The sequence below is a fragment of the Clostridium sp. TW13 genome, from assembly GCF_024345225.1.
GTDB lineage: Bacteria > Bacillota > Clostridia > Clostridiales > Clostridiaceae > Inconstantimicrobium > Inconstantimicrobium mannanitabidum.
Genome location: NZ_BROD01000001.1, coordinates 2,710,556 through 3,171,928, shown reverse-complemented (window position 1 = coordinate 3,171,928; position 461,373 = coordinate 2,710,556). Strand labels below are relative to the sequence as shown.

At 29.9% G+C, this 461,373-nt stretch carries 373 protein-coding genes, 1 tRNA gene, 1 other RNA gene, 1 pseudogene, 2 riboswitches and 2 other annotated features (1 of these 380 running past the window's edge); of the genes and pseudogenes, 296 read left to right on the top strand and 80 right to left on the bottom strand.

What is annotated here, in order from left to right:
- Nucleotides 1–373: the 5' portion of a hypothetical protein gene (locus OCU47_RS14895; RefSeq protein ID WP_261829399.1), read on the bottom strand. The gene continues 866 nt to the left of window position 1, outside the view; the window shows 373 of its 1,239 coding nt (coding positions 1–373); it begins with the start codon at nt 371–373; its stop codon lies off the left edge, out of view.
- Between the two features lie 541 nt (nt 374–914).
- Here OCU47_RS14895 and eno point away from each other — a divergent pair.
- The 5 genes from eno (at nt 915) to uraA (ending at nt 8,290) form a co-directional block, all read left to right on the top strand.
- Complete coding sequence (gene eno, locus OCU47_RS14890; protein WP_261829398.1) at nt 915–2,210, top strand: phosphopyruvate hydratase; 1,296 nt, start codon at nt 915–917, stop codon at nt 2,208–2,210.
- Between the two features lie 329 nt (nt 2,211–2,539).
- Entirely contained in the window at nt 2,540–2,767 is a 228-nt protein-coding gene (gene secG / locus OCU47_RS14885) for a preprotein translocase subunit SecG (RefSeq protein WP_261829397.1), read from the top strand.
- A gap of 817 nt (nt 2,768–3,584) precedes the next feature.
- A complete protein-coding gene (gene rnr / locus OCU47_RS14880) occupies nt 3,585–5,861 on the top strand; it encodes a ribonuclease R (RefSeq protein ID WP_261829396.1) in 2,277 nt (758 codons plus the stop codon).
- Nucleotides 5,862–6,055: 194 nt separating this feature from the next.
- Nucleotides 6,056–6,523, top strand: coding sequence for an SsrA-binding protein SmpB (gene smpB / locus OCU47_RS14875; RefSeq protein ID WP_261829395.1), 468 nt, complete (start codon nt 6,056–6,058; stop codon nt 6,521–6,523).
- 465 nt (nt 6,524–6,988) lie between these two features.
- On the top strand, nt 6,989–8,290 hold the full coding sequence (gene uraA / locus OCU47_RS14870) for a uracil permease (protein ID WP_261829394.1): 1,302 nt from the start codon (nt 6,989–6,991) through the stop codon (nt 8,288–8,290).
- Nucleotides 8,291–8,759: 469 nt separating this feature from the next.
- Here uraA and OCU47_RS14865 read toward each other — a convergent pair whose 3' ends face one another.
- Nucleotides 8,760–9,752, bottom strand: a complete 993-nt coding sequence (locus tag OCU47_RS14865; protein WP_261829393.1) for a tetratricopeptide repeat protein — start codon at nt 9,750–9,752, stop codon at nt 8,760–8,762.
- A gap of 159 nt (nt 9,753–9,911) precedes the next feature.
- Here OCU47_RS14865 and ssrA point away from each other — a divergent pair.
- From ssrA to OCU47_RS14840, 5 genes are all read left to right on the top strand, one after another.
- Nucleotides 9,912–10,265, top strand: a transfer-messenger RNA (tmRNA) gene (ssrA, locus tag OCU47_RS14860).
- A gap of 452 nt (nt 10,266–10,717) precedes the next feature.
- Nucleotides 10,718–13,285: a lipase/acyltransferase domain-containing protein gene (locus tag OCU47_RS14855; protein ID WP_261829392.1), complete on the top strand. Its 2,568-nt coding sequence runs from the start codon at nt 10,718–10,720 to the stop codon at nt 13,283–13,285.
- 15 nt (nt 13,286–13,300) lie between these two features.
- Nucleotides 13,301–13,825: a hypothetical protein gene (locus OCU47_RS14850; RefSeq protein WP_261829391.1), complete on the top strand. Its 525-nt coding sequence runs from the start codon at nt 13,301–13,303 to the stop codon at nt 13,823–13,825.
- Nucleotides 13,826–14,216: 391 nt separating this feature from the next.
- Nucleotides 14,217–15,827, top strand: a complete 1,611-nt coding sequence (locus tag OCU47_RS14845) for a DUF4435 domain-containing protein (protein ID WP_261829390.1) — start codon at nt 14,217–14,219, stop codon at nt 15,825–15,827.
- 58 nt (nt 15,828–15,885) lie between these two features.
- Nucleotides 15,886–16,626: an exonuclease/endonuclease/phosphatase family protein gene (locus OCU47_RS14840; protein WP_261829389.1), complete on the top strand. Its 741-nt coding sequence runs from the start codon at nt 15,886–15,888 to the stop codon at nt 16,624–16,626.
- 363 nt (nt 16,627–16,989) lie between these two features.
- Here OCU47_RS14840 and murC read toward each other — a convergent pair whose 3' ends face one another.
- From murC to OCU47_RS14825, 3 genes are all read right to left on the bottom strand, one after another.
- Complete coding sequence (murC, locus tag OCU47_RS14835; protein WP_261829388.1) at nt 16,990–18,420, bottom strand: UDP-N-acetylmuramate--L-alanine ligase; 1,431 nt, start codon at nt 18,418–18,420, stop codon at nt 16,990–16,992.
- A gap of 478 nt (nt 18,421–18,898) precedes the next feature.
- Nucleotides 18,899–19,837, bottom strand: coding sequence for an FAD:protein FMN transferase (locus tag OCU47_RS14830; RefSeq protein WP_261829387.1), 939 nt, complete (start codon nt 19,835–19,837; stop codon nt 18,899–18,901).
- A complete protein-coding gene (locus OCU47_RS14825; protein WP_261829386.1) occupies nt 19,830–20,777 on the bottom strand; it encodes a LysR family transcriptional regulator in 948 nt (315 codons plus the stop codon). The genes OCU47_RS14830 and OCU47_RS14825 overlap by 8 nt, the downstream gene beginning before the upstream one ends.
- Nucleotides 20,778–20,949: 172 nt before the next feature.
- Between OCU47_RS14825 and OCU47_RS14820 the strand changes: the two genes are divergently transcribed.
- The 17 genes from OCU47_RS14820 to OCU47_RS14740 all read left to right on the top strand — a co-directional run bounded on the left by OCU47_RS14820 (nt 20,950) and on the right by OCU47_RS14740 (nt 45,729).
- Nucleotides 20,950–21,549: an NADPH-dependent FMN reductase gene (locus OCU47_RS14820; protein WP_261829385.1), complete on the top strand. Its 600-nt coding sequence runs from the start codon at nt 20,950–20,952 to the stop codon at nt 21,547–21,549.
- A gap of 14 nt (nt 21,550–21,563) precedes the next feature.
- Complete coding sequence (locus OCU47_RS14815) at nt 21,564–23,987, top strand: flavocytochrome c (RefSeq protein WP_261829384.1); 2,424 nt, start codon at nt 21,564–21,566, stop codon at nt 23,985–23,987.
- A gap of 482 nt (nt 23,988–24,469) precedes the next feature.
- Entirely contained in the window at nt 24,470–26,047 is a 1,578-nt protein-coding gene (locus OCU47_RS14810; protein WP_261829383.1) for a protein kinase domain-containing protein, read from the top strand.
- 327 nt (nt 26,048–26,374) lie between these two features.
- Nucleotides 26,375–27,625 (top strand): AAA family ATPase, encoded by a 1,251-nt coding sequence (locus tag OCU47_RS14805; protein ID WP_261829382.1) that lies wholly within the window; start codon nt 26,375–26,377, stop codon nt 27,623–27,625.
- A 1-nt stretch (nt 27,626) separates the two neighbouring features.
- On the top strand, nt 27,627–28,385 hold the full coding sequence (locus tag OCU47_RS14800) for a retron system putative HNH endonuclease (RefSeq protein ID WP_261829381.1): 759 nt from the start codon (nt 27,627–27,629) through the stop codon (nt 28,383–28,385).
- 252 nt (nt 28,386–28,637) lie between these two features.
- Nucleotides 28,638–28,766: a recombinase family protein gene (locus OCU47_RS14795; protein WP_309297472.1), complete on the top strand. Its 129-nt coding sequence runs from the start codon at nt 28,638–28,640 to the stop codon at nt 28,764–28,766.
- A 620-nt stretch (nt 28,767–29,386) separates the two neighbouring features.
- On the top strand, nt 29,387–30,946 hold the full coding sequence (locus OCU47_RS14790) for a hypothetical protein (protein WP_261829380.1): 1,560 nt from the start codon (nt 29,387–29,389) through the stop codon (nt 30,944–30,946).
- Nucleotides 30,947–31,200: 254 nt separating this feature from the next.
- Nucleotides 31,201–32,013, top strand: coding sequence for a hypothetical protein (locus OCU47_RS14785; RefSeq protein WP_261829379.1), 813 nt, complete (start codon nt 31,201–31,203; stop codon nt 32,011–32,013).
- A 531-nt stretch (nt 32,014–32,544) separates the two neighbouring features.
- A complete protein-coding gene (locus OCU47_RS14780; RefSeq protein WP_261829378.1) occupies nt 32,545–33,957 on the top strand; it encodes an ApeA N-terminal domain 1-containing protein in 1,413 nt (470 codons plus the stop codon).
- A 422-nt stretch (nt 33,958–34,379) separates the two neighbouring features.
- Complete coding sequence (locus tag OCU47_RS14775; protein WP_261829377.1) at nt 34,380–37,088, top strand: AAA domain-containing protein; 2,709 nt, start codon at nt 34,380–34,382, stop codon at nt 37,086–37,088.
- 242 nt (nt 37,089–37,330) lie between these two features.
- Nucleotides 37,331–38,635, top strand: coding sequence for an SPFH domain-containing protein (locus tag OCU47_RS14770; protein ID WP_261829376.1), 1,305 nt, complete (start codon nt 37,331–37,333; stop codon nt 38,633–38,635).
- A gap of 13 nt (nt 38,636–38,648) precedes the next feature.
- The gene (locus OCU47_RS14765; RefSeq protein ID WP_261829375.1) at nt 38,649–39,341 is read left to right on the top strand and encodes a hypothetical protein; all 693 of its coding nucleotides are present in this window, start codon (nt 38,649–38,651) and stop codon (nt 39,339–39,341) included.
- 152 nt (nt 39,342–39,493) lie between these two features.
- Nucleotides 39,494–40,165 (top strand): hypothetical protein, encoded by a 672-nt coding sequence (locus OCU47_RS14760; protein WP_261829374.1) that lies wholly within the window; start codon nt 39,494–39,496, stop codon nt 40,163–40,165.
- Nucleotides 40,166–40,520: 355 nt separating this feature from the next.
- On the top strand, nt 40,521–40,787 hold the full coding sequence (locus OCU47_RS14755; protein ID WP_261829373.1) for a CD3324 family protein: 267 nt from the start codon (nt 40,521–40,523) through the stop codon (nt 40,785–40,787).
- A 150-nt stretch (nt 40,788–40,937) separates the two neighbouring features.
- Complete coding sequence (locus OCU47_RS14750) at nt 40,938–41,861, top strand: GNAT family N-acetyltransferase (protein WP_261829372.1); 924 nt, start codon at nt 40,938–40,940, stop codon at nt 41,859–41,861.
- Between the two features lie 378 nt (nt 41,862–42,239).
- Nucleotides 42,240–44,519, top strand: coding sequence for a sensor domain-containing diguanylate cyclase (locus OCU47_RS14745; RefSeq protein WP_261829371.1), 2,280 nt, complete (start codon nt 42,240–42,242; stop codon nt 44,517–44,519).
- Nucleotides 44,520–44,964: 445 nt separating this feature from the next.
- Nucleotides 44,965–45,729: an LptM family lipoprotein gene (locus tag OCU47_RS14740; RefSeq protein ID WP_261829370.1), complete on the top strand. Its 765-nt coding sequence runs from the start codon at nt 44,965–44,967 to the stop codon at nt 45,727–45,729.
- 121 nt (nt 45,730–45,850) lie between these two features.
- Here OCU47_RS14740 and nagA read toward each other — a convergent pair whose 3' ends face one another.
- Nucleotides 45,851–46,978: an N-acetylglucosamine-6-phosphate deacetylase gene (nagA, locus tag OCU47_RS14735; protein WP_261829369.1), complete on the bottom strand. Its 1,128-nt coding sequence runs from the start codon at nt 46,976–46,978 to the stop codon at nt 45,851–45,853.
- Nucleotides 46,979–47,250: 272 nt separating this feature from the next.
- On the opposite strand from nagA, the gene OCU47_RS14730 reads away from it, so the two are divergent.
- The 14 genes from OCU47_RS14730 (at nt 47,251) to OCU47_RS14665 (ending at nt 62,913) form a co-directional block, all read left to right on the top strand.
- On the top strand, nt 47,251–47,976 hold the full coding sequence (locus tag OCU47_RS14730) for a GntR family transcriptional regulator (protein ID WP_261829368.1): 726 nt from the start codon (nt 47,251–47,253) through the stop codon (nt 47,974–47,976).
- A 21-nt stretch (nt 47,977–47,997) separates the two neighbouring features.
- On the top strand, nt 47,998–48,732 hold the full coding sequence (nagB, locus tag OCU47_RS14725; RefSeq protein ID WP_261829367.1) for a glucosamine-6-phosphate deaminase: 735 nt from the start codon (nt 47,998–48,000) through the stop codon (nt 48,730–48,732).
- 413 nt (nt 48,733–49,145) lie between these two features.
- A complete protein-coding gene (locus OCU47_RS14720) occupies nt 49,146–50,123 on the top strand; it encodes a mannose/fructose/sorbose PTS transporter subunit IIA (protein WP_261829366.1) in 978 nt (325 codons plus the stop codon).
- Nucleotides 50,124–50,158: 35 nt separating this feature from the next.
- Nucleotides 50,159–50,959 carry a PTS mannose/fructose/sorbose transporter subunit IIC gene (locus tag OCU47_RS14715; RefSeq protein WP_261829365.1) on the top strand — a complete coding sequence of 267 codons (801 nt, stop codon included), beginning with the start codon at nt 50,159–50,161 and terminating at the stop codon, nt 50,957–50,959.
- 19 nt (nt 50,960–50,978) lie between these two features.
- The gene (locus OCU47_RS14710; protein ID WP_261829364.1) at nt 50,979–51,890 is read left to right on the top strand and encodes a PTS system mannose/fructose/sorbose family transporter subunit IID; all 912 of its coding nucleotides are present in this window, start codon (nt 50,979–50,981) and stop codon (nt 51,888–51,890) included.
- A gap of 198 nt (nt 51,891–52,088) precedes the next feature.
- Nucleotides 52,089–52,466 carry a DUF956 family protein gene (locus OCU47_RS14705; RefSeq protein WP_261829363.1) on the top strand — a complete coding sequence of 126 codons (378 nt, stop codon included), beginning with the start codon at nt 52,089–52,091 and terminating at the stop codon, nt 52,464–52,466.
- Nucleotides 52,467–52,755: 289 nt separating this feature from the next.
- The gene (locus OCU47_RS14700; RefSeq protein WP_261829362.1) at nt 52,756–53,361 is read left to right on the top strand and encodes an FMN-dependent NADH-azoreductase; all 606 of its coding nucleotides are present in this window, start codon (nt 52,756–52,758) and stop codon (nt 53,359–53,361) included.
- A 316-nt stretch (nt 53,362–53,677) separates the two neighbouring features.
- On the top strand, nt 53,678–54,547 hold the full coding sequence (locus OCU47_RS14695; protein WP_261829361.1) for a hypothetical protein: 870 nt from the start codon (nt 53,678–53,680) through the stop codon (nt 54,545–54,547).
- Nucleotides 54,548–54,724: 177 nt separating this feature from the next.
- Nucleotides 54,725–55,651 carry a phosphotransferase enzyme family protein gene (locus tag OCU47_RS14690; RefSeq protein ID WP_261829360.1) on the top strand — a complete coding sequence of 309 codons (927 nt, stop codon included), beginning with the start codon at nt 54,725–54,727 and terminating at the stop codon, nt 55,649–55,651.
- A 543-nt stretch (nt 55,652–56,194) separates the two neighbouring features.
- Nucleotides 56,195–58,189, top strand: coding sequence for a methyl-accepting chemotaxis protein (locus OCU47_RS14685; RefSeq protein ID WP_261829359.1), 1,995 nt, complete (start codon nt 56,195–56,197; stop codon nt 58,187–58,189).
- A 197-nt stretch (nt 58,190–58,386) separates the two neighbouring features.
- Complete coding sequence (locus OCU47_RS14680) at nt 58,387–59,052, top strand: response regulator transcription factor (RefSeq protein ID WP_261829358.1); 666 nt, start codon at nt 58,387–58,389, stop codon at nt 59,050–59,052.
- Nucleotides 59,039–60,046, top strand: coding sequence for a sensor histidine kinase (locus OCU47_RS14675; RefSeq protein ID WP_261829357.1), 1,008 nt, complete (start codon nt 59,039–59,041; stop codon nt 60,044–60,046). Before OCU47_RS14680 ends, OCU47_RS14675 begins: the two co-directional genes overlap by 14 nt.
- A gap of 108 nt (nt 60,047–60,154) precedes the next feature.
- Nucleotides 60,155–60,910, top strand: a complete 756-nt coding sequence (locus OCU47_RS14670; RefSeq protein WP_261829356.1) for an ABC transporter ATP-binding protein — start codon at nt 60,155–60,157, stop codon at nt 60,908–60,910.
- Nucleotides 60,910–62,913 carry an FtsX-like permease family protein gene (locus tag OCU47_RS14665; protein WP_261829355.1) on the top strand — a complete coding sequence of 668 codons (2,004 nt, stop codon included), beginning with the start codon at nt 60,910–60,912 and terminating at the stop codon, nt 62,911–62,913. The genes OCU47_RS14670 and OCU47_RS14665 overlap by 1 nt, the downstream gene beginning before the upstream one ends.
- Before the next feature lie 93 nt (nt 62,914–63,006).
- On the opposite strand, the gene OCU47_RS14660 is transcribed toward OCU47_RS14665, so the two are convergent.
- From OCU47_RS14660 to OCU47_RS14650, 3 genes are all read right to left on the bottom strand, one after another.
- Entirely contained in the window at nt 63,007–64,434 is a 1,428-nt protein-coding gene (locus OCU47_RS14660; RefSeq protein WP_261829354.1) for a sensor histidine kinase, read from the bottom strand.
- On the bottom strand, nt 64,427–65,140 hold the full coding sequence (locus OCU47_RS14655; protein ID WP_261829353.1) for a response regulator transcription factor: 714 nt from the start codon (nt 65,138–65,140) through the stop codon (nt 64,427–64,429). Before OCU47_RS14655 ends, OCU47_RS14660 begins: the two co-directional genes overlap by 8 nt.
- Before the next feature lie 99 nt (nt 65,141–65,239).
- The gene (locus OCU47_RS14650; RefSeq protein WP_261829352.1) at nt 65,240–65,440 is read right to left on the bottom strand and encodes a DUF6199 family natural product biosynthesis protein; all 201 of its coding nucleotides are present in this window, start codon (nt 65,438–65,440) and stop codon (nt 65,240–65,242) included.
- 187 nt (nt 65,441–65,627) lie between these two features.
- Between OCU47_RS14650 and OCU47_RS14645 the strand changes: the two genes are divergently transcribed.
- Together OCU47_RS14645 and OCU47_RS14640 are read left to right on the top strand one after the other, a co-directional pair.
- Nucleotides 65,628–66,968, top strand: coding sequence for an SMI1/KNR4 family protein (locus tag OCU47_RS14645; protein ID WP_261829351.1), 1,341 nt, complete (start codon nt 65,628–65,630; stop codon nt 66,966–66,968).
- 238 nt (nt 66,969–67,206) lie between these two features.
- Nucleotides 67,207–67,509, top strand: a complete 303-nt coding sequence (locus tag OCU47_RS14640; RefSeq protein ID WP_261829350.1) for a hypothetical protein — start codon at nt 67,207–67,209, stop codon at nt 67,507–67,509.
- Nucleotides 67,510–67,597: 88 nt separating this feature from the next.
- Here OCU47_RS14640 and OCU47_RS14635 read toward each other — a convergent pair whose 3' ends face one another.
- On the bottom strand, nt 67,598–67,942 hold the full coding sequence (locus tag OCU47_RS14635; protein ID WP_261829349.1) for a winged helix-turn-helix transcriptional regulator: 345 nt from the start codon (nt 67,940–67,942) through the stop codon (nt 67,598–67,600).
- 249 nt (nt 67,943–68,191) lie between these two features.
- Here OCU47_RS14635 and OCU47_RS14630 point away from each other — a divergent pair, with 249 nt between their 5' ends.
- On the top strand, nt 68,192–68,752 hold the full coding sequence (locus OCU47_RS14630; protein WP_261829348.1) for a flavin reductase family protein: 561 nt from the start codon (nt 68,192–68,194) through the stop codon (nt 68,750–68,752).
- A 62-nt stretch (nt 68,753–68,814) separates the two neighbouring features.
- Here OCU47_RS14630 and OCU47_RS14625 read toward each other — a convergent pair whose 3' ends face one another.
- Nucleotides 68,815–69,378 carry a TetR/AcrR family transcriptional regulator gene (locus tag OCU47_RS14625; protein ID WP_261829347.1) on the bottom strand — a complete coding sequence of 188 codons (564 nt, stop codon included), beginning with the start codon at nt 69,376–69,378 and terminating at the stop codon, nt 68,815–68,817.
- Nucleotides 69,379–69,536: 158 nt separating this feature from the next.
- Between OCU47_RS14625 and OCU47_RS14620 the strand changes: the two genes are divergently transcribed.
- A complete protein-coding gene (locus tag OCU47_RS14620) occupies nt 69,537–70,046 on the top strand; it encodes an HXXEE domain-containing protein (RefSeq protein ID WP_261829346.1) in 510 nt (169 codons plus the stop codon).
- 202 nt (nt 70,047–70,248) lie between these two features.
- Here the strand turns inward: OCU47_RS14620 and OCU47_RS14615 are convergent, their stop codons facing one another.
- A complete protein-coding gene (locus tag OCU47_RS14615) occupies nt 70,249–71,163 on the bottom strand; it encodes an AraC family transcriptional regulator (RefSeq protein ID WP_261829345.1) in 915 nt (304 codons plus the stop codon).
- Between the two features lie 258 nt (nt 71,164–71,421).
- Here OCU47_RS14615 and OCU47_RS14610 point away from each other — a divergent pair, with 258 nt between their 5' ends.
- The 5 genes from OCU47_RS14610 (at nt 71,422) to OCU47_RS14590 (ending at nt 78,378) form a co-directional block, all read left to right on the top strand.
- On the top strand, nt 71,422–72,720 hold the full coding sequence (locus OCU47_RS14610) for an extracellular solute-binding protein (RefSeq protein ID WP_261829344.1): 1,299 nt from the start codon (nt 71,422–71,424) through the stop codon (nt 72,718–72,720).
- A 69-nt stretch (nt 72,721–72,789) separates the two neighbouring features.
- On the top strand, nt 72,790–73,752 hold the full coding sequence (locus OCU47_RS14605; protein WP_261829343.1) for a carbohydrate ABC transporter permease: 963 nt from the start codon (nt 72,790–72,792) through the stop codon (nt 73,750–73,752).
- A gap of 14 nt (nt 73,753–73,766) precedes the next feature.
- Nucleotides 73,767–74,600, top strand: a complete 834-nt coding sequence (locus tag OCU47_RS14600) for a carbohydrate ABC transporter permease (RefSeq protein ID WP_261829342.1) — start codon at nt 73,767–73,769, stop codon at nt 74,598–74,600.
- Between the two features lie 247 nt (nt 74,601–74,847).
- A complete protein-coding gene (locus tag OCU47_RS14595; RefSeq protein WP_261829341.1) occupies nt 74,848–76,671 on the top strand; it encodes a glycoside hydrolase family 66 protein in 1,824 nt (607 codons plus the stop codon).
- A gap of 18 nt (nt 76,672–76,689) precedes the next feature.
- Entirely contained in the window at nt 76,690–78,378 is a 1,689-nt protein-coding gene (locus OCU47_RS14590; protein ID WP_261829340.1) for a glycoside hydrolase family 66 protein, read from the top strand.
- 171 nt (nt 78,379–78,549) lie between these two features.
- On the opposite strand, the gene OCU47_RS14585 is transcribed toward OCU47_RS14590, so the two are convergent.
- Nucleotides 78,550–78,909, bottom strand: coding sequence for a DUF6483 family protein (locus OCU47_RS14585; RefSeq protein ID WP_261829339.1), 360 nt, complete (start codon nt 78,907–78,909; stop codon nt 78,550–78,552).
- A 481-nt stretch (nt 78,910–79,390) separates the two neighbouring features.
- Here OCU47_RS14585 and OCU47_RS14580 point away from each other — a divergent pair, with 481 nt between their 5' ends.
- From OCU47_RS14580 to OCU47_RS14530, 11 genes are all read left to right on the top strand, one after another.
- The gene (locus OCU47_RS14580) at nt 79,391–79,918 is read left to right on the top strand and encodes a CarD family transcriptional regulator (protein WP_261829338.1); all 528 of its coding nucleotides are present in this window, start codon (nt 79,391–79,393) and stop codon (nt 79,916–79,918) included.
- A 589-nt stretch (nt 79,919–80,507) separates the two neighbouring features.
- Entirely contained in the window at nt 80,508–81,146 is a 639-nt protein-coding gene (locus OCU47_RS14575) for a hypothetical protein (RefSeq protein ID WP_261829337.1), read from the top strand.
- A 62-nt stretch (nt 81,147–81,208) separates the two neighbouring features.
- The gene (locus OCU47_RS14570) at nt 81,209–82,186 is read left to right on the top strand and encodes a polysaccharide deacetylase family protein (protein ID WP_261829336.1); all 978 of its coding nucleotides are present in this window, start codon (nt 81,209–81,211) and stop codon (nt 82,184–82,186) included.
- Nucleotides 82,187–82,511: 325 nt separating this feature from the next.
- A complete protein-coding gene (locus OCU47_RS14565) occupies nt 82,512–84,719 on the top strand; it encodes a cellulase family glycosylhydrolase (RefSeq protein WP_261829335.1) in 2,208 nt (735 codons plus the stop codon).
- Nucleotides 84,720–84,867: 148 nt separating this feature from the next.
- Nucleotides 84,868–85,695 carry a MerR family transcriptional regulator gene (locus tag OCU47_RS14560; protein ID WP_261829334.1) on the top strand — a complete coding sequence of 276 codons (828 nt, stop codon included), beginning with the start codon at nt 84,868–84,870 and terminating at the stop codon, nt 85,693–85,695.
- Nucleotides 85,696–85,837: 142 nt separating this feature from the next.
- Complete coding sequence (locus OCU47_RS14555; RefSeq protein ID WP_261829333.1) at nt 85,838–86,512, top strand: methyltransferase family protein; 675 nt, start codon at nt 85,838–85,840, stop codon at nt 86,510–86,512.
- Between the two features lie 242 nt (nt 86,513–86,754).
- A complete protein-coding gene (locus OCU47_RS14550) occupies nt 86,755–87,387 on the top strand; it encodes an SLAP domain-containing protein (RefSeq protein WP_261829332.1) in 633 nt (210 codons plus the stop codon).
- A 29-nt stretch (nt 87,388–87,416) separates the two neighbouring features.
- Nucleotides 87,417–87,725, top strand: a complete 309-nt coding sequence (locus tag OCU47_RS14545) for a hypothetical protein (RefSeq protein WP_261829331.1) — start codon at nt 87,417–87,419, stop codon at nt 87,723–87,725.
- A gap of 140 nt (nt 87,726–87,865) precedes the next feature.
- Nucleotides 87,866–89,038: a WYL domain-containing protein gene (locus OCU47_RS14540; RefSeq protein ID WP_261829330.1), complete on the top strand. Its 1,173-nt coding sequence runs from the start codon at nt 87,866–87,868 to the stop codon at nt 89,036–89,038.
- Entirely contained in the window at nt 89,031–89,927 is an 897-nt protein-coding gene (locus OCU47_RS14535) for a WYL domain-containing protein (protein ID WP_261829329.1), read from the top strand. Before OCU47_RS14540 ends, OCU47_RS14535 begins: the two co-directional genes overlap by 8 nt.
- An 11-nt stretch (nt 89,928–89,938) precedes the next feature.
- The gene (locus OCU47_RS14530) at nt 89,939–91,831 is read left to right on the top strand and encodes a serine/threonine-protein kinase (RefSeq protein ID WP_261829328.1); all 1,893 of its coding nucleotides are present in this window, start codon (nt 89,939–89,941) and stop codon (nt 91,829–91,831) included.
- A gap of 139 nt (nt 91,832–91,970) precedes the next feature.
- Here the strand turns inward: OCU47_RS14530 and OCU47_RS14525 are convergent, their stop codons facing one another.
- Entirely contained in the window at nt 91,971–93,395 is a 1,425-nt protein-coding gene (locus OCU47_RS14525) for a DUF4317 domain-containing protein (protein WP_261829327.1), read from the bottom strand.
- A 283-nt stretch (nt 93,396–93,678) separates the two neighbouring features.
- Here OCU47_RS14525 and OCU47_RS14520 point away from each other — a divergent pair, with 283 nt between their 5' ends.
- The 6 genes from OCU47_RS14520 to OCU47_RS14495 all read left to right on the top strand — a co-directional run bounded on the left by OCU47_RS14520 (nt 93,679) and on the right by OCU47_RS14495 (nt 104,226).
- The gene (locus OCU47_RS14520) at nt 93,679–94,335 is read left to right on the top strand and encodes a hypothetical protein (protein ID WP_261829326.1); all 657 of its coding nucleotides are present in this window, start codon (nt 93,679–93,681) and stop codon (nt 94,333–94,335) included.
- A gap of 34 nt (nt 94,336–94,369) precedes the next feature.
- Complete coding sequence (locus tag OCU47_RS14515) at nt 94,370–96,952, top strand: Ig-like domain-containing protein (protein WP_261829325.1); 2,583 nt, start codon at nt 94,370–94,372, stop codon at nt 96,950–96,952.
- Nucleotides 96,953–97,170: 218 nt separating this feature from the next.
- A complete protein-coding gene (locus tag OCU47_RS14510) occupies nt 97,171–97,857 on the top strand; it encodes a hypothetical protein (RefSeq protein ID WP_261829324.1) in 687 nt (228 codons plus the stop codon).
- Nucleotides 97,858–98,172: 315 nt separating this feature from the next.
- Nucleotides 98,173–101,574, top strand: a complete 3,402-nt coding sequence (locus tag OCU47_RS14505) for a glycosyl hydrolase 53 family protein (RefSeq protein ID WP_261829323.1) — start codon at nt 98,173–98,175, stop codon at nt 101,572–101,574.
- A gap of 205 nt (nt 101,575–101,779) precedes the next feature.
- Nucleotides 101,780–102,565, top strand: coding sequence for an ABC transporter ATP-binding protein (locus tag OCU47_RS14500; RefSeq protein WP_261829322.1), 786 nt, complete (start codon nt 101,780–101,782; stop codon nt 102,563–102,565).
- 2 nt (nt 102,566–102,567) lie between these two features.
- Entirely contained in the window at nt 102,568–104,226 is a 1,659-nt protein-coding gene (locus tag OCU47_RS14495; protein WP_261829321.1) for a hypothetical protein, read from the top strand.
- 72 nt (nt 104,227–104,298) lie between these two features.
- Here OCU47_RS14495 and OCU47_RS14490 read toward each other — a convergent pair whose 3' ends face one another.
- The 4 genes from OCU47_RS14490 to OCU47_RS14475 all read right to left on the bottom strand — a co-directional run bounded on the left by OCU47_RS14490 (nt 104,299) and on the right by OCU47_RS14475 (nt 108,879).
- Nucleotides 104,299–105,702, bottom strand: coding sequence for a vWA domain-containing protein (locus tag OCU47_RS14490; RefSeq protein ID WP_261829320.1), 1,404 nt, complete (start codon nt 105,700–105,702; stop codon nt 104,299–104,301).
- 6 nt (nt 105,703–105,708) lie between these two features.
- Nucleotides 105,709–106,827 carry an ATP-binding protein gene (locus tag OCU47_RS14485; RefSeq protein ID WP_261829319.1) on the bottom strand — a complete coding sequence of 373 codons (1,119 nt, stop codon included), beginning with the start codon at nt 106,825–106,827 and terminating at the stop codon, nt 105,709–105,711.
- 11 nt (nt 106,828–106,838) lie between these two features.
- Nucleotides 106,839–107,642, bottom strand: coding sequence for a hypothetical protein (locus OCU47_RS14480; protein ID WP_261829318.1), 804 nt, complete (start codon nt 107,640–107,642; stop codon nt 106,839–106,841).
- Nucleotides 107,643–107,901: 259 nt separating this feature from the next.
- On the bottom strand, nt 107,902–108,879 hold the full coding sequence (locus OCU47_RS14475; RefSeq protein WP_261829317.1) for a DUF4855 domain-containing protein: 978 nt from the start codon (nt 108,877–108,879) through the stop codon (nt 107,902–107,904).
- 491 nt (nt 108,880–109,370) lie between these two features.
- Here OCU47_RS14475 and OCU47_RS14470 point away from each other — a divergent pair, with 491 nt between their 5' ends.
- From OCU47_RS14470 to OCU47_RS14455, 4 genes are all read left to right on the top strand, one after another.
- Nucleotides 109,371–110,636: a cation:dicarboxylate symporter family transporter gene (locus OCU47_RS14470; protein ID WP_261829316.1), complete on the top strand. Its 1,266-nt coding sequence runs from the start codon at nt 109,371–109,373 to the stop codon at nt 110,634–110,636.
- 773 nt (nt 110,637–111,409) lie between these two features.
- Entirely contained in the window at nt 111,410–111,853 is a 444-nt protein-coding gene (locus tag OCU47_RS14465; RefSeq protein WP_261829315.1) for a helix-turn-helix domain-containing protein, read from the top strand.
- Between the two features lie 93 nt (nt 111,854–111,946).
- Entirely contained in the window at nt 111,947–112,810 is an 864-nt protein-coding gene (locus OCU47_RS14460; RefSeq protein ID WP_261830636.1) for an EamA family transporter, read from the top strand.
- A 357-nt stretch (nt 112,811–113,167) separates the two neighbouring features.
- On the top strand, nt 113,168–114,496 hold the full coding sequence (locus tag OCU47_RS14455) for a carboxylesterase/lipase family protein (RefSeq protein WP_261829314.1): 1,329 nt from the start codon (nt 113,168–113,170) through the stop codon (nt 114,494–114,496).
- 66 nt (nt 114,497–114,562) lie between these two features.
- On the opposite strand, the gene OCU47_RS14450 is transcribed toward OCU47_RS14455, so the two are convergent.
- Nucleotides 114,563–115,921, bottom strand: coding sequence for a tetratricopeptide repeat protein (locus OCU47_RS14450; RefSeq protein WP_261829313.1), 1,359 nt, complete (start codon nt 115,919–115,921; stop codon nt 114,563–114,565).
- Between the two features lie 416 nt (nt 115,922–116,337).
- Between OCU47_RS14450 and OCU47_RS14445 the strand changes: the two genes are divergently transcribed.
- The 12 genes from OCU47_RS14445 to helD all read left to right on the top strand — a co-directional run bounded on the left by OCU47_RS14445 (nt 116,338) and on the right by helD (nt 132,549).
- Complete coding sequence (locus OCU47_RS14445) at nt 116,338–116,925, top strand: hypothetical protein (protein ID WP_261829312.1); 588 nt, start codon at nt 116,338–116,340, stop codon at nt 116,923–116,925.
- A 573-nt stretch (nt 116,926–117,498) separates the two neighbouring features.
- A complete protein-coding gene (locus OCU47_RS14440) occupies nt 117,499–117,885 on the top strand; it encodes an ATP-binding protein (RefSeq protein ID WP_261829311.1) in 387 nt (128 codons plus the stop codon).
- A 45-nt stretch (nt 117,886–117,930) separates the two neighbouring features.
- Nucleotides 117,931–119,928 carry a methyl-accepting chemotaxis protein gene (locus tag OCU47_RS14435; protein WP_261829310.1) on the top strand — a complete coding sequence of 666 codons (1,998 nt, stop codon included), beginning with the start codon at nt 117,931–117,933 and terminating at the stop codon, nt 119,926–119,928.
- Nucleotides 119,929–119,943: 15 nt separating this feature from the next.
- Nucleotides 119,944–120,228, top strand: a complete 285-nt coding sequence (locus OCU47_RS14430; RefSeq protein ID WP_261829309.1) for an STAS domain-containing protein — start codon at nt 119,944–119,946, stop codon at nt 120,226–120,228.
- A gap of 136 nt (nt 120,229–120,364) precedes the next feature.
- A complete protein-coding gene (locus tag OCU47_RS14425; RefSeq protein ID WP_261829308.1) occupies nt 120,365–121,849 on the top strand; it encodes a SpoIIE family protein phosphatase in 1,485 nt (494 codons plus the stop codon).
- 456 nt (nt 121,850–122,305) lie between these two features.
- Nucleotides 122,306–122,779, top strand: a complete 474-nt coding sequence (locus OCU47_RS14420) for a glutathione peroxidase (RefSeq protein WP_261829307.1) — start codon at nt 122,306–122,308, stop codon at nt 122,777–122,779.
- Nucleotides 122,780–122,797: 18 nt separating this feature from the next.
- Nucleotides 122,798–123,361, top strand: a complete 564-nt coding sequence (locus OCU47_RS14415; RefSeq protein WP_261829306.1) for a glutathione peroxidase — start codon at nt 122,798–122,800, stop codon at nt 123,359–123,361.
- 252 nt (nt 123,362–123,613) lie between these two features.
- Complete coding sequence (locus OCU47_RS14410) at nt 123,614–124,885, top strand: 2-hydroxyacyl-CoA dehydratase subunit D (protein ID WP_261829305.1); 1,272 nt, start codon at nt 123,614–123,616, stop codon at nt 124,883–124,885.
- Entirely contained in the window at nt 124,882–126,591 is a 1,710-nt protein-coding gene (locus tag OCU47_RS14405; protein WP_261829304.1) for an acyl-CoA dehydratase activase, read from the top strand. The genes OCU47_RS14410 and OCU47_RS14405 overlap by 4 nt, the downstream gene beginning before the upstream one ends.
- Nucleotides 126,592–126,690: 99 nt before the next feature.
- Nucleotides 126,691–128,448 (top strand): ABC transporter ATP-binding protein, encoded by a 1,758-nt coding sequence (locus OCU47_RS14400; protein WP_261829303.1) that lies wholly within the window; start codon nt 126,691–126,693, stop codon nt 128,446–128,448.
- Nucleotides 128,438–130,150 (top strand): ABC transporter ATP-binding protein, encoded by a 1,713-nt coding sequence (locus tag OCU47_RS14395; protein ID WP_261829302.1) that lies wholly within the window; start codon nt 128,438–128,440, stop codon nt 130,148–130,150. The genes OCU47_RS14400 and OCU47_RS14395 overlap by 11 nt, the downstream gene beginning before the upstream one ends.
- Nucleotides 130,151–130,341: 191 nt before the next feature.
- Nucleotides 130,342–132,549 carry an RNA polymerase recycling motor HelD gene (gene helD, locus OCU47_RS14390; RefSeq protein WP_261829301.1) on the top strand — a complete coding sequence of 736 codons (2,208 nt, stop codon included), beginning with the start codon at nt 130,342–130,344 and terminating at the stop codon, nt 132,547–132,549.
- Nucleotides 132,550–132,653: 104 nt separating this feature from the next.
- Here the strand turns inward: helD and OCU47_RS14385 are convergent, their stop codons facing one another.
- Nucleotides 132,654–134,159 carry an arylsulfotransferase family protein gene (locus OCU47_RS14385; RefSeq protein ID WP_261829300.1) on the bottom strand — a complete coding sequence of 502 codons (1,506 nt, stop codon included), beginning with the start codon at nt 134,157–134,159 and terminating at the stop codon, nt 132,654–132,656.
- Nucleotides 134,160–134,412: 253 nt separating this feature from the next.
- Here OCU47_RS14385 and OCU47_RS14380 point away from each other — a divergent pair, with 253 nt between their 5' ends.
- The 6 genes from OCU47_RS14380 (at nt 134,413) to OCU47_RS14355 (ending at nt 138,106) form a co-directional block, all read left to right on the top strand.
- A complete protein-coding gene (locus OCU47_RS14380; protein ID WP_261829299.1) occupies nt 134,413–134,538 on the top strand; it encodes a hypothetical protein in 126 nt (41 codons plus the stop codon).
- Between the two features lie 231 nt (nt 134,539–134,769).
- Complete coding sequence (locus OCU47_RS14375) at nt 134,770–135,252, top strand: hypothetical protein (protein ID WP_261829298.1); 483 nt, start codon at nt 134,770–134,772, stop codon at nt 135,250–135,252.
- A gap of 43 nt (nt 135,253–135,295) precedes the next feature.
- A complete protein-coding gene (locus OCU47_RS14370; RefSeq protein WP_261829297.1) occupies nt 135,296–135,649 on the top strand; it encodes a hypothetical protein in 354 nt (117 codons plus the stop codon).
- A 514-nt stretch (nt 135,650–136,163) separates the two neighbouring features.
- On the top strand, nt 136,164–137,105 hold the full coding sequence (locus OCU47_RS14365; RefSeq protein ID WP_261829296.1) for an amidohydrolase family protein: 942 nt from the start codon (nt 136,164–136,166) through the stop codon (nt 137,103–137,105).
- Nucleotides 137,106–137,233: 128 nt separating this feature from the next.
- On the top strand, nt 137,234–137,452 hold the full coding sequence (locus OCU47_RS14360) for a hypothetical protein (RefSeq protein WP_261829295.1): 219 nt from the start codon (nt 137,234–137,236) through the stop codon (nt 137,450–137,452).
- Nucleotides 137,453–137,797: 345 nt separating this feature from the next.
- Nucleotides 137,798–138,106: an MGMT family protein gene (locus OCU47_RS14355; protein ID WP_261829294.1), complete on the top strand. Its 309-nt coding sequence runs from the start codon at nt 137,798–137,800 to the stop codon at nt 138,104–138,106.
- A gap of 155 nt (nt 138,107–138,261) precedes the next feature.
- On the opposite strand, the gene OCU47_RS14350 is transcribed toward OCU47_RS14355, so the two are convergent.
- Nucleotides 138,262–138,600 (bottom strand): winged helix-turn-helix transcriptional regulator, encoded by a 339-nt coding sequence (locus OCU47_RS14350; protein ID WP_261829293.1) that lies wholly within the window; start codon nt 138,598–138,600, stop codon nt 138,262–138,264.
- A 308-nt stretch (nt 138,601–138,908) separates the two neighbouring features.
- Between OCU47_RS14350 and OCU47_RS14345 the strand changes: the two genes are divergently transcribed.
- The 4 genes from OCU47_RS14345 (at nt 138,909) to OCU47_RS14330 (ending at nt 142,241) form a co-directional block, all read left to right on the top strand.
- Nucleotides 138,909–140,036 (top strand): NADH:flavin oxidoreductase, encoded by a 1,128-nt coding sequence (locus tag OCU47_RS14345; protein ID WP_261829292.1) that lies wholly within the window; start codon nt 138,909–138,911, stop codon nt 140,034–140,036.
- Between the two features lie 509 nt (nt 140,037–140,545).
- Nucleotides 140,546–141,031, top strand: coding sequence for a GyrI-like domain-containing protein (locus OCU47_RS14340; protein ID WP_261829291.1), 486 nt, complete (start codon nt 140,546–140,548; stop codon nt 141,029–141,031).
- 130 nt (nt 141,032–141,161) lie between these two features.
- Nucleotides 141,162–141,860 carry an LbetaH domain-containing protein gene (locus OCU47_RS14335; RefSeq protein ID WP_261829290.1) on the top strand — a complete coding sequence of 233 codons (699 nt, stop codon included), beginning with the start codon at nt 141,162–141,164 and terminating at the stop codon, nt 141,858–141,860.
- Between the two features lie 30 nt (nt 141,861–141,890).
- Nucleotides 141,891–142,241: a DUF2200 domain-containing protein gene (locus OCU47_RS14330; RefSeq protein ID WP_261829289.1), complete on the top strand. Its 351-nt coding sequence runs from the start codon at nt 141,891–141,893 to the stop codon at nt 142,239–142,241.
- Nucleotides 142,242–142,330: 89 nt separating this feature from the next.
- Here the strand turns inward: OCU47_RS14330 and OCU47_RS14325 are convergent, their stop codons facing one another.
- From OCU47_RS14325 to OCU47_RS14315, 3 genes are read right to left on the bottom strand one after another with little or no spacing between them, the layout of a single operon-like run.
- Nucleotides 142,331–142,507: a helix-turn-helix domain-containing protein gene (locus OCU47_RS14325; RefSeq protein WP_261829288.1), complete on the bottom strand. Its 177-nt coding sequence runs from the start codon at nt 142,505–142,507 to the stop codon at nt 142,331–142,333.
- A 19-nt stretch (nt 142,508–142,526) separates the two neighbouring features.
- A complete protein-coding gene (locus OCU47_RS14320; protein WP_261829287.1) occupies nt 142,527–142,703 on the bottom strand; it encodes a 4Fe-4S binding protein in 177 nt (58 codons plus the stop codon).
- Between the two features lie 24 nt (nt 142,704–142,727).
- A complete protein-coding gene (locus tag OCU47_RS14315) occupies nt 142,728–143,099 on the bottom strand; it encodes a pyridoxamine 5'-phosphate oxidase family protein (RefSeq protein WP_261829286.1) in 372 nt (123 codons plus the stop codon).
- A gap of 207 nt (nt 143,100–143,306) precedes the next feature.
- On the opposite strand from OCU47_RS14315, the gene OCU47_RS14310 reads away from it, so the two are divergent.
- The 6 genes from OCU47_RS14310 to OCU47_RS14285 all read left to right on the top strand — a co-directional run bounded on the left by OCU47_RS14310 (nt 143,307) and on the right by OCU47_RS14285 (nt 148,571).
- Nucleotides 143,307–143,810, top strand: a complete 504-nt coding sequence (locus tag OCU47_RS14310; RefSeq protein ID WP_261829285.1) for an RrF2 family transcriptional regulator — start codon at nt 143,307–143,309, stop codon at nt 143,808–143,810.
- A gap of 197 nt (nt 143,811–144,007) precedes the next feature.
- Complete coding sequence (locus tag OCU47_RS14305; protein WP_261829284.1) at nt 144,008–145,051, top strand: Fic family protein; 1,044 nt, start codon at nt 144,008–144,010, stop codon at nt 145,049–145,051.
- Nucleotides 145,052–145,059: 8 nt separating this feature from the next.
- Nucleotides 145,060–145,938 (top strand): helix-turn-helix domain-containing protein, encoded by an 879-nt coding sequence (locus OCU47_RS14300; protein WP_261829283.1) that lies wholly within the window; start codon nt 145,060–145,062, stop codon nt 145,936–145,938.
- A 311-nt stretch (nt 145,939–146,249) separates the two neighbouring features.
- On the top strand, nt 146,250–147,035 hold the full coding sequence (locus OCU47_RS14295) for an EFR1 family ferrodoxin (RefSeq protein ID WP_261829282.1): 786 nt from the start codon (nt 146,250–146,252) through the stop codon (nt 147,033–147,035).
- A gap of 68 nt (nt 147,036–147,103) precedes the next feature.
- Complete coding sequence (locus tag OCU47_RS14290; protein ID WP_261829281.1) at nt 147,104–147,925, top strand: hypothetical protein; 822 nt, start codon at nt 147,104–147,106, stop codon at nt 147,923–147,925.
- A 166-nt stretch (nt 147,926–148,091) separates the two neighbouring features.
- Nucleotides 148,092–148,571, top strand: a complete 480-nt coding sequence (locus tag OCU47_RS14285) for an MGMT family protein (RefSeq protein WP_261829280.1) — start codon at nt 148,092–148,094, stop codon at nt 148,569–148,571.
- A gap of 137 nt (nt 148,572–148,708) precedes the next feature.
- Here the strand turns inward: OCU47_RS14285 and OCU47_RS14280 are convergent, their stop codons facing one another.
- Both OCU47_RS14280 and OCU47_RS14275 read right to left on the bottom strand, forming a co-directional pair.
- Entirely contained in the window at nt 148,709–149,140 is a 432-nt protein-coding gene (locus tag OCU47_RS14280; RefSeq protein WP_261829279.1) for a DUF6442 family protein, read from the bottom strand.
- On the bottom strand, nt 149,137–149,343 hold the full coding sequence (locus OCU47_RS14275) for a helix-turn-helix transcriptional regulator (protein ID WP_261829278.1): 207 nt from the start codon (nt 149,341–149,343) through the stop codon (nt 149,137–149,139). The genes OCU47_RS14280 and OCU47_RS14275 overlap by 4 nt, the downstream gene beginning before the upstream one ends.
- A gap of 361 nt (nt 149,344–149,704) precedes the next feature.
- Here OCU47_RS14275 and OCU47_RS14270 point away from each other — a divergent pair, with 361 nt between their 5' ends.
- The 3 genes from OCU47_RS14270 (at nt 149,705) to OCU47_RS14260 (ending at nt 152,584) form a co-directional block, all read left to right on the top strand.
- Nucleotides 149,705–150,301, top strand: a complete 597-nt coding sequence (locus tag OCU47_RS14270; RefSeq protein WP_261829277.1) for a TetR/AcrR family transcriptional regulator — start codon at nt 149,705–149,707, stop codon at nt 150,299–150,301.
- A 174-nt stretch (nt 150,302–150,475) separates the two neighbouring features.
- Nucleotides 150,476–151,450 carry an alpha/beta fold hydrolase gene (locus tag OCU47_RS14265; RefSeq protein ID WP_261829276.1) on the top strand — a complete coding sequence of 325 codons (975 nt, stop codon included), beginning with the start codon at nt 150,476–150,478 and terminating at the stop codon, nt 151,448–151,450.
- A gap of 399 nt (nt 151,451–151,849) precedes the next feature.
- Nucleotides 151,850–152,584, top strand: a complete 735-nt coding sequence (locus OCU47_RS14260; RefSeq protein ID WP_261829275.1) for a conjugal transfer protein TraX — start codon at nt 151,850–151,852, stop codon at nt 152,582–152,584.
- Between the two features lie 91 nt (nt 152,585–152,675).
- Here OCU47_RS14260 and OCU47_RS14255 read toward each other — a convergent pair whose 3' ends face one another.
- The gene (locus tag OCU47_RS14255) at nt 152,676–153,062 is read right to left on the bottom strand and encodes a MerR family transcriptional regulator (protein ID WP_261829274.1); all 387 of its coding nucleotides are present in this window, start codon (nt 153,060–153,062) and stop codon (nt 152,676–152,678) included.
- A gap of 181 nt (nt 153,063–153,243) precedes the next feature.
- On the opposite strand from OCU47_RS14255, the gene OCU47_RS14250 reads away from it, so the two are divergent.
- Nucleotides 153,244–153,813, top strand: a complete 570-nt coding sequence (locus OCU47_RS14250) for a flavodoxin family protein (RefSeq protein ID WP_261829273.1) — start codon at nt 153,244–153,246, stop codon at nt 153,811–153,813.
- Nucleotides 153,814–153,920: 107 nt separating this feature from the next.
- Here the strand turns inward: OCU47_RS14250 and OCU47_RS14245 are convergent, their stop codons facing one another.
- Entirely contained in the window at nt 153,921–154,490 is a 570-nt protein-coding gene (locus OCU47_RS14245) for a DJ-1/PfpI family protein (RefSeq protein WP_261829272.1), read from the bottom strand.
- A gap of 342 nt (nt 154,491–154,832) precedes the next feature.
- Here OCU47_RS14245 and OCU47_RS14240 point away from each other — a divergent pair, with 342 nt between their 5' ends.
- From OCU47_RS14240 to OCU47_RS14170, 15 genes are all read left to right on the top strand, one after another.
- Nucleotides 154,833–155,327 (top strand): hypothetical protein, encoded by a 495-nt coding sequence (locus OCU47_RS14240; RefSeq protein ID WP_261829271.1) that lies wholly within the window; start codon nt 154,833–154,835, stop codon nt 155,325–155,327.
- Nucleotides 155,328–155,643: 316 nt separating this feature from the next.
- Nucleotides 155,644–158,016: an ABC transporter permease gene (locus OCU47_RS14235; RefSeq protein ID WP_261829270.1), complete on the top strand. Its 2,373-nt coding sequence runs from the start codon at nt 155,644–155,646 to the stop codon at nt 158,014–158,016.
- Between the two features lie 14 nt (nt 158,017–158,030).
- Nucleotides 158,031–158,792: an ABC transporter ATP-binding protein gene (locus OCU47_RS14230; RefSeq protein WP_261829269.1), complete on the top strand. Its 762-nt coding sequence runs from the start codon at nt 158,031–158,033 to the stop codon at nt 158,790–158,792.
- Nucleotide 158,793: 1 nt separating this feature from the next.
- The gene (locus tag OCU47_RS14225) at nt 158,794–159,474 is read left to right on the top strand and encodes a response regulator transcription factor (RefSeq protein ID WP_261829268.1); all 681 of its coding nucleotides are present in this window, start codon (nt 158,794–158,796) and stop codon (nt 159,472–159,474) included.
- Nucleotides 159,461–160,732, top strand: coding sequence for a sensor histidine kinase (locus tag OCU47_RS14220; RefSeq protein WP_261829267.1), 1,272 nt, complete (start codon nt 159,461–159,463; stop codon nt 160,730–160,732). Before OCU47_RS14225 ends, OCU47_RS14220 begins: the two co-directional genes overlap by 14 nt.
- 108 nt (nt 160,733–160,840) lie before the next feature.
- On the top strand, nt 160,841–161,260 hold the full coding sequence (locus tag OCU47_RS14215) for a hypothetical protein (protein ID WP_261829266.1): 420 nt from the start codon (nt 160,841–160,843) through the stop codon (nt 161,258–161,260).
- Between the two features lie 197 nt (nt 161,261–161,457).
- Nucleotides 161,458–162,792, top strand: a complete 1,335-nt coding sequence (locus tag OCU47_RS14210; RefSeq protein ID WP_261829265.1) for a hypothetical protein — start codon at nt 161,458–161,460, stop codon at nt 162,790–162,792.
- A 43-nt stretch (nt 162,793–162,835) separates the two neighbouring features.
- A complete protein-coding gene (locus OCU47_RS14205) occupies nt 162,836–163,015 on the top strand; it encodes a hypothetical protein (RefSeq protein WP_261829264.1) in 180 nt (59 codons plus the stop codon).
- 331 nt (nt 163,016–163,346) lie between these two features.
- The gene (locus OCU47_RS14200) at nt 163,347–164,366 is read left to right on the top strand and encodes a U32 family peptidase (protein WP_261829263.1); all 1,020 of its coding nucleotides are present in this window, start codon (nt 163,347–163,349) and stop codon (nt 164,364–164,366) included.
- Nucleotides 164,367–164,798: 432 nt separating this feature from the next.
- On the top strand, nt 164,799–165,884 hold the full coding sequence (locus OCU47_RS14195; protein WP_261829262.1) for a phosphotransferase: 1,086 nt from the start codon (nt 164,799–164,801) through the stop codon (nt 165,882–165,884).
- 142 nt (nt 165,885–166,026) lie between these two features.
- On the top strand, nt 166,027–166,896 hold the full coding sequence (locus tag OCU47_RS14190; RefSeq protein WP_261829261.1) for a sensor histidine kinase: 870 nt from the start codon (nt 166,027–166,029) through the stop codon (nt 166,894–166,896).
- Nucleotides 166,897–167,032: 136 nt separating this feature from the next.
- Nucleotides 167,033–167,527 (top strand): NfeD family protein, encoded by a 495-nt coding sequence (locus OCU47_RS14185; protein ID WP_261829260.1) that lies wholly within the window; start codon nt 167,033–167,035, stop codon nt 167,525–167,527.
- A 25-nt stretch (nt 167,528–167,552) separates the two neighbouring features.
- Entirely contained in the window at nt 167,553–168,539 is a 987-nt protein-coding gene (floA, locus tag OCU47_RS14180) for a flotillin-like protein FloA (RefSeq protein WP_261829259.1), read from the top strand.
- 21 nt (nt 168,540–168,560) lie between these two features.
- Nucleotides 168,561–168,857 carry a hypothetical protein gene (locus OCU47_RS14175; protein ID WP_261829258.1) on the top strand — a complete coding sequence of 99 codons (297 nt, stop codon included), beginning with the start codon at nt 168,561–168,563 and terminating at the stop codon, nt 168,855–168,857.
- An 18-nt stretch (nt 168,858–168,875) separates the two neighbouring features.
- Nucleotides 168,876–169,619 carry a LytR/AlgR family response regulator transcription factor gene (locus OCU47_RS14170; RefSeq protein ID WP_261829257.1) on the top strand — a complete coding sequence of 248 codons (744 nt, stop codon included), beginning with the start codon at nt 168,876–168,878 and terminating at the stop codon, nt 169,617–169,619.
- A 46-nt stretch (nt 169,620–169,665) separates the two neighbouring features.
- Here the strand turns inward: OCU47_RS14170 and OCU47_RS14165 are convergent, their stop codons facing one another.
- Nucleotides 169,666–171,330: an MFS transporter gene (locus tag OCU47_RS14165; protein ID WP_261829256.1), complete on the bottom strand. Its 1,665-nt coding sequence runs from the start codon at nt 171,328–171,330 to the stop codon at nt 169,666–169,668.
- Nucleotides 171,331–171,481: 151 nt separating this feature from the next.
- On the opposite strand from OCU47_RS14165, the gene OCU47_RS14160 reads away from it, so the two are divergent.
- On the top strand, nt 171,482–172,144 hold the full coding sequence (locus OCU47_RS14160) for a TetR/AcrR family transcriptional regulator (protein ID WP_261829255.1): 663 nt from the start codon (nt 171,482–171,484) through the stop codon (nt 172,142–172,144).
- Nucleotides 172,145–172,443: 299 nt separating this feature from the next.
- Here the strand turns inward: OCU47_RS14160 and OCU47_RS14155 are convergent, their stop codons facing one another.
- On the bottom strand, nt 172,444–173,283 hold the full coding sequence (locus OCU47_RS14155; RefSeq protein ID WP_261829254.1) for a Cof-type HAD-IIB family hydrolase: 840 nt from the start codon (nt 173,281–173,283) through the stop codon (nt 172,444–172,446).
- Nucleotides 173,284–173,609: 326 nt separating this feature from the next.
- Here OCU47_RS14155 and OCU47_RS14150 point away from each other — a divergent pair, with 326 nt between their 5' ends.
- Complete coding sequence (locus OCU47_RS14150; protein WP_261829253.1) at nt 173,610–173,951, top strand: zinc ribbon domain-containing protein YjdM; 342 nt, start codon at nt 173,610–173,612, stop codon at nt 173,949–173,951.
- A 184-nt stretch (nt 173,952–174,135) separates the two neighbouring features.
- Here the strand turns inward: OCU47_RS14150 and OCU47_RS14145 are convergent, their stop codons facing one another.
- Complete coding sequence (locus OCU47_RS14145; protein ID WP_261829252.1) at nt 174,136–175,797, bottom strand: MutS-related protein; 1,662 nt, start codon at nt 175,795–175,797, stop codon at nt 174,136–174,138.
- A 480-nt stretch (nt 175,798–176,277) separates the two neighbouring features.
- On the opposite strand from OCU47_RS14145, the gene OCU47_RS14140 reads away from it, so the two are divergent.
- The 8 genes from OCU47_RS14140 (at nt 176,278) to OCU47_RS14105 (ending at nt 186,684) form a co-directional block, all read left to right on the top strand.
- Complete coding sequence (locus tag OCU47_RS14140) at nt 176,278–176,892, top strand: helix-turn-helix domain-containing protein (protein WP_261829251.1); 615 nt, start codon at nt 176,278–176,280, stop codon at nt 176,890–176,892.
- A gap of 95 nt (nt 176,893–176,987) precedes the next feature.
- Nucleotides 176,988–178,481 (top strand): BglG family transcription antiterminator, encoded by a 1,494-nt coding sequence (locus tag OCU47_RS14135; RefSeq protein WP_261829250.1) that lies wholly within the window; start codon nt 176,988–176,990, stop codon nt 178,479–178,481.
- A 373-nt stretch (nt 178,482–178,854) separates the two neighbouring features.
- A complete protein-coding gene (rpiA, locus tag OCU47_RS14130) occupies nt 178,855–179,541 on the top strand; it encodes a ribose 5-phosphate isomerase A (protein WP_261829249.1) in 687 nt (228 codons plus the stop codon).
- A gap of 48 nt (nt 179,542–179,589) precedes the next feature.
- Entirely contained in the window at nt 179,590–180,582 is a 993-nt protein-coding gene (locus OCU47_RS14125; RefSeq protein WP_261829248.1) for a Gfo/Idh/MocA family protein, read from the top strand.
- A 537-nt stretch (nt 180,583–181,119) separates the two neighbouring features.
- Nucleotides 181,120–181,206: riboswitch (glycine riboswitch) on the top strand.
- A 423-nt stretch (nt 181,207–181,629) separates the two neighbouring features.
- Nucleotides 181,630–182,976 (top strand): amino acid permease, encoded by a 1,347-nt coding sequence (locus OCU47_RS14120; protein WP_261829247.1) that lies wholly within the window; start codon nt 181,630–181,632, stop codon nt 182,974–182,976.
- A 51-nt stretch (nt 182,977–183,027) separates the two neighbouring features.
- The gene (locus OCU47_RS14115) at nt 183,028–184,125 is read left to right on the top strand and encodes a TolB family protein (RefSeq protein WP_261829246.1); all 1,098 of its coding nucleotides are present in this window, start codon (nt 183,028–183,030) and stop codon (nt 184,123–184,125) included.
- Nucleotides 184,126–184,271: 146 nt separating this feature from the next.
- Complete coding sequence (locus OCU47_RS14110) at nt 184,272–185,951, top strand: WD40/YVTN/BNR-like repeat-containing protein (RefSeq protein WP_261829245.1); 1,680 nt, start codon at nt 184,272–184,274, stop codon at nt 185,949–185,951.
- Between the two features lie 130 nt (nt 185,952–186,081).
- Nucleotides 186,082–186,684 (top strand): TraR/DksA C4-type zinc finger protein, encoded by a 603-nt coding sequence (locus OCU47_RS14105; RefSeq protein WP_261829244.1) that lies wholly within the window; start codon nt 186,082–186,084, stop codon nt 186,682–186,684.
- Nucleotides 186,685–186,900: 216 nt separating this feature from the next.
- Here OCU47_RS14105 and OCU47_RS14100 read toward each other — a convergent pair whose 3' ends face one another.
- The gene (locus OCU47_RS14100; protein WP_261829243.1) at nt 186,901–188,052 is read right to left on the bottom strand and encodes an acyltransferase; all 1,152 of its coding nucleotides are present in this window, start codon (nt 188,050–188,052) and stop codon (nt 186,901–186,903) included.
- Between the two features lie 975 nt (nt 188,053–189,027).
- Here OCU47_RS14100 and OCU47_RS21830 point away from each other — a divergent pair.
- From OCU47_RS21830 to OCU47_RS14055, 9 genes and pseudogenes are all read left to right on the top strand, one after another.
- Nucleotides 189,028–189,201: pseudogene (locus OCU47_RS21830) on the top strand (DapH/DapD/GlmU-related protein); the annotation flags it as partial.
- 78 nt (nt 189,202–189,279) lie between these two features.
- Nucleotides 189,280–189,621 carry a hypothetical protein gene (locus OCU47_RS14090; protein WP_261829241.1) on the top strand — a complete coding sequence of 114 codons (342 nt, stop codon included), beginning with the start codon at nt 189,280–189,282 and terminating at the stop codon, nt 189,619–189,621.
- A gap of 42 nt (nt 189,622–189,663) precedes the next feature.
- Nucleotides 189,664–190,101, top strand: a complete 438-nt coding sequence (locus OCU47_RS14085; protein WP_261829240.1) for a hypothetical protein — start codon at nt 189,664–189,666, stop codon at nt 190,099–190,101.
- A 42-nt stretch (nt 190,102–190,143) separates the two neighbouring features.
- A complete protein-coding gene (locus tag OCU47_RS14080) occupies nt 190,144–190,581 on the top strand; it encodes a hypothetical protein (RefSeq protein WP_261829239.1) in 438 nt (145 codons plus the stop codon).
- A gap of 42 nt (nt 190,582–190,623) precedes the next feature.
- Nucleotides 190,624–191,061: a hypothetical protein gene (locus OCU47_RS14075; RefSeq protein ID WP_261829238.1), complete on the top strand. Its 438-nt coding sequence runs from the start codon at nt 190,624–190,626 to the stop codon at nt 191,059–191,061.
- A 42-nt stretch (nt 191,062–191,103) separates the two neighbouring features.
- The gene (locus OCU47_RS14070) at nt 191,104–192,036 is read left to right on the top strand and encodes a hypothetical protein (RefSeq protein ID WP_261829237.1); all 933 of its coding nucleotides are present in this window, start codon (nt 191,104–191,106) and stop codon (nt 192,034–192,036) included.
- A 283-nt stretch (nt 192,037–192,319) separates the two neighbouring features.
- The gene (locus OCU47_RS14065) at nt 192,320–193,597 is read left to right on the top strand and encodes a DUF445 domain-containing protein (RefSeq protein ID WP_261829236.1); all 1,278 of its coding nucleotides are present in this window, start codon (nt 192,320–192,322) and stop codon (nt 193,595–193,597) included.
- Between the two features lie 11 nt (nt 193,598–193,608).
- Nucleotides 193,609–194,850, top strand: coding sequence for a DUF445 domain-containing protein (locus OCU47_RS14060; protein WP_261829235.1), 1,242 nt, complete (start codon nt 193,609–193,611; stop codon nt 194,848–194,850).
- Between the two features lie 131 nt (nt 194,851–194,981).
- Nucleotides 194,982–195,938: a tRNA dihydrouridine synthase gene (locus OCU47_RS14055; RefSeq protein WP_261829234.1), complete on the top strand. Its 957-nt coding sequence runs from the start codon at nt 194,982–194,984 to the stop codon at nt 195,936–195,938.
- Nucleotides 195,939–196,043: 105 nt separating this feature from the next.
- Here the strand turns inward: OCU47_RS14055 and OCU47_RS14050 are convergent, their stop codons facing one another.
- Nucleotides 196,044–196,604, bottom strand: a complete 561-nt coding sequence (locus tag OCU47_RS14050) for a hypothetical protein (protein ID WP_261829233.1) — start codon at nt 196,602–196,604, stop codon at nt 196,044–196,046.
- Nucleotides 196,605–196,876: 272 nt separating this feature from the next.
- Here OCU47_RS14050 and OCU47_RS14045 point away from each other — a divergent pair, with 272 nt between their 5' ends.
- Nucleotides 196,877–199,294, top strand: coding sequence for a histidine kinase N-terminal 7TM domain-containing diguanylate cyclase (locus OCU47_RS14045; RefSeq protein ID WP_261829232.1), 2,418 nt, complete (start codon nt 196,877–196,879; stop codon nt 199,292–199,294).
- Between the two features lie 78 nt (nt 199,295–199,372).
- Here the strand turns inward: OCU47_RS14045 and OCU47_RS14040 are convergent, their stop codons facing one another.
- The gene (locus OCU47_RS14040; RefSeq protein WP_261829231.1) at nt 199,373–200,263 is read right to left on the bottom strand and encodes a MurR/RpiR family transcriptional regulator; all 891 of its coding nucleotides are present in this window, start codon (nt 200,261–200,263) and stop codon (nt 199,373–199,375) included.
- 261 nt (nt 200,264–200,524) lie between these two features.
- Between OCU47_RS14040 and OCU47_RS14035 the strand changes: the two genes are divergently transcribed.
- From OCU47_RS14035 to OCU47_RS14025, 3 genes are all read left to right on the top strand, one after another.
- Complete coding sequence (locus OCU47_RS14035) at nt 200,525–202,000, top strand: family 1 glycosylhydrolase (RefSeq protein ID WP_261829230.1); 1,476 nt, start codon at nt 200,525–200,527, stop codon at nt 201,998–202,000.
- 205 nt (nt 202,001–202,205) lie between these two features.
- Nucleotides 202,206–203,051 (top strand): Cof-type HAD-IIB family hydrolase, encoded by an 846-nt coding sequence (locus OCU47_RS14030; RefSeq protein WP_261829229.1) that lies wholly within the window; start codon nt 202,206–202,208, stop codon nt 203,049–203,051.
- A gap of 337 nt (nt 203,052–203,388) precedes the next feature.
- Nucleotides 203,389–205,323, top strand: coding sequence for a sensor domain-containing protein (locus OCU47_RS14025; protein WP_261829228.1), 1,935 nt, complete (start codon nt 203,389–203,391; stop codon nt 205,321–205,323).
- A gap of 199 nt (nt 205,324–205,522) precedes the next feature.
- Here OCU47_RS14025 and OCU47_RS14020 read toward each other — a convergent pair whose 3' ends face one another.
- The 3 genes from OCU47_RS14020 to OCU47_RS14010 all read right to left on the bottom strand — a co-directional run bounded on the left by OCU47_RS14020 (nt 205,523) and on the right by OCU47_RS14010 (nt 209,535).
- Nucleotides 205,523–206,029 carry a flavin reductase family protein gene (locus OCU47_RS14020; RefSeq protein ID WP_261829227.1) on the bottom strand — a complete coding sequence of 169 codons (507 nt, stop codon included), beginning with the start codon at nt 206,027–206,029 and terminating at the stop codon, nt 205,523–205,525.
- A 281-nt stretch (nt 206,030–206,310) separates the two neighbouring features.
- On the bottom strand, nt 206,311–207,519 hold the full coding sequence (locus OCU47_RS14015; RefSeq protein WP_261829226.1) for a glycoside hydrolase family 5 protein: 1,209 nt from the start codon (nt 207,517–207,519) through the stop codon (nt 206,311–206,313).
- Nucleotides 207,520–208,137: 618 nt separating this feature from the next.
- Nucleotides 208,138–209,535, bottom strand: coding sequence for an aspartate ammonia-lyase (locus OCU47_RS14010; RefSeq protein WP_261829225.1), 1,398 nt, complete (start codon nt 209,533–209,535; stop codon nt 208,138–208,140).
- A 475-nt stretch (nt 209,536–210,010) separates the two neighbouring features.
- On the opposite strand from OCU47_RS14010, the gene hydF reads away from it, so the two are divergent.
- From hydF to cooS, 3 genes are all read left to right on the top strand, one after another.
- Nucleotides 210,011–211,258: a [FeFe] hydrogenase H-cluster maturation GTPase HydF gene (gene hydF, locus OCU47_RS14005; RefSeq protein ID WP_261829224.1), complete on the top strand. Its 1,248-nt coding sequence runs from the start codon at nt 210,011–210,013 to the stop codon at nt 211,256–211,258.
- Between the two features lie 179 nt (nt 211,259–211,437).
- Nucleotides 211,438–211,851 carry an RrF2 family transcriptional regulator gene (locus OCU47_RS14000; RefSeq protein WP_261829223.1) on the top strand — a complete coding sequence of 138 codons (414 nt, stop codon included), beginning with the start codon at nt 211,438–211,440 and terminating at the stop codon, nt 211,849–211,851.
- A 61-nt stretch (nt 211,852–211,912) separates the two neighbouring features.
- Nucleotides 211,913–213,799, top strand: coding sequence for an anaerobic carbon-monoxide dehydrogenase catalytic subunit (cooS, locus tag OCU47_RS13995; RefSeq protein WP_261829222.1), 1,887 nt, complete (start codon nt 211,913–211,915; stop codon nt 213,797–213,799).
- A gap of 185 nt (nt 213,800–213,984) precedes the next feature.
- Here the strand turns inward: cooS and OCU47_RS13990 are convergent, their stop codons facing one another.
- A complete protein-coding gene (locus OCU47_RS13990) occupies nt 213,985–215,136 on the bottom strand; it encodes an iron-containing alcohol dehydrogenase (RefSeq protein ID WP_261829221.1) in 1,152 nt (383 codons plus the stop codon).
- 171 nt (nt 215,137–215,307) lie between these two features.
- Here OCU47_RS13990 and OCU47_RS13985 point away from each other — a divergent pair, with 171 nt between their 5' ends.
- From OCU47_RS13985 to OCU47_RS13965, 5 genes are all read left to right on the top strand, one after another.
- Nucleotides 215,308–216,147 (top strand): helix-turn-helix transcriptional regulator, encoded by an 840-nt coding sequence (locus OCU47_RS13985; RefSeq protein WP_261829220.1) that lies wholly within the window; start codon nt 215,308–215,310, stop codon nt 216,145–216,147.
- 225 nt (nt 216,148–216,372) lie between these two features.
- On the top strand, nt 216,373–216,543 hold the full coding sequence (locus tag OCU47_RS13980) for a hypothetical protein (RefSeq protein WP_261829219.1): 171 nt from the start codon (nt 216,373–216,375) through the stop codon (nt 216,541–216,543).
- 689 nt (nt 216,544–217,232) lie between these two features.
- Nucleotides 217,233–218,069: an NAD(+) diphosphatase gene (nudC, locus tag OCU47_RS13975; protein WP_261829218.1), complete on the top strand. Its 837-nt coding sequence runs from the start codon at nt 217,233–217,235 to the stop codon at nt 218,067–218,069.
- A gap of 10 nt (nt 218,070–218,079) precedes the next feature.
- Complete coding sequence (locus tag OCU47_RS13970; protein ID WP_261829217.1) at nt 218,080–219,843, top strand: tetratricopeptide repeat protein; 1,764 nt, start codon at nt 218,080–218,082, stop codon at nt 219,841–219,843.
- A 41-nt stretch (nt 219,844–219,884) separates the two neighbouring features.
- The gene (locus tag OCU47_RS13965) at nt 219,885–220,976 is read left to right on the top strand and encodes a hypothetical protein (RefSeq protein WP_261829216.1); all 1,092 of its coding nucleotides are present in this window, start codon (nt 219,885–219,887) and stop codon (nt 220,974–220,976) included.
- 105 nt (nt 220,977–221,081) lie between these two features.
- On the opposite strand, the gene OCU47_RS13960 is transcribed toward OCU47_RS13965, so the two are convergent.
- The 3 genes from OCU47_RS13960 to OCU47_RS13950 all read right to left on the bottom strand — a co-directional run bounded on the left by OCU47_RS13960 (nt 221,082) and on the right by OCU47_RS13950 (nt 224,152).
- Entirely contained in the window at nt 221,082–222,155 is a 1,074-nt protein-coding gene (locus OCU47_RS13960; protein WP_261829215.1) for an acyltransferase family protein, read from the bottom strand.
- Nucleotides 222,156–222,363: 208 nt separating this feature from the next.
- Nucleotides 222,364–223,323 carry a response regulator transcription factor gene (locus tag OCU47_RS13955; protein WP_261829214.1) on the bottom strand — a complete coding sequence of 320 codons (960 nt, stop codon included), beginning with the start codon at nt 223,321–223,323 and terminating at the stop codon, nt 222,364–222,366.
- 10 nt (nt 223,324–223,333) lie between these two features.
- On the bottom strand, nt 223,334–224,152 hold the full coding sequence (locus OCU47_RS13950; RefSeq protein WP_261829213.1) for an AraC family transcriptional regulator: 819 nt from the start codon (nt 224,150–224,152) through the stop codon (nt 223,334–223,336).
- A 199-nt stretch (nt 224,153–224,351) separates the two neighbouring features.
- Here OCU47_RS13950 and OCU47_RS13945 point away from each other — a divergent pair, with 199 nt between their 5' ends.
- Complete coding sequence (locus tag OCU47_RS13945; RefSeq protein ID WP_261829212.1) at nt 224,352–226,445, top strand: glycoside hydrolase family 52 protein; 2,094 nt, start codon at nt 224,352–224,354, stop codon at nt 226,443–226,445.
- 261 nt (nt 226,446–226,706) lie between these two features.
- Here the strand turns inward: OCU47_RS13945 and OCU47_RS13940 are convergent, their stop codons facing one another.
- Nucleotides 226,707–227,444 carry a TIGR03915 family putative DNA repair protein gene (locus tag OCU47_RS13940; RefSeq protein ID WP_261829211.1) on the bottom strand — a complete coding sequence of 246 codons (738 nt, stop codon included), beginning with the start codon at nt 227,442–227,444 and terminating at the stop codon, nt 226,707–226,709.
- Between the two features lie 12 nt (nt 227,445–227,456).
- On the bottom strand, nt 227,457–228,809 hold the full coding sequence (locus tag OCU47_RS13935; protein ID WP_261829210.1) for a putative DNA modification/repair radical SAM protein: 1,353 nt from the start codon (nt 228,807–228,809) through the stop codon (nt 227,457–227,459).
- Between the two features lie 406 nt (nt 228,810–229,215).
- Between OCU47_RS13935 and OCU47_RS13930 the strand changes: the two genes are divergently transcribed.
- The gene (locus OCU47_RS13930; RefSeq protein WP_261829209.1) at nt 229,216–231,408 is read left to right on the top strand and encodes an alpha-galactosidase; all 2,193 of its coding nucleotides are present in this window, start codon (nt 229,216–229,218) and stop codon (nt 231,406–231,408) included.
- A gap of 135 nt (nt 231,409–231,543) precedes the next feature.
- Nucleotides 231,544–232,416: an AraC family transcriptional regulator gene (locus OCU47_RS13925; RefSeq protein WP_261829208.1), complete on the top strand. Its 873-nt coding sequence runs from the start codon at nt 231,544–231,546 to the stop codon at nt 232,414–232,416.
- Between the two features lie 64 nt (nt 232,417–232,480).
- On the opposite strand, the gene OCU47_RS13920 is transcribed toward OCU47_RS13925, so the two are convergent.
- Nucleotides 232,481–232,873, bottom strand: coding sequence for a pyridoxamine 5'-phosphate oxidase family protein (locus OCU47_RS13920; RefSeq protein ID WP_261829207.1), 393 nt, complete (start codon nt 232,871–232,873; stop codon nt 232,481–232,483).
- Nucleotides 232,874–233,004: 131 nt separating this feature from the next.
- On the opposite strand from OCU47_RS13920, the gene OCU47_RS13915 reads away from it, so the two are divergent.
- Entirely contained in the window at nt 233,005–233,337 is a 333-nt protein-coding gene (locus OCU47_RS13915; RefSeq protein ID WP_261829206.1) for a winged helix-turn-helix transcriptional regulator, read from the top strand.
- A 21-nt stretch (nt 233,338–233,358) separates the two neighbouring features.
- Here the strand turns inward: OCU47_RS13915 and OCU47_RS13910 are convergent, their stop codons facing one another.
- Nucleotides 233,359–234,237, bottom strand: coding sequence for an AraC family transcriptional regulator (locus OCU47_RS13910; RefSeq protein ID WP_261829205.1), 879 nt, complete (start codon nt 234,235–234,237; stop codon nt 233,359–233,361).
- Between the two features lie 208 nt (nt 234,238–234,445).
- Here OCU47_RS13910 and OCU47_RS13905 point away from each other — a divergent pair, with 208 nt between their 5' ends.
- On the top strand, nt 234,446–236,512 hold the full coding sequence (locus tag OCU47_RS13905; protein ID WP_261829204.1) for a glycoside hydrolase family 31 protein: 2,067 nt from the start codon (nt 234,446–234,448) through the stop codon (nt 236,510–236,512).
- A 76-nt stretch (nt 236,513–236,588) separates the two neighbouring features.
- Nucleotides 236,589–238,991 (top strand): beta propeller repeat protein, encoded by a 2,403-nt coding sequence (locus OCU47_RS13900; RefSeq protein ID WP_261829203.1) that lies wholly within the window; start codon nt 236,589–236,591, stop codon nt 238,989–238,991.
- Nucleotides 238,992–239,139: 148 nt separating this feature from the next.
- On the opposite strand, the gene OCU47_RS13895 is transcribed toward OCU47_RS13900, so the two are convergent.
- Nucleotides 239,140–240,156: a lysylphosphatidylglycerol synthase transmembrane domain-containing protein gene (locus OCU47_RS13895; protein WP_261829202.1), complete on the bottom strand. Its 1,017-nt coding sequence runs from the start codon at nt 240,154–240,156 to the stop codon at nt 239,140–239,142.
- A 224-nt stretch (nt 240,157–240,380) separates the two neighbouring features.
- Between OCU47_RS13895 and pflB the strand changes: the two genes are divergently transcribed.
- The 9 genes from pflB (at nt 240,381) to OCU47_RS13845 (ending at nt 254,784) form a co-directional block, all read left to right on the top strand.
- A complete protein-coding gene (pflB, locus tag OCU47_RS13890; RefSeq protein ID WP_261829201.1) occupies nt 240,381–242,609 on the top strand; it encodes a formate C-acetyltransferase in 2,229 nt (742 codons plus the stop codon).
- A 128-nt stretch (nt 242,610–242,737) separates the two neighbouring features.
- Entirely contained in the window at nt 242,738–243,781 is a 1,044-nt protein-coding gene (locus OCU47_RS13885) for a hypothetical protein (protein ID WP_261829200.1), read from the top strand.
- Between the two features lie 45 nt (nt 243,782–243,826).
- The gene (locus OCU47_RS13880) at nt 243,827–244,087 is read left to right on the top strand and encodes a CD3324 family protein (RefSeq protein ID WP_261829199.1); all 261 of its coding nucleotides are present in this window, start codon (nt 243,827–243,829) and stop codon (nt 244,085–244,087) included.
- 167 nt (nt 244,088–244,254) lie between these two features.
- Entirely contained in the window at nt 244,255–245,646 is a 1,392-nt protein-coding gene (locus tag OCU47_RS13875) for a family 10 glycosylhydrolase (RefSeq protein WP_309297454.1), read from the top strand.
- Between the two features lie 537 nt (nt 245,647–246,183).
- Nucleotides 246,184–248,337: an InlB B-repeat-containing protein gene (locus OCU47_RS13865; protein ID WP_261829198.1), complete on the top strand. Its 2,154-nt coding sequence runs from the start codon at nt 246,184–246,186 to the stop codon at nt 248,335–248,337.
- Nucleotides 248,265–250,028, top strand: a complete 1,764-nt coding sequence (locus tag OCU47_RS13860) for an InlB B-repeat-containing protein (protein WP_309297471.1) — start codon at nt 248,265–248,267, stop codon at nt 250,026–250,028. The genes OCU47_RS13865 and OCU47_RS13860 overlap by 73 nt, the downstream gene beginning before the upstream one ends.
- 326 nt (nt 250,029–250,354) lie before the next feature.
- Nucleotides 250,355–252,511, top strand: coding sequence for a PTS sugar transporter subunit IIABC (locus OCU47_RS13855; RefSeq protein WP_261829197.1), 2,157 nt, complete (start codon nt 250,355–250,357; stop codon nt 252,509–252,511).
- Between the two features lie 22 nt (nt 252,512–252,533).
- Nucleotides 252,534–253,370, top strand: coding sequence for a PRD domain-containing protein (locus OCU47_RS13850; protein WP_261829196.1), 837 nt, complete (start codon nt 252,534–252,536; stop codon nt 253,368–253,370).
- A 280-nt stretch (nt 253,371–253,650) separates the two neighbouring features.
- Nucleotides 253,651–254,784, top strand: coding sequence for a hypothetical protein (locus tag OCU47_RS13845; protein ID WP_261829195.1), 1,134 nt, complete (start codon nt 253,651–253,653; stop codon nt 254,782–254,784).
- Nucleotides 254,785–254,949: 165 nt separating this feature from the next.
- Here OCU47_RS13845 and OCU47_RS13840 read toward each other — a convergent pair whose 3' ends face one another.
- Nucleotides 254,950–255,342, bottom strand: coding sequence for a pyridoxamine 5'-phosphate oxidase family protein (locus tag OCU47_RS13840; protein WP_261829194.1), 393 nt, complete (start codon nt 255,340–255,342; stop codon nt 254,950–254,952).
- Between the two features lie 125 nt (nt 255,343–255,467).
- Here OCU47_RS13840 and OCU47_RS13835 point away from each other — a divergent pair, with 125 nt between their 5' ends.
- Nucleotides 255,468–255,806, top strand: a complete 339-nt coding sequence (locus OCU47_RS13835; protein WP_261829193.1) for a winged helix-turn-helix transcriptional regulator — start codon at nt 255,468–255,470, stop codon at nt 255,804–255,806.
- A gap of 195 nt (nt 255,807–256,001) precedes the next feature.
- On the opposite strand, the gene OCU47_RS13830 is transcribed toward OCU47_RS13835, so the two are convergent.
- Entirely contained in the window at nt 256,002–256,466 is a 465-nt protein-coding gene (locus OCU47_RS13830; protein WP_261829192.1) for a GreA/GreB family elongation factor, read from the bottom strand.
- Between the two features lie 549 nt (nt 256,467–257,015).
- Here OCU47_RS13830 and fliB point away from each other — a divergent pair.
- From fliB to OCU47_RS13795, 7 genes are all read left to right on the top strand, one after another.
- The gene (fliB, locus tag OCU47_RS13825) at nt 257,016–258,278 is read left to right on the top strand and encodes a flagellin lysine-N-methylase (protein WP_261829191.1); all 1,263 of its coding nucleotides are present in this window, start codon (nt 257,016–257,018) and stop codon (nt 258,276–258,278) included.
- Nucleotides 258,279–258,521: 243 nt separating this feature from the next.
- Nucleotides 258,522–258,665: a hypothetical protein gene (locus tag OCU47_RS13820; protein WP_261829190.1), complete on the top strand. Its 144-nt coding sequence runs from the start codon at nt 258,522–258,524 to the stop codon at nt 258,663–258,665.
- A 227-nt stretch (nt 258,666–258,892) separates the two neighbouring features.
- A complete protein-coding gene (locus tag OCU47_RS13815) occupies nt 258,893–260,095 on the top strand; it encodes an MFS transporter (RefSeq protein WP_261829189.1) in 1,203 nt (400 codons plus the stop codon).
- Nucleotides 260,088–260,732, top strand: coding sequence for a TetR/AcrR family transcriptional regulator (locus tag OCU47_RS13810; RefSeq protein WP_261829188.1), 645 nt, complete (start codon nt 260,088–260,090; stop codon nt 260,730–260,732). Before OCU47_RS13815 ends, OCU47_RS13810 begins: the two co-directional genes overlap by 8 nt.
- A 310-nt stretch (nt 260,733–261,042) precedes the next feature.
- On the top strand, nt 261,043–262,245 hold the full coding sequence (locus OCU47_RS13805) for a hypothetical protein (protein WP_261829187.1): 1,203 nt from the start codon (nt 261,043–261,045) through the stop codon (nt 262,243–262,245).
- Between the two features lie 194 nt (nt 262,246–262,439).
- Nucleotides 262,440–262,698, top strand: a binding site (T-box leader).
- 208 nt (nt 262,699–262,906) lie between these two features.
- Entirely contained in the window at nt 262,907–263,983 is a 1,077-nt protein-coding gene (locus tag OCU47_RS13800; RefSeq protein ID WP_261829186.1) for an iron-containing alcohol dehydrogenase family protein, read from the top strand.
- Nucleotides 263,984–264,396: 413 nt separating this feature from the next.
- On the top strand, nt 264,397–265,476 hold the full coding sequence (locus tag OCU47_RS13795) for a ComEC/Rec2 family competence protein (protein ID WP_261829185.1): 1,080 nt from the start codon (nt 264,397–264,399) through the stop codon (nt 265,474–265,476).
- Between the two features lie 287 nt (nt 265,477–265,763).
- On the opposite strand, the gene OCU47_RS13790 is transcribed toward OCU47_RS13795, so the two are convergent.
- From OCU47_RS13790 to OCU47_RS13780, 3 genes are all read right to left on the bottom strand, one after another.
- Nucleotides 265,764–267,032 carry an Nramp family divalent metal transporter gene (locus OCU47_RS13790; RefSeq protein WP_261829184.1) on the bottom strand — a complete coding sequence of 423 codons (1,269 nt, stop codon included), beginning with the start codon at nt 267,030–267,032 and terminating at the stop codon, nt 265,764–265,766.
- 13 nt (nt 267,033–267,045) lie between these two features.
- Nucleotides 267,046–268,269, bottom strand: coding sequence for a magnesium transporter MgtE N-terminal domain-containing protein (locus OCU47_RS13785; protein ID WP_261829183.1), 1,224 nt, complete (start codon nt 268,267–268,269; stop codon nt 267,046–267,048).
- A gap of 326 nt (nt 268,270–268,595) precedes the next feature.
- Nucleotides 268,596–268,760: riboswitch (M-box (ykoK) riboswitch) on the bottom strand.
- Between the two features lie 199 nt (nt 268,761–268,959).
- Nucleotides 268,960–269,796, bottom strand: coding sequence for an AraC family transcriptional regulator (locus OCU47_RS13780; protein ID WP_261829182.1), 837 nt, complete (start codon nt 269,794–269,796; stop codon nt 268,960–268,962).
- A gap of 221 nt (nt 269,797–270,017) precedes the next feature.
- Here OCU47_RS13780 and OCU47_RS13775 point away from each other — a divergent pair, with 221 nt between their 5' ends.
- From OCU47_RS13775 to OCU47_RS13740, 8 genes are all read left to right on the top strand, one after another.
- Nucleotides 270,018–270,905 (top strand): DMT family transporter, encoded by an 888-nt coding sequence (locus OCU47_RS13775; protein WP_261829181.1) that lies wholly within the window; start codon nt 270,018–270,020, stop codon nt 270,903–270,905.
- Between the two features lie 304 nt (nt 270,906–271,209).
- A complete protein-coding gene (locus tag OCU47_RS13770; RefSeq protein ID WP_261829180.1) occupies nt 271,210–271,740 on the top strand; it encodes a flavodoxin family protein in 531 nt (176 codons plus the stop codon).
- Between the two features lie 308 nt (nt 271,741–272,048).
- On the top strand, nt 272,049–273,764 hold the full coding sequence (locus tag OCU47_RS13765; protein WP_261829179.1) for a methyl-accepting chemotaxis protein: 1,716 nt from the start codon (nt 272,049–272,051) through the stop codon (nt 273,762–273,764).
- 172 nt (nt 273,765–273,936) lie between these two features.
- A complete protein-coding gene (locus OCU47_RS13760) occupies nt 273,937–274,842 on the top strand; it encodes an alpha/beta hydrolase (RefSeq protein ID WP_261829178.1) in 906 nt (301 codons plus the stop codon).
- A 517-nt stretch (nt 274,843–275,359) separates the two neighbouring features.
- Complete coding sequence (gene licT / locus OCU47_RS13755) at nt 275,360–276,187, top strand: BglG family transcription antiterminator LicT (RefSeq protein WP_261829177.1); 828 nt, start codon at nt 275,360–275,362, stop codon at nt 276,185–276,187.
- Between the two features lie 264 nt (nt 276,188–276,451).
- The gene (locus OCU47_RS13750; RefSeq protein ID WP_261829176.1) at nt 276,452–278,347 is read left to right on the top strand and encodes a beta-glucoside-specific PTS transporter subunit IIABC; all 1,896 of its coding nucleotides are present in this window, start codon (nt 276,452–276,454) and stop codon (nt 278,345–278,347) included.
- Between the two features lie 161 nt (nt 278,348–278,508).
- Nucleotides 278,509–279,963, top strand: coding sequence for a glycoside hydrolase family 1 protein (locus OCU47_RS13745; protein WP_261829175.1), 1,455 nt, complete (start codon nt 278,509–278,511; stop codon nt 279,961–279,963).
- An 856-nt stretch (nt 279,964–280,819) separates the two neighbouring features.
- Complete coding sequence (locus tag OCU47_RS13740; protein WP_261829174.1) at nt 280,820–282,718, top strand: beta-glucoside-specific PTS transporter subunit IIABC; 1,899 nt, start codon at nt 280,820–280,822, stop codon at nt 282,716–282,718.
- Nucleotides 282,719–282,840: 122 nt separating this feature from the next.
- Here the strand turns inward: OCU47_RS13740 and OCU47_RS13735 are convergent, their stop codons facing one another.
- On the bottom strand, nt 282,841–283,344 hold the full coding sequence (locus OCU47_RS13735) for a hypothetical protein (RefSeq protein ID WP_261829173.1): 504 nt from the start codon (nt 283,342–283,344) through the stop codon (nt 282,841–282,843).
- Between the two features lie 182 nt (nt 283,345–283,526).
- On the opposite strand from OCU47_RS13735, the gene OCU47_RS13730 reads away from it, so the two are divergent.
- From OCU47_RS13730 to OCU47_RS13590, 29 genes are all read left to right on the top strand, one after another.
- Nucleotides 283,527–283,901, top strand: coding sequence for a winged helix-turn-helix transcriptional regulator (locus tag OCU47_RS13730; protein WP_261829172.1), 375 nt, complete (start codon nt 283,527–283,529; stop codon nt 283,899–283,901).
- Between the two features lie 309 nt (nt 283,902–284,210).
- Nucleotides 284,211–285,077: a methyl-accepting chemotaxis protein gene (locus OCU47_RS21795; RefSeq protein WP_309297453.1), complete on the top strand. Its 867-nt coding sequence runs from the start codon at nt 284,211–284,213 to the stop codon at nt 285,075–285,077.
- A 305-nt stretch (nt 285,078–285,382) separates the two neighbouring features.
- A complete protein-coding gene (locus OCU47_RS13720; RefSeq protein WP_261829171.1) occupies nt 285,383–287,071 on the top strand; it encodes an ABC transporter ATP-binding protein in 1,689 nt (562 codons plus the stop codon).
- 126 nt (nt 287,072–287,197) lie between these two features.
- On the top strand, nt 287,198–287,749 hold the full coding sequence (locus OCU47_RS13715; protein ID WP_261829170.1) for a hemerythrin domain-containing protein: 552 nt from the start codon (nt 287,198–287,200) through the stop codon (nt 287,747–287,749).
- Between the two features lie 494 nt (nt 287,750–288,243).
- The gene (locus tag OCU47_RS13710) at nt 288,244–289,557 is read left to right on the top strand and encodes a UDP-glucose dehydrogenase family protein (protein ID WP_261829169.1); all 1,314 of its coding nucleotides are present in this window, start codon (nt 288,244–288,246) and stop codon (nt 289,555–289,557) included.
- Nucleotides 289,558–289,616: 59 nt separating this feature from the next.
- Nucleotides 289,617–290,771 (top strand): beta 1-4 rhamnosyltransferase Cps2T, encoded by a 1,155-nt coding sequence (gene cps2T, locus OCU47_RS13705; protein ID WP_261829168.1) that lies wholly within the window; start codon nt 289,617–289,619, stop codon nt 290,769–290,771.
- Between the two features lie 33 nt (nt 290,772–290,804).
- Nucleotides 290,805–292,190, top strand: coding sequence for a glycosyltransferase (locus tag OCU47_RS13700; RefSeq protein WP_261829167.1), 1,386 nt, complete (start codon nt 290,805–290,807; stop codon nt 292,188–292,190).
- Nucleotides 292,187–292,894: an acyltransferase gene (locus tag OCU47_RS13695; RefSeq protein ID WP_261829166.1), complete on the top strand. Its 708-nt coding sequence runs from the start codon at nt 292,187–292,189 to the stop codon at nt 292,892–292,894. The genes OCU47_RS13700 and OCU47_RS13695 overlap by 4 nt, the downstream gene beginning before the upstream one ends.
- Nucleotides 292,895–292,917: 23 nt before the next feature.
- Nucleotides 292,918–294,045, top strand: a complete 1,128-nt coding sequence (locus OCU47_RS13690; RefSeq protein WP_261829165.1) for a glycosyltransferase family 4 protein — start codon at nt 292,918–292,920, stop codon at nt 294,043–294,045.
- 20 nt (nt 294,046–294,065) lie between these two features.
- A complete protein-coding gene (locus OCU47_RS13685) occupies nt 294,066–294,929 on the top strand; it encodes a glycosyltransferase (RefSeq protein ID WP_261829164.1) in 864 nt (287 codons plus the stop codon).
- Between the two features lie 45 nt (nt 294,930–294,974).
- Complete coding sequence (locus OCU47_RS13680) at nt 294,975–295,835, top strand: glycosyltransferase (protein ID WP_261829163.1); 861 nt, start codon at nt 294,975–294,977, stop codon at nt 295,833–295,835.
- Between the two features lie 17 nt (nt 295,836–295,852).
- Complete coding sequence (locus OCU47_RS13675) at nt 295,853–297,001, top strand: glycosyltransferase family 4 protein (RefSeq protein ID WP_261829162.1); 1,149 nt, start codon at nt 295,853–295,855, stop codon at nt 296,999–297,001.
- Between the two features lie 110 nt (nt 297,002–297,111).
- Nucleotides 297,112–298,521, top strand: coding sequence for a hypothetical protein (locus OCU47_RS13670; RefSeq protein ID WP_261829161.1), 1,410 nt, complete (start codon nt 297,112–297,114; stop codon nt 298,519–298,521).
- Nucleotides 298,522–298,601: 80 nt separating this feature from the next.
- Entirely contained in the window at nt 298,602–299,525 is a 924-nt protein-coding gene (locus OCU47_RS13665) for a glycosyltransferase (protein WP_261829160.1), read from the top strand.
- The gene (locus OCU47_RS13660) at nt 299,512–301,065 is read left to right on the top strand and encodes a lipopolysaccharide biosynthesis protein (protein ID WP_261829159.1); all 1,554 of its coding nucleotides are present in this window, start codon (nt 299,512–299,514) and stop codon (nt 301,063–301,065) included. Before OCU47_RS13665 ends, OCU47_RS13660 begins: the two co-directional genes overlap by 14 nt.
- A 300-nt stretch (nt 301,066–301,365) precedes the next feature.
- On the top strand, nt 301,366–302,463 hold the full coding sequence (locus OCU47_RS13655; protein WP_261829158.1) for a DegT/DnrJ/EryC1/StrS family aminotransferase: 1,098 nt from the start codon (nt 301,366–301,368) through the stop codon (nt 302,461–302,463).
- Nucleotides 302,464–302,576: 113 nt separating this feature from the next.
- On the top strand, nt 302,577–303,392 hold the full coding sequence (locus OCU47_RS13650) for an N-acetyltransferase (RefSeq protein ID WP_261829157.1): 816 nt from the start codon (nt 302,577–302,579) through the stop codon (nt 303,390–303,392).
- A gap of 58 nt (nt 303,393–303,450) precedes the next feature.
- Nucleotides 303,451–303,861: a sugar 3,4-ketoisomerase gene (locus tag OCU47_RS13645; RefSeq protein ID WP_261829156.1), complete on the top strand. Its 411-nt coding sequence runs from the start codon at nt 303,451–303,453 to the stop codon at nt 303,859–303,861.
- A gap of 149 nt (nt 303,862–304,010) precedes the next feature.
- Entirely contained in the window at nt 304,011–304,919 is a 909-nt protein-coding gene (gene rfbA / locus OCU47_RS13640; RefSeq protein WP_261829155.1) for a glucose-1-phosphate thymidylyltransferase RfbA, read from the top strand.
- 15 nt (nt 304,920–304,934) lie between these two features.
- Nucleotides 304,935–305,519, top strand: coding sequence for a dTDP-4-dehydrorhamnose 3,5-epimerase (gene rfbC / locus OCU47_RS13635; RefSeq protein ID WP_261829154.1), 585 nt, complete (start codon nt 304,935–304,937; stop codon nt 305,517–305,519).
- Between the two features lie 5 nt (nt 305,520–305,524).
- Nucleotides 305,525–306,193 (top strand): acyltransferase, encoded by a 669-nt coding sequence (locus OCU47_RS13630; protein WP_261829153.1) that lies wholly within the window; start codon nt 305,525–305,527, stop codon nt 306,191–306,193.
- Between the two features lie 4 nt (nt 306,194–306,197).
- Nucleotides 306,198–307,076, top strand: a complete 879-nt coding sequence (gene rfbD / locus OCU47_RS13625) for a dTDP-4-dehydrorhamnose reductase (RefSeq protein ID WP_261829152.1) — start codon at nt 306,198–306,200, stop codon at nt 307,074–307,076.
- Nucleotides 307,077–307,153: 77 nt separating this feature from the next.
- On the top strand, nt 307,154–308,209 hold the full coding sequence (gene rfbB, locus OCU47_RS13620; protein ID WP_261829151.1) for a dTDP-glucose 4,6-dehydratase: 1,056 nt from the start codon (nt 307,154–307,156) through the stop codon (nt 308,207–308,209).
- A gap of 437 nt (nt 308,210–308,646) precedes the next feature.
- Nucleotides 308,647–309,462 (top strand): SGNH/GDSL hydrolase family protein, encoded by an 816-nt coding sequence (locus OCU47_RS13615; RefSeq protein WP_261829150.1) that lies wholly within the window; start codon nt 308,647–308,649, stop codon nt 309,460–309,462.
- Nucleotides 309,463–309,498: 36 nt separating this feature from the next.
- Nucleotides 309,499–310,182, top strand: a complete 684-nt coding sequence (locus tag OCU47_RS13610; RefSeq protein WP_261829149.1) for a YveK family protein — start codon at nt 309,499–309,501, stop codon at nt 310,180–310,182.
- A 12-nt stretch (nt 310,183–310,194) separates the two neighbouring features.
- Nucleotides 310,195–310,848, top strand: coding sequence for a CpsD/CapB family tyrosine-protein kinase (locus OCU47_RS13605; protein WP_261829148.1), 654 nt, complete (start codon nt 310,195–310,197; stop codon nt 310,846–310,848).
- Between the two features lie 11 nt (nt 310,849–310,859).
- The gene (locus tag OCU47_RS13600; RefSeq protein ID WP_261829147.1) at nt 310,860–311,624 is read left to right on the top strand and encodes a tyrosine-protein phosphatase; all 765 of its coding nucleotides are present in this window, start codon (nt 310,860–310,862) and stop codon (nt 311,622–311,624) included.
- Nucleotides 311,625–311,653: 29 nt separating this feature from the next.
- Entirely contained in the window at nt 311,654–312,307 is a 654-nt protein-coding gene (locus OCU47_RS13595; RefSeq protein WP_261829146.1) for a sugar transferase, read from the top strand.
- Between the two features lie 255 nt (nt 312,308–312,562).
- The gene (locus OCU47_RS13590) at nt 312,563–313,246 is read left to right on the top strand and encodes a CpsD/CapB family tyrosine-protein kinase (RefSeq protein ID WP_261829145.1); all 684 of its coding nucleotides are present in this window, start codon (nt 312,563–312,565) and stop codon (nt 313,244–313,246) included.
- 87 nt (nt 313,247–313,333) lie between these two features.
- Here OCU47_RS13590 and OCU47_RS13585 read toward each other — a convergent pair whose 3' ends face one another.
- On the bottom strand, nt 313,334–315,364 hold the full coding sequence (locus tag OCU47_RS13585; RefSeq protein ID WP_261829144.1) for a purple acid phosphatase family protein: 2,031 nt from the start codon (nt 315,362–315,364) through the stop codon (nt 313,334–313,336).
- A gap of 360 nt (nt 315,365–315,724) precedes the next feature.
- On the opposite strand from OCU47_RS13585, the gene OCU47_RS13580 reads away from it, so the two are divergent.
- The 3 genes from OCU47_RS13580 (at nt 315,725) to OCU47_RS13570 (ending at nt 320,075) form a co-directional block, all read left to right on the top strand.
- Complete coding sequence (locus OCU47_RS13580) at nt 315,725–317,518, top strand: hypothetical protein (RefSeq protein ID WP_261829143.1); 1,794 nt, start codon at nt 315,725–315,727, stop codon at nt 317,516–317,518.
- Nucleotides 317,519–317,850: 332 nt separating this feature from the next.
- Nucleotides 317,851–318,258 (top strand): hypothetical protein, encoded by a 408-nt coding sequence (locus tag OCU47_RS13575; protein WP_261829142.1) that lies wholly within the window; start codon nt 317,851–317,853, stop codon nt 318,256–318,258.
- A 974-nt stretch (nt 318,259–319,232) separates the two neighbouring features.
- The gene (locus OCU47_RS13570; RefSeq protein ID WP_261829141.1) at nt 319,233–320,075 is read left to right on the top strand and encodes an SDR family oxidoreductase; all 843 of its coding nucleotides are present in this window, start codon (nt 319,233–319,235) and stop codon (nt 320,073–320,075) included.
- 83 nt (nt 320,076–320,158) lie between these two features.
- Here the strand turns inward: OCU47_RS13570 and OCU47_RS13565 are convergent, their stop codons facing one another.
- Both OCU47_RS13565 and OCU47_RS13560 read right to left on the bottom strand, forming a co-directional pair.
- Nucleotides 320,159–320,491 carry a hypothetical protein gene (locus OCU47_RS13565; RefSeq protein WP_261829140.1) on the bottom strand — a complete coding sequence of 111 codons (333 nt, stop codon included), beginning with the start codon at nt 320,489–320,491 and terminating at the stop codon, nt 320,159–320,161.
- A 159-nt stretch (nt 320,492–320,650) separates the two neighbouring features.
- On the bottom strand, nt 320,651–329,557 hold the full coding sequence (locus OCU47_RS13560; protein WP_261829139.1) for an Ig-like domain-containing protein: 8,907 nt from the start codon (nt 329,555–329,557) through the stop codon (nt 320,651–320,653).
- A gap of 295 nt (nt 329,558–329,852) precedes the next feature.
- Between OCU47_RS13560 and OCU47_RS13555 the strand changes: the two genes are divergently transcribed.
- The 18 genes from OCU47_RS13555 (at nt 329,853) to OCU47_RS13470 (ending at nt 348,236) form a co-directional block, all read left to right on the top strand.
- A complete protein-coding gene (locus OCU47_RS13555; RefSeq protein WP_261829138.1) occupies nt 329,853–331,790 on the top strand; it encodes a serine/threonine-protein kinase in 1,938 nt (645 codons plus the stop codon).
- Nucleotides 331,791–331,802: 12 nt separating this feature from the next.
- Nucleotides 331,803–332,279, top strand: coding sequence for a hypothetical protein (locus OCU47_RS13550; RefSeq protein WP_261829137.1), 477 nt, complete (start codon nt 331,803–331,805; stop codon nt 332,277–332,279).
- Nucleotides 332,280–332,458: 179 nt separating this feature from the next.
- The gene (locus tag OCU47_RS13545; protein ID WP_261829136.1) at nt 332,459–333,226 is read left to right on the top strand and encodes a PP2C family protein-serine/threonine phosphatase; all 768 of its coding nucleotides are present in this window, start codon (nt 332,459–332,461) and stop codon (nt 333,224–333,226) included.
- A 33-nt stretch (nt 333,227–333,259) separates the two neighbouring features.
- Nucleotides 333,260–333,541 (top strand): hypothetical protein, encoded by a 282-nt coding sequence (locus OCU47_RS13540; RefSeq protein ID WP_261829135.1) that lies wholly within the window; start codon nt 333,260–333,262, stop codon nt 333,539–333,541.
- A gap of 31 nt (nt 333,542–333,572) precedes the next feature.
- A complete protein-coding gene (locus tag OCU47_RS13535; protein WP_261829134.1) occupies nt 333,573–335,021 on the top strand; it encodes an FHA domain-containing protein in 1,449 nt (482 codons plus the stop codon).
- 9 nt (nt 335,022–335,030) lie between these two features.
- Nucleotides 335,031–336,101, top strand: coding sequence for an AAA family ATPase (locus OCU47_RS13530; protein WP_261829133.1), 1,071 nt, complete (start codon nt 335,031–335,033; stop codon nt 336,099–336,101).
- A 13-nt stretch (nt 336,102–336,114) separates the two neighbouring features.
- A complete protein-coding gene (locus tag OCU47_RS13525) occupies nt 336,115–337,359 on the top strand; it encodes a TadA family conjugal transfer-associated ATPase (protein ID WP_261829132.1) in 1,245 nt (414 codons plus the stop codon).
- A gap of 7 nt (nt 337,360–337,366) precedes the next feature.
- Entirely contained in the window at nt 337,367–338,311 is a 945-nt protein-coding gene (locus OCU47_RS13520) for a type II secretion system F family protein (RefSeq protein WP_261829131.1), read from the top strand.
- Between the two features lie 159 nt (nt 338,312–338,470).
- A complete protein-coding gene (locus OCU47_RS13515) occupies nt 338,471–339,343 on the top strand; it encodes a type II secretion system F family protein (RefSeq protein ID WP_261829130.1) in 873 nt (290 codons plus the stop codon).
- Between the two features lie 33 nt (nt 339,344–339,376).
- The gene (locus tag OCU47_RS13510) at nt 339,377–339,550 is read left to right on the top strand and encodes a Flp1 family type IVb pilin (RefSeq protein WP_261829129.1); all 174 of its coding nucleotides are present in this window, start codon (nt 339,377–339,379) and stop codon (nt 339,548–339,550) included.
- Nucleotides 339,551–339,667: 117 nt separating this feature from the next.
- Complete coding sequence (locus OCU47_RS13505; protein WP_261829128.1) at nt 339,668–340,159, top strand: hypothetical protein; 492 nt, start codon at nt 339,668–339,670, stop codon at nt 340,157–340,159.
- Complete coding sequence (locus tag OCU47_RS13500) at nt 340,156–342,705, top strand: DUF5702 domain-containing protein (RefSeq protein ID WP_261829127.1); 2,550 nt, start codon at nt 340,156–340,158, stop codon at nt 342,703–342,705. Before OCU47_RS13505 ends, OCU47_RS13500 begins: the two co-directional genes overlap by 4 nt.
- An 11-nt stretch (nt 342,706–342,716) precedes the next feature.
- Nucleotides 342,717–343,436: a hypothetical protein gene (locus tag OCU47_RS13495; RefSeq protein ID WP_261829126.1), complete on the top strand. Its 720-nt coding sequence runs from the start codon at nt 342,717–342,719 to the stop codon at nt 343,434–343,436.
- A 155-nt stretch (nt 343,437–343,591) separates the two neighbouring features.
- Nucleotides 343,592–344,311: a hypothetical protein gene (locus OCU47_RS13490; protein ID WP_261829125.1), complete on the top strand. Its 720-nt coding sequence runs from the start codon at nt 343,592–343,594 to the stop codon at nt 344,309–344,311.
- Nucleotides 344,312–344,466: 155 nt separating this feature from the next.
- Complete coding sequence (locus OCU47_RS13485; protein ID WP_261829124.1) at nt 344,467–345,078, top strand: TadE/TadG family type IV pilus assembly protein; 612 nt, start codon at nt 344,467–344,469, stop codon at nt 345,076–345,078.
- Nucleotides 345,079–345,094: 16 nt separating this feature from the next.
- Entirely contained in the window at nt 345,095–345,730 is a 636-nt protein-coding gene (locus tag OCU47_RS13480) for a prepilin peptidase (RefSeq protein ID WP_261829123.1), read from the top strand.
- A gap of 8 nt (nt 345,731–345,738) precedes the next feature.
- Nucleotides 345,739–346,254: an A24 family peptidase gene (locus OCU47_RS13475; protein ID WP_261829122.1), complete on the top strand. Its 516-nt coding sequence runs from the start codon at nt 345,739–345,741 to the stop codon at nt 346,252–346,254.
- Between the two features lie 602 nt (nt 346,255–346,856).
- Nucleotides 346,857–348,236 (top strand): MATE family efflux transporter, encoded by a 1,380-nt coding sequence (locus OCU47_RS13470; RefSeq protein ID WP_261829121.1) that lies wholly within the window; start codon nt 346,857–346,859, stop codon nt 348,234–348,236.
- A 172-nt stretch (nt 348,237–348,408) separates the two neighbouring features.
- On the opposite strand, the gene OCU47_RS13465 is transcribed toward OCU47_RS13470, so the two are convergent.
- On the bottom strand, nt 348,409–349,125 hold the full coding sequence (locus OCU47_RS13465; protein ID WP_261829120.1) for a class I SAM-dependent DNA methyltransferase: 717 nt from the start codon (nt 349,123–349,125) through the stop codon (nt 348,409–348,411).
- 205 nt (nt 349,126–349,330) lie between these two features.
- On the opposite strand from OCU47_RS13465, the gene OCU47_RS13460 reads away from it, so the two are divergent.
- The 12 genes from OCU47_RS13460 to OCU47_RS13405 all read left to right on the top strand — a co-directional run bounded on the left by OCU47_RS13460 (nt 349,331) and on the right by OCU47_RS13405 (nt 362,460).
- Nucleotides 349,331–349,633, top strand: coding sequence for a hypothetical protein (locus OCU47_RS13460; protein WP_261829119.1), 303 nt, complete (start codon nt 349,331–349,333; stop codon nt 349,631–349,633).
- Nucleotides 349,634–349,714: 81 nt separating this feature from the next.
- The gene (locus OCU47_RS13455) at nt 349,715–350,482 is read left to right on the top strand and encodes an EFR1 family ferrodoxin (protein WP_261829118.1); all 768 of its coding nucleotides are present in this window, start codon (nt 349,715–349,717) and stop codon (nt 350,480–350,482) included.
- Nucleotides 350,479–351,429 (top strand): flavodoxin domain-containing protein, encoded by a 951-nt coding sequence (locus tag OCU47_RS13450; RefSeq protein ID WP_261829117.1) that lies wholly within the window; start codon nt 350,479–350,481, stop codon nt 351,427–351,429. Before OCU47_RS13455 ends, OCU47_RS13450 begins: the two co-directional genes overlap by 4 nt.
- A gap of 399 nt (nt 351,430–351,828) precedes the next feature.
- Complete coding sequence (locus tag OCU47_RS13445) at nt 351,829–352,650, top strand: hypothetical protein (protein WP_261829116.1); 822 nt, start codon at nt 351,829–351,831, stop codon at nt 352,648–352,650.
- Nucleotides 352,651–353,061: 411 nt separating this feature from the next.
- Nucleotides 353,062–354,231: an MFS transporter gene (locus OCU47_RS13440; RefSeq protein WP_261829115.1), complete on the top strand. Its 1,170-nt coding sequence runs from the start codon at nt 353,062–353,064 to the stop codon at nt 354,229–354,231.
- A 133-nt stretch (nt 354,232–354,364) separates the two neighbouring features.
- Complete coding sequence (locus OCU47_RS13435; protein ID WP_261829114.1) at nt 354,365–354,913, top strand: TetR/AcrR family transcriptional regulator; 549 nt, start codon at nt 354,365–354,367, stop codon at nt 354,911–354,913.
- A gap of 13 nt (nt 354,914–354,926) precedes the next feature.
- Nucleotides 354,927–355,355 (top strand): GNAT family N-acetyltransferase, encoded by a 429-nt coding sequence (locus OCU47_RS13430; RefSeq protein WP_261829113.1) that lies wholly within the window; start codon nt 354,927–354,929, stop codon nt 355,353–355,355.
- Between the two features lie 614 nt (nt 355,356–355,969).
- Entirely contained in the window at nt 355,970–357,682 is a 1,713-nt protein-coding gene (locus OCU47_RS13425) for a methyl-accepting chemotaxis protein (protein WP_261829112.1), read from the top strand.
- 285 nt (nt 357,683–357,967) lie between these two features.
- A complete protein-coding gene (locus tag OCU47_RS13420; protein ID WP_261829111.1) occupies nt 357,968–359,131 on the top strand; it encodes an amidohydrolase in 1,164 nt (387 codons plus the stop codon).
- Between the two features lie 233 nt (nt 359,132–359,364).
- On the top strand, nt 359,365–361,077 hold the full coding sequence (locus OCU47_RS13415) for a methyl-accepting chemotaxis protein (RefSeq protein WP_261829110.1): 1,713 nt from the start codon (nt 359,365–359,367) through the stop codon (nt 361,075–361,077).
- 202 nt (nt 361,078–361,279) lie between these two features.
- Entirely contained in the window at nt 361,280–361,582 is a 303-nt protein-coding gene (locus OCU47_RS13410; RefSeq protein ID WP_261829109.1) for a putative quinol monooxygenase, read from the top strand.
- A gap of 71 nt (nt 361,583–361,653) precedes the next feature.
- Nucleotides 361,654–362,460 (top strand): YitT family protein, encoded by an 807-nt coding sequence (locus OCU47_RS13405; protein WP_261830632.1) that lies wholly within the window; start codon nt 361,654–361,656, stop codon nt 362,458–362,460.
- A gap of 87 nt (nt 362,461–362,547) precedes the next feature.
- Here OCU47_RS13405 and OCU47_RS13400 read toward each other — a convergent pair whose 3' ends face one another.
- Together OCU47_RS13400 and OCU47_RS13395 are read right to left on the bottom strand one after the other, a co-directional pair.
- Nucleotides 362,548–363,330 (bottom strand): FRG domain-containing protein, encoded by a 783-nt coding sequence (locus OCU47_RS13400; RefSeq protein WP_261829108.1) that lies wholly within the window; start codon nt 363,328–363,330, stop codon nt 362,548–362,550.
- A gap of 121 nt (nt 363,331–363,451) precedes the next feature.
- The gene (locus OCU47_RS13395) at nt 363,452–363,991 is read right to left on the bottom strand and encodes an ArsR family transcriptional regulator (protein WP_261829107.1); all 540 of its coding nucleotides are present in this window, start codon (nt 363,989–363,991) and stop codon (nt 363,452–363,454) included.
- Nucleotides 363,992–364,421: 430 nt separating this feature from the next.
- On the opposite strand from OCU47_RS13395, the gene OCU47_RS13390 reads away from it, so the two are divergent.
- Entirely contained in the window at nt 364,422–365,009 is a 588-nt protein-coding gene (locus OCU47_RS13390) for a CDP-alcohol phosphatidyltransferase family protein (RefSeq protein ID WP_261829106.1), read from the top strand.
- Between the two features lie 127 nt (nt 365,010–365,136).
- Nucleotides 365,137–366,405: a ferredoxin reductase family protein gene (locus tag OCU47_RS13385; RefSeq protein ID WP_261829105.1), complete on the top strand. Its 1,269-nt coding sequence runs from the start codon at nt 365,137–365,139 to the stop codon at nt 366,403–366,405.
- Nucleotides 366,406–366,526: 121 nt separating this feature from the next.
- On the opposite strand, the gene OCU47_RS13380 is transcribed toward OCU47_RS13385, so the two are convergent.
- The 4 genes from OCU47_RS13380 to OCU47_RS13365 all read right to left on the bottom strand — a co-directional run bounded on the left by OCU47_RS13380 (nt 366,527) and on the right by OCU47_RS13365 (nt 370,048).
- Nucleotides 366,527–367,159: a hypothetical protein gene (locus OCU47_RS13380; protein ID WP_261829104.1), complete on the bottom strand. Its 633-nt coding sequence runs from the start codon at nt 367,157–367,159 to the stop codon at nt 366,527–366,529.
- 154 nt (nt 367,160–367,313) lie between these two features.
- Nucleotides 367,314–367,760, bottom strand: coding sequence for a DUF3795 domain-containing protein (locus OCU47_RS13375; RefSeq protein WP_261829103.1), 447 nt, complete (start codon nt 367,758–367,760; stop codon nt 367,314–367,316).
- Between the two features lie 455 nt (nt 367,761–368,215).
- Complete coding sequence (locus OCU47_RS13370) at nt 368,216–369,001, bottom strand: RNA polymerase sigma factor (protein WP_261829102.1); 786 nt, start codon at nt 368,999–369,001, stop codon at nt 368,216–368,218.
- 15 nt (nt 369,002–369,016) lie between these two features.
- Nucleotides 369,017–370,048 (bottom strand): AraC family transcriptional regulator, encoded by a 1,032-nt coding sequence (locus tag OCU47_RS13365; RefSeq protein WP_261829101.1) that lies wholly within the window; start codon nt 370,046–370,048, stop codon nt 369,017–369,019.
- A 145-nt stretch (nt 370,049–370,193) separates the two neighbouring features.
- Here OCU47_RS13365 and OCU47_RS13360 point away from each other — a divergent pair, with 145 nt between their 5' ends.
- The 6 genes from OCU47_RS13360 to nifJ all read left to right on the top strand — a co-directional run bounded on the left by OCU47_RS13360 (nt 370,194) and on the right by nifJ (nt 379,487).
- Nucleotides 370,194–370,970 carry an SDR family NAD(P)-dependent oxidoreductase gene (locus OCU47_RS13360; protein ID WP_261829100.1) on the top strand — a complete coding sequence of 259 codons (777 nt, stop codon included), beginning with the start codon at nt 370,194–370,196 and terminating at the stop codon, nt 370,968–370,970.
- Nucleotides 370,971–371,222: 252 nt separating this feature from the next.
- Nucleotides 371,223–371,933, top strand: coding sequence for a DUF434 domain-containing protein (locus tag OCU47_RS13355; protein WP_261829099.1), 711 nt, complete (start codon nt 371,223–371,225; stop codon nt 371,931–371,933).
- 131 nt (nt 371,934–372,064) lie between these two features.
- Nucleotides 372,065–372,607, top strand: a complete 543-nt coding sequence (locus tag OCU47_RS13350; protein WP_261829098.1) for a GNAT family N-acetyltransferase — start codon at nt 372,065–372,067, stop codon at nt 372,605–372,607.
- A 305-nt stretch (nt 372,608–372,912) separates the two neighbouring features.
- On the top strand, nt 372,913–374,553 hold the full coding sequence (locus OCU47_RS13345; RefSeq protein ID WP_261829097.1) for a glycosyltransferase family 39 protein: 1,641 nt from the start codon (nt 372,913–372,915) through the stop codon (nt 374,551–374,553).
- A gap of 491 nt (nt 374,554–375,044) precedes the next feature.
- Nucleotides 375,045–375,815: a LysM peptidoglycan-binding domain-containing protein gene (locus tag OCU47_RS13340; protein WP_261829096.1), complete on the top strand. Its 771-nt coding sequence runs from the start codon at nt 375,045–375,047 to the stop codon at nt 375,813–375,815.
- Nucleotides 375,816–375,968: 153 nt separating this feature from the next.
- Nucleotides 375,969–379,487, top strand: coding sequence for a pyruvate:ferredoxin (flavodoxin) oxidoreductase (gene nifJ, locus OCU47_RS13335; protein WP_261829095.1), 3,519 nt, complete (start codon nt 375,969–375,971; stop codon nt 379,485–379,487).
- A gap of 126 nt (nt 379,488–379,613) precedes the next feature.
- Here the strand turns inward: nifJ and OCU47_RS13330 are convergent, their stop codons facing one another.
- Nucleotides 379,614–379,781 (bottom strand): DUF3787 domain-containing protein, encoded by a 168-nt coding sequence (locus OCU47_RS13330; RefSeq protein WP_261829094.1) that lies wholly within the window; start codon nt 379,779–379,781, stop codon nt 379,614–379,616.
- A gap of 538 nt (nt 379,782–380,319) precedes the next feature.
- On the opposite strand from OCU47_RS13330, the gene OCU47_RS13325 reads away from it, so the two are divergent.
- On the top strand, nt 380,320–380,823 hold the full coding sequence (locus tag OCU47_RS13325; protein ID WP_261829093.1) for a hypothetical protein: 504 nt from the start codon (nt 380,320–380,322) through the stop codon (nt 380,821–380,823).
- Nucleotides 380,824–381,279: 456 nt separating this feature from the next.
- Here OCU47_RS13325 and OCU47_RS13320 read toward each other — a convergent pair whose 3' ends face one another.
- The 3 genes from OCU47_RS13320 to OCU47_RS13310 all read right to left on the bottom strand — a co-directional run bounded on the left by OCU47_RS13320 (nt 381,280) and on the right by OCU47_RS13310 (nt 383,891).
- Nucleotides 381,280–382,509: an MFS transporter gene (locus OCU47_RS13320; RefSeq protein ID WP_261829092.1), complete on the bottom strand. Its 1,230-nt coding sequence runs from the start codon at nt 382,507–382,509 to the stop codon at nt 381,280–381,282.
- 144 nt (nt 382,510–382,653) lie between these two features.
- On the bottom strand, nt 382,654–383,136 hold the full coding sequence (locus tag OCU47_RS13315; protein ID WP_261829091.1) for a MarR family transcriptional regulator: 483 nt from the start codon (nt 383,134–383,136) through the stop codon (nt 382,654–382,656).
- A 293-nt stretch (nt 383,137–383,429) separates the two neighbouring features.
- Nucleotides 383,430–383,891 (bottom strand): 8-oxo-dGTP diphosphatase, encoded by a 462-nt coding sequence (locus OCU47_RS13310; protein ID WP_261829090.1) that lies wholly within the window; start codon nt 383,889–383,891, stop codon nt 383,430–383,432.
- Between the two features lie 439 nt (nt 383,892–384,330).
- Between OCU47_RS13310 and OCU47_RS13305 the strand changes: the two genes are divergently transcribed.
- From OCU47_RS13305 to OCU47_RS13285, 5 genes are all read left to right on the top strand, one after another.
- The gene (locus OCU47_RS13305; protein WP_261829089.1) at nt 384,331–385,143 is read left to right on the top strand and encodes an amino acid ABC transporter substrate-binding protein; all 813 of its coding nucleotides are present in this window, start codon (nt 384,331–384,333) and stop codon (nt 385,141–385,143) included.
- Nucleotides 385,144–385,160: 17 nt separating this feature from the next.
- Nucleotides 385,161–385,802, top strand: coding sequence for an amino acid ABC transporter permease (locus OCU47_RS13300; protein ID WP_261829088.1), 642 nt, complete (start codon nt 385,161–385,163; stop codon nt 385,800–385,802).
- A gap of 8 nt (nt 385,803–385,810) precedes the next feature.
- Nucleotides 385,811–386,509 carry an amino acid ABC transporter ATP-binding protein gene (locus OCU47_RS13295; protein WP_261829087.1) on the top strand — a complete coding sequence of 233 codons (699 nt, stop codon included), beginning with the start codon at nt 385,811–385,813 and terminating at the stop codon, nt 386,507–386,509.
- Between the two features lie 187 nt (nt 386,510–386,696).
- Nucleotides 386,697–387,293 (top strand): hypothetical protein, encoded by a 597-nt coding sequence (locus OCU47_RS13290; RefSeq protein WP_261829086.1) that lies wholly within the window; start codon nt 386,697–386,699, stop codon nt 387,291–387,293.
- A gap of 224 nt (nt 387,294–387,517) precedes the next feature.
- Entirely contained in the window at nt 387,518–387,805 is a 288-nt protein-coding gene (locus OCU47_RS13285) for a DUF503 domain-containing protein (protein WP_261829085.1), read from the top strand.
- 63 nt (nt 387,806–387,868) lie between these two features.
- Here OCU47_RS13285 and OCU47_RS13280 read toward each other — a convergent pair whose 3' ends face one another.
- The gene (locus OCU47_RS13280; protein ID WP_261829084.1) at nt 387,869–389,260 is read right to left on the bottom strand and encodes an MATE family efflux transporter; all 1,392 of its coding nucleotides are present in this window, start codon (nt 389,258–389,260) and stop codon (nt 387,869–387,871) included.
- Nucleotides 389,261–389,351: 91 nt separating this feature from the next.
- Between OCU47_RS13280 and OCU47_RS13275 the strand changes: the two genes are divergently transcribed.
- Nucleotides 389,352–390,179, top strand: coding sequence for a MerR family transcriptional regulator (locus OCU47_RS13275; RefSeq protein ID WP_261829083.1), 828 nt, complete (start codon nt 389,352–389,354; stop codon nt 390,177–390,179).
- Between the two features lie 454 nt (nt 390,180–390,633).
- Nucleotides 390,634–391,650, top strand: coding sequence for an IS1595 family transposase (locus tag OCU47_RS13270; protein ID WP_261829082.1), 1,017 nt, complete (start codon nt 390,634–390,636; stop codon nt 391,648–391,650).
- A 309-nt stretch (nt 391,651–391,959) separates the two neighbouring features.
- On the opposite strand, the gene OCU47_RS13265 is transcribed toward OCU47_RS13270, so the two are convergent.
- Complete coding sequence (locus OCU47_RS13265) at nt 391,960–392,679, bottom strand: hypothetical protein (RefSeq protein ID WP_261829081.1); 720 nt, start codon at nt 392,677–392,679, stop codon at nt 391,960–391,962.
- Between the two features lie 454 nt (nt 392,680–393,133).
- Here OCU47_RS13265 and OCU47_RS13260 point away from each other — a divergent pair, with 454 nt between their 5' ends.
- From OCU47_RS13260 to OCU47_RS13240, 5 genes are all read left to right on the top strand, one after another.
- A complete protein-coding gene (locus OCU47_RS13260) occupies nt 393,134–394,126 on the top strand; it encodes a LacI family DNA-binding transcriptional regulator (RefSeq protein ID WP_261829080.1) in 993 nt (330 codons plus the stop codon).
- A 97-nt stretch (nt 394,127–394,223) separates the two neighbouring features.
- Nucleotides 394,224–395,978 carry an ABC transporter ATP-binding protein gene (locus OCU47_RS13255; RefSeq protein ID WP_261829079.1) on the top strand — a complete coding sequence of 585 codons (1,755 nt, stop codon included), beginning with the start codon at nt 394,224–394,226 and terminating at the stop codon, nt 395,976–395,978.
- Nucleotides 395,917–397,701, top strand: coding sequence for an ABC transporter ATP-binding protein (locus OCU47_RS13250; RefSeq protein WP_261829078.1), 1,785 nt, complete (start codon nt 395,917–395,919; stop codon nt 397,699–397,701). Before OCU47_RS13255 ends, OCU47_RS13250 begins: the two co-directional genes overlap by 62 nt.
- Nucleotides 397,702–398,169: 468 nt before the next feature.
- Nucleotides 398,170–399,408 carry an MFS transporter gene (locus OCU47_RS13245; RefSeq protein WP_261829077.1) on the top strand — a complete coding sequence of 413 codons (1,239 nt, stop codon included), beginning with the start codon at nt 398,170–398,172 and terminating at the stop codon, nt 399,406–399,408.
- Between the two features lie 101 nt (nt 399,409–399,509).
- Entirely contained in the window at nt 399,510–400,394 is an 885-nt protein-coding gene (locus OCU47_RS13240) for a GNAT family N-acetyltransferase (RefSeq protein ID WP_261829076.1), read from the top strand.
- A 50-nt stretch (nt 400,395–400,444) separates the two neighbouring features.
- On the opposite strand, the gene OCU47_RS13235 is transcribed toward OCU47_RS13240, so the two are convergent.
- Nucleotides 400,445–402,160, bottom strand: a complete 1,716-nt coding sequence (locus OCU47_RS13235; protein WP_261829075.1) for a methyl-accepting chemotaxis protein — start codon at nt 402,158–402,160, stop codon at nt 400,445–400,447.
- Between the two features lie 301 nt (nt 402,161–402,461).
- Nucleotides 402,462–402,674: a binding site (T-box leader), on the top strand.
- Between the two features lie 89 nt (nt 402,675–402,763).
- Between OCU47_RS13235 and serS the strand changes: the two genes are divergently transcribed.
- The 15 genes from serS (at nt 402,764) to OCU47_RS13160 (ending at nt 423,518) form a co-directional block, all read left to right on the top strand.
- Nucleotides 402,764–404,041 (top strand): serine--tRNA ligase, encoded by a 1,278-nt coding sequence (serS, locus tag OCU47_RS13230; RefSeq protein WP_261829074.1) that lies wholly within the window; start codon nt 402,764–402,766, stop codon nt 404,039–404,041.
- 420 nt (nt 404,042–404,461) lie between these two features.
- A complete protein-coding gene (locus OCU47_RS13225; RefSeq protein WP_261829073.1) occupies nt 404,462–405,577 on the top strand; it encodes a LuxE/PaaK family acyltransferase in 1,116 nt (371 codons plus the stop codon).
- Nucleotides 405,577–406,932, top strand: coding sequence for an acyl-CoA reductase (locus tag OCU47_RS13220; RefSeq protein ID WP_261829072.1), 1,356 nt, complete (start codon nt 405,577–405,579; stop codon nt 406,930–406,932). Before OCU47_RS13225 ends, OCU47_RS13220 begins: the two co-directional genes overlap by 1 nt.
- Nucleotides 406,933–407,164: 232 nt before the next feature.
- Entirely contained in the window at nt 407,165–407,848 is a 684-nt protein-coding gene (locus OCU47_RS13215; RefSeq protein ID WP_261829071.1) for a cyclase family protein, read from the top strand.
- Between the two features lie 142 nt (nt 407,849–407,990).
- A complete protein-coding gene (locus tag OCU47_RS13210; protein WP_261829070.1) occupies nt 407,991–408,974 on the top strand; it encodes a D-isomer specific 2-hydroxyacid dehydrogenase family protein in 984 nt (327 codons plus the stop codon).
- Nucleotides 408,975–409,453: 479 nt separating this feature from the next.
- Nucleotides 409,454–410,383: a 2-keto-3-deoxygluconate permease gene (locus tag OCU47_RS13205; RefSeq protein WP_261829069.1), complete on the top strand. Its 930-nt coding sequence runs from the start codon at nt 409,454–409,456 to the stop codon at nt 410,381–410,383.
- A 159-nt stretch (nt 410,384–410,542) separates the two neighbouring features.
- Nucleotides 410,543–412,303, top strand: a complete 1,761-nt coding sequence (locus tag OCU47_RS13200) for an ABC transporter ATP-binding protein (protein ID WP_261829068.1) — start codon at nt 410,543–410,545, stop codon at nt 412,301–412,303.
- Nucleotides 412,300–414,048, top strand: coding sequence for an ABC transporter ATP-binding protein (locus OCU47_RS13195; RefSeq protein WP_261829067.1), 1,749 nt, complete (start codon nt 412,300–412,302; stop codon nt 414,046–414,048). Before OCU47_RS13200 ends, OCU47_RS13195 begins: the two co-directional genes overlap by 4 nt.
- Before the next feature lie 28 nt (nt 414,049–414,076).
- Nucleotides 414,077–415,093 carry a GHMP family kinase ATP-binding protein gene (locus tag OCU47_RS13190; protein ID WP_261829066.1) on the top strand — a complete coding sequence of 339 codons (1,017 nt, stop codon included), beginning with the start codon at nt 414,077–414,079 and terminating at the stop codon, nt 415,091–415,093.
- Between the two features lie 14 nt (nt 415,094–415,107).
- Nucleotides 415,108–416,565, top strand: coding sequence for a glycogen synthase (locus tag OCU47_RS13185; protein WP_261829065.1), 1,458 nt, complete (start codon nt 415,108–415,110; stop codon nt 416,563–416,565).
- A gap of 19 nt (nt 416,566–416,584) precedes the next feature.
- A complete protein-coding gene (locus OCU47_RS13180) occupies nt 416,585–418,000 on the top strand; it encodes a glycogen synthase (RefSeq protein ID WP_261829064.1) in 1,416 nt (471 codons plus the stop codon).
- A 28-nt stretch (nt 418,001–418,028) separates the two neighbouring features.
- Nucleotides 418,029–419,342: an HAD-IIIA family hydrolase gene (locus OCU47_RS13175; protein ID WP_261829063.1), complete on the top strand. Its 1,314-nt coding sequence runs from the start codon at nt 418,029–418,031 to the stop codon at nt 419,340–419,342.
- Nucleotides 419,339–419,938, top strand: a complete 600-nt coding sequence (locus tag OCU47_RS13170) for a D-sedoheptulose-7-phosphate isomerase (protein WP_261829062.1) — start codon at nt 419,339–419,341, stop codon at nt 419,936–419,938. The genes OCU47_RS13175 and OCU47_RS13170 overlap by 4 nt, the downstream gene beginning before the upstream one ends.
- Complete coding sequence (locus OCU47_RS13165; RefSeq protein ID WP_261829061.1) at nt 419,935–421,752, top strand: 4-alpha-glucanotransferase; 1,818 nt, start codon at nt 419,935–419,937, stop codon at nt 421,750–421,752. Before OCU47_RS13170 ends, OCU47_RS13165 begins: the two co-directional genes overlap by 4 nt.
- Nucleotides 421,753–421,754: 2 nt before the next feature.
- Nucleotides 421,755–423,518 carry a 4-alpha-glucanotransferase gene (locus tag OCU47_RS13160; protein ID WP_261829060.1) on the top strand — a complete coding sequence of 588 codons (1,764 nt, stop codon included), beginning with the start codon at nt 421,755–421,757 and terminating at the stop codon, nt 423,516–423,518.
- A gap of 49 nt (nt 423,519–423,567) precedes the next feature.
- Here OCU47_RS13160 and OCU47_RS13155 read toward each other — a convergent pair whose 3' ends face one another.
- Nucleotides 423,568–425,838, bottom strand: a complete 2,271-nt coding sequence (locus tag OCU47_RS13155) for a beta-glucosidase family protein (protein ID WP_261829059.1) — start codon at nt 425,836–425,838, stop codon at nt 423,568–423,570.
- 321 nt (nt 425,839–426,159) lie between these two features.
- Between OCU47_RS13155 and OCU47_RS13150 the strand changes: the two genes are divergently transcribed.
- Both OCU47_RS13150 and OCU47_RS13145 read left to right on the top strand, forming a co-directional pair.
- Nucleotides 426,160–426,750, top strand: coding sequence for a TetR/AcrR family transcriptional regulator (locus OCU47_RS13150; RefSeq protein WP_261829058.1), 591 nt, complete (start codon nt 426,160–426,162; stop codon nt 426,748–426,750).
- Nucleotides 426,751–427,392: 642 nt separating this feature from the next.
- Nucleotides 427,393–428,334 carry a carbon-nitrogen hydrolase family protein gene (locus OCU47_RS13145; RefSeq protein ID WP_261829057.1) on the top strand — a complete coding sequence of 314 codons (942 nt, stop codon included), beginning with the start codon at nt 427,393–427,395 and terminating at the stop codon, nt 428,332–428,334.
- A gap of 47 nt (nt 428,335–428,381) precedes the next feature.
- On the opposite strand, the gene OCU47_RS13140 is transcribed toward OCU47_RS13145, so the two are convergent.
- Complete coding sequence (locus OCU47_RS13140) at nt 428,382–429,716, bottom strand: aminotransferase-like domain-containing protein (RefSeq protein WP_261829056.1); 1,335 nt, start codon at nt 429,714–429,716, stop codon at nt 428,382–428,384.
- Nucleotides 429,717–429,961: 245 nt separating this feature from the next.
- Between OCU47_RS13140 and OCU47_RS13135 the strand changes: the two genes are divergently transcribed.
- From OCU47_RS13135 to OCU47_RS13125, 3 genes are all read left to right on the top strand, one after another.
- Nucleotides 429,962–430,258: a YciI family protein gene (locus OCU47_RS13135; protein WP_261829055.1), complete on the top strand. Its 297-nt coding sequence runs from the start codon at nt 429,962–429,964 to the stop codon at nt 430,256–430,258.
- Between the two features lie 17 nt (nt 430,259–430,275).
- A complete protein-coding gene (locus tag OCU47_RS13130; RefSeq protein WP_261829054.1) occupies nt 430,276–431,208 on the top strand; it encodes a GNAT family N-acetyltransferase in 933 nt (310 codons plus the stop codon).
- 130 nt (nt 431,209–431,338) lie between these two features.
- Entirely contained in the window at nt 431,339–433,039 is a 1,701-nt protein-coding gene (locus OCU47_RS13125) for a GH3 auxin-responsive promoter family protein (RefSeq protein WP_261829053.1), read from the top strand.
- Between the two features lie 160 nt (nt 433,040–433,199).
- On the opposite strand, the gene OCU47_RS13120 is transcribed toward OCU47_RS13125, so the two are convergent.
- Nucleotides 433,200–434,078, bottom strand: coding sequence for a LysR family transcriptional regulator (locus tag OCU47_RS13120; protein WP_261829052.1), 879 nt, complete (start codon nt 434,076–434,078; stop codon nt 433,200–433,202).
- Between the two features lie 330 nt (nt 434,079–434,408).
- On the opposite strand from OCU47_RS13120, the gene OCU47_RS13115 reads away from it, so the two are divergent.
- The 5 genes from OCU47_RS13115 to OCU47_RS13095 all read left to right on the top strand — a co-directional run bounded on the left by OCU47_RS13115 (nt 434,409) and on the right by OCU47_RS13095 (nt 443,916).
- A complete protein-coding gene (locus OCU47_RS13115; RefSeq protein ID WP_261829051.1) occupies nt 434,409–435,230 on the top strand; it encodes a nitroreductase family protein in 822 nt (273 codons plus the stop codon).
- A gap of 178 nt (nt 435,231–435,408) precedes the next feature.
- Complete coding sequence (locus OCU47_RS13110) at nt 435,409–437,259, top strand: DL-endopeptidase inhibitor IseA family protein (RefSeq protein WP_261829050.1); 1,851 nt, start codon at nt 435,409–435,411, stop codon at nt 437,257–437,259.
- A gap of 328 nt (nt 437,260–437,587) precedes the next feature.
- Nucleotides 437,588–439,561, top strand: coding sequence for a methyl-accepting chemotaxis protein (locus OCU47_RS13105; RefSeq protein ID WP_261829049.1), 1,974 nt, complete (start codon nt 437,588–437,590; stop codon nt 439,559–439,561).
- 267 nt (nt 439,562–439,828) lie between these two features.
- The gene (locus OCU47_RS13100; RefSeq protein WP_261829048.1) at nt 439,829–441,871 is read left to right on the top strand and encodes a methyl-accepting chemotaxis protein; all 2,043 of its coding nucleotides are present in this window, start codon (nt 439,829–439,831) and stop codon (nt 441,869–441,871) included.
- 47 nt (nt 441,872–441,918) lie between these two features.
- The gene (locus OCU47_RS13095) at nt 441,919–443,916 is read left to right on the top strand and encodes a methyl-accepting chemotaxis protein (RefSeq protein ID WP_261829047.1); all 1,998 of its coding nucleotides are present in this window, start codon (nt 441,919–441,921) and stop codon (nt 443,914–443,916) included.
- Nucleotides 443,917–444,126: 210 nt separating this feature from the next.
- Here OCU47_RS13095 and OCU47_RS13090 read toward each other — a convergent pair whose 3' ends face one another.
- Nucleotides 444,127–444,267, bottom strand: coding sequence for a hypothetical protein (locus OCU47_RS13090; protein ID WP_261829046.1), 141 nt, complete (start codon nt 444,265–444,267; stop codon nt 444,127–444,129).
- 198 nt (nt 444,268–444,465) lie between these two features.
- On the opposite strand from OCU47_RS13090, the gene OCU47_RS13085 reads away from it, so the two are divergent.
- Entirely contained in the window at nt 444,466–445,605 is a 1,140-nt protein-coding gene (locus tag OCU47_RS13085; protein ID WP_261829045.1) for an HD-GYP domain-containing protein, read from the top strand.
- A gap of 82 nt (nt 445,606–445,687) precedes the next feature.
- Here OCU47_RS13085 and OCU47_RS13080 read toward each other — a convergent pair whose 3' ends face one another.
- Nucleotides 445,688–447,070, bottom strand: a complete 1,383-nt coding sequence (locus tag OCU47_RS13080; protein WP_261829044.1) for a DUF2334 domain-containing protein — start codon at nt 447,068–447,070, stop codon at nt 445,688–445,690.
- A 226-nt stretch (nt 447,071–447,296) separates the two neighbouring features.
- Complete coding sequence (locus tag OCU47_RS13075) at nt 447,297–448,295, bottom strand: ketoacyl-ACP synthase III (protein WP_261829043.1); 999 nt, start codon at nt 448,293–448,295, stop codon at nt 447,297–447,299.
- A gap of 292 nt (nt 448,296–448,587) precedes the next feature.
- Here OCU47_RS13075 and OCU47_RS13070 point away from each other — a divergent pair, with 292 nt between their 5' ends.
- The 4 genes from OCU47_RS13070 (at nt 448,588) to rpiB (ending at nt 452,952) form a co-directional block, all read left to right on the top strand.
- Nucleotides 448,588–450,060 (top strand): methyl-accepting chemotaxis protein, encoded by a 1,473-nt coding sequence (locus OCU47_RS13070; protein ID WP_261829042.1) that lies wholly within the window; start codon nt 448,588–448,590, stop codon nt 450,058–450,060.
- A 203-nt stretch (nt 450,061–450,263) separates the two neighbouring features.
- Complete coding sequence (locus OCU47_RS13065; protein ID WP_261829041.1) at nt 450,264–451,346, top strand: FIST signal transduction protein; 1,083 nt, start codon at nt 450,264–450,266, stop codon at nt 451,344–451,346.
- 13 nt (nt 451,347–451,359) lie between these two features.
- Nucleotides 451,360–452,361 (top strand): methyl-accepting chemotaxis protein, encoded by a 1,002-nt coding sequence (locus tag OCU47_RS13060; protein ID WP_261829040.1) that lies wholly within the window; start codon nt 451,360–451,362, stop codon nt 452,359–452,361.
- A 120-nt stretch (nt 452,362–452,481) separates the two neighbouring features.
- Nucleotides 452,482–452,952 (top strand): ribose 5-phosphate isomerase B, encoded by a 471-nt coding sequence (rpiB, locus tag OCU47_RS13055; protein WP_261829039.1) that lies wholly within the window; start codon nt 452,482–452,484, stop codon nt 452,950–452,952.
- A gap of 94 nt (nt 452,953–453,046) precedes the next feature.
- Here rpiB and OCU47_RS13050 read toward each other — a convergent pair whose 3' ends face one another.
- Both OCU47_RS13050 and ilvA read right to left on the bottom strand, forming a co-directional pair.
- Complete coding sequence (locus tag OCU47_RS13050; protein WP_261829038.1) at nt 453,047–453,427, bottom strand: RidA family protein; 381 nt, start codon at nt 453,425–453,427, stop codon at nt 453,047–453,049.
- Between the two features lie 81 nt (nt 453,428–453,508).
- Complete coding sequence (gene ilvA, locus OCU47_RS13045; protein WP_261829037.1) at nt 453,509–454,738, bottom strand: threonine ammonia-lyase; 1,230 nt, start codon at nt 454,736–454,738, stop codon at nt 453,509–453,511.
- A 249-nt stretch (nt 454,739–454,987) separates the two neighbouring features.
- Here ilvA and OCU47_RS13040 point away from each other — a divergent pair, with 249 nt between their 5' ends.
- Nucleotides 454,988–455,590, top strand: a complete 603-nt coding sequence (locus OCU47_RS13040; RefSeq protein ID WP_261829036.1) for a hypothetical protein — start codon at nt 454,988–454,990, stop codon at nt 455,588–455,590.
- Between the two features lie 45 nt (nt 455,591–455,635).
- Here OCU47_RS13040 and OCU47_RS13035 read toward each other — a convergent pair whose 3' ends face one another.
- The 3 genes from OCU47_RS13035 to OCU47_RS13025 all read right to left on the bottom strand — a co-directional run bounded on the left by OCU47_RS13035 (nt 455,636) and on the right by OCU47_RS13025 (nt 458,484).
- Entirely contained in the window at nt 455,636–455,845 is a 210-nt protein-coding gene (locus OCU47_RS13035; RefSeq protein WP_261829035.1) for a cold-shock protein, read from the bottom strand.
- A gap of 199 nt (nt 455,846–456,044) precedes the next feature.
- Nucleotides 456,045–456,119: transfer RNA gene (locus OCU47_RS13030), tRNA-Gly, on the bottom strand.
- 226 nt (nt 456,120–456,345) lie between these two features.
- Complete coding sequence (locus tag OCU47_RS13025; protein WP_261829034.1) at nt 456,346–458,484, bottom strand: sodium-translocating pyrophosphatase; 2,139 nt, start codon at nt 458,482–458,484, stop codon at nt 456,346–456,348.
- A 163-nt stretch (nt 458,485–458,647) separates the two neighbouring features.
- Between OCU47_RS13025 and OCU47_RS13020 the strand changes: the two genes are divergently transcribed.
- Both OCU47_RS13020 and OCU47_RS13015 read left to right on the top strand, forming a co-directional pair.
- The gene (locus tag OCU47_RS13020) at nt 458,648–460,096 is read left to right on the top strand and encodes an FAD-dependent oxidoreductase (RefSeq protein ID WP_261829033.1); all 1,449 of its coding nucleotides are present in this window, start codon (nt 458,648–458,650) and stop codon (nt 460,094–460,096) included.
- A 346-nt stretch (nt 460,097–460,442) separates the two neighbouring features.
- Nucleotides 460,443–461,306 (top strand): NAD(P)-dependent oxidoreductase, encoded by an 864-nt coding sequence (locus OCU47_RS13015; RefSeq protein ID WP_261829032.1) that lies wholly within the window; start codon nt 460,443–460,445, stop codon nt 461,304–461,306.
- Nucleotides 461,307–461,373 lie beyond the last annotated feature (67 nt).

The window sequence follows — 461,373 nt, the reverse complement described above, 5'->3', positions numbered from 1 at the left end:
GTGAGAATTCACGATTGCACCAAACATTATTTGATGTGAAGTTTGAAATAAGGTTTGCTTCTTGTGCACCAGGGCCAGTTAGTGGAACTCTAAAATCAGCAGTTACAGCAGTAGCTTCACCCTTTTTGATATCAAATATTGAATCAACATAGTTTAAAGCAGTTCTTGCTGTGCAACGATTGAAACAAGGAATATGAATTCCATTGCAGCAAACTTCTTTCTTTGGTGGGCAAGTGAATATTGGTGATATTTCTGAAATTGGACTTACACCAGCGCCTCCACAATTGCAATTGCAAGTGCATCTGCAATTTGTATTTGAAATTGGACTAGTACCAGAACCTACGTTATTATCATTTGAATGATTACAAGACATTGTTAAATCCTCCTTAAAAAATATACTTTTCAGTACATGCATAGTAAATAATATGCTTTTAAAACCAAAGGTGTTACAAAAAGGGGATGTCTATTAAAAAAAATGGAGTAATAATAAAGAGAGATATAGTAGATAATAGTGGAGATAATAATAAATATATGTATAGAAAATAATAATGGATATAATAGTTTAAATAATGATGTGATTAAAGGAATGTCAATAGAAGGCTTAAAAATCTTGTACATCAAAGTTCAAGTTATGAATAAGTAAAGGATAAGTAAAAAGTAAGGAGTAAAACAGAAAATTAAAAACTGAGAGGTAAGAGGCAAAAGAGAATAATTTTGAAATTAACAAATAATTATTATTATTTAACAATAATTCTATTGAATTCTAAAATCATAGTAGTATAATAAAAGCAAGAAAAAGATATAAATATAAAAATATAAAAAAGTAAGGCATAATTTCTATAAAATATGAAAAAAATAAAAAGGTATGAAAGAATCAACTATCACTTGTACAGTGATTTTAGGAGGTAAAAGTTATGAAACAATATGTAGAAATCGTAGACGTAGTTGCAAGACAAATACTAGACTCAAGATGTTTCCCAACAGTTGAAGTAGAGGTAGTATTGGAAGATGGAACTTGCGGAAGGGCAGCAGTACCTTCTGGAGCATCTACAGGAATGTATGAAGCTGTGGAATTAAGAGATGGAGACCAATCAAAATATCAAGGAAAATCAGTAGAGAAGGCTGTTTCAAATGTAAATGATGAAATAGCTACTGAGCTTATTGGAATGAATGTTTTTGATCAAACATTAATAGATTCAGAATTAATTGCTCTTGATGGAACAGCAAATAAGAGTAAACTTGGTGCTAATGCAATCCTAGGTGTTTCTTTAGCAGTAGCTAGTGCAGCTGCAAACTATTTAGGATTACCACTATACCAATATGTAGGTGGAGTAAATGCAAAAGTATTACCAGTACCAATGATGAATATAATCAATGGAGGAAAACATGCTGATAACTCAGTAGACCTTCAAGAGTTTATGATTATGCCAGTGGGAGCTAAATGCTTCAGTTCAGCATTACAAATGTGTGCAGAAGTATATCATACACTTAAGAAATTATTAAATGACAAAGGATATTCTACAGGAGTTGGTGACGAAGGTGGTTTTGCACCAAACTTAAAATCAAACGAAGAAGCAATATCTGTTATAATCGAAGCTATAGAAAAAGCAGGATATACTGCAGGTAAAGATATATACATTGCTATAGATGCAGCTTCATCAGAAATATATAAAGATGGTAAATATGAACTTACTAACGAAGGAAAATCATTAACAGCTGAACAAATGGTTGATTTCTATGCTGATTGGGTAAATAAATATCCAATAATCTCTATTGAAGATGGTATGGCAGAAGAAGACTGGGAAGGTTGGAAGCTATTAACTGAGAGATTGGGAGATAAGATACAATTAGTTGGTGATGACTTATTTGTTACAAATACTGAAAGATTAGCAAGTGGAATTCAAAAGAAGGTTGCTAACTCAATTTTAATTAAGCTTAACCAAATAGGTACTTTAACTGAAACTTTAAATGCTATAGAAATGGCTAACAGAGCTGGATATACAGCAGTTATTTCTCATAGATCAGGTGAAACAGAAGATACTACTATAGCTGACTTAGTTGTTGCAGTTAATGCAGGTCAAATCAAAACTGGAGCACCAGCTAGATCAGAAAGAGTTGCTAAATACAATCAATTAATAAGAATTGAAGAAGATTTAGCAGAAGTTGCTGAATATAGAGGAGAAAAAGCTTTCTTTAATGTAAAAAAATAATATAAGCTTGCAAGTAGCTAGTTTAACTAGTGTACTATAACGAATGTAAATGCAAGTGGAAATATAAATGTAGATATTAATATTGATGTGATTGTGATTGTAATATAAATAAAACAAAAACGAGGTGGCTGTGAATTCAGTTACCTTGTTTTTGTTTGAAGCTAGTTTAAGTGTATACATAATTTATGAATAATTACAAATTATATGTAATAATTAATTACCTTAAAAATATAGTATTAGTTGTTATTGTAAACAACTTTATAATGTGCTATCATATGAATAGCATTTAAAATGTAGAAATAAAGTACATCTTATGGGAGGTGCCTCATTTGAAAATAGCATTATTAGCAGTAGAAGCTATATTAGGAATAATAATTGCAGTATCAATACTACTTCAACCATCAAAAGCAGATGCTTTAAGTGGACTTATTCAAGGTAAGAGTGAAACTTTCTACTCAAAGAATAAAGGTAGAACAAAAGAAGTATTGCTAGTTAGAGTAACAGCGATTTCAGCAGCATTATTTGCTATCAATACAGTAATATTAAATATAATATAAGAAGCGTATGCTTCAACTTCAAAACTCTAGGTTAAGGCCTGGAGTTTTTATTTTTATATTTCTAATAGAGATAGGCTTTTAGTATGAATTAAGAAGGCAGAATTAAGGATTAAGAATTCAGAAATTAGAATTTAAAATACTGAATAATAGGTGACGGTAAATAAAGTGTAGAACCTATATAGAACTGTTCCATTAAAATGTTGGTGGACAAGTTCTCAAAATTCGACTAAAAAATCGACAAAATAACTTAAAATTCTACCAACATTTAGGTGGAACAGTTACATACGCTTTTATTAATTAATAAATAAGGTATATAGATCAAAAACATGGACAAGATTACTAATAGAGATATATTAAGTTAAGCCATAAAAAAATATCGAAAAAATCCTGTGGTTTTATTTAGAAATACACGGAATATGAAACAAGCATGATATGTAATACACTTGCTAATCAATAAAGATATATATGTAATATATTTGGTAACAAATAAAGATATACATATAATAAATCTAATACTAGTTGAAGATATACATTACTATTTTGTTAAATAGAGTATAAAAGTAAAAAAATTTACGGGAATGAAAATATACCTTTACATAAGTTAACCAATAGTGGATAATCATATGATATAATTAGGGTAAGATATATTCAATAATAATTAAGTTCAAATTACATTATAATATTGAACTTGTTATTTATCTTTATATGTCTAACAAAATTGATTTGATTAAGTTTTATAGAGGTGTGGTAGGAATTAAATTTTGATGTTAGGCACAAAATAATAAGTAAATAGATCCTTTAAAGGAGGTTAACAACGATGGGAATAAAACAAACATTATTACAGTTCATGAGAGAACCAGCATATAACCCAATGGAGATATATGAATTAGCACAAATTTTTGATATCAATAAAAATGAATATAATGCATTTAAAAAAGTAATAAGATCAATGGAAAGAGAAGGTCTTGTTGTTAGTGATAAGAGTGGCAGAGTTGGTGTCATTGAAAAAATGGGAGATCAAGTAGATGAAAATACTGAAGGTTTAGTAAGTGGTAAACTTCAAGTACATCAAAGAGGCTTCGGTTTTGTCATTCCAGATGAAGAGGGAATGAAGGATATTTTCATCCCTATAAACAATATGAATGGAGCAATGAATGGAGATAAAGTTCTAGCTAAGATAACAAAGCAAGACACTGAGAGCAAGAAGTGTGAAGGTCTTATTGTTAAGATAACAGATAGAGCAAATAAGAGTGTAATTGGAGTTTATCAAGATTCAAGAAGCTTTGGTTTTGTAATTTCTGAGGATAAGAGAATTCAAAAGGATATCTTTATCTCTAAGAAAGACAAAAATGGAGCTAGGGATGGAGATGTGGTTATTGTTGAGATAACTAAATGGGCTCAAGATGACAAAAAACCTGAAGGTAAGGTAAAAGAAGTCTTAGGAAGAAAGGGTGAAGTTGGTATAGACATACTAATTATAGCTAAGAAGTATGGTCTTCCAGAAGAATTCCCACCTAAGGTATTGAAGTTTGCAGACAATGTAGAAGATCAAATTTCAGAAAAAGAAATTAAGGGCAGAAAAGATATAAGAAATATAAGAATGGTAACAATTGATGGTGAAGATGCTAAGGACTTAGATGATGCAGTTTCAATTGAAAGATTGGAGAATGGTAACTTTAAGTTAGGAGTACACATAGCAGACGTTACTCACTATGTAAAAGAAAACAATCCTTTAGATAAGGAAGCTTTCAAGAGAGCTACTTCAGTTTATCTAATTGATAGAGTTATTCCTATGTTACCTAAGAAGTTATCAAATGGTATCTGTTCCTTAAATCCTAGAGTGGATAGATTAGCCTTAAGCTGCTTTATGGAGATTGATCATTCAGGAAAGGTCGTACAACATGAAATAGCAGAGACAGTAATAAAAACTTCTGAAAGAATGACTTATACAGATGTAACAAAGATTCTTAAGGATCATGATGAAGAGCTTATAAAGAGATATGATTACCTTTATGAAGACTTTAAGGCTATGGAAGAACTTTGCAACATCTTAAACAAGAAGAGAATGAAAAGAGGAGCTATAGACTTTGATTTTGAAGAGTCTAAGATAATCTTAAATGAACTTGGGAAACCTATAGATATAAAACCATATGAAAGAGAAATAGCCAATAGAATGATAGAAGAATTCATGCTTGTATGTAATGAAACTATAGCTGAGTATATGTTCTGGACTCAAACTCCATTTGTATATAGAATTCATGAGGATCCAGATTCAGAAAAGCTAGAAAAGTTTAAAGAGTTTATATATAACCTTGGGTACAGAGTTCCATGGACTGCTGAAACTCATCCATCTACTCTTCAAGGAGTATTAAACATGGTAAAGGGTAAGAAGGAAGAAATGGTGGTTTCTACACTTTTATTGAGAAGTATGATGCAAGCTAGATATGCACCTCAATGTACAGGTCACTTTGGTTTGTCAGCAAAATACTACTGCCACTTTACTTCACCAATAAGAAGATATCCAGACCTTCAAATTCATAGAATAATAAAGGAATATCTACACGGTCAAATCAATGAAAAACGTTCTAGTGACCTTATGGGCATAGTTGATGCAGCTTCAAAGCAATCTTCAGAGATGGAAAGAGTGGCTCAAGAAGCTGAAAGAGAAGTTGATGACTTAAAGAAAGCTGAGTATATGAGTGAGAGAATTGGTGAGGAATTCGAAGGAATAATATCATCAGTTACATCCTTTGGTATGTTTGTAGAACTACCTAACACAATTGAAGGCTTAGTTCACGTAAATGATTTATTTGATGATTACTATATCTATGACGAAGCTCACTTAGCTTTAATTGGAGAAAGAACAAAGAAGACTTACAGATTAGGTGATGCAATAAAGGTAAGATGTGAGAATGTAGATATTGAAAATAGAGAAATATTCTTTGTGGTAGCTGGAGAGGATGAAGAAGATTTAGATTCAGAATTTGATGAGACTAATGAAGCTTCTGAGGAAGAACTTGAAGGCAAAGAACCAGTAAAGCATACTATAAGTCCAGAAAACCATGAAGATATTAACGAGCAATGGTCAGAATAGAATATAAGTTTTGCCAAATGTTTGGTTGATATTAAATTGTATATATATTATAATTTTAGATAATAAATATTGGATATATAAGTTCTAAATAGTGTTCTACATTTATAGCAAGTACGGTATATACAAATATGTAGTTTATTTATTAAAGAATATATATAATTTAACCAACAGTAAATCACGGTAGGTGAAGAGAAATGGCAAAAAGAGAGAGTAATAAGACTTTAGCTGAAAATAGAAAAGCAAGACATGACTATTTTGTAGAGGAAGGCATGGAAGCAGGTATAGCTTTAGTTGGAACTGAAGTTAAATCAATAAGAGCAGGAAGAGCCAACCTTAAAGATTGTTATGCAGAGGTAAGAAATGGTGAAGTTTTTATTAGAAGTATGCATATAAGTCCTTATGAACAAGGAAATATTTTTAATGTAGATCCTTTGAGGGATAGAAAGTTATTGCTTCATAAAGATCAAATAAGAAGGTTATCAGGTCTTGTACAGCAAGAAGGTCTAACGCTTATACCATTAGCCTTATATTTAAAAGAAGGTAAGGTTAAAGTAAATCTTGGCGTATGCAGAGGTAAGAAGAATTACGACAAGAGAGATGCAATGCTTGAAAAAGCTCATAAGAGAGACATCGAAAGACAAATGAAAGAAAGACTTAGATAATAAATCAGAACTGTAATTATATAAGGCATCTTCAAAAAATAAATAAGTTCAAGATGACTGATAGATTAGGATTATGAATTGAGGTTGCACCATAGTTTTATAGGTGTGGCTAAAGATTTATAATCCTTATTTATTTTTCAGGCTTAAAGAGTAGATAAGTTTATATGTTAAGTTAGTTTAACTTGTCATTTATTTCTAAACGATTTAATTATTTTGCAGGCTTAAAAATAAATTTATTTTAAAGAGATTGAAAAATGTTTTTGGTTGTGCTATCCTTGATAAAGAACTTTATCTTATGTGCATTGTGAAAGATGATTCATACTAAAATTAATTAATAAAACTTAATTAATTTAAGGCATCTTCAAAACATAAATAAGTATATATATGCCTAAGAATATTATTTCCAGTGTGTTTAATTTAATAACTTTAAATTAGTCCTGTGAGACTAAAAAGGGGGATATAAAAATGTTAAAACTTCAAGAGCAACAAGAAGTTATCGATGTTGCAGACAAAGTGCCTCTAGGTAAGGCCATTCCATTAAGTATCCAACATTTATTTGCAATGTTCGGATCATCAGTATTAGTACCAATCTTATTTCATATTGATCCAGCTACAGTCTTATTTTTCAACGGTGTAGGAACAATTTTATATGGAATTATAACAAAGAGAAAGATACCAGCATTCTTAGGTTCAAGCTTTGCATTTATTGCACCAGTTACATTGCTTGCAACAAAAGGATTTAGCTTTGCGCAGATTCAATCAGGTTTCTTTGTGGCAGGTCTTGTATTCTCAGCAGTGGCAATAATAATTGGCTACACAGGAGTAGGCTGGGTAAAGAAAGTACTTCCACCAGCAGCCATGGGTTCAGTAGTTGCAATCATAGGTCTTGAGCTTGCACCAACAGCAGCAGATATGGCAGGTTTTGCAGTAGGTGGAGCTAACACAAAGGTTATGAATCCAACTTGGATTGCAGTATCAATGATTACTTTAGCAACAGTAGTTATAGGAACAGTTGTATTTAGAGGATTTTTAAAGGTTATACCTATACTAATCGGAGTAGTAGTAGGATATATCTCAGCATGTTTCTTTGGACTAGTAGACTTTACACCAGTTTTAAATGCAAACATCTTATCTTTACCAAAGTTTGAGATGGCTCAAATGAACTGGACATGTATACTGGTAATCTTACCAGCAACATTAGTTGTAATAGCAGAACATATAGGACACGTAGCTGTAACAAGCAGCGTTGTAGGAAAAGACTTAGCAGAAGATCCAGGTCTACATCGTTCACTTTTAGGAGATGGACTTTCAACAGCTTTATCTGGATTATTTGGTTCAGTACCAACAACAACTTATGGAGAAAACATAGGAGTATTGGCTATAACTAAGGTTTACAGTTCATATGTAATAATGGGTGCAGGTGCACTTTCAATAGTACTTGGTTTTTCAGGTACACTATCAGCTTTAATTAAGACAATACCAACACCAGTAATAGGAGGAATCTCTCTATTATTATTTGGTACTATAGCAGCATCAGGTATAAGAACATTTGTTGATGAAAAGGTTGATTTCTCAAAACCAAAGAACTTAATCTTAGTATCAGTAATCATGATAGTTGGTCTAAGTGGAATTTCAATAGATATAACAAAAGCAGGAATGGGAACAGTATTCCAATTAAAAGGAATGGGATTAGCTTCAGTAGTAGCTATAGGCTTAAACCTAATATTAATCTTATTCGAAAAGCTTGGAATAATGAACGAGAAATAGAGAATAAAATAAAAATATACTTATAAGAAGATAAAAAGATAGATATAGAAAATATAAAATATAAGTATAAAACCAATAGATATAAAAAATATAAAATAGATAAATATATAAATTATGATAAAAATATAAAAATATCCTTACAGCTGTGGTGAAACCACATAATAATTTTTGCCCACCGATTAGATATAAAGGTACATGAGAAAAGCTCCTTGGGATTGTTAGTTTCATAAATATGAAACAAGCAAATCTCAAGGAGCTTTATATATTTTAAATGAGCATAATATTTCAATGCTCATAGGTACAAGCATTTCTAGATGAGGAAAGGTGATGTTTAGATGAGCTGTTCAAAGATTCTATTATTCTATTTTGCAAATATATAAAAATTTAACTATATACATATTTAAAAATAAAAATATATAAATATTTATAGGAAAAATGCCGCTTGCAGGGGATTTGTGCATAATTTAAATTAAAGTAAACCTACAAGTTCTCTAAATTTTGAGTAAAATTTAATATTGTTTAGGGTAGGATCATTAAGAGCAATCTGCTTATAATCAGGATCTATTTCAACTACTTTTTGAAGACAGTTAAGGGCCTCATCCTTCTCTCTAAAAAGAGATAATAATCTTGTCTTGTAGTAATAAGGAGCAGCAAAGTTTGGATCTAAGCTTATTGCTTTATCAAAGTTTATCATGGCTTTATTAAAATCACATTTGTAACAATACAAATCACCTAAGTTGCAATACACCCAAGGATGTTCTCCATCAGTCTTAAGCAAATCTTCATAACTCTTTATGCAATTATCATATTGCTTTGCAACGAAATAGCTGTCAGCAAGATATTTTAATAGTCCTACATTGGTCTTTTCAAATTCAAAAGCTTTTTTCAAATAAGGAATTGCCTCCACATAATCTCCGTTTAAATATAAAGAGATAGCCAGTCCAGAAACAGCATAAGGGAAGTTTTCATTGTACTCTAAAGCTTGGTTAAAAACAGCTATGGCTTCCTTATATTTATAAATTTCAATTAAAGAATTGCCTTTATTAACATAAGGATAGGGGTCAGCAGGTGTGAGTTCAATGGCTTTATCAGCATAAAAAATAGCATCGTTGTACCTTTGAACCTCAAAATAGCACCAAGCAATATTGTTATAAAGTTCTGAAGAAATTGGATTTAATTTTAAAGCTTCTTCACATTTTTCTATAGCTTGGTCATTTTTATTTTGTTCTACCAAGATGTAAATTAATTGGCCGTAGTAGAAATTTATTGGGATGTCATCAATATACTTGGTAAGCATCTTGCTTGCAGCATCTAACTTATTTTTGTTAATAAGGAAAATAATCTTCTTCATCAAAAACTTTTGGTTAGTAGAGAATTTTCTTAAAAACACTAGTATTATGCCAGATAGAATCAAGCAAATAAGCAAGACTATAATTGTATAAATCAACAATGAATCATTCATTAGAACTTTGACCTCGAAACTTATTATATATTATATTATGTTTTAGTAGTAAAAAAAGGAACAGTTCATAACCTTGACTATAAAATTTAAATCATATATACTAGAGAAGTAAACTGAATATAGATGCAAATGCGTTAAACTTATAGATTCACCATACATGGGGGCGATTTGGCTTCGACGGGGGTGAGGTAGGTTTGATAAGCGAGCTAGGGTAAGCATGGAACCCTATGAACAGCTATGCACTAAATGTAAACGCAGAAGAAAATAATTTTGCATTAGCTGCTTAGGCAGCTTCGTTCTACCTGAGAGTCCCACGACTTAGGATAGGGCGTCAATTAGTGGGGAACCGAGCTTAGGAAAGCTTTGACCTAAGAACGGAATTTATGAAGCTACTGAAGTAAGAATCTCGTTGCTAGGAGTCTTATGGAGGGAATGTTAAAATAGCAACTGCGCTCGGAGAAAGTCAAGCAGATCTGCTTTCGGACACGGGTTCGATACCCGTCGCCTCCACCATGAAATACACGACTGCTTGTAAGTGGCTTTAAAAGCTGCTTACGGGTGGTCGTGTTTTTTTGTTGTTACGGGTAGCATAGCATTTAAAATAAATATTAATAACTAAATATCGTTAAGGTAAATTAATAATGTTATTATTAGAATTTAGTGGATATGTAATCAGCATAAATATTCTAGAGGATAAAAAATTTTGTTAAAGAAGTATTAGGATTTAAAGACCACATTGAAGTAACGTTCAATGTGGCTTTTTTGCTTAAAAATAGAAAAAGAGTAGTCACGGTTAGAAGCAGCATTTTGAAAGATATAGTAATAGTTTTATGTTAAAGTAAGTTGATTCTTGTTAATTTGTTTGATGAAAATATATTTTGTAACAGAACAAGAAAAATATACAATTATGTTATATAATTAGTAATGAAATAAATAATTTTTTGCTTATTAAAGGGGATGAACAAATGAAGCAAATAATAATAATACCTGGAATATTAGGAAGTAATTTAAATTATGGAAAATGTCCAATATGGCCACCAACTGAAATGGAGTTTTTTGTAAAAGGATTAGTGGTTGCAATTAGAAATTTAAGTGATATTGCAACAGATAAAATTACAACTGATTCAATTGATAAAGGAACATATAATGAATTGTATGAATTTATAACAGAAGCAGGATCAGATTTAAAAGTTGATAGATTTCCTTATGATTGGAGAAAGAATAATTTTGATGCAAATACTATGGAAGAATTGATGGAGTTAATTGTTGATACTAGTGCCGATGAAGTCATTTTAGTAGCGCATAGTATGGGAGGGATACTTTCAAAATTATTTTTATTACTTAATAAAGATAATGAATATATTAAAAAGGTAAAAAAACTAATAACTATTGGAACTCCTTGGAAGGGTTCACCAAAAGCATATATTAAATTAAAGTATGGTATAGGAGCAGTACATATGCCACATGTGTTTAAATCCACTATACCTAAATTACCAAGTGTATATCAATTGTTACCTAATAAATGTTATACTGAAAATAAAGGATTTATAGCAAACAAAGATTGGAATGATATTTATAAAGAATATGTTGATATATTAAGAAAAAATGGATTTAATCATAATAAAATTTTAAGTGAATTATATGAAAAAATGAATGAGAATATACCTAACTGGATTGAGCATCATGAAATAATAGGATATAGTAAGCCTACATTAACAAGTATAAGAGACGTAGGAGCAAAAGTTTTTGGAGAACATGGAGATGGTGATGGTACAGTACCATTATTTAGTGCAATATCTGATACAAAATATAAATATTTTATAAAAAGTGAACATACTTCATTACCAACTAACTGTCAGGTAAAAGAAATATTAAGAGAAATTATATTTGAAAGTAATTCTATGGAATGTATTAATGATAAATTACATCTTCAAACGTATCAAGAGATACTTGATAATGGATTTGAGGGAAAAGTTGTAAGAGTAGCTTGTCCGGTAAATGTTTCATTAATAGATGAAAATGGTGAAATGATATATGGCGATTTATCAAAAGTAAATACTGATAATTTTCTTAAATTGCTCTTAGGTCAAAGTGATAATATAGAATATATAGATGGAGATGTGTACTTTATATTTAATAATAAAAATGATTTGACTTCAAATAAACTATTAGTTCAAGCATATGAAGAAGGTGCGGTATCAATAGCTGTAGAGGAATATAAAAATGGCAGAATAGGCGATGTGGCGAAATTTAAAACATTTAATATGGATTATTCAAAAAATGCTGAAGTAATAATTAATAATGAACTTGATAATTGTAATGTAAAATTATTTGGAGATGGAGAGAAAAAAATCACACGAATAATTTTAAAGGGTGAAAGTCAAAGTGAAAGTAATAAAAATATAATATTACCCAAAACTGAATATAACTTTATTGGGGAAAATATTGTAGAAGTAGATACAAATAAATATTTAGCAATTGGGAATGTTGAAATATATGTTGATAAAGTAATAGAAGGAACTTATGATGTATTAGATACATTTTATTCTGTAAATTGCGAAAATGTTAAAAGTATTTCAGAAAAAGAAAAATATTTACTTGATTTAAAATTAGGAGATAATCTAATAAAAATATATTCTACAGATAAATATGAAAATGTTGAATTGATAAATGAAATATATATCTATCATATTGATAGCAATTATGATAGATTACCATTTCTAAAGGTGAAGATGGGACGAGAAAAGTATACGTTAATCACTGAATTTAATGAAAGTAAGGATTTAGAAAAATTTAATTTGATAGTACCTAAAGTAGAATTTTTATTTAATGATAATGATGGTGTATTATTTAATTATATTGAAATAAAAAATAAAATGAGAGAAGTTAAGTTAAAGGTTACAGACTCATTTGGAACATTAATAAGTGATTCATTTATAGTAGATGAAAAGTTATTAAATCTTATAATTGACTCTAAGGCAACTTTAAGTGAATTAAAAAAGTTTTTAAAATTATTAAGATTAAATGATTTTAAAAGATTTAAAGTCATTCGAAATGGTGTAAAAAAGAGTTATAAAGTATTAACTAATGAAAGAGTTACTGATGCTGATTCGTTGGAATTTGAAAATTCTACTATATCAATAAATATAGATAAAATGAAAGAATATAGAATTATGTTTAGCAATATGAGTGAATACTTTAATTTGAGCGAAAATGAATTTAAACAACAATTTTCAATTTTCTCAAATAATTCTACTAAAGAAATATTAGGCCTTAAATTAAAGATATATTTAGCAGTAGAAGATAATTCGGAGACAACGCAATTTACTAATTTGGATTGTATAGAATATAGTATTAAGGATAATAGATATAATTATAATATATCATCAGAAAAGATAAAAAAGCATTTATCAAATCTAAAATTAAATCCAGATATGTATGAATATGAATATAACGCGATATACTTTTTAATTTATATTGATAATGAAGAAAATACATTACTTCGTGCTTGTAAAATAGAAATAAAATACTAAGAAGGGGTGAGGGTTATGCATGGTCAATTGATTATAGGTATTAATATTGTATTATTAATAATATCAATACTTATTTATTTGAAAATTAGAAAAGAAAATAAATTAAGTATGTTTGACTATAGAGGATTTATAAAACTTTTAGTAATAATTGCACCATGCATAATTGTTATTATTAATATAATTATATATTATATATTTAAACCAAGCATATTTTGGAGTAAAGTAATTTTTAGTCCATTAATAATTCCATTTTATGTATTTATTAAAGATCTGATAAAATATTTAAAAAGAGAAATAATATATAAAATATATTATTTTGATATAGAAAATGATATTACTAAGTGGTTAGATGGATATACAAATATTTACAATAATGTGAATATAGTTTTGTACAATGATAAAAAATTATTGTGTTGCAAGGTAATATTGAGATTAAAATATCCTAATACTAATGTTGATAAAACGACTTTGTTAAAGCATTTAGAAAGTAATTATAATAATATAAGATTTAATATAGTCATACATTCAATGAAACAATGATTATTTATAAAATTTAAGAAAAAAATTTGGTGGATTTTAAAGGTCATGCTTCGCCTCCACCATTGAAACCCTCGACAGAAATGTCGAGGGTTTTTTAATTTGTTTGGATTTAGGATTGTTCATAATGAACCATATCATAAGTAAATGAGGTTTATAGCCTTAGGCACTGATATAACTTGGTTAAGGCTATTTTTATAGGGGAAAATACAGTATTACAAGTAATGATTAATTAACAAAAAAGGCTATAATAAGAAAGGAAAACAATTTTTTAGTGATAGATAAGTAGTAATTTGACGATTTAAGTAGGTGGCATTTTAGCAATAATGGGAAGTTTGAATCAGTAATGAAAATGAGCATAATTTAAACAAATCATGGAGAAAGGAAGTTTAATATGGATTTTAAATATTATCTACCAAATGAACAAGGAAATAAAGTTGAGTGTAGAACTACTTCAAATTCAGTAATTATAATTGGTGCTAATGGGTCAGGGAAAAGTAAGCTTGGTGCATGGATTGAGCAACAAAGCTTTGAAAATGTCCATCGTATTGGAGCTCAAAGAAATCTTAATTTTAATGAAAATATATCTCTCAAAAGTTACTCACAAGCTGAATCATTAGTTTTTTATGGGTCAGAAGACCCTTCTCAAAGAAACCAGAAAAACTTTCGTTGGAATTGGGGAAAGTCCTTTACGACAAAGATGATGGATGATTTTGAAAATGTTCTTGCTGCTTTGATTGCTATGAAAAACAATGAAAATGATGCCTATATTGCTGAATGTAGGAAAGCTGAACAGATGAATCAGCCGAAACCGCAAACTCCAATTACATCTATTGATAGGCTTCAGTTCATATGGAATGAAGTATTTCCACAGCGAAAATTAAGGATTGATGATTCTAAATTCTATGCAGTTTTTGAAAAAAGTGGCAATGAACAGGTGTATTCCGCAACACAAATGAGCGATGGTGAACGAGCTGTCCTATATCTTGCGTCTCAAGTGTTATGTATCACTGCAAATAAAACCATTATAATGGACGAGCCTGAAATACATCTTCATCATTCAATAATGAACCGCTTGTGGTTAGCCTTGGAACGGTATAGGTCTGATTGTTTATTCATCTATATTACACATGATACTGAATTTGCTGCCATGCACAAACATGCAGATAAAATATGGATACGCGAATTTGATGGTCTTAATTGGACTCTTGTAAGAATCGAAAATAATGAACTTCCAGAGGACTTGCTCTTAGACATTATGGGCAGCAGAAAAAATGTGCTATTTGTTGAAGGTGAAAAGAGTAGCTATGATACGCAACTTTATACGGCACTTTATCCTAAATACTATGTGATTCCATGTGGTGGCTGTTCACAAGTTATAGCACGCACAAAAGCATTCAAGAATAGCTCTGTATTGCACCACTGCAATGTATTCGGGATTATTGATAGAGATTTTCGTTCAGACTATGAGATTGAGAAGTATAAAACAGACAATATATTTACTATAAAAGTTGCAGAAGTAGAAAACTTGTTTTTAGTGGAAGAGTTACTACATTTCATGGCAGTTCATTTAGGGAAAAATCCCGATGAGGTGCTTGCTGAAATTAAGAATTATGTAATTAACGTACGATTTGCCAATCAACTAAATGGGCAGATATGCCAGAGTGTTGTTGCTGAAATAAAGTATAAACTCATGAGTGCTGAGATTTCTAAGAAAAATGAAGCGGAGGCAAAGAACTCTTTGAATACACTCCTTTCATCTATTAATTATGAACAAATAAAGGCAGACCAAGAAGCAAAATTTGGAACTGCATTATACAGCAATGATTATAAGGAAGTTATCAAGGTTTTCAATGAAAAGAACATTGCAAAGACGATAGGACACTTTTTCGGACTTCAAGATGCTGCGTACTGTTCAACAGTTAATGCTTTGCTGCAGGGAGATAAACGTAAAGATATTATAGCTGCTCTTGCAGTATATTTACCAGCCGATATACCAAGATAATTATCTTTTTATCACAAGCAGTTTAATTGTGAATGATTAGGGTGAGGAGGAATAAAAGTTGATTACATCTTTAAATATTAATCAGAAGATTTGCGATGATACAATTAAATTTATAAATGAATATTTACATGGTGAAGATGATATTGTTTTTTTACATGAAGTTACAAATGCAGGAATCGAAGAATTAAAGAATAAAAAACTGACGTGTTTAGCACCGTATTATCCAGATACTGCACGTTTTAAAACAATAGCTATTGTAAAAAACGAAAAGAATATTGAGAATATAGAATTGCAACCTTTTATATTATCACAAAAGAATAGGACAGTTTTTTTGCTACAATCTAGGACTAAAAAAAATGAGATTGTTACTGATTTAATAATAGGAATACATGCTCCTATAGGCAATAAAGCATGCGAAGATTCATCTGTTATTCCTTTTTGGGAATCTTTAATTGATGTGATTAATAATATTGTATCTTATAAGTGTTTAAACTTTTATGGAATTAATAAAAAAATACAAGATATAGTTATTGTTGGAGATCTAAATGTATATGTTCCTGGCACTGAGAAAAAAAGATTATTTAATAGATTATTATCTGTAGGGATGGTAGATTTATGGATTGAAAATAATAAGCTCAATAATCATTATACGTACAAAAAAGGGGAAGAAGGTTCGAGAATTGATTATGCGTTGATATCTGATGATTCATGGGATTCGTACAATATAAGGATTGTGGATGACACTAGAGGAAAAGATGGGTTTACAGACCATTCAGCTATTATAATTAACCGAAAATAATGGTGGATAGAATGATTTGTTCGTATAGTTAACAGGTTTATAAAACTATTAGATTGAAAAATTGAATTCTTTTCATCCAAGTAATGATACAGATTGTAGTTTGTATGATAGATAAAAACCTCACTTGCTACTGATACGGAGAACCGTATCATAAGTAAATGGGGTTTTTAGTAAAGTTAGATAAAGGTGTTGGTGGAAGGTAAACCCTACTATTATAACATTCTAAAGCCATTAAATAACTACTATTCTATATTGGAACTCTTATAAATTATATTGAATTAAAACAAATAAGGTGCGTGATAAATTATGTTGAGTTACATAACTTACTACACACCTTATTATTTTAAAAATCACATCAACATTTTACTTGATCATATCCTTTTTATTTAATACATTAATAATTTCTTTAGATAATTTATAGGATTCACCTGCTCCAAAAACTATAATGATGTCTCCGCTTTTAGCTTCACTAAGGATTTTGCTACATATTTGATCAGAGATTTCTATATATTCAGCTTTATTTATATCTATTTTATTACATAACATATTAAAATTAATTGGTTCTATGTTTTTATTTGCTTCTCGTCCTAAAAAAGGTTTTGTAATGATAACTCTATCTGCTTTCTTTAATGCTTCAGCAAACTCATTAAAAAATAGTTTTGCCCTTGAAAGTTGATGAGGCTCAAAAATAGCAAAAACTTTTTTTCCTGGATAACTAAGTTTAACTGAATCCAATGTAGCTGCTACTGCTGTAGGATGATGAGCAAAGTCATCAAAAATCTTAATATCATTAACATCTGCTATCAATTCTAGTCTTCTTCCTATTCCTTTGAAATTTTCTAAGGAATTCTTTATTGAATCTATATCAACCCCTAACTCTAACGCTGTAATTAATACTCCTAAAGAGTTCTCCACATTATGTTTACCTATCAATCCGAGTTTGAAAATATTTTCTTTATCATCATTTATTACTTTAAATGATGAATATTCAGGGGTATTTGAATTCAGTTCTGCTTTATACTCCATGTCAAAAGGAAATTCAAGCTTATTATCTATATAATATCCGATAACTTTTACTCCTTCTTCATTTAACCAGTCTTTTAAATCACATAATATTTCTCTAATAGCTAAACTATCTTCATTAACAATCAAAATCTTGGGGCCTTTAAGCCTTTTTATAAAGTTTTTAAAAGAATCCTTAACTTCATTTATATCCTTAAAAAACTCTGGATGATCCATTTCTACATTGTTTATTATAGCTACTGAAGGGCTGTAATTTAAAAAGTTATTATTAAATTCATCAGCTTCGCATACAAAGTAATTTGACATTCCTAGTCTGTATCCACCACCCCAATTTTTAAAGGTTGTTCCAGCTTCAACAGTTGGATCTAGTCCTCCATTTTCCAAAACAAGTCCCATTAATACTGTAGTTGTAGATTTACCATGTGTACCTGCAATGGAAATAACAAATTTTTCATTCTGTACATATTTAGCTGAAAACTCCTGCCATGTCATTAAAATTCCTCTTTTTTTAGCTTCCAGTATTTCTGGATGATTAGGTGAAATATCTAAAATAGCAGGTGATATAGCTAAGATATCAATATCATCTATATGACTTAAATCATGACCTTTTAAAATATCTATATTATTTGCTAAAAGAGCATCTTTATAATACCCTGACACATTCAAGTCACATCCTGACACGTCAAACCCATTGTTTTTTGCAATAATTGCTATAGGTGCAGCTCCACTCCCGCATATACCCATAAAATGCACTTTTACTTTATTTTTCAATATAATTCACTCCCATTATCACATTATTTAGATTAAGACTAGGTTTAAAAAAGTATTTGTGCTGCTATCTAGTTGACATAAAGTAGCTTCACATTAAATTACAAATTTAAGTTAATTATAACATAGGTTTACTATTATTCCCCATTAATATCTAAATTGATAATAAACTTTATATAACGGTATTAGTAAATAAAATTGCAGTATTTTTTAAAGCTTACTTTTTTATTAGATAAAGAGGGTATGATATTGAAGATAGAAAATAAAATATTACTTTTACTATTATGCTGACATGATGATACAATAAAACAAGAATTCATCGATGGTAAAGATTGTATAAAAGTTATCGACACAATTCGAAATCAGGTATACATGATAATATATAGATTTAGGCGTGGATTTCAACGTCTCCACCATAAAATACGCAACCGCCTGTAAGTAGCTTTAATAGCTACTTACAGGCGGTTGTGTTTTTGGAATATTACATTGTTAATGGATATATTTTTCCTATTAGATTATCTGTATAGGCTAGTTTTCCATCCACAGTTATTACAACAGCGCCCATACCTTTAATTCTATTAACTCTATGAATAATTGAAGCAGCATCTAATCCAAACAATTTTGTAGTATATATATCGCAGTCTACTGATTTATCAGCAATAATAGTTAAAGACGCTATATTACTTTTTATTGGATAGCCTGTTTTGCTGTCAAATATATGGTGGTATTTACTTCCGTCCTTTTCAAACACTCTCTCATATATTCCTGAGGTTACAACGGATTGATCTTTTATTTTAACAAGTGCCACCGCATTTCCTCTTGGTAGAAACGGATTTTGTATTCCCACATTCCAGTCACCGCCTTCGGATGGTGATTCTCCAAAAACGAGAACATTACCGCCCATATCTACCATAGCTGAAACAGCCCCATTTTCCTTAAATAAATCCATGACTTTATCAGCAAAGTAGCCTTTAGCTATAGCTCCAAGGTCTATCTCAATGCCTTGTTTCAAGAAATACACGGTCTTTTTTTCATCATCTAGTTGTATATTTTCAGGCTTTAAAAGTTCTAGTACCTTTTCTATAGCTTCTTTCTCTGGTACATGTGCCTCTTTAAAACCTATTCTCCATAATTTTATTAATGGACCTATTGCAATATTTAAATATGTATTCTCACATAGACTATGTTTTTTTCCTATTTTTATCAGCTCATACAGTTCCTCATCCACTTTTTGTGGAGCCAATGAAGCTGTTTTTTTTAGCATCGCAAGCTGTGAGTTATCACTGTTGGCACTAAAGACTTCTTCATAATGAATCAGCATATCTTCAGCCTTTTCTACAAGCTTTTCAGATACCTCACCCTTTATATAGAGAGAGATTTTTGTTCCCATAAGATATATTATCTTCCTATATTCATTCATTTTGCTCTCCTATATTGAAATTATTTTGCCCATGAATTAGAAAGGCATCTATAAGGTCTTTATCAATACTAGTTAGTTTTCTTTCATTGTGATGGGCTATAAAATAATCTAAGTTCAGCTCATCAATTGGAATTTCATATATATTGTATTCAGATGGACACTCCTTTACATCGATGCTTTCTGGTATAAAGGTCAGTCCCAAATTATTTGTTGCAAGTTTAAGTACAGTATTGATTTCGGTGCTTTCCATTATGATTTTTGGCTCCACCTTATAAATACTTAATAATTGATCTATCTGTTTTCTTATAGCAGAACCCTTGGAAGTTAGTACTAGCTTTTGACACAATAGCTTGTTTATGTCGATAGTTCCTTCTGGAATAATGGCCACGTCTTTTTGATATAGATCAGAGCAGCGAGGAATAATAGCACGGTATCTGTGTCTGCCCCAATTAATGGCGTTTAAGTTTGGAGAAATATTTCTTGAATTTTGCCCAATCCAAAAATCTAATTCACCATTTTGAGTGAGTTTTTCATTTTTTTCTGGTAAAGCCTCTGAAAGCTCTATTTTACAGTTTGGATGCATACCTAAAAATTTTGGTAAAAAAAGAGGTAGAAGGTAGGTCCCAAGACTAGGAAGTACTCCTATCTTTATAATCTTGTTATCGATATCTGACACAGCTGATATTTCCCTAAGCAGCTTAGCATAATTATTTTCTATTGAAGTTAAATACTGATAATATATCTTCCCTTGCTCGGTTAATCGATATGGCAGCTTGTTACGACTGATAAGCTCACAGTTTAACTGACTTTCTACCCTTTTAATAACCTGTGTCAAGTAAGGCTGAGAAATATAAAGTGATTTGGCAGCCTTGCCATAATTACTGTATTTTAAAATTGCATCAATATAATACAAAATATCCTGAGAGTAGTATGTTGACATTTGCTTCATCCCTTTGTGAAATAATTAACTTATTTATTATTGTGTTTGATTATAACAAATATGTTATCAAACTTCAATAAATAACTATTAGATATAGTATATTTAGTATGTTAAAATTATATCAAATAATTACTAAAGTTATGAAAATTTGAAATACAGAAAGGGGATTACTATGAAATACTTAGCAATTGTAGGCACTAACTCAGACGTGTCAACTAATCGTATGCTGCTTCAATTTATGCAAAAGCATTTTTCTAATGAGGCAGAGATAGAACTATATGAAATTAAGGATTTACCTGCATTTAATGAACCAGAGGATTCTGATATTCCTGAAAAGGTAGCAGATTTATCTGATAAAATTCTTAAAGCAGATGGAGTAATAATAGCAACTCCAGAGTATGATCATGCCATACCTGCAGTTTTAAAGAGTGCTCTTGAATGGATTAGTTACACTAGTCAAGCACTTACTAACAAGCCTGTTTTAATAGTGGGGGCTTCTCTTGGTACACTTGGTTCATCCCGTGCACAGGCACATCTTAGACAAATACTTGATTCACCTGAGCTTGCTGCCAGAATCATGCCAAGCAGTGAATTCCTTTTAGGAAAATCACAGGGTGCATTTGATAGCACAGGAAATCTTATTTATTCAGATAAGCTATCAGAGCTTGATGAAATTTTCAGAGAATTTATTCTATTTACAGATATTACATCAAAACTTTTAGCAGAAAAAGTTTTAAATAAAAAAGTTAGAAAATTCACTTGGCAAGAATAGGAGGAGGAATATCAATGAAATTTATAGCAATTGTTGGAACTAGTGCGAAAAAATCATATAATCGTAAATTACTTCAGTTTATGAAAAAATACTTTGACTCAAAGGCAGAAATAGAAATACTTGAGATTACAGATGTTCCTATGTTTAATCAATCTGATAATCAGTCCTCAAGTGAAGTTATACAGATGTTCAATGATAAGATTACAGCAAGTGATGGTGTTATTATAGCTACTCCTGAGTATAATCATTCAATTCCATCAAGTCTTAAAAGCTTAATTGAATGGCTAAGCTTTGATCTTCATCCACTTGCAGGCAAACCAGTAATGATCCTTGGTGCTTCTCTTGATGTTCAAGGTTCTTCTCGTGCACAGCTACATCTTCGTCAAATCCTAGATGCACCAGGTGTTGATGCAAATGTAATGCCAGGATATGAGTTTTTACTTGGAAGTGCACATAAGGCATTTGATGAGGAAGGCAATCTAAACAATGAAAGAACCATAGACTTCTTAGAAATATGCTTCTTACGTTTTATGCGTTTTGCAAAGATTTCAAATCAGCTTAACGAAGAAGAAGAGTTTAGCTTTAACCCAGGAGTATATGAGGTAGATGCAATAGGTCACAGTGGAAGTCTTCCAATAAAAGTATCTTTTAGTGAGAAGAGAATAGAAAGTATAGATATAGATACAGCTGGTGAAACAGAAGGACTTGCAGATGTAGTTTTTGTAAGAATACCAGATAAAATAATTGAAGGACAAACATTAAATGTTGATGCTCTTTCTGGTGCTTCTGAAACTAGTACTGCTGTACTAGATGGTGTAGCCAAAGCAGTAAAGCTTGCAGGAGTTAACCCTGACATACTTAAGAGACGTCCAAAGCCTGCTAGCAGCCTAATCAAAGAAGACGAAGAATACACTTGTGATGTAGTAGTTGTAGGTGGAGGCGGTGCTGGATTAAGTGCAGCTGCAACAGCGCTACAAAATGGGTCAAGTGCTATTGTTCTTGAGAAATATCCAGCAGTAGGTGGAAATACCATACGTTCAGGTGGTCCTGTTAATGCTGCAGATCCAGAGTGGCAGAGCCAGTTTAAAGAAAATCCAGGAGAAAGACATACTATTGAAGAACTACTAGCTACAGATGAGAGCTTAATTCATCCAGAATATATAGATGATTTCCGTGCACTTAGAAAAGAGTATTCTGATTACAAGAAAAAGTTTGACGTAGAACATGGACATCTATTTGACTCTCCATTACTTCACAGAATGCAAACATATTTTGGTGGTAAAAGAACTGATCTTAATGGTAACACCATATACGGACAATATGACCTAGTAAAGATACTTACAGACAGAGCTTTAGAAAGTGTTAAATGGCTAGAGGAAATAGGGGTTGAGTATGATAAGAGTATAGTATTTGCTCCAGTTGGTGCACTTTGGCGTCGTGGTCATAAGCCTACAAAAAGCCATGGCTCATCATTTATACTTGCACTAACAAAATATGTAGAAGATAATTCAGGAAAAATCATTACTGATAGCCCTGTAAAAGAATTTATCATAGAAGATGGTGAAATAAAAGGAGTTATAGCAACTGGTGTTAATGGTCAAAAGATAACTGTTCATGCAAAAGCAGTAGTGCTTGCAAGTGGTGGATTTGGTGCAAACACAAAGATGCTAAAAGAATACAACACTTACTGGGCAGAAATTCATGATGATATAAAAACTACTAATTCTTACGCTATGACTGGTGATGGAATATTACTTGGTAAAACTGTAGGAGCAGCACTTACAGGAATGGGCTTTACTCAAATGATGCCTGTAGCTGATCCTGAAACTGGTGAACTATTCAGCGGACTTCAAGTACCTCCTGAAAACTTTGTAATGGTAAATAAAGAAGGAAAAAGATTTATTAATGAATTCTCTGGAAGAGATGTTTTAACAAAAGCTGCTATTGAGCAAGGTGGTTTATTCTACCTTATAGCTGATGATGAAATAAAGAAAACTGCAGCTAATACAAGTCAAGAAAAGATAGACCGTCAGGTAGAAGCAGGTACTTTATTTAGAGCAGATACACTAGAAGAGTTAGCAATAAAAGTTGGTATGGATCCAGCAACTCTTGTAGACACTATTAATAAATATAATTCATATGTTGATGCAGGCTTTGATCCTGAATTCCATAAGGATACATTTAGCTTAAAAGTTTTAAAAGCACCGTTTTATGCTACTCCTAGAAAGCCAGCAATCCATCATACAATGGGTGGACTTAAGATAGACACTAAAACTCATGTATTAGATGAAAATGATAAACCAATTAAAAATCTTTATGCTGCGGGAGAAGTTGCTGGAGGTATCCATGCAGGTAACCGTCTTGGCGGTAATGCATTAACTGATATATTTACATTCGGAAGAATTGCTGGTAAAACTGCAGTTGATGAAATGAAATAGTTAATGGTTAGATAATTAAAATAAGAACGGGGAATATTTGTTTTAAGCACTTAGAGAAAGAATATAAGAGTGTAAAAGATTAATACAAAATATCGTTTATAAACTAATATTATATAGAGCCCACATTGAAGTAGTATTCAATGTGGGCTCTAATATTTGAAGATATTTGGATAGTAATAGATCAAAATGCAGATTTTTTGAATTTAGTGGATTTCAAAGGTTGCACTTTGCCTCCACCAGTGAAATCCACGATAGAGATGTCGTGGATTTAATAGTAATTCAAATGATTATAAAATAACAATCAATTATAGAAATACATTTCTATACATAAGAAAAAATGATATAATGTGTAAATAATACCATTAAAAATTGAAGATATTATAAATATTGTAAACAAAACTATCGTACAGATACCGGAGGAGTTAGAATATAATATTGAATTAATTTATGTCAAGAGAGATGATTAAAGGATGTGAAATACAATGGATTATAATAAGGGTGATTTGATAAATATAGCAAAATTATTCTCTGGTACAGGAAATCTTATTTTGCCAGAGTTGATTGTAATTGATGAAACTGCATTATATGAATGTTGTTATGAGATGCAGTTTGATACATCAATTTTAGATAAACAAGAATACAGGTTAGAAGTATTTATTGAATTTTTAATACAACTGGCTATGGACGATAAATTGGTTCTATTTATAGACTTTTATTTTAATAAATATATAGAAAATAGAATATATGAGTTAACAGAAGCTGGATATAATATCTTTTTACTGAAGGATAAAATTATTACAACCTTAAACTCATTATGGAGTATTAGAAATCAAGAGTTTGGAATAGATAACAGTAAGATTTTTATTAAAAGTGTTGCTTTTAAACAATATGATAAAATGGGTGAAGGTGGTTTTTGTACAGTTTACAATTCCTCAGAAGATAGGGCAGTGGTTTACAAAGTATTAAATACTGTTGAAAAAGCAGATGTAGGTTCAGTGCATAGATTTAAAAGAGAATTTGATATAATGGAAAAGGAAAATGATAGCGGTTATACGATTAAAGTATTTGATTATGATTCAAAATCACTAGTTTACTCTATGGAGAAAGCGAGTATTTCATTGGAAGATTATATAAAAACAAATAATTTATCGGAAGCTGAAAAAGATGAGATTATAATTAGATGCGCTGAATGCATGAAATATCTCCATAGTAAAGGGATTAAACATAGAGACTTTCATCCAGGTAATATCTTAAGAAATTATTCTAACGAATGGGTTGTTACTGATTTTGGATTAGCAAAAGATATATCAAGCAGGTATTCTCATCAAACAACTTCAACTCATATGGTTGGACGAGCATGGTTCACGGATCCATTACAGCTGTTTGCATTGAAAGATGGTAACTTTATAACAGATATGTTTTCTTTAGCAAAAACAATCGATTATGTAGTGAATGAAGATATGTCAGGAACTCCGCATAAATACTCTTCAGTCATATACAAAGCCACTGCATCAAACCCTGAAAATAGATATGAGAGCATTGAACAAATGTATGAAGATATAGTTAGTATATGTGAAAGATTAAAATATGAGTCTCCAGATGAAATACTTAAAACGATATTAGTTCAATATAATGAAACAAAAAAGTTTGATGTTGTTCAACTTGTTAGTCTTTTGAATAAGGATACTGAAGGTGTTCTGATGTGGAATTTAGTTGTAGAAATAGGACAGAGAATTTGTTGTACATTTGTTAGTATAATAAGCATATCGTTTGAAGTTGCTCTAAGAGAGATACGAAATATATCAAGTACAATGCAAGCAAGGCATCATAAGTGGGATGATTATGATGTTGTAGCATACTGGGCTATTGAACTAATTAATGAAAGAAAAAATGCGAATGATGAAATAAACATTGAGGCTGCTAAGATTATAGAATACGTGGCATCAAATGTGGGCAGATATAGTATAAAGTCAGCTTCTAATAGCTTAAAAAATAACTCATCAATTGATGGACATATTCGTTCAGAATTATCTTATCACGAAGGTTATGAATATAGATGATTTAGATAATAAAAGAAGTAATCAGGAGTTAGTGACTATAGAAGTGTATTAATTGTTGAGAAATGGTGTGTGGATTTTAAAGGTCATGTATCGCCTCAACCAATGAATTTAGGATTGCTCATAATGAACCGTATCATAAGTAAATGAGGTTTATAGTCTTAAGCATTGATACGACTTGCTTAAGGCTATTTTTATGTGTGAAAATACTGCATCATAAACTACTGGAAATAGAATATTATATAGTTTTAAAATGGAAGTGTATGATAAAATTAAATTATGTTATATAATTTAATTTAGTTGAGATATAGATAAATAAGGGGGATATTTATGAGTAATAGTTATATCAAAAAGTTGCATGTAAAAGGATTTAGGTGTTTTAATGAATTAGATGTAGAGTTTAATAAAGGATTTAATTTTATAGTTGGCAAAAATGGATGTGGAAAAACATCATTGCTAAGAGCTATAATTTTGTCTTATTCTGGAAGTTCGCAGGAGGATTCAAGATACGAAGAAAGTTTTGAAACTTGGATAGATATATTGCAAAATGATGAAGTAGATAGAATAGGAGTAGTCCCGAATAGACAATATTGTAATATCAAAAATTTATATAGAAGTAATCCAGATATAAACACTTTGATACAACCACCTAGTGATGGAGTGAGGAATACATATTATCGCTTTGATATAAATAAAGTTAATTTTTGTCCAATGGTTTTAGGCGCATTTAGGAGAATAGAATATAAAGCTATTGAAGGAATGAGAAGAGAAATAAATCTTAACGACTCTAGACAGGAATATATAGGAAATGCAGCGCATAATTTGAATGGTGGGATTTTACCAAATGTTAAACAATGGATGATTAATAGATATTTTCAAATTGATAAGGATTGGGCAATTATAGAAAAGCAAAACTGGGAGTGGTTAATTTTTAATTTGAGTAAATTAGGTCCATCTAATGTAGATTTTGAATTTGTCTCAATCGAAAGAGAATTAGAACCTAAATTTAAAGTTAATGATAGAATTTGTTATTTAGAAGAGTTATCATCTGGTTTTCAATCGGTATTATCAATTGTTTTAAGTATTTTTGAATGGATAGAAAGAACTAATACTGGAGATGACATGATAGTAAAGAATGCTAAAGGAACTGTAATAATTGATGAATTAGATGTACATTTACATCCAGAGTGGCAATTAACATTAAAGAGTTCTTTGCAAACTATATTTCCTAATATACAGTTTATAGTCACAACTCATTCACCACATATGATAGCTACTGCGAGTGAGGGTGAAATAATAATTTTAGATAGGATTGATAGTGATGTTATAAATGTAACTAATAATAATAGAAATTATAGTGGATGGAATACTGACCAAATATTGGAGGATGTAATGGGGGTAAAAAGTTTATCTAATAAAGTATATGAAGTCTTGATTAGTGAAGGTATGAAGAATATTGAAGAAAAAAATATTTCTAGACTAAAGGAGATAATACAAAATCTTGAAGAAGTAGCGCATCCATCTGATACAATAATTTCAGTATTCAAAATAAAATTAGCAGAATTACAGTTGGAGGATTAATATGATTAGAATAAATAAGTCAGCTGAACCACCAAGTGTATTAAAAGATAATTGTAGTGAGTGGACAAAAAATTTGGATGATGCTGTGAATAAATATGGTTCATATTCAAAAATTCCTAAAGCTGAGAAAGAAAATTTATTAAAGTATTATAGGTTGAAAGACATACAAGATGAGTTGGCAAAAGCAAGTTGTAGAAAATGTGCATTTTGCGAGTGTATACCTTCAGAAGGAGGAAATCTAGAGGTAGAACATTTTGCTCCTAAATCTTTATATCATAAGCTTACATTTGAGTGGAATAATTTATTACCTATTTGTAGAAAATGTAATGATTCAAAATCTAATCATGATACAATTAAAGAGCCAATATTAAACCCATCAATTGATGATACTGAAAAGTATATAGATTTTAGTTTAATTAATATGGTAGCAAAACAGGAAACAGAGTATTATGAAAAAGCATTATTAACAATAGATGTATGTAGCTTAAATGGAACTAGATTATTGAAAGCAAGGGCAGACCTATTAGTTAGATTATCTGAGTATCAGCAAAAATTATCACAGTGTTTAAAAGAAATTGAACAAGCATCTACCGATAGAATTAAATCCAATAAAATACGTAAACTCAAAGAATCTATTGAAACAATTGAAGAGTTAGGAGATAAAAGTGAAAAATACTCATTATTTAGCAAGAGATTTTTAGAGAAAAGTCAAGAGTATTTAGAAGCGAAGAAAATACTAAATAATATAAATAATGATTAAAAACCTCACTTAAAGGTGTTACGGAGAACCGTATCATAAGTAAATGGGGTTTTTACTAAAATTGGAGTATATGTCTAGAGATGAAAAAAGTAACGAAGTTCTAAACACAATAAATATTATTTTAAGTAGGATTTGACAAAAACAGCTATCTATACACCTAACTCAATATCAGCCATACCGAAGGTTTAAGCCCTTTCTCTTTGCTGAAAAAATTAAAAGCTCTAACAGTTCGAAGCAGAAGCGGTTAGGTTTATTTATAATGAATATGCCAATGGTAAAGGTTATAAAGCAATAACAAGCAACCTTAATAAATTTGATTATAAGTCTAAAAAAGGTAATATGGTTTCCATAGGTTCAATAAAAGATATATTAACGCTATAGTTGCTAATGTAAACAAGGAAAGAGCTAATAAGATAAATCCAGCCAAGAAGCAGCTAGAGAAAATCGATAAAGAATTAGAAAAATTAGATAAGAAGAAAAAGAAGATATTTGAAGCTTATGAAGATGAAATTATAACTAAGGATGAATTTTTAATTAGAAAAGAAGAATTAAATGATATTGTTAGAGAGCTTGAAGAACACAAAGCTTCATTAATAATAACATTATCAGATGATGTAAGTGAGCAAATACCGTATGAATTCATTAAGAGCATACTAGAGAATTTTAGTAGAGTCTTAAGCAGTAACATTACAAGAGAGCAAAAGAAGAAGTTGTTACACATGATAATTTCAGAAATAACACTGGAAGAGCTAAGAAATATTAACTCAATAAAATTAAAAATAAATGATAGTTTAATAGAATATTTAGGTAAATAAGAAGGAGTATCTGTAATGGGTACTCCTTCTTCTTATATTTTAAGAAAAGTTGGATTAAATGTATTGAATTTAGATATTACTATATAAGTTAAAATGTTATAATTATGTTACAAAAATAAAATTAACTTATAAATATAGATAATTTCTTAGAATGTGAAAGGTATATGAGTTTAAGGGGGAGATATTTTGAACCATTATGAAGAGCTATATAATATAAAGCAAAATATAGAGTATGAGATAAAAGAGAATAAGTTATTTAAACTATCAACTGAAGACGCAGTTTTAAGTGTGATAGAGAAGTTTGGAGTTCTCAATAGTTTTCTAGATACTAAAGGAGATTATGAACAACAGGAGGGGATAAGAAGAGTTTGTAATATAAGTTTAACTAATATAGATACAATTTCATTTATACAAGAATCTCTTAAATGGATATTTAGATGGTGTTCAATTTTCTGTGAAAGTAAATCAATTATTAACAAGAAAGAAATTGTTGCTGATGATATATATAATTTAATGGGTAACGCATATTTATATGAAAAATTTCATGATATGTGGGAAATGAATACAAGAAAGAAGGTTATCTATAATAGAGTTGACAGAAGATTAAATTTCAACTATAGAAATGAAGAAACATATAAGATTCATCTGTTCTATGACACTGTTTGTAGAATGATTGATGACGCTAAATTGAAAGAAATGATGAACAACTCAAATATTGATAAGCGCAATTTAACGGAAGTTATGAGCTATGCACATCAATTAGATTTTAATTGCTCATTTAGTATGGAGTTTGATGGATTTAATTTGGAGGATTATAGGATTTTTTCTAGTGAGTTAACAAAACTTTTTGCTGAGAAAATTTTAAGTAATTATAAATATAGAGTAAATATTATATTGCCAGGTGATTCAGGTTTATTATGTTTACAAAAGAGCGAATGGATACAAACACTAGTAAACAGGACTAAAATAAAACATAAGAAAATAGAAAGTATAATAAATTTCTTTACATATAAATTTTCAGATAAAAATAGTGATGTATCTTTATCTTATTTTGTCCCTATTTCAAACAATAAGCTAATTGTATCGGAAGGAATTTTTAATCTTTCAAGACCAGAAGCAAATGCAATGAGATTATTAGCCAAAAAAGAATCTTCAAATTTTGATTTTGCTCAAAATAATTTTGAAGAAGAAGAAAGGGAAAAAATAAAGGATGGTATAAATGAAAGGTATTTAATTGGGTATGGTATTGATAAATCTAAAAAAAATATTCCGGGTATGGATTTGTTAGTTTATGATTCTGAAGTTAATCATTTGCAAGTTATAGAGTTAAAGTACAAAATTCCAGTAGAATCTACACGAGATATTAATAATTTAGATAACATGTTAGAAAAGGCTTACAAACAAGTAGAAGAAGCTAAAAAATATGTTAATAGTAAATTAGAATCTATTTTAAGTGAGTATTTTGGCCATGAATACGATATGATTATACCAAATAAAATAGATTATTTTATATTAACTAATTATTCTATAGGAACAGGAATAAATAATAATTTACCAACTCATATACTTCTAATAAATCATTACATTGAGTTGATGAATAATAATAATGGAATGGAGTTAGTGAGAATTTTATTAAATGATAAAAATAAAATGATGAATTTTGAAGAAAGAAAAGAATATATAGAATTTTCTCTTTTTGGATATGAAATAATTATACCACAGTATAGCTTTAAACTAATTAAATAATAAAAACCTCACTTGCTACTGATACGGTGAACCGTATCACAAATAAGTGCGGTTTTTAGCCTCAACTATTGATAATACATGATTAAGGCGGGTTATGTGTATGAAAATACCGTATCGTAAATAATAGTCATAAATAAAATTTAATGTTAAAATTATCTAAAAAGTTCAATTATATTTACGTTGGAAATAAGAAGAAAATATACTGCAATAGATAATAGGAAGAATTTTATTTAGATTTGGAGAGTTAATATATTTTGAAAATATTAGATTACTTAATTGATAATAAAGAGTGGATTTTTAGTGGAATTGGAATTATAGTTATAATTGGTATGGGCACACTAGTTAGAAATATATTAAATACAAAGAAGAAGAATTTTTCAATAAGCAACAACATAAATAGTAACAATGTAAATATTACTGTAAACGAAAGAAGGATACCCAAATTAGCAATTAAAGCAGAAAAAAGAGAATGTAGAATCTTTAATCCTGAAGTCTATTCGGAGATTAATTCATACAAAAATATAATTAATTATAGAAATGGATATTTACAACAATTAGTTGATGAGATGAATATTAATATTATTAATGTTGGATATTCATTTGCAAAGGATGTAAATATAGAATTCAATCTAAAAAAAGAAGAGTGTTTATTGACTACTAAAAATATGTTTTGGATATCTGAATCATTACTTTTAGAGAACTATGAGAATAAAACACTTGATGATTTATTAATACAATCATATAAAATCCCAATTTTAGAATCAGGTGAAAGGGTTAGATTACCACTTAATCAAACTATTAATGGAGTAATTGTTAGTTGTTTATTTAATACTTCATATTTTATAAATTTTGAAGAGCAAGAATTTTCAAAAATGGCTAGCGTATATGAAAATATTAAAAACAATTTACCATTAAAACCACCAGTATTATATATTTCAATTGAATATTGTGATGAAGATGGAGCTGTTAGGAAGGAGCAGTATAAAGTTTTATTTAAAATCAAATTTATTCAATTTTGTAAATTTCTTTGTGTAGAGTATAATGAGGTGAAAATTCCAAATAAATAGGAAGATTTCTCAAAAGATAAAACAAGAAAGACTGGCTAAATATAAGTTTAATTTGGTTAAATAAATTTGCTGATAAAGAAATAAATAGATATGAAAAATGAATTTAAAGGGTGGATATGCTGGATGTTCATCAAAAGGAGGTTTTGATAAATTACTGAGTATAACTAAATAAGGAATATGTTTGCTATTGGCTCTGATTAATAAACCAGAGCGTAATTATGGTGTGAATTGTGGATTTTGCCTGCCATGCTTCGCCTCAACTATTGAAATCCACGACAGAGATGTCGTGGATTTTTTTACTTGTTTGGATTTATGATTAATTATAATGAAGTGTACCATAAGTAAATGCAGTTTTTACTCTTAGGTATTGATATAACTTGTTTAAGGTTGTTTTTTCACTGAAAACATCGTATCATAAGTAAGAATGTATTTACAGAATATGTTATAATGCTATTAGGGTATATGACCCGTGGGAATATATAATATAGTTAGCAAAAGCAAACAAATGTAGAAAAAGGTTGAGGTGTAAAAATGGAATTAGATTATATAGGAAGTGGTAAGGTATACTTCAATGAACAAGATTATAGATGTGATCTTTATATAAATGAAAATGAAGGTGGTATATTAATAGATATCAGTATAAAAAAAGCATTAGCAAGTTTTTTGGCTTTACCTATTAATATCGATTTCTTAGCAGGAGAGCTTAGTACAGGATTTAAATTTTCACTAATGAATTGTAAAAGACAAAGGATGAGTAAGAATATATCGGAAGGGAGAAGTGTTTATACTTACGGTTCTAAATATTTGTTTAAAGGTGTAGGAGGAAAAGAGGATAAAAATCTAGAACTGATTAGATTAAATTTTAGAGTGAGGAATATATTGGCATGGGGAGGAATTTCTGCATATAAAATTAGTGATGATTTTGAATTGTCACATAATGATGATGTAAAAAAAGAAGTTTATAGAAATGATGAATTTATTGTTGAATATTGGGTAGAAAGCAGTACTTTGCCAGTTGTTTCTTCTGACGTTTTAAAAGAAAAGATAGTTCTAGATCAAAGTGGTAATATAGAGATTACATTTAAAAATGAAGAATCTATTGACAAGTTTGTAGAATTATTTAATAAGATAAAAAGATTAATTGAACTTTCTACATTAAGAAATATATATACAAGCAAATTAATAGGGTGTTCAAGTAACATTTATGATATTTATGATAAAGATAAAGTAGAAAGACCAATTGAAATTATTAGTTGTGATTTAAATAACGAGGAGAGCAAAGATGATTATGTAGAAATCAGGAAATGGATTAATCTTTCCGAATTAATTGATAACGATAGTTTTTCAAAGTATTTTTTTAAGTATGAGCTTTTTGAACCTGTGATAGAATTATATTTAGAAATCATACACTCTAAAACAATTTCTAGTAGACGAGTTTTCTTAAATATAGTTCAAGCATTAGAAACATATCATTCTCGCTTTAAAACAAATAATTTAAATGAATTTAGAAAAAGAATAAAAACAGTAATTTTAAAGGATAGACCTAAAGAATCGGTTCAAAGGGATATAACTTTCTTGATGGCAAATTCTTATAAGTTCATTACATTAGAAAGTAGACTGGCAGATTTATTATTAGCTGAATTTCAAATACATTTCGATACAGGAGATATTAAATATTATGATTTTCCCAATGTTATTGCTAATACTAGAAATTATTATATACACTATGATGAATCAATTAAAGAAAGAGGTAGAATTTTAACAGAAAGTGAACTATCTATATATAATAGAAGTTTACTTTACATGCTAGAATATTACATTTTGATAGAATTAGGTTTTTCTGTTACATTAAAGATGATAGAAAAATTAAATGAGAGATGGGGAAGGATTTCTGAAACTCTTTCGATTATTAAACGTTCAAATGAAAATGGAAACAATAAATAAATATGAAATGCTTAGTTCATCAACACTAAGAAATACTTAGAATATTTATTTTGTTTTAGATGAATATAAACAAAGAAAGATGTTAATCTTTTGGGGATTGAGCATCTTTTTATTTGCTTTTAATTTAAACATCAAGACCAATAAATATTACTTTAGAATTATACGATGTTTATGTAGAATGTATACAGAAGAATAAAGTAGTAAAAAACTAACTTATAGGTGCTACGGAGAACCTTGCCATAAATAAGTGTGATTTATAGACGTTGATATTGAAATTGCTTTTAAAAGTAAAAATATATAAGAAGTTATTGAAGTCACGATAAAAAATCGTGGCTTTTTCAATACCAAAAACTCTTCAACATACAATTCTCACAATATGCTAAAATATAATCATATTCCAAAAGCAAAGAGGAGAATAAAAATTGGACATTGAGAAGTATCTTATCCTACTTAAAGATAAAGATGAAACTGAGAATGTTACAGATTGTAAGTACAATAATTCAGGGTATGATGTTAGTTTTAAGAGCGGCAAAACTTATACATACGGATATACAAATGTGAAATTCTTAGAAAATACAGAGGAACTTAATCCAGAAACTACAGTGATATATGATAAAGAGCAATGTGTATCAGGAATTATAAAGATACTAAGGTTTGAGGATTATTATAGACTAATCTTCAAGACTGGTTATAAAAAGTTGTATCATGAATCTGAAATAACTATAGAAAAGACATGCCTAGAGAATAAAGCATCAAAAAACTGCTTTGAGTATTTAAAGACTTTGGCGGAGAAAATCAACATTTCAGCTAACATGGAGGAGTCCTTTTTAAAGTCTCAATACGATAAGATAAAGATTATTAGTCCTAGGAGTGTTTTGGCTAATTATATTAACCCGAGAGAAATTAAGAAGAGAGAGTGCAGTAAACAAATTATATTTCCATTTGGGTTTAATCTTAGTCAGAAGGTTGCTACTGAAAATGCTTTGACCAATGAAATCAGTGTTATAGAGGGGCCTCCTGGTACTGGTAAAACTCAAACCATATTGAACATAATTGCTAATGCTATTCTTAACGATAAAACTGTTGCAGTGGTGTCAAATAATAATTCAGCTACAGCAAATGTTTTGGAGAAGCTTAAAAAGTATGAGGTGGATTTCATAGCAGCGTACTTAGGCAATAAGAATAACAAGAAGACTTTTTTTGAGGAACAAAGCGGCTCTTATCCAGATTTTAATCAATGGAAGCTTGAGTATGAGGATTACGAGAAAATCAAAAATGAGCTGTTACTTTCTCAGAAAACTTTAGAACAAATGCTGGAGAAGCAAAATTATATGGCAAAGCTTAAGCAAGAGCTTTCAAGCTTAGATATTGAGGTAGAGTATTTTAATCAATACAGAAGTTTTGATAAGAGCGTGATAAAGCCATATCGTGCAATATTCAAGCATAATTCAGCAAAGGTTATGTCATTCTTGGTTGATTATAGCTTGATTATAAAAAGGCATGGTGATGTATATACCAGACACAAGATTAAGATTTTAATTAAGTATGGAATATTTAGCTTTAAGTTTTATAAGAATGCTTCACAGGATATAGCTGACTATCTTACAGAGTTGTACTATGAGCTTAGAATGAAAGAGTTAAAAAATGAGATAGAACATCTAGAGAAAACACTATATAGGCATACCTTTGAGGAGGAGATGAAAATATATAGTGAAAAATCAATGATTTTGCTTAAGGCAACTTTAGCTAGAAAGTATTCATCAATAGGAAGCAGGGAAATATTCTCTAAGGAAGATTTGTTTAAGAATTTTCAAGCCTTTATAAAAGAATACCCTGTAATCCTTAGTACTACTCATTCCTTGAGAAGTTGTGCAAGTGAAAATTATTTATTTGATTATGTAATCATAGATGAAGCTTCTCAGGTTGATATTGTGACTGGAGCTTTGGCATTTTCTTGTGCAAAGAATGTTGTGGTGGTTGGAGATTTAAAGCAATTGCCTAATGTTGTGCCTAAAGAGGTTGAGAGCATAAGCAATAATATTTTTAGTCAATATAATTTAAAGTCGGCTTATAACTATTCAAAAAATAGCTTACTTTCTTCTATAATCAGCTTATATCCAAATGTACCAAGAGTCTTACTTAAGGAGCATTATAGATGTCATCCAAAGATTATAGATTTTTGTAATAAGAAGTTTTATGATGATCAGTTAGTAATCTTAACTGATAATAAGGAGGGTGATGTTCCTTTAGTTGTATATAAAACAGTTAAGGGAAATCACGCCAGAAATAAATATAATCAAAGGCAGATAGATGTAATCCTGCAAGAGGTTCTTCCAAAGCTAGATTCAAAGGAATCCATAGGTATAGCTTCGCCTTACAAGAAGCAGGTAGCTGAACTTGAGAATGCAATTCAGGATAAGAATATAGAAATTAAGACAGTTCATAAGTATCAAGGAAGAGAAAAGGATACTATCATTCTAAGCACAGTAGCCAATGAAGCTGACGACTTTATTGATGATCCTAATCTTATAAATGTGGCAGTGTCACGTGCAAAGAATAAGTTGATTCTTGTGGTATCTGATAGTGACATAGAAAGCAAAGATAGAAATATTGGAGATTTGATAAGATACATTGAGTATAATAACTTTGAAGTTATTAATAGCAATATATACTCTGTGTTTGACTTGCTTTACAGCAGTTATTCTGAAAAATTACTAGAAGTGCTTAAGGACAATAAAGAGGTTTCTGAGTTTGCTTCTGAGAACTTAATGAATTCAGTAATAGAAAAAGTATTAGAAGATGAGAAATTTAAGTGCTTTGATAAGGTCCTTCATCAGCCACTTAAAATGTTGATTAGAGACACTTCAAAGTTAAATGAGAAAGAATATAAATTTGTAATGAACAGCTTAACTCACACAGACTTTCTAATTTTTAATAAGATAGACAAAATGCCTGCATTGGTAGTTGAAGTAGATGGATATGCTTTTCATGCCAATAATCCAAAACAACTTGAACGAGATAAGATGAAGGATGAAATATTAGCAAAATACAACATTCCTATACTTCGAATAAAAACAAATGAAAGTGGAGAAGAAAAGAAATTGTATGATAAGCTTTTGGGGATAGTATAATAAAAGATAGTAGTGGAGTTTAAAAGTACTTCATCTCAACAATTTAAATCCTAGGCAAGATTACTGTAGTATTGTCTAGGATTTTATGGTTTGTAAGTAAATCAATTATATACAGTTATAAAATTATGTAATATTGTGTTTTAAATTAAACGGTGGTAGTATTAATATGATTAGTAATTAAAATACAAAAAGGGTTATTATGAGTTATGGAATCTACTGATTAATAATCAAAGGGGGACATTATGGCTATTATAGAAGTAATCAAATATAATGGGGGTCCTGATACATTTGCATGGAAATATCCAAGTGAAGAGTTAGGGACATGGTCACAGTTAATAGTTAATGAATCGCAAGAAGCAATATTATTTAAAGGTGGAAAAGCACTTGATGTATTTCAGAGTGGTCGTCATACACTAGATACAGATAATATTCCGTTGCTTAATAAAATAGTTAATCTGCCATTTGGAGGACGTTCTCCATTTACAGCAGAGGTTTGGTATATTAATAAAGCTTATTCATTAGATATAAAATGGGGGACAGCTTCACCTATACAAATTCAAGATCCTAAATATGGACTTTTTACTCCTGTTAGGTCCAATGGTATGTTTGGTATTCAAATTGAAGATTCTAAAAAGTTTTTAATTAAGCTTGTGGGTACATTGCCAATATTCGATAAAACGAATATAGTTAAATACTTTAGAGGGCTTTACATAACAAAAGTTAAAGATGCTATTTCATCATACTTAGTCAAAAAGGAAATAAGTGTTCTTGAAATTAATGCATACATAGATGAACTTTCAAATTATATGAAAGAACGTATTGAGCCAACTATGAAAGATTATGGTATCCAACTTGTTAATTTCTACGTTAATGATATTAGTGTACCAGAAGATGATTCAGCAGTTATTAAATTAAAAGAAGCATTAGCTAAGAGAGCAGAAATGAATATTCTTGGGTATAGCTATCAGCAAGAGCGTTCTTTTGACACATTAGAGGGAGCAGCTAAGAATACAAGTTCTTCTTCAGCACCTTTTATTGGAGCTGGAATTGGATTGGGTATGGGTGTCGGATTAGGTGGTGCAGTTGGTGGAACTTTGAGTGGGATAACAACTGAAATGAATACAGGGAAATCAGTAGAAACAAAAGAGTGCCCTAAATGTCATTCGCAGATTGATGCAAGGCAGCGTTTCTGTGGTTCATGTGGTTTTGATACAGAAGAGATAAGAAAAGGGTCCAAAATGGGTAAAATTCTTTGTAGTAAATGTGGATGTGAATTAACTGGAAAGTTTAAATTTTGTCCAGAGTGTGGGAATAAGTACAATCCATGTCCAAACTGCGGAGCTGATTTAGCTGAAGGCGTTACTAAATGTATACAATGTGGTTATGAAAAGCTTCAAAAGTGTTCAAACTGTGGTGCTGATATTCAAAAGGGCGCGAAGTTCTGCCAAGAGTGCGGACAAGCATTAACAAAAAGATGCCCTAAATGTGAAACTGTTATTGAAGGTAATCCTAAATTCTGTCCAGAATGTGGTGAGAACCTCAAGTAAGGAAGTGTAGTATATGAATAAAAGAGGTAAAATATTTCGGCTATGTGGAATAATTGTATTTATACTTACAATTTTTATATTCTTTATGATAACTAAAGATAGAGTAGCAGCCACTTGGATAAGTTTAATCTTTTTATTATTTGTAGAGATAATATTATTTTGTGGTCTTACAATGCTTGAATATCTTGCGACTAAAGCATCACAAATAGTTATCCGTGCTGGGTGTGGAGGTGTGCTATTAATATACTCAATAATTTCAATGATAGTTTCTGTGTATTATATTATTTCAGTACAAGAATCAGTGAAGCTACTTGCAGCAATTCAAGTTGTGCTATTTGGTATTGCTACAATTTTATTTGTTGTTTTCTACAAAACTTCTGTAAGAATTAAAGAGAGTAGTGATGAAGTGATTAATGTAGCAGTAAAACTTAGTTCAATTGTGGACAAATTTAATTTATTAAGTCAAGATCCAAGTAATGATAAATATAAAACACAGTTAGCAAAGATTGCGGAGGATTTGAGGTTTACTGATATATCGATTTGGGTGCCATGCGATTATGAAATTGATTGTAATTTAGCAAAGTTAGAATTAGTTTTACTTAAAGAAGATGATGAAAGTGAAGTCTTAAAACTATTAGAGAGTACGTTTATGCTGATAAATAAACGGAAAATTGAAGTCAAGAATGCAAGGTTTGGACGAGCATAAAACCAATGTACTTCAAGACAATACAAGCAATGTGCCTAAGCATGAGTATATTACTTTAACATGTAAAAGTTTTTGGGTAATAAATAAAATAGAAAAAGGAACTTTGGTAAATATCAATATTATGAATTTAAATTAGTTAAGGGGAGATAATTATGGCAAATAGTGTACAAGAGAACAATTCAACATCATGGAAAACAATTATACTACTATTGATATTTTTTTGGCCAGTAGGCTTAATTCTTTTATACAGAAAGATATCAATAGATAAGTCAGCAACACTAAAAAACAGTAAGACATTTAATATTTTAGGGTGGGTATTTGTAGCACTATCAGTGATATCTGTTCTTATGATTCTTACAGGAAATCTAAAGACAGAAGATGGTTCGTCAACTACAGGAGAATTAATGGTGGCACTTGTGTTTTTTGGCGGTGGTGGTGCAGTTATGATATATGCTGCTAAGAAGATGAAAATTAACGCAGAAAAGTTGAAAAAGTATATAGCAATTATTATAAATAATAATCAAACATCTATTGATAATATAGCAGCAGCAGTGCCTATTAGTTATGAAGAGGCTGTTAAAGATTTGCAAAAAATGATTGATAATGGATATTTTGAAGGTGCATATATTGATGTTTCTAATAGAGAAATTGTTCTAACAAACAAGAAAACAAAACAAAATGACTTTACTAGTAATGTTCAAATGGATGGGACTGCTAATGAATTACAAGTAAAAGTAGTTGTTTGTAAAAGTTGTGGTGGAAATAATAAAGTTGTTAGAGGACAAGTTTGTGAATGTGAGTATTGTGGATCACTGTTAGAGTAGGTATTTAATATTAATTTCATAAGGTACTAGAAATAGTGCCTTTTTAATATTTTTAAGTTTATTTTTACATTTTAGATTTAATAATAAAAGAAAAGCTAAGGTATTATATTTCAAGATTTTTTCTAGCATGATGCAACTAATATTGGGGGTGAAAAACTAAGAATGGTTAAATTATATTTAAGTTATTTTAGAGGTAAGGCAATAACATCTAGAAAGCTCTATGCAGAATCAGTCTTATAGACAATGGCGATAGCTGCATAGAGATAATTAAAATCGCCATATTCATTCTAATTTGAAATGTTAATAAGTCTGATTTTGCATCCTGAACTATTTTTAGATGAAGGAGCAAATTAGAATGAAATATATCAATGCCATGGAAGTATTACCAAAAAATCTACTAAATGAGATTCAAAAATATATTGCTGGAGAGATGTTATATATTCCACAACCAGAAGGATTAAAAAATGGGTGGGGGAGTAAGACTGGCATAAAGCAAGAAATTTTAGATAGAAATAAAAGAATTAGACTGGATAAAGAAAATGGTAAAACTATTGATGAACTTATGGATAAGTACAACCTTTCTTATGATACTATTAAAAAGATTGTGTACATGAAAGAATAATCATATTATATAAAAACCTCTGTAGATTTTTATTTGCAGAGGTTTTGTGCATAAAACAACTATAGTAAAAATGTATATTTTATTAAGGCAGTATGTGACCTAAAATATAATAAAAAGTAAGAGTATTATGAGAGGCAGGGGGATTTTATAATGAGTACAGAAATGAAAGTTAGAGATAAAATTATAGATTTAGGAGATAACATAACAATTGTCTACCAAGAACCAGAGGTATTTTCTAAATATCATGTTGTTTATTATGGACATAAGTATTCAGATTATTATTTCAGAAATTCACCAAATGAGTTGCTTAAGAAAGCAAAATACATAGATTCAGGATATTTGATTTATAAAGAAAATAAGATTGTTGGTGGAGTTTTTATAAAGCCTAATTTTATGACTGATTTATTTGTTGTCCCACCATATAATGATTATGAATACTTAGCAGATAAGCTTTTAAAGTATTTGAAAACTATATCAAATAAAGATGAAAAAATACTCCTTCAAGAAATAATAGAAGAGTATCTTCCATTTTATAAAAGTAAAAATTGTGAAATTACTGAAAGTGGATTTTGGATGATTAGAACTACTGAAGAAATTAATCCTATTATTCCTGAAAAGTATGAAGTGAGAGATATTGTTGATGAGTATAAATATGAAATGGCAGAAGTGATAATGGCAGCTTACAGGGCTAATCCAGCAATGAAATCTGTTGAAAGTAAAAAGTTCTATGTTGAACATGTAGAAAGCGCTATGCAGTATATTAAGGATAATTCTACTTTGTATAATAGTTCAAAAGTAATGTTTTATAAGCCAGCTAACGAAATTGTAGGTTTATGCTTACATATGGAGTTTGAAGGATTACCATTAATAATGAGTTTTGCTGTTAGACCAGATCATCAAGGAAAAGGTGTTGGAAGTTACCTACTTAAGAATTCCATCAGTTGCTCAAGCGCTAAATATCCAGCTACAAGATTATATGTTATTAATGGTAACCCAGCAATAGAAATTTATGAGCATATGGGCTTCATTAGAAATAAATCAATAAATGATATGCATTTAAAATCTTTTTTATAAAATTTATAGTAGTAGATTAAGAGTCACGATAAACAATCGTGACTTTTTGAATATGAAAATTCTTCTATATTAAGTACAGTTATCATTTACTCAATTTTAGGGTTTATAATTATGGTTATTAATTTAGGGATGGTTCATAAGTTGATGGATATATTTCAAAAATGGTTACGACAATATGAGCATTAAAATAAATGAGCCATTTTATGATAAGATACTAGAAATTTTATGTAGAAAATTAGAGCAGTGAATTTTAAAACCTATAATAATAAGATTTATAGTATAATACTATTAGATTAATTAGAGCTGATGCAATTAGGAAGTAGGCTAATTCAAATGTAGAATTGGTTTATGTTAATACCAGTATAATTTGGAGGGTTTATGAAACAATATGGAGTTAAATATAATAATTTTCAGGAGTTACAGTCTTTTATTCACAATAAAAAAATAGCTAAATATGCTAACATATTTGTTCAAGTTTTTACTGGTACACCAGAAAGAGAATTTATTCAGAATGTTGTAAATGAGATATTATGTATATTACCTCATGCAGAAATAATAGGAACAACAACAGGTGGAGAGATATTAAAGAAAAAATCATATGATTACAGTACAATAATATCTATTACTGTTTTTGAGAAAAGCAAAATAAAATCAAGGCTTTTAAATTGTAATAACGATGAATATGAGTTGGGTAAAAATATCGTAAAAGAATTTGTAGAAAAAAACACAAAGGTTTTAATACTATTTATTGGAGGGTTACTTGTAAAAAGCAATAATATCCTTAAGGGAATACAGGATGCTAATAGTAATGTCATTATTTGTGGTGGTAGAGCTGGGGATAACGGAGAACTAAAAGAAACTATTGTGTTTACAAAACATGGACTTAGTAGTAATGGCATTGCAATTGTTTCACTAAGTGGAGAACAATTAAATGTTCAAACAGACCAAAGCTTTGGCTGGTCCCCTATTGGAAAGCAAATGACTATTACAAAAGTAATAAATAATAGAGTTTATACAATAGATAATATAAAAGCTATTGATATTTATAAGAAATATCTTGGAGAAGGAGTAGTTAAAGATATTCCGATGTCTACCATTCCATTCCCATTAATAGCAGTAGAAGATGGAATTGAAATTGGAAAAGTACCTTACTTATTGAATGATGATGGTTCATTAAATTTTTACGGTAATTTTAAAGTTAATGATAAAGTAAGGTTAGGTTATGGAAATATTAATATGATAATTGATAATTCTATAGAAATAAGCAATAAATTATTGGGGAAAAATGTTCAAGCACTATTTATATATTCATGCTTTATAAGAAAAACTTTCATGCAGAAAAAAATTGATTTCAATTTAAGCAACTTAAATAATATTGCTCCAACTGCTGGCTTTTTTGCCTATGGTGAATTTTTTACAATTAATAATTCAAATAAATTACTAAATGTATCAATGACAATTTTAGGACTTTCAGAAGGAAAAGCAAATTATATTGATAAAACTGAAAAATCTATATGCAGGAGTAAAGAATTTACAAAGGAAAAAGAACACGGTATAATTGAAGCCTTTACAAAGCTTGTAGATGAATCAACAAAGGAATTAGAAGAAATTAATGATAGATTGGAAGAGCAAAAGCGTAGAATTTCTAGAATGAATAATATAACAAAGTCAATTCTTCAAATAAGTAGTGAAATGATATCGTCTGGTGAATTTGAGTATTTTATTAAAGTACTACTTCATAAAATACTAAAGGTTATTAACAAAGGAAAAGTAGGAAATATTTTATTGGTTGAAGATAATAAATTATATTATAAGGCTGGTAGTGGATATGACTTTGAGAAAATTAAAAAAATAACATATGATTTGGATAGTGTTTATTTATATAATAAAATAATTAAGAACGGATTGTTTAATCCTATGATTATTGAAAAAATAGATGAGAATTCATTTTTAGAACCAGACAAGTATAATTGTTGGAGAAGTATATTCAAAAAGGAACCAGGGCAGGTTTTATGTTGCTTTATTGGAATTGATGGAGAAGTAGCAGGGCTTATAACTCTGATTAATACAGAAGACGAAAAAGATTTTGATGAAGAAGATAAAAATATGCTTAAATACATATGCTATGATATTGCCATAGCTTTAAAGAATTTTAGATTACTAGAAAATATTTTGTATATGTCTAGATATGATTCCTTAACTGGGGTTTGTAAGCGAAGTTACTTCAGGGAAATGTTTATTAAAAATATTAATGAATCAAAGACAAATAATTCACCTTTAATTGTAGCATTGATAGATTTGAATGATTTTAAAATTATTAATGATACATATGGCCATGATAAGGGTGATGAAATGTTAAAAACTTTTGCTAAAGTTTTTAACATGGGAATTGATGAAGTTGATGTTTTGGGTAGAATTGGAGGAGACGAATTTGCTGTACTATTTATTAATAAAAGTAGGGAACAAGTTATTAATCTTATAGATAATATTTCAGTTACACTAAATAATTATGATTTGAAATTTGATTATAAGGTAAATAATATTAAGTTTGCATATGGACTAGCAGAATTTTTAACTGATTCAGAAGATATAGATGAATTGATGAAGATAGCAGATAAAAGGATGTATGAGAAAAAGACAAATATGAAAAAGCATTAATTATTAGTATAAAGTTCAAAAAAATAGTAGCATCCCATTGCAGCATGAGGCTGTTTGGTTTTTAATAGAAGGGCAATTTTAAGCTGAAAATTGGAATCTGAATTGGGAATGCTTTTTATTCCAATCATGGAGAAACCTTTGAAGAACTCTGCAAAATAGCAGATAAAAATATGTATGAAAATAAAAGAAATACAAAAGTATTTAATAAAAGTGAGCAATTAGGAAAATGCTTTGAATTAGTTTCACAGACTGATGAAGCTAATGAAGAGTAATATTGAAAAAGATGAAGAAATATGGTACACTGTAAAAATGTTCATTATTTGTAATGGTATTATTATGGCGATTTTGAAGTAAATATATAATTACAACAGAAAAAGGGTCGAAATATAGCTGTTTATGAATAATGACAATGTATAGACACAGAGTATTTAAGGGGGATTTTAAAATGAAAAAAATTATTTCTATGTTGATGATTGTTTTATCGTTGGTAACTTTTGCAGGTTGTCAAAAAGCTGCTAGTAAAACCAATGCAGAAGAAACTAAGAAACCTCAACAAGAAAAACAAGACAAGCAAGACAAACAAGAAGTAACAAACAAAGATGGAATGCAACAAAAGGATAAATTAGATGCAGAGAAAATTGTAACAAGTAATTTTGGTAAAAATGATGCACAATTTGATTTTAAATTAAAAACAACAAAGACTTTCCTAAGTGATTATGATAAAATATGTGCTCTTTTAGATTCTAGATATGGTACAGATGGTGCAGAAGGAGCAGCACCGGATGGCTTTGTAAAAGCAGGAACACAAAGTCAATTAAAGTATTCAATAGTAATTAACAATGACGATGAGGATGCCTATAAATACATCAAGCGAGTTGAGTATGGGTTGTTTTTTAATGATGATAGCAAAGATAAATTAACATTTTCAGAGCTAAATTTAACACTTTGTGATGAAGATAAGGATGGAAAAATAGAGTTAAATGATAAAGCAAAGAATATATTAAAAGTTGTTTATCCTAAAATTAATTTAGAGGAAGCACAAAAAAAAATAAATCAAGCAATAGAAGCTGAAAAAAATAAAAACTATGACTCTATAAGGTCAGATTCAGATGATAAATATTGCTCAATAGATTTTGATTGGTTTAGATATAAGGATAATCCAGTAGAGGTAAAAATTCGTATACAACAATATCAAGATTATCCAAGATAATAATAAAGATTGCAATAGTTACAACTAGATTAATACTTTCGTAAATAAAGTCACTTGAATAAATCAGGTGACTTTATTACTTTTTATCTATTAGTTATCTTTATTTTTAAAGAAAAGTCAATTATAGTTCCTTTCCTAAAATAAAAACTTTCTTTATATTAATATCATCATCAAATAGTATTAAATCAGCATCATAGCCTTCCTTAATTTGTCCTTTATAATTATCCACTTTACAATGTTTTGCTCCGTTAAATGAAGCCATCTTCACAATTTCATGTAAAGGTAAGTTTGAATTTTTATATACATTTTTAACAGCTTTATCAAGGGTAAGCACAGAACCTGCTAAAGCTCCATTTTCCAAGCGTGCTTCCTCATTATTTACTATGACTTTTTGACCGCCTAAAGAATATTCACCATTTGGCATGCAACAGGCCATCATGGCATCAGATATTAATAAAACATTATCAGTACCTTTTTGCTTGTATGCAATTCTTAAAGCTACATCTGAAACATGAATTCCATCAGAAATTGTTTCTGTAGTTATGTTGCTATCAAAAGTAGCACCTACAGCCCCTGGATCTCTATGATTTAAAGGTGACATTCTATTATATAAATGTGTTGAATGGCTAGCACCACACTTTATAGCTTCAATCATTTCTTCATAAGTTGCATCTGTATGACCTAGTGAGCAGACAACTCCAGTATCAGATATATACTTAATAAGTTCCTTAGCGCCATCAATTTCTGGTGCTAGTGTTATTGAAATAATAATATCTTCATAATCTTTTATTATATCCTTATAAGTTGAAATAGATGGGGGTAAAATATATTTAGGATTTTGTGCACCAATTGCGCTTTGATTTATAAAAGGACCTTCTAAGTTAACCCCTAAAACATGAGCGCCATCACAACCACTTTTCTTAAGGTTTTTTATAACACTTAATGATTTTCTTATATCTTCTATAGAAACAGTCATAGTAGTAGGAGTAAAGGAAGTTGTCCCGTGTTTAGCTATTGTTTTAGAAATAGTATTGATTGCTTCACTGGTACCATCCATTGTGTCATAACCACCAGCACCATGAATGTGAACGTCAATAAAACCAGGTGAAATGTATAAGCCATTTGCATCTAATACATCTTCATCATAGTATTTACTAGGATTTATTTCTTTAATCTTCCCATTTTCTATAAGTATTGAGCCTTGTTCTATTTTATCTAGATAAATTATATTACAATTCTTTATTATCATGTTACTACTCCTTTAAGTGTAATTTCTTTTGTTTTATTAGTGGATGTTACCAGTTGTTTAAGTTAATTATATATGATTTATAAATAGTTTTTCAAGTATATATTGACATAAGGATAATAATTAATTATAATTTTGTTGGAGTGGTAATTACCAGTTGGAATTAACTCTCTATAGTTTGTATGTCTAAAGGAATTCCCTTATTAATATTTTATTTTGTATTAAGTAAGGTTATAATTAATCATAAAACTGCTAGAACTAAAAGAGGTGCGTTTATGACTAAAATTGATAAAAATTCAACAATTCCGTTATATGTTCAATTAATGAATATTCTTATAGAAAAAATACAAAATGAAATGGATGAAAATGATAAGTTAGATTCTGAAAGAGATATTTGCAAAAAGTATGATGTTAGTAGGACTACTGTAAGAGAAGCTTTAGACGAGTTAGAAAAGAAGAAATATATTTATAAAGTACAAGGAAAAGGAAATTTTATATCTCCTAAAGTAGTAGAGCAAGATCTAATAAAGGTTTCATCGTTTACAGAAGAAATGAAAAAGCATGGGAAAAAACCAACTTCAAAATTACTAAACTTTGAGATTATTGAAGCTAGTAATAAGATATCTAGAAAATTAAAAATAGAAGAAAATGAACCTGTATTTAAAATCTCAAGAATAAGAATTGCAGATGATACCCCAATGATGTATGAAATAACATATTTGCCATATGAAAGATTTAAAGAATTAACTAAAGAAATGATTGAAAAAGCTCCGTTGTATGAATTATTAAAGAATATTTTTAATATAAATATTACTTCAGCAGAGGAGGTAATCGAGAGTGTTTTGATAAATAAACTAGAAAGTATTTATTTGGAGATACCTCAAGGACAGGCGGGGTTAAAATTTGAAAGAATAGCATATGAGCAAAATGGAATCATTGAATACACTATAACTATAGCAAGAGGAGATAAGTATAGATATAGGGTTTGTTTAACTAATTAATAACAAAGGAGAATATTATCAATGAAGTTACTAGTAGTTAAAGATTATGAGGAAATGAGTTGTGCTGCAGCTAAAATATTTAAAGATATAATTACTGAAAAACCAGATGCGGTTCTAGGGCTTGCAACAGGAAGTACTCCAATTGGATTGTACAAGAAGCTTATAGAAATGAATAGAAATAAAGAAATAGATTTTTCTAATATAAAAACAATAAATATAGATGAATATGTTGGACTTGGAGAAGAAAATCCTAAAAGTTATAGACATTTTATGAATGAGAATTTATTTAATCATATAAATATAGATAAAGCAAATACACTTGTTCCAAATGGTCTAGCAGAAGACCTTGAAATAGAGGCTAAGAGCTATGACAAAAAAATAGATGAACTAGGTGGAATTGATATACAAATCCTTGGTATTGGAAATAATGGACATATTGCATTTAATGAACCAGATGATTTTTTGATATCAGAAACACATGTAACAAATCTATCTCAAAGCACCATTGAAGCAAATTCTAGGTTTTTTCAATCAATAAATGAAGTGCCTACTATGGCTATAACTATGGGGATTGGATCAATAATGAAGGCAAAAAAAATACTGCTATTGGTAAAGGGTGAAGACAAGGTAAGAGCAGTGAAGGAATTATTAAATGGGGACATTACAACAAAGAATCCAGCAACAATATTAAAGTTGCACGAAGATGTAACCGTAATAATAGATGAGTCTATGGAAGATAAAGGAGATTTTTATTGATAAAGCAGTGTTTTATGTTTACGTTTTCCTTAAAATAGGTGAAATTTTAGTGTGGAAAATATTTTTTAAAAATAAAATAAAAAATATGTTGAAATACGATAAGAAAGATGTTATTATGAAAACGTAGTCAATGAGGAATATCTAGTGATGTTCCTGAATAGATTATAATAGAATATTATTATCTAGCATGTTACTGATTAGATCAGGCATAAGCAGAGATAAATGAAATAATTTAATATTTGTTTGTTATATCACATGTTTTGTACAGTTTTATTAGGTATTATCATAACTTTTTATGACTCAGTTTAGTGTACAAGCATTGTGAAGAAATCCGAACATATATTATCTTGTTTTATTTTTCAATGCTTATGCCTTTTGTTTTTTGTAACAAATAAAAAATAGGAGGTACAAAAATGGTAGGAATTATTCTTGCTAGTCATGGAGAATTTGCTAAAGGCATCTTGCAATCTGGTAAAATGATTTTTGGAGAACAAGAAAACGTAAAAGCTGTTACGTTAATGCCTAGCGAAGGACCTGATGATCTTAGAGCAAAAATGAAAGACGCAATTGCATCATTTGACAACCAGGATGAGGTTTTATTCTTAGTTGATCTTTGGGGTGGTACACCATTCAACCAAGCGAATGCTTTATTTGAAGAACACAAAGATAAATGGGCAATCGTAGCTGGTATGAATTTACCAATGTTGATTGAAGCTTACGGTGCACGTCTTTCAATGGAATCTGCACATGAAATCGCAGCGTATATCTTAAATGCAGGTAAAGAAGGGGTTAAAGTTAAGCCCGAAGCATTGGAAGCAGCAGATGCTGGTAAAACTTCTTCAGCAGGAGCAGTACAATCTAATGCAGGTGCACCTGGATCATTTGAATACGTTTTAGCTCGTATTGATTCTCGTTTACTTCATGGACAAGTAGCAACTGCTTGGACAAAAACTGTAAATCCTACAAGAATTATTGTAGTTTCAGATGCAGTTGCCAAAGATGATCTTCGTAAGAAGTTAATCACACAAGCAGCTCCTCCAGGGGTTAAAGCTCATGTTGTTCCAGTTGATCATATGATTAAACTTGCAAAAGATGATAAGCATTTTGGTGGACAACGTGCAATGCTTCTTTTTGAAAATCCAGAAGATGTACTTAGAGCAGTAGAAGGTGGAATACCACTAAAGACAATTAATGTTGGTTCAATGGCTCATTCTATAGGTAAGGTTCAACCAAACAAAGTACTTGCTTTCAATCAAAAGGATATTGATACATTCAAAAAGTTAAAGCAAGCTGGACTTAATTTTGATGTTCGTAAAGTACCAAATGATTCAAAAGGAAATATGGACGAAATAATTAAGAAAGCACAAGAAGAATTAAACAAATCAAAATAATATAATTATTTAGAGAAAAAGGAGGATTAATAACCATGACTTTAAATATAATTCAAATGATATTAGTCATTATAGTAGCATTTTTAGCTGGTGTAGAAGGTGTTTTGGATGAATTCCATTTCCATCAACCAGTAATTGCTTGTACATTAATCGGCTTAGTTACAGGTAATTTAATACCATGTCTAATCTTAGGCGGTACTCTTCAAATGATTGCTTTAGGTTGGGCAAATATCGGTGCTGCCGTAGCACCAGATGCAGCGTTAGCATCTGTTGCATCTGCAATTATTCTAGTTCTTGGAGGACAAGGTCAAGCAGGAGTTACTTCAGCAATCGCTATTGCTGTTCCTCTAGCAGTTGCAGGTTTACTATTAACAATTATTTGTCGTACAATAGCTACAGCATTTGTACATTTTATGGATGCTGCTGCTAAGGAAGGAAATATCAGAGCTATTGAAATGTGGCAAATAGCTGGTATTTGTTTACAAGGTATACGTATTGCAATTCCAGCAGGATTAATATTAGCAATTGGTTCTGGTCCAATCAGTTCACTACTTGCTTCAATGCCTGCTTGGTTAACAGATGGTTTAGCAATCGGTGGTGGAATGGTTGTAGCTGTTGGTTATGCAATGGTAATCAATATGATGGCTACAAAAGAAGTATGGCCATTCTTTGCAATCGGTTTTGTATTAGCAACTGTTTCACAAATTACACTTATCGGACTAGGTGCTATCGGTGTAGCTTTAGCTCTTCTTTACTTAGCGCTTAGCAAACAAGGTGGCACAGCTGGAAGTTCAAATATTGGGGATCCTTTAGGGGACCTTATTGATAAATACTAAGAAGGGAGAGGAAACGAAAATGTCAAAAGAATTAAAATTAACAAAAAGAGATCGTATTTCTGTTTGGTTCCGTTCATTTTTCCTTCAAGGTTCTTGGAACTATGAAAGAATGCAAAATGGTGGTTGGGCATTTACAATGATTCCAGCAATCAAAAAATTATACAAGACTAAAGAAGATAGAGCAGCTGCATTGGAACGTCATTTAGAGTTCTTTAACACTCACCCATATGTAGCTTCACCAATTATTGGTGTAACATTAGCTTTAGAAGAAGAACGTGCAAATGGTGCACCAATCGATGATGTAACTATTCAAGGTGTTAAAATCGGTATGATGGGACCTTTAGCTGGTATTGGAGATCCAGTTTTCTGGTTCACTGTTAAGCCAATTTTAGGAGGATTAGCTGCTTCTCTTGCTATGAGTGGTAATATACTTGGACCAATTATTTATTTCTTAGCTTGGAATATCATACGTATGGGATTCATGTGGTATACACAAGAGTTTGGTTACAAAGCAGGTTCTCGTATTACTGATGATTTGTCAGGTGGTATATTACAGGATATTACAAAAGGAGCATCCATTCTTGGTATGTTCATTTTAGGATCATTGGTTAACAGATGGGTATCTGTTAAATTTACACCAATAGTATCATCTGTTAAGTTAAGTAAGGGTGCATTCATTGATTGGAGCACACTTCCTTCTGGAGCACAAGGTGTTCAACAAGCTTTACAACAACAAGCATCTGGTATGTCATTAACTGATGCTAAGGTTACGACACTACAAGGTAACTTGGATTCATTAATTCCTGGACTTGCAGGATTATTAATTACATTTATCTGTATGTGGTTGCTTAAGAAGAAAGTATCTCCAATTATCATTATTCTTGGGTTATTCGCAATCGGTATTGTTTTCCACTTAATTCATTTAATGTAATACTTTTAACTTAGCCTAGGCTTTTAGCCTGGGCTTTTGTTAAATATAAAGTAAGTTGAGAAAAATAGTTTTTACATACTAATGAAATAAGTTGATGAAATATATGTTATTTGTAATCAACTTTCAAATACTTGATAGAAACATATAAAAAAATATATAATGAAATAAATATATATAATTAGAAAAGAGGTGGCTCAGATGGTTCAATCACTAAATACAAAAGTGGATCTAACAATTGATGCAACAGCTTTTACTGGCTTATCAGATTATGGTAAGCTAATGATAGGTGACAAAGGATTTGAGTTCTATAATTCTCGTGATTATCGTAAATTCATTCAAATTCCTTGGGAAGAGGTTGACTATGTCATAGCATCCGTATTGTTTAAAGGAAAGTGGATTCCACGATATGCAATCAGAACGAAGAAAAATGGTACCTATACGTTTTCTTCTAAAGATGCAAAAAAAGTACTTCGCGTTGTTCGAAATTATGTTGATCCAAATCGTATGGTTTATTCGTTAAGTTTTTTTGATGTGGTGAAACGAACAGTGAAGTCAATATTTAAGAAAAGTAAATAAATTAAAGAGTTATCATGTATATAAGAATGAGTTTAATTATAGAAAGTGCTATGTATTAGTTGAAGATATTAATACATAGCATTTTTCTATCTCTAAAATTATTATAAGTAAGAAGTATTAGAATTTCTTGAGTATGTAGAAGCTTTAACTAGTAGATTTCTTAAATGATTAAAATGAAAGATTTAAAAAGACATATCTACTAGAATAGTAAAACAAGTTTTAAATTATAAATAATTTTTATAAAGAAGGTTAACTTAATTATAATAGATTTAAAGTGAGGTAGATTAATATGAGTAAAGTATTATATATAAAAGCAAATGTAAAGCCAGAAGGGCAATCAAAAACCTTTAGAATTTCAGATAGTTTTATAGAGGAGTATAAGAAAAATAATCCTAACGATGAGATTATTACATTAGATTTGTATAAGGAAAACATAAACTTCTTAAAAGGAGAAGATTTAGAAGTAGTATTCGGACCTAAAAATGAAGAAAGTCGAAATCATCCAATATTAAAATATGCATATCAATTTGTGGAAGTTGACAAATATGTAATTGCAGCACCAATGTGGAACTTAAATGTACCTGCAATATTAAAGGCATATATAGATTATGTGTCTGTTACAGGAATTACATTTAAATATACTGAAAATGGACCAGTTGGTCTTTGCCAAGGGAAGAAAGCAGTTCATATTGTTTCAAGAGGCGGATCATATTCAGAAGGTGCAGGAGCAGCATTTGAGATGGGAGACAGATACTTAAGAACTATATTTGGATTCTTTGGAACAACTGACTTTACTACAATAGCAGCAGAGAATGTAGATGTTATTGGTGAAGATGTGGAAGCAATTCTTGAAAATGCAATTAATAAAGCTCAAGCAATAGCAAAAGAATTTTAGTTATTTTTGACCTTGAAAAGATAGAGGATTTAGATAAATATTTTATTAAATGACAGTTGTGTAATCATTAGGTAATAAGCATCTATAATATGCTTATTACCTTAATTTTTTTGTTTAGATTAAGTCTAAAGGGTTGTTCATTGATGAAAAAATATATTATTTTAAGTTGACATACAGTTGTCAGTTTTAGAATGGTATATTCAATTTAAACCACAATCTATATAAGGTTGTTGCTTTAATATATAAATTTGAAAATCTGAGAAAGCAAGAGAAGATTAAGGAGAATATTAAATTATTAAGGTAGGAGAATATTAGTATGAGAGATGAGATTTTAAATTGGTTACTTGAAGACAAAAACCCAGAAGTAGAACTTAGAGTGTTGAAAGAGTATCTTGGGTTAGGGGATGAGGATTCAAGAGTAATAAGCACAAAGGAAGCATTACTGCAATCCAAAGTTTATGCAAGAGCTTTGAAAAAGTTAAAAGGGGACAAACCATGGGGGAAATTTGATGCATTGATGGCATTTGCAGAATGGGGATTAACAAGAGATGATATCGGAAAAGACATTGATGCAGAGGTATTTGGTTTGATTGAATCCACAGGATTTAAGATGCTATGTGCAGAAGCTTTTCTTCTTCGTAATTTAGTGAAATTGGGGTACTACAATGAGCCGGTCATTAAGGTGGAAATTGATAAAGTATTAAAAGTCATAAAAGATGATGGTGGATTTGGATGTATTAGTAGCAATAAAAAAATAAATGATCCTAGAAAGTCACATAAGAGTTGTGCTCGTATTACAGTAGAATATCTATTACTTGTAGCAGAATTACATCTTCAAGGCATAGAAGCTGAATGTAGGGAAGCATTAATGAACTATTTTACAAAACGAAACATTTTCTATCGCACAGATGATATGGTGACACCAATGGTGGATGTGATGACACAGACCTTTTATCCAGCAGATCCAATTAAGGTAGGTGCACAAAATATAGTGTATGCATTAAAAGTATTAGGATGTCCAACAGAGTCAGATGCTATGAAAGCTGGTTATGAGGCTGTTGACAGATATAAATTGGAAGATGGTACATATGTATTATCTGGTTCAAAAAGTGTTCCTTCATTTAATCCAGGTAAAGTTGGACAATCTAATAAATGGATTACACTTTATGCATATATGGCAAGATAAATATGTTTATAATGTGCTAGAAAAAATGATATGATAATATATAGATATAGTAATTTTTAACTATTATTTCAGGCATAAAATAGATTGGGTTATTCTATAATCTAATCAACCATAATAAATTTTTCAGAAGTAAGAATTATTTATATAGCCTGATATGTACCAAAGGGGGAATAGTCGATGGAACATGATATTCTTGTCAATGCTCTCAATCGCTCTTATCAATTAAATATTAATCAGATTGGACTTTACAGAGATATGATTGGCCGTGTATATTTTTTGCAGAGTCAGGGGAAAAGGTATGTTTTTAAAATATACCGTAACTTTAAAACAGATGATGCATTACAAACCATTCGTATACTCAATTATTTAAAAGCAAACTTATATCCAGTAGTTTCTGTTGTTAATACAGTACAAAATGAAAGTAATATATTTGTTGATTGTTCAGAGGGTTCCTGTGTAGGGGTATTATACGATTATGTTGACGGTATAACACCAAATGGAAAGCAGGAGGCAGGAAGTATCGGAAAACAAATTGGGAAACTCCATAAATTAATGGAAAGCTATCCTCATAAACTTGCTCATAAAACAAAAATTGATTATATTGATGATTACATTTCTATTATGAAAGAAAAGAATTTTGATTCTGAAAAAATTATTGATCTGCAACAATATGGAGATGAATTATGGAATCGTATAAGTAAATTACCTAAAAGCTTTTGTCATGGTGATCTTCATACGGGAAATATGCTTAGAAATCAAAGAGGAGAATATGTTCTTTTTGATTTTGATGATGCTTCAGGGGATTATCCTAGTATGGATGTAGCATACATGAGTGATGATACAAACTTTAATCAGTTTCAGGAATCAATGTATGATAAAACTATGCACTTATATGAAAGTTTCTATTCAGGATATAGTAAAATTCGTCCATTGAGTAATATGGAGTATAACTCTATTTTTGATTTTATTGCTGTTAGGCATTTTCAAATAATATCAAGAATAGTTAGATGTCAAGGATTACAAAGCTTAGATGAAAAAGATTGCTATGAACAGTATACTTGGCTTATGAACTGGAGGGAACTTTGTATTAAAAAACAGCATTAAATCATAGATTTGGACTTTTACTTATCTGCTCAAGTTGGAGATAACGGCTGCACGTTCCTGGACGAGGTACACCTTAAGGGTGTAAGTTCAACTAAGATTCATTTGATAAAAATAATAAATCATATCAGCCTGTTCTCCAACTTTAATTCAACATGGTGAAAAGGATGAAAGATTATATGGTTTTATGATTTATTAGTCGGAGAAGGATTTGGGACAGAATCAGGAGTAGATATAAAAATATATAGGTCGGTATAAAATAAATAGAATATTATAACTTAGAATTTTAAAGATTACGCTTTATTTCCACCATTGATACCCACGGCAGAGATGTCGTGGGTTATTTTAATGCTATTTTCCAAATTCTTATAGATTGTACCAAGTTTATAGAATAAAGTTAATTGTAAAACATATTTACTAATACTTACATAATAACAACAGATTCGACAATATTTACTCAAATACTATGACATGATATAATAATAATTATGTTTTAAATATGAAATTATATTGAATTTAAAAAAATACTCAAATTAGGGGGAAGGTATGAAAAGTATAAAATCAAAGTTAATACTATTTTTAGGATTATTAGTGGTGGCTGTATGTATAGGCTTAGGTGGGATTTCATTTGTAAATTCAACAAAGTCACTGCAATCAAATTTAAGTAAAACACTTCCTAAAATTGCAGAAGAAACTGCCAGTAGTATTCAAGGAAGAGTTAAAGGACAGTTAAATCAATTAGAGGCTATTGCATCCATGCCTGAAATAAAAGATGTTAATAATTCATGGGAAAATAAAAAAGCAATACTTTTAGATCAGGCTAAAAGAATGGGAAGTGTCAAATTAAGCATAGGGGATAAAAATGGTGATGCTAAGGGTACAGATGGAAAGACTATTAATCTGAAGGATAGAGACTATTACCAAAAGGCGTTATCAGGAGAAAGTAATGTGTCAGACCCATTGATAGGTAAAGTTACTGGTACTGTAGAGGTTAAGTATGCTGTCCCTATTAAGAATAATAATGAAGTAGTAGGAGTACTATTTGAAACAAGAGATGGGAATCAATTAAGTGAGCTAACGAATCAGGTTAAGGTTGGAACAACAGGCTATGCTTTTATGATAAAAAAAGATGGTACCAATATTGCTAGTACTAATAAAGATCTTGTCCTTAAAATGTACAACCCAGTTGAAGAAGCAAAAAAAGATACTAAGTTACAGGCTTTAGCTGAAATTGAGAAGAAAATGGGAGCTGGAGAAACAGGAATCGGTGAATATACTTATGGTGGAGCAGATAAGTATGTGGGGTATGCTCCAGTTAAAGGAACTGAATGGTCTGTGGGAGTTATAGTAGTAAAGGGTGAAATATTGTCAGAATTGGATAGCCTAAAGATTTCAGTTGTAGGATTTTCTATATTATTTATATTAATTGGATTTGCAGTTGTTTATATTATTTCTAATAATATATCTAAAGGAATAAAATCAACTTCAAAACATCTGGGATTATTAGCAGAGGGTAATCTATGTGCAGAAGTTTCTCCTAAATACTTGCAATTAAAAGATGAAGTTGGAGAAATGACTAACTCAATGAAGGTAATGCAAGAATCCTTAAAAGGAATGATTAACAGAATAAAACAGAATTCTGAAAATATTAATATGCAGTCAGAAAATTTATCTTCTGTTTCAGAGGAAATAGCTAGTTCTTCACAAAATGTTACAGAAGCAATAAATGAAATTGCGCAAGGGACAAGTTCTCAATCTGAGGACTTAATGAATGTAACAGAAATTCTTAATGATTTTAGTGATAAATTATCTGGAATGGTTGGTGAGATACAAGTTGTGGATTCGAATTCTAGAGATATTAGCTTGATGGCAAAAGAGAGCAGTAATGAAATGAATGAATTGAATGAATCTGTAACTAAAGTAAGTACTTCATTTAAAGATTTTAATCGCAAAATTGTTGGTCTTGGAAAAGATGTAAATGAAATAAATGAAATTACTAATATGATAAATAGTATTGCAGAACAAACAAATTTATTAGCATTAAATGCAGCTATTGAAGCGGCTAGAGCAGGCGAGTCAGGAAAAGGTTTTGCAGTTGTTGCAGATGAAATAAGAACACTTGCCGAACAATCAAAAAATTCATCAGAAGATATTAATAGATTGATTAATGAGATAGCTAATAATACAAATGTTATAGTCCAGGATTCCGTTGAAATGGATGATGAACTATTAAACCAAGTTAAGATTATAAACAGTTCAATAACATCTTTCAAGAAAATTATAGAAGCAGTAAATGAAGTGATTCCTAAAATCGAAACAGTTAAAAAATCTGCTGAAGGTATAGATAAAGATAAAGAAACTATCTTGGGCAGAGTAGATGGTGTATCTTCAGTTTCACTTGAAGTTTCAGCATCTTCAGAAGAAATTTCTGCGTCATCAGAGCAGATGAGTGCATCTACAGAAGAAATAGCAGCAGCAGCACAAACACTTAGCAGTATGACTAAGGAAATGCTTGATGAAGTAAACAAATTTAAAATTTAGAGACGAAGAATTTCTAATCAATATGAAAAATAGATAAATAAATTATATTAAATTTAAAGTCACGATAAACAATCGTGGCTTTTTTAATGCATAAAAACTCTTTAACATGCAATTAACTTATCATGATGCTGAATTGGAAACAATAGTTACAAATGCTATAATTATAAAGTGTAGTGATAAGTTATGAGGTGAATAGTGTGAAGAAAATAGCCATTGTGGAAGATGATATGAAACTTAGAAAATATATTGTGAAATATTTAAAAGGATATAATTATGAAGTTTTTGTAATAGATGATTTTGAAAATGTGGAAGAGGAGGTACTTGCTTTAAATCCAGATTTAATTTTACTAGATATAAATTTACCAACCTTTGATGGGTTTTATTTTCTAAAGGTTATAAAAAGAAAAAGTGATATTCCTATAATTATAGTATCGGCTAGAAGCGAAGAAGGAGAACAAATAAGGGGCATAGAAATGGGAGCAGATGATTATGTAACAAAACCATTTAGTATGGGAATACTTTTAGCAAAGATAACTGCAGTTTTAAGAAGAACGACTACAAAAAGTATCGATGTTATAAAAGTATGTGACATGGCACTTATATGTGAAGGAATGCAGCTTAAAGTTAGAGATACAATAATTGATTTATCTAAAAATGAGTATAAGCTTATGAAGATATTTATGAATAATTATAATAAGATTGTTTCAAGAGATACATTATTAGAAGAACTTTGGGAAGAAGACGTTTTTGTAGATGATAATACGCTGACTGTTAACATAACAAGACTTAAGAAAAAGTTAAAAGATATAAATTTAGGATGCGAAATTGTAACTAAAAGGGGGAGCGGTTATGTGCTTAAGTAAATCTATAAAAGCAACTTTAATAAAAGAAAAAGCAGCAATAATAATATATTTAATGAATACAACATTTATAATGATGTTGTATTATTTGCTATATGGAGGTAAATTGCAGTTATACCCTTTAGCATTAACGGTATTTTTTCTCCTTTTATACTTAGTTTATAAATTTATAGTTTATAAAAAGCTCTATGGAATTTTAGAAGAAGGAAAGGCAAGTCCTCAATATAAGATAGAAGATGATTATGTATATAAGGATTTAGTGGATTATTTAGCACAAGTTCATAAATCATATATATTACAATTATATAATATGGATTTAAAGCTAGAAGAAAAGGATAGTTTAATGAGCCAATTAATACATAATATGAAAACATCCGTGGCAGTTATAGAACTAGCAGCAGAAGAAGGCTTAGAAAAGAATGATGATAATCAGGAAATATTTAAAGATATTATAGAAGAAAAGTATAGATTAGAAGACAATTTAGAGGGTGCTTTAAATGTATTTAGGGTTGAGAAGTTTTCGAAGGATTATATACCAGAGAAAGTTAACTTAAAGGAATTGGTGACTAAAGCGATTAAGTGTAAAAAAAGAGATTTTATTTATTCTAAAGTTTCCCCTAGGGTAGATATAGATGAAGGAATATATGTTTATACAGATAAGAAGTGGGGGAGTTATGTAATTGAGCAAGTAATAAGCAATTCAATAAAGTATTCTAATAAAAAAGATTCTAAGGTTAGTTTAAATGCAATTAAAGATGAAAATAGGGTTATATTGGAAATTGAAGATCAAGGTATTGGAATTAAAAAGCAATATATAAACAGAGTATTTGACTTGTTTTTTACGGGGAGTAATGGAAGGGATAACAGGGAATCAACTGGTATAGGGTTGTATATGTGCAAATTAGTATGCAAAAAATTAAATAATGAAATAAGTGTACAATCAGAGGAAGGAAAAGGAACTAAAGTTAGCATTTCATATATAAATGCAGAAGATTAAAACCTTACACTGGTGCAAGGTTTTGGTAAGAATAATCGATTAGAGAATTTATTTCAAGGTCATATAATTTAATTACTAAAGAAAATTGGTATATGAGGAGAATGAAAAATGAAAATCTTAGAGTGTGAAAAACTAACTAAAGTATATGATGCATTTAAAGGGGCACAACCAGTAAGGGCATTGGACAATGTAAGCTTTACGGTTCAAGAGGGAGAATTTATTGGCATTATGGGGCCAAGTGGAAGTGGCAAAACTACATTGTTAAATATTTTATCAGGGTTAGATAATGGAACTTCAGGCAATATATTTATCAATAATAAAAATATTTTGAAGCTAAAAAAAGATGATCTAGCCTTGTTTAGGAGAAGAAATCTTGGTTTTATATTTCAAGATTTTAATCTTTTAGATAGCTTAACAATAAGAGAAAATATTGGATTTCCTCTTACTGTTGATAAAATATCCCCAAGGCTTATAGATGATAAAGTAGATGATTTGGTGGATTTCTTAGAATTAAATGATATAGAAAATAGCTATCCTTATATTGTGTCAGGAGGTCAAAAACAAAGAACTGCAGTAGCTAGAGCCTTAGTTGGTGAACCAAAGATTATTTTTGCAGATGAACCAACAGGAAATTTAGATTCTAAGTCATCGAAAAATATTATGACTGTATTTACTAAGATAAATAAGGAAAGAAAAGCTACTATATTAATGGTAACGCATGATCCATTTGCTGCTTCATTTTGTAAGAAGATTATTTTTATAAAAGATGGACAAATTGAATTTGAGATTAACTCTAGTGGAAATAGAAAGGAGTTCTTTGACAAGATAATTGATTCTCAAACAGCAATTGGAGGTAAATACTAATGAAATTTAATGAACTTATATTAAAAAATATTAAATATAATATTAGAAATTATATTGCATACCTTTTGGGGACAAGTGCTGTATTAAGTATATTATTTATGTTTTTTAATTTCATTTATAGTGATACATTTTTAGAGAAATCCAAAGAAATATTCATAAAAGGATATGAAAAAAATATAATTATAGGGATTATGACTTTGTTTCTTATGGCGTTTATAATCTATATAACAGTAACTTTCACAAAAACTAGGGGAAAAGAATTAGGAGTATATTATACTATTGGATTGACCTCAAAGGAAATATTAAGAATACTTTTTTATGAAAACATTGTTATATCAGGTATCTCAATAAGCATAGGACTTATTGTAGGAATTTTATTTTCTAGGTTATTTAATATGGCATTCTTAAAGGTAATGGATATAGATAATGTAAATATTGGAGTTAATATTGTAGGACTTTTAAGTGTAGTACTAGTAGGGTTACTCATATTTTTAATTAACCATTTATACCAGAAAATTTTATTAAGAAGAAATTCAATAGTTGAATTAATAAAATTTTCATCAAAAAAAGAAGTAGCGAGAAAAGGTGTTTTTGTAAAAGGTATAGTATCTGCGATTGCCTTTGTAGTTTCATATAACAAAATTATTGAATGTATAGGTGGAGCAAGTAATATTACCAAGTATACTGTGGTATTTGCCATTGTGGCAATAGCATCATTGTATTTTTTAATAGGCTTTTTTATGGCGTTGGTGGAAGTTATATTAAAAAAGTTCAAGAAAATATATAACAATAATATAGTAACAATAAGAACCTTATCAAGTAAGTTTCTATCATATAGATCTACCATTTTTATATCAATAATAATGACAGCTGCAGGAATGTTTTTCATAATACAAGGAGTTTCATTTTATAAATTAGGAGGAATGTATATTGATAGGGATTATAAAAGTGATTTAAGTATTATTGTTAATAAAAAGCAATTAGATGGAAATGATTTTAAAAGTATAATAGAAAAATATGCAGGAAAAATCAAAGCATATAATGAACTTGAAAATATAGAAGAGCAATATATAGAAAAAAATCCTGAAGCAGGCTATAACATACGTGCGTTAAGAATAATTAGTAACGAGACCTATAATAAGACTACTAAATTGACAAAAGAATTAAAAGAAAATGAAGTAATAGCACCTATTGAAGAAGGAAGAAATATTAATGGAGACCTAACTTTAAAATTAATTACAAAAGGTAAAGCAATAAATACAAACTATTTCATTGATTTTATTAGTAATTTAGATAAGTATAAGAAAGAGAATAATAATAAGTATTTAGAATTTAATCAAAAAAATATAGCACATGAGAAAATGAAATTAAGCAATGAGATTTATGATTGTATCTCAGATATGAGGCCAGGTTTTCTAGTACTTAATAATAAAGTATATAATGAAATTAAAAGTAATCTTGACCCAGAAAATGTATACTATGATATATTGGTAGACTTAGAAAGTGATCATGATTATAAGAGGATAAATCAAGAGTTAAAAGAAGAACTAAAAAAAATAGGTGGAGAAGAGCTTGCAGAAACATTAAATATAAAAAGTAATTCACGACATATTGAGATGTCTAAAAGTAGTTTTATATTCTTTACGTTTTTCTTTTTAGGAGTAATTTTCTTAACTGGTAGTGGAGCAATACTATACTTTAAAATATTCACATCTTTGGATGAAGATAAGCAAAGAAAGAATAGTTTTAATAGAATAGGCTTGACGACCACAGAAATAAGGAAGATAATATCCAAAGAAATACGCATCATATTTTTAGTTCCTTCTATTATAGCATTAGTTATTACAGCAATAATTTTAATGAAAATGTATAATCAAATGAATGAAGGTAAAGTGCCACAAATTATTATGCTTTATATGTTTATGGGATATAGTATAGTGTATTTAAGTATTTATGAAATAAGTAGAAGGGCATATTTAAAGAAGGTATTTAGTTCAAGATAAATAATCATTCCCCCTGACAGAAATTATTGTCAGGGGAATTTTATTTATAAGCAAAGTTAGTTGTTCAAATCAAAGAGTTTTTCTAAAACTTGACTAGCAGTCCGTACATTTGTGTTTGTTTAAGGTGATGGTAAAGGTTGTTTTTTCACCATTATTATTAGTATAGAGCTCCAGTTTTCCATTATGTTTTTCAACTATTTTCTTTGCTATAGCAAGCCCTAGTCCAGTGCCACCATCACTTTTTCTTGCTTCATCACCTCTTACAAAAGGATCAAAAATGATATCTTGTATATGTTTTGGTATGCCGGAGCCGTTATCTCCTATTTCTAGAAGCACTGTAGAGGAGAGTTCTTTTATTTCGATTCTTAGTTTAGTTCCTTCAGTGTTGTATTTTAGAGCATTGCAAAGTAAATTTGAAATAGCTCTATTCATAATATTTTCGTCAAATGCAATAACTATTTCTCTTTCAGGAATACATATTTCTAGTTTATATTTTTTTTCTTCCATCTCATCATAGAATTCTGTTATTATTTCTCTTATAAATTCGCAAAAATCAGATTCTACTAAGAGAGGTTTATAGTCAGTGCTCTCTAGCTTAACAAATTCGAATAAATCATTAATAAGCTCACTTACTCGTCCACATTTAGTATAAATAGTATGGTAATATCTCTGTTTCTTATCTTGGTCTTCAATTAAGCCCTCATCTAGTGCTTTTGAAAAACATTGTATTGTTGATATTGGAGTCCTAATATCATGAGAAAGATCAATAAGGATTCTATTTCTACTCTGCTGAATTCTTTCTTTTTCTTCTTCAGTAGTTTTTAGCTTTTCAGTCATATAGTTAAAGCTATCTCTTATTGCTGCAAATTCTTTTTCAGCCTTGAATTCTAACTTAGTATCATAATTACCATCAGTCATTGTAGTTATTCCTTTAGTCAACTCCATGAGTGGTTTATTAATTTTTTTAGATGTCCATATACTAAATAGTACAATGTTTGTTATAGATAATAATAAAAAGAATACGCATCCTTTTATAAGATTGTTATATATGATACTTCCTGTTTCATAAGGGAATTTTTTTAGATTAAACTGAAGCTTAAACGCATCTGATGGATACTTCACTAGACAGTATAATTCTTTTCCATTATGAGATTTGAATTTCTGCAATGTTCCAAGATATTTAGAGGTGCTGTCCATATTTAGAGTGTTTATCATATCCTGTTCGGAGTACTTATAATAAGCATCTTTTTTAGTTCCTTTTGTAAAAATAACATTCATATTTGCATCAAGTATTTCTACCCATCCTTGTATATCTTCAATGTCTTTAGTATATATGTTTTCATAATCACTTCTTACGATAGAGGCAGAAGTGATTTTGGGAATATTTCCTTTTTCTGCTGAAGTATTTATTTGATATATAATGAAAATGAAGGTTAAAGCTAGTGAGAGTATTATTAATAAAACAAATACAACATATTTTTTTACTAGTGATAGGAATATGCTTTGTGCTTTTCTATTCATCAAAAACTACCTTCTTTTCAAATTTGTATCCAAGACCTTTAATTGTTTTTAAATATACTGGATTTTTAGTGTCTTCTTCAATCTTGCTTCGGATGTTGCTAATGTGTACCATTATAGTGCTGTCATCTTCTACAAAATAGTCATCCCATGCGTTTTCGAATATTTGCTTTTTTGTAAATATTCTTCCTGGTGATTCCATAAGAAGTTTAATTATCCTGTATTCTCTATTGGTTAATTCAATATATTTATCTTTACGCTTAAGAGTATTTTCATCTGTATTTAACTCAAGATTACCAATTTTAATTATAGTGTTGGCTCCATGAGTTTTATCTGGATTTAAATTATAAAATCTTCTTAACTGAGCATGTACTCTTGCAACTATTTCAAGTGGATTAAAAGGCTTTGATACATAATCATCTGCCCCTAATCCAAGCCCAATAATTTTATCATTATCGCAGCCTTTAGCTGAGAGGATTAATACAGGGATATTGCTTTTTTCCCTAATCTTTTTAAGAAGCTTAAGTCCATCTATCTCAGGCATCATGATATCAATTATAGCCATATCAATTCTTTCTTGATTAACGGCATTTAGAGCTTCAAGCCCATTATTAGCTTTTATTACTGATAAACCATCATTTTCAAGAAACATCTCTAGTACTTCTAAGATTTCACTTTCATCATCTGCGATAAGAATTGTATAAGGCATTCTAGTTATCCTCCTGTATTCCAAATGTATAGATTGGATTATTATAATTATTTTACCATAATGTAGGTGGGGATTATAATTTAATTACATTTTTAAAGTTTAGGAACGAAACAGAAGAATTGCACTAATACCACCAATAATCAATATAGAACCACCTATTCGAATAAGGATTAGGTATAATGATGTTGGTTCAGCCTTTGTTTTTACTTTCCATGAATCTGAAATTATCCATACTTTTTTAGGCATGACTAGCATTGCACCTCCGATAATAGTTAATAATATGCAGGCTATTAAATTCATTTTGAAACCTCCCTTAATTAATTTATACTAATATCATATAAGATTACATTTAACATAAACTTAAGCCAACCTAAAGATAACCTAAAGAAATATTACTAAGTTGAGAAATTTCAATTTATAGGAGATAATTAGTAAAAAGAGCATAAAAGAAAAAAATACTTTAGGAATTTGGAGTAGAGGGAAATTTATGATTAACTGGTTTAAGAAAAAGAACAATGTAATTAATAATGAAATGAAATTGGACAAAAAAAGAAAAGAGTACATATTAGATTTACTTGATAAAGCAAGGAAGGCTGATCCTAATTTTAAACAGTTTGGTGCTCAAAGCCATAAGTATAAGTTAAAGCCTACAATTTCAGAGAAAGAAGTCTCAGAGGCAGAGAAAAAGTATAATTTTAGATTGCCAGAAGACTATTTTTGGTTTATTACCAATGTAGGTAATGGAGGGGCAGGTCCCTATTATGGATTAAAACCATTTAAAGTAGATAATATTGAATATCTTGCTTCTTTAGGTAAGGAGACTCTTTTATCACCAATGAAATCACAAGAAGAATATGATAATTTTATTGAAAAATATGAGGAATGTGATGATGATGAATATGATGAGCTTGAGAGTGAATTATGGCAAGGATTATTATACTTAGGAACTCAAGGATGTACATTAAATATGAATATTATTTTATCAGGTGAGAATAAAGGAAAGATTATGTATGGTGATTATGATAGACACAGGCCTGTCTTTGCATATGGAAATTCATTTATAGAGTGGTATGAATGTTGGCTAATAGAAACTGCAAAAGGTTATGATATGACATGGTATGGTGGAAAAATGCCTGGAGATGAGAAAGAATTAATTAACAAGTATCTAACGTGTAAGGATGATATAAAACTAAAAATTCAGATTTTATTTTCCATGATGAAATTTGAGAAGGTATCATCAGAAACTTTAAATATTCTATATGAGCATTATTGTACCACAACGAATGAAGATGAGAGATTGGAGTTGTTTAAGAGATTAGTAAGGTTTAATCATCCTAAAATTAATCAAATTATAATAGATGGCTTTGATTCAGATGAGCCAGATAAATATGTAGATTATATTGTGATGTATCAGCAAAATAATTTTAATTTTTGGTATAAAATCTTATTAGATAATATAGAAAAATTTTCGTATAAATGTGTAGACAGCATATTTTGGAGAGTATTTCAACAGTGTAGTAATGTTGATGTAAATGACTTTTTAAAATTACTAAAAAGTAATGATGTTAATATGAGAGCAGTAACTTTAGGAAACTTGTTCCGTTTTTGTAATACCAATGATTATATAGAAGAAATATTACCAATGTTTAATGATGAAAAAATAGTTGTTAATAAGGCCATTTATATGACTCATGATAGTGATGATAAAAGACTTATACCAATTTATGAAAAGATATTGAAAGAATATAAGTTGGAGAACGATAAAGAGGATAACTTTGCAATAAATTATATGGAAAAGTTTTTAGAAAGAATGAAGTTGAAAGCTTAATGCTATAAATAGTGGATTTCAAATAAAAAATAAATATTATATGTTTAGAAAATCAATTATATTAAACTAGAAGCCACGACAGAAAATCGTGGCTTTTTTAATGCGGAAACTTTTTAATACATTATTACAACAATATGGTAAAATGTAATTATATTTTTAAAGCAAATATGAGTAATAAGATAGAATTTTAAAAATAATATTAGATTTGGTGAAAAAATATTAGGTTAGGATGATTTGTATGACTTATAGAAGAAAAGTAAGAAAATTTATTATAATTATCGTATTGTTAACTGGAATTACTACATTTTTGGTGCATAATATTGTGCTGAATATTTTAAGCCCATCCTTAGTTTATTTTTCAACTGCTTTATACATTTATAGTTTAAGGAATGAGATAGCAGAAGATATTGCTAAAAGGTATGGTAATGATTCAAATAAATTAAGATTAAATTATATTGTTATAAATGCTAGCTTAATAGTAGGAATTTCTTTGGTGATTATTTCATTAATAGTTGCGTTGCAATATCTAATGTTACATTAAGAAGAAGGTATAGACTAGATGATTTGAATTATTGATTATTCTTGAAATTAATAAAGGAGAAAATGGTGAAAAATAAAAATAAACTTTATCAAATTATAATATCATTATGAATATTATTTTTATTTAAATAATTATTACCCCAATCGCACATTGCATCTATTATAGGAGTTAAGGTTTTTCCAAACTCTGAGAGAGAGTACTCAGTTTTAGGTGGAACTACGGGATAAATAGTTCTTATAATTAACTCATCACTTTCTAGTTCTCGTAATTGTTGAGTAAGCATTTTGGGAGTGGCTTGGGGGATTAGCTTCTGTAACTCACTAAATCGAAGAGTTTGATTTATTAAGTGAAATAAAATGATTGCTTTATATTTTCCGCCAATTAGGCTTAGGGTAGCTTCCACGGGGCAGTTGAATTTTTTTGAGTTATTCATTATTTACCTCACTTTCTTTTTTCATAATATACAACTAAAGAATATATAACTAATCGAAAAAAATCGCTATCACGATGGTAACAAAAATTAACTTAATAAGCAAGTATAACCTAAAAATATCACTTACTTTTTAGTAAGTATGTTACAAAAAAGTGCTTTCTTGATTAAAGGAAAATTATTGTTACAATAATATCATAAATGAATTTGATACTAAAAAGTAATAAAGATTATGTGGGGAGGAATAAAATAATGAAAAAAAATATCGGATCAGTTTTAGGTCTTTATCCAACACCTTCAACAATAGTAGGAACAGTAGTTGAAGGTAAAGTTAATTGGAGTACTATTGCTCATGTGGGAATTGTAGGCGTGGATTTTATAATGCTTAGTATAGGAAAAGAACGTTACACCAGTATAGGGATAAAAGAAAATAAAGCAGTTTCCGTTAATTTAGTAAGTGAAGATATGGTGGTGGAAGCTGATTATGTAGGACTTGTGTCTGGTAGCAAAGTTGATAAATCACAAGTGTTTAAATACTACATGGGAGAATTAAATGTTCCAATAATTGATAAGTCACCACTTGTAATGGAATGTGAATTAGTAGATATTTATGATAGCAAAGATTATGATAATTTCATCTTAAAAGTTGTTCATACTCACGTGGAAGAAGATAGATTAAATGAAAATGGAAACATAGATTATGAAAAGGTAAGACCAGTATTGTTTGAACTTCCAACAGCATCATATTTAAAAACAGGTGATTTAGTTGCAAAGTGTTGGAATATTGGAAAAGAGTATAAGATATCAGAATAGAAGTAACTATATACTTGGGAAGAAGTAGTTTACTCAGTTAGATAAGAAAATGGTAAAGTTATTTATGGGTACTTAAAAACTTCTGCTAATTTGAAAAAAACTTGAGCATGATTGCATAATTCCTCATATCCATTATTTTGAAGACACCATTTAATTGAAGTCATAACATGTGATGCGTATAGCACTGAAAAATAGTCTAAAATTTTAGGGGAATGCTGAGTTTTGGTGTTATGTTGTTCATAAAAGCTTCTTTTTAGTAAATCAGCCATATCATCATATAAATGAATGGTATCTGTATGGATATTAAAGAGAGCCAAAATTTCTTCTCGTTTGGCAGATAGTATCTGGTACAATGGTTTTATTGTAATAAGAGCATCTTCTAAAGTGGCACAGCAAAATCGATTTCTCACACCAGCCTTTAGTAAATCTAATACTTCATTACAAAGCGTTTCAGCCAGTTGATATTTATCTTCATAATGTTTATAAAAGGTAGAACGGTTAATTAAAGCTGTGTCTAATATATCTTGCACAGTGATTTTATAAAAGTCCTTTTGTTTTAGTAAGAAAATAAAAGACTCCTCAATATTTTTTCTGGTTTTTATAACACGTAAGTCATTTTGATTCACTTAAAATCCCCCCTAACTTACCTCTATTTTAAAACACTTTATATAGATAAACAACATTATGTATGTTTTTTGTTGCTTAATTATATAAACATTGAAAATCTGATGATTGAAACATTAAAGCAGAAGATTAAAATGGAGAATGTAAGGAGGGATGATATATGAATGAATTAAAATGGTTTGTGTGGATGTTTCCATTGCTATTTATTGTACATGATATGGAAGAGATTGTTATGGCAAAGTGCTGGTGCAAAAAGGGGTTTAAACAACATATACGTTTGCCTATAACACCTTTTGGATGCACAAAAAATACAGCTGGATTTGCTATAGGGGTGTATGAAGAGCTGATTTTATGGATTTTTGCCACTATGCTTGGCAATATAACTGGATTTTATGGGTTATGGTATGGCTTACTAGTAGCTAATATTGTACATCTGATTTTATTCCATATAATATTGTTACCATTATCTTATCGACACTATGTTCCTGGGGAGATAACAGGATGGCTAACTGTTATTCCATGTTGCTATATTTTAAAACTTGCCCAGAACATTCTTGGTTATTCTGTTGCTGAAATTGCCATTTGGATAACAGTTGGAATTTTATTTGCTTTTATTAACATGAAGATATTGCACAAGAACATTAATAATCTTGCTAAATTAGTTGAATGATTATGTTGCTTAAAGATAAAAATTATAATCTTAATATAATTAAAAGCCCTTGAAATCAAATCAAGGGCTTTTACTATTTTTAGAAAAATGGTCCTATAAAAGGCTGATAATATAAAAATATGGAAGTTTATCAATAAAGTTCATTAGACATACAAAGTTTAATTATTTCAACAATATAGTAGCTTATAAATTTGCAAGTCTTTTATATAGAATTCTTGCTCTTTAGCTTCATATAGCTTGAAGGAGTAATTCCAGAAATCTTTTTGAAAAGTTTACTGAAATAATAAGGGTCATCAATTCCAACCAAGTAGCCAACCTCAGAAATCTTTAGAGGAGTGGCATCAAGCAAGTCCTTTGCACGGTTTACCCTAATAATGTTAAGATAATTCATTATGCTATATCCAGTCATTCTTTGAAAAACTCTATTTAGATAATCATAGTTAGATTCAAAGTTTTGCTCAATATCAGCACTAGTTATTTTATTTTGATAGTTAGAATTTATGTAGTGTTGTATATTTCTGCATTTTACAAAGGCTTTTGAAAATTGAGGTTGAGAGCTTTCTATCTTAGTAGAGGTATAGTCTCTGCTTATTTTTATTAACATTTCTAAAAGTTTCAAAGAAGCTATTCTTTTGTAGCCTTCGTATTTATGGTAGTAATCGCTATCAGCATTTACTAGCAAAGACATCAATTCATTTTCATCTTCATAGTGATAGTATTTTGGTAAATAAAATTCAGGCGTCGTATCAGAAAGTTCGCTAAGATATTCACTGTGAAGAGCAGCTTTTCTTTTGTCCATTAATTTTTGAACTATTTCTTCGTAAGAGCTGATATTTAAAGGAGAAATTTTAGGATGTTTAAAGTGAATGTAATAATAATGGCAAGAAGCTTCCTTATATCCGTAGTGTTCAATATTGGGTTCTAACAGCAAAACATCTCCTTTAATAAGATGGTATTCTACATTCTTTTCTTTAATATAGAGTTCTCCAGTTTTAACTATATATAAAATGTATTCGTTAATAGTTCTATTGAAATGTTTCCAAGGCTTTACATAATCTACGTGCCCTATTAGCCTTACTGATGGAACAATGCTTGTATATATTGATAATAAATTCATGTTGAACCTCCGCTAATATTAATAGTCGCTATAGTACAAAAAAAGTATAGATTGTACATTTAATAATATTGTATAACAGATTAGAATGAAATCAAAGATATGAAAGATATACAATAAAGCTACATAAAAGGAATTTATATTCTGAAATTGTGGAGAGTAATGTCTTTATGACCAATTAGAAAACGTTTAACAAGTTATATTGATAATAAGTGCTAAAAGCACTTTTATATAAAAAACAAGCTATGGGGGGAATAGGGAATGAAAAATAAAAAAGTAATTTCATTAATTTTGACAGGAATTATGGCTTCTGCACTGTTCGTAGGCTGTGGCAATAATTCTGCAGATACGAATGGACAAGGATCTGCTAAAACTGTTGCAGATTTAACAAAGCTTAAAGGACAAATTGAAATGTGGAGTACTTTTACAGATGCAGAGAATAAAGTTTTAAAAGAAAAAATAGTTCCTGCATTTAATAAGACATATCCAGACATTAAAGTGAAAATTACACCAATGCCTAGTGGAGATGATTATAAAAAGCAGATTCTTCAAGGAGCTATGAGTGGGACTGTGCCAGATCTTGCAAGAACTGATATCGTGGATGTGGCTCAATATGCAGAGCAAGATTACTTAGAGCCTTTAGATAGCATGCCAGGTTTTGATGATTTAAAAAAGGAAATCTATGAGGGGCCAATGAGCACTAATTACTATAACAGTCATTATTATGGGTTACCACTTGATGCAAATACAAAGATAGCGATCTTTAATAAGTCAATGTTAGAAAAAGCAGGCTTTAAGGAAGCTCCTAAGACTATGGATGAATTAGTACAATATGCTGCTAAAGCAAAAGAAAACAAGGTAGCAGGAATTGGTATAGCAGGTTTAGAGTCTTGGGCAATAGGTCCATATTTCTTGTCCCTAGGTGGCAAGTTTACAGATGATAAGAACACAAAGGCATCTGGATATTTGAACAGTGATGCTAGTGTAAAAGCTCTTGAAAAGATAGTGGAATGGAATAATAACGGCTATGTAGCAAAGAGTTTACTTGGTGGAGAAGGTACTTGGGAAGGATATAATGCAGGTCACTATGGAATGATTGATGATGGTCCATGGTGGTACCCAACAAATAAAAATCAAAAAAATGTTAAGGATAACGTAGTGTTTGCTCCAATTCCTAAGGGAGATGGAGGAAGTATATCACTAGTAGGTGGAGAAGATACAGTAATATTTAAAGCTTCTAAGAATAAAGAGCAAGCTTATGCTTTTGCAAGATTCTTGGCTTCTGATGATGCTCAAACCATATTTGCAACAGAGTTAGGTATGATGCCTGTTAATACTAATACTTCTAAGAAATCCGTGGTTACTGATAATCCAATACTAAAAATATACATGGAACAGCTTAAATCAACTTGGGCTAGAACTCCAAGTCCAAAGTGGGGAGATATCTCAAATGCTATTAAAGAGGACTTTGAGCTAGCAGTAAGAAAGAAAAAGAGTCCAAAAGATGCTTTAGATGATGCTGCAAAGAAAGTGGATTCTTTACTTCAAGCAAAGAAATAAATTTTAAAAGTATAAATTGAGGATTGAAGAACATTCAATCCTCAATAGTGAAAAAGGAGAGTGAAGCATTTGGAAAATAGCACAGTTACTGTTTCACAGCAAAAAGATAAAAAAGTTAAATTTGATAGAAAGCGAAGAGAGGCACTGGAGGGATGGGCATTTATAGGAGTTGGCTTTTTACTATTCTTAATTTTTATAGCATATCCATTACTTAAAAATATCATGATGGCATTTATGAACTATAGTGTTAACCCTAATAAACCAAGTACATTTATAGGACTTGCAAACTTTAAGAAGGCATTTTTCCCAGGAGGCGCTATAGATGAGAGTTCAAAGTTTTATTTATCACTAAGAAATACATTGCTTGCAGTAATAGTTACTGTACCTATCCAATGGTTTTTAGGAATGATTGTGGCAATATTAATAGAGTCTCTTTCAAGAGGAAAAGTATTTTATAGATTTTTGTTATATGTCCCTGTTATATCAGATTGGATAGTAGTTGCTATATTATTTAAATATATTTTCCAAGATACTCAGGGAGCTTTGGTAAACTCAATACTTTTGAAGCTGCATCTTATAAGTCAACCTGTTTCTTGGCTTCAAAATGAGTGGACAGGAAACATAGTAATATGGGCGTTATGTATATGGAAGGGCATTGGCTGGGTAATGATAATGTACACTGCTGCAATTCAAGATTTGCCTAAAGATATTTATGAAGCAGCTGATGTAGATGGAGCAACAAAAGCTCAACAAATGTGGAAGATAACCTTGCCACTTCTTGCATCTAGAACTTATTTTATAATAATTAATTTGATAATAGGTGCTTTTAATATTATGCTTCAGGTAATGTTGGTTACTGCAGGTGGACCACTTGGAAAGACTGATGTTCTTTTAGATTATATGTACAATAAAGCTTTCTCAAGTTTTGATTTTGGGTATGCAGCAGCACTTAGTTTAATAATGTCTGTAATCCTAATAATCATTTCCACAGTACAGAGAAAATTAACCAAAGATGCAGAAATTCAGTTTTAAGGGAGGAGAGAAATATGGTTAAAAATAAAGCTGGACAAGTAATATTACATCTAGTGCTTTTAGTAATGGTGGTGATTGCACTATTACCATTCTTAAACATGATAAGTACCTCCTTAATGCCAGATACTTATGTTTTGCCTTCTAAGCCACAAATAATTCCTAAGCAATTCTATCTAGGAAACTATATAACTGCATGGAAGGGTGAAAATTTTTCAATATATTTTTTCAACAGCGTATTTGTAACTGTTGCTGCCACAGTATTAACTATTTTTGTATCATCACTATCTGGTTATGGATTTGCAAGGCTTAATTTTCCTGGTAAGAAGATAATTTTTAACATTTATATATTCTCACTTATGATGCCAGCAGTTCTTGCATTAATATCACAATTTACAATATTACAAGGATTACATTTAGTTGATACGTATACAGGTTTACTGCTTTTATATGTTAGTGGGGGAATAGCGGGGAATACCTTCTTCTTAAAAGGTTTCTTTGAAACCATTCCAAGAGAATTAGAGGAATCAGTAATAATGGATGGAGGCAACAAGTGGAGTATATATAGAAATATAATATTACCACTGTCAAAACCAGCACTTGCCACTATGGCGATAGGTACATTTTCAGGAACTTGGATGGAAGTGTTTACAGCATTAACAGTAATAAAAACTCAATCAAAACGAACACTTCCTATAGCAATAAAACTGCTTCAAAATGGAAAAGCCACTCAATGGGGTGTGATATTTGCCGCAGCTATATTAGTTTTAATACCTATAATAGTTATATTTATAGTGTTTAATAAACAGTTTATAAAATCTGGTGGAAGTGAAGGAGCTGTAAAAGGTTAGAGACTTGTACCACTTCATTAAAAATACTTATGTGATTGCTATTTTACAGGCAAAGGCTTAGGAATATAGATTTCATAATGAAGTGGTTAAATTTAAGCATCTACTAATTTAGTGAAAATTGTTGTTAAAATTCAAATGAGGCATCTGAAAATAAGTAACAAGTCCCAATCCGTGGCATATGGAATTACTTATTATTTTAGGATGCTTGAGCTTGAAGTAATACAACTTATGAAGGAGGGGGATTACTTTGAAGAAAAAGTTTATTGCAGCTGCATTGGTGATACTTTGTATTGCAGGTGGATGCATAGTTTACAAGCTAAAAACCTTTAGTGTAGAAGATAGTACTAAGGTTTCAAAAGGTGGAAAGCTTATAAGTGATGTTTATACTGATAAAGCTAGGTACAATCCAAAAGATAGTGTCAATGTTAAGGTTGAACTGGATAATAAGCTTGATAAAGGATATAAAGGTTCAGTGGAGATATATTTTAAACACTTAAATAATACAGTGGAAAAGAAAAAATTAGAGGTTTCTTTAAATAGCAAAGAAAAAAAGACCTTGGATATTTCTTGGAACGCTCCTTCAGAGGACTATAAGGGCTATCTTGTAGAGGTATATGCAACTCATGGGATTACTGTAGATGATAATAGAAATACTGCTGTAGATGTTTCATCAACTTGGGATAAGTTTCCTAGGTATGGCTATATAGCTGAGTATCCTGATCAAAGTAAGGATAAGTCTGAAAGCATAATAAATAATATAAATAAATTTCATATAGATGGCTTACAATTTTATGATTGGCAGAACAAACATCAAAAGCCACTTCCAGGAGATGAGTCCAATTTGACAAAGTCTTGGAAGGATATAGCCAACAGAGATATATATTTTGAAACCGTAAAGGATTATATCAATTTGGCTCATAGTAAGAACATTAAAGCTGGAAATTACAATCTGATTTATGGAGCATATACAGATTATCAGAAGGATGGAGTAAAACCAGAATGGGGAATATATAAGGATAGTTTCCATAGAGAGCAGGATGGCTATCCACTTCCAGATGGATGGGCTTCTTCTATTTCTATATTTAATCCAGCAAATAAAGATTGGCAGAACTATATATATAGTAAGGAAAAAGAGGCTTTCAAAGTATTAAACTTTGACATATATCACATGGATACCTTAGGAAATAGGGGGATTACCTTTGATTATAATGGAGAGTCTGTTGATCTTCCCAATACTTATGCTGATTTTATTAACAATGCAAAGAGTACTTTAGGAGTTGGAGTAGTTTTTAATACAGTTAATAGATATGGCTTGGAGCAGGTTGCAAAGTCAAATGTAGATTTTCTTTATTCTGAACTTTGGCCTACAGACTATCCTAATTATTATAATTTTAAAGAAACTGTTGATAAAGGCTATGAATTAACTTCTGGAAAGAAAAGTACAGTTATAGCTGCATATATGAATTATGGTTCAGCAGGAATGCCAGGAGTATTTAATGAGAATAGCGTTAGGTTAACTGATGCTGCTATATTTGCTGCTGGTGGTGCACATATAGAATTAGGTGATACAGGTATGCTTGGAAGGGAGTATTTCCCTAATAAAAATTTGAAAATGCCAGACTCATTGGTAGCTGCAATGAGAAATTATTATGATTTTTTAGTTGCTTATGAAAACTTGTTAAGAGATGACTTAAAGGATAGCAAAAATCCTGTGAGTCTTACTGGTATTAATACAAGTAGTGATGGACAAGCAGATACTGTTTGGACTTATGCAAAAGAAAAAAAGGGATATGAGGTTGTACAGCTTATAAATCTTTTAGGAATGAAGAATGAAGCATGGAGAGATGATGGAGCAAATTACGATGCGCCTTCATCAAAGAAAGACTTAAAGCTTAACTATACAATTAAAGAAGGTAAAGTAAAAGGTGTTTATCTAGCTTCTCCAGATATTAATGGGGGGAAGCCAATTAAATTAAAATACAAAACTACAAAAGAAGGAGAGAATACTAAGCTCCAAATAGAGGTTCCAGAGCTTCAGTATTGGGACATGGTATATGTTGAAAAAGAATAAAAATAGGAGGTACGAAAATTGATTATTAAAGATATATATCCAGCAAAAGCTCAATTTAAAGTCGGAGAAAAAATAAGTATAAATGTAGAACTAGAAGGGAAATTTGAATCAGAAATACTTAAATGCAAAGTATATAGACTCCATGAAGAAGTTCGTATTTTAGAGATATCTTTGTCTAGTAAGCAAGAGAATGTTACATTTGAATTTGATGTAGATAATCAAGAAAAATTAATTTCTGGATATGGGGTTGAGGTTGAGCTTTATCATGAAGGTCAAGTGCTACAGAAATTGAGCACAGCCTTTGATATTCTGCCTTCTTGGAAGTATGCTCCTAGATATGGATTTTTAGCTGATTTTTCTAAAACAGATTTAGATGATAAAGAAGATTTGAAGGAAATGAACAAATTTCATTTAAATATAGTTCAATATTATGATTGGATGTATAGGCATCATGATTTAATACCTAAATCAGATATATTCATAGATCCTTTGCAAAGGGAACTAAGCTTATCTACAGTGAAAGATAAGATTGATTTGTCACATAAATATGGTATGGAGGCAATAGCTTATGGTGCAGTTTATGCCTCTGCACCAGAGTATTACAAAAAGAATAAGGATTTAGGTATTTACAAGAACAATGGAGATATATATGGTTTTGGAGATTTTCTTTATATGATGGATATATCTAGAGAAAATAAGTGGCATGACCATATAATTAATGAATTTCATAAGGTAATAAAGCTTGGATTTGATGGAATTCATATGGATCAATATGGTTTTCCAAAGGAAGCTATAAGCAGTGCCAATGGGAAAAGAGCAGTAAGAAATTTAAGAGAAGATTTCCCTAATCTTATCAACGATACTAGAAATTATATAGAGGAAAGTGGGGAAAAGGTAAGCCTAATCTTTAATGCAGTAAATAACTGGCCAGTAGAAACTGTAGCAAAATCAGAGGAAGATGCAGTGTATATAGAAGTATGGCCACCAAATGACACTTATCAAGATTTATATAATCTTATTACAAATGCTAAAAAATATGCTCCTGAGAAGCAAGTTATCTTGGCTGCTTATATGAAGCCATTTTTAGAGGAATTAAATATTCCTGTAGAGCAAGCCGAAAATGCAACCTTGTTAACAATGGCTACGATTTTTGCCAGTGGAGGTTTCCATTTACTTTTAGGTGAAAATAGAGGAATACTTGATGATCCTTATTATCCTAAATATAGAACTATAGAGAATGAGGAATTTAACAAAAAACTTAGAAATTACTATGATTTTATGGTCAAATATGAAGAACTTCTCTTTGACTTTGACCTGATAGATACAAGTATGATAAATACTGGAGGAATAAATACAGAATATGTAGTTAGAGGAGTGCAAGCTTCTCCAAAGGCAGAGGCAGATAAGGTTTGGTCATTAATAAAGGAAAAGGCACAGTTTAAAGTTATTAACTTAGTAAACTTTAAAGAAATTCAAGATATGAATTGGAATGAGCCTAAGGTAAAACTTCCTTCAAAGGTGGAAAACATAGAAATGTCAGTACTTACTTGTAATGATGTGAAGGGGATATACCTAGCTTCTCCAGATTTTGAAGATGGAAAGGCTGTAAGATTGAATTTCAATTATGCTGAAGGTGATCAAGGAAATGAGATAAGATTTGTAGTGCCTAAGCTTGAAATATGGGATTTAATTTATATAGTGTATTAGTATTAATGTTCAGTTAAATAGAAGATGTTTTATAACCCAAAGTCCCCATTAAGGGGATTTTTTTATTCTTTAGGATATTATAATAAAATCAAATTTGTGGATACCATATAAAAGAGGTTATCTGATTAGGTTGTGTATGGATAGTGAATTGTATATATGAAAATAAAATAATTACAGCAATGCTTTGAGTTCCTCAAGACCATCCTTTATTTCTGCCCTTGAGAAGTTACATTTACTTAGCTTTTCATCACTGTACTCATTAATCTGCCTATAAAAATCAAGAGCTATTTCATAAACCTTCTTTGAATGTCTATCATGCATAGAATCAAATATAAGATCTTCTGCTTCATTAATTTTGCCTTCATATAAGAATTTCTTTACCATCATTTCTAAAAGATCATCTGCTGAAAGTTTTACATCGTGATTCTCATCTTCTATCTTACTTGTGACAGCATTCTTTCCAGCAACAAATCCAACTATCATATTTCCGATAGATTCACAAAGTCTTTTTATATAATCTTGTTCAAACATAATGTTCCCCCCAACAATAACTATACTAAATCAAAGTAGTACATGTGTTTTTAATTGTTTTACAGCATTTTATTAAGTTTCTGTATTCATTCTTTCTAAATGTACTGCAAATTTCATTCTGTGATTTATATTATAAGCGTATCATAGTTCTAATAATTTTTATAGTTAAAAATGGATTATAGTCCACTTTTTACATTAGGTGTGTAAGATTTTATTATTATAGACAGTAAAAATACAAGGATGTATTGTCTAAACACTGAAATATTTAAGTAATATTAAATTTAAATCTAAATTATTGTAACCTTTTGGTATATACTAAAAAGTTTTACTTACATAGATAAATTTTTTTGTGTTAAAATATAAGAGTAATATTAATAGGAAGTATATATAATTTATAAATTAAAAATGTTTACTATAGTTAGTGTGAATTATTACTAAAATATTATATTATATTTAAACAAGTATAGAGGAGGTCGATGAAATGTTTAATATTGGAGATTTAGTTTTTTACTCTAGAGAAGGTATTTGTCGTGTAGATGATGTATGTGAAAAAAATATTACAGGTGTGAAAAAAATATATTATGTATTGCATCCCATGGAAGAGTGTAAATTAAAAATAAGCATACCTGTAGACAATGAAAAAGTACTAATGTTACAAATTTTAAATAGGCAGGAAGCAGAAGAAATTTTAGAATCGTTTAAAACTTATGGTATAGGATGGATAGAAGAAAATAAAGAACGGAGTCAAGTATATTCAGAGATAGTTAAAAAGGGAAATCGTAAAGAAATTTCTATGATAGTCAATACTATGATGAGAGAAAAGAGTATGGTAGAGCTTAATGGAGGAAAATTATACGAAAAGGATAAGAAATTTTTAGATACAATACAAAGTATGCTTTTTAGAGAATTAGCATTGGTATTAGAAAGGACTTTTGAAACAATAAATGAAGTAGTTCTTAAATATATTAGAGAGAGTCAACAAATAAATTTGGACGTGAGAATATTATAAAAAGTATGAAGAACATATAAAAAAGGACTAGAAGCCACACATGAAGCAAGAAAGTAGGTAAAATAGGGAAGAAATTTTTTTGGGAATATTAGTTTTGTAAAATTGAATTTTTATAAATTTTATATTGAAAAATTTAATATAGCTATTGAGGTGAATGTTGCAAAAAGATATGCACCTATAACAGAGACAGCAGATGGGTTTTGTGCAATGTAAGCGTAGATAGATACCATATTAGTGGTAGACATCTATGCTTAGTTTGTGTAAAACCAATCTATCTACTGTCTCCTTTTTTGTGCTTTTTGGAACACATTATAAATAAGTTTTATTCAAATATATCCTTTAAGCTAATCTTTAAATCAGCGAATACTGTGCTTACATATTCTCTCCTTCCATTATATCAAAATAAGCAAGGCATTATAAGCTATATGCAATGTTATTAAGAAGTATTTATTTAGAACCTAAATGTACGACTTATTTATCTTGACCTCCAGAACAATGTGAATTAAAATCTAATTGGGTACAATAATGGTTTATAATGTATAATAAATAAAAAATTAGTGGCTAATTTAAGAAGGTTTGGAGGGGCTACATGGGATATAAAATAATAAGCGGTAGATACGAAACAGGGACACTATCACAACAAATGGGATATAATCAGTTATTTGGAGAAGAGAGAATACAAGAGAAATTTGATTTGTACTTTCACTGGTTTAATATTGTCCATGAGATAGGACACATTATTCTAGATATTCAAAAAATTGATATGAATAAGGTTGATGAAGAGTTATTTGTAAATAGTTTTGCTGTTTCTTATTGGCGAAGTGTAGATACTTGCAACAATTTAACAAAAGTAAAGTGTATGATTGAGGATATACTTAAATGTATGCCAAACCTGATTCCACAGGAGATAACTTTTAAGGAATTTTTTAAGAGTATTTGGGGAACTGAGCAGATGAATTCTGTTATGATGTATGGCTATTTCCAAATGTCATGTGTTTCAGAAGCTTTCAAATCCAATAAATCACTATCTGATTTATTATTAGAAGCTGGATACGAAAATATTGATGAATCTGCATTTAAACCATATAACGAAGAAGTTAATTCAAAAAATGCTAATAAAGTATTAAGTCAATGTATAAACAATTTAAATGATGTAGGGGTAAAAATTAATGATGTTAGTATTGAGTTGGTAGATAACCCTGAGATACAGTGCTGCAAGCCTGTATGATTAAAATGTAGGATACACTCTTGTGAAATTATTAATTAAAAAATAGGATGGAGACACACATTTTGAACGCAGAAAATAAAAAAATAAAAGTACTAAAGCGTAAAAGAAATCTTTGTATACTATTGATACTTATCGCGGCTACTGTAGGTATTACCTTTATAGCCACTTCGAATAAAGATGAAATAGACAATACAGCTTATACAATGAATTTAGGATCTAATATACATATCCAAAGTAAAATGAGTATAAAAATAGAGCCTAAAGCAGAGGTTAAAAAAGAAAATAAAATAGAGCCTAAAGTAGAGGCTAAAAAAGAAGATAAAAAAGAAGTTAAAGATATAGTTAAGAGCAATTTTGTGATAAATAATACTGGAGGAGTACCAGTAATTTGTTATCATTCTGTAGTTAGTGATTCTTCAAAAAGAGGACCTATTGCTATTCCAAAAGAGAGGTTTAGGCAACAACTTAAAACTATCAAGGATGCTGGTTTTATAACATTAACAATGTCGCAATTAAATGATTATCTATTTAAAGGTAAGTCCATTCCACCCAAAAGTATAGTAATAACATTTGATGATGGTTATATAGATAATTATACTAATGTGTTTCCAATATTAAAGGAATTACATATGAATGCAACAATTTTTGTTGTATCTAGTAGTTTGGATGGTGCTCGGTTTATGACTCCTAATGAAGTGAAAGAAATGAGTGATTACGGAATTGACATAGAATCACATACAGTTTCTCATAATAGACTATCAGGTTTATCGTATGAACAACAATTTAAAGAGCTCAAAAATTCTAAGGAAGCTATAGAAAAAATTACTGGAAAACCTGTTATTTCAATTGCTTATCCAGAGGGTAAATATAATAAAGATACTAAAAAAGCTTTTTTAGCATCTGGATATAGTATGGGATTTACTACAGCAAGAGGTTATGCAGAGAGAAGAGATAGTTCTACAGAGTTGAATAGAATATGCGTAGATTATACCTATGGAAGTAGAGATATAGAAAATATATTGAATTACGTAATTAGATAACAAAGTATTAATAAGTTAATATTGTGATTGATGCTAGCAGCACTAATTTGAATAGTGCTGCTTTTTTTATATTTTTGTTATGATTTAATTTGAGCTATATCTGAGCGTGAATGCCTAATAGATTAGATTGATTTATAAAAAGAGCCTATTATTTAAGTTAAGCAAGAATAGATGAAGTTTGCGATGAAAAGGGCAATATTAAAAGACAAACATGGTAGAGTAAAGGTATATTCTACAGCATAAATATTTTTTATGGAGTGGTAACTAAGGATATAACCATATTTATGCATATGTATTTTAATATTAATAAAAGGGAGGATTTATCATGGGAAGGAAAAAAAGAATAACATCAATATTAACTTTTTTAGTAATGATATTTACTTGCACTTTTAGCAATGCTTCTTTAAAAGCTTTTGCTACAGAAACAAAAGGAAAAGCAACAAAGATTTCTATCAGTGCCTTTGCACAAAATACTACTGATGATTGGACTTGGATGAGTATGGGAGATGCGGCTTATTTATTATATCAGGATTCAATCAATTTGAATGCTGTAAATACTTCTAATGCTTTTGCAAAAGCAAATAGTAGTGCAAATTTTGGAATTAATATTGTTGATGAAAACCTCGCAGATGGTGACTCCAATATATTGAATTTTCATATAGGAACTATCACAATTAAAGCTACTGGCTACGATGATATTATAGTTAATTTAAATAAAGACTATTCAGAACACAATGTAGCATCAAAAGTTTCTTGGGGGCTTACAGGAAATAATACACAAGTTTTATTAAATGATTATTTACCAAAGGATGGAACAGCAAAAGTAAATTATCTACAAAAGATCACAAGTGTCACAGCTGATAGTACACTAACAGAATATCAGTATATAAAGGCAACCCCACAAGAACCAGAATTTCCTGCTGACTATAAGCACCCAACAATTATGAGAGGTCTTTCTGCTATGGATTTAGTAAAAGATATGAAGGTTGGTTGGAACTTGGGAAACACTTTGGAAGCTGCTGGTGGAGAAACTGGATGGGGAAATCCTGTTACAACTAGAAAAATGATAGATACCTTAAAAAATGCTGGTTTTAATACAATTCGTATTCCAGTAAGATGGGACGAGCATTATACTGATAATAACTATACCATTGATTCTGCATATATGGCACGTGTTGAAACAGTTGTAAACTATGCACTTATTAATAATATGTATGCAATTATTAATATTCATCACAACAAGATACAAGGAGAAATGAATGAAGCAAATAAGGACAGCGTTATAAAAGAAGGAAGTGCTGTATGGAATCAGATTGCAAATCATTTCAAAGATTATGGGGATAAATTAATATTTGAAACAATAAATGAACCAAGAAACGCTGATGATTGGACAGGTAATTTATCATACTATAATGTTGTAAATGAATATAATGCAAAAACACTTTCTGTAATACGTGCAACTGGTGGAAACAATGAAAAGAGACTTGTAATGATACCTACTTATTGTGCTGCATCAGACTATGACAAAGTTTCTGCAATGGTAGTGCCAAAGGATGATAATGTAGCTGTATCTATTCATGCATATATACCATATAATTTTGCTATGAATACAACTTCTGGTGCTACAACTACTTTTGGAGATACTGATAAATCATATATATACAAAATTTTTAGATTATTAGACAAATCATTTAAGCAAAAAGGAATTCCTGTTGTTTTGGGAGAGTTTGCTGCTACAGACAAAAATAATTTACAAGATAGGGTTAACTTTGCAAAATATTATCTACAGGTAGCAAGTAGTTATGGTATACCTTGCTTATGGTGGGATAATAATGCATATAATCCCAATAAAACTGATTCAATGGGGCTTCTAAATAGAAAAACTCTTAAATTTGTTTATCCAGAAATAGTACAGGCATTGTTGGATGGCTGGAGTAATCCAATAGACAATTCTAATTGTGATGCAAATGTAATGTTTAGTGGCACAGCAACTTCTTCAAATTGGGGACAGGCACTTTCATTTTATAGTGGTTTAGATTTTGTTGATACTGATTTTTCAAACAAATTAACTATAGCTGTAGAGTATGCAAGCAACAAAGCTCCTCAATTAATTTTATCAGGTAATTTAGCAGGTACAAATTGGGTTCAGGTGAATCCATCAACAACTAAATCAAATGGAACTAATAATATAGCGTATTTTACACTTGAAGATATGGTGAATGCATATAGAAAAGCTCTTTCAAACTATGATAGTTATGGAAAGACATTACCAGGACTTCAGACTATTTATGTTGGAGATCAAGGTGAAAATCTTACTGTAACAAAAGTTTACAAAATGCCATTAGCCATATTAGGAGATTTAGATAGTAATGGAGTAGTTAATGCTGTTGACGAGCAATTAATGAAAGAATATCTTTTACATTCAAATGTAAATATAAACAAAGCTAATGCTGATATGAACGGTGATGGGGTAATTAATATTATTGATTTTATAGCATTAAACAAGCTATTGCATAGTTCAAAGGCAGCATAAATATAATTTGAGTTTTGCAGATTGATTTTCCTGAAAAGGTATAGAAAATAAATATATAGAAATAATAATTGTAGTAAAAATTACTATATTTATTTAGTTTGACTCCACCCTTTGGGTGGAGTTTATAATGTAATAAAGGAGGCAGGAAGTGGATAATCAGATTAAAATAAATGATTTTGTTAAGCTGACTAGAAGTACATTAAAAACTGTTTTGTATTATCATAAAATAGGCCTATTGCAAGAACCCAAACGATCTTCAAGTGGTTATCGTTTGTATGGAGCAGAAGAACTTGCTCAAATGAGAATGATCCAACATTTCAAAAAATTAGGTCTAAATTTAAAGCAAATAAAAGAAATATTAGGAGATACAAAAAGCAAAAGTAATTTAACAGAAGTATTGAAGTCATTGCAGCATGAGCTTTTAGAAGAAAAAAAGAACATCGAAATTCAATTATCCAAGATAGACGTATTATTAAATCAAGAAACAGTCCTTCTTGAAAAAGCTTCCTTTGAACCAGAAGCATTTCAAACTATTACAGAAATATTAGGCTCAGCTCAAGATAAAAATCATGTCCAAGCATCTTCTGAATTACTTGAACAACGGCGCAATGTTTTTGGTATCTTAGAAGATTTTCAGTGGGGAGAAGATTACAAAGAAAATTTTATAGCAATAGCTGAATATTTTAAATTGCATCCTGAACAATATAAAGTAGCTTTAGAGTTTGGCAAACGTCTCACTAAGTTAAAAGAAATGTCTGAAGAAGATCCGGAAATTGAAATTTTGGCTAGGGAAGGTGCAGAATTTATAAAGAGTATACCTTTTCTCAAGGAAATGTTATGTGATAAGTCTGGGTTTGGAATAAGTTATGAGAATTTATTTAATGAGATGGCAAAGGAAGTTCTCTCACCAGCACAAATGAAGCATAAGTATCTTATACAAAAATATCTTAATTATCAGCCATCAAGTGAAACTTGATTCAGGTGGGGTGTATCCCAATCTGAATCTTAGTTGAACTTATCCAGGAGCGTGCAGCCGTTATCTCCAACTTAAAGAAGTTGGAGTGTTACGGATGCTAGCTATCGGATAAACATACAACAGATAAGAGGAGGAAATCTCTATGGAGAATAATATTGATAAATCAAAGTTCAAAATATATTTAGTTCCAATAGTTCTAATGATAATCATGTGGTTCATCTTGTTCATTCCAGCAGGAACAATAAAGTTTTGGCAAGCATGGATTTTATGGGGAGAATTTTCTTTGATGACTTTTTTTATAGCAGTGTATTTTTCAAAAAAGAATCCTGAATTTTTAGAAAGAAGAGCAAAAGTTCAAGAAAAAGAAACTTCTATAAAAGCACCTGCAGTTTTTAAAATATTTTATTTAGGCTTTATTTTGCCTGGTATTGATTTTCGTTTTAATTGGTCTAATGAGCCATTATGGCTAGTAATTGCATCAAATATAATTGTATTTGGAGCATATATTTTTATATTTTTTGTTTTCAAACAAAATGCTTATGCTTCAACAGTTATTCAAGTAGAGAATAAGCAACAGGTTATTACAAAAGGTTTTTACGCAATAATTCGTCACCCAATGTATTTAGGAATGTTAATAATGTCACTGTTTATGCCATTGGCCCTTGGGTCTTATTTTTCATTGATACCTATGCTTTTTATAATACCTATAATTTCATTTAGAATAAAAAGTGAAGAAGAACTTCTTTTAAGAAACCTTAATGGATATAAAGATTATTGTTTAAAAACACCTTATCGAGTTATTCCGTTAATTTGGTAGTAAATTGATGGAGCATGTATAATCCTATCATGAAATCACGACATTTATGTCGTGATTTTTTATTCTTTAGGATATGATAATAAAATCAAATTTGAGGATAACTTATAAAAAAGGTTATTTGATTAAGTTGCGTATGGAAAAAGAATAAAAAAGAAACCTTTAAGGTAGGTGCAAAAAAATGTCCAATCCACTGTTTATAATGAATACATAATCAATAAATTGAAATAAGGGGAGAACAAAAAATGAAAAGAAAAATAATATCATTATCAGTTATTGCAATATTAATATTAAGTCTTATAGGATGTGGACAAGATAAAAAAGTCGCTACACAGCAGTTAGATACAAACAAAGTAGAGACTACTAAAGATAAAGATTCTGAGCAGACAAAAGGTAAAGCTGAAAATGAACCATCAAAAACGACTCAAGCAGAAGCTAATAAGAATGAAAATCTTGATTCAGAAAAAGATAATGGTAAAAATGCAATACCAAAAACAAATAATAAAACTAGCGATGTAAATGTACAAAAACAAGCTAAGGCAAATATTTTCACTAATGAACAACCAATTTTTAATGAGGGATGTGTAAATATAAATCCAAGCAAAGTATATTATGATGGTAATTCATTGGTGGTAGAGGCTTACGTTACAAATGCGTTGGATAGTACTATCTTCAATATACAAGTAGATAATTTTATTTTAGCTAATAAATCAGGGGTAATAGCTAGCGATGCCTTTGGAGCTATGAAAGGTGCTTCAATAGGACCACATCAATTTATTAAATGGACTTTTAAATTTGCTGCTGATAGCATAAAGAAACAAAATGCTGATTTAAGTTATTTGGAATATAGAAGTAATACAAGATATAACTTTCAATAATAAATGAATGATTAAAGGAGAGTAGGAGCATGTTAATTGTATTTGTAATTATGATACTTGTAGGAATAAGTTTAGTTGTAAGTGGACTCGAGGCAGTTTCAGTGAAATCACAGTCATATAACCAATGTGACTATGAAAGTTATACTAATCAAAATGAAGAGCAATTTAGATTATTTAATGAAGAAGTACAAAGACAGCAATCTCAACAGTTTGTAGAAGAAATGCAAAGACAGCAAGATCATCAGTTTATTGAAGAATCATTGAAAAGCGTAACACCATTTGAATTGGGTGGACATGATATGATGCAGGGAAATTCATTCAATAATGGGATGTTTTAAGATACTCGGAAGAGTATCTTTTTATTTTTATATAGAAACTGTCTATTAAGACAAAGTTTTCACAAAGTATACTAATAAGTGTTTTTTAAGCTCGAAATTTGATATAATTTAAAGAAGAAATATGAAAAATTGAGGTGTATATGAGTTTAAAAGAAAGAAATATAAACAAAATTTTAGAACAATTTAAAAAGAATTCAAAACTAACTTTAAACGATATACAAATTTTATTGGATGTTAAGGAAAGAAACGCTAAAAATTATATTAGATATTTGAAAGAGTACGGTTTTAACATTAATTGTGAAAAAGGAATATATTCATTAGGAAGTATAGATGAATCACAAGCCAAAGTTATAGATAAAGATGTTATTAGAGAGATAGAAATACTGACTATAGTTGGTATTAATGATGGGATTTTTAATAGAAAGCAGTTGGTTAATGAAATTAGAAACAGCTTTTGTGATGAAGAAGCAGTAAGTGAAAAAACTTTAATAAGAGCTATAAAAAAATGTGAAGATAAAAAAATAATTAAATTAGAAGATGAAAAATACAGATTATTATTAAATATTAGTAATTTGTATAGTATTTCATATGAGGATATTTCTAAATTTGTTGATAAGTGTGAAGCATATAATACATCAACCCCATTTTTTATTCAAACTAAGAAGCTAAAAGAAAAGGTTGCAGTACAGTGTGATTATAAAGGTTGGGAATATTCTGTTTTTAGTTTAGGAAGAGAGTACCAACGTAATAATTTTAAAAATTTTTTCGAAAAAATTAATAAATATGATTATAAACATAAAAAGCTTAAGATTGAATATAAATCCCAAATTGGAAGCTTATGCGCAATTATAGAAGTTTGCACATTCTACTATAGTTGGGATAAAGATAAAATCTATATTATTTGTAAAAATGGCGGTAATACAATTTTAATAAACACTGATACTATAACTGACATTCAAGAAATAGAAGAAAAAAATTATTTTTTTAAAGATAAAGAAGTAGTTGATAAAGTAAAATTAATGTTCCAAGCTTCTTTATCAACTCCATATAAAGTAAAAGTTGAGTTTGATAATGTGTTTAATATTAATGATAAATTACAGAGACTTAGTAAGAGTAGATATAATAGTAAATTAATAGCTTTAGATAATAAATTGATTTATGAAGATGAAATTTGTGGTTTGTATGATTTTGCTAATTATTTAAGAAGATTTGGATATTCATGTAGAGTGATTGAACCTGTAGAGCTAAAGAATATAATGAAAAATACATATGAAAGAATACTTGAAAATTACGGAGTGAATTCAGATGAGTAATAATGAACATAATGATTTATTAAATATTATAGCTATTATTGCTAATAGAAATGAAGATGGATGTACAATTGAGAGTTTGCATGAGATAACAAAATTGCCTAAAGATATCATTAGAAGTAATTTGAATCAAATTTCTAATAACCCAGAAATATATTTTAAGTATCAGCCTTATGAAGAAGATGGTGTATGGAGGATAGATAGTCATCTTGATGAATTTGAGGATGTTTATATTATGTGTTTAGATACATTTGAGAAAAGTATTTTTGATATGATAATTAGTTCATCTAAGAACAATAAGTTAGATGTTATTATTGGTAAACTATATGGTACAAATGAGTATGAAAAAGATATTCCGCTAATAGGGATAGCTATATATGAGAGAAAAATTATTAATGCAAAATATAAAAATAATAAAAATGAAGTTTATGAAATGAAAATTGAGCCATTAGCTTTAGTATATTATGAATTTGAAAATAAGTTTTATTTATTAGGTCAATACAATAATAAGCTTATGACTTATAATTTGGAAAGACTTATAGAAATAAATATTACTAATGAAAAATTTAAGGACAAGCTAAACATTGATTTTGATAAATATTTAGCTAATATATGGGGAATGGAGTCAGGTGATAGAGTAAAGGTTAAGGTGAAATTTTTAAAAGAGGCTAATGTTGAAGAAAAGGTCAAAAGAGATCTACAAAGACGAATATATAAAACCATAGATGATTATGATGATTATTTTATATATTGTGATGAGGTTATAGGAATTAATAGCTTTAAACAGTGGTTAAGAAGCTTTGGAAGTTCAGCTATAGTACTAGAGCCAAAGGAACTAAGGGATGAAATCATTGATGCTGTTAAAAAAGCATTAAGATATTATAAGGATTAGGGGAGAAAATAATGGGCAAAGAATTATATGAAAAAAGTTTAAATAAGTATAGTGATAAAGAAACAGTGTTAAAAAAGTGGATTGAATTAAATAAGAGGCTTAATAAAAATAAGAATTCTACCTATTATAGTAGGACAATATTAGATGCTCAGGGATTAATAGAATATGTAATTGATAATGTACTAAAAGATGAAAATGGAAATATTCCAAGTAGAGATGAAGACGGAAGGTATTATGGAATTATAGACAAGTTAATTATGACAAGAGAACATGGAAAGATAGTACCTGATAATTTAATTAGTAGATTAAAAAGAATTAAGTATTATAGAAATGTAGTTGCACATAGCACTAAAACCATTATTGATGAACTAGTAGATTATAATAAAACAGAAGAGGCTTTAGCTGTATATGGAGAAATATTGAGTTGTTTAGGCTTTTTAGAGAGAGAAGATATAGTAGTAGCAGTGGATAAGCTTAAGTCTGAAGTTGGAGATGTTATTGATGAATCAGTTGCTTTAGATGAGTTTATAGGAGAAGGGGCTTCGGGGAGAGTATTTAAAGCTTACCATAAAAGATTGGGCATAAATGTAGCTATTAAGGAGATTAAGCACAATACGGTTGACTCAGATATTATTGAAAATGAAAAGAAAATTTTAGTTTCCTTGAAGCATAAAGGAATTCCTAATATTTATGATGTTATAGCAGAAAACAGAACACATTATATAGTAATGGAATATGTAGAAGGTACAAATTTAGAAGAATTTATTAATAAAATAGGAGTACCTTCTTTAAAAGTATTAATAGATATAGGTAAGCAATTATGTGATATTATAGAGTATTTGCATGAGAAAAATGTAATTTATAATGATTTAAAACCAAGCAATATATTGCTTGACAATTATAATAAAGTATCATTAATTGATTTTGGAGTATCCTATGATGCTAATAATAGTTTAAAATCAACAAGTGGATATTCAGGTACATACGTTTATTCATCTCCGGAACAATTAAGGGGAGAGATAGATTCAAGTGACAATGACATCTATTCATTAGGAGCCACATTATATTATATTAGCGAAGGTGAGGATCCTATAGTTTCACAGGAGCAAAGATTTAGAAAAAGTACAGATAAAGGAATAATTAATATAATTGAAAAGGCAATGGCTTATAATAAAAGTAACAGATATGCTTCTGTGAAAGATTTGAAAGAAGATTTAATAAGAGTCGAAATTGGCAAGAATCCATTGATAAAGGCAAAAGATATAAGTAAAAATAAAGTGGTGATAATAGCAGCAAGTATAATTATAGGTTTGGTATTAGTTGCAGGCGGAAGTATTGGGATATATAGAACTTTAACTACTGATAAAAATAACTCAAATAATGCAAGTATAGAATTGAATGGTAATAAAAGCGATAAAAACCAAGAAAGTGATAAATCAAATAGTAGTAATAATACAAAAGATACATCTAGCATTCAAAAAAATAGTAATGATAATATTAGTAATAAGGATGAGAATGATAAAAAAGAATCTAACATTCAATCAGTTAATAAATCAGCTAGTACATTTAATGGAAAGTTAGTAGCAAAGTTAAGTAATTATGAGATTGATGGTAAGGATATTACAGTAAATGTAAGTATTACTAGCAACTATAGTAAAGAAATACGTTTCTGGCCAAATGGAATTTATATGATGAATGAAAATGGTAAAAGATTTGCTATAGACACTTATAAGCATTTAGAAAAGGGAGATGGTCAATTTATTTTAGCGCCAGGGGAAAGTAGAGATTTTTCATTTTATTTAACTAACTATAGTGAATCTAATTCTCTTACTTTTAAACTAGATCAAATTTGGTGTATGGGACCTGATAGTATGAAAAACAAGATTGAGATTAAGGCTAAATAGGTGTCAAAAGAAGTTGTAAGATAAAAATATTAATAAAAAGATAAATAGTAAAGCTAATATCCTTAATTATATATGGATATTAGCTTTTTTAATTGACTTCTTAACGTTAAAAATATATTTGTAGTTTTTATGGTTATAACTAAATTAAGGTAGTAACCCCATTTACATTGGCTTGTTCATTTTCTTCAATAGGAATAACAATGCATCTTTTTCCATCAATTATTTGAGATTTTATTTGAGGTATTTTTTGAGGTTTTACTTGAAGCACAATATCATAATTTGAGGTAGCATTTTCATCAGGTGATATTTTAGAATTAGAATTTGAGTTCAAATCATTATTATCTTCAATTTCAGAGCCAGAATGTGAGTCTATATTAGTGTTAGGTTCTATTTCAGCATCTGAAGGTGATTCTAGGTTAATATCAGATGCAGCTTCTAATACTATATCATTATCTGGTGCTAAAGTGGTTTCTTTTTCTGATTCAGCAGCCTTTTTTGTATTTTCAAGTTTTTCTTCAAGTATTTTTACTTTCTTTTCAAGACTCTTCTCTTTTTTTCTCTGCTCATTTGCAGCAAGTACTTTTTTATCTATTAAGTTTTCTGCTACAGGAGGAGTATCACCAAATTCTTCTGTGTAGGATTTTTCTATTTTTGCAGTAATTTCTTCAGGAATTCCACTTTCAATTAAAATATCTTGAATATTATCATTGCTCAAAATTATAGGTTCAGCATTCTTACCATTAACAGTAGTATGGTCATCTACTATAGTGTTAAGAGTTTCTTGAATTTCCATAAACAAATGCTCAGATTTTTCATCATCACTACCAAGTGCTTTACGAATAATAGTTTGAAATTTTTCTTTTTGTTCAGTAGCAGTTTGTTTTGAGGTACATCCTAAAGCTTGTTCCATAAATTCTGGATGAGGATCCTTTGCATCCTTTGTATAGTATATAACAGAATGAATGTCACTGCTGCGATCTATGAAAGCTGGAAATACAAATCCGATATCAGGGGTTCCTACTATCCAATCTCTAATACGAGCACCAATTCGATGTTCATCTTCAAGATATCCAAGAGCTGGTTTTGCAAGTGATACTGGACATATTGCGCATAGTAGGTATTCATATACTTCTTCTGATTCATCTATTTTTAAATTATCTGTGGTTTTTGTGATAACATCATAAGCATCGTGAAAAATAAGAATTAGAAAGTTACCTGTATAATCATAACTATCTATAATCAGATTATAGAAGTTATCAAGCATCTCATCGTCCTTTAATTTGCTTTGCTTTAGTCTCATTAGAGATAGTTGTCTTCCTCCAACATTCTCTTCATCAATAGGAAAATTAAGTTCAAGCAGGTTATTTCCCACTGTGCCTGATAAAGTTTTTTTTGCAATTTCTAAATACTTAAAGAATTCTTCTTCTCTTAGATTTAGAAAAGTCTCTTTAATTTTTAATACAATATTTTTTTGCCCATCTACGTAGCAGCCACACATTTTAGTGAATGTACAATCATCTTTTTTCAAACGTTTCTTTAATTCTAAAATATCTTTCTTTCTCATATATATTCCTCTCATTTCATGAGTTTTTTATTTTTCACACAATTGTGATGTGGTAAGCTATTTATAATTCAGATAACTAGGTTGTACTATTGAATTTGAATAGTATTAAAATTTACTATCTAAATATTAGTATAGTGGTCAATTACTAGCTCTGCAAGAACTAAATAAATTAAAAATGTATACTTATAATTCTGTACAAGCTCTATTTGTAGAAGTATAATATGAACTATATTGACTATATATGGTATGAAGTCTAATAAAAAGAAATATTGAGGTGGAAGTAATGCAAAGATATTATATGCTTTTTCGAGATAATGTGATTTATGTTAAAACAGATGCAAATGATAAAACTGTAGAATATTCATTAGATAATCTAACTACATATCCTAATGTGCCATTTTATCATTATATATTTGATGATGAGAAGATTATTAAGGAGTTAAATCTTAGTATAAAAAATATCTTAAACAATGGCAGCAATTTTAAGCAATTATTATTGGGTAGCATGGCATTTATAATTATGCCAGATGATGTAACTGATATAGAAAGAAGGGCTTTGGATGAATTAGGAAAGATGCTTGGATTTAAAGAAGTTATTTTAGCATCTGAATGTGCATTGACAGCTCCTTATGAAGAACAAAATTTTATTTCTATATCTAGGACATGCAGAATGACTATACTAACTTACATGAAAAATAAGTGTGTGTATAAGCAAAAGTTTATAGAAAATAAAAACTACATAAGTAAAGAATTGCTTTCTGCTGTTAGAGAACTTAATGATGGTTTTGATGTAACCCCTAATATTTATTTAAATGGGACTCATTTGTCAGAGTATAGGGATATAGGAACTGTTGTAGATAGTCCTGAGTTGCTAGAAAAGATTAAGATTGTTTCACATAAAGTAAATTTTAAAAAAGAGTTTAGAAAAGTTAATAAATAAAGATAATTTCGTAAATATGTTAGGGGGAAGAAGGATGTACAAGAAAATTATAAGCTTTTTTGTTGTATTTTTTTTAGTAGCAAGTAATGTTATTTCTGTTAAGGCAAATTCAGATGTAACACCACCAGTAGTTACAGGTATGAAGTGGTCAGCCACACAATTGAAGGTAGGAGAAAGATTAGATATTGAAGTAGATGCGCAGGATACAGAATCAGGAATAAACACTGGAGATGCTTATACAGCTGTATATATAAAACATAGTATATCGAATGTATCAAAGGCAGCATTATTATTCTATGATGTTACTAGTAAAAAGTTAAAAGGATCAATTACTATTACTTCAGATATGGCATCAGGAGAATGGGTATTTGACTTTATTAGCGTTAAGGATAAAGCTAATAATGAAAAGTACTATTATCAACATGATTTTCCTCAGACTTATAAGGTTAATATTATAGGAGGTACTTCAGATGTAACACCACCAGTAGTTACAGGTATGAGGTGGTCAGCCACACAATTAAAAGTAGGAGAAAGATTAGATATTGAAGTAGATGCGCAGGATACAGAATCAGGAATAAACACTGGAGATGCTTATACAGCTGTATATATAAAACATAGTATATCGAATGTATCAAAGGCAGCATTATTATTCTATGATGTTACTAGTAAAAAGTTAAAGGGATCAATTACTATTACTTCAGATATGGCATCAGGAGAATGGGTATTTGACTTTATTAGTGTTAAAGATAAGGCTAATAATAAAAAATACTATTATCAATCTAATTTTGCTCAGATTTATAAGGTTAACATTATAGATTTAGTTAACGTACAATCAGTAAGTTTAAATATAACAACAGATACCTTAATAGTAGGAAGAACAGATACTTTAAAAGCAACAGTAAATCCAAGTAATGCAACAAATAAGGCTGTAAAATGGACCACTAGTAATGCATCAGTAGTACAAGTAGATCAAAATGGAAATATAAAAGCATTGGCAAAAGGAACAGCTATAATAACGGTGACAACAGTAGATGGAAACAAAACAGCTTCATGTACTGTAAATGTAACTATTCCAGTAGTTAATGTACAATCAGTAAATTTAAATAAAACAGCAGATTCATTAAAAGTAGGAGCAACAGATTCTTTAGTGGCAACTGTATTACCAAGTAATGCAACAAATAAAAGTGTAACATGGAAGTCAAGTAATACAGCAATTGCAAAAGTAGATGCAAATGGAAAAGTTACAGCAGTAGGAGCAGGAACAGCAGTAATAACAGCAACAACAGTGGATGGAAACAAAACAGCTTCATGTACTGTAAATGTAACTATTCCAGTAATTAATGTACAATCAGTAAATTTAAATAAAACAGCAGATTCATTAAAAGTAGGAGCAACAGATTCTTTAGTGGCAACTGTATTACCAAGTAATGCAACAAATAAAAGTGTAACATGGAAATCAAGTAATACAACAATAGCAAAAGTAGATGTAAATGGAAAAGTTACAGCAGTAGGAGCAGGAATAGCAGTAATAACAGCAACAACAGTGGATGGAAACAAAACAGCTTCATGTACTGTAAATGTAACTATTCCAGTAATTAATGTACAATCAGTAAGTTTAAATAAAACAACAGATACATTAATAGTAGGAAGAACAGATACTTTAAAAGCAACTATAAATCCAAGTAATGCAACAAATAGTGCTGTAAAATGGTCATCAAGTAATGCTAAGGTAGTTACAGTAGATCAAAACGGAAATATAAAAGCAGTGGCAAAAGGAACAGCAGTAATAACAGCAACTACAGTAGATGGACAAAAGGTTGCAAAATGTAATGTCACAGTGAATGATCCTATAGTTAATGTAGTATCAGTAAGTTTAAATAAAACAGCAGATACATTAATAGTAGGAAGAACGGATACTTTAAAAGCAACTATAAATCCAAGTAATGCAACAAATAGTGCTGTAAAATGGACATCAAGCAATACTAAGGTAGTTACTGTAGATCAAAATGGAAATATAAAAGCAGTTGGAAAAGGAACAGCAGTAATAACAGTGACAACAGTAGATGGGCAAAAGGTTGCAAAATGTAATGTCACAGTAAATAATCCTATTAATGTAGTATCAGTAAGTTTAAATAAAACAACAGATACCTTAATTGTAGGAAGAACAGATACTTTAAAAGCAACTATAAATCAAAGCAATGCAACAAATAAGGCTGTAAAATGGACATCAAGCAATACTAAGGTGGTTACTGTAGATCAAAATGGAAATATAAAAGCAGTTGGAAAAGGAACAGCAGTAATAACAGTGACAACAGTAGATGGGCAAAAGGTTGCAAAATGTAATGTCACAGTAAATAATCCTATTAATGTAGTATCAGTAAGTTTAAATAAAACAACAGATACTTTAATTGTAGGAAGAACAGATACTTTAAAAGCAACAATAAATCCAAGCAATGCGACAAATAAGGCTGTAAAGTGGACATCAAGTAATAGTAAGGTGGTTACTGTAGATCAAAATGGAAATATAAAAGCAGTGGCAAAAGGAACAGCAATAATAACAGTGACAACAGTAGATGGGCAAAAGGTTGCAAAATGCACTGTAATTGTAACTAGATAAAAAATATAAATATGTATAGAGAATTTGTGATGTGAGTATCATGCTTCTCTCTAAAATTTAACTTCTCCCCAATACTAATTTAGTTTTGGGGAGAAATTAATTTTATAAAGTTTTACAATGATGAATAGTTATGATATTATTTCAAATGGGAAATAATATCACAATTAATTTATATGGTTGTAATATTATAAGGTTTATATAGAAATAGGGGGATACAAATGAAAATAAAGAAGTTTACAAGTTTAATAATTGCAGTAATGGTTTTGGTAACAGGATTATTTTTAGCAGGTTGTTTTAAGTCAAAAGATAAGAAAGTTATTGAATGTCTTAATCTTACAAGGAGCGCTAACAGCATTGAAGCAACCTTGTCTGGAACTGCCAAAATGGGTGGACAAACACAAAATACTAAAATAAATATGCAGGTTGAGGATATTCACAAGGATATGAAATGTAAGGCTAATATTGAGATGCTTGGTAGAAAGCAAGAGATGTATTTTAGTGTTTCTAATGGTAAAGTAAAGGTGTATTTAAAGGATGAATCAGGTCAATACGTTACTAATTCTGCAGATTCTTCTGAACTTAATGAAATTGATGTAACTAAAAATTTAGATAATTACGTTCAAATGATTGAAAAAAACCCAAACATAGTAACTAAAATAAATAGCAGTACCTATGAATTAAATATACCTAAGGAAAAAATATCAGATATATATTCAAAAGTAACAGGAGATGCATCTAATATGACTATAGATAGCTTGAAAATAGAGTTTGTTATAGGTGATGATGGGTATCTTCAAAAAGCTAATTTAAAAGCAAGTAGTGAAGGGACTAGTATAGAAATGAATACTGATTACTCTAATTATAATAAGAAATTTAATATAGTAATGCCTAGTGCTTCTAACTAATATGAATTAACTCCACAACAATACTAATTGAGTATTGTTGTGGAGTTTTTGTGTGTAGATATAGATTAAGCATTGCATAGATATGATATTGCGCATATATTTTTTATTCCTTCCGTAGATGTAGCACTAATACATTTGTCAGGGAAGAAGCATGTGTATAAAATGTAAGTAGTTTCAGAGTTAGGAAAAATTTAATTAATGAAAACGATATAAAACATAATATTTTACCCCAAAATAAATATATTGCTAATAATATACCATATCAGATTTTATATAATTAATAAGTATATAAGAAGATAGGGGGATGTTAATATCATGAAAAAGATTAAAAAGATAATTTCCTTAATAACGTCTGTTGCAATGATTTCTCAAGTTGCAATTATGGGCAAACCTATGGTTGCTAAGGCCTCTGAAGTAAACGTTAACTTCGCTAAGGGTGCAGATGTAGGCTGGTTGCCACAGATGGAAGCAGGTGGGTTTACTTTTAAAGATGACAATGGCAATAAGAAGGATTGTCTTCAGATTTTAAAGGAACATGGAATAGATTCGATAAGATTAAGAACTTGGGTTAATCCATCAAATGATCCACAAGCTGGTCATTGTAGTGCTCAGGAGACTGTTGATATGGCCGTACGTGCAAAAAATATGGGTTTCAAGATTATGATAGACTTTCATTATAGTGATAGTTGGGCAGATCCTAGTCAACAAAATATTCCTGCAGCGTGGAAGAATGACACCTTAGATCAGATGAAAACTGATTTATATAATTATACACATGATGTAATGACAAAGCTAAAAGATGCAGGTGTGACTCCAGAATGGGTTCAAGTAGGAAATGAAATTAATCCGGGAATGCTTCTTCCTATGGGAAGTTTTAATAACCCAAGTAATTTGGCGCAACTTATAAATTCAGGTTATGATGCAGTTAAAGCTGTTAGCCCAGCATCAAAGGTTATTATTCATAGAGCAAATGGATACGATAATGCTAATTTTAGAAATTTCTTTGACACACTTCAAGCAAATGGAACAAAATATGATGTAATAGGAGTATCTTATTATCCCGAAAAGGATTATACATCTAGTATTGATGAGCTTGGAAATAACTTAAATGATATGGCATCTAGATATGGAAAAGAAGTAATGGTAGTAGAAGTTGGAGGAGATTGTTCTGTTGATGAGGTAAACGTTCACAATATGGTTGTGGCTGTTGAGAATAAGGTAGCAGCAGTTCCTAATGGTAAAGGAATAGGTGTATTTTATTGGGAGCCAGAAGGGGCTAAAAGCTGGAGCGGATATAGTTGGTCTGCATGGAATGGAAATGATGGGAAATCTACTGATGGACAACCAACCAAGGCTCTTGATGCTTTTTTACCTGGTGAAGCAGAGCTAGATCCATATCCAGTAACAGGGATAGCACTGGATAAGTCAAATGCAACTGTGGAAGTTGGAAATACAGTGACTTTAAATGCAACTCTTGCACCATCAAATGCAACATATAAAGGAGTTATTTTCTCATCTTCAGATGAAAAGGTAGCAAAGGTAAATGCTTCAACTGGAGTAGTTACAGGTTTAGCATCAGGAATTGCGACTATAACTGCGACAAGTTATGATCAACATAAAACAGCTACCTGCCAAGTGACAGTAGTTGCAAGTTCAAATCTTATAAAAAATCCAGGGTTCGAGCTTGATAAAGAAGATTGGACTGTAGCTGGAAATACAGCTTCAGTTACTATAGACAAAGATGCTCATACAGGCGGAAAGGCACTTCATTATTATAATGGAGACTTTGAAGCTACACAGACAATAACTGGTTTAGAAAATGGTTGGTATAAATTATCTGCATGGACTTCAGGTGGAGGTGGAGAAAAACTTTCAGAAATCTTTGCTGTAAATGGAGCTGGACAAAGATCCTCTCAAGCATTTACCAATACTGGTTGGAATGTTTGGAATCAATCAATAGTTAATAATATAGAAGTAACTGACGGAAAAATCACCATTGGTGCCAATGTGAAGATGAATGACAATGGCGGCCAATGGGGTAATATTGATGATTTTGTGCTAGTGAAGAATGACAGTACTTCTTTAAAAGACTTACAAGTAAATGGAGTAACAATTAAGAATTTTGATTCGAATGTAACTAGCTATGATGTAGTTCTACCTGCAGGAACAACAGCTGTTCCAACAGTAACAGCAGCATCACTTTATCCATCTGCAACTACAGTGGTAACACCAGCATTTGCTTTGCCTGGACATACAACAGTAACTGTCAATGAGGGTACTGCAACAAAAGTTTATTCAATCAATTTTACAGTAGAAACAACTAACCCTGTTCAGAATCCAGGATTTGAATCAAGCTTTGACAATTGGACAATATCTGATTCTAGTGCAGTAAGTCTTAGTAATGACAAGCATTCAGGGGCAAAAGCATTAGGCTATTGGAAGGGCACAGCTTATGAACTAAAAGCTTCACAAAAAATAACAGGACTTAAGAATGGAGTTTATACTCTATCAGCATGGTCTCAAGGAGCTTCAGATAGTTGCACAAATCAAATATTTGCAGAAGATTCAAAGGGAAATAGATTATCAGCTGATATAAAAAATACAGGTTGGGCTGTGTGGTCACAATCAGTAATTAAAGATATTATTGTTACTGATGGAACAATTACTATTGGATCATATCTAAATGCTCCAGCTGGATACTGGGGATCATATGATGACTTTGAATTGGTACAAACAAGTACAGTAATTCCAAAGAATACAGATGCAACCTTAAGCAATTTGAAAATTGGTGGGCAAACTGTAAGTAATTTTAATCCGGACACCACAACATACAATGTAAAGCTTCCAAGTGGCACTACATCTGCACCAGAGGTTCTTGCTACAGTTAAGGATACAGGCAAAGCAAAGGTAATAGTAACACCAGCTTTGAATCTTCCTGGCACTACAAAGATTGTTGTAACGGCAGAAGATGGAATAACAACAAAAACATATACAGTAAATTTTACAGTGGATGTTACAAAGGTAGTATCAGTAAGCCTAAATAAAACAACAGATTCATTAAACGTAGGGGGAACAGATACATTAGTAGCAACTGTGAATCCAAGTAATGCAACCAATAAAAACGTAACATGGAAATCAAGTAATGCAGAAGTAGCAAAAGTAGATGCCAATGGAAAAGTTACAGCAGTGGGAGTTGGAACAGCAGTAGTAACAGCAACAACACTAGATGGAAGCAAAACAGCTTCATGTACCGTTAATGTAAGTATTCCAATAATTAATGTATTATCAGTAAGTCTAAATAAAACAACAGATACATTAATAGTAGGTGAAACAGATACTTTAAGTGTAACTGTAAATCCAAGTAATGCAACAAACAAGGTTGTAAAATGGGCATCAAGTAATAATAAAGTAGTTACAGTAGATAGCAATGGTAAGATAACTGCTGTTGAAGCTGGAAATGCAGTAATAACTGCAACTACAAATAATGGTGTCACAGCAAACTGCAATGTTAGCGTAAAGGAAAAGGCACAGCCAACAAAGCCAAGTAGCCAAGTGCAACCAAGCAAGCCAATACAATCAGTAGTTACTAGTGAGAAAAAACAATCAAGTCAAACTATAACATTACCAAAGACAGGTGGAGCAGATTCTGCATGTATATTAGGTTTTGGTGCTTTAATTAGCTTAGCTGGAGTTGGCATGATAAGAAAGAAAAAATAAGATTTGAAAGTGAGTAGTAGAATGCTTAAAGTGTTCTGCTACTTTTTTCTTTATTATTCAGAATGAAAAAGAGTTAAATTGATAGATAGGTTACGGGTGTTATTAATTTACATATGAACATTTATTTGTTATGCTATTAGTGTATATTTGTGTAGAAATAAAATATCAAGTATGCACATTTTATGTTTTTGGGGAGCTGAAGTTTATGGATAATTTAGAAAGTATAATATCAATTAAAAATCTTAGGATGAGTTATGGTGATAAGAATGTACTTAAAGGAATAAATTTAGAAATTCCAAGAGGACAGATAATAGGATATATAGGAACTAACGGTGCTGGTAAAAGTACAACTATTAAAATAATGCTTGGTATATTAGAGGGGTATGAAGGAAAGGTAGAAATATTAGGTCAAGATATAAGTAATGGTAGTGTAGAGTACAAAAAGAAAATTGGATATGTTCCAGAACTTGCAGATATATATGAGAATTTAACTGCATTTGAGTATATAAGTTTTTTAGGTGGAATTTATGAGTTAGAGCAAGGAAAGCTTATTGAAAGAGCTGAAAAGCTAATGAAGTTATTTGGAATTGAAGGAGCTATATACTCAAGAATATCTTCTTATTCAAAAGGAATGAAGCAAAAGTTTCTTATAATATGTAGCCTAATTCATAATCCAGATATTTTATTTTTTGATGAGCCTTTAAGTGGGTTGGATGCTAATAGTGTAATGATATTTAAAGAAGTGATGAGCAATCTTTCTAAAGATGGAAAAACTATATTTTATTCTTCACATATAATGGATGTTGTTGAGAAAGTAAGTGACAGGATTGTACTTATTAATAATGGGGAAATTGAAGCAGATGGAAGCTTTGAAGATCTTAGAAACGCTAAGAAGGAAAGCTCTTTAGAAGAAATATTCAATCAGATAACAGGATTTAATGATCATGGACGCATTGCTAAGGAATTTGTTTCTTTAGTTGAAGAGGTATAGTCATGAAGGAATTTAAAATATTAAAGTTACTAGATAGATTTAGAAGAATATATGAAAACTTAGGGGTTGATTATGATATTCTACGTATGATCTTGCAAATAAAGTTAACTATGGATGGAAGAAGAGTAAGTAGTGTCTTTGTGAATAATAGAAAGTCTACTGAAAATGAATCTAAGAATAGTTATATGTATTTACTTTTATTTAATGTGTTCATAAGTATTTTCATTGGAATTATTATAGCAAGTGGCATGTCAGCACTTATAAATATAAATATTGTGATAGGGGCAAATCTATTTATGATGGTATCATTTATGATATCAGATTTCTCAGCAGTGCTACTAGATGTAAAGGAAAAAAACATATTGTTACCAAAACCTATTGATAGTAAGACTTTTAATGCTGCCAAGCTTACTCACATATGTATATATCTAATGGGAATATCTTTATCTTTAAATTTAATTCCTACAATTATTGGAACATTAAAGTATGGAGTGATATTCTTCCCTATTTTTGTTATAGAGAATATACTATTAACTTTGATAGTTATAGTAATAACAGCACTTTTATATACTTTAGTTTTAAAGTTTTTTGATGGAGAAAAACTGAAAGATGTAATAAATTATTTTCAAATATTATTGGCATTTCTATTCACTTTTGGATACCAGTTATTTAGTAGAGTTTTTAGGTTTGAGGGTATGAAAACTGAGTATGTGCCTAAGGTCTGGCATGCATTAGTTCCATCTATGTGGTTTGCAGCTCCTTTTGGAATATTAGTAGATGGAGATAAAAATTATTTTTTGATATTTTTATGCCTAATGGCTATATTAGGCCCAATTGTATTGATTATATTTTATGCAAAAAGAATAGTGCCTTATTTTGAAAAGAATCTTCAAAAATTAAATGATAATGGTGGTGGAATAGGACAAGGATGTAAAAAAAGGAGAGAGTTTATAGCTAGATTAGTTTGCAGAGACAAGGTTGAAAGGAGCATGTTTATATTTACTAAAAATATGATAGCTACAGAAAGAAATTTTAAGCTTAAGGTGTATCCATCTCTTGCAATGGCTGCTTTTGCACCAGCATTATTTATTTTTATTGATAGAAAGCAGACATTAATTGAAAGTATTCAGACAAGTTGCTTTGGAAGAGCACATTTGCTAACATATATAACTATATTAATATTATGTGGCTGTACTGCTTATATAAGTAACAGTGATAGTTATAAAGGTGCATTTATATACAAGGTATTACCAATAAAAGATCCAGCAATAATATTAAAGGGAGCAGTAAAAGGTACTTTATTCAAATTGATTATACCAATTTATTTATTTGTAGCTGTAGTATTCTTAATATTAAAAGGACCATCAATAATTTTTGATTTAATTGTAATTTTTTTAGTGCTTTTAATGTCAACATTGCTGTATTTTAAAATGTCAAATAAGGCAATGCCTTTCAGTGTAAAATTTGCTACCACTGATAGTGGCAAACTAGTAGGTCCAACTATATTTATATTCATTCTTATAGGAGTATTAGCAGGAATACACATATTACTTATAAATAATATTATGTTACTTGGAGTGTTTGCATTGCTTCTTTTAGTGATCGATATAGTTATTTGGAGAAAAAGCTTCAAAATAACTTGGAAGGATATAAAAGAATAAAATATAAGTAGCTAGTAAGATGCATTAAGTTCTACTAGCTACTTTTATATAAAAAGATATAAACGATAGTATTTATAAAATTCTTTCTTGGTTATTCATTGAAAATCCATCTCTTACAACATCACTTAAATCTAGTGAAGTATCTTTTATTTCAACATTGCTGAGTTTTTTAACTGCTCCATAAGGCTCTTTTAATGAAAGTTTATCGCCTCTTCCAGAAATAACCCATAGGGTTTTATACCCATGAGGTATTATTTTAAGCTTATCTTCACCTTTACCATCAGTAAAATACACTAGCAAATTGATGCTGTTATTATTAGCATACTCAAAAACAGGAGTAAATTTAGTGCCACCTCTTATATTAAGTCTGTCTTTTATATCTTTTGTAGATTTAACCTTATATGCACGTCTGATTTCGGTATCGCATTCTATGATTGTGATTTCATGGTTATAGTTTTTTACTATATTCAGAACTTCTTTAATTGCCTGCTTAAATTCTTCATCACTAATGCTGCCACTTATGTCGAGTGCAACAGCAATTTTGGCTTTATGACTTCTAAGTTCGCCTCTTAAATCTAATCTATCTGGTTGTCTTCTGTTTCTTCTTGTTACAGTTTTCTTTTTATTACTTTCTATAGTACCCATTAACCTGTTAAGATATAGATTCCAAGGCAATTCACCTTTGCTATTTTTTAGTGATGCTATCATACTTTCTAAGTAAACTGGGATAGTTCCTTTTTGAGAATTATTAATGGCTTTTTCAGTAAATTCATGAAGTGTTTTTTCATCTATATCATTAGAAGTTTGCCAAATATCATGAGTTTTCTCAGGATTATAATCAGTTTCTATTTCGTTATCGTTATTGCTATCATCTTCAACGCCATCCTTATCTTCTTCTAATAAGTTTAATGCTGTTTGAATATTTTCAACATAGTATTCAAAGGGTTCGTATGGCAAGAGTTTTAAAGAATAGTTTAAATTTACCCATTCCAAAGTAGTTGCATATGGTGGGAGGTTATTTAAATATTTGTTTACAACTATATCCATTGCCATGTTGATAGCCAATGTGCTGTAGCCGTTTTTAAATTCCTTCGCTCTTATTAAATGCATAGATATTATATGGAGTATTTCGTGCTTAATTGTACTTTCCATTTGTTTTATATTAAGCTTTAAAAAGATTAAGGGATTAAAATATATAACATATTTAGCTTCTTTAAAGTTTACAGCAGTGGGACTTCCTATATCGAACTTTATTTCTCTGGACATTTGGAATAAAAAATATCCATAGAAATTATCCTTGTCATCCATAAGACTTAAACTAACTTTATCTACTATGCTAAAAAATTCTTGTGTAAAATCTTCAGGGATATCTAACTTTACGTTTTTATCTCTATAACTTGCATCTAAAAAGATGTTAACAATCTTATTTGCATTTTCATAAAGGCCATTTACTTGATTATTAAAATAAGTTTTCATATATTATCACCTTATGGAATTGTAAGCTTCAAAATATGATTCTACAAAAGCTTCATTTTCTATAGCAAGTTTGTATACCTCAGGATAACTGTTTTTAATATCCTTCATAATCCCCATCATTAAATCTACAGGATATACCTTCAAAAATTCAATGAGTCTATCTATATAGCAAGCAGGACATTTGTTTATATTTAATTCTAAATTTTTTAAAATATTCTTTGCAGATAGATATAGCCTTGTATGGCTTTCAGTTTTTATCCTCTCTATAATAGATTCAGAAAGAGCATTTTCTAAAAAAACATCCTCATAAGATATTAGAGGACTGTAATCTGATTCAACAAAGTTAACAAATTCTTCAGCAATAAGTTTTCCTACATTTCCTTTTATAACATTTAAAAATACAGATCTAGGTATTGAATCTTTTTTCTCCTTATAAGTTTTGAATATTTTAGATATTCTTTCGTAGCTTCTTGGAGTGGCTCTTACATCATCTTCATTTATTTTATTCAAATATTCTGGGAAGGTTGAAATAAACTCTATAACTTTTGGGTCAATAGCTGTTTCCATTGCCCAATCCAACCATTGTATATAGTCAGGTTCCATGTATAACCACACAAATCTATTTTCTTGAGCTGCATCCATATCTACAACTTGGTAATCAAAGTCAGAGCCATATTTATTTGAAGGATTCATGGCTGCTAAAATTTTCACTTCTTCATGTAACTTATATCCGTTAATTTCTCGGTTCAATATTAAATTCATAAGCTCCTGTTGTACTGTATGCTCACAACGATTTATTTCATCTATAAATAAAAGCACTGTCTTTCCTTCAGATATTGCTTTATCAATCTCTCTTAGTTTATTATGAACAGCATATACTGTGCTTTTTTTCTCTATCTTAGTTCCATTATTATCAACTTCAAAATATGATTCTACAGTTGGAAGCCCACCTATTTCACCTTCTTTAAGGAGGTTTCCATCAATAACAACTAAACTCCAACTATTTTCTTCAGCAATTTCTTTTGCTAAAGCTGTTTTACCTATACCACTTTCGCCAACTATTAAAGGTACTTCTCCAGTTGATAGCACCAAATCAACACTTTTCAGTGTGTCTATAAAATTCATGTGTTTCCCTCCTAGATAATCTTAAGCTTTTCGTCTACGGTTATTTTCTTTGCTCTTTTACTTCCATATTTATAAATAAACATTACTTTATCTGGTGGCAAGATGTCACTATTATTATCTAGAGTGCTATAGTTTAAAAAGTCTTTAACATATTTTTCTCCAACATCTTCCTTTGATAATTGTTCTTTTAATACTTCTTCTAAATCGTTTTTAGATAACTCTTCTGTGATATATTTCATCACTAAAATATTTATCTTTAAAAATTCTAGAATTTTATTCTTATCTAAATGCTCTATAAATTTAATAGCTCTTTCATTATTTTTTATGGCTATAAGTTCAGCATTAGGAGTAGGTGAATTTATATATCTTAATGCATCATAACTTATTTTCACAGCTTCCTCTTGCACTCCTTCAAGAGGTTCTTTTATAAATTTTATAGAATCGTAATTTTTTCTTACAGCTAATAATTGCAATTCTTCACTTGGATTATGAATATATTTAATAGCCCAGCCAGATTGATTTAAGGCTAGCTTGATTACTGCATCAGTTGGATTCTTAATATATTCTAAGTTAGTCCACCCATAATTTATAGACTGTATCATAATATCTTCTGTGGGGTTGTTAATAAATTCAATAGCACGCGGATTATTATGTATAGCTATTTCTTGCATTTCTTTAGTTGGATTATTTATATATTTTAGAGTAAGTCCATTTTTTTTCACTGCTAATAGCTTCATCTCATGTGTAGGATTATTTATAGTTGCTATAGCATTGGGATTAATCTTTATCATTTCAATAAGTTTTGAATTATCCATGATAGTCCTTTCTTCATGTGAATATTTCTATTATATAATAATTATTATCTATTATAAAAAATATCTTTTTGTAAGTCAATCTAAACAAAATAATTATACCACTGTATACGAGAAGGAGATATAAATGCTGTTAAAATGTTGTTTATTAAAATGCAAAAAAACCACTAAAAAGTGGTTTTTAGAATGAAGAAATCAAATGGAAAATATATAGTCAGATTTATAGTTAACTATAAATGTTTTTGTTATTGTAAAAATGTTTTTAATAAAAAGGATTGATTCTTTCATTTAATGATTTTTGTAAATTAGTATCCCAATAAAATGCAAGTGGGTATACTCCTGCAAATGTAGAAAATTCTGACACATATTCATTATAACGTCCTAGGAAATCTGAATAAGAGTTAGGTGAAAGAATGTGCCAATCTGATTCCATTTCCACACCAATAATTGTGTTTGATGTCTTTTGAGTAACTGCTACACCATTTCTATAGCAAATTGCTTGGTTTTGAACACTATAATATACACCAGCTAGATTTGATTGTACAGTACTGTCGAAATAGTAATGAGGTTGAATTATTACATAGTCGAAAATAGAAGTTCTGTCTGCAACATAACCTATATTTTTTATGATTGTAGCAGGGGATGAACCGTAGCCATAGTAAGGTATCCACAAAAAGCTTTTCCCTAAATAATTATGAACTCTATAGGAAAGGTCATTCATAAGTTTTATTGTTGAATTACTGCCAAGATTACTATAATCTACAGAACCATATACTGATTCTTCATTCATGTAAATACCTCTTACATTATTATTCCATATAGAAGAGCTAATTTGGTTTTTTACATAAGTAATATAGTTGTAAAATGGATTTAAGCTAGATGAGGCTATACTGCAATTAGAGTAACCAATACCAGGAGTACCAATCCATATGTTTGCCCAAGACATAGTAGTTGCTAATTTATTTATTGCATTTATTACTTTAGGAGCAAGTTGGTTTTCATAGCCAGCTTCGTCACTGTTGTAATTTCCTGCGAGAGCAGGGATTATAACAAAATCAGTACAATTTGAATTTCTAAGTGCCTGCCAGTCAGCATCTGTAAATGAGTCACATTGACCAACTGTAAGAGTAATCATTTTTGGAGCTCCTGTTGAAGCAAAAGCTTTTTTACAGCTAAGTCCTGTAAGCAGTAATGTTAATACAAAGAAAATAGTGAGAAATTTTTTGTTAATTGTTTTCATAATAAATTTAATCCTCCTTAATTTTTGCTTGCCAATAAATATTTCGTGGAAGTCATACAATATTAATGGATAATAGTGTATTAAAATCCCATATATAATTATTGCATTATTTTCCATATATTGCAATGAATTAAAAATAAAATTCATTTTGATAATTTAGAAAACTAAATTTGCATATCAAATATCTTATGCAAATTTTGTATAGAATGAAAAACTGCAATATTCATAATATTGCAAAAAAAGCATAATTGGATTTTTTATGCTACAATATATGCTGTTGATAGGTTTTTATAGGATATATTTAAAATTGCTCTGAATAAAGCTGATTTCATAGAAAACAGTGGGAAATTGAAGCAATGATAATATTTAATCTAAATAGAAAACCATAATTTTTCAGATTTATGACTTTATATAGAAATAATCATTCATAAATGTATTCTAGGGGAACTTAGAGGAGGATAAAACTTTAAATTATTAGAGGGGGATATCAAATGAAAAAATTTGGATTAGCATTTCAAATAGTTCTTGGCCTTGTGCTAGGAATTATAGTAGGAGCTGTTTTCTATGGTAATACAGTGGCAGGAACATATTTACAATCATTAGGTGATATTTTTATAAGATTAATTAAAATGATAGTAGTTCCTATAGTATTTTCATCACTTGTTGTTGGAGTTGCAGGTGTTGGCGACATTAAGCAAGTAGGGAAAATAGGAGGAAAAACACTTCTTTATTTTGAGTTAATAACTACTTTTGCTATTATATTAGGTTTGGTGATAGCTAATTTAGTGCATCCAGGAACTGGTGTAAATATTCATGAACTTTCAGCAGTCAGCATCGATAAATATGTAAGCACAGCTGAAACTGCAGCTAAGCATGGCTTTATGGATACAATTAAAAATATAGTTCCAACTAATATTTTTGAATCACTTGCTAAAGGTGATTTACTTGCTATTATATTTTTCTCAATTATGTTTGGATTGGGAGTTGCAGCAATCGGAGAAAAAGGTAAGCCTGTTCTTACTTTATTTCAAGGTATAGCTGATGCAATGTTTTGGGTAACAAATCAGGTTATGAAGGTTGCTCCACTTGGAGTGTTTGGATTAATTGGAGTAACAGTTTCAAAATTTGGACTAGCTTCTTTAATTCCATTAGCAAAGTTAGTTATAACTGTTTATGGCGCTATGATTTTCTTTATATTTGTTGTACTTGCATTGGTTGGAAAGGTATGTGGAATAAATATATTATCAATCATTAAAATTTTAAAGGATGAGCTTATTCTTGCATATACTACAGCAAGTTCTGAAGCAGTTTTACCAAAGCTTATGGAGAAAATGCAGAACTTCGGCTGTCCAAAATCAATTACATCCTTTGTTATTCCAACAGGTTATTCTTTTAACCTAGATGGATCAGTGTTATATCAAGCCATAGCATCACTTTTCATTGCACAAATGTATGGAATTCATTTACCAATTCTAACACAAATTAATTTAATGCTTGTATTAATGGTTACATCAAAAGGTATGGCTGCAGTGCCAGGAACATCTTTTGTAGTTTTATTAGCAACTTTAGGTTCTGTTGGTATTCCAGTAGAGGGAATTGCTTTTATTGCAGGGATAGATCGTATCATGGATATGGGAAGAACTGTTGTCAATGTAGTCGGAAATTCATTAGCAGTTGTTGTTATTTCTAAATGGGAAGGACAATATAATGCTGAAAAAGGAAATGAATATGTTAAGTCTATTGAGAAGGCAGCATAATTAGTATTAATTAAATAAAAAAATGAAAATCATCTACCAATAAATTTAATACTGATAGATTTCAAAAGTAGCGATCTATATGTAGGTGTTATCCACGGCAATGCAGAAATGTGTTGCCGTGTTTTTATATTTATAGGTTAGAATTATTATTACTATCTTTACTATGTTGGAAAACTTGCGTAGTAATTTTTTATATATAGCTTGGATAAAATTTTTAGGGTTTAATGCAGATGTATCTATTGCCTGTGTAAAAATTTATTATGTAAATTTGGATTATGCGAGGAGTATTATATGTACAGTCTGTATGTGACTATTCCATAATAATGTTGGTGGACAAGTTACAAGGATTCGACAAAATTCTTACCAACATTTAAGTGGAACACTTCTATATACATACTTTTAAATATATTGTTAGTGAGTATGTTTATCAAGTGAATCTTAGTTGAACTTATCCAGGAGCGTGCAGCCGTTATCTCCAACTTAAAGAAGTTGGAGTGTTACGGATGCTAGCTATCGGATAAATATCTAGTTTCAATATTATTTTTCAAATTAAACATCATTTTTTATCTTAAATTAAAACTAAGAATAGCGTTTGATATTAATGTTGTATGTGCATAATTATGTGTTTTTATTGTAAAGTTGAGATGTAAAAAGGTAATTAACTCTTAAGTACTGTTAAAGTTATATTATATACTGCTAAAAGTATATTATATTCATTTATATATTGATTTTAAAAAAGAATAATTGTTATAATATACATGAGGTGAAATATCATGGATAGTAATATATTGAATGTTGAACAAGCAGCAGAATTTTTAGGCGTAAGCGAAAAGACGTTAATAAAACTACTTAGAGAGGAACACATACCAGCTAGAAAGATAGGCAGGGAATGGAGATTTTGTAAAGAGGCTCTAATAAGTTGGTTATCTTGTGGTGATTCATGTAACTATATTAATAAAGCAGAAATATATCAGATTTCTGTAGATGAATCTGGTAAGTCTCAGCAACTATTAGATAATATCTGTTTACATTTATCAAATATAAAAAGTGCTAATAATATAAAGTTTGTTTTAAAAGAACTTAATAAGGATGTAAGTATTCCTGAAGATGCTAGTTTAAGGATGAGTTATAAACAACAAAGGGATATTGAAAAACTTGAATTCAAGATATATTGGCCACAGAGAGAGCAATATAAAATTGATATGAATCAAAAATAGCATTTTACTTTTGCAATATGGACAGAGTATAGATCAATGCAGAGGGAAGGCAGAAAAATAGAAATAAGAATAGATAGGAAGAAGGAAACTTTAATGTGGGTATTATTAGCATTTGGTTCAGCATTTTTTGCTGGTATTACAGCTATTCTGGCTAAGATTGGAGTAAGAAATGTAGACTCTAATCTAGCCACTGCAATTAGGACTATTATAATATTAATTTTTTCATGGATTATTGTTTTTATTGTTGGTTCCGAAAATATGATTCATCAAATAAGTGGACAAAACTTAATGTTTCTAATATTATCTGGTATGGCAACAGGTGGTTCTTGGCTTTGTTATTTTAAGGCTCTACAGCTGGGGGATGTAAATAAAGTAACACCAATTGATAAATCTAGTACAGTATTGACTATGCTTTTAGCATTTATCCTTTTAGGGGAATCAATTACTTGGATAAAATTTATTGGCATGTGCTTAATAGGAATAGGTACATATATGATGATAACGAAGAGAAAGGTAGAAATCAAAGAAATTAGAGATAATAGATGGTTATTTTATGCTATGCTATCAGCCATATTTGCAAGTTTAACTTCAATTCTTGGGAAAGTGGGAATCAGTGGAGTGGAGTCAAATTTAGGAACTGCAATTAGAACAATTGTTGTATTAATTATGGCATGGGTGGTAGTCCTTGTTTCCAAAAAGCAAAATGAACTTAAAGGCATTGATAAAAAAAGCTGGATATTTATTTGTTTTTCAGGGATTACAACAGGAACTTCATGGCTTTGTTATTATAGGGCGTTACAAAAAGGATTAGCAAGTATAGTTGTACCTATAGATAAATTGAGTATTGTTATTTCAATTTTATTTTCATACGTTATTTTAAGAGAAAAAATTACGAAAAAATCTTTTCTGGGACTACTAATAATAGTTACAGGTACATTATTACTTTTGATAAAATAATAAAATATATTATTGATAATAAAGTATTGTATATAGTTAAAAGCTGAATTCTGTAGTTAAAAACAGAGTTCAGCTTAATTTATTTATCAGATAGCTAGAATCCTGGATAAGTTCAAATAAGATTTAGATGGAGATACACCACACCTGAATTAAGTTTCACTTAATAAAAAAATTATATCAATGTATAGATAATAAGACAATCAACTTTCTTTTAGTCTTTCTTAGTGAATCTATGAAAATGTCGGATTTTAAATCGATAATGCTATGGAAAAGAAGAGGTTTAGGTGATAATCTAAACATAAGATATCATTTCAATTAAAATAAGATTAAATAATATAAAGAAGGTAGGGAGAGTATATGAGTATAACAATGGTTAGAACTAAAAAAGGGGATATTTCTGGAATTGAAAAGGAAGGGTATAGTGTATTTAGAGGAATTCCATATGCTAAACCACCAGTTGGAGATTTGCGTTTCAGAGAACCAGTAGAAGTAGATTCTTGGGAAGGCATTTATAAGGCAGACAAATTTAAAGCGGCTTGTATGCAAAACTTCGGAAATCCCGGGGGATTTTATGATAAAGAGTTTTACAGTGAAGGTAGTCCTAAAACTAGTGAAGATTCATTATATTTAAACATATGGACACCAGCTGAAAATAAAGGTGAAAAGTTACCTGTAGTATTGTGGATTCACGGTGGAGGATTTTTTGGTGGTTATGGGCATGAAAAAGAATTTGACGGAGAAGAGTATTGCAAAAAAGGAGTTATTCTTGTAACTATTAATTATCGTTTAGGGGTGTTTGGATTTTTAGTTCATCCATGGCTTATAGATGAAAGTGATAGAGGGACAGTTGGAAACTACGGTATATTAGATCAGATAACTGCATTAAAATGGATATATGAAAATATCGAAGAATTTGGCGGTGATTTTGAAAATATTACTATTATGGGACAATCAGCTGGATCTATGAGTGTTCAAACATTAGTGTCATCACAGCTTACAGGAAATATGATAAAAAAGGCTATTTTGCAAAGTGGAGGTGGCTATGCTAGTGAACTAAATCGAGATTATAAAATAGAAGAAGCAATTAAAATAGGAGAACAATTTATAAAAGCTTGTGAGGTAGATTCTTTAGAAGAACTAAGAAAATTACCTGCAGAATTTATTCAAGATAAAGCAAATCTCATCATAGCACAAGGATTTGCTTCTGGACAAGGTCTTGTATTTATCCCTGTAATAGATAATTATGTACTTAAAGGTGGATATAACGAACTAGTGGACAACGGATTTATAAAGGATATACCTTATATAATTGGTTCAACTAAAAATGATATTCTAGTGTCACCAGAAATGTTAGAGAAGGGGAACCGTGGTAGCATATATGATGCATGTATTAATTGGAGTCTAAAGTGTGAAGAGTTAGGGCATAATGCATCCTATGTATATTACTTTACAAGAGATTTGCCAGGAGATGAGGCTGGAGCTTTCCATTCCGCAGAACTTTGGTATATGTTTGGGACATTAAAAAGATGTTGGAGACCAATGGAAGATAAAGACTATGAGTTAAGTAAGAAAATGATAGAATATTGGACTAATTTTATGAAAAGCGGAAATCCAAACCATGAAGGATTTGATGAATGGAAGCCATGTAAAAAAACAGAACCATTTATTATGGAGTTTTTCTGTTAGCAATATAAAAATAAAAATATATCTATTAAGATATATTTTTATTTTTTGTAGTTCTTTATAACCAAATTATAAATACTTTGCAGCTAAAAGAATTAAAATACATATGAATATAAGTATGCCTAATTTTACGTAAGGGCGTTTCATTAGTGGAGTTTCAATTGGTTTAAATGAACCTACATTATTTTTTTGGAGAATTTCACGTTCTATAGAATAAAGTTTAGATTTTATTTGCGCATTATAAGGATCATTTTTTAGTTCATTGTTTAATTTAATTTTTATTCGTGCATTTATCTGAGAACGCAAAGCTTTTGCTTCGCTGGAAAGTGAATTTAAATCAATGGCTTTGAGAACATAATCTTTTGCTTTTTCAAGTTCACCAAGTTTAAGATAGCTCTTTGTTAATATAAGAGGTATATCTGAGTCAGCTGGTGTTTTATTATAAGCATTTTCATAATCATTTATGGCAGCATCAAGTTGATTTTTTTCAAAGTATGCTGTTGCACGACACAAAAGGGCATCTGAGTTATCTGGTTCGATTAGTAGTAATTCACTAAGTACTAAAATTGCATTATCAAAATTTTCATTCTTTAAATTAAGCTTACCTTCAATAAGTAACAAGTCAGGATCATTTTCATAAATTTGTTTTACTTTCTTTATATAAAGGTCAGTTGCAGAAAGAGAATTTTCTAAAATACAATCATAAGCTTTTTCTCTATTTTCAAGAAAGCTTTCAAAATCTACTAAACATTTAGTGTTGAAGAAAGAATATCTCAATGGAGTCTTCTGTGTTATTTGCTTTTTTACATACTTCAAAAATTCCTCATTATTATGTCCATATTTGAAGTTTTCAGAGTCATTCCAATTGAAATTACTATCTAACAAAATCCAAATTTCTTGAGGGAGATAATGATGGATAGCTAAGAAATCAAACATTAACTTTGTAATGTTTTCTCTGTTTTCAATATTCCACATAGCATCATTGTTCAAAAGAGCTTTCCAATTATCTATATCAATTCTTGCAAAAAAGTTATTATATAAAGATTCAACTGCTAACATGAATTTATTATTTTTTTCATAGAGGTTTTTAGCATCATTCAAATTAAATTCTGATAAGTCAACTTTTGAATGTTGAAAGGAAATCTGATTAAATGAAGAAATTTCTTCTATGGAAGAAGAGGAAAAGCTGAAATCATGGTATGTTTTAACTTGAATTTGTTCTGAATTTGTAATATTCTCAGAAGAATCTTCATTTATGGATTTTATAAATTTAACATTCTTTAGTGCACTGTCATATGCTTCACGAAGCTTCTGATAACCTATAGGATCATCCTCAGGGTTATGGAGTTTAAGTTTTTTAGCATATGCTTTTTTTATTGCAGAAATATCATCAGTTGGATCTATTTCAAGTATACTCCAGAAATTCATCGAAATTTACCTTCCCTTCAATTGCATCAGTTAACAAAATTCATAATTAGTTAAATGCATAATCATATGTTATCTTTGTGTGTTTATAAACATGAGTATAGAACTATTCCACTTAAATGTTGGTAGAAAAATGTCGATTTTTTGTAACTTGTCCACCAACATTATTATGGAATAGTACTATATAAACAAAGAAATAGTATTACACATAGCCTATATATTACAATGTAGGAACTTCAATAGAATATATATAAGTATAAATACTGTTGCAATAATTATATCATGAAATATTAATTTGCAGTGTTGATAATAGTGGAGGAAATGATTTGAACAGATAAATGTAGTGAGGGTATGGTATAATTTTGATATATTAGAAGGTATAAATAAGTTATGTAATTGTAGATAAGGAGGAGATCTATATGAAAGAGGCAATGCTAAAAACAAGAGAAATATATTACAGAGAAAGAAAAAAGTTAAGATTTCATTTTAGTAGCTATACAAAATTACAAAAACCAAACTGGATGTTGCAATCAAAAGATGATAGGTTTGAGAGCACATATAGAGATCAGAAAGTTTTAATAAGAGAAGGCAGGATTGCAGTAGCATGTATAGTCCAAGCCAATTCTTTATTATTTGAGCAAGGGAAGGATAATTGTCCAGCAGTCATGCTCTTTTCAGAAGATACTTTTTTTGAAGAGCAACCTGAAAAACTAAAAAGTATTGCGTCAAAATTATTTAGAATAAAAGGTGTTAGTTGTGGAGATGAAGAGATTCAGATGTTTGCAGATATTCTTGCAGATGAGAAAGTAACACTTTTTAATTATGAGATTCCTGACAAATTAACTTATGGAAAGAAAGTTTTCTTTACAACATTTATGGTTCATAGGGAGCATTTGCCAAATGGTTATATTGACTTTGATTATTTTCCTGCTTTGATTTGTCCTGAAAAAACTGAGGCTTCAATTATTCTTCCAGCAAAATATTGGGCGTCTGAAATTGAGTGGTAATAATATCAAAGAGTCTTAATGGTGATAAAAATTCCAAAATATATGTTAAGCACTTAATGCAAAATATACGGGTAGTAAAAGTAATTTAGTTTTGTTGAGAGTGGTTTCTTAATCAGAGATAGTATATTGTACAAACATACTGTACCTGGTGGAAAATGAGAATAATATAATTAAAATTATCAAGTGAAACTTGATTCATGTGGGGGGTGATCCCCATCTGAATCTTAGTTGAACTTATCCAGGAGCGTGCAGCCATTATCTCCAACTTAAAGAAGTTGGAGTGTTATGGATGCTAGCTATCGGATAAAAATAGTTAGTGGTAAATGAGAAATACGATATTATAAAATATAAGCAAATATAAGCAATAATTAGTGCAAAACAATCATTAAATATACATATTTGTTCAAAATAGTTCATAAAACATTAAACAATATGATTGTAATTGCGATAATATAGGGTGTTGCGTAAATTTTAGGTATCTGAAAATAAATAACATAGTGTATAAAACTATTTGCTTTCAGATGCCTTGGATGCAATTGTACAAAAATTAACAAAGAGGAGGAATTTGGACTTATGCAGGGCATAAAAGGTGAGAGCGTGCTTTATGGGCTTGACAATATGAATAGTGAATTAGATAGCATAGTAACAAAAATGAATTTAAAGAGTCAACACTTTGAGATAAAGTTAGTTATTTCTGAAGCTGTTAATAATGCCTTTGTTCATGGCAATAACTGTGATAAAAGCAAGCCGATACTTGTAAAGTGGCAAGTGTTAGGAAAAAAATTAACTTTAACAGTAACAGATTGTGGCGATGGAATTAAAAGTTTAGATATTGTTAAGGAAATCAATCAAAATAATATTTTAAGCGAAAGCGGAAGAGGACTATTTATTATAAATTGCTATGCTGATGAAGTGAATTACATCGATAACTCTATAATTGTAAAAAAGTACATTATGTAGAGTCAGAAAAACTATTTTACATTTTACATAACAGGGGGTAAACTAATGAAGATTTCTATAAAAACAAAATTGATGATTACTTTTTTTATTGTAATCTCTATACCAATGTGTATTTTAGGTGCTATATCATTTAGCATGTCAAAAAATTCTATACAAGCATCTGTTCAAGAGCAATTAAAGGAACAGGCAGCAAGTGCAACAAATTTAATTGAAGATAAAATAGATTCAGTAAAACGCATGTTAGAAGTGTCAAGTTTGAATCAAGAGATTAGCAATATTATTACAAATCCCAATTCAGACAATTTGAATTTGGCTTATAAATATATTCAAAGTGTTCAGGAAAAAAATAAAGATTACATGGAGGCATTGATTATTACAGATGCCAAGGGTAAGGTGATTATTGATAATCAAACACAGACACCTAATATTGATTTAAGTGATAGATCCTACATAAAGTCAGCGCTTAATGGAAAAGAGCAGGTTAGTGATGTATTAACATCTAGATTCACAGGGAATCCTGCTATTTTTATAGCTTATCCTCTTAAAAGTGGCGATAAGGTCATAGGAACTGTAGTTGGAAGCATTAACTTTGCTAATGTTTCAAATTATGCAGCCAAAATTAAAATTGGACAAAAAGGTTATGCATACATGATTAATAGAGATGGACTAATTGTGTATCATCCTGATAAGAACAAAATATTAAAAGAGAATGCAAGCGATAAAGCAAATGATGAGTTTAAAATTATTATTGATCAAATGAAAAGTGGCAAAACAGCACAGGAATTTTATACATATAATAATGTAAAAAAATATGTTGCTTTTGAATCAGTTGAAAATTGGGTGGTTGCAGTTACAGCAGACTACAATGATTGCATGTCATCATCAATAAGTATTAGAAATTATACAATTATTATTGTTTTTGTAGCTATTATCATAGCGATGATATGCGCGTACTTATATTCTAAAAAGGGAATTATAGATCCTATAAATAACTTAGAAAAGTTGATGAAGCGTGCTGGTGAAGGAGACTTGACTGTAAAGGTGAATGTACAGAGTAAAGATGAAATAGGAGAGTTAGGAATTTCGTTTAATAATATGATATCTCATCAAGATGAAATAGTGAGAAGGGTGTTGAGTGCTTCACAACAGCTGACAGCAGCTTCAGAAGAGATGGCAGCTTCATCAGAGGAGATAAGTGCAACAACAGAAGAAATAAGTGCAACGATGAGTCAAGTAGCGTTAGATGCTGAAAAGCAAAATGAATCCATAGTAGATATTTCAGAAGTTCTAGTGCAGTTATCAAGTCTTGTACAACTTGCACAAAATAGAGCTAAATCAACAAGTTTAAATGCAAGTAATACAATGAATGTAGCGGAATTTGGAAGAACCAAGGTAGAAGAAACTGTACAAGCAATGAAGGAAATTAGTACTAGCAGTGATAAAACAGCAAAAGCACTTGAATTATTAAATGGTTTATCTGCAAAAGTTCATGGAATAGTTCAAACTATAAATGCTATTGCAGAACAAACTAATCTTTTAGCACTGAATGCATCAATAGAGGCAGCTAGGGCTGGAGAGCATGGTAAGGGTTTTAGTGTGGTAGCTGATGAAGTAAGAAAATTAGCTGAAGAGACTAATGATAGATCAACAGAAATAGCAGCACTAGTAGGAGAGATGATAGAACAAACTCAAAATGCTGTAAGTTCAATGGGAAGTGCAAAGACTGAAGTTGACAATGGAGTACAGATAGTATCAGAAACAGATAAAGCATTTATTGATATAATTAATGCTATAAAAGATATAGTTAATAACGTTAATGAAATTGTTGATATTACTGGAGATGAAGTTGCATCTTCAGACAAGGTTGTTAGATTGATTAATGAAGTAGCTACAGTTACTGAAAGTAATACTGCTAATAGTGAAAATGTATCTGCAGCAACAGAAGAACAAGCTAATGCAATAAATAACTTTACAGCAACAGCTGAGGAAACAAGTGCAATGGCAGAAGAATTAACTAAACTTGTAGAAAAGTTTAAACTATAGGGGAGAAGATAAAAGATGGAAAGCAATATAATTATAAATATACCAAAGGATTTTATTGTAGATGAAGTGGCGAATTTTAGATTGGAAACAAATAAGCTAGTAGAAGAAGGAAAAACGAATTTTATTTTTGATTTTAGTAAATGCAATTTTATAGATAGTACTGGACTTGGAGCATTAGTATCTATTTATAAGAAGTGTGTTGAAAAAGGTGGCAGTATAAAGTTAAAATCATTAAAACCAGAGGTTGAAAAATTATTTAAATTAACAAGATTAGATAAGGTATTTGAAATATGTCAATAGTGAGCACCTAAGATAGTCTATATTTAGGCATCTGAAAATAAATAACAAGTTCCAATATATTAGACTATGGACTTATTTATTTTCTGAAGATGCCTTATGATATTAAGGTAATTGAAATCGAAAGGACCTTTAGTTTATGAGTTCGGAAGAAAAAAAGGTAGAAATATCGCAGAATAATACAGAGTTAATTGATGTCATATTAGATAAAGAAAAGTGTAAGATGCTAGAAAAACAACTAAATAGAATACTAAATGGAATTCCTGATGTAATAAAGGTATACAATAATGATTACACAATATCTTTTTTTAATGAAGCTGGATATAAGTTTTATAATACTAATCTTGAAGAAGTGAAAGACAAAAAGTGTTATGAAATTTTAGGTAGAACAGAAAAATGCTTAGATTGCTCATTTGAGGCAGCAGTTCAGACTAAAGACATGATATCTAAAGAAAGATATATTCCAGAATTAAATAAATTTATGGATGTTTCTTGCAATGCAGTTATAGGTGAAGATGGAGAACCATTATATATTGTTGAAAGATTACGAGATATTACAGAAAAGAGAGTTCTTCAGAAAGTGCTAGAAGAAAGAGAAGAAACATATAAGCAGGCTATAAAAAGTATACCAGATCCAGTGATTATAATAGTAGATAATATAATTGTTTTAGGAAATCTAGAAGCATGTAAGTTATTTAATTTAAGTTATGATAAAATTATTGGAAGCAATATATATAAGCATTTTCAAGAAAAGTATTTAAAATCTTTACACAAGAGATATAGAAATATATTATTACAAAAGAAGATAAAAGATATTTCAGAGTATGAGTTTATTCTTTCTGATAATAAAGTAGCTATTTTGCAAATATCTCATAGTTATATATCATATAAAGGGAAGCCTGCAATAATAGCTATTATAAGAGATGTAACTGAAATTAAGAAAGAATTAAATAAAGCAGCAGAAATCCAAAGAAAAACTATTCAAAAAGAATTTCCAGCAGAAGGAATTGTTGATATTAAAACTGTATATGTGCCTGCTGATATTGTTAGTGGGGATTTTTACAGAATATACAAAGTAAGTGAAACCTTGATTGTGGGAATACTTGTTGATGTTAGGGGAAAGGGAATATCAGCAGCACTTAGTATATCAGCTTTTGATGTTTTGTGTTTTCAAGAGATAGCAGTTACTAATGAACCTATGGAAATAGTGAAAAATTTAAATAAAAAATTAATAGACTATTATGAAGAAAATTATATTGCAGTATGTTGTTTTAGCATTGATTTTAGTAAAAAGCAACTGAAGGTAGTAGGAGCTGGAATAAATCAATTTATCTTTCAAAGAGAAAAAGTTGAAGAAAAAATTGTTGAAGGAACCTTTTTGGGTATGTTTGAAAATAGTGAATTTGCTCAACAGATTATCTCATTGCAAAAAGGTGATAGAATTTACTTCTTTACAGATGGATTAGATTTTATATTAGATGAAGATAAAGTCATACAAACATATATGGAAGATGCAAGTGCATTGGAATTTAAAAATTATATTGAGGAGTTTTTAAATGATACTATATTAGACGTTGGAAAATTAAAAGATGACTCCACAATGATTTTAATAGAAGTTTTGTAGTATTACTATGTGTTTATACTAAGATAGAATCTTATTTAGTGTGCCATAGAGCAATTTTGCTTTATGGCACATTTTTATAGCAGTAGTATTTTATAATGATTATTTTACAATAAAGAAAATTATAAGAATTAAATTTTCTAGGATTTAAATCTAATAGTGAGGTAATACAATGGTGTTAATAGAATTTGAGAGAAAAATTATCTATATATCTATTGACAAACTTGAAAAATATAAATATACTTAAATTACAGAATGATTTTACAAAATTAAATTGAATTAAATATAAAAACAATACATGCAATTAAAACATTAAATAAGCGTGAAAATACAGTTTTTACAGTCTTTAAAAAATTAGTGTGATAACATGTAGTTTGAGCAAATTTTTTTAAATATATAAATTGAATGAAATTAAATTTATATAAATCAATAGAATAATTTTAAGAGAGGTATAGAACTATGAACTTTTATAACTTTAAAGCAAAAAACATGAATGGAAAAGAAATTAGTATGGAAGAATATAAAGATAAAGTTGTTCTAGTTGTAAATACAGCAAGTAAATGTGGATTAACTCCTCAGTTAGAAGGACTTGAAGCTTTATATAAGGAATATAAAGATAGAGGATTAGAAATTCTTGGTTTCCCATGTAATCAATTTGCTAGTCAAGATCCTGGTACCAATGAAGAAATTAGTAACTTTTGCTTAGTTAATTATGGAGTATCATTTACAATGTTTGAGAAAATAGATGTCAATGGTAAAGATGCGCACCCAATATATAAATTTTTGAAAAAGGAAGCTAAAGGAACACTTGGTAGTGAAATAAAGTGGAATTTCACTAAGTTTCTAATAGATAAAGAAGGGAATGTAGTGAGGAGATATGCTCCAATAACAGTTCCAGAAAAAATAAAAAATGATATAGAGAAATTACTATAAGTATTGGAGGAAGAAATAATGAATATATTTGATTACAAGTTTATAGATATTAATGGAAAGGAAGTATCTCTTGAAGAGTATAATAATAAGGTTTTATTAATTGTGAATATAGCAAGTAAGTGTGGATTTACACCACAACTAGAAGATTTAGAAAAGCTATATAAAAAGTATAATGATTATGGTTTTGAAATACTAGGATTTCCATGTGACCAATTTGCAAATCAAGCTCCAGGAAGCAATGCTGATTTGAATAATTTTTGCAAACTTAATTATGGAGTGACTTTTAAGCTTTCAGAAAAAGTAGATGTTAGAGGGGGAGACGCTCATCCAATATTTAATTACTTAATAAGTAAATGTCCTTTTGAAGGCTTTGATAAAGAGAATATTTCTTCTAGGATGATATATTCAGTGCTAGAAGAAAATTACCCAGAGTATTTGGTTGGAGATAGCATAAAGTGGAATTTTACTAAATTCTTAATTGATAGAAATGGTAATGCTATAAAAAGGTTTGAGCCAAGTGTAGAACCTATGGACATGGTAGAGGATATAGAGAAGACACTTTCACATAACGTATTAAAATAATCTAAATGATAGCAAAAATTATTATAGCTTGTAGCACTTAAGTTGTGCTGCAAGCTATTTTTGTTGAGAAAAAATTAAGCAAAAAAGAGCGCGGTGATGTTAGGCAAATAAGACATTGCCTTTATTAGTTCATAAAAAAATTAATGAATTTGATAAAAAAAGAAATTAGGAATAAAATTAATATTGGTTGTTATAGAAAAAATATGAATTGTGCATTAAATATGGAAGTTAACCATAAAAATGAGGTGAAACATGGATATAGTAAAAAAATATGAGGAATTAACTAAAAAGCAAGCTGAAAATAACCCCAGAACAGCCTATAAGATGATAAAATTAGGGCTCTTTTTTGAAAAGCAAATAGTAAAATTAACATCAAATGAGGTTCCAGAAGCATATAAGAAGTTAAATTTAATAGCTATTAATTCAATTTTAAAAGCATTAAAGAACCCAGAGAATTCTGCATGGGTAAATATTTTTACACCAGTAGAAATATTGCAGTGCTTTGATATAGATGCGTTATCAATAGAATGTATGTCATGCTTTATGTCAGGATTTGAATGTGAGGATTTTGTAAATGAGTATGCTGAAAATATAGGGGTAGCAGAGACCTTATGTTCTTATCATAAGGGTTTTATAGGAACAGTGGAAAGTGGGATACTTCCAAAGCCTAAATTTGCATTTACAACGTCAACCTGTTGTGATGGCAATGTTAATACAGTGCGTTATCTTTCAGAAAAACATGATTTGGATTCATATGTATTGGATATTCCTTATGAATATTCTGTAGAGAATGAGAAATATGTTGTGGCTCAATTAAAAGATATGATTGCTATGCTTGAAGAAAAGTGCAATAAAAAATTTGATGAGAATAGATTAAAGGAAATATTAGAAAGAGAAAATGAGTCTAAAAAGTGTTTCAAAGAATACTTAAAGTATCAAAGAACAAAATATTATCCAAGCTCCTTAACATTGCATATGTACATGCTGTTTGCATCCCATGTAGGTATAGGAACTAAGGAAATTTATGATTTTTATAAATTATTAGCTGAGGATATAAAAAAATATCCTGATAGTGAAGGATTAAAGGTATTTTGGGTTCATCTTTTACCATATTACCAAGAAACAATGAAAGAATATTTTAACTTTAATCCTAAGTATCAGATTCAATGTTATGATATGAACTTTGATTATATGGAAGAATTGGATCTTGAACATCCACTTGAAGCATTAGCTAAAAAACTTATTTTAAATATATATAATGGCTCCTATGAAAGAAAGATTGAAGCAATTACAAAAGCTGTTGATGAACTTGATTCACAAGCAGTTATACATTTTTGTCATTGGGGTTGTAAGCAGTCTTCAGGTGGAGTAATGCAACTTAAGCAAGCCATGAAAGATAAAAATATACCAATGCTTATTTTGGATGGAGACTGTATGGATAGAAGAAATTGTCATGATGGCCAGTTGAAAACTAGATTAGAAGCATTTTTAGAAATATTAAAGAATATGGAGGCAAGCAGATGATTGGGTATACATGCAAATACACACCAATAGAGATATTCACAAGCTTAGGAATTGAAACTAAGAGAATTGATCCTAATGTAACAAGTTATGATAAAGCAGAAACAATGATGCACACTAACTTATGTTCTTATGTTAAGGGTGTATTGGAAGATGTTATTACAAATGATTATGAAGGAGTAATACTAACAAGCTGTTGTGATAGCACTAGAAGATTATATGATACATTAAAAGAGAATTTCCCAGGAAAATTTATTTATATATTAGATTTGCCTAGAAAGGTTAATGAAGAATCTATCAACATTTATGCAGATGTGGTTAAAGAAATGGTACAAGCTTATGAGGGATTTAGTAACAAAAAATTTGATGAGAAAAAGCTTAAGAAAGTATGTGACACACTAAAGGTTGAGCATGTTAAACCTTCAAGTAAATTAAACATAGGGTTAATGGGTGCAAGGTGTAATGATGGGATAATTGAAATGGTTAAAAAATATAATACCAATATATTTTTTAATATTTCATGCACTGGTGATGAGAGAGAATATAATTTGAAAGATGATAATATATATCATGATTATATAAAGGACTTATTAAGCAAATTGCCATGTCTTCATATGACTGATATTACTGAAAGAAATAATTTTCTTGAAAAGCAAAAGGAAAACCTAGATGGAATTATATATCATACAGTTAAGTTTTGTGATATTTATTCTTATGAATATGCAGATCTTAAAGAAAATTATGATGTTCCTGTGCTAAAGGTAGAAACAGATTATACTAAGCAATGTGAAGGACAAATTAAGACAAGAGTTGAAGCCTTTATTGAATCGTTAAATGCTAATAGAGGAACAGGTGATAATAATATGGATATGAGCAAAGATATTAATGATAACTTAAAAAATAAGGATATTGAAGAAGCTAGTGAAAACATGAAATATGTAATGGGAATTGACAGTGGATCAACATCAACTAATGCTGTTATTCTAAATAATAGAAGAGAAATTGTAGCATATGAAGTAGTAAGAACTGGAGCTAAGAGTAGTGAAAGTGCCAAAAGGGCTTTAGAACAAGTATTGAATAAAGCAGGATTAAGCACAGAAGATCTTTCATTAATTGTATCTACAGGTTATGGAAGAGTAAGTATAACTTTTGCGGACAAGGATGTAACAGAAATAAGCTGCCATGGAAAAGGAGCTCATTATTTAAATCCTAAAATTAGAACAATAATAGATATTGGTGGACAAGATAGTAAGGTTATTAAATTAAATAATAAAGGTGAAGTAGTAGACTTTGTAATGAATGATAAATGTGCTGCAGGTACAGGTAGGTTTCTAGAAATGATGGCGAGAACTTTAGAGATAGATATAAAAGATATGGGACCAGAATCTTTAAAATGGAAGGAAGATATAAAGATAAGCAGTATGTGTTCAGTTTTTGCAGAGTCAGAAGTAATTTCACTAATTGCTCAGAATAAAGAAAAGGCTGATATTATCCATGCTTTAAATCAATCTATATCTAGCAGAACCAATGCACTTCTAGGAAGGGTAGGAAAAGAAAGTGAATTTATGATGACAGGCGGAGTAGCACAAAACGTAGGGGTTGTAAAAGCAATAGAAGAAAAGATTGGAGAGAAATTATTCATTTCAGATGAGCCAGAGATAGTTGGAGCAATAGGGGCTGCCTTATTTGGAATTGAGAGTTTAGAATAACAATCTATTAGGAGAAGGTATAGGCAAATTTTAGCTTGCTTTAGTAATTCCATGAATAAGCCAAGCTTATTCATGGATACCATCCAAGGGGGGATAAAATTGAGAAAAGAACTAGAAAAGAAAGAAATGTTTAAATTATATTTTTGGACATTAAGTTATTTCAAGCCATTTATATTACTAACTTTGTTATATGTTATATGTGGTGGCACTATGATTTGGGGGGAATTAATGATTCCTCGTCGTATGGGATATTTAATTGACCGTGTTGTGCCTTTAAAACAGTTATCATTACTTATAAATCAAATTTTCATTTTATGCGGTATAGTTGTAGTTATCTTGATTGCGAAGTCAATCTTTAACTTATTAGAACAAATCATATCTAATAAAATTATTAAGAATCAACAAACTGACTTAATGGAAAAGCTACAAAAGTTAGGTTTTTCCTACTATGAAAAAGTACCTACAGGGGAGATTTTATCTATATTTGAAAATGCGGTAAATGAGACTCAACAGACTTACACCTTCTTATTTCCACAATTCATTTACTGCTTAGCACAGTTTGTAGTGCCATCTATTATTCTCATTTCCAGTGAACCTATCTTCTTTTTCGCTGCTATGGTTGGCAATATTATATATGTATTTTTAAATAGAACAGCAAATAAAAAAATACAGTATTACCTAGGTATTGAAACTAAGGCAGCACAAGTATCACAAAGATCTTTATATGATGCCATTGAAGCTACAACTGAATTAAAAACAATGGGGAGTAAAGATTGGATCATAAATAAAACTATAGGGGATTTCAATGAATTTAGGGTTGCTAGAATGTGGTCAATTTTTTGGAGACATTTTCGTTATACAACAGTTGGTCTCACATTAACAATTTCTATTGTTTTGTTTTACTATTATGGTTTAGGATTAGTACAAAGCGGTGGATTATTGATAGGAGAACTTGTTGGGTATAGTTTTCTTATGGGGCTTGTTTCTCGAGGATTTTCAGTGTTTTTTTACATTATCCCAGCTCAATATAATGCATTAAATTATGCTAAGTATTTATATGAATTTTTAAACTTGAAACCAGATGTTGTAGAAGATGATAATGATTTAGAAGTGCAAATAGATAATTTTGATATTGAGTTTAAGAATGTTTCTTTTTCTTATAAAGATAAACAACCAATTATAAATGACATATCTTTTAAAATTCCATTTGGTAAAAAAACAGCTATTGTTGGAGAAAGTGGCAGTGGCAAGTCAACCATATTGAAATTAATAGGGCGATTTTATGATGTTACAGATGGTGAAATTTTAATGGGAGGATATGATATAAAAAAATTAAAACTAAAAAGTTTAAGGAAAAGCTTTGGTTATGTGTTCCAGGATACATACCTATTCAATATGTCAATTAAGGATAATATTAAGCTTGGGAAGCTTGATGCCACAGAGGATGAAATTATAGAAGCAGCTAAACGTGCCAGTGCACATCAGTTTATTATGGATACAGAAGAAGGATATGATACCATTCTTGGTGAACGAGGTGTTCGTTTATCAGGTGGTCAAAAACAACGTATTTCAATAGCTAGAATGATACTTAAGGAACCACAGATTATTTTACTAGATGAAGCAACATCAGCCTTGGATAATGTGACTGAAGCTGCTATCAAGAAATCTATAGATGAGCTATCAGCAAACAAAACAGTTGTAGCTGTAGCACATAGACTCTCTACAATAAGAGAATATGATTCAATTATTGTGCTTGAAGCAGGCAAGATTGCAGAACATGGGACTTATGAGTCCTTGATGGATAAGAAGGGACTATTTTACGGAATGGTAATGAGGGGGGCTGCAAATGAGGTCTAGTATGTCATTTATTTTTAAGTATATAAACAAGAAACGCTGGTTTTTATTGGGGTATTCTGCTATTTTTTTAGAGAGTCTCACACCGATTATTGCAACACTATTGCAGCGAGACTTAATTGATAAAGTATTCAGTGCAAAACAATATCAGGAATTTCCTAAGATACTAGCACTGTATGCAATTTTCTTTTTTGGGCCTAAGTTATGGTTTACTGTTAGAAAGGTAGTATTCTTTCATATAGGTTATAACCTTCAGACGGTTTTAACAAAGGAATTTTTGATAAAAATCTATGATATGCCAACAGCAGCTTTTAACAAAGAACATGTAGGCAGTCTATTAAACAATATAAGAAACAATATAGCTGATGCCAGTGATTTATCTGTTAATCAAATACTTTCAGAATCAGTGAAAAATATTCTTACCATTGTCTTTTTAGTATTTTCAATAGCAAATATTAATTTTATGATGTTAATAATTGTAGTAACAGTATCAATTATTTATTATGCTTTACTCCATAAGTTTGGCGAGAAAACCAAGCAATTTTCACAGCAGGTCAGAGAGGAAAAAGCTAATGTTGCTATTGCTGTTGAAGAAAGTATTTCATCAATTAGAGAAATAGTAGCTTATAATCGTCAGGATTGGCAGATCAACAATTATAAAGAAAAGTTTTCTCAATATTTTAAGGCAATTATAAAGCAAGGTTTATTTAAGAATAAGATTTTGTTTATAAGTGATCCTTTTCTTTACGGTACTAAAATTGTTGCAATTTTACTTGGTGGTATAGGTGTAATTTCAAACCGTATTTCTTTAGGGGAATTCGTAGTAGGCTTTACCTTTGTTGATCAATTAGTAACAGAGCTTGGACAATTATTCGAACAAGCATTAATTGCTAAAAAGCTAGAAGCTTCTGTTGAATGTATTAAGTCTGTAATAGGAAGAGATGAGGTTAAGTTTGGTTCTGCTGATTTTAATAAGCACATTGAATCAATAGAATTTAGAGATGTAACCTTTAGCTATTCACCTGACTCTCCTGCAGTTCTTAATGATATATCAATAGACTTTCCAATTGGCAAAAAGATTGCTATTGTTGGGAAAAGTGGCAGTGGTAAATCAACTATTGCACAATTACTAACTAGAGCATATTCACCGGATAGAGGAGAGGTTTTTATCAATGATGTTCCAATCAATTGCTATGGAAAGCAATATACAGATAAGGTTTCTATGGTTTTTCAACAACCTTATTTCATACCTTCCACTATTAAAGAAAACTTAACATTGGATAAAAGTTATAAACCTATAGATATTGAGAATACATGTAAAGAAATGTTATGTCATGATTTTATTGTGGGTTTTCCAAATCAATACGAAACTCAAGTTGGTGAGCGTGGAATTTCATTATCTGGTGGACAAAAGCAACGATTGGCATTATCAAGAGCTATGTTAAAAAATACAGAGGTGCTCATTTTAGATGAAGCAACATCAGCCTTAGATACTGAAACTGAATTTTCAGTTCAAAAGAATATTGATAAATTGAGAAAGGGAAAGACAACAATCATCATAGCCCATAGAATATCAACTATTCAAAATGCAGATATTATATACGTTTTAGATAAAGGGAAAATTGTTGCTAAGGGACCACATGAAAAGTTAATGAGTGAAAGCACTATATATAACGAATTGTATAACTTTCAACAGGTAAGATGAGAATTAATAAAATTATAAGCATCCGTAAGGGTGCTTTTTTTATGCAATAAAAAAGGGGAGAATCTCATTTCCCCCTATTTAATTATACCATATCTAAAAAATAATATATAGACTGTTATTTAAGCTATTTCACAGGTATACTTAAGAAGAATTTTATGGCCTATATATCCATAGCAAGGAGGCAGATGTATATGAACATTAATGACTTTGAATGGAAGACAGAAGATCAGTGGCTGGAGCTTGTGCTTAAGGAGACTCAAAGGCAGCTGGAGGAAGAGCTTGATTATAAGGACAGATTTAAAAATGATGCTCTTGAAACTCAAAGGGAAATGTGGGAGGAGCTTGGATCTGTATCTATAACCAATGGGCTTGAGCAAATTGTAAGCTTTATGGGGTTTGTTGACAGGATGAAATACCAAAAGAGAAATCATGAAGTTACAAGAACCCTTCAGGAGAAATATGAGCGGATGCTTAAGGCACCTTACTTTGGAAGAATTGATTTTCATGAAAATGGAGAAGAAAAGGCAGAAAAGTATTATATCGGTATGTCAAATCTTATGAATGAGGATTATGACTTTTTAATATACGATTGGAGAGCTCCAGTTTCAAGTATGTTTTATGATTATGAAATAGGAAAGGCAGGCTACCAATGTGCTGAAGGGACTATTGAGGGAGATCTCACTTTAAAGAGACAGTACAAAATCAATGAAGGTAAAATGGAGTATATGTTTGATAGCAACCTTAAGATAGACGATGAGATGCTCCAGGAAATCTTAGGTAAGGGCACCGACAGTAAGATGAAGGCTATAGTGACAACTATTCAAAGAGAACAAAACAGGGTTATCAGAAATGAAGAATACAAAAACCTTATTGTTCAAGGGCCTGCTGGCAGCGGAAAAACTTCCATTGCTCTTCACAGAATAGCTTATCTTTTATATAAACATCGAGATAAAATAACCCCTAAAAACATAGTGATATTTTCACCAAACCAGATTTTTAATGACTATATATCCAATGTACTGCCTCAGCTTGGAGAAGACAATATGCTTCAGTCTACATTTAAGGAATATATGCACAAAGCTTTAGGCAATAGATTTATTAAGGAAGATTACTATGACATGATGGAATTTATCTTTACTGGAAAGAAGTCTTTTGATTACAAGATAAGAATCAAAAACATAAAATATAAATCTTCGCTTGAATTTATAGATGTATTAAAGAGACACGTAGAGAAAACTGAAAAAGCAGATAGAAACTTTAAGGACATAATTTTTAGGGATAATTTAATAGTGTCATCAAAGGAAATTGAAGAGTTGTATTACAAGGATTATATAAGATTTCCTCTAAAAAGAAGGCTTGATAAGATAAGAGAAAGAATTTTATTTTTACTAAAACCTTATGAAGAAGAAAGAAAAAATGAAATTTATGAAAATCTATGGGATACAGGTTCTTTTGTAGATGAGATGGAAGTTAAAGAAAAGGCAGCAGCTTTAATTACTGAAGAAACTAAGTATGTATATGAAGAAATTAGAAGAATTACAAAGTTTGATTTGCTTGATATTTATAAGAAGCTCTTTAAAAAATTGGAGCCTGAAATAAAAAATTATACCCTTAGAAAACTTCAATCTAACTTTCTTAACTACGAAGATCAGGTGCCAATGCTTTATTTAAAAGGAGCCTTTGGAGATTTTCCTAAAACCACAGAAATCAAATATGTAATAATTGATGAGGCTCAGGATCATACACCACTACAATATGAAATCTTCTATCAGCTTTTTGGCCACGCCAATATAACAATGCTTGGGGATTTAAATCAATCTATAAATCCATATATGAATGTTGGAAACTATAATAACATCGCTCATATATTTCCTCAGGATAATACCTGCATAATTAATCTTACAAAGAGTTATAGATCCACCATGGAGATTACTGAGTTTTCTAGAAGAATTTTAGATGATGAGGTTAATGCCCAATATGTAGAAAGAAGTGGAGAAAAACCAATAGTTCTTGGATATTCCCAGGAGAATTCTATTAATGAAAGAGTTCTAAAGGATATAGAAATGTACAAGGAAAAAGGTTATAAATCAATTGGAATAATAACAAGAACAGTAAAGGAAGCTGATGGAGTATATAGCTTTTTGAAGGATAAAACAGAAGTTAAGGCTTTGACTAAAGAAGATGATGAGTATGTAAATGGTACTTTAGTTATCCCAGCTTACCTTGCAAAAGGCTTGGAATTTGATGTAGTGGTTGTATATAATGCTGGGAATGTAAATTACAGTTCTGAAGAGGATAGATTGCTACTCTACACTGCATGCACAAGAGCACTTCATATATTGAATGTATATTATACTGGATGCTTGACACCACTAATGGAGAGAATAATTCAGGATTAGCAATCCATAAAGACACCACACTATTGAAAATATGAATAGTGTGGTGCTTCTATAAATTTTTGAATCTTATAGTTATTACACTAAATGAGAAAACTGTAGCATTCCTACTCTAAATGCGCAATTCGCGACATACCAATGACATAGCCACATGAATTCAATGCATTTACTTGAAAATATGATACATGTGAATTAACATAAATATCTGTCTCAAATCCAGTGCGAGGTACATTGTCTACTACAACTGACAATCTATCAGGTTTTGGACCCGCTAATACCTGCCAAGCCACAGTTTCAGTTGAACCATTCCATGATGCATAGACAATTACCGCATTTTCACGAAATATCTCTATAGCAATATTAGGTGGATAAAGCGGCAATCCTATCCATTTACTTTTAAAGGCCCTATAAGAAAGATTTTGATTAGGATATTGCATATCAAATAGAAAATTTAACGAAGGATCATTTTCTGTATTACCGACATTTGAGAATTCAGAAACATATGGGTCCTGCCCCCAGCCAACTAATTGATTCCCATTAGATAATGGTTGAAGATTCCCTTGAGTTGGAACATATAGCATTGGGTCATGATAATATGCTCGATCTACATTTGCAGTCATGTTCTGGAAATTCAGCTTAAGGATTAAGCCATGCGCTTTACTCTCAGGAGGAGAATTTGGGGAAGAACAGCAACCATTATCGAATAAACTTATCCTTTTTCCAGATCTATAACGGGCATCGTGCTGCCAAGAAAATGTGGCTTTTGGACCAAAAGTAAAATCACTTTGTTTTCCACCAAGCTGCCAAATTATATTCCCTGTTTCTTTATCAATATTATAAATGGCCCACATGTTACGCATGCTAATTAGAAGTGTATTATTTGGACCCTCTTGAACAGAATTCACGTGGAAACAATCCCAAATATTATTAAAAGTAGTTGCAGATGATGCAGGTATCATTGAATCTCTCGGATTAATATAATCAAGGACACTCCAAAAGAAAAGCAACTTACCAGTCTCAATATCAACTTCTTGAATGGAATAATTATTAAAGTATCCATCTACTGGCCCTCCATAGGGGGTTAAATCTGCTGATATTTGTTTAACAGCAGTAAACAAAGCAGTATTTCGATTTGTAATAGTAAACTCGTGAAGGTCAGCAGTGTACCCTTTTTGGGCAGTGAGTTTCTTAATAATTTTATAATTTGGGTTTATAATTTGGAAATAGGCACCAGGCTCAGGATTACCTGGTGGAAGATTAGGGGTTGCAGATTGAGTTCCTGAGATGGTTCCTTGCCACATGGTAAGAACCGGGATTCCTTTATAGCATTGTACTCTAAAGTCTGTATTCTGAATATATCTGTTATTAAGGGGGTTAAACCATATTGGGTTACCAGCTTGATCCATAATCAGTGATCCTGTTTGTCCAATCATAGTTGCCTCATATAGGGTATATGGTGAAACGAATATTAAGCCAGAAGCTGTTCCACCTTTATTCATGTTGATAGTAACCTTCATGGGATGCAAGTCTGGGGAGGAAACAAAATCCCACACTTGTGAGCTTGAATTATTGGCAGATTTTTCTGATGGTTCTCCCGCTTTAAAGTTATCCATCTAAATTATCATCTCCTATTTATTATCATATCAATGTTATTAATAATTATATTATTTGTACTTGATATATTATTGGTAATTATAGATGCAAGTAGAAAGAAAAGTTGTCACTCCACTAGCTCTAATTTGTGTATTCAATTTTTGTAGTATATATTATGTTGATCAAGATAATTTGTGTTGATTAAGATAAAAACGTAACAATCAAACTTTAGAATTATGAAAGGTGAACCGTACCATAAGTAAATGCGATTTTATGAATAAGTTTTTTATGGAGGCTACATATGCATTATGGAGTGAAATGAAGAATTTATCAGAATTAAGTATTCCTAAAGATACAGATTGGATAATCGTAGTGAAGTTTTTAAGGGAAATAGATTAAAAATTATGGTGAGAGGCACATTGATATAAGTTTTGGTCTAGTTAGAAAACTCATATCTTATGTGCCTCTCATCTATATTCGCGATGTATGTTAATTTGTATGTTTGTCGAATGTTTATGTAATAATTTTAGAGGATTTGTAATTTCATTGAAGAATATATAAATTTAGCAAAGATTGTGTGGCTGCCATACAATCTTTGCTAAATATAAAATAAGGGAGAGAATGAATCTTGTGAAAACCAAAATATTATGCTATTTTGCATTATGTGGGTTTGTAGTAAGTCTGTTAGTGCATATATCAACCTTTTTTATCAATCCACAAGAAAAAATACAAGGAGTTATGCTTATACATGTTTTATGTATTGTTGTATTAGGATTGGCATTAAATACTGCGAAAAAATCAAATTTAAACATAGTATCATTAGCCCCAAATACTCCCACATGGATAATATGCCTTGTAATCATCAGTTTTATTTATACAGGTATCAATTTTATGATTTTCATGGCTCTTATGAAGAATGGTAGTCCTGAAATAGTCAATGGATCATATGCATTGACAAGTCATGGACAATTGATTGAATATGTTACATATAAACAGTTTCAACGATATCAGGCATATGAAGTAAGAGGGTTTTCTGGACATTGGATGTTTTTCTTCATTGCCGCATATGCGGTTTTCTATGTTAACAAAATAAGAGAAACAGTCGGATATTAAATGAATCAATTTGTTAGGTTGAAAAGGGAGGGAGGTGAATGATTTGGACAGCTTATATAGCATAGCACCGGGATATGTATTGATATTTATTAAATTCTTCTGGTTCTTAGGAGCCTTAATCAATATATTGAATCTTGTTCTTATTATGAAAAAATACAAAAATAAAAATGCTGAAGAAAATATAAAACAAGCAATCACAATAAAGGTATACAAGCTTCAGGTTGTGGTGTTTTTAATCTTGGGAGTTTTACAATTCCTGGGGGGATTCAGGTATGCATTATACATATTTGATGTCAAGAATGTATACAACGTTTGGTTTATATTATCATGGGTTGTACTGATAGGTAACATAATACTTTCAGCTTTTTATTTTGTGAAAAACATAAGAAAATATTAAAAAGGGTGAGAAACACTAGAATGTTGGTGACAGGCTTATGACTTATGTGTTTTGTACAATAGGATATACAATAAACTAACAGATTAATGATGCGGACTTTAATGAGTTACAAAAAATCGCATTTGATAACGATACGGGGAACCGTACCATAAATGACGTAGTTTTAAAAAAACTATTGGTATTACTGGCTTTAAGAAATGTAATACTGTTGCATGTCATATCATAAAAAATTATATATAAGATAACTATAAAAACAATAAAGATATAGATAGTATAGAGCTTCACTTTGATCAAAAGGTACAGAAATATTTCATAAATAATAATGAAAGATAATTTCCGGATTATGGGGAGGCTCCTTCTTTTATTTTATTTAAAATTAGGATTTAGTTATTTATTAAACTAATTTGTAATAATTTTCAAAATATAATAGAAGTTATTAATTAGGTTGTTATGGAATAGTAATAATTTACGAACTAAAATTATTTATATTTTGTAAATATATGGGGGTGTGAGAATGAATGATAAATTTGAAATGTATCTACAAGAAAATTCACTTAAGGGACTAGAATCTATTCCAAAGAGCGATTTGCACAGCCATGCTGGTCGTGGAGGTTCAATTACATATATCGAACAATTGGCAAATGTTAAAATTACTCCTCCTTCAGAACCATTTAACTCTCTGAAGGAAATGAACCAGTGGTTAAATGATAATGTGAAATGTTATTGTCCAGGTTTTTCAGGGTATTTAAAAAGAGTTGAAGCCGCTTTTGTACAAGCAAAAAATGATAATATAGCGGTCTTAGCACTGAGTTTCGCAATTGATGAAATTGATGCGTGCGGAACGATTGATAATTTCATAAGTATTATGGACGGGCTACATAAAAAATTTGCTCCAGAAACAGAATTTCTTCCAGATTTAGCTGTGGGATATGAACCGGGTGAGCAGAGTAAACTTGATGAGATTTTTAGTGCAAACTGGTTTAGAGGTATTGATATTTGCAATTATTCAAGGTGTTACTCCATGAATGAACTAAAAAAGATATGTCAGAAGTCACGTGATTCAAAGTTGATACTTAAAGCTCATATTGGAGAGTTTGGCGGTGCTGATGATGTTATGAGGTATGCCGAAGAACTAGAACTTAATCAAATACAACATGGTATTGCGGCGGCTAATTCCCCACAAATTATGAAATGGTTAGCGAAACATAAAATACAGTTAAATGTTTGCCCAACAAGCAACATAATGTTAAGAAATTCACTAAATTATCAATCTCATCAAATAAGAAAGTTATTTGATTTTGGTGTTCCTGTTACAATAAATTCTGATGACTTAATAATATTTAACGCTACTGTTTCGCAAGAATATTTAAATTTATATAATGCAGGACTTATGACTGCTGATGAATTAAATACAATACGCTTAACTGGGCTAAATGAAGTTAATAACTATGCTTAATAAGCATAATCTTAAGTTGCTTTATTTCACAATATTCTACTAAAAGAGCTAGCTGTTGCACAGGATATTCTCCATGGCATGCAGCAAGATTATTTAAAGAAGTTACTGGGAAAGCACCGTTTCAATATGTGCAAGGAGTAGAAGTTGTAACAGACTACGCTAATAATATACCTGATTGGTATGAACTTATTCAATTGCCACTTTGTAAACCAATGGTTTTTCAGGGTAAACCTTATAACGATGAAGATTTTATGGATTCAATCGGCGAAGTTTGGAATCATATAGAAAGATTTACTCCGTCTGTTTATGGATATCAATGGGCATCAGAAGCTGTACTAAGATTTTAACTTGCACCAATGGGATACAGAGGGTATATTGAAGCACGTCCTGTAAAGGCTATAAATTAATAGTAGGTAAGTTTATTTATAATAATATAAAATGGTGCCAGCCTCATGACAAGTGATAATTATCCTTGAATATGTGGATAAGATTGAGTGTAATTGTGGAAAAATTTTTTCCAATTTGTTGATATTATTTGATAGTTTCATTATTACTGCCAATCACTGCGTTACGGTGACGCACTGTTTATTTTTTGTTAGTATTATATCTCTAAGACAGAACATTAAATATTAAAATATTGCGTAAAAGTATAACAATATATCAAAGTAAGGATTCATATTACAGGTGAATATATGAAAAAGATTATGGATGAACAATTAATTTATGAGATACTATCTGTTGTGGAAGAAATCCCAGAAGGGAAAGTGGCTATCTATGGACAAATTGCCAGCCTTATTGGCAGAGACAAAAATGCACGACTTGTCGGTAAGGTTCTTAGTCAAGCAGAATTTTATGGGCGCTATCCATGTCATCGTGTTGTAAATCATGCTGGAAGGTTGGTACCGGGGTGGCAAGAACAACGATTTCTGCTATTAGAAGAAGGTGTATCCTTTAAAGATGCAAATCATGTTGATATGAAGGGAAATCGGTGGGACTGTTAGGATGAAGATTAAGAATGAATGAACAGAATTATTGTCATAACTCTTACCTTTTCATTCTTACCTCATCTATAAATTCCAATTCAAGCTTTGATACCAGAAATAGGAGGCTGTTGAGTATTTATATCAGAATAGCATATAAAAGTCCATTCTTTTAATTATAATTCTTCAACAATATCACTATAATACTTTAAAGACCATTTTTCGATTTCCTTAATAGCAGTAGCTAACTCTCTTCCCATAGCTGTTAATTTGTATTCTACCTTAGGAGGATTTTCATCATAAGCAATCTTTTGAAGTAAATTATCTTCTTCTAACTCTTTTAACTTCTCAGTAAGAACCTTATGACTTACTCCATTAGTAATTCTTTGTAGTTCTAAAAATCTTTTAGGCCCATCATAAAGGTGACAAAGTATAACAGCCTTCCATTTACCGCGGATAGAATCCATTGCTAAATCGAGCAAACAAACATATTTTTTATTATTATATTTAATCAAATTACCGTCTCCTTAAGTTATAGATTAATTATTTAAGATAATATAAAAAAAAGTTTATTTAGTCAATAGATTTACTTTCAAGCATGATATAGGACCTAATTCTATACCAATATTTAAATCGTAAAATAAAAATAGATAATTAGGAAAAAAATATAGCTAATTGGTTACGTGTAATTAAAGCTAATTATCAATAATTAATAAGGCCTAAATAATATCAAGTTACTAAAAAGTGCATACTTGTTGCACTTTCAATTTGGAGTTATATTATGTTTGTACCGCGGATAACTTAATTCAAGGGAGAGATTTAAATGAAAAGTCTTTGGGATAAAACAAATATCGGAAAAATGGAATTAAAAAATAGATTTTTTAGAGGTGCTCTTTGGGAAGGTTTAGCAGATGAAAAAGGGCATTTAACACCTGAGTTAATTTCAATTTATGAAGAACTAGCAAAGGGTGGAGCTGGGACGATAATAACCGGATATGCCTTTGTAACAGAGGATGAGCAACCAAATCCAGGAATGATGGGAATATATAATGATTCATTTATAAAGGAATATAAAGAATTTACAGATAAAATACATGATTTAGGTGCCAATATAATAATGCAAATAGTTTATGGTGGATTTATGACTACCTATAATGTAGGGGAAAGAATTATCTGGGGTCCATCAACTATGCAAAATGAAGTTACTAAGACTTGGGCAAAGGAAATCACTAAAGATGAAATCAAATACTTAGTTAATGCATATGCAGAAGCTGCAAGAAGAGTTAAGGAATCAGGCTTTGATGGAGTTGAAATACATGGTGGACATGGATATTTACTTAGTCAATTTTTATCACCATATTACAATAAGAGGACTGATGAATATGGAGGTAACATAGAAAATAGAGGAAGAATAATATTTGAAATCTTCCAAGCTATGAGAGAAAAAGTAGGTAACGATTTCCCAATTTTAATAAAACTAAATTCTGCTGACTATATTAAAGAAGGTGGATTAACTAAAGAGGAAAGCTTATATGTAGCTAAAAAACTTGCAGACTTAGGTATAGATGCTATTGAAGTAACAGGTGGAAATGAATCAATAAAAGAAGTATTAGATACTAATATGGGAGCAGCTCGTACTAAAGTTGTAATATCTAAGGAAAGGGAATCCTACTTTAAGGATTATGCTACAAAGCTTGCAGCTATAGTAGATATACCAGTTATTTTAATAGGTGGTAATAGACATTTAGACGTTATGGAATGTTTATTAAACAATGAAAAAATAAGATATTTTACCTTATCAAGACCTCTAACAGCTGAGCCAGATTTAATAAATAAATGGGCAAGTGGGGATTTAAAGAAACCTAAATGTGTATCATGTAATCAATGTTATAACACACCAGGTAAAAGATGTATTTTAAATATTAGAGAAGCAGAAAAGAAGAATAAATAGATTTTTATTCTACTTGTCTAAGGCTATTTTTATACTTTTAAATTATGCTATTATCTAAATGATAGTTAAACTTTTATGTATAAGTTTGAGTATCAATTGTTTTATGACTATTGGATTCTAACAAAATATGTTAGGAAGAAAGGTGCTAATCTTGCAAGGATTAGGCACTTTTTTCTTTGCTTTTAATTTTTATATGAGAACATTGATACTATCTAACAAATTAGAAATATCTATATTTTATAATGATAATATTCGGGTGCGTGTTGCTTAATGTGGATTAAGAAAAGACTACATTGAGGGGACAGATAGTACTCAAGTGTGATATTTAGAAGGGATTTATGTAATTGAGGAGTTTCGTAACAACAGTATAGCTAGTATATTATGGCAACGGTGTGAAAAGTGAGCAATAGTAATAGAAATAGGTTGTAAATAATTACAATCTCTGTTTGCAGGAAAATACATATATGATATAAAGAGTATACCGTGTTATTTAAAAGGAGGATTTGTAGATGTATAATGAAAAGTGTAATATTGAGGTTGTAACAGTTGATGAAGATATTATAGTGTATGGGTTGAATTTACAGAGTTCTGGTTTGTCGATTAATTTTAATAGTCTTGGAATGATGTGGGGCAAGTATACGGAGGACATGAAGAATAATACTCCGAATCGTGCAGACAAAGAGATTGAATATGCAGTTTGTCTGAATAAAGTTCCTGACTATATAGTTGGTGTTGAAATAACTGAAGTTCAAGAGGAAGAGACAGGATTCAAGAGTTTTACAATTTCAGCAGGAAAGTATGTCAAGGTTGAATTTAATGGAGAAAATCATCAGGATTTGGTGGGTACTAAGTTAATGGCAAGACAAAAAGAAGCTAAGAAATGGGCAAGGAATGAAAAGATTAAGCTTAGTAATGAATTTACCGTAGAAGTTTATCCAAAGAAAACAGTAGAACTGGAGTATCCAGAGATGTATTGCTTATTTCCAATTTTATAGATGAAATAATTACTCTTGTTAATTGTTTTATTAGTATCATGGTATTATTGGAGTTTTATATTTCCAGAATGATTAACAAATTAATATTAAATATAATATAATGTAATATTAATTTAAGGAGAAAATTACAATGCATAATATTGTAAAAGGGGAATATAAACCAATAGGGTCAGCTAATTTATATGCTTACTTTATTGGAGAAAATCCCTCTACGTCATTTAATTCTGTGAGTATATATCCTCAAATAAGTGAAAGTGCATTTATAGGGCCATTTTCAAGTGTAATAGGTGATGTAATAATAAAAAATAATGTGTTTTTAGGCTCTAATGTAGTGCTTAGAGCAGATGAGGGAACACCATTTTATATAGGATATGATTCTAATATACAAGATGGAGTGATATTTCATGGGCTAAAGGATGCTAAGTATTCTGTAAATGGTGTAAGGTATTCAATATATATTGGGAACCATGTAAGTATAGCTCATGGATCATTAATTCATGGACCAGCTATTGTAGGAAATAATACATTTGTTGGATTTAACTCAATTGTATTTAATGCTATTGTAGAGGATAATTGTTATATAGATATAGGAGCAATTGTAACGGGAGGGATTAGGATACGAGAAAATAGATATGTTCCAATTGGTGCAATTATAAATACACAAGCTAAGGCAGATAATCTTTTAGAAGTACCAAAGGAACAATCAGATTTTGCAGAAAAGGTTATTAAAGTTAATGTAGAGCTTTCAGAAACTTATGACTTAAAATTTGGGGATACACGTTGTAGTTGTGGTCTGTGCTGCAATCATAATACCTTAATTCATAATTAGGCAAAAACATAATATAAGTGAGGGTGTATCATGACTAAACATAATATTTATACAATGAGTGTAGCAAGTGTCTATCCACTTTATGTTAATAAGGTGGAGAAAAAAGGACGTACAAAAACAGAAGTTGATGAAATCATCTGTTGGTTAACAGGATATAGCCAGCAAGAACTAGAAGCACAACTGGAGAAACAAACAGATTTCGAAACTTTTTTTGCAGAAGCTCCTAAGCTGAATCCTTTAAGGACTTTGATTAAAGGTGTTATCTGTGGTGTTCGAGTGGAAGACATTGAAGAACCAACTATGCAGGAAATTCGCTATTTGGATAAGCTAATAGATGAGTTAGCAAAGGGAAAAGCGATGGATAAGATTTTGAGAAAATAATGATTAAAATCAAGGTTGGAAGTTTTAATCTATCCAACCTTCTTAAGTAAACAGAATATTTTTAACTTTGTACTAAAGTCTTTATAACTCTATTTTTCTATAGAATAAAAACATCTTTTCGGTGATGTTATTTTTGAATCATTTTTGAGCTGCTTTAATACTTTATCCAAATCTTTTTTATCAATATTAAGAGCTTCAGCAATTTCATTTGATTTCATAGGGTCTGACTTGGAGAGAAGCTCAATTATTCTTTCAGATAATTCCATTTTAAATCTATCCTTTCAGTTATTTTTGAGAAATACATTTTTGGGGGCAAGCTAATTGGCAAGCTCCACAGTCAACACAAGCAGATTTGTTAATTAATCTTTTTTTATCAATCTCTTCTGTGATACATCCAACAATGCATACACGTTCGCAAGTTCCACAACCTACACAATCTGATTTATTTATTTTTCTAGGCATAATTTTCTCTTTACATGCAGAAAATTATAATGTTTGTTTGCAGGATGTAACTGTAACTTCTAATGTTCTTGTAAGGAATGGACACTTTTCTTTCATAATTTTAAAGTTATCTCCATCTTTTAGTAATTTAGCAGTTCCTTCAAGTAGAAATCCAGTTCCTGGATATTGATAACCCATTACTTCTTTACTACCAAGAGTTAATTTAACTTTAGGGTTAGAATTAATATTTTCTTCTGTTTTAATCATAGCAGCTGCAGGAATTAAGATTTTATTTCCTTCTACAACAATTAAATAACTGTTCCATGTATTAACGACATGAACTTCATTATTTGAACAAGTTCCGATAGAAACTACTCCTTCATGATTAAGTACCTCAAAAAATTTTTCTGTAAACATTTTACATTCCTTCTTTCGTATAATTATAGATAAGTACTATCGACGATAATTATTATCTATAATAAGAATATGTTTTTTTCGCATTTGTGTCAATAGAAATATTCTGTAAAAGAGTAGATATTTAACGTTGTATGAGTGTCTTGAATGAGAATAAATAATAGTATATTATTAATAAAATAAAGATAATATATTAAAGGAGTGCGGAAAATGAAATTTTCAGTAGGAGTAGAATATGCAATACATTGCTTATTATATATGGTAAACACAGAAGAGGGTAAATCTGTTGGGATAAGAGATTTAGCCACATTTCAAGGCGTTTCGGAAACCTATTTATCAAAAGTATATGCGAAATTAAGTAAGTCAGGAATCATAAAGTCTGTACCAGGTGCAAAAGGTGGTTATGCATTAGCTCGTAGTGCAGAAGAGATAACCTTTTGGGATATTGTTGAAGCGGTAGAAGGAAATGAACCATTTTTTCAATGTGCAGAAATTAGACAAAATAATATATTGCTAGATAAAGATAATTTGCCAGATACATATACTAAATGCCCTTGTTTAATAAAAGTTGTAATGTCAGAAGCAGAAGATGAAATGAGAAAATACTTAAGTAACAAGACATTGGCGTGGCTATATGACGAAGTATACAATAAAAAACTGCCTAAAGAAATGAAAAATGCAACAATTGAATGGTTCAATAATAGCAAGAAGTAATTTAATATATAGTTTAATAAAGTGATAATTTTAAAATAAATTCACTTTAAGAATAAACCTTATCATTTTATACTAAATGATAAGGTTTATTTGAGCTTTAATAGATTACTTTAATAAAAAACATAATCATTTCACCCTAAGTGATTATGTTTATGATAAAATGATAATAATATAATATAAACAAAGGAGGCTATATAATGATTTCTTTTGGAAATGATGAATTAAATAAATTAACATTACCAATGAACATAGTGAGAATGTTAACAACTATAAATGAATATAAAGGAAAGCAAGATTTGTATAAAAAACAATCTCCTCAAATATTAAACACACTTAAAGATGTAGCAATTATACAAAGTGCAGAATCATCTAACAGAATAGAAGGTATTTACACGTCTAATAAAAGATTGCGTGAAATAATGGATAATAAAATAGAGCCAAGGGATAGAAGTGAGAGTGAAATAGCTGGGTATAGAGATGTATTAAATACTATTCATAGTGATTTTGATGCTATACCGGTAAAATCACCTGTATTGTTACAGTTACATAGAGATTTATACAAATTTTCATCAGCTAAAGGTGGAAGTTATAAAAATACAGATAATGTGATTGAAGAAATATTGCCTAACGGAACTAAGTATATAAGATTTAAGCCTGTAGATGCTTTTAGTACTCCAAGTTACATGGAGAAGCTTTGTGAAGAATATAGGAAGGAGATTGCAAAGGAAGAGGTAGAACCACTAGTTTTAATAGCGGCATTTATATTAGATTTTCTTTGCATCCATCCTTTTAATGATGGAAATGGTAGAATGTCTAGATTATTAACACTTTTACTTTTGTATCAAAGTGGTTTTGATGTTGGAAGATTTATTAGTTTAGAAAAAATTATTGAGGATAGTAAAGAAACTTACTATGAAGCGCTTAATAAATCATCAATGTTATGGCATGATGGAAAGAATAATTTATATATATGGCTTGAGTATTTTCTTGGAATTATTATAAAAGCATATAAGGAATTAGAGGATAGAGTAGGATGTATTGAAAACACTAAGGGCAGTAAGAGTGAAAGAGTAGAAATGGCTGTAGAAGGTAAATTGGGCTATTTTACTAAGAATGAAATAAGAACTATATGCCCTGATGTGGGAGAAGCCACTATAAATAGAGTGTTTGAAAAATTGAGAATTGAAGGAAAAATAGAAGCCGTAGGTAAGGGAAGAAATTCTAAGTGGAGAAAACTATAGGGGGTAAAATGAATTCATATATAGAGATGATTAATCAGGCCATAGAATATATTGAAGAAAATATTGATGGAGAAACTAAACTCTGCGATATATCAAAACAATTTTATATTTCAGAATATCATTTTGAACGGATATTTAGAGCAGTTATAGGGACAAGCTTAAAAAATTATATTATTGGGAGGAAGTTAACAAAAGCATTTTATAGAGTAATTTCATCCGATGATTTAATAATTAATATATCTATGGATTATGGATTCAAATATCCTGAAGTATTTAGTAGAGCGTTTAAAAGACAATTTGGAATATCACCACAAAAATGCCGTAAAGATATGATAAGAGTTAATACTATTGAAAAGGCTAATATAATTAATAGGGAATTTGTAAGTTGTCCTAGGGGATTAACACTAAAAGTAGAATATGTGTATTTGGAAACGATAAGATTAAAAGGAATACTTATGGATGTTGATATTAATGAGGTAGGCTATGAGTCTATAATAAGAAATAGAAGTGAGACGTTTATTGATAAGATTAGCAATATCAATAATTTAAATTATGATAAATTTTATAGTATGGTTAATTGGTTAGACTATGAAAGTGGTAATTATAATATTTTTTCAGGGATAGAAAGTAATGAAGGCGACAATTTAAAACATTGCACAGGTAGGATAATAAATGGTGGGTGGTTTGCAAGGTTCAACTACAATGGTGAGATGTTAGAAATATGCACTACATTATTGAATGATTTATTCAAATGGATAGCTGTAAATGAAGTGAAATTAAATTCAAATGATGTTGGAATTATTTCAGTATATGATAAAAATTATTTTGATAGTAGTGAGGTGCACATATTAATCCCTGTTGTTATAGCTGATTTATCCGATAGCTAGCATCCGGAACACTCCAACTTTATATGAAACTCCTCTTCCTAAAGTCAGATGAGTACTCACAGAGTAAGCGACCATCATCAAATCATAGATTCGAGATGTCTGCTTAAGTTGGAGATAACGGCTGTACGCTCCTAGAGGGGGTACCCCTTGAGGGTGTAAGTTCAACTAAGATTCAGATGGGAATAGAACCTCACCTGAATCAAGTTTCACTTGATAGCAAGAAATGTCATGAAGAGTAGAGTCTCCTAAGTTAATATATTTATTAATCAAGGGATTTTATTTTCCAAAGAACATGAAAGGGATGAGTTAAAATGAGTACCTCAATTTTTTATTTTTCAGGAACCGGAAATTCATTTATGGTTGCAAAAAAATTAGCTAATAATTTTGAAAACGCTGATATTGTTCCAATTTCAGAAACAGTGCTAAATGAAAAAATACATACCGAGTCTGATTGCATAGGTATAGTATTTCCTATATATATTTATGGAATACCATCAATCATTTCAAAATTTATAAGTAAATTAGATGAATCTTTTAAAGATAAATATATTTTTGCAGTAGCAACATATAAATCGCAGCCTGGTGGAGCGCTTTTATTATTAAAAAGAAAGTTAAAAGAAGTTGAAATAAATATTTCAGCTGGATTTAATATATGCATGCCAGGAAATAACATAATATATTACAAAGCAGAGCCAATTAGTATTCAAAATAAAAAATTTTTATTAGTAGAGAAAAAAATAGATGAAATTATTGAAATAATAAATAATAGAAGCATTAATATTATTGAACGAGGAGGATTTTTTCAAAGGTTTTTAGGTACTAAAATAATACATGGATTAGCTACAAAATCTTTTTACAAATTGGATAAGAATTATTGGGTAAATGATAATTGTTCAGGTTGCGGCTTATGTGAAAAGATATGTCCTGTTAAAAATATTAATATTAATAATGGAAAACCAACATGGAATCATAGGTGTGAACAGTGCGTAGCATGTTTAAATTTATGTCCCAAACAAGCGATACAGTATAATAAAAGTACAATTAATAAATTACGATATAAAAATCCTTATATTGAAACAAATGAGTTATTTAAATAGACAAATAGCAGGAGCTAAATGAGTTATAAGATTTAATATTTGGTTTAAATAAAGAAAGGAAAAAGGTTATGTTATCATATTTAGAAAACTATAGACAAGCTAGATTAAGGAATTGGGTAGTTATTCCTATTATACTCTTTAGTTCAATGCTTTTATTTTTTATAATATCTTGGCTTTTAATGCCTTCCCCCAATAATACAAATAATTGTTATATTGCAGGCTTAGCAGTAGTCTATCTATGCATGGATTTATTTATTGCAGTGAAATTTGTACATCACGCTGCAACCACTAGAAATCTTTATAAGTTTTTGGAGGAAGGAGATAAAAGAGGATTAAAATTTTATGTTATTTTAGTTTTTATATCATTAATAGGTGTGATTTTATGTTTTTGTAATATACCTTCAGATGAAATTTTAAAGTCAAAGGAGTTTATACTTGAAACTGTATTTCTGATAGTTATTGTTGATCTTTTATTTGTGATCAATTTCTTTTCACTAAAAAAAGAAATTCCTAAGTTTAAAAATATGATTAAATCCTTATCTGAAACGGAAGAACAAAAATTAAAGAAAGAAATTATGACTTTAAAGGATTATGATGATTTTAGATTTACAAAAAACTTTTTGATTAAATTTACGCCTTTTGCATGTGCAGCTATTGATTATAATGATATTATGAAGGGTTCAATTAAATATATCCCTCCTTCAAGGGGGAACAATAAGGGGTGTTATTTTATCAAAATATATGATAAAAATTCTAGATCCTTAGGTAGTATTAGGATTATGTGTGATAAAAATGTTAAAAATGACTTTAAGACCTTAATAGAAACTTTAAAATTAAAATGCAGTAATATTTCATTAAAGTTTAGTCGTAATTTTTTCTGGCCAAAATAAGTGAGTATGATGTAGAAATGATTTAAACACATTTTATGTTGATACGTGATGCTTATCTTTGGACAACCAAAATAAATATATTATGATTAAATGTTAAAAAGAAAAATCGTCTCATTGCATCACAGAATGGTATAAGATATTCTTTATTTATAGGAGGTGCTTGATTATGGCAAATGAAGATACGAAAGATTTTAATGCTATGCTGAATGACAGTAAAGACATGCCTAAAATTCAAATTATCACAGATAAAAAAAGTATTGAAAGATATGGTGGAGAAAGAATGTATTTTGCACCACCAATAGACTATGACCAAGTTATGAAGTTAATTCCTTATGGAAAAGTTATAACAGTAGGAGAAATTAGAAAATATTTTGCAAAAATAAGTGGTGCAGATTTTACAGAACCTATTACTGCTGGTATTTTTGTTTCTATTGCGGCATGGGCAAGTGAGCAGAGGAATGAAGATAAAACCTCTTATTGGCGAACACTAAAAGCTCAAGGAGAATTGAATCCAAAATATCCTGGCGGCATTGAAGCGCAGAAAGTAAAGTTAGAAGCAGAAGGTCATACTATTATTCAACGTGGTAGAACAAATATAAAGTATTTTGTTAAAGACTATCAAAATACTTTATATAATTTGAGTTAGTAGTCAAATTTTACATTAAGGTATCTTGAAAAAATAAGCTGGTCCAAAAAGATATTTTATAGGCAAAGTATAGCAAACAATTATAGATGGATAAATCCATCTATAATTGTTTGCTATATAAGAATATGCTTTATTCACTACATTTCTTTATCAAATTTGCAACGATAATAAATACCATATCCTATGACAAATAAATACGCAGAAACTAAAAGAAGAACAGCTGCCATATCAATGCCCATCAAAGCGAAAGTAAGCATTAAAGCTCCAAATACATATATCATCATATCATAGGCTTTAGCTTTTGCACAATTTCCAATAGCAACATTACGTTCGTCCTGTTTTTCAATTTTAATTTGTTTCTCAACATCGGGATGATTTTTAAATGTTCTACGACTGATAACTTCTCCCATGCCATGACCAAAAATTCCACAGCCCAATCCTACACACACATATGGTAATGCTCTCATTATCCCTTGTGGGGCAATAATTGTTTTAATTAAATATAACCCTATACATAATAGTAGCAATCCCAATGCCACTGCAAAGTAATTTGTAATATTTTTTTTCATTTTATTTCTTCCTCCTCATAAATAAAAATTTCTTCTATAGTCATATTGAAATATTTTGCAATTTTAAATGCTAATACAATTGAAGGATTGTATCTTCCGTTTTCTAGTGAACCAATTGTTTGCCTGGAGACTTCAAGAGCCGCTGCTAATTCTTCTTGCTTTATGCCATGTTTTTTCCGTATTTCTTCTAAACGATTTTTCATATTTTCACCTCTTTAATGTAAAGCTTGCTTTCCATACTTAAATAATACTATTACATTTTATGGATGTCAAGCTAACTTTCCATAAAAAAATATGAGAATAAATAAATTCATATTATGGATCAAGTTTTAATTGCATTTGTTACAAATACAATTTTTTAATCTATGTCAATATATTTAGAGCTATTACTCTAAATATATTGACATAGGTATTTTTTGGTATTAGAATTAGAGTACAAACTCTAATTCTAATATTTGGTTTTGCTTTTTATAGAAAATGAGAGCTTTTTTAAATTTTATTCAACTTAGATAGAAATTGCTCAAATGGAATCAGTTGAATTATATAGAGGAGGATAATGTATATATGCATGAACCTAAGCAAAAACGAAGTATGGAGACACGACGAAAGATTTTAGATACAGCCTTTGAACTTTTCTGTAAAAATGGTTATTTTAAAACTAGCACAAATGAAATTGCAAAAACGGCGAATATTTCTATAGGTAATCTGTATTTTTATTTTAAGGATAAGGATACAATTTTCTTTGAGATAATCAACCTATATAATGAATCTTTTCTTAATGTTCATGAAGAATTTTATAATGACATGAAGAAATTTCAAGATGATCCTAATATATGGATGCATGAATTAATGAATAGCATAATTCAAATTCATGAAAAATCTAAGGAATTAAATAGAGAAATTTATATACTTAGATTCAGTAAACCAGAAGTAGAGAATTTGATGCAAAAACAGCATGAGCAAATTAAGAAGATAGTGTTTGATTATATTCAGTATTTTAAAGATAAAATTAAAATTCAGGATACTGAAGCAGCAATAACTGTAATTTTGGCATTCTTTAATTCAGTAGTGGATGAGATTATCTGGTCAAAGAATAAAATAGAGAGAGAACGTATTTTAAGAGAAGCAGAGAATGCAGTTGAAAAATATCTCTTTTATTAATTAAGAAATAGTAAAACAGAGAGGCTTAACATACAATAAAAAAATATATATTTATGAAACAGATATACAAAGAGAGTGACTGGTAAATTTTGAAAAATCAAATCCTGAGAATTTAAAAGGTTGGTAAGAGAAAGTTTAATAAAGCTTCATAAATAAGGAAGGATAATAGTAACGATGAAAAATAAATGTAAGAGGCTAATTTATATCAATGAATATGTATCAATTAATGGAATAGAACAATTTTTGTTTCATCTAGGAACAAGCTATGATAATCCAGTAATGCTTTATTTGCACGGAGGACCAGGTTCAGCTGAATCCCTACTCACAGGTGCTTTTCAAGAAAAATGGGAAGAAATCTATACTGTAGTTCATTGGGATCAGCGTGGGGCAGGAAAAACACTGACCCAAAATCCTAATAAGTTGCCTACAATTGATTTGATGTTGCAAGATTTGTATGAGGTTGTTCAATATCTTAAGAAAAAATATAGCAAGCAGAAGATAGTTTTGCTTGGCCATAGTTGGGGAAGCATTTTGGGATCTTTATTTATTAAGAAGTATCCTGAAGATATAGCATATTATATAGGTGCTGCACAGGTTATTGATATAGTTGAAAATGAGAAGGTAGGCTATAATAAAGTTAAAGAACTTATTGAACAAGCAGATGATAAAAGGTCTTTAAAAAAACTTGAGGGCATAGGTGAATATCCTGGAAATAAAATTGACTTTGGTAAAGAATTTTTGAAGAAATGTAATGTGGTTCGAAAGCTCCAGGGCAAATATAAAATAGGTCTAGAGTTGAGGTTTTCTATTTGGATTGCTATGTTAAAAAGCCCTATTTTCAACTTTTTAGATATTATATCATTTATCAAGATACCTAAGGCAAATGAGAATGTTCTTAAATTTCTAGTTAATTTCGATTTGTGTAACGAATCATTAGAATATAGAGTACCAATATATTATGTCTTAGGTGGATGTGACTGGCAGGCACCATATATTATTGCACAAAATTATTTTGAACAGATAAATGCTCCCTATAAAAAGATTTATATTATTCCAAATGCGGGGCACTTCCTAATGCTTGATCAACCTGGTTTGTTTTTTGATACATTATCAGAAATTAATAAAATTGAAGAGAAAGCTCTGACATAATTTATTTGTTGTGTTTTTTATAGCCTTCACCGTCTTTAATTTACAAGCAAAACAAATTATACAACATCTATAAAATAGTAGCGATCCAATTGTGATTAGAAGATACTATTTTTTTTGATTTTTCTAATAAGTTTTTATTCATCAGTATGCAGAAATTCAAAAGCTCCATTCAAAAAAGAATATTGAGTTTCTTCTTCTCTTATTTTGTTTACAATTAAATTAAAGCTATTTTTATAGGTAAAAATACAACATTATAAGTTCAAGGTAAAAAATATTTTCATATGAAATATATGTAAAAAATGTTATAATGTAATGCGTGATTTAGTGTTAATCTATCTTATAAATAATAATTTGTAAGGGAGATTTACTAATGGATATTTATATAGGGGGATTTTATATATGGAAACAATGATTAAGGAGTTTAGAAGCAAATCTCTTTCAGGAAATACAATTAAAATAATTGCAATTATAGCGATGATAATTGATCATGTTGGTTGGGCATTTGTTAATACAGATACCAGCAGTGCAGCGGTTATGCATACTATTGGCAAAATTACAGCTCCTATTATGTGTTATTTTATAGCAGAAGGTAATCATTATTCTAAGAATCGAAGTAAGTATGTAGAAAGGCTAGCCCTTTTTGCTTTAATATCGCATATTCCCTATAATATTTTTGTAAATGGAGGGAAAATTGCTTTATTTCCAACCAGTGTTATATTTACATTAATGTGTGGACTGTTAGCACTGATAGCATTTGAGAAGATTGAAAATAAGCCACTTAAGATTATTTTAATTTTACTTTTAATTCTCATGACTTATCAGGCTGATTGGGCAATATTTGGAGTGTTGTTTGTCTTAGCTTTTGGTATTTTTTATGGGAATCCAAAAAAACAAATGATTTCATTTACTATCTTAAGTTTGTGCAAAGTAATCTATGGATCATTTATAGATGGGGGATTAAACTTTTATATGATTGTTCCAAGGGTTTTGAGTCCTATCATAGTTATTTTATTATTATCTTTGTATAATGGAACAAAGGGTGGTTCAAAGTATTCTAAATGGGCTTTTTATGTAATATATCCACTACAATTTCTTGTTATAGGAGCTATTGCACTACTAGTTGGCAGGGTATGAACAAGAACTTTAGATTCCAATTTATAATTTAATAGATGGAAAATTTAAAAATAAATTCACTGTAAGTTTTAGATTAAGACTTACAGTGAATTTATTTAGATTTTAAGCTTAGTTCCTTCATTAGAGTATGATATCTACCTAATTTTTCATCTATTTTAGTAAGGGTATGCTTTAAATCTGAAATTTGATTTTCTACTCTTTCTCTGTGTATAAGTAGCATTTTTTCTCTGTCTGGAAGCGTTGAATTTCCTTCTGCCATAAGTTCTGAATACTGTTGTAACTCATTTAAAGGCATGCCTGTATTTTTAACTTTAATCAAAAAGAATATCCATTCTATATCAAAATCAGAATAAACTCTATAACCATTTTCATCACGGGAAACATTTTTAATTAATTGTTGCTTTTCATAAAAACGTAAAGTATGTTCACTTAGGCCAGTTAATTTAGCAACTTCTTTAATATTTAATCCGTTTTTCAATTTCTATAAGCCTCCTTAAAATTAGTCATTTTATATGTATTAATAAACATTATATTAACATTAAAATTAAAAAATAAAAAGCTTGCCTTAGAGAAAACTCTAAGGTTTATACTAAAGAAGTCTTAAGAATGTATGTACTTGTTAGTGAAAAAAATAATTAATTTATAGGAGGACGTTTTATATGAAGGTTATAGGAATAAATGGGAGTGCACGTAAAGGAGGAAATACATCTATTATTATAAAAAGCATATTTTCAGAATTGAAAAAAAGTGGAATTGAAACTGAGTTAATAGAACTAGCAGATAAATCAGTAAAAGGTTGTATTGGATGTTTTTGTTGTAATGGGAGAAAACAATGCGTAGTAAAAGATGATTTTTTTAATGATTGTTTTAACAAAATGGTCCATGCAGATGGAATTATACTTGGATCTCCGGTATATTCAGCAGATATAACCTCTAAAATGAAAGCCTTTCTTGAACGTGCTGGAGTAGTTGTTGCAACTAATCCAGGGATGTTAAAACATAAAGTAGGGGCTTCTGTTGTGCCTGTACGTCGTGGAGGGGGAATGACAGCAGTAGATACTTTAAATCATTTCTTACTAAATAAAGAAGTGCTTGTAGTTGGTTCAACTTATTGGAATATGGTTTATGGAAAAGATATAGGTGATGTTATTAATGATGATGAAGGCATGAGGAATATGAAAAACTTAGGAGAAAATATGGCATGGTTAATGGGAAAATTAAGTTGTTAAAAAGCATATATTCCAATGCTGAATAGTGTAAGATTAAGCCACCCGTAAAACGAGTGGCTCTGATTAATTATTGAAATTTAGTATATATTTTCAAACAAAACTCAAGTTTATTCTCCTTTGTATGATTTCGACAACATACTTTTTTCTGAATCATCATCAAACATATTAAAATAGTCTAGGATTTCTATACCAAAATCTATAAAAGATCGTCCTTTAGCGGTAATAATATTTTCATGTCTTACCACTTTTCTTTCTGAATAGTTTTGACGAGGGAATGGGTCCTTGAGTTCATTTTCTTTATAATAATCTTCGCCTAAAGTTGTTGTGTATAAATGATTATCTAATACTCCTGATTTAGCCAGAAACTCTGGAGCGGCACATATTGCACAAATTAATTTTTTTTCTTTATGCATCTTTTGTATTAGCTCAATTAGTTCAGGCGTACATGTTCTTTCAAAGCCTCCCGGGATAATTAATGCGTCTACATCATCAAGAGAAATGGCTTCTTTAACTGTCATTTCAGGAATGTACTGAAGATTTGAAGAAGCTCTAATTGGTGTCTTTTCATAACCAATGCTAATGAATTCCTTATCTGGATTCCATCCTAACATGTGACAGGTCAAAGTAATTTCAAAGTCTGCCATACTTTCATAAACAAAACATAGTATTTTTCTCATTGTAATCTCCTCTTTAGGTGATAAGCATTACAGTACAGTACTTTGTTCACAGGGTTAAAGGAAAAAAGAAGTCTATAAAAAAATCACCGTATAATTTATTTTTGTAACTTTTATTGCCATAAAATCGCCTCCTTTTATAAAATTTAACCTTGTTACCATTATATCACAGAAAAGTATGGAATCAATAAAAAGCTACTTACTCAGCTAATCTTTGTTGGTTGCTTACTCTTTTTGATTCTAATTACTATATCAAAACCAAGAAATTTAATTGAAGTATATGCTATACTGTAATTAGCAACAAATTTGAGTAATAGTAAATAGAAATTTGCGAGGGATGATGATATGTCAATAACAGAAAAATACCAGTATTATGAAAAGTATGGACATATTCGATATTTTTATTCTGATCGCTGTTGGAATAATGAAAGTTTGAAAAAGTTTAACCATAATAAAATTTTGGCACGTGAATTAGTTACTTTTGATTGCGGGTTAATGGATATGCAAGAGGTTGAAAAGAAGCAAATTAAATTCGATTTGCCAAGAGGACAACAACTCTTAGCAGTTATTATTCGACCAGAGATAGAACCTAATTATTTATTAGAAAATGATAACTTCATATTTTGTGGATATGATCTTGTAGAAGCAACAACTTATATCAGTGCAATAACAAACTGTGGAGCTGGATATGAAGAAGTGATTAGCTATAAAACATTAAATGAGTATGGTTTAATTTCAGCATATCGTGAAGCAGTTAACACACAATTATCTTTAAGTGAAAAATACCCAGATGAAAATCATGCTTATTGCGAAATAGTTGAAATATGGAGAATGGTTTAATTTTTTAGTGCTTAACTCCTAATTAAAATAAAAGTTTAATTAGGAGTTAAGCACTAATTTTCGTTGGAGTAATGTTTTTATATACCTTATATTTCAATTAAATTCTATAAAATTTCTTGAAAAATACATTCTTATAGTTCAATTTTAAATCAAAGAATCAGGCAACTTGTCCACCAAAACTTAGTACATATCTTATATGGCCCATATCCTAAATAAATTATATTTTTAAAATTCAAGCAAATTATTTAAGGATTATTTAATAATTGGTAATTTATAATGAATTCATAGTTAGTAAATAATTTATGGAGGACAATTTATGTTTTTTAGAATATTAAAGAAAGATTTAAAGCGAAAGAAATCAATGAATATTATTCTTTTAATATTTATTATATTAGCAACTACCTTCTTATCAAGTAGTGTGAATAACTTAATCTCAATATCACAGTCTGTTGATTATTTTATGGATAAAGCCAAAACACCAGACTACATTATCTCAACTTATGAGAGAGCAAAAAGTAAAGATTTTGACAATTGGATAAATACTTCTAAGTTTATAAAGTCTTATGATATTGATAGAAGCACAATGCTATCTAAGGATAATATTAAGATAAAAGATGATAGTAAAACTCGAGAATTCCAGCCTTTTGGAGAGACTTTACTTCAAACGCAACCAAAGAAGTATGGAAAAATACTTGATGATAATGGAGAAGAAATTAATTTAAAGTCAGGAGAAATTGCTTTTTCATTAGCAGAGAAAAACAAGAACAATTTGAAAGTTGGAGACAAAATAATCATTACACTAGGAAATATCAAAAAAGAATTTTCAATAAAACTGTTCACTAAGGATGCTATTTTCGGATCAAGCATGAATGAAATGAAAAGAGTTCTTATAAGTGATGAAGATTATGAAGTTTTCAAATCCTGTAAAGAAGCAGGGGTTATTAATAATTATTATATTATGTCGGATGATACAACTGCTTTGGATAAGGAATTTAGAGGGATAGATTGTAATACAATAATTAGCGTTGATAAATCTCTAGTTCACAAAACTTTTATTTTAGATATGCTTCCATCTGCAATTTTAATTATAGTAAGTCTTTGTCTTATATTAATTTCATTTTTAATTTTAAGATTTACAATAGTTTTTACTCTACAAGATGACTTTAAAGAGATAGGGATTATGAAGGCTATTGGACTTAAGAATTTTGATATTAAAAAGGTTTATTTAATAAAGTACATCGCAATAACATTGATTGGTGTAGTAGTTGGATTTGGCATGGGTTTCCCATTCGGTAATATGCTATTAAAGCAATCTTCAGGAAATATTTTAATGAAAGCTTCTAGCGGAAATATCTTTGTTAATATAGCATGTTCTGTTTTAGTAGTATTAATAGTTCTTTTATTCTGCTATACATGCACAAGAAAATTAAATAAGTTTTCAGCCATAGATGCAATTAGAAATGGCAGTACAGGAGAGAGCTTTAAGGGTAAATTAAGAATGAAGCTTAAGAACCATAAAAATATTAAAGCGCCACTTTTCATTGCTTTAAATGATATTTCATGTAACTTCAAGAGATTTATAGTGTTAATCCTAACCTTTTGCATCGGAACAGTGTTGATTATTATTCCTTTGAATGCAATAAATACTTTAAAGGATGCAAGCATAATTAAGATATTTGGTATTGATTATAGTGATGTATTAATTGAAACTGATAAAATGGATAAATACACAAATGGAGCTACTAGAGAAGAATATTTAAAAGATATGCACAATTTAGAAAAGAGCTTTAAAGATAGTGGAGTAGATATAAAAGTTTATGGAGAGGTAATGTATAGACTTAAATTTAATGCTGGAGATAAAGATAATGTTCTTACATTAATGTCATTTCAATCTCAAGAAAGTGATACCAATAATTATAATGTATTAAAAGGCAGCATGCCTAAATTAAATAATGAAGTAGCTATAACTGAAACTGTAGCTAAAAAATTAAATCTTTCTATTGGAGATACAATTTATGTACAGATAGGTAAGGAAGAGAAACCATTAATAGTAAGTGGGTTGTATGAAAGTATGATTAATTTGGGGCAATCAGCAAGATTAAGTCCTAAAATGAATATAGATTTCAGATATTTGGCGATGATGTCTCCTTTTCAAGGTAATTTTAAAGGAAATGTAGATTCTCAAACATTAGTAAATAAATTGAAAGATAAGTATCCAAACTATTCAATTAAAACTTCACAGGAATATGTTTCGAGATATATAGGGAGCAGCCTAGATCAGCTTGATGCTATGAAAAATCTAATTGTAGCAATAGTAATAGGTATCAATGCCTTAATAACAATTCTAATGATGAAAACTTTTATTAGTAAGGAAAAAGGGGAAATAGCAATGCTAAAAAGTATTGGCTTTAGAAATAGTTCAATTAGATTTTGGCAGTCAGCTAGAATAAATATAGTTCTTGTAGTTGCAATTATTTTAGGAATTATATTATCAAAGTTCCTTGGGCCTATAACAGCAGGGCAGGTATTTGCAGCTATGGGAGTGCATAATATTCAGTTTAAGGTGCAGGCCTTAGAAGTGTATGTGTTATATCCGATTATACTGCTTGTAGTAACTACAGTTATTGCTTATCTAACAGCTGAAGCTGTTAAAAAAGTAGATTTAAAAGAAATTAATAATATGGAATAAGGTAGGGATTTGAGATGAATTCATTAAAAGTTATAGATTTATGTAAAACTTATATTATAAATAAAAGACAAAATAATATTTTGAGAAATATAAACTTTGAAATTAATGCAGGTGAAATGGTTGCGATAATGGGACCAAGCGGTTCTGGTAAATCAACACTTCTTTACGTGACAAGCGGAATGGATAATTTAACTGCAGGAAAAGTAGATTACTTTGGAAAAGAAATTAGTACTCTTACAGCAAATCAAATGAGTGATTTAAGACTTGATGAAATGGGATTTATTTTTCAACAAATGCATATGTTAAAAAATCTCTCAATATATGATAATATTATATTACTAGCATATCAGTCAAAAAAAGGAAGAGATAAAAAAGAAGTTAATGACAGGGCAAGAGAATTGATGCACAAGCTTGGAATAAGTGAAATTGCAGAAAATGATACAAATGAGGTTTCAGGTGGACAACTTCAGAGAGCTTGCATTTGCAGAAGCTTAATTAACTCCCCAAAGATGATTTTTGCTGATGAGCCTACAGGGGCCTTAAATCAACAAAATTCCAAGGAAGTTATGAGAGAGCTTAATAGAATTAATCAAGAAGGGACCACTATTATGCTTGTTACTCATGATATGAAGGTCGCAACTAAGTGCGATAAAATAATGTATATTGAGGATGGCTCAATAAAAGGAAATATTGATTTGGGCAAATTTATTGATGAGAATAGTTTTAAGGATAGAGAAAGGAAGGTTAGCAATTGGCTAATGGAGATGGGATGGTAATATGGTAGATCTACTTCTAGTAGAGGATAATTTAGAACTTGCAGATTTGATTTGTACTTTTTTAAAAAAGGATGGTTTTAGTATTATAAATGTGGACAGTGGGGAAAAAGCAGTAGAATTTTTTGAAGATAATGTTGCTAAGATTGTACTTTTAGATATAATGCTTCCTGGTATAGATGGTTTTACAGTGTGCTCTAGTATAAGAGAAAATCATAATACCCCAATTATAATAATGAGTGCAAAGGTGGATAAAGAGGATAAAATTAATGGTTTTGCATTGGGGGCTGATGATTATATTGAAAAGCCAGTAGATGTTGATATCTTAAGTGCAAAGATTTCAGCATTAATGAAAAGAAACTATGAGCTTAAAGCGAAACGTACAATTGTGAATTCTGGTGCTATTTCAATTAATAAAGAAGCAAAGGAAGTATACCTTAATGGAAAGATGTTAAATATGACCACTAAGGAGTTTGAATTATTACTTTTATTTGTAGAGAATCCAGGCAAAGCGTTAAAAAAGGATTATATATTTAATAAAATTTGGGGATCAGAAAGTTTTAGTGAAGATCAAACCTTAACTGTCCATGTAAAGATGCTTAGGGATAAGATTGAAGATAATCCTAAAAAGCCAAAAAGGATTCTGACTCAATGGGGAGTAGGTTATAAATATGAAGAAATTTGATAGAGTAATTGCTAGTGTAATAGTTCTTTATTTAGTAAGTTCACTTGCAATACTTGGTTTGATTCAGAAAAACAATGAACAATTAAGTAGTGAATATAAAGTTGAAATAAATAGAATATATTTAGGCTTAGTAGAGGGGGAATCCTTTACTGAGCCTAATTTAGAATCTTATAAATATGTAAAGTCAGTGCTTTTTTTATCTAAATCAGAAACCACAAACAAGAATGTTGCAGATAAGTTTTATAAAAGCATAAATGGAGTACAATATGAAGTTAAACCTTGGTATAATGGAGAAAAATTTTTAGGCTATTTAAGATTTAATTATGTGCTTGAAAATTCAAATAACAATATTTTATTAGGTATAGAATTTATATTATTTATCTTTTCAGCCATAATAATTTCAATTCTATTGTATGTTAGAAATTCAATTATTAGGCCCTTCAATATCCTAAGTGAAATGCCTTATGAATTATCAAAAGGGAATTTAAAGGAAGATATTAAAGAAAACAAAGGTAGATATTTTGGGAAGTTTACTTGGGGAATTAATGTACTTAGGGAAAATTTGGATCATCATAAGATAAAAGAGCTTAAACTTGAAAAGGAAAAGAAACTCTTGTTGCTTTCAATTTCACATGATATAAAAACACCGCTAAATACAATAAAACTTTATGCCAAGGCAATAGAAGAAGAGGTTTATGATACTAATGAGAGAAAGATATTAGCAGCAAAGCAAATACAAGAAAAATCATTAGAAATAGAAAATTTCGTAAAGGAGATAATAAAAACTTCTAGTGAGGATATTCTTGAAATTGAAGTTAAAGATAGTGAATTTTACTTAAAGGATTTAATTGATAAAGTAATTGTGACTTATAAAGAAAAGTGTATGCTAAAAATGATAGATTTCATTGTACAAGACTATCATAATAAACTAATCAAAGGTGATTTGGACAGAGCCTTTGAAGTTATAGGAAATATAATAGAAAATGCCTTTAAGTATGGTGATGGCAAAGAAATAAAGATATCTTTTTATGAAGAAGATTATTGTCAGCTTATTAAGATATACAATAGTGGAGAAAAGATAAGTCAAAATGAATTCAATCATATTTTTGATAGCTTTTATAGGGCTAGCAATGCAAAAGATAAACAAGGAAATGGACTTGGTCTTTATATCTGCAAGTATATAATGCAAAAGATGGATGGAGATATTTTTGCAGAGTATGAAAGTGAAGGTATGAGTTTCACACTAGTATTAAGATAAAGAATCAATGAAAGTTCTAAGCTATAGTAGTAATAATAAGCTATTACTGTTATAATAAATTAATCTTTATGATGAAGATTAATTTATATATGAAAAGAGAGTAGGTTTATGATAGAAGAAAATTTAGAGAAAAAGATAAATAAATTAGATGGAGACATTGCAGCATTAAGAAGAGCAAAGTATTATTTATCTAATAAAGAAGAAATTAATGAAATTATTGATGAGTTAAATAAAGAAAGACAAATTTATTCAGATGAAATTTATCTTGAGGATGGAAGAGCATATAGAGAATGTCTTGAGGTAATACAAGAATTAGTAAATAAAGAGCTAGGTAAAAATGAGCAAATTGAATTGCTAGAAGTTATAAAAGAGCATCATGGCAGAAAGTGCCCTAACGTAAGTAAGAATAGTTATGGACTTAATGCATGGCTTAAATATTTAGATATAGAATGTCAATGGATTGATAATGAAAATAGTGAATGGTCAACATTAATTATAACTGGGTTTATACCTCGTATACAAAACTAGAATATATCATAGAACCCACAAAGATCTAAAGTTTGGATTTTTGTGGGTTGTTTTATTTGAATAGCAAAATACTTATAATTATTATAAATAGCAAATCCAAATATACGTCGAATATAAAACTTTGTATTTTCAGATGCCTTGTGTTAATAAAGATTGGTGTTATTATAAAAGTAAATAGAAAGAGGGGAAGCATTACTTTGGAAAAAGAAGAGGTTGAATTATTACCATCAGGACTTGTAACGTGTTTTTTAGATGATAGAGAAGTACGCATATTGAAAATATCTCCTGAAAGGTTAACTGTGCGTGTGGCAGAAGAAATATGTAACATGGATTGTATAAGAGTAATGTTTTATATATTTGATGAAAATAGATACAGAGAAGTAATAATTAAAAACTATAAGATTATAGCAAAAACACAAGGCAATTTTAGTTTTACATATGTTTTTTCAATTGAAGCACAAGAATATTCAGATAACGTAAGAAACATATTTAAAAAATATTCAAACTACATTATGGCTAAAGCTTTTGGTGATGAAAATGAGTTTTCAAAAGAAATGGTTGGATATCCTGCAGAATTGGATTATGAATTTTATAAGTATTATTCAGAACAAAAGAAAGATTGGATGTCAGGATTAAATTATTCAGGATGGAATGAGGATATCATTGACTCAATAGAATTAGCTATTACTTTAGATAATGATATTTTATATGAACAGTATATGCAAAAAAATATAGCAGAATTTAAGAGTGATTACTTGAAACAAAACTTTGCAGAGAATCATAAGTTGTTTCAAAAAGATATCACAAGACTTTATATTGGCAATGAGTTTTGTCATAATTTATTTCCCAAAATTGATTTATTGATGAGTATGCTTCAAAAGGCCAAGGAAGAGCAATTGCAAGTCACGTTATGTTTTACATATATGAGAGACAATTACATAGAAAAAACAAAGAGTGTTATAGAAAAAGTATATAATTGGTGTAGAGAAAACGACAGGATTATAGAGATTGTAATAAATGATTTTGGAATGATAAGGTTAGTTGAAGATAAAACGGATTATTTTAGATTGTCTTTGGGAGTTTTATTAAATAAAAGAAAAAAAGATCCAAGATATATTTACAAAAATGGGTTTGCTCAAGAATTAATAGGAAAGAATAATCTCAACATTTCAATTTATAGTAAGTTTCTTAAAGAATATAAAATAGAGCGCTACGAATATGAAAGTTGTGGATATAGGACTTCTATTGCAGATGGTTACCATAGTTTACATATGCCTTTTTATCAAACCAACACGTCACAATATTGTCCTCTATATGCGATGTGCACAACTATGGATAGAGGAAATCAAAAGCTTATAACTCATTGCCCTAAGTATTGTAAGGATTATGTATTTGCTTATCCAAAGCATTTAAAAATGGTTGGAAGATATAATTCTTTATTTGCCTTTGATGATACAATGCTTAAAAATCCAAAGGAATTAGAATATTATATAAATAGTGGTATAGATAGAGTTGTCTTAAATTTTGTATAATATATAGATTATAATAAATGCTGTGTGTTTTGGAGTATAGCTTATGTATAATTTAGAACCAATAGGAGTTATGGAGGTAGTTACATTCAGTATCTGTATAGAACTGTTCCATAATAATGTTGGTGGACAAGTTACAAAAATTCGACAAAATTTTCACCAACATTTAGGTGGAATAGTTCTATATGGACATATGATTAACACATATACCTACATAGGTACTTAAATAATGATGTATTGCAAAATATAATATCAAGTGAAACTTGATTCAGGTGGGGTGTATCCCCATCTGAATCTTAGTTGAACTTATCCAGGAGCGTGCAGCCGTTATCTCCAACTTAAAGAAGTTGGAGTGTTACGGATGCTAGATATCGGATAAAATAAGTTGGTAACAGATGCAGTGGAACGGGATTGAAGTAATTATGTATTTTTAAAATGAAAAATATGATGTACATATAAATTATGAAGAATGCAATAAAAAACTAGATAGTAGTTAAAATGAAAAAATTTTATATAAACATCTGCATAGTATGTGCTTAGGAGGTTATTAAAGTATAGTGAAAATAGTAGCAGGACTTGGATGTATTGATGATTATATAACACTGGTGAAGGCAGGAACAGACGAAGTGTTTTGTGGATATGTTCCTTATGAGTGGAATAAAAAATACAGCAGCGTATTTCCGTTAAATAGAAGAGAGGTGCTTTATTATAATATTCAGATAGGTTCTTTTGAGGATATGAAAATACTTAGAAAAATGGTTGATGTATATAAGGTGCCAGTAAGTATAACTTTTAATTATTTATACTATCTTGAAGAACAATATGAAATGATAGCTAACATGATAAAGAATCTTATAGATATTGGTTTTAGAGATTTTATTATTGCAGATATTGCTCTTATATTGTATTTGAAAGAAAAGGATATACAATGTTCAATACATTTAAGTGGAGAATGCGCTGAATTGAATCAGTTATCCATTGATTTCTTTAATAAGTTGAATATATCTCGTTACATATTTCATAGAAAAAATACAATTGAGGATATGAGTTCATGCATAAGCAATAACAAGGTGAAAAATCTTCAATACGAAGCATTTATCTTAAACGAGAGATGCCATTATACCGGGGCATTTTGCAATTCATTGCATTGTGATGAATTGATTCATTTATGTAAAATGCCATATCAGTTATCAAAATTAAGTGCACAAGCTAATAATTTTAAAGAGGTTGATAGTAAGCTTGAATTTTATTATAAGGAGCTAGAAAATCAGGAAAATGAAGAAGATTTGAATACAGAAGATAGAGAATGTGTAGAAAGTGGAGAGGAAATAGCAGAGTCATACGTTCTTGGTAGTACAGGTTGTGGACTATGCTCTTTGAGAAAATTGAAAGAAGCAGGCATTACACATTTAAAAGTAGTTGGAAGAGGAAATTCCATTGAGAATATGGAAAAGGACGTTAGAAATCTAAAGAGGGCTATTGATATTCTAAGTGATATTGAAGATAGTAAGGCTTATGAGGATAAAGTAAAAGATAAGTTGTTTAATGATAAATGCAGTGGTCAATGCTATTATTAATTAGTGAGCATTCTATAAATATGAACGTCAAAGTTGTAATGCATATAAAGGAGAACAAAATCTAAAATGATACCTATAGACTGGACACATGAAAAAAAGTGTTTAGCCTGTAGGTATTCTTTAGTTTATATGGAAGAGAGGCTCCTTTTTTATTTTTTTAAATAATATTAATAAAGCTAATGGGTTATGTTGACATTATGTATATATATTGATATTGTGTAATTAAATATAAACAATGTTTTGTTTTGTTTACAAATGAGTGGATTTTATATGGATTTGTTTAAATATGGCGAGGCTTAAAAGTGGAAAAAAAATTATGTTAAGGAATATTTATGATAACATTACGATTTCAAGAGGACATTTATACTAATAAAAGTTGTTATTAAAGAAAGTGGTGGAAGGAATATTGATAAAAAATAAGGGGATGTGAATATGAATATAAATAAGATCAATAATTATATTAATAAGTCTAGAAAAATAGAAAACTTATCATCTAAACATGATTTAAACTCTTTAAAGTTAGAGAAAAGGATGATTTCTAAATTAATTGATGAAAATTACAGCATAGGTTCAATTTCAAATATAGATAAAATAGCAAATGGCATGAGCTCAATCTGTTATTATATTTTAACTGATAAAGGAGAATTTATCCTTAAAAATGTTGAGGATAATGGTATGAATAATCCTGATAATGAACCCAAAATTCACGAAGTACTTGCAAATGAAAATATACCTGTATCTAAATTTTATTTAACTAAACAAGGCAAATATATTCTCAATGATGGAGGAAATATATATCATCTTAAAAATTATATAAGAGGTGAGGTATATAAACCTAATACAGCATCAGAATGGCTTATGAGAGATAGTGCAGTTATGCTAGGGAAAATACAAAAAGCCATGGAACAAATAAGTATACTACCAATAGGAATTGGTGAAGGGTATTTTGAGAATATGTCACCTAAAAAATCAATATCAAGTTATCTACAAACATTAAAAATTGCAGAAGCTAAAAATGATATAGATATTATGAAAGATATTCAGTCTAGAGTGGAAATTCTTAATACAATCCCCAAAGAAGATATTAGAGTAATGGACTTAACTTGTAAATCAACTCATGGGGATTATTCTATAAATCAAATAGTTTGTGGACAACAATCCATTAATGGGATTATTGATTTTACATCTGCATGCATACATCCAATTTGTTGGGAAGTTATAAGGTCATTTTCAATTGCAGATAGTGATTGCATAGATGGAACTATAAACATTGAAAATTTAAAAAGATATATACAAAGTTTTTTACGATATGGAGAATTAAATAGTTATGATTTAAAGATGATGCCATATGTGTATTTTTATCAACTCTTATTTCCTAATTATTACAATCAATACTATTCATCAAATAATCCCAATAGGGAGTTACTTCTTAATAATGCTAGATTTTCAACTAAGGTATGCCAATGGTTTGCGTCTAATATAAACAATATATCTGATGAACTTGTAAGATCTTTTTAATGAAAAGCCTAAGAGTAGAAAAAGCTTGAATTGTATTATTTTATTTTTTTAGATTATAAATGTTATATAAGAATATGAGTTAATACGAGGAATATATGGTAAAATATATTAAAGGCATATTTGATAAGGTGGTAAAGACAGGATGATTAAGAAGCCAAGATATAACATATCTAAAGTAGTAATAATCTCTATTTTTTTAAATTTAGTACAAATGGTACTTATAACATTGTTTATTTATTATAAAAATAGAAACCCATACATGCTTGATGGAAACTTTATTGTCTATATTATTGCAATAAGCATAGGTGTTAATAATATAATTACTGGAATTATATTTTATAATATTTTGTTTAAAAAAGGTAGAAATAATTTAATAGATACTATAAAAGATCTTGAGAAATTTAATACAACTTTAAGAACTCAAAGGCATGATTACTTAAATCATATTCAGGTTATTTACTCTTTGATGGAACTTGAAGAGTTTGATGAGGCTAGAAAATATATAGAGCCTGTCTACAAAGACATTGTAAGAGTTAGTAAGGCCTTAAAAACCTCAAAGCCAGCAGTAAATGCACTGCTTCAAGCAAAGCTTCAGATGGCAGAAAAGAATGGGATAGAGATGGAATTAGAAATAAAAAGTGATTTGAGTCAGCTTAGTATGGAAGCATGGGAGTTTTGCAGAGTAGTAGGAAATATAATAGATAATGCAATATTTGCTTTAAAGTTAAAGCCTGATGATAGATATATGCTCGTTGAGTTTATGGAGGATTTAGAGAATATTAGTGTTTATATATCAAATAATGGCAGTGTTATACCTAAAGAAATTATAGGGGAGATATTTAAACAAGGCTTTACTACCAAAGGGGATAAGGGAGATGGTATGGGACTTTCTATAGTCAAAGAAATTGTTGAAAGTTTTTCAGGCACTGTAACAGTTACATCAAACGAGAGAAAGACATGTTTTGCAATAATTTTACCTAAAAAGGGATATAAGGCACATGAAATTAATTAGGTTTATATGCTAGTCTATTTTCAGATGCCTAAATGACATTTCAGCCTCAAAAATGTATTTTTCAGAAGAATTCTATGTATAAGTTTTATTATCAGTATTATTATATCTATATAGTAAGGAGGGAGGTAGAAAATACATGGGACTGCTATCAAATATTACACTTATAACAATTATACTTTTAATTGTAGGCTTTGGTTTAGTACTTTTAGAAATGCATATTCCTGGTTTTGGTGTACCCGGAATTGTAGGTGGAATATGTTTAATATTAGCGGTAGTATTAACAGCTCAAAACTTTGCTCAAGCATTGGTTATGTCATTAGTGATATTAGCTGTGCTAGGCATAATGCTTGGTGTGGTCATAACATTTTTTTCGAAAGGAAGGCTGTTTAAACCACTAATATTGTCAGAAGAGCAAAAGAAGGAACATGGATATATTAGTTCTTCAGATTTAGATTATTTACTTGGGAAAAAAGGAATTACAATTACAGATTTAAGACCATCAGGTTCTGTAGATATAGATGGAGTTAAGTTTGATGTGATTTCAGAGGGAGAGTATATTCCTAGTGGAACTAATGTTGAAATTTTTAAGGTTAATGGAGTAAAGTTGGTAGTGAAAAAATCAAAAATATAAATTATTATGTGAGGAGAGATTAATAATGAATGCTAGTTTAATTATTATTGTTGTAGTAGTGGTACTTATATTATCTTTGTTTGTAACCTTTGTACCACTAGGATTATGGATATCTTCTTTAGCAGCCAATGTTAAAGTAAGTATATTCAATTTAATTGGTATGAGACTAAGAAGAGTTGTACCAGCTAAAATAGTAATTCCACTTATAAAATCAACAAAGGCTGGTATGGGACTAACTGTTAATCAGTTAGAAGCACATTATTTAGCTGGTGGTAATGTAGACAATGTAGTAAATGCATTGATTGCTGCACATAGAGCTGATATAGACTTACAATTTGAAAAAGCAGCTGCTATTGATTTAGCAGGTAGAGATGTTTTAGAAGCAGTTAAAATGAGTGTTAACCCAAGAGTAATTGAAACACCAAATGTTTCAGCAGTCGCAAAGGATGGTATTGAACTTTTAGTTAAGGCTAGAGTTACAGTTAGAGCTAACCTTGAAAGACTTGTTGGTGGTGCAGGAGAGGCAACTATTTTAGCAAGAGTTGGTGAAGGTATAGTAACTACAGTTGGTTCTTCTACTAGTCATAAGATAGTGTTAGAGAATCCAGATGCAATCTCAAAAACAGTATTAAATAAAGGATTAGATGCAGGTACAGCATTTGAGATTTTATCCATTGATATAGCAGACGTAGATGTTGGAAGAAATATAGGAGCTCAACTTCAAACATTACAAGCAGAAGCTGATAAGAATATAGCACAAGCTAAAGCAGAAGAGAGAAGAGCAATGGCTGTAGCTAAGGAACAAGAAATGAGAGCTGCAGTTGTAGAAGCAGAAGCAGAAGTACCAAGAGCAATGGCTTATGCACTTAGAGAAGGTAAACTTGGAATAATGGATTATTATGATATGCAGAATGTTATTGCAGATACAAACATGAGAAGCTCAATTTCTGATGCAGGAAATAAAAATAAGAATATAACTACAGGTGGCTCAGATAGTAAAGACAAAAAATAGGCTTTTGGGAGAGTGAGAGCTATGAACTATAAGGATAATGTTAACTTAGATGATAGTGAGAACAGTAAATTTGGTGAAGAATTTAAAGCAAGTAATATAGAAAATAACGAAACTATTTCTATGAAAGATACAGAGTTATACGAGGAAGAAGCAAACTATGGTAGAAAGCAAAAAGTTTCTTCACAACCTTTAGGGGTAATGGATTCTATTGTACAAGAGTTAACATCAGTTAGGCTCCAGCAAGCCATTATACTTTCAGAAATAGTTGGGAAGCCAAGAAGCAAAACAAGAAGAGCAAGAAGAAAAGGAAGATTATAAGAATTAGGAGAATTCGTTATGGATATAAAAGTGCTTATAGTTGATGATGAACAAGGAATAAGAACTGTAATTAAAAAGATATTGGATAAGTCTGGTGGCTTTCAGGTTATTGCAGATACTGATAATGGAGATGAAGCTATAGGCATATTTAATGAGCACCGCCCTGAGGTGGTGTTCATTGATGTACAAATGCCTGGCTGTAGTGGCATAGAATGTGCCAAAAAGATAGCAGATATAGAACCCAAAACTATAATTATCTTTGCAACAGCTCATCAGGAGTATATGTCTGATGCATTTCAATTATATGCATTTGACTATTTAATCAAGCCATTCAAAATAGATAGGGTAATGCAGACGTTAGATAGAATAAAGAAATTAAATAAGCCTAGTTATAATGATGGAATTGATAAAATCATAAAGCATGAAAAAGGTTTAGATAAACTTATGATAAAAAGTAAGGAAGGTATAAGCTTTATTGATACAAAAGAGATAGTTCTAGTGCAAAGAGAGGAAAATTCTACTGTTATATATACAAGAACAGATAGTTTTATAACATCTATTTCTTTATCTGATATAGAGGAAAAATTGGATCATACTCAGTTTTTCAGAAGTCATAAATCTTATATTATAAATTTATCGTTAATTACTAAAATATATCCATATGGAAGATGGACTTATGTGGTTAAGCTTAAGAATACAGAAAAAGATGCATTATTAACCCATGAAAAATACGAGGAAATAAAGAAATTATTCAGCCTATAATAGTTATTATAGGCTGAATAATTTTATATTAAAGGAGTTTGTTTTACTATGCAGACTGTTGTCTGGATTTTATTTCAGTCTCCTTCTTTTTATTAAAAGGTACAGCTATTAGACCTAACATAGCAATAATTGATGTAATTAAGAAACACTTGTTATAAACTTTGTTTGTTTCATCAGTCTTTATTGTTATTGCTTCATCTAGAATTTTATAAATTTCGTTAGTTTGAGCAGTGAACTTTTCTTCAATAGTTGATTTCATATTTTTTGGAGCATTAGCTAATACTGCATTTTTTTTATTTTGAATTAATTTATTAACCATATCTTTTGAAAAAGTAGTATTTTGACTGTTACCAGAAGAAGTTTTTATTTTATTACATATTTCAGATTTTACTTGGCTTTCAAGGAGTAGATTGCTATTTATTGTATTTACTATTCTATCTTTTGAGTTGCTTATCGCCTGAGTAGTATAGCTAGTGCTTAATGTTGAAACCAAAGCTATGGCTATGCAAGCAGTCAGTTGTCTAAAGCTATTTAATATTCCAGATGCAAGTCCATTCTTATCATTTGAGATTTCCTCAAAAGCACTTTGATATAATGGAGACGTTGCACCAATTCCAAGACCAACTATAATGAAAGCAGTAATAATTACTTTAATATTATTAGAGCCATTCATGAACACAAACATTAAGTCGCCTAAAGCTACAAAAATTACAGCTAATAAAGAAATGATTCTAGCACCAAATTTCTTATATATAATACCGAAAATAGGAGAGATAATAAAAGACACACCGCTTACTATACCTAATAAAAGTCCAGCGTTTAATACTGTATATCCTAATTGATTTTCTAGGTAGAAATTCATTAGATAGGATATTGGCATATAAGCAAAGAAGATTACTCCAATTATTATTATAGAAGAAGTAAAGCTTTTAGTTTTAAATAAGTTAAATTCTATCATTGGATTCTTTGATCTTAATTCGTATATTAGAAATGCAATAATTGAGATTGCTGAAGTTATGATTAGAGAAATTATTTTTGTGCTTCCCCATCCGTAAGAACTCCCTTTAACAAGTAGAAAGGTAAGAGCTCCGATTCCGTAAGCTAATAATATTGAACCCAAAATATCTATTTTCTTTTCTATTGTTCTATCATAACATTCTTTAACATATTTTGATCCAAAGAATAAGGAGATAATAATAAAAGGAATATTTACGTAGAATATTGCTTTGAAACCAAAGACTTCATTCAAAATTCCTCCAATAATAGGACCAGAGGCAGCAGCTATAGAAATTATCATACCTATTGCAATCCCTAACTTTGACATAGCATCTTTTCCAAATAGCTCGATACTTAAAGGAACAGCTAATGGAGCAAGAATTGCAGCACCTATGCCTTGGATAATTCTAAAAATGATAATCATAGAAATGGAAGTAGAAAGTCCACAAAATATTGATGATGAACCAAATACTAAAAGACCAATTAAAAAAAGTTTCTTTCTTCCATAAATATCTGCTATTTTTGAGAAATTTATTAGAAGAGCTGAGAAAGGAATTAAGTAAGCTGTACTTACCCAAGATATTCCTATCATATCTGTTTTGAAATAGTTAGCCATACTTGGCAGTGATACATTAACTATAGTTGAATCTAATACTGTTAAGAAACAAGCTATTCCTAAAGAAATAAATGCTAATACTTTTTGATTTTTATTCATAATTAACCTCCAAAATTTATCGTATAAATATGAAACTAAGTTCATATTCATATAATACAATGGAGAAAATTAAAAGTCAATATATGAAATGAATTTCATATTTGATTGACTTTTATTTTTTTATCTTTTATTATTTAAGTAGGTGATGAAAATGGAAAGAAAGACAAGGATACCAACACAGAAAAGGGCTTTAGAAAAATATGATAAGATATTAGATGCAGCATATAAGCTATTCAATGAAAAAGGATACTATAATACAACTACAGCAGATATATCTAAAGAAGCTAATGTTGCTACAGGTTCTGTATATGCGTATTTTGAAGATAAGAAAGAAATTTATATTAAGGTAATCGAAAGGCTTAATAAAAAAATTACTTATCCTGTTCAGGACTTTTGGTTAGAGAATAAAGACACTCAATTTGATAACGCTATAGTATCAAAAGAATTATTTAAGGAATTTATAAAAATGATGATAGGTTATCATGATTTTTCTAAAATTTTTCATGATGAAATGGAAGCATTAACACTATTAGATCCAGATATTGCTGCAATAAGAAATGAAAATTCTAAATTGCGTAGGGAAAAGATTGAAGATATTTTTAAAAGCTTATCTATACCTTTTAAAGGGGAAGAAGAAAAAAATATATATTTCTATTATTCATTTTTTTTAATAGATGATGTATGTCACAAGATTGTGTTTGATAATGATGTTAAAGATTTGGATTTATATATTGATAAATGTGTCAACATGCTATACTATCTATTGCAAGATTGTAGTAATTATCAAGTGAAACTTGATTCAGGTGGGGTTTGATCCTCATCTGAATCTTAGTTGAACTTATCCAGAAGCGTGCAGCCGTTATCTCCAACTTAAGCAGAAAACCTAAATCTATGATTTAGTGTGAATCGGTTAAGCAGACATCTCAAATCTATGATTTGATGATGGTCGCTTACTCTGTGAGCACTCATCTGACTTTAGGAAGAGGAGTTTCATATAAAGTTGGAGTGTTACGGATGCTAGCTATCGGATAAAAAAGAATCAATATAACCAGAAGTCCACTTGTGGAAATGTTCCAAGTGGACTTCTGTATATTTACAAAAGAAGATATAATTTTATTTTATGTACTTACTTAGTGTATGAGCAATACCATCTTCCTCATTAGACAAGGTTACTTCATTAGCCACTTCTTTTAAGGCATCTACTGCGTTAGCCATAGCAACTCCTATGCCAGCATATTTAACCATTGAAGCATCATTGTGACCATCTCCAAAGGCAATCATTTCTTCTTTCTTATATCCCATAGGAATAAGCACAGTATCTAAGGCTTTAGCCTTATCGATTCCTTTAGCTGTAAATTCGAAGAAGAAATCTGCTGTAAATACACAATTTAAAGTATCTTTAAATGGTTCCATCATTTCTTTGTAATGTGTTTTTAGATATTCAGGAGTTCCTGCAGTTAGAATTTTGTTTAAAGCATAGTCAGCAAAGGCTGCTAAATCATCCTTTTCACATAACTTAAATCTACCATTACGAGATTCATATTGAATTATATTAAAAGGGGAACCTTTATATTGAATTTCATTGTTGAACACATCGTTAATATACATGTATTCTCCTTTATCAATCATAGGTTTAACATCAAATTTTTTCATATGTTCAAGCACAGCTTGTCCTTGTTCTACGCTCATAGTCTCATTAAATAAAACTTTGTTAGTTTCACAATCAACAACTTTGCTACCATTATATGAAACTAAAAGTCCATGATTTTCATTCATTTTTAATTCTTTAGCAAAATTCATCAATCCAGAGGTAGGTCTTCCAGATGCAAGAATTAATATGACACCTGATTTTTGTGCCTGAATTAAGGCATTCTTAGTTTTCTCTGTAATTATTTTTTTATCATTAGTTAATGTACCATCTACATCCATAATAATTACTTTTATGTTACTCATATATCTTACCCCCTTGTGTTTTAGGCCTCTAAAAAGCAAATAGTTTATGTTAGTCTACTATTTGGACTTGTTATTTATTTTTGCATGCCTTTTATTTTATTATATTATATCAATACACCTTTTAGAAATAAACATTGTAGGTGAAGTATGAATAATATCTATCAAAAAGAATGAATTTAGTTGATAATAAATGAAATAAGTCTATCATTTTTTAGAAAACTTATGATTGATAAAAAATTTGACTGTTTCAAAGTTGTTTGTTTATTGTAGAAGAGTATGATATCCTGTAGTTCTAATTAATAAAAACAAATGGAGGAAATGAATTAATGAATAATTTGCCAAATTGTCCAAAATGTAATTCAGAATATACATATGAAGATCAAGGTGTTTTTATTTGCCCAGGATGTGCTCACGAATGGAATGTAGGATTAGAAAATCAAAATAATGAAGATGTTTTAGTTGTTAAAGATGCAAATGGAAATGTTTTAAGTGATGGTGATTCAGTAACAATAATTAAGGATCTTAAAGTAAAGGGCGCTTCATCAGCTTTGAAAAAGGGAACAAAAGTGAAAAATATACGTTTAGTTGATGGAGATCATAATATTGATTGCAAAATTGATGGATTTGGAGCTATGAGTTTAAAATCTGAATTCGTAAAAAAGATATAGACTTATTTAATAATGAATGAGAACCAAGTCTTATATGGAGATGGTTCTCATTTTTATTGTGAAATTATCAAGTGAAACTTGATTCAGGTGGGGGAATCTCCATCTGAATCTTAGTTGAAATTACACATTCAAGGAGCACCTCGTCCAGGAGTGTGTAGCCGTTATCGGATAAAATCGTTTAAACTTAGTGGTTGGCAGATAAATTTAATTTAGTATTATTGGATTTTCTTATATTAATACTTTTAGTAATTTGCTCAAAACTCATGCCATATTTTATAGCAATATCTCTAGCATAACTTTTGCCCAAAGGCTCTCCTTTATATATTTTATAGGATCGTTTTCCGTTTTCAATTCCTGTAACAAGGCTTACAACCTTACTATTTCCAGTTATAGTATTATTAATTATATCAGTTTCTTTTGCTAACTCATGCATATGAGTATTAAACAAAGCTCTGGCTCCAAGATATCTTAATGATTTTACCACATCATTAGCAATATAAATTCCTTCAGTAAAGCTTGTACTAGCTAGAGATTCATTTAATAATATTAGACTGAAACTTGAAGCTTCAGCAAAAATTTCACCGAGTCTTTTTGATTCTTCACCTAATCTTCCAAGTGTAACTGTTTGATTTTCATCTACAGGGAAGTGAGTATATATTGAATCTACAGGACTCATGATACCCTCAGTTCCAGGTACAAAAAGTCCAGCTTGAAATAAAATTTGTGCAAAGGCAATTGCTTCTGTATATACAGTCTTACCTCCTCTGTTTGGACCAGTTAGAATAAATATTCTTCCATCATCATTAAATAGCACATCATTAAGGACTATTTCTTTAGAAGTATCAATTCCTCTTTTTAGTAGCTGTATAACTAAATTAGCATTATAAGTATTTTTTATTTCATTTTTTCTATCTGCTAATGAAAGAACTTGTGGCATGCATACAGGCATCTTATGTTCAGTTAAATAATTATATAATTCAGCAGCTCTTAAATAGAAGGTTATTTCAGGTATAAGAGAAGTAAGAAAATTTGTATTAATGCATGGAAGTTTTTTTAGTGTTTTTGATAAATTCTTCATTACCGGTTTTAAAAGGCTTTCAATATCCTTGCTAAGATGATGCATAAGTGGATGTCTTGGATCATTGCCAAGACGGTGTATTTTTGACATGTTATCCATTATATTTATCATGCCTTGACGATCTAAATAATTTTTCCAAAATCCATTATCTTTGAATTGTGTTTTATTTACAGATACTAAAGTTGCTTCAATAGGATTTAAGTCTCCATCTAAATTAATTCCAAGGGTTAGACTTTTAATCTCGTTAATATCTACACTTAATTCATTTATACTTTTAGAAATTTTTTTGAATTCTTCATTTTCGGCCATAGAACTAATAATATTTTTTAGTTTGCTAAGTCCTTCTGATTTTAATTCTAGACCTTTAAAAGCTTCATTAATTGTTGAAATTATATCAGTATAAGACCCAAGCTTTTTATATTGATTAAAAAATGTCCAAAATGTTACATCCTGCAATATAGAAGCTTCATTATCTATTAATTTTAATCCTTTTAAATTCTCCAATATAGTTTCTAAAGAAGAAAGTAAGGTTTTTGATGAAACAATATCACTGAAAATGTTTTGACGATATTTTATTACTCCCTCATCGTGACAAAGATGAGTGAGAATATATTCAATGTAATCATACTCATCAAATCTGTCTGAAAGTCTTTTGCAAAATCCAGCTATATCCAAACTTTCGATAGTTGAATCATTCAAATTTATTGTCTTAGAAGCGTAAACCTGTTCATTATCAGGCCATAATAAGCTTATATAGTTATCATCCATAATTAATCCCCTCAAAATAATTATTTGCTTATAAGTATTTAGTATTTTGCAAAATTAGATTGCAAAATATATGTTCATTTTATAGCATAGTAAACGTTGTAATTTGTAAGTATCATATTGAGCTAAACTAATAAAATCTCTTATTAAATCTTGGTTTATAAGAGACATCAGTTATATACATATACGCCACCCCTCGTGTATGTTTATGAAATATTATATAATATTTTACATATACAATGGTATTACTACATTTTGCAATTGTCAATATATACAGTAATGCATTTTTCTGGATGAGTTAAGCTTGTATAAAAGCAAAAATTGTTTGAAGTTTCCAATATAAATAAGACTGCTCTTAATTTAACTTTCACATTGTTTATTTATCAAAACAAAATGTAACTATGGGTTGCACAATAGAACTTTAAGGTTGGTGGAATATATATTGAAACTTAACTATACTTGATATATAAGGGGTGGTTAAATATGATACTTGCAGGAAAAATTCAAACATTGAGAAAGCAAAATGGATTTTCACAAGAACAGTTGGCAGAAATGTGTAATGTAACAAGGCAATCAATTTCTAAGTGGGAGGCAGATATTGCACTTCCTGAAACTGATAAGTTGATATTGCTAAGTAAAATTTTTTCTGTCTCTGTCGATGTATTACTGAAAGATGAACTTGAATTAAATTTAGTAAAGGAAGTTCATACTTGTGGAATAGCGCAGAACAGTGATTTGGGTAATGGATTATATGAAGGAGTTTTGATTAAAGAAAGTATTGATGATGAATCTATATTGGACTACATTGAAATTAACAAAGTTGAAATTTGGAAGACAAATGATGTAACAAGATATTGGACAGTAATTTATTTTTCATCAAGTAATCCTAATTTTCCAGAAAAGTTATCTAAGGTTATGATAGCACGTGATGAAGGTGGAAATTGGTTTTGTGATTTTAAGACAGGAAATATAAAAATGATTGTTTTTAGAAATAAGATTTTGAAGTATGAGGTTGGAAACAGGGAACAAAAAGAGAAGGTAATAGAGGAGTGCAGGAAACTTGGTATTCCAGATGAGCAGATGAATTGGAGCGAATAAGATAAAAAGTTTAGATTTATTTTCACTATTTTAATATAATATTAATTATAAAAAGAGATGCGTTGATGTTTGTAATAAGGTAGGTGATCATAAATTTGGAGCGAAGGCAACGAGATATTCTAAATTTAATTTTAAATGCTGAAGAATATATTAATGGAAATGAGTTAGCTAGGTTTTGTAATGTAACAATTCGTACAATAAGAAAAGATATTAGGGAAATTAATAATTCTCTAAAATCCTACAATGTGAAAGTAGACTCTAATATAAAAAAGGGTTATTTTCTTGATAAGAACAGCAAAGATATTTTGAAGAAAAATAATTTTATAAGAAAAGTACTAGATCATGAGTATATAATTGAAACACCTAATTTGCCAGTAGACAGACAAATATATATATTATTGAAGCTAACCATTAAAAAATATATTTACGTAGAGGAGTTATCAGAAGCATTATATGTATCTGTAGCTACTGTAAATAATGATATTACTTCTCTTAATAGGTGGCTAAAGAAAAATCTGAAATTAGGAGTAAGTTATTCTTTAAATGATGGAATTACACTTAAAGCAAATGAAAAAGAAAAAAGAAATATTATCAGCTGGATTTTGGCAAGAAGGATCAATATAAGTACTGTTTCTAAGTATTGGAATTATTTATTTGAAGATAAGGATGTAATTTCAGTCAGCAGAGAAATTTACCATATAGTAGATGCGGAAACTAAAAAACATAATTATTATCTATCAGGACATAGCTCTCAACTTTTATGCTATGAAATATTAGTTGCAATTAAACGTCAAAAATTAGGATTTGCTTTAGATGATTCTGATAGTAAAAATGATATGCTTATGTCAGCGATGATTGCCATACGAAAAAAAGTAGAAGAAAAATTACAGGTTAATCTATCAGAAACAGAGTGGCTCAATTTGCAGCAATATTTTAAATCAAGGCAATTTCTCAAAGGAACAGATATTAAAAATATTGAAACAGAAGAAGCCGTTTGTGTGGTAGAAGAATTTCTAATAACCTTATGTGAAAAATTCAATATAGATTTAAGTTATAATTCAGATAATAAATATAAATTAATTTTATATATAGCACCGATGATAAATCGAATAAAATATAGGCATTGTATATCAAACAGTATAGATGAAAAAGTGGTTAAAAGCCATAAAACAGAGTTTGAAATGGCCAGTGAAATGGTGCATATCATTAAGAAAAAACTGAATTTAGATATTGGGAAGATTGATTTAGCCTATATAACACTTCATTTAGTAACCATGTGTGGCATTTATGATCATAAGCTCAATATTATTATTGTTTGTGATTATGATGAGTCTGTAGTAAGTTTCATTGAAGCTAGAATTAAAAGCTGTTTTGGAGAAAAGCTAGAGCTATTTAGATTTTATGATTATCAAGGATTTATGTATGAAAATGAAGACAATCTAAAAAATGTGGATTTAATAATCACGACTTCAACAATAGCTGATATCACTAACATTCCTTTTATTAGAATAAATCCTGAAGTTGAACAAAATGATATTGATATGATAGCAGAATATTTTAAAAATAGTACAAGGAAATTAATCCTATAGTTCAAGATATAGACTTAGTCTATATCTTGCCTATAGGATTATTGTATTTTTAAGAAGTTAAGTGAGAATTCATTCAGCTTGCGCGCAGTTACATATGAATTGCATTTAAACTTATCAGATAGAATAAAATATTTCACCATTCAAGGTGAAATATTTTAGTTTGTTGAAAGAATAGTAGAGTTATTATAATAAAACTAAAGAAGTACTTGAAGCAGTAACTAATTATATTGTCATGTATTTGCAAATGAAGTTATATTTTAAGTAAATTCTATGTTGATAAATTGCGATACTAACAGTAAAAAACATGTATTTAGGAATGCATAAATGTAAAGTATGATTAAAAAGAGTTATTAAATATGGGAGGAAAAATAATTTGGATGAAGAGAATTTAAGAAAAGTATGTGCTGAAAAAGCTATTGGATATATAAAAAATAATACTGTAATTGGTTTAGGAGCAGGAAGAAATATTGCTTGTTTAATTGAACTCATAAGTAAAGAAATACAACATAATTTGAAAATTAAAATTGTAACACCATCTGATAATACAAGAAGTCTTTGTATCAAGTATGGTGTGGAAGTAGTTCCAACATGTTTTGTAGATGAAATTGATGTTGCTTTTGATGGCTGCGGTGAGGTAGATGAAATGTTTTATGCATCCAAAGGAGGTGGAGGTATATTTTCAAAAGAAAAGTTAATTGCTTCTATGGCAAAGGAATATATTTTACTTATTGATGAAAAGAAATTAACCAAGAAATTGAATTGTAAGTGTCCAATATCATTAGAGATAACTAAGGATTCCTTGGCATATGTAAGCACGATGGTTAGAAGTTTAGGCGGAAATCCTGTAGCCAGAGTAAGTTATAATAAGGATGGATATTTAATTACGGATGATGGAAACCTTTTGTTAGACATAAAATTTGAAGATATAAGAGACTTAAAAAAGTTAAATAATGATTTAAATGAAATCAATGGAGTAATTGCAACATCAATATTTACCAAAGAGGTTACGAAAATAATAGTAGCAGGAGATGCTGGTGTAAGAATTATTTCAAGGACATAAGTTTTTTATAAATACAGTTTATTATACATAAGATATGGAGGAACAAATATGAAATTAGGGATTATTGGAGCAGGAATGATTGTAAAGGAATTTTTGGCAATCACTGAGCATTTGCAGGGGTTAGAGTTAGAAGCTATTTATGGAAGAAAGAGTTCAGAAGAAAAATTGAATCAATTTAAGAAAGAATATAAAATTAATAATATTTTTTATGACTATGATGAATTATTAAGAAGTAACGTAGATACTGTTTATATTGCACTACCTAATAACCTGCATTTTGAATTTGCTAAAAAGGCATTGGAAGCAAATAAGAATGTTATTATTGAAAAGCCTATAACATCAACATATAAGGAATCATTAATATTAAATGATTTGGCTAGGCAAAAAAGCTTATTTATATTTGAAGCAATCACTAATCAATATCTGCCTAATTATAAAAAGATTAAAGAGTTGCTTCCACTTTTGGGAAAGATAAAAGTTGTTCAATGCAATTATTCACAATATTCTAGTAGATATAATAGTTTTAAAGAAGGTAATGTATTGCCTGCATTTAATCCTAATTGTTCTGGTGGGGCTTTAATGGATTTGAATATTTATAATACTCATTATGTAGTTGGATTATTTGGAAAACCTAAAAATATTGAGTATTATCCTAATATTGAAAGAGGAATAGACACATCAGGGGTATTAATCTTAGAGTACGAAACATTTAAATGTGTTTGTATTGGAGCAAAAGACTGTAAAGCACCTATTGCAAATAATATTCAAGGAGATAAAGGATGTATATATCAAGATACTCCAACTAACACTTGTGAAGGGTTTGAATTGTTGTTGAATGATGGAACAAATTCTTTGATTAATGAAAACAAGTATGCACATCGTATGGTTAATGAGTTTATTGAATTTATAGATATAGTAAATAGCAATGATTTAGAGAAATGTTATGGAATGTTGGAGCATAGTTTAATAGTTATTGAAGTTCAAACTATTGCTAGAATGAAAAGTGGAATTATATTTCCAGCAGATAAGAATATCAAGTGAAACTTGATTCAGGTGGGGTTTGCTCCCCATCTGAATCTTAGTTGAACTTATCCAGGAGCGTGCAGCCGTTATCTCCAAATTAAGCAGAGAACCTAAATCTATGATTTAGTGTGAATCGGTTAAGCAGACATCTCAAATCTATGATTTGATGATGGTCGCTTACTCTGTGAGTACTCATCTGACTTTAGGAAGAGGAGTTTCATATAAAGTTGGAGTGTTACGGATGCTAGCTATCGGATAAACTAAATAAGATCAAGTTTGGTTTTATTTTAACATTAGGCATCTAAAAATAGATCAGTATATGGGATATTTTCAGATGCCTTAATATTTGCATATAAGTATTTTTGGCATTATGGTAAAAATAGACTTGGGTTTTTATTGAAATGAAAAAAATGTTGCATCAATATTGAAAATATATTAATATATAAATATAAAACATAATAGTTCAGATGAAAATAGCGGGAGAGCAATGACTATGGCCATTCACCGAAGAAGTAAATCTTTCAGGTACCTATTTAATTAGAGATGACCGCTATTGGATGAATCCTTGGAGAGACTCTTAATGAGCACCGAAGGAGAAAGTCGTAAGACGAAACTCTCAGGTAAAAGGACAAGGGGCAGATAACATATCTTATGAAAGTAATATATTTAGAATTACTTTATTATCTAAATCATATCTAGCTCTGTTTTTATTTACATTCACTGAATACTTATTTAGTCAAAGGTGTTTTTAGGCATCTGAAAGGACATTGGTTTATATACTAGTGTATTTGGACTAGTTATTAATTTTTATATGTCCTGTATGGAATTTTTGCCTATCATATAGTAGTAAAATGGAGCAACTAATAAGATACCTACATAAAATATATTATAGTAGATTTAAAAGTTTACTTTTAGATTTATTAATAGAACTAAAATTTATATTATAGCATGTCTAGAATTTTTTTAATTATTCAAATGCCTTTTGCTCTAAAGTGTCTTTCCAATAAGAATGAAGAATGGTCATGTAGATTTATGAACAGTAACATTCAGAAAGGCGGAATATCTATGTCACAAAATGAAAATTTATCTAGAGGATTAAAAAATCGTCATGTTCAATTACTTGCAATTGGAGGTGCAATTGGTACTGGACTATTCCTTGGTTCAGGAAGATCAATCCACTTAGCAGGGCCATCTATTTTATTTGCTTATATGATAACAGGAATAATATGTTTTTTTGTAATGCGTGCGCTAGGGGAATTATTGCTTTCTAATTTAAATTATCATTCCTTTGTAGACTTCGTATATGATTATCTAGGGGAACGAGCAGCATTTATTACAGGATGGACTTATTGGTTCTGCTGGATTTCACTTGCCATGGCAGATGTAACTGCAGCTGGACTTTATATACAATATTGGTTTCCTAGTATACCTCAATGGCTTCCAAGTCTTATAGTTCTTATAATTTTATTAATTATGAACCTTACAGCAGTAAAACTATTTGGTGAAATGGAATTCTGGTTTGCTTTAATAAAAGTGGTTGCAATTTTAGCACTAATTATAATTGGTACATTTATGATTATAAAAGGATTTTCAACTAATGCTGGTGCATCTAGCTTTACAAACCTTTGGAGACATGGTGGTTTGTTCCCAAATGGTATGAGTGGGTTTATTCTTTCATTCCAAATGGTTGTATTTGCGTTTACTGGAATTGAGTTAGTTGGATTAACAGCTGGTGAAACTGAGAATCCAGAGCAGGTTATTCCAAAGGCTATTAATAGTATTCCAATTAGAATTATAATTTTCTATGTTGGAGCACTTTTGGTAATTATGAGCATATATCCATGGAATTCAATTAACCCAGATAAAAGCCCATTTGTTCAGGTATTTGCTACAGTAGGTATTGCAGCTGCAGCAAGTATTGTAAATTTTGTTGTATTAACTTCAGCAGCTTCAGCTTGTAACAGTGGTATCTTTAGTACAAGCCGTATGGTTTATTCTCTTGCTAAAGAAGGAAATGCACCTGAATCAATGAAGAATTTAACCTCGACTCAAGTACCTTTTAATGCTACAATATTCTCTGCAATTGTTATTTTGATTTCAGTCATTTTAAATTATATTATGCCAAAGGGTGTATTTGTACTTATTACGAGTATATCAACATTTTGCTTTATCTTTATTTGGGCGATTATAGTTATATGTCATTTAAGATATCGTAAAGTTAATCCAGAGCTTGCTGCTAAGAACAAATTTAAAATGCCACTTTATCCTATGATTAACTATATAATTTTAGCATTTTTTGCATTTGTTATAGTTACATTGGCTCTTAATAATGAAACTCGTGTAGCTTTGTTTGTAACACCTGTGTGGTTTATAATGCTTTGGGGAATTCATAAGTTACTTAAATCAAAATGATTCTTGTTATTTAATAATTAAATTTCAGGATGAGGTTAGGAAAAAATAAATATGAAAAAGTTAAATAAAGCAATATTAGTAACAACTAAGATATCACTTTTATTAATATTATTGGTATCGTTGAATACTAATCCTTTTACTTCTTCAACAGATATTGCACTGGGAAGACAAGCACATTCTGAAGCTACACTATATGGAAGTAAACTTGAATTGGTTACATCAAAAGTTTCAGTGTTTGGAGCTGTTTCTAGCAATACTAGCAGATATCCCAGCATATCAGGAAGAGTTATATATCATAGTTATAAGTCATATGGAGATGGAAATAGTAAGTTATATATTCTTAATTTAGGAAGTAAAACTTTAACTTGTATAAGTTCTTTGTGGACAAATGTTTATGATGTTATGAATGCTGTTTGGTCTGCAGATGGGAAAAAGATAGTGTTTATGGGGCGCGATAGATTAAATAGTAATTGGGAGTTATATTCTTATACTATTGGAGCTAAAGGGAATCCGATAAATATTACTAATTCTTCTCGCAACAGGGATGAAGATCCTAAATTTTATCCGGGCAGTAACAACAAGATAGTATTTAAATCCACTTATGGTGGGGTATATTACATAAAAAGCATGGATATAACTACTAGAGTTACAAAAACTATTTATGCAAGTACTTCTATGGAATGTTCAATGCCGTATTACTCTGCTGATGGATCTAATATATACTTTTCCGGGTTAGTTAACGGAAAAACAGATATATATATAATTTCTGCATCTGGAGGGAATCCGGTAAAAGTATCAGGGTGTGCTGACTCAGGGATTAAAGAATATTATCCAGTAACAAAGGATCGTACAGGATTTTTTTATACAAGACCTGCTCCAAATGACATGATATATTTTAAAAATACTCAGACTAATGCTAACCCAGTACGTATGCCATTTAATGTTTCAAACTCTGATAATTCAGATGTTTGTATTGTAAATTCGAAGTATACAATAATTTCTAGCAATAGAAATGGTGGATTAGGTGCTTATGATTTGTATATATGTGATAATACAACAGGTAAGGCATGGTCATTAAATGTTTATAAAAATGGAGTTAATACATCGAACAATGAATTAGGTTCTGCCTATACTCCAACAATAAAGTAATAAAAGTTAAACCCTAGATTAATTAAATTAGTCTGGGGTTTTTAATTGTTTCTAAATTATGAAATATTAAATATATAGGTTAAGGTTGTAAGTTTGTTGTATAATTTATATATAATTACAAACCAAATGGGAGCAAGGTGGATTAAATGAAAAAATATAAGCGAATCATAAAGAAAAGATTATTTTTATCAATTATTACTTCACCAATAGTTATATTGGTATATGGAATTTCAATGTATGAATTATATACATTATGTAAGTTTGGAAAAATGCAAAATAATATAAAAATATTATTTATATGTATGTTGTTCTTTTTAGCTTGTATCATATTTTTTATAGTTAAAGCTATAATAATTAAAAAAACCACACCAGATTCACAAAAAATTATAGAGAACTATGAAGTTGATAATAGTGGTATAAATATTCAAGAAGGTGAGCAGTCTAGAGTTGAATTCCAAGATATTAAATCATTTAAAGTAAACAAAAAATATAGTTTTATAGTACTTAGTAATAAAGCTATATTAATTTTAGATACGAAAAATAAAACGTCTGAAGAAATAGGACTGATGAGGGAGACACTAAAGACTAATGTTGAATATCATGGGATTTATAAAGAAGTTTGGACTTATGTAGCAATAATACTAATAGTGTTTATTTCATTATTTTATGGTGGCAAAATATATAAGAGTGCAATCAATTATAATGGAAAGCTTTCATGGGTTTTAGGTGACTTAAAAAACAAAAAAACTTTAAAATTTGAGCATAATAATATATATGAGCAAGGAATAGAAGGTATTTTTACAGATATAAACAAAGAAATCACTATGCCTAAAGATTTATATATTTCTGATAATTTTACCCTTAATTTTGATTCTAATGGCATAATTACATCTTTTGATACTTATCTTTACGGAAAAAATGATAAAGGAAAGCTTCAAAGTTATTTAATTACTTATAATAGAGAGAAGTCAGCGGATATAACAGTTATTTTAAATGGTTATGTAAATGCTAAATATAACGAAGATAAGCGTCTAAAGCCTTTAATTGATACAGTAAAAGTTATTTCAGTTAAGCAAACAGTTAGTAAATGGCATGAAAATAAGTATGGCATTCTTTATTATGGTATGAGGAGTTTTGGAAACAATACAGATGGAATTGTATATGTTAATTCAAATGGAACTACAAAACCAGCTACTAAAGCATCAGAAGAAATAAAAGGGTATGCTGTATCTGTATTTGTACCAGGTAAAGAAAATACAGATATTCCTGTTAGGTATATACTTTCAGAAAGCTTAGAGAATATTAGACCAAAGGAATTTAAAGATGTTTCAAAAAAGTCTTCTGATAATGCAAATGAATTTTATATATCAAATAAAGTTGGATATCGTTTAGATGTAGCTGCATCAGCTGCTGGCAGTAAATCTTATTCATTAAATAAAACTTCAGATGGAGGAATAACGTGGAACGCTATAAATGATGATCCATTCTGTGGAAGTACTGGAGAGGCTTCTGGAATAAGTTTTTTAAATGATAAACTTGGTTTCATATGTATATCTCGTAATGGTGGCAAAGAAGGAATGTTATACCGAACAGAAGATGGTGGTTTATCATATAAAAAGGTAGACTTTCCTAAAATAGATGTAAAGTTAGACAATGGACAAAAAAGTGATCCTTTTGATTTGCCGGAAATTCCTAATGAGAAGGATGGAAAGCTTAATGTATTAATAGGACAAGGACTTGATGGCGATTATAATGGTGCCTGCAAGGCGTTGTATCAATCAAAAGATCAAGGACGAACTTGGGAATACGTAAAGGAAGTTAAGTAAAATGTATATATAGAAATTATACTAACAAAGTAAGAGATGTATAGAAGTGATTGCTAATTAAATAATGTTATAAAAAGTCCTCCTTTTGAAAGAATATAATTAAGTACTACTTTTGAAAGGAGGTTTTTTCGTGAATAAAGAGCAACTTACATATTATAAGGATAAACTTATGGAAGAAAAAAAGAGAGTTACTAATCTTATTGATCAACTAAAGGATAATGAAATGACTAGATTTAATGCTGAGGTTGCTAGCGAATTATCATTTTATGATAATCATCCTGCGGATATAGCTACTGAGACCTTTGAGGTTGAGATGGGCAGAGCACTTGAAGCAAATGAATCATCAATGTTAGATGAAATAAATGACTCATTAAGATCTATAGATGATGGAAGTTATGGTAAGTGTAAAACATGTGGAAAGGATATAGACAAAGAAAGATTGGATGCTCTACCTTATGCAAAAAATTGTATTCATTGCCAGGATGCTATTAGTGAAGTAAAAACATATGATTCCAAGCATAGAGTGCCAGAAGAAAGTGTACTTAAACCTCTTGGATATGGATTCACTCACTATGATAAAGATGATATAGAATTTGATGCAGAAGATACTTATCAATCAGTGCAAGTTTTCAATAATAATAAGAATGAAGATGGATATTATGACGAAGAAAATGATTATGTTGAGGAGATTGAAAAAATAAGTAATGAACAATATAAGAATCAATTACCTTAAGTGAATTATTTTAAAGGTTAATTCCTGAATTTTAATAGACTATGGCATGGGGTGTTTTTAGTTTATATAATTAATTACAATGAAAAGGAGCTGCCACATTAAGAAGTTTATATGCAATATATTGTTTAGTAAATCCAAACAATATTGCATTATTTACTCTTAGTATAGTAGCTCCTAAATTTTTTGAATTTTATCTATAGAAAATAAATTGTGTTTTTAATTGTTTTGTGCAGCATTAGCATATATACTTGGTGATAACTTCAACCATAATTTAGTTAAACTAGTCTTAGTGTAATCAAAAGGTTTACTGTTTTCAATAAGAATAAAAATACGGTATCTAATTGAATCTATGAATATACATACAACAAAAACTCCAACAATCGAAGATATTGTAATTGGTATAAAGAGCGGTGTATTTCCGAATGAAGTAGTATGAAGAATTTCTTTATATAATGTATTTCTTATAAAATTATTATCGTGTATAAGATATACAGCAAATGTTAGTCCTGAAATAGATTTTACTATTTTATTAACAATATTATTTTTAATTGATATACCTCTAAAAAACATGAAAAGACATATAGAGGCTAAAATTACTGGAAGAGAATTATATTGATAAAATGTACATAATAAATAACTAAGACCAATTAGTGGAAGAACAAGCCTTGAAACTAATAGAAACAAAATTAGTAAAAGGTATCCACAAATATAATGATAATTTCTTTTATTAGAATTCCAATATAATCTTATATATGATGCTATCAGATACAAAAACATAAAATGGGTAATGCTATATCCTCCACCTTTTTCAACAGTTGTTCCAAAAGGCAAAATTGTTGGACATAAACTAAGCATAAAGAAAAGTATCATTAATAAATTTCGCATCTGATTTTTATTCAATGAATGGATTAAAATGTTTAAAAAAGGTGAGAAAATATACAAAGCTATATACATTTGTGCAAACCAATATTGACTTAATAGAACAGGTAAACAAGAACTTCCAAAGTCTATAATATTGAAATTTATTAATCCTGTTGCTGCTAATATTATGTAAATGCCAATGGAGTAAAATAGTACTTGCAACCAAAGTTGTATTATCTTCTTTAACTTAAATTTAGATTGCACCAAAAAATATCCGCTTATTAAAACAAAGCAATTCACTGAAACCATGCTTAAGGTGTCTATTGTCCATGAAAAGAACCAATTAACGCTATATACCTTATTTTGACTTAGTCCGCTACCGTGAGACATATAATGCAAGGTAACCACCATAACCATTGAAATTATCCTTAATAATTCTAAGTTCATCTCTCGTTGTTTCTTTTCTTTTGTAAGATTATTTTGTTTTAATGCCATAAAAACACTCATATAGATCCCCTTTTCTAACTATTTTAATAGAATACTCAACAAAATATCACAATTCAATTAATTTGGTATTGTGTATTAACACATTATAACACTATATTTATCCAATTACAATATATTAAATATATTGTAACAAATTGGACATTAGGCGCTGCTACAAGTGTAGTCAATAATAGAGTTGATAATTTAGCTAAATATAAAAATGTAAATGTAATTTCTTCTATTTGCTATGCGCCTTGGCAGAATACTATAGATGATGCTAATTCAATTAATAGAACAGTTGGAACAATTTCAGAAGGAGCTATTTATATACTTGTAATTAACAAATCAACATGTACAGTGACATTATTGAGATTAGGTGCTGGAAGTTATAGAAGTTTTACTTATTAACTATATAAATCCAATAAGTAGACTTGTTTACAAAAAAGTAATATACTTATACATGTTATGTTACTTTGAAAGGAAATGAGAAATATGAACTTAGCAACTATAAAAGTATATGTATGTAATCCTAGAAGTCTTATTAAAACATTTTGGTATTCATTAAGATTTACTACTAGAAGGTTTTTGAAGTTTCCAATTAGATCATCATGGAAGGGAAAGATAAGACTTTCTATACATAAATGTAAACTCAATATTAAGGGGAATCTTAGGCTTGGAATAACAGGTACTAGAGTTGGTGAAATGGGGCAAGTTAGACATGATTTAACATTAATCCAAATTGCTAAAGGTGGTAGTCTTGATATAGATGGTGATTTTACAGTAGAACCAGGTGCAAGAATTATTGTTGGACCACATGCAAAAATGGTATTAGGAAATAATTCGTTTATTTCAGTTGGAGCATTAATTATATCAAGAAAACTTGTGGAAATTGGAGAAAATTGTGCGATTTCGTGGAATGTGCAAATTATGGATACAGATTTTCATACTATATGTTATGCTGATAACAGCCAGAATACAGTAACAAAACCAGTTAAAATAGGAGATAATGTATGGATTTGCAGTAATGTGAGTATTTTGAAAGGTGTTACTATTGGAGATGGAGCAGTTATAGGCGCTAATTCAATAGTTACAAAGGATGTTCCACCCAATACTCTTGTTTCTGGAAACCCAGCAAAAGTAATAAAAGAAAATGTTAAATGGAAATTATAAATTTTCTACGCAATAGCTATCATAGAAGTAGTTGAAACGTTACTTAATCCTTATATCGGTATATTTGGAATTTTCAATGTGGTTGAGTTGTTTTGTATTACCATAGCATACGGTTATATTATCAGTGTTTTGAAAACAATGATCAGATATGGAGAGAATGGTTTTGCAAAGGCTGGAATTAAAGCTACATGTATCATGTTATATATAGTATCAGTTATTTTTTTCTTCTTAAAGTTATTAGCAGGAGGCCTCGTATTTATAGTAGCATCTTCTCGGCATGAAATAGCTACACTATATCAAATTTGGAGTAATCCAGATACAATGGGTGTGGTATGTTTAATAGTAGAGATGATTTTTAATGTATTACTACTAATATCATTTATATATAGAATAAAGAGTTTGAAAAAGAAGGCAAATTAATTGAAAACAAAGAAATGTACTAAGTAGTGGAGAGTGATTATAATGAAAATATTCAGTAAGTGTTGGTGGGTGTTTGGTATCATAGAAGTAGCCGCAACGTTGCTTAATCCGTATATCGGAATATTTGGCATCTTCAATGTGGTTGAGTTGTTTTGTATTACCATAGCATACGGTTATATTATCAGTGTTTTGAAAACAATGATCAGATATGGAGAGAATGGTTTTGCAAAGGCTGGAATTAAAGCTACATGTATCATGTTATATATAGTATCAGTTATTTTTTTCTTCTTAAAGTTATTAGCAGGAGGCCTCGTATTTATAGTAGCATCTTCTCGGCATGAGATATTTGTGCCGTATCAAATTTGGAGTACTCCAGATACAATGGGTGTGGTATGTTTAATAGTAGAGATGATTTTTAATGTATTACTACTAATATCATTTATATATAGAATAAAGAGTTTGAAAAAGAAGGCAAATTAATTGAAAACAAAGAAATGTACTAAGTAGTGGAGAGTGATTATAATGAAAATATTCAGTAAGTGTTGGTGGGTGTTTGGTATCATAGAAGTAGCCGCAACGTTGCTTAATCCGTATATCGGAATATTTGGCATCTTCAATGTGGTTGAGTTGTTTTGTATTACCATAGCATACGGTTATATTATCAGTGTTTTGAAAACAATGATCAGATATGGAGAGAATGGTTTTGCAAAGGCTGGAATTAAAGCTACATGTATCATGTTATATATAGTATCAGTTATTTTTTTCTTCTTAAAGTTATTAGCAGGAGGCCTCGTATTTATAGTAGCATCTTCTCGGCATGAAATAGCTACACTATATCAAATTTGGAGTAATCCAGATACAATTGGTGTGGTATGTTTAATAGTAGAGATGATTTTTAATGTATTACTACTAATATCATTTATATATAGAATAAAGAGTTTGAAAAAGAAGGCAAATTAATTGAAAACAAAGAAATGTACTAAGTAGTGGAGAGTGATTATTGTGGAGAAATTCAGTAAGTGTTGGTGGGTTTTTGGCATCATAGAAGTAGCCGCAACGTTGCTTAATCCGTATATCGGAATATTTGGCATCTTCAATGTGGTTGAGTTGTTTTGTATTACCATAGCATACGGTTATATTATGAGCGTTTTGAAAATAATGATCAGATATGGAGAGAATGGTTTTGCAAAGGCTGGAATTAAAGGCACATGTATCATGTTATATATAGTATCAGTTATTTTTTTCTTCATAAAGTTATTAGCAGGAGGCCTCGTATTTATAGTAGCATCTTCTGATCATCAAATAGCTGCACCATATCAAATTTGGAGTAATCCAGATACAATGGGTGTGGTATGTTTAATAGTAGAGATGATTTTTAATGTATTACTACTAATATCATTTATATATAGAATAAAGAGTTTGAAAAAGAAGGCAAATTAAGTGAAAACAAAGAAATACACTAAGTAGTGGAGAGTAGACAAAGTGAGAAAATTTAGTAGGTTATGGCTTATATTTGCAATAGCTGGACTTGTTGCAACTAAGTCAAATCCTTATGCAGATTTTGTAGCAGGAGCCAATTTTGGAGAATTAATTTTTTTATTTATATTAGAGATTTTGTTTTTTATAATTATAATTATGAAAAAAGAATTAGAAATACATAGTGAAAATGAAGTTATAAAAGTATTAATTAAAATATTGAGTAAGCTTATCTGTATTGTACCAAGCATATTCTTTTTGTCAAAATTGCTCCTTGGAATTTTACAATTAACAGTGTTTAAATCATTATATGTTGTGCTTCCAGACAAAGGGTGGAGTAATCCTGACCTTGTAAGCATAGTATGTTTTATAATAGCAATGATTTTTAATACATTATTACTAATTGCATTCGTGTATAAAGGAAAAGTTTTAAAACAAATGACTAATGAATGTGTATATATAAATCCCAATAAACAAAAATACAAAAAATTAAACAGAATTTGTGTTTTAACATTAATGATTTCTATGATAATTGGTTTCTTTAATCCTTATGAGCATTATCTAACTTTAATATGTAATTTATGGTATCCTTTAGGTATGTTTATATATTTTCTGAATTTAAAGATAGCAAGAGAACTTTCAGAAAGCAGTATTTTAAAAGATCAATTTAGAATTTTCGCTGGTGATCAGAGTAAATCTTTTGAAGGGAAAGGCGTGAAAATATTTATGATAGGAGTGCTCTGCTTTATAAAAATTATTACTTCAATAGTGCAATTTGTATTTTATTCAACTGAAACAAAGTGGAAATTGAATTTTTGGCAAAATAAATTTTTATTAGATAATGCATTTTTTATGTTTATATTAGCTACATTAGCGGAATTAGCAGTTGTAGTCATATTTGGTGCGAGAATTTGGAAGGAAAAAAGACAAGCAGATTAGATGGGACTTATATTACATATCTATAATGTAGTGGAATAAGAATAGTGGTAACCTATTATAAGAGGAAACTACTATTTTTTTTGCATTTTTTCAATCATATATGTAAAGTATCTATGATATAATCATATGGAATCTAATAGATGTTTTTTATTCTTTAGGATATTATATTAAAATCAAATTTGTGGCTAACTTATAAAAAAAGTTATTTGATTAGGTTGCGTATGGGAAAAGAATAAAAATTAACAATGTAGACAAAATATTTTAAACTATGGAGGAATAAAAAATGGAAAGAAGTATTAGTAGTGTGAAAAGAAAAAATAGTAATATAGCAACATGGATATTATTAATTTTCTCTATAACTTTTTTTGTATCTTATCCATTTCATGATAGCTTTTTAGGTGGCTTAATATCTAGCTTATGTTGTGCTGCAATGATAGGTGGATTAGCAGATTGGTTTGCTGTGGTAGCACTTTTTAGAAAGCCATTAAATAGCAATGTATTAGCAAAAATATTTAGAACAGAGATAATACCTAAAAACAGAGAACGTATATTTCAAGCCTTGGTAGACATGGTGGAAAAAGAACTTTTAACTAAGGAAAGCATTATTAACAAGCTTGAAAAGATTAATGCATCACAAACTATAAAAGAACTAACTCAATCTGATAAAAAGCAAGATTTGGTTATTATATTAAACAATATCTTTACAGAGATACTTGGAAATTTGAATGATGAAAGATTAGTTAATTTAAAAGAATGTGAAAATGAAATTTTAAAATCTAATCTAAGATCAATTAAGCTTTCAAGCATTATTTCACAGACTCTAGAATGGATGTGGGATAACGGATATAAAGAAAAGATTACAGATATAATAGTTGATAAAATAGAAGAGCTATCTAAGACTTATGAGGCAAAAGTACTTCTTCAAGATGCTGTACTTCAAATATTAGAGCTTAACAGAGGAAACTTTTTAATTATGATTGTTGGATTTTTTGTAAAGGGAAATCTAGAAGGTATTGCAAAAGCTGTTCAAGAAAAGTTAATAGGATTTGTTCAACAAATGAAAAGAACTGAGAGCAGTGAAAGAAAAGAAATACAGTCATTTATAAGAAAACAAATTAGAAGATTAAGTGATGATGAAGAATTGAAGAACAAAATAGAAGATTGGAAAAATGCAAAATTAGATGAAGGACAAGACATTTTTAATGAGGTTAATGTTATGTTAACTCAATATATTTCTAATTTAAAGTCAGAACCTAATAAAACCTCTGATATTGTAGAAAAAATATTAGATAATCAGGTATACGCTTTTATAAGTAATGATGAAAAGCAATTTAAATTAGATAATGCAATAAAAAATTTACTTCAAAAAATGGTTGAAAGAAATCATTATAAAATAGGATTAATAGTTAAAGAGAAGCTAGATATGGTGTCAGGAGAGGAATTATCAAATATGATAGAGCCTATTATAGGTGATGATTTACAGTTAATTAGAGTAAATGGGTCTATAGTTGGTGGCCTTGTTGGAATAATAACATATATGCTTACATTTGGGATAGGTTAGGAGAGAGAAATATGAATTATAAACGTAAAGCTAATATGGCACTTTTAGTTTCAGCTATTTTCTTTTGTGTCTGCGTAGTATTAAGATATTTTTATAAAGATATGTTTATATTTAAGCTAATGCTATTTGTTTCAGAAGCTTCCTTAGTAGGGGGAATAGCAGATTGGTTTGCAGTTACAGCACTTTTTACAAAACCTTTAGGTTTTCCTTACCATACTGAAATAATACCAAGAAACAGAAAAGCCATTATAAATTCAACTTCCAATTTAGTTGAAACAGATTTATTAAGTAAGAGTACATTGAAAAAGCAGATAGATAATATATCTGTAGTGGATTATATTGTCAAGTATGTTGATGAGAATAAAGAAGTAAAAGCAAAAGTTTTAGAGAAGCTTACTAAAGTGATAATGAACTATATAAATAGTAAGGCTTCAGGAAAATTAGATGTTTACATAGAAAATGTTATAAAAGAAGAAGGTAAAAACATAAACTTATCAGATAAGCTTAAGGCTTTCATACAGAATAAATTTATATATGAAAATAGAGTAAAATGGGCACGTGATTTTCTAAATAAGATTTCTAAAGAAGAAGGATATGAAAAAATATTAGCATTTTCCCAAAAGATATTTACTAGTAGTGATGAAGATGCAAGCTTTTCATTTAAAAGTTTACTTAGTAAATTGAATGTAGTAATTGCAGATGATTTAGCTGCAATAATCAAAAGTCAGCTTCAAAATATACTTACAGATCTTACTAAGGAAGATAGTATTCTTTCGGATGTATGTGCAAATAATTTAATAAAAAGTATTGAGGGAATTGAGCTTTCACCAGCTTCAATTGAGGAATGGAAGTTGAATTTGTTAGAAAAAACTGATTTTAAACCAATTATAAAAGAGCAACTTCCATCATTAATAAAAGAAGAAGTTATAAGTAATATTATAGAAAAACTATGGGAGTATTTGAAAGCAAATACTGATTTTAAAAATTCAATAAATAATGGTATCAGAGAAGTAATCTATAAAATTTTAGAGGAAAAACATAATGTAATAGGAAGTATTGCAAGTGATACTTTAAATAACTTTACAGATGAAAAATTAAATCAATTTATAGAAGATAAAGCAGGAGAAGACTTGCAGTGGATAAGAATAAATGGATCTGTACTTGGTGGATGCATAGGTCTAGTATTGTTCCTATTTTTAAATCTAATTTATGAACCGTATATTGTACAAATTATTAAAGGATTTTTTTCTTAATTAATAAGTAAATCTAATTTAAAGTTAGTACTGATTTTAAGTGCATAGTAGAGGTTAAAAATGTAATGTGATTTATTTAGTGCAAGTTAGTGAATTAATACCAATATTTGAATAAAGGAGTTTTTAACTATATGAATTTTTATTTGGCACCTTTGGAAGGGTTGACTGGTTACATTTATAGAAATGCGCATAAGACCTTTTTCAATAACGTAGATAGATATTTTTCACCTTTTATTGTTGCAAACCAAAGTAATAGTTTTAAGACGCGTGATATAAAGGATATTTTGCCTGAAAACAATCAAGGAATAGTTCTTATTCCACAAATACTAACAAATAATGCAGAAGATTTTATACACACTTCAAAAAGGATAAGAGAACTAGGTTATAATGAAATTAATCTAAATCTAGGATGTCCGTCAGGAACTGTAGTTTCAAAAAACAGAGGTTCAGGGTTTCTTGCAAAAAGAGAAGAACTTGATATATTTTTAGAAGAAATTTATTCTGCAGGCATAACTAAAATCTCAATAAAAACGAGAATAGGAAAAGATGAGCCAGAAGAATTTTATGATTTAATAGAGATATACAATAAATATCCTATAGAGGAGCTTATAATCCATCCTAGAACTCAGAAAGATTTTTATAAAAATAAGCCTAATTTAAAAGTGTTTAAAGATGCATTGAGTTTAAGCAAAAATCCAGTTATATATAATGGTAATATTTTTACAGTTGAAGATTATAATGAGTTTACCAATGAGTTTAATGGTGTAGATACAATAATGCTTGGCAGAGGGCTATTGTGCAATCCAGGTCTAATTGGAGAGATTAAAAATAATACAAAGCTTGAAAAGAAATTATTAAAGGATTTTCATGATAGAGTTTATGAAGATTATAAAAAAGACCTTTCTGGAGATAGAAATGTTTTGTTTAAGATGAAGGAAATGTGGTTCTATATGAGTCAGATATTTTCTAATAATGAGAAATACGCAAAAAGGATTAGAAAGTCAGAGAGATTAGCAGATTATGATATAGCAGTTTCAAGTCTATTCAGAGAACAGGATATTTTAGAAGAGTGGGAAAGTAAATTTTAATTATTTAACTTTTATTGGAAATTAAAGCTTTATGTTTAATTATGCTAATATTAAACATAAAGCTTTCTATAGTTATTAATAAAGTAATATGTAACTTTAGAAAAATTATATAGCATTTCTATATTTTTGTGCTCTTCTTACCTTTCTTTCTTTTCTTCTATTTTGGCGTGTAGAAACATAAAGATTTAAAATTTGAGGGCATCTTATTAACATAGTTATACTTCTACTTAGCAATTGTGAGGATAATATTATTAAGTAAGAAAGACCTTCTTTATCTAAAAGAGCCCCTCCAGGCATATAAGCAAGTGAATGTCTTAAGAAATAGCGAGTAGTAAGGACAATAAGTAATATTAAGGCAGTAGCTAGTCCACCTTTTTGATATAGTACGCCATCATCGCCAGTAAATATTTTGGTTATCATACCTGAAATTATTCCAGATATTATTCCTAGTGAAGCAAGAAGAATAAATTGAATTGCTTCTTTATACATAATAGTTTCACCTAATTCACATATTGAGCTTAACGTAATATATATGAAGATTATTGGTAGTATTATGTATTTTCTTGGTTTAACAGGTCTTAGTGCAACTTGTCTGTATATATTATGGATTATTAATAAAGTAATTATAAGTAAGTGTATTAAATTTGCTAAATGTAAATAGTTCATATCTTTCACCTTCCAAATTGTTTTATGTATAAATTTTAATATATTATCAGTTTTGCAGGTAGTGACTTAAGGATAAAATTATATATGACATAAGTAATATATTTATTAAATTAAATTAGATGTTATAATGGAAAATAGCAAGTGCTAATATTATGAAAAAAATATTGTTAGAAAAAATAATGATGGCAATGAAGAATATATTGATAATTGACTATTTGTGATTAATAAATTCATTTTAGTTATAGGTTCAGTATAATAGTTTATACGAGGTGATGTTTTTGAATTTGAATAATTATTTTAGTTTAATACTACTAATATCTACATTAGTGTTGATGTATATAGGGTATTTTGCATGGAAAAAGGGAAAGGGATATGTATGTATATCTTTAATACCAGTATTAATTTATACATTTGGATATGCCTTTGAAATATTAAGTGGAAATATTGAATGGGTAAAGTTTTGGATTAAGGTAGAATATCTTGGAATAGCATTTTTGCCTATAATGTGGCTGATTTTTGTGCTCAAGTTTAGTAGTTTTGAAGAGAATTTAAAAAAGCGATGTTTAGTGTTGTTATACATCATACCCATTATTACGGTAGTGTTAAACTATACAAATGATTTTCATCATCTATTTTATAAAAATTTATATATAAACAATCATGGTATTTTCTCAATTGTAGAAATAGTAAAAGGACCTTGGTATTGGGTTAATATTGCATATGCATATGTAGTGATGCTTTCAGGACTGCTAATATTAGTGTTATCTTGTGTTAATTCAATTTCAATTATAAGAAAACAAATAATATTTTTAATAATAGCTTGGATAATACCATGGACTTCAAATATTATTTATATGGCTAAATTACTACCATTTAATATTGATTTATGTCCTCTTACATTTTCAATATCAGAAATAATTTTTTGCTATGCTGTATTAAGATTCAAGTTGTTAAAGATTACTCCAATAGCATTAGAAAAAGTCTTTTGGAATATGCAGGATGGAGTTATAATACTAGATCCTGAAAATAATATTGTTAATTTTAACGATGCCTCAAAAAATATTATCTCAGAGTTAAAGTACATAGATGCTGGTGACAAAAAAATAGATGATGTGTTAAAGAAACATAAAGATATAATAACAGTTATAAATGATGATTCTTATAATGATAGTTTGATAAGTATAAAAAATAAAGAACAAACAAAATATTATAAGATAAATAATAGCAAAATATATGAAAATGATAATGAAGTAATTGGAAAAATAATAATTCTCAATGACGTGACAGAAATTGAACTTCAAAGAAAAAGATTATCTGACAATTTGAATTTTCTTCAAACACTTATAGATGCTATTCCTAATCCTATATACTCTAAAGACGAATACGGAGTTTATAATATGTGCAATAGCGCATTCACAGAGTATCTTGGAATTAAAAAAGAAGAACTTATAGGAAACCCTAATTATAAAATATTCGAGAAGGGATTAGTGGAAGTTTATGATGAAACAAGTAGGGATTTAATTAATGAACAAAAAAATAAGGTTTATGAATCAAAGCTTATGCATAAAGACGGTACAAGCCATGATGTTCTTATTAGTAAGTCAGTTATTTCAGATGGTAATGATGATAAGGGTTTAGTTGGTGTTATTATAGACATAACTGAATCAAAAAAGAATGAAGCCAATGTGAAGAAGTTATCAAAGTTTAAAGAGGCAATGTTAAAAATAGGATACTCATTTAACGAAAACTCTAATATTAATGATTTACTTCAAGTGATTTTAGAAGAAGTTATTAATTGCGTTGATAGGAAAAGTAGTGGCTCGGTATTACTTTTGGATGAAGATAAAAATTTAAAAATAATTGCGACTAAAGGTTATGATTTGGAAGAGGCTAAATCGTTTGTAATCAAGCTTGAAGAACATTTTTCTTGGTTTAATAATGGGGAGAATATTGATAAAACAGTTATTTTTAATGATATTGATAAAATGAATGGTATATTGATGCTGGATACTGAAACAGGAGAAAAGATAAAGTCTTCTGCTAGTTCGCCAATCATTATAGATGACAAGTTATATGGTTTTTTAAATATTGACAGCATATATAACAATTTTTTTGGTGAAGACGATTTAGAATTACTGGAATATATGAGAAATCAAGTTTCAATTGCTATTACCAAGCATAAGCTTTATGAAAAGACTATTTATCTATCTAGATATGACAGACTAACAAGTGTATATAATAGAAGTTACTTTGAAGAATTACTTAATAACATTATTTATGATGATGCTAAAGACAAAAAAGATTTTTTGGTGGTAGTTTTTGATTTAAATGAATTAAAATTTGTTAACGATAATTATGGTCATTTAGCTGGTGATGGACTGATTAAGGTATTTTCAAGAGGATTAGTAGACTTATGTGAACCTTGTGATTTTGTAGGAAGATTTGGTGGAGATGAATTTGTTGGAGTTTTCTTTAATGTTGATGAACAAAGTTTAGTTAGTAGGTTTGAAGAGCTACTTGAATCATTTAAAGTTAATCCAGTATGTTTAGATAAAAACGATGTTATTTGCAGTTATAGCTATGGGATTGCTAATTATCCACAGGATGGAATAGAGTTTGACCAATTAATAAAGGTTGCAGATAAACATATGTATGAGTATAAGAACATTGCAAAAGCAGTTTGGATGTAAAATATTATCAATTAATAAATAATCCCCCTATCGAAAGAAATTTCATAGGGGGATTTGTTTGTCGTTATAAGGTATATATTACAATTTGCTCCACTCTTCCTTTAGCAAGTTGCTTTTTGCAAATCTTTCATCTATATCTTTTGAAATACCAGCCTTATAGTTTAAATTGTAGTTATAATTCATTTTGAATACGCAAGAATATAGGATATCTAGAATCAAATGAATAGAAGCATTACTAGAATAGGTTGAGATTTTAGAATATAGTTTTTCTCTTGTTGAAATAGAAAAAATACAATCAGCAAAGGCTGTTAATGAATTTTCACCAATACTTGTTAATACAATTATTGGTGTGTTTCGTGCTTTCAACATTTCTGCAATTTTTATTACTTCTTTTGACTCACCTGAATATGAAATTAGTATTGCACAATTAATCTGAGAAGAGTTTGATGCTACAATATACTGTTCACCAGGTAAGTTCATAATTTCAACATGGCGATTAATACGAAGCATTTTATGTTTAAAATCATAAGCCATAAGTAAGGAATTACTAATACCATATACATTGATGATTTGTGCTTTACACAATAAATGCACAGCTTTTTGGAGTACATCATTTTTTATCAAAGATAATGTATCCTCAATACTGTTTGAAGCGAGATGAGCTACCTTTGAGGCAATATTCATTAATGTATCATGAGCTTCAAAAGGAAAATCAGGGTCAACATTAGAAAAATGATTATTTAAATATTGAAGTTCCTCAAGATATTTTTCTTTAAATTCATTCCATCCGCTAAAACCCAATTTTTGAGATAGACGAACTACTGTTGAAGGAGAGGTATATGTAGCATTTGCTAAGTCCTTAGTAGATAAATTTTCTATGTTCTCTTTTTGACTAAGAATATAATTTGCGAGAATTTCCTCTGATTTAGATAAAGTGTCTATAGATTCAAGTTTGTTTGAAATTAGCATAAGCAAATCTCCTCCTTTATGTATTGAAACAATTTAGAATGGCGTTTCATTATTTTATATGAAATAAGCAATAAAAATGGAACGGCATTCTAAAGTGCGATTAAACTATTAAAATTTAAATATTTTTTATCTATGATTATATCATACAAATAGCAAACTATATTGTCTGTAAATTTTAAATTAATAATTTCAAAATAATATATAGTTTAATAAGCTTTAGATATTGATATCTCAAGCCATTAATAAGGGAGGAATATTAATATGGCATTTAGAAAAGATTTTTTATGGGGTGGAGCTACAGCAGCTAACCAATTCGAGGGAGCATATTTAGAAGATGGTAAAGGATTAAGTACTGCTGATGTTATGACAAATGGAAGTCATAAGTCATCAAGAAGAATTACTTATACTATGCCTGATGGAACTAAAAAATCACAAACAGTTTTACCTTTTCAATCAATTCCAGAAGGAGCAATATTAGAATGTCATGAAGGAGAATATTATCCAAGTCATCAAGCTATAGATTTTTATCACAATTATAAAGAAGATATAGCATTATTTGCTGAAATGGGCTTTAAGTGTTTCAGATTATCAATTAACTGGGCAAGAATTTTCCCCAATGGTGATGATGCAGTACCTAATGAAAAAGGTTTAGAGTTCTATGACAATGTATTTGATGAATTATTAAAATACGGAATTGAACCAGTAGTTACAATTTCTCATTATGAAACTCCACTTGCTTTGGCTAATAATTATGGTGGATGGTTAGACAGAAGAGTGATTGATTTCTATGTAAACTACTGCAACACAATCTTTAATAGATATAAAAACAAGGTTAAGTATTGGATGACTTTTAATGAAATTAACATAATGGATTTTATGCCTGTTTTTGCAGGTGGAGTTACTAAGAGTGATGCCAAATCAAAAGCACAAGCTGTTTATCATCAATTCTTAGGAAGTGCCAAAGTGGTACAATCGGGACATAAAATTAATCCTGAATTTAAAATTGGTATGATGACTGCTTATGGATCTACATATGCTTTGAGTTGTAATACAGAAGATGAATTATTGTTAATGAAATCAGATCAACAAAGACATTTCTTCTCTGATGTTCAATGTCGTGGTGTTTACCCTCAATATAAGTTGAAGGAATATGAAAGATTAGGGATAAAACTAGATAAGCAAGAAGGAGACGATGAGATACTTAAGAATGGTACTGTTGATTATATTGGTTTCTCATATTACTCAAGTTCAGTAGTAAGTACTGATGAATCTAAAAGGGTAACTGATGGAAATATGTCTACTTCAATCTTAAATCCTTATTTAAAATCAACTGATTGGGGATGGCAGATTGATCCTACTGGATTAAGACTTGCATTAAATAGATTACAAGAAAGATATAATCTGCCTTTATTCATTGTTGAAAATGGTATGGGAGCTATTGATAAGGTAGAAGCAGATGGTTCTGTTCATGATGATTATCGTATTGAATATTTAGCTAGACATATTGAGGCAATGAAAAAAGCTGTTGAAGAAGATGGAGTAAATCTAATGGGCTTCACTCCATGGGGATGTATTGATCTTGTATCAGCAGGTACTGGAGAAATGAGAAAGCGTTACGGATTCATTTATGTAGATAAAAATGATGATGGCAATGGTCCTCTAACAAGAAGTAAAAAAGATTCATTTGATTGGTACAAGAAGGTTATTAGTTCAAATGGAGAGGACGTAAGTCTATAAATTTATGCTTTAAAATTAGAATATTAAGGCAGTTTCAAAAAATAAATAAGTCCATATGCCAGTTTATTTTCAGATGCCTAAGAATAATAGATTATATATAAAATACAAGACTGCCTATGTAAATGTATGTTTTATTTAGGTAGTCTTTTGTTTACTTAAGAAATTATTATATAGTTTCGTGTTATAAGGAGATGTGGTGGTTGTAATGATAAGTAGAAAAATAATTTTCATAGATGTAGATGGAACCTTGTGTAATGATGATGGATTTGTTCCAGAGTCTGCAGCTATAGCTGTAAAAGAAGCTAGAAAAAATGGACATTTAGTTTATTTGTGTACAGGTCGCTCAAAAGCAGAAATATTTGATTATATAATAGATATTGGTTTTGATGGGATAATTGGAGCAGGTGGTGGTTTTGTAGAGGTTGGAGATAAAATGCTATATCATAAAAAAGTTAGTGAACAAAATGTTAGACATTTGGTAGACTTTTTTAATGAACACAATGTGAATTTTTATATTGAATCAAATGGTGGATTATATGCAAGTGAAAATTTGATTCATGAGCTAGAAAAAATTTTCTATGGTGATATAGAGAATGATCAGGCTACAAAATGTAAAAAGGATAATAATCCTAATAATTTCATTGAATGTTTAATTAGTGGACAATATATGTATAGAGACGATGTTAATAAAGCTTGTTTTTTAGAATGTAAAGATATTTCGTTTGAACAAATAAAAGAAGAATTTAAGAATGAATTTGAAGTTATCCATTGTACAGTTCCAGCCTTTGGTGATGATAGTGGGGAACTTGGAATACCCAATATTCATAAAGCAACTGCAATAGAAATTCTTTTAAAGCATTTAAACATAGATGTAAAAGATACAATTGCCTTTGGTGATGGAATGAATGATGTTGAAATGTTTGATTTGTGTAAATTAAGTATTGCAATGGGGAATGCCAAGGCAGGTCTAAAGGAAATTGCAGATGAAATTGCAGATAGTCATGATGAAGGTGGCATTTATAATAGTTTAAAAAAGCATGGATTAATATAATTATATGAAGGGATAAATTTATTAGTAGCCTTACTTATAAAAGGTTTCTATAAGATATACTTGATTTTAATAGTTTATCCTATAAGGTATCTTTTTATTTTAGTATTTGAGAGTTTGTGGTTTGTTTTGGATGATGTAGAAGTATCTGAAAATATTAAGAATAAGCATAAGAAGAAAAAGACAAAATATTCCGCAAAAAATGGCATATTTCCCCACTAGATTTGAAAAACATAGAAAAATGTCAAAAAAACATATTGTGTGACCAAGAAATCAATAATATAATAAAGGATGGATTATTTGAAATTAATTTAAAGCATAATATAAGGGGGAAATATTTATGCATGAAATAGGAGACAAGCCACTTGCTTTTTTTCGAACGTATCGTGGACTTGTATGTAGTACCTTAGGCATATTGTTTTTATTGCTTGGATTCATTGCTATTTTAATGATATATATAAGAAGAGTAGAGAAAATGAAATTGAAGCTAGAAAAAAGCAACACTACTCTTATGCAGATATATGATGAATTAGCAGCAAAAGAAGAAGAATTAAGAAGTCAATATAATGATATGGTTATTTCTCAAAATAAACTTATACAAAGTGAGGAACGATATAAACTTGTAGTAGAAGCTACTGATGATGCTATATGGGATTGGCATATAAACACTAATAAAATGTTTTTAGCACCTCGAGGATACAAGATGCTAGAATATGATACTAAAAATTATTTTAATTTAAAGAAGATAATTTTAAGTTTGCTCAAACAAGTAGATTTGTCTTTATCAGCAAGTGAAATAGATAATTATTTTAAAAGTAAAAGTCATTACTATGAAGATGTTCTTCGTATAGAAACAAAGGATGGAAAATATAAATGGCTTAATATTAAAGGGAAGATTGTATTTGACAGTAATAATAAGCCATGCAGGATAATTGGATCAATTTCAGATATAACCAAATTGAAGAAATATCAAGATAATTTAGAATATCAGGCTTATCATGACCCTTTGACAGGTTTATGTAATCGTCTATCTTTGGATAAAAAAGTTGGAGAGCATCTTGGCAATGCAAGACAAGATAAAGTTTTTGGAGCAATGATGTTCATTGATACAGATAATTTTAAATTTGTTAATGATACCTTGGGACATATTATTGGAGATAAACTACTTGTTCAAGTTAGTAAGAAATTGATGTTTTTTTCAAATGAAAATATTTCACTATTCAGGTTTGGCGGAGATGAGTTTATATATTATATTGAAAATTTATCAGACAGAGAGCAGTTGGAGATTTTGGCTGATAATATTTTGAAAGCTTTTAGTGAGCCTGTTGTTATAGATGAAAATATTATAAATGTGACGATTAGTATGGGGATATCTGTGTTCCCTGATAATGGGACTGATTTGGATATGCTACTAAAATGTGCTGATATGGCTATGTTTGAAGTAAAGGAAAGAGGTAAGAATGGATATTACTTTTTCAACGAACAGCTAAATGATAAAATATTAAGAAGAGTTAATATTGAAAAATACTTAAAGATGGCATTGAAAAATAATGAATTTGTTCTTTATTATCAACCACAGATAGATTTGAAAAGTAAGAAAATTGATGGCTTTGAGGCATTGGTAAGGTGGAATAGTCCTGAACTTGGGCTTGTGTCTCCAGAAGATTTTATAAGTATTGCTGAAGAAATAGGTTTTATTGTGCATTTAGGAGAGTGGATATTAAGGTCTGCATGTAGTTATATCAGCGGATTAAATGCTAAATTTAATACAAATTATACTGTGGCTGTAAATATTTCTATGATGCAATTGTTGCAGGATAACTTTACAGAAGTTGTGTGCAGTATCATAAAGGAAACAGGATTAAATCCAAATTTATTAGAACTTGAAATTACTGAATCAGTGTTAATGCAGTCACCAGAGATAAGCATTGGAAAATTACAAGTGTTATTAAATATGGGGATTAAGATTGCCTTGGATGATTTTGGTACTGGATACTCGTCACTTTCATATCTTAGAACTATTCCATTAACTACCTTAAAGATTGATAAATCTTTTATTGATGATATTATAGATGAAGAAAGTAAAACTTCTATTGTAGAGTCTATTATTACGCTTGGTCATAAGTTTGGGTTGATTATGGTTGCTGAGGGGATAGAAAAAGAAGATCAATTAAAATATTTAGAAAAGTGTTCATGTAATAAGATACAAGGATATTTATTTTCAAAACCACTTTGTTGTTCAGATTTGGAGAAGCATATACAACAAGAACAATAATTCACTAATTGTTTATCTATTTACTAGAACGGTGGGTGCATTATTGCTATGGAGGAATAAAAAAGATATAGTAGTGAAGTTAACAATAAAAACTAGGGCTGTGAGAAAGATTTCAGCTGTAGTTTTGTTTTTTTAAAATTTATTATAATAAGAAAAATAGTAGCTAACCAAATTGTATTGGAGCTACTATTTTCGTATATTACTTTTCTAATTTATAGCAGTCAACTATCTCAGCAAAATACATAGTATGATAATCATCATCATTATAGAAAGCTGTTTTGAACTCTTCATCCATTGAATCAGCACTCATTTCATGCTTATATAAAACCCTGCATTCATAATGAAGCTCACAGTCTTTTATTACTGGAGTAGATACAGTTTTTCCATCAAGTAATTCTAAAGTGGCAGCTTCAAACTTATTTATATCTCTGCCTGATTTACTTCCACATAGTCCTAATTGAGATTTCATCTTATCATTAAGAGGTATGCTTACAGTAAATTCTTTTGATTTTTCTATAAGTTCATGGGTGTATCTAGATTTTCTAACAAGCACAGTAAATACTGGTTTTCTCCATTCAAAGCCTATACTTCCCCAAGATATTGTCATGGTATTAACAACATCACCAGCCTTGGCTGTAAGAAAAGCACCTTGTTTGTGTAAGTAGTTTAATCCTTCTTCAATATTTTCAGTAAAATAATTTGACATAAGAACACATCCTTTAACTATTTTTTGTATCAAGATTAGCTTTTTGATTTTCACATATAGTATATACTCAGTTATACTAATATTTTGTGTTTAAATAGCTCTTTCTATATATGTGAATTATAACTCTTAAATTTAGAATTTTGAAGTACGCACAATTATGTTTCCATAAATATTAGAATTTATGGATATATAAGATTTAAAAGATGCTGTTCATCAAATAACTAAAATAGTAGCTCCATTTAATAATGGTGGCTACTATTTTCTCTATGATAAAAGAATTATTAGTGATTCATAACACTCATTATAGCGTCGATTATTCCTTGTTGTGTTAGTGTGCAATTAGATCTATTAAATAATCCAAAACCATATTGGCCATTGTGTCCATTGTCCCAGTAAACAGGTACACAGCTATATTTTTTAGCAGTTGAGCATACTGCTTTTGCAAATGCTGCACGGTAAGTATTGTTAGCTGAATCGAAATTTGTTTTATCAATTGATCCATATTCACCGATTACAACAGGATATCCTTGAGTTACGAATTTATTGTACATTGATTGGAATTGTGAATTTAAATAATCTTCTTGTCCCCAAGTTGATTTCTTACTAGCATTAGTAGATGTTGCACCCCATTGTGTTACTGTTCCAGATTCGTCACCACAGAAATCCCAAGGGCTATAGTAGTGAACTGATATCATTATTCGCTTTTCAGATTTTGGAATTGAAGTTGATCTATAATTATCAGTAGGAAGTTTAAAACCATAGTTACCTACTGTATAATCAATATTTGTGTTCCACCCAGGAATCAATAACCATCTTGAACTGTTATTTCCACCAACTTGTCTTACAGTATCAACAAAAATTTGATTGTAAGCATTAATATTTGCATAATAAGTAGTATTAGGTGCACCATAGGTGCCATCAAATTCTTCATTCATTGATTCAAAAATTAAGTGTTCATTGTAGCTTGCAAAGGTAGTAGCAATTTGCTTCCAAACTTTTTGGTATTTTGTTTTAATAGTTCCTTGGTCGTTTGAATCGCATAATAACCATGAACCACTAACTGATTTATATCCATCACCATGCATATTAATGATTACATATAAACCTTGGTTATAAGCATAGTCAACAACTTGTTTAATTCTAACTAACCACGCAGGATCAACTGTATAATTAGGAGCACTTCCTATTTTACTTAAATATGAGACAGGAATACGTATAGTTTTAAAACCAGCAGCTTTAACTTTTTGTATAAGTGCTTGTGTAATTACTGGATTTTGCCAAGCTGTTTCGCTAGGAGTACCATTTAAATTGGCATCAAGTTGATTTCCTAAGTTCCAACCAGCACCCATAGCAGAAACTATTTGAGAAGAATTTAGTTGAGTAAAGTTAGAATTAGATATAGTAGCTGCCAATGCAACTGAACTTCCACCAGGAACAGCAGTTACTACAAGGAAAATTACAGCTAGAATAAAATATTTAATTTTTGTCATTATAAATATACCTCCAAAATTTAATTCCTTATGGTAATCGTTTACAAAAGACTCGCTAAAGTAACACCACAAAATTAAAATGTGATGATTAAGGTGTTTGATATTATGAGTTATGAGAGAATTTAAGAGATATTTTGTATATATTGCTGCTATTAGAAGTGTAAAATTTGCTAAAACTTGATTTGAATGGTGATTCGTTTTTTCTTAGTAGTTTTTTAGCATGTTAAATTATCAACCTCATTTCTTAAAAAAGTTTATAATAGATTGTCCATTTATAACTTTATATTATAGAGACTTTATCATAATGTAAAATTTTAAAAGTAATCAAAAATGATGAGTTAAATGTTAAAATTTTGATTACTTTGCCAAAAATCATCGATTTTCGTAGTATTCTATATTATTTATTAGAATACATAATATTGTTTTTAATAATTATATTAATGGCACTATATACCAAATGTTAGATTGTGGGAAAAATGAAAATGCAGTGCTTAAATTATAGCAATATTTTAAACACTGCACTTTCGTTTTTAAATTATAGAGAGAATTATCCTCCATTCAGCCACATTAACTCTGCTGGCTAAAATTTTCTGCTTTTACAATATATACAAGGGTATGCTACTTCCCAGATATATGAGTTCTTATTAATTCAGTAGGTGATAGTATCTTATCTATAATATCCACAGGTAGCATTTGTTCTTCTAATAAAACTTCTCTTATGGTTTTACCTGTAACTAGGGCTGTTTTTGAGATTGAACTAGCCTTATCATAACCTATGTATGGAACTAAAGCAGTTGCAGAAACTAGCGATTTTTCTAAATTTTCTAGACATCTATCTACATTCATTTCCAATCCATCTATGCACTTTTCCTTGAAGAGTATAACACTTTTATCAAGAAGTTCTAAGGATTCTAGCAAGCATTCTGCTATAAGTGGGGTAAATGCATTGAGTTCTAATTGTCCCATAGAGCTTGCTGAAGTTATTGCACTATCATTAGCAATTACTCTTAAGCTGACCTGTGCAACCATTTCAGGAATAACTGGGTTTACCTTTCCTGGCATGATTGTTGAACCAGTCTGCATCTTAGGGAGAATTATTTCTCCTATTCCTCCACGAGGACCAGAATTAAGAAGTCTTAAGTCGTTTGAAATCTTGAGAAGATTTACACTACAAGATTTTAATAATCCAGAGGTTTCCACAAATATATCACAGTTTTGTGTGATATCCATAGGATAGTCAGATCTTGCTATACCAAGACCAGTAAGGTTTTGAATAGTATCTGTCATCATAAATACATATTTATTTGTAGCATTTAGTCCTGTGCCTATTGCAGTGCCACCAAGGTTAATCTGTCGTAACCTTTCTTCAACCTTATATATTCTCCACCTGTCTCTTTCGATTGCCTTTGAGTATGCTCCAAAGCTTTGTCCAGCTGTCATTGGAAGAGCATCCATTAATTGAGTTCTACCCAGCTTTATTATATCTGAAAACTCATTTTCTTTTATTTGAAGAGCTTCTTGCAAACTAGACAAAGAATTGCTAAGTTTTCTTATTAGACGTATTGCAGCGATTCTAAGGGCAGAAGGATAAACATCGTTGGTTGATTGTGACATATTAACATCATTAAGTGGATGTACAAGATCATAATTTCCTTTAGTACCACCAAGTAATTCGATTGACCTGTTAGCAATAACTTCATTTACATTCATATTGGTAGAAGTACCAGCTCCACCCTGAAATGCACTGATTCTAAATTCATTATCAAATTTTCCTTCTATGACTTCTTCACTTGCTTTTATTATGGCTTCAGCTTTCTCAGCAGCAAGCAACTTTAATTTCATATTTGTCATTGCTGCTGCTTTTTTTATAAGAGCAATGTCTTTTATTAGGTTTATGTTTACAGCCTTACTGTTTAAGTCAAAGTTTTCTAAGGCTCTTGCTGTATTTATTCCGCTATATGTAGAATTAGCTATATTTTTTTCACCTAATAAATCTTGTTCTAATCTATAATTCAAAATGCAACACTCCTTAAATGTTCTATATCATTAATAGTATTATATCATTAATAGGCTATATTATATCAATGATATTGTATTGATGCTTTGTGTTTAGATAGTTTATTTAGTTTAACTTGTCATTTGGGGTTAATAGAGTATAGTATATATAATCAGAGTCTATATAGAACTGTTCCATAATAATGTTGGTGGAAATTTTGGTGGACAAGTTACAAAAATTCGACATTTTTTTACCAACATTTAGATGGAATAGCTCTATATGCAAATCAAAAACCTAAATATACTTGTATTCTAATATATTATTCTTCAAAGAATATTTAGCAAAAAATTAGGGTTATATAATCTTTATATACAGAGGGATATTGAGGAAACTCTATTACAATATTTATATTTTATATTATAATAGAAGAAGGTATATATGTGTGAATAAACAAAATTGAGAAATATTAAATAACAAAATCAAAGGAGTAATGAAATGAGTTTAAATACAACACCTTCTGGAGAAAGAGTACATATTGCTCTATTTGGAATGACAAACGCAGGAAAATCTAGTATTATAAATGCACTTACAAATCAAGAAATTTCTATAGTATCTGATGTAAAGGGGACAACTACAGACCCAGTTTATAAGGCTATTGAAATTCTTCCTATAGGGCCTTGTATGATCATTGATACAGCAGGACTTGATGATGAGAGTGAATTAGGAGAATCAAGAAAAAAGAAAACATTTGAAGTTTTATCAAAAACCAATGTTGCCTTAGTAGTAATAGACAGTACTATCGGAATTACTGAAAAAGATAAAGATATTATAAATCAATTAAAGGAAAAGAAAGTACCTATGGTTTGCATTTTTAATAAGGCTGACCAAAGAGGTATGTCAAAAGAAGAAATTAATTATATACAAAAAGAGTTTGCTGTTCCAGTAGTTTCTGTTTCAGCATTAAACAAGAGTGGTATAGATGAACTTAAGCAAAATATTATAGATTTGATTCCAGATAATGAAGATAAATTTAAATTAGTAGGAGATCTTATAAGCCCAGGAGATATAGTTGTGCTTGTTACACCTATAGACAAGGCAGCTCCTAAAGGAAGACTTATACTTCCGCAACAACAGACTATAAGAGATATTATAGAGAGCGATGCAATAGCTATAGTAACAAAGGAACATGAATTAAGAGAGACTTTAGAAAACTTAAAGAAAAAACCTAAGCTTGTTATAACTGATTCACAGGTGTTCTTAAAAGCATCTGCGGACACACCTAAAGATATAATGCTTACTTCATTTTCAATATTGCAGGCAAGATATAAGGGTGATCTTATTGAGCTTGTAAAAGGAGCTAAAGCCATAGAAAGCTTAAAAGATGGAGACAGTGTATTGATTTCAGAGGGGTGCACTCATCATAGACAATGTGATGATATTGGAACCGTAAAAATTCCAAGATGGGTAAGACAAATGACTGGAAAGCAAATAAACTTTGAATATTCTTCAGGAAATTCATTTACTGAAGATGTTAAAAAGTATAAGCTTATAATTCATTGTGGAGGCTGTATGCTAAATAGAGCAGCTATGCTTTCAAGAATTGATAATGCGGTTAAAAGCGAGATTCCAATTGTTAATTATGGAGTATTAATAGGATATGTTCAAGGAATTTTAGAAAGAGCTCTTGAACCATTTCCATTGGCAAAAGCCATATATGATGAAGATGATTTAATGAATTTATAAAGTTTTTTTGATAGTTTATAGGGAGGTTAGTATATACAACTTGGTTAATGTTGCATATACTAACCTTACTTTTTCTATAATCCACCAATATAAATTTTTCATAACAAGGTTATTGACAAAATAAAATAAAAATAATATATTAAAACTATACCAAATGAGTAAACTTTCGAGGAGATATTATGAAAATAACACAAGAAGCAGATTATGGTTTACGTGTAGTACTTTATTTATCAAAATTGGAATATGGTGCAAAGGTCGATGCAGCGACAATTTCTGAGCATGAGGGACTTCCTCTTAGGTTTTTGTTAAAGCTTTTAAGGAAACTTATTGCACCTGAAATTATAAAATCCTATAGAGGAGTTAATGGTGGTTATTCACTTAATAAGCTCCCAGAAGAAATTACATTAAGAGATGTTATAGAAGCTATTGATGGCCCTATTTGTGTAAATAGATGTATTTATGATCCTGCTTATTGTAATGCTAGAAAAGGCAATAAGTGTGAAATTCATAGAGCTCTTGGAGGGGTACAAGAAAGTCTTGTCTTACAATTATCAAATATTAATTTCAAAGATTTAAAAGAGGGGAAATACTAATTCCCCATTTTATATAATTAAAACTATACCAAAAAGGTATAGTATAAGGAGGATATTTTTAATGAATACTTGTGGAAATTGTACATCATGTAGTAGTGCTGATAAGGTATTAGAAAATTTTATTGCTAATTCAGAGGTAGAAACTTCTCATCACAGAGTGAAGAGCCAAAGTCCTAAATGTGGTTTTGGTCTACAAGGGGTTTGCTGTCGTTTATGTTCAAATGGCCCATGTAGGATAACACCAAAAGCTCCTCGTGGGGTATGTGGAGCTAATGCAGATACGATTGTTGCTCGTAATTTCTTAAGAGCTGTAGCAGCTGGTTCTGGATGCTATTTGCATATAGTTGAAAATACTGCATTAAACTTAAAGAAAACTGGAGAAAATAAAGGAATTATTAAGGGTGTTGATACCTTAAATCATCTAGCTGAAATTTTTGGGATAAATGAAGAAGATACACATAAGAAAGCAGTTCTTGTGTCAGATGCAGTTTTAAGAGATTTATATAAGCCTAGATATGAGAAAATGGAGCTTGTTAAGAAAATAGCATATGCACCAAGGGTTAAGGTTTGGGAGAAACTCGACATTCTACCCGGTGGAGCAAAATCAGAGGTTTTTGATGCTATAGTTAAGACTTCAACTAATTTAAGTAGTGACCCAGTGGATATGTTATTAAATTGCTTAAACTTAGGAATCTCTACAGGTTTATATGGACTTACTTTAACTAATCTTTTAAATGATGTTATGCTTGGAGAACCTGTAATACGTCAAGCGCAGGTTGGTTTTAAGGTAGTCGACACAGATTATATAAATATAATGATTACAGGTCATCAACATTCAATAATAGCTCATTTACAAGATAGACTTTTAGATGAAGATATTACTGCTAAGGCAAAAGCTGTTGGGGCAAAAGGTTTTAGACTTGTTGGATGTACATGTGTTGGACAAGATCTACAACTTAGAGGTGAGCACTATAAAGAAGTTTTTTCAGGACATGCAGGAAACAATTTTACAAGTGAAGCCCTTATTTCTACAGGTGGAATAGATATAATTCTTTCAGAGTTTAATTGTACGCTTCCTGGAATAGAACCTATTGCAGATGAGTTTGAAGTTAAGATGATATGTCTTGATGATGTGGCAAAGAAGGCTAATGCAGATTATATTAAATATGCCTATGAAGATAGAGAATTAATAACAGACAATGTTATTGAAGAAGCAATAAAGAGCTATTCAAGTAGAAGAAAGAACGTGAAGATAAGTATACCAATGGAACATGGGTTTGACGATGTTGTCACAGGAGTAAGTGAGAATTCTTTAAGAGAGTTTTTAGGTGGAACTTGGAAACCTCTAGTTGATCTAATTGCTAGTGGTAAAATAAAAGGGGTTGCTGGGGTAGTTGGATGTTCAAATCTTACTGCAAAAGGACATGATGTATTTACAGTGGAATTGACAAAAGAACTTATAAAGAGAGATATAATTGTTCTTTCAGCAGGATGTTCTAGCGGAGGATTAGAAAATGTAGGATTAATGTCACCATCTGCTGCTAGTCTTGCAGGTGATAACTTGAAGGAAGTATGTGAAAGCTTAGGAATTCCTCCAGTATTGAATTTTGGACCTTGTCTAGCAATTGGAAGGCTTGAAATTGTTGCATCACAACTTGCAGAGTATTTAGGAATAGATATTCCACAACTTCCATTAGTATTATCTGCACCTCAATGGTTGGAAGAGCAGGCTCTTGCGGATGGTGCATTTGGGTTAGCGTTAGGTCTTCCATTACATCTTGCGATTCCCCCATTTATTACTGGAAGTGAAGTTGTAACTAAGGTATTAACTGAGGATTTAAAAGATTTAACTGGTGGTCAATTAATTCTTGAAGAGGATGTAATGAAAGCAGCTGACCGTTTGGAAGAAATCATTCTTAACAGAAGGAATGGTTTAGGATTACTATAATAATTGTAATTAGTGGATGATTATAATTAGTTTACAAGGCAAGCAAGTAAATTATATTAATATATAAAAAAGACCTGCATTATAGTAGGTCTTTTTTTGTAGGGTTTAGGGTTTTATATAATTAATAGTATACCAGCGACTATTAACCAGTAAGGAAATATAATCTGGATACTAGTGGCTGCAATTTAATTCATTGCTGATTTTATTATGTTCATTATATCTTCTAAAGAACCTTGCTTAGGATTTGTAAGTCCACAAGCATCTTTTAAAGCATTTTCAGCTAAAGTTTGTATATCCTCTTCTTTAGCACCTAATTCACCTAATCCTTTTGGAATATTGATGTAAGATGATAATTGCTCTATAGCTTCTATAGCTTTTTTACCAGATTCTATTGAAGAAAGATTATCAGTATTTACTCCCATAGCTTTTGCAACATCTGCTAGTTTTTCATGGGAAACTTCTAAATTGTATTTTTGAACATGTGGCAGTAATATAGCATTACATACTCCATGTGGTAAGTTATAGAATCCACCTAATTGGTGAGCTATAGCGTGAACATATCCTAAGCTTGCATTGTTAAATGCCATGCCAGCTAAATATTCAGCATAAGCCATTTGTTCTCTAGCTGTTTCATCGTTACCCTTATCTACAGCTTTTGCTAAATAAGTACTTATTATTGAAATAGCCTTTAATGCACAGGCATCTGTTACAGGTGTTGCGGATGTTGATACATATGCTTCAATAGCATGAGTTAGTGCATCCATACCAGTTGCTGCAGTTAATGATTTTGGCATTGCCATCATTAGTACAGGATCATTTATTGCCATAATTGGATTTACGTTTTTATCTACAATGGCCATTTTTATATGTCTTTCTTCATCTGTTATGATGCAGAATACTGTCATTTCACTTGCAGTGCCAGCAGTAGTATTTACTGTTACAAGAGGCATACAAGGTTTAGAAGATTTGTTTACACCTTCATAATCACCTATTTTTCCTCCATTAGTTGCTAGTAAAGCAATTGCTTTAGCACAATCGTGTGCAGATCCACCACCTAATGATATTACGAAATCACAATTGTTTTCTTTTAGCATATCAAAGGCTTCTTCAACTGCTTGAACTGTAGGATTAGGTTTTATACCATCGTAGATAGCATAATCTATTCCATTAGTGTCCAAAACATCTGTTAATTTTTTTGCTAATTCTATTTCAAGTAAGAATTTATCTGTTACTATTAAAGCTTTTTTTAGTCCTAGAGATGATAATTCTTCACCAGCATCATTAAGGCATCCTTTTCCCATTAAACTTAATGGAGGCATAAAAAATTTATATCCCATTAATAATTCCTCCTTTGTTGTTACACCATATTGTATATAATACATTAAGCAAAAATAATTAACTAATCTATTTTTCTATAAAATAGCTAAAATTTCAAATACAATATATCTTTCATTAGATCTTTGTACTATGATATAATTTTGTATGAAATTTATTTGCTGAGGTGAATGATGAATAGGTTTGATAGAAATTTAGAATTAATGGATGGGTTGGAAACAGAATATTTACGTATCATGTATTATGATTTCGATAGTTATTATAGTGATAAATATAGATCCTATGAATATAACCGCCTGTGTACCATTATTAATGGTGAAAAAAAAGTTAAAATAAATAATGAAGATACAATCACCTATTCGAAAGATCAATTTATATTACTTAAGCCAAATTCCGATGTCAATATGGAAATCACAAAACCTACTAAAGCTATGGTTTTGGAGCTTTCAGATAGGTTAATTACACAAATTAATGATAAAATTAATTTGGATTTTGAAGATGAAGTAAATATAAACGAAATTTCAATACCAGTAATAAAGGATTCTAATATAAGTCATGCAGTAAATAGACTAGCGCTGACAGCAAGTAGTAGTGATAAAAATAAGGAATTCATTATTGATTTATATGCTCAAGAAATAACCTATAATCTATTCAAAAACAGAGTACTTCATAATTCAACCAAGGAAAAATCAGTTTCTGACATTCAAAAAGCTATTTGCTTGATGAAAGAGCATATTTTAGATAACATAACTGTAAGTGAAATAGCATTTACTCTTAATATGTCGCTTACTAACTTTTCAATGAAATTTAAGAAAGCAGTAGGGATAAGTCCAAATTCATATCTTACAAATTTAAAGCTTACTAAAGCTCAAGAATTGTTAAAAGTAAAAAATGTAACAGAAGTTGCATATATTTTAGGATATGAAAATATCTCACATTTTATAAAGTTATATAAAAATAAATTTGGAATTACTCCAAAACAATATAGTTTAAAATATAATGATACATATTAAATATAGGTATAGGGTTGTTGAGTTAGCGTACGGATATTGCTAATTCAGTGACTCTATTTTTTATATCTTAATATATTTTTAGAATGGATAAATATAACTGAATGTAAAGCATAGAATTTATTATAGAATTAGTTTCATATGGTGAATTGGTACATTTGATAAAATATCTTTGGTTATTAGGTAATTCGAGTAAAGTAAGATTAATTTAAATTTGGAGGTATTTTGGTGAAGATTTATATAATGTGTACTCCAAAAGCATATACACTTCATAGTAGAGTTATAGTGAAAATTAAAAATCCAACTATGCTGTATAATTTTTTTAATGTAATAATGCCTGCAATTCCAGCAATTATAGATGGTATTCATGTGCAGATTGATAGAATTAAGATAGGATAAGTTAAAATGAGTGAGTTCTTTAGTATTTGGAACTCACTCATTTTCTAATATTTACTGAGACTTATCGTAATGATATGGTAACTGTTGTATTTTCAATATGAAATATATAGTTTTTATGACAAAAACATAATGTTTATTCATAAAAACATCAAAAAATCAAGAAATATGATAAAATTAAATTCAGGATGTGTTTATATGATACTTGGACATAATATAATTGCAAGCAGGATGTTAGGAATAAATAATAATAAGATTTCTAAAACAACTGAAAAATTAAGTACAGGCTATAGAATAATTTTTCGGTTATTAAATTTGCACTATTAACATTAGCTGTTTTACCAATATGATCGTAGTGAGTATTTGAAATTATTAAAAATTAATCTTATAACATTATTTTTTTCGGCCATATGAAATCTCACTATAAGGCATCTAAAAACACATAGGCTTATATGCTAGTCTATTTGGGCTTTTTAGTTATTTTGCGATGGCTAAATGATTTATTTTTGGAAGATATATTACCAATAATATTTAACTATATCATATATAGAATACGATTAAACTAAACGGGAAGAACATGTAGTTTTAATATAAGTAAGTATAAGAAAACATAACCTTTATGGAAGTGCCAGATGATGATATACTAAAATATAGCTATTACAGATATTGGACAAAGTTTGGAGGAAGTATTTATGATTCAAGATATAGGACCATATAAGTATGATAATAATTATAGAAATCAGCAGCCATCAGATAATAGTATTGTTATGTACTTTGATGAACAGTTAGCGATGGTAAAAGAAGATAATGGAGAAATTGGATTTTCTAAATATTCAGAATGGAAAAATATAAATGTTGAATTTATATTTTTGTTTTCAATAGATGATACAACATATTATTTAGCTAATTCGCATTCAAAAGTTTTATTAGATGGATACACTATGAAAAACATACAAATTTTCAGAACTGCAGTTCCAAGGTATAAAGCTTTTGCTGGAATTACAGCATTTCAGTTAAACAATTGGTATAAAGAGAATAGATTCTGTGGTAAGTGTGGAAGCGCAATGGAGAGATCTTCAAAGGAAAGAAAATTGTATTGTTCAAATTGTCATCATGAACAATATCCTAAAATATCTCCAGCAATGATAGTAGCAATTTCAGATGGAGATAAGATATTATTGTCTAGGTATGCTCAAGGTGATTATAGAAGATATGCTTTGATTGCTGGATACACAGAGATTGGAGAGACTATAGAAGAAACTGTAGAAAGAGAAGTTATGGAGGAAGTAGGCATTAGAGTTAAAAACATAAGATATTATAAAAGCCAACCATGGTCATTTTCAGGTTCATTGCTTCTAGGTTTCTTTGCTGAACTTGATGGAGACGGAACAATAACCCTTGATAAAGAAGAGTTGGCAGAGGCAGTTTGGGTTCATAGAGATGAAATAAAGGTTGAGGCTAATAATATAAGTTTAACTAACGAAATGATATTAGCATTTAAAAATAATATTTTGACGGAAGTGAAGTGATTAAGGAATTATGAATTTTGAGGATGATAATAAAATAAAAAAGGCTGAGGAAATTGAAACCAGTGAAACTTTTCTAAATCATTATAATTGGGAAAACATTAAACAAGAATCTAGATACATTAATGATTTAGAGGAAGTTAAAACAGAAGCACTTGGTTTTCAAGAAGAGGTAGAAGAGTTTATTAGTAAGGTTCAAGTTATATATAATGATTTTTTCTCACGAATTAATATAGGAAATTGGAGAGGTCTTTTAAAATCAGAAGCCGTTTGGTCTATGGGAGATAGACAACTTCTTAATAGCATAATGTTAGAGTTTTTAATGACCAACCACTATCTACCTCAGGAGGTATGGAAACTTCTTGAGGATAACTTTAATTGGAATGAGCAAAAACAATATCTTTATGAATGTTATCCTAAAGAATTTGTGGATTATCTTTTTAAGCAAATAAATAATAACAATGGTCTTAGATATTGTTTTCTTAATGAGAAGTTAGGATGCGATTATGAAAAGTTTTTACAGTATAGAGAAGCTGCATTTGAGGCACTTGAGAATAATGATTTTGAGTATGCAAGTAAATGTATAGATAATGCATACGACATATATGAGAATGATCCGGATTTGCTTCTTATGAGAGGAAAATATTATCTGCATATGGGTGATGTGGAAAAATCCCTTTATATTTTTGAGAACATATTGCAACTGGACCAGGAAGATATATATGCTCATTTTTATAGGTCCAAGATATTATATGATAAAGGACAAATACATATTGCATTAAATGATTGTAAGTTTCTTGAAGAACATAATTATAATAGTTCAGAATTTTTGCTTCTTTATGCAAAATGTTGTTTTAAGTCTAATGATTTTAATAAAGCGAAAAAACTACTTACGCAGATTTCAGCTACAGATCCTATTACAAAAGCGGAAGTATATACTTTGATCAGAAAGATTAATTTGCAATTTGCAAATGAACTTAGAGAAAAGCTAAGGTATGATAAAAGAAATAAAACAATAAAATCAGAATTAGACAAGCTGTATAGGGAACTTGGGATGCTTGATAGTAATCAGGTTAGAAAAAAAATACTATTTAAGCTTTTAGGAAGAGTTTGCATTTGTTTGTTTATTTTGGTCTCTCAAGCCATAATTGTATATGCAGCTGCAGAAAGTGCAGGCTTTAAGAATTTTACTTTTTTTAGGAGTATCCAGCAATTCATAATGTTTAATGATGAAGATCATCTTATAAAAAATTCAGCAGATATTAATAATCTACCTGTAGATGTAAGCGCAGTGCATGGAAAAGTTACTAATGCTGCATTTTTGGACATGTATCGTATTCCAAAAAAGAACAAGAATAATCAAGTTTCTTTTTCATATTTTTCTTCAAAAAAAGCCCATGCCAAAGGGGTATTTGATAAGATGAACGGATATGTATGTATTGGGTCTATTGGAGATAAAAAAGTTATCATGATAGTAGATTATGATGAAGCTGAGAAAATATATGAAACCAAAACACTTGATTTTAAGGGAGTTCTTCATAAAATGCCAGAGGATGATTTATTAACTGATGTGATTAAAGGAAAAGAACTTTATAAATATAGAAAAAGCATTGTTACTGATAAATATATAGATACAAAAGTAAGCATACCAGGTATTAGGAAAATGGTAATGATTATGATGATGGTAATGTTATTGACTCAAGTATTGATTATTATTCAAGGGCTAATCTCATCATACTTATTAATAAAAAACAACAGAAAAGGATTGAGTAAGTAAGGTTGTACTAGCTTATCTGTAATTTACAGGGGGATGAATCATTGGGAAGAATAATTTTAGCCAAACTAGCGGAGTTAATCATTGGGACTAATAAACGTATTACAAGATTTCTTATTTCAGTTGCAATTTTAGTGTTTGTTGCTGCCTTGTGGAGAAAAAACAAGGAGTTTGTAGTTATTTTTTTATTTGCTTTATTTATATATTGGTTATTTGCTAAATGTATCTTTAGGAAACCAGAGGATAAACTTGAAGATATCAAGCACTTGTTGCAATTAGAAAAGTTTGAAAAGGCGTTAGAAAAGATAGAAGAAGTAATGACCAAGGATTTATCCAAAGTTAAAAAAGATAAAATAAATTCAATTTACTATACATGCATTTATTATAAAGCTACCTGCCTTTGGCATAAAGCTTTTACCACTGGAAATACAGAATATTTAAGGGAAAGTGCAAAGCTATATGAAGAGCTACTTGATTTCTATTTCAAAGAAAATAAAAATACAGATTATATTATGTCGTCAATAGGTTTTATATATTACAATTTAGGCTTTCTGGAAGATGACCAAGAGGTTATAAAAGATGCTATAAAGGTTTTAGACATATCATTAGACAACGAGAGGAATACAAAAGAAACAAACATTTCATCAATTTATTTGGGACTTGCCAATTGTTATCAAGTATTAGCTAAGCATTCTAATAGTGAAGAATATTTAAAAAAATCATTAGAAGAACTTAAGAATGCATATATTCAAATTACTAGAGGCAAACATCCTTATGAAGAAGCAGTCTTAAATATTATTAGAACTTCAGTTTTGAGAAAGTTAAATGAAATTAATCATAATGAAGAATATAAAATGCAGGCTATTAATTATTTAAATGATGCAATGAAATATTTAAATACTATGTATAATATATATTATAAGAAATACTTTCCTAATAGATATATTACTATGAGGGTTTATATGTCAAAGGTGTATTTTGAGATGTATAAAATAAATGGTTCAAAGGAAGAGTTAAGTAGATTTAATGAAGCAGTACATGAAATTCAAGAATGTATGTTAAAAGAAAACAATGCATATTCTAGAAAGCAAATAGATGAGATGTTAGATGAACTTAAATTAGAAGTCAAAAAGTAAATGAATTTTCAATCACCGTGTTTTCGGGTAACAAAAACGTCTACATTATATAAGTTATATTGAAACTTGTATAATGTAGACTTTTGTTTTACTCTATATTATTGTTTACTTTTTTATCCCAAACATAAATCTTGTGATATGGAATTGACGCATAATTTCATAAGTTATAACGCTTGCTATAAAGGTTAAAAGCATAATAATGCTAAACTGCATTAAGCTATTATTAACAACATTTAGAATATAGTAGCCAATTGCTACTAATAAAGTTTGATGGAAAAAGTAAATAGGAAATGAAGCTTTAGCAAAGTAGTTTAGAATATTATTAGTAAAATCTAAATAGTGTTTACCTAAGCCCAAAATAGCTAATATAATAACCCAAGTTGTTAGATGATTGAAGGCTGAAGATAAAAAAGTAACTGTAAATGAAGCATTCTGATAGTATATTATATTGAATATACCAATACGAATAACAGAAAATAAGACTCCTAAAGTAGTTAGAAGCAGCCGCTTATTTTCCAAGAGTTTTATAGCATTATTAGTACTTAATATAAAATATCCTAATAGATAAAATGATAGATATTTACCAAAACTTTGTCCTCCAATTTCAAAGACACTTAATATAAAGTTGAATATGAATAGTGGTAGTATTGTGTATAAACTAAATTGTTTGTCACTAATATTTATGTTGAATTTGTTGCAGCCCAATATTAATGGTAATGCCATTAATGAAATAATAAATAAAAACAATAGAAACCATAAATGTGCAGGAGTAAGCCCACCTTTATAGCCACTTAAATCAGTTATTTTTGTAAAGAATAAAGTATATTGTTCAAGATAGCTTCCTGCATAACCGTTATGTTGTTTTTCAGCAAAAAATGTTTGAATAGGAACAGTTAAGATAACTCCAAATATGAATGGAATAAGGAGTTTGAAGAAACGTTCCTTAATAAATTGTTTTGTTGAACGTTTGGATAATGCTATTGAGGCACTAATGCCTGCAATTGTAAATAATAGTGGCATAAACCATTCACAAGTAAGCAATATAAAAGTATCGCAAATGCTATTTGGTTTTCCAACTACATAAAATGTTTCGAATGAATTAAATATACGACAAGTATGAAAAGGAAATAATAATAAAATTCCTAAAGTTCGTATATTATCAATATAATGTTTTCTCAAATTAGTTACTCCTTTTTCAATAAATTTCTTCTGTTGCTTAACAATTAGAAGAGGTTTATATATTAAATTTATTTTCTTGAGTATACACAAATGCATTGTATAGAAAAATGGTACAACCCTACTATTTTTACTCATAGCAGTATAAAAAAAGACATAGTACTTTCATACTATATCTTTGTGAACCATTAAAAACACTAGTTTTAGAATGCTAGTTATTTATATTATTATTTTGGTTAGAGAATAAGTTTATTAATTCATATCTATTTTTAGTACCTACTTTTCTATAAATATTATAAATATGATTTCTAGCTGTATTAGCAGATATATATAAATTTTCTGCTATTTCTTGGTTACTAAGACCATCTCTTATTAGTCTTACTATTTCTACTTCTCTTTGAGTGAGATGATAGGAATTACAAAGTTCTTCAAAATATTTACTTGAAGTAGAAGTAATGTTAGATTCTATTTCTATAGAATTTGTTTTTTTCAAATGTCTTCTAGCTAAAATAAGAGCTACAAGATTAAATGAGAAATATTCTATAGGTGAGTACGCAATTGGAATAGTAGTAAAATGCCAATATCCAATTAAGTTTGTAATTAAAGATAATGGAGTAATGATACCAGCTAATATTACAATTTTAATAACAAATTGTTTAATTATTTTATTAATTTTACTCCAGTTAGCTATAATCAATATGATATTATAGATAATCCAAATTGATGTAAATATATTTGGAAGAAAAAAGCATGAATGTATAGTTGCTGTTCTTGAAATTAAGTTTAAATTGTATAAAGTATAGGCAGTACCAGAGCATAAAGTAAAAAAAGTTATTGCAGATGTAAAATAGATTACTTTTTTATGTTTTGTAAATTCAATTCCTATTTCAATATAGGCTGAAAGAGTAAAAAAGTAGATTATGCCAATACTTGATATTGTTAATCCTGTGATTTTGATTATTTGTAACCAAGTTAGAAAACCATTAATAAAAACATCTGTATAAAAGTTCAAGTTATCAAAAAATAAAAACAGTGTGAAAAATAGATCAGCCAATACTATAAATTTCAAGGAAAGACTTTTATTTTTTATATAGTAAAATGCTCCTAATGTAATTGCACCTATTCCTGATGTATAAGATAAAAAATACAATAATAATAGTATATGTTTCATAATAACCTCTCTATAATCTCCTAACGCTAGATGGAACACAGCCTTTAAGATGTTTGTACACTCTGTTAAAGGTACGAATGCTATTAAAGCCGCATTCTAATGCAATTTCTGTTAGTGGTTTTGTAGTATTTAGAATCAAGTCTTCTGCTTTCATGACTTTCATGGAATTTATATATGTTTTAAAATTGGTTCCAGTTACGGCATTTATTTGCCTGCTCAAGTTATATTTGTTTATATTAAAGTGTTTAGACACATCTTCTAAAGAAATATCATTTGTATAGGTATTTTCAATATAATTTAAAATATTCTGCATGGATTTTAAATTTGATACTGGTTTTCTTTTAAGATTATATGTATCTTGATATCTCAATAACAATCCACATAATTCAATAAGTTTTGCTTTGATTAGTAAATCAAAATATTTAACTTTCTTCTGTTTTTCTTCCATTATAAAATATAGAATATTTTTAATATCTGATAATCCCTTAGTATTTATATCTTCTTTTGAAATAAAGGGAGATGAAAAGTGTAATGTTTCTGAACAGTTTGCAGAAAGACCAACAAGTTCAGGTTTGAAAATTAATACAAGAATTCTTGAAGTAAAGTTGACACTTTCATAATAATGAATATCTCCACTGCTACATACAACCATGTCACCTGCATTAAGCAAACATCCATTGTTATTTACTCCAACATAAATCTCGCCCTCGATTACATAAACAAGTTCAACTTCAGTATGCCAGTGAGCCAAGAAATTAAAATTTTCATTTTCATAGATGGACATTCCATCCTCCAATAAATCTATACGATTTTCATAAAAAAAGTCCATGACATCACCTCTTAATTAAGTATAAGAAAAATAAGCAACTTTTGTCTAGTCATTCCAAAAATATTGGCGAGTATTATATTAATAATTATTTTATAATTTTGCTAAAGAGTAATTAGGCATCTGAAAGTACATAGTGTTATATGCTAGTGTGTAAACCTATTTACTCTCAGATTACGTATTTATTATTGGGGGAGATTCTATGGAAAATATTTTTTTTAATGCGCATCATTCACCTATAGGAGCATTTTCAACTTTTACTTTAGGTTATAAAGGAAATAGTGGTGGCTTAGGCTTAGAGTTAGGTGGCCCTGCTAATCAAAATATTTATGTTGGACTTGAAAGTTCAGATGGAGGCTATTTCGAGACACTACCATTTTTTGTTGGTTCAGAGGATGAATCAAAAAGATATGATTTAGAAAAAGCATCTTCAACTGAAGATAATATATTAATTCCATTTGATAGTAAAAAAGTTCAAAGAGATTTCAGATTAGGTAGTGATAGTTTTAAAGCTGGAGATTTAACTTTTACAATCTATTCACCAGTTTGTACAGTTCCAGACCCAGAGACAGCTGATATAGAAGAATTAAAAAAAACTATAATACCTGCTGTTTTTGTAGAAATTACAATAGACAATATAAAGCATAATAAAGGTAGAAGAGCTTTCTTTGGTTATCAAGGTAGTGATCCTTATAGTAATATGAGAAGACTAGATGATGTTACTAATAGTGTGGGTATTGGACAAGGTAGATTAAACTCAATATCTACAAAAGATAAGGGTGTAAGTTCAGCTATAGGCTTTAGTATTGAAAAAATATTGACAGAAAGAGTACTAGAAAATTGGAGCTTTGGGCTAGGTGGAGTAGGTGCATTAATTATGGATGTACTTCCAGGTGAAAAACAAACTTATAAATTTGCTATTAGTTTTTACAGGCAAGGTATAGTTACAACAGGGGTAGATGCCACTTATTATTACAGTCGATATTTTAAGAACATCGAAGAGGTATCTAGCTATGCTTTAGATAACTTTGATGAATTAGTTCAAAATTGTATAAACAGTGATGATTTACTCAACAAATCAAATCTATCAGAAGAACAAAAGTTTATGATGATTCATTCCATTAGAAGTTATTATGGAAGCACAGAATTACTAGATCTTGATGGAAAGGCTTTTTGGGTAGTAAATGAAGGTGAGTATAGAATGATGAACACATTTGATTTAACTGTGGATCAGGTATTCTTTGAAATGAAGATGAATCCTTGGACAGTGAAGAATGAACTTAATATGTTTGCAAAACGTTATTCTTATCTTGATACAGTAAGCTTTCCAGAAGATAGTAAAGAGTATCCAGGTGGAATAAGTTTTTCTCATGATATGGGGGTAAGCAATGCAATATCAAGAAAAGGGCATTCTGCCTATGAGATGTATGGAATCAGCGGCTGTTTTTCTCATATGACCCATGAGCAGCTTGTAAATTGGGTATGCACTGCTGCAGTATATATACAAAATACAAAGGATAAAAAATGGCTAGAAGATAATTTATCAATTTTAACTGAATGCTTTAAAAGTATGGTGAATCGAGATCATCCAGAAGCAGAAAAAAGAACTGGTATAATGAAGCTAGATTCAAGTAGAGTAAAGGGTGGGGCAGAGATAACTACCTATGACAGTTTAGATATATCCTTAGGTCAAGCTAGAAATAACTTATATTTAGCAGGCAAGTGTTGGGCCGCTTATGTTGCACTTGAAAAAATCTTTGGAGAAAATAATTTGCAGAATTTATCTAAGGAAGCCGGTCTTCAAGCAGAAAGATGTGCTCAGACAATTGTTAGTCATGCAACTGAAGAAGGATGCATTCCTGCAGTTTTTGAAAATAATAATGCTTCAAAAATTATTCCAGCTATAGAGGGACTAGTGTTCCCTTACTTTACAGATTGCAAAGACGCTCTTGATGAAAATGGCAGATTTGGTGACTATATAAAAGCATTAAAAACACATTTGGATAAAATTTTAATAAAGGGAGTGTGCTTATTTGAGGATTGTGGATGGAAGTTATCCTCAACCAGCAATAATTCTTGGCTTAGTAAGATTTATCTTTGTGAATTTGTAGCTAGAGAGATACTTGGATTAGAGTGGGGTGAAGAAGGGAAGGAAGCAGACTTGGCACATGTAAAATGGTTATTACATCCTCAAGGAAGTTATTGGTGCTGGAGCGATCAAATCATTTCTGGAGAAGCAATAGGTAGTAAATATTATCCTAGAGGAGTCACAAGTATTTTGTGGTTAGAGGAATAGAAAATGCACGAAACCTTTGATTTGCAATTCTTTAGCAAAGAAAATATTCCAACATTATTTGTGCAACAACATGTTGATATGATAAAGGACTTCTTTGAGAATAAAAGAGGCGTATTTAAATAATGGTTTAGTTGATTTAAGCCATAATATTATTACTTATTAACAGGTAGTCTAAATTTAATTAAAATGGGACTACCTGTTTTTTATGTGTATATCCACAATTTAGTGTGATAGAGTTTAAATTTGAAAAGTAAAGTTTTATTAACTAAGTTCGGTCATATGATGCCAGTATCTTCTAGGCATAGAACGATTACGTAATCTAAGATTTTCACGTTCTTTAATATTAACTGCCTTATAAAAGGTTTTCCAAAGAGCTTCAAATTCTCCATCCTTTAAGGTAATAAATCGTTTTGCATCTTCTTTCTTGAAGTCAGATATAATGGCTGAATCTCTATTATAGATAATTGCAATTTCTCTTTTTAAATCATGAATTATAAAATTTTGATCTGAAAATCTCCGTACAAAATGGTCAAGTATTAATGGTAAAGTATTATACACAGGCTCTATAGAAGAATAATAACTTAAGGGAGCCACTTCCTTGAATCTTACAAATCCAGTTAACAGATGCGCTTCTCCAGTAACTCTTTTGATGTATTTATCAACTAAGATAATAATATCATTATTCTTAGCTAAATTTATGTTTACACCATGTTTATAGCAAAGCTTAAGATATTTCAGTACAAGACCATCACATTCTGGAATATCACTAAGATATAATAGATACACATTTTCTAAAACTTCATTGTTAAGTCTTTCTGTAATGCTCTTATAAACCCTATCAAATTTATCATATTCAGTTGTAATGTCTATAGGGTTATAAAGAAAAGAGGGGGCATAGTTTTTAATTCTTGTAATTTTACAATCTTCCTTACAACCATAGGCATAAAAAATAGCAGTAAGTAAGCCTTCAAAAGTACTATCATATATAAATTCTTTCAATGTAGAACCCTCCTATAATTCGCCTGTAATTGAGGTGGATTTATCGCTTAGTAAAAGTAATTTATTAGTTGCAGAACTCTCAGGAAGAATTAATTTATTTATATTAGCAAGATTATTATCAAAAAATGATAATTGCTCAACTTGTTCTTCTACTGCATTTAAGTCAATTTTAGGAGTAAGAGCTCTTCGAATTTTCATTTCATCAAAGGCTACCGCTCCATAATATTTGCCTTTACAAGTGATGAAATACTGTGCTCTCTTAATAACTATTCCTAATTTTTTTAGGTCAAAGAAGTCTAATGCACCAATTCTACGAGCACTTACTATTTTTCTTGCTCCACGAATTCCTATGCCAGGAATTCTTAAAAGAGTGTTGTATGGAGCTGTATTGATCTCAACGGGAAATTGATCAATATTATTTAAAGCATAGGTAGTCTTAGGATCAAAGTTAATATCAAAGTTAGGAGTATTTTCATTTAATAATTCCTTAGCTTTAAATCCATAAACTCGTAATAGCCAATCTCCTTGATATAATCTATGTTCCCTAAGTGTAGGGGGATTTTTTAGCTCAGGAAGATTTTTGCCATTATTAACAGGAATGTAAGCAGAATAATAAACTCTTTTCAAAGCAAATTTATTATATAAGTTTTCTGTTAAGTTTAGGATGTTTAAATCACTTTCTTTTGTAGCACCAACAATAAGTTGAGTACTTTGACCACCAGGTACAAATATAGGAGAATTTCTATATTTTTTACGTTCATATTGATTTATCATAATATTATTTTTAATGTCACCCATAGGTTTTAAAATATCATCTTTATTTTTCTCTGGAGCTAATAATTTTAGCGATTTTGATGAGGGTAACTCTATATTTACACTCATTCTGTCTACAAGTGAACCAGCCTTTTTTATGAGTTCTTCATCAGCACCAGGGATGGCTTTTAGATGAATATAGCCTCTAAAGTTATGTTCATTTCTTAATTTTTCAACAACAGTTGTAAGAAGTTCCATTGTAAAATTAGGATTTTTAACAATAGAAGAACTTAAAAATAACCCTTCTATATAGTTACGTCTATAAAAGTTCATAGTTAAATTAACAACTTCTTCAGGCGTAAAGGCAGCTCTTTCAATATCATTAGATTTTCTATTGATACAGTAAGAGCAATCATATATGCAGCAATTTGTTAACAGTATCTTAAGTAGTGAGATACATCTTCCATCGGGAGTAAAACTATGACAGATACCACTTGTTGCTGTGGAGCCGATATCTCCTTTTTTTGAAGCTCTATTGGAACCAGAAGAGGAACAAGATACATCATATTTAGCTGCCCCAGTTAAAATTCTTAGCTTTTCACTTGTTTCCATATACATCACCAATCTTTGCATTCGAATTAGGTTTTTATTAATATTATTAGTATAACCAATAAATTCAAAAAGAACAAGTGTTCGAGAAAATAATTTAGAAAAGTTTTATTTAATGAGGAACAAAGCACATGGTTTGATGATTTGTTTAAATTTGCAGATTTCAAATCTTGTAAATACAGATAAGTAACTTAACAAATTGATAAAAATAACGTTATTACTTTACAAAAAGTCAATATAAATGTTTTAAAATAAGCTGATTTTATAAAATAACCAAAAAAGTTATTATATATACAATTAGTATTATATTTCTGATATAATCGAATTAAACGGGTAGAAAACCTTTTCTATAAGGTATCTGAAAATAAATAACAAGATATAAATAATAATTAAAGCGGGAGAAATAATTATGAGTATTAAATTTTTTGAAGAGTACAAAGCATTTAAACTTGATGGAAAGGATACATCCTATATTATTGCAATTGTAGATGAAGAACAATTTATAGGACATGTTTATTATGGAAAAAAGATTATAGATGAAAATGTAAACTATTTGTTACGTACAGAGGAGCCACCTTTTGTTCCAACTAAAAACAATCGTGATAGAGGATCTTTCTATGATAGTTTCCCACAAGAATATTCAACTCATGGAATTGGTGATTATAGAGAATCATGTCTTGCAGTAAGAGATGTAAATGGAACTACATCATGCAAGCTTCAATATTGTTCACACAAAATATATGAGGGAAAAGAAAAGCTTAAGAATTTACCAGCTACATTTGGTAATGAAAAAGAATGTACAACTCTTGAGCTGATTTGTGTTGATAAGCATTTAAATTTAGAAGTAGTTTTAGTATATACAGTATTTGAAAATCTAGATGTAATAACTAGAAGTGTTCGCATAAAGAATTGTGGTACCGACAGTATAAATATTACAAAAGCTTTATCTATGTGCGTAGATTTTGATGGTATGGATTATGATATGATTTCACTTCATGGATCTTGGGCTAGGGAAAGACAGATTTCAAGAAGAAAAGTTACTCATGGAAGACAAGTTGTTTCTTCGTTAAGAGGAGAATCTAGTCATCAAGAAAATCCATTTATAGTGCTTTTAGATAAGGATGCAAATGATGATTATGGTAATGTATATGGTTTTAATTTTGTTTATTCAGGAAACTTTATAGCAGAGGTTGAAGGTTGCCAATTTGATACTACAAGAGTAGTCATGGGAATTAATCCATGTGACTTTTCATGGCTTTTAGGAGCTAATGAGGAATTTGTAGCTCCAGAAGTAGTTATGGTATATTCAAATGAAGGTATAGGAAAGATGACAAGAACCTTCCATGATTTATATCGTAACCATTTAATAAGAGGAAAATATAAGGATAAGAAGCGTCCAATTTTGATTAATAACTGGGAAGCAACTTATTTTGATTTTAATACAGAGAAATTACTATCTATAGCTAAAGAAGCTTCTAAAGTTGGAATTGAAATGTTAGTTATGGATGATGGATGGTTTGGAAAGCGTAACAAGGACAATTCTTCACTTGGAGATTGGTTTGTTAATGAAGATAAGATACAAGGTGGCTTAAAATATCTTGTGGATGAAGTTAACAAGTTAGGATTAGAGTTTGGTATTTGGTTTGAACCTGAAATGATATCACCAGATTCTGATTTATATCGCGCACATCCAGATTGGTGCATACATGTTGAAGGTCGTACACCAACTATGAGCCGTGAACAATATGTATTAGATTTAACTAGAAAAGAAGTAGTTGACTATGTTTACGAAAGCTTAAAGAAGATTCTATCTAGTGCAAATATTAAATATGTAAAATGGGATATGAATAGGCAAATAACTGATTTAGGCAGCACTAATATTCCAGCAGAACGTCATGGAGAGATATTCCATAGATATGTACTAGCTGTATATGAAATGATGGATAGATTAACTACAGATTTCCCGGATTTATTATTAGAAAACTGTTCAGGTGGAGGAGCAAGATTTGATGCAGGTATGTTATACTATAGTCCTCAAATTTGGTGCTCTGATGATACAGATGCTATTGAAAGATTAAAAATTCAAGAAGGAACAGCAATGGTATATCCTTTATCTGCAATGGGTGCTCACGTTAGTGATTGTCCAAATCATACAGTTGGAAGAAGCACTCCTTTTGAAACAAGAGGGTATGTAGCTTTAGCTGGCACATTTGGATATGAATTAGATGTAACTAAGATATCTAAAGAAGATAGAGATATGATTCCAAAACAAATTGAAATGTATCATAAATACAATGATTTAGTTCGTACAGGAGATTATTATCGTATTGCAAATTACTCAGAGAATAACAGTTTTGATTCTTATGAGGTCGTAGCTAAAGATAAGTCAGAAGTTTTAGTCACATTTGTACAAGTCTTAGGAAGACCAAACTATCATAGCAGAAGAATCAAACTAAAGGGCTTAATTGAAGATGCAATGTACAGAAATGAAGAGACAAACGAAGTTTATTCAGGTGGGGCATTAATGCATGCAGGAGTTAATATAACAGGCATATATGGAGATTTTGCAGGAAAGTTACTTCATTTAGTAAGAGAAAAGTAGATTTATATATAAGGTATCAACATTATATTTTAACAGTGAAAAATTGCAATCAGCTAAGAGAGGACATTTGTTAGCATTATAAGACAGGCTAGAAAAATTCATAAGTGATATCATCTTAATCAAGGAGGGATAGGCATGGATTGGATAAATAGTATGCAAAATGCAATTAACTATATGGAAGAAAATATTTTAGAGGAAATTAATTATGATAAGATTGCTCAGCAAGCATATTCTTCTACTTATCACTTTCAGCGTATGTTCAGTATGTTGACGGGCTTCACTGTTGGAGAATATATACGTAATAGAAGATTAACACTTGCAGCACAAGAACTATCATTTTCAGATGCGAAGGTCACAGATATTGCCTTTAAATATGGTTATGAAACATCAGAAGCATTTACTAAAGCCTTTCAAAGATTACATGGTGTAACTCCAACTGTTGCGCGCCAGTCAGGAGTTAACCTTAAATCATTCGGTCGTCTATCAATCCAAATTGTTATGAAAGGTGAGAAAGAGATGAATTATAAAATAGTTGAAAAGGAAGCATTCAAAGTCTTTGGTTTAGACTTTAAAACAAATGTTATTGATGGTCAATGTTATAAAGATATTCCTAAGTTCTGGGCAAAATGTGCTGAGGAAGGGCTTGCTCAAAAAATAGTTAAAATTGCTGGTAAGCCAGACAATGGACTTCTAGATGTAGGAGTTATATTTGATCACAATCCACAAGATGGGTCTATGCGTTACATGATAGCTTGTGATGTTCCTGAGACAGATATTCCATCTGAGTTTAAGGTTTTAGAAATACCTTCATTGACCTGGGCAATTTTTCAGGTTGATGGTGATACTGATGAAGATATACATGAAGTGTGGCGAAGAATAGGATCTGAATGGTTCCCGGCTTCAAATTATGAACATGCTGATGCTCCAGAACTTGAGAGGTACTATGGAAATAGAGATACAGGATCTAGATGTGAAATTTGGATACCTGTTATAAAAAAGAGTATATAAAAGAAGATAGGGACAAGACATTATATGAAAATAAAAAAAGGGAATGGGAGACCATTCCTTTTTACTATGCAATTGTTTCGGGATCTGCTTTGAATGAGTATTTTGTACAAGATACATCATCAAGATAGAATACTTCAAAAATACCATCACCAACTTTATAAAGATTGCTAGGACCAGTAGGATCAGCAAGCATTGCTGCACGAGCCTCATCTCTATCATCTCTTACTAGTTTAGCAGTTAATCTAATCCATGAACCGTCTTTGGCCATACCTGAAATTTCTACTTTAGAATTTGTAATCATTTGAGAGTAACATTTCTTAGTGTTATTTGTGCAAATATATGCTTTATCCTCAAATTCGCAAACAGAACTAAATGGACGTACGTGTGGCTGATCCCCTTCTACAGTTGCAATGTAAAAAACTCCTGTTCCTTTAAGTGCTTCAACAATTTTATTCATAATTTTATTTTCTCCTCTCGGTGTTTGTGTTATTATAATTATACTTTAATTATATTTAATACGAATGAAATAACAAGTACGATATTTTAAGATACTAGTATCAAAAGTGATACTGTAGGAGGTTGAAATTTATGAAAAAAGATTTATTTGGGATATGCCCTTATGTAACATCTCAGAAGGTTTTAGCAGGAAAATGGTCCATTTTAATTTTGCATTTATTATCTGATAAGGAATCTATACGATTTAATGAGCTTCAAAGAATGATGCCAGAGGAAATGACTCATGCAACTTTATCAAGACAGCTAAAGTACCTAGAGCAAGAAGGAATGATAATACGTAAAGATTATGGCGAGATACCACCAAGGGTGGAATACAGTCTTAGCGGAATAGGTGAGAAATTTAGAACTGTCTTAGATGAACTAGAAAAATGGGGGCAGGAGTATATTTCTAATATGAAAAAGTAATACTTCAGTATTACTTTTTCATTAAGTTTCAGTTCTATATTTGCTAGGAGAGCAGCCGATGGCTTTTATAAATTCTCTGTTAAAATAACTTATGTTATTAAAGCCAACATTTCTTGCAATATCAGCTATTTTCCAATCAGTTTCAGTAAGCAGAGTACAGCTCTGCAATATTCTGTAGCGAATAACATATGCAATTGGGGATATGTTCATAACATCTTTAAAGCTGTGACAAAATTGACCTTCACTCATAGGAAGAATATTAGCTAAGTTAATTAGTGAGATTTCTTCCTTATAATTTTTATGGATGTAATCTAAAACAGGCTCCATTCGTTCTAGTTTATAATTTCTATTTTTTCTACCTTGAGAAGTTACTGTTATTGAATTTTTATAGCATAAATGCCATACCTGAAAAAGTTTGCTTTTTAAAAGAAGTTCATTTTCAGAAAAACTTTCATATTTAAAATCATCCATTTCTCTGATTATATTCATCACTTCTTGCTGCCATTTTTCTTCACATTTAAAATGAATTTTAAACTCCATTTCTCCATTCAAAATTGGATAAATAAATTTTGAGTATGTAGCCCCTTGGTTATTATTATCAAAGAGATTTGGATGAAATAATACAACACAGGCTTCGCATTTCATGCCATTAAGTGATCGAGCAGAGTGAAGTTTATTGGAATGAATAAACAATCCTTCTCCTGCCATAATACAGTATTCTTTATCTTCAATCGTATAAACCATGGCTCCTTCTTCCACAAAAACAAATTCAAATTCATAATGCCAGTGCAAGTAGAAAAAGTTATCAATACCTTCTTCATAGCTTAGGTGATGAATTGCTATAGGGATAAGAGCAGTTCCGTGTGTAGCTTTTTCCTTTAAATATATCTTTGATTTCAAAATGTAGCCTCTCTTTTATATTCTATTTCAACAATGTTGTGTTAGTAATTCGCAATTTACTTAAAGTATAAGCACTAATATATCAATATAATATAATTATAAGAAATAAAAATAACTTAAACAATATATAAAATGCAACAATGCAAATATATAAGTATAAAAATATATACCTATATCAATATTTTTATATCTAGAGGAGGAAAATCAAATGCAGTTTACTCAAGATGGAAAACGTTTAATTGGAAGATCTGGATCAGAAACTATATGGATAGAACCATGGGGAGAGAATTCTCTACGTGTCCGCATGACAAAAGAAGCTCACATGGACCCAAATGATTGGGCTCTTATTGATACACCAGCAAGTACTGCTTGCAAGATTACAATAGAAGATGTTGAATTAGTTGAACCTTGGATTGAAGAATCTGAGAAAGAAAAACGTGCTGTAAAAACACAGATAGCAGCTATTCAAAATGGGGAAATCATTGCTTCATTTAATGGAGAAGGATGGTTAACATTTAAGAACAGTGATGGTAAGATACTTACCGAGGAGTATTGGAGAGATAGAAACCGTATTGATAGATATTGTATTCCACTTATCATTAAAGGAAGAGAATTAAAGCCTATTACAGGTACAAGTGATTATGCTTTAACTCTTCGTTTTGAAGCATATGAAGATGAAAAGATATTTGGTCTTGGACAATACCAAGAAAAAGTTTTAAATAAGAAGGGTGCAACATTAGAGTTGGCACACCGTAACTGTCAAGCAAGTGTACCTTTCATGATGTCAAGCCGTGGTTATGGCTTATTATGGAACAACCCTGCTATTGGAACTGTTAATTTTGGTACAAACCGTACTGAATGGATTGCACAAAATACAAAGAAACTAGATTATTTCATTACAGCTGGTAAAACACCTGCTCAAATTGAAGAGCAATACACAAATGCTGTAGGTAAGGCTCCAATGATGCCTGAATACGGAATGGGCTTCTGGCAATGTAAACTTAGATATAGAACTCAAGAAGAATTACTTTCTGTAGCTAGAGAATACAAGCGTCGTGGAATTCCACTAGATGTTATAGTAATTGACTTTTTTCATTGGACAAAACAAGGAGATTTCAAATTCGAACCTAGGGATTGGCCAGATCCTGATGCTATGATAGCAGAATTAAAGGAAATGGGAACAGAACTTATGGTTTCTGTATGGCCAACTGTTGATAGCCGTTCAGAAAACTATGGACCTATGTCAAAGGAAGGATATTTAATTTCTGCTGATAGAGGTATGAACATTAACATGAACTGGATGGGAGAAACAGTATTCTTTGATGCTACACATCCAGGTGCAAGAGATTACGTATGGCAGGTTAGCAAGAAGAACTACTATGACAAGGGTGTTCGTATATTCTGGCTAGATGAAGCTGAACCAGAATATGGTCCTTATGACTTTGATCTTTATAGATATCATCAAGGTCCGGCTCTACAATGTTCCAACATATATCCAGCTATGTATGCTAAGGGATATTATGATGGAATGGTAGCAGAAGGACAAGAAAATGTATGTAATCTAGTACGTTCTGCTTGGGCTGGCAGCCAAAGATATGGAGCTCTTATTTGGTCAGGAGACGTTTCTTCAACTTTTAGAGCTTTCAGAGAACAACTACAAATCGGACTTAACATGGGTATTGCAGGTATTCCATGGTGGACAACTGATATTGGAGGTTTCTTAGGTGGATATGTAAAGGATAAGAACTTCCATGAATTATTACTTCGTTGGTTTGCATTTGGAGTATTCTCACCAGTATTCCGTCTTCATGGAGAGCGTGTTCCTCACATTGAACCAGAACAAGCAGTTATAGATGGTGTAGCTCAAATGATGTCAGGTAGCCCTAATGAAATTTGGAGCTATGGTGAAGAAAACTATGAAACCATGAAGAATTACATTGAAATGAGAGAAAGACTTCGTCCATATATCAGAAACTGTATGGCAGAAGCTCATGAAAAGGGAACTCCTGTTATGAGAACTATGTTCTATGAATTTCCAGAAGACTCTGTTTGCTGGACTACAGATACACAATATATGTTTGGACCAGATATCCTAGTAGCACCTATATTTGAATTAGGTCAAAGAAGCAGAGAGGTTTATCTTCCAAAGGGACAATTTTGGAAAAATGCTAAAACAAAGGAAGTATTTGAAGGTGGACAAACATTAACTGTTGATGCACCAATCAATGAAATACCTCTATTCGTAAGAGCAGAAAAGGAATATCCTATATATTAATTTAAAATAGCATCTTCAAAAAGACTAATGTTTGTTAGCTCTCTTTGAAGGTGCTTTAAGGAGGTTATGATTTATTATGGTTAATGCAAGAGAAAAGTATGTATATAAATCTATTCCAGTACCAGGAGGTGGATTTGTTACAGGATTTGTTTTTCATCCAACAGTACAAAATATCTTATATTGCAGAACTGATATTGGTGGAAGCTACAGATATGACTTCGAAAATGATTCATGGATATCATTAGTAGACCATGCTACAGATGCAGATGTATGGGAAACATATCCTCTATCTATAGCGCTTGATAAACAAAATCCTAGCTATATTTATCAAATGGAAGGACTTTATCCTAACCATAAGATTGCTTTTTCGGAGGATTATGGTGATAGTTGGGTGTATTTTGATCCACCAGTTATTGATGAAAAGGGAAATACAGCAACAATGCATGGAAATGCTCAAGGAAGGTCTACAGGGGAAAGATTAGTAGTTGACCCTAATGATTCAAATATTTTATATATGGGTACAATGGAAGATGGCTTATGGAAAACAACTGATAGATGTAAAACATGGACAAAACTTCAGGTTGCTTACCCAGGTAAGGAATCAGAAAAGAATATTGCTTTTGTAGAAATTGATCCATCTAGTGGTGGAAATGGCAGCGCTTCAAAGAGAATTATAGTTGCCACAAATGGGCAAATGGGTTCACTTGTTGAAAATGTTCGTGGTCAAAGTGTTTATATAAGTAATGATGGTGGAGAAACCTTCAAGCCATTAAAGGGAGAACCTACCCCTGTTATAGGAGGTTCAAAGGATTATCCTGGATATGTTGGACAACATGCCAACTTTTTAGGTAAGTACTTATATATTTCATATGCAGCCTACAATATAGGATGGTCAAATTGGAATAGCTATGGTTGTGATACAGGAAAGTGCTATGATGGTGCTCTTTATAGATTTGAACTTAACAGCAATGGAGAAGTAGTTGAAGCCCTAGATATTACCCCTCAAAATATAATAGAGCCTAATTTCTGCGATCCAGAAGTACCAGGTAGAAGAGTAGGTCATGGTATCAGTGGTATATGTGCAGATCCACAATTACCTGGAACATTAATTTGTTCTACAATCACAGCTGCTCCTGATACGATCTACAGATCTACAGATTATGGATTGACTTGGAAACCAATAATGGCAGGACTTGAAATAGGAAAGATAGATTTCAATGTTCCATACCAAAGACCTGAACATAATGGTAATCTTTCACTTATACACTGGATGGCAGATTTAAAGATAAATCCATTCAACAGTGATATGGCACTATTTAACACAGGTGCAGGTATATTTATGACTAAGGATTTAACAAAGGCAGATAAGGATGAAGTTGTTACTTGGGCATGCTGCGATAAGGGTGTAGAAGAAACAGTTCATTTAAATATATATTGTCCACCTACAGGTGATGTTAAATTAGTAGATATTATTGGAGATTACGGTGGATTTGCATTTACGGATCTTGATAAGCCAGCAGAAAATACTTTTGCAAACCATAACAAGGATAGATGGATAACAGCTATGAATGCAGATTACCCAGATAGCAACCCAAATGTAATTGTAGTTGCACCTAGAGGAAACTGGCTTGGTAAGACAAAGGGTGGAATTATAGTGAGTTTTGATCAAGGACATACTTGGGAACAATTAAGTGACCCAGTTGGACTTACAGAAGATATTGATGAGCTAGTAAAGTATATAAAAGTACCAAATGTTACAGCAGGATGGACAGCAATATCTGCTGATGGAGAAGCTATACTTTGGTCACTTGGTCTTCCTATCTATGCTTCAAGACTTGTGTATACAAGAGATTTAGGCAAGAAGTGGGCAAAATCTGAAATATATGATGCATATGGAAAGCTTCTTTCAGGAGAAAATGTACCATTTAAGGTTATGTCAGATAGAGTAAATCCTAATGTATTCTATGGTTTCAGTGATAATAAGGCTGGAGCAGGCTTCTATGTAAGTACTGATAAGGGAGAAACCTTCCATCAAATAAAAGCACCAGAAGGATTCCCAGAAGTGAATCTTGCAGGAATAGATAGTGAACAAGCTTATGAAATTAGAGTTGAATCTAATAAAGAAGGAGTTATTTGGTTAGCAATGCAAGAGCATGGTCTTTGGAGAATAACTTACAATCCTTCAAACAACTCATTTGAAGGCAGCAGAGTATCTAAAGCTGAGGATTTCATAAAGAGAATTGGTCTTGGAAAGCCAGCTGAAGGAAGTGAAATCAAAACTCTTTTCACTAGTGGAACAATAAACGGAGAATATGGTTTCTACAGATCACATGATGGAGGAGTTAATTGGATAAGAATTAATGATGACAAGCATCAATATGGTGACATTCGTTCAATAACAGGAGATCCAAGAATATTCGGACGTATATATGTTGCAACAGGCACAAGAGGAATTGTGTACGGAGATATAGTTAAATAGTGTATAAGTTTAGTATTAAGAGGAAATCTAAATATATGTATTAAAATGCACCGTATATATGGTATCTACTTCATTTGTTATTTGCAATATTATTTAGAAAAAAAGAAAGTGTACAAAGTGATTATTAAATCATTCTGTACACTTTTTATTATTTCTTTTTCTTTGAGCTTTTTGGTAATACAATAGCAAATACACCACCTACAGCTATGGCTGAATAATAGGTTAATAGTCTCCATATAAAAATAGCTGTTAGTATTGTACTTGATTTAAAAAATAAACTATATATAAAATAAAAACCACCCTCTGCGCCACCTTCTGCTCCAGGTAAAGGAATAATTGCCATGAAGTTAATCAAAAATATCTGAGCAGTAATCATGGTCAATATGTTAGCTGAATTAAAGCCAAAACTTCTATAAATGCAATAAGGTATACTAAAAAAAGCTAACCACTGAAGTATGGTAAATATTGAGGCATAAATGCACATTCCTATATTTTTAGTCATTAAGGATGCATTTTCGTGGAAACTTTGTAATTCAATTTCGATTTCTTTGTAGGTTGAATCTACATTCTTCACTAATTTAAATTTATTTAAGCATTTAATAGAAAACATTAGAATTTTACTGGTTATATTTTTGCTTATTGAAAATAGTACTGCAAATATCATGATAAATATATGAACAATAAGTCCTGAAATGCAAAAATATATAAAGTAGTTAACTCTTGAATTAAAGTAGCTAAATTTAAATATAACTGCTAAAATCAATATAATTATATTGATTGCTTGATGTATTATGAATTTTATCATTAAAATGCAACCAGATATTCCAGCAGGAATGCCATCCTCAATCATTGCATATAGCTGAGCTGGATGGCTTCCAGCTGAAAAAGGAGACACGGCACCAAAGAACTGTCCAATCATCTCAAACTTAAAAGATTTTATAAGTAGATTATCTGCTTTGTAAAATGTTTTTGTAATCACGTATAATGTAAGCATTTCGAAGAGCCAAAACAAAAGCATTAATATTATAGCTAATGCTATCCATAGAGGATTTAATGTTTTTATTTCTTGGATTAAAGAATTTAATCCTTTATTAAAAAGGAAAAATGATAAAAAAATGCAAGCTGAAACTACTACTATAATAGAATTAAATATTTTATTTTTCATCTAAATAACTCCTCAACATATATATATAAAATATTATTATTAAGAGTAGTTTTTGTATATTTAAATTATATATTCTACAAATTAGTTCAATATACATGTGTTGGTTTCTTTCCAAATGTGATTCAAATCACATCTTATTTTTGCTAAGCCAGTTATAATATACTCAAGATGGAAGTAGTAAATATACTATTTTTAAATTATAACAACTGTTGAGGAGGAGAATCATGTTTAAAGAATGGGAAGGATTTAAAGAAGGAACTTGGCAGGAAGGCATTGATGTAAGAAACTTTATACAAAAAAATTATAAATTATATGAAGGCGATTATTCTTTTTTAGAAAGTAAAACTGATAAAACAACTAAGGTGTGGGACAAGGCTTATGCTTTAATAGTTGAAGAAGTTAAAAAGGGAATTATTGATGTAGCTACAGATAGAGTGTCAGGAATTGATAATTATGATCCGGGTTATATAGATAAAGATAATGAAGTGATAGTTGGATTGCAGACAGATGCACCACTAAAGAGAATTGTAAATCCATTTGGTGGTATGAGAATGGTTCAAAGCTCACTACAGGAATATGGTTATGAACTTGATCCTGAAATTGAAAAACATTTCCCTAGATATAGAAAAACTCACAATGAAGGAGTTTTTGATGGATATACAAAAGAAATAAGATTAGCAAGAAGTGCAGGACTTTTAACAGGTTTACCAGATGCTTATGGTAGAGGAAGAATCATAGGTGATTACAGAAGAGTGACTCTTTATGGTATAGATTATTTAATAGAAGAAAAGAAAAAAGATTTAGATAATCTTCAAGGGGACATGCTTGATGAACTAATAAGAAAAAGAGAAGAAGTATCAATGCAGATAAGAGCTTTAGGTGAAATTAAATCAATGGCATCTAAATATGGTGTTGATATATCTAAGCCAGCCTCAAATGCTAGAGAAGCTGCTCAATATTTATACTTTGGCTATTTAGCAGGAATAAAAGAAAACAATGGAGCTGCTACTTCATTTGGTAGAACTTCAACATTCCTTGATATATATATTGAAAGAGATTTAGAAGCAGGGGTAATTTCAGAAAAAGAAGCTCAGGAAATAGTAGATCAATTGATAATTAAGCTAAGATTGGTTAGACATTTAAGAACTCCAGAATATAATGAGTTATTTGGAGGAGACCCAACTTGGGTAACAGAATCCATTGGTGGAGTTGGTATAAATGGTAAACCACTTGTAACGAAGAATTCTTATAGATATTTACACACTTTAATTAATCTAGGAACTTCAGCTGAACCAAACTTAACTGTTTTATGGTCTGATAAGTTACCAGAAAACTTTAAGAAGTATTGTGCAGAGATATCAATTAAGACAGATTCAATTCAATATGAGAATGACGAAGTAATGAGACCAGTTTATGGTGATGATTATGCAATAGCTTGTTGTGTATCAGCAATGAAGGTTGGTAAGGAAATGCAATTCTTTGGAGCTAGATGCAATATAGCTAAATCATTATTATATGCTGTAAATGGTGGAGTAGATGAACTAAAGGGAATTAAAGTTGTTCCAGGAATAGAGCAAATTACTGATGAATATCTTGATTTTAATAAAGTTAAAGCAAATTACTTTAAAGTTTTAGAATATGTTGCTAAAGTTTATGTAGATACAATGAATATAATTCACTTTATGCATGACAAATATGCATATGAAGCAGGACAAATGGCTTTACATGATACAGCAGTTGAAAGATTGATGGCCTTTGGAATAGCAGGACTTTCAGTTGCAATAGACTCATTATCTGCAATAAAATATGCGAAGGTTAAGCCAATTAGAAATGAAGAAGGCATAGCTGTAGATTTTGAAGTTGTAGGGGAATTCCCTAAGTACGGAAATGATGATGATAGAGCAGATGATTTAGGAGTAGAGGTAGTTACTAAGTTCTCAAGTGAACTTAAGAAACATCCTTTATATAGAGATGCTAAGCATACATTATCAGCATTAACAATAACATCAAATGTTATGTATGGTAAGAAAACTGGTACAACACCAGATGGAAGAAAGAAGGGTGAACCACTAGCACCAGGAGCAAATCCAATGCATGGTAGAGATATAAATGGAGCACTTGCATCACTTAACTCAGTAGCTAAGATACCATATAATGAAGTGTGCCAAGATGGTGTTTCAAATACATTTTCAATTGTTCCAGATGCACTTGGAAAGAGTGAAGAGCAAAAAGTAAATAATCTAGTTTCGATATTAGATGGATACTTTGTTCAAGGAGCTCACCATTTAAATGTTAATGTTCTTAACAGACAAACATTGATTGATGCAATGGAAAATCCAGATCAATATCCAACACTAACAATCAGAGTTTCAGGATATGCAGTTAACTTCAGCAGATTGTCAAGAGAACAACAATTAGAAGTTATAAGCAGAACATTTCATGAATCAATTTAATACAACAATGGTAATGAATAGGTAAGAAAAGAAGACGGCATTGAAGGTCGTCTTCTTTTTATATAGAATTAAAGTATGGAAAGCAGCTGTTACCTAAAAATAAAAAGGTTGTAAGGAGACGAGGATATATGGAAAATATAGATAAAGAGTTAATTCAGTGGGTTATCAACAAAATAGAAACTGAATATAACGGAGAGATTAGTTTACTATTAGGAAGAAAGGGTGCATGTAAGATTCCAACAGATGGAGATGATATGGCGTTTGATTTTTTTATACCAGCTTGTGATCATGGGTATTCTCTTGCAAGAACTTTTATAATTGATAATATGGGATACGATTTATTTCCTATGTCTTGGGAGAGAGTAGAAGGCTTAGCAGCACTAAATGAAAATATTACTTTTTGCTTAGCAGAGAGTGAGATTTTATATGCTAGAAATGAAACAGATAGAGAACGTTTTGAATTACTTAAGAGAACTCTATTTAATAATTTGAAGAATAAAGATTTTATATATAAGAAATCCCTAGAAAAAATTAGTTGTGCTATGGATATCTATAAGACTATGATGTTTGAAACTTCTATGTGCAGCATTAGAAAAGCAGCTGGAGGAATTACAAAATATTTATACGAGGCATTAGCAATAATTAATGGAACTTATACTAAAAGGGATTATGGATGTTCACAGGTGAATGAAGCAATAAAAGAGTTACCTAACATTCCTGCTGGCTTCTTGGAAAATTACGAAAGAATTCTTAGAGCAAAAGATGTTGAGTCTATATTAAAGCTTGTTCATGATTTAATGAATGACACAAGAGAATTCTTTAAGCAGTTTGTTCCACAAAATATGACTAATAACTGCAACTATGATGAATTAGCTGGATGGTATGAGGAATCTAGATATACTTTTAGGCGTATTGAATATGGATGTAAGAATAATTTATATATTGAGAGTTTTTCTTTGGGATGCTATTTACAAATAGAATTTGATATTCTTTCAGAAGAGATGGGCTTAGATAAGATGGATTTACTTGGTGTCTACGATGCAGATGATTTATCTTCTTTTAGAAAGCGTGCAAATGAGATAGAAGATTACATTGTAAATCAGATAAAGCAACATGGGGTAACCTTGAGAAAATATGATAATTTAGAAGAATTTTTGAAGTGTCAAAAGTAGCATATTACATTTTAAATATTAAACTGAGGAGCCAGTGATAGAATTATGAAATATAGAAATGCTTCAGAAATTTTGCCGGATAAATTGCTTCAAGAAATACAGAAATACACCTCAGGAGAAGCAATCTATATTCCCCAAGTTACTGAAAAACAGAAATGGGGAGAGTGTTCCGGAGCACGTAGATATTATAAGGAGCGCAATGAACAAATTTGTGAGAAATATAGAGCTGGAGTTCCAATGGAAGAACTAGCATTGACTTTTAATTTATCTTTAGAGAGTATTAGAAAAATAATATATCATAAATAATATGTAGTTATAAAAAAATGACTTGCCTAAAATGGGTAAGTCATTTTACTATAATAATATATAATTTATCAATAATATTCTACACTGGTAATAATGCTGTAAACCCAGTGTGTAGTTTATTTATTGAAATACATATTTTTGCAAAAAGATTAAAGGGGGAAAATTAATTGAAAAAGAAAAAGACACTTTATATGTTGCTTATACTACTTTTTACTGCAAGTCTTTTTACACCTAATGTTGTTGAGAAAGATGTTTATGCAGCTAATTTACCGCAAAATATGCAGGCAGCATGGATAGCCACAGTCTATAATTTAGACTATCCAAGCACACAAAATAATATGGCTAGCCAAAAAAATGAGTTTATTCAAAAGTTGGATAAATTAAAATCTATAGGTATTAACACTGTAGTAGTGCAAGTAAGACCTAAGGCAGATGCTTTTTATAAATCTAGTATTAATCCTTGGTCTGAATATTTAACTGGAGTTCAAGGAAAAAATCCAGGTTATGATCCTATGGATTTTATGATTAAAGAGGCACATAAAAGGGGAATGTCATTCCATGCATGGCTAAATCCTTATAGAGTAACTATGCCAGGTTCAGGAATAAGTTCTCTTTCTAAGAATCACCCAGCGAGACTTCATCCTGATTGGGTACTTAAGTATAATGATGCTTTGTACTATAATCCAGCAGTAGAAGGGGTAAAGAAGCATATTGTAGATACTGTGGTTGAAATAGTTAAGAAATATGATGTTGATGCAATACATTTTGATGACTATTTTTACCCATCAAATTATCCACTTCCTCAAGGACAAGGAAAAGATGGTTCAGTTGCAAACAGCAGAAGACAGAACGTTAATGATATGGTAAAGCGAGTTGGCAAGGCCATTAAGAGTACTAAGAAAAATGTATTGTTTGGAATAAGTCCAGCTGGAATTTGGAAGAATAAAGAATCTGATGCTACAGGCTCTAATACTTTAGGTAATGAATGTTACTATTCTGTATTTTCAGATACGAGAGCTTGGATAAAAAATGGATGGATTGATTATATTGTTCCTCAAATTTATTGGGAAACAGGAAATAAAGCTGCTGATTATGAAACCCTAGTTAAGTGGTGGTCAAATGAAGTGAAGGGAACTAAGGTGAAATTATACATTGGGCAGGGAATATATAAGAATGTAGTTGCCAATCAAATAGATACGCAGTTACAGATTAATAAAAAATACTCTCAAGTTGGTGGAAGTTTTTATTTTAGTTTAAAAGATTTATTATCAGATAAAACAAACTGCAAAGATAAAATAAAAGCTTTTAATCAAAATAAATCTCAAGGTTCAAATACTAATACTTCTAATAAATCATCTCAAAATAAAGTTAAGACAGGGATTGTTACAGCTAGTGTTTTAAATGTTAGAAGTGGTCCTGGTCTAAATTATTCTATTTTAACAACAGTAAGTAGAGGGGCAAGAGTAACTATTTTAGGCAGCAAAAATGGTTGGTATAATGTCAAGTTGTCAAGTGGAAGAGTGGCTTGGGTAAGTATGAGTTATGTTAAAGTAAATTAATTTATATGAGTACTCCTACGACGCTAGGAATAGGAGTTTCATTAATAATGTTGGTGGACAAGTTGTGAAAATTCGACAATATTCTCACCAACATTTAGGTGGAATAGTTCTATATGTATTTATAGACATATTAGTGCTGCATATGCACGTATGGTTTCTATGTGTATGTTTGAATGGTATATGAGTGTAGTATCTGCATATGTATAAGTGTTCAGCTAATTATATTATTGAGTAAAAATAGTAGTATTCATATTTTGTGATACTGCTATTTTATTTTGCGCCTAAAATTCTACAAAATTCTACAAAATTTCAGAAAAACTTCTTGACCGTTATTAGTTATGTGAGTAAAATAAGAAAGACATATAGAAAATGTTTCTAATTGCATTTCTTAAATTCATTATAATAGACAATACTTTTTGATTTTTATCCAAATTAAAGTCTTTAAGACCATTAGTCACAAAAAATTAATGTATAAGTAGTAAATAGGGGGATATTTTTAAAAAGTCAAAAACAAAAATTTAATAAGGGGACAAACTTATGAAGAATAAAATTATTAAGAGAACAATAGGAATTCTGCTATCATTAACTATGCTTAGTGGAGTAACTCAAGGGTTAGGTTTAGGAGTTAAACAAGCTTATGCATCAGTGCTAGGAATAGGTGCTGATAAAGATACATTTGTAGATAATGAAATCTATATTGATGGAAATAGGGGTATAGGAGAATCAAATTTTGCACCATATGAATCCAATTGGGTAGGTAGTATGGATGGAGGAGTTCAGAATTCCAAATCAGCTATTCATTTCAATTTAAATGGAGTAACTTCTAATGTTACAGATGCAAAACTGCAAATTTATACTACATATGCTACTCCTGGAATAACAAGTTTCTTTAATTTATATGGATCTTATAATGATTCATGGCCAGAATCAACAACTATTATTCCGCAACAGTCAACTGTAATTGTACCAAACCAACCAGTAACTGCTGAAGGACAGTGGATTACAATTGATGTAACTAATTTTATTAATGGTGAGATTAATGGGGACAAGCAAGCTACATTTGTATTATCAGCAATATCTGGTGGATTTGCATTTGCTTCAAGGGAAGCAACGAATGGAAGTGCACCTAGGCTTTTTATAGCCACTGTCTCAAATAGTATAATTACTCCAGCAACAGCTAGTTTTGATAAGAATACTTCAGCGCAAGCAGATGTAACAACTAGTATTGCAGCTAATGGAAATAGCTTGATTAACATTACAAATAATGGTGTGCCGTTAGTTGTTAATACAGACTATACAGTGTCAGGTAATGTAGTAACAATAAAGAAGGGATATCTTGCAGGTAGACCAGAAGGAACAACAGCATTACAATTTAATTTTAGTGCTGGAGCTCCTCAAACATTAGCTATTACAGTAAGTGATACAACGCCAAAGTATACAGTAACATTTAAGGATTATAATGGGACCGTAATAGGAACACCTCAAACTGTGACTTACGGAGGGGCAGCAACAGCACCATCTAATCCAACAAGAGTAGGTTATACTTTTGCAGGATGGGACAAGAGTTTTAACAATATAACTAGCAACACAGATGTAAATGCAACATATTCAGCAAGTAATTATACAGTAACATTTAAAGATTACAATGGCACAGTAATAGGTACACCTCAGGTAGTTAGTTATGGAGGAACAGCAACAGCACCATCTAATCCAGTGAGAGCAGGATATACCTTTACAGGATGGGACAAGAGCTTTAATAATATAACTAGAAATACTGATGTAAATGCAACATATTCAGCAAGTAATTATACAGTGATATTTAGAAATTATGATGGAACAGTATTATGGCTACCTCAAACAGTTAGTTATGGAGGAACAGCTATAGCACCGCCAATTATTCCAACAAGAACAGGGTATACGTTCACAGGATGGGACAAGAGTTTTAATAATATAACTGATAATTTAGATGTAAATCCAACATATTCAGCAAATAATTATACAGTAACATTTAGAGATTATAATGGAGCAGTAATAGGTATGCCTCAAACAGTTAGTTATGGAGGAACGGCTATAGAACCATCAATTAATCCAACAAGGACAGGGTATACATTTACAGGATGGGACAGGAGTTTAAATAATGTAACTGGAAATCTAGATGTAAATGCAACATATTCTATAAAGCACTTTTTAGTATCATTCGTAGATAATGATGGTGTAACAACAATAGGAACTTCTCAAAGCATAGAATATGGTGGAGTAGCATCACCACCTATACCGCCAGTAAAAGAAGGATATACATTTGCAGGTTGGGATAAAGAGTTTAATCTTATAGAAGGTGACATAGTAGTTGTCGCACAATATAATATTAATCATTATGCAGTGACTTTTCAGGATTATGATGGAACTCAAATAGGAACAGTACAAAGAGTAGAATACGGACATGGAGCAGTAGCACCACAAGCCCCAGCAAGAGAAGGATATACCTTTGCAGGATGGGATAAGAGTTTTGACCATATAACAGGAAACTTAATAGTAAAGGCAACATATACAATCAATCACTATGATGTGACATTCCAAAATTATGATGGAACTCAAATAGGAGCAGTACAAAGTGTAGAATACGGACATGGAGTAACAGCACCAGAAGTGCAATTAAGAGAGGGATATGGGATAAGAGTTTTGATCATATAACAGGAAATGTAACAGTAACAGCAACATACACAGCAAATCACTATGATGTAACATTCCAAAATTATGATGGAACTCAAATAGGAGCAGTGCAAAGTGTAGAATATGGACATGGAGCAACAGCACCAGAAGTGCAACTAAGAGAAGGATATACCTTTGCAGGATGGGACAAGAGTTTTGACCATATAACAGGAAATGTGACAGTAAAAGCAACATATACATCAAATCACTATGATGTGACATTCCAAAATTATGATGGAACTCAAATAGGAACAGCACAAAGTGTAGAGTACGGACATGGAGCAACAGCACCAGAAGCTCCAGTAAGAGAAGGATATACATTTACAGGGTGGGACAAGAGTTTTGACCATATAACAGGAAATGTAACAGTAAAAGCAACATACACAATAAATCACTACACAGTAACATTCCAAAACTATGATGGGACTCAAATAGGAACAGCACAAAGTGTAGAATATGGAAATGAAGCTACAGCACCAGAAGTACCAGCAAGAGAAGGCTATACATTTATTGGATGGGACAGAGTTTTTAATAATATAACAAGTAATGTTGAAGTGAAAGCTATGTATGCAGTAAATCATTCTACAGTAACTTTTGTAGATTATAATGGAGCAGTAATTGGAAATCCACAAACTATAGAATATGGTAAACCAGCAATAGCGCCATCTGTTCCTACAAGAAAAGGATATACTTTTATTGGTTGGAATAAAAACATTGATTCTATAACAGGAAATTTAACAGTAACAGCAAAGTATGAAATAAATCACTATGTAGTTATATTTAAGGATTATAATGGTACAGTATTATCAACACAAAACATTGAATATGGTAAAGATGCTGTGGCACCTAATGAACCGACTCGAATAGGTTATAAATTCTCAGCATGGGATAAGAAATTTAATAATATTTCTGAAAATATAGTTGCTACCGCTGTGTATGTTACTGGAATAACATATAACATACCAGAAAAGAGTGTGGACAAAAATACTAAAGAAGTAAAAACAGCACTTGGATACTTTACTAGTGGGAAAAATACTATAGTAGTAAATACTAAAGAGGCACATTTAATTATTCCTACTAATGTAGTAAGTTCTTCTGATTTAAGTGGTGTTGATTATATAAAAGTTTTACAAAAAACAGTTGATAGTACTAGCAAAAATGAATTAATTAAGAAATTACCATCAGATGTAAAGACTGTTGGGGCAGTACTTGATTTTAGAATACAATTATTTAATTATAATAACGCACTTATTAAGGATATACACAAATTTGCTAATAATCAGCAAGTTAAGATAAGTATAAAGCTTAACAGTGAGGATATAAAAAACATAGATACTAGTAAGTTATCTGTATATTACTATGATGATAGTATTAAGAAATGGATAGAGCTAGGTGGAAGTTTTGATAAAAATACAATGGAATTCAATTATTATACTTCTCACTTTACTAAATTTGCAGTAATGCAAAAAACAAAAAACAATGCAGAAACTAATAAAAATAATGAGAGTACTTTACCAAAGCCTGCAAGTTCAGAAAAATCTTCTTCAAAAATTACAGATGCAAAAACTAACTTGCCACAAACTGGTTCAGCTGTAGATCTTATTGATTTACTTTCAATAAGTGGAGTGCTTGTATTGTCTGGAATTTGGTTAGTAAGAAGAAAAATAAAATAGAATTTAAAAATAAAATTCATTAAGGAGGTGTAGCACTAGCAGTTTTCAACTACTAGTGCTACACCTTTTTTATTAAGTTAATATTAATTGTGAATAATACGTATTTAAATAATGTTAATTAATATTTAAAAAAAAATTCATAAAATCATTGACAGACGTTTTCAAACTTGATATCATGATTGTGTGATATAGTATGTAACTGGTAATCAGGCATTAACTATGCATAGATATTTGAGGATGTTTATGTTAGTTGATGCTTTTTTTGCGCGCGGAAAGCATCTAAACATCCCAGTCTACAAAAGTATTACAAAAAAAGGAGAATTTTCATGAAAGACAGAGTATTTGGCGTTTTACAACGTGTAGGAAGATCATTTATGCTTCCAATAGCTATTTTACCAGTAGCTGGATTACTTTTAGGTATAGGTGGCTCATTTACAAATGAGACAATGCTTAAAACTTATGGACTTTATAATATAATGGGACCAGGTTCCGTAGCTAATTCATTGCTTACAGTAATGAACGCAGCAGGAAATATAGTATTTGGTAACTTACCATTAATATTTGCAATAGGTGTTGCAATAGGTATGGCTAAAAAAGAAAAAGATGTTGCAGCTTTATCAGCAGCCATCGCGTTCCTTATAATGCATGCATCAATAGGTGCTATGATTACAATTAACGGAGGAACTAAGGCTCTTCTTAATGGAGCATCAACTTCAGTTCTTGGTATAACATCATTACAAATGGGTGTTTTCGGTGGTATTATAGTAGGTCTTGGTGTAGCAGCACTTCATAATAAATTTTATAAGATTGAATTACCACAAGTATTATCATTCTTTGGTGGTACTAGATTTGTTCCTATAATAAGTGGACTTGTTTATTTATTCGTTGGTATAGTAGCATTCTTTGCTTGGCCTCCAGTTCAATCAGGTATTTATAAAGTTGGATCTGTTGTGTTACAATCAGGTTATGCAGGAACATGGTTATATGGCTTAATGGAACGTTTATTAATTCCATTCGGACTTCACCACGTATTCTATTTACCATTCTGGCAAACTGCAGTTGGTGGTACAGCTGTTGTTGGTGGAAAAGTTATAGAAGGTGCTCAAAATATTTTCTTTGCTCAATTAGGAACTCCAGGAATCACTCACTTCAGTGTTTCTGCAACAAGATTTATGTCTGGTAAATTCCCATTAATGATATTTGGTTTACCAGGAGCAGCACTTGCTATGTATCAATGTGCTAAACCAGAAAAGAGAAAATTAGTAGGAGGTTTATTATTATCTGCAGCGTTAACTTCAATGCTTACTGGTATTACTGAACCAATAGAATTTACGTTCTTATTCGTTGCACCAGCATTATATGGACTTCACTGTATATTTGCAGGAACTGCATATATGTTAATGCATATGTGTGGAGTTGGAGTTGGTATGACATTCTCTGGTGGACTTATCGACTTATTCCTATTTGGTATTTTACAAGGAAATGCTAAGACAAGTTGGATATGGATTCCAATTGTAGGTATAGCATATTTTGTAGTATACTATTTATTATTCACATTCTTAATTAAGAAATTTAACTTAAAGACTCCAGGTTGTGATGATAACGAAGAAGTTAAACTTTATCGTAGAAGCGATGTAGAAGCTAAGAAAAATGGTCAAGGTCAAGCAGAAACTGCTGCAGGAGAAGTAGATGAACTTTCAGCTATGATCTGTGAAGGTCTTGGTGGAAAGAAAAATATTTCAGACATTGACTGTTGTGCAACTAGATTACGTTGTACAGTACACAAATCAGAATTAGTAAATGAAGCTCTGTTAAAATCAACAGGAGCATCAGGACTTGTTCATAAGGGTGTTGGAGTTCAAATTATTTATGGACCAAGAGTAACTGTTATAAAATCTAATTTAGAAGATTATTTAGTTACAGCACCAGATGAAGAAGTTTTAGTTAAATCAGTAGAAACTAAAAAAGAAGAACAAACAACTAAAGAAGTTGCTAAAGAAGAAGTTCAAGGAAAAGTTGTAAATACTATAATCTTAGATAGCCCATTAACAGGTGAAGCTAAGGATTTATCAGAAACACCAGATGAAGCATTTGCAGGTAGAATGATGGGAGATGGCGCTATGGTTGTTCCAGTTGATGGTACAGTAGTAGCACCAGCAGACGGTACAGTAAGTTTTGTATTCCCAACAAAACATGCAGTAGGATTTACTACCAATGATGGACTTGAACTACTTATTCATGTAGGAATAGACACAGTTAAACTTGATGGAAAAGGCTTTGAAGCTTTCGTAGCAGAAGGAGACAAAGTTAAAAAGGGTGATAAACTATTAAGTTTTGATATTAAATTTGTTAAAGAAAATGCACCATCTGTTGCATCACCATGTATATGTACAGCACTAAGTAATAAACAAAAAGTTCGTTTATTAAAAACAGGTGCTATAAAGGCAGGAGAAGCTCTATTTGCAGTTGATGTATTAGAATAACAATAAAAAGAGGAGGCATAAAATGTTCAGAGTAGTAAAGGCACTAAATCATAATAGTGTAATTGCTGTAGATATGGAGACATATAAAGAATATATCTTGCTGGGAAAAGGTATAGGCTTTGGAAAAAGAGTCAATGAACGTATGGAAGCTGGAGAAGATACAAAAGTATATCTTCTCCAGAAGGAAACAGATAGAGGATCGACAAAAGAAATAATAAATAATATAGAACCTCAATCACTAGAAATAGCAAGTGCTATTATTATGGAAGCAGAAAAGAAATTTAAGTCAGTAGATGAGAACATTTTATGCCCTCTTGCAGATCATATTACATTCGCAGTAAAAAGAATTAGAAATAATGAAAGTATAAGCAATCCATTGACACAAGATATCAAGGCTCTGTTTCCGGATGAATATCAAGTAGCGTGCAAAGGAAGAGATGTTATAAAGGAGATAGAAGGTGTTGATATAAACGAAGATGAGATTAGTTATATAGCACTTCACATTCATTCTAGCTTAAGTGATGAAAAAATATCGCAGGCAATGGAAACTGCAATGTTAGTTAGAGAATGTATTACATGCATCGAAGATAACATAGGGAAGACAATTGATATTGAATCATTATCCTATAATCGTCTTATGAGCCATATAAAATATATGGTGGCAAGATCATTAAAGGGTGAAGCTATAAAGCTTGATATGAATGATTATATTAAAGAAAGATTTCAAAAGTCATTTGAAATAGCAGAGGGCATATGCCAAAAGCTAGGTAGAGGAATCAGAAAAAAGATTGCAGAAGTCGAAATTGGTTACCTTGCAATGCATATTGAAAGAGTATTTTCAGATGAATCAGTAGACTAAAAATATGAAAAGTATCCTAACATTTTTGTGTTAGGATACTTTTTGTTTTTCTCCAAAGTGGCATTTTTACTATAAATATTTAAATATATATATTTTTTTATAGATATATATTTAAATAAGTTTTCTATACGGTATTTGACTATTTGCTTAAAACGGTAGTTAAGCAAATGCAATTTTATTATTCACATAATTGTTGTATAATGTAATTTAATTAATTTGATATGAGTATATTTGGGTTAAACTAATAAAAATTTTAGTTATGATATATGGAGGAAATAGTATGAATAATCCATTTATAAAAAATGGTGCGGTAAGTTTAAATACATCTATAAATAAGCTGATAATAAGAAAAATGCCAATAGATAAAGTAAAACAAGATTTAGAAGGTAAGGCAGCAATAGATATTTTTTCTACAGAGTTATTTATTGAAGAAATTAAGATAAGAAGTGAGATGTTAAGATTAGATTTAAATTGCATAGATGAAAAGAAGTTACCTCAGTATTTAAATCAATGTTTAGAAAGTAATAATGTTATAGTTAAGGATACAGCCAATGATATTATTAAATTATTTGGTGAAAGATTAGCTATTATTTTGTTAACTTTGAAGAAAGGTGAGAATATTAATAGATTGGGAAGAAAGGATTGGGATGATAGTAACTGGGAGTATTGGAATCAATTAAAGAATGTGATTTTAGTTGGAGGTCTTTCAAGTGAAAGATTAGGAGAAAAGTTAAAATTCTATATAGAAGAAGTTTTTAAAGATTCAAATGAAGAGGGATATAACATTATTTTAAGTAAAGATTCTTCTAATGTTGGAATAAAAGGCTGCTCTACATATATTGATGGGGATCAAGAAAAATCATATTTGATTTTTGATTGTGGACATACTTTTATAAAGAGAAGTCTAGTAAAAATGTGCAATAAAGAAATTATCAATATTATACGATTGGATAAAGTCTCATCTAGACATGTTGTATGTGATATTGATAATGATCAAGAGAAAAAGAATGAGGCTATAGAATTGCATAAGTATCTTTTGAATATAATCATAGATACAGTAAATGATGCTAACTCAAAAATCGAATTAGAAAGATCAAGAAAATACAAAACGAAAGCAGGAGAGTATTTAGGTAATGAAAGTATAGGCAATCAAATAGTAATAAGTATAGCCAACTATGTTAACAATGGTTTATTTGTCAATAGGGGTGGTTATGGGAAATTAAGATTAATAGCAGATAATTATGAAAAATATTTGTCTGATGAGTTATATAAAAGCATTGGGAAAAGGTTCAATATAACATTTGTACATGATGGCACTGCTATGGCTGCTGCTTTTTCAGACTATCCTAATTCAGTTTGCATATCCTTAGGAACTTCATTTGGAGTGGGATTTCCTATAGATAAAAATTGCTAAGATTAGATATAGATAAAGTTAAAAAGAATGGCTTGTTTTGTTTGATATGATAGTAGTTATATGCAAGGTAGGTATCAGTAAATTTATTTTGAATATAAAAGTGAAAAAACATGCATCGAATATAAGTAATTAGGTGCATGTTTTTTTTAGCTAGCACTATAATTACTAGATTTCTATTGTTTCAGGTTGACCTTTAAATGAATAGAATGTAGCAGTACCTTTTGTGAAGTATAAAACTTCAAAAAGTCCATCTGTTACAGAATACATATTTTTTAATGCAGGATTAGCTTCTAACATTGCAGTTTTTGCAGCTTCTGAACTATCAACAGCTACAGTACCACTTAGACGAATCCATTCAGCACCTTTAGTTGCACTGATTTCTACTTTAGAATTTTGTTGCATTTGCTTAAAACAATCCTTAGTGTTATTTGTTGCGATATAAATTTTATTATTGTATTCAACTACAGCACCAAAAGGACGAACTCTAGGTTGGTCATCATCTGCTGTTGCTAAATAAAATGTACCTACTTTTTGTAAAAATTCAATTACCTTATTCATTTCTTGACCTCCATATGTTTTTTGCTGTACATTTATTATATAATATACATTGTGAATAGCAAGTACGTTCTTTTAGTGTAGTTAGTATCTAATAATGTACTATTAGAAATATGGAGGGAACATAAATGGGAGTAGATAAAGATTTTTTTGGTATTTGCCCATATTCGACTTCTCAGAAAATTTTTTCGGGGAAATGGAATATTGTAATCATGCACCTATTAAGTGAGAAATCTTATAGATTTGGTGAGCTTCAAAGAGCATTAGGAGGAATTACACAAACAACTCTTACAAAGCAATTAAGATTTTTAGAAGAATATAAAATGATCCATAGAAAAGTATATCAAGAAATACCTCCAAAGGTTGAGTATTCATTGACTGATATAGGAAAAGAGTTTTTACCAGTATTAAAAGAATTTCAGATATTTGGAGATAAGTATATTGACTTTTTATCAAAGGATAAATAGAAAACCCCAATTGTGGTTATGTACATAACTACAATTGGGGTTTTAAAATATTCGCAATAAAAAAGTGGATATAAGCCACAATACATTACATCAAATACGTTGTATTACTTAAGATTCCCAATAAAAAAGTGGTTATAAGCTCCTAATAAAAGGAGTATTGTGTAAAATGCTTAATGATTTCATTAAAAAAGAGAATTAGAGTATTTCTAATATTTCTACTGTGTAGTTATCACCAGGAGCTTTAACCTCAACTACATCTCCTGCCTTTTTGCCTGTTAATGCTTTACCTAAGTCTGATTCTATGCTTATGCACATATTTTCAGGGTCTAAGTCTAGAGTAGTTACTAGTGTTACAATCTCTTCTTCATCATCTTCAACAAATCTGACTTTAGCTTTGCTGTTAATTCCTAGTGATGATTTATTTAAACCACTATCCTCTACTACAGTAGCTGTTGAAATCATAGTTAATAAGTACTGAATTCTGTTATCATTTTCTCTATAATTTGCACAAGCTTCTTTATACTCAGCATTTTCTGATCTATCACCATGTGCTGCAGCTATCATTTTTTCTTTAGCTATCTCAGCTCTCTTTACTGTCATTCTATATTCTAATTCTTCTCTTAATTTTTTAATATTCTCTTCTGTTAGTTGATTATTCATAAAAATTGGCCTCCCGTAGAATAAACTAAGTTAAATTAAAGACTATAATTATATATGCTTGAAGCAATGATCATAGTCCTTTTTATTGTTTCAAAATAAACTATGTTAATATTATATAATATATAGAAAAAAATTAAAGGCATTTTGACTAGTTTTATGTAATTAAGTAGCTTAAAATATTTTATATCAAGTGAATCTTAGTTGAACTTATCCAGGAGCGTGCAGCCGTTATCTCCAACTTAAGCAGAGAACCTAAATCTATGATTTAGTGTGAATCGGTTAAGCAGACATCTCAAATCTATGATTTGATGATGGTCGCTTACTCTGTGAGTACTCATCTGACTTTAGGAAGAGGAGTTTCATATAAGATTGGAGTGTTACGAATGTTAGCTATCGGATAAACTACTAAATATATAGTGTAAATTAATAATTACTAGAAACTTTAAATAAAAATTATGAATTATTGTTTTTTTAGATTGTGACAGAAGCTCAAGAATATAAAAATAATAGAAGTTTGATTAATACTAATGAGATATAGGAGATAAAATAGTGTCAGAAGAAGTTAAAATGAGATATCCAACATATCTTAAGGAGTTTAAGTGTGTGGGAGGAAGTTGTGAAGATAACTGTTGCTGTGGTTGGGCTATACACATTGATAGGATTACTTTTGAAGAGTATAAACATATTCAGGATAAAAAAATGAAAAGATATATTAATAAAAATATATTTGTAAAGAAAAGATGTAACAATGAAAAAATAGACTATGCTCAGATAAAACTAAAGCGTAATAAGAGGTGTCCTTTTTTAAATAAAGACAACTATTGTATTATTCACTCTAATCTAGGTGAAGGTTATTTATCAAACGTTTGTGCTATTTTTCCAAAAGTATTAAATAGAATAGATGAATACTATGAAATGTCATTAGATGTATCCTGCATAGAAGCTGCAAGAATTTTGCTTACTAAAGAAGAAGGTATAGAATTTATTGAAGGAAATCATAATTTAGGTAAGCATGTACTAACACTAGCTATTGATACCAATGATAGAATAAATGAAAATACAGGTTACAAGTACATAAAATTAATACGAGATATGAGTATTGAAATTGTAAAGAATCGAAAATACAATTTAAGCGAGAGGCTGCATTTTCTTGGAGTCTTTTTACAACATACATGTAAGATAGTAGACTATGATATTGAAGAGTTGCCGAAATTTATAAGTACATATAAGTTAAATTCATTGAGTAGATTCAAACCAGAAAAAGAAAGATATATTCTTCAGTTATCATTTTATAAGATTATGTTAGAGAAGTTAAAGGTATTTGAGAAAGAGAACAATACTCAGAAAAAATTAAACATAAAAGAAGTTATAAGTGGTAAGAGTAGCCATTTTCAATCTAGTATAAAAAAAGTAATGTCTGGCTTTAAGTTAAATGAAGATAAAAGTATTATGGAGAACTCATCTATATTCATAAGAGCATATGATCTTTGTGAACATAACATTTTTGAAGAATATAGCTATATATTTGAAAACTATTTAGCTAATCATATGTTTAAAGAACTTTTCCCTTTTTCGGAAAATGATAAAATAATGGATGGCTATATTATGCTTCTTGTTAGATTTTCATATATAAGATTTTATCTTGTAGGTCAATATCTTGCTGGAGTAGATATGTCTAAAGAAAATATAATTAGATCAATTCAAGTATTATCAAAGGAAATAGAACATGATGCTACATATTTAGAAGATGTATTAAGGTATATAAAAGAAAATGATTTGAATAATGCTAGGTTTGCTAATATACTTCTGTGATTTTTTATAAATGACAAGTATAGTATGAAGAAATATGTAGTTTATTTATTAGGACATATATAAGTTTGTTTCTAGCAATTCACATACAAGAAAGTGAATAGTTTAGTGTGAAATTAAAAATAATAATTATAATCTAACAATACAACTATCACTTATAGATTAGGAAGAATTAAATTTATCTGAAAAAGTTTTATTGTTTGACCAAATTGTACAATGCAAAATAATCTGTAGGAGATGAAGTAAATGAGCTCAAAATATAAGAATACTAAAAAGAAAATGGCATCTTTAGGGCTTAGGAAAACTGTAGATGGAGACTATACTTATATTGATGTTAATGACAAAAATTCAGAATTTACTCCTATAAGAAATAGAGAGAAAAAGAGTTAGATGAAAATGTAATAATTGTAGTTAACTTGTTGAGTGCTCCTTAAAAATGCAACTAATTAAGGAGCACTCATTTTTGTTTCAATAGTATATAATAGATAGCTTATCGGTTAAACTTGAATTTTTTTATTATGTTGTTTTATTAAAAATATTTACAAAAGGAAAAAACAATTATATAATGATTTACGATGAGTAAACTATTTACACTGAGTAAATGACTGGAGGGAATAATGTCAAAAGAAAATATTAAAAGTAAACTACCTTTACTTATATTAATGCTTAATTTGTTTATAGCTCTGCTTGGACAAGGCATGGTAATTCCGATTTTACCAGACTACTTAAAGCAGTTTAATGCAGCAGGATCAGCAGCGGGGTATTTGGTAGCTGCATTTGGAGCAGCACAATTCATTTTTTCACCTATAGGAGGTCAATTGTCAGACAAGTATGGTAGAAAAAAGATGATATTATCAGGATTGTTTTTTACAGTAATTTCTGATTTCATGTTTGCAATTTCATATAAGTTAGTTGAATTGTACATAGCACGATTTATAGGAGGAATTGGACTGGGAATTATGGTTCCGTCTGTTCTTGCATATGTAGCTGATATGACAACAAAAGAAACTAGAGCAAAAGGAATGGGATATTTAAGTGCTTCTATGAATTTAGGCATGGTTCTTGGACCTGGAATAGGAGGGATTATAGCAGGATTCGGAATTAGAGTTCCATACTTCTGTGCATCAGGCTTAGGATTAATTGCTACCTTGCTAACTTTTATACTTCCTGAAACACTACCTTTAGAAAAGAGAAATAGGGCTGCAAAGTGGCAAAAACAACAATCTATAGGTAAGCAACTAATTCAATCTGTACATGCACCATATTTTAAACACTTACTTCTTATATTGGTTATGACATTTGGATTGGTAAACTATGAAACAGTATATTCTTTATATGTTGAACATAGATATGGATTTGCAGCAGATAAAATTTCTGTGCTTATAACTTTGGGAGCAGTTATAGGAATTATCACTCAAGTGGGACTTATTGATAAGGTAATTAAGAGATTTGGAGAATACAAGTTAATTAGATTTTCTTTAGTAATGTCAGCGATAGCTCTTTTCTTGATGATAGTTAAAGTTAATTTTATATACTTATTATTAGTATCTTCAATATTTTTTGCTTTTAATTCATTTTTAAGACCAACAGTAAATACAATGCTTGCAAATGAGGCTGGTGATCAACAAGGATTTGTTTCTGGCTTGAATACTACTTATACTAGTATAGGTAATATAATTGGCCCTATAATGGCAGGAAACCTATTTGACGCACATATTTATTTGCCATATACTGTAGGTGGTTTCATTCTTCTTGGAACTATACTTTTAACTAAGCAGGAAAAGAAGTTATATGTAAATGGAGTAGTTGAAAATGAGTGATTCATGGCATAACAATATAAAAAACAAAAATAGAGAAGAAATAATAGCAGCAGCTCGTGAATTATTTCTAAAGCATAACTTTATAAATGTCAATATAAAAGATGTATGCACCTTAGCTGGAGTTAGCAGAGTTACATTTTATAAGCATTTTCAATCAATAGATGAATTGATATTTGAAGTGCAAATAGATATATTAGTTAACATGGATAAGGCTATAAAAACTAGTAGTGAAGCTGAAACTTGTGGTAAGGATAAGCTTAAGTCGATGCTTTATGCTTGGATAAACTTTGCTAAGAGTAATGAGGACCAGATAAGATATATTACTTTGTTTGATATTTATTATGGAGCCTATAATTCTAATGAGCAGTTAAAAAGTAATTTTGATAAATTTGTGAGTGTCTCAAATAAGGATTTTATAGATAAGATTATTAGTGATGGAATTAAAGATGGCTCTTTTAAGGATGATATAGACCCTGTAAATACTGCTTATTGTATTTTTCAAACTATAATGGGTGTTTTACAAAGAATGAGTTGCGCTAGGATTCCTAATATTGGCAAAGAGGTTACATATGATGATATTGCATTTTCAGTTGCTAACATGATTATAAACTCTATTAAAAGAGAAGATAAGAATTAAGAAAAACACTACAATTAGATTTAGTTGTAGTGATTTTTTATATAAATATTTTTAGAAATTATAAATATAGCTGTGTATATTTTCTGATATAACAATGAGGAGAGTTTTCTATATAAAGAACTATACAGAAATGTTTATTATCTTTATTATGTTTGAAGAATCATTTAGTATTAATATAAATATATTATAATTTGTTAAGTACAATGAAACAAAGAAGAAATAAGGAGAGAGAAAAGACAGTACAAGGTTGATAATTAAATGTAAAAGAAGTTAAATTGATATGCTAACAGCTTAATTTGTGGAGGGTAAGATGAAAAAAGAATTTATGGAAATTTTAAAGGTTTTTGAACAAGCTTATGTAGACAGAGATTGCAGCAAGATAGATGATTTTATGCTAAGACTATTTGATAAAGAGGAAGATGTAGTAATAGTCGGGACAAGCAGTGGAGAATGGTGCTTGGGCCATGAAGCTGTAAAGGATATATTTTTAAGCGATTGGCAATATTGGGGTGACGTTAGATTAAAGCCTGATAAAGCTAATATAATAGAATTGGAAAATACTGGGTTAATATATGTTCCAGGGACTGTAAAGCATCATTTTAATAGTAAGAGTGAAACATACACACGTTATTTAGGATATGTAGAAGATTATTTTAAAGAGGATTGTGATGATAGCAAAAAGCCTAATAAGATTAAATTAGCTGAAATAAATTGGATGTTAACTCATTTGCTATCTCAAAGAGATACTGTTGAGAGAGAATATTTATGGGATGTAAATATTTCTTTTATTCTAGTTAAGAAGTCTGATAGATGGATAGTAAAACATATGCAATTTTCAATTCCCGTGCTTGGCTACTTGCCAGATGTTAGATTCTATGATGGAAGTGATGCTCTAGGTTACTTTAATGAAGAGACTAAGCAACTTGAGGAATATTGTATAAAAAATAATTGCTTATGTAGAGCTGAAGTATTAAGCAGATTAGAAAGTTTCAATGAAGAGTATTTGAACAAAGACAAAGATATAAACAATATTATTAATAAATACTTTGTAAGTAATAATCCTTTGCTTATTAATATAAACAATAATACCTATAGTACTGAAGAAGAAATACAAAAGTTTATTCAAGAACACAGAGTTTCTTATGATGAAGTAAATTTAGATTGTAAAAATTGTTTAGTTAGTTCTAATGAAGAGGTTGCTTGGGTAGTTACTCATGGAACTATGAAAAAGGTAACTTCTGAAAAAGAAAGTCTAAAATATGCTGTAGATAAGATTAAGAGTATTTTTGTTGATAATATGAATGACAAGGAAAAATTATTTAAAATAAGAAGAAGCATTGCAGATACTTTTAAGGAAATTTCAAAGGGAGAAGAATGTATTTGGCCTTTTAGATTTGAAGCAGTAATGGTCAAAGAAAGTGGCAATTGGGTATTTAAATATTTTCAATATTCCCTTCCTTTTAATATTATATTAGAAGGAAAAACGGATGCAGCAGTTTTATTAGAAAAGTGATGAAATTATATTAAAACTAGCAAATAATGCAATTTATTTTAGAATATGTAGAAATATATTTTATCAATGAAAAATTATATATGATAACGAAGTATTAAGAAAATATATAATCGAATGATAAAAGAGCAGATATTAATATGAAATGTTATTGACATTATAAAACGATAGTATTATAATTATGGAAAAGTTAAACAATAAATACGTAGATTGAGAAAAGTAGATTCTGTAGCATTTAGCAAGAGACTTATCATTTGGTGGAAGATAAGATTTGCGAAAGATTTGAAAATCACTCATGAGTAGTTAGCTGAAGATATATTATATATTGTGTAAGCAAGACCGGTAGCAACCGTTATATTGCCTGATATTAAATAGGTTTTCCTTGAGATATTTTGAGTGGCTGCATATATGTAGCAATAAGAGTGGTACCGCAGAGCTATAGGCTTTGTCTCTAATTAATTGAATTAATTGAGACAAAGCCTTTTTTATTATTTAAGAAATTATAATAAAGCTGAATTTGTGGATGCTTTTTAAGCGAGAAGAAACAGACTATTTGTTATTTGGAAACTATTTACTAAGGCAAAGTTGTCACAAAGTATTAATAATAAATAAAATCAAACAGTGTACAAGCAAGTACACGAGATATTAGTTGGAGGATGAAAAAATGAGCAATTACAGTGTGTTTTTACCAAGTTATAGTATAGGAGATGATGTTTATAAAGAAATTCCTAAAGTGTGTGGAGCTTATGGGAAAAAAGCAGTAGTAGTCGGTGGAAAAACTGCAATGGAAAAAGCTAAGGAAGCACTTTTAGAAGGGGTTAAGGATTCAGATATAGAGATAATAGATTTTGTATGGTTTGGAGGAGATTCTACTTATGAAAATGTAGAAATGTTAAAGAAAAATCCAGTAGTTGCTAGTGCAGATATGATATTTGCAGTAGGGGGAGGAAGAAGTGTTGATACAAGTAAAACCATGTGTGATGAGACAGGACAACCAATCTTTGTATTTCCAACAATAGCTTCAAATTGTGCCTCAATAACAGCCACAACAGTTATTTATGATGGTAATACTCATGTTTTTAAGGAACTGTATTTTACTAAAAAGCCAGCTATCCACTGTTTTATTAACACTAAGATAATAGCAGAGGCACCAAGTAATTTCATATGGGCAGGTATAGGAGATGCCCTATCTAAGGAATATGAATGTACATTTTCTGCAAGAGGAGATGAACTTGATCATACCAATCTTTTAGGTGTTGACATAAGTCGTAATTGTGTTGAACCATTATTGAAGTATGGTAAAAAGGCTTATGAAGATGCTAAAGCACATAAGGTCTCAAAAGAATTGGAGCAGGTAATTCTTAATATTATAATTACCGCAGGTCTTGTATCAGTACTTGTAATTAATGATTACAACAGCTGTCTTGCACATTCAGTATATTATGGTTGCACAACGCTAGAGCAGATAGAAAAGAATCATCTTCATGGTGAAGTGGTATCTTATGGAGTTTTGGTTATGCTTACTTGTGATAAGCAATTTGAAGAGAGAGATAGGGTTTATAGGTTTAATAAGAGCATTGGTCTTCCAACATGTTTAGCAGATATTGAGGTTGAAGAAAAGGATCTTGATAAAGTTCTTGATAAGGCAATGGAAACAGGGGATATTAAGCACGTACCTTATGAGATAACTAGAGAAATGATTTATAATGCAATAATGGAGTTAGAAGAGGTTGGGCTATAGTATAGAAAGGATGAATAAGATAAAAAATATATTATGCAGATGATTGAATTATTTACATGTTGAAATGAAACTATTATAGAACCACTATACTTTAAGGAATCCGTGTTATGCAGAACTGTTCAGTATCCATATAGAACTGTTCCATAATAATGTTGGTGGACATATAGGAGGACAAGTTACAAAAATTCGACATTTTTCTACCAACATTTAAGTGGAATAGTTCTATACAAACTTTATCTTGTGCATATAAGCAGAAAGGAACATATAATGTACTGTATGCCTAAAATTACTTTCAGAAGACTACTTGATTTGGAAGTTTTGGATTTTCGGGAAAGTTTATACAGTATCCATAAAATGTTGACAAAATCAGTTGTGTCTATAAAATTAAATGTGAACAGAAAGGGGGAGTTTAAATGAAAAAGAAAATTTTTAGACCAATTATGTCAGTATTGATTTGTCTTCTATTGATTACGTTGTTAGGGGGAAATTATAATCCTACAATAGCTACAGCAGCAACTAATAATTCTAGCGGAAATTTAAAAATTCATTACATTAATGTTGGACAAGGTGATTCAGAGCTAATACAAGTTAATGGGAAGAATATACTTATTGATGCTGGAACAAGTGATGAAAAATCATTAAATTATCTTAAATCACTTAAAATTACTAAACTTGATTATGTTATAGCAACACACCCACATGAGGATCACATAGGATCTATGGATGATATAATCAAAACATTTAACATAGGTATTTTTTATGCACCCAAAGTAACTACAACAACTAAGAGTTTTGCTAATATGGTTAGTGCATTGAAACGTAAAAATCTAAAGATTACAACTCCTAAAGCAGGAAGTAAGCTTACTATAGGCAATGCAACTTTAACATTTTTAGCACCAAATAAGGATAAGTATGATGATATAAACAACTACTCTATAGTTTGCAAATTGAATTTTGGTAATACATCATATTTATTTATGGGTGATGCAGAGTCATTATCTGAAGGAGAAATACTAGCAAAGCAATTAGATGTTAAAGCAGATGTTTTAAAAATTGGATATCATGGTAGTACTAGTTCTACAAGCCAAGCATTTTTAAATAAGGTGAATCCTAAATATGCAGTTATTGAAGTAGGAAAAGGAAATGATTATGGACATCCTGCCAGTGCTACAATTAAAAAATTAAGTGCAAAGGGAATAAAAGTTTTCAGAACAGATGTTAATGGTACCATAATAGCTACAAGTGATGGTAAGAACATAACATTTAATTCTCAACCAGCAAGCACAAATGTTAAACCAGCACCAAGCAATAATAAGCCAGTTACTAAACCAGTACCTGCTCCGGTTAATAAGGAACAAATGGTTTGGATTGCTAGTAAAACTGCTAAAGTATATCATAGTAAGAAAACTTGTAGCAATATGAAAAATCCAATGCAGATTTCTATAAATGAAGCCAAGAAGAGAGGATTAAAGCCTTGTTCTAAGTGTCACTAGAAATATCATGTCAGAAGTGCAAGAGATATCACAAGGGATACATAGTAAGAATTAATAAGATTTTGACATATGACAACAAGAGAAAATAAGAGATATGCAGACAATAGATATATTAAGAGGTGCTAAGGCATTGAGATATATGAAAAAATGTTCTGGATATTAACAGTTATCAAAAGGATAAATCGCAAATATTAAGATAGAAGAATAAGAAGTGTTAAAGAAAAACAAGAAAGTGGTGTTGCAAAATGCAACACCACTTTCTTGTTTGAAGAGAATACTAATATTTATTATAGCTTCTTGATTATATTGATTAATGGCTGGAAGGTTAAAACAAAGGTTAAAACGAATAGTATAGCAATTGTTGCCCAACCTATAAAGTTTTTACCTTTAGTGTTTACGTAGTTCCCCATTAGTTCTTTATTGTTTACCATTAGCATCATACATATTAATACTATTGGTAGAAGAATACCATTTATTACTTGAGACCAAACTGAAATTCCAATCAGTGGAGCACCAGGTATTAATATAATTACTACGCCTATGATGATTATTATGGTGAATAATGTATAGAATTCAGGTGCTTCTTTCATTTTCTTATCAATACCTGCTTCAAAACCAAAGGCTTCGCAAATATAGAAGGCAGTTGCAAGTGGAAGTATAGTTGCAGAGAAAATTGAAGCTACAAAAAGAGCAAATCCAAAGATTTGAGATGCAAATGCTCCTGCTAGTGGCTTAAGTGCCATGGCTGCATCTTTTGCTTCGTTAATCTGAATTCCACTTTTATTAAGTGTTGATGCACAAGATACTATTATAAAAAAGGCTACAACAACAGTGATTACACTTCCTACAATAACATCCATAATTTCGTACTTATAATCTTCAATCTTTATTCCCTTTTCTATTACTGCTGATTGCATATAGAATTGCATCCAAGGAGCAATAGTGGTACCAATTAATCCAATAACAGTACTAATATAGTCTGTATTAGCTTCCATATGCGGATGAATTATAGCTGTTCCAATTTCATGCCAATCTGGTTTGCCAGCTATTGCAGACACGATATAAGATAATAAAAATATACTAAAGACAATAAAAATTCTTTCAGAGGATTTATAGTTTCCTTTAACTACTAGAAGCCATACTCCAATTGCAGCTAATGGCACTGAAATATATTTACCTATACCAAATACTTGCATACTACCAGCAACTCCAGCAAATTCGGTAGCTGTATTTCCTATATCAGCAATAATTAAACCAAGGAAAATTAAAGCTGTTATTTTAACACCAAAGTTTTCTCTGATTAAATCTGCTAAGCCTTTACCAGTAACGATACCCATTCTAGCATTCATTTCTTGAACTACAACAAGAACTATAAAGCAAGGTATTAGCGCCCAAAGTAGGTGATATCCATAATGAGCACCAGCTACAGAGTAAGTTGTGATTCCACCAGCATCATTATCAACGCTACCAGTAATTATTCCAGGACCTAATATGCTTAAAAACATCAATATATGAGCTAATTTGTTTTTCTTTTTTACATTTATATTTTCATTCATCGTGCACTCCTCCTTAACCTAATTTCTTTCTGCTTTTTAGGAATTCATATATAAGATCGTTAACTAATACATTTCCAACTAAATCACCATTCTCATCTAAGATTGGCAATGCAGATAGATTATATTTAGTTATAACATCAACCAAATCATTAATTTTGTCAGTATCATACATATATATGAAGTCTTTGTTCATGATTTCTTCAAGTTTAAGAGAAGGATCAGATACTATAAGATCTCTTAAGGATAGAGTACCAAATAATTTATTGTCCTGTGTAATGTAAATATAGTGTATTTGTTCAAATTCGGGTTTTAATTCTCTCATATTGTCTATAATATAGCCAGCAGTTTTATCACTGGCGTAAGATAGAAAATCAGTTGACATAAGACTACCAATTTCCTTATCATCATATTCCATTAATTCTCTAACTTCATCAGAAGCATCTTTCTCCATATTGTTTAAAAGCTCTTCAATTTTGTTAGCTTGTAAACCATCAAGAATATCTGCAACTTCATCAGCAGGCATTTCTTCAAGAATATCAGCTGCTCTTTCAGGTGATAAGCTTCTTAATACTTGAATTTGTGCATCTTCTTCAAGTTCTTCAAGTACATCTGCAGCCTTAGCAGGATCCAAACTACTAAAGATAATCATACCTGTATTAGTATCAAAATCTTCAATTATATCAGCAAGATCTGATGGATGAAGAGTAGTTAGTTTGTTATAAGTTTTAGATACTTTTAAATCCTTTGTATTAGAAATAGCTTGAACATCATTCCAAAGCATTAATGTACTTGGAATTTTAAGGCCTAACTTTTTCAATGGCTTTGCAAGTTCTAATCTTCTTAGAAGTCCCTCTAGACCGATATCAACTGCAACTACAAAGAAGCCAGAATCTAAAACTACTAGTCTAACATCATTAACTCTAACAACCTTTCTGCCATTAACATCGATGATTTGTTTGTCTAGTACATATTTTTTAAGAAGCATTGATTCTCCAAGTTGAGTTTCTTCTATTTTGTTGCAAACAAGTATATATTGACCTTTTTCTTTTGCTATAGAAATATAATCCCAATTAAGGTAAACTATTTTGTCTTTAGTTTTTACTTTAGCAACAGTAACCTTTGGGTTAGTAGAATCTAATGAAACAGCTATATCTTTTAGCTTTCCAATGACTCTATTATCAGGTGCATATATTTTATTTCCTAAAATTCTGCTTAAATAAACACTTATAAATTTCATTGAACACCCTCCTTTTTATGGGTGCACAACTATGATTTAACTATGGTACACCCCATTTTACTATTGAATATTAAATTTTTAAGTTTTAAAAAATTGCAACTGTGATAAGGGTCACCATCCATTAAATCATCACGCTCCTTATATAAGGTGTCTGAAAGTATATAGGTTTATACGGTAGTCATTTCGGCTTGCTATTTATTTTCAGATGCCTAAATTAATAATATATATTTTAATAGGTTAAGCTCCGTTAGCGTATTTTTTAGCAAATAAAAAAGAGCCCCTATAAAAACGGACTCCTCTAAAATTCACACAAAAATAATACACTACAGTTATTTCTTCGTTGAGTTTTAGCACTATGTAGCTTTGAGTTGTACTCAGCTACATTAAATAGAACCTTAATTCGGTAATACTTGTTGACCCATTGGCATCTTTCGATGTTTTTGGGCAGCAGCGTATATCATACATAGGAGCCTCACCTAACAAAATATATTCAATTTTATCTTTAACAGTGTAAGTATACGCTCTACTAAAGCAATTGTCAAATAAAATTGAATGTAATCAATTCCATACTTCATTCTTATAAAAGTAGGGTGCTGCAAATTTAATGTATTGTAAATTTATAAACTTAAGTATAGTTATTTTTCTAAGTATTATTCAAAGAAATGAATGTTAGTTACAAAAGAACATCACTTAAGAGAACTTCTTTTTATATTGACCAGGTGAAGTTCCAACATACTTTTTAAATATTCTAATAAAGTGATAGTAGTCATTGAATCCGCTTACTTCACATGCTTCAGTGACACTTTTTTTGTTTTCAAGCAATCTTTTAGCTAGAGCTAATCTTTTAAATAAAATATATTCATGTAAAGTGCTGCCAACATTCTTTTTGAATAAGCGACTTAGATAAAAGCGGTCAAGGTTAAATTTGTCCTCTAGAGCTTGAAGTGAAAGATCCTTGCTTAAATTTAAATCTATATATTCTAGAATAGAAGTAAGAGTATCAGAAGAAGCAGGAGATTCTGCAGCTTCAGTATTTTCATTAAAGCTGAAGTTTATAATCATAAGTAATTCCAGTAAATATGAGATTAATAATATCTCCAAACCTAAAGCAGTGCTATTATAGGCTTGTTCTATTTTTCCAAGCAACTCAATGACAGCATTAAGTTGTTTTTCTTCAAGAAAAATCTTATTATTTTTCCCATGAGGTCTATTTGTAAAGCAATTAAGTAAATCATACTTAGGTGAACTCAGCGATTTAATAAGCTTAGGATCAATCTGCATGTAAATTACATCATAAATTTCATCAGGAACAACTACTGATTTATGAATTTCGTTATTATTGGTTATTATCAAATCACCATAATTTAATGAATAAACTTGCTTTTCGATAAAATACTTTGCATTTCCACTAATGAAGAAATATATTTCAAAGTAATCATGAAGATGAAATTCTGTATGGCGAAATTTCACAGGGACATGAGTGAAATGAATATACTTTTTTATATCGCTATAATATAAATCTAACATGCTTTCCTCCAAATAAGTCAATAAACGCAATAAATTGTACAATAAATGCAAAGAATATGCTTTTATTTTATTCTATAATAAAGAACGAAACTATTCAAACTATTCAATATAAGTGTTATTAAGTTTAGAAAATAAGTTTGGATTGTCAGTTTATAGAATGAAAGGTGGGAAGATTTAGTATAGCGTGTATTGACACAACAATGTATTACTAAATAAAAGAAATGACAAATAAAAGAATAGCATATTTATATTTATTAATAACTTTTTGCGCATGGGGAAGTTTGTATGTGGTTAGTAAATTTGTACTAGGAAAAGTTCCAGTGGTTACAGTTTTATTTTTACGGTATTTAATTGCAGGTGTTGTTTTATTTTTAATAGGACAAAAAAGCAATACTAAGAAAATAGAACGCAAAGACATAAAATATATTATTATAATTGGATGCATAGGGTATTTTTTATCTGTGGGAGCACAACTTATTGGAATAAAATTATCCAGTGCATCAATTGCCTCTTTAGTTAATTCTATGAATCCAATTGCCATTATGATTTTTGCAGCTATAATTTTGCAAGAAAGGTTAACTGCTAGGAAAGTAATTTGTGTTGTTATAGCAATGCTTGGTGTATACATAATAATTGGTGATATAAAAGGAAGTGGACAAGTAGTGGGGATTTTATTTTCCATTATATCAGTACTTTTGTGGGCATTAGTTTCCGTTGTGGTTAGAAGAATAACTCAAAAGTATGGTGCATTACAGGTGACTACATATAGTATGTTTGTTGCGACTATATGTACATTGCCATTTTCAATTCGCGAACTTATTGTTACTCCTAATATACAGTTTAATGTTTCAGTTATTATTTCATTGTTATATATGGGAATTGTTTGTACTGCCTTAGCATATGTGCTTTGGAATAAAAGTTTATCTATAATTGAAGCAAGCACTTGTTCGTTGTTTTACCCATTACAGCCAATGGTATCAGCATTACTTGGAGCGATGTTTTTAGGAGAAAACATCACTATTAATTTTTTAATTGGTGCAGTTTTAATTATTGGAGGAATGTTAATAAGCATTTTAGGTAAAAAGCAGGTTAATATTGTTGATTGTTAGAAACTATAATTAACTAAATAACTGGGGAGGAATACACGCAGTTAATATATAATTTGTAATGTAGTTTATTAAAATCAATTCTATGTATTAATATGTGCCTAATGTGTTTTGGAAGATGTGTATAGAACTATTCCATCTAAATGTTGGTAGAAAAATGTCGAAAATTTGTAACTTGTCCACCGATGTTTCCACCAACATTATTGTGGAACAGTTCTATATAAACTAAAAGTTATATATTTACTGAATGACTGCTTGGTATTATACTAAATGAAAAATAGTATTTATTGAAGTTGGAGGATTTAAATTGAACATATTAGTAGTTAGTGGAAGCCCACGTAAGGGTGGAAATACAGAAATAATGGCAGAAGCATTTGCTAAAGGAGCAAGGGAAAGTGGTAATGAAGTAACAATAAAAACTCTTAGTACCTTAAAGGTAGGACCATGTGTAGGATGTACTTATTGTTTTACATCAGGAGGTGAATGTTCCCAAAAGGATGATATGAAAGAAATTTTAGAAGCCCTTGATAAAGCAGACATGCTTGTATTTGCATCACCTATATATTGGTTTGATATAACTGGGCAATTAAAATGTGTAATTGATCGTATGTATGCTCGTGGGAAAGTAGGTTTTCATCATAAGTATGTTGGATTGCTCCTGAATTCAGGCGCTGATGGTGTATATGATGCAGCTATAGCCCAATATAAAGCAACTAATAAATATTTGAATTGGGAAGACAAAGGGATTATAACAATTCCAGGAATGACGCAAAAGGGATCTATAAATAATTCAGAGAAATTGCATAAAGTCTTTGAATTTGGGAAAAGTCTTAAATAAGTATTTATTAATAGAATGAGTTCTAGAATATAATTTGGCTCGCTTATCAAATATGTGACCTCTTTTATGACGTAACTTATGTTATAAAAGAGGTTTTTTATTATATAGGAAAATAGCTCTGTTTTTAATAAAATTATAAAAAATATGCTTTGTAATTGAAAACAATTATTTCATAAGAACAATTAATAGCAATTCAATCAATAAAAGACAAAAACGGTCAAATATTGACATGTTTTTTCAAATATAATAATATGGTTACATGGGATAAAAAGAATAATTATAGGGGATATAACTAAGGAGGAAGTTCAATGAAATGGTTTAGTGATTTAAAGATCAAATTTAAGCTAATAATATGCTTTGTTATTGTTGCAATGTGTACAAGTATAGTTGGATATATTGGGATAAGTAACATGAAGAAAATTAATACCAATGTAGATAAAATGTATAACAACAATTTTATACCTGCTCAAAACTTATCTAAAGTCCAAAAAAACTTGGTGATTTCAAGAGCAAATTACATGGTAATGCTTTACTCAAGAAATCAAGCAAAGCTTGATGATATGCTAAAAGAGTCAAGTAATCTTGCCACTGAGAATGATAAAATACTTAAGAGCTATGAAAATGCAATTTCTGATGGAAAAGATAAGGAATTATATAACGCAGTAAAGGATGCACTTGCATCATATAGAACTGTTAAAACTGCACAATTTGCTCTAATCCAAGCTGGTAAGTATAATGAAGCAGAGCAAAAAGATGCGGAATTTACTAAAGCAAGAGAAAAAGTAGATCAATCAGTAAGTGATTTAATAGATTATAATCAACAATTAGCACAGACTTCAGCTCAAAACAATCATTCTGATTATAGTTCAAAGTCTACAGTTATGATAGTGATTATAATAGTTTGTTTAATTGCAGCAGTAATAATTGGAGTAATTATAGCAACTATTATTTCTAAACCATTGGATAAATTATTAAAAGCAGCGGACAAGATTGCACAAGGTGAATTAGATGTAGAAATAGATATACATAATAAGGACGAGGTTGGCAGATTAGCAGATGCATTCAAGAACATGGTAAATACAACAAATGATGTGATGCTAAATATAAGTTCTGCAGCTGAGCAGGTTGCTTCAGGCTCAAGACAGGTATCAAGCTCAAGTATTTCGCTTTCAGAAGGAGCAACTGAGCAAGCTAGTTCTGTAGAAGAACTAACTGTTTCACTTGAAGAAATATCAGCTCAGACAAAACAAAATGCAGAAAATGCCAGTGAGGCAAATGAACTAGCTGAAAAAGTAACACAAAATGCTGTACATGGAAATGAAAGAATGCAGGAAATGTTACAAGCTATGAATGAAATAAATGAATCATCTTCAAATATTTCGAAAATTATTAAGGTAATTGATGAAATTGCTTTTCAAACTAATATTTTAGCGTTGAATGCAGCAGTTGAAGCAGCTAGAGCAGGTCAACATGGTAAAGGGTTTGCGGTTGTGGCTGAGGAAGTAAGAAATTTAGCAGCAAGATCTGCAAAGGCAGCAAAAGAAACTACGGATATGATAGAAGGTTCTATAAAAAGTGTTGAGAATGGTACGAAAATAGCTAATGATACAGCAGAAGCGCTAAATAATATAGTTGAGGGAGTAGCTAAGGTATCAGGAATTGTTAATAATATAGCTTCAGCATCAAATGAGCAAGCTGTTGGTATTTCTCAAATAAATCAAGGCATTATGCAGGTTTCAAATGTTGTACAAGCTAACTCAACTTCAGCAGAAGAGAGTGCAGCTGCAAGTGAAGAATTATCAAGTCAAGCAGAATTATTGAGAGATCAAGTTAGTAGATTTAAATTGAAACAAAGTAGTTCATATATGTATGATGGAAGTGAAAGATTAGATCCCAATATATTAAGAATGCTAGAGAAGATGGAAGATAAGAAAAATAAAAAAAACCTTCATAATAATTTAAATCAATCATCAGTATCAAGAGTTAAAATAGATTTAAGTGATAATGATTTTGGTAAGTACTAATTTTTAAGTGTTTATAGCCTACTTTGCAAGTTAACTTTGGTTAATTGTAAAGTGGGCTTTTTTATTATTTTCTTACTTATTTATAGAAAGTATTTCTTTGAGTTGTGATGGAAAAATATGATATAATCAAAGTGACATTAAAATATTAGTATATTATCTGGAGTGTGATAAAATGTTCAATTTAAAACTTAAATTAATACTTAAGCATATTGAGAAAATGGACAATGAATATTATATTAGTGCAAAGAAACCAGAGGGATGCGAGTTAATAGAAGATTTAGTATACAATAAAATAGGAAAAAAGGAATTTAAACTTGATCTAGCTATGCCGGAAAAAAGAAAACGTTTAACTTCTATTCCAGTGATTATTAATATTCATGGAGGTGGCTGGGTATATGGCTGCAAGGATTCATATTACAAATATTATGGCATGAATTTGAGCCTAAAGGGTTATGCAGTATTAACCTTTGATTATAGACTAGCACCTAAATATAATTATCCTGCACCTTTAGAAGATGTCTATTCAGTGCTTAAATGGGTAGAAGATAACAGTAAAAAGTATAATTTTGATACAGAAAATGTGTTTTTAGTAGGAGACTCTGCTGGAGCAAATATTGCAGCGTTAATAGGTTGTATTCTTACTAATCCAGAATTAGAAGGATTTTTTAACCTTCATACAAATATAAAACCAAAGGGATTAGGATTAAATTGTGGTGTATATGATTTTGATAATGTAATAGAATTAGGACAAGCGATGAATTTTCCTCAAGTAAATAATATTGTACGATGGGTGTTTGGTACTAAAAAGTATAGGGAACTTCCTATTTATCCTAAGACATCGATTTTAAAGAATATAACCAAACAGTTTCTGCCTTGCTATATTATGGGCTCAGAAACAGATGGACTTTTCCCAGAAACAAAAAAGATGATTGAAGTACTAAATGTAAAAGGTGTTAATCATAAAGAACATGCTGTACCGAAGAATGAAAATCTTAATCACGTATTCCACTTAAGAGATAACTGTTCTATGAGTGATGTAGTTATGACAGAGATGACAGAGTTTTTTAAGCAAATTTAACATAGATAGACTATATATTTAAATATATGCTTTTAATAATTAAGAATATTATAAGTTTATAATTGGGGAGTATTAATTGAAGATATATTATTAATCAATTGAATGATTATAATACACAGTTTATTTATCGATAATGAGCAGAAGAATAAGTAATAAATATATAAAGCATGATTGGGGGGAATATTGACTTACATAAAGTGTTAAGTAATTGCAACTTTAAGGTTAAAAACTCTACAGATAAGGAAAATAGCTATGTTTATAAGAATTAACGACAAAATAGAAAAATATATGACATTTTTCACGAAAAATAGATAAAAAATTATTGACACCTTATAAAAAGTAGTATATTATAAGAGTATAAATAAAACGATTACATATTAATGTAAGGATTGTTACTAACTCGATTAGGCGAGACCTTAATTAATAAAAGGAGGCTAGAGGATTACTTCTAGAGTTACCTTTAATTAATTGGGGTCTTTTTTGTTCAGAATACTTATAGTGAGGTGATAATAGAGGAATGATAATAAAAAAGGTATTTAATAATAATGCTATAGTTGCTAAAGAAGCAGATAAGCATGAATTTGTTGTTATGGGATGCGGAATTGGCTTTAAGAAAAGTGTTGGAGATGTAGTCGATGAAAGTCTAATTGAGAAAACATTTATTCTTAAGCAAAAAGATGCCTCAGAAAAGTTCAAGTTATTATTAGAACATGTTCCAAGCGAATACGTTTCCCTATGTTATGACATTATTGAATATGCTAAGAATATATTAAACACCAAACTAAATGACTATATATATGTTACTCTCACTGATCATATTAACAATTCAATAAAATTGTTTGATGAGAACATCAATATTTCAAATCCACTAATATGGGAGATAAAAAAGTTCTATAACAAGGAATTTGAAGTAGGGGTTAAAGCACTAGAGTTTATTGAAGAGGAATTAGGTAGAAAGTTACCAGAGGATGAAGCTGCAAATGTGGCTCTTCATTTAATAAATGCTCAACTAAATAGTTCAAGCACAAATGTAGAGAATATTGCTAGTCAAACAAAAAAGATTCAAGATATACTAAATATAGTAAAATACACTTATGGAACTACTCTTGATGAAAAATCAATTAGTTATGAGAGATTTGTAACACATTTAAGATTTTTCTTTCAAAGATTAAATAAAAATACAAAGAATGAAAATGAAGATGATTTTCTACTAAAACAAGTAAAAGAAAAATACAAAGAGGCATATAACTGTATGCTGAAGGTTGAAAAATACTTGGAAACAGAGTTATCAGATGAAGAAAAATTATATTTAACTGTTCATATTCAACGTGTAACTCATAGATAAGATAAATATTGTTTTAAGATTGCAAGATAATATTAAAATTCAATCTTAAATAAGTAAATCAGATAAAATAAATATTTAAAATTAAATATTATTTTAGATTGTTACTGGTAAAGCAGGCGAGACTAAAGTGTATAGCGTAAAGGAATTTATGCTGTATGTTTGAAGTCTCGCCTTTTTTATATAAAGAAATTATTAATAATTAATAGTTATGTATTATTAGAAATTATAAAAAAATATGAAAAATTACTAAAAGGAGATGGAATCATGAAATACGAAAAATTGGCCCAAGACATAATAAAAAATGTTGGTGGAAAAGAAAATGTTAATAGTTTGACTCACTGTGTTACTCGTTTACGTTTTAAGTTAAAAGATGAGAAGAAAGCTAACACAGATATTTTAAAGAATATGGATGGAGTTGTTACCGTTGTACAAAGTGGTGGACAATATCAAGTAGTAATAGGTAATCATGTACCTGATGTATACGATGACGTAGTTGCTGTAGGCGGATTTGCTGCAGCTTCAGAAGAAGAATCAACAGAAAAAATGAGTCCATTAGATAAGTTTATAGATATAGTATCAGGAGTATTTACTCCAACACTTGGAGTATTGTGTGCAACAGGTATGATAAAAGGCTTCAATGCATTATTTTTAGCTTTACATTGGCTTTCAAATACTGATGGAACTTATCAAATATTAAATGCAATAGGGGATAGTTTATTTTACTTCTTCCCAATATTCTTAGGATTTACAGCAGCTAAGAAATTTAAATTAAATGAATTCACAGGAATGGCAATAGGTGCTTCACTTGTTTATCCAACAATTGTATCTTTAGCAGGTTCAACCAAACCTCTATTTAAAGTTCTTACAGGTACAATGTTCGAATCTTCAGTAAGTACAACTTTCTTAAATATACCAGTTCTATTAATGAATTATTCTTCAACTGTTATTCCAATAATAATAGCAGTATATGCAGCTTCAAAAGTTGAGAAAGTATTTAAAAAGATTATACCAGACGTAGTTAAGACATTCTTAGTACCATTCTGTACTCTACTAGTAATAGTACCATTAACATTCTTAGCAATAGGACCAGTAGCAATATGGTTAGGTAAATTATTAGGTGCAGTTACTTTAGGTATCTATAACTTTAGCCCTACAGTAGCAGGTTTATTTATAGGTGCATTCTGGCAAGTATTCGTTATCTTCGGATTACATTGGGGATTAGTACCAATAGCTATTAACAACTTAACAACATTAGGATATGACCCAGTATTAGCAACTGCAATGGCAGCTTCATTTGCTCAAACAGGAGTAGTTGCAGCAATATTATTAAAGACTAAGAACAAAAAATTAAAATCAATAGCAATTCCAGCAGTTATTTCAGGATTCTTCGGTGTTACAGAACCAGCAATTTACGGTATTACATTACCTAAAAAGAGACCATTTATACTAAGCTGTATAGGTGCATCTATAGGTGGTGGTATAGTAGGATTCTTTGGATCAAAAGGATACATGATAGGTGGAATGGGAATATTCGCTCTTCCAAGTTATATAGGACCAAAGGGAATGGATATGGGATTCTATGGAATGGCTATAGGTATGGCAGCAGCTTTAGTTATAGGATTTGTATTAATGATATTTACAAAATTTGAAGATGATCAAGAAACAAGTCAACCAGTTAAACAAAATAATGAAAATACATTAGTTAAGCAAGAAACTGTAGTTAGCCCATTAAAAGGTGAAGTTAGACAATTATCAGAAGTTAAAGATGAAGCTTTTGCTTCAGGTGCTTTAGGAAAAGGAATTGCAATTAATCCAAAGGAAGGAAGAGTAGTTGCTCCAGTTGATGGTGTTGTAACAACTTTATTCCCAACAGGTCATGCTATAGGAATCACAAGTGATAAGGGAGCTGAAATCCTAATCCATATAGGAATGGATACAGTTCAATTAGAAGGAAAATATTTCACTCCTAAAGTTAATCAAGGAGATACTGTTAAAGCAGGTCAACTATTATTAGAATTTGATATTAAGGCTATACAAGCAGAAGGATTCTCATTAATAACTCCTGTAATAATCACAAACTCAGATAGTTATCTAGATGTAATTGAAACAGATAAGAAAACTATAGAGTGTAAAGAAGATTTATTAACAGTGATGATCTAATAAAAATAAATAAATTTAAGAATAGAAGGCGGGAATACCAGCCTTCTATTCTTAAAAAGATAAATAATTAATAGCTAATAGGTAAAAATTAATAGTAAATAGTTAAGTAGTCAAGAAGCAACAGTAATTAGATAAAACATAAATAGTTAGGAGGATTAGTCATGGAAAACATAATTAAAAAGTTCCCAGAAGGATTTTTATGGGGAGGAGCAACAGCAGCTAACCAATTTGAAGGTGGATACAAGGAAGGTGGCAAAGGATTAAGTACTTCAGATGTTATGACAGGAGGAACTCATACAACTCCTAGAAGAATAACACCAGTTTTAGAAGAAGGAACTTACTATCCAAGCCATGAGGCTATTGATTTCTATCATAGATATAAGGAAGATATTAAGCTATTTGCAGATATGGGCTTTAAAGTATTTAGAATGTCTATAGCTTGGACAAGAATATTCCCTAATGGTGATGATGCACAGCCAAGTGAAGAGGGCTTAAAGTTCTATGATGATGTATTTACAGAACTAAAAAAATATAATATAGAACCTTTAGTTACAATATCACATTATGAAGCTCCTTATAATTTAACACAAAAGTATAATGGGTGGTCAGATAGGAGAGTAGTTGATTTTTATGTTAAGTATTGTGAAACTATCTTCAATAGATATAAGGACAAGGTTAAATATTGGCTAACATTTAATGAAATAAACTGCTTAACTATGCCATTTGGAACATTTATGGCTGGAGCAATTATGCCAGAAGGAAATGGAGAACTTAGTGCCAATATAAAAGATAATCCACAACTTAGATATCAAGCTCTTCACCATCAATTTATCGCAAGTGCCAAGGCTGTAAAATTAGGTCATCAAATTAATAAAGACTTTAAAATAGGCTGCATGATTGCGTACATGACATCATATGCACTAACCTGTAATCCAGAAGATGTATTTTTGGCACAGCAAAAAGATAATCTAAGCAACTTTTTATGTTCAGATGTTCAAGTAAGAGGAGCTTATCCAGGTTTTGCAAAGAGATACTTTAAAGAAAATAATATAAATATAGCCATGGAAGAAGGAGACGAACAAATCCTAAGAGAAGGATGTGTTGATTTCTATACTTTTAGCTACTATATGTCAGTGTGTGTAAGTGCTGATCCTAACCAAGAAAAAATTGGAGGAAATCTTTCAATGGGACTTAAAAACCCATATTTAAAGGCAAGTGCTTGGGAGTGGCAGATTGATCCAAAGGGACTTAGATGGACTTTAAATAATATATACAACAGATATCAAATTCCTCTAATGGTAGTTGAAAATGGTTTAGGTGCAGCAGATACTGTGGAAGCAGATGGTTCAATTAATGATGATTACAGAATAGAATATTTAAGAGAACACATCAAAGAAATGAAGGAAGCAGTAGTTGATGGAGTTGACTTAATGGGTTATACACCATGGGGCTGCATAGATTTAGTAAGTGCAGGAACAGGTGAAATGAAAAAACGTTATGGTCTTATATACGTTGATAAAGATAATGATGGAAAGGGAACACTTGATAGATCTCCAAAGAAGAGCTTCTATTGGTATAAGAAAGTTATAGATACAAATGGAGAAAACTTAGAGTAATACATTTGTATTTTGTTTAAACCCAGTGTTTTAGCGTTTCTTGATATCTTGTTATCGTGAAATAGAGATATTTTATTATCAAGATATATATTTGAGAGAAGTTTAGCAATTGGCATAAATAACAGGTTTAATTTATATCAAGTGAAACTTGATTCAGGTGGGGTTTGATCCCCATCTGAATCTTAGTTGAACTTATCCAGGAGCGTGCAGCTGTTATCTCCAACTTAAAGAAGTTGGAGTGTTACGGATGCTAGCTATCGGATAAATCTTGATTTGTGTAAGCAATATGTATGTAATGAAAAGATTGTGAGTAAATATATTTTGCTTGCAATCTTTTCAGTTATATAGGTGATAATAAAGATTCTACATTTTGATATATAGTCTATCTATTATCTGTATAGAACTGTTCCATAATAATGTTGGTGGACAAGTTATAAAAATTCGACATTTTTTTCACCAACATTTAGGTGGAACACTTCTATACGAATTCTTGTAAACATATTAACCGTACAAATGCGCAGATATATTTAGTTGACTATGTACTTTTGATAAACAACAATATTACGGATTTATAAATTATGAAATATATTAATTAGATTTATAGAGTAATAACTTTATAAGTCTAATTACTACAATTTAATACAGTCTAATAATTAAGTTGGAAATGATTCCATCTAACTTTGTTTGTAAAAAAGCATAGTAACTTAAAAAGGAGAAACTATAACTCTAACAAGATATTTTTAATATTTTGCTTTTATAAATTTTATTTATGCGTCTGAAAATAAATAACAAGTCCTAATATCCTAAGCATATGGATTTAATTATTTTTAAAAGATGTCTTAAAGGAGATGGAATTATGAAGTACGAGAAACTAGCCAAAGACATAATAGAAAATGTTGGTGGTAAGGAAAATGTTAATAGTTTGACTCACTGTGTTACGCGTTTACGTTTCAAATTAAAAGATGAAAGTAAAGCAAACACAGAAGTATTAAAAAACATGGATGGTGTTGTTACTGTTATAAAAAGTGGAGGACAATATCAAGTTGTTATCGGGAACCATGTCCCTGATGTCTATAAAGATGTTGTTATTATAGGTGGCTTTGGAGCAACTTCTGAAGAAGGAGAACAACCTGAAGAAAAAATGAGTGCATTTAACAAGTTTATAGACATTATATCAGGTGTATTTACTCCAGTGTTAGGTGTTTTATGTGCCACAGGTATGATTAAAGGATTTAATGCGTTATTTATAACTCTAAAATGGCTCTCTCCTACATCAGGAACATATGCTATTTTAAATGCAATAGGAGATAGCTTGTTTTATTTCTTCCCAATATTCTTAGGATACACATCAGCCAAGAAATTTAAAGGCAGTGAATTTATTGGAATGGCAATAGGAGCTTGTTTAGTTTATCCTACATTATCTACATTAACTGCAGGTAAGCCATTGTATACATTATTTGCTAGTACTATGATTGAATCACCTATTTTTGTAACTTTTTTAGGGATTCCAGTTATATTGATGACTTATTCATCATCAGTTATACCTATTATTTTAGCTACTTATGTGGGAGTAAAAATAGAAAAATGGTTTAGAAAGATAATACCAGATGTAGTAAAAACTTTCTTAGTGCCATTTTGTACATTGCTAATTATTGTTCCTTTAACATTAATAGTTATTGGACCTATTGCAACATGGGCAGGTAAGCTACTTGGATCAGCAACAGCTTCAATTTATGCATTAAGCCCAATTATTGCAGGTTTATTATTAGGTGCATTCTGGCAAGTGTTTGTTATATTTGGATTACACTGGGGATTAGTACCTATACTAATTAATAACTTAGCTGTTTTAAAATACGATCCAGTTTTAGCGCTTATGTTCGGAGCTTCCTTTGCTCAAACTGGTGTAGTATTAGCAATTTTACTTAAGACAAAGAATACTAAATTAAAATCATTGTGTATCCCAGCATTTATTTCTGGTATATTTGGTGTTACAGAACCAGCTATATATGGTGTAACATTGCCTCGTAAGAAACCATTTATTATAAGTTGTATTGGTGCAGGAATAGGTGGTGCTATTCTAGGAGCGATGGGAAGTAAATTGTATATGTTTGGTGGTATGGGGATTTTTGGAATACCTAGCTATATAGGACCAGCTGGTATGGATACTGGTTTCTACGGTGCTATTATATCTATAATAGTTAGTTTCTTGTTAGGATTTTTAATAATGTTCTTTGCAGGCTTTAAGGATGAACAACCGAGTGAAGGAAAGAAAGAAGAAAAAAGAGAAGGTGCATTAGTTAAGCAAGAAACAGTTGTCAGCCCATTAAGAGGTGAGGTTAAGAACTTAAGTGAGATACAAGACGAAGCCTTCTCAAAGGGATTGTTAGGTAAAGGAATTGCAATAGTACCTAAAGAGGGTAAAGTTGTTGCACCTGTTGATGGTGTTATTACAACATTTTTCCCAACAGGCCATGCAATTGGAATTACAAGCAACAGTGGAGCAGAAATATTGGTTCATATAGGTATGGATACAGTTGAATTAGAGGGGAAATATTTTTATCCAAAAGCAAAACAAGGAGATACTATAAAAGCAGGGCAAGTACTTTTAGAGTTTGATATGGAAGGTATACAAAAAGAGGGGTACTCTTTAATATCTCCGATAGTAGTCACAAATTCAGAAAGTTATCAAGATGTTATTAGAACAAATAAAAATAACATTGATTATAATGAAGAATTGCTAACAGTGATGATTTAATTAATGAAGAGGATTTAGAGTAAGAGTAAATCTTTAATTTATTAATCTCATATTTAGAATAATAAAAGCCACGAGAGATTTCGTGGCTTTTATTATTGAGGTAAAGCATACTTTTTTATACATTAGCCAATTGGAACAAAGTTACTGTTAATGTCAAGTTTGTCTCCATCTGGACTGATGTAGCCTGTTTTTTCATTTGTATCCATATTAATATTTATATTTAAATCCAATTTAGTGATTTTATATGGATTATGTGTAACATTGAAAGAACCAGTTAAGGTTTTAATATTGCCTTTAATAGTCTCTACAATCTCTCCATTCATATAGGTACCACAAGATAGTATATGATCTTTATATGTGTATACAGTTTGATTGTCTTTCTTTTTGATTTCAATAGACGTTGAAGAAACTCCTTGCAGTTGAGTTGCCTCAAGGTAGGATAGATTATAAATAATATAACTATCATTTTCTACATTTGTTAATGTTCTACTGGTATCAGATATTGAACTGCTTGACACTGCTTTTGTATCTTGAGTTGTAGATGCAGTAGAAGCCTTATTGCTTGAACAGCCGGCAATGTTAGTGATAATAATTAAACTTAATAATACTTGAGTAATTTTTTTCATTTTGTTACCTCCAAAAAATTTGATGAGATATAACTGATAAACAGTTTATATTTAATTACTTAAGTATTATAATATTGTCATAGGAATTATTTTACAAGAAGGCACTTTTTTGTGACAAGATATATGGTCAAGTAACTAGGTATACCTTTAGGTAACTTTGAAATGAAAGAGAGGAGATATTTATGGAGTATGAGAAAATATGTAAATATGAGTGTCCTATTGATTTCACTTTGAATTTAATTGGGGGCAAGTGGAAGGTTTTAATTATTTGGGAACTTGGCATGGGAACCAAGAGGTTTACTCAATTAGAAAGATTATTGCCAGGTGTTACTCGAAAGGTTCTTATTCAACAATTAAAGGAACTTGAGTTATATCAAATTATTGAGAGAAAGGTTTATCCTCAAATACCTCCCAAGGTGGAATATTCATTAACAGCTCAAGGTAAGGAGCTTTTTCCTGTATTTGATTCCCTTTATAAATGGGGACAAAAGCAAATAGATTTCTTGAATGAACAAATAGATGAACAGTTAGAATGCAGTAATGTTAGAAATAGTTAGTTTTTTCTAAAGCTTTTATCTCTATACGTTTCAACTTACTCGCTAAAATCCGCCACACTGACTGTGGAGGATTTTCTTTTGCCTGGGACTTTAGTATTTTGAGTGCATGCTAAACATAAAGTTACTTTCTATGCGCGTAATAGTCAAGCATTTATATCGCTAAGAAGTGTGAGTATTTTGAAAAAATATTTTTAAAATATAAATTAGATATGATTAAGAGTTGGATACAATAATCGATATATAAATTATAGATTAATTTACCAAGTTAATATAAATATATTAGTAGTTTTATATAAAGGAGACATAAAAATGGACAACAATTCAATTGATTACAGAGATTTTTTTAACGAGGAATTGACAGATGAGGAGATACTTAGAAGTTTTGCTGTTGTCATGCCATACATAAACAAGTTAACAATTAATGAAGGGGCGTTAACTTTAGCAGATACTAGTAAGTGTATTCACTATGTTAAGCCAGATAATGTGGATTTTCATTTTGAGTATGGTTCAAAACCTGTTAGTGCTTTGAAAGAAGCTTTAGACACTAATAAGTCTGTAGTAGAAGTTATACCAGAAGAAGTATTTGGTGCACCACTAAAATTAGTTGCATTGCCAATAAGAAATGCAGAGGGAAAATTAATTGGTGCAATAACTAATGGAGTTAACACTACCGTAAATTCAAATTTAACAAAGAGCATATCTAACTTAGCAGATTCAGTGAATAATATAACATCAAGTGTAAATCAAATGTCAGCTTCATCTGTAAGTCTTGCTCAATATGGACAAAATGTTATAAAGCTTACTGAAGAAACTAAAGAAACGGTGGAAAAAACTAGACAAGTAATTGAGATAATAGAAGATATAGCAAAGCAAACTAATTTATTAGGACTTAATGCAGCTATAGAATCATCAAGAGCAGGAGAACATGGAAAGGGATTTTCAGTTGTTGCTTCTGAAGTAAGAAAACTTGCAAGTAAGAGCAAAGAATCTGCTACAGTAATAAGAGATGTAATAGATCAAATTAATAAATCAATAGAAACAATTTCACAAGCTATTCAAGAGACTGCAGCAATCAGCCAAGAACAAGCAGCTACAACACAAGAAGTTACAGCTTCAGTAGAAACAATAAATGGCAGCATACAAGAATTAAATAACCAAGTTAAGAATGTATTTTAGTATATAGTAGTTCCAATCTCTAGCCAATTTAAATTATATTTTAATTGACTAGAGATTTTTGCTTTTAATAACGCTATATTTAATGTGTAAATTATGCTAAAGTTAAACTATAGAAAAATTTACATAGAATGTGAAAGGGCGTGAACTCTTATGAGAACTCATTCAGGTAACCACTCAGTGCAGTTGATATAATCTGTTGGCAGATTGTACTGAGGTAAAAATAGAAAACTTGCGAGCAGTGGCAACTGTATTGATTCCGATTAGACATCTTCAAAAAATAATTAGTTGTTAAAAGGAGTACAGTTATGGATTATTTAAAAGAGATAATAAAAAAGAACAAAATATTAGTATTGGTGTATATAGGATTAGGCATATTGATTGCATTTTTAAACAACTTTAGTGCAGATTATTTTCAAAAGCTCATAGATAGATTTAATAGTGTTTCTCTATCATTAGGAATTATAATGATTTATGGACTAGTTCTTATAGTGATTTGTATATTAAATTATGTAGATGAATACCCAGCACAGAAGCTTCAACATGGTATTTTTCTTGATTTGAAGATTAAATCATTGATAAAAATTAGTGAGATAGATTATGAAGCATATCAAACTATAGGGACAGGTAAGTTAATCCAAAGAATTGAGAATGGAGCATCTGCAGGTAAAAGTATTTTATTTGATTTCTATTTTTGTCTAATAAGACAGTTGATTCCATCTATTTTATTTAGTTTGGTTTTCATTTATAGGATAAACAAAACTATTATGGCTGCAATTTTGATTGGATATGTGGTGGTTTTTATTATAACTAATTTATTACTCAAAGCACTTTATCAAATCAAAGAACACATTCTGTCTAATGAGGAAAAAATGAATCATTTCCTTGTACGTGGTTTTATGGAAATGGTGGTATTTAGAATTAATAAACGCTTTAAAAATGAAATTCAGAAAGCCACAAATGCAAAAAAAGAAATTGTTAATTCAAAGGTTAAGATGACATTAATTCATGAAGCATTTTTTACAATCTTTGCGCTAATGGTAACTTTTATTAAAGTTGGAATTGTAGTATATGGATGGAAAACAAAATCAATATCTATTGGTTCTATCATTGCATTAATTGCTTTGGTAGATAATGCTTATAACCCTATTGCAATATTTAATGTTTTGTTTGTTGAATATAAATTAGATATGACTTCGTTTAATAGATATATAGATTTCTTAAATTGTCCAAATGATAAGCAGCTTGAATATGGAGATAACATTGAAAGTTTAAGTGGTGATGTTTCATTTGATAATATAAGTTTTCAATATGGAGACAAAACTATTTTTAATGAGTTGAATTTTAAAATTTCTCATGGTGAAAATATCGCTATTGTAGGAGAAAGTGGCTCTGGAAAGTCTACATTAATCAAGTTGCTTATTGGATTGCTAAAACCAAGTGATGGCAAAATTCTTATTGATAATTATAATTTATTTAAGGTTAAGTTAGATAGTTTCTATGATTATATAGCTTATGTATCACAAGAATCGCCTGTGTTTGATGGCACATTAAGAGAGAACATTGTGTTTGATAATCAAGTTGATGAAAAGCATATTATTGAAGTATTAGAGAAAGTAAATTTGTTAGAGCTATATAGAAAAATGGAAAATGGTTTGGATACAGAATTAGGTGAAAGGGGAATAACTCTTTCAGGAGGAGAAAGACAAAGATTAGCACTGGCTAGATTGTGGTTTACAGAGTCTAAACTAGTTATATTAGATGAAGCTACATCTGCTATGGATAATATAACAGAAGAAAAAGTTATGAATGAAGTAATGGATCATTTAAAAGAAAAAACCGTCATTGTGATTGCTCATCGTTTGAATTCAATCAAGAATTTAAAGAGGATTATTGCATTTAAAGAAGGAAAAATAGTAGGACAAGGTTCCTTTCATGAATTACTTTCTAACAATTCTTATTTTAATGAACTATACTATACTAGTGCAAATGATTAATCTAACATTTGTAACCAGTGTTACCGTAAATTAAAACAAAATCACTTATAATTAAAATCAGAAATGCAAATACTAAAAATATGTAGTTATTAATAAAGTAATAAAGTTAAAGTATGGAGGTTTAATATGAGTGCTATAGATATAATGATGGAAGAACATAAATACATCAAGCGCATGCTTGTTGTTGTAAGAAAAGCATGTTATGGAGTGCTAAAAGGTGAAGAAATTAATTACGAGGATTTCAAGTTGATGATAAGCTTCATTAGGAATTATGCAGATGGTCATCACCACAATAAAGAGGAAATAATGCTTTTTAACAGAATGATTGACAATCTGGGTGCCTTAGGAGAAAAGACTATAAAGCATGGTATGCTAGTTGAGCATGATTTGGGAAGATATCATGTAAAGGCTCTTGATGAAGCTCTTGAAAGCTTAAAAGGTGGAGATGATGAATCTAAGCTAGATGTCATTGCAAATGCCATCTCTTACACAAAGTTATTGGAAAGACACATAGAAAAAGAAGATAATGTTATATACAAATTTGCTGAAAGAGAACTCAATTTAGAAACTTTTGAAACAATAAATAAAGAATGTTTAGCTTATGAAAATGACCATAGTTCTATTAAGGAAGAAAACATAAAAATATTGGAAAAGTTAGAAAGCAAATATTTAAATTAAAATTCATGTTAAAAGTAAATAATTTGTAATATAAAAAGCCCCCTGCAATTTATAAATAAAATTGCAGGAGGGCTTTTTTGTGCTGGGATAATTATTAAGTATTACAATACTATAAGTAATAAGTAAAATAAAAATATAAATGGAAGTTATTTTATTTATTGCCGTTTTGTAAAAAAACGTGTCGAAATTTATATTATTAGCATTAATATTACAAATGTGTATAAAATCAAAATTTAATTTTATAATATTTTTAATATAACTCAAATAAAAACTGTATAACTATGATAAAAGTTCATAAAAATTATTAACTTTGTACCTAAAGTATGCTAAACTAGAAAAGGTTACAAAAATAATACAGTATTTATTATTAGATGAATATTATATCAGTATTGGGATTAGTGTTAATAATATTGAAATTAATTCTAAGTATAAATATATATAAAATGTAATAAAACAGAATAATGGTAATGCATTTTAATTTGGAAGGTGAAAAAATGAAAATAGTAGTTGCTGGGACAGGCTATGTGGGATTGGTTACAGGAGCATGTCATTCAGAAGTTGGACATTATGTAACATGTGTAGATATAGATCAAAGCAAGGTTGAAAAGATGAAAAAGGGGATATCACCTATATATGAACCAGGCTTAGATGAATTATTAAAGAAAAACCATGATGCAGGAAGATTAGATTTTACAGTGGATTATAAAAGTGCTTACAAAGATGCGGATGTAGTTTTTATAGGTGTTGGTACTCCGGAAAGAGAAGATGGATCAGCAAATTTAGATTACGTATTTAATGTATGTGCACAAATAGCTGAAAATGTGGAAAAAGATTGTTTAGTGGTAGTTAAATCTACAGTGCCAATAGGAACTAATGATAAAGTTGAAGAATTCTTACAAGAGAATGCTAAGAATAATGTACATATAGAAGTTGCATCAAATCCAGAATTTTTAGCTCAAGGAACAGCAGTTGTTGATACTTTATATGCTAAAAGAATAGTGATTGGTGTTGAATCAACAAATGCAGAGAATGTATTAAGAGAAGTATATGAAAGATATAATCAACCAATAGTGGTTACAAATAGAAGAAGTGCAGAAATGATTAAATACGCATCTAATGATTTCTTAGCACTTAAAATTTCGTTTATGAATGAAATAGCTAATTTCTGTGAAATAGTTGGAGCAGATGTAGAGGATGTAGCCAAAGGAATGAGTTTTGATCCAAGAATAGGAGATAAATTCTTGAAAGCAGGAATTGGATATGGTGGTTCATGTTTCCCTAAGGATACTAAAGCTCTTCATTGGCTTGCAAATGATAATGGATATGAATTAAAGACAATAAAAGCAACAATAGAAGTGAATCAAAATCAAAAATATAAATTATTCAGATTGGCAAAACAAAGATTTGAAACTTTAAAAGGATTAAAGGTTGCAGTACTTGGATTGACATTTAAACCAGGAACTGACGACTTAAGAGAAGCTCCATCAATACCTAATGTAAGAAGACTATTAGATGAAGGAGCGGAAGTAGTTGCATACGATCCAGTTGGAATGGATAATTTCAAGAGAATATTTCCAAGTGAAATTAAATATGTAAACACTCCAGAAGAAACATTAAAGGATGCAGATTTAGCATTTATATTTACAGAATGGGATGAAATCAAGTCTTTAGATTTAAGTGTATATGCAAACTTAATGAAAACACCTATAATTTTTGACGGAAGAAATTGTTATAAAATTACAGATACGGAAAAGAGCCAAGTGGAATATCATTCAGTTGGAAGAAAAGCTATATTAAATATTAAATAGCCGTATAAATAGATTTAAGTATAGTATTAAGACAATAATGTGAAATAAGAGGTTATACAATGCAGCATGTATTTATTATAGGTTCAAAGGGGATACCAGCAAAGTATGGTGGATTTGAGACGTTTGTTGAAAAATTAACAGAAGGACAAAAAAGTAAAGAAATAAAGTACCATGTTTCTTGTTTATCAAATGATAATAAAGAAATTGAGCATAATGGTGCTAGATGTTTTAATGTAAATGTACCTAATATTGGGGCAGCAAAAGCAGTTTATTATGATATAACAGCATTAAAGGAGAGCATTAGATATATAAAAGAAAAAAATATAAAAAATGCAATAGTATATATTTTAGCATGTAGGATAGGACCATTTATTGGGAAATACAAAAGACAACTAAAAAAATTAGGTGCAACTTTATTAGTTAATCCAGATGGACATGAGTGGAAAAGGGCAAAATGGAATAAGGCTATAAGACAATATTGGAAGATATCTGAAAAGTATATGGTTAAACATGCAGATTTATTAGTATGTGACTCGAAAAACATAGAGAAATATATACTTGAAGATTATAGTCAGTATAATCCTAAAACAACTTTTATAGCTTATGGAGCTGATACTGAAAAATCAAAATTATCAGATCATGATAGTATTTTAATTGATTGGTACAATGAGAAGAATGTCAAGAAAAAGGAGTACTATTTAGTTGTAGGAAGATTTGTTCCAGAAAATAACTATGAAACTATGATAACTGAATTTATGAAATCAAATACTAAAAAAGATTTTGTATTAATAACAAATGTAGAGAAAAATAATTTTTATGAAGAGTTAAGACAAAAAACTAACTTTGATAAAGATAAGAGAATAAAATTTGTTGGTACAGTTTATAATCAAGAGTTATTAAAAAAGATTAGAGAAAATGCGTATGGATATTTGCATGGGCATGAAGTTGGAGGAACTAATCCATCTTTATTAGAAGCATTAGCTACAACTGATTTAAATCTTTTACTTGATGTTGGCTTTAACATAGAAGTAGGAGAGGATGGAGCATTATATTTTAGTAAAGAAAATAAAAATTTAGCTCAGCTTATTGATAAGCTAGATGTTATTGATAAAGAGTATTTAAAAGCTTTAGGTGCTAAAGCTAAAAGCAGAATAGATGAAGAATATACATGGAATTATATTATAAACAAGTATGAAAATTTATTTGTCCAATAGTAAAGTTATAAAATTAATTTAATGGAGGATAATATGAATATTTTGCATTATTCATTAGGTCTTCCACCATATAGAACTGGTGGATTAACTAAATATTCATTTGACTTGATGAAAGGACAAGCAAGAAATGGAGATAAGGTATATCTGTTATTTCCAGGAACAATATCTGTTATAAAGGATAAAACTAGAATCAAATATTATAAAAATGAATATGGAATAAATACATATGAAATTATAAATCCATTACCTGTTCCTTTATTACATGGTATTTCAGAACCACAAAAATTTATGGAGGCTTGTAACAAGATAGTATTTGAAAACTTTCTAATTGAAAAAGAAATACAGATAGTTCATATTCATACCTTAATGGGATTGCATAAAGAATTTTTAGAAGCTTGTAGTGATTTAAATATAAAAAAAGTATATACTACACATGATTATTTTGGACTTTGTACTAAAGTGAATTATATAGATAATGAAGGAGCATTGTGCGAAGAAAGAAATTTAGAAAAATGCTTAAGGTGTAACAAATTGGGATACAGTAGCAGAACTATAATGATGCTTCAATCACCTGTGTATAGATTTTTAAAAAATAAAGGTATCGTTTCTAAGCTAAAGCCATTAGCTAGAAAAATAAAAAGAGGTAACAACAATATTAGTTCTAGTGAATGCAAAGTTGAAGTAAAAATTACTCAAGAATATAAAAATTCATATAATAAATTAATTGAATATTATAATGATATGTTCAATTACATTGATACATTCTTATTTAATAGTACTATATCTCAAAAAGTATATAATCAATACATCAAGGCTAATGGAGAAATAATATCAATTACTCATGGAGATATAAAGGACAATAGAAAGATAAAAACATATGACAATAGTAAATTAAAACTAACATATCTAGGACCAGATAAGAAATATAAAGGGTTTAATTTGTTAATAGATACAATGAAAGAGCTTAATAAAGAGTATAAATCAGATGTAGAACTGAATTTATATGGTGATATATCTGAGCGGGAATTAGACGATAATATTAATATTCATGGTAGATATTCATATGATCAACTTAGTTATATATTTGATAATACAGACCTATTAATAGTGCCAAGTATTTGGAATGAGACATTTGGATTTATTACTTTAGAAGCACTAAGTTTTGGTGTGCCAGTACTTATTACTTCTAAAGTTGGTAGCAAGGATATTGTATGTAATGATAAATTGAGAAAGGGTATTATCACTAAAGAAGATAAATTTCAGATTAGAAATAAAATAATTGAAATCATAAATGATAGACAAATATTGATTAACATCAATAAAACTATAGTCGATGATAACTTTGAAGTTAGTATGTATGATCATTATAAAAAGATAGACGCATTTTATAAAAATGTTTTGGGAGAATGTTCACAATGATGAAAATTTTAGAGGTTTTTATAAAGAAGGTAAAGGGAAATGATTTTACGTTAGATAAAGATATAAGCTTAAGTTATCTTTTAAGCAAGGCGATTTTAATGATTATTAATTTGATTAGAGGTAATTTAAAATCAATATTTATTAGAAAAAAAAGTAGAATTATTTTCATAGGGCGTAGAAGCAAATTGAAGATAAAGAAAAAAATAAGTTTTGGTAGAGGCGTTAATATTGGAGATTTTGTCTTAATAGATGCATTATCTAGAAATGGTGTTAGTATAGGTAACAATGTTAGAATAGGTGATTTTACAAGAATATTATGTACAGGAACCATTAGAAATATAGGAAATGGAATTAAAATAGGAAACAATTGTGGGATGGGTGAAAATTGCTTTTTTGGTGCAGCTGGAGGAATTGAAATAGGAAATGATGTCATTATGGGGCAAAATGTAAGATTTCATTCTGAAAATCATAATTTTGGGGATATTAATGTTCCTATACGATTACAAGGTGTAAATAGTAAAGGAATAAAAATTGGTGATAATTGTTGGATTGGATCTGGAGTTGTATTTTTGGATGGTGTAACTGTTGGTAGTGGTTGTGTTATAGGGGCCAATACTTTAGTAAATAAAGATATTCCGGATAATGCAATAGTAGCAGGAAGTCCTGTCAAAATAATTAAATACAGAAATGAAATTAAGAATTAACAAAAGAAAGGAGCAATTTATTAATGAAAAAAATATTGTATGTAAGGAATGGACCATATAAAGTTAACCCTAATTTGTATAACTTGCAGGAAATTGGATTTTGCAAAGCATTGTGTAAGAAAGGGTTTGATTGCGATATAATATATTACTCTGATATTGATAAGGATGAAGAAATATATGTAGATAGTTGTAATGGCAAGAAGATAAATTTGTTATGGAGAAAAGGATATAAACTATTAAGAACAGGAATCTATCCATCTTTATTAAAAAAGGATTTTGTAAATAAATATGATTTAATAATAACGACAGAGTATAGTCAAATTATGTCTCTATTATGGACACGATACAATCCTAAAGTAGTATTATATAATGGACCATATTATAATATGTTTAAAATACCATTTACTGAGAAGATATATGATTTACTATTTACTAAAAAATTAGATAAGAATTTGTATAAAGTATTTACAAAATCAGATTTGTCTAAGAAGTACTTGGAAAAAAAAGGATTTAACAATGTTGTGACTTTAGGGGTTGGATTAGATATAGATGTTTTTGATAAAGTTGATAGTCCAAGTGAACAAGTGCTTGAGTTGAAAAAATTTATGAATAAAAATAAAAGCATACTATATGTGGGAAGTTTAATGGAAAGAAAAAATTTTGGATTTATGTTACAAGTATTTGATAAGGTAAATAAAGAAAATTCAGAAATAAAACTTGTTGTCATAGGAAAAGGAAAAAAATCTTATATTAAAAAATCATTAGAACTTATAAGTGAAAATGCACGAAAAAATATAGTTTTCATTGATAAAATTGATAATAAATCTTTAAAATACATATATCCAGAAGCAGAGGCTTTTATTTTACCTTCAAAGTTAGAGATATTTGGAATGGTGTTGTTAGAGGCAATGTATTTTGGTGTGCCAGTTGTAACTAGTTTAAATGGAGGATCAAGTACACTGATAGAAAATAAAGCTAATGGAGTTATAATTGATAAATTTAATGTTGATATATGGGCAAAAGAAATATTGAATATATGCTTTGATAAAAAGTATTCTGACAGTTTAAGAATGAATTCAAAATGTACAGTTGAAAATAATTTTTTATGGGATAAGGTAAGTAAGCGTTTTATTGAAGAAGTATACAAATAAAGTTAAGGAGAAGTTTTACAATGCCTAAAGTAGTATTTGTTATATTGCATTATTTAACATATAAAGATACATTTGAATGTGTACAATCTATAAAAGCAAATGTTAATTATAATAATTACAAAATTGTGATAGTTGATAATGCATCTAATAATAATTCATTTGAAAGTTTAGAAGATGATTATAAAGAGGTTGAAGATATATTTTTAATAAGAAATAGTGAAAATTTAGGATTTGCAAAAGGAAATAATGTAGGATATAAGTTTGCAAAAGAAAAATTGGATGCTGATTATATTGTTGTAATTAATAATGATACTATAATACAGGATAATGATTTTATAAAATCATTTATTAATTACTATGACACAAATGAGTTTCATTTATTGGGACCCCAAATAATTTCTTTGAAGGATAATTGTAATCAAAATCCTTTGAAAAATATAATAGATAGTAAAAACAAACTTATAAAAAGTATAATAAAATATTTTGTATTATATATTCTTAATGTTACCAAAATAGAAAAAATAATAAAAGAAATAAAATCAAAAAATAAAAACTCTGCAATAAACAATAAACAATCATTAAATTTTAAAAATGAAATTTTAGTGAATGTACCATTACATGGTGCATGTTTAATTTTTTCTGAATTGTATATTAAAAATATGGATTATGCATTTTATCCAAACACATTCCTATTTGTAGAAGAAGATATATTATATTATCTATGCAAGAAAAATAATTTTAAAACTTGTTATTTTCCAAGTATAACAATATACCATAAGGAAGATTCATCTACTGATTTTTTCTTGAAAGCAAGTGATGAAAAAAGAAAGTTTATATATAAAAATATTTTAAAGTCATGTATAGAATTTTATAAAATAATATAATTTTTAATAATAAGCATAACAAATAGCGTTAGTAGGTGAATAAGTATGGAAGGTAGATCGATTGCAGCAATTATAATATCATATAATTCACAGGAAACAATAAAAGAGACTATAAATTCGATTATGTACCAAGTGGATATGGTTATAGTTGTTGATAATAATTCAGATAATTTGTGCACGGAGATATTATCAGAGTTGGTTAGCCGAAGTAATAAATTGAAAGTAATTTATTTATCTGAAAATAAGGGAATAGCATCAGCATTAAATATAGGAATAAGGGAAGCTATGAACAACAACTTAGAATATATAGTTACTTTAGATCATGATTCAATATGTTGTGATGAATTTGTTGGTAAAATGTTAAGTCAATATAAAGAGATGGAGTTAACATATAAGGATTTAATTTTAGCACCAGATGTAATAGATAAAAGTAGCGGAATTAGCAAATATGAAAGGTTATCAGATAGTAATAAATTAATTAAAGTTGAGGGGTTAATGCAATCTGGATGTGTATTTAATGTTAGAATATTTCAAGAAATAGGATATTTTAATGAAGATCTATTTATATATTATGTTGATGATGAATTTTGTAAGAGGGTTGCAAGCGTAGAAGGAAATTGCTTTATAAATAGAGATGTATATATATTGCATAATGAAGGAAAACATTTCTCAAAGAAGATTTTTGGAAAACAATTTGAGTTAAGAACATATAGTGGCATATCTTTATATTATATTTCAAGAAATTGCATTTATATGTGTAAGCAATTTTCTTATTCATATTTTAGAAGAATTATAGAAGAATTTAGAAATACTATTTTATTTAGCAAAAATCGAAGAAAGGATTTATTTTATATGTATAAAGGAATGAAAGATGGTTTCAAAAGTGTTTTAGGAAAAATGAGTTAGAAAAGGAGTATTTTCTTATGAAGATTCTATTTGTTGCGCATGAAATGGAACTTGGGGGAGCTACGCTAGCATTATTGGAATTAATAGATAATCTAAAAGAAATAAAGGTGGATATATGTGTATTATTACATAATAATAATGGAAGTTTAGTTGATGAATTACAAAAAAGAAATATAGAAATAGTAGTTTGTAAATCTCATAGATTGCTAAAACATAAATTTACAATTTTGAATTGTATAAAAATATTAATTGCAATTGCACATAATTTCATTTTAAGTTTCTTTTTATCATTTAGATTAAAAAAGATGAATATTTCTTGTATTCATTCTAATAGTAGTGTTGTATGCTTTGGTGCTTTTTTGAGTCATAGTACAAATATTCCACATATTCAACATATAAGAGAAGTTACTGAATGTAGTGGTAGAAAATATATATTTATGAGAAAATGGATATTAAAATTTATTCAAAAGAATACTTTCCAAGCTATAGCAGTTTCTAATTCTTTAAAAGAGTCTTATACAGAATTATATAAAGATAAAATTAGTACGATATATGACGGAATAAAATTGTTGAATATTAGAAGATTTAAGCTGTTAAGTGAAGATAAAAAATTTAATATATGTGTAATAGGAGCTATATGTGAATCAAAAGGTCAAATTGATGCGATAAATTCAGTAGACATATTAATTAGAAAAGGTATTTTAAATATCAAATTATTTATAATTGGAGGAAAAGAAGAAAATTATTATAGTAAATTAATTAGTATAATACAACAAAAAGGCATAAGTGAATATATTGAATTTATTGATTTTAATAAAGATATTAATAAGATTAGATATGATATGAATCTTGAATTAAATTGCTCACGAAGTGAGGGGTTTGGTAGGACAACCGTAGAAGCGATGATGTATGGCATACCTATAATAGGTGCAGATAATACAGCGACGTTAGAATTAATAGGAGAAAATATGAATGGAATCCTGTATAAAACAGGTGATTCATATGATTTAGCTAATAAAATAGAGTATGTAATTAATAATCAAGAGCATGTTGAAAAAATTGCTACTAACGCTCATAGATTTGCAGAAGAAAATTTTACAGATAAAATAAATTCGGAGAATATTTACGAGTTATATGCAAAAGTAATTGAAGATCATTGTAAATAATTTTTTAGGTTATCACTAATTTTATAATAGGATTATAAGAAAGAAATAGTTTATTATTAAGTACTGATGGGATAGTGTGATAAAATTATTTATTAGTTAAGGAGGGAAAAATGTATTATATTAGAAGCTACTACAAGGATTGCTTGGTAATGTTTTTATTTATGCTAGTAAATCTTATTGCAGCAATAAGCGGAAATGGTTGGGTTATTGGTACTGTAATTTTAGTGTTTACAGTGTTCTTCCTATCCATAATAAATGAATTGAATTTTATTAAAATGCAAATTTATTTTCTAATATCATCAACATTTGTTTTGGATTATTTATGGATATTTACTCAAATAGAAGTTCCACTTAGTCTAAGATTTTATGTTGACATTATAAGTATAATTTTATTTTTTAAAACAATTCGTGGCAATAAAATTAAATCGGATTTTTTAAAAGATCCTGTAATAATAATTTTTATTGTTACAATTTGTATGAGTTTATTAAGAGTTATTTATGAGGATTACACAATTTATAATTTATTTTTAGGATTAAGAACATACTTTAGATGGATAATCTTATACATATGCATTTCTAAGTTAGAAGTGAAATTTGTAAAAGTAAAAAACATAGTAGGATTTATTTATTTATTGCAAGTAATTTTAGTACTATTTCAATCAAAAAGATATGCTGATAGAGATCAAATTTGTGGAACATTTGGTTTATATGGAACACCGTATATATTATGTTTTATTTGTATAATTTTTTATTATGTTATATATAACAAAAGAAATATTTTATCTTATTTTGTGATATTGAGCACTCTATATATAATAATTTTTGGAGAAATTAAAGTAGCATTTATAGTCCTTCCAATTTCTATATTATGTGTTTATATTATAATAAGTAAAAATAAGTTTTATAAAAAAGTTATTATTACAATACTGATAACTATAGTTTTTATAGCGTCTACAAAACTACTAGGAAGAGTATATAGCAATTTTAATGACTTTTTTACAGTAGATAAAGTTATAGAATACTTCAATTACAAGAATCCTGCTTATGATTATGGAAGAGTAGATAACTTTTTGAACATTAACAATGAATTGAATGATACTGTGTATAAATATATAGGAAAAGGCTTAGGGTATTCTGTACCATCAGATTTTACAACATATGATTTAGCACTATGGAAGGGAAGAAACATAAATCAGTTAGAAGGATCAAAATATTATTTAGATAATAGAACGAGAGGGTATGAAATTGTATCTTTAAATGTATTTTTTTTAGATAACGGTATAATTGGCATACTTGTTTTGGTAATAATGTTTAGTATATTCTTTGTTAGGGCAATTCGTGTATACTACAAAACTGAAAATGAAGAATATAGAAGTACTAGTTTAGCATATATATCTTTTCTTATATCATTTTTTGCTTTGTGCATATATACGGATTGTTTATATAATATTCAAACTAGTTTAATATTATGGATCTTCACTGGTTATATAAATAATATTTATAAGCAAGTACAATCGTAGTATTTAAAATATATGTCTATGGTAGTTCCGGTTTTATATTGCTATAGAGTATATTAATTAAATTTTATAAGGAGATTTTTATGGAAAATAATTTGGTTAGTGTGATTATATTGTCATATAAAAATTTACAATACTTAAAAGAAACTATAGATTCTGTCTTGAGTCAAACATATTCAGACATAGAAATAATACTTGGTGATGACGGAACAGAACAATTTGATACTAAATTTTATGAACAGTATATAAATACTAATTGCAAGAACAATGTGAAAAAGGTGATTGCATATAAAAATCCTGTGAATCTGGGTATAGTTAAAAATGCTAACAAAGCAATTAAAATGTCAAGGGGTGAATATATAAAGTTTATTGCTTCAGATGATACATTTTATTCAGATGATGTACTACTTAAAATGATTAATTATCTTAATGAAAATGACGCTTATGTATTAACCTCAAATATATTGTTATGTGATAGTAATATGAAAAAATTAGATGAAGCTGATTTTAAAATAAAAGATTATCAGAACTTATTACCAATAGGTCAAAATCCACATGAGTTTTTCAAATTATTATGTGTTAGGGATATGATAGCAGCGCCCAGTGTAATGTTCAATAAAGATTTATTTGATAAATATGGCTATTTTAACGAAAAGTATAAACTTGTAGAAGATTGGCCAATGTGGCTTAAAATCTCGAGAAGTGGCTGTAAAATTCATTATCTTGATATAATATCAGTAAAATATAGGTCAGAAGTTGGAGTGAGCAGTGCTAGAACCCCTAACCCTATATTTATTAAGGATATTATCAGATGTTATGAAGACGAAATACTACCGCATAAGTCTGAATTAGGATACTGGTTGCATAAGAAAATAAAATGGAAGTATATAAGAACATATCGATTATCACAGTATAATGTTATTAAGAAATTAATAGTTAGGCTTATAAATATAGATGTTATTCTAGCAAATAGAATAAAGAGGTTGATGATTCATGAAAAGAACTGATTATGTAGTTAAGAATATAGCGACAGGCGTTATAATGCAAGTAGTAATAATTTTGTTGGGATTTGTATCAAGAAAAATATTTATTCAATATATAGGAATAGAGTATCTTGGAATAAATGGATTGTTAACAAATATACTATCTATGCTTAGTTTAGTTGATTTAGGGATAGGGAGTGCTATTTATTATAGTCTCTATAAACCATTAGCAGAGAGAAATTATAACCAAGTAAAAGCTATAATGAATTTATATTCTAAGTTGTATAAATTTATTGGAATTTTGGTCGCAGTATTAGGATTGATGCTTTTACCTTTCTTAAAATATATAATGAAAACAGATATTTCTAGTACATATGTTAATACAGTATATATAGTATTTTTAATGGATTCTGTTTTATCATATTTTTTAGCATATAGGAGTAATATTTTATCTGCTGATCAAAAAGGTTATATATTAAATAATATATCTACAGTATTCACTGTTATTACAACATTAGCACAAATAAGTATAGTTTTTTTTACTAGAAATTACATACTATTTTTAGTTGTTAAATTAGTATTAGGAGTAATCAAAAATATCTTTATATATGTCATTACAAATAAGAAATATAGTTATTTAATGGACAAGAATAAACCATTATTAAAGGCAAAGACTAAACGAGAAATAATAAAGAATGCTAAAGCACTTTTTATAGTTAATATTTCAACTTATTTTGTATTTGGGACAGATAATATTTTATTATCGACATTTGTTGGAGTCGCAGCAGTAGGATTATATTCAAATTATTTACTTTTGATAAATACAGTTAATACATTGATAGGACAAATATTTCAAGGGATAAAAGCAAGTTTTGGTAATTTTATGGTGCAGAAAAATCTTAAAGAAGCTAATGAAATATTTGAAATTTTGTATTTTATAAATTTTTGGATATCAACATTTTGTGCTATTTCATTATTCATTCTATTGAATCCATTTATAGAGTTATGGTTAGGAAAAGGAATGTTGTTTAATATTATAACAGTTGCTATATTAGTTTTTAACTTCTATTTTAGGGGAATGACGAATGCTATTGAAGTAGTAAGAAATGCAGCTGGTCTTTATAATCCATATCCTTTCTTTAAGTTTTGGTCATTAACAGAAGGTGTTTTAAATTTAATTTTAGCTATGATATTTTCAGGGTTGTTTAAGATGGGAATGGTGGGAATATTTTTAGCAACATCAGTAAGTACATGTATAACAGCATATGTGTTACCATGGAATGTTTACAAGTATGTATTCAAAATGTCATCAAGAAGGTATTATATTAAACATATAGTTTATATGTTTAGTACTTTAGTAATAGCGTCAATAACATACTTTATCAGTAGTTTAGTTACAACCGATAATCATTTGAGTCTATTTATGGTTAAAATGGTAGCTTGTGTTTTTGTGCCAAATTCGTTGATTGTTCTATTTTTTAGATCAAGTAAAGAATTTAAATATTTAATGAATAAATTTAATGTGAAAAATGCTATGTTGCTTATAAGAAAAAAACATAAGTAAATAGAAAAAGTAATTTTAAATATATATAAGAAATATTCTGATACATTATTAATGATTGAAATATAAAAGTTTGAAGTTGATTTAAAACCTAAAATGAGCAAGTCTAGAGTCTTATATTTACGTCTAATTTAATGGTAGATTCTTATTAGTCATATAAGAGTATGAAATAATAAATATGTCATATATTTTAATTGACATATGGGTGGGAAGGTGGTATTGCTCAAAGTTATAATAATGTATGGATTAAAGTAATTTTATGTATAATATTTCACATAATTAGAAAATGAAGGAGTGTTTTTTATGAAAATAATGCCTAATAGGTTAGACAGGGGATTCTTTCAACATCAAGAAGAATTTGAACATAAGGCTATTGAAGTTCTACGTTCAGGATGGTATGTACTTGGAAAAGAAGTTACTTTGTTTGAGGAGGAATTTGCTAACTACACAGGAGCAAAGCATTGTGTAGGTGTTGGAAATGGTCTTGATGCACTTTGGATTGCATTTAGGGTGCTAGGAATAGGAGCTGGAGATGAAGTTATTGTTCAAGGTAACACTTATATAGCAAGTGTTATGGGAATAACAATTAATGGTGCTACTCCAATATTTGTAGAACCTAATAAATATAACAACATTGATGTAGATAAAATAGAAGAAAAAATTACAGAGAAAACCAAGGCTATTTTAGTTGTACACTTATATGGTCAATGTTCTGAAATGAATAAAGTAATGGAAATTGCCAAAAAGCATAAATTGCGTGTAGTTGAAGATTGTGCTCAAGCTCATGGGGCAATGGATGCAGGAAAACAATGTGGAACATTTGGTGATATTGGTTGCTTTAGTTTTTATCCTTCAAAAAACTTAGGGGCTTTTGGTGATGCAGGAGCTATTACTACTAATGATGATAGTTTAGCTCAAAAAGTTAGAGTGTTTAGAAACTATGGCAGTGAAAAGAGATATCATAATATTGTTGTAGGAACAAATTCAAGACTTGATGAGATGCAAGCAGGGCTTTTAAGGATTAGACTTCAATATCTTGATGAAATTACCAAGGAACGTCATGAAATTTGCAATAAATACTTAAAAGAACTTAAAAATAAAAATATAGAATTACCTGAAGTTTGTGATGGAGTTACAACTGTTTGGCATCAGTTTGTTATAAGAGTGAAAAATAGAGAGTCATTGATTGAATATTTAAATTCTAAAGAAATTGGTACAATTATTCACTATCCAATACCACCACATCTAGCAGATGCTTATAAATATTTAAATGTACCTAAAGGTAGTCTGCCTATAACTGAGAGATATGCGAATGAAGTATTATCATTACCATTATATAACGGAATGACTGATGAAGAATTAGAGTATATCATAAATTCTATCAATTCTTGGAATAAATAATATTTGACAGTATGCTACTTAAAAAATAATTTTAGTATATAAAGTAATTAAATTACGCTTAGTTAGTATAAAAAATCATGAGGTATAAGAAATATTGTTTTGGAGGGAAAAACGTGAATAATTCAATGATATCTAAAAATTCACTAATAGGTAAGAATGTTGTAATAAAAGATGGTAGTATAATAGGAGAAAATGTAATAATTGAAGATGATGTATATATTGATTATGGTTGTATTATAAAAGATAATGTGCATATAAAAAAAGGAACATTTGTTGGAGCAAGATGTATTTTAGGAGAATATCTTGTGGATTTTTTTGATGACATGAAAAACAAAAATCATCCTCTAATAATTGGAGAAAATTCGGTGATTCGTAGTGAAACTATTATTTATGGAGAAAATCAAATTGGAGATAATTTTCAAACAGGGCATAGAGTTACAATTAGAGAAAAATCAAAAATTGGTAATAATGTAAGAATAGGTACTTTATCTGATATTCAAGGATATTGCAAAATTGGAAATTATGTAAATATGCATAGTAACGTTCATATTGGACAAAAAAGCATTATAAAAGATTATGTTTGGATTTTTCCTTATGTAGTATTAACTAATGATCCAACTCCACCATCAGAACAACTTGTTGGAGTGACAATCGAATCATTTGCTGTTATAGCTACTATGAGTGTTATATTACCAGGTGTGCATATATATGAAGATGCTTTAGTTGGGGCAGGAGCAACTGTTAATAAAGATGTATATAAAGAAGTTGTAGTGGCTGGAAATCCAGCTAAACCTATTTGCAAAGTGTCAGATATAAAAAATAAAATATCAGGGGAAAAAGTATATCCATGGAGATATACTTTTGATAGAGGAATGCCATGGAATGAAGTAGGATATGAACAATGGGCAGAAAATAATCCTTATATGTAAATTAATAAGTATTTAGTTTTTTTAAATAATAGTTAAGAATATTTTTATGGAGGGGATTATGATAATGGATAGACATAAGATGATAGAATTCAAACAACATGGTGATGATAGAGGAAAGCTTGTTGTAGTAGAGGGGATGAAGGATGTTCCATTTGATATTAAAAGAATATTTTATATCTATGGTTCTGATAGTAAAGTAGTTAGAGGTCAGCATGCAAATAGAAGAAGTGAATTTGTATTAATTAATGTATGTGGTTCATCTAAAGTAAGAATAAGAGATGGTAATAGAGATGAAGTAGTCGAATTGGACAAACCTCATACAGGAATATATATCCCTAAAATGGTTTGGAAGGATATGTATGACTTTTCAGAAGATAGTATACTTTTAGTTTTAGCAAGTGAATGCTATGATAATTCAGAATATATAAGAAATTTTGATGAATATATAAAGGAAGTAATTGTCGAGTAAATGAAATTACAAATATTACATGATTTTTGTAGCCCAATATAGAAGAAGAGTGATTTATGCTAAGTTTTATGTGCCTATAGCTTAGATACTTTAATCACTTTCATTAAATTTTGTGTCTTGAGTACAGAGAAAGGAATGATAGTTATATTATGAAAGGAATAGTTTTAGCAGGAGGATCAGGAACAAGACTTTATCCAGTAACAAAAGCAATGTCTAAACAAATGGTCCCAATATACGACAAACCTATGATATATTATCCAATGTCAGTTTTAATGCTTGCAGGAATAAAAGATATATTAATAATATCTACACCAAGAGATATTGTTAACTTTAAAGAACTTTTTCAAGATGGAAAGGATTTTGGGTTAAATATTGAATATGCAGTTCAAGAACAACCAAATGGCCTTGCAGAAGCATTTATTATTGGAGAAGAATTTATTGGTAATGATAATGTAGCTATGGTGCTTGGAGACAACATTTTCTATGGTCAAAATTTTTCAGAGCATTTGAGAAAGGCTGCAGCATTAGAAAATGGGGCATATGTATTTGGTTATTATGTTCAAAATCCAAAGGCTTTTGGAGTTGTTGAATTTGATGATGCTGGAAAGGTCGTTTCTTTAGAAGAAAAACCTGAACATCCAAAGTCAAAATATGCAGTACCAGGTCTTTACTTCTATGATAATTCAGTAGTTCAAAAAGCTAAGGCATTGAAACCATCGTCAAGAGGAGAATTGGAGATAACTGATTTGAATAAGGCATATATGGAAGAAGGAACCTTGAAGGTTCAATTATTTGGTAGAGGAATGGCTTGGCTTGATACAGGTACTCATGCATCTATGCTTCAAGCTTCAAATTTTGTAGAAGCAGTTCAAAATACTCAAGGAACATATATTGCATGTCTTGAAGAAATTGCTTACAGACAGGGATGGATAAGCTCTGAAAAGGTTATTCAACTTTCTAAACCATTAATGAAAACTGGATATGGAAAGTATCTAATTGATATAGTAGAAGAAGTTGAAATTAAAAAATCACTGGGAAAAACTCCAGTTATAAAGTAATAGGGGAGAATCAATATGGGAAATTTTAATTTTAATAAAACAAAGATTGATGGATTGTACATAATACAACCTAAAGTTTTTGGGGATAGTAGAGGCTATTTTATAGAAAGTTATAATAAGGAGCACTTTGCTGAAGCTGGGCTTAATATGATTTTTGTTCAAGATAATGAATCAAAATCTAGTAAAGGAGTGCTTAGAGGACTTCATTTTCAAAAGAAGCACAGTCAAGGAAAGCTTGTTAGGGTAACAAAAGGAAAAGTTTTTGATGTAGCAGTTGATTTAAGAACAGGCTCTCCTACGTATGGGCAATGGGAAGGTGTTGTTCTTAGTAATGAGAATAAAAAACAATTTTATGTTCCAGAAGGTTTTGCACATGGATTTTTAGTTTTGTCAGATGAGGCTGTTTTTAATTACAAATGTACAGATTTTTACTCACCAGAATATGATGGTGGAGTAATGTGGAATGATCCAGATATCAATATAGAATGGCCTTTAGACGGAATAGAAAATATACTTTTATCTGACAAAGATAAGATACATCCGGGCTTAAAGGAATTAGACTTAAGTGAATATGAAGATTATATATATAAGAGGAAATAGCATGTATGAAAATAAGTAACTACATTGAAAAGATTTTGAGTTTGCCTAAAACACTCATATTTAATTTTAAGTATTTTCCGCTTAAGACTGCATTAAAGTTACCTATATTAGTTAATTATAATGTATGTTTAAAGGAGATTTCAGGAGAAGTTATATTAGACACTGATATAAGAAGAGGAATTGTTAAGATTGGATTTGGAGATATTGGGATTTTTGATAAAAATAAATCACGATCTATTTGGCAAGTAGCTGGTAAGGTTATATTTAAAGGAAAAAGCAATATTGGACATGGATCAAGGATAAGTGTAAATAAAGATGGAGAGTTAATATTAGGAAGTAATTTTCAAATAAGTGCTGAAAGCTCTATAATATGCAATAAAAGTATAACATTCGGAGATAATTGTTTGATGTCATGGGATTGCTTAATAATGGATACAGATTTTCATAAAATTTTTAATATTAATAATCAAAGATTGAATAATGATAAACCCATAATTATAGGATCTAATGTTTGGATAGGATGTAGAAATACAATTCTTAAAGGTGCAGTTATTGGTGATAATGTAATTGTTGCAGCCAATAGCAGCATATGTGGTTATATGAAGGGAGAAAATCAAATAATTGGTGGAAGTCCAATGAGAGTTTTAAAAAGTGATGTATATTGGGAGATGTAGATATATGAAAATATTGATTACAGGATCAAAGGGACAATTGGGTAATGAACTTCAAGATATAATAAATAGTGGAAGAGCTGAAATTGGTGCAGTTTCAGAAGTAATAAAAAAATCTGAGGTTGTACCATTAGATGTAGATAAACTTGATATAACAAATTTAGTTCAAGTTAATGAAATATTAAATGATTTAAGACCAGATGTAGTAATAAATTGTGCAGCAGCAACAAATGTTGATGGTTGTGAAAGCAATGAGGATTTTGCATTTAAAGTAAACTCAATTGGACCTAGAAATTTAGCTATAGTTTGCGAAAAAATAGGTGCAAAACTAGTTCAAGTTTCAACTGATTATGTATTTAGTGGAGTGGGAAATAAACCATTAACTGAGTATGATTTAACAGCTCCATATAGCGTTTATGGAAAAACAAAACTTTTAGGGGAAAAATATGTAAGTGAATTTTCTTCAAAATATTTTATAGTAAGAACTGCTTGGCTTTATGGATATGTAGGACATAATTTTGTTTACACAATGATGAAGCTTGGAAAAGATAAAGATATGCTTAAGGTTGTTAATGATCAAAGAGGAAATCCAACTCATGCAAATGACTTAGCTTATCATATTTTAAAACTTATTGAGACTGAAGAATATGGAGTATACCACTGTACTGGCAAGGGAGAATGTACTTGGTATGATTTTGCTAAAATGATAATTGAATTATCAGGAGAAAAATGTGAAGTTAACCCATGTACATCAGAAGAATATAAAACTCCTGCAAAGAGACCAGAGTATTCATCACTTGATAATATGATGTTAAGAAGTACTGTTGGTGATGAAATGAGAGATTGGAAAGATGCAATAAAAGCATTTATGAGCAAACAAAAGTAAAATAGTGCAAACTTCAAACTATAAACTAAGTTTGTAAGAATAAAAGAGAATATTTTAAGTGGAAAAGGAGATTAGTAATGAAGACATATTTGGTTACAGGTGGAGCAGGATTTATAGGATCGAATTTTGTTTTATACATGTTGAATAAATACGAGGATATTAAAATAATCAATTTAGATAAGTTAACTTATGCAGGAAATTTGGAAAATCTTAAATCTATAGAAAATGATGCAAGACATACATTTGTTCAAGGAGATATTTGTGATAAAGAATTAGTTTCAAGTCTTTTTGAAGCTAATGATATAAATTATGTTGTTCATTTTGCTGCAGAATCACATGTTGATAGAAGTATAATAGAACCAGAAATATTTGCTAAGACCAATGTACTAGGAACAGTTAACATGCTTAATTGTGCAAAAAATGCTTGGGAAACAGCAGATGGATTTAAAGAAGGTGTTAAATTCCTTCATGTATCAACAGATGAAGTATACGGATCATTAGGGGCAGAAGGTTTCTTCATGGAAACAACACCATTAGATCCTCATAGTCCATATTCATCAAGTAAGGCTGGCTCAGATTTAATGGTTAAGGCCTATCATGATACTTACAACATGCCAGTTAACATAACAAGATGTTCAAATAATTATGGTCCATTCCAATTCCCAGAAAAGTTAATACCATTATTAATTAATAATTGCTTACAGCACAATGAACTACCAGTATATGGAGATGGAATGAACATAAGAGATTGGTTATTTGTAGAAGATCATGCTAAAGCAATTGATATGGTTATTAATGAAGGCAGATTTGGTGAAGTGTATAATGTTGGTGGACATAATGAAAGAACTAACATACAAATAGTAAAAACAGTTATATCTTACATTAATGAAAATGTAGATAAGGAGGTAACTGAAAGCTTAATCAAATACGTTGAAGATAGAAAAGGCCACGATAGAAGATATGGAATAGCTCCAGATAAGATAAAAGAAGAATTAGGATGGTATCCAGAAACTACTTTTGAAGTTGGAATAAAGAAAACTATTAAATGGTACCTAGATAATAAAGAATGGATGAAAAATGTAACTTCCGGCAATTACCAAAAGTATTACGAAAAAATGTACACCGATAAATAAAGTGCGTAGCACAACCAAATTCATTTCACCGATAAATAAAGTGCGTAGCACAACCAAATTCATTTTACCGATGAAAAAAGTACGCAGTACTATTAAAATAATTTATATTAGAAGAATAAATATATAAGTACAAACACTGTACGAAAGAAAATATTTTCGTACAGTGATTTTTATAATTTCTTTTTAGTTATTTTAAGTTTTTAGAAAAAGAGTGAAAAGAAAAGCATTAAAGGATGTCTACCATTAAAAACGGAAAAAATCGTTACAAAATAGTTTTATTTTGATGAAATATAATAAAGATGCTTTTAATTTTATACATTTATAGTGTATAATACTATAGTAGAAAAAACTATATATGGAAGTTTTTTTGAAGATGATTTATATTAAGTTAATTATCATAGATACTATTTAAGGGTATAATAGGGGGAGATAATTTCATGAATAAGAAAATAGGAGTTGTTATAATAACGTTTCTATTTATAAGTTTAGTAATAGTTTCAGTATTTGGAATAAAAAAGAGTAATGAATTACAAAATAAAGATAAACAAGAATATGCTGAATGGTTACAAAAAAATATTATAGATCAAAAGAAATCAGAACTAGGACAAGCGCAAAAAGAAGTCAAAGAAGCAGAAAAAGAAGTGAAGGAAACAGCAGCTACTGAGGAAAATCTTGATTTTAACCAAAAGCTTCAAAAGGGAAAATCAATTAACATACTTGTACTAGGAGATGGACTCGCTTTAAGTCAAGGAAAAGATACAACAGATGGTTCTTGGGATAAGAACTTGGTTAACTTGATTAAGAACACGTATAAAAGTGATTCTCAATTGAAGAATTTAGGAGAACAGGGCTGCACTATAATTCGTGGAAATGAAATTTTAGCAAGTAATGACATACATAGTTTTGATTTGATTTTAACTTGTTTTGGTCAAAGTGACCGAAATAAGGGAGTTACTTTACAAGATTTTAAGCAAGGATATACTGACTTAATTAAAAATATAAAAAGTAAAAATAGTAAAGCAGTTATAATACCAATATTACCAAATACACTTAATCTTGAAAGTGATTATAGAAATCAAATATTAAGTGTAGTAAAGGAAAACACATTGATAGCAGCAGATGTAAAAACAGCATTTTTAAATACTGGTAATCAAAGTGAGTTAACTGTGGGAGTATTACCTAATGATAATGGATACAAGATTTATACACAAGTTATTAGTGAGGTAATAAAGCAATATACAAAAACAAATTAGAAATAAACCAATATCAGTCATTTTTGGAGGTAAAGCATGCAACAAGAAAATATAAATTTAGAAAATATTATTGATATAATAAAAAAGAGATGGAAATTAATTATATCAATTGTTTTAGCATTTACATTAGTAGCTACAGTGGCAACTTTCTTTTTTATTAAGCCAAAATACGAAGCTAAAACTAAGCTATTTGTAGGAAAAGAAGAGAATACTAAAAATAATAGCTACAATGCTAGTGATATACAGATGTATCAACAATTATTAAAGACTTATACAGATGTAATAGAAACAAGTGATTTAGTAACAAGAGCAATAGAAACTAAAAAACTTAACGTAGATGCTGGAAGTGTATTAAGTAAATTATCAGTTAATCCAATTGCTAATACTCAAATATTAGAGATAAGCTATACAGGTACTGATAAAAATCAGGCTAAGGACATTGTAGGAGCCATAACTGATGAGTTTGTTAAGACTTCAAAAGATTTAATTTCTAATGCTAATGTTAAGGTGGTAGAAACTGTAAGGCTTCCAGAAGGCCCTTCTAGTCCTAATAAAAAGCTCAATATATCTATTGGCCTATTATTAGGGCTTATAGTGGGAATTGGATTGGCATTTTTCCTTGAAGTTACTGATACAACCTTTAAATCAAAAGAAGAGTTGGAAACAATATTGGGAATACCTGTTATTGGAGAAATACCGAATACAGAGAAAGTTAAGTAAGGAGAAAAAAGTATGTTTATAGTAGAAACAAAGCCAAAGTCAATACCCGCAGAATCTTATAGAACGTTAAGAACTAATATACAATATTCTTTATTTGATAAAGAGATAAGAACAATTCTTGTAACCAGTTCTGAACCTGGAGAAGGGAAATCAACTACTTCTGGAAATTTAGCCTTATCCTTTGGACAAGCTGGTAAAAGTGTTATTTTAATTGATTGTGACTTAAGAAAACCTTCAATACATAAAAAGTTTAAGATATCTAACGCATTAGGACTTTCTGATGTACTAATAGGCAAGATGAAGGTTGAAGAAGCTGTAAATAAGTATGGGAACAGATTAGACATATTAACAGCAGGAAAGATTCCACCAAATCCGTCAGAAATGCTAGGGTCAAAAGCCATGGAAAAATTATTAGAAGAAATAAAAGATCATTATGATATTGTGATTTTGGATACAAGTCCTGTATTAGCAGTTACAGATGCACAAGTTCTATCGAGAAAGGCAGATGGAACAATCTTGGTTGTTAGAGCAGAAGCTACAAAAAAGGATGCAGTACTGAGAGCTAAGGGATTATTGGATATGGTAGGAGCAAAAATTCTAGGAACTGTTATAAATGGAGTGGAAAGATCAAGAAAACATTATTATTACTATAGTAATGAAAAATAGGAGGTAGGTAAATGATAGATACTCATTCACATGTACTTCCAGGAATAGATGATGGAGCAAAAAGTGTTGATATAACTTTAGAAATGTTAAAACACGCAGAGCAAGATGGTGTGAAAAAGATAGTGGCTACACCACACTATTGCTTAGAGTATGCAGAAGCCCCTTATCAACAAGTAAAAGATTTAACAGTTCAAATAAATAATCTTTGTAAGCAAGAAGGAATAAATATTGAGATATATCATGGGCAAGAAGTATTTTTTTCAGAAGATATTATTGAGGATTATAAATCTGGTATTATAGGCACAATAAACGATTCAAAATATATGCTTATAGAATTCCCAGTAACTAAATTTCCAAAAGAGACCTTTGAGTTACTATATGAGTTGCAACTTAAGGGAATAGTTCCTATAATTGCACATCCTGAAAGATATAATACATTTATAGAAAAACCTTCAGAAATTAATAAATTTATAGATGAAGGATATCTGTTTCAATTAGATTCAGGCAGTATTGAAGGTGTTTTTGGATCTAAAGTTAAGAAAACAGCAGAAATATTCACTAATCATAACATATATAATTTCATTGGATCTGATGCACATAATACAAGAAGCAGATGTATGGGACTTAGTGGAGCAATGAAAATAATAGAGAAAAAAACTAAAACTAATAAAGAAAGCTTTATTGAAAGTGCTGATAAAATGTTAAAAAATAAAGATGTGATTTTTGATGGTATGAAAATAAGTGATAAAAAAGGTATATTTTCATTTTTTAAATAGAGTGTATTTATTAAGGGTGAGGGGATAGAATGGAAAGCTTAAGTGAGAAAGAGTGTGTGGATACTGATACCAAAGACAACATCTTTTACAGTGCAATCAAAAGAATAATGGATATAGTTTTATCATCTTTAGGAATTATAGTTTTAAGTCCACTTCTTTTAATTGTAGCTATTGCTATAAAACTTGAATCCAGAGGACCTATAGTATTTGTCCAAGAAAGAGTTGGAATGAAAGGCAAAAGGTTTAAGATGTACAAGTTTAGATCTATGGTACCTGATGCAGAAGAAATGAAAAAGAATTTAGAAAAATGCAATGAGATGAGTGGACCTATGTTTAAGATGAAAGAGGATCCAAGAGTTACTAGGATAGGAAGATTTATAAGAAAAACTAGTATTGATGAATTGCCTCAATTTTTAAATGTGATTAAAGGTGAAATGAGCATAGTTGGGCCAAGACCTTCTTTACCTAAAGAAGTAGATCAGTTTGAACCTTGGATGTTAGAAAGGCTTGAAGTCAAACCTGGAATTACATGTATTTGGCAGGTTTCAGGCAGAAATGATGTTTCATTTAAAAAGTGGATGGAAATGGATATAAATTATGTTCATAGAAAGAGTATTGCCTTAGATATAAAATTAATTTTAAAAACCTTTTTGTTACTTTTTGGAGATAAGCATGCAAGATAGCTTTTTTGTAAATGCTGCATGTTTATCTACATAAGTTAGATAACTAAATTGATGTTTATATATATATAAATTAAGTACTAAATTAAAGGCTAAAAAACCTCTCTATAATTCGTAATAGAATTGTAGAGAGGTTTTTTATAATTCCATCTACTCGGTTTATTGTAAAGTATGATTTATACGACTAGCCTCATCCATATATTGACACATGAAATTTATTTACATATAATGGAATTAAAATGGTGTGGGGGAAATTTGATGTTTATAATAGAAAGGAAACCAAAATCAATATCAGCAGAATCTTTTAGAGAGTTAAGAACCAATATTCAGTATTCTTCATATGATAAAGAGATGCGAACAATTCTTGTAACAAGTTCTGAGCCAGGGGAGGGAAAATCAACAATATCAGGAAATTTAGCTTTAAGTTTTGCACAGGCAGATAAAAAAGTTATTTTAATTGATTGTGATTTGAGAAAACCTTCACTACATCAAAAATTTCATATATCTAATCTGGCAGGTCTTTCAGATGTTTTAGTAGGACAAGCAAATCTAGAAGAAACTATAGTTGAGTATGCAGATAATCTACATATATTAACTTCTGGTAAAATTCCTCCTAATCCTGCAGAAATGTTGGACTCCAAATTGATGGAAATATTATTAAATGAAATAAAAGAGCATTATGATATTGTCATTCTGGATTCAAGTCCTTTATTAGCAGTTACTGATGCCCAAGTTTTATCAAGAAAAGTAGATGGAACAATAGTAGTTGTTAAGGCAGAACATACAAAAAGACAATCAGTACTTAGAGCCAAGAGTTTATTGGATATGGTAGGAGCAACAATTATAGGTACTGTTATAAATTGTGTGGACAAATCAAGAAAAAATTATTACTATTATGGTACTGAAAAAGAGAAGAAAAATAAAGAAGAGGTATTTGTTTAATGAAATAAACACACCCTGCAATTCAGAAATAGAATTGCAGGGTGTCTTATTTGAGGGATCTAATTTACTTTATGATTTAATGAGATTCTATTTATTAGTTAAACTTTTTCTTTTTTTATTTTCAGCTATTACTAGGAAAGTTCCTGATGCAATGCTGAACAAGCCAAATCCTACAACTAATACCCAATTTATTGGAGAACCTGTTTTAGGTAAGCTTGCAAGTGTAGTAGATTGTGTGGCTGCTACAGGTGTTACTGCTGATGTTGTTGTGGCAGTTGAAGGGTTAGTTGTATTTGTACTAGGTTTTCCAGAGTTGCTTGGAGTAGGTGTTGGAGTTGGATTCGGAACTGGTGCAGGAACAGTGCCTATTATAAAACCTTTGAATGCAGATATCATATCAGCTGTAATTCTTCCAGTGAAATCTACAAGTACACAGTTTAGAGCCTTATTGTAGATTACATCTATTCCTTGCTTGTAAAGTGCATCTATATTTACTTTTGAAGCGTCACCGTTTAATAAATCAGATTTAGCAAAGGTATAGGCTTTTTTATTTACTGTTAATGTTAGAGAAGCTGGATCATAAGTTCCTTTATAATAAGTTGCTATCAATGTTGGATCTATATACGCCTTATTGTTTGCTATAGTAACATCATAACCAGCTTGTAATGTACCAGCAATCGCAAGTCCAGTTTTTTCACTTGCTTTTAATGTTAATGGAGTGCTGTTAGCAGGAGTATCTTTATCTATTGTTAAAGTATCTATCTTAACAGGTGTATTATAAAGTTTATTCTTTGCATTTTTTGCACTTGTATCAATAGTGTTATATTTATATGCATCAATAGTAAGTTTTCCGTTTACTACAGAAACAACTTCGTAGGAAGGACTGTCTTGGCAATCTATAAAGTTTGCATCCCAAACCTTGTTATTTAAATCTGTATAATATTTGTTTCCACTTCTTCCTGTTACATAATAAACAGTTCCTTTTGAATAGTCTGTGTAATAATTATTTCCGTTTATTGCATAAGATCTAGACACCCCATGATCATGACCATTGAATACTATATCAACGTGATGCTTTTCAATTACTGGTGTAAGTATATCTTTTACAGCAGGATTGTTTCTTGTCTTTTTATTATAGTATGGAGTTTTATGGAACATAACTACTGTCCATTTTTGCTTATTATTTGTTAAGTCTTTATCTAGCCAGTTTGCTTGTTGTTGTAAGAAGGAATCATCATCAGTAGCTTCTTCATCCTCTTGGCTATCTAATACTACAAAGTGAACATTTCCATAGTTATAAGAGTAAGTTTGACCAATATGTCCATAAGGGCCGTTTTGAGGTACATTAAATTGACCTACAAATGACTTTGGAGAAGAAGTGTCATAATTGTTGTCTTGGTATGTTTCATGATTTCCTTGTACAGGCATTTCAGGAATATTATCAATTACTCCTTGTGTTGCTGAAAACCAGTTATTCCAATGTTGATAGTTCTCACCTATTTCAACTAAGTCACCCATATTTATAACAAAATTCGCATCCTTGTTAGTGTTGTAAGCTTCTGTTATTGTATTGTGCCAAGGAGTATATTCAGGTGTATCAGCAATTCCACTTTGTGAATCTCCAAAAACAATAAACTTAGCAGAGGCATTATTGGCTTTTTCAGTACTAAAAGTATTTATTTTGCTAGTATTAGTTTTTCCTTGTGCATCTGTTCCTAGGATTTGATATTCATATTTAGTTCCAGGAGCAAGACCTGTAATTGTAGTAGTATAAATATTTTCTGAACCTGTAGTTATGTTTGAGGCACCTGTAGATGCAGTTAATTTTTTAGGTGATATATTATCAATTGTGGTCCAAGTATTTGAACCAGCTTTTCTATACTGTAAGCTGCTTTTAGTATTACTAGATATTGATCTCCAAGTAATTGTTTGAGTTGTTTTTGCATCTCCTGTCCAGCTAAGGGCAATATGATCTGGAGTTGAGGTAGCATTCAAATTTGCATCAATTGAAGTTCCATTGTAGGATACTTCAGCAGCTTTTGTATTATAAGTTGGTGTTGTCATAAGTGTTCCAGCCAAAGCTAGAGAAACACATATAGATAAAAATTTATTTTTCATAATTCTCCTCCTAATTTATAGATTAATTTTATGGTAATGCTTTAATGTTAAGCAATGTGGAATATTATGTTAACAAAAGTTAACTATAGTGAAATATAATTTACATTCAAAATAATGTTGTAAGTTTATATGAAGCTAAGTGGAATATAGTATCAGTTTAGTTATAAGTAAATTCGAGCAAAATATTCCGTAATAGACTTTATTTTTACATTAACACAGAGTTTTTGGAAAGTTATTCATATGTTGAAGGCAAATTGCATAAGAAAATTAAGGAAAGTAATAAATTTAATTAGAAATATTTCAAGTGTTTTCTATAATCATACGATAAATAAATAAATTTATTTATTTAGGGGGATTATTATGAAAAAGAAGAGCAAAATACTTGCACTTGTTATGAGTGTATCTATGTCAGCTTCAGTTCTAGCAGGTTGTTCTAGCAATGCATTTTCAGTTTATAGTGCAATGAAGAAAAACAATTCTATAACTTCAGCAGAAGTGCAAACAGATGTGACGCTAAAATTATCAGCAAAAAATTTATCACCACAGGAACAAAAGGATATGGGAGAGGTGATGAAGCTAAATGATTCACAAATTCATGTGACATCAAAATTTAATCAAAATTCTGCAAAAACAATTTTAAAATCACAAATAGATCTTAAAGCTAAGGTAGGTAAAGAGGATTTCCAAACTTCAGTTTGGACAAACAATGATGCAACTAAACAGACAACAACAGTAAAAGTTCCTAAATTAATTTCAGATAAGATTTTGCAATTAAAGGGCAAAGATTATCTTGTAATTGATAATTCTCAAAATGTAGCAGCCAGTACAGTTGATTATTCAAAAATTGCTCAATTAGAACCGAAGCTAACAGCTTTCATTGATGAATACATGAAGAACTTTAATCCAACTAAAGATCCAATCACAAGTTTAGGAAATAAAACTATAATTCAGAATGGAAAGAAGATAAATGTTAAAGTTTATCAATTTGCATTAAATGATAGTAGCTTGAAGTCATTACTTCACTATGCTGTAAACAACATATCTGAAAATAAAGATTCTTTAAGCTTATTAAAAGATTATTTAACATCAGTTATATCAGCTGTGGCTCCATCAAAAGATGAAGCAGCAATGGTAAATTCACAGATAGAAAGTGCTTTTGCAAATCTTGATAATTCTTTACCAGCTATAACACAACAATTAAATACTTATCTTGGAGTATTTGATAAGATTAAAGTTTTAGGGGATAAGGGAATAGTAATTAATTTTGCTGTTGATAGTAATGGATACGTTGTAAATGAGCAGGGGGATGTCCAAATAGTTATTGATACAGCTAGCATAAGCAAAGCTATTGGAGATACTACAAACAAAAGTAAAGCTATTTATACAGCAAATATACACTTTAATAATGATATAAAAAATATAAATGGTAAGGTTGAAATTTCATATCCTAAAACAACAAAAAATAATTCAGTTGCAATGAAGATGGATGATTTATTGAATTTAGGAGATGTGTATAATGCTCATGATACAGTTGATGCAGCAATAAAATCAAATAAAATAGATATGATAAATGATGCAAAGAAAATGGTTGCAGTGCTACCAAATAGTGTAGATAAAACAGCAATGCTTTCTCAATTAAATGATGCAGCTAACAAATTAACATTAAATCAAGCAAAGGATTTAGTTAAAAAAGCAAAATCAACATTATTAGTTTCTGATTATGAAAATGCGATCAATGTTATTAATCAATTACCAACATCTATGCGTAAATCACTTTTAGCAGAATTAAATGGAATATCTAAAAAGGTTTATACAACTGATGTTAGCAATGCTTTAACTACAATAAAAAACTTGCAAAATGATAAGAAAAAAGATTTAAGAAAGTTTGACAGTGCAAAACAATATATTATTAAGAATGTAAAGAAGTCAGCTAATAGAGATGCACTTCTTAACAAATTAAGCAGTACAACAGGTAAAGAGGTACTTACTTCTGATGTTAATAGTGCATTAAAAGTAATAGATACAGCAAAGAAAAAGTATACTGATGCTAATGTAAAAGCAGCAAAAGCAGCTATTGCAAAAGTTAAAAATAAAGAAAGTGCAAAATACCTTCAACAATTATTAACTGATGCAAAACCAAAGACAAAGAAATAGCATGAACAAATAGAAAGTTTAAAACAATAATATAAACTCAGTTGCTAAGGCAAAAAGGGAGTGTAGGTGTGGCTAAGCAAGCCTTCTACGTTCCCTTTTTAATTTTAGTTTAGTATTTTTATTTACATTTTGCTCTATTTATTTTAGAAATTAAGTTCATGGAATCTAAGAATAGGTTACAGCATTTAACTATGTAAATATGTTTATATATAAATATTTATAGGATAAATCAGTGCTTGGAGGATTATACTGCTTATTTTGGAATTTGCATTGGAAATAAAGTTCCTTTATTGTCATAGTATAGATTGCATAAAGCTTTTAGGAGGAAAAAAATGAATTGTAATTTTGAGAATCAATCAATGAATAGAGAAGTAAATGATGCAGTGGCAATCAGGCAGAATGGTGTTGTTTATGTTGCTATAGCAGGCACACTTCCAACCCCTTGTCATGAAGCTAAGATTGCAGACAAATTTCCTGGAGGAATTATAAGATATATAAGAGATCCGGGTACAGCAGAGGTATTTCTAACTATAGGATTAAAACCTCAGAATGAAGGCAAGTTATGTCCGCAAGTTATAGTTCCATTCCTTTTGGAAACAGAGATACCAGATGGTTGGCATCATGAGCTTACAATCTATATAAACAGGCAAACATATAAGACAATAAAAATAGCAGATAAACCTGAAGAAGATACATCTGACCATAAAGATACTGGTAAGCCTAAGCTAGCATTTTGGTAAGAGATGATTTTTAAAATAGCAATGTTTAAAATTAAATTTAATTTTAATAACTTTATTGATGAAAATATCGTCAAATGAGAGTATTTAATCTTGAAATACATTGTTTCATAAAAAAGTGCAATGTTATAATTTAATTGATGATATTGCCCTATCAATATAAATAAGGTTATAGGTAATTAATTTTGCTTATAATCTTTTTTTATGTCAACAATTAGGGACATCTCCATCGGAATATATTATTGGAGTGTATATAGTACTGTTCCATATCAAGTGAAACTTGATTCAGGTGGGGTTTGATCCCCATCTGAATCTTAGTTGAACTTACACCCTCAAGGGGTACCTCGTCCAGGAGCGTGTAGCCGTTATCTCCAACTTAAGCAAATAAGTGAAAGTCCAAATCTATGATTTGGTTACTTGAACTTAGTTAACTAATGAATTAGTTAACTTCATTAAAATTGATTTAGTGTGAATTGGTTAAGCAGACATCTTAAATCTATGATTTGATGATGGTCGCTTACTCTGTGAGTACTCATCTGACTTTAGGAAGAGGAGTTTCATATAAGATTTGAGTGTTACGGATGCTAGTTATCGGATAAATGTTGGTAGAAAAATGTCGAATTTTCAGAAGTTGTCCACCAACATTTTGATGGAATACTTCTATATGTAGCTGATTAGCTAGGGCGACTACATATAGAAGATCTAAAAAGTATTGTTCAGCAAAGTTTAAGATATAGGTAATTAAGAGATGAGTAAGAGGCAAGAGTAGATACATTCTGATAGTTTAAATTTGTTAATTAGTGTATGTGTAGTATAATAATACTTATATAATAAATATTAGTAATTAGGGGGCAACAAATGGACAGTTTGCAAGTCATAGAAAAGTTACCAAGTGTTATTGTTTTTATAGATTGAAAATTTAAAGAAGTTAAACAATTAAAATTTAAAAGGATTAATTGAGAAGAGGAGAGAGAGTTATGAAGGTTCTTTTAGGTGGTTGTTTTGGCAACCTTGGGAAAGAAATACTAGACCAATTAATTTTATCAGGAAATAAAATAGTAGCAGTGAATAGATCTATAAAAGAGAATATTAAAAATGAAAATGTTGAAGTAAAAAAGTGTGATTTTACAAAGCCAGAGGATTTAAAAGATATATGCGAAGGTGTTGATTGTGTAATATCAACGGTAGGACTTACAACAGCAAGTAAGGTTACTACACATTATGATGTAGATTTGCAAGGAAATTTAAATCTACTAAATGAAGCTAAAAAATCAGGTGTAAAGAAATTTATATATATTTCCGTAATTAAGTGTGATGATGATCCAAGTATACCTATGCTTGATGCAAAGCATAAATTTGAGGAAAAGTTGATTGAAAGTGGTTTGGATTATACAATATACAGACCAACAGGTTATTTTTATGATATAGCAAAAGTGTTTAAGCCTATGGTTGATAAAGGAACAGTGATGCTTCTAAAAGGAAGTATGGCTACTGCGAATGTTATAGATACAAAGGATTTAGCAAATTGTGTTGTTAAAAATATTGATGATTATAGTAAGGAGATTTTAGAGATAGGCGGAAAAGAAGTGTATAGCTATGAGGAAATAGCAAAGTTATTTTTTAAGGCTGCAAAGAAAGAAGAGAAAATAAAGTATGTATCTCCAAAGTTATTTGGCCTTCTAGAGTTTATAAGCAGGATAAGCAAGAATGGAAAGACTGCAAATATAAAGTTTGGAAGATGGACTTTAAGCAATGACATGACAGCAAAAATAAAATATGGACAATCTTCCTTTAAGGAGTATATAAACAGTTTATATTAAAATGAAAATAGAGTTAAAGCAGATAAGTACTGAGGTTGTTTCAGTATTTATCTGCTTTAAACTTTATATTGCTTTTTAGGATTCTATTTACTTATCCACTCTACTACTCCAGGAGTTAAGGAAGCAACATCATCTTTATCAACTTTAGTTACAAAAAGCAAATCTTTTGATTCAAGAAAACTCTTAAGTTTATTTGATATTTCAGATGCTGTTAAGTCTGTCTTTAATAAGTAACTATCAGGCATAAAGCAAGCCCATGAACCTAGAGTTTTAATGTTTCCTACGATTTCATAGTCATCACGAACTTCGTGATGATGTTCGTGTTCATGTTCATGATTATGATCATGATCATGTTCTCCACATCCACATGAATGTGTTTCTTCATTTAAATAATATGTAATTGCATAAACTGACATATAAGTCCCACCTTAATTTAATATTTTTAATAGTGTATTTAACATAGACTTAGTATATCACGTTTATAGAAATTTAGCCAAAAACTAAAGATTCTCTCAGTGAAATTACTAAGAGAATCTTTTGCCTTAAGCATTATTTGATTTTGTTTATACAGTAATTTATTTTTCAGGATTATCATTGTCACTTGCGCTGGATGCTTTTCTTGGTTTTCTCAATTTTTTTAACTTGAAGAATCCTAAAACACCAAGAATTGCTGCTGATAGAGCTCCACCACTAATTGATAGTATAGTTTTATTTGGTCCGAAAAATGAATTTTTGCCATTTATCTTAATTGTAAACTTAACTATTTTTTCAGATGTAGTTTTGTAGTTTGGATCATAGGCTGTGACTTTTAAAATGTGCTTACCTGGGGTGGTAATAGCATCGCCTTTTTTGTAGCTTGCACCATCTAAAGTTATTGTAGGCTCTATATCACCTTCAACTGCTATTTGAGGTGTTACTGTATCAATATAAGTGGCACCATCCATTATTCCACTAACAGAAATTCTTGGTCCAGTTGTTTTTATATAGAATTTAAATACAATTGGGCCTCTAACGTTTCCTGCTTTATCAGTTAACTTGACAACTAAAGTATGAGGACCTTCTGAGTCGATTGGTTGGTTGTTATAAGGTTCACCATCAAGTTTAATGTCTGGGATACATCCATAGGCATCGCTGTATTTTATTATTGGTTGAATTACATGATTGTAAAATTCATTATCTTTTATATTGCCAAAATCCACAGTTGGAGCAGTTTTATCTATAACAAATTTTATAGTCTTTTCAGTAACATTTTTAGCTTTGTCTATTGCTGTAGCTATAAAAGTATACTCATTTTCAGCACTAATAGGTTCACCGTGATATGGTGCACCGTTCAAAGTCATTGTAAGAATATCTTGGTTAGTATCACTTTGTGAAGAGCCAAGAGTAATGTTTTTATTATAGAAAAGCAAACCTTCTAGTAAACCGAAAATAGTTACATTTGGAGGAGTGGTATCTAGCGTAAACATTTTTGTAACCTGATCAGATATATTTCCTGCAAAGTCACTGCCAACAGCTGATATAGTATACTTATTATCTGAAAGGGTTGGTAAAATCCCAGGCCTTATATAATCATTTCCATTAATATTTACTTTATCAATCATATCTTCTGACAATTCTGTTGTTATTATTGGTCTAAAGTTCTTAGTGTTTATATAATTGCCGTCATTAAAATTAAACTTTAGAATTGGCTTAGTCCTATCAATTATTAATGTGCTCTGTGTACTATTGGTGTTACCAGCTTCATCAGTGTTTACAACCTCAATAGTATATTTTCCTTCAGCAGAGTAATTTAAATTAAAGGTATTAGTACTAGGATTTATTTGTGAAGTTATTTCTTGACCATTTAAATATATCTTAGTTCCACTACTGATAAAGTTAGTATCTGAAATAGCAATTTGAGGACTGACTGACTGATGATTGTTATAATAAATACCATTATGCATATGAGATTTACTGTAATCATCAAGATTAATTTTTACATCTGGCTTTGTTTGATCCACAGTAAAATCATAGGAATAGCCTTGGGATCCATTATATAAAGCGATGTTACCAGCTGTATCAGTTGCTGAAATTGTTATTCTATAATTACCATCATTGTGAATATTTATTCCACTTAATTTGTAATTACCGTTAGAAGTTTGTGTTAAATTAAAAGGAACTCCTTCACCGGTATTTTTGTTTATAATACTTACCTTTGGTGTACCAGAGAAACCATAGTTATCATTGATTGCAAATTCAGGTGATACATCACTATTATAGAAAGTAGGCTTATTGGCTGAGTGTGGAAAATCTTTTGATATACTAATAGTAGGTACTTCACTATCTTTTACAAAGCTAACTTCATCAGTTGCAGGGCTTTCATTTAAATCTATTGCACCCTTATCTAAAAGAAATACTTTAAGCTTATCTTTTATACCTCTAGCAGTATTTGCTGAAATTTTGGCACCTTCAAAAGTTATAGTATCACCAACCTTTTCTTTAAAGTAAAGGGCATAGGACTTACCATTTAACTCAGCATAGATATATTTTTTACCATTAATTTCTTGGTTCCAATTATCCTTGTTCAAGAAGTGATCAACTACTGTAATTATAGGTGCGATATCACTGCTTGTAGGGTTAGAAGGCACATTTTTAATCCTAGGAACAGTATAGCTGTCTATATAAAATGTTGAAGTTTGATCAGGTGTACTTTGGTTATTTTTAGCCTTATCTTGAACATGAACTGTAATTGTATATTCAGCATCACTATTAACAACATTCTTTAAAATATAATTTTTAGTACCATTACCATTGTCCACTTCACTTACCTGAGAATCATTGAAATCATACTTTGTAGTTACCCCATCTTTAGTAACATTGAAGTAGGAATTGATTTTATCTATATTAGTTTCAGTAACAGTTACATAAGGATTAAACGGATTTCTATAGTAGCGATTATCAATTAATGCTTCATCGTTTTTAGTTTTTATATCGCTTACTACTGGTGGTGTTGTATCAATAGTAAATGATTTTGGAATATCCTCTGTAATATTTCCTGCAAAGTCACTAGCAACAGCTGATATAGTGTAATTTTTATCTGTAAGGATTGGTAGGTGTTTTGGATCATAATCAGTTCCATTAATTTTTACTTTATCAACAGTATCTTCATTAACTTCAGTTGAAATTACAGGTTTAAAATTTTTAGTATTTATATAATCACCTTCATTATAGTTATAATCAAGAACTGGTTTAGTTCTATCAATTACAAAGGTGCTTTTGGTGCTGTTAGTGTTACCAGCTTCATCAGTGTTTACAACTTCTATAGTATACTTACCTTCAGCATAATAACTTAAATCAAAGGTAGAGGACTTAGGATCTATTTTTGAAGTGATATCCTCATTATTTAAAAATACCTTAGTTCCGCTATTGATAAAATTAGTATCTGAAATAACAATTTTAGGACTGACTGAATTATGGTTGTTGTAATAAATACCATTATGGGTATGAGATTTACTATAATCATCAAGATTAATTTTTATATCTGGCTTTGTTTGGTCTACAGTAAACTCATACTTGTAACCCTGCAAATCGTTGAATAAGGCAAGGTTTCCAGCAGTATCAGAGGCTGAAATTGCTATTTTATAATTTCCATCTTTATGAATATTGATTCCCTTTAATGTGTAGTTACCATCAGCATTTTTTAATAGATTAAAAGGAACTGCTTCACCAGTATCTTTATTTATAATATTTACTTTTGGTGCATCAGAGAAAGCGTAGTTATCAGCGATTGTAAACTCTGGTGTTACATCACTATTATAAAAATTAGGTTTATTAATTGAGTTTGGAAAATCTTTTGATATAGAGATAGTAGGAGCTGTACTATCTTTTATAAAGTTAATTTCAGCAGTTTTAGGAGCTTCATTTAAAGCCATGGCACCTTTATCTAGAACAAATATCTTAAGATTATCTTTTATATTTTTAGCAGTGTTTGTTGAAATTTTGGCACCTTCAAAAGTTATGGTATCTCCAACTTTTTCTTTGAAGGTAAGAGCATAGGATTTTCCATCTAGTTCGGCATATATATACTTTTTGCCATTGACATCATTATTCCAATTATCTTTATTCAAAAAGTGATCAACAACTGTAATTACAGGTGTAATATCATTGCTTGTAGGTGTAGAAGGTACTTCACTAATAGTTGGTATGGTGGAGCTATCTATACAAAATGTTGAAGTCTGGTCAGGAGTACTTTGCATATTTTCAGCTTTATCCTGAACGTGAGCAGTGATTGTATAAGCAGCATCATTATCAACAACATTTTTTAAAATATAGTTTTTTGAACCATCACTATTGATTACTTCGCTAACCTGATCAGCATTGAAGTCATATTTTGTAGTTTTGCCATCTTTTGTAACATTGAAGTAAGAATTTTCTTTATCTATATTAGCTTCTGTAACAGTAATGTAAGGATTAAAAGGATTTCTATAGTACCCATTATCAATTAATAAATTATCATTTTCAGTTTTTATCTTACTTACTATAGGTTTAGTTCTATCAATTATGAAGGTGCTATTAGTACTACTTGTATTACCAGCTTCATCAGTGTTAACAACTGCGATAGTATATTTTCCTTCAGCATAGTAAGTTAAGTTAAAGGTATTAGATTCAGGATCTATTTTTGAAGTTATATCTTCGCTGTTTAAATACACTTTAGTTCCACTATCAATAAAGTTAGTATCTGAAATAACAATTTTAGGGCTGACTGAATCATGGTTGTTGTAGTAAATGCCATCATGCATATGAGCTTTACTATAATCATCAAAATTAATGCTGACACTTGGAGTTGTTTGATCTACAGTGAAATTATATACATAACCCTGTGTTCCGTTAAATAAAGCAATATTACCAGCAGTATCAGCTGCGTCAATTGTTATTTTGTAGTTTCCATCCTCATGAATATTGATTCCAGTTACAGTGTAATTTCCATCTGGATTTTTTAATAAATTAAAAGGAACTTTTTCACCAGTATTTTTGTTTATTATGCTTACGTTTGGCTTATGAGAGAAACCGTAGTTATCAGTAATTGTAAATTCAGGTGATACATCACTATTGTAGAAATTAAGCTTATTATTTGAATTTGGAAAAGGCTTTGATATAGAAATAATAGGATTCTCACTATCTTTTACGAAGTTAACTTCATTAGTTGCAGGTTTTTCATTTAGAGCTATTGCAGCTTTATCTAAAACAAATACTTTAAGATTATCGTTGATGCCTTTAGCAGTGTTGGCTGAAATTTTAGCGCCTTCCAATATAATAGTATCTCCAATTTTTTCTTTGAAGGTAAGTTCATAGGCTTTTCCATTTAATTCAGCACGGATATACTTTGTACCATTAATGTCTTGGTTCCAATTATCCTTATTTAAGAAGTGATCAACTATTGTAATGGTAGGAGTTATATCAGTATTTGTATTGTCAGATGGAATGTTGTAAATAGATGGAGCATTGTAGCTATCTATATAAAATGTTGAAGTTTGGTCAGGAGTATTTTGAATATTTCCAGCTTTGTCTTCAACATGTACAGTGATTGTATAAGCAGCATCACTGTCAACAACATTTTTTAAAGTATAGCACTTACCTCCGGTAATACTGTAAGTTTCACTTACTTGGTCTGCATCAAAATTATACCTTGTAGTTATCCCATCTTTAGTAACAATGAAGTAAGAATTAGTTTTGTCTATATTAGTTTCAGAAACAGTTACATAAGGATCAAATGGATTTCTATAGTAGCTGTTATCTATTAATAATGCACCATTTGCATCTTTAATTTTGCTTACTGATGGGGAGGTTGTATCAATTGTGAAGTTTTTGGGACTATCGTCACTAACATTACCAGCAAAGTCGGTAGCAGTTGCTGATATAGTGTAGTTATTGTCTTTTAGTATAGGTAAGTTGCTAGGATCAATAAAAGGATTCCAATTAATAGTTACGTTAGTAATAGTATCTTCAGGATTTTCAGTTGATATTATTGGGCGGAAGTTTTTGTTGCTTATATAGTCACCATCTTTAAAATTGAATTTTAGAACTGGCTTAGTCCTATCAAGTACAAAGGTACTCTTGGCACTATTTGAGTTACCAGCCTCATCTGTATTTATAACTTCAATTGTATATTTTCCTTCAGCAGAATAGCTTAAGTCAAAGGTATTAGATTGAGGATCTATTTTTGAAGTTATATCTTCATTGTTTAAAAGTACCTTAGTACCACTATTGATAAAGTTTGTATCTGAAATAGTAACTTTAGGAGTAACTGAATCATGGTTATTGTAGTAAATACCCTCATGCACGTGAGATTTACTATAAGAATCAAAAGCAATATCAACATTTGGTTTTGTTTTATCTACAGTAAAGTCATATACATACCCATTTGAACCATTAATTAACGCAGGATTATTAGCAGTATCAGATGCAGAAATTGCTATTCTATAATTTCCATCATCATTGATGTTGATTCCATTTAGAGTATAATTACCATCATCATTTTTTGATAGGCTGAAAGGAATTAAATCGAAAGTATCTCTGTTTATAATGGTTACCTTTGGCGTACCAGAGAAACCATAGTTATCAGTGATTGTAAATTCAGGAGATACATCAGTATTATAAAAATTAGGCTTATTGTTTGATAGTGGAAAACCCTTTGATATAGAAATAGTTGGTGCTTCGTTATCTTTTATAAAGTTAATTTGGGTAGTTTTAGGTTCTTCATTTAAAGCCATTGCAGCTTTATCTAAAACGAAAACCTTGAGATTGTCTTTAACGCCTTTAGCAGTATTAGCTGAAATTTTAGCACCTTCAAAAGTAATAGTGTCTCCATTTTTTTCTTTAAAGGTAAGAGCGTAGGCATTTCCATTTAGCTCTGCATAGATATATTTCTTGCCGTCAACTTCAGCGTTCCAATTATCTTTATTCAAGAAGTGATCAGATACTGTAATTATAGGCGTAATATCACTGGTGGTAGGGCTAGAGGGGACATTACTAATAGTAGGTTTACTGATACTATCTATATAAAATGTTGAAATTTCATCAGGAGTATTTTGTATATTTCCAGCTTCATCTTGAACGTGTTCAGTTATGGTATAGGAAGCATCACTATCAACAATATTATTCAAAATATAATTTTTTGTACCGTCACCAATATAAACTTCACTTACCTGAGGAGAATTAAAGGGATATATTGTAGTTGAACCATCTTTAGTAACAGTGAAGAATGAGCGTGTTTTATCTATATTAGTTTCTGAAACAGTTACATAAGGATTGAATGGAGTCCTATAGTAATTATTGTTAATTAATGTTAAATCATCCTTGCCCATTATTTGGCTTACCGTTGGAGCAGTTGTATCAACATAGATATCTTTTGTATTAGTAGTAGAACTATTATTTGAATGATCAGTAGTTTTAACGGATAATGTATGATGCCCTTCAGGTAATGAAGTTAAATTTATGCTATAGGTAGTTGATCCGTCTTTATTTAGGGTAGGAGTAATATCATCTGAAGATAAGGTTTGTGTATTACCATCGATTTTTATATCCACATATTTTGAGCTTATGATATCAGATTTAGTTAAGAATAAATCTGTAATGGTAACTGTTGGAGTTATAGATTGCTTATATACAGTATCATTATTTTGAAGTACTGCATCTGTAAATTTAATAATAGGAGCAGTTTTATCAATATAAAAAGTTCTTATAGAATCAGGGGAAATTTGATTTCCTGCAAGATCTACAAGGTGGGTAATTACTTCATACTTACCATCCTCAGAAATTGAATTTTTTAGTGCATATGTGTTATTGACACTAGAATCTAAGTGTACACTATCATTAAAATTAGTATCTAGATAGGTTGTTGGATTATTATCACTAGAGTTTATATATTTTTTTATTATAATCTTAGAATTTTGCTTGTCCAAATTTGGCTCAGAAGTACTTATTGAAGGAGTAACAGAACCATTAAAGTTGCATCCAGTCTTATCTGAATATACTCCGTAAGAGGGTTTTAAATTTATGGTAGGAGTATCTATTGTTTTATCTACAATTACATCAAAGATTAATGTTGATTGGTTATTAAATTTATCTGAGGCTTTAATTATTACTGTTACGTCATCGTTATCAGAAGTATTGGACAAGTCAAGCAAAGCATGAAAAGTACCATCACTATATGTGAATTTTGTTGTATCTGCTAAATCTACAGATCTTGCGTCATAACCATTTAATAGATAATCAATACTATCTATTTTCATACCTGAAGAAATATAGTTATCTGCTATTTTGCCATCCAATGTGAAATTATCAGTTGATTTAACGTACATTTTATTATCTGAAGTCAAACTTATAGAAGAGTCACCCTTTATATTACTGAAGGTTGGTGCTTGGTTATCCGGTAAAACTTTTGCTGAGTAATTAACTTTGTAATTGTTATAAGTATAATTGCAGCTTAAATCAGTCTCATTTTTTGCAAGTTTTGTGACAAAAGAATTATTGGATATAGCATGCGTATTTATATAAGCTGAAGAAGTGCCAGATGGCAAGGTGCCTCTTAAGTTGAAATCTTTATCAGTAAGTACACTGCCCTTATATATATCAAAGGTTGGTAGAATTGTGCTGTCAAAGGTTACATTTGATACATTAAAGGAATCATCTGAAGCAAAAAAGTCATATTTCCATGAAGCTTGGCTAAGATTTTTAATTGTTACAGTATATTCATTGCTGGTCTTATCATAATTTATATCTGCATTTTCAACTGGAGTAGCTGTCCCTCCTATATACAAGGCTGGCTTTGATAACATAACTGAGTCATCTGTTACTTTTATCTTGAAGGTTGCGACTGAGTTACTAGAGCTTAGGGAATAGTTTACATTAGTAATTTTAAGCGCTGGAGCAACTGTATCTGTAGAAGCTTTGATTACCTGTTTAGATTTATATGCTACTGAGCCATCCTTATGTTTTAGATTGTATACAACGGTTATTTTATTAATGTTTGTTGTTGAGATACCTGGTAAGTAGTATTGTTTTGCTTCTATGTTTGAATAGGTATATTTTTTAGTGGTATCAACGTTGGAAGTATCTGTAGTTGTCACTTCATAATCAATATAATCTCCAGCAGTTAATGCTAATTTTGATAAATTGAAAAATGCAAGTACATTTTTGTTAGATATTTTGTCGGATATACTATTTATCTGAAGTACATTTGAAGATTTTTTATCATCAACCACATAAAAGTTTGATTCAAAGTCATTGCTTGTAATATTTTCATCAATTGTAAGTGAAGGGTCGTCTGTCATTGATGGAATTGATGAAGCTTGGTTAGTGATAGAATTATTATCAATAATTTGTGACAGTGCTATAAGTGTAGGGTCAGCTGATTCTGCATAAGCTTTGTAATTGGGTGCAGTAATAGTTGATGAAGTTACAATAAGAGCAAGAATTAAAGCTTGAAGTTTTTTCCTATTCATGAATAGCCTCCTTGATTTATATAAAAATTAATTTGTTGAAGTAAAAAATTAATGTGAATTATAATTAAATTTAATAAGTTTTAATTAATTGTATAAAATATACATGGAAAAATCAATACAGCTGGTGTAATATATTACATATATAAATAAAATATCTAGAAATTGATTGGAATACATATAAAGTATATGAATTACATAACCAATTTATTTTATCTTTATAGCATAATGCTTCATGTTATGTTGTACAGTATATGAATTATATAATTGCTTTATTTTTCAGAAGGGGGGGATTTAATTGAATTTAGTTGGAAGCTTATTTGAAGATAAGTATCAAATTATAGATATCTTGGGCAAGGGGGGAATGAGTACCGTATATCTTGCAAAAGATATTAGAATCCAAAAGCTGTGGGCTATCAAACAGGTAAGAAAAGATGAAAATAATTCTACGGTAGACCTTATGGCTGAGACTAATTTGTTAAAAAGACTTGATCATGCAGCATTACCTAGAATTGTTGATATCGTTGAGAAAGATGATTATATCTATGTTGTTTTAGACTTCATTGAGGGAATTTCTCTTGACAAAAAGCTAATGGAGATAGGCGTTGCTGATGAAGTTACAGTGTTAAGTTGGGCGAAGCAGATTTGTGAAGTGCTTTCATATTTACATTCACAAAAACCTAATCCAATAATCTATAGGGACATGAAACCAGCAAATCTTATGTTAACACCTCAAGATAAGATAAAGTTGATAGACTTTGGAATCGCAAGAGAATATAAAGAAGATGTTTCTCAAGATACTGCTTATATAGGAACCAAGGGATATGCTGCACCAGAGCAATATGGAAGACATCAAACAGATGCACGAACAGATATCTATAGTTTAGGTGTAACATTGTACCATTTGGCTACAGGAAAAAGTCCCAATGATCCTCCTTTTGAAATAAAGCCAGCAAGGCAGGTAAATCCAAATCTTTCAGAAGGGTTTGAAGTTATTATTGCTAAGTGTACTCAGCAAGACCCAAATTTAAGATATCAATCTGTTGAAGACTTAATTTTTGATTTAGAAAATATACATAGGTTGAATTCAGCCTATAAACAAGAAGCAAGAAAAAAATTGATGAAATTAGCAACTGCAATTTTAGCGTTTATTCTTTCAGCTTCTTTGACTGCGATTGGAGTAAAGGGTTCGAACAATGTTAATCAAGAAAATTATATTGCAGCAATTCAAGATGCTAATGAATCCAGTAATAATAAAGAAGCTGCTAAAGAAAAATATTTAAAAGCTATACAAATGAATCCTGATGATCCAGAAGCAAAGGCGTATAAAGAGGCAATAAAATTGTTTGATAATAAAAATGATTATGACGGATGTATAGATTTTTTATTGTCAGTACAAGCTTATGTAGCTAAAAATGAAAGAGCACAATATTACTTTGGAGAGGTCTATTTTGAAAATGCTGATTATTGCAATGCAAATGTATATTTTTCAAAGGTAAAAAAACCTGATAAAAACTTAGATTTAAAAGAAGCGCAGTTATTTAAATACTATAAACCTATTGCCGAAGCTTTAGGAGGTAAGGTTAGAAATAATGATGTAATAACACAAGCTGTTAGCACATTAGAAAATTATGTTGAAACTGTTTCAGATCCTGAATTGAAAGCAAATGGCTATAGTATTATTGCAGACATATATTCTAACAATCCTGATATTTTTAAAAATGACAGTATAGACAAGACAGTTTCAGTTCTTAATAAGGCTTACGAGCTTACGAAGGATAAAAATAATTCAAGGTTGTTAGAGAAGCTAGGCAATGCGTATTATGGAAAAGCTACTTCAGTAATAACAGATCCAGTTAAGTATAAGGAAAATATGAATAAGTCAGCTACGTATTATGAAAGTGCTATTAAGGTTGGTGGTAGTATTACAAACACCTACTATAAGCTTGGAACTATTTATAAGAATTCCGGAAGATTCAAAGATAGTGAGGACATATTTAACAAGGAAGAAACAAAATTTAATGATTATAGAGCAGATGTTGGGCTGGGTCTATTGTATGTTGAAATACAAGAAGGAAATAATTTAACAGCTTCGCAACCTAATGAAGACAATTATAAAAAAGTGGCAGATTATTACCAAAAAGCTTTGCAAAAAAATCCTAATAAAAATGATTCTGATTTTATACAGTTAAAAAGGAAATATGATGACTATAAGAATCAAGGACTTATAAGATAAAGGGGTGGTTATATGCAAAAAAGTAATTTGGGTAATATTATATTAATAACTGTGGGTTGCCTAGGGATGTTAATAAGTTTGATAAGTGCAATTTATATATATAACAAAGAGGAAATAGGGGAAATAATGAAATCCAGTTCTTTTTGGGATTTTAGAAAGAAAGGAATAAGTAATAATAAGCAAATGTCAAATAGTCAGAATTTATCTAATAGTAAAAGTATGAGGATAGGAGGAACAAGCAGTAGAATAAGTCAATCTATATTGAATAAAGATGTAGAAGGTTTAGGCTTAAGGGATAAATCACAAGCTTTTTATGAAGATGAAACTACATTTTTAGAAGAAGAGACTCAATTTATTCAGGAAGAGGAAACTGAATTTCTTCAAGAAGATACACAATTCTTAGAAGAAGAAGCTCAGTTTATTCAAAAGGAAAATGCTAAGATTCACAAAGAAGAAACTGTTTTGCTGGATGATGATAATAACAAATAAAATATCTGACTTTAATTATAGCTTTAATATTTAAAAGCTGGAGTAGTGTAAAATGCTACTTAAAAACAAAGACAAAACTATATAAATATGGGAAAATAAGTAATATAATAAAAATGTACTATATTACTTTATTTGGAAAAGAATTTAGATTTATTAGAATGTGTAAACGAGGGATGAGAATGGAATTTTTAACGGTATATCATACAGATATAGGAAATCAGAAGTCTGTAAATCAAGATGCTCTTTTAATAAAGACTGCTAATAGTTCAAGAGGAAATGTGGGCTTTTTTGTTATGTGTGATGGAATGGGAGGATTGTCAAAGGGAGAAATGTCTAGTGCAACAGCTATTATGACAATGTCCAGATGGTTTGAGAAAATCCTGCCAACTATTATCTTAAGTAATGAATGGGAAGAAGAAATTAAAACTAGCATTATTGACACAATAAAAAAATTAAATTTAAAGATAAAAAGGTATGGTGAAGATAATGATTTAAAACTTGGTACTACCCTTACAATTCTTTTAATTATTGAAAATAAGTATTTGGTGTTTCATGTTGGTGATAGTAGAGCGTATAAGATTGAAGATAATTTGTATCAGATTACAAAGGATCAAAGCTTGGTTCAAAGAGAAGTTGATTTAGGCAATATAACAAAGGAACAAGCAAAGACTTATCCTAAAAGAAATATATTACTGCAATGCATTGGCGTGGTGTCAGATGTGAAAATAGTTGTGTATGAAGGTAAGGCAGAGAAAAATCAGATATATATGCTTTGTACAGATGGATTTTATCATGAATTAGATGAGAAAGAGATAGTAGATAAACTATCTTCAAGGGATTTAGTGGATGAAGATAATATGTATAAAGCTTGTGTTGATATGGTTGAGCTAGTTAAAGATAGAGGAGAAAGGGATAACATATCAGTTTTGTTAGTAAAAATTATTTGAGAAAAAGTAAAAAGGTTATATTAGAGGTGAAAGATGCCAAAAGAATTAAAAGATTATATGCTAGGAATAATTTTAATGGTGCTACTGGCAATAGTATTATTAAGCACTTTATTAAAATCAAAAGCTCAAAAAAAATTCTATAAAAAAAGCCCTATGGAAAGGAATAATTATACGGTATATGTTCCTTTTAGTGAAAGTGAGGATACTGAAAAACTTGAGGTAACTGATTTAGATGCTTCGAGTTGCAGCCACATAGATAAAAATTTTTGTATAGATAAAAACATTATAGTTGTACATTCTAAGTCAGTAATTTAGATAGATTTTATTTGCAAAGGGGGAGAGATTAGTGTCTATAGCATGTAGTTTAATTTCAAAGAAAAAAATAGAGGATGCAGAGAATAAAATTTTACAAATATCATTTCAAGATAAAGAGCTCATAGATTTTCAAATTGAGATGATAAATAATCACAAGGAAAGAGGGTTAATAGAGGTACAAAAGTATATTTTTAATAAAGATATAAACTTAAAGTATTATGTAACAGGCCTTGAAAGTTTAGAGGATTATATTAAGAATACCGAAATAGATAAAGAAAGTATAGCTAAGATATTTAGTAATATTGCCGATATAATTTTGCATTGTAAAGAGCTGTTGTTGGAAGGTGATAACTTTATCTTAGAAAAAGATTGTGTTTATATTGATCTTAATATAATGGAAATAAAGTTAATAAATGTGCCTCTAATGGAGAGGTATAGTGAAAATATTAATGAAAGTTATATGAACTTAATTTGGGATGTAGTTAGGACTATATTACTAGAAGCCAAAATTAAAAATGGAGATGCAGATTATTTTGTAAATCTAAAAAACAATATTAGAGATAATAGATGCAGCATTAGTGAATTTGTTGAGAAGTTATCAGTTAATAGAAATAATAAAGCTATAAGGCGAAATGAAAGTAAATCAACAATATCTGAGAATAGTCCATTACAGGAGAAGAAAAATATAAGCAGAACAGTAGAATCTAGACCTAGTATCGTATCTAAACAAACGCCAAAGATAGATGTAAGCAAAAACAAATCAATAGAGCCTGCAAATCAGCCACAGGCAAAAGCTAAAGAAATGCAGCAGGTAATTTATGAAACTGTAGAAAAAGAAAAATTCTCTACAATAAGATTGATATTAGCAGTAATGGTACAACCAATAATTATTGGAATTATATTAAGTCTATTCATCGTTGATGGAATGGAAGTTACTCAAATAGCTGGAGGAGCAATGCTTCTAGCGGCATTAGACGTATTGGTTTTAAGAGTTATATTAGATAAAACTAAGAAAAAGAAGGTACAAGTTAAAGTTAAAAAAAGTGTGACTGCAGAATACAAACAACAGGTTAAGTTAAATGAGCCTAAGGGTAAGGTTGCAGAGAATAAACCTTATGAACCTTATAATACGTCACAGGTCAAGGATGAAAGTACAACTCTTCTAGATTCTGATACTTCATTCCTAAAAGCTGAACCATATTTAGAATTAAAGGGTGAAGGTATAAAAAAATATATAGAAGCTAGTCCGTTCATAATTGGAAGACAGGCAGAATTTGATCAATGGATAAAGAGCAACAGTATAGGAAGAAGGCATGCTCAAATAGTTATTGTAGGTGATGATTATTATTTAGAAGATCTTAATTCAAAAAATGGAACCATCCTTAATCAACATAAATTAGGAACTGGAGAACGCGTTAAGCTTAAGGATGGAGATATAATCACATTGTCAGATTTAATACTGATTTTTAAGATGGAGTAGGAGAGAATTATGGGAAAGTTAGGTTTAATTATAGTTGATTATGATAAAAAGTATTTAGACTATTTAAATAAATACCTCTTAAATACTTATAGGGGAAAGATAGATATTACATGCTTTTCGAATAAAGAATTATTTCTAAAAGAAGTAAATACGATTAAGAATAAGGATGTTCTATTGATAAATAAGGAAATGTACGATGAGAGATTAGAAGGAATAGGAATTTCTTGTGTTCTTACTATAGTAGAAGGTGATTTTAATCTAGCAGAGGATAGAGGCCAAAGGATTCATAAGTATAAAGATGTGGATAGGATGTATGATATCATCTTAAAATCTTATTTTGATATAAATCCAGAGAAGGTAACAGCGGTATATTCAAATAACAATACTTCTACAAAGATTATTACTGTTTATTCGCCAATAGGGGGAACAGGCAAGAGTACATTAGCAACAGCTTTAAGTGCTTCACTAAGTGCTAAGGGAAGAGATGTTCTATATTTGAATTTAGAGGATGTACAAAGTACTAACATGTATTTTCAAAGTGATAAAAAAACTACATTATCAGATTTTATTTTTGAGGTTAAGGATCAATCCACTAAGTTTACTCAAAATCTGATTAATATGGTGAATAGAGATAAAAATACTAACGTTTATTATCTAGAGAATACAGAGAATATTTTAGATATTGAGGATATGAATGAGAATGATATTAAGTGGATGCTTGAGAAACTTTTAGAGTCAGGGCAGTATGAATATATAATTTTTGATACTAGCAGCAAATATAATTCAATTTACGAAATTATTTTAAATTCTTCAAACTTGGTTATAGCACCTGTGGCTAATAGTATGACGTCTGTAAGTAAATTAAACTTATTCATGAGTTGTATAAGTGATGCTAAAAAGTATTATTTTGTTTGCAATATGTATGATAGAACGGAAAGAGTTATTGAAAATTCTGTAGTACCTATAAACCTTATGATTGACGAAGATAAAACGCTAAGAACATGTTCAGGATATGAAGCGATTTGCTCAACTGTTATTAAGAGAGCAGTTGCAACTATGGTACAAGAATTAGGCTTGTAGGGGGAATTTTAATATGGATAGTGTTTTAGAACAAGAAATTGTAGATGAAATTAAAGAACTGTTACAAAGCCAGGTTTATATACAGAAGGAATTAAGTGATGAAGAAATAAAGGAAGTAATTAAAACAAAACTAAATGAAATTATAAAAGAAAAGAATATAAGAATCAGTGTTGGCAATAAAAAGGAATTGTTAGACAAAGCATTTAACTCAGTTAAGAGATTAGATATACTTCAGCCACTTATAGAAGATAAGACAATTTCAGAAATAATGATAAATGGTTGTAATGATATTTTTATTGAGAAGAATGGAGTTATTGAAAAGTTAAATAGAGGCTTTGACAGCGTTGAAGCTTTAGAAAATATAATTCAAAAGATTGTTTCTACAGTAAATAGAGTGGTTAACGAAGGTGAACCTATAGTAGATGCTAGATTAAAAGATGGTTCAAGAGTAAATGTTGTTTTACCACCTATAGCTCTTAATGGGCCAATTGTAACTATAAGAAAGTTTCCAGACAAGCCGTTTACTATTGAAAAAATGATAGAAATGGGAAGTATATCTCAAGAGGCAGCAAGCTTTATTAGAAAGCTAGTATTAGCTAAATACAATATATTTATTAGTGGGGGAACAGGTTCAGGAAAAACTACATTTTTAAATGCATTGTCTGATTATATTCCTAAAGATGAAAGAATTATAACCATAGAAGATTCAGCAGAACTTCAAATAAAGCATATTGATAATATTGTTAGACTTGAAACAAGAAATAAAAACACAGAGGGTAAAGGGCAAATTAGCATAAGGGATTTAATAAAAAGTTCTCTTAGAATGAGACCAGATAGAATAATTGTTGGTGAGGTCAGAGGGGCAGAAGCTTTAGATATGTTGCAAGCTATGAATACAGGGCATGATGGGTCTTTATCAACTGGACATGCTAATTCAGCTATAGATATGTTATCAAGACTAGAAACTATGGTGCTTACTGGAGTGGATTTCCCTATTGCAGCTATAAGAAAGCAAATTTCTTCAGCTGTAGATATAATAATCCATTTAGGCAGACTTAGAGATAGATCTAGAAAAGTATTAGATATAAGTGAAGTCCTTGGAATAAAAGATGGGGAGATTATTCTAAACAAGATATATGAGTTAGTTGAAGAGGAAGGGTCCACAGATAAGAAAGTAATCTCAAGGTTGGTAAGAACAGATAATAAGTTTCATAGTGTTGCTAAGTTGAAAGTTTCTGGAATTTATGAGGGGGAATAGATTAAAGATGAATTTTATGTTAATTATGGTAGTCATGGGTGTGATAGTAGCAGCAACTATAGTGGCAATTGTTTTGATTATAGTAAATAGCAGAAAAGATTATGAGGAAATAGATGATGGAGCAGTAGGTGAGAACACAGTAGCTGTTAAAAGAAAAACTATCACAAAAATTAAGAAGGACGCTGAACAAGCAGTAAATAAAGAGGGACTTATAAATTACAATTGCTATGAAATGACATTAATAGAGAAGGTAAAGTGGTCACTTATAGCAATGGGAGTAGTTTTTATATGTTCATATATTTTTTATAACAGCGTTATTTGGGCAGGTATCGTTTCATTAATAGGTATAGGATACTACAAAATTAAGAAAAAAAATATTATTTCCAAAAGAAAGCAAAAGTTGTTGCTACAGTTCAAAGAGGCTTTGTATATAATATCATCCTCTCTTAGTGCAGGAAAATCAGTAGAAAATGCCTTTGTTGATGCATATGATGATTTGAAAACTATTTTTGACTTTGGAAAGGAAGACTACATACTACAGGAACTCACTTATATAAATAGAAGGATAAAGATAAATCAAACCATTGAAGAAGCTTTAGATGATTTTGCAACAAGAAGTGGTTTGGAGGATGTAGTAACCTTTTCAAGTGTATTTGGTGCTTGCAAATCTACAGGTGGTAATTTAAAGAGTGTAACAGAAATTACATCTAATATTATTGGTGAGAAAATAAGCATTAAGCAAGATATAGAGACCTTGATTTCAGGTAAGAAATTTGAGTCTAATATCTTAACTATAATACCATTTGCTATAGTTTTGTTTATAAGAATATCTTCCCCAGATTTTTTGGAACCACTTTACACTATACAAGGCAGACTTATTTCCACAGGGGCTTTAGTAATTATATTAATATCTACATTATGGGGAAGAAAGATAACCAATATAGAGGTTTGATAAAAATAACAAGTATGAGGGCATAAGTTCATAAATTGATAAGCCAACGTTTTATAGTGAATGAGTAAAAATAGTCAATATAGATGCAAATGGCTGACTTGATGAATAGTAATCACAATTATGTTTTGAAAGAGAAATAAAAAATATAGAGGTGTAAGTATGATAGGAATACCTTTGTTAATTACAATTGCAATTACAGCAGTGTTATATTTATTAGCTAAAAGGAATACAAGCTATGCAACTGAAGTAAGCAATATGAATAAAAAAGAATACCCGTTAAGGGAAGTTAGAATAATTGGACTTTTAATAATAGATAGGTTTGGATTAGAAAAATTCAAGAATAGAAGTAGAGCGATATATGAAAAAATGTTTTCAATGTATGGACTAGAGGTACAAGAAAAATTCAGATGGCATGTAGCTTACAAATTAACATTAGCCATTATTGCTATAAATGCGGTTTATTTCTTAATGCTTGCTAGTGGTGAATTTAATGTTATTTTCCTTATTGCAGGACCTGTAGTTGCTGTAGGAGCATATATTTTAACTGATTCCATTGAAGAAGAGAATTTTAAGAAGAGAAGTAAAGCAATTAGATATGATTTCCCTGAATTTTTAACTAAATTAGTTTTATTGGTAAATGCAGGTTTAACCCTAGAAAGAGCTTGGTGGACTATATTAAAAGATATTAAGGGTGAACCTACAATTTTAATAAAGGAATTGACAAAAACATATAATGATATGAGTTCAAATATACCTAAGAGTAAATGCTTAAATGATTTATCCAAAAGATGTAAGATTCCAGAGGTAAGCAAATTTACATCAATTGTGCTTCAAAATATAAGCAGAGGATCAGACAGTATGGTTTTTATGCTGCAGCAATTATCAGATGAATGTTGGGAGGAAAGAAAACAAATGGCTAAACAGAAGGGAGAAGAGGCATCAACAAAGCTTTTATTTCCAATGATGTTGATGCTAGCAGCTGTTTTCTTAGTTGTATTAGTACCTGCAATGATGCAATTATTTGCATTATAAAATATAAAATAAAAATAGAATGGAGGAGTTAGAATGGAGATTACAAAAAGGTTTTTCAAGGAAGAAGAAGGGGTAGCAACTATTGAAATTGTATTGATTCTTGTAATTTTAATTGGATTAGTATTAGTGTTTAAGCAACAAATAGGAGCGCTTCTTACTAAAATTTTCACAAAAATAAATAATTCTGCTAACAGTGTAATAGGCTAAATGCTACACAAAAATAAGGGGGTATTAACAATTGAGGCGGCATTAATAATGCCGCTTGTTATGTACGTTGTTTTCATAATGATCTTCACATTTTTGTTTATATATAGCAGAGTGTATGTGGCACTAAGTGTAGATCATGTGGTGGCACAGGTTACAGCTCAGTGGTACAGCCGAGGAAGTGACTTTGATACGATTAAGAGTGGTAAAAATAGCATTATTGCAGAAGCTTTTGCAACAGCATTTTCTACAGATAAAAAGGTTGCAATAGTAAAAACAAAATTAAAAGATAAAGTTGATTCAGGTATACCAATGAAGGTGGATTTTAGTTCTGATGTTTCAGTATTTCCATATGTTGTAGGAGAACAAATGACTATAAAAACAAACTGTACGTATAAGTTGCCCTTATCGGGTTTGTTTAAATTTTTTGGAATGACTAAAGATGGCATGGTTCATGATTCCAATACTAAGGTTGTAAATCTTTCTAATAATGAGGCTAATATGAGGACAATCGCTTATACAGCAAAATTATTAGGAAGAGCCAAGGATAAGGCTAAGGGTATTTTGGATAAGGTGAAAAGTTCATTAAGTAAAGGAGGGCAAACAAATTGAAGAATGGAAAGGGGGTTATAACTGTATTTTTAGCTCTTATTTACGGTATGCTAATAGCTTTCTTTTGCACACTAATCGATGTGACAAGAATCAATAGTACCAAGAACCAGTTAATAGTTGCAACAGATGCAGGAATTACATCAGGGTTGTCTAGTTATCAAAAAGATTTGTTTAAAGATTATGGTATGATGACTTTTAAGAATGGTTCAGATATAACGCAAACTGTAAAAAAGATTATGCAAGAGAATGTTCAATATGGAGAGACTACTAATAATTTATTTAAGATTGATTTACCTCCAGATAACATAAATGTAACCGCTGGGGATAGCCCCTTTGTGGATGATAAGATAATGCTTCGGCAAATGATTTATTCTATGAAGTATCAGGGTACCGAGAATTTAGCATTATCAGTATATAATCAGTTGAAACAAATTTTAAATTATAAGGATGTAGCAAAAGATACAGATGATATACAGGCACTAGAGAAAAGTAAGGAAAAGAAAGATTTAGATGAATCTATTGCAGAAATGAGAAAGGCACAGGAAAATGCTATAACAGCTGTGGTGGAGTTAGCAAAAAACAATAAATATAGTGTTTTGAACAAGAATAATAATTCTAAGAGCATGGGGTATATACCATTAATGCCTCAGACAGCTTTGTTAGCAATATATAAGAACAATGGTCCTATATTTGGCTGTATAAATAATGTTAAGTCATATAACAACACAGTGTATATGGAAAAGGTATATTCTTATTTATACACAAAAATGATATTGGAAATGTATGAAAAATATATCACAAAAGAAGCAGAGAAGCATAGCGATAAAGACGATGACAAACATGAAAATAAAAAGAAATTAAAGCGTGCTAACAATTTGAATACCTTATTGTCTTTATTAAATCAACGTTTTGGAAACTTAGGATATTTGGAGCCAATGAGTTCTTTCAAACAAGAATTAACTGATTTAAAAAAAGAAATTGAAAAAGACAAAAAAGGAGTAGATGATATAGTATCACATAAAACTGTATATATTCAGTTGATGCAAAAATATAATGCTCTTGCTGTTAGAGATCAATGTCAAGTGCGCGATATGGCTGACAGCACCTATAAGGAGTATATGAAGATATTAGATGATTCCACAACAATACAATCTGAATTGCAGAATGTGATAACTAAAATTACTTCAATAATAAGCACTCTTGATAAATACGATTCAGAGATGAATAAGGCATCGAGAAAAGCAAATGAATGGGCAGAAAAGCACACTACTGATGATGTATTTAGAACCATGGATAGTGTAATAGATTTAGACTCACCAGCTAATGTGTTAATAGATACCTTGATTATGAAGGTGTGTAATAGTGATGAATTAAGAAAGAACAGTAAAATAGGTGAATATGTTTTGACACCTATGAAGCAGATGGACACAGTTGATGGAATATCAGTTGTGGAAACCTCTAAATTAAAATGTCAGTCTAATGAGGAATATGAAACCTTTTTTCAGAAGATTAAAGACTTATATCAAAAAATAAATAGTAAACCAAGTTTATCTGAGATATTGGATAAATATGATTCTCATGCAACTATTGACAAGTCAGGGCTACCAAATACATCTTCAGAAGAAGGAGAGTCTGGAAGCTTTTCAAGTCAACTTTTTAAGATGCCTAGTATAAATGGTGTGGATCAAGTAGGCTCATTTATAGATGCAGGAGGACAACTAGCTGATAAGATATATTCAATAGAATATATAATGACATATTTTAGAGAAATGGTACAACCTAAGGGAAAAAGAATTCCAGAACTAACAAAGTGCACAAAAAATAAACTTAAGTATGAGATAGAAGCCATAATATCAGGAAAATATGATGACCAAAAATCTAAAACAACTATGGAAGATGATCTGTTTATAATAAGAGGCGCATTGAATTTTATAAGTTTGATGACTTATCAAGAGTCGTTAAGAAAATTTATAGATGTAGTTTCACTTGCTATAGCTGCGCTAACTCATCTACCAAAAACAATAATAAAGTATATGATAATGACTGTATGGGTGCTTTTGGAAACTAGGTGTGACCTTATTGATTTATATAATGGGTATAAGGTGCCTTTAATAAAGACTGATTTTGAACAATGGTGTACGAAATTTGGTTTGAATGAAGATGATTGTAAGAATTCACATCAAGGATCAACTTTGCAATCCAATATAAGTAGTATGCAAAAGCATATAGAAAAGACTGAAGAAAAATCAGTATATAATGATCAAGATTATGAAGCTAAACAAGCTTTGGGGAGAATTAAGCTTTACTATACAGATTATATAAGATTTAAGCTTTTAATAACAGATTCATCAAAGTTAATAGATAGGTGTCAAGATTTAATAACAGCCAATGAAGATTTAAAAGGAAAATTCCAAGATTATGATACTTCATTAAAAGTAGATGTAAATAACTCAAAGGTAAATATATTATTTAATACTCAGACTTTCTCGGGAAAGGGAAAGATCAATAAGTTTAATGAGTTTACCTTTAAGAAAGCATATAACTAGGAGGAAATAAAGTGAAAAGAAAGATAATAGCAGGAATATTGATATTAAGTATGGTAGCAGGGGTAATGGGATGTAAATCAAGTAAGGATAATACTACAAAGACTCCAGCAGTAGCAACAGGAGCAGCACAAAGTAATGATAATAAAGATCAAAATGCACAATCAACAAGCACTGATACAAACCAAGATAATAATGATGAGAATAAGGCAAAGAAATTAACTTCACCAGAGATAATAAAGAAGTTTGAAGAGTTAAGACCAAAGGTAACAGCGTTTTTAAAAGAAAAGCTAGAAAAGCCTAATGTTGGGAAAGGTGACGAGTTTAAGGTTTATGAGAAAAGTAATGATGTAAAAATAAAGGATTTTAGTGGAGTATCTTATGTAGAATATAATGATCATGTTAAGGATAAAGGGCATTATTCTTATGGAGCATATTCAATATCTGCTAAAGAGAAAGACGTGGAGTCTACAGAAGCTGCAAATATAGTAACAGATTTATGGTTAGTTATAGACGAAGATAAGATTGAAAAAGAAGGCTTTAAGATTCAAGGAACACTTTTTGAAGAATTTATAAAACTAGTGTCTACAGATACAGTTGATATAGCAGGGTTAGAGAAAGAAGTAAGTGCACATGTTACAGAAGATGGTGGAGTTACAAAGCAATATGGCAATACTGAAATAAACTTTAGGATAATGGATTCAGAAATGATGTGTACAATTACAATTGAGTAGATATATATAACGGTTATATTATTAAATGATATTAGTTATATAGTTATGTTCTTAAAGGTAAATTCAAGAAAAATAGCATCCTGCTTTTAGTTGAGCTAATAAGAAAGCTTCAATGAGTTTACCTTTAAGAAAGCATATAACTAGGAGGAAATAAAGTGAAAAGAAAGATAATAGCGGGAATATTGATATTAAGTATGGTAGTAGGAGTAATGGGATGTAAATCAAGTAAGGATAATACTACAAAGACTCCAGCAGTAGCAACAGGAGCAGCACAAAGCAATGATAATAAAGATCAAAATGCACAATCAACAAGCACTGATACGCCCCAAGACAATAATGATGAGAATAAGGCAAAGAAATTAACTTCACCAGAGGTAATAAAGAAGTTTGAAGAGTTAAGACCAAAGGTAACAGAATTTTTTAAAGAAAAACTAGAAAAACCTAATGCCGGAAAAGGTGATCAGTTTAAGGTTTATGAGGAAAGTAATGATTTGAAAATAAAGGATTTTAAAGGTGTAACCTTTGTTAAATATGATGATGCTGTTAATACAGAAGGACATTATTCTTACGGAGCATGTTCTATATCACCTAAAGAGGTAAAAGTGGATTCTACTGATGCACAAAATATAGTTGTAGATTTATGGTTAAAAATAAATGAAGATAAGATTGAAAAAGAAGGATTTAAGATTCAAGGAACTCTTTTTGAAGAATTCATTAAACTAGTGTCTACAGAAACAGTTGATATAGCAGGATTAGAAAAGGAAGTAAGTGCGCATGTTACAGAGCAGGGTGGTGTTACAAAACATTATGGAAATACTGAGATAAACTTTAAGATTTTGGATGGTCAATTGATTTGTACAATTACAATTGAGTAGATATATAAAACAGTTCTATTATTAATTTATATTAGTTATATAGTTATGTTCTTAAAGGTGGATTCAAGCAGAATAGTATACAGCTTTTAATTTGGCCAATAAGAAAGCTTCAATGAGTTTACCTTTAAGAAAGCATATAGCTAGGAGGAAATAAAGTGAAAAAGAGTAAGGGTGTAATAACAATAGAGGCTGCTTTGGTAGTCCCAATATTTGTATTTGCGGTTTTGTTTATGGCACAATTTCTAAAGATTGTATATATATATGATACAATTCAAACAAATGTTTATAACACTGCCAAGTTTATTAACGGATATACTTATATTGCTGATGTTACTAAGGAAAATGAGTATGTAGATAAAGATCAAGATCTGAGTAAAACCATAACTAAAGTACAAGAAATATTTACAGATGCAGCAGCACATGGATCTGCAAATGGGTTAGGTGGACAACTAAAAGCTACGGTAGAGAATTTTATAAAGAGTATGCTGGCTAGTGGAGTGCAAGAAGTGTCAAATAAAATTATACCAGAGATATCTGAAAAACTTCTTGATAATGATTTAAAAGCAGCTAAAGGTAGTGACTATAAAAAGTCATTAGGAATTACAAGTGGATTTGATTTTAGTAAAAGCAGTATAACATTAGGTGCAAAAGGAGAAGTAAAGTTAATAGTTGAATATGAAGTAAAGGTTGAAGTACCACTGCTTACTACTCCAAAGACAATGAAGTTAAGAAATCAAGTAGTTATTAAAAATTTTGCAGGGGTATAAGCCTAAGGAGGATTTTATGTCAAACGTTATTATAGGGACAATTGTTGTTGTATTAATGACAGTAGTTCTAAATATTATAATAGATAGTTTAATTCTAAGAGAAAAAGAAGATATATTTGAATTTATAAAAAGTTTCTGGAAAGAAAAAAAGTATATAATAATGTATTCTGTTTGCATTATATTAGAGGTAACTCTATTTATATTAATAGGAGCAAATTCAATATTTTATTTATATTATTTTATGTCCTTGCTGTTATATAGGATTGCTATAATAGATTACTTTACTAAGTATGTGGAAAATAAGTTATTATTATTATTGATTATAACAGCAGTATCCTCCTTAGTGATTGATCATGGTGTTAAACTAAGCAATGCAATTATTACAGGGGGAGTGACTTTTCTTATATTATTTATTATGTCCAAGGTAACTAAGGGAGCGCTAGGAATGGGAGATGCTGAACTTTTAGGGATACTTGGTTTTGTTTTAGGGTTTCAAGGATTAATGAGCATATTAGTATTATCAAGTGTATTTGTTTTTTGTATTAGTATATTCTTGATAATTAAAAGCCGAGCTAATAAAAATAAAGAACTCGCATTTACACCATTTATTTTTCTGGCACTATTTACAGTTCTGATAATAAATAATATATAGGTGATCTTATGCGGATTGTAAAGATTATATTGCTATTTATTATTGTAAGCTTAGCAATGTACACAGATATTAAGGAAAATAAAATAAAAAATAAACACTTAATTATTCCTTTGGTGCTAGGTATTGTTTTATCATTTATAAGTGGTGGAGTTGAGGGAATGAAGGACTCACTTCTAGGTATGATAATTCCTATAGGCATTTTTTTTGTAGTCTTTCTATTTAGAATGTTTGGAGCTGGGGATATAAAGCTTTATTGTACTATAGGAGCAATAATGGGAGTGAAGTTTATAGAAAATAATATTATATACTCGTTTTTATTAGCGGGAATAATTGTGATAGTATATCTTCTTATTACTAGAAAGTTGACTAAAAAAATCATAGATATATATTTTCTACTTAAGAATTCTATAGTAACAAAAAGCATAGGTGAATTTTCACAACATAAATATGAACATTTTCCATTTGCTAGTGCCATATTTGCAGGGACTTTGTTTCAAGTAATACTTGGATATAACTTTATTTAATAATGAGTTGTATCTAAGTAAAATACATAAATAGCTTTGTTTAGGAGCTTTTAATGAAGTAATCGTTAGTATTTTACGACAAATTCAAGAGTGTATAATTTGGCTGGAGTTTTTTGTAAATCAAGTGTGCTGCGTAGATATTAGAACCTATATAGAACTGTTCCATAATAATGTTGGTGGTTAATTTAGTGGACAAGCTACAAAAAATCGACAAAATTTTCACCAACATTTAGATGGAATACTTCTATATGCATTTTTAAACAGACATATAGGTATGAAGTAATATTTCAAGGTAGAGTAGTACTTTTTAATTTAATAAAAAATTTTTGCAATGCAAAGGAGAACTTTAGAATGGAGTTCTCCTTTTTAGACTTTAGAAAATTGTTGTTAAGGAAAAATTGAGAATAGGTTTTTTAAGTAGTATAAATCACTAATCATCTAAGTATTTTTTGTATTTATAGAAAAAAATTTAAACATTTAAGTGGTTTATATTGACAGCTTAGAAAAAGTATACTAGTATATAAATATAATAGTAGTACATTTGATACTACTAAATAAAAGGGTAGATATATTTAATATAAGTTTTTGTGGAGAAATAATTAATGAGAGGTGTAATATGCATGAATGATCAAAGTGTAAGCGAAAAGTCTTATTACAAGACTATGCTAGCAATAGCTATACCAGTTTCTATTCAAAGCTTATTTCAAGCATCGCTAAGTGTTGTAGATCAGTTTATGGTAGGACGATTGGGTGCAGATGCAATTGCAGCTGTTGGACTTGGCTCAAGATTTCCTTCAATTTTCTTAGTGACTTTAGGGGCTGTAGGGGCTACTACATCTATTATGGTTGCACAATATTGGGGGCAAAAAGATGATAAAAATATAAAAAATGTAGTGGGTGGAAATTTATTATTTGGAGCAATAATAACAGCAATATTTTCTGTGATTTCGCTTTTATTTTCAAAGCAGGTACTCGGTATGTATACCAATGATATGAAGATAGTTGGGCTTGGAAGTGAATATCTTATAATTAACGCTATTGGATATATACCAATGCTTTTAATAACTATTTATGCTGCAGTGCTAAGGAGTACTGACCATGTAAAATCACCAATGTACGCAGGCGTATTTGCAGTTTTAATGAATACATTTCTAAACTATCTGCTTATATTCGGTAATTTTGGATTGCCTAAGATGGGCTTTTTAGGTACAGCCTATGCTACAACAATTACAAGATTTTTAGAAGCAGCTATACTAATGGTATTTACCTATGCCAATAAGTATCCAGGTGCATATAAGATAAAGGATATGTTCAAAATACCAGTTTCATTTATGAAAAATATCTTAGTTATAGCAAGTCCATTGTTAGTTAATGAATTTATGTGGGCTTTAGGAGAAACCATGTACTCTATTGTGTATGGTAGAATGGGGACAAATGAAGTTGCGTCAATGACTTTAACCTATCCTATTCAAAATTTGAGTATTGGTTTATTTACAGGTGTTAGTAGTGCAGCAGGAATTATGATTGGAAGTAAGCTAGGCTCAGGAGAAGATGGACTTGCCTTCAAATATTCAAAGAAATTCATTAGAATGGGAATTGTAGGTTCAGTTATTTGGGGTGTTGTACTAGTTGCTGGTTCAAATTTATACATTTCAATATTCAATATACCTAGTGCCCTAAAAGAATGTACATTCAATTTATTAGTGATGTATAGTATTGTTTTGTGGATTAAAGTGTCCAATATGATTATTGGTGGTGGTATATTAAGAAGTGGAGGAAAAACTAAATATACACTTTTCTTAGATATGCTTGGAACTTGGGGAATTGGGGTTCCTATAGGATTTATCTCAGCCTTCATATTAAAGCTACCTATTCAATGGGTTTATTTGCTGATTTCAGGAGAGGAATTAGTAAGACTTATCATTGGTCTTAAATTAATGTACTCAAAGAAATGGATGAATAGACTAACTCAATGTGCTTAATGAAATCCTTAATATATAATAGCAGTAAATTATTTATTATAGTTTACTGCTATATTTTTATCATACAGTATATTTTATTTATTCTCTTGAAAGTTTCTTAAACTCAATTACAGATTAGTAGAGTTATTTATGAAATATCCTAAACTTAAGTGTAATTAGTCTTGTCTACTACTTACTTTCTGCAACAGCATACAAAAGAGCCGGTTTTAACTAATGGATCTGTGGTTATAAAATTAATAGTTAAATCTGTTTCTTTTAAAGCTTCTTCTATTTCATTAACATCATGTCCACAAAGTTCAAATTTTTCTACTACCTTAATTGGCATTTCATTATTTGGTTTTATGTCTATATTAATTTCTACTTGTATCCTATCGTTAATTTTATAGTTTTTCCATATAAATGAGTATTTATCAGAGTCAAATGTGTAAGTATTGTTTATCATTGTTAAGGCTTTGCTTTTTGTTCCACCATCAAATATAAATATACCACCTTCATTTAAGTGGTGACTTATATTTTTAAATGTTTTAATTAAATCTTCTTTGGCAGCTATATGCCCTAAAGAATCAAATGAAAAAATAAAATCATATTTTTGCTTTAAGTCAAAGTTTCTTATATCTCCAGTGAATACTTCTAGTCCTTTTTCTCGTGCCTTCTTTAGCATATTACTGTTTATATCTAGTCCTTGAACATTCCATCCTTCATCTTTAAGTTTTTTAGCAAGTATGCCAGTGCCACAGGTACAATCTAAAATAGAGTTAGGTTTTAGATTATATTTATCTAATGTTTCATTTACAAGTTTAAAGTATTTATTGTGTAAATCAGGACAGTTCTTTTGTATAAATTCATCATAAAATTCGCTGAAAATATCATAAGCGTTATATGTTTTCAATTTTACATCACCTCGTAAATTTCTGATTAATATTTCATGATAATTGCATGAATTCAATGCAATTATCATGGTATTATTTATATGATAATACTTTATTAGGATAAATTAAAGCGTTTATATAAAAAAATATTATAACATTGGAATTCTTAATCTGATAGAATTATAATCAAGATAATAATATAGTAGGAACAGAGGAGAATGAATTATGGATTGGTATTGCGCAGTTTGGAATTGTGATGAAGTAAATAGTGAAATGGCAGCTCAATATATATATGAAAAATTGTGTGAAGGAGACACTTCATTAGTTGGAGATATAGATATTATTGATGAATTCTATGAGGATTTGATGAATAGAAATATAAAGATTAATGCAAATAAAGGAAAAGGGTTTGTAATTATAGCTTGTGACTTTGATAATGCAGAATACATTAATGAATTAGTTCAGAAATTAGCTAAAAGTCACGGGTTATCCTTTTATGAACCCCAGAATATGATATATATATTTTAATAACATTATGCACTGTTGTTAAATGGTTGTGGTAAACCTATAATGAAATTAATGGAAGGTATTATAAAGGAGTTAAGTTTTATGAATAAAGTAGCTATAGTCTATTTTTCAGGCACAGGAAATACTAAGTACGTGGCAGATAAAATGAAATCAGTCATTGTGAGAAAAGGTATTGAGGTGGATTTAATTAATATAGAAAAGGATAAAATAAATCCTAAATTGTATAATAAAATTATCATTGGTGGACCTGTGTATGTTGAGAGATATCCTGAAATATTATTAAGATATTTGAAAGAAAATTTGTCTGAGTATAAAGGAGAGTGTATGTTGTATTCAACTCAAGCTTCAGAAGGACAAACACCTGTATTTCAGCATGCAATGAAAAGGATTAAAAAGGTGAACGTATCGTATTTTGATTATATTCCTATGCCTAATAATTTTTATAATTTTATGTTTAAGCATTGTTCCAAAGAAAAAGAAGTTCAGTTAATAAAAGAAGCTAGTGAAAAGGCTGAAAAGGCTGCATTAGAATTTTGTGAAGGGAAATCTAAAAGTTATGATATGCCTAATAATAGAGTGTTTTTGGCTGATTTTGCGTACAAGCTTACATATCCATTTCTTAGAGATTTTCTTTTGAGAAAACTTAAAGTGGATGAAAGTAAGTGTATTAACTGTGGTTTATGCGTGAGATCTTGTCCAGCTAAAAGTATAAAGATACAGCCTAAATTGAAAATTAATAATAAATGTACATTTTGCCAACGTTGCATTCATTCATGTCCAAAGAATGCATTTGTGTATAAAGACAAGCCTATAATTCAATATAAGCCAGATAGAGGAGAGGGAAAATGAGAAAAAGTTTAATTGTTTATGAAACTCAATATGGTACGTCAAAAAAGGTGGCAGAAATATGTTCTTTAATTGTAGGAACTGCTAAAATGGCAGATATTAATGCTGTTCCAGCAAACGTTGATACTTATGATAACGTAATTTTTGTTTTTGGCTTTTATGGATATAATACAGCAAAGAAAACAAAGGAGTTTATAAGAAACAATAAAGAAAAATTATTGAGTAAAAGGGTAGCTGTAATAGGAGTAGGTATATCTGTTAGAGATTTAGATAGATATGCAGAAGAATTGTTTGTTGAACTTGGAAGAAAATCAGACTTTACGGCATTTGTTCAAGGTGAATTGATTGTTAATAAGCTTACTGTAGAGGATAAAAAAGTGTTAGAGAAGTTTTTTGAAAAAGCTAATATACCTTTTAAGGATATGGGACATTTTAAGAAAGAAGATGCATGCAATGTTGCAGCAAGATGTGCAGAAGTACTAAATAAACCTTCTTTAGTACCAAGTAGAGAAGAATTAATGCTGGCAATTAATGAATTTGTGCGTCAACATAATACCTGTGCATTGGGAACTGGAGCAGGGGAATTTGTAAGATGCACCCCTATAGAATACTTGTATTTAAATGATGCATTTTATTTTATAAGTGAAGGTGGATTTAAGTTTAAAGCAATTTTGCAGAACCCCAATGTATGTATTGCAATATATAACGAGTATACAGACATGCAAAACTTAAAAGGTCTTCAGGTGTCAGGACAAGCTGAAATAATACCTTTGTATAGTGAGGAATATAATGAAGTTATGAAAGTAAAAGGGCTAAATCTGAAGAATTTAAGTAACATGCCAATAGTGTTGAATTTATTCAAAGCTAAAGTAAGTAAATTTGAATTTTTAAATTCTGAATTTAGAAAAAATGGTTTTGATGCTAAGCAAGTTTTGGTAATATCAGAATAAAAATATTATATAAGTCTAATGAATATTATACATCAATAACCAATAAGGCATCTCATAATTATTTTGCGATTTTATGGGAAGCCTTATTTTTCATTAAAAATAAGTAAATATTTTAAATAAATATAATAAAATGGTTTAAAATGTAATATAATAGAGATTGATGTGCAGCTAATGAATAAAGTAATAGTGAGATTTCATGAGTAAGATATTTGCAGATAAAAAGTAAGTAAAAATGTGACACACATTTTTAGTTAGACAAGGAAACAGATTTATCTGACAGTTGATGAACTATCAGATAAATCTGTTGACATAGTATAACAGAAAATAGAGTAGTATACGAAATTACTTATTTTTTAAATATGCTGAATATAATAAAAGTTAAAAAGGGGAAGATGAATTATGAATGTAAAGGATCAGGTAAACAACATGAAAAATAGCAATGCTGTACAAGCTGTTAAGGCATTGCTTAGACCTACGTGGAAGGCTATAAAAGAAGGAAAAGCTTATGGAATATTAATTTTGTCAACAATATTAATGGCAATTTTTATTCCAATGAATTTTTTTATAACAACAATGTTTAATTTTCTAAGTGTGGGATTAGACAATGATTTTTTTAAAGGTTTTACATTTTATACTTTAATTGATTACATGAAAGATGGTTACTTTAAACATATAGGTGCTGCATTGATACTAGGATTATTTATTTGTTTAATATTTTTCATCATAAAAGCAATTATAGCTATATTTATAGTTTCAAATGCAACAGTAAAATCTACAAAGGCATTTGTTGAACAAGGAGCACCAGTATCTGTTGGGCAATATTTTAAGTTATCTGTTAATGAGCTACTTAAATTCAGTTGGGGATTGTTTGTTAATGTTTTTTTACCAGTAATAATAGTAAGCATAATTGGAGCTATAATTAATTTGATTCCAGGAATTAAAGGATCTGCAGGAGCTGCTTTAATTAATTCATTTCTTTATTATGGATTGCTATTTAGATATATAGCTATAGTTTTAAACATAGATGGAGACAGTGCTATGCAACTTAAGGCAAAATATTGGTTAGCTTTTGCACTTGTAATTTATTTGGTAACATCATTTATAAGTTTTGCTATTGTAAAAGATATATTAGATATAGGATTTATGATGTTTAGTGTGTTAGTTTTAACAAAAAATCCTTATTATACTGGTGAGGAAATAAGGGATAAGGTGAACAGTTAGCATTGCAATTTTACTATGGAATTAGCAATGAGTTTTAAAGTTTTAATGGTTATAGTTTAAAGATTAAATCTTAAAAGGTAATTATTTTTATTAAGGACTATCTTCTCGAATATTGTTTGGGAAGGTAGTTCTGTTTTTATCCGATAGCTACCATACATAACACTTGGACAGAAGGGATGCGTGCTTTTGGACGAGGTACCCATTGATGGTGTAAGTTCAATTAGGATTTGGATAGGGATACACCTCAACTGAATTAAGTTTCACTTGATGAATAATAATTATATATATTCATAATATATAGTTAATGCTGAATGTATAGTTGATGTTGACATTATGAATTAGTAGAGTTATTATTTATTAGGAAACTATAAAAACTAAAACAGTTTCCTTTATGAAAAGGGAGATGAAGAAATGAAAGATAGAGTGTTTTCAAGAAAAGAATGGGCATTTTTAATTACAATAAGTTTATCTTTAGGAATAAGACAAATGGCAATGACTATGGTTATGCCATTTATTTCAACCTATAGCAAGACATTAATGTATAATAGTGCTACTTTAGCAGGGGTTGCCTTAGGTATATTTGGTTTGATGCAAGCAATATTTCAAATACCTTTTGGAATATTAAGCGACAAAATAGGCAACAAGCGTGTTATGCTGATAGGTTTAATGCAAGTTATTATTGGATTAATCATAGCATTTAGAGCTAAGAGTATATATATGTTAATTGTAGCAAGAGCACTTCAAGGAAGTGGTGCAATTATAGCAACAGGATATTCTTGGGTTACAGGTAGTGTTAGTGATGAAAAGCGTCCAAAAGCCCTAAGCTTATTAGGAATGATTATTGGTTTTGCAGCATCAGCTTCATTTGCTTTAGGACCTTTAACTCGCAAGTTCCTATCAGTAAGGCAGATGTTTTTAATCAGTGCTATACTAATATTCTTAGTATGGTCTGTGATACTAATTTTCTTAAAAAATCCTCCTGCTATAAAGAATGAGGAAACTTTAGAAGAAAAAATTGATACAAGACACGTAATAAAAGAATTATTGAGCAATAGGGTGTTTGTAACTCTTAATATAGCAGGATTTTTTAATAACTATATCTTAGTATCAGTATTTTATATTGTTCCTATATATCTTGAAAAAATAACTGGTATCAATGGTATGTGGAAAGTTTTTATGCCAGCTGTAATAATTGCTATAATATGTATGAGAAGATCTATAAAGTTTGTAGAAAGAGGACATGGACTAAAACTTATTTTGATAGCCTTTATTATAAGTGCGATAGGTTTAGTTTTTTATTTTAATAATAAATCTTTTTACTTTATACTAATAGGGACGATATTTTTTATGATAGCTTACATTTCTTTGTGTACTTTGATACCTTCTGTAGCCAATGAAATAGCCAAGGATGGTTCTAGAGGTACAGCAAATGGCATAATAAATAGTTTTCAATTTATAGGATCATTTGTTGGCTCAGTGATTACAGGAGCATTGTGGGAGAATCATGAAAGCATGGTGCTAGTTGTAGTTATAACAATATCAATAGTTGGTTTATTGTTAGTGAGGGCATCTGAAAAATAAATATAATGAGATTATACTTATTTTTGCTCTTATCTATTAACTCCTATGAAATATGTTGTTAACTAAAAGAATTCAAATATTTATCAAGTTTCACTTGATATATGTAAATGTAAATAAAAATGGGGATGATGGAATGACAGATGTAATAATGAAAGTTGCTGCTGAAAAGATTCAGATGTATGGATTAAGGAAATTTACTATGGATGAAATTGCAGCAGAAATTAAGGTTAGTAAAAAAACTATATACAAGTATTTTAATAGCAAGGATGACATTATAGCTGAGTACTTCAGAGAAATAGTAGAAAGTGATAAGAATTATACAATTGAAGCTATAAAAAAAGCAGATTCTTTAGAAGAAAAATTGAATTCAATAATATATTCTTATCATAAATATAAGCTCCCAATTAGTGTGCTTGATGAGGCTTATAAGTTTTACCAGGATCAGTGGGAAAAAGTTCAGCAACTAAAAGATTTTAAATTAAATCTTATAAAAGAAACAATAAAAGAAGCCATAGACCAAGGCATAGTAAAGCCAGACATACAATTATCTATTATTAGTACTATATTAGAAAGTGTTAGTAATACATTTTTAGATTATAAATTTTTAAGTCAGAATGATATGACAATGAAAGAAGCTATGAATCAAGTAATGTCAATATTATTACATGGGATTATAAAATAGGGAGAGATAAATTGTGGTTATTGAAAAGTTAAAGTTAGAAGATGTGAATGAGTTATTAGATTTATATAAGGAACTTACACCATACGAAAATTCCATAGGAAAGTCCACTGAGATATATAAAGAGATATTAAAGGATGATAAATACTTACTTTTAGTAGCTAAAGATAATGATAGAATAGTAGGATCAGCTCTTGCTATATGCTGTATGGTTTTAGCTTTAGATGGGGGCAGATTTCTAGTAATAGAAGATGTGATTGTAAAAGATGGATTGAGAGGTAAGGGCATTGGCAAAGAATTAATGAAAGCAATTGATGAATTTGCAATAAAGAATAATTGTGTTTATTCAATAGTAGTATCATCAGGGCATAGAAAAGGTGCCCATAAATTTTATGAAAGTGTTGGATTTACAGAGGATGTAAAAGGATTTAGAAAAGGATATTGATAATATATATATTTATTTTAGTATCAAGTAGGCAGATGTCTACTTGATACTATTTTTCTCTAGGATATTATAATAAAATCAAATTTATGGACAACTTATAAAAAAGGTTATTTGACTAGGTTGTGTATGGAAAAAGAAAAAAAGAAATTATATTCGCCTGCCAAATTTTTCTCACATCCGTTCGAAAAGGCAGATGCGTAAAAAAATCTCTGGCTCTATAGTCGCCTTCTATTTTTTTGATGTTCCTATATATCTTAAAAAATAATTGAAATTAATAGTATGTGAAAGTTGTTTGGTGATTTAATACCTTCTGTAGCAAAGGAGGATAAATATTTACTTAAGGGTGAAAAGCAAGACTAAAAACAATCAATATTCGACAATTATTTCATGATTATAGTTATTGGATACCGAAAAAATAACAATAAATTGAATTTAAATAAAAAATGTGTTATAATCTATTGGCGCTTATAAAGAATAGTTTTTAGTAAATAAGATTATTTGTAAAACTTAGTTGTTGGTATGATGGTAGAAAATATGCTTTTTATTATTATAAATTAATTTTATATAAAATATATCAATACACTTATGAAGAAAGTATTTAGAGGGGGAAAAAAATGAACTGGATTAAAAATGTAAAAGTAAGAGTAAAGTTAGTAACGGCATTTGCAATAGTCGCGATTTTTATTCTTGTGGTAGGTATAGTAGGAATGAGATCACTTAAAAAGGTTGATCAAAATTCTCATATGATGTATGCACAAAATTTGAGAACTATTTATGATTTAACAGATATGAAACAAAATTTAACAGAAGTAAATGTTAATGTTATTTCTTTGGCTTTTACAACCGAACCAAATTCTAGAGAAAAGTTGAAAAAAGTTATACAAGATAATAAGGATGAGGATGATAAGTACATAGCTGAGATGAAGACATTTCCTATTGGAGATGAGGAGAAAAAGTTATTTGATACCTTCTATGGTGATTTAGAGTCTTATAGAGTTTTAAAAGATAGTATTATTAGCTTGGTTGATGAAAAGAAAATTAATGAGGTTTATGCAAAATATAATGACTTAGGAAAAGCTAAGGAAGCAATGTTTGCTAGTTTAGACAAGCTAATAGATACAAATTTAAATAATGCAAAACTAGCTGATGAGGGTATTAATGGAATATATAAGTACTCTAATATTATTATAACCATATTAACTATGATAGGATTTATTTTAGCAATTGCTATAGGAATAATTTTAGCTAATGATATACATACACCTTTAAAAGTAATACAATTATTTGGCCAAAAGCTTGCAGAGTATGATTTATCTTATGAATTTAAATCAACTAGAACTGATGAATTTGGACAGACAGGAATATATTTATTTAGAGCTCAAGACAATATGAGAGAACTTGTTAAAGCAATTCTTGAAAATTCACAACATATTAATGCATCTTCAGAGGAACTTTCAGCAACAGTGCAGGAACTTTCGTCAAAAGCAGTAAATATAGATGAAGCTGTAAATAGAATTGCAGGAAATATGCAAGAATCAAGTGCTGGAACAGAGGAAATAAGTGCATCTGTTCAGGAAGTTGATTCAAGCATTAATGTACTTTCACAAAGAGCTATGGCTGGAAGTAATAATGCAGTGAAAGCTAAGGAAAGAGCAAGTGGAGTGAGAACTGATACTAAGAAAGTAATACAAGAAACAGAAGAAATAATTAATGAGAAACAGAATAAGATGTTTAGCGCAATTGAAGACGGTAAAGCTGTAGATAATATCTTGGTTATGGCAGATACTATAGCAAATATAGCAGAACAAACTAATTTACTTGCTCTTAATGCAGCTATAGAAGCTGCAAGAGCGGGTGAACAAGGAAAGGGATTTGCAGTTGTAGCTGATGAAGTTAGAACTTTGGCAGAACAATCTTCACAAGCAGTACAAAATATTCAAGAAATGATAGTAGAAGTTCAGAAGGCATTTGGAAATAGTATAGGTGCAGGAAATGATATATTAGGATTTTTGGATAAGGATGTACGTACTAAATTCGCTGATTATGCAAGAACGGGCGAGCAATATTATGATGATTCTGATTTTGTAAGTAAAATATCAGAAGAGATTGCTGCTATGTCAGAAGAGGTTGCTGCAACAATAGGGCAAGTTAGTGAAGCAATACAAAATATGGCTGGTGCAACCCAACAAGTAACTCAAGAGGCAGAGTCAATAAAAGAACATATGAACGAAACTACTCAAGCGTTAGAACAAGTAGCAGAAACAGCTCAAAGTCAAGCAGAGCTTGCTGGGAAACTTAACGAAATAGTAAATAAATTTAAAATTTAATATCTAACTGTAATAGTAAATTTAAGAGAAACTCCAATTTGAACTGCCCCTCTGTCAAGTAGACAGGGGGGGCAGTTAATTAAAGGAGGTTCTCTTTTATTCTTTGCTAGGAAATTACAATAAAGTCCAATCTGGTGATAACTTTTGAAAATAGCAGATTGTATATTTGTAAAATGGATTTTCTATAAAAGATATAATTTTTTGGTTAAATGTAGAAGATTAATGTTATCATTATATTAAAGTATAAAAGAAATTAAAGATAAATCATAAAAGGGGGAAGGAATAATGTTATTGATTAGAAATGGAAAAATACTCACAATGGCAGGGAGGATTTATGAAAGAGGATCTATCTTAATTGATGGAGGAAAGATTATTGATGTTCAAGAAAAAATAGATGAACCTGTAGGAGCAGAAATTATAGAGGCAGAAGGAATGGTTGTAATGCCAGGAATTATTGATGCACACTGCCATTTGGGAATGTTAGAGGATTCTATTGGATTTGAAGGTGCAGATGCTAATGAATCCTCCAGTCCAGTCACACCTGAGCTAAGAGCTATTGATGGAATTAATCCAATGGATGTTAATTTTAAGGAAGCTTATGGGGCAGGAATAACTACAGTGATGACAGGACCAGGAAGTGCGAATGTTATTGGTGGGCAGTTTGCAGTAATAAAAACTTATGGAAAGAGAATTGATAATATGATTTTAAAAGCACCTGCAGCTATTAAAGTTGCCTTTGGTGAGAATCCGAAGAGGGTGTATAGCGGAAAAGGGCAAGCTCCTAAAACTAGAATGGCTACAGCTGCACTTTTAAGGGAAACATTAATTAAAGCTAAGGATTACATAAATAAAAAGAAAATTGGGGAATCAAATCCAGATAAAATTCCGGATACTAATTTGAAATTGGAAGCGTTGATTCCAGTTGTTAACAAGGAGATACCTTTAAAGGCTCATGTGCATAGAGCTGATGATATATTTACTGCGTTAAGAATTGCAAAAGAATTTGATGTTAATATTACCTTAGATCATGTAACAGAAGGTCATCTTATTGTGGACGAACTTAAGGAAGAAAATGTACCACTTATAGTGGGACCATCATTTGGACATAGAAGCAAGGTAGAACTAAAAGAAAAAAGCTTTAAAACACCAGGCATCTTATCAAATGCAGGAATAAAGATAGCAATCATGACAGATCATCCTGTTATTCCACTACAGCATTTAACTATGGCAGCAGCTTATGCTGTAAAAGATGGAATGAAAGAAGAAGAAGCGCTAAAGGCAATTACAATAAATGCTGCTGAAATAATTGGGGTTGCAGATAGAGTAGGAAGCATTGAAGTTGGAAAGGACGCTGATATTGTTTTATTTGATGGGAATCCATTAGATATACAGACTAAGGTTAAGCTTGTATTAATCGATGGAAGCATAGTTAAAAATAATTTTAATTAGATGAAAATATATCCTGTGTTAAAAGATTACTTAAATTGAAGTAAAATAAAAAATATGGTACAATAAGTCTAATAGTATAATTTAGACATACATTATGTCGATGAAAAAACGAGGAACACTGAATATTTATAGATTATATATGTTTTAACATTCATTTTTTTCATGCTTTAAAGTATAGAAAAAATGTATTTTTTAAGTATAAAAATATATTTTATGAGAGGAAGGAAATACAAATGAATTTCTTGAAAAATTTAAAGGTAAGGGTTAAATTGATAGCTGCTTTTTTAATTGTTGCAGTAGTAATTGCTGTTGTGGGGACAGTTGGAATGATTTCGCTTAAAAATGTGGACAGGGAATCACATATGATGTACAACCAAAATCTTAGAAGTGTTTATATTTTAACAGATATGAAACAAAATTTGACTGAGGTTAAAAATGATGTGATGTATCTAATATATGTAAAAGATTCTACTAAGAAAGATGAGTTGTTAAAGGATATTGACAATAATCAAAAAGAAAATAATGAGTATATAAATGAATTTGAAAAAATGCGTATTAATCCTGATGAAAAAAAATTATATGATACTTTTAAGACGGATTTAAAGCAATTTAGAATGTTAAGACAAAATGTTATTGATTCAGTAAACAATAGTCATTTTACAGATGCAGAGACACAATATTTAACTATGACTAGGGTTACTGAATCAATGTTTGAGAGTTTGAGTCAGTTAATAACAAATAATTTAAATGTTGCTAAGCAGGCAAATGAAAATATTAATTCTATATATAAATCATCAAATATACTTATAACAATATTCACCATTATAGGCTTTTTGTTAGCTATTGTTATAGGCACATTTTTATCAAAAGACATATATACTTCTCTTGCAATAATAAGACAATTTGGTGAAAGACTTGCAAGCTATGATTTATCATATGAAAATAAGATTACAAGAAAAGATGAATTTGGACAAACTGGAGCTGCACTATTTAAAGCACAAGATAATATTAGGGAACTTGTTAAAACAATTTTAGAAAGTTCTCAAAATATGAGTGCTTCTTCAGAAGAACTTTCAGCCACTGTGCAAGAGTTAACATCTAAGTCTATGAATATAGATGAAGCCGTAAATAAAATTGCAGGAAATATGCAGGAATCAAGTGCTGGAACAGAGGAAATAAGTGCATCTGTTCAAGAAGTTGACTCAAGTATTAATGAACTTTCACAAAAGGCTATGGAAGGAAGCAACAATGCAGTACAGGCTAAAGAAAGAGCCACAGAAGTAAGAAGCAATACTAAAAAAGTAATGCAAGAAACAGAAGTAATATTTAATGAGAAGCAAAATAAGATGCTTAAAGCAATTGAAGATGGTAAGGCTGTAGATAATATTTTGGTTATGGCAGATACTATAGCAAGTATATCAGAGCAAACCAATTTACTTGCACTTAATGCAGCAATAGAGGCAGCAAGAGCAGGAGAGCAAGGTAAGGGTTTTGCAGTTGTAGCTGATGAAGTTAGGATGCTTGCAGAACAATCTTCAGAAGCAGTTAAAAAAATTCAAGATATGATAGTGGAAGTTCAGAGGGCATTTGCCAATAGTATAGGTACAGGAAATGATATGCTAGGATTTTTGGACAAAGATATACGTGCTCAGCTTGCTGATTATGCAAGAACAGGAAAACAATATTATGCAGATTCTGACTTTGTAAGTAAGATGTCAGAAGAAATTGCTGCTATGTCAGAGCAAGTTTCCGCTACAGTAGGTCAAGTAAATGATGCAGTACAAAATATGGCTGAAGCAGCTCAAAAATCTAGTGAACATGCAGAAATGATAAAAGAAAGCATGGATGAAACTACACAAGCATTAGGTCAAGTGGCTGAAACAGCTCAAAATCAAGCAGAGTTTGCTCAAAAGCTTAATGAGGCAGTTGAAAAGTTTAAGATTTAGTTAAGTTTAAAAAGGAGAATGCTTTAATTTAGGCATTCTCCTTATTTTATATAATAATATTGAATTATGTAGATTAATTTTTAATATAAGATCTCAATGCTTTTTATAAGCTGTTAATTCAGTATAATTAATGTTACTATGTAAAGAATAGAAAAATAATATTAATATAAAGTTAAATTTGTAAAAAGGATGGGAATAAATTATGATTTTGAAAAATGTGACTTTTTATATAAAACCAGACTATATAAATAAATTTATAGATGCAACTATTGAAAACCAAAAGAGTTCTTTATTAGAAAGTGGAGTTGAATCATTTGATTTTTTACAATGTCAGAATGACCCAACAATATTCATCCTTAATGAAGGGTATAAGTCTGAGGAAGATTTAAATAAACATTTGGAAACAGATCACTTTAAAAAATGGATGAATGAAGTTGAAAAGTATTTTGCCAAGGAAAGAGAAAAAGTAAACTATATTCCTGTTTCAGAAATAAAGAAGGATTAATCAAGAAGGGGGGCCCTAAAGTGAAAAATAAACAAAAAGACACATTATTTAATGTGAGTAGAATCATATTTATGATAATTGGTTCAATTTTAGTATCAATAGGACTTGAAACTTTCTTAATTCCTAACAACATAATTGATGGAGGGATGACTGGTATCTCTATTATGTCTAGCCATTTAACGAAAATTCCATTAGGAGTATTTACGTTTATATTTAATTTGCCTTTTGTTATCATAGGTTATAAACAAATTGGAAAGACCTTTGCTCTTTCAACTGTGTTTTCTGTAATATGCTTATCAATTGGAGTAACATTGCTTCATCCTGTACCAGGAGTAACTCACGATATTCTTCTGGCAACAATATTTGGTGGAATTATTATGGGAGTAGGTGTAGGACTAATTATAAGAAATGGTGGTTCTTTAGATGGAACTGAAATTATAGCTATAATATTAGAAAAGAGAACGATTTTTTCAATTGGTGAAATAGTTATGTTCTTTAATCTATTTATTTTAGGAAGTTCAGGATTTCTATTTGGATGGGATAGAGCCATGTATTCTTTAATTGCTTATTTTATAGCTTTTAAAACAATAGATATAACTGTAGAAGGACTTGATGAGTCAAAGGCTGTAATTATTGTATCAGAGAAGCATAAAGATATTTCAGAAGCAATAATGGATAGGCTTGGTAGAGGAATTACTTTGTTAGAAGCAAAGGGTGCTTATAGCGGAAGCAAGACCAACGTAATATATGTAGTTTTATCAAGACTTGAGGTGGCAAAATTGAAAAAGATTGTACATGGATTTGATAAAGATGCACTAATTACAATTTCAAGCGTTGAAGGCACAGGGAAGAAGTATACTAAGAAGGCTATACATTAAAATAATAAAAAGAGGTATTAAGAAAATTAATACCTCTTTTTGATATTTGGTTTTATTGAAACACTAATAACTGCTTAGAGTTTTATATTAGTATTCAGCTATTCTTAATTTCATATTGCAATATAATGATGAACCTTGTAAATCTGGATAAATAGTTGCATCAGTTATATTCATTTTTTGAAGAGTTTTTAATGCTTCAACTCGCTCTGTATTTGGCAATTGGAATTTAATTAATACTGGATCACAGTAGCAAAGATCGTTACAATTAGGGAAATATTGAGCTATAAGTGACTCTAGATCAGTATTTAATGGAATATATGCTAGTAAGCCGCTTTGAGCAATAAGCCTAGGATTGTCATCCATAAATGGTTTTAGAATAAATATTCTTTGGTTTTCATCTATTTGATTTGATTCATAAAAGTCTCGAAGCAATTTATAATTTAAGCAGGCCACAAGTCTATCAGAAGTTCTATCTTCTTCGTATGCAAAAAAGGTTGCTACATAAGGAGCATAACTAAAATCAAGCATTGGAGTAGCTAAACCGTAGTGTTGTCCCAATGCCCACCATTCTATATTACTTCTATAAACTTCTGGGTTGGCCCCTCTTCTTCCTCTAATACTATACTTAAAGTTTTCAAGCTGATATTGCAATACATTTGGTGGATTATATGATCCTGGAGTTTTGATAATACGATTGATAGAGGTTTCTATAAGCCAGTCAATATTTCCTTGACCTCTATAGATAAAATTTTGATTTTTTGTGTTAAAATAATCAGAATCAATTATATCTTGAAATTCATCAAATGAACTTACCTTGATTGTTAATATACCATTTTTGAAGGTATAATCACGCAAATTTTGTAAGGACATAATATTCCTCCTCATAATATAAGGATTTTTGTATCTTTTGTATAGTTTATTTTATTAAACATAGGAGAAAAATGTTAATAACTTTTTATCCATATAAGAAGGAATAGTAAGAAATAATTAATTATCTATAATCATAATTAAGTTTTCGGTTTAAAGCAGCTATTGTAAGATAGGTGTCTACTCCAAGTTTTGTTGCAGAATATTTTCCAGTTTCAGTAGTGAAAATGAATTTATGAAATAACAATTCTTTTAAGTGATGATGCAAATGGCCCCCTGCCATTTGAGTAAGTTCAACAAGTTCTCCACTGCTATATTGATTTTTTGATAAATGCCTTAGGATAGATATTCTTTGCTTTGAAGCTAAGACTTTGCATAAGGATTCTATTTCTGCGTCATCTTCTTCCGCATCTACAGTAAATAAAGAGGTTAGATTATAATTTCCTATATCATCTTTGTGATGCAGCACTGCTTGAAATAGTATGCTATCATTTTCCTCGAAATGTGGTTTTAGATTTTGCAAGTGGTCATTGATTTCACTCACTATATTTTGAAAATCAGTATCTAAATTAAGTATTTGGTTTTTATCTTCTGTGTAATTCTTATTGAAAACAACATTTTCAAGTCTTTCGATTCTTTGTAATAATTCATTTATAGTAGTCATTCTAGATCTCCTGTTAGTATGTTTTTATATAATTATATAAAAATATAATGAATTTGTAAACTTTATACAAGGAAGCCAAGGAAAACTTAGTAAAAATTATTGTACATTATTGTAAGATTTTCTTCTTAATTCATAGAATTACTACATACTTTGTTTACATTTTTCTCAGCAAGTTTTAAGGAAAATCTAAGGAGATACTCAATAAAGGGTTGTATACTTTTTATATAGAAGATAAGGAATTCGAAAGTAAATAACAAGTCCAAATATGAGACAGATATTTTTAGTTAGACAAGGAAACAGATTCCCCATATAGCAAAACTATCTAAGGGTTCTGTCGACGCAGTATAATTGAAAATACACTAGAATATAAACCGATGTACTTTCAGATGCCTAATTAATAATAAATTATTTTATAAAAAAGGGGAAAGCTATGAAAAATGCAGTTAGATTAATACCAAATAGCATTACGCTAACAAGAATAGTGATGACGGGAATATTGTCATATTTTCTTATACAACAATTTGCCTATAATCAAGGAAAATTCATTAATTTAATATTTATGTTTTTATATATTTGTGTTTCAGACTTAGTGGATGGGAGAATTGCTAGAAAAATGGGATGGACATCAACTTTAGGAGCAAAGCTTGATGTTTCTGCAGACTTGTTGTATATAATCACTTCATATTTGGTACTTATATTTCTAAAAGTTTTACCATTATGGTTTTTAATATTTGTATGTTTAAAGTTTGGTGAATTTGTATCAACCTCAAAATTTATTAAAAATTACAGCAAAGAATCAAATCATCCTTTTGTCTTTGACAGAGTTGGCAGGATAGTATCGGCAACATTTTTTGTTATCCCAGGGATAGCGTGTATTTTCAAATGCTTAATGATATATAATGGCATATATTTATTAAATTGTTTTTTAGGAGTAATAACTGTGGCAGGAATTTACTCTTCATATCAGAGGATAAGAAGTTGTGTTGAATTAGTTACGCTAGGTAGGGTTCAATCATAAAAATCTAGAAGTTTGAAGTTAGAGAAGAGAAAATTATATTTAGTTATGTTATTCATTAGATATTAGAAAGTAAACTATCAAAAATAATATTATCTAATTAGTATAAGAACAGTAGGGGGGGATATTTATGAAAAAGAAATCAGGTCTTTTTATTATTTTAGTTAGTATGTTAATAACAGTGGTATTTTGGTTATTTATTAAACCAACAAGAGATATACCATTGATAAGTCAATATTCTCAACTATTAGCATCATTTGCTTTAGTGGGATTTTGTATAATAAACTTTATTTCTACTAGGCATAGAGTTCTAGATAAACTCTTTAATGGATTAGATAGATCATACATTTATCATAAAGTTTTAAGTATTTCAGTTTTAATTATGATTGTAGTTCACAATGTTTCTATAGGGATGGGAAAGGATATTATAAGACAGTCAGGTAACAGAGTGCCTAGAGATCCTTATGCTATGTATGGAAGTTTTAGCTTATATTTATTTGTAATTCTTATTGCTGTTGCAATTCTTGCAAAAAAGCTTAATTATGAAAGGTGGAAGAATATTCATAAGTTTATGCTGATTCCATATGCCTTAGGAATTTATCATTATTATGGAAGTGCTAACTATGCTGTATTCTCAATGGATGCTTTCAGTGTATGGTTAGATATTGTGAATGTAATAGGTATTCTATCAGCAATTTATAGTATATTTATTTATGAAAAAACAGGTTTTAAATATCGGTTTAAAGTTAATAAGTTAGATACCGTTGCTAATGGTACCTTGGAGATTACAGGTAGTTCCTTAGGACGTAGTATGAAATTTAAACCAGGACAGTTTGCTTTTCTAAAAATAAAAGACAAAAGAAACAATTTCCCTTCACATCCATTTACAATAAGTCAAGCACCGAAGGAAGGGGAAATACAATTTACATTAAAAGCTTTAGGTGATCATACAAAAGAATTATTTGATACACTTAAGGTTGGAGATGAATTTTATGTAGAAGGACCTCATGGAGAATTTAACTTTAAAACAGGAGTTAAAAATCAAATATGGATTGCAGGCGGAATTGGAGTGACACCATTTAGAAGTTTTATGCAATCAGGAGTTCCCAAAGATTATTCAGTTGATTTCTTCTATGCCTATAATAATGAACAAGAAGGAGCATATGTAGAGGAATTACAAAGCTTAGCAGCTAACAGTAATTTTAAGTTGCATTTATTCAATTCAAAAGAAAAAGGATTTTTATCAGCTGAAGAAATTAGTAAGCATATATATAAAAAAGATAATATTGATGTTTATTTCTGTGGACCTAAGCCAATGAGGGAAAGCTTGAGAAAGCAATTCCAAAATAGTAAATTAAAGATTAATCAGTTTCATTTTGAAAATTTTCAATTTAAATAGAAACACTAGCTAATAAGATGATTTCTAAAAATATGTTCCTTTAGATTTAGAAATATAGAAAGGATAAAAATGTGGGGAAAAGCATGATAGAAAAATAAAAACACGGCAAATGCCGTGTTCTTTATTTTTCTTCTGGTATGCTCTTTAAGTGTATTGATTTAATGACTTGAGTGCTTTTATCAAATTCAAATTTTAATTGTTGACCATAATTACCGATGTTCTCAGAACTTTCGTAAGTAATAAAACCTGCTTGTTGCATCAAATCAGCTTTAGGTTTACCATAGGCAGCAACTACATCCTTGTAAGTTGATGCTAAAGTAATGCCTTTAGGTAATACTACTGTGTTTTTGTAGTCAGAACCTAATTTATCTACTTCTATGCCACCAAGCATTGCCTCATCAAATTTGGTTGTAGATTTACTAGTATTATAAAGTGTTACGATGATACGGCTCTCTTCACTTTTAGTTCCATCATCCATTTTAATATTATCTACATAATATCCAGTCTTTAAATCATGTCCTTTATCAGCAAAGTCATTATATTTCCATCCATCATTTTCAAGAGTTTTTGCTTTAATAGGCAAAGAATATTTCTTGCCATCTAAAGTAATGTCTCCACTTAAAGGATCTGCTTTCATTTGAGCTGTATAAGTTTTAATATCATCAGCCGTAAGTTTTTTTACTTCTTTTGCCTTAGCACAGCCAGAAAGTGTTAGTAAGCATAGGCATAAAGATAGAGTAACTATTCTTTTCATAAATATATCCCCCTAGACTCTTATAAAGTTTAATGAAAAATTTAATGTTACTAATAGTAACTTAATAATTATATCACAAAGGTTGAAATTTGTAACAATAATCTTTATTATTTACCTATAAAGCTTACTTTTACCAAATACAAATCGGCAGATATTAATATCTTGGTTTAGATTTTTGAGCAATATAGAAATTATCTGCACCTATTTTTTTCATGGTATCATTATTTTGTTTCCATATCTCTGTAAGGGACTCATTATAGGTACTAGGAGTACAAGGATATTTTGAACATTGAAAACAAAAATCTACTTGTTCTTTTTTGTGACAACTGTTTATGCTACATTGACAATTAGGTTTATCACTAAATCTGCAGCCAGGGCAACTACCATTTGCAAAATGATTTAGAATATCTAAAAATTGTTCATAGTAGTTAAACATAGGCATGAAATCTTTTAGTTTATCTGCCATATTTTCAAAGTTAACTAAATTTTCTTTAAGCTCCTTGCTTAAAAGTACTATTTTGCTGTTTTCGTAAGATGCACACCTTGAGCAGTCATTTCCACAAGGGGCCAAATCCTTTAAAATTTCATTATAATTATTCATAACAATTCCTCCTAAAAATATCTTTCATTTATATAGATGCAATAAAAATAGGAGAGTCACGTTTTTTAAAAATTTTTCGATATTTTTACTATATATACATTCTGATGAATAAATTACATATTCAAATATACTGTATTGGTTGTTGATGTAGAATATCATTTAGATTTCATATAAGCTATAATTTTTGATAAAACATAATTCTTAATAAGCATGATTTTTGCATCTTAACGTATAGACTATATAATATTTATTATATGTATAGAACTGTTCCATAATAATGTTGGTGAAAATATCAGTGGACAAGTTACAAAAATTCGACATTTTTCTACCAACATTTAAGTGGAATAGTTCTATATGCATCTTTATAAACTTAAAGGTATCCATACTTTTGCAGAAATTTAGTTGCTAATATATTTTATTATGATTAACAATATTATGGATTTGTAAGTTTTAAATTAATTAGAGTTTATATACATAGAATTAACTATATTAATAACTTGTTGGTACCAATCATTATTAGGTTTTTTATCAGGCATGTTTTTATAAAGAAAATTTATCTTTCCACGAACCTCATTATTAAAACCATAGTTTGATTTTTTGTAGTCTAACTTGGCTAGTAATTTATGTTTGTTAGCTTGTTTTTGCATATTTTCTCGATTTTTTGAAAATTCAATCCATGCTGTGCAGCTACAGGGATTGTTTATACTTAAAATATTACAATGATTGCTAAAGAAAGAATCTAGATTCATACGAGCACGATAAAGCAGACCTTTGGTAGCACTTTTTGAAATATCAAGTAATGTAGCCACTTCATCTAAAGATAATCCGAACATATCAGTTAAAGAAAAAGCTATTCTTTGGTGAAGAGTTAGACGTCTCACCATGGCAAGAAAGCAACCATTTTGAAGTTCACGAATAGTTTCTTCAACAATAATTTCATCTTCAGGTTTTGTAGGAATATCCACAAGTAAAGTTGCCTCTTTTTCAAGAAGGCAAATATCATCGTAAAGTAATTCTGTATAATTAGTATTTTTTCTTTGTTTCATAAGAAAATTATTAAAGCATATTTTTCTTAGCCAAGCTTTAATTGCATTAGGATTTTCTAAGGTATCAATCTTCTGCCAAGCATTAATAAAGGTTTCTTGTGCTAAATCTTCTGCCATAGTTGGATGACAGGATAGTCTAAGAGCATAATTATAAACGTAAGTTCCATAGGTATTTATAAGAGTTTCAATGTCCATAAATTCACTTCATTTCTATATTTTTTTGTTAATGTTTAAGTTACCATTTTTAAACTGCAAAGGGGTTAGGCCAGTCCAACTTTTGAACGCTCTATGAAAAGCACTGGTTTCAGAAAATCCAAGAATATACGTAATTTCATCTATTGAAATATTTCTATCCTTAAGATACTTTTGAGCTAATTCATTTCTAACTTTCTTTAGTAACTTAATATAAGATGTATTTTCCTCATGTAAATATAATTGTAGGTTTCTCACACTCAGAAATAATTTTTGGGCAACAGTCTCAATTGAAGGACAACTACCTCTCTGTATTTCTTTCAAGAGTATTTCGTTTACTTTATTAGTGTAAATATTGTTATTATTTAATGTTTCAAGAGTTTCTTGAGCATTGTTTTCAAACATAAGTAATAAGTTTCTATTAGGTTCTATTACAGAAGTATTTAAGAGATCACTATCAAATATTAAAGCATTAGCTGATTGATGAAAATACACCTTGCTTTGAAATATTCTTTCATATTCAGAAGTGTCTTGTGGTTTAGGGTAAGTAAAATGGACCTCATGCAATTGAATATTTTTGTTGGATAGTAATCTAATATATGCAAGTATTCCAACAACTTTAAAATCTGAAAAATGCCTGTTGAATTTTAGAGATTTATCAATAGTTATATTGCTAAATACAGCATTTTTATCTATGATATGAAAATTAGATATACTAGTACTATCAATAATTTTTTCATATTTACAATATTTTGTCCAACATTCCTCTAATGTAGAACAATTCATTAAGATGTATCCTAAGATGTTGGAAAATCCTTTAGATAAATGTTCACCTTGATGAAGGCCAAGGTCATCATCCTGAGTTAATCTTGCAGCAGTTTCAATGATTTTTTGTGCTTCATCACCAGATAGTCTATTATCTGGTGATGATAATACAAAAGGCTTAACATTAGCACAGGAAATAACTTGATCTGTAGATATACCATAAGTATCAATATTATTTAAAAATGCTGAAATTTTTGTAGCTGAAATAGATGTCATAGAGTTCATATTTTGACCACCCTTAGAAATATATAGATATATAAATCTTATTTTTATTTGCGTTGAATGTCAATTATTTTGCGTGGACAATCATTTCTCCTGATAGCCCAATAGTATATAAATATATTAACAAGAAACAGGGAGATGAAATTATATGAATAAAACAGTATTAATTACAGGGGCATCCAGTGGAATTGGTTTGGAATTTTCAAAAATATTTGCAAGGAAAGGTTATAATTTAGTTTTGGTTTCACAAAACAAGGAGAATCTTGAAAAAGCTAAAAGTATAATCAGCATGGAAAATAGCAAAGTGCAAATTGTAACTATTGCTCAAAATTTAGCAACTCCATCAGCTCCTAAAGTAATATTTGATTATACAAAGCAAAATTCTATAAATATTGATATTTTAGTTAACAACGCTGGAATACAAGTATATGGTAACTTTTGTGATGTGGATATAGAAGATACCATAAACTTGATGTATATAAATATGTTTGCAATGACAAAGCTAACTAGATTATATGTTGATGGAATGATTAAGAGAGGAGAAGGAAAAATACTTAATATTGCATCTACAGGGGCCTTTCAGCCGTGTCCTTTAAATTCAGCTTATTGTGCATCAAAAGCATTTGTGTTACATCTTTCGGAAGGGATAGGTGAAGAGCTAAAGGGCACAGGAGTAACAGTTACTACTCTTTGTCCTGGGGCTACAAGGACTAATTTTGCAAAGAGGGCGAATATTGAAGGTATAAAAATATTTAAAGGGAAGTTACTAGATGCAAGCAGAGTAGCAGAGATAGGATATAAAGCTTTAATGAAAGGTAAATCAGTAGTTATTACAGGATTCTCAAACAAACTTGTTGCTGAATCGGTAAGATTTATTCCAAGAAGTATTGTTACAAAGCTTGGAATGAATATGATGAAGGAATAACTATTTCATAAAAAGCGAGTAGATATTAAAATACAAAAGAATAAAAATATATAAATATAAAAGAAGAAATATATATAAATATTTATAGGAAATACGCTGTTTGAGATGGTTTATTAGTATAATAAGTAAAGGTTAAAAAGAGTTTTTAATTTAGTATTTGTATGTTCACTGGCAATATATTTTTATTGAGTGTATTCATTTTGTGCTAATATAAATTAAGAAAGATTTTTTAATCAGTAATTGAGGTGAACTATGAGTAAAGAAGTAAAACGTGGTTACGTTCCAACAGATGAAAAAGAATTTAATGGTGAGAACTTAGAAAAAGTAAAACGAGCTCAATCAGATATATTCATGCTTATAGATAGAGGATATCCAATAAAGAATGCATCTACATTCGCAGGAAATCATTATTTATTATCAGAAAGACAGAGGCTAGCAATTGTAAGAGCTACTTCCCCTTCAGAAGATATACAAAAGAGAAAAAGTAAGCAAATTACAAGTGGGTTTGAAGGTGAAACTGTGTATATAGATGGACTAAATCTTATTATTTCCATGGAAATAGCACTTTCTGAATCAACAATGATTAAGTGTATGGACGGGACTATACGAGATTTGGCTGGACTTAGAGGTACATATAAGCTTATTGATAAAACAGATATTGCAATTAATTTAATTGGACAAAAATTAGAAGAGATGAAAGTAGGAAAAGTTTATTTTTATTTGGATTCGCCTGTATCAAACACAGGTAGGTTAAAGCAAAGAATATTAGAATTATTGGCTGGTGTTTCCTATGAGGTAAACGTAGAATTAGTTAACAATGCAGATGTTGTTTTAGAAACTAAGGGTTATGTAATATCTAGTGATGCTATTATTTTGAACAAGTGTGATAGTTGGATTAATCTTGCCTATGAAATTGTTTCAGAGAAATTGCCTGATTTAAAATATATAGATTTAAGCATTTAAAATGGTATAGAATAAAGGTTAGGCTTATAGATAAAATTAGTTGTACGGGGAGGGGAGTGTTGCTAGAAATCTATAAATTAAGAAATTAGTTATTACTAATACATTTTATAGGTTATTGGTAACGGCAAGAAATGATAATAGAAAATAAAATAATACAAGGTAAAAATTTAAGATGGCTACTTCGTTGCCCAAACAAAAACGATGCAGTTGAATTATCTAAACTCAGAGTTAAAATTGATGGTGAAACAGAATATATGGATAGGGAGTCTGGTGAAGGATTTTTATCACCAGAAGATTTTCAAAAAGTAATTTATGAGGATTCTGTGGCAGAAAAGAATATATTTTTAGTAGCAGAAGTAAATGAAAAAATAGTTGGATTCGCTCGTTGTGAGGGAAATACATTAAGTAGATTCAGACATAAAGCTGAGTTTGGCATATGCATAGCAAAGGAATACTGGGGTTATGGAATTGGAAAAGTACTGCTGGAAAGTATTTTAGAATGGGCAGATAATTCAGGAATTAAAAAGATTTCACTAACTGTTGTAGAGGAGAATGCTAAAGCAATTGAGTTATATAAGAGATATGGATTTGTAGAAGAGGGATTATTAATAAAGGATCGTCTACATAAGGATGGAAGTTACTATAATACAGTGCTTATGGGGAGATTAGCATAATGTATTTTTAGGATAGGACTTATCAATATAATAAGACTTATCAGATTAGGAAATTCTCATAAGAATATATTTTTTTAGTAAATAAAGTGAAGTGCACCACAAGTGTTATAGGTAACTAACATTTGTGGTGTACTTTTTTGTGGTTTAAAAGAAATTTGAGGATGTGTCATTTTATATAACGAATAAATTAGCAAAAATCATTAATTGTACATAAACCCTTCACAAAACCATGACAATTGAACTTTATTATATAGTTGAAACTAATAAGAGGTTTTGAAAAGTAAGTAGTGAAAGGGGAAAATAAAGTGAAGAAAGCTAATTTAAAAAGATATTCTTTTAAGATAAGTATAGTTGCTATTTTGATAGTATCATTATTTTTATGTATATATTCAGTTAAGAATTATAAGAGTAGTAATGTTTCAAATAGTAGTCAATTTGGAAGGATGCATGATATGTCTAATAACAAGAATGGTAGAATGAATCAACCTCCTAATATGCCATCTCCAAATAGCAGCTCAGGGAATGCTCAAAATGAGAATGGTGGGTTTCAGCCTAATAATATGCAAAATGGAAACAATGGCATGCAACATGGTATGGAAGGTGGCGTGGTACAAAGAGGAAATGCAGATACTACATACCTACCAGCACTTACAGTATATTCAGTAGTATTTTTAATAATGTGTTGTGTAATTTATTATTTTTATAAGCAAAAGAAAATAAAGATTAATTTATCTAATGAGAAGGTTATAATATTTACATTACTAAGTGTAGGATTTTTATTAAGAATTACAGTCTCAACACTTATGGGGGGGCATAATGATATAAATCTGTTTAAGAATTGGGCAGAAAGTGCTGCAAAAAGCTTAACACAATTCTACTCAAGTGCTATGCAAGCTGATTATCCACCATTATATATATATGTTTTAGGTCTAATAGGAAAGATTGCGACCATAGATGGATTAAGTTCATACTTTGTATTATTACTTAAGGTGCCATCAATAATTGCTGAAGTTATTACTGCTTATTTTATATATAAGCTTAGCAAAAAGCGCTTTAGTGTAGAGGTTAGTATTTTGTTAGCTACATTTTACATTTTCAATCCAGCAATATTTTTTGTTTCTACATTTTGGGGGCAAGTTGATTCTTTCTTTACATTATTACTTGTTGTTGCAGTATATTTACTATCAGAAAAGAAATACGTATTTTCATCAGCGATGTTTGCAGCCTGCGTACTTATGAAACCACAAGGAATTATATTTCTTCCAATATTGTTCTATGAATTAGTAGGACAAAGGAAGATAAAGAACTTTATATATGCAGCAATTTCTGCATTAATTACAGTAGTGGTAATAATACTTCCATTTTCTTTTGGTCAACAGAGTCCATTATGGATATTGAATCTTTACTCTAAGACTATATCAGAGTATCCTTTTGCATCTGTAAACGGATTTAACTTTTTTGCTTTGATTGGAGCTAATGGAGTGAAAAATACAACAACTTTATTCATATTTAACTACCATACTTGGGGAATGATTTTTATTGTAGCAGTATCATTATTCTCATGGGTTATATATGCTAAAGGAAAAAACAGAGCTTTTGTGCCAGCTATAGCATTATTCCAAATTGCAGGAGTATTTACTTTTTCATCAGGAATGCATGAAAGATATTTATTCTCTGCGGTAGCATTATCAATGTTAGCATTTATATATCTAAAGGATAGAAGATTTCTTATCTTAGCTTTAGGTTTTACTATAACTAACTATTTAAATATTTCTTCTGTATTCTTTAATATAGGGGACACGGCTTTTACTATGGCTCTTCAATTAACTTCATTAATGAATATAATTTTGGTAGGGTACTTAGGAAAGGTACTATTTGATAATGCAGTTGCTAAGAAAGATAATAGTGGTGAAAAAGTAACTGATGAGAAAAATCAAGCTATTTAGGAAGGTTGTTTGATTGTGTATTACTCTAAATAATGTAAGTCACAAGTTATAAGATATTGGTTTTATGAGTGTTAAAAGCATATAAGTAATCACATATATAGTTTAGATGTGTATAGAACTGTTCCACTTAAATGTTGGTAGAAAAATGTCGAATTTTTGTAACTTGTCCATTAATATTTTCACCAACATTATTATGGAACAGTTCTATATGGATAAAGGTTAGCAATATATTTGTTGCTAACCTTTATCATTTTTTTCTGATTTATATATAAGGCATAGATAATAAGGAATAAGTATCAGGTAGAGTATGTATCGTATCATAATATAGAAATTGTATTAAAGTGAAATATATTAAATAATAGTAATACAATATGATAAGATGTATGATCTTTGAGCTTCTAAAGTCAATGTTCAGGCTTCGATATAAATGTAACATGATAAGATATATAACCATAGTATAGTAACAAATATTATTTATAGTGGTGACAAAGGTGAATTCATACCCAATTGATACAATACTTTATACAATAGAACCAGATGACAACTTGGTGAGTTTAGCACAAAGATTTAACACAGATGTAGATACAATTGCTCTTGTAAATCCAAACCTAGACCTAGAGTTTCTTCGTAGTGGACAAAGAATTAATATCTGTCCTCAATATAGAGAGTATAATCGAATGAATATTGGCATGCGTTCAGATGTTAGTAAGACAGAAGCAGGATTGAAGAATTATTTGAGAATGCTTTGGGAGCAACATGGGACTTGGACAAGAATGACAATTGTTAGTTTAGTATTTGGCTTGCCAGATGTTGATTTTGTTGTAAAGAGACTTCTACGTAATCCAAAGGATTTTGAAGCAGCAGTAAGACCTTTTTATGGTGATGAAAAGGCAGCTAAGTTTGCTGATTTACTTACTAGCCATCTTGTCATAGCAGCAGATCTTGTTAAGGCAGCTAAGGCAGGAGATAATGAAGCTGCAAAAGATATAGAGAGAAAATGGTACGATAATGCTCATGAAATAGCTGCATTTCTTGCAAGTATAAATCCATACTGGTCAGAAGATGATTGGAGAGCAATGTTAGAAGAACATTTAAGAATGGTTAAGCAAGAAGCTGTTGATATGCTTACTAAGGATTATGAGGCTGGAGTTAATCAGTATGACGACCTTGAAAGGCAGGCATTAAAAATGGCAGACGTGATGACACAAGGGATAGTAGATCAATTTTCTGATGGTTTTACTCGTAAATCCACATCTATATAAACATATATAGAATACAAACCGAGGAAAAGAAGAATAATCTAGAAAGTTTTTATCATTTCTAGGTTATTTTTTATTTTATATGTATTTCTAATGAATTACATGCAAATAATAACTACGTTATTTAAAATTAATGTTTTATTAAGGAGGCCTTTTATGTCTAATAAAATGAAAACAATGGATGGAAATCAAGCTGCTGCTGAAGCATCCTATGCTTATACAGAGGTCGCAGCAATTTATCCAATTACTCCATCAACTCCTATGGCAGAGGGGGTAGATGAGTGGGCTGTTCATGGAAAGAAAAATATCTTTGGTCAGCCAGTAAAAGTTGTTGAAATGCAGTCAGAAGCAGGAGCAGCAGGAGCAGTTCATGGGTCATTAGCAGCAGGAGCACTTACAACTACATATACAGCTTCACAAGGGCTGTTATTAATGATTCCTAACTTATATAAAATAGCTGGAGAATTGTTGCCAGGAGTGTTTCATGTTACTGCTAGAGCTATAGCAACACATGCTTTATCAATTTTTGGTGATCACCAAGATGTTATGGCAACAAGACAAACAGGAGTAGCATTATTAGCATCTTCAAATGTTCAAGAAGTAATGGATTTGACAAATGTAGCTCATCTTGCTGCTATCAAGTCTAGGGTGCCATTTTTACACTTTTTTGATGGGTTTAGAACATCTCATGAATATCAAAAGATTGAAACTATTAATTATGAAGATATAGCAAAATTAGTAGATTATAAAGCTATAAAGGAGTTTAGAGATAGAGCATTAAATCCAGAACATCCTACTCTTAGAGGAACAGCTCAAAATCCTGATATCTATTTCCAAGGAAGAGAAGCTGCTAATAAGTTCTATGAAGAAGTTCCTAATATTGTAGAGAACTATATGAGAGAAATAGAAAAAATAACAGGAAGAGCTTATCATCCTTTTGATTATTATGGAGCTGCTGATGCTGAGAATATCATAGTAGCCATGGGGTCAGTGTGCGATACTATAGAAGAAACTGTAGACTATTTATCAGCTAAGGGTGAGAAGGTTGGAGTTATAAAGGTACATTTATATCGTCCATTCTGCTCAAATTATTTTATGAAAGTATTTCCTAAGACTGTAAAGAAGATAGCAGTACTTGATCGTACAAAGGAGCCTGGTTCTGTAGGTGAACCTTTATACCTAGATGTATGTAAGGTTTTCTATGATACTACTGATAAACCAGTTATTATTGGAGGACGTTATGGTTTGGGTTCAAAGGATACATTACCATCTCAAATTGTAGCTGTTTTCGATAATTTAAAGCAAGGTCAACCAAAAGATAGATTTACTATAGGAATAGTAGATGATGTTACTAATACCTCATTACAAGAAGGAGAGAGTATAGAAACAACTCCAGAAGGAACTATTAGTTGCAAGTTCTGGGGCTTAGGTTCAGATGGAACCGTAGGAGCGAACAAAACAGCAGTTAAAATTATAGGGGATAATACTGATTTATATGCTCAAGCATATTTTGCATATGATAGTAAGAAATCAGGTGGAAGCACTATTTCTCACTTAAGATTTGGAAAGCAAAGAATTAAATCTCCATATTTAATTAATAATGCAGATTATATAGCTTGCCATAATAAATCCTTTATATACAATTTCGATGTATTAAAGGGATTAAAGAAAAATGGTACTTTTGTTTTAAACTGTCCATGGAAAGACCAAGAACTAGAAGAAAATTTACCTGCATCAATGAAAAAGTATTTAGCTGAAAACAATATTAATTTTTACACAATAGATGCAGTTTCTGTTGCTAGAAATATAGGCTTAGGTGGCAGAATAAACATGATTATGCAATCTGCATTCTTTAAATTGGCAAATGTTATTGAGGTAAATCAAGCAGTAGAACTTCTAAAGAGTTCAGTTGAAAAGTCTTATGGTAAAAAGGGTCAAAAGATTGTAGATATGAATAAAGCAGCAATTGACCAAGGTATTGAATTAGTACATAAAGTCACTATCCCAGATACATGGAAGAATGCGCAAGCTAAGGACACAGCAGTGAAGGAAGAACCTGATTTTGTTAAGAATATTCAAAGAGTTATGGCTAGAAATGAAGGAGATAATCTTCCAGTTAGTGCATTCAATGGAATGGAGGATGGAACCTTCCCACTTGGTACTACTTCTTATGAAAAAAGAGGTATTGCAGTTATGGTGCCAGAGTGGCAAATTGATAAGTGTATTCAATGTAATCAATGTTCATACATTTGTCCTCATGCAGTAATAAGACCTTATTTATTAAATGAGGAAGAGAAACAAAAAGCAATTGATACATTTATGACAAAGGATGCTGTAGGAAAAGGACTTGAGGGATTAGGATATCGTATTCAAATAAGTCCTCTCGATTGTACTGGTTGTGGTAATTGTGCAGATGTTTGTCCAGCACCAGGTAAAGCTTTAATTATGAAGAGTGCTGAAGAGCAAATCTTAGAACAAGCAGAAAATTGGGAGTATGGACTTACTATAAGCACTAAGAATAACTTGATGGATCCAAAAACTTTAAAAGGAAGTCAATTTGTAAGACCATTATTAGAGTTTAATGGTGCTTGCCCTGGATGTGGTGAAACTCCATATATTAAGCTATTAACTCAATTATTTGGAGATAGAATGATGATAGCTAATGCTACTGGTTGTTCATCTATTTGGGGTGGAAGTGCACCATCAATTCCATATTCAACAAATTCTGAAGGAAAAGGTCCTTCTTGGGGAAATTCTCTTTTTGAAGATAATGCCGAGTACGGTTTTGGAATGTATATAGGTGTAAAGCAAATTAGAGAAAAGTTAGTTCAGCTAATGCAACAAGCATTGCAAACTGAAATTGCTCCAGAGCTTAAAGATGCATTCAACCAATGGTTAGCTTCAGTGGATGATGCAGAAGGCTCAAAAGAAGCTACAGCTAAAATAGTTGAAGCATTGAAAAATCAAGATTGTGAAAATAATCAAGTCTTCAAGGAAATAATGGAGAGGAAAGATTATTTGGTAAAGAAATCTCAATGGATAATAGGTGGAGATGGATGGGCATATGATATAGGTTTTGGAGGTGTAGATCAAGTATTATCCTCAGGAGAAGATGTAAATATATTTGTAATGGATACAGAAATCTACTCCAACACTGGTGGCCAATCATCTAAATCTACTCCAACTGGAGCTGTAGCTAAATTTGCTGCTGCAGGTAAGAAGACAAAGAAGAAGGACCTTGGAATGATGGCTATGAGCTATGGATATGTATATGTTGCTCAAATAGCTTTAGGTGCTAATATGAATCATGCTATTAAAGCAATTGCAGAAGCAGAAGCATATAAAGGACCATCATTAATAATTGCTTATGCACCTTGTATTAGCCATGGTATAAAATCAGGTATGGGCACAAGCATAGCAGAAGAAAAGAAAGCTGTTGAATCAGGATATTGGCATCTATATAGATACAATCCAATGTTAAGTGAAGAGGGAAGCAATCCATTTACATTAGATTCAAAAGAGCCAACAAAACCATTTAAAGAATTCATTCAAGGAGAGATAAGATACTCTTCATTAATGACTATGTTCCCAGATATAGCAGAAAAAATGGCTGATGCAGCTGAGAAGAATGCTCGTGAAAGATATGATAAATACAAATATCTAGCAGATAAATAACACTATAATAAAAAATAGTTAATCAAAAAGCTAGTATTATTAAGGTTTTACGTAAGATGAATAATATTGTAATAAAAAAATAGTATTACAATAAAAAAATAGCAAGAAATCTTTTCAGATTTCTTGCTATTTTTGATTAGCGTCTACCCAATCTTTAGCATTTCTTGTTTCACTTTTAGCAGGTACAGACACATTGGAAACAGGCTTTGTATCTTCTATATTTGCCCAAGCAGCTGTATCATGTTTTTCTATAGGTATTCCCATGAAGTGTTCTTTTTTATTTTTATCTTCCATAAAGGTCACTCCTTTTTTAAAATATATTTATCTGATTTTATTGTGCCCCATTACTATTAAATAATTAGTGGATAATTTATGATTGATTTATTTTCCATAGGACTGTTGGGATATATTACAACTAATTATTTGCTTCTAATATTTAGTGTTTGACTGCAATAATGGTTACATAGATGCAATTTTATTTTTCCAGACTATATATAAAATGAATTTAGAGTTATTAATAATTTTGTGGTTTGTTAATGGGTGTTAATATATATTTTCAAAGACTGTATAGAACTATTCCATCTAAATGTTGGTAGAAATAAGTAGAAAAATGTCGAAAGTTTTACGCTTGTCCACCAACATTTTATTGGAACAGTTCTATAGGTATTTAGTAACTTTAATTAGTTCCACTACTAATTTGAATTAGATATCTGAAAATAGACTAGTATACGTAATTATATATTTTTCAAGATGCCTTCTAAAATATATTATGTATAATATAGCTATAATAATTTATTAATATAAAAATACAAATTAAAAGAGGAGAGATTAAATGAATTTAGAGAATAAATATTATATAAATAATTCAGATTTAAAAATAACTTTGGAAGAGTTAAAAGATAAAGGAATTATATACATAGAAAACATACAGCGAGGGTTCAGTAAATATCCAAATTTAATAATTGAAGGTAGCGAGGAGTATGTGAATAATGCTGTTAAACAACTTGTTGCTGCAAATGGTATTGAAAATTCCTATGCAGATTTCTATTATGGGCGTTTAGATGAAGATGAAAAAAATAAAGTCAAGGAAGCTTTAAATGAAAGAGAAATTGTAATTGTAGAGTCACTTCAGTTAAGTAAAGACGACATTTTTGTTCACCTTAATGATGAGCTTCTTGAAATATTGTTAAAGCTTACATCAAAAGAAGTACTATTTAGCACGTTTTATTTTACTAAATATCCAACTTTGGTATGGGGAAACTATGGTAGAAGATATCCTGTGTTTTTTAAAGATGAGTTTGTTATGGAAACAGTAAAAGAACAGATTTGGGTTTAATTAAAATATTTTTTTAAAATGTTAAAGTAATACAATAAAGGAATAGGCATTAGGTATGCTTCGCCTCCACCATGAAACCCTCGACAATACACAAATGTATTGTCGAGGGTTTTTTATTATCGTAGATTAGACTATTTGTATAAGTATAATATATATAAATTTAGAGTTGAGGAGTGACTGATATTATAGCAGTTTTGATTAGTTCACCTTTTCTTTTTATGGGAGTAATCCCTTTAATAATAGGATTACTCTCTTATAAAAAGGGGAAAAAATATGCTTCTGAATCAAAAGTTATGGTATCGATAATAGTTAATGTTGTAAAAGGAGTTAAAATCTCTATTTCGTAAATAAAGTCACTTGAATAAATCAGGTGACTTTATTGTTTTTTAGCTATTAGTTTTTTTAAAAAGGAAAAATGAATTTGAACTTTCTATAATAAGTGGGTAGTTTACATATTTACATACATGCCCTTTTATATAAAACTGGTATTGCTGTTGCTACAAGGATTATGCCCATAAAAGCTGGTGCGGCATGACCAAGATATACATAGATTTGGCCTCCAACGATAGGCCCAATGATTTTTGCTAAAGCTTGAATAGATTGGCTTCCTCCTTGAATCCTTCCTTGCTCATTAGAATCGACAGATTTTGAGAGCATCCCGTTAAATGAAGGTCCAAAGATTGAGTCACCAAAACCGAATATAAACATTCCAGTGATAAAAAGAGTATAGAATGAGAATAAAGTAGATAAGGCAATAAAACTGTAGCCTATAATCTCCGAAACCATTCCAAGAATTGCTATCTGTTTATCACTAAGCTTTATTAAAAGTTTTGGCATTATGAACCCTTGTGAAATAATATCTTGAAAACCCATAATTGAAAACATAAGTCCAATCAGTGCAGGCTTCCAACTGAACGTATCCATTGTAAATTGTGAAAAAATTGCCTGTAAAGACCCATTAGGTATCCAAATTAAGAATGCTGAGATAAGCAGCCTTTGTAAGTTTTTCATGGAGAATATGTTTGCAAGCTGTATAAATGGGTTCAATCTTTCAAAGGTAAAATCTTTCATTCTATTACGCTTATCAAGGCTCTCAGGCATAAAAAAGAATCCATAAACAACATTCAATAAAGTTACTATTGCTCCAAAATACAAAGGTACAGAATAACCAAACTTGGCAAGTAATCCACCTAGAGTTGGGCCAATGATGGTGCCTACACCTACAATTGCACTCATCCATCCAAAATATTTGGTTCTATGTTCTTGAGGTATTATGTCTGAAAAATATGCAAAGATAGTGCCTATTGTTCCGCCTGTTATACCATCTATTATACGGCCAATAAATAGCACCCACAGAGCTCCTCCTATACCAAAAATTAGGTACCCTATTACAGAACCTAAAAGGCATACTAAGAGTACTGGTCGACGACCATATTTGTCACTTAAAGCTCCAAGTCCAGGAGCAGCAAAAAACACGCAGACTGCATAGATGGAAGTTAGCAGTGTGACAACTATAGCTTGTTCTTCAGGAGTCCTTATATACGGCTGCACTAAAAATGGTATAACAGGTGCTATGATTGTGAAGCCTATTCCGCAAAGAAATACGGAAATAAGACCGAATATTAAAGCATTTTTATTTACTGTTTGTTCTATATTATGTTTATTGTTTGATTTAAGTTTAGGCATTTGAATTCTCCTATAAAAAGTGATTGCTTTGTTTACTAGTCAACAAAATAATCATATCATCACTTTGTTTACTAGTCAACAAAAAGGTGATAATAAAAATGCAGCTTATTCCAATAGAATTTAGCTGCCTGTAATTTTATTTCATTAGTCAAATTCATCCGACTTAATATCTATACCATGTTTTTCTATTTCTGCATCCAAATGCTTACTATAATTTTCCACGAAGCTAAGCATACTGTCAAGTTGTTTCTCTGTTACCTGATCAAATACAACTTTATCCCGCTCTTGAAACTCTTTATGTAGCTTTTCATGGACTTTATAAATTCTTTGTCCTTCTTCAGTAAGTCTAAAATAAATTTCTTTCTTATTATCTGGCTTTTGATAGTTTTCAATGAGACCTTTTTTTATGAGCTTCTTGGTCATTTTGCTTATAGCACCCCTAGTCATGTAAAGCGACTCTGCGAGCTTTGTCACATTAGAATCTACATTTTTTCCAATGCATTCAATGTAATGTACTTCAGAGGATTTATACCCCTTAAAACTATCTTCCATCTTAGACTTATTAAGCCAAGCCATTTTATTAAATAACTCCCTAAAGCTGATCATAACCTGTTCTTCTTTGTTCATGGCATATCCTCCTAATCGTTGGTGCATTAAAAATATTATATTGAACTTTTGTTTCTATTTCAACAATATTAAATTAATTATTTTAAGAATTTGCTATACTTGAGAAAAGAGAGCAAAAAGTGTCTAAGTATTCACTAAGCAAATGGTAATTAAATAAGACACTTAATATTATAGTGGATTTCACATATCGTGCTTCGCCTCCACAAATGAAATCCATGACAATAAATAAATGTGTTGTCGTGGGGGGGGTACGTTTAGGAAATATTTTTATTCTAGAAGAAAATCAAATTAATCTATTTTAGAATATGATTCCAGCCAGATTTTTGTTGATTCTCTGCAATGAAATATTCATTAAGACTATTATCTAGCATTACCTTAACCATATTATCAAAACCATGGGCAAGTTTTAACAAATGAAGTTCATTAATATTGTGCCAAAAAACATATCCTTCTGCACCATGTTCTATTAAATTTCCTTCATATGAATATGTTTTGAATAGAAAAACTAAATATCTTTTATTCTCACCCGGTATACACCAATCTTTAAGTCCACAGGCCTGTAAGTCACGTATTGTTAGTCCAGTCTCTTCCTTAATTTCTCTAATGGCTGAATCTACTATAGACTCACCTTTTTCTATATGACCTCCAGGAAAAGCTATTCCAGTCCACCCGCCCTTAATTCTATTTTGCACAAGGACTTTATTATTCTCTTTGTCAATTATCATGGTCATATTAGTTAACTCTACATTTTCCATATACCCACCCCTTAAAAATAAGTTAATTACATTAAATTTTAAGTTGCTAATTTCCCAGAAAACCAGCCATTTATCCATTTTTTTATCTCATATATCATGTTATTCACTCCATAAAATATTCTTAAAATTAATTTTGTTTTTATATTTAGTTTAGCACAACATTACAATTAATATATGTTTTTATTGATTTATGTAAAATGGATTAAATTATTATTCATCTTATTAAAAGTGAGTCTCTTAAAATAAATTTTAGCACTATTATTTTAACACTGTAAAACTTGTTTACTTTAAAGTGCTAAAATGTTATAATAAATTATTCTTATTAACTCTTATTTTTGTGTGGATAAGTATAAAAAAAACGCACAAAATAATAAAAAGATGAGTAGGCCACAAGCGCCAATGAATACAAAATAATAAAAAATTGTAGGGGGAATAACCAATGAAAAAAAGTAAACTAATAAATAAAATTTTGATTGCAGCAACCATTCTTACACTAACATCAGGTCTAGTTGCTTGTAGCAATGGAGCTAAAAATAGCAAAGGTGATGGAAAAACGGAATTAGTAATGGGGTTAGATGACACTTTTGTACCTATGGGTTTTAAAGATAATAATGGCGAATTGGTTGGGTTTGATATTGACCTAGCTAAAGCAGTTGAAAAGAAACTTGGAAAGAAAATTAAATTTCAATCAATAGATTGGAGTATGAAGGAATCAGAATTGAATAATGGCAACATAGATTTGATTTGGAATGGATACTCAGTTACAGCTGAAAGAAAAACAAAGGTTGATTTTTCAGATGTCTATTTAAACAATAGACAAGTAATAATAACTTTAGCAGATTCTAAGATTAATAGTAAAAAAGATTTAGCAGGAGCAAAGGTTGGTGCTCAAAATCAATCAAGTTCAGTAGATGCTATAAATGCAGATAAAGAAACATTAAGCAAATTTAATGATGGAAAAGTAATAACATATGAAACTAATAATGATGCATTAATGGATCTGGAAAGTAAAAGAATTGATGCAGTTGTAGCTGATGAAATTTTAGCAAGATATTATATTAAAGGAAGAGGAGAGAGCAAATATAAAGTTCTTAAAGAGGATTTTGGTAATGAAAGCTATGCAGTTGGTATTAAAAAAGGAAATACGCAATTATTAAATGATTTTAATAAAGCATTAAAAGAAGTAATTAAAGATGGAACTGCTGGAGAAATATCTAAGAAGTGGTTTGGTCAAGATATTGTAGTTAAGTAGAAGAGGAGGAATCACTTTTGGATTATGTTTTAAGACTAATGCCACAATTGCTAAAGGCATCTGTAGTTACATTAGAAGTTTTTGTTATAGTACTAATATTATCTATACCTCTTGGAATTGCAGTAGCTGCAGGAAGAAAATCTAAGGTTAAAATAATTTCAAAAATACTTGAAGTATATATTCTTATAATGAGAGGAACACCACTGCTATTACAGATAATAATAATATTTTTTGGATTACCAATAGTAGGAGTAACCTTTGATAGGTTTACTGCTGGAATTATAGCATTTACGTTAAATTATACAGCTTATTTTGGTGAAATATTTAGAGCAGGAATAAATTCTATTGATGAAGGACAATATGAGGCTGCAGAAGTTTTGGGGCTAACCCCAAGCAATACATTTTATAGAATTATATTACCTCAGGGAATAAAGAGAGTAATACCACCAATGGCGAATGAAATAACAACACTAGTAAAGGATACTTCATTAGTGTACGTTTTAGGAATGGACGAATTATTAAAAATGGCCAAAATGGCTTCAAATAGAGATATTACTTTAGTACCATTATTACTAGCAGGAGTTATTTATTTGGTAATAATAGGTATACTAAGTAAGGTGCTACAACAAGTTGAAAAAAAATACGAGTACTATAACTAGGGGGAAACATGCTAAAGATCAAAAATATTAGAAAACATTTTGGAAAGATAGAAGTTTTAAAGGGAATCAACCTTGAAATAAAGTCTGGTGAAATATTAGTAGTGGTAGGAAAATCAGGCGGAGGAAAGACTACCTTGCTTAGATGTGTAAATGCGTTAGAGCATTGTGATGCTGGTGATATTGAGATAAATGGTAAAACTCTATGCAAAGATGGAAAGTATATAAATAAAAAAGCATTAAGAGAATTGCGAAAAGATATTGGTTTAGTTTTTCAAAACTTTAACTTGTTTCCTCATATGACTGTATTAGAAAATCTAATTGAAGCACCACAAAAGGTTTTAAATATGCCAAAAGAAGAAGCAATTAAAAAAGCTGAAGAAACTCTTGGATTTTTAGGACTTTCTGATAAAAAGAACAACTATCCATTTCAGTTATCAGGAGGACAAAAGCAAAGAGTTGCTATAGGAAGGGCTTTAGTTCTAGAACCAAAGATAATGTGTTTTGATGAACCAACTTCAGCTTTAGATCCAGGTTTAACTGGAGAAGTAGCCAGTCTTATAAAGAGTCTAAGTTCAAGCAAAGGTATGAGTATGATGATTATAACTCATGACATGGATTTTGCTAAAAATGTAGCAGATAGGATTGTATCAATGAAAGAAGGGAAGCTTCAAGAAGGATTAATTTTTGAAGAAGAATTAGAAAATTAAATTTTCTAATAAAATTATAAGGGCGAGCTCAGAGATGTCTGAGCTCGTTTTTTAAATTTAACTAGTATTTGTTTTAAAAGTCCCAAGTTATATAATATTTATAATAATTGTAAATACATTCACAATTTAACTATAATGAGTATATGTAAATAATTGTGAAAATAAGGTTCACAGCATTGGAGATATTATGAGAGAAAAAAGTTATAATCATAAAAATAATAATAACAATAATATTTTTAAATTAAGAAAAGTTGATGGAATTAAGTTTAGAGCTATGTGGAGTAGCAAGATATTATATGCATTATTATTGCTAGTAGGAATTTCAGTTACAGGAGCCTCTATATTTAGTGTGATAAGAGAAGGACGGCTACTGAATTACATAAAGCTATTTCGTTTAGCTATTGTATTTGTGCCGATGCTTTTTCTTTGTTTCATAAATAAAAAGTTTCTTGGAATAATTGTAGCAGTAATAGATGAAAAAGGAATTTATACAAAAGATAAAATTATCTTATGGAATCAAGTAAAGGAAATAAAGTACCATGTTCCAATTATTCCTTCAAAAGGGAGCCTTGAACCATATGAATATTTTTGTAGCTTAACAGTTTATACTAATAACAATGCATATGAAATTTTGCATGCACCAAGGTGCATGATTAAGTATATAAAAGAATATGTCCCTAATGTAAAGGTAATAAGAGATTATGAATTTATTTTTGAGATTCTAATGATTTTTGTAATGTTCAGTATTGGTTCCATTATATTTGGATTTCATTCTAAACTATAGAATAAACAAATATTATAAGATTGTTCAGTGATTTTCATAAGAATATTCTCAAGAGTACTTAGAGTGAATAATATGTGCTTTTGAGAATACTTATTTTTCATAATGAAATTATTTGAATATTTATTATTGATCCAGATAAATATATAACTATGAAAATATTTATATACTTGTAACTAAAGTGGTATGATTATATTTTCATATAGTAAGAAAGGATTCAGGATAATATGAAGGTGTTGATTATTAAGATTACATTGAGAGCTTCGTGGGTACATTCGTTAAAAGAAAAAAGAATGGTGGTTAAAAGTCTTTTACAAAGGTTAAAAAATAAATTTAATGTTTCTGTTGGAGAAGTAGATGAACAAGATATTCATCAGACGATTGTTATTGGTATAGTTGCTGTATGTGGAACTTCAGCTCAAGCAAGTTCAACTATGGAAAGCATAATTACTTTTATTGAAGATAATACTGATGCTGAGATAGTTGATATTGAACAATATGAGGAAAATTTTTAATAAATGGAATAGTAGAATACCTGTAGATAAAGTTATTGTTCTACAGGTATTTTTAGTAAAGATTTAATTGAAATTTATACTATGTTTCCATCGACCACTAACAAATCTTACTGAAAGTAATATACATCTTACTACATTATCTGCTACCATTGAAAGCCATACTGCGTTCAATCCAAGATTAAATACTGATACACATAGATAAGTTGAGACTAGTCTAACTCCCCACATTGAGAATAGAGAAATAAAAAATGGAACCTTTGTATCTCCAACACCATTAAATATACCCTCTAAAATTATAAGGGCAGCAAACATTGGTTCTGAAAGAGCAACAATACGTAAGGCTGAAGCTCCTGAACTAATTACTGTGTTATCTTGAGTAAATATAGACATCATGGTCTGAGGAAATAAGAAAAGTATACCTCCTGTTACGGTCATGACAGAAACTGCTATACCTATTATTGTAATAGAAATATGATTCAGTTTCTTTTTATTTTTTTCTCCAACAGCGTTGCCAGCCAGTGTAGAGGCAGAAGCTTGCATTCCATACCCAGGAATATAGAAAGCTTGCTCGGCAGTTAATGCTATTGAATGCGCAGCAAAGGCAATTGTACCTAGTTTTGTAACTAAGGATGTGAATGCAACTTGCCCAAGGCAAGTTGTAACTCTTTCTAATGTTACAGGGATACCTACTTTTATGCATTGAGTCATTATTGGTTTATTAATTCTAATTTTTGTTCCTTTTGGAGAAACTAGAGCATTTCTGTAAAGTGCAATAAACATTAATGCACCACTTACACAGTAGGCTATTGCGGTGGCAGTAGCTGAACCTACAACACCAAGTCCAGCACCAAATATTGAGAATGTAAAACTTCCTAAAGAAATTATCCTGGTATCATAAATTAATATAAAGTTTAAAAGTATGTTTACAACATTCATAATTAGGTTAACAATCATTGGTGTCTTCATATCACCTGTAGCACGAAGGACAGATCCAAATACTATATTGGAAGCACGAAATAGCATAGGAAGACATATAATTGCAAAATAAAGTGATGCATTTCTTTGAATCTCAGGACTAGCCCCTAACCATTTTGGAAGAAATGGACTAACAGATAAGGTAGTAATTCCAACAATAATTCCTAGAACTAAAGCTATAATAATAGATTGCGTTGCTGCAGATTTTGCTTCATTAAATTTTTTTGCACCTATCGCTGATGAAATATAAGCCAGTACGCCTATTCCCATAGCAAAAAATGGGCTATTTATTAACCAAGTTACTGTGGTGGTTAATCCTACTGCAGCAGAAGCCTGAGGACCAATTCTTCCAACCATAGCTGAATCAGCATATTGCACTACAGTCTGCAAAGCTTGTTCTACAATTGAAGGCCAAGCTAAGGCAAATATTGAGAATATTATTTGTTTGTTATTGAATAAATATTTTTTTGTATTTAACATATATAGTAGTCCTTTTCTAATTAATTATTGTACATATATTTAGCAATGCTATAATAAGGGATATAGTAACTATATAGTCAAGAGGTGTATTATGAATAATAAAATATATCTTTCCACAGGTGAATTAGCTAAAATGCTTGGGATAACTAAGCAAAATGTAATTTACTACGATAAGATTGGTCTTATTTCTCCAGTTAAAAGAGATGAAAAGGAATATAGATATTATACTTTGGAACAAGCAGATGAACTGGATTCTATTTTAACATTTAGAAATTTAGGGGTATCAATTAACATACTAAAAGAGTATTTAAGCGAGAGAAATGCTGAGAGATGTATTGAAATATTACGAAAGCAAAAGGAAAAGGTAGATATTGAAATTCAGAAGTTAGATAGAATTAGAAAGAAAATAGATAGTCGCGCTAAATTACTTGAACAAGTTCTTACCCTTACAGATTTGAAAAAAGTAGTGTACGCAGAACAAGATAAGGAAAGCTATATGGTGAAGCAATGCAAAGAAGATGATGACAAAGAATATATGCAGCGATTTATTGAGTTATGTAATCATTCAAAGCAGTTACAAATTGATTTTGAAAATCCTGTTTGTAATATTATTAAAAAAGAAAATTTGTTTATAAGAAATTATAAAAGAATAGAATACTTTGGAATCAAAATACCGGAGGATTTTGATTGTTCTTCAATTGAAGTATTAGAAAAACCTTTTGGTATTTATGCATCAACTTATCATCAAGGATCGTATGAAACAATGTATCTAGCTTATGATAGACTAATAGAAAATATTAAAAAAGATGGATATAGGATATGTGGTCATGCCTATGAAACAGATTTACTTAGTACTCTAACTAATGCTGATAAAAATGAGTATATCAAGCTTATATCAATTCATATTTCTAAAGATTAATAATAAATAATGTTGAAGTAAATTCAGTATATAAATACTTATTGTTATTGATAGTGCAAGCGTTATACTGAAAATTAATTCTTATAAATTTTTTGAGTATAATATATTGTTAATTAAGTATGAGCATTTTTGTTTATTGGGGGGATATTTATTTTTTTGAATTTGCATAGATTTTGAAGTCTTAATAATTTTAATGGTTTTCATGTTACCACACTTGTGTATATGTTAATAATATATATAGAAGTATTCCATCTAAATGTTGGTGAAAATTTTGTCGAATTTTTGTAACTTGTCCACCAACATTATTATGGAATAGTTCTATAGGGAATCTCATAGATACACAGTCACATCTCCCCTCATCTATTCATCATAAAAAATTTTAATCACAGTGAATATAAAAAAATAATCAGTCAAAAATTCAGAGAGAACATATTTTCTGAATGGAGTGATTGAGGTGTGGACTAATAAATTAGATTTATTTTCAACGAACCAATGTAATGAAGAATTTAAGGAAATTTACATAAAAGATTGTTTAAACTATTATTATGACTTTTTAAAATCAGCTAAAAACATAGTCAAATGCCCACACTGCGGCAGTATCAATATAATAAAATATGGATACACAAAGTCAGGCTCCAATATTTATAAAAGACATCTATGTAAATGCTGTTATAAAACTTTTTCTGAGGTTACCACATCTCCATTAAGCTACAGTAAAAAAGATATTCACGTATGGATACAATATTTAGGCTGCATGGCTAAGGGTATGACATTGAAAGCAATATCAGAGGAATTAAAAATAAATATTAAAACAGCTTTTGCGTGGAGACATAAGATATTAAGTTCTATTGAGAATAAAGTAATGACAAGCGAGCTTTCACATCATGTGCAAGTTGATGATTTTATGATGCGGAAAAACTTAAAAGGAAATAAGAAAATTTATTTAGAAACTAAAAAAATTAGATTAAAATATTCAAGGTTTGAAGCACCTATGAATGAAAGAATAAGAGTAATAAGCTGCATAGATGATTCAGAAAATATAGTTTTAAGAGGAATAGATAATAGTTTAGTAAATTATGAAGATGCAAGAAAGTTCTTATCTCCGTTAGTGAAACCAAAGTCAATACTATGTACAGCAAGAAATTTTTCGTATATAAGTTTTGCAAAGAAAAATAAGTTTAGAATAGAGTTAGAAAGATCGAAAAGGTATAAAACCAAAACAGGGGAATACTTAGATAACAAAACAGCAAGAAATAATGGATTTAATTTTATTAGATATATAGAGAAATTTATGGGGATTGCCACAAAGTATGTGAATTATTATCTCAATTTATATGTTTGGGATATTAAAAACAAGGCAACCCAATTTTGTGTTGCAGTAAAACAGTTATTTATAAACTTACTAAATAGCAATAAAGTTTTGAGAACTGTTGATTTTAAGAATGTAACTTTAGACGGGGTATCAGTTTAGGTGTTAGTATTTATAAGTTTTAATAAGTTATTTTAGTTGATACTTAAATGAAAAAAGTGCTGAATACTGATATGTAAATTTTAATTAATAGAATTCATGAATGACTAAGTGATTGTCAAGATTCTTTTAGAGAACAGTACGAAGTACTGTATGGTGTGATATTATAAATAATATAAAAGGAGTGTCCCAACACAACTTTAAATAAAATTATTTTTGGGACACTAATTGTAGGATGAAATCAATTTGTTATAAACGCCTATTATTAAATATAATTTTAAACTTTGTTTTTATTAGATGTAGATGCTATTTTTATTCAGTGTAGAAGTGACCAGCAAAAACACGTGCTCCTTCTTGTACACCCCCACCCATACTACTAGTAAAACCTAAAAATTCTAGATTTTTATCAAAAAATAAATCTAGTTTTATAGGAACACCTATGTCTTTAACTATTTCTAGTCCGCAAAAAGTTAGATTTCTAAGAACAGATGGATGATCTTTGAATGCGCCTACCATAAAATTATCATTTTTATTAATTTGTAGACCTACTTTACCCATGTAATATGTAAAAAATCTAGTGCCTTCACTTGATTGTCGTGCTCTATCAATAAGAGTTCCTACTCCACCGCCACCGCCTTTTCTTAATTCAGCATCAGCATTTATACCAATCATTAAGCTAGGAAATATAAATTCACAGCCTGCTGTATTGGTTTCAGTTGCAGTTTGTTCTCCTATCTGTTCCATAAGAGAAAAGCTTGGATTTTTGTCCCAATCAGTAATATTTAAATCTTTTATTCGACCATTATTATCACGATCTGTGCAGTAATTTCTTGTGAAATAAGCATTATTATCTATAAAATCACTATATTCGATATAATTAGCTTTGGCTGCATCTATAATTTCTTGATTAGTTGGGCGAGTATTTTTGGTTAGTCTTTGAGTATTTAAATCACTTTCTATAATACTTATGGAGCTCTCGTCTAAGTTATCAATTATATCTTCGAATACTGGTTTTGTTAAAACTGTAGTCATACAAATACACTCCTCTCAACGTAGTTTTATGCAAAGAAATATAATGTATTGTAATAATAAAATTACATTCGTTAAAGTAGCGTTTAAAGTAATTAACCCAATATTAAACATAGAGAATTAATTGCAAACTATATAAATTCCTTTGCATTTAAATATATTTTTTGAGTTTAGGAGTTAATTTATACTGAACTATTATCTACGTTTTTGGCAATAAAAACATAAGCTAGTACGACTATAGTTTTTTTGTTTTAATTTATTTAAAATTTTTATTTTTAAATAAATTTTTTTATGTCTAAACGGCAAGCTATTTTTAAGGAATATATTTACTAACTATAATAAATTTAGTATACTTATATTGATCTAACGTTACGCTTTTAGAAATATAACGTTAGATTTGCAAAAGCTATAACGTTATGTTTGCGGTGAATAAGTATATTTTTTGGAGGTGTACCTTTTGAAAGGTGACAAAGTTAAAATTTCAGATATAGCCAAAGAGCTTGAAGTATCTACAATTTCTGTTAGTAGAGCTTTGGCAGGGCAATCAGGGGTAGGTGATGAACTTAGAAATAGAATAATAAGTAAGGCAAAAGAGATGGGATATTTTAAAGCTAAAAATAATGAAGATATAAAAATATTAGTGTTACATCAGAAGCCATTCGTTCAGGATACAAGTAACTATAGTCAAATGGTTCAAGGAATTGAAAGATCAATACAAACAAAGAAATGTGAATATGATTTAGAATTTGTGGATAAAGAACATCAAGATCAGTTGTATTTGCCTAACAAGATCCAAAAAGGAATTAATTTTGATGGAATAATATTTATTGGCAGATTTAATAGTGATTATGTTAAATTCATTTCTAGCAGGATTAAAAATCAAGTTTTTTATACAGGATATTCCCCTTCATTTGACTGTGATAGTGTTTGGTATAACTTTAATAATGGCGGATATAAGCAATGTGAATGTTTAATAAAAAATGGTCATAGAGAAATAGGATTTATAGGTGGTTGCAGCGTATACAAAAACAAAGAAAAGGTACTTGGAATTACTTCAGCTTTGGAAGATTATAATTTGCCAATAAGAGATGAGTTTTTTATATATGAAGAAAATTTTGAAGAAAGAGTAGCAAAATTGATTAGCAGTAATAATGGACCAACCGCTATTATTTGTCAATGGGATTATACTGCAATAAAACTTATAAAATGCTTACATGAAAAAGGAATTAAAGTACCGGAGGATATATCTATCGTTGGGAGTGGAAATACTGAAATATCATCACTTTCAATACCAGCTTTAACAACTTTGGAATTAAATATTGATTATGCTTGTGAAATGGCTGTAGAACTTCTTTTAAAAAGAATAAATAAACCAGATAAACCTTATGAGAATATAACAATAAACAGCATTTTGATAGAGAGGGATTCGGTAAAGAATTGTATGAAGTAGGGAAATGTTATAGTTGTTTATAATTTGGGGATAGAGCACAGTAAAAATTCAAAGCTATTTTTTCTTTTTAAGTTCTATATTAAATAGGGGGTGCAAAATGGGGAAGAAGATATTAATTAATTTTATAAAAGAACATAAGGTTTCCTACACTATAGGAGTTACATTTATGTTACTAACATCGTACATTCAGACTCTTTTTCCAAAAGTTCTAGGAGATACAATTGATATCTTAAAGGTAAACAATTTTAGTAATAAGGATGTATATATAAATATTGCATATATAATGCTTATTGCTTTAGGTACATTCGTAACTACCTATGCATGGAGAAACTTAGTTATTGGAAATGCTAGAAACATGGAATGTCACCTTAGGGAAAAACTTTTCGAGCACTTTGAAAAGTTATCTCCTGAATTCTATAACAGAAGAAAGACTGGAGATTTAATAGCTTATGCAATAAATGATATAAGTGCAGTTAGAATGACCTTTGGTCCTGCAACAGCTATGTCAATAAACGGTATTGTAATCTGCTTGATATCAATTTACTCTATGGCAAGGGCAATAAATTGGAAAGTTACTCTTTTGGCATTACTACCAATACCAATTATAGTATTGATAATGACTAAAATAGGTGGTATTGTACGTAAAAGATTTAAAAAAGTGCAGGAGAATTTTGCTTCTATTTCAGATAGAGTGCAAGAGAATATTAATGGAATTAGAGTTATAAAAGCATATGTTCAGGAAGATAAAGAAGTAGAAAAGTTCGAGGTACTAAATGAAAAAATGTCAGAATCTAACTTAGATATGATTCGGGTTTCTTCATATGTATCACCATTAATTGAAATATGTTTTACTATAAGTTTTGTTTTAAATCTTATTATTGGGGGCAACATGGTGCTTGAAGGCAGCATATCCTTAGGTAGCTTCGTTGCATTTAATGGATATTTAACAATGATAATGTCACCAATAATATCAATAGGTCGTATCATCACAATATTCCAAAGAGGTATGGCTTCGTTGAATAGATTAAACGAAATATTTGATACAGAAATTGATATAAAAGAAATTGAAGATTGTGTAAGAAGTTCTATAGATGGAGATGTTGAGATTAAGGATTTATCTTTTAATTATCCAGGAGCAGAGGAAGCAGTATTAAAGGATATAAATATAAGCATACCTAAAGGACATACTTTAGGTATTGTAGGAAAGACTGGTTCAGGTAAAAGTACGTTGGTCAATTTACTGCTAAGAATGTATAACGTTCCAAGAGGTAAGATTTACTTTGATGGAGTAGATATAAATGATTACGAGCTTAAATCCCTTAGAGATAGCTTTGGGTTTGTTCCACAAGATAACTTCTTATTTAAAGCATCTGTATCTGACAATATAAAATTTTTCAAACAAATTTATGAGGATGAAGAAGTAATAGATGCTACAAAAAATAGCTGTATTTTTGATAGTGTTATGAGTTTAAATGATGATTTTAACACAGTTCTTGGTGAAAGAGGAGTAAACATTTCTGGTGGACAAAAACAAAGAATTTCTATTTCCAGAGCTCTGATTAAAAATCCAGATATTCTTATATTAGATGATTCACTTTCAGCAGTAGATACCATTACAGAAACTAAAATTCTTGAGAATTTAAGAAGATTACGTGGCAATAAAACTTCTATAATAATTGCACATAGAATGTCAGCAGTTATGGAAGCTGATGAAATAATAGTTCTTGATGAGGGCAGAATAGTTGAACGTGGTACTCATTCAGAATTACTTGAGAAGGAGGGAATATACTATGATATCTACAAATCTCAATTCCATGAGGAAGACAATGAGTTCGGAAACGAAGCCTCCTAAGAGTCAAGCATTAAGTAGACTTCTTAAACTAATGCTTCCATATAAGAGAAGTGTAATTGTTGCAGCAGTATGTGTTCTTTTAGTAAATGCAGCACAATTAATAAAACCATATATTTTAAAGTTAGTAATTGATGATTTTCTAACGAAGCATGTGGCACAAAGAGGATTTTATTCAATAACAACCATGGGACTATCATACTTTGCTGTTGTGGCATTGGGAGGATTTTTTGCTGTTGCTCAAGTAATGTTGATCAATAAAGTTGGACAAAATATTATGAAAACATTAAGAAGTAGAGTTTTCAAAACTATTCAGTTATTACCGCTTGAATACTTAGACAAAACTTCTTCAGGAAGATTGATCACAAGAGCAACCAATGATGTGGAATCTTTAAGTGAAATGTATACGGATGTGTTGATAAGTTTATTTCAAGATGTATTCTTGCTAATAGGTATAATCTACACAATGCTTATGATTAATGTTAAGTTGGCATTAATATCATTTTCTGTGGTGCCATTTATATTTGCTGTAGTATTTATATTAAAAACAAAAATAAAGAGAAACTTTACTAAGATGAAAGCTCTTATTGGAAAAATAAATGGATTTATGGCTGAGAGCATATCAGGCATGAGGCTAATTCAAATTTTTCATGGAGAAGAAGAAAAGAAGAAAGAATTCGCAGAACTTAATAATGAGTATTTTAAGTCTACCTTGTTTCAAGTTAGAATGAACAGCTTTTTAAAACCAGCAGCAGATATTTTTCAAAGCTTAGCTGTGGCAATTTTGATTTGGTATGGTATGGGCAGAGTTGCTAATCATACTTTAAGTATAGGGGTACTATATGCATTTACAACATATATAAAGCAATTCTTCAATCCTATATCAGATTTAGCTGAAAACTATACAACTATTCAATCAGCCTTAGTTTCTGCAGATAGAATCTTTGAATTGTTGGATCAAGAACAAACTTTAGAGGAATTGGATTTAGGGATAGGAATAGATAGATTTGAAGGAAATATAGAATTTAAACATGTATGGTTTGCTTATAATGATGAGGATTGGATTTTAAAGGATATAAGTTTTACTCTAAATAAAGGCCAAACTGCAGCATTTGTTGGACAAACTGGTGCAGGGAAAACAACTATCATTAGTCTTATAAGTGGATTCTATAAGGTTCAGAAGGGTGAAATTCTTATTGATGGAATTAATATAAATAATATAAAGAAAAGAGATTTAAGAAGAAATGTAGCAGTTGTGCTTCAAGATGTATTTTTATTTTCAGGTACTATTGAAGATAATATTACATTAAATGATACCATTGATAAAAATATAATAGAAAAATCTTTAGAAATAGCTCATGCAAAAGAAGTGATTGATGGATTTGCTATGGGAATAAATGAACCTGTTATGGAGAGGGGAAGCACCCTTTCAGCAGGACAGAGACAGTTGATATCTTTTGCCAGGGCCTTAGCACATAATCCTTCAATATTTGTTTTAGATGAAGCTACAGCTAATATTGATACTCAAACTGAATTATTAATTCAAAAGGCTATAGATAATATTACAAAAGATAGAACTACATTAATTATTGCTCATAGACTTTCAACTATAAGGAATGCTGATAAGATAATAGTTCTAAAGCATGGTGAAATCTTAGAGATGGGAAATCATGAAGATCTAATGGAGATAGGTGGATATTACAGAGATTTGATAGTTAAAGCATAAGGTATGTAGTTATAAGCTAAAAGTAGCTTTTAAGCAGGTATGTTCTCTGGTCAATGATAAGTGATAAATAATAAGTAATTGAATGGTGACTAATAAATAATGAATTTTTAGGAAAGAACTAAAAACCAATTACGAATAACTAGCAGGGGATACTTATTAATAATTATCTATATAGAACTGTTCCATAATAATGTTGGTGGACAAGTTACAAAAATTCGACATTTTTTTCCCCAACATTTAGATGGAATACTTCTATATGTACCCATATAGATACATATGAAACTGATAATTTTATCAATATTTAATTACATGCTTTTAATAATCAATAATAGTATCATTTTGCCAATTATAAACCAATTATATTATATATATTCAGTGAATAAAGTCTGTTGATTGAAAATTACATACACTGATTATTAAATCATTTGTTTATTTATTAGATATATAAAACTGAAAGAGAGAAAAGATATGAATATTTCGACTAAAAATAAATTTAATAATCCTTTTATTTCATTAAAACATAAAAACTTTAGGTATTATTGGATTGGAATGTGTATTTCAGTAATAGGAACTTGGATGCAGAACATTGCTCAGCCTTGGTTAGCTTACACATTAACTAATTCACCATTTTTATTAAGTTTAATTGGTATAGTTCAATATACTCCTATGCTAATATTTTCATTATTTGCAGGGGTTATTGTTGATAAGTTCCCAAAAAAGAAAATTCTAATATTAACTCAATCAGCTTCGCTTATAATTACATTAATACTTGCTATTTTGGTTTGGACAGGTAAGGTTCATTACTGGCATATACTAATATTGTCTACAGTTCTTGGTATTGTTAATACAATTGATATGCCTTCACGCCAGTCAATTATAGTAGAGCTTGTGGGAAAGGAAGACCTAATGAATGGAATTGCCTTAAATTCTATGGCATTTAATTTAGCTAGAATTGTAGGACCATCTATAGCAGGGTTAGTTATGGGATATGTAGGAATTGCAGCTTGCTTCTTCATAAATGCAGCCAGCTTTGGAGCAGTTCTTATAAGTTTGTTTTTTATTAAGATAGAACCATCAAAAGTTGTGGAAACAAAAAATAAGAAAAATACAAAGTTGATAGGAGAAATAAAGGATGGACTTAAGTATATTTATCATAAGCCAGTTCTTCTATATACAATATTAATAATGGCGGTAGTTGGTACATTTGTTCCTAATTTTAATGTTCTAGTGCCTGTTTTTGCAAAAGAAGTATTGAAACAAGGTGAAACTGGTTTTGGTATTCTTATGTCTTTTATGGGGTTAGGGTCATTTATAGGTGCTATGTTTATTGCTATGTTAAGCAAGAATGGTCCTAAAAAGGTTTTTATTTATGTTGTGCCTCTGATTGTAGGAGGATTTTTAATGCTTACAGGGTATACTAGCATCTTTTTAGTAACAGGAATATTTCTTGCACTTACAGGTTTCTTTTTTATCGCTTTTACATCAAGTGCAAATTCAACATTGCAGCTTAATTCAAGTAATGAATATAGGGGCAGGGTTATGAGTGTCTATACCTTAGTTTTTGCAGGATCTACACCAGTAGGTAACTTTTATGCTGGAGTAATTACTCAACATTTTAATGCAAGAATAGGTTTTGCCGCTTGTGGTATTATTGTTATTGTTCTTATTATCCCATTGCTCGTATATAGGATGTTGAAAACTAGGTAGGCTAATGTAGAAAATGTATTTTTATTAATGTCATTTCATAAAATTCACATAATATCAAATAATTATTATATAATATCATGGTTGGAAAGGAGAGTTTGATAATGTGTGAAAAAGTACCAAAACAATTTATATGCTTGGAAGAATTTATATCAGAAAAAGAATATAAGCAAATAAATGAACTTCAAGATTTATGCAATATTAATGACAAAACAAATATCAAATTAGAATTAGACCGTAGAGTAAATATGAATAGAAGTTCTGAAACAAGGTTAAATGAAATAAATGAATTTTTTTATTATGTAGATGAGGTGTTAGTAGCATATATTCAAATATCAAGTTTAGGAAATAACATAGGTGAAATTAATGGATTGATCCATCCTCATTGGAGGAACAAAGGGTTGTTTAGCAGGCTCCTCGGATTTGCGGCTGAAGAATGTAGAAACAGAAAATTCACTAAACTAGTATTATTATCAGAAGCTCAATCAAGTTACGGAGTTGATTTTATTAATATAGTTGGGAGAAAATTTGCTTTTTTAGAATATAGAATGAAACTAGTTAAAAAAGTTACTTTTCAGCATAGTGGTATAAGCTTAAGAAAGGCAGAAGAGTTTGATTTACAGGAAATACAAAGACAAAACATACTGTTTTTTTATGATGAATATATCAATAATAGTTTTTTACAACAAGAGCAAGAGAAACAAAATACGTATATGATTGAGTTAAGAGAACAGGTTATAGGAAAAATAAGCATAGATTATAGTGATAATTCAGCATATATTTTTGGAGTTGTAATATTGCCTAACTTTAGAAGAAAGGGTTATGCAAAAGCTGCACTAAGTAAAGCTATAGATTTAATTAAGGAAAAAAATATAAATAATATAGAATTGGATGTAGAATGCAATAATATTAGTGCATTAAATTTATATAAAGCTTGTGGGTTTGAAGAAAAGTCTGTTTTGTTGACAAAGTTTCCTGAGAAAATATAGTCCAAGCCATTTGGTGTATTCTCTCAGGAAAAATTGGTGATTAATATAGATTAAATTTTAAATTTACTTACTTCTTGATTTAGTTGATCTGCACTTTCTTTTGATTTAGTAACTTCCTCAATGATGATATTAGATTTTTCTGTGATGTCTACAATTTTTGAAGCAATATTTGTAGTACCTTCTGCTCCTTCGTTAGTGGACATAGATACTTGTTGAATTGTATTTGTTACTTCTTGAAGTGAGGCTAATAGTTCTTCTGAAGTAGAACTGAAATCTAACACAAGATTGTTTACAAACTCTGCATCTTTGCTATATTCATCAGCTACAGTTAGCATTGAATCGTAGTCATTTATTACATCTTTAGATACAAAATTCAAAAGTTCATTTGAACTAGAAGATAAATCATTCACTGATGATACAACTTTTTCAGTTATATTTTGAATTTCTGCTATTGTATTTTGAGATTGTTCTGCTAGATTTTTTATTTCATCTGCAACTACAGCAAAGCCTTTACCAGATTCGCCAGCTCTTGCTGCTTCAATAGCAGCATTTAATGCTAAAAGGTTAGTTTGTTCTGATATATCCATTATTGATTCAGATAATACATTGATTTGTTCTACAACTTTTGAATTTTCTAGTGCCACTTCTAAATTATTTTTAGTTTCTGTAAATACTTCTAAAGTTCTTTTTTGAGATTGCGTTACTGAAGCCTTAGTTTCTAATGCTCTTTCATTTATATGAGAAGCTTGGATAGCTCCTTCTTGAGCTTTTTTTGCAATTGAAGTAACAGCAATTTCAATTTCATCAGCAGAAGCATTCATTTCTTGCGTTGCAGCAGCAGTTTGTTCAGTTCCTGCGGATAATTCTTCTGCAGTTGAGGCTACTTCCTCAATATTAATATTTAAGTTATACATATGTTTTGAAATATTATTTACAACTGTTTCTATGGAATCAGATTCTTGTTTTACATTTCCAATAAGCTGCTTTAAGGAATTTTGCATTAAATCTATAGCTTGAGTCATTGCTCCTATTTCATCTCTTCTTTTCAAAGCTTTATCAGGAGCTTTGTTTGTAAAGTCACCGGTAGCAACTTTTTTCAAATGTTCTACTGCTAAGGTTAATGGTATAGCCAGAGATTTTGCCAGTGCTACTGTATACACTGTACCAATAATTACCGCAAATATAAATATTGCTAAAAATATCATTTGAGAATTATGAAAGTTGATATTATTTTGCCCATTTAGTTTATCTGATAAATTAGCAACATATAAAGCAATTTCCTTTAAGCTTGTTTGAAATTCATCTTTATTTGTTTCAACCGCATTAAATTCTTCTAAGGCTTTTGCTGTATTTCCTTTCATAGCATAGTTTATTGCAGCATCTTTTCCTTGTAGAAACTTTTCAAAATTACTTTCAATAATTGTTAACCTATCTTGTTCATATTTATCAAGATTAGATTGCTTATACTTTTCGAGATTATTTTTAAATGAATTTTGTCTAGTTTCAATATCTTTTACTTTTTCGTCTTGCTTACTTTTATCTTCTGGATGTAAAAGTATGTAGTATAGATCTGCCTCAATAGCTCTAGATTGGTTTCTGTTATCATTTAGTAATTCAACACCAAGTAAATTTCTTTTATACATTGCTGTTATGTCCTTGTTTGATTTATCAAGGTAATAATAGCCTACTATACTTATTAGAACAATTAATGATAATGCCATTATAGAAAAAATTCTTAGTTTCAGTCGTACTTTTAAGTTATTCATTGTTAGCCTCCTATTTGATTTTTTTAAATTTAGACATAATAATAAAATTATAATGGAGTTTCTGTGATTTTGCCAAGTGTATTATATGGGAAATTAAATATAGATTTAGAAAGTAAACATTTAAAAGTAGAAAGTGCTAAAACTTTTTGTATAAAATCGGGAAAATAGTAATAATTAATTTTAAAAGTAGCAGAATTAACAGATATTACAAGTCAATAAATGTATTATCTTTAAGATAATGATTAATTTATACTTGCATATAAGTATAAAAGTATATATAATTAATGAATAATAAGATATATAAAATGCAGCAATGAAAAAAGCTACGATGTATAAATTTCTTCAGAGAGCCGATGGTAGGTGAGAATCGGTGAAAGTTTAACTCTTTCCACTTTTGGAGCTGTCGATGATGAATCGAAAGGGTAGTATCCTTTATCATACTGTTATTGAGTGGCTAGTTTTTATTTTAAACTAGCAATTTGGGTGGCAACGCGGATTTTCTTCCGTCCCAATTATACATATCCATAGGTGTATGTATAATTGAGACGGAAGTTTTTATTTTATTATTAAAAAATAAATTTATTTTATGTAGGAGGCAAAAATATGTTAGATTTAAAATTTGTAAGAGAAAATCCTGAGATTGTTAAGCAAAATATAAAGAATAAGTTTCAGGATAAAAAATTAGGTTTAGTAGATGAAGTGATTGCTTTAGATGCTGAACTTAGAACTGCTAAGCAAGAGGCAGAAACTTTAAGAGCTAATAGAAATAAGATTTCAAAGCAAATTGGTGCTTTAATGGGGCAAGGAAAGAAAGACGAAGCAGAAGAAATAAAGAAACAAGTTACTGCTGATTCTGATCGTTTAGCTGAGTTAGAAGTAAAAGAAGCTGAATTAGAGAAAAAAGTTAAGGATATTATGATGGTTATTCCAAACATAATTGATCCAAGTGTTCCTATAGGTAAAGATGATAGTGAAAATGTTGAACTAGAGCGTTTTGGAGAACCAGTTGTTCCAGAATTTGAAATTCCATATCATGCTGAAATTATGGAAAAATTAAATGGACTTGATTTAGATAGTGCTAGAAAGGTTGCAGGTAATGGATTCTATTACTTAATGGGAAATGTAGCAAGACTTCATTCAGCAATAATTTCTTATGCAAGAGATTTCATGATAGATCGTGGTTTTACATATTGTATACCACCATTTATGATTCGTAGTGAAGTTGTAACTGGTGTTATGAGCTTTGCCGAAATGGATGCTATGATGTATAAGATTGAGGGAGAGGATTTGTACTTAATTGGTACAAGTGAACATTCAATGATTGGTAAGTTTATTGATACAATATTACCAGAAACTTCATTGCCTCAAACTTTAACAAGTTACTCACCTTGTTTCAGAAAAGAAAAGGGAGCTCATGGTATAGAAGAAAGAGGAGTATATAGAATTCATCAATTTGAAAAACAAGAAATGATAGTTGTATGTAAACCAGAAGAAAGCATGGAATGGTATGATAAGCTATGGAGAAACACAGTGGATTTATTCCGTTCTTTAGATATACCAGTAAGAACTTTAGAGTGTTGTTCTGGTGACTTAGCAGACTTAAAAGTTAAATCAGTAGATGTAGAAGCTTGGTCTCCTAGACAAAAGAAGTACTTTGAAGTAGGAAGTTGCTCAAACTTAGGTGATGCACAAGCTAGACGTCTAAAGATTCGTGTAGATGGTGATAATGGCAAATACTTTGCACATACATTAAACAATACTGTAGTTGCTCCTCCAAGAATGCTAATTGCATTTTTAGAAAACAACTTAAATGAAGATGGATCTATAAATATTCCAGTTGCATTACAACCTTATATGGGTGGAATGACTGTAATTAAATAATGATGTTAATCAAGAAGAACAATAAACTAGTTGTTTTAAACTTGGTGTTCTTCTAATTAAATAATGATTCTAATTAATAAGACCATATATTAAGTTAAGAAGATGATTTCTGTATTGAACAGGAGTCATCTTTTTGTTTTTTGCATCTCTTTGGATTATAGATAAAAGGTTCAGCATACATTTTATACTGGTTCATAAGTAATTAACAGTTTTGATTACTGAGAAATAATAGGTTGGAATAGTAAATATATATCTAATCGAGTGTAATAATAAGTAAAAAAGAGAATATAGTGTAAAATTTAACAATATAGCGGATATAAATGTATTTTTTTAGGTTAGACGTATTTGCAAAAATTTCCACACAGTAGTATAAATAAACTGACTAGTCAGTTTATTTATATATTTTAAGGAGGTATCAATATGCAAAATTTCTTTCAAGATCTCAAGGACAACTTAGTTAATCAATACTATGAATGTCCGGCATATAAACTTATATGTGATAATCAAGGATTTAACCCTAGCATTAATCTAAACTCTGAAAAGGATATTGAACAAGTACCATTTGTTACAACTACATTATTTAAGAAATCTGCTGAAATATTTACAGACTTATTAAGAGTTCCGCTAGACAAAATTGATAAGTGGACAATGTCTAGTAGTACTAGTGGGGATCCAAGCATAGTGGGAAGAAGTGCAACTGATCTTGTGCAGATAAAGAAGTTTATGGATAAGAACGTTAGTGAATACGATTGTGTTTTTTATCCAGAACCTGAAGTTATGAAAAGACTTAGAAGTCAGATGGTGCATGGAAAACCTACAGAATCATACATTGGCAACATATTGGATATGTATGAATTTAATGATAATGCAGTATTTCTTTTAGAAGCAGATGGCGAGGAATTAAACATTAACTTAGATGCTTTTGAAACATTTTTGAGGGAACATAATAATTTAGAACATCATGTTTCTATAAAAGGTTCTACTATTTTACTGTATAATACAATAAATTTGTTAAAGGAAAAAATACGACCAGTGAATCTTGGAAAGAATACAATAGTTCAAACAGGAGGAGGAGGTTGGGATGGAAAAAAGGGTTCTTTAAGTGTTGGAACAACTTTAAAAAGACAAGATTTTGTAGAAGAAATATCTAGCTTTCTTGGTATACCAGAAGAGAATTTCATAGACTCATACTCATTTACAGAAAACTCTTTTCCAATATCAGGTCACTATTCTAAGGAATACAAGGACTATCTTTTCCATATTCCTGAGTACGGCAAGGTAATTATAAGGGATATTAAGACTTTAAAGTCACTTTATAATCCAGGTGATAGAGGATTCATACAAATGTTAAATGCATATGGAACTTCTGCGTTTGCCGGAGCATCTATATTAGTTGATGATATTGGAGAAATAGTTTCTATGGATAAATGTCCTGATTGTGGACAAAGAGTCATGACTATAAAACTAATAGGAAGAGTTAAAGGTGCAGAAGCAAAGGGATGTGGAGCAACTCTTAATGTAAAGGAGGAGAAGTAATGAGAATTGAATATACCTGTGGAAATACCGCTTTAGCAAAGAAAATAAATGATATGGATTTAGAGTTGGTTTGTTCAGAAGAAAGTCAAATAGTCAATGAGATAGAACGGCTAAAAAAAAATAAAGATAAAGTTCACAGTATACCAGTTGAAAAAACTCTAGAGCTTTTAGATAAATGTGGCAGGATGTGGTTAAATAGAGAATACTCAAAAAAGCATATTGAGGTTTTGTCTCATATATTAAATCAAAGCCAAGAACTTGTGACTTATGAACTTGAAAATTCAATGCAAATGTTATTAAAAGAGAACTTACAGGCAGTAATTAGAGAAGAACTTGGTCATATTGATATACTGGATAATTGGGTTGGAACAAGCTATGGTAAGGTTCATAGACAACCTAGAGGAGTTATGTTTCATAATGTTTCTGGAAATGCTTTTGTAGTAATTCCAACGAGTATATCTATGGGACTGTTATCTAAAAATTGTAACTTAGTAAAAGTATCTGGAGACGAGCCATATTTTGCCTATGCTTTTTATAAAAGTTTGATTGAGATTGATCCAACAATAGAGGAAAGACTATCAGTAGTATATTTTAATAGTGAGTGTTCAAATATATATGAAACTATTGTAAGGGAAACTGATTGTGTTATACATTGGGGAGGAGAGCATTCAGGAAGAATAATGGCAGAACTATGTGCAAAGTATAATTCTCATTTAGTTATGCATGGTGCCAAAATTAGCTTTGAAGTTATAGACAAGGTAGAAAATATAAATAATGTTGCTAAAGGTGTTGCACGAGACATGGTATGTTGGGAGCAGAAGGCGTGCTTATCACCTAGAATAGTGTTTGTAAACAAAGAGTTGGACATTAAATTATTAGCTGAAAGCATAGCAGAAAGCCTGAATGAACTTGCAGAAAGATTTCCAAAAGCATATTTAAATCCATGGAGTTCTATGAAAGCAATACAGGATAGGCAATATTGCTTGCTAAAGTATGGAATAAAAAAGGAGAGAAATGCAAAGCTATACGGCTCTTACAATGCAGACTATACTATAATTTTAAGTGATGGGATGCCAGACAAGGAGGATATAGATAGATGTTTTAATAGATTTATTTTTATTTGTCCTTATGACAATACAGATGAAGTGCATGAATATGTTGAAAATAATTTAAAAGCATATTTACAAACTATGGGGTATAGTGGTGCTGATGAAGAGTTTGTTGAGAAGATGACATTGCTTGGTGTAAGCATAGTAACAAAGCCAGGTGAAATGCCATTGCATTATCCAGGTACATCTCATGATGGTCTTCATAATTTAAATGAGATGACAATTGTAGTTAGTGCTCAAATTTAGTTTTATATTTCCTTAAAGAGGTTGTAATCTATAAATATAGATTATGGTGTTGGTCAACCTCTTAAAAGTTTAAAATAGTAATAAATTATTGTATAATTGTTTATTAGATATACAGGTGTTTCAGATTCTAAGTTAGAATAAAATTCTATAAAGATTGTTTTTTAAAATATAAATTCAGTGATGTTTGAGATTAATAAGTTGTAATAAAATGAATGAAATTAGGGTGTGAATTATGAAGGTAATTGATTTAACTCATTTAATATATTCAGATATGCCAGTTTTTCCAGGTGATGAAAAACCTTATTTTGAAAAGGTGAGTACATTAGAAAGTGATGGATTTAGAGAATCAAAAATTATGATGAATTCTCATACAGGTACACACATAGATGCTCCAGCACATATGTTAGGTGAAGCACAATATTTAGATAACATACATATAGGACAGTTTATTGGGAAAGCAATTATTTTGGATTTTTCCCACATAGATAAATCCATGGCTAGTGAAAGTCAGTTAAAGGATTATATAGATAAGTACATAATAGATGTAAACCACTTAAAGGTTTATAAAGAAAATATAGAAAAAGCAGAATTTATAATTATAAAAACAGGTTGGAGTAAATATTGGGGAGAAGAAAAGTATTATAAAAATTTTCCGTGTTTAAGTGAAGAAGCAGCTCAATGGTTATCACAATTTACTCTAAAAGGTGTTGGAGTTGATACGATTTCTATTGATGATATAGAATCAACAGCATTTCCAGTACATAAAGCCTTGTTGAAAAAAAACATAATAATAATTGAGAATTTGACCAATCTAGAAGAGGTTAGCAAGAAGCGGTTTATTTTAAGCGTAATGCCTTTAAGAAATAAAGATGCTGACGGATCACCAGTAAGAGCAGTTGCAATAGAAGAAATTTAGTGAGATTTATTTTCTTAAGTATAACATTAATTCTACATAAGAAAAATAATTAAAAATGGTTATTATGCTATGGAGTATATTATCTTTATGTGCTATGCTTTATTGTAGTAAAAATTTATTTTTGCAAAGGGGCGTGTAGCAAATGAAGATAATAGCCTATGAAACTAGACAGGATGAAGAAGACTATTTTGTTGAAGTTGGAGAAAGGTTAGGTGTAGAGATCATTTATACCAAAGAAGCATTAAATGAAGAAACTATAGAGTTATCTAAGGGCTGTAATGGCGTCACTATTCTTGGCCACAGTAAAATTAATTCAGCTATTTTGGATAAATTAAAGGAATTTCATATTAACTACATTTCTACAAGAACAATAGGATATAACCACATAGATATTGATTATGCCAAAGAAGTTGGAGTTAAAGTGTGTAATTCAGGATATGAGCCTAATGGTGTAGCAGATTTTACAATAATGCTTATGCTAATGTCCATTAGACATTATAAACAGGCAATGTTTCGTGGAAATGTAAATGATTATTCACTGGCAGGTCTTAGAGGCAGAGAGATGAAAGATCTTACAGTTGGAGTTCTTGGCAGCGGCAGAATAGGATCGGCAGTAATTGAAAATTTACAGGGATTTGGATGTAAGGTTTTGGTTTATGATGCATTCCCAAATGATAAGGTAAGAGAAAAAGCAATTTATGTAGATTTAGATACTCTTTATGCAGAAAGTGATGTTATTACTTTGCATACACCATTACTTAAGGATACCTATCATATGATAGATAAAAAATCTATTGATAAAATGAAAGATGGAGTAGTACTTATAAATTGTGCCAGAGGAGAACTTATGGATGTTGAGGATGTCATCGAAGGCATAGAAACAGAAAAAATAGGTGCTTTAGGGTTAGATGTAATAGAAAATGAAGAAGGAATTTATCATCAAGATAGACGTAGTGATATACTAACTAATAGGCAAATGGCTTACCTTAGACAATTTCCAAATGTAACTATGACTCAACATATGGCATTTTATACAGATGCTGCGGTAAAGAGCATGGTTAATTGTGGAATTGAAAGTTTATACTCATTATTTACCGAAGGAACAACCAAATATGAAATAAAGTAGTATTAAGTAGTTAATAAATATTTTAGATTTGCGTGAAGTAACAAGTCAATGTAATAGTGATTGGTATAAAATAAAATTCATATAGAAGTATTCCACTTAAATGTTGGTAGAAAAATGTCGAATTTTTGTAACTTGTCCACCAATATTTCCACCAACATTATTAATGAAACTCCTATTTCTAGCGTCGTAGGAGTAAGGGATTCGCGCAAAAGGCGAGCTTTTGGCTCTCTGCTTATGGAACAGTTCTATACAGATACTAGAGGTATCAATAAATATCCTATGATAAATAAAAGCCAATGTATCAAAATGTAGAAATTTCATTACAACCGTATATAAGATGTACAAAATATTGTTCATCAAAGTTGAAATATTAATAAAGATTAATAAATAAAAGCGAATTGTTAACTGAATATTTATGAATTTTATTAATTAGAATTTGTATACTTGAGTAAAATAAAAAAGAAAGTAAGAGTTATAGTATGAATATATTAGGAAACGTAAAAAAAATCCCAGCAGGACTGATGTTGATTCCTATGTTAATAGCTGCTTTTATAAATACATTTCTGCCTAATATTATGCAGGTAGGAAATCCTACAACAGCTATTTTTTCAAAAGCAGGAACTATGTGCATAGTTGGTATTATGCTTGTTTTTGCAGGAATACAATTTAAGCCTAATCAATTGATAATAACCATAAAACGAGGCGGTATACTTGTAGCTTTGAAACTAGCAATTAGTATTACTTTTGGAATTATAGTAATGAAGCTATTTAAGTTAGAAGGAGTGTTTGGAATTTCAACACTAGCTTTAGTTACCTGCATTACAAGCTGTAATCCTGGAATGTACATTGCATTGATGGAGTATTATGGTGATGAAGTTGATATTGCCAATTTTGCACTTTTAAATATTATAGGCCTTCCATTCATTCCTATATGTATCCTAGGGTTTGCAGGTGGATATGGAATAAACTATACAAGTATTGTTGCTACTTGCATACCATTTTTTGTAGGAATTATATTGGGATGTTGTGATAATAACATTAGAGAATTTACAAAGTCAGGAACAAGTATTATGTTACCTTTTTTAGGTTTTTGCTTGGGAGCTAGTATTAATCTTAAGTTAGCATTTTCATCTTGTGGTTTAGGGTTAATTCTGTTCTTAATCTTTTTAATTGTAAATAATGTCCCAATGTTGATTGTGGATAAATATGTTTTAAAGCAGAAAGGACATTCTTCAACAGCAATATGCTGTGTTGCAGGGTTATCTATTGCAGTACCTAAGCTTGTTGCAGAAGTTGATCCTAAGTACTTACCTTATGTTGATTCTGCAAGTGCGCAAATAGCTTTTACAGTTATATTAAGTGCAATTATTGTCCCTATTTGGGTTAAGAAATTAGTAAAAAGTATTTAAAATTTATTTATTAAGATATCTAAAACCATAAACTAAGAGATTAGTTTATGGTTTTATTTATTATATGAATCTTTATTGACAAATATTACCAATATTGGTAGTATTGTAATTATATAGGCCTATATGATTTATAAAAGATTATTCAGAGAGAGGGATGCAATGAGGGAAATTACAGGGTCAAAAGTGTTTAGTACAATAATTTCATTTATTAAGCCTTACTGGTATATGGTCGCTCTATGCTTATTAGGCACAATATTTGGAACTGCAGTTGATGTGATACAAGCAAAACTTTTGCAATATGTAGTTGACTCTGCTATTGCAGGAAAGCAAGAATTTTTTATCAAAATAGTATTTTTGCTAGTTCTTATTATGTTATTCAGTAGTTTGATTAAATATGTAATAAAGTACTTTTCAGGACATTTAGGAATAAGTGTAATCAGAGATGTTAGAAGCCGCATAGCCTATTGCTTGCAAAAGTTACCTGCAAGATATATTGAGTTACATCATTCAGGGGATATAATTTCAAGAATAAACAATGATGTAGGAGCAATTCAAGGTTTTGTAGAAGGAAATCTTACAAACCTAGTATATTATCCTTTGATAATTTTAGGAATATCATTATATTTAATTTATTTAAATTGGAAGCTATTAGTGGTAAGTTTGATTATTTTGCCTATAAGTATGATTGCATCAAATAAGCTTGGAAATGCCATTGGAAAATATTCAGTACAGCTTCAGCAGGAATTTGCTAAATTTAATTCTATTATTCAAGATGTTACTGGAGGTATATTCATAGTAAAGTCTTATAATATTGAAAATTTAATGTTTGATAAGCTTAAAACTATTACTGAGAATATACTTGATAAAAAAATTAAAACTGATCGTAGATGTATGGCTATTGCTCCAATTTCAATGATTTTAGGCGTAATACCTAATATGAGTTGTATCTTATATGGTGGTTATTTGACAATACTTGGAGAGATTACTCCGGGTGAACTTCTAACCTTTACTTATTTACTTGGCTTTTTAATTGGACCAATTGCAGGAATACCTAATATGATTGTAGCAATTAAAATAACTTTACAATCATCTAAAAGAATAATAGAAATATTAGAGGAACCTGAAGAAAGACAGGATGGAACAGAGTTTGATGAAAAGGATTGTGAAAAAGTAGTAGAGTTTGCTAGTGTATCTTATGCTTATGATAAGGGGAAATATGCATTAAATAAACTAAATCTATGCTTAAAAAAAGGAAAGGTTACAGCATTAGTTGGTTCTAGTGGTAGTGGTAAAAGCACGGTTTGTAAACTATTATGTGGTTTTTATGAACATTATGAAGGCGAAATAAAGATATATGGTGAGAGCATGAAATATTGGAGTTTAAAAGGAATTAGAAAGCAAATTTCATTTATGTCTCAAGACACAATTTTATTTCCTTGTTCAATATATGAAAATATATCTTTTGGAAGAATAGGAGCAACCAAGGAAGAAGTAATTGAAGCAGCTAAAGCAGCTAATGCACATGAATTTATAAGTAAATTATCTAATGGTTATGAAACAATTATAGGTGAACGAGGTGCAACCTTATCAGGTGGGCAGAGACAACGTATCGCCATAGCAAGAGCAATATTAAAGGATAGTCCTATTGTATTATTGGATGAACCTACATCAGCTTTGGATGTTAAATCTGAAAGAATGGTTAAGGTTGGATTGGAAAGATTTTTGAAAGATAGAACTGTATTAATTATTGCTCACAGGTTATCTACAGTAGAAAATGCTGATGAGATTATAGTTATGAATGAAGGAAATGTGGTTGGATATGGAACTCATAAGGAACTCATAGAAAAAAATGATTTATATAGACGTCTTTATTACAAACAATTTTCTTTACCACAAGAGGGGGAAGATGCATGTGTATGAAAAAGTTTAAAGGTATAAATGAGTTAAGAAGAATAATGAGTTTTATGAGACCAAGGATGTTGAAATATAGTATAGGGGTAATAGGAAATAATTTATCTGCTGCATTAGGACTAAATATAGTTATGGCATTTATTTATAAGGACATGGTAAATAGTGCGGTAAATAGAGATATAACTCTTTTAGTAAAATCTATAATTATTGCACTTGTAACTTTAACAATAGCAAGTTTTATATGTACATCATTAACTTATATGTATAACAAGTGTATCAGATATACAATGACTGAAATAAGGCAAAAAACATTTTTTCATATGGAGTGTTTACCAATAAATCAATTTGAAAGAAGGCACAGTGGGGATACTCTTTCAAGGATGACCAATGATCTTAATAATATTGAATATATCTATGCAGATGGAATAAGCGGGATGCTTTACGCTATTATAGTTGGAGTTTCAGCAGCAATATCTATGTTTGCGTTGAATTGGAAGATAGCACTTTATACTATAGGACTTGGAATAATTACATTCTATATAAATACTTGTTTTGCAAATTCATTTAGAAATATTAATGATAAAATTCAACAAGGTTATGGAAAGATGACAGAGCTTATATCTGATTTATTTTCAGGAATTCAACTCATTAAACTGTTTCACTTAGAAGATCTAATACTAAAAAAATATAATAAATCAAATGACAATATAAAAGATTTAATTGTTGTTAGAACTAGAAAGTATGCTGTTTTAGATAGTATTAATTCAATTATAGGTGGGTTGAGTTTTATAGGAATTGTAATTATAGGCGGAATGATGGCACTTAAAAAGAACACAGATTTTGGTACAGTTATGGCTTTTATTAAACTTCAAGGCAATATTAGCTTTATGTTTTTTCAAGCAGGGAGTTTAATAACAGAATTTCAAAGAGTTTTAGCAGGAGCAAGTCGTCTTTTTGAACTTTTAGATGAACCTATAGAAAGTCAAATAGAAAATATGCATAGTCAAAGTATAGGAAGCAATGCAATTGAAATGAGGAATGTAGTGTTCCAGTATTCATCTGAAAAAGTAGTATTAAATAATTTTAATATTTCTGTTCCGATAAATCAAAAAGTGGCACTAGTTGGGTCAAGTGGTTGTGGAAAGAGCACAATAATAAAAATATTGCTTGGATTTTATACAGTCAATAATGGGAGTATAGAAGTTTGTGGTAAATCTATAAATTCATATACCCTGCCAGAACTAAGGAATTTAATGTCATATGTTCCTCAAGACACATATCTATTTGATGGAACAATTGAAGAAAATATACGTTATGGAAAAAGAAATGCATCACAGCAAGACGTTATAGAAGCAGCTATAGCAGCTAATGCACACGAATTTATTTTAAATCAGCCTGAAGGCTATAATACCCAGATTGGAGAGAGAGGGGCTCGTTTGTCAGGAGGGCAAAGGCAGCGTATTGCTATTGCAAGAGCCTTTTTGAAAAATGCACCTATTTTGCTTCTAGATGAAGCAACATCTTCCTTAGACTCAGAATCAGAGAATCAAGTTCAAATTGCACTTGAATCATTGATGAGAGGAAGGACTGTTATTGTGATTGCTCATAGATTATCCACTATTGAGAATGCGGATAAAATTTATGTAGTAGCAAAGGGAAAAATTGTTGAGTGTGGGAAACATGAAGAACTTATAAACAATGGAGGCTTATATAAAAAACTTCATGAATTACAATTTAAAAATATAGCAGTTTAATAATTATGTTATTTGAGGAGAGATGAGAATGATTATTAGTAAAACACCTTTGAGAGTTAGTTTTTTTGGAGGCGGAACAGATATTAAGGATTACTACAGTAAATGTGGAGGCGCTGTTTTTAGTGCAACTATAGATAAATATATCTATGTAATAGTGAAATCAAGGTATGATAATAAGATTGTCTTAAACTATTTTAAGCATGAAGAAGTTGATGATATTAATAAAATTGAGCATGAAATTATAAAGGAAGCATTGAAAATAACAGGTATTACCAAAGGAATTGAAATTACAAGTATGTCTGATATTCCATCTGAAGGAAGTGGATTGGGATCTTCAAGTTCTTTTACTGTTGGTTTGTTAAACGCTTTATTTGCATATAAAGGTGAATGTAAAAGTCAAGATGATTTGGCTAAATTAGCATGCAGTATTGAGATTGATATATTAGGAGAACCAATTGGCAAACAAGATCAATATGCTGCAGCTTTTGGTGGCTTTAAGAAGTATTTCTTTTCAAAAGATGATACTGTAGAGGTTGAAGATGCAAACATTTCAAATGAAATTTATAAGATCCTAAACATGCATACTATGATGTTTTATACAGGAATTACACGAAGAGCATCTTCAGTATTGAGTGATCAAAAGAAAAATATTAATAGTGAAATAAATACTTTAAATAGATTAAAAGAATTTGCACTGAATTGCCAACAGGATTTTATGAATCCAGATATCTGCAAGATAGGAGCTATGTTAGATGTCAGTTGGCAGGAAAAGAAGAAGTTATCTAAGAAAATACACAATGATGAAATAAATTCAATGTACGATATTGCTAAAAAAGCTGGAGCATATGGAGGAAAGTTATTAGGTGCAGGCGGGGGTGGATTTTTCTTATTTTTATGTCCGTTAGAAAAACAACAAAAAGTAAGAAAAGCTTTAAAACAATATAAAGAGTTACCAGTAACCTATGATAAGTATGGAAGCAGAATTATACTTAATTCTGATGATCACTGTAGCTTTATAAAATATAAGACTGTTGAAAACTTATAATAGGGGTGTTTTGTATGAGTAATTCAGTACTTGTTGCAGCTGCACAATTAAATATTTTTAATACAAATGCATTGAATTTTCAAGTAATAAAGAAGTTAAAAGAATTAGGAGTCGATATTAGAATTTTTATCCCAATGGATAGGAAGACACAGAGGATTTGCATTCAAGAATTTATTGCAATAGATGATATAGCATTGAATATTGGAGATATTGAAATTGAGGCAGAAATAAAAGAAAGTGAATATGAAGGCATTAAAATTTATGCTTTAGATATGCCTGAATATTTTGATATGGATAATATCTATGATCAAACAAATGAAGCAGAAAAGTTTAGTTGTTTTTGTAGAGGAATTTTAAAAGCATTACCAATAATAAATTTTAAACCAGAGATAATACAGTGTGAGGATTGGCCAACAGCATTTATTCCGTTCATTTTGAAAGAGAAATATAAAGATATCACTTTTTATGATGAGATAAAAACTATATTTACTTTTAATAATATAGGTAATCAAGGAATATTTGATATTGATACCTGTAGGTATTTGGATATAACAAGAGAGGAACTTGTTTCTAAAGGATTAGATTACTATGAACAAATTAATTTTATGAAAGCAGGATTATTATATGCTGATAAGATTACCACAGTAAGTACTAATTATGTAAAAGATATTAGTTCACAAATGTTTGGTAACACTTTAGAGAATATTATTAATATGAGACAAGAGGATATTTGCGGGATACTAACAGGGATAGATAATGATAGCAATAATCCTCAGACAGATCAGAGAATTTATGTGAATTATAGTATTGATTCTATTGAAGGAAAATTGCAAAATAAAAAATTGCTTCAGAAGAAGTTAGGATTTGAAATTAATGATGATATACCACTAATATTTTTTAATTCAAACTTAAGCTGTGAAAAAGGAATAGATTTGATTCAATATTCTTTGCCAGATATTATGAAGGATAATGTACAAATGATTATTATGTCAAACAAGACAAGATGTGAAGAGTTTCAAGAGGAGATATTGGAAGAATTTTTACAAAGAGCCACTGAAAGATATAGTGATAAATTCTTATATATTCCGTTTGATGAGAGTATGTTATATAAATGTTTTGCAGGGGCAGATATATTTTTAATGCCTTCAGCAATAGAACCCTGTGGATTTGGACAACTTGTTGCCATGAGATATGGTGCAGTTCCTTTAGTAAAGGAAGTTGGTGGATTTATAGATACTGTGAAGTTTTTTGAAAATGATATGAAAAATGCAACAGGGTTTTCTTTTAAGTATTCAAACGAAAAGGTTCTTCTATATACAATTAGAAGAGCTATTGAAGTATATAAAAACAAAGATGTTTGGATTAATATTCAGAAAAATTGCATGTCACAAGATTTCCAAATTGATAAATATATTAAAGAATATATTCAGCTCTATAGTGCTTTAGTAAAAGAAAGGTATTGTATCTGCTAAAGTATACAAGGAGGATGCTATGAAAAAATCAATTTTGTTTGTTACTTCCCAAGTGTATCCATTCACAACTGGAACTATGGGAGTATTCAATTATTCCCTTCCTAAAAAATTGATAAAACTAGGTTTTGATGCCAGAGTTATTGTGCCTAGAATTAATAAACCGTATAAGCCTTACCCAAAGGAAACAAATGATATTGTATCGTTAGACATTAATATGTCAGATCAAATTTATCCGTGTACTGTTGAGAGTTGTACTTATGATGGAGTACCGATGTATTTTATTAATTCAGACTATTTTTTTAGTAGAGATAAATTATATGGATATAGTGATGAGGTACAAAGGTTTTGCTACTTTTGTAAAGCAGTTCTGCATGCTATACCACACCTAGATTTTAATCCTGATATTTTACATTGCCAGGATTGGCACACTGGATATATTCCAGTACTTTTGAAAACTAAATTTAAAGGATTTAGTAAGTCAGTAAAAACACTATTTACTATACACAACATGGGATATCAAGGTGTTTTTGATAAGGAAAATTGTGTTTTCTTAGACTTGGATTGGGATGAATTGGTTAATTGTAATATAGATTATTATGACCAAATTAATTTTATGAAAGCAGGAATAAGTTATGCAGATATTATTACAACTGTAAGTCCAACTTATGCGAAAGAGATTGCAACAGAACAATATGGAGCAACCCTAGATAAAACTGTGAAAAGTCGTAGTAATAATATTTATGGAGTCCTTTGTGGCTTAGATACTGAAATAAATAATCCAGCAAAAGATTCAAGGATTTTTGTAAATTATGATGCCTATAATTTACAAGGAAAATATGAAAATAAGAGGTTTTTACAACGAGAATTGAAATTTGAAGAAAGAGAAGATATCCCGATCATTTCTTTATTTTCTAGATTGAAGACAGAAAAGGGGCTAGATTTAGTAAGGAGCGTATTTAAGGATATTATGAAAGCTGATATTCAATTTGTAGTAGTATCAGATGGGGATGTTATGTATGAAGAATTTTTTAGAAGAGCAGCAAAGGAATATCCACAAAAATTTGCTTTTATTTTATATGATAATGATTTTGCATATAAGGCCTATGCTGGTTCTGATTTATTCCTAATGCCATCTAGTTATGAACCTTGCGGAATTGGCCAATTAATTGCATTAAGGTATGGCACTGTACCAATAGTTCATCAAGTAGGAGGTTTAAATGACAGCATAAAAGAATATAATCCTCTTACTGGAGAAGGAAATGGTTTTTGTTTTAAGCCATATAATGCAAAAGTTATGCTTTATACAATTAGAAAGGCAATAAGAATGTATCATAAGAAGGATGATTGGTTAAAGGTTGTTAGGAATGGAATGTTAGAGGATCATAGTTGGGATAAATATGTAGAACAATATGTTGATGTATATAAACAGGTTTAAACAATAAGTAATAGAAGGGAGGTACAATATGAAGGCTGTAATTTTAGCAGGGGGAATGGGAACACGGTTAAAAGAATATACAAAGGATATTCCTAAACCTTTAATAACAATAAATGAGAGACCTATCTTGGAATATCAGATTGAAAATTTAAAAAACTATGGAATAAAAGATATTTTAATAATTGTGGGGTATTTAGGATTCAAGATTAAGGAGTATTTTGGTGATGGAAAGAATTTTGGAGTAAATATAGAGTATTTTGAAGAAAATCAACCATTAGGAACTGCGGGAGCCTTATATTATCTTAAGAATACTTTCACAGAAGATTTTATATTAATTTATGGGGATATTATTTTTGATATTGATGTGTACAAGTTTATAGATTTTCATAAAGCTAATGGAGGAATTGGAACATTAATTGTGCATCCTAACAATCATCCTTATGACAGTGATATTTTGATAGTTGATGAAAATCAGTTGGTAAAAGGTATTGCTAAAAAGAATGAAAAGCGAAATTTCTTTTATAATAACTGTGTAAATGCAGGAATATTCATTTTTAAAAAGGATTTGATTGATTATGTGCTTAAGGACAAGAAACAGGATTTGGAGAAGGATGTTGTTCTAAATCTTATTGGAAAAGAAGAAATATATGCTTATAGAACAACAGAATATATAAAAGATATGGGAACACCAGAGAGATATGAACTTGTAAAAAAGCATATGGAGAGTGGTTTTATAAAAAGCAGAAATCTTTCTTCTAAGCAAAAGGCAATTTTTCTTGATAGAGATGGAACAATTAATAAATATGTTGGATTAGTATACAACCCAGATCAGTTAATTATTGAAGATGATGTTATTGAAGCATTAAAGTTATTAAATAGTTCGGAGTATATAAGTATAGTAATAACTAACCAGCCTATAATTGCAAGAAATTTATGTACAATTAATCAGTTGGAAGAGATTCATAGAAAAATGGAAACAATTTTAGGTGAGCAAGGCTGTTATTTGGATGATATATTTTATTGTCCCCACCATCCTGATTCAGGATTTCCTGATGAAAATAAAATATTTAAGATACATTGTGATTGTAGAAAACCTGCTATTGGGTTAATAGAAAAAGCAGTTGGAAAATACAATATAGATTTGTCTAAGTCTTTTTTTATAGGAGATACTACAGTAGATATTCAAACAGGGAAGAATGCAAATTTAAAGACAATTCTTTTGGCCACAGGAGAAGGTGGAAAAGACAATAAATATATGGTTAAACCAGATTTTTACGCTGAAAACTTATCAAAAGCTATAAATAGTATTTTAGAAAATAATTTTGAGGAGGTAATGGTATGAATTTTGTAGATAATATTGATAAATATTTTGAGGAATTAATGCAGGTTATTGATGTTATGGATAGAGAACAAATCAATAATGTTATGAATAAACTTGTAGAGGTAAATGATAGAGGAGGATCAATTTATATTTTCGGGAATGGGGGCAGTGCGGCAACAGCTTCACATTTTGTTGTGGATTTTAATAAAGGAGTGAGTGAAAAGTTATCTAAGAAGTTCAAATTTATATGTTTAAATGATAATATTCCATCATTGACAGCTATATCAAATGATATAGCATATAATGAAGTTTTTAAATTTCAACTTCAAAATTATCTAACAGAAAAAGATATGGTAATAGGTATATCAGGAAGTGGAAATTCAGAAAATGTGGTACAAGCTATACAGTATGCTAATGATAAAGGGGCAGCAACCATAGCTTTAGTTGGATATAATGGTGGTAAATTAAAAAAATGTGCTCAAAACTATATTCATGTGCCAATTGATGATATGCAAAAGGTAGAAGACATTCATATGGTTTTGGATCATATGATGATGACTATATTAAAAGAGTATTTATTAGAAAGATATGGTGTTATAGAGGAACTTGCACTATGAAAAACCTGATAGATTTAGAGATAGAAAATTATTATTCAGAAGAAAAGTGGAGAACTATGGGATCTGAAAAAAGAATGGGGGTTTTAGTTCCTCTATTTAGTATATATTCTACTAGAAGTATGGGAAGCGGAGATTTTGAAGATTTAAAGCTAATAGTTGACTGGTGTGAACGTACAAGTAATAAAATTCTTCAATTAATGCCATTAAATGATTTTCATAATTCCCCATATGCTCCATTTAGCTTCTTTGCATTAGATCCAGTATATATTGCATTAGATAAACTTATAGGAGTACCAGAAGATTTGGTTAGAGATGGCATAGAAGAAATAAAGAGAAACTTTCCTACAGGCAGAGGATATATAGATTATGAGGTTAAGCATGCAAAAATAAATCTTTTGTACAAAGTATATAAACAGATGAATTTAATGGAATTAGAATGCAATGATTTTAAGAAATTTATTGAGGAAAATAAATATTGGATTGAATATTATTGTTTATATACTACATTAAAGTTTGATTATTGCCAAGAAACTTGGGAAGATTGGGATGAGTGCTTTAGAGATAAGGATGAGGAAAGAATAAAACAGTTCTCTAATGAGCATAGCGATAGGATAATGTTTTTCAAGTGGATTCAGTGGCAATTATATGAACAACTTAAAGCTGTAAAGTTATATGCTAATTCGAAGAATGTTCTAGTAATGGGAGATATGTTTTTTATAGTTGGCAGGGATAGTGCAGATGTATGGAATTTAAGAAAGTATTTTAGAATTGATCTTGTGCCTGGATTGCCTCCCGAGCCAATGTGCCCTAAGGGGCAAAGATGGGGAAATCAATCTATGTACAATTGGAAGAATATCATAGATGATGATTATGAATTAATTAAGCAGCGATTCAAATATAATGAGAATTTTTATGATATAGTACGCCTTGATACTGCTGCTTCAGTATTTAGAATGTGGTGTGTTAAAAGGGAAGCTTCACAAGAGGATGAAGGTTTAAATGGCTTTTTTTATCCAGAGGATTCCAGTGTGTGGGAAGAACAAGGAGAAACGTTATTGGAAGTTATTCAACAAAGCACTAGAATGTTAATTTGTGCAGAAAATCTTGCCCCTTTATGCGGTGAATATACTCCGATAATAAGAAAATTGGGCATTCCACCAATATGCTTTCATCGATGGGAAAAAGATTGGGATATAACTCATAATTTTATTTTGCCTCAAGATTATAATCCTCTTACGGTCTTAACTTTATCAAATCATGATACTTCTAATTTTGCTGATTGGTGGGAAAATGAGGCGGGGAGAATAGATACTTCAAGGTTTAGTCAATTATGTCAATATTATAATTTGGATTATGATGAAATGAAAATTCAATTATTTGATAGTGAGCTTTCAAATGATAATAAACTAAGGTGGAAATCTTCTATAGATTCAATGGAAGGTTTGCTAAGCAAATTGCATAAAAATAAGGATGAAGTTGCTGAGTTAGTTAATGATTATAGTAATTATTCATTTGAGAAAGAAAAGTTATGGAATATTATGAATTTGAGTGGTACTATGAGGGAAAGTTGTGATAAAGAAATTATGAAAGCTATTATGAAAACTTTAAAAGACAGTAATGCAGTTTGGTCAATTTCCTCTATAATAGATTATTTATGTTTGTTAGGAATTATAGAGAAAGATTATAATCGATATCGTTTTAATACCCCAGGAACAGTTAGTGGAAAGAATTGGACAATGACATTACCAATAAATATAGAAAGACTTTTTCAGAAAGACTTGTGTGATGAAATAAAGAGAGTTATGGAGGGGTAAAATTGCAGTGTGTACAAGAATTACAAAAAAGTACAGGAGTATTTATCCCTTTGTTTTCAATTTATTCCAAAAGAAGTGTGGGAATAGGGGATTTTGAAGACTTGAAATTGATGATAGATTGGTGTAGTGAGACAGAAAATAATATTTTACAGTTACTACCTATGAATCATAGTTATAATTCCATATATGCACCATTTAGTTTTTTTGCAATAGACCCTGTATATATTGCATTAGATAAATTATTAGGAATTGATGAGAAATTTTTAACTGATGAAATTGAACAGTTAAGAAGAGAATTTCCTGTTGGCACAGGCTATGTAGATTATAGAGTACAAGTTGCTAAGGTAAATTTGTTATATGATGTTTTTAGTAGACAAAGTTCTGTAGAAGATGGAGAATTTTTTCATTTTGTAGAGGAAAATAAACATTGGCTTCATGACTATGCGTTATTTATGGCGTTAAAAGATGAATTCTCATTTAAGAGATGGGAAGAGTGGGAAAAGCCCTATAGAGATCATGATACAATGGAATTAGAGATATTTGAAAAGAAGCATAAAAAATTAATATTGTTTTATAAATGGATGCAATGGCAGCTTTTTGTGCAGTTTAGTGATGTCAAGAAATATGCGGATGCAAAAAATATAAAAATTATGGGAGATTTATTTTATATGGTTGCAAGAGATAGTTCTGACATATGGGCCAATAGAGAATTTTTTATGATGGATTATGTTTCTGGATTGCCACAAGAACCTTCTCATGGGAAAGGGCAGAGATGGGGAGATCAGCCGGTATATAATTGGAATAGGATTATAGAAGACAATTTTAAGTTCTTGAAGCAACGATTAGATTATAATGAGAATTTCTATAATATAATGAGATTAGATCATACACCAAGCTTTTTTAGAGTTTGGTGCATTCATAAAGATGAACCTTGGGAGAATCTTGGAATGAATGGATTTTTCTATCCATCTACCCATAAGGAATGGGAAGAAAGAGGAAGAAAAATACTAAAATTCATTATAGAAAATAGCAATATAAAGTTTTGTGCAGAAAATCTAGGACCTTTTACTACATTCTTTACACCAGTAGTAAGAGAGTTTGGAATACCAATAATTAATTTTCAACGTTGGGAAAAGGATTGGAATAATACTAATGAATATATTAAGCCAGAAGAGTATGATTTTTATACAATGATAGTATTATCAAACCATGATACATCTAATTTTGCTGATTGGTGGGAGAATGAAGCTGGTTCTGTTGAAGAGGAATGGTTTAAATTATATTGTTATTATTTAAAGTTTGATTATAATGAATTAGTTGGTAAGCTATTTGAAAAATCTGAATTGAATTCAAATAGACTTATATGGAAAGAGGATGTAAATTCTGTAGAAGAACTATTAAAGAGAGTTGGGAGGCATCAATGGCAAGTAGAAGGATTAATAAAAGAGTATAATAGTACATTTGGTGAAAAACAAAAAATTCGTAAATTGATTACCTCTGAAGAAGAAGTTACTGAAAAGTGCAATAAAGATTTTGTTGTTAGTATTATGAAAAGTATGATAAACTCAAATGCAGTTTTTTGTATTCATTCTATTATAGATTGGTTGATAGCAATGGGTATAATAAATGAAGAATATAATAAATATAGATTTAATTTGCCAGGAAAATTTGGAGGTAGCAATTGGAGTTTGACTATTCCAATATCATTAGAAGAACTTATGAATGATATTGTTTGTAGAAAAATAAAAGATATAATAAAAAAATAAAAGGTACCCTATAGAGTAGGCATTAAAAAGCCTATCCTATAGGGTATTTTTATCCTTCTGTGTTAGCAAGAGAAATAATATCAGCTAGCATTTTTTCAGTAAAGCTTCCGCGACTTATTACAATCCATTTCTTTATTGGCATATCTTTCAGAAATTCACTAATTGTTTGCTCTAGAGCTTTATCATTACTTAGCAAATTGGCTATAGAAACAAGAAGTGGTCGAATAATATTTTCAGTTTTAGGATTTGAAAGAAAGTCCCTTGCAAAATTCTCTGCTGTATAAGTTATTTTAGGTTGGTAGGAAGATTGAATATAGATATTACCAACTAGACAAATATGTCTAGAGGATGTACCAACTAAAATGCGAACAGGTCCACTTTCTAATTGCCATGTTTTGGTTAGAATATCATAATAGGAAAAATCTCTTGAATTAAGCGTAAAGCTAACACTTTTTTCTTCATTAGGAGCAAGAGGCACTTTTGAGAAGGCTTTTAATTCTTTTATAGGTCTTGGTATAGGACTTTTGCTGTATTGAACATAAAGTTGTGCTACTTCTTTACCAAAGTAAGAACCTGTATTTTTTATGATAAAGCTTATATCCAAAGTGTCATTTTCTTTTAGTACATTTTTACTTAATTCTAAATTGCTATAACAGAAGGAAGTGTAGGATAATCCAAAGCCAAATGGGAATTGAACTTGCATGTTCTTTTTATCATAGTATTTATAACCTACAAAAATATCTTCTCTATAAAACAAGTTGTTATCAGGACTTATATAGTCTAAATAGGTTGGATTGTCAGGTAGTTGTATAGGAAAAGTGCAGGACAGTTTTCCTGATGGATTTACTATGCCAAATAAAATATCTGCAATAGCTCCAGCACCTGCTTGGCCAGGAAGCCAAGCTTCAATAATAGAGTTAGCATATTGATACCAGTTTGAGAAAATAACAGGGGAACCATTATAAATCACAACTATTATATTTTTTTGAACCTTATATATCTCTTTAATTAGCTTAACCTGATTAGCTGGTAAATCAAGATTGGCCCTATCAGCAGTTTCACCATCATATGAATCTGGAGTTCCGAGAAATATTATAGCAACATCTGATTTTGCAGCGCTTTTTTGTGCCTCATTTATGAGTAAATTATCATTTTCAGAGGAACTAGTTAATAAATTATATCCTTTTGAATAATTGATTTTAATTGAATTACCCACTAGTTTTACAATTTCATCATAGCCATTTTCAATTACTGTAGGGGTAACATGTGCACTTCCATTCCCTTGATACCTTGGATTTTTTGCATATTCTCCAATTACAGCTAGTTTATGTTTTCGCAATTTTTCTTTTTTCAGAGGAAGAAGGGAATTTTCATTTTTTAAAAGAACAATACAATCTCTTGCTGCTTCTCTTGCAAATTTATTATGTTCCTCCTTACTATATTGAGCATTAGGCTTTTCAGCATTCTTAACTTTAAATACTATTTTCAATATTCTTTTTACAGCTTCGTTAAGAGTAGCTTCATCTAAATCTCCATTTTTAACAGAATCAATAATTTTTTTCTTACTTATACCATAAGAATAAGGCATTTCTAAATCTAAACCAGCTTTTAAAGAATCTACAATTGAATCTACTCCGTACCAATCAGATAAAACAAACCCATCGAAGTTAAATTTATTTCGTAGTATTTCTGTTAGCAAATATCTACTTTTTACACAGTACTCCCAATTAACTTTGTTATAGGCTGTCATAATGGTATAAGGGTTTGAATTTTTGATTGTTCTTTCGAAATTGTATAAATATATTTCGTTTAAGGGTTGTTCGCTAATTACATTATTAATGTTTTGCCTTAGATATTCAGAATTATTTGCCATGTAATGTTTTAGACAAGCACCTACACCTTGACTTTGTACCCCTTTTACAAAGGCTGATGCCATTTCACTGCTTAATATAGGATCTTCAGAATAGTATTCAAAGTTTCTACCGCCTAGAGGAGAACGCTGAATATTCATTGATGGTGCAAAAAGGATATTTACATTTTCTACTTGACATTCTTCTCCAATAGCTTTTCCAATATTATGAATGAGGTTTATATCCCAAGAAGATGACATGGCGCAAGAAACAGGAAAGCATGTAGAAGGAACCGGGTCACTAAAACCAGATAATCTTTTTACAACTCCATAAGGGCCATCTGTCATAGTTATTGATGGTATTCCAAGTCTTTCTATAGCTTCAGTTTGCCACATATTTTTCTCACTGCCTGAGCAGAGAGAGGCTTTTTCGTCTAGTGTTAATTGATTGACTAAATTATCTATATCCATTAAAAATTCACCTAATATTGTTTAACATTATATTCTATACAAATAATGCTGTATTATGTTACTTTTATCGAGAACTGCATGCATTATACCTAATGATAACCTTATCATTAGGTAGTCAGAGAGGAAATTCTATGAAAGCAACAGGGAACAAGTTGACGTTTAAACATATAGGATTATTTGCCTAGTGTCTAATTGTATTTTGAAATTTTAAAAATAGTGATAAAAATAATTAAAAAGTATTGCAATAATAGACAGAACGGTCTATTATTATCTTATGAAGTTAATTAAGATATATATAGATTGCAAAGGTGGAATTGTTGTATGGGCAAAAATACAAAGGGAGAGCAAACAAAAAACAAAATAATTGAATGTGCGGCAGATCTATTTTTTAAGAATGGATATAATGCCACTGGAATAAATGATATTTTGAAAATTACAGGACTTCCAAAAGGATCGTTTTATTTTCATTTTGCAAGTAAAAAGGAGCTAGCAATTCAAGTGGATTTATATTTTGAAAAGCAGCTAGCTACTTGGATTTTAAGTACAGCAAAAGGACGTAATTGGGAAGAATTTATAATAGCTTTAGTTGAAGATATGATTAGTGGAGCAAATCAAGGTACTTATTTTGGATGTCCACTAACAACATTAGGACAGGAACTTGCATTTGTTGAACCAGATATAGCTAAATATTATAATGATTCGTTGAAAAAAATACTTTATGTTTTTAACTCTGTATTAGAACGTTCTGGAATTCCAAAGGAAAAAATAAGTGTACTTGCAAATAGAGTATTTGTTATGTATGAAGGATACTTAGTTTGTTTTAGAATTAGTAAAGATACAAAAGTGCTTGAAGCTATGAGAGATGAGCTGATAATGGTGTATAAAAGCCATTTAGAGTCGGATTGTAAATGAATTTGATATTATAGGAAGAAAGTTTAATGAGTTTATTGTAATAGAAGTAGGCTTAAGCAAGGAAGGTGATGTAAAATTTCTAAATTCTTATACATAGGCTATAGATTATTATAATCTGTAGTCTGTATAGAACTGTTCCACAATAATGTTGGTGGACAAGTTACAAAAATTCGACATTTTTCTACCAACATTTAAGTGGAATACTTCTATATGAACATTTATTTTAATCATTTATAGATGTGGATATATAGCTATCTGCTATTAATAATAATATTATTAAGTGAAACTTAATTCAGGTGTTGTGGACCACCATCTGAATCTTAGTTGAACGTACACCCTCAAGTGGTACCTCGTCCAGGAGCGTGCCGCCGTTATCTTCAACTTGAGCAAATAAGTGAAGGTCCCAATCTATGATTTGATGATGGTCGCTTACTCTATGAGTACTCATCTGACTTTAGGAAGAGGAGTTTCATATAAGGCATCTTGATAAAATAAATAAGTCCATATGCTATTTATTTTGAGATGCTTAAAGTTGGAGTGTGATGGATGCTAACTATGGGATAAACTTTAAAAATATAATTAATCAAAAATAGGATAAATAGACAGACTAGTCTGTTATAAAATATAAGGAGGAATTTTATTATGAAAATTAAAATTGCAGCAGTGCACATGAATTGTATCTTAGGTGACGTAGATGCCAATATGGATAACGCCAAGAAAATAGTAGAGGAGGCAGTTAATAATGGAGCTGAATTAGTACTATTTCCTGAGTTCTTTACTTCAGGGTTTGCCTTTAATCCTAAAATTTTAGATGTAGTGGTAAAGTATGAAGATCCTCAAATTAAACTTAGCAAGTGGGCCAAAGAATATAATGTAATTATAGGAGGCTCCTATTTGAAATACAATGGAGAGGATACTTTAAATACCTTTAGTTTAACTTTTCCTAATGGTCAAGTATTTACCCACAGTAAGGATATACCAACTATTTATGAGCATTTTTGTTATAATGACGGAGATGAAAATAATGTGTTAGAAACACCTATTGGCAATATTGGAGTGGCCTTATGCTGGGAACAAATTAGATATAATACAGTAAGAAGGATGGCGGGGAAAGTTGACTTAGTGTTAGCAGGTTCATGTTGGTGGGGGTTCTGTGGGGATGATCCCAAGGGATTTGAAGAACTATCAGAGTTTCACCAAGAACTAGCAGTAAATGCGCCTATTGATATGGCAAAATTATTGCATGTACCCGTTATTCATGCTAGCTATAATGCTTCCTTTGAAGGATTTAATTTTCCTAAAGGAGACAAGCAACAAACTCGTACTATTATGGGAGCAACTCAGGTTATAGACGAAAATGCACAGGTTATCTGTAGAAGATTATATAATGAACCAGCAGAAATTATTTATTCAGAGGTACAATATAATACAGAGCCTAAAGAAGTAACTTCTATAGAAGCAAACAAGTATTGGATTCCAGAACTACCAGAATTATATTTACTATGCTGGGATAAAATTAATCCTTACTGTGAAAAGTATTATGAACAGATAGCAAAACCATACTATAAAAAATATTGTAAGTAAAATTGAGTCATAAGTACTTTAATATTTTTAAAGTACTTATGACTCAATTAATACCAATTCTGAATTATTTTAAATATATCACTCATTCCTTTATTGATTTCATCTATTCCAGAGCAGCCAACACTTATTTTTATAATATCATTGCTAAAGAAATCATTGAGATAATCATCTTTTAAATCCTTAATATAAATATATTTCTTGTTACATTCTCTAATTAATAAGTTTATATTGACTCCTTTCAGAAATTCAATGTAACCATAAAATCCTGTCTCTGGTATGTGACAGTCAATATTGTTTATGTGGGATTCAGAACATATTTTTTTAACTTCATTCATTCTCTCAGAATAGGTTTGTTTTAATAATTTTCTATTTGCTTTGAACATACCACTTTTAATGTAAATTTCTAAAGCTCCTTGAGACAAGACAGAAGTGTTTAAGTCCATCCATCTCTTATAATCTTCAAAAGTATTTCTCAAAATCTTAGGAAGCACAACTGCAGCAATTCTAAGACCAGGTAGAAGTATTTTAGAAAAACTTTTTATATATGCAACTCTAGAGGAAATATCATGATAGTACATAGGATAGGAGTTATTTCTATATTCCAAATCAGCAAGATAATCATCTTCAATTATATAAACATCATATTTTTCAGCTAACCTAATAATTTGTTTTTTCTCATCATTGGTATAGCTAAGACCTAGAGGATTGCTGAATCTTGGTATTGTATAAAAACATTTTATATTATCATTTGCAAATTTTCTTTCAAGTTCTTCAAAATCCAATCCATTAGATTTTCTTTCAATACCAATAACAGGAGTTTTATTTATAGCAAGTGCCTTTAAAGCTCCTTTATATGTTGGTTGCTCAACGAGCACATTGCTCTTACCATTAGGAAAAGGCATGCTGCAAAGTATGTTTATTGCTTGTTGTGATCCTGAAGTTATAAAAATATCATCAGAAGAACAAAATATTTGATAATCTTGAAAATGTGTTTTTAGTGTATTGATAAGTTCAGGAAGTCCTTTGGCATCAGAATAATTGAAAAGAGTACCCTTATATATGTCAATAGCTTGATTTAAGCAGTGTTGAAAGTCTTCATATGGCAATATACTTTCGTCTGGGGAGCCAGCTGCAAAGTTAATTATTTTATTAGCTTTTTTGCTATGCATTTCTTTTTTATCCACTAAGTAGTAGCCACTTTGTGGGATTGAATAGACAATGTGTTCTTTTTGAAGTTTGTCATAAGCATGCACAACAGTTTGCTTGCTACAGTTGAATTTTTCTGATAAATCTCTAATTGTAGGCATTTTTTCGTTGAACTTAATATTATTACTGTCTATCTCATCAATAATATAATCTACTATATCCTTGTATTTACTCATTATTCACCTCTTGTACTAGTACAATTTATCATTTCACATGTTGAATACGTATCTTTACTAATTTACACTTTAATTGTACCACAATTTTATTTGAGGCATTTGAAAATAAATAACAATTCCAAATATGCAATGGATATTTTGGGTTAAGCTAGATAACAGATTCAGCAACGACCTATCTAAGGTTCTGTTGAGTCAGTATAAAGCATATGCCTATTTGCTTTCAGATGTTTTAGGAGGAGAATACTATGTTTATAGTAATTTTAAGATACAAGAAATTGATTGATGAAGTTAATAACAATCTGGAGGATCATATAAAGTTTCTCGAAAAATATTATAATCTGAATATATTTTTGTGTTCTGGGAGACAGGAACCCAGAGTAGGCGGAATAATATTATGTAATGCTAAAGATAGGACGGAAATAAATACAATAATTAAGGAAGATCCTTTTTATAAGAATGAAATTGCAGAATATGAGATTATCGAATTTATTCCAACTAAGTATGCAGAAGAGTTTGAGAAGTTTGTTCAAAATATAGAATGAAAGTAGGGGGATTTAATATGATAAGAGCTATGGAGTATAAAGACATTGATGCAATAAGAAAAATAGATAAGTTATGCTTTAAGGATGACTTTAGCAGGAGAACAGAAGGGATAGAAGGATATATTGAATCAAGTGATAATTCAAGCATAGTCTATGAAATAGATGGGAAAGTAGTAGGATTCAATTTCATACACATTTGGGGTTCTTTTGGGTGGTTTGGACCTTTTGGAGTTGATCCTAAATATCAAAGTCAGGGCATTGGAAAAACTATGATTAAGCATACTATAAAAATTTTAAAGGAGGAGTATAAAGTATCTACTATAGGGCTTAATACAATGCCAGAGTCCCAGTATAATGTTGGATTTTATATGAGTCTTGGATTTACTCCTCATAAGCTATCACTGAAATTACAAAAACAACTTGATTTCAAAGAAAAATTTGCAGGTAATTCTGATTATGAAGTTGAAGAAGTTAATATTTCTGATGAATCAGAGTATATAAATATTAAGAATGATTTAAAGAATTTATCATGTAATATACTTAATGATTTTGATTTGACTTCTGAGCTGTATATGATTAAGTATAAAAACTTTGGAACTGCATTTAAATTAAAAGTTAATACAAAAGTAGAAGGAATTCTTATTTGTTATACAAAATTCATAAGAGAATTTGATTTGAAATGCATTCAAATTAAGGTAGCAGCTATAGATAAAAACTTAGATTATAAAAAAGCAATAGACTCTATGATAGATGCCTGTACAAAGTATGCTGAAAAAATAGGGTATAACAGTATTTCCATAGATTGCAATACTTATAATGAAGAAATATGCAATTACTTAATTTCACAGCATAAATTTAAAATACAAAAGACGCAAGTTATGATGTTAATGGGTGGAGATAATCCTTTTATAAATGATAAGATACATCTTCTCACTAGATTAGCTGGTTGAAATATTAAATTGTTAATCTTATTTGGTATTTTAAGATTAAAAGACTAGATTATTATTACTACTATTCTTTGACATAGCGTATATTTATATAATCATATCCTAACTTTTCTCATATACTAGATTTAGAGAAATGCTTAAGGAGAGTCTTATTACGAGTATAGTAAGCAAGATGCTTTATAAAGTTTCTATAGATGGCGGTGCTTTGGTAAAGCGAAAATTTAATAAGAGCACTGAAAACTGTAGAAAGGTCAATGAGGAAGTTTTATATAAAATTTTAAAGAAAAATAGTAGAAGTGAGTTCGGCAAAAAGTTTAATTTTCAAAATATTAGCTCTGTGCAAGATTATAAAAATGAGGTTCCATTAACTGAATACTCTTATTATGAAGAAGATATACAAAGGATGGCAAATGGAGAAAAGAATATTTTAATTTGTGAGGATGTAGAATATTTTGGGCATACATCTGGAACCACAGGCAAGCAAAAGTTAATTCCATCAACTAAAAGTAGCAGGAAGAATGCTTCGAAATATATGGCGTTACTGACCAATAAATTTTCTTATGATAACTTTAAGGAAAAGTGGAATTATGGCAAAGGTTTGATGATAGCAGATATAGTGATGACAACCTACACAAAAGGTGGAATTCCAATTTGTTCAGCTACTTCTGGAGGGATGAAGGGCATAAAACATATATTGCCTTATTTATACACTTCACCTATAGAAGTTATGACGATTAAAGATAAGGAGTCCGCCCTCTATCTTCATTTATTATTTGGATTATTAGAAGTGAAACTTTTATATATTAGTGGGGTTTTTATTTCAAATGTTCTAGATTTGTTTAGGGTTTTGGAGAGTAGGCATAAGGATTTAGTTCTTGATATAAGAAAAGGAAGAATAAATAGAAATTTGAATATAGATGAAGGAACTAGAATTTCATTAAATAAATTACTTACTCCTAATGCAAGTAGAGCTGATAAATTAGAAGAAGAATTTAAGAAAGGATTTAAAGGGATAAGCAGTAGAATATGGCCTAATTTATTATATATTGCAACAGTAGCAGGAGCAAACTTTTCTATATATGACGATAAGGTAAATTACTATACTGATTCACTACCTATTTATTCACCGGCTTATGCAGCTACAGAAGCAATGATTGGAATTAATCCTGATGCTTATAAGATTAAGTATGTTATTATTCCAAACACTGTTTTTTATGAATTTATTCCTATATCAGAAGGGGGAACAGGAAAGAATACACTTCTTATAGATGAATTAAAGGTAGGAGAAAAATATGAAATAGTAGTGACTAATTATGCTGGATTATATAGATATAAAATTGGTGATGTTATAAAAGTAGTTGGTTTTTATAATAATTGTCCTGAAATTGAATTCTTATATAGAAAAAATCAAGTTTTAAATATGGCAGCTGAGAAAACAAATGAGGAACATTTAACAAGTGCAATAAGAAGTACAGTAAAAAAACTTGATTTAAGCTTAGTTGATTACACCACAATGCCAGATAATTCAGTTACGCCGGGAAGATATATTTTTTATTTTGAATTTAAAGATAATGCTTTAAGAATTAATATTAATTTATTAGAGGCAACTTTAGATAGTGAACTTAGAAAATCAAATTTAGCTTTTGATAGAGCTAGAAACAATAAAAGATTAGGTAGGGTAAAGGTAATACTTTTAGCTCCTAATACTTTTAATTTAATAAAGGAACAGTTATTTAGTCAGGGAATCTCTAAAAATCAAATTAAGATTCCCAGGGTAGTTACTAATAACAAAACTATATTAGATATTATTAATGAAAATAGAATAAAAATATAAACTTGATATAACTAGAAGAGTCTTATAATGATTTTTTCAATCATTATAAGACTCTTCTAGTTATAGAGCGTTATTATATTATATTCTTATAACAAGAAGGTAGAAAAATTTAATTTATAAAGGTAAGTTTTCTGGTATTTAATTAATTGCTTTATTGATACTAAGAAATTGATGATATTATATAATCTTTAAACTTCTTAGCTATAGTGGACATATATGAATTTTTAAGCCATCCCATGTAAATTGTTTTATATCCAATGTCTTCTTTTATTTTTATAACTGAAAGTGCATTAGTATTAATTAGTGGAGTATTAGGGACAATAGTAATACCGGCACCTGCGGCTACCAATCCACTAAGCATATTAGCTTGGTTAGGCTCTACAGAGATTTGAGTAGTATAGTCTAAGAATTCCTTATAGGAAAGCATTTTATCCTTGTTGCCTTCGTTAAAAACTATAAAGGTCTCTCCTTTTAGATCTTTTAAGGACACTTCTGTTTCATTTGCAATAGGATGTTTTTTGGGAACAATGAGTACGTACTCTTGCTTTTTTACTGCAATTGATTCAATTTCTGGGAAGTTATGTGCCTCAGATACATCATCATAAAAGCCTAAATGTATTTTGCCATTTTTTAAATCTCTTAAAATTTCAGAATTTGATTGGTTATTAAATTGAAATTTTGTGTTAGGAAAGTTATTTGAAAAATCACTTATTATAAATGGTATGAAATAAGCACCAATACAAAATGTAAAGGCAATAGAAATAGTGCTATTATCTGGATGTAGCATATCTTGTATTTCAATAATTCCTTTTTCAATTTCTGATAGAGCTATTTCAGCATGTCTCAGAAACACTTCTCCAAAAGGTGTAAGTGTAACATTACGCCCATTTCGTTCAAATAAAGGAACATTTAATTCTTCCTCTAGTTTAGATATTGCTTTACTTAATGCAGGCTGAGTTACAGAGGCGGCAGAAGCAGCAGTTGTAAAGTTTTCTGTTTCAGCTATTTTTTTAAGATATTCTAATTGTTGTAGATTCATAAATAATCTCCTTATCAAGTGAAACTTGATTCAGGTGGGGTGTATCCCCATCTGAATCTTAGTTGAACTTATCCAGGAGCGTGCAGCCGTTATCTCCAACTTAAAGAAGTTGGAGTGTTACGGATGCTTGCTATCGGATAAAGTGATTTTTTTCTTGGCGTTTTCATAACTTTTAGTTATAGTTGTGTGAAAAATATTAATTGGACACAATTTAATATTTAGTGATATAATCAACATCAATGAGTAAAAAGATCTATATATAAATAAAATAATTATAAATTTTATTTATATGAATGTCAAAATATATATGTGCGAGGAGTAGAGTTTTGTATGATGAAAGTAGATGTAAATAAGTGCGTTGGATGTGCACAATGTGTAAAGGACTGTTTTTTAAATGCTATAGAAATTAAAGAGGGAAAGGCTGAGATAGATAATCAAAGATGCTTTAAATGTGGGCATTGTATTGCTGTTTGCCCTAAGAATGCAGTATCAACTGATGAGTACAACATGGAAGAGGTAAAAGAATATAATAAAGAGAATTTTGCAGTTGAAGCTGATAATTTACTTAACTTTATTAAATTTAGAAGAACTACAAGACAGTTTAAAAATAAAGAAGTAGAAACAGAAAAAATAGCTAGTATTATTGAAGCTGGTAGATTTACTCAAACTGGTAGTAATATGCAAGATGTTTCCTATACAGTAGTAATGGAAGGATTAGATGAACTAAAGGAACTGACTTTAGAGAGTTTAAAGAATATTGGAGAAACTATGTTGGCCAATTTGACTCCAGAAACTATGGTATATAAGAGATATGCTGAGATGTGGATTGCTATGTATGAGGAGTATAAAAAGAATCCTAAGGAAAATGACAAGTTATTCTTTAATGCTCCAGCAATTATTGTAGTAACAGCTAATTCTCAAGTTAATGGTGCTTTAGCATCTTCAAATATGGAACTTATGACAAATGCAGTAGGTCTTGGAACTTTCTTTAGTGGGTTCTTTGTAAGAGCAGCACAAGGCAATAAAAAGATAATGGATTTTATAGGCGTAGAAGAAGGAAAAGAAATAGTAACATGTATGGTAATAGGATATCCAGATGTAAGGTATTTTAGAACTGTACCAAGAAAAGAAGCAAACGTAAACTGGAAGTAATAAATGTGAAAAATTTTAAAGACAATGAGTACCTAGCAGATACTTATTGTCTTTATTTTATGGGGAGATTTAATTGAAAGATAAATTTGATTGTAATTAAAATTATAACTATGGTAGAATGAGATGAAAAATGTAGAAAAATAGGTGCGTAAGAACTAAACAAAGGGGGAAATAACAAATGAAAAAAATCATAATAATTACATTGTCTATCTTAATTTTATTAGGTGCTGGTTATGTAGGTTATACAAAGTACGTAGATTACCAAATCAATCAGGGAATTAAAGAAATAGTAAATGTGCAAGATAAACAAGAAGAGAAGAAAGTGATCAATGCTTATAGAAGTTTGTTGGTTAAATATAATAACAACAGTAAAATTTATTCGTCATTAAGCAGTTACTATTTAAGTAAAGACAGATTAGATAAGGCTGTAGAAGTCTTATATTTAGGCTTAGATACTAATAAGGATAACAAATCATTGATTGAAATGTTAAAGCAAACATTAAAAAATGCATCATTACAAGATGGATATTTAAGGGTTGATAAAGGCAGTTCAATTACTCAGAATAGTACAATTCCTGTAAAAATTAATAGGGGAAGCAACATATCATTAAAGTTAGATATGAATAACAATAAGGTTAATACTTCAGAGGTAGGTTATAAAGAGGTACAAGCTAAAGAAAAATATACAGGTATCAATGTAAATGTAGGTATAGAAGTTTTAGAAGCTGCAGGAAACACTATGGGAAACAATTTACTTGGTGGTGATATGGCTTATAAAAATGGATGGATATATTATAGAGATCCAAGTAGCAAGGCATTATATAAAATGAAGGAAGATTTAAGCAATAAGACACAATTGGATGGAAGTGTAGAGGCAAGATACATAAATATTATAGGAAATAATATATTCTTTATTGATAGTAAAAGTGAACAATACGGTTCCTTAGTCAAGACAGATTTAAATGGACAAAATAAAGAAATTATAAGAAAGAATACTAACTATGTATATATAGTTGGAGAATATATATATTATGCTGAAGTTACAGGTGAACATAATGGATTTGATTTAGTTTGTTTAAATAAAATGAATTTTAAATATGAAGATATTGAAAAAACTATTGGAACAAGCATGGGCACAATTGGAGTAATCAATGATAAATATATTTGTAGCAGTAATAGATATGGTAGTTTTATATCATTACAAAAAAGTAAGCCTACCTGGGGAGATGCTAATAATTATAAATATTTTGGTTCAGCAGAAGTTTACAAGGGTGAGATATATGGTAACATATCTGCAGCTAAAATAGAGAAGAACGGTTTTGGAAAATTAGATATCCAGAATAATACACAAAATGTAACTATAGAAGATGTGAACAGCTTTAATTGTATTGGTAAAGATGTCTATTATATTACTGAAGATGGTATATTTACAGCTTCAGTTGATGGGCTTAATCCAGTTAAATTAATGGATATTGATGGTGAACCTAGTGATACATCTTTATATAATTTAGGTAATAAAATGTATGTGTATTCAAGTGAAATAAAACTAGTAGAGAAAAATCAGGAAAAGGCTGCTCAACAGGATATTCCTGATATAAAAAATGAGGATATAATAACTCTTTGTAATAATGCTAATAAGTTAATTTTAGATTTAAGTGATAAAAGAAATTCAGATCAGTTCAAATATAATAACTTTTCTTATGCAGGTTTAAATGAGCCATACTCAAGTAAAGAGAAAATAAGAACAGCATTTTCTCTTTACTTTACAAAACAATATATGGATAAGTTTATGGGGGGAGACGGTTTTATTGAGCGAAATGGAAAGTTATATATTATAGTTGGTGATTCAGGAATAGGAGCAAGCTACACTTATACTTCTATAAAAACTAGGCAAAATAAGGGGAATACTATCCATGCTACAGCCTATGCTAAATATTTATTTGATGACTCATCAGCAGATGATGGAGATATAAAACTCAAGCTAGAAGATGGCAAGTGGAAAATAAATAGTTTTCATGGTCCATATTAAATATAATTTATATAAAAGAGGCTGCAATGCAGCCTCTTTGTTTCCGTTAAAAAGCATTGTCTTATTTGAAAATAAGATTTTTCTGGTTTGGAGATTAAAAATATAAATTGCATAATAAATATATTAAGAAAAAATTGATTTATGTCTAGATAGGGGAGATTTTTAACTATTTTCAATAATGTGGCTATAATTATTATCGAATTGAAGTGAGAAAATGAATTTTATTGGGGAAAAATAGACAAATAAGGCAAAAAAACAAATTGGAAAAAGCAAATAATGTCGTATAATAGAAAAGACAATTATTATAATATGTTATACGAGGTGAAACATGAAAAAAAACTTAAGTTTAAAAAACAATTTATTGATAGTGATTCTAACTTTAGCTATAATTCCAGTTGTTATTTTAGGAATCACATCAACAGCTATGTTCAGTAGGAACACGAATGAAGATTTTAATAGTAATGGAACATCACTAATAAATATAGCGGAAAATATGATAGAAGAAGAAATCTCAGCTTATGAGAATTCATTAGACACAATAATATCAAAGAGTGATTTTACTAATATACAAAAGTTAAGACAAGATATGAGTTTATTAAAAAGTAATGATACTAGCATATTAAATATTTATTATGCAGATCAAGCGTCTGGAGGTATGATTCAAGTTCTTGATGATAAATTACCAGATGGATACGATCCTAGAGTAAAGTCATGGTATAAAGAATCTGTAGCAAGTGGAGGTAATTTCACTATACATAGTCCATATAAAGATATACTTACAGGAAAATATGCTATTACTATATATAAACCTGTTATGAAAAACAATAGTGCCATAGGAGTTATATGCATCGATATTGATTTAAGTCAATTATCTAATAGATTATCAAGTATAAGATATGGAAAAACCGGAGAGTTAATTATTACAGATAAAACTGGTTTGGTAGTGTCAAATAGTGATAGAAGTAAAATTGGAGGACAGGAACCTACAAAGTATGCTACTTGGAAGGATATATCAGCTGGTAATAGTGGGACATTAAAATTTAATTATGGTGGAACAAAATATGAAGGAAGCTTTTCCACATCTGACAAAACAGGTTGGAAAGTAATTCTTAAAGTCAATTCTTCAGAGTTGCGACAAAATGAAGTACAAGAAATGATAATAACAATAGTATTAATAATAGCCTTGACAATTGTTGCATTATTAATATCAATTAAATTTTCAAAGAGTATAGGTATTAGCATTAATAAGCTAAAAGATGGAATAGAAAAGGCTGCTATGGGAGAATTTAATTCTGATATTAATATTAAAAGTAATATAAAAGAATTTATAGTTTTAGGACAAAGCTTTACAAAAATGAAAAATAACGTTTCAAAGCTTATGTTACATGTAGATGAATCAGTTATAAAAGTAAATGATAATGCTGAAAATTCAGCTAGAACAAGTGAGGATATATCTTCAGTTATGGGACAAGTTTCTAAAACAATAACTGAAATATCATCAGGAACAATGCAGTCAGCTAATAGTTTAGAATATATATCAGGGGATATGCATTCATTATCAAACTCCATGGATAACATAAAGCTTGGAGTAGAAAATGTTAATAATATGGCTAAGAAAACTAATGACCTAGGATCTAAAGGGCTAGAGGTTGTTCATACAGTTATGAATAAATCAAATGCAACTAAAAATAATACTGAAGAAGTTAGAAAAGTAGTAGATGAGGTTTCAGAAAGCATCGTAAAGATTGAAGGAATAAACCAAACAATCAGTTCAATTACTGAACAAACCAATCTTTTAGCATTAAATGCAGCAATAGAGGCTGCAAGGGCTGGAGAAGCAGGTAGAGGATTTGCTGTGGTTTCAGATCAAATAAGAAAGTTAGCAGAAGAGACAGCAGAATCAGCAAAACAAATTGATGAGATAATAAAGGAAATAAATGAAAAAGCTAAACTAGCAGTTTCAAAAGTACATAGCACAACAGAATGTGTTAATTTACAAGAAGAAGCTGTAGTAGAATCACAAGAGATATTTACAGAAATAGTTTCAGCTGTAGGAACATTAAGTACCAAAGTTTACGAGATAGCAGAAGGCGTTGAATCAATAAATAGTATGAAGGATAATGTTGTTAATCAAGTTGAGAATCTTTCATCATTATTAGAAGAAACTGCGGCAGGTACAGAGGAAGTAACAGCTTCAGTTGAAGAAGTAGCAGCATCAACTGATGAGTTTATGAGTAATTTTGGTGAATTAAGGGATACAGCAAATATTCTTAAAGAGCAAGTTTCACAATTTAAATTTTAATAGTTGTGAAGTAGGGTGAGAATCTATAAAGATTCTTGCCCTTTTTTCATAAACAAAATAATTTGAATTTTATAAAACTAAAGTTGGGGGGGAATTCAAAAATTACCAAAGACACATAACGACAAAAAAAGACAAAATTTATTGTGGGGGAATAGGGTTTATGATATTATTAAACTGAGTTATAAATTGATAAGTTGTATAAGTTACTAATCCAATTTAATTACTTTAAAGTAATGTAAGTAAAACAATTTTATGGGGGGATAAAAGGTGTCAAAAAAGTTCTCACGCAAGTCATTAAAAAAATCGTCTTTTAAAACTAAGTTATTAGTAAGTATTTTACCAATTGTTATTATCGGTATGTTAATTTTAAGTTCTATTGCAATTTATCAATTTAGAGATACGGTTAAGCAAGAAATTGTTAGTGGTAGAATTGAGGAAACAGGCAAACTAACTGAAAATATAAATACTTGGTTAGAAGGAAAACTTCTTGAAGTTAGAAGTTCAGCAAATACACCTACAGCTAAGCTTATTGATAAAGATATCAATGCTGTGGATAAATTTAATTCAGATAGAATCAAATACTTAGATAAGAATTATCCGGGTGAATATGATAATGCTTCAGCTACATTGTTTAACAATGATGGTAAATCCAGAGCTCAATATTCAAATGGAAAATTTGTAATAGGGGATGTATCAGAGAAACCTTGGTATAAAACCCTTATGAGTGGAGTTGAATACAATATATCAAATCCAGTAATATCAAAGGGAACAGGGAAAACTTTGGTTGTAATGGGAGTACCAATAAAGGATGAAAGTGATAAATCTATAGGAACAATGATTTCAGCTGTGAATTTATCGTTTATTCAAGATAAGGTAAAGAATTTTAAATTTGGACAAAAAGGATATAGTTTATTGATAGGAAAAGATGGTACTATTCTTGTGCATCCAGATCAATCTTTAGTAATGAAAAGCAAGATTTCAGATGTAAAGGATACAAACATTAAATTGCTAGGAAGTGACATGCTTAATAAAGAAACAGGGGTTATGCGTTTTGCATCAGGCAGTGATAATTACATAGCATTCTATCATAGAGTTGCTTTATCAGGGTGGAGTATAGCAAGTGTAATATCAGAATCAGAGTTGTTTGCTTCTGTAGATAGGTTGATGTATATTTTACTTTCATTAACAGCTGTGCTTGTGCTTATTATCGGTGGCGTTATTTATTTGGTAGCTAAAAAGTTAACAGCACCAATAATAAAATTATCTGCATTTTCAGAAGAAATTGCATCAGGAGATCTTACAAAACGGTTAGAAGTTAAGAATGATGACGAAATTGGACATGTTGGTATGAGTTTAAATAATACAGCATTAAAGCTTAAGGAAATGATAGGGGCTATAAGTGATTCTGCAAATGAAGTCAGCACTTTATCTAGTGATTTGCTTATGGCAACAGAAGAATCATTAAGAGGAACAGATGAAGTTTCAAAAAGTATGCAAGAAATTGCAGCTGGAGCTGTAACACAGGCTGAAAGTGCAGGTAAAGCTTCAATGGTTACCACTGAATTGGTTGAGGAAATAAAGGAAGTTTCTAATAAGTGTAATTATATGATTAGTGTTGTAGAACAATCTAAAAAGGTAAGTAACTATGGAGCAAAAGGTGTTAAAGAGGCAGTAGAAAGTATAAAAACTATAGCTAATAGTAATAGTTATAATGTTAAAGAAACTCAAAATTTATTGGATCAATCAAAGGAAATTGGACAAATAGTAGATGTGATAAGTGATATTTCTGAACAAACTAATTTATTAGCACTTAATGCAGCTATTGAAGCTGCAAGAGCTGGGGAACAAGGAAAAGGATTTGCAGTTGTTGCTGAAGAAGTAAGAAAGTTGGCAGAACAATCAAGCATTGCTTCAAATAAAATTGCTGATCTTATAGGCGGAGTTCAAAAGCAGATAGAAAATATAGCTACTAAAATGAATCAAGGTACAAATGATGTTAATCAAGGTGTTGAGATAGCAACATCAGTTGGAAAGAGTTTTGAAGATATAGAAAAGGTATTTAATGATATTAATTCTGTTGTATTGGAAGTAGCAAATGCTGCAAATAGCATTGCAGGTAAAGCTAATATTACAAATGAGGTAATAAGTAATGTTGCAGCTGTTACAGAAGAAAATTCTGCTTCAACTGAAGAGGTTACTGCAGCAAATGAGCAACAATCAGCGTATATGCACCAAATTGGTGATACAACAAATAGATTGGAAGAGTTGGTGAATAGACTTAAACATACAGTTAATCAATTCAAATTATAAAATGTAGTGAAATTTATTATAATTAATAAATTATAGGAGAGAGGAAAATGAAACTAAAGAAAAAGTTTATTATGTATTTTACCATTTTTGCAATAGTTCCTTTGGTTATTTCGGGAATTATTGTTAGTACAGTGGTGAAAAATTATAATTTAAATGACGCATATAAAAGATTACAAGAAGAGCTTAATGTATCTAAAAGTACCATGGAAGGTACTTTAGAAATGGTTAAGAATGTAGCTTTAGATTCTCAACATGATGGCATGCTTGTTGGATATTTAAGTGGAGATAACAAAGGAATGCCGATAACTAAAGCTGAATTTATTGATAAATACAAGTCGATGATGGACAAGTACAAAGTGTTTTCTAATATAGTTATTATAAGTAAAAACCAGCTACCTATAGGAGATGCTATTAATAGTGGAATTGAGAATAAACCATATACTGTACCAGATTACTTAAATGAAGCTAAAGAAACTAAGACTTTAGTAATGGGAAAAGTAAAGAAGAGTATGAGTACAGGAAATGCAATATTTCCTGTAGCAGTGCCAATATTGGATAGACAAAATACAATTCAAGGATACATAGTATTCTCAATTGATTTGCAAAAATTATCACAGAAATATGTAACTAATATAAAAATAGGAGAATCAGGCTATCTGTTTGCTATTGATAGTGATGGTACAACTGTAATGCATCCTAAGCAAACTGAAATTTTCCAAAAAGGAATATTGAAAACAAGTGTTGGTAATGAGATATTAAGCAAAAAAACAGGAAGTGCTGAATATGTATATAATGGTGTAAAAAAGCTAGTAGTTTATAGTGCAGATAAAAATACAGGATTAATATACTTAGCTAATATTCCAGAGAGTGAATTGACAGGAATAAGTTCAATTGTTATGACTGTAATATTTACTATATCAGGAGTAGCATTAATACTTTCAGTTCTTCTATCAATGGCTATTGCAAGGGCTCTTACTAATCATATTAATAGTGTAGTAAAAGCTATGGATAACATATCAGAAGGTGATTTTACTACTAAATTAAGTATTAAAACTAAAGATGAAATTGGTATAATGGCTGATAAGATTAATGAGACTATGGAAAAGCTAAGATTTTCTGTATCAGGTGTTAAAGAAAATAGTTTTAGTGTTAACAATATGTCTAGCACTCTTACTAGTACATCAAAGGAGATGGCAGTTGCAGCTAATGAAGTAGCAATGGCAATTGAAGGAATATCCAATGGAGCTGTAGATCAAACTCGTGAGTTATTAGATGTTACAAGTGAATTGGAGAAGTTTAACGGAGAATTAGATGATATTTATAATAAAGTTACTAATGTAAATTCAAGCAGTAAAGATGCAGAGGGTAAGGCAGTTATAGGGAAGGATTATATTGAATCACTTACTGAATCTATAGTTAAAGTAAAGCAATTTTCAGCAGTAGTTAATAATAAGATAAATGAATTAGGAACAACAGTTGGAGAGATAGGAAAGATTACTGATTCAATTAATGAAATTTCTGAACAAACAAATCTTTTAGCATTGAATGCTGCTATTGAAGCGGCTAGGGCTGGAGAACAAGGTAAGGGATTTGCTGTGGTAGCTGATGAGGTGAGACAATTGGCTGAACAATCTAGTAAAGCTTCTGGTGAAATAATGGAATTAATAAACTCAGTGAGTAGAGAGACAGAAGCGGTAATTGGCACTTCAAAACAAATGGGTGACTTAATAGGAGAACAGGCCAATGTTGTGGATAAGACTATAGAATCTTTTGATAATATACTTCAATCTGTTCAAAAGATAACGCCAATGGTGGATGCAACTTATTCTTCAGTAGAAAATGCTATTAAGGCTAAGGCTGTAGTCCTAAAGAAGATTGAAAGTATTGCATCAGTTTCGGAAGAAGTGTCAGCATCTACAGAAGAAATATCTGCTTCAGCTGAGGAGATGCTTTCATCTACAGAAGAAGTTGCAGATATAGCTTTAAAATTAAATGAATCAGTAGATGATTTGATAAGTAAGGTTGATGGCTTTAAAGTGGAATAAAAGAAACATAAAAAGCTGTAAATAACCGATGTTGTTTACAGCTTTTTTTACATTTTTTAAATTATAACTTAATCAAGTTCTCTATATAAATTTAAAAAAAGATATATAAAATGTAGTGAAAACTTAAGAATTTAAAGTTATAGTGTATAAATGTAGAATATATTGTAATTATAGCTATATTTATAGTAAAATTACTAGGGGGAGTACACTTTATTTATTACCACATATTTTACATACTTTTTGTCCATCTTTTTCCCAGAGAAGTTTAACTCGGGTTCTTTTACATATAGGACAAGTACCTCTCCAGTTTAGTATTTTTTTAATAGCCTTTCCTCTTTTATTTTTTGCCATTTATATGGACTCCTTTCTGTTTATATTCTGTGTTTTTGGGATATATTTATAATATATTTTAGATTGAATAAGAATATGATAGATAACAGCTTTTTAAATGAAATTTAATAATTAAAAAATAAACTTTGTGTACTTAAGACTTTATCTAAATATAAGAATGAATTTATATATATTGATGTTTTTTCGGGGAGGATACTAATGGAAAAATTATTGAAAAATTCAAATGCTGAGAGCAATGAAGTTGAAGTAGAAACTGAAGAAATAAACTATAATAAAATAATTTTAGTAGTTGATTCTTTTATTAATATGCACAACATGAGCAAAAAAGATTTTTTAGAAGAGATTTTTTTTGGTGCTTTTAAACTTATACCAGAAGCAGAAAAGGGAACTTTTTTTGAACTTATAGATGATAAATATGTGCCAATAGTTAGTAAGGGATATAATGTTGAAACATTGTCACAACTTGTTTTTAAAAAAGAAGATGCTTTTATTGATTATAATTGTTCTTCTAATGCAAGTGTTGAGGCATATGAAATCTATGTTCAGAAAAGAGACAATGAGAAATATTCTGAAGAAAAGATAACTGTTATGAAGAAGCTTGGAACTTATTCAGATTATACTTGTTTGTATGCACCAATTCAAGTAGAAGGATTGAATGTGGGAGTAATTTGTTTTGACTGCTTTACTAAGAATAGTTTTTCAAGAACTTCAAAGAAGATATTAAAGTTTTATTCTCAAATTATATCTAATTTTTATACTCAAAAGATTTTATATGATAGAGAAAAGAAAATGTATGATGAGATGGTAACAGCGTTGGTATCTGCTATTGAAGTTAAGGATAAGTATACAGAAGGCCATGCAAAGAGGGTAAGGCAGTATAGTTGTGCTATTGCAGAAGGGCTTCATTTATCAAAGCAGCAAATAAATGATATTGGTACTGCAGCCTTACTACATGATATTGGTAAGATTGGTATTTCAACTGAAATATTAAACAAACCAGGAAGATTAACTGAAGAAGAATATAATATTATCAAAGAACATCCAGTGTATACTAAGATTATATTAGAGAAAATAAGTGGATTTTCTAATATTACAAATTATGCTTATAATCATCATGAAAACTATGATGGTACAGGATACCCACGTGGAATAAATCATAATGATATACCATTTGAATCACAGATAATACAAGTAGCGGATGCTTATGATGCAATGACTTCAGAAAGAGCATACAGAAGTGCACTATCTTCAAGTCAAGCATTAGAAATCATTCGTAAAGAGATGGGAAAGCAATTCAATCCAGAAATAGCCAATGTGGCAATTAAGTTATTTAATTAAGTAGATTAAATCAAACAGAATATTTTTAGGATATAAAAACAGCACGTTAAAATGTGCTGTTTTTTATATACATACTAATAGCTTAATGAATATCTGTTACCTTAGCGATGTTGAATCCTTTACTTTGTAATATATCAATTAATTTTTTTAGTGTAGAGTTGGCTTGATATGTGAATGTAGGAGAACCATCAGAATCTTGTGATAAGGTTATAAATTTTTTCTCAAGGTTTGGATGATAAAATACACTTCCCATGTTATTTATACTTGAATTTTTTATCCTTTTTAAAGCACTGTCTTCTTTATCGACAGGTATATAATCCAATGGTGATGAAATATAGTAGGATGATTTATTGTATGGGCTTAATTGTGGCTTTGTTAAATCAATGTATCTAGGCCCTAAATCGCAAAATGGATAATATAATATCTTAAAATACTTTTCCACAACTTTATTTTGGGCAGGGGTAATTTCATAATGCGGTGCTTCGAAAAAATCAACAGGAATATCCAAATAAGAAGCAGTTGATAGAGCTTTTTCAATTCTTTCCTTACATATTTCTGGAGATGGTTGACACTTACCAAATTCACATCCAACTGTTGATTCTGTGTTGTTATATTGATGAGTATATCCATGAAGTCCTATAACACCATTATGTGTTAAGAAAAAGTCTAAACTAAAAACCATCTCAGCTATGTCAAAGTTATTTTTTACTAAGGGATCATTATCTATTTTACAGCTTGGAATTACAAACCTTGGTATCCAAGCAATATGATAAGGAACTTTTCTTTCATTTAAGTAATTTCCTATAAGTCTAAGTCTTTCAAAATAATCTTTATCATAGGATTGGGAACTTACCCCAACATCTTCAAGACGTAGAAAACCTAGTTTTTTTATTTTTCCTTGGTATGGAGTGACATCAGTAGATTTGCTAAATCCATCAATTTTGCAACTAATAGTCTTGGTGTCCTTATTCCATCGTGTATACAAATTTAGCATGTTGGATAAATCAGATAAACCAATATAAAATATTTTATTTTCTTGTAATAATGATTTTTTTAATTTAAATTTTTTATCTGGGCAAATAGCAATATTGTCTTTAATATCAATTGAATAGGTTTTATTATCGATTTTCATATTTATTAAATTGTTTTCTAAATTCACTTTACCATTAAGTTGATCAATAAATTCATTTAATGGAAAGTAATATCTATTCTTATCTAAATAGATTGGCAATTTGAAATTAAAGTTCTTACCGTTTACTTGTAATTTTAAATCATCTTTATTCATATTAAACCCTTTAAAATTAGAATAATCAATTTCAGGAGTTACATTATTTTTTTTACTATCTGCATTTTGTTGCTGTCCTTGTGAGATGGATATCTTAGATGATTTGTTTTGAGAACTGCAACCAACTAAAATAGTGGAAATACATATTAAAGATATAGAAAAAATTAAACTTCGCTTCATAAATTACACCCCTATCAAATAACTTTCTATAATATTATTGCTCTTTTCTTAATAAAATAGTTTACAAAAATATTCCATAAATGTTACTTAAATGTAATTAGTTTCTAAGCTTATTATAGGAGTGATGAAAAGTACTTAAGAATTTATAGGCATGATTTCTATGCAGTAGAAAATAGTGAATCACTATCTTCTACTGCATAGAATTAAATATAATCTGCAATAAAAATTAGTATCTTAAAAGTATTCCTGAGGCAATAACACCTACACCAACTGTCCACAATATAATATGGTCTCCACGTTGAATTTTATTTTTATCAATAGAATCTTTAAGAGCTATAAATGGGCTTGTCAATCCAGTATATCCAAATTCATCACCTATGAATGGAAATTTAGATTCAGGTTCTTCTAAGGTATCTTTTATATTATCTATATTGCTTTTGGCAAATTGAGATAAGCAATATAATTTTATATCAGATTTTTTTAAGTTATTTCTTGAAAGCATTTCATTTATTGAATCTATTGAACTAGCAAAGGCATCATCACAATTAAAATCATCATACTTAATTATATTATCCTCACCGTCTTTAATTTCTACGCTATCAAGTAATGTAGATAATCCTTTTGGGGGAAATGTTACGTAATTACTATATTCATTATATGTGAAGAATGAACTATCTAGAAAGTCAGAGCAAGTATCATCTACATTTTCAAGCAATATAGCACAGGCAGATTCTGCGAAGTTTGTATGTGTAAGCGAATCATTAGGATCAGTATGTCTGAATAATTGATCAACTCCTACAACTAAAGTATATTTTAAACTATTGTTGCTTTTCATCATTCTACAAACTTGGTCCATAGCTATTACTAGTCCAGAACAATTTGCATTCATATCATAGGCTATAGCTTTTCTGGTCAATCCAAGAATTTTATGAATTCTCATAGCGTTTGTAGGTGCTAGAAATTCTGGTGTAGTAGATACACAAACAACTAAACCTATATCATTTAAATCAATATTTGAGGCTTGGACTACTTTTTTCGAAGCTTCAATTGCCATAGTTAATGAATTTTCATTTGGATCATCAGATATATATCTGTTTTGTCTACCGGATGCTTCTAAAAGACCAGAAATATCTATACCTCTCTTGTTGAAGTGATTAATAAAGTATTCGTTAGAGTATTTTGATTTTGGATGATAGTATTCTATCCCTTTAATTTTTATGTTCATTTTATGTCCCTCCTAAATGATGACTCTATTTATAAAATTAAATTATAAAAAATATTATAATTTAGCAAAAAATAGAATTGCATTTTTACTAATTATATCACTATTATTAAAAAATGTTTATATAGAACTTTGATAATTCATAAAATGACAATAAAACAGAACTTTAATTTTAAATTTAGTCACAATATAAAAAGTATTATATAAAAATAAAAAAACAACGTAAGTTATGTAGAAAAGTCTAATTTTATGGTAAAATTAAGTAGAGTGTGATAAAAACTAAGGGGGAAAAGGAATGGATTATAAAAAAAGCATTGATGTAAAAAATAAAATTTTATTATTAGGTTTTTTAGTGTCGGGAGTAATAAGAGTAATATTAGACATTGTTTTAAAAGTTGACATGAAGGAACTACTTTTAATTGGAGTAATGTCATCACCTTTATTGATTTTGGATGTATTCTTAATTTGGAAAAAGTACTCAGTACAAACTATGTATTATAATGTATTTATGTTTGTAGCAGGTATAGCAGTAATGTTTGTTACAGAACCCAGTTTAATAAATTATATAATGATTTATTTTGGCTTTATAATGATAAGTGTATATGAGGAATTAAAAGTAATTATTATAGATGCAGTAGCAAGTATAATAATGTTAATTGTATTTTTCATTGGAAATAAGAGTAGTTTATTTAATAGTTTAGGATATGATACTCTAGTATTTTTTGTGGCATTTATTGCAATTGGTGCTGCTATGCAAGTTGTTAATGCTGGAATAGTAGATAAGATTTACAAAAATGCTCAAGCAAACCATAAAGAAATTTTGGATTCAAAATCTAAGGCTGAAACTTTATTGACTAAGGTAGCCGAGACTATAAAGGTATTAGCACAAGCTAATGAAAGAATAAAGCAAGGTATATCTACAACAGGTCAAATCTCAGAAGAGATAACTATTTCAGTAAGAAATATAGCTGATAGGACTACAAAAGAAGTTGATGTCATGGAAAACATGAAGTCTGCAGTAGAGATAGGTAATGATAATGTTGAATCAGTTACATATGCAATAAATGATATGGAGAATTTAACAGTTTCAACTGAAGAAGTTGTTTTAGAGGGAACCAAAAAAGTGGACATACTATCAGCAGAAATGACTAGTGTAAATGAAAATATAACTAGCGCTGTTAACTTAATAAATGAATTAAGTGAAGAAAGTACAAAAATAGTTCAAATAATTAGTACAATAAATAGTATTTCAGAGCAAACTAATCTTTTAGCATTAAATGCATCTATAGAAGCAGCGAGAGCTGGTGAACATGGTAAGGGCTTTGCAGTAGTTGCAGAAGAAGTAAGAAAATTGGCTGAAGATTCAAAGGCATCCACAGATAAGGTAGAAGAGATATTAAATAATATATCAAATAAAACTATTGAAGTTTCAAATACAGTTTTAAATGAACAAAAATCAATTGAAATTTGCAATAATCATACTGAAGAAGTTAAGAGGGTATTTAAAGAAGTAGATGTGAATACATCAAAGGTATTGAGTCACTCAAAGAATGTTAAAGAGCAGTCTTTAATATTAGAAGATTCAATGAAGAAAACATTAAATTCAGCAAAGAATATAAGTGAAGATATTGAAAATACTGCAGCAACTATGGAAGAAATTTTCGCTGCAATAGATGAACTTAATAATAGTGTTGTGGATATAAATAATAGTTATAATGCTATTGATGGTATCTGTAATGAGTTAGATTCAATAAAGTTTGAAAATTAGTTCTAAGGGTTCAGATTTAGATGATTTTGATAAAAAGCCATAATTTTAATTATGGCTTTTTACTATGAATTTTAGATGAATCATAATTTTAAAGTTTTTTTTACTTTATACGACAATATGAGTTAATGATAAGTTTCATGGATTAATGTTAAAAAAATAACAAAGCGTATAGATTATATTTTATAAGCTTTAAGGAGGTTTTTATGAAAAGTCATATAGGTTTTGGTAAAAGTCAGGATGTAAAATTAGCTGTAAATGAAGCAATGAAGGAAATTAATAATCCAAAGGCAATTTTTATTTTTGCTTTAGATAGTATGTTTGAAGAAGCAACTAGAATTGTTAATGAAATTTATAGAGATGTTATTGTTGTAGGAGTTTCAACTTATGGTTTTGCTCTTAGAGATGTTATTAAAGATAATATTATCATATGGGCAATAGAAGAAGATGTGGAAATTGAAGTTGGAATATTAGATAATGTAACAACATTCCCAATAAAACATATAAAAAATTTAGAAAACAGTATAAACAATATAAAGCCAGGAAAAGAAGATACAGTATGTTTAGAGTTCTGTACAGGTGGAGAAGAAAAACTAGTATCAACAATTAGTTCACTAACAAGTAAAAATAATATTCCTTTAGTTGGAGGCACTGCTCTTACTGGAGATAAAGGAAAAAGGTATATATCACTAAATGGACAAGTATATACAGATGCTTGTGTATATATTTTAATAAAAAATAAAAGTGGAAAAGTGAAAGTTTATAAAGAAAATATTTATAAAGATAGAGACCATAATTTAATTGCTAATAAGGTGGATAGAGATAATCGTAAAATTGTGCAGATAGATGGAAAAGCTGCAGAACAAATTTATTGCGAAAACCTAGGAATAACAAAAAATGAAATACAAAATCGTGTATTAACAAATCCGTTAGGAAAGGTGATTGGAAAAGAAACATTTATAACTGCTATTCAATGTGGTGAGGATGGAAGTCTAACGTGTTATAAGAGAATAAATCAAAATGATGTTTTACATATATTGGATTTAGATGATTACAGTGAAGTAATACATAAAACAGTTGATAAAATAAAAAGTGAATTTACAAAAGTATCATCTATTTTTTCTATAAATTGTATATTAAGATTTAATTTATTTGAAAGTAGAAATTTTACTAAGGAATATGCTGAAATCATGAATTTCTGCAATAGTCATGTAGGTGTCATTGGGGAAGGTGAGCAATACATAAATCAACACATAAATCAAACAATGGTATGCGTTGTTTTTGAGTAAAGGAGTATATAAAATGTTGTTTTCATTTAAAAAGAAAAATAAATCAAATAAAAACATAAGTAATGATGAATCTAAGAAAAATATTAGTGTGTCTGAAGTTAAACCTAAGGAAGCAATTGAATTAAATGATAAACTTTATCCGGTTGAATATTCAGTAAATTATTTAAGTTCAAGAACTGGCGATTTAGTAAAAGAAGAAAGTGATACAACAAATGAAGTTAAGAGAATAGAGGAATCTTTTATTGAGGTAAGAAGTAAGGCAGAAGAAATTGATTCATCTATAGTTAATTTTAGCAAGAATTTTGATGAAATAAAAAATGTTTCAGATGAATTTAAAAGCACTTTGGATAGTATACTAAATTCTATAGAAGAATCACATGACAGAATAATTGAATTGAAAAATAGTTCTAAATCAGTTGAAGAAAGTTTTGAAATTATTCAAAGCACATTTGAGCAATTCAAGGAATCTTATGTAATGATAAAAAATTATAATGATAATATTGTTGAAATTGCTGATCAGACTAATCTATTGGCATTAAATGCATCAATAGAGGCGGCTAGAGCAGGGGAGCATGGGAGAGGGTTTTCTGTTGTAGCAAATGAAGTAAAGGATCTATCAGAAAAGATTAAAGAACTTGTAAGTGGAATAAATGATAGTATGTCTAACGTTGAAAGTGATACTGATAAGTTAAATAAATCTTTAAATAATTCAAAAAGTTCTCTAGAGGAAAGTTATAAAAATGTAAATAATACAGAGAAAATATTTGAAGAAGTCAATAAATCAATCAATGGAGTGACAGATATAAACCAAAGAATTTCTAATGTTGTAGATAATGCTAATTTAGAAATAAAAAATATAAGTAATAATATAACTGATTCAAACAAATATTATGATAGAGTTACAGATGCTATAAAAGATTTGAATAGTCAAATAACTAACAAAGGAATTATTATGGAGGATCTTGTGAATTTTCAAGAGCAATTAAGCTTATTAATTGAAGAAATGAAAAATTAAGTTATGTATATGTTGCAATAATAAAAGTGCATTTAATCAGTCGACATTTTAAGAAGATAGTTAAGTATTAAATGTAGAAAATTAATTGCAGAATATACATTCAAATGGAGGTACAAAAGGATGAAAATTGCTATGGCAAGTGATCATGCTGGATTTTCTTTGAAAAATGAAATAAAGGCATATTTAGAAGAACAAGGACACGAAGTATTAGACTTCGGTACAAATTCTGAGGAATCTTGTGATTTACCAGATTATATATATCCTGCCTCTTTAGCTGTAGCTGAAGGAAAGGCAGAAAGAGGCATATTTGTTGATGGAGTTGGATATGGCAGTGCTATGATTGCAAACAAAATACATGGATTATATGCAGCTGTTTGTCAAGATCCGTTTTGTGCACAGTTAGCCCGTTCACATTCTAACACTAACGTTCTTTGTATAGGTGGAAAGATAATAGGATCTGCAATAGCGCTTGAAGTAGTAAAAGCTTGGATGACTACAGAGTATCTTTCTGATATGCCAAAATATACTTTACGTGTAGATAAAGTAAAAGAGATTTCTGAAAGACATTTGAAAAAAATATCTGAAATTTAGCATATATGATAGATGATATTATATAGAAAGTAAAAATAAAATGTACCTTATAGAGCAGACAGTATAAAACGTCTAGCTTATAAGGTACTTTTATTTATTTTATGGTTGCAATTGCTTCAATTTCAATTAATGCATCCATAGGTAACTTAGCTACTTGAACGCAGCTTCTTGCTGGAGCATCGGTTTTGAAGTAAGTTCCGTAAACTTCATTTACTAAGGCAAAGTCATCCATGTTTTTGATAAAGACGACAGTCTTGATAACATTGTCCAAGGAAGTTCCTGCTGCTTCTAAAATTGCTTTTACATTTTCTAAAGATTGTTTTGTAGCCTCTTTTATTTCTGTACATAATACCCCTGTTGCAGGATTTAAAGGAATTTGTCCAGAAGTGAATATTAAATCTCCAACTATTTGTGCTTGTGAATAAGGACCTATTGCTTTAGGTGCTTTTTCAGTAGATACTATTTGTTTTTGCATGAGAAATCCCTCCATATATATATTAGGCATCTGAAAGTACATAGGTTTATATGCTAGTCTATTTGAACTTAATATTTATTTTTAGATGCCGTATTGATAAACCATTTTTGGTTTGACTACTGTTGGATTATAACCACTGTCTTTAAGCAGGTTTACAATTTGCTCTTTATGTTCACTACCGAAGGTCTCCATGGTAATATCAATTTCAACACCGCTTGTACGGTTGAAGTTAACAAATTGATTATGATCAAGTTTAATAATATTTCCTTGAGCTTTTGCAATTACTTCACATAAGTTAGCTAACTCACCAGGTTTATCTGGAAGTAGTAATGATATAGTACAAATACGTTCTCTTTGTATTAGGCCATGTTGTACTAGAGACGCAAAAGTTATTACATCCATATTACCACCACTTATAATAGAAACAACTTTTTTATCTTTAACATTTAAGTGTTTTAAGGCGGAAATGGTTAATAAGCCTGAATTTTCAGCCAACATTTTATGATTTTCTAATAGATCTAAGAAATCAATGATTAATTCACCATCGCTAACAGTGATTATCTCATCAATATTATTTTGAATATAAGGAAAAATTTTTGATCCTGGTGTTTTTACAGCTGTACCGTCAGCTATAGTATTAACTTTAGGTAAGGTAACTACATGGCCTTGCTTTAAGGACTCTTGCATACAGTTTGCACCTTCAGGTTCCACCCCTATTACCTTAATATTAGGATTAAGTAATTTAGCTAACGTAGAAACACCTGTAGCGAGACCACCTCCACCAATAGGTACTAGAATGATATCAACAGTAGGAAGTTCTTTTATGATTTCCATGGCAATTGATCCCTGTCCAGTTGCTACATCTAAATCATCAAAAGGGTGAATAAAGGTATAGCCTTTTTCTTCAGCTAGTTTTAAAGCATAATTACAAGACTCATCATAGACATCACCATATAAAATAACTTCAGCACCATAAGATTTAGTTCTATTGATTTTTATTAGTGGAGTTGTAGTAGGCATAACTATTACTGCTTTTGCACCATAAAGTTTAGCTGCATAGGCAACTCCTTGTGCATGGTTACCAGCAGAAGCTGTTATTAGCCCTCTTTTTCTTTCTTCTTCAGAAAGTGTACTTATTTTATAATAAGCACCTCTAATTTTATAAGCCCCAGTTTTTTGCATATTTTCAGGTTTTAAATAGACCTTATTACCAGATATCTCTGAATAATAATCGCTGTAAACTAATTTTGTTTTTAATATTACTTTTTGTACTGCCTCATAGGCTTCTTCAAATTTTTCTAGTGTAATCATTTATAAATATCCCCTTTTTACACAAAGCATCTGAAAGAGCTTGCTATTTATTTTCAGATACCTAAATAACATATATAACATATATAACAGTTTTACTTATTTTATCATAGCATTTTAAATGTAAGTGTCAATGTTTAATGTAATTTTTTATATAATTCAAGAAAAAAGCGTAAAAATGTTGAATTTTTATCCATAATTGATATATAATCATATAGAAAGATAAATTTTAGTAGAAAAATGGGGGATTCAATGAGAAAGTCAAAAGTTATAAGAACAGTATTAGGGATAATTATTTTAGGAGCTATAGTATTTGCTAGAGCATATTTTCGCGTTACCAATTCAGGCAAGCCGGTCAGTATTCAAATGAATGGAGTAGAAGTAAAAGTAAATGATACAAAGGTTCAAGAATTAGTGGACAAGGGCTATACATTAGGAAATGGCTCTTTATATGAATTAAAGGATACTGTAGAGGCTAAGAGTTATACATCAGAAGTAGGTTGTTTTATAAAGGAACATCAAAAGTATGCAGATTTTGCTGTTGCAAATCATTCAGGGTCATCAGAAGATATAAAAACTTGTAAGATTATATCTATGGAGTTCTTTTATGGTGGAGAATTTATAATGGGTAAAACTATTAGTACATATGAAGATGCTATAATAAATGGATTTAATCCTAAAGGTATGACTAAGGATCAAATTAAAGCAAAGTTAACTCAAAAAATAACAGAAGAAGATTCTAAAAAGATAAGGGTAGAAGATGGAGATTATTATTGTCAATATAATTTCTCAACTAAAGGAAAACTTTATAGTGTAGAAGTTGGAATACCAGGAAGTAAAATAAAAACATCTTAGAAAAAAAGGTTGGAGTTTAAATTGAAAACTCCAACCTTTTTCTAGTTATAATCTATGTACATTAGTTGCCATTGGACCTTTTGCACCATCTTGTACATCAAAAGAGACACTTTCACCTTCAGCTAAATCCTTCTCAGGACCATTTGACTTAATTTGTGAGTGATGTACAAAGACATCATTACCATTATTGCAAGATATGAAACCATATCCTTTTTCTGAATTATACCATTTTACTGTACCTGTTATACTAGCCATTATATATCGCTCCTTAAATAATAAATTATTACTTTTAGTATTTTCAAAAATTTATTTTTTAAACAGAAATATATATGTTCCCATGAATAAACTAAAGATTTAAATATACTATATTGCTTATTGTTCTATAATATTATTTGAAATTTTTATATACACGAAAAGTAAAAAGCATTGAAATCAAAAGATTTCAATGCTTTTTTGGAGCGGAAAACGGGACTCGAACCCGCAACTTTCACCTTGGGAAGGTGACACTCTACCATTGAGTCACTCCCGCATTTTAGTTTACACCCATATTTTACATCTTAAATAGCAAAATGTAAATAGATAACTATAATAATTATAAAATGAATTTTTAGATTAAAGTATAAAATCTATTAATAATATAGTACTAATGTTTTAAAGAGAGATTATAGAATGAATACTTATTTTAAATTTATATGAAAAGATGACAGTTACAAATATATAATTAGCAACTGTCATCTTAGTTATTAAATAGTGTTTTATCTGAATAAAGCTACAAATACTAAGGTTAATGTACTTACAAGCTTGATAAGTACATGAAGTGAAGGACCTGCAGTATCTTTAAATGGATCACCGATAGTATCACCTACAACACTAGCTTTATGAGCTTCAGAATTTTTACCACCATGTTCTCCTAATTCTATAAGTTTCTTTGCATTATCCCAAGCTCCACCACCATTATTTAAGAATAATGCCATGATTACACCAGCTATAGTTGTTATCATTAAGAAAGCACCAGCAGCTTCTTTTCCAAGAAGGACACCTACTAAAATAGGAGCAGATACTACTAATATACCAGGAAGAATCATTTCCTTTAAAGCTCCCTTTGTAACTATATCAACGCAGTTTGCATAGTCAGGTTTAGCTGTTCCTTCCATGATTCCTTTGATTTCTTTAAATTGACGTCTAACTTCAAGTATTACGTATTGAGCAGCTCGTCCAACAGCTCTTATTGCAGTAGAACTGAATAAGAATACTACCATAGCACCTATAAAGCCACCAATGAATACTTCTGGTTTTCCTATGTCAACAGAGAACCAAGAATCTAATGGCTTGCCAAGGAGTTTCTTAACTTCATCAAGATAAGCAGAGAATAATAGGAAAGTTGCAAGAGCAGCAGAACCAACAGCATAACCTTTAGTTAATGCTTTTGTAGTATTTCCACAAGCATCTAATCTATCTGTTATATTTCTTATATCCTCAGGAGCACCAGACATTTCAGTGATTCCACCAGCATTGTCTGTAATTGGTCCAAAAGTATCCATAGCAAGAATGTAGGTACAAGTAGATAACATTCCCATTGTAGCAATTGCAGTACCGTATAGACCAGCATTAGCAACATTAGGTAGAGCTAAATTAGCTAGTTGATAAGCAACAAAAATACAAATTGATATGAATATTACTGGTAAGGCAGTGGATTGCATTCCAACTGATAAGCCAGTTATTATGTTTGTTGCTGCGCCAGTTTCACAGGATTTAGCTATATCTTTTACCGGTTTATGAGTTATAGAAGTGTAGTAGTCAGTAAGAATTACAAATACATAGCTTAAAAGAACTCCAGCAACAGCACACCCATATAAATATAAGTAATTTACGTTGCCACCGTTATTAGGTAAAACTCCATTTAACATATATTTTACTATAAAGAATAAAGCAATTAGATTTATAAGTGATGTGATTACAAAACCATTTTTTAATGCTTTCATTGGGTCATCTTTATCATCTTTAACTCTTACTGAGAAGATACCCACTATAGATCCTAAAATACCAAAGGCACGAGCTACAAGAGGGAATAGGATACCTTTCCATCCGAAGATTGGATAAAGAGCAACTCCAAGGATCATAGCACCTATGTTTTCGGCTGCAGTAGATTCAAAAAGATCTGCACCTCTACCAGCACAATCTCCAACGTTATCACCAACAAGGTCTGCAATAACTGCTGGGTTTCTAGGATCGTCTTCAGGAATTCCAGCTTCAACTTTACCAACAAGGTCTGCACCAACGTCAGCAGCTTTTGTATATATACCTCCTCCAAGTTGAGCAAAAAGTGCAACAAAGGATGCACCAAATCCAAAACCTACAATTAGTGAAGGTGCTTCTTTAATTAATGCATCACTTCCAGAGAATCCTCCATAGATTAAGAATAATGAAGCAACGCCTAAAAGGGAAAGAGCGGTAACAGCTAGGCCAGTAACAGCGCCACCATTAAGAGCAATTTTAAGTGCATGATTTAACCCTTTTTTAGCGCCAGCAGCAGCTCTTACATTTGAGTTAACTGCCATGTACATACCAATGTAGCCAGATAAGGCAGAACAAAATGCACCTGTTATAAAGGCTACACCTGTACGACAAGCTAAACTAAGTGCCTCGCTAGGAGTTTTTGATGAATTTCCGAAATAATTACATAGGATGATTAATATTAGTGCTAGAACAGATAAGATAGCTATGGTTTTATATTGTCTTTTAATAAAAGCCATGGCTCCCTCTTTAATATAGTTTGAGATTTCTTGCATTTTATCAGTGCCTTTGTCTTTAGAAAAGGTGTACTTAACCAAGTAGACTATTACAATGATTGAAATAAGTATAACACCATAAATGAAAAGAAAATATGGCATCATTTAAAACATCCCCTTTTTAAAATATTTAGTTGGACAATAATATTATACAACACTATTTACAATAAAATTACAAAAATTTAAAAAAATACAATAAATAAAAAGATTATTTTAACTGTTGTTTAGAAAAAATATATATTGGCATAATATTTTTGAGGTGAAGTTTATGAAATCAGTTTGGAGTGATAGTTGTAATTTTACAAAGAGAGAGACATTAACAAATAACATTAGCACAGAAGTTTTGGTCATTGGTGGAGGTATGGCAGGATTATTGACAGCCTACATGTTAAAAAAAGTTGGTTTAAAAGTTGTTGTTATTGAAGCTAAAGAGGTAGCAAGTGGAGTTACGAAAAATACTACAGCTAAGATAACATCACAGCATGATTTGATTTATTATAAATTAAGAAAAGAATTTGGAGAGGAAAAAGCACAACAGTATGCTGCTGCTAATGAATTAGCAATAAGAAAATTTAAAGAAATAGTTGATGATAAAAACATAGAATGTGAGTTTGAAGTAAAACCAGCATATGTCTATTCCTTAGATAAGACTGATAATTTTACTGATGAGTTTGAGACTGCAAGAAAATTAGGTATTGATGCTGAACTTGTAAATGAAGTAACTCTTCCTTTTAACGTAAAATGTGCATTGAAATTTAATAATCAAGCTCAATTTAATCCATTAAAATTTCTAAAGGTTATTTCAGATGAATTAGATATTTATGAAAATACAAAGGCAGTACATATTGATGTAGACAATAATTTGGTAATAACAGAAAATAATATAGAAATTTCAGCAAAAAACATAGTAGTAGCTACTCATTATCCTTTTTTAAATGTACCGGGATATTATTTCATCAGAATGCATCAAGAAAGATCATATGTTTTAGCTTTAGAGAATGCTATGGATGTAAAGGGAATGTATGTTGATATCGCAAAGGATGGTATCTCATTTAGAAATTATAAGGATTTGCTACTATTAAGCTCTATAGATCAAAGAACAGGTAAAAATGAAGAGGGAGGATGTTATGAACAACTTAGAGGAATTGCTAAAGCTCTTTTCCCTAATTCTAAAGAAAAGTATTATTGGTCAACACAAGATTGTATGACTTTAGATGGAATTCCATATATCGGACACTACTCTGCATCAACTCCTAATATTTATGTGGCTACAGGATTTAATAAATGGGGAATGACTTCATCAATGGTATCAGCAATGATATTGAGTGATATGATTTTAGGCAAGGAAAACAAATATGAGGAGATATTTTCTCCTAGTAGATTTGATTTGTCTTTATCTGCTAAGACACTAGCACAAGATACAATTGAAACAGCAAAGAATTTTATTGCTCAAAGAGTAGATATTCCAGACGAACACATCGAACATATTCAAAATGGTCATGGTGGTATTGTAACATATAAAGATGAAAAGGTAGGAGTATATAAAGATGAAGAGGGCAATGTATTTATGGTAACTACTAAATGCTCCCATTTAGGATGCCAACTTCAATGGAATGCTGATGAATTAACATGGGATTGTCCTTGTCATGGATCAAGATTTGATTATAAGGGAAATTGGATAACAGGGCCAGCCACAGGTAATATTAAAGTTGACTAATTTTTATATATAAACTTAAGCTGATGGTATTTAATTCCACAAATATAAAATTACTTATGATATAATATTACTTGTATTATATAAGTTATATTTTATCAATGCATAATATTGTTGAGCATTAAAAATGCAAGGTTAACTAGACATATTAAAAATGTTTATATAGAAGCATTCCACCTAAATGTTGGTAGAAAGATGTCGAATCTTTGTAACTTGTCCACCAACATTATTATGGAATAGTTCTATATAGGTAATAGATATTGATATATAGTCTAAGCATTAAAAATAAAAATCTTATTATAATCTAGATAAGTAATTTTAGAAGAGGCAACTAAAGAGGGGGATTTATATGAAGTCAATTGGATTTATTGGAGTAGGTGTAATGGGGAAATCCATGGTGAGAAACCTTATGAAAAAAGGATATGAGGTCTCAATTTTTACAAGAACTAAAAATAAAGCTTTAGATGTAATTGAAGATGGCGCTAAGTGGTGTGATGATATAAAAAGTTGTGTCAAGAATAAGGATATTATTATAACAATAGTTGGATATCCTAAAGATGTTGAACAAGTCTATTTTGGAGAAGAAGGAATTTTACAAAATGCTAAAAAAGGGGCTTGTGTAATTGATATGACTACTACAAGTCCAAAACTTTCAATTAAAATTTATAACGAGGCTAAGGAAAGATGTATTGGAGCATTAGATGCGCCTGTCTCTGGTGGCGATTCAGGTGCAAAAAATGCTACATTATCCATAATGGTAGGTGGAGATAGAGAAATTTTTGAAAAGTGTAAAGGTGTTTTATCTAGTATGGGAACTAATATTATTTATGAAGGAAAAGCAGGCAATGGCCAGCATACTAAGATGGCAAATCAAATTGCGTTAGCTGGAGTTATTGCAGGAGTATGTGAAGCTATGACTTATGCAAAAACAGAGGGGTTAGACGTGCAAACCATGCTAGATAGTATAAGCCAAGGAGCAGCTGGAAGTTGGCAAATGACTAATATGGCACCACGTATCTTAAAAGGAGATTTTAATCCGGGATTTTATATTAAGCATTTCATAAAAGATATGAATTTAGCAATAGAAGAATCAGAAGATGCAGATCTTGAATTAGATGTATTAAATACTGTATTTAATATGTATAAAACTTTAGATAATAATAACTTAGGTGAATTAGGGACACAAGGACTAATGAAATATTATGAGGATTAGCTAAAAAGTAAAGTTTATGTGGATATTAAGAGCAGTATATATAATCTATTTATAATTACTGTTTTTA

Coding starts and splice junctions, on each gene's coding strand:
- eno (WP_261829398.1), top strand. CDS start 915: ATGAAACAATATGTAGAAATCGTAGACGTAGTTGCAAGACAAATACTA.
- rnr (WP_261829396.1), top strand. CDS start 3,585: ATGGGAATAAAACAAACATTATTACAGTTCATGAGAGAACCAGCATAT.
- smpB (WP_261829395.1), top strand. CDS start 6,056: ATGGCAAAAAGAGAGAGTAATAAGACTTTAGCTGAAAATAGAAAAGCA.
- uraA (WP_261829394.1), top strand. CDS start 6,989: ATGTTAAAACTTCAAGAGCAACAAGAAGTTATCGATGTTGCAGACAAA.
- OCU47_RS14865 (WP_261829393.1), bottom strand. CDS start 9,752: ATGAATGATTCATTGTTGATTTATACAATTATAGTCTTGCTTATTTGC.
- OCU47_RS14855 (WP_261829392.1), top strand. CDS start 10,718: ATGAAGCAAATAATAATAATACCTGGAATATTAGGAAGTAATTTAAAT.
- OCU47_RS14850 (WP_261829391.1), top strand. CDS start 13,301: ATGCATGGTCAATTGATTATAGGTATTAATATTGTATTATTAATAATA.
- OCU47_RS14845 (WP_261829390.1), top strand. CDS start 14,217: ATGGATTTTAAATATTATCTACCAAATGAACAAGGAAATAAAGTTGAG.
- OCU47_RS14830 (WP_261829387.1), bottom strand. CDS start 19,837: ATGAATGAATATAGGAAGATAATATATCTTATGGGAACAAAAATCTCT.
- OCU47_RS14825 (WP_261829386.1), bottom strand. CDS start 20,777: ATGTCAACATACTACTCTCAGGATATTTTGTATTATATTGATGCAATT.
- OCU47_RS14820 (WP_261829385.1), top strand. CDS start 20,950: ATGAAATACTTAGCAATTGTAGGCACTAACTCAGACGTGTCAACTAAT.
- OCU47_RS14815 (WP_261829384.1), top strand. CDS start 21,564: ATGAAATTTATAGCAATTGTTGGAACTAGTGCGAAAAAATCATATAAT.
- OCU47_RS14810 (WP_261829383.1), top strand. CDS start 24,470: ATGGATTATAATAAGGGTGATTTGATAAATATAGCAAAATTATTCTCT.
- OCU47_RS14805 (WP_261829382.1), top strand. CDS start 26,375: ATGAGTAATAGTTATATCAAAAAGTTGCATGTAAAAGGATTTAGGTGT.
- OCU47_RS14800 (WP_261829381.1), top strand. CDS start 27,627: ATGATTAGAATAAATAAGTCAGCTGAACCACCAAGTGTATTAAAAGAT.
- OCU47_RS14780 (WP_261829378.1), top strand. CDS start 32,545: ATGGAATTAGATTATATAGGAAGTGGTAAGGTATACTTCAATGAACAA.
- OCU47_RS14770 (WP_261829376.1), top strand. CDS start 37,331: ATGGCTATTATAGAAGTAATCAAATATAATGGGGGTCCTGATACATTT.
- OCU47_RS14765 (WP_261829375.1), top strand. CDS start 38,649: ATGAATAAAAGAGGTAAAATATTTCGGCTATGTGGAATAATTGTATTT.
- OCU47_RS14760 (WP_261829374.1), top strand. CDS start 39,494: ATGGCAAATAGTGTACAAGAGAACAATTCAACATCATGGAAAACAATT.
- OCU47_RS14755 (WP_261829373.1), top strand. CDS start 40,521: ATGAAATATATCAATGCCATGGAAGTATTACCAAAAAATCTACTAAAT.
- OCU47_RS14750 (WP_261829372.1), top strand. CDS start 40,938: ATGAGTACAGAAATGAAAGTTAGAGATAAAATTATAGATTTAGGAGAT.
- OCU47_RS14745 (WP_261829371.1), top strand. CDS start 42,240: ATGAAACAATATGGAGTTAAATATAATAATTTTCAGGAGTTACAGTCT.
- OCU47_RS14740 (WP_261829370.1), top strand. CDS start 44,965: ATGAAAAAAATTATTTCTATGTTGATGATTGTTTTATCGTTGGTAACT.
- nagA (WP_261829369.1), bottom strand. CDS start 46,978: ATGATAATAAAGAATTGTAATATAATTTATCTAGATAAAATAGAACAA.
- OCU47_RS14730 (WP_261829368.1), top strand. CDS start 47,251: ATGACTAAAATTGATAAAAATTCAACAATTCCGTTATATGTTCAATTA.
- nagB (WP_261829367.1), top strand. CDS start 47,998: ATGAAGTTACTAGTAGTTAAAGATTATGAGGAAATGAGTTGTGCTGCA.
- OCU47_RS14720 (WP_261829366.1), top strand. CDS start 49,146: ATGGTAGGAATTATTCTTGCTAGTCATGGAGAATTTGCTAAAGGCATC.
- OCU47_RS14715 (WP_261829365.1), top strand. CDS start 50,159: ATGACTTTAAATATAATTCAAATGATATTAGTCATTATAGTAGCATTT.
- OCU47_RS14710 (WP_261829364.1), top strand. CDS start 50,979: ATGTCAAAAGAATTAAAATTAACAAAAAGAGATCGTATTTCTGTTTGG.
- OCU47_RS14705 (WP_261829363.1), top strand. CDS start 52,089: ATGGTTCAATCACTAAATACAAAAGTGGATCTAACAATTGATGCAACA.
- OCU47_RS14700 (WP_261829362.1), top strand. CDS start 52,756: ATGAGTAAAGTATTATATATAAAAGCAAATGTAAAGCCAGAAGGGCAA.
- OCU47_RS14695 (WP_261829361.1), top strand. CDS start 53,678: ATGAGAGATGAGATTTTAAATTGGTTACTTGAAGACAAAAACCCAGAA.
- OCU47_RS14690 (WP_261829360.1), top strand. CDS start 54,725: ATGGAACATGATATTCTTGTCAATGCTCTCAATCGCTCTTATCAATTA.
- OCU47_RS14685 (WP_261829359.1), top strand. CDS start 56,195: ATGAAAAGTATAAAATCAAAGTTAATACTATTTTTAGGATTATTAGTG.
- OCU47_RS14675 (WP_261829357.1), top strand. CDS start 59,039: ATGTGCTTAAGTAAATCTATAAAAGCAACTTTAATAAAAGAAAAAGCA.
- OCU47_RS14670 (WP_261829356.1), top strand. CDS start 60,155: ATGAAAATCTTAGAGTGTGAAAAACTAACTAAAGTATATGATGCATTT.
- OCU47_RS14665 (WP_261829355.1), top strand. CDS start 60,910: ATGAAATTTAATGAACTTATATTAAAAAATATTAAATATAATATTAGA.
- OCU47_RS14660 (WP_261829354.1), bottom strand. CDS start 64,434: ATGAATAGAAAAGCACAAAGCATATTCCTATCACTAGTAAAAAAATAT.
- OCU47_RS14655 (WP_261829353.1), bottom strand. CDS start 65,140: ATGCCTTATACAATTCTTATCGCAGATGATGAAAGTGAAATCTTAGAA.
- OCU47_RS14650 (WP_261829352.1), bottom strand. CDS start 65,440: ATGAATTTAATAGCCTGCATATTATTAACTATTATCGGAGGTGCAATG.
- OCU47_RS14645 (WP_261829351.1), top strand. CDS start 65,628: ATGATTAACTGGTTTAAGAAAAAGAACAATGTAATTAATAATGAAATG.
- OCU47_RS14640 (WP_261829350.1), top strand. CDS start 67,207: ATGACTTATAGAAGAAAAGTAAGAAAATTTATTATAATTATCGTATTG.
- OCU47_RS14635 (WP_261829349.1), bottom strand. CDS start 67,942: ATGAATAACTCAAAAAAATTCAACTGCCCCGTGGAAGCTACCCTAAGC.
- OCU47_RS14630 (WP_261829348.1), top strand. CDS start 68,192: ATGAAAAAAAATATCGGATCAGTTTTAGGTCTTTATCCAACACCTTCA.
- OCU47_RS14620 (WP_261829346.1), top strand. CDS start 69,537: ATGAATGAATTAAAATGGTTTGTGTGGATGTTTCCATTGCTATTTATT.
- OCU47_RS14615 (WP_261829345.1), bottom strand. CDS start 71,163: ATGAATTTATTATCAATATATACAAGCATTGTTCCATCAGTAAGGCTA.
- OCU47_RS14610 (WP_261829344.1), top strand. CDS start 71,422: ATGAAAAATAAAAAAGTAATTTCATTAATTTTGACAGGAATTATGGCT.
- OCU47_RS14600 (WP_261829342.1), top strand. CDS start 73,767: ATGGTTAAAAATAAAGCTGGACAAGTAATATTACATCTAGTGCTTTTA.
- OCU47_RS14585 (WP_261829339.1), bottom strand. CDS start 78,909: ATGTTTGAACAAGATTATATAAAAAGACTTTGTGAATCTATCGGAAAT.
- OCU47_RS14580 (WP_261829338.1), top strand. CDS start 79,391: ATGTTTAATATTGGAGATTTAGTTTTTTACTCTAGAGAAGGTATTTGT.
- OCU47_RS14575 (WP_261829337.1), top strand. CDS start 80,508: ATGGGATATAAAATAATAAGCGGTAGATACGAAACAGGGACACTATCA.
- OCU47_RS14565 (WP_261829335.1), top strand. CDS start 82,512: ATGGGAAGGAAAAAAAGAATAACATCAATATTAACTTTTTTAGTAATG.
- OCU47_RS14555 (WP_261829333.1), top strand. CDS start 85,838: ATGGAGAATAATATTGATAAATCAAAGTTCAAAATATATTTAGTTCCA.
- OCU47_RS14550 (WP_261829332.1), top strand. CDS start 86,755: ATGAAAAGAAAAATAATATCATTATCAGTTATTGCAATATTAATATTA.
- OCU47_RS14545 (WP_261829331.1), top strand. CDS start 87,417: ATGTTAATTGTATTTGTAATTATGATACTTGTAGGAATAAGTTTAGTT.
- OCU47_RS14540 (WP_261829330.1), top strand. CDS start 87,866: ATGAGTTTAAAAGAAAGAAATATAAACAAAATTTTAGAACAATTTAAA.
- OCU47_RS14535 (WP_261829329.1), top strand. CDS start 89,031: ATGAGTAATAATGAACATAATGATTTATTAAATATTATAGCTATTATT.
- OCU47_RS14530 (WP_261829328.1), top strand. CDS start 89,939: ATGGGCAAAGAATTATATGAAAAAAGTTTAAATAAGTATAGTGATAAA.
- OCU47_RS14525 (WP_261829327.1), bottom strand. CDS start 93,395: ATGAGAAAGAAAGATATTTTAGAATTAAAGAAACGTTTGAAAAAAGAT.
- OCU47_RS14520 (WP_261829326.1), top strand. CDS start 93,679: ATGCAAAGATATTATATGCTTTTTCGAGATAATGTGATTTATGTTAAA.
- OCU47_RS14515 (WP_261829325.1), top strand. CDS start 94,370: ATGTACAAGAAAATTATAAGCTTTTTTGTTGTATTTTTTTTAGTAGCA.
- OCU47_RS14510 (WP_261829324.1), top strand. CDS start 97,171: ATGAAAATAAAGAAGTTTACAAGTTTAATAATTGCAGTAATGGTTTTG.
- OCU47_RS14505 (WP_261829323.1), top strand. CDS start 98,173: ATGAAAAAGATTAAAAAGATAATTTCCTTAATAACGTCTGTTGCAATG.
- OCU47_RS14500 (WP_261829322.1), top strand. CDS start 101,780: ATGGATAATTTAGAAAGTATAATATCAATTAAAAATCTTAGGATGAGT.
- OCU47_RS14495 (WP_261829321.1), top strand. CDS start 102,568: ATGAAGGAATTTAAAATATTAAAGTTACTAGATAGATTTAGAAGAATA.
- OCU47_RS14490 (WP_261829320.1), bottom strand. CDS start 105,702: ATGAAAACTTATTTTAATAATCAAGTAAATGGCCTTTATGAAAATGCA.
- OCU47_RS14485 (WP_261829319.1), bottom strand. CDS start 106,827: ATGAATTTTATAGACACACTGAAAAGTGTTGATTTGGTGCTATCAACT.
- OCU47_RS14480 (WP_261829318.1), bottom strand. CDS start 107,642: ATGGATAATTCAAAACTTATTGAAATGATAAAGATTAATCCCAATGCT.
- OCU47_RS14475 (WP_261829317.1), bottom strand. CDS start 108,879: ATGAAAACAATTAACAAAAAATTTCTCACTATTTTCTTTGTATTAACA.
- OCU47_RS14470 (WP_261829316.1), top strand. CDS start 109,371: ATGAAAAAATTTGGATTAGCATTTCAAATAGTTCTTGGCCTTGTGCTA.
- OCU47_RS14465 (WP_261829315.1), top strand. CDS start 111,410: ATGGATAGTAATATATTGAATGTTGAACAAGCAGCAGAATTTTTAGGC.
- OCU47_RS14460 (WP_261830636.1), top strand. CDS start 111,947: ATGTGGGTATTATTAGCATTTGGTTCAGCATTTTTTGCTGGTATTACA.
- OCU47_RS14455 (WP_261829314.1), top strand. CDS start 113,168: ATGAGTATAACAATGGTTAGAACTAAAAAAGGGGATATTTCTGGAATT.
- OCU47_RS14450 (WP_261829313.1), bottom strand. CDS start 115,921: ATGAATTTCTGGAGTATACTTGAAATAGATCCAACTGATGATATTTCT.
- OCU47_RS14445 (WP_261829312.1), top strand. CDS start 116,338: ATGAAAGAGGCAATGCTAAAAACAAGAGAAATATATTACAGAGAAAGA.
- OCU47_RS14440 (WP_261829311.1), top strand. CDS start 117,499: ATGCAGGGCATAAAAGGTGAGAGCGTGCTTTATGGGCTTGACAATATG.
- OCU47_RS14435 (WP_261829310.1), top strand. CDS start 117,931: ATGAAGATTTCTATAAAAACAAAATTGATGATTACTTTTTTTATTGTA.
- OCU47_RS14430 (WP_261829309.1), top strand. CDS start 119,944: ATGGAAAGCAATATAATTATAAATATACCAAAGGATTTTATTGTAGAT.
- OCU47_RS14425 (WP_261829308.1), top strand. CDS start 120,365: ATGAGTTCGGAAGAAAAAAAGGTAGAAATATCGCAGAATAATACAGAG.
- OCU47_RS14420 (WP_261829307.1), top strand. CDS start 122,306: ATGAACTTTTATAACTTTAAAGCAAAAAACATGAATGGAAAAGAAATT.
- OCU47_RS14415 (WP_261829306.1), top strand. CDS start 122,798: ATGAATATATTTGATTACAAGTTTATAGATATTAATGGAAAGGAAGTA.
- OCU47_RS14410 (WP_261829305.1), top strand. CDS start 123,614: ATGGATATAGTAAAAAAATATGAGGAATTAACTAAAAAGCAAGCTGAA.
- OCU47_RS14405 (WP_261829304.1), top strand. CDS start 124,882: ATGATTGGGTATACATGCAAATACACACCAATAGAGATATTCACAAGC.
- OCU47_RS14395 (WP_261829302.1), top strand. CDS start 128,438: ATGAGGTCTAGTATGTCATTTATTTTTAAGTATATAAACAAGAAACGC.
- helD (WP_261829301.1), top strand. CDS start 130,342: ATGAACATTAATGACTTTGAATGGAAGACAGAAGATCAGTGGCTGGAG.
- OCU47_RS14385 (WP_261829300.1), bottom strand. CDS start 134,159: ATGGATAACTTTAAAGCGGGAGAACCATCAGAAAAATCTGCCAATAAT.
- OCU47_RS14380 (WP_261829299.1), top strand. CDS start 134,413: ATGAATAAGTTTTTTATGGAGGCTACATATGCATTATGGAGTGAAATG.
- OCU47_RS14365 (WP_261829296.1), top strand. CDS start 136,164: ATGAATGATAAATTTGAAATGTATCTACAAGAAAATTCACTTAAGGGA.
- OCU47_RS14355 (WP_261829294.1), top strand. CDS start 137,798: ATGAAAAAGATTATGGATGAACAATTAATTTATGAGATACTATCTGTT.
- OCU47_RS14345 (WP_261829292.1), top strand. CDS start 138,909: ATGAAAAGTCTTTGGGATAAAACAAATATCGGAAAAATGGAATTAAAA.
- OCU47_RS14340 (WP_261829291.1), top strand. CDS start 140,546: ATGTATAATGAAAAGTGTAATATTGAGGTTGTAACAGTTGATGAAGAT.
- OCU47_RS14335 (WP_261829290.1), top strand. CDS start 141,162: ATGCATAATATTGTAAAAGGGGAATATAAACCAATAGGGTCAGCTAAT.
- OCU47_RS14330 (WP_261829289.1), top strand. CDS start 141,891: ATGACTAAACATAATATTTATACAATGAGTGTAGCAAGTGTCTATCCA.
- OCU47_RS14325 (WP_261829288.1), bottom strand. CDS start 142,507: ATGGAATTATCTGAAAGAATAATTGAGCTTCTCTCCAAGTCAGACCCT.
- OCU47_RS14320 (WP_261829287.1), bottom strand. CDS start 142,703: ATGCCTAGAAAAATAAATAAATCAGATTGTGTAGGTTGTGGAACTTGC.
- OCU47_RS14315 (WP_261829286.1), bottom strand. CDS start 143,099: ATGTTTACAGAAAAATTTTTTGAGGTACTTAATCATGAAGGAGTAGTT.
- OCU47_RS14310 (WP_261829285.1), top strand. CDS start 143,307: ATGAAATTTTCAGTAGGAGTAGAATATGCAATACATTGCTTATTATAT.
- OCU47_RS14305 (WP_261829284.1), top strand. CDS start 144,008: ATGATTTCTTTTGGAAATGATGAATTAAATAAATTAACATTACCAATG.
- OCU47_RS14300 (WP_261829283.1), top strand. CDS start 145,060: ATGAATTCATATATAGAGATGATTAATCAGGCCATAGAATATATTGAA.
- OCU47_RS14295 (WP_261829282.1), top strand. CDS start 146,250: ATGAGTACCTCAATTTTTTATTTTTCAGGAACCGGAAATTCATTTATG.
- OCU47_RS14290 (WP_261829281.1), top strand. CDS start 147,104: ATGTTATCATATTTAGAAAACTATAGACAAGCTAGATTAAGGAATTGG.
- OCU47_RS14285 (WP_261829280.1), top strand. CDS start 148,092: ATGGCAAATGAAGATACGAAAGATTTTAATGCTATGCTGAATGACAGT.
- OCU47_RS14280 (WP_261829279.1), bottom strand. CDS start 149,140: ATGAAAAAAAATATTACAAATTACTTTGCAGTGGCATTGGGATTGCTA.
- OCU47_RS14275 (WP_261829278.1), bottom strand. CDS start 149,343: ATGAAAAATCGTTTAGAAGAAATACGGAAAAAACATGGCATAAAGCAA.
- OCU47_RS14270 (WP_261829277.1), top strand. CDS start 149,705: ATGCATGAACCTAAGCAAAAACGAAGTATGGAGACACGACGAAAGATT.
- OCU47_RS14265 (WP_261829276.1), top strand. CDS start 150,476: ATGAAAAATAAATGTAAGAGGCTAATTTATATCAATGAATATGTATCA.
- OCU47_RS14260 (WP_261829275.1), top strand. CDS start 151,850: ATGGAAACAATGATTAAGGAGTTTAGAAGCAAATCTCTTTCAGGAAAT.
- OCU47_RS14250 (WP_261829273.1), top strand. CDS start 153,244: ATGAAGGTTATAGGAATAAATGGGAGTGCACGTAAAGGAGGAAATACA.
- OCU47_RS14245 (WP_261829272.1), bottom strand. CDS start 154,490: ATGAGAAAAATACTATGTTTTGTTTATGAAAGTATGGCAGACTTTGAA.
- OCU47_RS14240 (WP_261829271.1), top strand. CDS start 154,833: ATGTCAATAACAGAAAAATACCAGTATTATGAAAAGTATGGACATATT.
- OCU47_RS14235 (WP_261829270.1), top strand. CDS start 155,644: ATGTTTTTTAGAATATTAAAGAAAGATTTAAAGCGAAAGAAATCAATG.
- OCU47_RS14230 (WP_261829269.1), top strand. CDS start 158,031: ATGAATTCATTAAAAGTTATAGATTTATGTAAAACTTATATTATAAAT.
- OCU47_RS14225 (WP_261829268.1), top strand. CDS start 158,794: ATGGTAGATCTACTTCTAGTAGAGGATAATTTAGAACTTGCAGATTTG.
- OCU47_RS14220 (WP_261829267.1), top strand. CDS start 159,461: ATGAAGAAATTTGATAGAGTAATTGCTAGTGTAATAGTTCTTTATTTA.
- OCU47_RS14215 (WP_261829266.1), top strand. CDS start 160,841: ATGATAGAAGAAAATTTAGAGAAAAAGATAAATAAATTAGATGGAGAC.
- OCU47_RS14205 (WP_261829264.1), top strand. CDS start 162,836: ATGTATAATTTAGAACCAATAGGAGTTATGGAGGTAGTTACATTCAGT.
- OCU47_RS14195 (WP_261829262.1), top strand. CDS start 164,799: ATGAATATAAATAAGATCAATAATTATATTAATAAGTCTAGAAAAATA.
- OCU47_RS14190 (WP_261829261.1), top strand. CDS start 166,027: ATGATTAAGAAGCCAAGATATAACATATCTAAAGTAGTAATAATCTCT.
- OCU47_RS14185 (WP_261829260.1), top strand. CDS start 167,033: ATGGGACTGCTATCAAATATTACACTTATAACAATTATACTTTTAATT.
- floA (WP_261829259.1), top strand. CDS start 167,553: ATGAATGCTAGTTTAATTATTATTGTTGTAGTAGTGGTACTTATATTA.
- OCU47_RS14175 (WP_261829258.1), top strand. CDS start 168,561: ATGAACTATAAGGATAATGTTAACTTAGATGATAGTGAGAACAGTAAA.
- OCU47_RS14170 (WP_261829257.1), top strand. CDS start 168,876: ATGGATATAAAAGTGCTTATAGTTGATGATGAACAAGGAATAAGAACT.
- OCU47_RS14165 (WP_261829256.1), bottom strand. CDS start 171,330: ATGAATAAAAATCAAAAAGTATTAGCATTTATTTCTTTAGGAATAGCT.
- OCU47_RS14160 (WP_261829255.1), top strand. CDS start 171,482: ATGGAAAGAAAGACAAGGATACCAACACAGAAAAGGGCTTTAGAAAAA.
- OCU47_RS14155 (WP_261829254.1), bottom strand. CDS start 173,283: ATGAGTAACATAAAAGTAATTATTATGGATGTAGATGGTACATTAACT.
- OCU47_RS14150 (WP_261829253.1), top strand. CDS start 173,610: ATGAATAATTTGCCAAATTGTCCAAAATGTAATTCAGAATATACATAT.
- OCU47_RS14145 (WP_261829252.1), bottom strand. CDS start 175,797: ATGGATGATAACTATATAAGCTTATTATGGCCTGATAATGAACAGGTT.
- OCU47_RS14140 (WP_261829251.1), top strand. CDS start 176,278: ATGATACTTGCAGGAAAAATTCAAACATTGAGAAAGCAAAATGGATTT.
- OCU47_RS14125 (WP_261829248.1), top strand. CDS start 179,590: ATGAAATTAGGGATTATTGGAGCAGGAATGATTGTAAAGGAATTTTTG.
- OCU47_RS14120 (WP_261829247.1), top strand. CDS start 181,630: ATGTCACAAAATGAAAATTTATCTAGAGGATTAAAAAATCGTCATGTT.
- OCU47_RS14115 (WP_261829246.1), top strand. CDS start 183,028: ATGAAAAAGTTAAATAAAGCAATATTAGTAACAACTAAGATATCACTT.
- OCU47_RS14110 (WP_261829245.1), top strand. CDS start 184,272: ATGAAAAAATATAAGCGAATCATAAAGAAAAGATTATTTTTATCAATT.
- OCU47_RS14100 (WP_261829243.1), bottom strand. CDS start 188,052: ATGAGTGTTTTTATGGCATTAAAACAAAATAATCTTACAAAAGAAAAG.
- OCU47_RS14085 (WP_261829240.1), top strand. CDS start 189,664: ATGAAAATATTCAGTAAGTGTTGGTGGGTGTTTGGTATCATAGAAGTA.
- OCU47_RS14080 (WP_261829239.1), top strand. CDS start 190,144: ATGAAAATATTCAGTAAGTGTTGGTGGGTGTTTGGTATCATAGAAGTA.
- OCU47_RS14065 (WP_261829236.1), top strand. CDS start 192,320: ATGGAAAGAAGTATTAGTAGTGTGAAAAGAAAAAATAGTAATATAGCA.
- OCU47_RS14060 (WP_261829235.1), top strand. CDS start 193,609: ATGAATTATAAACGTAAAGCTAATATGGCACTTTTAGTTTCAGCTATT.
- OCU47_RS14055 (WP_261829234.1), top strand. CDS start 194,982: ATGAATTTTTATTTGGCACCTTTGGAAGGGTTGACTGGTTACATTTAT.
- OCU47_RS14050 (WP_261829233.1), bottom strand. CDS start 196,604: ATGAACTATTTACATTTAGCAAATTTAATACACTTACTTATAATTACT.
- OCU47_RS14045 (WP_261829232.1), top strand. CDS start 196,877: ATGTTTTTGAATTTGAATAATTATTTTAGTTTAATACTACTAATATCT.
- OCU47_RS14040 (WP_261829231.1), bottom strand. CDS start 200,263: ATGCTAATTTCAAACAAACTTGAATCTATAGACACTTTATCTAAATCA.
- OCU47_RS14035 (WP_261829230.1), top strand. CDS start 200,525: ATGGCATTTAGAAAAGATTTTTTATGGGGTGGAGCTACAGCAGCTAAC.
- OCU47_RS14030 (WP_261829229.1), top strand. CDS start 202,206: ATGATAAGTAGAAAAATAATTTTCATAGATGTAGATGGAACCTTGTGT.
- OCU47_RS14025 (WP_261829228.1), top strand. CDS start 203,389: ATGCATGAAATAGGAGACAAGCCACTTGCTTTTTTTCGAACGTATCGT.
- OCU47_RS14020 (WP_261829227.1), bottom strand. CDS start 206,029: ATGTCAAATTATTTTACTGAAAATATTGAAGAAGGATTAAACTACTTA.
- OCU47_RS14015 (WP_261829226.1), bottom strand. CDS start 207,519: ATGACAAAAATTAAATATTTTATTCTAGCTGTAATTTTCCTTGTAGTA.
- hydF (WP_261829224.1), top strand. CDS start 210,011: ATGAGTTTAAATACAACACCTTCTGGAGAAAGAGTACATATTGCTCTA.
- OCU47_RS14000 (WP_261829223.1), top strand. CDS start 211,438: ATGAAAATAACACAAGAAGCAGATTATGGTTTACGTGTAGTACTTTAT.
- cooS (WP_261829222.1), top strand. CDS start 211,913: ATGAATACTTGTGGAAATTGTACATCATGTAGTAGTGCTGATAAGGTA.
- OCU47_RS13990 (WP_261829221.1), bottom strand. CDS start 215,136: ATGGGATATAAATTTTTTATGCCTCCATTAAGTTTAATGGGAAAAGGA.
- OCU47_RS13985 (WP_261829220.1), top strand. CDS start 215,308: ATGAATAGGTTTGATAGAAATTTAGAATTAATGGATGGGTTGGAAACA.
- nudC (WP_261829218.1), top strand. CDS start 217,233: ATGATTCAAGATATAGGACCATATAAGTATGATAATAATTATAGAAAT.
- OCU47_RS13970 (WP_261829217.1), top strand. CDS start 218,080: ATGAATTTTGAGGATGATAATAAAATAAAAAAGGCTGAGGAAATTGAA.
- OCU47_RS13955 (WP_261829214.1), bottom strand. CDS start 223,323: ATGAAACATATACTATTATTATTGTATTTTTTATCTTATACATCAGGA.
- OCU47_RS13950 (WP_261829213.1), bottom strand. CDS start 224,152: ATGGACTTTTTTTATGAAAATCGTATAGATTTATTGGAGGATGGAATG.
- OCU47_RS13945 (WP_261829212.1), top strand. CDS start 224,352: ATGGAAAATATTTTTTTTAATGCGCATCATTCACCTATAGGAGCATTT.
- OCU47_RS13935 (WP_261829210.1), bottom strand. CDS start 228,809: ATGGAAACAAGTGAAAAGCTAAGAATTTTAACTGGGGCAGCTAAATAT.
- OCU47_RS13930 (WP_261829209.1), top strand. CDS start 229,216: ATGAGTATTAAATTTTTTGAAGAGTACAAAGCATTTAAACTTGATGGA.
- OCU47_RS13925 (WP_261829208.1), top strand. CDS start 231,544: ATGGATTGGATAAATAGTATGCAAAATGCAATTAACTATATGGAAGAA.
- OCU47_RS13920 (WP_261829207.1), bottom strand. CDS start 232,873: ATGAATAAAATTGTTGAAGCACTTAAAGGAACAGGAGTTTTTTACATT.
- OCU47_RS13915 (WP_261829206.1), top strand. CDS start 233,005: ATGAAAAAAGATTTATTTGGGATATGCCCTTATGTAACATCTCAGAAG.
- OCU47_RS13905 (WP_261829204.1), top strand. CDS start 234,446: ATGCAGTTTACTCAAGATGGAAAACGTTTAATTGGAAGATCTGGATCA.
- OCU47_RS13900 (WP_261829203.1), top strand. CDS start 236,589: ATGGTTAATGCAAGAGAAAAGTATGTATATAAATCTATTCCAGTACCA.
- OCU47_RS13895 (WP_261829202.1), bottom strand. CDS start 240,156: ATGAAAAATAAAATATTTAATTCTATTATAGTAGTAGTTTCAGCTTGC.
- pflB (WP_261829201.1), top strand. CDS start 240,381: ATGTTTAAAGAATGGGAAGGATTTAAAGAAGGAACTTGGCAGGAAGGC.
- OCU47_RS13885 (WP_261829200.1), top strand. CDS start 242,738: ATGGAAAATATAGATAAAGAGTTAATTCAGTGGGTTATCAACAAAATA.
- OCU47_RS13880 (WP_261829199.1), top strand. CDS start 243,827: ATGAAATATAGAAATGCTTCAGAAATTTTGCCGGATAAATTGCTTCAA.
- OCU47_RS13865 (WP_261829198.1), top strand. CDS start 246,184: ATGAAGAATAAAATTATTAAGAGAACAATAGGAATTCTGCTATCATTA.
- OCU47_RS13855 (WP_261829197.1), top strand. CDS start 250,355: ATGAAAGACAGAGTATTTGGCGTTTTACAACGTGTAGGAAGATCATTT.
- OCU47_RS13850 (WP_261829196.1), top strand. CDS start 252,534: ATGTTCAGAGTAGTAAAGGCACTAAATCATAATAGTGTAATTGCTGTA.
- OCU47_RS13845 (WP_261829195.1), top strand. CDS start 253,651: ATGAATAATCCATTTATAAAAAATGGTGCGGTAAGTTTAAATACATCT.
- OCU47_RS13840 (WP_261829194.1), bottom strand. CDS start 255,342: ATGAATAAGGTAATTGAATTTTTACAAAAAGTAGGTACATTTTATTTA.
- OCU47_RS13835 (WP_261829193.1), top strand. CDS start 255,468: ATGGGAGTAGATAAAGATTTTTTTGGTATTTGCCCATATTCGACTTCT.
- OCU47_RS13830 (WP_261829192.1), bottom strand. CDS start 256,466: ATGAATAATCAACTAACAGAAGAGAATATTAAAAAATTAAGAGAAGAA.
- OCU47_RS13820 (WP_261829190.1), top strand. CDS start 258,522: ATGAGCTCAAAATATAAGAATACTAAAAAGAAAATGGCATCTTTAGGG.
- OCU47_RS13815 (WP_261829189.1), top strand. CDS start 258,893: ATGTCAAAAGAAAATATTAAAAGTAAACTACCTTTACTTATATTAATG.
- OCU47_RS13810 (WP_261829188.1), top strand. CDS start 260,088: ATGAGTGATTCATGGCATAACAATATAAAAAACAAAAATAGAGAAGAA.
- OCU47_RS13805 (WP_261829187.1), top strand. CDS start 261,043: ATGAAAAAAGAATTTATGGAAATTTTAAAGGTTTTTGAACAAGCTTAT.
- OCU47_RS13800 (WP_261829186.1), top strand. CDS start 262,907: ATGAGCAATTACAGTGTGTTTTTACCAAGTTATAGTATAGGAGATGAT.
- OCU47_RS13795 (WP_261829185.1), top strand. CDS start 264,397: ATGAAAAAGAAAATTTTTAGACCAATTATGTCAGTATTGATTTGTCTT.
- OCU47_RS13790 (WP_261829184.1), bottom strand. CDS start 267,032: ATGAATGAAAATATAAATGTAAAAAAGAAAAACAAATTAGCTCATATA.
- OCU47_RS13785 (WP_261829183.1), bottom strand. CDS start 268,269: ATGAAATTTATAAGTGTTTATTTAAGCAGAATTTTAGGAAATAAAATA.
- OCU47_RS13780 (WP_261829182.1), bottom strand. CDS start 269,796: ATGTTAGATTTATATTATAGCGATATAAAAAAGTATATTCATTTCACT.
- OCU47_RS13775 (WP_261829181.1), top strand. CDS start 270,018: ATGACAAATAAAAGAATAGCATATTTATATTTATTAATAACTTTTTGC.
- OCU47_RS13765 (WP_261829179.1), top strand. CDS start 272,049: ATGAAATGGTTTAGTGATTTAAAGATCAAATTTAAGCTAATAATATGC.
- OCU47_RS13760 (WP_261829178.1), top strand. CDS start 273,937: ATGTTCAATTTAAAACTTAAATTAATACTTAAGCATATTGAGAAAATG.
- licT (WP_261829177.1), top strand. CDS start 275,360: ATGATAATAAAAAAGGTATTTAATAATAATGCTATAGTTGCTAAAGAA.
- OCU47_RS13750 (WP_261829176.1), top strand. CDS start 276,452: ATGAAATACGAAAAATTGGCCCAAGACATAATAAAAAATGTTGGTGGA.
- OCU47_RS13745 (WP_261829175.1), top strand. CDS start 278,509: ATGGAAAACATAATTAAAAAGTTCCCAGAAGGATTTTTATGGGGAGGA.
- OCU47_RS13740 (WP_261829174.1), top strand. CDS start 280,820: ATGAAGTACGAGAAACTAGCCAAAGACATAATAGAAAATGTTGGTGGT.
- OCU47_RS13735 (WP_261829173.1), bottom strand. CDS start 283,344: ATGAAAAAAATTACTCAAGTATTATTAAGTTTAATTATTATCACTAAC.
- OCU47_RS13730 (WP_261829172.1), top strand. CDS start 283,527: ATGGAGTATGAGAAAATATGTAAATATGAGTGTCCTATTGATTTCACT.
- OCU47_RS21795 (WP_309297453.1), top strand. CDS start 284,211: ATGGACAACAATTCAATTGATTACAGAGATTTTTTTAACGAGGAATTG.
- OCU47_RS13720 (WP_261829171.1), top strand. CDS start 285,383: ATGGATTATTTAAAAGAGATAATAAAAAAGAACAAAATATTAGTATTG.
- OCU47_RS13715 (WP_261829170.1), top strand. CDS start 287,198: ATGAGTGCTATAGATATAATGATGGAAGAACATAAATACATCAAGCGC.
- OCU47_RS13710 (WP_261829169.1), top strand. CDS start 288,244: ATGAAAATAGTAGTTGCTGGGACAGGCTATGTGGGATTGGTTACAGGA.
- cps2T (WP_261829168.1), top strand. CDS start 289,617: ATGCAGCATGTATTTATTATAGGTTCAAAGGGGATACCAGCAAAGTAT.
- OCU47_RS13700 (WP_261829167.1), top strand. CDS start 290,805: ATGAATATTTTGCATTATTCATTAGGTCTTCCACCATATAGAACTGGT.
- OCU47_RS13695 (WP_261829166.1), top strand. CDS start 292,187: ATGATGAAAATTTTAGAGGTTTTTATAAAGAAGGTAAAGGGAAATGAT.
- OCU47_RS13690 (WP_261829165.1), top strand. CDS start 292,918: ATGAAAAAAATATTGTATGTAAGGAATGGACCATATAAAGTTAACCCT.
- OCU47_RS13685 (WP_261829164.1), top strand. CDS start 294,066: ATGCCTAAAGTAGTATTTGTTATATTGCATTATTTAACATATAAAGAT.
- OCU47_RS13680 (WP_261829163.1), top strand. CDS start 294,975: ATGGAAGGTAGATCGATTGCAGCAATTATAATATCATATAATTCACAG.
- OCU47_RS13675 (WP_261829162.1), top strand. CDS start 295,853: ATGAAGATTCTATTTGTTGCGCATGAAATGGAACTTGGGGGAGCTACG.
- OCU47_RS13670 (WP_261829161.1), top strand. CDS start 297,112: ATGTATTATATTAGAAGCTACTACAAGGATTGCTTGGTAATGTTTTTA.
- OCU47_RS13665 (WP_261829160.1), top strand. CDS start 298,602: ATGGAAAATAATTTGGTTAGTGTGATTATATTGTCATATAAAAATTTA.
- OCU47_RS13660 (WP_261829159.1), top strand. CDS start 299,512: ATGAAAAGAACTGATTATGTAGTTAAGAATATAGCGACAGGCGTTATA.
- OCU47_RS13655 (WP_261829158.1), top strand. CDS start 301,366: ATGAAAATAATGCCTAATAGGTTAGACAGGGGATTCTTTCAACATCAA.
- OCU47_RS13645 (WP_261829156.1), top strand. CDS start 303,451: ATGATAATGGATAGACATAAGATGATAGAATTCAAACAACATGGTGAT.
- rfbA (WP_261829155.1), top strand. CDS start 304,011: ATGAAAGGAATAGTTTTAGCAGGAGGATCAGGAACAAGACTTTATCCA.
- rfbC (WP_261829154.1), top strand. CDS start 304,935: ATGGGAAATTTTAATTTTAATAAAACAAAGATTGATGGATTGTACATA.
- OCU47_RS13630 (WP_261829153.1), top strand. CDS start 305,525: ATGAAAATAAGTAACTACATTGAAAAGATTTTGAGTTTGCCTAAAACA.
- rfbD (WP_261829152.1), top strand. CDS start 306,198: ATGAAAATATTGATTACAGGATCAAAGGGACAATTGGGTAATGAACTT.
- rfbB (WP_261829151.1), top strand. CDS start 307,154: ATGAAGACATATTTGGTTACAGGTGGAGCAGGATTTATAGGATCGAAT.
- OCU47_RS13615 (WP_261829150.1), top strand. CDS start 308,647: ATGAATAAGAAAATAGGAGTTGTTATAATAACGTTTCTATTTATAAGT.
- OCU47_RS13610 (WP_261829149.1), top strand. CDS start 309,499: ATGCAACAAGAAAATATAAATTTAGAAAATATTATTGATATAATAAAA.
- OCU47_RS13605 (WP_261829148.1), top strand. CDS start 310,195: ATGTTTATAGTAGAAACAAAGCCAAAGTCAATACCCGCAGAATCTTAT.
- OCU47_RS13600 (WP_261829147.1), top strand. CDS start 310,860: ATGATAGATACTCATTCACATGTACTTCCAGGAATAGATGATGGAGCA.
- OCU47_RS13595 (WP_261829146.1), top strand. CDS start 311,654: ATGGAAAGCTTAAGTGAGAAAGAGTGTGTGGATACTGATACCAAAGAC.
- OCU47_RS13590 (WP_261829145.1), top strand. CDS start 312,563: ATGTTTATAATAGAAAGGAAACCAAAATCAATATCAGCAGAATCTTTT.
- OCU47_RS13585 (WP_261829144.1), bottom strand. CDS start 315,364: ATGAAAAATAAATTTTTATCTATATGTGTTTCTCTAGCTTTGGCTGGA.
- OCU47_RS13580 (WP_261829143.1), top strand. CDS start 315,725: ATGAAAAAGAAGAGCAAAATACTTGCACTTGTTATGAGTGTATCTATG.
- OCU47_RS13575 (WP_261829142.1), top strand. CDS start 317,851: ATGAATTGTAATTTTGAGAATCAATCAATGAATAGAGAAGTAAATGAT.
- OCU47_RS13570 (WP_261829141.1), top strand. CDS start 319,233: ATGAAGGTTCTTTTAGGTGGTTGTTTTGGCAACCTTGGGAAAGAAATA.
- OCU47_RS13565 (WP_261829140.1), bottom strand. CDS start 320,491: ATGTCAGTTTATGCAATTACATATTATTTAAATGAAGAAACACATTCA.
- OCU47_RS13560 (WP_261829139.1), bottom strand. CDS start 329,557: ATGAATAGGAAAAAACTTCAAGCTTTAATTCTTGCTCTTATTGTAACT.
- OCU47_RS13550 (WP_261829137.1), top strand. CDS start 331,803: ATGCAAAAAAGTAATTTGGGTAATATTATATTAATAACTGTGGGTTGC.
- OCU47_RS13545 (WP_261829136.1), top strand. CDS start 332,459: ATGGAATTTTTAACGGTATATCATACAGATATAGGAAATCAGAAGTCT.
- OCU47_RS13540 (WP_261829135.1), top strand. CDS start 333,260: ATGCCAAAAGAATTAAAAGATTATATGCTAGGAATAATTTTAATGGTG.
- OCU47_RS13530 (WP_261829133.1), top strand. CDS start 335,031: ATGGGAAAGTTAGGTTTAATTATAGTTGATTATGATAAAAAGTATTTA.
- OCU47_RS13525 (WP_261829132.1), top strand. CDS start 336,115: ATGGATAGTGTTTTAGAACAAGAAATTGTAGATGAAATTAAAGAACTG.
- OCU47_RS13520 (WP_261829131.1), top strand. CDS start 337,367: ATGAATTTTATGTTAATTATGGTAGTCATGGGTGTGATAGTAGCAGCA.
- OCU47_RS13515 (WP_261829130.1), top strand. CDS start 338,471: ATGATAGGAATACCTTTGTTAATTACAATTGCAATTACAGCAGTGTTA.
- OCU47_RS13510 (WP_261829129.1), top strand. CDS start 339,377: ATGGAGATTACAAAAAGGTTTTTCAAGGAAGAAGAAGGGGTAGCAACT.
- OCU47_RS13480 (WP_261829123.1), top strand. CDS start 345,095: ATGTCAAACGTTATTATAGGGACAATTGTTGTTGTATTAATGACAGTA.
- OCU47_RS13475 (WP_261829122.1), top strand. CDS start 345,739: ATGCGGATTGTAAAGATTATATTGCTATTTATTATTGTAAGCTTAGCA.
- OCU47_RS13470 (WP_261829121.1), top strand. CDS start 346,857: ATGAGAGGTGTAATATGCATGAATGATCAAAGTGTAAGCGAAAAGTCT.
- OCU47_RS13460 (WP_261829119.1), top strand. CDS start 349,331: ATGGATTGGTATTGCGCAGTTTGGAATTGTGATGAAGTAAATAGTGAA.
- OCU47_RS13455 (WP_261829118.1), top strand. CDS start 349,715: ATGAATAAAGTAGCTATAGTCTATTTTTCAGGCACAGGAAATACTAAG.
- OCU47_RS13450 (WP_261829117.1), top strand. CDS start 350,479: ATGAGAAAAAGTTTAATTGTTTATGAAACTCAATATGGTACGTCAAAA.
- OCU47_RS13445 (WP_261829116.1), top strand. CDS start 351,829: ATGAATGTAAAGGATCAGGTAAACAACATGAAAAATAGCAATGCTGTA.
- OCU47_RS13440 (WP_261829115.1), top strand. CDS start 353,062: ATGAAAGATAGAGTGTTTTCAAGAAAAGAATGGGCATTTTTAATTACA.
- OCU47_RS13435 (WP_261829114.1), top strand. CDS start 354,365: ATGACAGATGTAATAATGAAAGTTGCTGCTGAAAAGATTCAGATGTAT.
- OCU47_RS13425 (WP_261829112.1), top strand. CDS start 355,970: ATGAACTGGATTAAAAATGTAAAAGTAAGAGTAAAGTTAGTAACGGCA.
- OCU47_RS13420 (WP_261829111.1), top strand. CDS start 357,968: ATGTTATTGATTAGAAATGGAAAAATACTCACAATGGCAGGGAGGATT.
- OCU47_RS13415 (WP_261829110.1), top strand. CDS start 359,365: ATGAATTTCTTGAAAAATTTAAAGGTAAGGGTTAAATTGATAGCTGCT.
- OCU47_RS13410 (WP_261829109.1), top strand. CDS start 361,280: ATGATTTTGAAAAATGTGACTTTTTATATAAAACCAGACTATATAAAT.
- OCU47_RS13405 (WP_261830632.1), top strand. CDS start 361,654: ATGATAATTGGTTCAATTTTAGTATCAATAGGACTTGAAACTTTCTTA.
- OCU47_RS13400 (WP_261829108.1), bottom strand. CDS start 363,330: ATGTCCTTACAAAATTTGCGTGATTATACCTTCAAAAATGGTATATTA.
- OCU47_RS13395 (WP_261829107.1), bottom strand. CDS start 363,991: ATGACTACTATAAATGAATTATTACAAAGAATCGAAAGACTTGAAAAT.
- OCU47_RS13390 (WP_261829106.1), top strand. CDS start 364,422: ATGAAAAATGCAGTTAGATTAATACCAAATAGCATTACGCTAACAAGA.
- OCU47_RS13385 (WP_261829105.1), top strand. CDS start 365,137: ATGAAAAAGAAATCAGGTCTTTTTATTATTTTAGTTAGTATGTTAATA.
- OCU47_RS13380 (WP_261829104.1), bottom strand. CDS start 367,159: ATGAAAAGAATAGTTACTCTATCTTTATGCCTATGCTTACTAACACTT.
- OCU47_RS13375 (WP_261829103.1), bottom strand. CDS start 367,760: ATGAATAATTATAATGAAATTTTAAAGGATTTGGCCCCTTGTGGAAAT.
- OCU47_RS13370 (WP_261829102.1), bottom strand. CDS start 369,001: ATGGACATTGAAACTCTTATAAATACCTATGGAACTTACGTTTATAAT.
- OCU47_RS13365 (WP_261829101.1), bottom strand. CDS start 370,048: ATGAACTCTATGACATCTATTTCAGCTACAAAAATTTCAGCATTTTTA.
- OCU47_RS13360 (WP_261829100.1), top strand. CDS start 370,194: ATGAATAAAACAGTATTAATTACAGGGGCATCCAGTGGAATTGGTTTG.
- OCU47_RS13355 (WP_261829099.1), top strand. CDS start 371,223: ATGAGTAAAGAAGTAAAACGTGGTTACGTTCCAACAGATGAAAAAGAA.
- OCU47_RS13350 (WP_261829098.1), top strand. CDS start 372,065: ATGATAATAGAAAATAAAATAATACAAGGTAAAAATTTAAGATGGCTA.
- nifJ (WP_261829095.1), top strand. CDS start 375,969: ATGTCTAATAAAATGAAAACAATGGATGGAAATCAAGCTGCTGCTGAA.
- OCU47_RS13330 (WP_261829094.1), bottom strand. CDS start 379,781: ATGGAAGATAAAAATAAAAAAGAACACTTCATGGGAATACCTATAGAA.
- OCU47_RS13325 (WP_261829093.1), top strand. CDS start 380,320: ATGAATTTAGAGAATAAATATTATATAAATAATTCAGATTTAAAAATA.
- OCU47_RS13320 (WP_261829092.1), bottom strand. CDS start 382,509: ATGCCTAAACTTAAATCAAACAATAAACATAATATAGAACAAACAGTA.
- OCU47_RS13315 (WP_261829091.1), bottom strand. CDS start 383,136: ATGAACAAAGAAGAACAGGTTATGATCAGCTTTAGGGAGTTATTTAAT.
- OCU47_RS13310 (WP_261829090.1), bottom strand. CDS start 383,891: ATGGAAAATGTAGAGTTAACTAATATGACCATGATAATTGACAAAGAG.
- OCU47_RS13305 (WP_261829089.1), top strand. CDS start 384,331: ATGAAAAAAAGTAAACTAATAAATAAAATTTTGATTGCAGCAACCATT.
- OCU47_RS13295 (WP_261829087.1), top strand. CDS start 385,811: ATGCTAAAGATCAAAAATATTAGAAAACATTTTGGAAAGATAGAAGTT.
- OCU47_RS13290 (WP_261829086.1), top strand. CDS start 386,697: ATGAGAGAAAAAAGTTATAATCATAAAAATAATAATAACAATAATATT.
- OCU47_RS13285 (WP_261829085.1), top strand. CDS start 387,518: ATGAAGGTGTTGATTATTAAGATTACATTGAGAGCTTCGTGGGTACAT.
- OCU47_RS13280 (WP_261829084.1), bottom strand. CDS start 389,260: ATGTTAAATACAAAAAAATATTTATTCAATAACAAACAAATAATATTC.
- OCU47_RS13275 (WP_261829083.1), top strand. CDS start 389,352: ATGAATAATAAAATATATCTTTCCACAGGTGAATTAGCTAAAATGCTT.
- OCU47_RS13265 (WP_261829081.1), bottom strand. CDS start 392,679: ATGACTACAGTTTTAACAAAACCAGTATTCGAAGATATAATTGATAAC.
- OCU47_RS13255 (WP_261829079.1), top strand. CDS start 394,224: ATGGGGAAGAAGATATTAATTAATTTTATAAAAGAACATAAGGTTTCC.
- OCU47_RS13250 (WP_261829078.1), top strand. CDS start 395,917: ATGATATCTACAAATCTCAATTCCATGAGGAAGACAATGAGTTCGGAA.
- OCU47_RS13245 (WP_261829077.1), top strand. CDS start 398,170: ATGAATATTTCGACTAAAAATAAATTTAATAATCCTTTTATTTCATTA.
- OCU47_RS13240 (WP_261829076.1), top strand. CDS start 399,510: ATGTGTGAAAAAGTACCAAAACAATTTATATGCTTGGAAGAATTTATA.
- OCU47_RS13235 (WP_261829075.1), bottom strand. CDS start 402,160: ATGAATAACTTAAAAGTACGACTGAAACTAAGAATTTTTTCTATAATG.
- serS (WP_261829074.1), top strand. CDS start 402,764: ATGTTAGATTTAAAATTTGTAAGAGAAAATCCTGAGATTGTTAAGCAA.
- OCU47_RS13225 (WP_261829073.1), top strand. CDS start 404,462: ATGCAAAATTTCTTTCAAGATCTCAAGGACAACTTAGTTAATCAATAC.
- OCU47_RS13220 (WP_261829072.1), top strand. CDS start 405,577: ATGAGAATTGAATATACCTGTGGAAATACCGCTTTAGCAAAGAAAATA.
- OCU47_RS13215 (WP_261829071.1), top strand. CDS start 407,165: ATGAAGGTAATTGATTTAACTCATTTAATATATTCAGATATGCCAGTT.
- OCU47_RS13210 (WP_261829070.1), top strand. CDS start 407,991: ATGAAGATAATAGCCTATGAAACTAGACAGGATGAAGAAGACTATTTT.
- OCU47_RS13205 (WP_261829069.1), top strand. CDS start 409,454: ATGAATATATTAGGAAACGTAAAAAAAATCCCAGCAGGACTGATGTTG.
- OCU47_RS13200 (WP_261829068.1), top strand. CDS start 410,543: ATGAGGGAAATTACAGGGTCAAAAGTGTTTAGTACAATAATTTCATTT.
- OCU47_RS13195 (WP_261829067.1), top strand. CDS start 412,300: ATGAAAAAGTTTAAAGGTATAAATGAGTTAAGAAGAATAATGAGTTTT.
- OCU47_RS13190 (WP_261829066.1), top strand. CDS start 414,077: ATGATTATTAGTAAAACACCTTTGAGAGTTAGTTTTTTTGGAGGCGGA.
- OCU47_RS13185 (WP_261829065.1), top strand. CDS start 415,108: ATGAGTAATTCAGTACTTGTTGCAGCTGCACAATTAAATATTTTTAAT.
- OCU47_RS13180 (WP_261829064.1), top strand. CDS start 416,585: ATGAAAAAATCAATTTTGTTTGTTACTTCCCAAGTGTATCCATTCACA.
- OCU47_RS13175 (WP_261829063.1), top strand. CDS start 418,029: ATGAAGGCTGTAATTTTAGCAGGGGGAATGGGAACACGGTTAAAAGAA.
- OCU47_RS13170 (WP_261829062.1), top strand. CDS start 419,339: ATGAATTTTGTAGATAATATTGATAAATATTTTGAGGAATTAATGCAG.
- OCU47_RS13165 (WP_261829061.1), top strand. CDS start 419,935: ATGAAAAACCTGATAGATTTAGAGATAGAAAATTATTATTCAGAAGAA.
- OCU47_RS13155 (WP_261829059.1), bottom strand. CDS start 425,838: ATGGATATAGATAATTTAGTCAATCAATTAACACTAGACGAAAAAGCC.
- OCU47_RS13150 (WP_261829058.1), top strand. CDS start 426,160: ATGGGCAAAAATACAAAGGGAGAGCAAACAAAAAACAAAATAATTGAA.
- OCU47_RS13145 (WP_261829057.1), top strand. CDS start 427,393: ATGAAAATTAAAATTGCAGCAGTGCACATGAATTGTATCTTAGGTGAC.
- OCU47_RS13140 (WP_261829056.1), bottom strand. CDS start 429,716: ATGAGTAAATACAAGGATATAGTAGATTATATTATTGATGAGATAGAC.
- OCU47_RS13135 (WP_261829055.1), top strand. CDS start 429,962: ATGTTTATAGTAATTTTAAGATACAAGAAATTGATTGATGAAGTTAAT.
- OCU47_RS13130 (WP_261829054.1), top strand. CDS start 430,276: ATGATAAGAGCTATGGAGTATAAAGACATTGATGCAATAAGAAAAATA.
- OCU47_RS13125 (WP_261829053.1), top strand. CDS start 431,339: ATGCTTAAGGAGAGTCTTATTACGAGTATAGTAAGCAAGATGCTTTAT.
- OCU47_RS13120 (WP_261829052.1), bottom strand. CDS start 434,078: ATGAATCTACAACAATTAGAATATCTTAAAAAAATAGCTGAAACAGAA.
- OCU47_RS13115 (WP_261829051.1), top strand. CDS start 434,409: ATGATGAAAGTAGATGTAAATAAGTGCGTTGGATGTGCACAATGTGTA.
- OCU47_RS13110 (WP_261829050.1), top strand. CDS start 435,409: ATGAAAAAAATCATAATAATTACATTGTCTATCTTAATTTTATTAGGT.
- OCU47_RS13105 (WP_261829049.1), top strand. CDS start 437,588: ATGAAAAAAAACTTAAGTTTAAAAAACAATTTATTGATAGTGATTCTA.
- OCU47_RS13095 (WP_261829047.1), top strand. CDS start 441,919: ATGAAACTAAAGAAAAAGTTTATTATGTATTTTACCATTTTTGCAATA.
- OCU47_RS13090 (WP_261829046.1), bottom strand. CDS start 444,267: ATGGCAAAAAATAAAAGAGGAAAGGCTATTAAAAAAATACTAAACTGG.
- OCU47_RS13085 (WP_261829045.1), top strand. CDS start 444,466: ATGGAAAAATTATTGAAAAATTCAAATGCTGAGAGCAATGAAGTTGAA.
- OCU47_RS13080 (WP_261829044.1), bottom strand. CDS start 447,070: ATGAAGCGAAGTTTAATTTTTTCTATATCTTTAATATGTATTTCCACT.
- OCU47_RS13075 (WP_261829043.1), bottom strand. CDS start 448,295: ATGAACATAAAAATTAAAGGGATAGAATACTATCATCCAAAATCAAAA.
- OCU47_RS13070 (WP_261829042.1), top strand. CDS start 448,588: ATGGATTATAAAAAAAGCATTGATGTAAAAAATAAAATTTTATTATTA.
- OCU47_RS13065 (WP_261829041.1), top strand. CDS start 450,264: ATGAAAAGTCATATAGGTTTTGGTAAAAGTCAGGATGTAAAATTAGCT.
- OCU47_RS13060 (WP_261829040.1), top strand. CDS start 451,360: ATGTTGTTTTCATTTAAAAAGAAAAATAAATCAAATAAAAACATAAGT.
- rpiB (WP_261829039.1), top strand. CDS start 452,482: ATGAAAATTGCTATGGCAAGTGATCATGCTGGATTTTCTTTGAAAAAT.
- OCU47_RS13050 (WP_261829038.1), bottom strand. CDS start 453,427: ATGCAAAAACAAATAGTATCTACTGAAAAAGCACCTAAAGCAATAGGT.
- ilvA (WP_261829037.1), bottom strand. CDS start 454,738: ATGATTACACTAGAAAAATTTGAAGAAGCCTATGAGGCAGTACAAAAA.
- OCU47_RS13040 (WP_261829036.1), top strand. CDS start 454,988: ATGAGAAAGTCAAAAGTTATAAGAACAGTATTAGGGATAATTATTTTA.
- OCU47_RS13035 (WP_261829035.1), bottom strand. CDS start 455,845: ATGGCTAGTATAACAGGTACAGTAAAATGGTATAATTCAGAAAAAGGA.
- OCU47_RS13025 (WP_261829034.1), bottom strand. CDS start 458,484: ATGATGCCATATTTTCTTTTCATTTATGGTGTTATACTTATTTCAATC.
- OCU47_RS13020 (WP_261829033.1), top strand. CDS start 458,648: ATGAAATCAGTTTGGAGTGATAGTTGTAATTTTACAAAGAGAGAGACA.
- OCU47_RS13015 (WP_261829032.1), top strand. CDS start 460,443: ATGAAGTCAATTGGATTTATTGGAGTAGGTGTAATGGGGAAATCCATG.